Raw genomic sequence first — 380,158 nt, forward strand, 5'->3', positions numbered from 1 at the left:
GCTCGCCCTCGACCTGTTGCCGGAGACCAACGGCCCCAAGGTTGAGGTCCTGAGCGGAAGCGTGATCGTGACACCACATGCCGGGTACGACCACCAGGACGCGGAGCTGGATCTCGCGTTCCACCTCAAGCAGGCGGCCCGCCGCGCCAAGCTGTGGCTTTATCTGGAGACGAACGTCGTCTCGGGCGAGGATCTCTTCATCCCCGATATCGTCATCCTCGACGCGCCGGGCGGCGGCCGGACGACGATGGACATCGGGCACGCCGTGCTGTTGGGCGAGATTGTCTCTCCCGGGAACCGACGCAAGGACATCATCGACCGCCCGCGTGAGTACGCCGCCGCCGGCGTGCCGTTTTTCCTCCGGGTCGACCTGCGCAATCGGGTTCCCACTATCGCGCTGTACGAGTTGATCGAGGGGGAGTACCGGCCGGTGGCCGCTGCGGCTGCCGGAACACGGTTCGTCATGCGAGAGCCGTTCGAGTTCTCCATTGATCCGGGCGACCTGCTGGGCGAGGAGGCCGCACCGACCGGGCCAGGGCCCGAGTCGGCCGACGACGAGGCTTGATCGACACGGTTTCCTGGAAATCGGGCCGTCCGGGTGCCGGGGATGCCGCGACTTCCTTGAACCCGAGTCGATCAAGGCCGGCAGCGGCAGCGCTGGGGAGGGCTGAGGCTCCCAGCCGGCGCACAGCGGGGGTGGGGGAGAATGGCCGGGTGACTTCCCCCCGCGATCTTGTCCTGCTCGGGTCCACCGGCTCGATCGGCACGCAGGCCATCGACATCGTCCGGCGCAACCCGGACCGGTTCCGGGTGGTCGCCGTGGGTGCCGGCGGGGGCAACGTCGAGCTGCTCGCCGCGCAGGCCCTCGAACTGGGCGTCGAGGCGGTCGGGGTGGCCAGGGCGTCCGCCGCGCAGGACCTGCAACTCGCGTTCTACGCCGAGGCAAGCCGGCGCGGCTGGGCCACCGGCGACTTCAAGCTTCCCAAGATCGTGGCCGGGCCGGACGCCATGACCGAGCTGGCCCAGTGGCCGTGCGACGTCGTGCTCAACGGGGTGGTCGGCTCGCTGGGCCTCGCTCCTACGCTGGCCGCGCTGCGCGGTGGTCGTACCCTCGCGTTGGCCAACAAGGAGTCGCTGGTGGCCGGCGGCCCGCTGGTCAAGGCCGCGGTGACGCGGCCGGGGCAGATCGTCCCGGTCGACTCGGAGCACTCGGCGCTGGCCCAGTGTCTGCGCTCCGGCACGCGCGGTGAGGTGCGGCGGTTGATCGTCACGGCCAGCGGCGGCCCGTTCCGGGGTCGGCGGCGCGACGAGTTGACGCAGGTCACACCCGAGCAGGCGCTCGCACACCCGACCTGGAACATGGGGCCGGTCGTGACGATCAACTCGGCGACCATGGTCAACAAGGCGCTGGAGGTGATCGAGGCGCACGAGCTGTTCGACGTGCCCTACGCCGACATCACCGTGATGGTGCACCCGCAATCGGTGATCCACTCGATGGTCGAGTTCGTCGACGGGTCGACGATCGCCCAGGCCAGCCCACCGGACATGCGGCTGCCGATCGCGCTCGGCATCGGCTGGCCGGACCGGGTGCCCGACGCCGCCTCCGCCGTCGACTGGACGGCCGCGCACACCTGGGAGTTCGCGCCGCTCGACGACGAGGCGTTTCCGGCCGTCGCCCTGGCCAAGGCCGCCGGGGAGGCCGGGCGCTGCCGCCCGGCGATCTACAACGCGGCGAACGAGGAGTGCGTGGCGGCGTTCGTGGCTGGCCGACTGCCGTTCCTCGGCATCGTCGACACCCTCGAACGCGTGTTGGAGGACGCTCCGGACTTCGACGAACCAGGTACCGTCGAGGACGTGCTCGCGGCCGAGTCGTGGGCGCGCGCGCACGCACAGGAGATCATCGCGGGTCCGGTGGAAGGAGCTTGATGTCGTACCTGCTCGGGGTGGTCCTCTTCGCCCTGGCCATTCTCATCTCGGTGAGCCTGCACGAGGCCGGTCACCTGCTGACCGCCAAGGCGTTCGGGATGAAGGTCACGAAGTACTTCGTCGGTTTCGGCCCCACCATCTGGTCGTTCCGGCGGGGTGAGACGGAGTACGGCCTCAAGGGCATCCCCCTCGGCGGCTTCTGCAAGATCGTCGGGATGACGCCGCACGACGACGACGTCGAGCCGGGCGACGAGTCACGGGTGATGTGGCGCTACCCGGTCTGGAAGCGGACGATCGTGATGGCCGCCGGGTCGATCACGCATTTCGCGCTCGCCCTGGTCACGATCTGGATCCTCGCCGTCTCCGCCGGCCTGCCCAACCCCGACTTCCCGACCACCGACGCGCAGGCCCGCCAGGAGCCCGCGGTCATCCAGCTCAGCCAGTGCGTCGTGCCGGAGAACGCGGTGCGCGCGTGCACCCCCGCCGACGCGGCCAGTCCGGCCGCCCAGGCGCAACTGCGCAACGGTGACCGGATCACCTCGGTCAACGGCACCCCGATCAACACCTACGGCGACCTGCTCACCACGCTGCGCGGGCTCAAGCCCGGCGACACCGCGCAGATCGCCTACGTCCGCGACGGGCAGTCGGGCACCACCAGCACGGTGCTCGCGCAGACCCAGCGTCCGCCGTTGGACGACCCGAACGGTGCCGCCGCGCCGGTCGCCGCGCTCGGCGTCGGGCTCGTGCCCACCACCCCGACCCGCGTGACGTACGGGCCGGTCGGCGCCTTCGGCGCCACCGCCGACTTCACCGGTCAGCTGGCCGTCGGCACCGCCCAGGCGCTCCAGCGCCTCCCGCAGAAGGTCCCCGCCCTGTGGACCGCCCTCACCGGTGGCGAACGGGACGTCGACACCCCGATCAGCGTGGTCGGGGCCAGCCGACTCGGCGGCGAGGCGGTGGAGAACAACGCCTGGCTGGTGTTCTTCATGCTCTTCGTGTCGCTGAACTTCTTCATCGGCGTGTTCAACCTGTTGCCGCTGCTCCCGGTGGACGGCGGCCACATCGCCATCGCCTGGTTCGAACGGGCTCGTTCCTGGCTCTACGCGCGGATCGGTCGGGCCGATCCCGGCCGGGTGGACTACCTCAAACTGATGCCCTTCACGTACGCGGTGATCCTGGTCGGTGGCGCGTTCACGCTGCTGACCATCGCCGCGGACGTCGTCAACCCGATCACGCTCTTCTCAAGGTGAGTGCCTGAAGTGACAGCTATCAGTCTCGGTATGCCCGCCGTGCCACCCCCGCCACTCGCTCCCCGTCGGGCCAGCCGGCAGATCATGGTCGGCTCGGTCCCGGTCGGTGGCGGTGCGCCGGTGTCGGTGCAGTCGATGACCACGACCCTCACCTCCGACGTCAACGCGACGCTCCAGCAGATCGCCGAGCTGACCGCGTCCGGCTGCCAGATCGTCCGGGTGGCGGTGCCGTCCCAGGACGACGTCGAGGCGCTGCCCGCGATCGCCAAGAAGTCGCAGATCCCGGTGATCGCCGACATCCACTTCCAGCCCAAGTACGTCTTCGCCGCGATCGACGCCGGCTGCGCGGCGGTCCGGGTCAACCCGGGCAACATCCGGCAGTTCGACGACAAGGTCAAGGAGATCGCTCGTGCCGCGGGGGAGGCGGGCGTGCCGATCCGGATCGGCGTCAACGCCGGCTCGCTGGACAAGCGCCTGCTGACCAAGTACGGCAAGGCCACCGCCGAGGCGCTCGTCGAGTCGGCGCTGTGGGAGTGCTCGCTGTTCGAGGAGCACGGCTTCCGCGACATCAAGATCTCGGTCAAGCACAACGACCCGGTCGTGATGATCCGGGCGTACCGGCAGCTCGCCGAGCAGTGTGACTACCCGCTGCACCTGGGTGTGACCGAGGCCGGGCCGGCGTTCCAGGGCACCATCAAGTCGGCGGTCGCGTTCGGTGCGCTGCTGGCCGAGGGGATCGGCGACACGATCCGGGTGTCGTTGTCCGCGCCGCCGGTCGAGGAAATCAAGGTCGGCAACCAGATCCTGGAATCCCTCGGTCTGCGCGAGCGGGGCCTGGAGATCGTCTCGTGCCCGTCCTGCGGTCGGGCCCAGGTCGACGTCTACAAGCTCGCCGAGGAGGTCACCGCCGGCCTGGAAGGGCTGCCGGTGCCGCTCCGGGTCGCCGTGATGGGCTGCGTGGTCAACGGACCCGGCGAGGCCCGGGAGGCCGACCTCGGCGTGGCCTCCGGCAACGGCAAGGGCCAGATCTTCGTCAAGGGGCAGGTCGTCAAGACGGTGCCCGAGGCGCAGATCGTGGAGACGCTGATCGAGGAGGCGCTGCGGATCGCCGACGAGATGGGCGCCGAACTTCCCGAGGAACTGCGCGGGCTGGTCACCGGCCCGACCGTCACCGTGCACTGATTTTCCATTTGGAAAAAGCGGCCGTTCCCCGTGCGGGGAACGGCCGCTTTCGTTGTGGTGCGGGCCTGGCGTTGTGGTGCGGGCCTGGCGTTGTGGTGCGGCCTGGCGTCACTCGGATTCGGCGAGGATCGCGTACAGCTTGCGGCGCGTCTCGTCGAGCACCTGGGCGGCCCGCTCGCGCTGGTCGTCGGTACCGTTCATCATGACCTGCCGCAGCGCGTTCATCGCCTGCGCGCCGGAGTCGCGGATGTCGTGCCAGCTGCTCACCGTGCCCTGCGCGACGTCGGCCCACGGCGGGGTCTGCGCGGCCTCGGTGGCCTCCGCCTGACCGGCCTCGGTGACCGTGAACCGCTTCCGCCCGCCACCGGACTCCTCGGTACTGGCGATGATCACGCCCTCGTCCTCCAGTAGTTGGAGGGTGGGGTAGATCGAGCCTGGACTGGGCCGCCACGCACCGCCGGTGCGGGAGTCGATCTCCTGGATCATTTCGTAGCCGTGCATGGGCCGCTCGGTGAGCAGGGCCAACACGGAGGCTCGGACGTTGGGGCGTCGGCCCCGACCCCGTCCACGGCCTCGGCCGCCCCAGGGGCCGCCGTGTCCGTGCTCGTGGCCATGACCGGGTGGGACCGGCGGGAAGCCGAAGCCCCGCATCCGAGCCTCGTGCATCGGGTGGTGCTGTCGGTGGAACCTCATTGGTTCTTCCTTTCCTCGAACTGTCGCTGATGCATCAACGATATATCGGCAATGCATCGCCAACAAGTGACCATTTACAAACCGTACGTACGTCTTGTTAAGGTGGCGGTCATGCGCCTGCTTCCCTCGCCGGGCCCGGCCCGGATCCTCACCCTGGGCACCCTGGTCAAAACCGTCGGGCGGGGTCTCTGGCTCGTCGCCAGCGCGCTCTTCCTCACCCGATCGGTCGGCCTGTCGGCGACCCAGGTGGGCATCGGGCTGACCATCTCGGCCCTGGTCGGCGTGCTCGCCAGCACGCCGAGCGGTTATCTGGCCGACCGCGTCGGCCCGCGCGGCGTGCAGGTCGGCGCGCTGTTCGTCGCCGGCACCCTGACCATGGGCCTGATCGCCGTCCGGTCGTTCCCCACGTTCATCCTGGTGGGCGCCGCCACCGCGCTCGCCGACGCGGTCGAGCGCGGCGCCCGGGGCGCGTTGATCGCCGGAGCGATCCCGGCCGACCAGCGGGTTCGCACCCGCGCCTACCTGCGCGCCACCACCAACGTCGGCATCTCCGTCGGCGCGGTCCTCGGTGGCTTCGCCATCGCCGCCGACACCCGCAGCGGGTACGTCGCGCTGATCCTGGCCGCGGCGGCGGCGTCACTGGCCGCAGCGGTGATCTTCCTCGGACTGCCCACCGTCGCCCCGGTCGCCGCCCCGGCGCAGGGCCCTCGGCTGGTCGCCCTGCGGGACCGGCCGTTCCTCGCCTTCACCCTGATCGACGGGCTGATGTCGATGCACTTCAGCCTGCTCACCATCGCCCTGCCGCTGTGGATCGCCGGTCACACCCGGGCCCCCGTCTGGATGATCTCCGCGTTGACGCTGGTCAACACCGTGCTGGTGGTGCTCCTCCAGGTACGCGCCGCGAGTACCGCCGCCAGCCTGCCCGGGGCCGCCCGCGCCGCCCGTCGAGCGGGTGTGGCCATCGCCCTGGCCTGCGTACTCTTCGCCGCCAGCGGCGCGCTGCCCACCGCCGGCGCGGTCGGCCTACTCGGCCTCGGGGCAGTCACGCACGTCACCGGGGAGCTGTGGCACTCCGCCGCCGGCTGGGGGATCTCCTTCGGGCTGGCGCCAGCGGACGCCCAGGGGCAGTACCAGGGGGCGTACGGCATGGGCTACGAACTGGGCAAGATGCTCGCACCGGTGGTCGTGACCACCCTCGCGCTCGGCTGGGGCGTACCGGGCTGGCTTGTGCTCGGCGGCCTGTTTCTCCTGCTCGGTGCCCTGGTGCCCCCGGTTGTCCGGTGGGCCGAGCGGAACCGGCCGAGCACCGGACCCGCAGAACCGGTGCCGGCCTCGGCACTCGACCGGCGGAGCGGGGGGTCGATCTGGCAGGCTGATAGTCGTGCTGACGGTGCCGGTACGCCAACTGGGGGAATCGGAGCGCCGCGCGGTCGAGCGACTGCTCGACCATGACCCGTTCGCGGGCGCGCAGGTCGCCGAGCGGATTGCCGCGCGCGGGCTTTCCTGGTGGCGAGCCGAGGGCAGAGTCCTGGGGTACGGCGCTCGCCGCAACCTCGAATCACTCTGCTGGCTCGGCGGCAACCTGACCCCGGTGCTGGCGAGCGACGCCGCGGTGGCCGCCTTCGCTGATCTCCTCGCCGGGGAGGAACGGCTCTGCTCCTCCATCGTCGGACGGGCCGATGCCGTCCTCGGGCTATGGGATCGCCTCTCCGATATCTGGGGGCCAGCGCGAGACGTCCGCCCCAACCAGCCGCTGCTGGTCACCGACACCCTGCCACCCGTACCGGCCGACCCGGAGGTACGCCAGGTTCGCTCCGGCGAAGTTGATCGGCTCTTCCCGGCGGCGGTGGCCATGTACACCGAGGAGGTCGGTGTCTCGCCACTGGCCGAGGACGGCGGCCGCAGCTACCGCCGACGGGTCAACGACCTGGTTCGGGCCGGTCGCGCGTACGCCCGCATCGTCGACGGCAAGGTCGTGTTCAAGGCGGAGCTGGCCGTGGTGACCAAGCGGACGGCGCAGATCCAGGGCGTCTGGGTGGCACCGGAGTGGCGAGGCCGGGGGATCGCCACGGGAGCCATGGCAGCCGTGGTCCGCGACGCGCTGCTGCGGGTCGCCCCCACCGTCAGCCTGTACGTCAACGACTTCAACCTCCCGGCCCGCCGCGTCTACGAGCGCTGCGGCTTCCAACCGATCGGCACCCTGGCCACCGTCCTCTTCTGACCGCTGCGGTTGGAAATCTCGGTGATGTCGTTGGCGACGGCTGGCGCATCTTTCTCCAGATCTTGGACAGTTTCCGTTCGCGCGCTGAGCGGTAACTGTCGGAGAGCTCGCGGGTTTTGAGCGTGGACATGCCGTTGGCCGGCACCCCGGGTTGCGGGTGCCGGCCAACGGTCGGTGTCCTGTCGTGCTCTTTTGTGGTGCTGTGGCTGTGGGGTCAGCTGTTCCAGTGCTGGGTGACGAGGTCGGCGGCCTGCTGCTCCCACTGGGCGTAGGCGTCCGGGTAGGCCGAGACCTGCACGGTCTGCGCGGCCTCGGTCAGCGGCATGTCCTGCCACCCGTCGACCTGCTTGAGGCCCTTCAGGAACGCAGTCGTCGAGTACTGCGGGTCGGTGATCTGTTCCGGGGTGCCCCACCCCGAGCTCGGGCGCTGTTGGAACAGGCCCAGCGAGTCGTGGTCGTTGGCGTCGCCGAGGTGGCCCAGGTTCTCCAGCTTCGACTCCTGCAGGCTCGTCGCGATCGAGATCACCGCGGCCCGCTCGGGCAGGCCGGCCTTCTTCGTCGCGGCGATGATCGCCTTCACGTTCGCGGTCTGCTCGTCGTTGAGGGTGATGTGCGACTGCTCGCCCTGGGTGCCGTGTGGGATCAGCTTGCTGGTGTCGGGCTTGTCAGCCTGCACCGCCACCGTGGCGGGGTTGGCGTCGACGGGGTTGGCGTGCGCGGCGATCGGACCGGCGAACACACCACCGGCGAACGCGAGACCAGCAACCGACAGCACGCTCTTACGAATGATCGTGTTCATGGGGATAGCTCCTTCGGGGGTAGAACACCCGCCCACGCCGATCGGGGGAACGGCAGTGACGGGTGTGAGCACCTCGTCCGGCGCCGCACAAACAAACAAAGGGGGGAAGGTTTGGGGGGTGACGCCCACGTTCACTGGGGCGTCGGGGACGGCGACCTGGCAAGCCCGAGGGGGCTCGGGGCGCCGGGTCGGTGTGTAACGACCGGGGGGCCGGGGTCATTCCCGGCGGCCCACCTACCAGCGCCCTGCTCGAGGCGGGTGGCCGGTTGGCCGTGCGGGACCGCAACGACCCGGGGCCCGGGGTCATTCCCGGCGGCCCACCTACCAGCGCCCTGCTCGAGGCGGGTGGCCGGTTGGCCGTGGGGACCGTAACGACCGGGCGCGGGCCGGCATTCCAACCTGCCCGACCAGCCCTCGGGGGCGGGGCGGCGGCCGGTGGTGCTGCGATCGTCAGGGTATGTAACGACCCCGCCCCGGCCACGATTCCGCCCCGCGGGTGCGACCGGCCACAGGACGAAGAACTCATAAATGGACGAACCGCCCACACAATTCCGGGCCGTGGCGTCGAATCATCCATCACGCGGCGTGATCCACTCGGGTTCAGGGAAATCGGGGTATCGCGGACGTAAGGACACCCCGACCACATGAAACCCGAGTCGATCAAGAGGTTCGATGGCGGCGCGACTCGACAGAGTCCGACATAATCGGACAAAACGCCAGCCGGGCGTCCCGTTGGGCGTTCGGTCGGCGGCACACGCTCGGCGTCCGCCGGGCATTCTGTCGGGCGCGCCGCTTGGCGCTCCGCTGGTCCGTCGATCGGGCGGGGCGTCCGGGTGTCCGCTGGGTGTTGGGTCCGCCGGGCATTCTGTCGGGTGGGCCGCTCGGCGCTCCGCTGGTCCGTCGATCGGGCGGGGGCGTTCGGGTGTCCGCTGGGTGTTGGGTCGGCGGGGCGCTTGGCGTCGGTGTTCGGTCTGGCGGGGCGTTCGGCGGGCGCCGGGCGTTCGGCGGGCGGGGCGTTCGGCGGCCGCTGGGCGTTCGGCGGGCGGGGCGTTCGGCGTGCGGCGGAGCGTCCGGATCGTCTAGGCGACGAGCGGTGCGGCAGGTACGGGCGCGGGTCGGGTTGCGAGATCGGTCGACACCGCGACGGGGCGCTGGGCGAGTCCGTCGCTGCCGCTGGTCGGAGGGGCGGATGCCCTGCTCAGGGCCGGAAAATCGGTTGAGTTGGCGGGTTGGCGCCGGCAGGCTGAGGTCTCCGCCACCCCCGTCCCGGAGGACTTTCCATGCGCCTGCTCCGTGATCTGTGGGGCACCTCGACCCGCCGTATGACGATCGTGGTCGTCCTCATTGTGCTGGGCGCCGCGGGGCAGGCGGGCGCGTCGGCGCTGGCTGGCGCGGTGCTGGTGCATCGCTCGGCTGGCTTCTTCGCCGTGCTGGCGGCGGCGCTGGTCGCCGTGGTCCTCAGCGACCTCGCGGTGAGCCTACTGATGGCCGGCCTGACCGCCGACTGGTCCGCCGACGTGCGCCGCCGCCTGTGTCGCGTCGCTCTCGGGCAGGACCTGCCGACGCTGGAAACCACACCGGTGGGCGAGTTGCTGGACCGGATCGACGGGGACGTCTATCAGGTGGCGTCGGCGATTCGTAACCAGGGCACCCGGCTTGCCCAGGGGCTCTGTGTCGGCCTGCTGTCCATGGTGGTGGCGCTGGCCGTGTGGTGGCCGGCCGGGATCGCGATGCTGCTGCTCACGGTGGTGCTCGCGGTCGGGTTGCGCCGGCCCACGGCGCGGATCGGCCCGGCCCGGATGGCCGAGGAGGAGGCGTGGTCCGACCTGGCCGCCGTAATGGAGGAGGCGGTGCACGGCCAGGACGACGTGCGTACCAGCCTGGCCCGCCCGTACGTGCTGCGGTTGTACGCCCGGCGGGCCGCCGCGGTCCTCTCCCGGGGCCGCGTGGTCTGGGTGCTGTCCGCCCGGGTGGCGACGGTGGCCACCGCGACGATCCGTGCCGGCATCGGCGTGGTGGTACTCGGCGGGGCCTGGGCGTTGGCCACCGGTCGGATCGACGCCGCCCGGCTCACCGCCATCTGGTTGCTCGCCCTGGCCTTCGGGGCGACCGCGGAACACGTCAGCCGGATGGTGCCGGAGATCCAGGAGGCTCTCGGCGCGTGGGCTCGGGTGCAGCTGCTCCAGAAGGCTCGGCAGGAACCCATTGGCGGGGCCAGCCCGAGCGAGGGTGACGTCCGCATTCGGGACCTGACCTTCGGGTACGAGCAGAGTGGCCGGGGCGCCGCGCTGCGCGGGCTCAACCTCACCTTCGCCCGTGGTCGGTCGTACGCGCTGATCGGACGGACCGGTTCGGGCAAGTCGACTCTGGCGAAGGTGCTCACCCGGGCCGTCGACGTGCCGCCGGGCACGGTCTTCCTTGGCGGCACCGACCTGTGCGACCTCGATGTCGAGCAGCTGCGCCGCTGGGTGGCGCTGGTGCCGCAGCGCACCGAGATCCTGGCCGGCACGCTCGCCGAGAACGTCGCGCTCTTCGACCCGGAGTTGCTCGACGTGGCGGCTCGGGCGCTCGACGAGTTGGGGCTGGCCGGTTGGATCGCGGAGCTGCCGGACGGGTTGGCGACCCGACTGGGGGAGGGCGGGCACGTGCTCTCCGCCGGTCAGGAGCAGTTGGTGGCCTTCGCCCGGATCCTGGTCCGGGACCCGCACGTGGTGATCCTCGACGAGGCCACCGCGCGGCTGGACCCGGTCACCGAGGCGCGGGTGCAGCGGGCCACCGAACGACTGCTGCGCGACCGGATCGGCATCGTCATCGCGCACCGGCTCTCCTCCGTGCGTCGTTGCGACGAGGTGGTCGTGCTGGCCGACGGCGCGGTGGTCGAGGCTGGCCCGATGGAGACGTCGACGCGCTTCGCCGAGCTGCTGGCGACCAGCCACGCCGCCGCGTACGCCGCGGTGGCGCCGGCCGGTCGCATCGGCGTCGGCACCGACCTGCTGGTCGGCCCCGATCCGGCGGACGCCTGGCCGGGCGAGCCGTTGCCCGCCCCGGTCGCGCCGGTCGCGTCGACCGAGCAGCCCACCTGGGTTGCGCCGGAGCCGACCGAGCGGGTCGCACGGGCCGAGCCGATCACAACGACCGCGCCGGCCCGCGCAGACCCGCCGCCCCTGCCACCCGTGCCGCCGGCCCGGACGCTGCGGGAGATCTTCCGACTCTGCATCAACGACCCCCGGTACGGGGCGACCGCGATCGCGCTGTTCCTCGGGCTCAGCCTGCTCGGGTTGGACGGCCCGGTGCTGCCCTGGCTCTGGGCGGACCTGGTCGACGGGACCGGCAACCCGTACCTGCCGGCGGTGGGGATCGTCGCCGGGCTGCTGGTCACCCTGCCGCTGCCGTTCTACACCCATGTCTGGTTCCCGCAGTGGTGGGTGCGGCAGATGCTGCGGATCGGCCTGCGCCTGGTGCACGGCCAGACCGGGCCGCGCCGGGTCAGCTCGCACACCCCCGCCGAGGTGGTGGCCCAGGGCGGCGACACCGAGCGGGTGGTCCAGCTCGCCGACAACGTGCTGGATCAGAGCGTCGCGCTGGTGCTCGTGGTCGCCATGACGGCGGTCACCGGCAGCGTCGTACCGGGGCTGTTCTTCCTCGGCACGATGGTCGTCTCCGGGCTGGCCGCCACGTTGTTCGGGCCGAAGCTGGAGCGGGCGGCTCGGGCGACGGTGGCGGCGCGGGCCGCGTTCGCCACGGCGCTGGTCTCCGCGCTCTCCGCGGCGCGGACGGTGAAGCTCGCCGGCGCGACCGCGGCGGTGCTGCGCCACCTGGCGGGCCTGGACGTGCTGCGCAGCGACCGGCAGCGGCGGGAGATTTCGGTGCAGGTGTGGGCGCGCTCGACGCCGTCGATGGCCAGCGGGCTGTTGCCGATCGGGGCTTGGGCGCTCTACCTGAACGGTTCGCTCTCCGCCGGGGCGGTGCTGGTGGCGGTGTCCACCCTGGGCGCGGCCCGCTGGTTCGCCTGGACGACCGCGTCGTTGATCTCGCAGCTGCCCTCGGCGCGGGTCTGGACCCGGCGCACGGTGGCGATGGCCGGGGTGAGCAGCTATTCCGCAGGGGTGCCGGAGGTCGACCTGACCGCCGGCACGGCACCCGCGCCGACCATGCCGCCCCGGCATCCGCTGCGGCGGCTGGAGCTGCGCGGCTTCGGGGTGGTGCACTCCGACGGTACGGTGGCCGTCCGGGATGTGGACCTGACCGTGCAGCGGGGGCAGTTGGTGCTGGTCGTCGGGCCCGTGGGGTCGGGCAAGTCCTCGCTGCTGCGGGCGCTGGCCGGGATCGTGCACCACACCGGCGAGCTGGCCTGGAACGGTGACCCGGTCACCGAGCCGGAGCTGTTCCTACGTCCCAACCAGGTCGGCTACGTCGGCCAGCTGCCTCGGGTGTTGTCTGGCACGGTGGCCGACAACATCGCCCTCGGGCACCAGGTGGACGCGGCCGGCGCGGTCAGCACCGCCCAGCTCGACCATGACCTGGCCGCCGCCGGCGGTGGGTTGGGTCTGCTCATCGGGCACAAGGGCACCCGGCTCTCCGGCGGGCAGTTGCAGCGGTTGGCGCTGGCGCGTGCGCTGGCCCCGCGTACCGAATTGTTGGTCGCCGACGACGTGTCGTCGGCGCTGGACGTCACCACCGAGCTGGCGCTGTGGCAGGCGTTGCGCGGCCACGGGGTGACCGTGGTCGGCTCCACCGCGAAGCGCGCCGCGTTGGTCCGGGCCGACCACGTGGTGGTGCTGCTCGGCGGCGCGGTGGCGGCCCAGGGCACCTGGCAGGACCTGGAGGGCGACTGGTCGCACCTGGCCGGCTGAGGGCCAGGAGTCGCGCTGAGGGCCAGGAGTCGCGCTGAGAGCCAGGAGTCGCGCTGAGAGCCCGAGGTCCCGCTGACGGTCGGGCGGCTGCTCAGGGAGCAGCCGCCCGACGGGCGTGGATCAGGCGGCGCGGGCGTACTGGGCGGGCCCGGAGTACGCGACGCCGAGCTTCGCGGCGGCCCGGCGCGGCCAGTACGGGTCGCGCAGCAACTCCCGGCCGAGCAGCACCAGGTCGGCGTCGCCGTTGGCGACGATCTGCTCGGCGTGCTCGGGCTCGACGATCAGGCCCACCGCGCCGGTCGGCACGCCGGCCTCGCGGCGGATCTGGGCGGCCAGCGGCACCTGGTAGCCGGGGCCGAGCGGGATGAGCTGATCCACGCTCACCCCGCCGGAGGACGCGTCGACCAGGTCGACGCCGACGCCGGCCAGCTCACCAGCGAGCACCACGCTGTCCTCGATCGTCCAGCCGCCCTCGGCCCAGTCGGTGGCGGAGATCCGGGTCAGCACCGGAACGTCCTCGCCGACCGCGGCGCGTACCGCGCGGGCCACCTCCAGGGTGAGCCGCATCCGGGCGGCCCGGTCGCCGCCGTAGCCGTCGGTGCGGTGGTTGGTCAGCGGCGACAGGAACTCGTTGAGCAGGTAGCCGTGCGCGGCGTGGATCTCCACGGCGGCGAAGCCGGCGTCCAAGGCGCGTTCGGCGCCGGCCGCGAACGCCTCGACCACACCGGCGATGCCGGCCTCGTCGAGGCTGGTCGGCGTCCGGTAGCCGGCGGTGAACGGCTCCGACCCGGGGGCGACGGGCGTCCAGCCGCCTTCGGCGTCCGGCACGCCACCGCGCTCCGGCGCCCACGGCCGGTAGGTGGAGGCCTTGAAGCCGGCGTGCGCGAGCTGCACGGCCGGCACCGCGCCGTGGGCGGCGACGAACGCGGTCACCGGCCGCCAGGCGTCGACGTGCGTACCGGACCAGAGCCCGGTGTCCTGCGGGCTGATCCGGCCCTCGGGGAGCACGGCGGTCGCCTCGGTCAGTACCAGACCGGCGCCGCCGACCGCGCGACTGCCGAGGTGGATCAGGTGCCAGTCGGTGGGCAACCCGTCGGGGCCGGCGGAGTACTGGCACATCGGCGCCAGGGCGATCCGGTTGGGGAGCGTGACCGCGCGCAGGGCCAGCGGAGTGAACAGAGAACTCATGGGGGTCATCCTCTCCGACACGGCGGCGGGCCCCCGGGGAGAGGGGCCCGTCGCCGGATAGGTGAACTGGTCAGGCGGGAACAGGGGTCAACTCGGGCCGGGGGTCGGCGACCGGCTCCGGGTCGATCAGGTCACGCCGGCCTGCGGACTCGTACGCCTCGCGGTCGAGAGTGCCCTCGCGGGCGGCGACCACGGTCGGCACCAGGGCCTGCCCCGCCACGTTGGTGGCGGTGCGGATCATGTCCAGGATCGGGTCGATCGCCAGCAGCAGACCGGCGCCGGCCAGCGGCAAACCCAGCGTGCTGAGGGTCAGGGTGAGCATCACGATCGCGCCGGTCAGGCCGGCGGTGGCCGCCGAACCGACCACCGAGACAAAGGCGATCAGCAGGTAGTCGCCGACCCCGAGGTGTACGCCGAACACCTGGGCCACGAAGATCGCGGCGAGCGCCGGGTAGATGGCGGCGCAACCGTCCATCTTCGTGGTGGCGCCGAAGGGCACCGCGAACGAGGCGTACTCGCGGGGCACGCCGAGACGCTCGACCGAGCGCTGGGTCACCGGCATGGTGCCGACCGAGGAGCGGGACACGAAGGCCAGTTCGATCGCCGGCCAGGCGCCAGCGAAGAAGCGCAGCGGGTTGAGCCGGCCGGCGAGGATCAGCACCAGCGGGTAGACCACGAACAACACGATGGCGCAGCCGACGTAGACGGCGGTGGTGAACTTCGCGAGGGGAGCCAGCAGGTCCCAGCCGTACGAGGCGACGGCGTTGCCGATCAGGCCGAGGGTGCCGATCGGGGCGAGCCGGATGACCCACCAGAGCGCCTTCTGGACGATCTCCAGCAGGGAGCGGTTCAGCGCCACGAACGGTTCGGCGGCCTCGCCGACCAGCAGGGCCGCGGCACCGACGACGACGGCGAGGAAGACGATCTGGAGGACGTTGCCCTCGACGAACGCGCCGACCGGGTTGGTGGGCACGATTCCGGTGAGGAAGTCGGTCCACGAGCCGGTGTTCTTCGGCGGCGCGGCGCCACCCAGGTCGAGGGTCACGCCCTTGCCCGGGTTGGTGAGCAGGCCGAGGCCGATGCCGATGCTCACCGCGATCAGCGCGGTGATGCCGAACCACAGCAGGGTCTTGAGGGCGAGCCGGGCGGCGTTGGCGACGCCACGCAGGCTGACCACGCTGACCACGATGGCGGTGAAGACCAGCGGCGGCACGGCCAGCTTGAGCAGCTGGACGAAGAGGCTACCGACGGTGTGCAGGGTGCTGGTGAGCCAGCTCAGGTCGTTGGTGCGGGCCAGAAAGCCCAGCGCGACGCCGAGCACGAGGCCGAGCAGGATCTGCACGGAGAAGGGAATTTTGCGCAGACTGAAGGGCATGAGGAGAGATCCAATTGTCCGGGTCCGATCGGGGCAGGCGTGGTACGCGGCTAGCCCGGACAGATGCCACTGGCCTGCAGTCGGAGATCGACATACAGGCGGACAGTGAGGCCCCAGACGTTGGTCATCGTTGGCCGACGGTACGCCGATTTCCGCTCATCGGAAGGACCTGACGGCGTGAGGCTCCTTACAGAGGGCCAGCGTGGTGGCGGTGCTCAGGCCCCACAACACCGCGAGTGCGAGGATCAGCCGTTCCAGCACACCCACCACCGGGCCTCGGCCGATGACGAGCATCGCCAGCCCCACCGTGGCGCAGAGCGGCAGTGCCAGCGCGGCGGCCCCGCCGGCCAGCCGACGCACCGTCGGGCCGGCCGGCCCCGACACGGCGAGCGTGATCATGGCGAAGACCACCGCCGCGGTCGCCCCGATGCTGGCGCCGCCATGCACCAGATCCGCCGCCGTCGTCCGCTCGAACGGCGGCAGCGGGCAACCGTCGGAACAGGTCACCGCTGCGGACACGGCGGTGAACACGGCCCCGGTGGCGAGCAGCGCCGGGGCCGCCGCCCACACTCCCGGGGGCAGCGCCGCCCCGACCAGCAGCAACGCGCCGGCAAGGGCCAGGATCCCGATCCGGTACGTCGCGGCGTGCTCGCTGCCGGCGATACCCGCCTCGCTGACGTACCCGGTGAGCCCTGGACCGGGACCGGCGACCACGGCGAGCGTCACCGCCACCGCACCGGCGAGGATGCAGCCGGCCGCCGCGGATCCCGCGACCCGGCGGGCGACGTCACCGCGGGCCCTCGACACGGTCGTGACGGCGGGCCCGGCCGGCTCAGCCACGCCCGTGCGGGGTGCCCCAGCCGGACTCGTCCGGCCCGAGCGGCACGATCCCGCTGGGGTTGATCTCCCGGTGCGTGCCGTAGTAGTGCCGCTTGATGTGCTCGAAGTCCACCGTCTCGCCGAAGCCCGGCGTCTGGAACAGGTCCCGGGCGTACGCCCAGAGCACCGGCAGTTCGGTCAGCTTGTTGCGGTTGCACTTGAAGTGCCCGTGGTACGCGGCGTCGAAGCGGACCAGCGTGGTGAACAGCCGCACGTCGGCCTCGGTGATCGCGTCGCCCATCAGGTAACGCTGCCCGGCCAGCCGCTCGGAGAGCGCGTCCAGCCGGGCGAAGAGCGCCCGGAACGCCTCGTCGTACGCCGCCTGGGAGGTGGCGAACCCGCACCGGTAGACGCCGTTGTTCACGTCGGTGTGGATCTCGGCCATCAGCGCGTCCATCTCGGGGCGCAGTGCCTCCGGGTAGAGGTCCGGCGCCCCCGCACGGTGCAGCGACCGCCACTGGGTGGAGAAGTCGAGGGTGAGCTGCGGGTAGTCGTTGGTGACCACCCGGCCGGTCAGGGTGTCGACCAGCGCCGGCACGGTCACCCGGCCGGTGTAGTCCGGGTCGGTGGCCAGGTACGCCTCGGAGAGGAAGCTGACGCCCAGGACCGGGTCGAAGCCGTCCGGGTCGAGGGCGAACGCCCAGCCCCGCTCGTCCCGGATCGGGTCGACGGTGCCCAACGAGATCGCGTCGTCCAGCCCGAGCAGACCGCGCACGATCCGCGCCCGGTGCGCCCAGGGACAGGCGCGGCACCAGATCAGCCGGTAGCGGCCGGCCTCCAGGGGCCAGCGGTCCTGCTCGTCCGGGCCGCCGCCGGGTGGCGAGGTCGAGTCGGCGGTGACCCGACCGGTGAACCGGTTCGGCTGACGGACGAACGCGCCGCCGTCGCTGGTCTCTGCGCTGAACTGGGCCCGGGCCATGCCGTCAACCTATCCGCTGCCGGCGCGGATATCCTGGCGCCGGCAGCCCTCGCGACCCGGTGGGCCTGCCCCACCCCCGCCGTCTGCACCCCCTAAGGACTTGCGATGACCGTGGCATACCTGGTGGCCGGTGTCCGCACCCCGATCGGCCGGTACGCGGGCGCGCTGGCCGGCGTCCGCCCCGACGACCTGGCCGCCCACGTGATTCGTGAGCTGGTCGCCCGCCACCCGTCGGTGGACTGGGCGCGGGTGGACGACGTCGTGCTCGGCTGCGCCAACCAGGCCGGCGAGGACAACCGCAACGTGGCCCGGATGGCGGCGCTACTGGCCGGCCTGCCCGAGGAGGTGCCGGGCAGCACGGTCAACCGGCTCTGCGGCTCGGGCCTGGACGCGCTCGCCACCGCGGCCCGATCCATCGTCGCCGGGGACGCGGAGCTGGTGATCGCCGGCGGGGTGGAGAGCATGAGCCGGGCGCCGTTCGTCATGCCGAAGGCGACGTCGGCGTACTCCCGCTCGGCCGAGGTGTACGACACCACCCTGGGCTGGCGGTTGGTGAACCCGTTGATGCGCGACGGGTGGGGGATCGACTCGATGCCGGAGACGGCGGAGAACGTGGCCGCCGAGTACGGCGTCAGCCGGGCCGAGCAGGACGCCTTCGCGTACCGCTCGCAGCAGCGCGCGGCCAAGGCGCAGGCCGACGGCCGCTTCGCCGAGGAGATCGTGCCGGTGTCCGTGCCGGCCGGTCGCCGGGAGACCCGGCTGGTCGAGGTCGACGAGCACCCCCGGGAGACCACGCTTGCGAAGCTCGCCGCGCTGCCCACCCCGTTCCGCGACGGCGGCACGGTGACCGCCGGCAACTCCTCGGGCGTCAACGACGGCGCGGTCGCGCTGCTCGTGGCCAGCGAGGCGGCGGTTGCTCGGTACGGTCTGACCCCGTTGGCCCGGATCGTGGGCGCGGCGGCGGCCGGTGTGCCGCCCCGGATCATGGGGATCGGCCCGGTGCCGGCCACCCGCAAGCTGCTCGACCGCGTCGGCGTCGAGCTGAGCGCGGTGGACGTGGTGGAGCTGAACGAGGCGTTCGCCGCGCAGTCCGTGGCGGTGCTGCGCGAGCTGGGGCTGCCGGTGGACGCCGAGCACGTCAACCCGAACGGTGGCGCGATCGCGCTGGGGCATCCGCTCGGTGCCAGCGGCGCGCGACTGGCGTTGACCGCCGCGCTGGAGCTGCGCCGCCGCGGCGGCCGGCGGGCGCTGGCGACCATGTGCATCGGTGTTGGTCAAGGCATCTCGCTGTTGCTGGAGTCAGCCGCCTAGAGTGGTCCACACCACACGACCCGCGGGTCGACCGGTGCGCGCGCGTGCCCGCGGCACGTCCCGCCATCGGTGCCGTCCCGCGCCGCGGCGATGAACTGGGGAGCAACTGATGCCGGACGGACTGCCGACCGAGATCGATCTGACCAGGCCGAGCGCGGCCCGGGTGTACGACTACTTTCTGGGTGGGGCGCACAACTTCGAGATCGACCGGCAGTTGGCCGAGCAGATCGCCAGCATGACCCCGAATCTCGCGGCCACCATGCGCTCCGGCCGGGAGTTCCTCCGCCGGGCCGTCCGGGTGCTGCTCGACGCCGGCATCGACCAGTTCCTCGACATCGGCTCCGGAATTCCCACCGTGGGCAACGTGCACGAGGTGGCGCAGGGGCTGAACCCCAAGGCCCGCGTGGTGTACGTCGACATCGATCCGGTGGCCGTCGCGCACAGCCGGGAGCTGCTCGCCGGCAACGAGCTGACCGGGGTCATCCACGCCGACCTGCGTGAGCCGGAGCGGATCCTCGCCGAGACCCGACAGCTTGGGCTGATCGACTTCAGTCGACCGATGGGCATCCTGCTGGCCGGGGTCGTGCACTTCATCCCGGACGCGGACCGGCCCGAGGAGATCCTGGCCACCCTGCGGGACGTCGCCGCTCCGGGCAGCTTCCTGGTCATCTCGCACTCCACGTTCGAGGACCAGCCGCAGGAGATGCTGGACGCCCAACGCCTCTCCGCCCGGACCGACACCGAGATCACCCTGCGCTCCCGCGCACAGGTCACCGGCTTCTTCGGCGACTGGACCGTCCTGGAGCCGGGCGTGGTGCACATGCCGCTCTGGCGCCCCGACGCACCGTCCGACGTGGACGAGCACCCCGAGCGGTTCGGCGCCTTCGGGGGTGTCGCCCGGTACGACCAGCCCGCCGGCTGATCTCGTGGCCGCCGTCCCGGACCCCGCCGGGCTCGATGCCGGCCGGGCGGACGCCCAGGGGTACGCCGCCGAGTGGGCCCGCGCGGTACGCCGCCTCGGTTTCGTGCCGCTCAGCATGGCCGAGACCGAGCGGCTGCTGCTGGTGCACACGATCCGGCTGGCCCAGGCGGTGCGGGCCGAGCCGTTCTCTGCCCGTCCGGCCGAGGAGGTCGGGCGGGCACTGGTGGAGGCGCACCTCACCGAGCCGCAGGCCCTGGACTGGACGCTGCACGCACTCGGTGCGGACTTCCCGCGCCAGGTCCTGGGCGACGGTGACCGTCCGGCAGACCTCGCCGACCGGATCGCGGCGCTGCAGGGCGGGCTGGCCGCCGGGTTCGCCCGCGCGCTGCGCGACCGCACCTTCAGTCAGCAGGAGCGGATCGCCCGGTCGGCCTGGCAGGCGCGCGACGAGGTCGAGCAGGCGCTGCGTGAGAGCGAGGCCCGGTTCCGGGCGGTCTTCACCGGCGCGGCGATCGGGATCGGGATCGCCGGCGTGGACGGCCGGATCATCGACGTCAACCAGGCGTTCGCCGACATGCTCGGCTACTCGATCGAGGAATTGCGCGAGATCAACGTGGCGGGGCTGTTCCACGCCGACGACGCCGCCGGGATGTGGGAGCTCTACCAGGAGCTGATCGAGGGCAAGCATGACGCGGCCCGGGTGGAGAAGCGCTACCACCGCAAGGACGGCAGCGTGGTCTGGACGGATCTGGCCGTCTCGCTGATCCGGCACGAGGGCCGACCGCGATTCACCGTCGCGATGATCGAAGACATCACCGAGCGGTACGAACTCCAGCAGCGGCTGCGCTTCCAGGCACTGCACGACCCGCTGACCGGGCTGCCCAACCGGACGCTGTTCTTCGAGACGCTGGGGCGGGTGCTCGACACCGCGGGCCCCGGCCAGCGGGTCGGGGTGTGTTTCCTCGACCTGGACGGCTTCAAGGCGATCAACGACAGTCTCGGCCACGACCTCGGTGACCGGCTGCTGGTGATGATCGGCCGCAGGTTGGCCGAGTGCGTGGCCGACCACGGCCACCTGGTCGCCCGGATGGGCGGCGACGAATTCGTGATCCTCGTGGACGGCGGGGAGGGCACCGACGACGCGATCGCCGTCGCCGAGGCCGCGCTGGCCGCCGTCGCGGCTCCGGTGCACGTCGGTGACCACCAGTTGGCCGTATCGGCCAGCGTCGGCATCGTGCAGTGCCCCGCCTCGGAGACCAGCGCGTCCGAGCTGATGAAGGCCGCGGACACCACGCTCTACTGGGCCAAGGCGGCGGGCCGCGGCCGGTGGGCGGTCTACGACCCCGAGCGCGGCGCCCGGGACATCGCCCGCTCGGCGCTGGTCGCCGGGCTGCCCGCCGCACTGGACCGGGGCGAGTTCGTGCTGCACTACCAGCCGATCGTGTCGCTGCTGGAGGGCACCATGCTGGCCGTGGAGGCGCTGGTTCGTTGGGAGCACCCGGAGCTGGGCCTGATCGGGCCGGACCGGTTCATCGGCCTGGCCGAGGAGACCGGCCTGATCGTCCGGCTCGGCGAGTGGGTGCTGCGGCAGGCCTGCGCGGATGCCCAGCGGTGGTGGCGAGAGTTTCCCGACGCCAGGCTCGTGGTCAGTGTCAACCTGGCCGCGCGGCAGGCCGACGAAACGGCCATCGTGGACACGGTGGCCGATGCGCTGCACACCAGTGGGCTACCCGCGGAGCTGCTTCAGTTGGAGCTGACCGAGAGCGCGGTGATGGGCAGCGCCGGTGAGCCTCTGCGTAACCTGCACCGACTCGCCGCGCTCGGCGTTCGGCTGGCCGTGGACGACTTCGGCACCGGGTACTCCAACCTGGCGTACCTGCGGCGGTTGCCGATCCACTGCCTGAAGCTCGCCGGCCCGTTCGTCGAGGGCATCCGCGCGGACGGGACCGACGTGGCGGCGGACCACCGCGACGAACGGATCGTCGACGCGTTGGTGCGGTTGGCGCACGCCCTGGAGTTGTGGGTCACGGCCGAGGCGGTGGAGACCGGCGTGCAGGCGGAACGGCTGCGGGCGCTGCGCTGCGACACCGGGCAGGGGCGATACTTCGGTGCGCCGGTCCCGGCCGACGCGATCACCGCCCGACTGCGCGGCGACGGGGTGGCGGCGTGAACCGATGATCGGGTTTCCGGCCGATCGGCCGGCGGGTGGCGGCGTGAGTGGGCGACCGTTGCGGTCCGGGTGGTGGCGACGGAAGGCGACAGTGTGGACCTGACGGACTCGCAGGCGGCGGTGACCGTGGTGGCCGGGCTGGCCATCCTGGCCGGGTTGGCCGGCGTGGTGGTGCCCGGCCTGCCGGCGCTGCCGCTGTGCTGGGGTGGCGTGCTGGTCTGGGCGGTCTTCGGCGGTGCCGGCCTGGGTGGCTGGGCGGTGTTCGCCGCCGCCACCCTGGTCGCCGCGGGCGGCACCGTGATCAAGTACGCGTGGCCCGGCCGGAACCTGAAGCGCACCGGCGTGCCGACGTCCACGCTGCTCGCCGGTGGCGTGCTCGGCATCATCGGGTTCTTCGTGGTGCCGGTCGTGGGGTTGGTGCTCGGCTTCGTCGCCGGGGTGTGGGCGGCGGAACGGCTGCGGCTGGGCAGCAACCAGCTCGCCTGGCCGTCCACCGTGCACGCCCTGAAGGCCGCCGGCCTGTCGATGCTCGTGGAGTTCCTGGCCGGCCTGCTGATAGCAGCCCTCTGGGTAGCCGGCCTCCTCCTAACCTGACCCCCCCTTTTCCCGCGTTGATCAAGAGGTTTGCGTCAGATTTCAAGCCTTATCTGACGCGAACCTCTTGATCACGAAGGAGAAGGTGGGGCGCGGGGCACTGTCGGGTACGGCGGATCGCCGTACGTGAGAGAGAGGCGTGCCCCGCGCCACCGTGGTCGGGCGGTCCGAGCGCCCGGGTGGGCCCTGATCGGGCCTGGTCACCGGTCCAGGATGCGGGCCGGGGCGGCCGGACGGCAACGCAATTAGCCCGACGGCGGGTGAGATTCCCACCGACTGCGTATTGACCGCCTTGATCGACCGGGACGACACTTTGCGCACTCGCACCTGGAACCACCTCAGGGAGGTGTGCAGTGGCCACGACGCCCGTGCCGACCGCCGAGCAACCGATGGACGAGGACGCCCGACGGCTCGCCGAACTCGGCTACAAACAGGAGCTGCGCCGCAAGTGGAGTGGCTTCTCCAACTTCGCCATCTCGTTCTCGATCATCTCGATCCTGGCCGGCTGCTTCACCACCTTCGGTCAGGCGTGGAACAACGGCGGGCCGGTAGCCATCTCCTGGGGCTGGCCGCTGATCTCACTGTTCATCCTGATCATCGGCTTCTGCTTGGCGGAGTTGGTGTCGGCGTACCCGACGGCGGGCGGGATCTACTGGTGGGCGGCCACCATGGGTCGCCCGGTGCACGGCTGGTTCACCGGCTGGTTGAATCTGATCGGTCTGGTGGCGGTCACCGCCTCGGTCGACTACGGCTGCGCGACGTTCCTCAACCTCACCCTGTCGGCGCTCTTCGACGGTTGGGCCGGGACACTGCGGCAGGCGTTCGTCCTCTTCGTGATCATCCTGGTGCTACACGGGCTGATCAACATCTATGGGCATCGGATCATCGACGTACTCCAGAACGTCTCGGTCTGGTGGCACGTGGCCGGCGCGGCCGTCGTGGTGGCCATCCTGGTCTTCGTGCCGGACAACCACCAGAGCTTCCAGTTCGTGTTCACCGAGCGGTTCAACAACTCCGGCTTCGGTGACGGCGACATCGGCGGGCTGACGTTCTGGTTCTACGTGCTGCCGCTGGGCTTCCTGCTGACCCAGTACACGATCACCGGCTTCGACGCCTGCGCACACGTCTCCGAGGAGACCCGGGGCGCCTCCCAGGCCGCGGCCCGCGGGCTCTGGCAGTCGATCTTCTACTCGGCGGTCGGCGGCTGGATCCTGTTGCTGGCGTTCCTCTTCGCGGCCACCGACGTCGAGGCGATCAACGCCGCGGGTGGCTTCTCCGGCGCCATCTTCGAGTCCGCGCTCACCCCGGTCTTCTTCAAGATCGTCATCATCATCTCCACCATCGGCCAGTTCTTCTGCGGAATGAGTTGCGTGACCTCGATGAGCCGCATGGCGTACGCGTTCAGCCGCGACCGGGCGGTGCCCGGCTGGCGCCTGTGGTCGAAGGTCGACCGCAACGGCACGCCGGTCAACGCGATCATCGGCGCAACCCTGGCCGGTCTGGTGCTGACCCTGCCGGCGCTCTACGAAAGCCCGGCTGGCATCCCGATCGCCTTCTACGCGGTGGTCTCCGTCGCGGTGCTCGGGCTCTACCTGTCCTTCCTCATCCCGATCGCGCTGCGCCTGCGGATGGGTGACCGGTTCGTTCCCGGCCCGTGGACGCTCGGCCGCAAGTACAAGGTGCTCGGCTGGATCGCGGTCATCGAGATCGCGATCATCGCCGTCTACTTCGTGCTGCCGATCGTGCCCGCCGGGGTACCCGGCAACGAGGGGTTCACCTGGTCGGCGGTGAACTACGCGCCGCTCGCCGTCGGCGGGGTGCTGCTGGTGGTCGCCGTCTGGTGGTACGCCTCGGCCCGCACGTGGTTCACCGGCCCGGTCCGTACCGTCGACGAACCCGTGGCGGCGGCCGACCCGACGCCGGTCGACGGCCCGGCCTGACCGGCACCCGGCGGGACGGGCGGCGCTGCCGTCCCGCCGGGTGGCCGTCGGGTTTGTCGCACCTGCCGCCGGGGGCATTGACGGTGATCCGGTTTGCCAGTAGACCTTGGTGATGGAGGCCCGCGAATGAGGAAAGCTCCGCTCACGCTGGAACAACTGCGGGTCGCCGTCGCCGAGGGTGAGATCGACACGGTGGTGCTGGCTCTCGTCGACATGCAGGGCCGGTTGCAGGGCAAGCGGTTCCACGCGCCCTACTTCCTCGACCAGGTGGTGGCCAACGGCAGCGAGGGCTGCAACTACCTGCTGGCCGTGGACGTCGACATGAACACCGTCGACGGGTACGCGATGTCGAGTTGGGAACGCGGCTACGGCGACTTCGCGATGGTGCCGGACCTCGCCACGTTGCGGCGGATGCCCTGGCAGCCCGGCTCCGCACTGCTGCTGGCCGACCTGACCTGGCTCGACGGCTCGGGTGACGTGGTCGCCTCGCCCCGGCAGATCCTGCGCCGGCAGTTGGACCGGCTGGCCGAGCACGGGCTGACCGCGTACGCCGGCACCGAGCTGGAGTTCGTGCTGTTCCGCGACTCGTACGAGGAGGCCTGGCAGCGCGGCTACCGCGACCTCACCCCGGCCAACCAGTACAACGTCGACTACTCGCTGCTCGGCACCGCCCGGGTGGAGCCGCTGCTGCGCCGGATCCGCACCGAGATGGCCGGCGCCGGGCTCACGCCGGAGAGCGCCAAGGGTGAGTGCAACCTCGGGCAACACGAGATCGCCTTCCGGTACGACGAGGCGGTGGCCTGCGCGGACCACCACGTGATCTACAAGAACGGCGCCAAGGAGATCGCCGCCCAGGAGGGGATGGCGATCACCTTCATGGCCAAGCCCAACGAGCGGGAGGGCAACTCCTGCCACATCCACTTCTCGCTGCGGGACTCGTCCGGCTCGTCGGCGATGCTCGGCGACGGCCCGGCACACCTGTCGCCGACCGGGCAGCGGGTGCTCGCCGGCCTGCTGGCCACCATGCGTGAGTTCAGCCTGCTCTTCGCCCCAAACATCAACTCCTACAAGCGTTACCAGCCGGGATCGTTCGCCCCGACGGCGCTGCGCTGGGGCGTCGACAACCGCACCTGCGCGCTGCGGGTGGTCGGGCACGGGCGGGGCATGCGGGTGGAGAACCGGGTGCCCGGGGCCGACGTCAACCCGTACCTGGCGATCGCCGGGCTGGTCGCCGGGGCGCTGCACGGCATCGACGGCGAGTTGGAGTTGGGTGCGGAGTGCACCGGCAACGCGTACGACGACCCGGAGGCCGAGCGTGTTCCCGGCACCCTGCGCGACGCCCTGTCCCTCTGGGAGGCGTCGACGGTGGCCCGGGAAGCGTTCGGCGACGAGGTGGTAGCCCACTACGCCAACCAGGCGAGGGTGGAGCTTGCCGCCTTCGACGCCGCGGTAACGGACTGGGAGCTGACCCGTGGCTTCGAACGCCTCTGACCCCTCCGTCCCCACCCCTGCGGCGGTCGATCATGGAGTTGTGGTGGGCGGAAGGTCCGGTGAGGCGGCTTTTGTGGGGGGCTACAACTCCATGATCGACCGGGATCGAGGGGTGGGGCGTGTGACCGTGTTGGTGGATCCGGCTCGTGGGGTCGGGTTTCGGGAGGTTCCGGGGGCCTCGGTGGACGAGGTCGACGCGGCCATCTCGCGGGCGGCTTCGGCATTCGAGACCTGGCGGAAGGTGGGGGCGGGGGATCGGGCGCGGTTGTTGCGGCGGTTCGCCGCCGCCGTCGACGCGCATCTGGACGAGTTGGCCCTGCTGGAGGTCCGCAACTCCGGGCACACCATCGGCAACGCCCGGTGGGAGGCCGGCAACGTCCGCGACGTGCTGGACTACTACGCCGGAGCCCCGGAACGGCTGATCGGGCGGCAGATCCCGGTGCCCGGCGGGCTGGACGTCACCTTCCACGAGCCACTCGGCGTGGTCGGCGTGATCGTGCCCTGGAACTTTCCGATGCCGATCGCCGCCTGGGGGTTCGTCCCGGCCCTCGCCGCCGGCAACACCGTGGTGCTCAAGCCCGCCGAGCTGACCCCGCTCACCGCCCTGCGGTTGGCCGAGTTGGCCGGCGAGGCGGGCCTGCCCGACGACGTCTTCACCGTGATCCCGGGCCAGGGCTCGGTGGTGGGGGAGCGGTTCGTCAGCCACCCGGCGGTCCGCAAGATCTGCTTCACCGGCTCCACCGAGGTCGGCACCCGGATCATGGCCGGCTGCGCCGCCCAGGTGAAGCGACTCACCCTGGAGCTGGGCGGCAAGAGCGCGAACATCGTGTTCGCCGACGCCGACCTGGAGCGCGCCGCCGCGACCGCGCCGGGCGCGGTCTTCGACAACGCCGGCCAGGACTGCTGCGCACGGTCGCGGCTCCTGGTCCAGCGTTCGGTGTACGACCGGTTCCTGGAACTGCTCGAACCGGCGGTACGCGCGGTGCGGGTCGAGGACCCGTCCCTCGACACCGCCGAGATGGGCCCGCTGATCTCCGCCGGCCAGCGGGACCGGGTCGCCGGTTACCTGACCGGGTCGACTGTCGCCTTCACCGGCTCCTGCCCCGACGGCCCCGGGTTCTGGCACGCGCCCACGGTGCTGCTGGCCGACTCGCCGGCTGACCGGCACTGGCGGGAGGAGATCTTCGGCCCGGTGGTGTCGGTGCTGCCGTTCGACGACGAGGCCGACGCGGTCCGGCTCGCCAACGACACCGAGTACGGCCTGTCCGGCTCGATCTGGACCCGGGACGTGGGTCGGGCCCTGCGCCTGGCCCGTGCCGTCGACTCGGGCAACCTCAGCGTCAACTCGCACTCCTCGGTGCGCTACTGGACCCCGTTCGGTGGGATGAAGCGCTCCGGTCTCGGTCGTGAACTGGGCCCGGACGCGCTGCACTCCTTCACCGACGTCAAGAACGTGTTCATCGCGACAGAGGAGTGACGCCAGTGCAGGGTCGGTTGCAGGACCGGGTGGCCGTGGTCACCGGAGCGGGCAGCGGCATCGGGTTGGCCACCGTGCGACGGTTCGCCGCCGAGGGGGCCCGGGTGGTCTGCGTGGACATCGACGCGGCGGCCGGTACGAAGGCCGCCGAGGAGTGCGGCGGCGAGTTCGTGGCCACCGACGTGGCCGACGAGTCGGCGGTACGCGACCTGTTCGACGGGGTGGCCGACCGGCACGGCCGGGTGGACATCGCGTTCAACAACGCCGGCATCTCACCGCCGGACGACGACTCCATCCTGGACACCGGCCTGGACGCGTGGGAGCGGGTGCTGCGGGTCAACACCACGAGCGTCTACCTGTGCTGCAAGTACGCCATTCCGCACATGCGTCGGCAGGGCAAGGGGTCGATCATCAACACCGCCTCGTTCGTGGCGTTGATGGGTGCGGCGACGTCGCAGATCGCGTACACCGCGAGCAAGGGCGGGGTGCTGGCGATGACCCGGGAGCTGGGGGTGCAGTTCGCCCGCGAGGGCATCCGGGTCAACGCGCTCTGCCCGGGCCCGGTGGCCACCCCGTTGCTGCTGGAGCTCTTCGCCGCCGACCCGGAGCGGGCCGCCCGTCGGCTGGTGCACGTGCCGATGGGTCGGTTCGGGCAACCGGAGGAGATCGCCGCCGCGGTGGCGTTCCTGGCCAGTGACGACGCCTCGTTCATGACCGCCGCGCAGTTCGTTGTCGACGGGGGCATCACGGGCGCCTACGTCACCCCGCTATGAGGATCGCGAGGAGTGAGCCGGGTTTGCGAGCCCCGCAGTCGCGAACAGTGCCAGCTCAGCGAAGGCCGCTGATCGGGGTCAGCGCGTACGTCGAGCCCGCCGACTGGGCGGTCTGGCGGGGTGTTCCGGCGGTACTGGTGCCGCAGGCGTACACCCGGGCGGTGACGGTCGCGGGTGGTCGGGCCGTGGTCCTGCCGCCGGACGACGTCGACGCCGACGTGGTGGCCGTCCTCGACGGGCTGCTGCTGGCCGGCGGTGCGGACGTCGGCCCGGGGTGGTACGGCCAGCTGCCCCACCCGCGCACCGAGGATCGGCCGGACCGGGACGCCGGCGAGCTGACCCTGTTGGCCGCCGCGCTCGCCGCCGAACTGCCGGTGCTCGGCGTGTGCCGGGGGATGCAGTTGCTCGCGGTCGCGTACGGCGGCAGCCTGCACCAGCACCTGCCCGACGTGGTGGGTCACGAGGCGCACCGCCCGGCGCCCGGCGTGTACGGGGCCCACCCGGTGCGGTTCGCGCCGGGAAGCCTGGCCGCGACGGTGTTGGCGGGGGTGGACCAGGTCAACTCGTACCACCATCAGGCGGTCGCCGATCCGGGTCGGCTCACGGTGACCGGTTGGGCGGGGGATGGGGTGGTCGAGGCGGTGGAGGATCCGGCCCTGCGGTTCGTGCTCGGGGTGCAGTGGCATCCGGAGAATGAGCGCGATCCCCGCCCGATCACCGCGCTGGTGCGGGCCGCTGACCAGCGGGTGTGACTGAGGTCGCCCCGCCGGTCGATGGCGTCGATGGGAGGATCGGCGCATGGGCAAGGTGTATCCGGAGATCGACGGTCGCCTGCGTGACTTCATCGCGGCCCAGCCGCTCTTCTTCGTGGCGACCGCGCCGTCCGGTGTCCGGTTGCACGGGCGGGGCAGCAGCGTCGCCGTCACCGAGGAAGCCTTCGCCGATCGGCTCGCCGAGTTTCCCGCGCCACCCGACGTGCACGCCGTCCGCGCGGTCATCACGGTCGAGGTGGAGCGGGTCAGTGACTCCTGCGGCTACGCGGTGCCGCTGATGGACTTCCGGGCCGAACGCGATCTGTTACTCACCTCACACTCCCGCCGCAGCGCCGATGACCTGGTGGTCTACCGGGCCACCAAGAACGCCGCGAGCATCGATGGGCTGCCCGTCTTCTGACTCGTCGGGGCGCTCGGCCATCCCCGTTCGACGCCGCTACCCGTCCGCACTGTCCGGTGCCGGACCGGGCAGGTGTACGTAACCAGCGTCCGCGCGTCGTGATGCGTTACGTTGCTGGTCCGCTGGGGTACAGGTCGAAGCACGGTGGGTGAAGATCAACGGTCGAGGGGTACGGCCGGAGCGGAGGAGGCATGAGCTCGGCCCAGGGGGGCGCGGACATCGGGCATTCCACCGTGTCCGTTCGCGAGACTCCCCCGATGCTGGCGGCCGCCTTCGCGGCCGGTGGCGAGATGGGCGAGCGGCTGGCCCGCTTCGACTGGTCCTCCGGCCCGCTGGGTGAGCCGGGTCAGTGGCCCCCGGCGCTCTCCAGTGCGGTCGGCATGATGCTCGCCTCCAGTGCACCGATCGTCATGTTCTGGGGCGACGAGCAGCTCGCCTTCTACAACGACGCCTACCGGCCGACCATCGGTGCCAAACACCCGGACGTGATCGGCCAGCCGGCCCGCTCGTACTGGGCGGAGACCTGGGCGGTGCTCGGCCCGTTGCTCGACGGCGTCCGGAGCACCGGGCGCTCCTACCGCGGCGAGGATCACCCCTTTCTGCTGGACCGGCACGGCTTCGTCGAGCAGACCTACTTCAACGTCTCCTGCGACCCGATCCGGGGTGACGACGGCTCGGTCAGCGGCGTCTACTGCATCGTCAGCGAGACCACCGGGCGGGTGCTCGGCGAGCGCCGGCTGCGCGCGCTCTCCGAACTGGGCGCCGAGCTGAGCGACATCGGCAGCGCCGTGGAACTCGGCCGGACCGCCGCCGACGTGCTCAGCCGGCACCGGGCGGACGTGCCGTTCGCCCTGATCTATCTGGCCGACGACAGCGGCCAGCTCACCCTCGCCGGTGGCACCGGCACCACCCCGCCCCCCGTCGACGTCACGTCGCAGCTGTTGGCCCGGGTGACCGCCGATGGCAAGCCCGCCACGGTCGAGGTGGCCGGTCTGCTAGACACGTTGCCGGTCGACGCCGCCGACCAGGCCCTCGTGCTGCCGCTCACGGCGACCAACCAGACGGTCGGCGCGCTGGTCGTCGGCGTGGCCCGCCAGCTGCCGCTCAGCGACGACTACCGCGACTTCCTCGGCCTGGTCGCCGCCCAGATATCCCGGGCGGTCGTCTCCCAGCGGGCGTACGAGCAGGAGCGGGCTCGCGCCGCCGAGCTGGCCGCGCTGGACCGGGCGAAGACCAACTTCTTCGCCAACGTCAGCCACGAGTTCCGCACGCCGCTGACCCTGGTGCTCGGCCCGCTGGAGGACATGCTGGCCGACCCGGAGCTGCCAGCCGCCGAGACCGACCGGCTCACCATGATGCACCGCAACGCGCTGCGCCTGCTCAAGCTGGTCAACACCGTGCTGGACTTCTCCCGACTGGAGTCCGGTCGGCTCGCCGCCCGCTACCAGCCCACCGACCTCGCCGGTTACACCGCCCGGCTGGCCAGCACCTTCCGCTCGGCCACCGACCGGGCCGGGCTGCGACTAGTGGTGGACTGTCCGCCGCTGCCGACGCCGGTCTTCATCGACCGGGACATGTGGGAGAAGATCGTCCTCAACCTGGTGTCGAACGCGGTCAAGTTCACCTTCGATGGCGAGATCCGGGTGCGGATCCGGGCCGTGGACGGCGCGGCCCGGCTGGAGGTGACGGACACCGGCGTCGGCATCGTGCCGGACGAACTGCCGCACGTCTTCGAACGGTTCCACCGGGTGGCCGGGGTGCGGGCACGCACTCACGAAGGCACCGGCATCGGCCTCGCGCTGGTCCGGGAGCTGGTCGAGATGCACGGCGGCGAGGTCGGGTTGACCAGCCAGGTCGACGCGGGCAGCACGTTCACGGTGACCATCCCGTTCGGCTCGGCGCACCTACCGGCCGATCGGGTGGCGGCGTTCGACCCGCTGCCCGTAGGGGAGCCCGAGCAGGCCCGGCTCTTCGTGGCGGAGACCGCGCTGTGGGCCGGTGTCGCCCCGACGGCCGAATCCGACCGTCAGCCGACGACGCGCACCCCGGCTGGCCGGATCCTGGTCGTCGACGACAACGTGGACCTGCAGGAGCACGTCACCCGGCTGCTCTCCCCGACCTGGGACGTGGTCACCGCGAACGACGGGCTCGACGCCCTGCCGCTGGCCCGCGAGGGCGGGTTCGATCTGGTGCTCACCGACGTGATGATGCCCCGGCTGGACGGGTTCGGGCTGGTGGGCGCGCTGCGCGCCGATCCGCGTACCCGGCATGTCCCGATCGTGCTGCTCTCCGCCCGCGCCGGCTCCGCGGAAGCCGTCGCCGGTCTCTCCGTCGGCGCCGACGACTACCTCACCAAGCCGTTCTCCGGGCAGGAGCTGATCGCCCGGGTGCGGGCCAACGTGGAGCTGGGCCAGCTGCGCGGGCAGGTCATCCGCCGGCTCCGGGCGCTCGCCGACGCGGCGGTGGCCGTGAACACCGCCCGGTCCACCGCCGAGGTGCTCCAGGTCGCCGCCCGGCACGCGTTGAGCCTCGCCGAGGCGGCCCGGGTGGTGGTCACCGCGGCCGAGACGCGCTCCGAGGCGGACGCCGGCGGCACCACCGCCACCGACCCGTCCTTCGTGGCCGCGCTAACCGGCACCACCGGCGAGCAGCTCGGTGAGCTGCGGGTCTGGCGGGCGTCGGGTGACGAGGCGCAGACCGACGACGCCGCGTTGACCCAGCTGGCCCGGCTGGTCGGCGTACGCCTGGAGAACGCCCAGCTCTACGAGGCCGAACACCGCATCGCCACCACCCTGCAGCACAGCCTGCTGCCCCGGTCGTTGCCGCAGCTGCCCGGCGCGATGGTGGCCAGCCGCTACCTGCCCGGCAGGCGCCGACGTCGAGGTCGGCGGTGACTGGTACGACGCGATCGCGCTCAACGGCGACGAAATGGTGCTGGTCATCGGCGACGTGGTCGGTAAGGGTGTCCAGGCCGCCGCGGCGATGGGGCAACTGCGCAACGCGCTGCGGGCGTACGTGCTGGAGGGTTTTGATCCGGGTGAGTCGTTGACCCGGCTCAACCGGCTGGTCGGCTCCACCGAGGGCCGATCCTTCGTGACCGTGGTGTGCCTGCTGTTCAACCCCCGTACCGGTCGGCTGCGGTACGCGAGCGCCGGTCACCCGCCTCCACTGTTGATCACCGGAGGCGACGTGGCGTTCCTGCACGACCGGGCGCTCGGTCCACCGATCGGCGCCCTCCCCGGCGCGACGTACGAGTCGGTCGAGGGTGAGTTGGCGGCCGGCAGTCGACTGCTGCTCTACACCGACGGGCTGATCGAGGACCGTCAGCTCGGCATCGACGCGGCGATGGCGCAGCTGCGCGTCGACGCGGCCACCCCGAGCGAGCACGTGGTGGACCTGATCGACGCGGTGGTCGGCCGGGTCACCGGTGGGCCGCGCCGCGACGACGTCGCGGTCCTCGCCCTGGAGGCGGCGGAGCTGAACCGCTTCGCGTTGCGGCTGCCGGCCGACCCGACCCGGCTCAGTGTGCTGCGCAGGCGGCTGGAGGACTTCCTGGTCGCGCACTCCGTCGGCGAGACCGACCTGTTCGACCTGACCGTCGCCGTCTCCGAGGCCGCCGCCAACGCCATCGAGCACCCGGTGTACCCGGTCGAGGCCATGATCAGTGTGGAGGTGGCCATCGAGGGTCGGACGGTGACGGCCACGGTCCGCGACAGCGGCCAGTGGCGGGAGTCGATCGGCTCCGGCTTCCGGGGGCGCGGCCTGGCCTTGATCAGGGCGCTGGGCGACCTGTCGGTGCGGCGTACCGATGAGGGCACCGAGGTGACGCTGCGCCGGCAGCTGCGGGACTGACCGCGCGCCCGACGGCGGCCGGGCGCCTCAGGCCGGCTCGAGCCAGCTCTGCTCGCCGAGGCCGGAGATCTCCAGCACCCGACGGACCTGCCGGGACGGACGAACGGTGAGCGTGCCCGGACACTGCTGGGCGAGCCGGACCAGGGCGTGGATGGCGGCCGAGTCGAAGAAGGTGACCGCGCTCAGGTCGAGCGTGATCTTCCTTGCCGGCTCGCGCAACGCGGTCTGGAGCATCGTGTCCGCGGTCGCCATGTCGACCTCGCCGGCCACCACGACGTGGAGGTGGTCACCAACGATCTCCGCGCTGGCGGAGAAGACGGGCGGTGCTCCCCCTTGATCCACGCAGACACCATGGCACAGCCGCCCTGGCAGGGCAACAACCTCCACCGGGTGGCCGTGGCGCGGGTCACCAGCGGTCCCGGCGATAGGCTTGCGCCATGACCGTCCGTCCGCCGCTGACACCAGGCACACTCTCCCCGATGCGACCGGTGCCCGCCCAGATCGCCCGACCGGAGTACGTGGGCAAGAAGCGCCCGCAGGAGTGGCGTGGCTCGCACGTGCAGACGCCGGAGACCATCGAGAAGATGCGGCTCGCCAGCCGGCTCGCCGCCCAGGCGACCCAGCTGGCCGGTGACCACTGCAAGCCCGGCGTGACCACCGACGAGATCGACAAGGTGGTGCACGAGTTTCTCTGCGACCACGGCGCGTACCCGTCGACGCTGGGCTACCGGGGCTTCCCGAAGTCCTGCTGCACCAGTCTCAACGAGGTCATCTGCCACGGCATCCCGGACTCCACGGTCCTGCAGGACGGCGACATCATCAACGTCGACGTGACCGCGTACATCGGTGGGGTGCACGGCGACACCGACGCCACCTTCTGCGTCGGCGAGGTCAGCGAAGAAGCCCGACTGCTGGTCGAGCGGACCCACGAGGCGATGATGCGCGGCATCCGGGCGGTCGCCCCGGGTCGGCAGATCAACGTGGTGGGCCGCGTCATCGAGTCGTACGCCAAGCGGTTCGGCTACGGGGTGGTCCGCGACTTCACCGGCCACGGCATCGGCGAGACCTTCCACAGCGGCCTCTACGTGCCGCACTACGACAGCCCGCGCCCCACGGACATCATGGAGCCGGGCATGACGTTCACCATCGAGCCGATGATCACCCTCGGCACCTACCAGTACGACATGTGGGACGACGGGTGGACCGTGGTGACCAAGGACCGGAAGTGGACGGCGCAGTTCGAGCACACCATCGTGGTGACCGACGACGGCCACGAGATCCTGACCCTTCCGTGAGCGCGAGGAACGCAGCGAAGCGAAGTCCCGCAGTCGCGAACGAAGGGCAGGCATCGTGAGCGCGAGGAACGCAGCGAAGCGAAGTCCCGCAGTCGCGAACGAAGGGCAGGCGCCGTGACCGACACCCCAGCGGCGCTGCGCGAGGCGCACCACGCGGACGTCTCCGGCGGCTGGCTACGCCCGGCCGTCTTCGGCGCGATGGACGGCCTGGTCACCAACATCGCCCTGATCGCCGGTGTCGGCGGCGGCGGGGTGTCACCCCGCAACATCGTGCTCACCGGCACCGCCGGCCTGGTGGCCGGCGCGATCTCGATGGGGCTCGGCGAATACACCAGCGTGCGCTCCGCCAACGAGCAGGTCGCCGCCGAGGTGGCCAAGGAGCGACGGGAGCTGGAACGGCACCCCGAGGCGGAGGCCCGGGAACTGGCCGACGCGTGGGTGGCCCGGGGCCTGCCCCGGGACCTCGCCACCCAGGTCGCCGAGGCGGTGCGGCGCGACCCGGAGGAGGCGCTGCGGGTGCACGTCCGCGAGGAGTTGGGCGTCGACCCCGACGACCAGCCCAGCCCGTGGGCCGCGGCGATCTCGTCGTTCCTGTTCTTCTCGGTCGGCGCGTTGGTCCCGCTGTTGCCCTACCTGCTCGGTGGCACCGCGCTGTGGCTGGCGCTCGCCGTCGGCGGGCTCGGGCTGTTCGCCGCCGGTGCCGTGGTGGCCCGCTTCACCAACCGGCCCTGGTGGACCAGCGGCCTGCGCCAACTGCTGCTGGGCGCCGCGGCGGCCGGCGCCACCTACCTGATCGGCTCGCTGATCGGGGTATCCGGCGGGCTGTGACGCGCCTCAGGCGGTGAGCAGCTCGTCGACCGTGCCGTCGACCGCACGACCACGGGCCGCCAGCTCCTCGGCCTGGCGGGCCAGCACCACACCCACCTCGGTCATGTCCGCGCCCGCCAACCCGGTACGCCGCACCGCGTCCCCCGGGTCACGGAAGTAGGTGCGACTCAGCAGACCGGTCACCGTGGCCGCCGCCAGCCGGGCCTCCCCGAGCATCAGCAGAGCCTGATCGGTCTCGTACCACTCGGCCAGCCGGGCCGCCCGGGAGTGGGCCGCGCTGCCCCTGTACCACGCCTGTCGGGCCGCGGTGCTGAACTCCGCCGGCCGGGCCCGAGCCAACCGGCCGAGATGCTCGTCGCGCAACGTCCGCAACCAGCCCGTCGGATCGTGCAACGCCTGCGTGGTGACATAGCGGTCCGCGGTCAGCGGCCACAGCGGGGAGAGCACCCGGGCCTGGGCCAGGTATTCCTCGGCGGCGGCCACGGTCAGATCCACCAGCACCCCGTCCACCCGCCGCGTCGCTGGTGGCGGCCCGGTCCCGGGCCGGTAGGTGACCACCAGCATGCCCGCCTCGTGGTCCCCACCGCCGTCGTCGTCACCGTGCGCCAGCGGCCCGTGCACCGCGACCGCGAGCACGTCCGCCGGAAAACGCCGCCGGGCCGCCTCGGCGACCCGCTCCGCGACCGTCCACCGTCGATCGCCGAAGCCTCGGTCGACATCGGCCTGTTCGCTGCTCGCGCTCACGGGTTTGCCTCTGTTCGCGACTGCGGGGCTCGCAACCCCGGCTCACTCCTCGCGCTCACGGGTCCGCCTTTGTTCGCGACTGCGGGGCTCGCAACCCCGGCTCACTCCTCGCGCTCACGGGTCCGCCTCGCCTGTGCTACCGAGCGTCAGCCTAGCCAGCCGACGGCGGGTCGGCGGGCACGCCGCGCCCGGTCGGCACCAGCCGGAAGATGCGGATCTCCCGGCCGCCGGCCCGCTGCACGTACGTGCGGTACGCGGGCCACGCGGTGACCAGCAACTGCCACAACCGGTCCCGTTCGGCGCCGGACGCCGGCTCGGCGCGCACCGCGACCCGCCGGCCCTTCACGTCCACCTCCGCGGCGGGATCGGCGAGGAGGTTCATCGCCCAGCCGGGGTGGTGGGTCTGCCCCCAGTTGGAGCCGATCACCACGTACGCGTCGCCGTCCGGCACGTAGAGCAGCGGATTGCTGCGCGGCTTGCCGGACCGGCGTCCGGTGGTGGTGATCACCAGGGAGGGGAGCAGGCCGAGCGCGACCACCCGGCCCCGGGTGAGGCGACCGACCATCCGATCGACCGGAACCAGCAGGCGTGCGCCAGCGCCGAACCAGCGGTGATGACCGGCTCGACGGACGAGATTTCTGAGCACTGACACGCGGCTCAGTCTGCCGGCTGCCCCGCCCCGGCGGCACCCCCTGCGCGGTCCCCTGTCGGTGGCCCGGCGGATCAGTCAGTCCAGCCGTCGTTCGATCGGCAGCCGCGCCCGGGTGAACAGGCCCGCCCCGAGCATCGCCACCACCGGCACCAGCACCAGGACGCCGAGCGCGGGCCACGGCACCAGAAACGGGTACGGATCGGGTACCGGCCAGGCGCTGGCGTACTGCCGGTTCACCGAGATCAGCACGATGGCGTCGGTGCCGAGCCCGGCCACGATGCCGAGCACCGAGCCGAGGCCGGCGATGACCCCGGCCTGGCAGATCGCCAGCAGCCGGCGAACCGCGGGCGCAGCGCCGACGGCCGCGAGGGTGGTCAACTCCGCGCGCCCCTCGGCGGCGGCGAGCGCGGTGGCGATCCCCGCCGCCCCCACCGTGATCAGACCGGCGGCGGCCGCGAGCAGCAGGAGCAGCGGCGACATGTCGCGCGGAGCGCCGCCGTGCTCCACGCTCAGCGAGAGCGTCCCGAACGGGCGCAGGGCGGCGGCGAACCGCTGCTGTTGCTCATCGTCGGGCGGGGTCGTGGTGCCGATCACCCATCCGGTCGAGGACCAGGTGAGACCGAGTTGTCGGGCCGCCGCGGCGGACAGCAGCAGGCGGGACCGGCCGGTCGCCCGGGGCAGCGCGTACCCCGGGAGGTCGCGGGCGATGGTCGGACGGTCCGGGCCGGCCTCCACCTCGCTGACCCGGACGGTCACCAGGCCGTCGTGCAGGTAACGCGGGTCGGTCACCACCACGCCGCCAGCGCGCAGCACCGCCGTGGCGGCGGCGGTCGTCGCCGGATCCACACCGGTGAGGAGGGGTAGTGCGGTCCCGTCGTCCACTCCGGCCTCTATGTAGCCGCCGAAGTAGTCCGCTTCGCGGATCCGGCAGCGTGGATCGGCTCGCGCCTGCTGGCGCTGCGACTCGGATAGTTGTTCCCCGGGCTGCCAGGGGCAGACCTCGTTCGGCGGGAGCACCGGCGCGATGTCGCAGTAGCCGGTGCTCGCCGCCGCGCAGGCCGGCGTCTGCACCGGGGCGACCGCGTCGACCCCGAGTTGCTTGCGGGCCGCGTCGATGACCTGGGCCAGTGTGGGCTGCTGGGCTGTGTCGTTCGGGTTGACCAGCACGTGACCGGTCGGCAGCATCGGCCGGTAGCCGCGGGCGTCGCGGGCGTCGTCGCTGGCGAGGTAACCGCCGAGCGCCACGCTGCTCGCGACGGCGGCCATCACGGCGCAGATGGCCGGTGCCGCGGCGGCCCGGTTGCGGCTGGCGTCGCGTAGCGCGATCCGTGGTGCCAGGGGCAGCACCCGGCCGAGGCGGGCGAGCGCCCCGATCAGGGTGGGTGTGCAGCACACCAGGCCCAACTCGCCGAGGATCAGCCCGGCGAGGATCACCGCCGGCGAGGTTCGGGTGGCCCCGAACGCCGCCAGCCCTGCCCCACCGGTCACCAGCGTGAGCCCGAGGGCCAGCCACCGGCCCGGGGACGCCGCCGGGGTGCGTCGGCCGGCGAGCCCGGCGCTGACGTCCTGCCGGGCGGCGGTCCAGGCCGGTGCCAGCGCGGCGAGCACCCCGGCCAGCACCGCGACGCCACCGAGCAGCACCAGCGCCGCCGGCCAGCAGCGGTAGCCGCCGAAGCGGGCGCCGAAGACGTACTGCTCCACCAGCGGGCGACCGGCGAACGCCATGACGACACCGACGAGCAGGCCGGCGGCGGCGCCCAGCACCCCCAGCACCACACCGTCGGCCAGCACGACCCGGCGAAGCTGGGCGGCGTCCCCGCCCGCCACCGCGACCAGCGCCAGATCCCGCCGTCGGCGGCGGAGGCCGACGGCGAAGGCCGGCCCGACCAGCAGGACGACCTCCAGCAGTCCGAGGCCGGCGATCAGCACGACGGTGCTCAGGTCGTTGGCGTCCCTTCCTCCGATCGACCCGAGCCAGGTCCGCTGCGTTCCGGTCCCTGAGCCGATCGGGTGTCGCGCGGTGACCACCACTCCCCGGTCGTTGAGCCGGGACACCAGCGCGGCGTCCACGGTCCCGGGTAGGTCCGCCAGCCAGACGCTGTCCGGCCCCGGGCCGGTCGGTGGCGCGGCCCCCGGATGCAGCGCCACGACCGGCCCGAGATCGTCGGGGAACTCGACCACCCCCACCACGGTGTACGCCCTGCTCCCGTCGGCGGCGGCCACGGCATGGCCGAGGCGCAGGCCCAGGCGGCGCAGCGCCACCGGACTGACCGCGACCTCGCCGGGCTGCTGCGGTGCCCGACCGGCCCGGAACCGCACCAGCCCCCGGGCCAACGGGTCGGTAAGGTCCAGCACCCGCCCGTTCACGTTCTCGTCGCGGTCCGGGCCGCGCAGCGTCAGCGGAACGTTCGGGCGCACTTCGGTGACCCGGCTACCCGGCCCCAGCAGCGCCGTCATCTGGGGTGCGGTGGCCTTCGCGGAGGGCTCGCCGTCGCGGGTGTACCAGCCCTCACCCCACTCGTCCTGTTCCACCGGACTGTTGGAGATCCACTGCAACTCGGCGTCGGCCACGCCGAGCCGGCGGTCGACGCGTTCGGACGGAGTCAGCTCGGCCATGTCGTAGCTCGCGGCCAGGAACGCCAGCACCGCCACCGGCAGGGCGATCATCGCGAGCACCAGGACGGTCCGCCGAGGGGAGCGGCGGGACTCCCGCCGGGCGATCCGTAGCGCCGCCCGCCAGGAGCCGGTCAGCTCGGCGAACCGACGCCGGACGCTCACCGGTCGCTGCCGGACAGCAACTGCTCGACGCTGCCCAGCGGTGCCGTCGTGTCGACGAGTACGCCGTCGCGGAGGAACACCACCCGGTCGGCCCAGCCCGCATGTCGCGCCTCATGGGTGACCAGCACCCCGGCGGCTCCCGCGTCGATCCGGCGGCGCAGCAGGTGCAGGACCGCCTCACCGGTCTGCGAGTCCAGTGCCCCGGTGGGCTCGTCGGCGAGCACCAGCCGGCGTTCGCCCACCAGCGCGCGAGCGATGGCCACCCGCTGCTGCTGCCCGCCGGAGAGCTGGTCGGGGAAGCGGTCACTCAGCGCGGGCAGACCCACCTCGGTGAGCGCGGCCTTGGCCAGCGCGCGGGCCCGTCGTCCGCTGGTTCCGTCCAGCTCCAGCGGGAGTGCCACGTTCTCCAGCGCGCTCAGACTGCCCAGCAGGTTGAGCTGCTGGAAGATGTAGCCGATCCGTCGGCGGCGCAGCTGGGCCAGCCCGCGACGGTCCAACGCCGCCAGCGATTGCCCCTCGACCCGGACCTCCCCGCCGGACGGACGGTCCAACCCGCCGGCGAGAGCCAGCAACGTCGATTTGCCGGAGCCGGACGGACCCATCACGGCGACCAGCTCGCCGGGTCGGACGACCAGGCTGACGCCGCGCAGCGCGTGCACCGCCGCCGGCCCGACGCCGTGGGTGCGGTGGACGGCGCGTAGCTCCAGCACCGCGTCGCCCGACCCGCTCACCGTCGCGCCTCCTCGCCGGCCCATCGTGCCGCGTCCCGCGCGTCGGGTTCAGCGGGTCGGGGAGCGGGAGGTGCCGGGCCATTGGGCTGGTGTCGCACCAGACTGGTCTCGCAGTGGTCCAGCCAGCGCACCTCCGCCTCGGCCTGGAACACCATCGAGTCCAGCACGAGGCGCCAGGGCAGGTCCTCCGGCCGTTCGCTGCCGTACTTCAACCGGGTCAGCTCCTGCAGGGCCCGCATCGTCGCGCTGCGCTGAGCCTGCACCACGGACCGGACGTCGACCCCGGGGGTGGTCAGCGCCAGCGCCAGCTTGATCGCCAGCTCGTCGCGGGGGCGGTCGGTACGGCTGATCGGGGTGGCGAACCACAGCGCCAGGTCCGCCCGGCCGGCGTCGGTGATCTCGTACGGGCGCTGCCCGGCCTCGCTCTCCGGCAGCGGGCGCACCAGACCGTCACGTTCCAACCGGGCCAGGGTGGTGTAGACCTGCCCGATGTTCAGCGGCCAGGTCGAGCCGGTCGACTCCTCGAACGCGGCGCGCAGCTGGTAGCCGTACATCTGGCCGCGTTCGAGCAGGGCGAGCAACCCGTGACGGATGGACATGGCAACGGAGTATGCATACCTGGTATGCGTACCGCAACCGGAGTGGACCGGTTCAGGTTGGTCGACCGGGAAACGGGACAGTCAGCGGGGTCTGCCCGGCCGTCTTTCGCCATCGGGTGGCCCGCACGGCGTACTCCACCAGGGCGGCCAGCGCCTGGTCCCGGTCGGCGCCGGTGGTGGAGGCCAGGGCGGCCCGCCAGTGCGCCGCCGTACGCTCCTCCACCTCGGCGGCGAGCCGCAGGGCGCTCGCCCGGTCGGTGACCGGGAAGGGCAGCGCGTACCCGGCGCGATCCGGCGGCACGACACCGCCGGCGGTGGTGATTTGCACCACCAGCGCGTCGCGCCGGCGTCGATGCGCGGCTTCCGCCTGGTGCGCCGCGTCCCGCGCCGCTCCGCTGAGCCGGACACCGATCCGTCCGTAGGCGTAGATGGCCGCGTACTCGGCGGACAGGGCGGAGGCGAGCGCCTCTCCGACGGACGGCTGCCTCACTTCAGTGCCTCCTGGTGAGTGGCTCGGGCGGCGACGATCGACCCGAGCAGTGCCGCCCGTTCCGCCGGCGCGGCGGCGCAGGCGGCGGTGGCGGACTGCTGAGCGCTCTTCTCCAGGGCGCGCAGGGCGGCGAGAGCGCCGGCCGGGTCGGCCGCCGGGGCGGTGCTCGCGGCGGCGGGGGCCGCCGACGGCAGGGTCACGCCGATCACCCGGGCCAGCTCGGTGGCGTGTGCGGTGTGCGCCTCGGCGATCGGGTTGAGCCGGTCGGCGAGGTCGGGATACGCGGTCGCGCTCGTCCGGTACGCGGCGGCCAGCCCGAGTGACTCGTCCACCATCGGCCGCAGCGGGTCGGGCGGGGGAGCTGGTTGATCGTCGCGGTCGAAAAGATCACAGCCGGTCAACGGCGTCACGGCGCCGCCGAGCACCAGCAGCGCCCCGGCGCTCAGGAGCTTTCGCCGGGAATGTCCGGATGCTTGGTCGCGCTGTGTCGTTCTGCCGATCCCCACCGGCCAAGTCAACACCATCCGCGCCGCTACGGGGGTCACCGGCGTCGGTGCGCCGCCCGGTCCGCCGCCGGGCAGGCGCGTTACGCTCTGCGCAGCCACCGGCGTGTCCACTCCGGTGGCGTGCCGGCATGGCGGGACGACCGGTCCCCGTCGACCAGGGAGAGGGTGCGGAGATGACGCAGCGTGGCCGTGCCACCAGGCCGACGGGTCGACCCCGCGATGGCGCGGGTCCTCGCGGCGGTGACCTCGCCGCGCGGCGTGCCCGACTGCGGGCCGTGATCGAGCCGGTCGTCAACGGCGCCGGCTACGACCTGGAGGACCTGTCGGTTTCCCGGGCCGGGCGCCGGCACGTGGTGCGGGTGATGGTGGACGCCGACGGCGGGATCGACCTGGACGCCGTCGCGGACGTCTCCCGCGCGGTCTCGGCCGCGCTGGACGCCGCGGAGGAGACCGGTGGCGACATCGTCGCCGGCGAGTACCAGCTGGAGGTCAGCTCGCCCGGCGTCGACCGGCCGCTCACCCTGCCCCGCCACTGGCGGCGCAACGTGGGTCGACTGGTCAAGGTCACCGTCCGGGGCGCGGCCACGCTGCCCGGACAGCGTGGCGAGCAGTCCGCCGGTGACCGTCAGCTGACCGGCCGGGTGGTCGCGGCCGACGACGAGGGCGTGCACCTGGAGACCGACGACGGCCGTGCCGCCTGGGCGTACGACCAGCTGGGCCCCGGTCGGGTGCAGGTCGAGTTCACCCGGCTCGCCGAGCTGGGTGAGCCGGACGACGAGTTCGACGACGCGGACGATTCCGACGAGATCGACGATTCAGACGACATCGACGACGAAGATGATGTGGAGGACGAGGAGAGGTGAACATCGACCTCGCGGCGCTGCGCGCACTCGAGCGCGAGCGGGAGATCCCGTTCGACACGATTCTCGCGGCGATCGAGACCGCGTTGCTGACCGCCTACCGGCACACCGACGGTGCCGAACCGCACGCCCGGGTGGAGATCGACCGCAAGTCGGGCGCCGCCCTGGTGTACGCGCAGGAGATGGACTCCGACGGCAGTCTGGTGCGGGAGTGGGACGACACCCCGCACGACTTCGGTCGGATCGCCGCCATGACCGCCAAGCAGGTGATCCTCCAGCGGTTGCGGGAGGCCACCGACGAGGTGCACTTCGGCGAGTACGTGGGCCGCGAGGGTGACCTGGTCACCGGCGTGGTGCAGGCGCACGAGACGCGTACCGAGAAGGGCATCGTCAGCGTCGACCTGGGCAAGCTGGAGGGCGTGCTGCCGCAGTCCGAGCAGGTGCCCGGTGAGCGGTACGCCCACGGCGAGCGGGTCCGTTGCGTCGTGGTGCACGTGGCCAAGGGCATGCGCGGACCGCAGATCACCCTGTCCCGGTCGCACCCGGCTCTGGTCAAGAAGCTGTTCGCGCTGGAGGTGCCGGAGATCGCCGACGGCACGGTGGAGATCGGCGCGATCGCCCGCGAGGCGGGCCATCGCACGAAGATCGCCGTCCGCTCCACCACCCCCGGAGTGAACGCCAAGGGCGCCTGCATCGGCCCGATGGGCCAGCGGGTGCGCGCCGTGATGAGTGAGCTGCACGGTGAGAAGATCGACATCATCGACTGGTCGGACGACCCGGCCACCTTCGTCGGCAACGCGTTGTCGCCGGCCAAGGCGCTGCGGGTCGAGGTGGTCGACCTGGCCGGTCGAGCCGCCCGGGTGACCGTGCCGGACTTCCAGCTCTCGCTCGCGATTGGTCGGGAGGGGCAGAATGCCCGCCTTGCGGCGCGATTGACCGGTTGGCGGATCGACATCCGGTCCGACGCGGAGCAGACCGCACCGGCAGCGCGTGGGGTAACTGATCACGTGCGGGAGCCGGGCGGCGCGATCTCGGGCAGCTAGGGGTAGACTTCCTCCAGTGGTACGACGCGCGCAGCCGGAGCGCACCTGTGTGGGTTGCCGGCAACGTGCGCCGGCCAGCGAATTGCTGCGGATCGTCGCGGTCAGGGACGAGGCTGGTCACAGCCTCCGGCCTGATCCGCTCCGCAGGCTGCCGGGTCGGGGAGCGAACATGCACCCGGATCCGGCCTGCTTCGCGCTGGCGGTGCGGCGCCGCGCCTTTGGGCGTGCGCTGCGCAGCACCGAGGTCCTTGACCACGGTGTGCTGGCGGAGCACGTCGATGCGCCAACCACTACGTCCGGTCAGCCCGACCGGGCGAGGGTCGCTAGCAGGGTAGGACGACCGACATGAGCACACGATGAAGTCCCTGAAATGACCAGGCTTCAAGTGCACGAGTGAGGTCGCTGCGGGTGCTGCCCGCACGACCTCGGAGTGAGGAGTGCAGTGGCAGGCAAGGCCCGCGTACACGAGCTTGCAAAAGAGCTCGGGGTCGAGAGTAAGACCGTTCTCGCCAAGCTGAAGGAAATGGGCGAGTTCGTGAAGTCCGCGTCCAGCACCGTCGAGGCGCCCGTCGCCCGGCGGCTGCGGAACGCATTCGTCGCGTCCGCCGGGGCTCCGGCTCCGGCCGCCCCGTCGGCGCCCGCGTCGACGCCGGCTTCCACCCCGACCCCGACGCCGACCCCGACCCCGGGCGCGCCCCGGGTTTCGGCCAAGCCGATGCCGCCTCGGCGGCCGGCCGCGCCGGCACCCGGTCCGAAGCCCAAGGGTCCGGTGCCCGGTGCGCCGCAGTCCGCGGCCCCGGTCGCCAAGCCGGCGAGTGCCCACGACATCGAGGTGGCGGCCGCGGAGGCGCGTGCCGCCGCGCTGAAGGCTGAGCAGGAGGCCGCGGTCAAGGCCGCGCAGGCCGCCCGCCAGCAGCAGCGGGACAACCCCGTCCGTCGGGAGCCTCCGGCAGACGGCGGTAACCGCCCCGGTCCTCGGCCGGGTCCCGCGGCGATGCCGCCCCGTCCCGGTTCGCCGGCAGCTCGTCCGAGCACGCCGGCTCCCGGTCCCGGTGCGCGCCCGGGCGGTCGTCCGCCGGTGCGCGGTGCCGGTAACAACCCGTTCGGCATCCAGGGTGGCCAGCAGCAGCAGCGGCCGCCGGCCGCCGGTGCGGGTGGTCCCCGGCCCAACAGCCCGGCGGGCATGCCGCCGCGGCCGAGCCCGAACTCCATGCCGCCGCGGCCCAGCCCGGCGTCCATGCCGAGTCAGCGTCCGGCCGCCGGTCGTCCCGGCCCCGGTGGCGCTGGTCGTCCCGGTGGCGGCGCAGGCCGTCCCGGCGGCGGTGGTGGCGGCTTCCGTGGCGGTCCCGGCGGTGGCGCCGGTGGCGGTGGCGGTTACCGCGGCGGCCCTGGTGGCGGCGCGGGTGCCGGCGGCGGCGGTGGCTACCGTGGCGGTCCCGGCGGCGGTGGCGGTGCTCCCGGTGGCGGTTTCCGTCCGGGTGCTCCGGCCGGCGGTGGAGGTCGTCCGGGTGCCGGCGGTCGTGGCCGTGGCGGCGGTGCCGCGGGTGCCTTCGGGCGTCCGGGTGGCCGGCCGACGCGCGGTCGCAAGTCCAAGAAGCAGCGCAGACAGGAGTTCGACAACCTGTCGGCTCCGACCATGAGCTCGGGTGCTCCCCGGGGTCAGGGTCAGGTCGTCCGGCTTTCCCGTGGCGCCTCGCTGTCGGACTTCGCCGACAAGATCAACGCCAACCCGGGTTCGTTGGTCCAGGAGATGTTCAACCTGGGCGAGATGGTCACCGCGACCCAGTCCTGCTCTGACGACACCCTGCAGCTGCTGGGTGAGCACCTGGGCTTCGACATCCAGATCGTCAGCCCGGAGGACGAGGACCGCGAGCTGCTCGCGCAGTTCAACATCGACCTCGACGCGGAGGTGGCCGAGGAGCGTCTGGTCAGCCGTGCGCCGGTGGTGACCGTCATGGGTCACGTCGACCACGGTAAGACCAAGCTGCTCGACGCGATCCGTAAGGCGAACGTCGTGGCCGGTGAGGCGGGTGGCATCACCCAGCACATCGGTGCGTACCAGGTGCACGTTCCACACGATGGTGTGGACCGTGCGGTGACCTTCATCGACACCCCTGGTCACGAGGCGTTCACCGCCATGCGTGCCCGTGGTGCCCAGGTGACGGACATCGTGATCCTGGTCGTCGCGGCCGACGACGGCGTGATGCCGCAGACCATCGAGGCGTTGAACCACGCCAAGGCGGCCGACGTGCCGATCGTGGTCGCGGTCAACAAGGTCGACAAGCCGGAGGCCAACCCGGACAAGGTCCGCCAGCAGCTGACCGAGTACGGCCTGGTCGCCGAGGAGTACGGCGGCGAGACCATGTTCGTCAACGTGGCAGCCAAGCCCGGCATCGGCATCGAGGAGCTGCTCGAGGCCGTCCTGCTGACCGCCGACGCGTCGTTGGAGCTGACCGCTCCGATCGACGGGCCGGCGCAGGGTGTGGCCATCGAGGCGCACCTGGACAAGGGCCGCGGTGCGGTGGCGACGGTGCTGGTGCAGAAGGGCACCCTGCGGGCGGGCGACTCGATCGTCGCCGGTGGGGCGCACGGCCGGGTTCGGGCCATGCTCGACGAGAACGGCAACCAGCTCTCCGAGGCTGGGCCGGCGCGTCCGGTCATGGTTCTGGGTCTGACCGCGCCGCCCGGTGCGGGTGACACGTTCCTCGCCGCGGCGGACGACCGTACGGTGCGGCAGATCGCCGAGCAGCGACAGGCACGGCGGCGGGCGGCGGCATTCGCCAACTCCCGTGGTCGGGCCACCCTCGAGACGCTCATGGAGCAGCTCAAGGAGGGCGAGAAGACCTCGCTCAACCTCATCCTCAAGGGTGATGTCTCCGGTTCGGTGGAGGCTCTGGAGGACGCGCTGTTCAACCTCGACATCCCCGAGGAGGTCCAGCTCAAGGTCCTCGACCGGGGCGTCGGCGCGATCACCGAGAGCAACGTCATGCTCGCGAGCGCGTCGTCCGAGCCGGTCACGATCATCGGCTTCAACGTGCGGGCCTCCAACAAGGTCCGTGAGATGGCCGACCGCGAGGGCGTGGAGATCCGGTACTACACCGTCATCTACCAGGCCATCGAGGAGATCGAGGCAGCGCTCAAGGGCCTGCTCAAGCCGGAGTACGAGGAGGCCGAGCTGGGCACCGCGGAGATCCGCGATGTCTTCCGCTCGTCCAAGATCGGCAACATCTCCGGTTGCATCGTCCGGTCGGGCATCATCCGACGCAACGCGAAGGCTCGCCTGCTTCGGGACGGGACGGTCGTGGCGGACAACCTCACGATCACCTCGCTCAAGCGGTTCAAGGACGACGCCACCGAGGTCCGCGAGGGCTTCGAGTGCGGTTTGACTCTGGGTGGTTACAACAACGTCCAGGTCGGCGACGTCATCGAGACCTTCGAGATGCGGGAGAAGGTTCGCGCCTGATCCGGCAGTGACACGCTGATCAAGGGGTTTACGCCGAACGGCGTAAACCCCTTGATCATGCGGGGCGGGTTGGCGGTATCGTCCGGGGCGATGTTCACCGGAACCGCGGTCTTCGACCTGCTGCTGCCGGGCGACTCCCGGTCGCTCAAAGCCAAGAGATCATATGTACGGCCGATCGTGGCGGCGCTGCGCCGCTTCGAGGTGTCGGCCGCCGAGGTGGGTGCGCTCGACCTGCATGGTCGAGCGCAGCTGGCGGTGGCCGTGGTGGCCGCCGAGACGGCGCACGTCCGCGAGGTGCTCGACTCCTGTGAGCGCCTGGTGGCGAGCCGCCCCGAGGTCGAGTTGCTGTCGGTCCGGCGCCGGCTCTACGGGGTGGACGACGACTGACCACGGTGCCGGCTGTGCCGGGCGACCGGTGCGGCCGCGAAGGTAGTGTTCGAGATGTTGGCCGGTCGGCCGGCGGCCCCTCCGGTCGCCGGGTCGACCGGGAGCAGGACGCCGTGGAGGTGGCGAGATGTCTGATCCGGCCAAGGTACGCCGGCACGCGGAACGGGTGCGTGAGCTGGTCGCGTCGGTGGTGCGGAGCCAGATCAAGGACCCGCGGCTCGGGATGATCACCATCACCGATGCCCGGATTACCGCTGACCTGCGCGACGCGACGGTCTTCTACACCGTGCTCGGTGACTCGGTGGCCCAGGCGGACACCGCCGCGGCGCTGGAGAGCGCGAAGGGGCTGTTGCGCAGCACGGTCGGCAAGGCGCTCGGGTTGCGCCACTCGCCCACCCTCACGTTCGTCCTGGACGACGTGCAGGACCAGGTCAAGCACATCGACGACCTGCTCGCCGCCGCCCGCAACGCCGACGCCGAGGTGCAGCGGCTCGCCGCCCAGGCCAAGTACGCGGGCGAGGCCCAGCCGTACCGGGTGGACGACGAGGTGGACGAGGCCGACGAGGCCAACGAGGCCAGCGACGTCAAGGAGACCCCGCGGGGTGGGGAAACGCGGTGACCAACACCGCCAGCGTCCCGCTCGCCGGGGCAGTCGGCCCCGCCGAGGCGGACTGGGCCGCGGCCGAGGCGTTGGTGCGGGCGCTCCCGCCGACCGCCCGGGTGCTGCTGATCTGCCACGTCAACCCAGACGGTGATGCGCTGGGCAGCATGCTCGGCTTCGGCCTGGGCCTGCGGCAGCTCGGCGTAGGCGACCTGCAGGCGACCTTTCCGGGGCCGCCGGAGGTGCCGGAGCCGTTCCGTGGGCTGCCCGGTCTGGACCTGCTGGTCCCGGCGGACGCTGCGGACCCGGCGCCCGATGTGGTGATCTGCTTTGACGCGGCGAGCGAGTCGCGCCTCGGCGAGTTGTCCGGGCGGTTGACGTCGGCGGGTGCCGCGCTGGTGCTCGACCACCACGCCTCCAATCCCGGTTTCGGCACGGTCAACCTGGTCGACCCGGGTGCGGCGGCCACGTCGGTCGTGGCCGAACAGTTGCTGGCCCGGCTCGGGGTCGTGGTGGATCCGGCCATTGCCGAGTGCCTCTACGTGGCGCTGACCACGGATACCGGCTCGTTCCGGTTCGAGGCGACCACCCCGGCGGTGCACCAGCTGGCCGCCCGGTTGCTGGCAACCGGCATCTCGCCCGGTGACATCTCCCGGCGGGTCTTCGACACCCGCCCCTTCGGGGCGGTCCGTCTCTTCGGTGAGGTGCTCGGCCGGGCCCGGCTGGAGCCGGCCGCCGCCGGCGGTCGGGGGTTGGTCTGGACCTTCGCCACGCTTGACGACCTGGCCCGGCACGACCAGCGGCCGTACGTGCTGGAGGCCCTGATCGACTCGGTCCGCTGCACCGCCGAGGCGGACGTGAGCTGCGTGGTGAAGCAGACCAGGCCCGCCGAGTGGGCGGTGTCGATGCGCAGCAAGGGCGCGGTGGACGTCAGTCGGGTCGCGGTCGCGCTGGGCGGTGGTGGGCACACCTTCGCGGCCGGGTTCACCGGTCGCGGCACCGTCGAGCAGGTGGTCGAGGCGATCCGTGGTCAGCTCGATGCGGCGCTGATCGGCTGACGCTGGGTTTCGCCGCCGTCGATCGGTCGGTACGGAAGATCAGGGTCAGCTCCGGGGAGTGTTGGTCTTCCCGCGCTCCGTGAGACCGGGAAGAATTGCGGGATGGAGCAGCCGCACGACCTCACCGTTGAGGCCTCCCGCGCCTGGGACCGGCCCGCCGTCTCCGTTCCTGTTCTCGTCTGCCTGTCGCTGGTCGGCGGCCGGTTCGCGTCCTTCTCCACCGAGGCGAATCTGTTCACCCTCGGCACGGGTGGGGTGCTGATCTGGCTCGGTCTGAGCAACCGGGTGCCCCGCCGACCGGCACCCCGCCGGCTGGGCGCGGGGGCGGCCTGGTGGGCGGTGCCGGTGGTGGTCTTCGGGGTCTTCGAGGGCGCGACCTTCGTGCTGGCTGCCGGCGATGACTTTCCCACCTTCTCCCGGCTGGCGGACCCGCTCCTGGAGGATCATCTGACCCGCTCGGCGGTCTGGTTCGCCTGGCTGGCCGCCTTCTGGGGCCTGGTGCGGCGATGATGCGGGCGCTGGCGATCGGCGGGTTCGTCACCGCGCTGGCCCTCTTCGCGGTGGTGGAGTGGATGGCCCGGCGGGAGGGGTCCCGGATCCCCACCCTGGGCGAGGTCTGCGCGTACGTGATGCGCTACGAGGTGGGCTCGGTGCCGGTGGGCCGGATCGGTCTGTTCGGGTTCTGGTGGTGGCTGGGCTGGCACTTCCTGGCCCGCTGAGCCGGGTTGCCGACCGTCCAAATGGCGGGAACGGTGAGCAGCATGTGGACCTGAACGATAGCTTGGGAGAGGGCCGGCGCCGCCTAGCGGTGCAGGTCATGGGCGGTGGTGCCACACCCTGCACCGCCTCCCTCCAGGGTCGGACCGACCCGGGCTCACGCTGTCCAGTCGGCTGCTCCGGTAACCCCGGACCGCCGTGGGGCGTTCAGCACGACCGCCCGTGAGGGTCGCCGCGTGCCGGCGGCTCGCGCCCTGGAAGAGGAGCGCCACCATGCCGAGCAAGCCCAAGCCCGAGACCACCACCGACGACGCCCGCGAGCAGGCCCGCCGCGCGCTGCAGACGTCGATGGACACCCGCCAGTGAGCCGACCCGTCCAGCGCTAGGCCCTGCGCGGGGGGCTGCGACGAGCCCGCACGGCACCCGCCAACAGGGGGGTAAGTAGTCGTCGGGATTGCGATCCTTACCGCGCTCGTGCCAGGATCGGCGGCGATGAGTCAGACCGCCGCCAACCCCCACCGATCCGCCTCGCCCCGGCGAATCACCAGCCTCGCCCTGCCGGCCCTCGTGGTGCTCGCCGCCGAGCCGCTCTACGTGCTGGTCGACACGGCCGTGGTCGGTCACCTCGGCCGGGTGCCACTCGCCGCGCTCGCCGTCGGCGGCACGGTCATGACGCTGACCGCCTGGGTCGGCACCGTGGTCGCCTACGGCACCACCGGGCGCGCGGCCCGCCGCTTCGGCGCGGGCGACCGGTCTGCCGCCGTCGCCGAGGGCGTCCAGTCGTCCTGGTTGGCGTTCGGTGTCGGCCTGCTGATCGCGATCGGCATGCAGTTCGGCGGAGGCGCGCTCGCGCGTACCCTCGCCGGCGGTGGTGGCGAGGTCGCCGACGCCGCCGCACAGTGGCTGCGGATCGCGGCCCTCGGCGCACCCGGCCTGCTGCTCGCCGCCGCCGGCAACGGCTGGCTGCGCGGTGTGCAGGACACCCGCCGCCCGTTGTTCTTCGTGCTCGGCCCCAACCTGCTCTCCGCGCTGCTCTGCCCGCTGCTGGTCTACCCCGGCGGGCTGGGTCTGGTCGGCTCGGCGGTGGCCAACGTCGTCGCACAGACGCTCTGCGGGGTGCTCTTCGCCGCCGCCCTGGTGGGTGAGCGGGTGTCGCTGCGGCCCCGACCCGGCGTGATCCGCCAGCAGTTGGTGCTCAGCCGGGACCTGCTGATCCGTGGGCTGGCGTTCCAGGCCAGCTTCCTGTCCGCGACCGCCGTCGCCGCCCGCTTCGGTGCCGCCGCCGTCGGCGCCCACCAGATCGCCCTGCAACTCTGGTTCTTCACCGCGCTGGTGCTCGACGCCCTCGCGATCGCCGCGCAGTCCCTGGTCGGCGCGGCGCTCGGCGGCGGTGACGACGCCGGCGCCCGGGCGCTCGCCCGCCGGATCGGGCTGCTCGGCGGCGTCTGCGGCGTCGGCTTCGCACTGCTCATCGCCGCCGGCGCCGGCGTCGTGCCGTCGTGGTTCAGCTCCGATCCAGGGGTACGCGAGCAGGCGATGGTGGCCTGGCCGTGGTTCGTCGTCATGCTGCCGTTGGCCGGGGTGGTGTTCGCCCTCGACGGTGTGCTGATCGGCGCCGGCGACGTGCGCTACCTGCGCAATCTCACCATCGTGGCGGCGCTCGGCGGCTTCCTGCCGGCCATCTGGCTGGCGTACGTGCTCAAGCTCGGGCTGGGCGGCATCTGGGCCGGGCTCACTCTGTTCGTGGTGATCCGGCTGGTCGCCCTGCTGCTGCGACTGCGCAACGGCAACTGGGCGGTGACCGGGGCTGTCCGCTGACCGGGTCGTCGAGCCCGCCCGGTCAGCAGCGCATGGTGGTCGGCGCGGGCGCGTCGAGGTCGAAGATGGTGCCCGGGTCGCCCGCGGGTATCCGCTTCCCGTGCAGGGCAGCCAACCAGTACTGCTCCCGGACCCAGCCCTCCCGGGGTACGCCCACACGAACTCCGTGGACACCTCCAGCAGCCGCCGGATGGACGCCTCGTTCCGACAAACCGGCTCAGTCCCTCGGCGCGGAGGCTCGGGTCACGCGGGGCGTGCCCACGCACTGCGGGGTGGGTGCCATCTGGCAGGCTTGGCCGACGTGAGCACCGATGGTCTGATCGTGGTCGACAAGCCCGGCGGCATGACGTCGCACGACGTGGTGGCGCGGATCCGCCGACTGGCGAAGACCCGGCGCGTCGGGCACGGCGGCACGCTCGACCCGATGGCGACCGGCGTGCTGGTGATCGGTGTCGGCCGGGCCACCCGACTACTGACCTACGTGATCGGCGCGGGCAAGAGCTACACCGGCACGATCCGGCTCGGCCAGAGCACCGTCACCGACGACGCCGAGGGCGACGTGATCGCCACCGCGCCGGCCGGTCAGGTCACCGACGACGCGATCCGGTCGGCGTTGGCCGGGCTCAGCGGCGAGGTCGACCAGGTGCCGAGCGCGGTCAGCGCCATCAAGATCGACGGGCAGCGGGCGTACAAGCGGGTCCGCGACGGGGAGAGCGTCGAGCTGCCGGCGCGACGGGTCACCATCTCCCGGTTGGCGGTGCTGGCGATCCGCCGCACCGAGCCGGACGTGGTGGACGTGGACGTGGACGTGAGCTGCTCCTCCGGCACGTACATCCGGGCCATCGCCCGGGACGCGGGCCTGGCGCTCGGCGTCGGCGGGCACCTCACGGCGCTGCGGCGCACCGCGGTGGGTGGTTTCACCCTCGCCGAGGCGGCCACCCTCGACGAGTTGGAGCAGCACGCCCCGGACGTGGTGAACCTGCCCCTGGACGCCGCGGCCGACCGGTTCTTCGCCCGCCGGGAGGCCACGCCCGAGGAGGCCCGGGTGCTCGCCCACGGTGGGCCGCTGGACCCGGCCGGCCTCGCCGGGCCGTACGCCGTGTTCGGGCCGGCCGGCGGCCTGATCGCTATCGTCAGCGAGCGGGACGGGCGGGCCCGCGCGGAGATCGTGTTTGCCCCGGCCTGACGGCGGGGCGCAGGTCCGCCGGCCCGCAGCCGGCGGTGTCGACCCGCCGGCCGGCGGGACAGCAGGGAGGAACGGCATGCAGCGGTGGCGGGGCTACGACGCGGCGCCCGGTGGGTGGGGGCGCTCGGTGGTCACCATCGGCGTCTTCGACGGCGTGCACAAGGGGCACCAGGCGACGATCGGGCACGCCGTCGCCCGGGCCCGGGAGTTGGGCGTGCAGTCGGTGGTGGTCACCTTCGACCCGCACCCGGCCGAGGTGGTCCGCCCCGGTTCGCACCCGGCGGTGCTCACCGAGCCGGCCCGCAAGGCGGAGCTGATCGAGGCGCTCGGCGTGGACGTGCTCTGCGTGGTGCCCTTCACCCCGGAGTTCTCCCGGGTGCCGGCCGAGCAGTTCGTGCACGACGTCCTGGTCGAGCACCTGCACGCGGCATTGGTCGTGGTGGGCAGCAACTTCCGCTTCGGGCACCGGGCGGCCGGTGATGTGGCGCTGCTGGAACGGCTGGGGCAGACCTTCGGTTTCGGCGTGGAGGGCGGCCCGCTGGTCGCCGAGGACGGCACCGTCTTCTCGTCCACGTACATCCGGTCCTGCGTCGACGCGGGCGACGTGGGCGCGGCGGCCGCCGCGCTGGGCCGCCCACACCGGCTGGAGGGCGTCGTGGTCCGCGGTGACCAGCGGGGCCGGGAGTTGGGCTTCCCCACCGCCAACCTGCTCTGTCACCGGTACGCCGCGGTGCCCGCCGACGGGGTGTACGCGGCCCGCCTGATCCGACGCGGGCAGCGGGAGCCGCTGCTGGCGGCGGTGTCCGTCGGCACCAACCCGACCTTCTCCGGGCGGGAGCGGCGGGTGGAGGCGTACGCCCTGGACTTCAGCGGCGACCTGTACGGCGAGCGACTGGCCCTGGACTTCGTGGCGCACCTGCGCGGTCAGATCCGGTACGACTCGATCGAGCCATTGATCGCCCAGATGAATCAGGACGTCGAGCGCACCCGGCGCGCGCTGGCCTGATCGTCGGGGGTGACAGGGCGCCACCGAGGCCCTTCGCCGGGTGTTACCGGCGAGTGCTGGTAGTCTTGCCGGGACGTCGGGTGACCGGCGTGGGGCCTCGCGTGCCTGCTCGACGCCGCGGGTGCGAGGTACCGGTCCGTTCCCGGTCCACCGGGACGACGGACACCCACTTGATCAACCCACTGAAACAGGGAGAACATGGCGCTCGATCAGGAAGCCAAGGCCAGCATCCGCGCGGAGTACGCGACCGCCGAGGGCGACACCGGTTCGCCGGAGGTCCAGGTCGCGGTCCTCACCAAGCGGATCGCCGAGCTGACCGAGCACCTGAAGGTGCACAAGCACGACCACCACAGCCGCCGTGGGCTGCTGCTGCTGGTCGGCCGGCGCCGTCGGTTGCTCAACTACGTCCAGAAGAAGGACATTGCCCGCTACCGGTCGCTCATCGAGCGGCTCGGTCTGCGCCGGTGACGTGACGGGGGAGTGGCCGGACGGCCGCTCCCCCGTACCGCGTCCCACCTGAAGAAACACGGGCCGCGCGACCACCCGAGAGGGAGCCGGTCAGCGTACCGGTCTCCGGTAGTGGCCCCCGGGAACCCCGGCATCATGCCGGCCACCCGGGCGCTTCGATCGAAGACCGGCCGGCTGAGCAGCTCCCCGATGTCGTGGGCCCACGACGCGAAGGAGCACGACAGCACATGACCGAGACCAAACTCGGCACCGAATCCCGCACCGCCGTGATCGACAACGGGTCCTTCGGCACCCGCGAGATCACCTTCTCCACCGGCCGGCTGGCCCGCCAGGCCGCCGGTTCCGTCATCGCCCAGCTGGGCGAGACGGTCGTTCTCTCCGCCACGACCGCCGGTAAGCACCCGAAGGAGCAGTTCGACTTCTTCCCGCTGACCGTCGACGTCGAGGAGCGGATGTACGCCGCGGGCCGCATCCCCGGCTCGTTCTTCCGCCGCGAGGGTCGGCCCAGCGAGGACGCGATCCTCACCTGCCGGCTGATCGACCGGCCGCTGCGCCCGTCCTTCGTCAAGGGCCTGCGCAACGAGGTCCAGGTCGTCGAGACCATCCTGGCGCTCGACCCGCAGCACCCGTACGACGTCGTGGCGATCAACGCCGCCTCGATGTCGACCAAGCTGTCCGGCCTGCCGTTCTCCGGCCCGATCGGGGCGACCCGCGTCGCCCACATCGACGGCCAGTGGGTCGCCTTCCCGACCCTGGAGGAGCTGGCTCGGGCCACCTTCGACATGGTCGTGGCCGGCCGCACGCTCGACGACGGCGACGTCGCGATCATGATGGTCGAGGCCGAGGCCACCCCGAACGCCGTCGCCCTCATCTCGGCCGGTGCCACCGCCCCGACCGAGGAGATCGTCGCCAGCGGCCTGGAGGCCGCCAAGCCGGCGATCCGTGAGCTGTGCCGCGCGCAGAGCGAGCTGGCCGAGGTGGCCGCCAAGCCGGTCACCGAGTTCCCGGTCTTCCTGGACTACCAGGACGACGTCTACGACGCGGTCGCCGAGCTGGCCCGCGCCGACGTGGCCGAGGCGATCACCATCGCCGGCAAGGCCGACCGCGAGGAGGCCCTGGACCGGGTCAAGGCCCGCGTCGCCGAGGAGTTGGGCGCTCGGTTCGAGGGTCGGGAGAAGGAGCTCAGCGCCGCCTTCCGGTCGCTGACCAAGTCCGAGGTGCGCAACCGCGTGCTGCGCGAGCAGGTCCGGATGGACGGGCGTGGCCCGCGCGACATCCGGGCGCTGACCGCCGAGGTCGGCGTGCTGCCCCGGGTGCACGGTTCGGCGTTGTTCGAGCGGGGTGAGACCCAGATCCTGGGCGTCACCACGCTGAACATGCTCCGCATGGAGCAGATGGTGGACACGCTGTCCCCGGAGAACCGCAAGCGCTACATGCACAACTACAACTTCCCGCCGTACTCGACCGGTGAGACCGGCCGGGTCGGCTCGCCGAAGCGTCGCGAGATCGGCCACGGTGCTCTCGCCGAGCGGGCGCTGATCCCGGTGCTGCCGTCGCGCGAGGAGTTCCCGTACGCCATCCGGCAGGTGTCCGAGGCGCTCGGCTCCAACGGTTCCACCTCGATGGGTTCGGTCTGCGCCTCGACGCTGGGCCTGCTCTCCGCGGGTGTCCCGCTGAAGGCGCCGGTCGCCGGCATCGCGATGGGGCTCATCTCCGACGAGGTGGACGGCAAGACCCAGTACGTGACGCTGACCGACATCCTCGGTGCCGAGGACGCGTTCGGTGACATGGACTTCAAGGTCGCCGGTACGCCGGAGTTCGTCACCGCGCTCCAGCTCGACACCAAGCTCAACGGCATCCCGTCGGACGTGCTGGCCGCCGCGTTGCAGCAGGCGAACGAGGCCCGGCAGGTCATCCTCGGCGTGATGAAGGCGGCGATCGAGGCTCCGGCCGAGATGTCCGACTACGCGCCGCGGGTCACCACCGTCAAGATCCCGGTCGACAAGATCGGCATGGTGATCGGCCCGAAGGGGCAGACCATCAACGCGATCCAGGACGAGACCGGCGCCGAGATCTCCATCGAGGACGACGGCACCATCTACGTCGGCGCCACCAACGGCCCGTCGGCCCAGGCGGCCGTCGACCGGATCAACGGCATCGCCAACCCGACGCTGCCGAAGCAGGGCGAGCGGTTCCTCGGCACGGTCGTCAAGACCGCCGCGTTCGGCGCGTTCATCTCGCTGCTGCCGGGCCGTGACGGCCTGCTGCACATCTCGAAGGTGGGCGACGGCAAGCGGGTCGAGCGCGTCGAGGACTTCCTCAACGTCGGTGACCGGGTCGAGGTCGAGATCGCGGACATCGACGCCCGCGGCAAGATCTACCTCGACAAGGTCCGCCCGGAGGGCTCCGAGGCTCCGGCCGCCGGTGAGGCCGCTGGCGGCGACCGACCGGCTGGTCGGGACCGGGGCGACCGGGGCCCGCGTGACCGCGGTGACCGTGAGCGTGGCGGCGACCGTGGCGGTCGTGGCCCGGAGCGCGGCGGCGAGGGTGGCAACGGCGGCGGCGAGGGTGGCGAGGGCGGCGAGCGTCCGCGCCGCCGGACCCGGCACAGCTGATCGTCGTACCTCGCATCACCCACCCCTCGTCGAACCGGGAGCACCACGTGAGTCGGGCCTTCAGCGCGCCGTTTCCACCGGATCGACGGGGGGTGGCTGCGTCTCCGGCCGCCGGGGCGGGCCGCTCCGGCGGCACCGCCCGCGCGGTGACCCGGACACTCAGCGACGACCCGCTGGGTGGCACGGTACGACGTACCGTGCTGCCCAGCGGCCTGCGCGTCCTCACCGAGGCGATTCCGGCGATGCGCAGCGTCTCGTTCGGCATCTGGGTGGCGGTCGGCTCGCGCGACGAGACCGGCCCGCAGGCCGGTGCCGCGCACTTCCTCGAGCACCTGCTCTTCAAGGGCACCCACAAGCGCACCGCACTGGAGATCTCCTCGCAGATCGAGGCGGTGGGTGGTGAGACCAACGCCTTCACCACGAAGGAATACACCTGCTACTACGCCCGCGTGCTGGACGAGGACCTGCCGCTGGCGATCGACGTGATGTGCGACCTGGTGGCCGACTCACTGTTGGAGCCGGCCGACGTCGAGACCGAGCGTGGCGTGATCCTGGAAGAGATCGCCATGCACGACGACGAGCCGGGTGACGAGGTGCACGACCTCTTCGTCCAGGCCGTCTACGGCGATCACCCGCTGGGTCGGCTGATCTCCGGCACCGCCGAGACCGTCACCCCGATGACCCGCCGGCAGATCCAGAGCTTCTACCGGGGTCGCTACACCGCGCCGCAGATCGTCATCGCCGCCGCCGGCAACCTCGACCACGCCGCCGTGGTCAAGCTGGTCCGTCAGGCCGTGCGCGGCACCCCGCTGGACAGCGACCCGGCCAGCCCGGCGCCGCACCGCGCGGCGACCCCGGCGGTACGCACCAAGCCGGCGACCACGCTGGTGGAGCCGAAGGAGACCGAGCAGGCGCACGTCATCCTCGGCTGCCCCGGCATCGACCGGCTCGACGAGCGGCGCTTCGCCCTCGGGGTGCTCAACAACGTGCTCGGCGGCGGCATGTCCAGCCGCCTGTTCCAGGAGATCCGCGAGCAGCGCGGCCTCGCCTACTCGGTCTACTCCTACGCCAGCCAGTACGCCGACAGCGGCCTGTTCGCCGTCTACGCCGGCTGCGCGCCCGGCAAGGTGGACGAGGTGCTGGCCCTGACCCGCGCCGAGCTGGCCCGGGTGGCCGCCGACGGGTTGACCGAGGCCGAGGTGGCCCGGGGCAAGGGAATGAGCAAGGGCTCCTTCGTACTCGGCCTGGAGGACACCGGTTCCCGGATGAGCCGACTGGCCAAGGGTGAGCTGCTCTACGGCGACCTGATGCCGGTCGACGAGCTGCTCCGCCGGGTCGACGCGGTCACCGTGGAGGACGTCAACGTCCTCGCCGCCGAGCTGCTCAGCCGGCCGATGTCGCTGGCCGTGGTGGGCCCGTTCGGCGCGGGCGACTTCGCGGTCTGAGGGCTGTCGCTGCCGGTCCCGCCGCAGGGGCGCGTCCCGATTGGGATAGGTTGTGCCCCGTGACTGACGAGCAGGAGAAGACCCGGGTCGGCGTGTTCGGTGCCCGTGGCCGGATGGGCGTCGAGGTCTGCAAGGCCGTCGAGGCCGCCGACGACCTGGCCCTGGCTGCGGCGATCGACCAGGGCGACAGCCGCTCCGCCGTCTCCGCCGCCGAGGTGGTCGTCGACTTCACCACGCCGGACGTCGTCATGGACAACCTCCAGTGGTGCATCGGGCAGGGCATCAGCGCGGTGGTCGGTACGACCGGTTTCACCGAGCAGCGGCTGGAGCAGGTGCGCGGCTGGCTGGCCGACAAGCCCGAGGTGGGCGTGGTCATCGCCCCGAACTTCGGCATCGGCGCGGTGCTGATGATGCAGTTCGCCGCACGAGCCGCCCGACACTTCGAGTCCGTCGAGATCATCGAGCAGCATCACCCGCGCAAGCTGGACGCCCCGAGTGGCACCGCGACCCACACCGCCCGGCAGATCGCCCAGGCCCGCGCCGAGGCCGGTCTCGGCCCGGTGCCGGACGCCACCAAGGACGAGGTCCCGGGTGCGCGCGGTGCCCAGATCGACGGGGTACGCGTGCACGCGGTGCGTGCCACCGGTCTGGTCGCGCACCAGGAGGTGCTGTTCGGCGGCACCGGCGAGACGTTGACCATCCGGCACGACTCGTACGACCGGGTGTCCTTCATGCCGGGCGTGCTGCTGGCGGTCCGGGCGGTCCGCAACCGCCCCGGCCTCACCGTCGGCCTGGACGCCCTGCTCGACTGAGCGGGCCGCTCCACCGCCTCGCGACCCCGGTAGCATCCGCCGGATGATCGATGCGGGACACCTGGACCGGGCCGGGCGGCGAGTCACGCTGCGGCCGGTCGACGACGACAACTGGCGGGCCGTGGCCGACGTCGCCCCGCGCGACGACCAGCGCCGGTTCGTGGCCGCGTTGGGCGCGCGGTACCTGCTGCTCAGCATGCGCTCCGAGGTGTGGAACTCGCTCGCGGTGTACGCCGACGAGACCGTCGTCGGCCACGTCATGTGGGGCGTGGACGACGACGGCTCGCACTGGATCGGCGGGATGCTGATCGACGCAGCCGAGCAGGGCCAGGGCGTCGGCCGGGCCACCGTGCAAACCCTGGCCCCCTGGCTGGCCGCCCGCCCGGGAAACCCTCCGGTCCGCCTCTCGTACCACCCCGACAACACCCCAGCAGCAGCCCTCTACGAGTCCCTAGGCTTCCACCCCACGGGTGCGATGGACGACGACGAACTGGTCGCCGAACGAACCCCCTGAGCCCCCGCGATCTTGCACTTTCTGTCGCGGCATAACGAACATTCCACCCATCCCGACAACCGAAACTGCAAGATCGCCGGGGCGTTGGGGCCGGCCTGCGTCGATCATGGAGTTGTGGTGCCTCACAAAAGGGGCGCATGTGGAGCTGTTGCCCACCACGACTCCATGATCGACGGGCGGGGTGGGGGCGGGGTGGGCGCGGGGGTGGGGTGGGGAGGGTGGGTGGGGGCGGGGGTTGGTGTTAGTGGGGGAGGGTTTGGGTTGTTGGGCGGCGTTGGGTCGGGAGGGTTGGGGTCAGGGTCAGCGGGGTGGGGAGGCCGGTGGCGGTGGCTTCGCCGGTGCGGTTGACCGTGACGTTCACCGGGGTGTTGGCCACGCGAAGGCCGTTGACCGTGATGGCACCCAGTTCGGCTCCCGCCAACGGGGTGAGGTGGACCGTGCCGCCCGGGACGTCCGGGTAGAGCCCGGTGGCGGCCTGGAGCAGCAGCACCGCGCCCGCCGCCGCCCACGCCTGCGGCCGGCACGCGGCCGGGTACGGCACCGGACGATTCACCAGCGACCGGTCGTCGCCTCCGTACAGCTCCGGCATCCGGTAGTCGAACGCCTCGGCCGCGGCGAGCAGCCCCTCGGTCAGGCCGAGCGCGGCCTCGCGATGCCCGGCGCGGGCCAGTCCACCGAGCACGATCGCGGTGTCGTGGGTCCAGATCGAACCGCAGTGGTACGACAGCGGGCTGAAGCCGGCGTCGTCGGTGGCCATGGTGCGCAGCCCGAACCCGCCGGCGAGGGCATCGGTGGTCAGCAGGTACGCGACCTGGGTCTCCTCGTCGCGGTCGAGCAGGCCGGTGCCGAGCAGGTGGCCGATGTTGCTGGTCAGCGAATCGACGGGTCGTTTGTCCCGGTCGAGGGCGAGCGCGGGTTGCGGGCCGTGGCGACCGTCGACCCAGAAGCTGTCCCGGAACCGGCGGACCAACCCGGCGGCGTGCTCGCGCCAGCGGTCGGCGCCCGGTCGGCCGAAGGCGTCCAGCAGGTTGGCGCCGTTCACCGCCGCCTCGTGCGCGTACCCCTGCACCTCGGCCAGCACGATCGGCGCGGTGGCCAGTGAACCGTCGTGGAATCGGACGGCGTCACCGGAGTCCTTCCAGCCCTGATTGGACAGTCCGTGCCCGGTGGTGTCGATGTACTCGACCAGGCCGTCGCCGTCCGGGTCGGCGTGGTCGCCGAGCCAGCGCAGCGCCGCCTCCAGGTGCGGCAGTAGCGGCTCGATCTGCTCGGCGGGCATTCCCCAGCGCCACGCGTCGTGCAGCAGGTTGACCCAGAGCATGGTGGCGTCGACGGTGCCGTAGTACGCCGGTGGCAGCCGGAGCCCGTTGCCGGGCAACGCGAGTTCGTGGCGGCGCAGCTCGTGCAGGATCTTGCCGGGGGCCTCGCCGGTGGTCGGGTCGATCCGGGTGCCCTGCCGGCGGGCGAGCGCGCGCAGGGTGCCGGCGGCCAGGTCGGTGCCGAGAGGCAGCATCATCCGGGCGGCCCAGAGGCTGTCCCGGCCGAACAGGGTGAGGAACCAGGGCACCCCGGCCCCGAGGAACACGTCTGCGGGCGCGTCGGTTTCGGCCAGCCGGAGGCCGCGCAGATCGTTCAGGCTGCGGTCGAGCAGTCGGATCAGGCGGCGGTCGTCGGCGGTCACCTCGGGTCGGGACCACTCCGGCTCGCCGGCCGGGCCGACGACGACGGCGCGCGGGTCTTCGACGGTCACCTGCCAGCGCAGCACGGTCGCGCCGCCCGGGGGCAGGTCGAGCGGCCAGGCCAGCCGGGGTGCGGTGGCCCGCTCGCCGGTGGCGAACACGTCGGCGTCTGGCGCGGTGATGGTGACCGCGATCCCGTCGGCCGCCCAGGTGAGTACGCCCGGCTGGCCGGCCTTGGCTTCCAGCGGCGCGGTGGCGCCACCGGACTTGACGACCTCAATGGGTGCCAGGTCGCAGCCGAGGTCGATGGTGACGGTGGCCCGTACGCCGATGGTGGCGGTGGAGACGATCCGCAGCTCCTCGGTGAGGCCGTTGCGGGTGGCCCGGCGGACCCGGTCGACGCGGACGGTGGGGTCGGGCGTGGGGTCGCCGAGCCAGCGGGCGAGGCCCACGAAGTGTGCGCCGTGCGGGCCGTCGTCGCCGCGGGTCAGCCCTTCGAGCTCCCGCTCGTCGACCCGCAGCTCGGCGCGGGAGAGCACCCGGGCGTCGGCGTGGAAGACGCCCTGGACGCCGGTCGGGCGGATCTGCCCGGTCGCGTCCCCCAGCGCGCTGGTCGGGGCGAAGAGCACCCCGACCAACTCGTGCAGGAGGGGTTGCAGCTGGCGTTCGATCACGGTGTGGCTCCAGATCCTCGGGGTGCGGGGCGGACATCTTGACAACGCGCCCCTGGCGGTGCAAAGTGCGAAACATTCCAGAAACTTGAACGATCTAATCCTGCCTTATCCAAATTGGATCGTTCAAGATGGCGAGAGGGATTAAGTGGCCGAAAAGGTGACCATCGCGACGGTGGCCCGGCACGCCCGAGTGAGCCGGCAGACGGTGTCCAACGTGCTCAACGCCCCGCACATCGTGCGGCAGGAGACTCGCCAGCGGGTCGAGGACGCGATCAACGCGCTCGGCTACCGGGCCAACCAGGCCGCCCGGCAGATGCGCACCGGCCGGTCCCGCCTCATCGCCGCCCGGATCGAACCGACCCGCGACGGCATCAACGGCTCGGTGCTGGACCGTTTCCTGCACGGCCTCACCGAGACCGCCGATGCCGCCGGCTACCGGGTGCTGCTCTACACCGCCACCGACGACGAGCGGGAGATCGCCACCTACGGTGACCTGCTCGGCACGTACGAGCTGGACGCGTTCGTGCTGGTCGGCACCAAGTACGGCGACCCGCGTACCGAATGGCTCGCCGGCCGGGACGTGCCGTTCGTGACCTTCGGCCGCCCGTGGGACGCGCTCGACGCGCACCCCTGGGTGGATGTGGATGGTGCCGCCGGCACCGCCCAGGCCACCCGACACCTGCTGGACGCCGGCCACCGACGGATCGCGTTCATCGGCTGGCCGGTCGGCTCCGGCGTCGGCGACGACCGGCGTGCCGGTTGGCGCGACGCGCTGCACGCGGCCGGCGTCGACCCGACCGGGCTGCACCGGGACACCGAGGACGGCATCGCCGAGGGCGAACGGCTGATGCGCGACCTGCTCGTCGACGTGGCGCCGAGCGCCGTGGTCTGCGCCAGCGACTCACTCGCCCTCGGCGCCCTGCAAGCGATCCGCGACGTCGACCCGCCCGTGTCGGTGATCGGCTTCGATGACACGCCGGTGGCCGCGGCGGTCGGGCTGACCAGCGTCAGCCAACCGCTCGGCGAGGCTGCCGCCCGCTGTGTGGACCTGCTCACCGGGGTCCTCGACGGCAACCACGAGACGCCCACCCCCGTGCTGCTCCAGCCCTCGCTGGCCCTGCGGCACACCGCGTAGTCACACCCCCCACCAGGAGAAACCATGGCACCTCGAACCCTCACCCGCGCAGCGGTGGCCGGCCTCGCCGCCGTCGCTCTCCTCGGCTCCGCGGCCTGCGGCAGCGGCTTCGACGACTCGTCCGGCGACACGGCCCAGTCCAGCGGCCCGGCCAGCCTGCAGATCCTGATCGGCTCGTCCGGCGAGGCCGAGACCAAGGCGGTGCAGGACGCCGCCGCGAAGTGGGCCAGCAGCTCCGGCAACACCGCCACGGTCACCCCGGCGCAGGACCTCACCCAGCAGCTCGGTCAGGGCCTCGCCGGCGGCACCCCGCCGGACGTCTTCTACGTGGACGCGGCCCGGTTCGCCGACTACGCCAGCGTCGGCGCCCTGGAGCCGTACGGCGACAAGATCAGCAACTCGGGTGACTTCTACGAGAGCCTGCGCACCACGTTCACATACGACGGCAAGCTCTACTGCGCGCCCAAGGACTTCTCCACGCTGGCCCTGCAGATCAACACCGACCTGTGGGCCAAGGCCGGGCTGACCGACGCCGACATCCCGGCCACCTGGGACCAGCTCACCGCCGCCGCGCAGAAGATCAAGGCCAAGGGGCAGGTCCCGCTGGCCCTCGGCGACACCCGGGACCGGATCGGCGCCTTCCTGGTGCAGAACGGCGGCTGGCTGCTCAGCAAGGACGGCAAGCAGCCCACCGCGGACACCCCGGAGAACCTGGCCGCCCTCCAGTACGTCAAGACGATGCTCACGACCGGGCTGGCCAAGTACCCGAAGCAGCTCGACGCCGGCTGGTCGGGTGAGGCGTTCGGCAAGGGCAAGGCCGTGATGACCATCGAGGGCAACTGGATCAAGGGCGCCCTGCAGAACGACTTCCCGAACGTGAAGTACAAGGTCGTGGCACTGCCGGCCGGCCCGAAGGGGCCGGGCACGCTCTCCTTCACCCAGTGCTGGGGTATCGCCGCGAAGAGCAAGTACAAGGACCAGGCCATCAAGTTCGTCGAGGCGATGACCAGCGGCGAGCAGCAGATGGCCTTCGCCACGGCGTTCGGTGTCATGCCGTCGCGCCAGTCGGTACGCGACCAGTACAGCGCGGCCTTCCCGGCGGACAAGGTGTTCATCGACGGCGTCGCGTACGCCCAGGGCCCGGTGAACGCCCCGAAGATGGACAGCGTCCTCAAGGACCTCGACACCGGCCTGCAGAGCCTGACCAACGGCGACCCCAAGGCCGTGCTGCAGAACTTCGACAAGAACGCCAAGGCAGCGCTCGGCGGCAGCTGAGGTGATGGCAGGGCTCCGGCGACCGCCGGGGCCCTGCGTCACCTTCGGCCCGAGAGAGGGAGGGAGGGGAGATGGCAACCGAGACACTGACTGCCGTGGCGACCGCGGCCGGGGGAAGACCCCGCCGGGGTGGCATCCGCAGCAACGAGAACCTCGCCGGCTGGCTCTTCGTCGCGCCGGTGATCGTCATCCTGGGGCTGTTCCTGCTACTGCCGATCCTGATGGCGCTCTGGGTCAGCCTGACCGACTGGAACGGCCAGGGCAACCCCTTCACCGGCGACGTCCCGTTCGTCGGCGCACACAACTACACCCAGTTGTTCACCGAGGACGGGCTGGCCCGCCGCGACTTCATGACCAGCATCCGCAACAACATCTACTACGTGGCGATCGTGGTACCGGCGCAGACCCTGCTCGCGCTCGGACTGGCCCTCGTCGTCAACAACCGGATGCTCAAGGGCAAGAGCTTCTTCCGCAGTGCCTTCTACTTCCCCTCGGTCACCAGCTCCGTCGCGATCAGCGTGGTGTTCCTGTTCCTCTTCGCCAACTCCGGCGCGGTGAACGCGCTGCTCGGCTTCGTCGGGATCGACGGCCCGGAGTGGTTCGCCGACTCCCGGGGCGTGCTGCACCTGCTGTTCGGCGTGGTCGGCGTCGACTCGCCGCCGGCGGTACTGACCGACGGCGGCCCGTTCGGGCTGACCTGGTGGGACTGGCTGGCCGGCCCCAGCGTCGCGATGATCTCGATCATCACGCTGGTCATCTGGACCACCTCCGGCACCTTCATGCTGATGTTCCTGGCCGGGCTGCAGAACGTGCCGGTCACGCTGGACGAGGCGAGCACGCTGGACGGCGCGTCCCGGTGGCAGCGTCTCCGCCACGTCACCCTGCCGATGCTCCGGCCCACCACGTTCCTGGTGCTCACCCTCGGCACGATCGGCTCCTGGCAGGTCTTCGACCAGGTGTACGTGATGAGCCAGGGCGACCCGGCCAAGACCACGCTCACCCCGGCCTACCTGTCGTACCGGACCGCCTTCCGGGACTTCGACTACGGCTCCGGCGCGGCGATCTCCTTCGTGCTGTTCCTGATCATCATCGTGCTCACGCTGATCCAGCGCCGGGCGCTGGCCGAGCGGGACACCGACCGGCCGCGCCGCGGCTGGTGGCGTCGACGCGTACCGGAGAGGTCCTGAGATGGCCGTGCTCACCGACCGCCCGGCGGCGGCGCCCGCGCGGCGCGACGAGCGCGCGGTCCGCACCCTGGTCACCCGCTTCCTGGGGTACGCCACGCTGGTCTTCTTCGGGCTGGTGTTCCTCTACCCGTTCGTCATCCAGATCGGCAACGCGCTCAAATCCGAGCCCGACGCGGCGGCGAACCCACTGTCGCCGTTCCCGGACCCGCTCACGCTGGACGGCTTCGAGCGGATCTTCGCCGGCACCAACTTCCCCCTGTGGCTGGGCAACTCGCTGCTGGTGACGGTGCTGGTCACCATCGGGCGGGTGTTCTTCGACTCGCTCGCCGGGTACGCGCTGGCCCGACTGCGGTTCCGGGGGCGCGGCGGGCTGTTCGCCGCCGTCATCGCGGTCATCGCGGTGCCCGGGGTGGTGCTGCTGATCCCGAAGTTCCTGGTGCTCAACCAGCTCGGCATCTACAACAGCTACGCCGGTCTGGTGGTGCCGCTGCTGGCCGACGCGGCGGGCGTGTTCATCATGAAGCAGTTCTTCGAGTCGATCCCGGTCAGTGTCGAGGAGGCCGCCCGGATCGACGGGGCGAGCATCTTCCGCACCTTCTGGTCGGTGGTGCTGCCGATGGCGAAGCCGGCGCTGATCACCCTCACCATCCTGTCGTTCCAGGGCTCCTGGAACGAGTTCCCGCACAGCCTGGTGTCGGTGCAGGACCCGAACCTGTTCACCCTGCCGCGGGGCCTGGCCGACCTGGTCAGCGGTTCACTCGGCAGCGGCACCCAGTACCCGCTCAAGCTCGGCGCCGCGCTGCTGGCCACCATCCCGGTGGCGATCATCTTCGTGGTGTTCCAGCGGTACTTCGTCCGCGACGCCAACGACGGCTCGGACAAGGGCTGACCCGGGTCGGTGTGGGGGCCACGACTCCGGGGCCGCCACACCGGCTCACTCGACCTTCTCGCTCGGGACGGCCACGTGCAGGCGCACCTGCGGCACCAACATGTCGTCGACGTCGAGCGCGCGGGCCGCGCCGTCAGGCTCCCACCCGGTGCTGGTGAGGAACGTGCGGGTCGCCTCGTCACCCTCGAACGCCCAGGCCACCGCCCGGCTCAGGCCGTCCTCCCGCCAGAGGTCGACGGCGGCGGCGAGCAGTCGACTGCCGTGCCCCCGCCGCCCCCAACGCGGCTCGACCAGCAGGTCGGTCACGGCCGCCACGTCCGGGCCGAGAGCGTCGGCCGGCTCGCCCGGGGCCAGGGCCTCGCCGTCGGCCGGGCCGGACGCGGCGAACCCCACCAGATACGATTGCTCGGCCTGTTCGACGGCGACCAGCACCCGGTGCGCGCCGGAGGGCGGCTCCTGCACGGCGGCGCTCCACCGCCGGGCGAGGAAAGCCTCGTCCAGGTTGTCGAGTACATGCCGAGGCAGGATCCGGCGGTACGCGACCCGCCAGGTCGCGAGCTGGATGCGTGCGATCTCGCCGGCGTCCTCGGGACGCGCCGGGCGGACGTACCCGAGAGCCATGGGACGGAAGCCTACGCAGGGCGAGGGAGACGACGGTGGCGCAGGGTGCCAACAGGACGACCGCGCAGGTCGTCGGGGTGGTGGTGCTCGCCGCGGCGGTCACCGGGTTCCTCGCCGTCGCGGCCGTCCGGCACGGGTTCTTCGACCTGAAGGTCTACTACGGCGCGTTGACCTTCTGGGTGCACGACGGCGGGGAGATTTACGACTACCTCAAGCCGGGCACCCAGTACGGCTTCACCTATCCACCGTTCGCCGCGCTGGTCATGCTGCCGATGGCGTACCTGCCGTGGTCGGCCGCGATCGTGGTGAGCGTGCTCGCCAGCGTGGCCACCACGACGGTACTGATCTGGTGGCTGGTCGACCCGATCGCCCGCCGTGCCGGCTGGACCCGGTGGTTCGCCCTCGCCGTGGCGCTCTGCCTGGCGGCCGCGTTCGAGCCGATGCGGGAGACGGTCAACTTCGGCCAGGTCAACACGTTGCTGCTCTTCCTGGTGGCGGTGGATCTGCTGCGGCTGCTGCCGACCGGCAGCCGGTGGACCGGAGTCGGTATCGGCCTCGCCACGGCGATCAAACTGACCCCGGGCGTCTTCATCGTCTACCTGCTGGTGACCGGGCGGTGGCGGGCGGCGCTCACGGCCAGCGGCACGGCGGCGGGCGTGTCGCTGCTGGCCGGCGCGCTCTTCCCGGACGCCTCCCGGGAGTTCTGGACCGAGGCGTTGTGGAACACCGGTCGGGTGGGCGAGCTGGCCTTCGTCTCCAACCAGTCGCTGCGCGGGGTGGTCGCCCGGCTCGACCCGGAACACCCGAACACCCTGCTGTGGCTTGTGCTGGTGCTCGGCACCCTGGCGCTGTGGGCCTGGCGGTCCCGGGCCGCCGTCGCGGTCGGCGACGAGGCGACCGGCCTGGCGCTGACCGGCGCGGTGATGTGCCTGGTCAGCCCGGTCACCTGGGTGCACCACCTGGTCTGGCTGCTGCCCGCGTTGATCCTGCTGGTCGACAACGCGATGGCCGCGCCGGCCGGCCGCCGACGGCGGGTCCTGCTGGTCGCCGCGACCATCGGGTACGCGCTGCTGATCAGCCGGACCGTGTGGTTCTGGGAGAAGGACTTCACCGGCGTCGACGGCTTCCTGGGCAGCAACGCCTACGTGTGGATCAGTCTGGCGCTGCTGGCCTTCCTGCCGATCCGCCGGTGGCTGACCCCGGGAGGGTCAGCCGTGGAGGCGTCCGGTGTACCGCAGCTCGACCAGCCCGACCGGGGGGCGTTCGCCGGCCAGCGGCACCTGGTAGGTCGACCGCTCACCGTCCGGTGACAGGCCCGCGCGCTCGCAGAACCGGCGGGCCCGCCGGTTATCTGCCAGCACCCACGCCCGGTACCCGGTCCAGCCCCGCTCGGTGAGACCGGCGCGGGCGGCGTCCAGCAGGGCGGCGGCGGTCCCGTCACCCCAGCACGTCGGCTCCACGTAGAGCGCCAGCACCTCGCCGACCGTCGGGTCCAGGTCGTCCCGGTCCTGGTTGCGGCGGTACGGTCCGAAGGTGGTGAAGCCGACGACCAACCCGTCCACCTCGCCCAGCAGGGTGGTGAACGGGTGCTCCGGATCGGCGGTGCCGACGTCGCGACGGCGCTGCGCCCAGGCCACCACGTTGAGCCGCCCGAGCACCTCGTCCGGCATGAAGCCGGCATAGCCCGCCTGCCAGCCATGCACGTGCACCCGGGCGACCGCCTCGGCGTCGTCCGGCTCCTCCCGACGGATGGTCAGCATTGCACCGTTCTATGCCTCGTTGGCCGTCACGTCCAGCTTCCCGCACCGGCGTCGTACCGATGAATTAGGGTCGCCGACGATGACCGCACCGGAATCACTCTCGCTCGCCCAGGCCCGGCGGGTGGCGCTCGCCGCCCAGGGCTTCGCCGACCCGGCGCCGGCCGGGGTGCCCACCCGCCGGCACCTGCGTCGGGTCCTCAGCCGGGTCGGGTTGATCCAGATGGACTCGGTCAACGTGCTGCAACGCGCGCACTACCTGCCGCTCTACAGCCGGCTCGGGCCCTACCCGACCACGCTTCTCGACCAGGCCGCCTACCGGCGCCCGCGTGAGCTGTTCGAATACTGGGGCCACGAGGCGTCGCTGGTGCCGGTCGAGCTGCACCCGCTGCTGCGCTGGCGGATGGCCCGCGCGCACAGCGAATCCTGGGGCGGCATGCGGCGGATCGCTCAGGAGCAGCCGGAGCTGGTCGCCTGGGTCCGCGACGAGGTGGCCGCCCGAGGGCCGCTGACCGCCGCCGAGATCGAGCACGATGCGCCCCGGGAAACCGGCAACTGGGGGTGGAACTGGTCGGCGGTCAAGCGGGCGCTGGAGTTCCTCTTCTGGGCCGGGGAGGTGACCGCCGCCGAGCGCAGCAGCTCCTTCGCCCGTCGCTACGACCTGCCCGAGCGGGTGCTGCCCGCAGCGGTGCTGGCCGCGCCCACCCCGACGGACGCCGAGGCGTACCGCGCGCTGGTGTCCCTCGCGGCGCGGTCGCTGGGGGTGGCCGCCGAGCCGGAGCTGCGTGACTACTTCCGGCTGCCGCTGGCCGGTGCCCGGCAGGCCGTCGCCGAGCTGGCCGAGGCCGGTGAGTTGGTGCCGGTCACCGTGGCGGGCTGGCGTCAGCCGGCGTGGCTGCACGCGTCGGCACGACTGCCCCGCTGGGTGCGGGGCAACACCCTGGTGAGCCCATTCGACCCGCTGATCTGGGAACGCGCCCGCACCGAGCGTCTGTTCGACTTCAGCTACCGCATCGAGATCTACGTGCCGGCACCCCAGCGGGTCTACGGCTACTACGTGCTGCCGTTCCTGCAGGGCGACCGGTTCACCGCCCGGGTCGATCTCAAGGCCGATCGCAAGGCCGGGGTGCTGCTGGTCCCGGCCGCCTGGCTCGAGCCGGGCGCCGACCCGGGGGAGACGGCGGTGGCGCTCGCCGCCGAGCTGTACCGGCTCGCCGGCTGGCTCGGCCTGGACTCGGTGGCACCGCCGCCGGCCGGCGACCTGGCCGGTCCGCTCACCGCCGCGTTGGCCGGCGTGTCCGGTGTACCGTGAGGCGCGTGACGAGCACTCCCGGACCGGTCGACCCGCCACAGCCCTCCCCCGGGGCGGTCCACACGGCGGCGACCGACGGGGCGCCCGGCGACGTGAGTCCCGGCGGCTTCGGTCCCGGCGGCTCGGTTTCCGGTGGCTTCGGTCCCGGCGACGTGGGCCGTGGCGGCTTCGGTCCCGGTGCTGGTCCGGAGGGCTGGCCGACGACCCCGCCCGGTGGCTACGCGGCTCCCGAGCCGGACCGGCTCACCCGGTTCGTGCTGCGACTCTATGAACGGTCCCCGCGCTGGGCGGTGCCGCTGGCGGCGGTTGGCTGCGTCGCCGTCGGCATGAGCTACGCGCTGCTCAGCAACCCGACCCACGCCGACCCGGATGCCGCGCCCACCTGTCTGCTCAAGCTGACCACCGGGCTGGACTGCCCAGGCTGCGGCGGCACCCGCGCCCTCTGGTACGTGCTGCACGGCGACCTGCCGGCCGCCGCCCGGCACCATTTCCTGTTCGTCTTCGCGCTGCCGTTCCTCGCGTACCTCTTCGTGGCGTGGGCGGGCAGCCAGGCGTTCGGTTGGCGACTGCCCGAGCTGCGGATCAGCTCGAAGGTCATCGGCGGTTTCCTGGCCGCGTGGCTGGCCTTCTCGGTCCTGCGCAACCTGCCCTGGGCGCCGTTCACCTCGCTCTACGTCTGACTCGCTCTCCGTCTAACCTGTCGTCCGACCGATGCGCCGCTTCGCGGGCCATGATCGACTCGGGCTTCAGGAAATCGGGCCATCCAGGGGACCCGGACACCCCCACCTCCAGGAACCCGAGTCGATCACCCCGCCAGCGGCCGCACACCCGCGCCCTCGGACCCGCCCACGTCCCGGGGCGTCGTCGGCTCCGGCGCTGTCGTCGTCGGCTCCGCCGCTGTCTGAGTGATCGACATTGCAGGGGGCGTGCCTGAGTTGGGCCGGGAGGCGCTGCGCCACTACAGTCCCAGGAATGCCGGACATGGTGCAGCCCCAGGTCAAGTTGATCGCGTGGACCCAATTCGCGGCCCCGGACGACGTGCCGTGGTCGACCGACGCGGAGGGTGGCCAGGCGCTCGCCGAATTCGCCGGCCGGGCCTGCTACCAGTCCTGGAAGAAGCCGAACCCGGCGACCGCCACCAACGCCGGCTACCTGGCGCACATCCTCGAGGTGGGCCACCTGAGCGTGCTGGAGCACGGGTCGGTCACCTTCTACTTCACCGGGGTGTCCCGCTCCTTCACCCACGAGCTGATCCGGCACCGGCACTTCTCGTACTCCCAGCTGTCCCAGCGCTACGTCCCCGAGCGGGACGCGGCCATGGTCGAGCCGGCGGTCATCGCCGACGACCCGGAGCTGCACAAGAAGTTCGTGGAGGCCGCCGAGGCCAGCGTTCGGGCGTACACCGAGCTGCTGGAGGGCCTTGAGCAGCGCTTCTCCGACGAGCCCAACCCGACGCTGCGCCGCAAGCAGGCCCGGCAGGCGGCCCGGGCGGTGCTGCCCAACGCCACCGAGACCCGGATCGTGGTCACCGGCAACTACCGGGCCTGGCGGCACTTCATCGCGATGCGGGCCACCGAGCACGCCGATGTGGAGATCCGTGAGCTGGCCGTGGAGTGCCTACGCCAGCTCCAGGGCGTCGCCCCGAACGTGTTCGCCGACTTCGTGATCTCCACGCTGCCGGACGGCACCGAAGTGGCGGCCAGCCCGCACGAGGCGTCCTGAGCCCTTCCCCGGCGGGCCTCGGCTGGTCGTCCGCTAGGTTGGAGGGTATGACGCACGACCACCTCGACGCCGCGGCCCGACCGGCGTCCCGCCCCTTCGGCCGGCTGCTCACCGCCATGGTGAGCCCGTTCACCCCAGACGGCTCCCTCGATCTCGACGGTGCCGCCCGGCTGGCGAACCACCTGGTCGACGAGCAGGGCAACGACGCGCTGGTGGTCAACGGCACCACCGGCGAGTCGCCGACCACCACCGACGCGGAGAAGGAACAGCTGATCCGGGCCGTGGTGGAGGCCGTCGGTGACCGCGCCAGAGTGATCGCCGGCGTCGGCACCAACGACACCCGACACACCATCGAGCTGGCCGCCGCCGCCGAGAAGGCGGGCGCGCACGGCCTGCTGGTGGTCACCCCGTACTACAACAAGCCGCCGCAGAGCGGGTTGCTGCGACACTTCACCGCGGTGGCCGACGCCACCGGCCTGCCGGTGATGCTGTACGACATTCCGCACCGCTCCGGCGTGCCGATTGACACCGAGACGCTGGTCCGGCTCGCCGAACACGGCCGGATCGTCGCGGTCAAGGACGCCAAGGGCGACCTGACCGCCACCAGCTGGGTCACCAGCCGCACCGACCTCGCCTTCTACAGCGGCGAGGACGCCCTCACCCTGCCGGCGCTGGCCGTCGGATCCGTGGGCGTGGTCGGCACCTCGACGCACTTCACCGGGGCGCTGACCGCACAGATGATCGAGGCGTACGACGCGGGGGACATGCTCACCGCGCTGGCCCTGCACCGGCGGCTGCTGCCGCTGTTCACCGGCATCTTCCGCACCCAGGGCACCATCCTGGTGAAGGCGGGCCTGGCGTCGCTGGGCCTGCCGGCCGGCCCGGTGCGACCCCCGCTCGTGAACGCCACCGACGACGAGATCGCCCAGCTGCGCGCGGACTTCGCGGCAGCGGGCCTGGAGCTGCCCGAATGAACGAACGACACGATGGACGCCGAGTGACGGCGTCGCAGAATGAGGTGGACGCGTGACCGAGGCGCACATCGAGGCGGAACTACCCCCGCCGCTGCCGGAAGGTGGCCTGCGGATCATCCCGCTCGGCGGGCTCGGCGCCATCGGTCGGAACATGACCGTCTTCGAGTACGACGGCAAGTTGCTGATCGTCGACTGCGGGGTGTTGTTCCCCGACGTCGAGCAACCGGGTGTGGACCTGATCCTGCCCGACTTCGGCCCGATCCTGGACCGGCTGGCCGACGTCCAGGCGATCGTGCTGACCCACGGTCACGAGGACCACATCGGCGCGGTGCCCTACCTGCTCGCCCACAAGCCCGACATTCCGCTGGTCGGCTCACAGTTCACCCTCGCCCTGGTCGAGGCGAAGTTGGCCGAGCGGCGCATCCAGCCGTACACGCTGACCGTGCGGGAGGGTGGCCGCGAGCGGCTCGGCCCGTTCGAGTGTGAGTTCTTCGCGGTCAACCACTCGATCCCGGACGCCCTCGCGGTGGCCATCCGCACCCCCGCCGGCCTGGTGCTGCACACCGGCGACTTCAAGATGGACCAGCTGCCGCTGGACGGCCGGATCACCGACCTGGCCGGCTTCGCGCGGCTCGGCGCGGAGGGCGTCGACCTGCTGCTGTCCGACTCCACCAACGCGGAGATCCCCGGCTTCGTCACCCCGGAGCGGGAGATCGGGCCGGTGCTCGACTCGATCTTCGCGAAGGCCAAGGGTCGGATCATCGTGGCCTCGTTCGCGTCACACGTGCACCGCGTGCAGCAGGTCTTCGACTCCGCCGCCGAGCACGGCCGCAAGGTCGCGCTGATCGGCCGGTCCATGGTGCGCAACATGGGCATCGCCCGGGACCTCGGCCTGCTCAACATCCCGGCCGGCCTGGTCATCGGGATCGAGGAGGCGACCACGCTGCCGCCGGAGCAGATCGTGCTGATGTCCACCGGCTCGCAGGGTGAGCCGATGAGCGCGCTGGGCCGGATGGCCAGCGGCGACCACCGGCACATCACCATCGCTCCCGGCGACACCGTCGTGCTGGCCTCCTCGCTGGTGCCGGGCAACGAGACCTCGGTCTACCGGGTGATCAACCGGCTGGCCCGGGCCGGCGCGGTGGTCGTGCACAAGGACGTGGCGAAGGTGCACGTCTCCGGGCACGCCCCCGCCGGGGAGCTGCTCTACCTGCTCAACGTGGTCCGGCCCAGCAACCTGATGCCGGTGCACGGCGAGTGGCGTCACCTGCGCGCCCACGCCCGACTCGGCATCGAGTCCGGGGTCGCCGCCGACCGGGTGGTGATCTGCGAGGACGGCGACGTGGTCGACCTGGTCGAGGGCCGCGCCAGCCTGGTGGGGCACGTGAAGAGCCGGTACGTCTACGTGGACGGTCTCGCCGTCGGTGACGTCAGCGAGTCGCTGCTCACCGAACGGCGGATCCTGGGTGACGGCGGCTTCATCGCCACCACCGTGGTCGTCGACTCGGTCACCGGCAAGGTGGTCGCCGGCCCGACGCTGTCCGCGAAGGGCTTCTCCGAGGACCCGGAGGCGTTCAACCCGGTGGTGCCGCTGGTCACCGAGGCGCTCAACCGGGCCGCGGCGGACGGCATCACCGACCCGCACCAGCTCCAGCAGATCGTCCGGCGGACCGTGGGGCGGTGGGTCAACGACAAGTACCGTCGTCGGCCGATGATCGTGCCCACCGTGGTCGAGGTCTGACCAACTCCCGCTGACGCCGGTCCACCCGTTCGGGGTGGGCCGGCGTCGCCGCGTCCGGGGTCAGGGCAGCGCCGCGACCGCCGCGGCGTACGCGAGGCCGGTGGCGATGGCGGCGTCCACCAGGACTCGCAACTGTGCCGGGGCGACCCCGTGCGCCAGGTCGGTGGCCACGTCGCCGGCCAGCACCAACTCGTCGCCGAGGTCGTGCGCGTACGCCTTGGGCAGCAGCCGGTCGTGGTTCCACGCGTTGCAGAAGGCGTACGCCTCGGCGCGGCGGGCCGTCGGCAGTCGGCGGTTGGCCATGGCGCGGGCGTGCAGCACCTCACCGCGCTCACCGGCCCGCCGGAACTGGATCACCGCGCCGTCCCAGTGGCCGACCACCGTTTCGCCCTCGTCCACCAGGTACCGGTCGCCGCGCCCGTCCAACGCCGCGGTGATCATGCCGAGGGACAACGCGGACACCTCGCGGTCGCCCAGCTCGAGCTCAGCGTCGGAGCGGTCGGTGTCGGGCTCGTCGAGACCGTCAGAGTCGTCGTCGGCGGGCAGCGGGACCGGCGCCGCCAGGGGGCGCTCGGCCAGCCGGGCGGCCATCCGTCCGGAGTGGTGCCCGGTGCCGTTGCGCGCGTCGAAGCTGCCGGCCAACTCGCTGGCCACCCCGAACAGCAGTGCCCCGAGCGCGGTGACGTCCAGCTCGCTGGCCGTCCGCTCGCCGTACGCCGGGCGGGGCATCGTCCGCCCGCCCAGCCCGGCCTCCGTGGCCAGCCCGCAGACCAGCGCGCCGGCGGCGGCGAACTCCATGGCGGCGAGGTCGTCGGTCGGTCGGTCCAACCGGGGCAGCTGCTCGGCCAGAATGGCCAGCCCGCGCTCCAGGTGCCCGCCCAGGGCGCAGAACCGCAGGTGCACGGCGAGGTGCGGGAACGCCGCGCGCTCATGGCGGTGCCGGCGGTACGCCCGCACGTGTGCCGCCGCCGCCCGCTCCGGCTCGCCGGTGCGCAGTGCCGGCAGCAGAGCGGCGACCAGGTCCCGCTCGGGCTGGTCGGTGCAGGACTGCGGGTCGCCGTCGGATTCGGCAAGCTCGGCGAGCGCGGCGGTCCACTCGCCCCAGCCGGTCAGCAGTTCGGCGCGCCGGGCCGAGGCGCAGCCCGGGCAGCCCCCGGCTGGGCCGGGCCGCCTTCCGGACCACCGCTCGTACCAATGCCGGGCGGTGGGCTCGTCGCCCAGATGATCGGCGATCCGGCAGTGCAGCTCGGCGACGGTCGGTGTGTCCGGGCCGTCCGCGCCGACCCGGTGGGCCAGGTCGTGCAGCAGGGACCGGGTCTGGTCCAGCCCGACCCGGGGGGTGCCGAGCAGCGCCTCCACCGCGTACCGCTGGTAGCGCAGCAGCAGCCCGGCCTCGGTGTCGGTGAGCAGGTCGGGCCGGTGGTCGGCGGCGGCTCGGCAGCGCCGGACCGGCTCCACCAGGCGCCACCGCTCCCCGTGCAGCAGGTACGCCTCGATCAGCGCGAACCGCGCGTCCATCCCGGACCGGACGTCGCCGGCGGCGTCGGCGCGCTCGGCGAGCCGTTCCAGCGCCACCTGCCGGGCCGGGCCGTCGGGGAGGTCCCGGGCATCGGCGAGCGCGGCCCCCAGCGCCGGCACCCGCCCCCGCGCGAAGCGGTCCCCACCACCGCCGGTGGGAGACGTGCCGGTGCGGCTGCCGGTGAACTCGTCCCGGCCGGTCACGACGGCACCGCGCCGGGCAGCCGACGGACCGCCACGGCCAACTGGCAGCCGGTGGAGATGCCGCAGTCGAGCAGTTGGTCGAGCTGGTGGGGGGTCACGCCGCGTTCCAGGTCGGTGATCACCTCTCCGTACACCCGGGCCCGACCGTCGTCGTCGACGTGCACGAACGCCTTGGGCCAGAGCCGGTCGTGGTTCCAGGAGTTGCAGAACGCGTACAGGTCGGGCACCCGCTCGATGCCGAAGGTGGGATCCACCATGGTGCGGATCTGGAGCAGCTCCCCGTCCCCGCCGACCCGGAGGAACCAGATCGTGTTGTCGTCGAAGTGGCCCACCAGCTCGCCGTCCGGGGTCTGGCCGACGGACCGGCCGCGGGCAGCGAGCACCGCGGCGACCAGTTCGCCGGTCAGCGGACGCAGTGCGCCAGGGTGCCCGGCCAGCGGATCGTCCGGATCGCCCTCGATTTCCGGCGACGCCATGGGGCATCCCTTCTGAGGCGGATATCACGACCGGCGGTGGGGTTCGTGTTACGACGCGCGGACACGACCCGGAAAAGCGGGGATCTGCCCGGCCCCACCGTTACCGTGACTCTATGGCGGGCCGTACCTCTCAGGCGAGCCGGCGGCGCGGCGCGTCGCCGCGCGGTGGCACCAACAGTCGTGCCCGTCAGCCGGCGAAGAAGACCACCCGGGCACCGGTCCGACGTCGCACCACGCCGCCCCGGCCCGGGCCGGCGGTCTACGTCGGCCGCGCGGTCGGTGCACTGTGGATGGGGCTGGCGCACGGAATGGGCTGGGCCGTGCGCGCCGCCGGCCGGCAGGCCGCCTCGGCCCGCGACCTCGACCCGGAGCACCGTCGGGATGGCGCGGGTCTGCTCATGTTCGGACTTGCCCTGCTCAGCGCCGTGGCGCTCTGGCTGTCCGGAGCGGGCCCGGTGGGCGCGCGACTGGCCGACACGATCCGGCTGTTCCTGGGCGCGATCTCGGTGGTCGTACCGGTGCTGTTGATGATCGGGGCGTGGCGGCTGATGCGTCAGCCGGCCGATCCGGAGCACCGGGGCCGTGGGTTGATCGGCTGGGGCTCGCTGCTCGTGTCGACCGCCGCGCTGCTCCAGATCGGTCAGGACCCGGCCGACCCGCTGCAACGTGACTTCGCGGGCGGCCTGGTGGGCGCCGGCGTCGGTGGGCTGCTGGAGCGCGCGGTGACCGCCTGGGTGGCGGTGCCGCTGCTGATCCTGCTGCTGCTCTTCGGTCTGCTCGTGGTGACCGCGACGCCGATCAACAAGATCCCCGAGCGGCTGGGCCTGCTCGCGGGCGGGCTGGTCAGCACGCCGGAGAGCGCCGAGGAGGACGCGGACGAGCCGGCCGCCAAGCCGGCGCGTAAGCGACCGGCGAAGCGGATGCCCCCGCCGCTGGACCCGGACGACTTCGAGGACCTGGACGGCGCGGACCTCCAGGAGACCATGGTGCTGCCGCGTAAGTCGCCGGCGAAGGTGCCGGCGAGCCGCAAGCCGCCGGTCGAGCCGCCGGAGCACTCACCCGCCCCGACCCGGGCCGAGCAGTTGGCATTGACCGGGCTGGCCGGGGACTACACCCTGCCGCCGGCCAACATGCTCAGCGCCGGGGCCGCCGCGAAGACCCGCAGCAAGGCCAACGACGAGGTGATCGCCGCGCTGACCGGCGTGTTCGACCAGTTCGATGTGGATGCCGCGGTCACCGGCTTCACCCGTGGCCCGACCGTCACCCGCTACGAGGTGGAGCTGGGGCACGGCGTCAAGGTCGAACGGATCACCCAGCTGTCCCGCAACATCGCGTACGCGGTGAAGTCGCCGGACGTGCGGATCCTCAGCCCGATCCCGGGCAAGAGCGCCGTCGGTGTGGAGATCCCGAACACCGACCCGGAGAACGTCGCCCTCGGTGACGTGCTGCGCTCCCGCGCGGCGACCAGCGACCACCACCCGATGGTGGTGGCGCTCGGCAAGGACATCGAGGGCGGCTACGTGGTGGCCAACCTCGCCAAGATGCCGCACATCCTCATCGCCGGCGCCACCGGCGCGGGCAAGTCGAGCTGCCTCAACACCCTGCTGGTGTCCATCCTCACCCGGGCCACCCCGGACGAGGTGCGGCTGCTCCTGATCGACCCGAAGCGGGTCGAGATGACCGGCTACGAGGGCATCCCGCACCTGGTCACTCCGATCGTGACCAATGCCAAGAAGGCGGCCGACTCGCTGGACTGGGTGGTCCGCGAGATGGACATGCGCTACGACGACCTCGCCGCCAACGGGGTCCGGCACATCGACGACTTCAACCGCAAGGTCCGCAACGGCGAGATCAAGGCCCCGCCGGGCAGCGAACGCGAGATGCGCCCGTACCCGTACCTGCTGGTGATCGTGGACGAGCTGGCCGACCTGATGATGGTCGCGCCGCGCGACGTGGAGGACTCCGTCGTCCGGATCACCCAGCTGGCCCGCGCGGCGGGCATCCACCTGGTGTTGGCTACGCAGCGCCCCTCGGTCGACGTGGTGACCGGTCTGATCAAGGCGAACGTGCCGTCGCGGCTGGCGTTCGCCACCTCGTCCCTCGCGGACTCCCGGGTCATCCTCGACCAGCCGGGCGCGGAGAAGCTGCTCGGCCGTGGTGACGGGCTCTTCCTGCCGATGGGCGCCTCCAAGCCGGTCCGCATCCAGGGCGCCTGGGTCACCGAGCGCGAGATCGCCGACGTGGTGAAGTTCTGCAAGGACCAACGGGAGCCGGAGTTCCGCCCGGACGTGCTGGCCCCGGCACAGGAGAGCAAGAAGAAGATCGACGAGGACATCGGCGACGACCTGGACCTGTTGGTGCAGGCGGTCGAGCTGGTGGTCACCTCGCAGTTCGGCTCGACCTCGATGCTTCAGCGCAAGCTGCGGGTCGGTTTCGCGAAGGCGGGCCGACTGATGGATCTAATGGAGACCCGGGGCGTGGTCGGCCCGTCCGAGGGGTCGAAGGCGCGCGACGTGCTGGTCAAGCCGGACGAGCTGGAGGAGGTCCTGGTCGGCCTGCGCGGTGACGTGGACTGACCGGCAGCCGACCGCCGGACACGCGAAGGGCCCGCCGACAGCCGGCGGGCCCGTGTCGTGGGAGCGGTCAGTTGTTGATCAGGGCCCCGATGATCACCAGGCTGATGATCGCGGCGACGACGCTGGCCACGGCGGCGTACCAGCCCAGTGGCTTGTCACCGAGCACCGCGCCGACGACGCCCGCGATGACGCCGAGCACGCCAAAGATGATCGGGTTGAGCAGCAGGGCGAGGACCGCGAAGACGAAGCCCACGATGGTGAGGATGCGGGCGGCGTTGCTGCGGGGACGGGCGGTACTCGGCATGTCGGCCATGTCTTCCTCCGGGTGAGAGCCTGTCGTGACGTATCGATCACTACCCACTGCGGGCGGCTGTCACGCGTGCGTTCTCAGTGGAAGATCTTCAACCCGATCGCTCCCGCGACCACCAGCAACAGGCAGAGGATCCGGGGCAGGCTCGCCGACTCGCCGAGTGCCAGCATTCCGACCAGCGCGGTGCCGACCGCGCCGATGCCGACCCAGACCGCGTAGCCGGTGCCGACCGGGATGTCCCGGAGCGCGTATGACAGCCCGGCCATGCTCAGCAGCAGGGTCACCGCGAACACCACGGACGGGATCGGCCGGCTGAAGCCGGCGCTGCGGTCCAGGGCGATCGCCCAGGCCGTCTCCAGCAGTCCTGAGATCACCAGTACGAGCCAGGCCATCGTTCACCTCACCGGGAGTGCCCGGGGCTGCCGCGCCGGGACGAGTCTGCACGTCACGCGGGGCGTCTTGGCCTGACCGGGTACGCCCACCACTCGTCCGGAGCGGCCACGGGCATCCGGAGCCGCCAGTGCCGACGCTAGCACCGGCTCGGGCGGCGTGGCGGTGACCATCGACACGCTCTGTTGACCTCCACCTGACTTCAACTTGCAGTATCGCCAGCATGACCCTGCTCTACGCCGACCCCGAGGTCGCCGCCGCGCTGGACGCCGCCACCACGGTCGAGGCCATGCGCGCCGCCCTGCTGGCCGCGTACGAGGGACGCCTCATCGCACCGCCCCGGGCCGCCGCACCGCTCGGCGGCGGGCGGATGGTGCTGACCGCCGGGCACCTGGTCGGCGAGTGGTACGGCTTCCGCTCGTACGACACCTTCGGCCACCCGCAGGGCGAGCAGTTGGTGGTGCTGCACGACGCCCGGACCGGGGCGATCCGGGCGGTCGCGGTCGGTGCGGAGCTGGGTTCCCGCCGTACCGGCGGCTTGGGAGGTCTCGCGGTCGACGCGCTGGCTCGGCCCGACGCCGCCACCCTCGCGGTGATCGGCTCCGGCCGGCAGGCGTGGACCCAGGTCTGGGCCACCGCCGCCGTCCGCCCGCTGCGCGAGGTGGTGGTGCACAGCCGCTCCGCGGCCCGCCGGGACGCCTTCGCCGCCCGGGTGCGGAGCGAACTGGGCGTGCCGGCCCGCGCGGTGGCCGACCCGCGCTCGGCCGTCGCCGGGCGGGACCTGGTGGTGCTCGCGACCACCAGCCCGACCCCGGTGCTCTGCGCCGCCGACCTCAGCCCCGGCACGCACGTCAACGCGGTCGGGTTCAAGCAGCGCGACCGCAGCGAGTTCGGCACCGACCTGCTGGACGCCGCCGATCTGCTGGTCACCGACTCGCCGGCTCAGGCAGCGGACTACCAACCGCCGATGCTCGCCGCCACACCCCCGTACGCCGGGCGGTTGCGCGACCTGGGCGCCATCCTGGCCGGCGCGGTCCCCGGCCGGGGCACCGCGGACCAGGTCTCCGTCTTCTGCTCCACCGGCCTGGCCGGCACCGAGGTCTTCCTGCTCGACGCGCTGACCCGGGTGGCAGCCGGGGCGCGCTGACCGGCCGGTGGGACAGGGCTGACCGACATGGTGTCGACCGTCTCCGCAGCCCGCGTGCGTGGGCTTGCCCGGCCGGCCCGGTACCCTCGGATGGTGTCTGCCACCTCTCCTTCTCCCGCTGACCACGCCGAGGGCCGTCGCGTCGCCCTGCTGACCCTGGGCTGTGCCCGCAACGAGGTCGACTCGGAGGAGCTGGCCGCCCGTCTGCACGCCGACGGCTGGCAGGTGACCACCGACGGCGAGGGCGCCGACGTGGTGGTCGTCAACACCTGCGGTTTCGTGGAGAAGGCCAAGCAGGACTCGATCCAGACCCTGCTCGCCGCCGCCGGAACGGGCGCCAAGGTGGTCGCCGCGGGCTGCATGGCGGAGCGGTACGGCCGGGAGCTGGCCGACAGCCTGCCCGAGGCGCAGGCGGTGCTGAGCTTCGACGACTACCCGGACATCGCCGCCCGGCTGAACGCGGTCGTCGCCGGTGAGCAGATCACCGCGCACACCCCACGGGACCGGCGTGAGCTGCTGCCGCTGACTCCGGTGCGGCGCCGCGACAGCGGGGTGTCGCTGCCCGGGCACGGCACCGTGACCCGCACTGTTGTCGATACCGACGAGCACACCCCGGCACACCTGCGCCAGGTGCTGCGCCGACGGCTCGACACCGGCCCGGTGGCCTCGCTGAAGCTGGCCAGCGGCTGCGACCGCCGTTGTGCGTTCTGCGCCATTCCGGCCTTCCGGGGGGCGTTCGTCTCGCGTACGCCGGACGAACTGCTCGCCGAGGCGGAGTGGCTGGCCAAGACCGGCGTACGCGAGCTGGTGCTGGTCAGTGAGAATTCCACCTCGTACGGCAAGGACCTGGGTGACCCGCGTGCCCTGGAGAAGCTGCTGCCGCAGCTCGCCGCGGTGACCGGCATCGTCCGGGTGCGGGCCAGCTACCTCCAGCCGGCCGAGACCCGGCCCGGGCTGGTCGAGGCGATTGCCACGACCCCGGGTGTGGCACCGTACTTCGACCTGTCGTTCCAACACTCCAGTGAGTCGGTGCTGCGCCGGATGCGACGTTTCGGCTCTACCGACCGATTCCTGGAGCTGCTGGCGAGCGCCCGTGCCCTGGCTCCGGAGGCGGGTGCCCGGAGCAACTTCATCGTGGGTTTCCCCGGCGAGACCCGCGCCGACGTCGACGAGCTGGTCCGGTTCCTGACCGAGGCCCGGCTCGACGCGATCGGCATGTTCGACTACAGCGACGAGGACGGCACCGAGGCCGCTGGGCTGCCCGGCAAGGTCTCCGCCGCGACGATCAAGCGACGCTACGACCGGCTCAGCGCCCTCGCCGACGAGCTCTGCTCGCAGCGGGCCGAGGACCGGCTGGGCTCGACCGTCGAGGTGCTGGTCGACTCGATCTCGGACGGCGTGGTGGAGGGTCGGGCGGCGCATCAGGCGCCGGAGGTGGATGGTTCCACCACCCTGGTCGCCCCGGCCGAGGGCGGGGTCGACCTGGCCGCGCTGCGCCCGGGTGACCTGGTGCGCGCAACGGTGACCGGCACCGAAGGGGTGGACCTGCTCGCTGTGCCGGATGAGATGATCTCGGCGGCGCCCGGCGCGGCACGGTGACGGCGGGTCCGAGCGGAGCGGGGGAGCCAGGTGGTGCGGTGCCGGGAACGCCACGGCAGCCCGAGCGGAGTGCGGCGGTGACCGGGGCGACGGAGTCGACGCCGGGCCGGGTGGTGGCCGTGGTGCCCGTGGTCAACGCGGCCAACGCGCTGACCGCCCTGCGGCTGGTGCTGGTGCCGGTCTTCGCCGCCTCGGTGATCATGTCCGGTATGACCCATGCCGGCTGGCGGATCGCGGCCTGTCTGATCTTCGCGGTGGCTTCGGCGACGGACCTGGTGGACGGCTGGATCGCCCGCCGGTTCGGGCTGGTCACCTCGGTCGGCAAGGTGGCCGACCCGATCGCCGACAAGGCGCTCACCGGCGCGGCGCTGGTGCTGCTCTCCTGGTACGACCAGCTGCCCTGGTGGGTGACCGCGCTGATCCTCGTCCGCGAGCTGGGCATCACCGGGCTGCGCTTCTGGGTAATCCGCCACGGCGTGATCGCTGCCAGCCGGGGCGGCAAGGTCAAGACCGCGCTACAGATCCTGGCCATCGCCTGGTATCTCTGGCCGATGCCGGCCGCCCTCGCCGCCGTCGGCCCGTGGATCATGGCGGCCGCCGTCCTGGTCACGGTCGCCACCGGCTTCGACTACATAGCCCAGGCCCTGCGCCTCCGCCGCCCGCGCTAGCCCCACCCGGGTGGCCGACACCTCGTTGATCATGAGGTTGGCGCCCTCAGGGCGGCGTGTCGCGCCGCCAACTTAATGATCGACGCGATTGGGTCGGGAGGGTTGGGGGCAGCAGGGTTGGGGGTTGGTGGGTGGGGAAGGAGTCGTTCATGCAGCGGGCGGCAGGTTCCGGGCGACCGGCGGACGCTGAGGCGGACGGTGCCGAGACGGGCAGTGCGGCGGCGAGCGTCGTGCACCGGCTGGCCCAACGGCACGAGACCCTGGCCACCGTCGAATCGCTCACCGGTGGGTCGCTGGCCTCCTCGATCGTGGACATCGCCGGGGTCAGCGGGATCTATCGGGGCGGCCTGGTGGTCTACGACACCGAGTTGAAGGGCACCCTGGCCGGCGTACCCGCCGACCTGCTGGCCGAGCGGGGACCGGTGGACCCGGACGTGGCGGCGGCGCTCGCCGAGGGGGGCCGCCAGCGCTGCGGCGCGGACTGGGGGCTGGCCACCACCGGCGTCGCCGGCCCCGAGCCGCAGGACGGCAAACCCGTCGGCCTGGTCTACGTCGCGGTGGCCGGCCCGAACGGCGGTGCGATCCGCCAACTCGACCTGGACGGTGGCCGGGACCATGTCCGTGCGGCGGCGGTGGTCGAGGGACTGCGCCTGCTCGCCGAGCGGCTCCACGCCGCCGACGCCGCCGACGACGCCGATGCCGCCGATGCCGACGACGACGCCGACGCCGACGCCGCGGTAGCCAAGGCCGGAGCTGCCCGGGGAGGGTCGGGAGCGGGCGCCGACGCGCCCCGGTGAGCCCGTCGCGGCGAACCGACGGGCGGGGCGGGATGTCGCCCGGGCCCGTAACGGGTACGGTTGCGGGAAGGCTCCGACGTTCGGGGTCGGCGCGGCCCGCCGCGACCGGCCGCCCAGCGCCGGGCGCGAGGTATCCCTCAGGGGGAGGTGCGATGATCCTGCTACGCCGGGTGATCGGTGACGCACTGCGAGCGCGCCGCCAGGGGCAGCAGCGCACGCTGCGTGAGGTCTCCACCGCCGCCAACGTCAGCCTTGGCTATCTCTCCGAGATCGAGCGGGGGCACAAGGAGCCGTCCAGCGAGCTGCTCGCCGCGATCTGTGACGCCCTGGGCGCCCGCCTGTCCGAGCTGCTGCGCGAGGTGAGCGACACCGTGGCGCTCGCCGAGCAGATGCCCGAGGTGCTCGTCTCGATGCAGGACGAGCCGGCCGAGGCCGCTGCCAAGAGCACCAGCCGGGGCGTCCGTCAGGTCACCTCCGACGGCAAGGTCGCTGTCTCGGTCCGCCAGGAGTCGCCGCTCAAGGCCACGCTGCGCAGCACCCGTGTCCGCCCGACCGAGCGCGACCGGGACGTGGTCTGCGCCGCCTGAGCCGCCGATCCGGTTGACCATGGGCGGGCTGGCCCCGGCCGCGTAGGGTTGCTCGCAGGAGCCGCCGGTGCTGTCGACCGCCGGTACGGATGCCTCGGTGGCGTTCGGCTGGGACGATGGAGACCGGCCGGTCATGGTCGGTCGGTTCAGCCGGCCCGGCCGTGGTGGAGCGACGCTACTGAGGGGATACCACGGAGATGGCGAACCCGTTCGTCAAGGGTTGGAACTACCTGATGGCGCTCTTCGGTGCGAAGATCGACGAGCATGCCGATCCCAAGGTGCAGATCCAGCAGGCCATCGAGGACGCCCAGCGGCAGCACCAGGCGCTGGTCCAGCAGGCCGCCGCCGTGATCGGCAACCAGCGTCAGCTGGAGATGAAGCTGTCCCGGCAGATGTCCGAGGTCGAGCGGTTGCAGGGCAACGCCCGGCAGGCCCTGGTGCTGTCCGACCAGGCCCGGGCCAAGGGCGACGAGGCCGAGGCGGCGCGTTTCGAGCAGTCGGCGCAGACCCTGGCCAGCCAACTCGTCTCCGCCGAGCAGGCCACCGAGGACCTGAAGACCCTGCACGACCAGGCGCTGGGCGCCGCAGCCCAGGCCCGCCGCGCAGTCGAGAACAACTCGATGATCCTCCAGCAGAAGCTCGCCGAGCGCACCAAGCTGCTCAGCCAGCTGGAGCAGGCCAAGATGCAGGAGACGGTGGCCCGCTCGCTGGAGTCGATGTCGTCGCTGACCGCGCCGGGCACCACCCCGTCACTGGACGAGGTGCGCGACCGCATCGAGCGCCGGTACGCCAACGCGATGGGTCGTGCCGAACTGGCCGGCAACTCCGTCGAGGGCCGTATGTTGGAGATTCAGAAGGCCACCATCGACTCGGCCGGCTCCGCTCGGCTGGAGCAGATCCGGTCCAGCATGGCGGGGGAGCAGCTCGGCGGCGCGGCACAGCGACCGGCCGTGCCGCAGGCCGAGAGGACCAGCCCGGCCAACGACCCGTCGGCCGCTGCCCGGCTGGACGAGCTGCGCGCCAGCATGGCCCGCGAGCGGGGCACCGGCGACCCGACCGCCGCCGGCTGAACGACTGAGCCGAGGAGGTCAGGGTGGCAGACGAGCGGACGCGGTACTTCCGGAGGCTGGGTCGGCTGCGCCGGTCCGCCCGCCGGTGGAGTGTGCTGGCCGGTGGGCTCGGCGGCGCGGCGGTGGTGCTGACTCCGTACGCCGGCCTTGGTCTGCCCGACGCGGCCTGGGCCGGTGCCGCGGGCAGTGCGGTGGCACTGGCCGCCTGGCGCTGGATCGACGTGCGTGCCCTGGCCGCCCAGCCGGCGCCTGCCGCGCTCGACCCGGCCGAGGCGGCGGCCCGGTCGCGGGCCCGGTTGGTCGCCGCCGTCGAGCGGCTGCCGGTCGGCCCGGGTGTGCTGGCCGAGGTGCGTCGGGTCCGCTCGCGGATCGCGCTGCGCGGCACCAGCGCCGGGGAGAAGTGGGCCCGACTGGACCGCGCGGCGCTCACCCTGGCCGGGATGGCCCCACGGCTCACCGGGCTGGCCGAGCCGGCGGTGCTGGAGGCGGCAGCCGCCGACCGTTCGCTGCGCGACCTGGCCGCGCGGGTGGCCAGCGTCGAACGTGCGCTGCGGCTGGCCCCGGCCGACGCCCGGCCGCCGCTGGCTGAGGCGCACGCCGTGCTGACCGCTCAACTCGAGGGCGGGGTGGCGGCGTACGAGCGGCTGGTGGTCGCCGCCGCCGGCTACCTGGCCGAGGACGCCCGACCGGAGACCGCCCACCCGGCCGCCGACCGGCTCACCGAGGCGACCGACCTGCTGCACGGCGTCGCCGGGGCCCTTGCCGAGCTGCGCGCCACCGGCACCCCGCTGCGCGCACCGACGCGCTGACGGCGCACCGACGCGCTGACGGCGCGCGAACGCGGATGGCGGCGCGCCGGTCCCGGCCGGTCACGGCGGCGTCGTCACCAGGACGGGCCCGCTGTACGGCGAGGTGCCCACGACGTTGAACGACCGGATCCGGTAGTGGTAGGTCACGCCCCGGGCCAGCCCGGTGTTCGTGAAGCTGCGCCCGGTCACGGTGAAAGTCGCCACCTCCCGGTCGAACGCCGGGTCCAGCGCCCGCTGCACGGTGAATCCGGCACCCGGGCCGCCGGGCGTGCTCGCCGCCCAGGCCAGGATCACCGTCGCGGTGTCCGGTCCCGGCGCGCTGGCGGTGGCGCTCACCCCGCTCGGGGTGCCGGGCGCGGGCGGCGAGGTCACCGTGGCGACGGTCGACCACGCCGAGGCGGCGCCCAGGTAGGTGGTCCGGACGCGGTAGTAGTACGTGGTGTCCGGGGCGACGGTCGCGTCCAGGTGGTTGTCGCCCACCCCGATCGCCGTGGTGCCCGGGCCGCTGGTGAACGTCGGGTTGGTGGCTCGCTGCACGTCGATGCCGGTGGCGAACGACCGGTTCGTCCAGCGCAGCGCCACCCGCAGCGGCGCGGCCGGCGGGAGCGTCGCGACCAGACCGCTCGGCGCGGCCAGGTGCACCGAGGCGGGCACCCCGTTCGACCAGGACGAGTAGCTGACCGCGTTCTCCGCTCGGATCCGGTAGTGGTAGGTAACCCCGGGAGTGACGGTCGCGTCCGTGTACCGGGTGGCGGCGGCCGCGACGGTGATCGTGGTGACGTCGCCGCCGAAGGTGGCGTCGGTGGCCCGTTGCAGCAGGTGGCTGGTGGCCGGTGGCCGCCCGCCGTTGCTGGTCCAGGCCAGCGCGATCGCGGGTAGCGCGGTGGCCGAGCCGGGCACCGGTGTGGCGGTCAGCCCGGTCGGCGCCTTCGGCGCCACCCGCAGCACCAGCGGTCGGGTCATCCCGCCATCCCGGTGGCCGGCGAGTTGACTGTGCCAGCGGTACTCCCAGCCGAGGTTGACCAGCTGGTTGACCACCGTGGCGGGTCGCCCGTCCGCCGGGCTGATCGGGGTCGACCCGGTCCGGGCTCCGGCCGGGCGACCGGGGTCGAGCAGCCGGAGGCTGTCACCCAGCTTGAACGGCAGCACCGGGGCGACCGGGCGCAGCGCCACCACCACGTCCTCCCGGGGGTGGACCCGGACGATCCCCTTCCAGCCCAGCTCCGTGCCGTGCGGGAGCCGCAGTGTGCCGTCCCAGCCGACCCGGTTGACCACCTGCACGTCGCAGCCGCCGATGTGCAGCGGCTCGGTCTGCCGGACGTTGCCGCTGATCCGCCAGAGCTGGGTGCCGTCGGTGGCGGCGCCCACCGGCACGGCGGGGTCAGTGGCGAAGAGCACCTCAGTGACCGGGTCGGTCGAGCCGAGCGGCAGGGTCGCCGGGCCGAGCGGCCCGGCGTGCGGGTGGCCGACGCCGAGGCGGCCGGCCAGCCGACCGTGGTCCGGCTCGAAGATCTGCTGCGCGGCCTTGACCGTGATCGGAAGGGTCACCGGGCCGGTGCCGGCCGGCGGCGTGAACGTCACAGTGGTGGCATGCACCGGCACTGTCGTCTGCGCCGGGGTCCGGGTCCCGAACGCCGCGTCGTACGCCGGCTGCGGGACGATCGGCGGGCGCTGACTGGCCGCGTACGCCAGGGGCAGCCGTTCCCGCAGTCGGCTCAGGTCGTACGGCGGCGCGGGTGTCCCGGTCACCCGGAACTGGAGCAGGGTACGGGTGTTCGGGCCGTACCCCGGTTCGGTCGGGGGTGGCCCGCCCTCGGCGCTGCGGTCCGGGGCGTCGGTGTGCTGGTCGTAGCGGGGGTCGAAGCCGGGCAGCGGGGCCGGGGCGTCGTTGTAGAGGATCAGCGTGCTGCCCGGCGGCACGGCGGAGAAGTCGACGAGCACGTCGGCCCGCTCCCCCGGGGCGAGCAGCAGGGTGTGCCCGTCGACGTTCAGCACGGTCGGGTCGAGCCGGTCGTAGCGGTAGCCGATCGGACGGTTCGGCAGCACCACCGGCGCTGGCAGGAGCCCGGCCTCGTTACCGATCTGGACGAATTCCGGCCCGGCGGCGCGCGGGTCCGGCACCCCGCCGTCGCGTCCGTCGGTCGGCCAGTCCGCCGGCCGGTCCGCCGCCCGCGACGCGGGCACCATCGGCACCTCACCGGCGTCACCGTCGGCGAGCACGCCGTCGGCCGTCCACATCGCCGCGTCCGAGCAGGCGCGGTAGAGCTGGAGGTTGAGGCTGCGGTCCAGGCAGGCGTTGAGGATCCGGAACCGGTACGCGCGTGGGCGCACCTCCAGGTACGGGTAGGCGACGCCGTTGACGAGCGGGGTGTCGCCGTACGCCTCGGGGACGGCGGACGGGTGCGGCACGCCGGGGTTCACCGGCGGCTCGTCCGGCGCGCCCACCGGATCGTGGTACGGGTTCGGCACCCAACCGTCGGTGCGGGCGGGGCCACGTGACCAGGGGCCGTAGTCCCACCGCCCGGTGGGGTTGCGGCCACCGGAGCGGTACGGGTTCTGCCGGGGCTGGTAGATGTGCGGGTGCCAGAGGCTGCCCCGGGCGCCCCAGCGTTCCCGGTCCCAGGTGGGGTCCTCGGCGGCGAGTTGGGTGTCGTCCGGGACGAACGTCTTGTCCTCGATCACCAGGGGCACCTGGTCGGCCGGCAGCACCGCGTCGGCGATGAGCTGGTCCTCGGCCGGGTCGGTGAGCAGGTAGAGCGCGAGCTGCCCGGCGTAGACGGTGAGCCGGGCCAGGCCGGGGGTGTTGTCGTGGAACCACAGCAGCCGGCCGCTCTGCTCGTTCGGGAAGTAGAGCGTGGTGGCCCCGCTGCCGGGCGCCGGCATGTCCGGCACGTGGACCAGGCCCGGCCCGCTCGGGTACGGGGTGATCTCCCCGGCCGGAGTGATCCACTGCCCCGGGTTGCCCGCGCTGGTCCAGCCGGTCTGCGCCCCGGCCAGGTGCAGCACGGCCCGGTTCTGCGGGTACGGCGCCGGTCCGTCCAGTGGGCCGAGGCCCGCTCCCTCGATCGTGTCGTCGACCGGCAGGAACAGCTCACCCGCCCGACCGGTGGGGAGCTGGTTGATGAACTTCACCCGGACCGGTCGACCCCGACGGGCGATGATCATCGGTCCGAGGTGCCAGGGTCGCTCCGGGGGAGCCACCGTGTTGTGCCCGGCCGGGTCGGTGCCCAGGTTGAGCTGGCGGTAGCCGCGCAGCCGGGTGGCCGGCAGGTCCCGGTGCAGCCGCTGCGCGTACTCCTGTAGGCCGATCTCGTAGTAGTCGCAGCCCGGATAGCTGATCGTGTCCGGTGCCGCCACCGGCAGGTGGCTGCCGAGGTCACCGCGGCCCTGCTGACCGGGGATGGGCAGCGGGTCGACGAACTTGCGCAGCCCGGTCCCCGGTGTCAGCTGCCCGTCGGGGCCACGTGTCGGGCGAGGGCTGTGGGCGAAGTTCGGCACGGGGCCGAAGTAGCGGGGCACCACGGCCGGGTCCAGGCTCGGCGTCGGAAGGGCCTCCTCGGCGGTACGCGCGGTCGGCACGGACACCGCCCGGCCGTTGGCGCTGGCGTCGGTGTCGCGGGTGGTCCGCTCGAAGAAGGTGGAGCGGAGTCTGCGGAACATCGCCATGACTCTCCCCGGGTTCGGGGCGCGAAGTCCGCCACCCCGGCGTGGGGACCTCGGCACTCTGCTGACGGTCGGTGAGCGCTCAACCGCAGCATGCGACTCCGGCGGCCGGATAGGAATTACCCAATCGTCCGTTTCTGTGATGGGTCTTGCTCAACGCGTGCCCTGGTCAGCCGGATGACGGTGGACCCGGGCGCGCAGGCTGGCAGGCCGGGCACCAGTAGGTGACCCGGTCGCCCAGCTCCTCCTTGCGGATCGCGGTGCCGCAGCGGCGGCAGGGCTGGGCGCGGCGGCCGTACACGTAGCTGGTCTGCCCGCGGTGCAGCGAGCCGGTGCTGCTCTGCGCCCACCGACCGCGGTTGGCGGCGAGCAGCCGCTGCGCGAGGGTCACCAGGCCGGGCAGGTCGGGCACCCCACCGACCGGTGTCCACGGTGACACCCCGCGCAGGAACAGCACCTCGCACTTGTAGAGGTTGCCCACGCCGGCCAGGTTGCGCTGGTCGAGCAGCGCCTCGCCGATGGTCTGCTCCGGGTGCTCGGCGAGCCGACGGACCGCCTCGGCCGGGTCCCAGTCCGCGCCGAGCAGATCGGGGCCGAGGTGGCCGACCAGTTCGTCCTCCTCCGCGGTCGGCACCAGGGCCATGTCGTGCAGGTGGTAGCCGACCGCGACGGCGCCGGGGCTGCGCAGCACCACCCGGATCAGGTGCGCGGGTCGGCCGCTCCAACGTTCCCCCGGGGCGTACGCCCGCCAGGCGCCGTCCATCCGCAGGTGGGAGTGCAGGGTCCAGGGCTCCTTGGTCGGAGTGCTGAGGCGCAGCAGTAGGTGCTTGCCCCGGCTGGCCGACTCGCGGACGGTCCAGCCGGTGAGATCCGTGGTCGCCAGCTGCGGCACCCGGAAATCGCTGCCGGTGATCCGCGCGCCGGCCAGCGCGCGGTGCAGCACGCGCGCGGTGTTCCAGACGGTGTCGCCTTCGGGCACCCTGCCATCCTCCCTCTTTCGAGCAAGATTCGCATGTGTCGCTATTTGTACACCGGTTCCTCATGATCTCCTGACATGCGAGTGTCAGGGGGTTCTGAGGAGAATGCCCATGACGCGACCGCGTTGTCCTATCCCATCCCTCGCCCTCATCGCCACCCTCACCCTCCTGCTCACCGCCGCGCTCCTGCCCACCGGCGCCGTTGTGGCCGCCGCGCCCACCGGTGCGCCGATCGCCCTCGTCGCCGCCGCACCCGGCGGCGAACGATGGAACGCCGACCTCTCGACCGTCGACCGCGACGACGTCAACGTCCGGCGCACCGCCGCCGGCCTACGACTGCGCGAGGCCCGGCCCGGCGGGCGCGGCGCCCGCAGCCCACACAGCGCGGTCGCCGAGGGGATGCTGCTGACCGCTCCCCGCACCCTCGCCCGGCCAGCCACCCGCGTCCAGGCCCAGATCAGCGCCTCGGTCCCCACCGGGGCGACCGTGGAGGCGCAGGTCCGGGCCTGGCGGGCCGCCGGCTGGACGGAGTGGCGGGCCGCCACCGCCGGTGCGGTCTTCGACCGGCCGGTCACCCGGGTGCAGACCCGGGTGGTGCTCACCGCCCCCAACGGCGGCGCCACGGCGACGGTCCGGGGCGTGCAGTTCACCGCCGACGCGACCGCGGCCGTCTCCGCCGCCACGCCCGGCCGCACCTACCGGGTGTACGCCACCCGGATCGGGCTGGTCGGCGAGTTGACCGCCAACGGCCGAACCGTCCAACCCCGCGACCACTTCGTGGCGCTGCCGTCGCGGCGGGGTCTCTCCCCGCTCAACACCGGCGACTACACCGTGCGGGTCTGCACGACCAGCGGCTCCCGCTGCGAGTACGCCCCAGTCTGGGACGTCGGGCCGTGGAACACCCGCGACGACTACTGGAACCCCTCATCGGTGCGGGAGAACTGGAAGGACCTGCCGCAGGGTCGGCCCGAGGCGCAGGCCGCGTACCAGTCCGGCTACAACGGCGGACGGGACCAGTTCGGGCGGACCGTGCTCAACCCGGCCGGCATCGACCTGGCCGACGGCACCTTCTGGGACGGGTTGCGGCTGACCACCAACGCCTGGGTGGACGTCGCCTACCTCTGGACCGGAGGCGGGCCACGCGGCGTGGTCGGTGACGGACCGCTGAACATCCGTACCGGGGCCAGCACGTCGTCCTCGATCCGTGGCCTCGCCGCCCGGCTGGCCCACGTGCCGATCCAGTGCTACGTCGTCGGCCAGTCGGTCGCCGGCCCGTACCGCACCACCACCCGCTGGAACCGGCTGGCCAGTGGCCAGTACGTCAGCCACGCGTACATCTCCACTGTGTACGGCGGCAGCGTGCCGGTCTGCTGAGCCCGCGCTCGCCCCGTCGGGCGTCGCCTCAGGGTCGCTCGTCGGGGCGGGCCGCACGCACCATGTCCTGGTAGCGCGGGTGGCTGGCACCGTAGACGGCGTAGTTGAGGCGGGCGTGCGAAAGGCTCAGATCGCCGTTGGGACCACCCCGCACGGCGTCGGCGTCGGCGTCGGTCTGGCCGTCGTCGGTCCAGAAACAGACCGGGCAGGTCCCCCCGCCGGTCCGTGATGCACAGCAGGGACATCCCACAGGAACCACATGCTCACCCACCGGAGAAGCATTCCACAGTCGAACATCAGCCCGATACCCGCAGGAGGTCCCCCGGGGACGCCGGAAGAACGTCGGCGGCCCGACCACCGTTGACCGCGACCGCGACGAGGCCGGCCGAGTCGACGTACGCCACCAGGGCGCCGGCCGGGGCGTCGCCGAAGGTCCGCCCGTGCACCGCCGCCAGGGCCGGCACCGGTCCCGGCCGGCCCACCCGGAGCGTGGCCGGCAGCGGATCGAGCAGCTCCGCCGGGGCGGCCAGTTGGACGTTGCCGAAGTGGTCCACGGTCACCACCTCGGCGGTGAAGCCCTCGGCGTCCCGGGTCACCGTCGGCGTCGGTAGTCGGATCAGCCCGGCCGGGTCCACCGGCGGACCCGCCTCGTTCAGCGGCGCGCCGAGCGCCAGCCGGGCCGCCACCGGCGCGAAGACGTCCCGGCCGTGGAACGTGCCGGACACCCGGGCGGCCAGCCAGCGCGGCTCGGTCAGCTCGACCGCGTCGGTCACCCCACCGAGTGCGGTGGCCGCGTCCACCAGCAACCCGTTGTCCGGGCCGACCAGCAACCCGCCCGGGGTGGCCAGCGCGACGCCCCGCCGGGCGGTGCCCACCCCCGGATCGACCACCGCCACGTGCACCCCCACCGGCAGGTGCGGCACGGTCTGCGCCAGCACGGCGGCACCCCGCCGGACGTCCGCCGGCGGCACCAGGTGGGTCACGTCGATCACCCGGGCAGTCGGTGCGATCCGGGCGATGACCCCGTGACAGGAGGCCACGAAGCCGTCGGTGAGGCCGTAGTCGGTGGTCAACGAGATCCAGGGCACGGCGGACATGCCCGCAGGCTAATCGAACGGCAGTGCGGTGGCGGATACGGGACAGCGCAGTGGCCGACTGGCCCCTCCCGCCACCGGATGGTGTTGGGCAGACTGCCCTGGTGACAACACGGAACCTCCCCGCGATCGGAATCCTGCTGGTCGCCGTCGCCCTCGGCGCCGGTTGCGGCAGCGACGACGCCGGCCGCCCCGAGGTGGCAGCGTCGGCCTCGTCCGAATCGACCGCGCCGCCGCCTCCGGCTTCGGCCAGCGTCGACGGCACGACCCCGCCGCCGCCCCCGGCTTCGCCCAGCGTCGACGGCACGACCCCGCCGCCCCCCGCCGTACAGGGGACCACGGAGCGGCGACCGGCCAGCCCGCCTCCGGTGGTGCTACCCAAGCGTCCGGCCAGTGCGCCGAGTGCGAAGCAGGTCGTCGACGCCTTCCGGGCCGCCGGCCTGAAGGTGTCCCACCCGACGGACCGCTCGGTCGACTGCGGGCCGGACGGCCTCGGCCTGGGGTGTTCCGAGTTGATCGCCACCGACGGTGTCACCGTCTACGTGTTTCCCGACGAGATCAGCGCCAGCGACATCGCGGAGACCTGGGGCGGCCAGTCGTACCAGCGTGGCGCGGTGGTGCTCAACTACCTGAAGGCGAAGACGCCGGCCGCCGACCGCTCTCGCTACGAAAAGGTCCTCAACGGCCTGCGCTGAGCACCGGTGCGTGGCGGGTCAGCCGCGCAGGCGCAGGCCGCGGGGGGTGGCCCGGAACCCGGCGGCGGTCAGCGCGTCACGCAGCGGCGAGGAGTGCACCGCCTCGCCGTCGGCCCGCTCCACCGACATCGCGCCGAGCGCCCCGGAGTGGACGGCGTCGGCGAGCGCCTTGCCGGCCGCGGCGAGCGTCTCGGCGTCGTCGTTGAAGGAGAGCAGCGTCCGGCCGCCGCGTTCGACGTAGAGGACCAGGTCGCCACCGACCTGCACCACCAGGGCACCCGCCTTGCGGCCGGCCCGGTGCCCGGTCGCCGGGGCGGCACCGTCGCCGGAGTCGACGACCCGTTCCGGCCAGGGCAACGCCGCGCCGTACGGGTTGGCCGGGTCGGTCGCGGCGAGCACCGTGGCCGCCGCGCCACGGCCCCGGACGCCGTCGGCCGGCTCGGCCAGCGCGCGTAGCCGGTCCACCGCACCGGGTACGGCGAACTGCGCCGCGCCGAGCCCTTCGACGAAGTACCCCCGGCGGGCCGCGCCGCGCTCCTCTAGTGCCGACAGCACCGGATAGACCGCCGAGAACCCGCCGACCACCTGCTCGGCCATGACCGCGCCACGGGTGACCACCCCGTGTCGCTCCAGCAGCAGGTCGGCGAGCGCGGCGGCCCGGCGGGTCGGGTCGAGGTCCCGATCCGGGAGGCGTGACCAGCGGCCGGCGACCGTCGGCGGGCCACCTCGGGTGGGCAGCGCCACCCGACCGGGCCGCCGGTACCGGGTGCGGGGCGCGGACGGCCGGGCACGATGCGCGCCGCCGGCGCCGAGCACCGCGCGCAGCGGGGCCAGGGTGTCGTTGGTGAGGTGCCCCGCCCAGACCAGGTCCCAGATCACCCCGGTCAGTGCGGCGTCGTCGGTCGCGCCGACCCGGTCGGCCAGCGGGCGGAAGAACAGCGCCTGCCCGTCGCCGAGCGCGTCGAGCACCGCGTCGTGCAGCGGAGTACGGGTCAACGCCTCGTCGGGCGGCGGGAGCAGCAGCGGCGCGGCGTCCGCGTACGCCAGGGTGACCCAGCCGTCACCCCCGGAGATCGCGCCCGACCCCGCCCAGAGCACCTCCCCGCTCGCGCACAGCTCGTCGAGCTGGGCGGGGGAGTAGTCCGCGACCCGCGCGGGCAGCACCAACCGTTCCAGGGCGGACGCGGGCACCGCCGCGCCCTGCAACTGCTCCACGGTGGCGGCCAGTGCCTCCACACCTCGGGCGGACGAGCCGACCTGCTGCCAGCGCGGCAGGAATGTGGCCAGCGCCCGGGGCGGCACCGGCTCAATCTCCCGGCGCAGCGCCGCGAGGGAGCGGCGGCGCAGCATCCGCAGCACCTCGGCGTCGCACCACTGGGCGCCGGCCGAATCCGGGGTGAACTCCCCGGAGACCACCCGCCCGGTGGCGCCGAGCCGGCGCAGCGCCTGCTCGACGACGAACACGCCGAGCCCGAAGCGGGCCGCGCAGCTGGCTGCGGCGAACGGCCCGTGGGTGCGGGCGTAGCGGGCCACCAGGTCACCGAGCGGGTCGGCCACCGGCGCGAGGTACGCCTCGGCCACCCCCACCGGCAGCGCCACGCCGAGGGCGTCGCGCAGGCGGGCGGCGTCCTCGACGCCCACCCAGCGCTGCTCGCCCGCGATCCGGACCCGCAGCACCCGGCGGGTGGCCTCCAGCTCGGTCAGCCAGGTCTCCGGCACGCCCCGTTCGGTCAACTCGGCGTCGCTCAGGTCACCGAGCACCCGCAGCAGCTCGACGACGTCCTCGGCGTCGCGCGGCCGACGCTGCTCGGTCAGCCACCGCAGCTGTCGATCGGTCTCGGTGAGCACCGCCGGGTCGAGCAACTCGCGCAGGTCGACCCGGCCGAGCAGCTCGCCGAGGAGCGTGGAGTCGAGGGCGAGCGCGGCGGCGCGGCGCTCGGCGAGCGGGGCGTCGCCCTCGTAGAGGAACGCGCCGACGTAGCCGAAGAGCAGTGACCGCGCGAACGGGGACGGCGCGCTGGTCTCCACCTCGACCAGCCGCACCTTGCGGTTGGCCAGATCGCGCATCAGCCCGGCCAGCGCCGGCTGGTCGAAGACGTCCTGGAGGCACTCCCGGGCCGCCTCCAGGGTGACCGGGAAGTCCGCGTACTCGCGGGCGACGTCGAGCAGCTGCGCGGCGCGTTGCCGTTGCTGCCAGAGTGGCTGGCGGCGGCGCGGGTCGCGGCGCGGCAGCAGCAGTGACCGCGCGGCGCACTCCCGGAACCGGGCGGCGAAGAGCGCGGAGGTGCCGACCGACTCCTCCACGAGCTGGGTGATCTCGTCCGGCTCGAAGACCACCACGTCGGCGCCGGGGGGCTCGTCGGCGGTGTCCGGAAGGCGCACCACGATGCCGTCGTCGGAGGGCATCACCTGGGCGTCCACGCCGTATCGTTCGGCCAGCCGGCGGCCCACCGCGAGGGCCCACGGCCCGTTGACCCGGGCACCGAGCACGCTGTGCACGGCCAGCCGCCAGTCGCCCAACTCGTCGCGGAACCGCTCGACCACGACCGTGCGGTCGTCGGGCAGCGAACGGGTGACCTCCCGCTGCTCGCGCAGGTAGGCCATCAGGTTGCCGGCGGCCCAGTCGTCCAGCCCGCCGTCGCGCAGCGCGGCCAGTGCCGCCTCGTCGGTCTGACGCAGCAGGGTGCGCACCCGAGCGCCGATGGCCCGGCCCAGCTCCACCGGCCGGCCCAGCTGGTCGCCCTTCCAGAACGGCATGCGCGCGGCCTGCCCGGGGGCGGGCGAGACCAGCACCCGGTCGGGGGTGATCTCCTCGATCCGCCAGGAGGAGGAGCCGAGCAGGAAGACGTCGCCGACCCGGGACTCGTAGACCATCTCCTCGTCCAGCTCACCGACCCGGGCGGCCCGTTCGGCGCCGGCCAGGAAGACCCCGAACAGGCCCCGGTCGGGAATGGTGCCGCCGCTGGTCACCGCGAGTCGCTGCGCGCCGGGGCGACCGGTGAGCAGGTTGGTGGCCCGGTCCCAGACCAGTCGGGGGCGCAGCTCGGCGAAGGCGGTGGACGGGTAGCGGCCGGAGAGCATGTCCAGCACGGCGTGCAGCGCCGAGTCGGGCAGCTCGGCGAAGGGCGCGGCCCGCCGGACCAGCACGGCCAGGTCGCCGAGCGCCCACGGCTCCAGCGCCACCATCGCGACGATCTGCTGGGCCAGCACGTCCAGTGGGTTGCGCGGGTAGTGCAGCTCCTCGATCGCGCCGTCGGTCATCCGCTCGGCGACCACCGCGCAGGAGAGCAGATCGCCGCGATGCTTGGGGAAGACCACGCCCCGGGAGACGGCGCCCACCTGGTGCCCGGCGCGGCCGACCCGCTGCAGCCCGGCGGCCACGCTCGGCGGCGCCTCGATCTGCACCACCAGGTCGACCGCGCCCATGTCGATGCCCAGCTCCAGGCTGGAGGTGGCCACCACCGCCGGCAGCTGGCCGGACTTGAGCGCCTCCTCGATGTGCTTGCGCTCCTCGCGGGAGACGCTGCCGTGATGGGCGCGCGCGATCACGGGTGCCGCCCCGGCGGCCGCGCCGGACTGGGCCATCACCTCGGCCGGCGGCCGGTTGCGCACCGGACCGGCGGGGCCACTCCACCGCTGCGCGCCGGAAGTCGGGTCGTCGTCGCCGGCCGGGTCGTCGACCGCCGGCAACCCCTCGGGTACGCCGATCGCGTCCTCGCCCGACGCGGCGGCCACGGCCTCGGCGGCCAGCTCGTTGAGCCGGGCGCAGAGCCGCTCGGCGCTGCGCCGGGAGTTGGTGAAGACGATGGTTGAGCGGTGCTGCCCGATGAGGCTGAAGACCCGCTCCTCCACGGCCGGCCAGATCGACGCCCGACGCGGCCCGGGGCCGCCGAGGTCGTCCTCCGGCGGCTGCTCCTGCTCGTCCAGGCGGGTCATGTCCTCCACCGGGACCTGCACGCTGACCTCGATGGTCTTCGGGGTGGCCGGCTGCACCACGTCGACCGGGCGGGCACCGCCGAGGAACTGCGCGCAGGCGTCGATCGGGCGGACGGTGGCCGACAGGCCGATGCGCTGCGCCGGGGCGGGCAGCAGCTCGTCGAGGCGTTCGAGGGAGAGGGCGAGGTGGGCGCCGCGTTTGCTGCCGGCCACCGCGTGCACCTCGTCGACGATCACCGTCTGGATGCCGCGCAGCGAATCGCGAGCCGCGGACGTGAGTAGCAGGAACAGCGACTCGGGCGTGGTGATGAGGATGTCGGGCGGGGTGCGGGCAAAGGCTCGTCGCTCGTCGGCGGGTGTGTCGCCGGTGCGCATGCCGACGGTGATGTCGGGCGGTGCGACGCCCAGCCGGGTGGCCGCCTGCCGGATGCCGGCCAGCGGGGCGCGCAGGTTGCGCTCCACGTCGACGGCGAGGGCCTTGAGCGGGCTGACGTAGAGGACCCGGCACCGCTGGCGGGCCTCGGCCGGGGCGGGCTCGCGGGCCAGTTGGTCCAGTGACCAGAGGAAGGCCGCGAGCGTCTTGCCGGAGCCGGTGGGCGCCACCACGAGCGCGTTGCGACCGGCGGCGACCGATCGCCAGGCGCCGGTCTGGGCGGCGGTGGGCGCGGCGAAGGCGGCGTCGAACCAGGCACGGGTGGCCGGGCCGAACCCGGCGAGCACCGCGCCGGCGTCTGCGTCTGCCCCGGTCACCGGTCCATCGTGCCCCGCCGGTACGACAACGACGAACGACCTAGCGACGGAATGAGTCAACAAAAGGCAAAAAGCGTGGAACGTGCGCTTAATGCGTTAAGTCTCACTTAACTGCTTGCTTCTAAGGAGCAACATAAAGTAACTTCACCCGCAACGCGAACCGGGGTGAGGGGACGTGATGGCCGGCGAGCAGCGCACCGTCGAAGCGGGCACCGACGTGCTGATTCGCAAGGTCGACAGCCACCTCGCCGCGCTCCGCACCGGCCTGCACGGCCCCGAGCTCGAGCTCGCCGAACGCCTCGCCCACTGCCTACGCGAGTTGGTCCGATGCACCGCCCAGGCCAGCGCTGCCGATCGGGGGCAGGTCCGCGTTGCCGTCCACTACTTCGTGTTGCGTCGCGAGAGCCGTGGCCGCCTGCTCTCGGTGCGATCGCTGACCGCCGCGGAACGGGTGGTCGACCGGGTCGCCCGCCAACTCGGCCGCCCCGACCTGCTGGCCGAGCTGTGTCGCGATCGCCCCGCGCCGGACGACGCGCAGCCCCTCGACAGCGCGTTGCTGCGCTGACGCCCTTGCCCAGGCACCGGACGGCGCCCAATGGGCGAATTCCCGCAAAACCGCCCGGCGAGGAACGAACTGGCGTCTGATCGCTGCTAGGCGCCACCGCTGCCACGGCGTCGGCCACGTCGATCGGGAGTGCAGGTGCTGGTACTGCTCATCCTCCATCTCGTGGCGGCCCTCGCCGCGCCCCTGCTCGTTCGTTGGTGGGGTCCGCGCGCGTGCTACCCACTGGCGCTCGCGCCGGCCGCCGCGTTCAGCTGGGCGGTGGCCCGCACCCCGGCCGTCGCCGATGGCGGGGCGGTGGTCGAGACGTACCCGTGGATCCGGCAGTTGGGCCTCGACATCGCGTTACGGCTCAGCACGCTCTCCTGGCTGATGACGCTGCTGATCGGCGGCATCGGCGCGCTGATCCTCGTCTACAGCGCCGGCTACTTCAGCGCCGGCTCCGCCGGGTTGGCGCAGTTCGCCGCGGTCCTGGTCGCCTTCGCCGGCGCGATGCTCGTCCTGGTCTTCGCCGACGACCTGCTGCTGCTCTACGTCGGTTGGGAGCTCACCACGATCTTCTCGTACCTGCTGATCGGACACAGCACCGAACGGCGGTCCAGCCGTTGGGCGGCGGCACAGGCGTTGACCGTCACCACGCTGGGTGGGCTCGCCATGCTGGTCGGCTTCATCATGCTCGGCGCGCACGCCGGCACCTACCGCTGGTCGGAGATCATCCCAGCGTCGCTGCCCGGCGGCGGGTACCTGGTGGGCGCCGTGCTGCTGATCCTGACCGGTGCGCTGTCCAAGTCGGCGGTGCTGCCGTTCAGCTCGTGGCTGCCGGTGGCGATGGCGGCACCCACACCGGTCAGCGCGTACCTGCACGCCGCGGCCATGGTCAAGGCCGGCGTCTACCTGGTCGGGCTGCTCGCGCCGGTGCTCGCCACGGTCGGTCCGTGGCGACCAGTCGTGCAGGTCGCCGGTGTCGCCACCATGCTGGTCGGCGGTTGGGCCGCGCTGCGGCAGACCGACCTCAAGCTGCTGCTGGCGTACGGGACGGTCAGCCAGCTCGGCCTGCTGGTCGCGGTGACCGGCTCGGGCACCCCGGACGCCGCCCTGGCCGGCACCGCGATGCTGCTGGCGCACGCCCTGTTCAAGGCGGCGTTGTTCCTGGTGGTCGGCATCATCGATCACAGTGCCGGCACCCGTGACCTGCGCGAGCTGTCCGGGCTGCGGCACTGGTCCCGACCGCTGTTCGTGGTCGCCGTGGTGGCCGCGGCGTCGATGGCCGGGGTGCCGCCGCTGGTCGGCTTCGTGGCCAAGGAGGCGGTGTTCGGGGCGTTCACCGATCAACCGGTGCTGCTCACCGGCCTGGTGGTCGGGACGGTGCTCACCGTCGCGTACAGCGCCCGCTTCCTCTGGGGCGCGTTCGCCGACCGGCCGGGTGTGGCGCCGGTCCCGCCGGGGCCGATCGCCGCGTCGCTGCTGGTCCCACCCGCGGTGCTGGCCGGGGTCGGTCTGCTCGCCGGCCCGGCCGCGAGCGTGCTGGACGACCTGCTGCGCCCGTACGCCGATCTGCTCGGCGGGGTCGACGCGCACCTGGCGCTCTGGGCCGGACCGACCCCGGCGCTCGGCCTGACCGTGCTGGCGCTCGTCGGCGGCGGCCTGCTCTTCGCCGTGCGCGGACCGCTCGCCCCGGTGCTGGCCCGGCTCCGGTCGCCGGTGGGGGGCAACCAGGGGTACGAGTGGCTGGTGGGCCGGTTCGACCGGCTGGCCATCGAGGTGACCAGCGCGACCCAGCGCGGCTCCCTGCCGCAGTATCTGGGCATCATCCTGGTGACCCTGGTGCTGGTGCCCGGTGCGGCGATGGTCTCCGCCAGCCCCTGGCGGGCGCGGATTCCGCTCTGGGACTCCCTGCTGCAACCGGTGGTCGTGTTGGTGATCACGGTGGCGGCGGTGCTGGCGGTCGGCGCCCGCCGCCGGCTGACCGCGATGCTGCTGGTGGGCATGACCGGCTACGGCACGGCGATGCTGTTCGTCCTGCACGGAGCACCCGACCTGGCGCTCACCCAGTTCCTGGTGGAGACCTCGACGATCGCGGTCTTCGTGCTGGTGCTGCGTCGCCTGCCGGAGCGGTTCTCGGCCCGTCCGCTGCGCCGCACCCGGTGGGTCCGCCGCGCGATCGGGGTGGCGGCGGGTGTGGTGGCCGCCGGGCTGGCCCTCACTGCCGTCGGTGCCCGCCGGGCCCCGGACATCTCCGCCGCCTTCCCGGATCTTGCGGTGGCGCAGGGGTACGGCCGCAACGTGGTCAACGTGACTCTGGTCGACATCCGCGCCTGGGACACGATGGGCGAGCTGGCGGTGCTGGTGGTGGCCGCGACCGGGGTGGCCAGTCTGATCTTCGAGCGGTCCCGCACCGGGCCGCGGCCGCAGCGGGCCGAGACGGACCAGCGGGGGAGTGGACGCGACCGGCCGGTGTGGCTACGCGGTGGTCCCACCCTCTACGAGGAGCGTCGCTCGATCGTGCTGGAGGTGGTCATTCGGCTGATCTTCCACACCGTGGTGCTGTTCTCGCTGTTCCTGCTCTTCTCCGGGCACAACGCGCCCGGCGGCGGTTTCGCCGGCGGTCTGGTGGCGGGTCTCGCCCTGGTGGTCCGCTATCTGGCCGGCGGCCGGTACGAACTGACCGAGGCGGCCCCGATCGGCGCCGGCGCGATTCTCGGCGCCGGCTTGGCCGTGTCGGTGGGCAGCGGTGCGGTGGCGTTGCTGGCGGGTGGGTCGGTGCTGGAGAGCGCCAAGGTCGACCGGGCCCTGCCGCTGATCGGCGACGTCCACCTGGTCACGTCGCTCTTCTTCGACATCGGTGTGTACCTGGTGGTGATCGGCTTGGTGCTGGACATCCTGCGCAGCCTCGGTGCCGAGGTGGACCGGCACATCGAGGCCACCGGATCGGCGACGGGTGGACTGGCCGTCGACAAGGGAGAGCGGGCGTGAGCGCGAGGAGTGAGCCGGGTTTGCGAGCCCCGCAGTCGCGAACAGAGGCGTCCCGGTGACGGCGAGTGGCGCGCGGCCGACGTTGGTGCTGGTGCTGGCCGTCGCGGTGCTGGTCGGGTGCGGGGTGATCCTGCTGTTGGAGCGCAGCCTGACCCGGATCCTGCTCGGTGTGATCCTGCTGGGCAACGGGGTCAACCTGTTGATCCTGTTGGCCGGACGGTCCGGTGGGGCGCCGGTCGTCGGTACCGGGCCGGTGGAGCAGATGAGTGATCCGTTGCCGCAGGCGATGATGTTGACCGCCATCGTGATCACGTTTGGGTTCACCGCGTTCCTGCTCGCGGTGGCGTACCGCAGCTGGTATCTCTCCGGTGACGACGAGGTGCCCGACGACATGGAGGACCGGCAGATCATCCGCCGGGCCGGTCGGAACGAGGCGGGCGCGGTCGACCTCGGTGGGGAGGGCCCGAACGGCGATCCGGAACAGGTCGATCCCGAGCCGGCCCGCCGTCGGCTGCGACGCGGGGATGAGGCGTGCTGAGCACGCTGGTGCCGCTGCCGGTGGTGGTGCCACTGCTGGGTGCGGCGCTGACCCTGTTGCTGGCCGGTAAGCCCCGGCTCCAGCGCGCGATCAGCGTGCTGTGCCTGAGCAGCACGCTCACGGTGGCGGTGCTGCTGCTGGTGCAGGCGTACCGGCACGGGCCGGTGGTGGTGGCGGTCGGGGCGTGGCCGGCGCCGGTCGGCATCGTCCTGGTGGCCGACCAACTGGCCGCGCTGATGCTGGTGGTGTCCTCGGCGGTCACCCTCTGCGTGCTGCTCTACTCGATCGGCCAGGGTCGCAGCGAGACGAGTGAGAGCTCGCCGGTGTCGATCTTCCACCCGACGTACCTGGTGCTCACCGCGGGTGTCACCAACGCGTTCCTGGCTGGTGACCTGTTCAACCTGTTCGTCGGGTTCGAGGTCCTGCTGGCCGCCAGCTTCGTCCTGATCACCCTGGGCGGCACCGAGACCCGGATCCGGACCGGGTCGACCTACGTGGTGGTCAGCATCCTCTCCTCGATGATCTTCCTGACGTCGGTGGGTCTGGTGTACGCGGCCACCGGCACGGTCAACCTCGCCCAACTTGCCCAGCGCCTCGACGACCTGCCCGACGGCGTCCGACTGGCCCTGGAGCTGATGTTGCTGCTGGCCTTCGCGATCAAGGCGGCGGTCTTTCCGCTGTCGGCCTGGCTGCCGGACAGCTATCCCACCGCGCCGGCCCCGGTCACGGCCGTCTTCGCGGGTCTGCTCACCAAGGTGGGCGTCTACGCGATCATCCGCACCGAGACGTTGCTGTTTCCCGGTGGACCTGCCGATGTGCTGCTCATGATCGGCGCCGGGTTGACCATGATGATCGGGATCCTCGGCGCGGTGGCCCAGTCCGACCTGAAGCGGCTGTTCTCTTTCACCCTGGTCAGTCACATCGGCTACATGATCTTCGGGGTGGCGTTGAGCACCGCCGCCGGGCTCTCCGGCGCCATCTTCTACGTGGTGCACCACATCACCATCCAGACCACGCTGTTCCTCGTCGCCGGGCTGGTCGAGGAGCGCGCCGGCAGCACCGACCTGCGCCGCCTCAGCGGGCTGGGCCGGGTGGCGCCGCTGCTCGGCGCACTGTTCTTCGTCTCGGCCATGAATCTCGCCGGGGTGCCACCGTTCTCCGGGTTCCTCGGCAAACTCGGCCTGCTCCAGGCCGGGGTGGCGGTAGGCGGGCCGCTGCCCGGGGTGCTGGTCGCGGTTGGCACGCTGACCAGCCTGCTCACCCTGTACGTGGCGTCCCGGGTGTGGAACATCGCCTTCTGGCGCGCGCCCCGACTGGCCACCAGCGCGCCGGTCGTCCGACTGCCGAGGCTGATGGTCGGGGCCACCGTGGCCCTGGTCGCGTTCGGGCTGGCGCTGACCGTACTGGCCGGTCCGCTCTTCGACGTCACCGCTGACGCGGCTGCGGACCTGCGCCTGCGTACCCCGTACGTCCGTGCCGTGCTGCCCGGCGGTGTGCCGTGACCGGCCCGCCGCCGACGTCCGGGACAGCCGGCCGGCCGGGAACGTCGCGTGGCCGGCTCGGGCGCTGGCGGGACCAGGCGGTGGCGCTCGGGTGGCTGGTGCTGGTCTGGAGCCTGCTCTGGGGCGACATCAACTGGGCCAACCTGGTCGGTGGCCTGGTGGTGGGTGGGGCGGTGCTGGTCTTCTTCCCGCTACCGGCGGTCAGCTTCGGTGGCCGGCTGCGGCCGTGGGCGCTGTTGGTCTTCGCGGGCCGGTTCGCCGTCGGGCTGGTCAGCGCGAGCCTGCACGTCGCCCGGATCGCCGTGCAGCCCGGCTACCGGCCGCGCGGGGCGATCATCGCGGTCCGGTTGAGATTGTCCACCGACCTGAACCTGGCCCTCACCGCCGAGGCGGTCTCGTTGGTGCCGGGCACGTTGATCCTTGGGGTGGACCGCGACTCCGGAACGCTCTACCTGCATGTGCTGGACACCCACGGCCCGGCCGACCTGGACGGGGCCCGGGACCGCACGCTCGCCGTCGAGCGGCGAATCGTCCGGGCGGTGGGCTCCACCACCGAGCTGCGCCACCTCGACGTTCCGTCGTCCGAGAAGGGAAACCGCCGGTGACCACGTTCCTGGCCGTCGTCCTCACCGCCATGCTGTCGGTCACCGCGCTGCTCGCGCTGGTCCGCCTCTACCGGGGCCCGTCGCTGGTGGATCGCGTGATCGCCGCGGACATGTTGCTCGCCACGATGGTCGGCGCGGTGGGCGCCGAGGCGGCGGTCAACCGGCACGCCACCACGCTGCCCGTGCTGGTGGTGCTCTCCCTGCTCGGCTTCGTGGGCTCGGTGTCGCTGGTCCGCTTCGCCGTCCGGGAGCAGCAGTGATCGCGACGATCGCCGATTGGCTCGGCGCCGGTTGCCTGGTGGCCGGCGCGCTGCTCGGCCTGGCCGCCGGGATCGGCGTACTACGTTTCCCGGACGCGCTGTCCCGGATGCACGCGGCCACCAAACCGCAGGTGCTCGGGGTGCTCCTGCTGCTGGTGGGCATCGCGTTGCGGCTGCGGTCCCCGGCGGACCTGGGCATGGTCCTGCTGGTGGGGGTCTTCCAGTTGGCGACCGCGCCGGTCGCGGCACAGATGATCGGGCGGGCCGCGTACCGGTCGGGGCGGCTCGACCGGGGCCTGCTCGACGCCGATGAGCTGGCCGAACGTGGGTCGGGTGGCGGGTCGGCCGGGCCGGCGTGACGATCGGGGCGGCCGGTGAACCGGACGATCCGCTCCTTCGGCCCACCCCCAGCGGAGTCCCAGCCAACGCCGATAAAATGGCGGCATGATCGACTCTTCTGCCCAGGAGGGCAGCAGTAGCCAGCCGGGTCGTGCCCGGCATATCCCCGTACCGACGACCCCGGGAGCCCTGAGCGACCCGTGTTGATCGTCGTTGGTCTTCTTCTGATCATCGTTCTCACCGCCGCCACCGGTTACTTCGTGGCGCAGGAGTTCGGCTATGTCGCCGTGGACCGGGGCAAGCTGCGCCAGCTCGCCGATGACGGCGACCAGGCCGCCGCCCGGGCCCTGACCGTCACCAGCCGGCTCTCCTTCATGCTCTCCGGAGCCCAACTCGGCATCACCGTCACCGCACTGCTGGTCGGTTACGTCGCCGAACCGTACCTGGGCGGGGGCCTCGCCGACCTGCTCGGCGTGGCCGGCGTCAGCGAGGCGGTCAGCCTGCCGCTGTCGGTGGCGCTGGCCCTGATCATCGCCACCGTGGTCCAGATGGTCCTCGGTGAGCTGGCCCCGAAGAATCTGGCCATCGCGCGGGCCGAGCCGCTGACCCGGGCGCTGAGCCGATCCACCCTGATCTACCTGGCCGTCGCCGGGCCGCTGATCCGACTCTTCGACCAGGCATCGGTACGTCTGCTGCGCCGGGTCGGCATCGAGCCGATCGAGGAGCTGCCCAGCGGCGCCACCCCGGCGGACCTGGAACAGATCATTGCCGAGTCCCGTGAGGAGGGCAGCCTCGACGCCGAGATGTCCATCCTGCTCGACCGAGGTCTGGACTTCCGTGAGCTGACCGCCGGGGAGGCCATGGTGCCCCGGGTCGACGTGCACACCGTACGGGCGCACGAACCGGTCAGCCGGGTCGTCGAGCTGCTGGACACCGGCCACTCCCGGTTCCCGGTGCGCGGTGCGGAGGGCGTCGACGACCTACTCGGCGTCGTCGGCATCGCCGACGTGCTCGGCGTACCCCCGGGGGAGCGGGCCACCACCCCGGTGAGCGCGGTGGCCGGGCCGCCGCTGCTCGTACCGGAGACGTTGCCGCTGCCCACGGTGCTCGACCGGCTGCGGGCCGGGCATCGGCAGATGGCGTGCGTGGTCGACGAGTACGGCGGCTTCGCGGGCGTCATCACGCTGGAGGACATCGCCGAGGAGTTGGTCGGCCCGATCCGCGACGAGGACGACCCACCGGAGCGGGCACCGGCCCGGCAGGACGACGGGTCCTGGGTGGTGCCGGCCCGCTGGCGCATCGACGAGGTCGCCGACAGCACCGGCATCGCCCTGCCCGAGGCCCCCGAGTACGACACCCTGTCCGGGTTGGTGATGCGGGAGCTGGGCCGGGTGCCGGAGGTCGGTGACCGGCTGGAGATCAGCCTGCTGCCGGAGGGCACGGACGGCGAGGACAACGAGGCGGAACCCCGGGCGCTGGTCGAGGTGCTGGCCGTGGATCGGCACGTGGCCGACTCGGTGCGGTTGCAGCTGAGCAAACCTGAGGTGACTGCATGAGCGCGAGGAGTGAGCTTGCGGGCACCGCAGTCGCGAATGAAGGAAAGCATCGATGAGCCCGGGGATCGCGCTGTTCAGCTCGGTGATCCTGCTGGCGCTGAACGGGTTCTTCGTGGCCGCCGAGTTCGCACTGGTGGCCAGCAAGCGGTACCGACTGGAGCAGGCGGCGGCCGCGGGCGGTCGGGCCGCCCGCGCCGCGCTCGACGGCGTACGCGAGCTGTCGCTGATGCTGGCCGGTGCGCAGCTCGGCATCACGCTGTGCACCCTGGGTCTCGGCGCGCTGGCCGAGCCGGCGATCGAGCACCTGCTCAGCCCGCTGCTGCACGCGGTGGGCCTGCCGGACACGGCCAGTCACCTGATCGCTCTGGTCTTCGCTCTCGGGGTGGTGACCTTCCTGCACCTGGTGGTGGGGGAGATGGCGCCGAAGTCCTGGGCGATCACGGATGCGGAGCGCTCGGCGACGCTGCTGGCGCTGCCGTTCCGCGCCTTCGCCCGGGTCTCCCGGCCGGTGCTCTCCGCGCTGAACGCGCTGGCCAACGCGATCCTGCGGCTGTTCGGCGTCGACCAGCAGGACCAGCTCGCCCAGGTGCACGGCCCGGACGAGCTGCGGATCCTGCTGGAGCAGTCCCGCGAGCACGGGCTGCTCGGCGCCGAGCAGCACCAGTTGCTGACCAGCATGCTGGAGCTGCAGGGCACGTCCGTGGCGCAGGTGATGGAACCGTTCGCCACCATGGTCACCGTCCGTCGGGACGACCCGGCCGGGCGGATCGAAGAGGTCAGCCGCGACAGCGGCCGATCCCGGCTGGCGGTGCTCGACGAGGCGGGCGACGTGTGCGGCCTGGTGCACGTCCGGGAGGCGGTACGGGTGGTCACCACCGGCCGGGTCGCCACCGCCGGGGAGCTGATGACGCCCGCGTTCACCCTGCCCGCGACGTCGACGGTCACCGAGGCGGTGGCGGCGATGCGGGCCCGACAGTCCCAGCTCGCGCTGGTTCGCAACGGCGGCGGCCCGGCCCGACCGATCGGCTTCGTGGCCCTGGAGGACCTCCTGGAGGAGGTCATCGGGGAGTTCGACGACGAGACCGACACGGTGCCGCGCGGACGTCGGTTGCGATGAACCGGAGGGGTGGTCCCTCTTCGTGGAAGTCGGTGTGACCGCGCGCCGGGTCCGCGACAGTTGAGGTGGCCTCGCGGCGGCGAGGCCACCTAGCCTGGCGTGGAGGGTGCGGTGCGGCTGACGGGAGTGTCCCCAGAGTCCGGTAAGACCGGGCTGTCCGTGCAGACCACGCTCCCCAATCCGAGCGCCCGGCCAGGCCTGCGCCTGCCGGGGCGGGTGACCCTCGCGGCCGGGCCGGACGACGTGCTGGTGCGGCACATCCGGCTCGGTCTCGTCAGCACCGTCGAGCCGGACGACCCGGGCGCTCCCCGGCGGCTCATGCAGTTCTACCAACTGCCGATCGCCGGCCGGTTCGTCGTGCCGGCCGGTCGGCGGCGGGCGGTCGATTTCGCGTTGCCGCTGCCGTGGGAGACCCCGGTGACCACCTTCGGCGGGGTGCCGCTGCTGAGCCTGCGGATGGGCCTGCGTACCGAGGTGTCGCTCGACCCCGACCTCGACCAGGGGGCCATGGTGCCGGTCTTCGTGCACCCAATCCCCACCCAGCAGCACGTGCTGGCGGCGCTGGACACGCTGGGCTTCATGATCCGCCAGTCCGGGTTGCTGGAGGGCGGGTTGCCGGGGGTGGAGCACACGCTGCCGTTGCACCAGCGCTGGGGCTACTGGGTCGGGCCGCTCTACGCCGGCCCGATCACCGAGCTGGAGGTGATCTTCGTGACCAACTCGGCGGGCCTGGAGGCGATCCTCTGGATGGACCGCCGACTGGCGCTGGCCGGGATCACGCACCAGAGCATCAGCCGGTTCCGGATCTGGCACGAGGACGCCGGCCGACGGGACTGGGTCGCCACCGTGGACGGCTGGATCCGCCAGGCGATCAACCGGCACGCCGCCGCGGCCGCGCACGCCGACTGGTCCGCGCAGATCGCGGGGTCGGCCCACGTCAGCCGCCACCCCGACGAGCCGATCCGCCCCGGTTACGGCCTAGGCGGCACCGCCGGCGGCGCCGGCTCCGGCGGCGACGGCACTTGACCCCCAGCCCTCCCCAGCCCCGCCGCCCTGCCCCCCGTCCCCCGCCCCCCGACCCCGCCCAGGCCCGTCCCCTTCCGCGATCTTGCGATTTCTGTGGCGACAAATCAGCACAAAGCGCGCATGCCGACAACAGAAAGCGCAAGATCGCGGGTGGCGGGTGGCGGGTGGCGGGTGGCGGGTGGCGGGTGGCGGGTGGCGGGTGGCGGGCGACGGGTGGCGGGCGACGGGCGACGGGCGGCGGGTGGCGGCGGGGCGGGGTTAGTCCCTGCCGCTCCGCTGCGCGAAGCGGCCCTAATCGGGAGGAAGTAGGTCTACTTCCGAGTTAGCCGGCGGAGGCGGTGGCTAGTTTGAGGCTGAAGGCTAGGAAGAGGGCGGCTACGGCGGTGGTGCCGCCGGCCGCCAGGCGGCGGCGTCTGCGGAACTGGGTGGCCAGGAAGGTGCCCGCGAAGATCAACGCGGTCAGGTAGAGCGCGCTGGTCACCTGGGCGATCAGGCCGAGCAGCAGGAACGACAGCGCCGGCCAGGCGTAGCCGGGGTCGACGAACTGGATGAAGAACGAGATGAAGAACAGGATCGCCTTCGGGTTCAGCAGGCTGATCACCAGCGCCTTGCGGAACGGGCTGCGCATCTCCGCCGGCTCTGCGGCGTCGATGAGCCGCGGCGTGCTCGGGTCGTTGCGGTCGCGCCAGCGCCGCACGGCGCCGAGCAGCATGGTCACCCCGACATAACCGAGGTACGCCGCGCCGGCGTACTTGATCACCATGAACAGCGGCGGGTACGCCTTGAGCAGCGACGCCACCCCGGCGGCGGAGAGGACCATCAGCACCCCGTCGCCGACGAACACGCCACCGGCGGCCCGGTAGCCGACCGCGACGCCCCGCTTGGCGGCGGTGGAGAGCACGAAGAGCGAGTTCGGCCCGGGCAGCAGGATGATCGCCACGGTGCCCAGCACGTACGTCCAGATGTCGGTGATTCCCAGCACGCCCGCCATCATCACGCCACCGGTGCCGTACGGCGAAGTCTTTCTCGCAGCCTGGCCTGTGCACTCGGCCACTCGTCGACGGTCATCGCGTACTGCACGGTGTCCCGCCAGGAGCCGTCCGGGCGCTGCCGGTGCATCCGGAGCACCCCTTCCCGGGTGGCGCCGAGTCGTTCGATGGCCGCCTGGGAGCGCAGGTTGCGGATGTCGGTGTGCCAGGCCACCCGTACCGCGCCCAGGTCGTCGAAGGCCCGGCTGAGCAGCAGCAGCTTCGCCTCGGTGTTGATCGCGGTACGCCACCAGGGCCGACCGAGGAAGGTGTGCCCGATCGCCACCGCCCGCCGCTCCGGGTCGATCTCGTAGAAGGACGTGCTGCCCACCACGGCCCCGGTCGCCGCGCACCGCTGCACCCAGGCCACCCGTTCGCCCCGGTGCTGCGCGGACAGGGCGGTGGCGATCACCTCGGCGGTTTCGGCGGGCGCGGTGGGCGCGGCGACGCTCAGGTGCCGCCACACCTCCGCGTCGGCGGTGGCGGCGTGCAGTTCGTCGGTGTGCGCCAACTCCAACGGCTCCAGCCGGACGTGCTCGCCGTGCAGCGGTACCGGGTCGTGCCAGGGCGTGCGGGCCGTCCGCAGGTACGCCGGCAGCGGCGCGGTGACCCCGGCGTCCGGCTCGGGTGCGCCGGCGGTCAGTCGCAGCGGCAGCACGCCGGCCCAGTGCGGCAGGTGCAGGTCGGCCTCGTCCTCGCGAACCCCGCCGGTGCGGGCGCGGACGGACACCTCGCGTAGCGGCAGGGCCAGTACGGCGGTCTCGGCCAGTTCGCGTCGGCTGGGCGGGCGGGTGGCCGTGCTGCGTCCCGGGCCGACCTTCTCGACCAGCGCGGTGAGCATGGCGAGCTTCTCCCGCTCGTCGGTGACCAGTCGGGCGGTGCCGTGTGCGACGACCGAGCGGTAGTTGGCGCTGTGGTGGAACTGGGAGCGGGCGTAGACCAGCCCGTCGAGCAGGGTCACCGCGACGCAGACCGGGAGCCCGTCGTCGCCGCGGGCGGCGAGCAGCGGCCGGCTGCCGGTGGAGCCGTGCAGGTAGAGCGTGCCGCCGATGCGGACGTGCAGGGTGGGCAGCACCCGTGGCTGGCCGTCGACGGTGAAGCTGAGCGCACAGTCGTACGCCTCGTCGAGCACCGCGTGGGCGGCGGCCTGGTCGTAGCTCATCTTGTCGCGGGAGCGGTGGGGTGTGGTCCGGGCGGTGGGTGGATACATGCGCGCGCCCCTTTGTTCTAGTACAATCTCCTGTTTGTGTCAGAACACTATCAGCTCACCGGATCCACAGCCGTCGAGATTTCGGCCAGCATCGAGTCGGGCATCCGTACCGGCGCCCTGTCACCGGGGGCCACCCTGCCGCCCGTGCGGGCGCTCGCCGCCGAGCTGGGTGTCAGCCCCGCCACCGTGGCCCGCGCCTACCAGGAGCTGCGCCAGCGCGGCCTGCTCGCCACCGCCGGTCGGCACGGCACCCGGGTCCGCCCGCGCCCGCCGGTGGCCGCTCGGCGTTCCGCGCTGCGCCCCCCACCGTTGCCCGGCGCCCGAGACCTGTCCCGGGGTGAACCCGACCCCCGGCTGCTTCCCCCGCTGGGCCCGCACCTGGCGGCGCTCGCCGCCGACGGCGCTCCGTCGGTCGGCTACTCCGACGCCGGAGTGCTGCCCGAGTTGGCGGCGGCGGCCCGCGCCCGGCTGCGCGCCGACGGCGTACCGGCCGGCGAGCTGACCCTCACCGGCGGCGCGCTGGACGGCATCGAGCGGCTGCTCGGTGCCCACCTGCGCCCCGGCGACGCGGTGGCGGTCGAGGATCCGGGCTGGGCCAACCTGCTCGACCTGGTCGCCGCGCTGGGGTTGCGCCCGATCGGCGTACCGCTGGACGACGAGGGGCCACTGGTAGCCGGGGTCGCCGCGGCGCTCGCCGCCGGAGCGCGGGCGCTGATCATCACCAGTCGGGCGCAGAACCCGACCGGCGCCGCCGTCTCCGCCGCCCGCGCCGAGGAGCTGCGGGGGCTGCTCGCCGGCCGGCGGGACCTGCTGTTGATCGAAGACGACCACGCCGCCGAGCTGGCCCGCGTACCCCTGCATCCGCTCGCCGGTGCGACCGCGAGCTGGGCCTTCCTCCGCTCGGTGAGCAAGCCCTTCGGCCCGGACCTGCGGCTGGCGGTGCTGGTCGGCGACGAGACGACGGTGGCCCGGGTGAGTGGCCGGACCCGGGTCGGCGCCGGCTGGGTCTCCACGGTGCTGCAACGCCTGGTGCTCGCCCTCTGGCGGGATCCGGCGGTCACCGAGTTGGTGCAGCGGGCGGCGCAGAGCTACGAGCAGCGGCGCGAAGGGCTGCTCGCCGCGCTGGCCGAGCACGGCCTGACCGGCCACGGTCGCAGCGGCATCAACGTCTGGCTGCCGGTGGCGGACGAGACCAGTACGGTGACCGCGCTCCGCGACGCCGGCTGGGCGGTGGCCCCCGGCGCGCTCTACCGGATCGCGGCCCCGCCCGCCCTGCGCATCACCGTCAGCCCCCTGGACACGGCCGACCTGACCCCCCTGGCCGCCGCCCTGGCCCAAGCCGAAAACCCACCCCCCACCCCAGGCTTCCCCACCTGACCCCCAACCCTGACCCCAAACCCCAAACCCCCACCCCCGCGATCTTGCAGTTTCTGTTGTCGAAATGCCCGATGTGTTGGTGTGGTCGGGACAGAAAGTGCAAGATCGCGGGGGTTTGGGACGGCGCAGACGGGTATGCGGGCGCCCGGAGGTGTGGGGACATGGCATCTGGTGGGGCTCGTAAGGGGATTTGGATCGCGGTGGCGTTGGTGATCATCATCATCGTCATCGTGCTGATCGCGATCGCGTCCGGCGGGGACGGAGGCGGGGGCGGGTACTGACGCGCGACGGGCAGAGCGCCGGGGCGTACCCGGCACCGGGCACCGGGCACCGAACAGGTATATAACAGTCGGCATGGCCGAGCAGACCAGGAGCGCTCCGGGCGCCCAGCGGTTCATCCCGCCCGACGCCGACACCATCGACGACCTGCGCACCGCCGCCGGCGGCTGTCGGGGTTGCGAGCTGTATCGGGACGCCTCGCAGACGGTCTTCGGCCGGGGCGACGAGAGCGCCCGCGTGGTGCTGGTCGGCGAGCAGCCCGGCGACATGGAGGACCAGAAGGGCCTGCCCTTCGTCGGCCCGGCCGGGCGTCTGTTGCGCCGCGCGGTCGACGACGCCGGGTTGGACCCGGGTCACCTCTACCTGACCAACGCGGTCAAGCACTTTCGTTTTGAGCTGCGCGGCAAGCGGCGGATCCACCAGACCCCGGACCAGGTGCACATCACCGCCTGCCGGCCGTGGTTGGTCGCCGAGTTCGCCCGTCTGCGTCCGGAGATCGTGGTGGTGCTCGGCGCAACCGCCGCCAAGGCGCTGTTGGGGCCGTCCTTCCGGGTCACCCGGCAGCGGGGCGAGCTGCTGCCCTGGCCGGAGTCGGCCCAACACCCCGCAGACTTCGAGCAGGTGCCGGTGGACAGCGCCGGCAAGCGGGCCGACGCACCGCAGGCCCAGCTGCTCGCCACCATCCACCCGTCCGCCGTGCTGCGCGCCGACGACCAGGACAAGGCGTACGAGGGTCTGGTCGCCGACCTCACCGTCGCGGCCCGCGCGATCGCCGGACAGCGGCGGATCAACCGTTCGTCGTGACCGTGCTGAACCCGAGCAGCCCGACAGGGACGAGCGTTCAGGAAGCGGTGTCGGAGTAGACCTCGACGTCGTAGAGCAGTTGCACGTGCTGACGACCGTTCGTGACGCCGACGAAGATCGGATCACCGGCCGGGGTGCGGCCCTGACGCCACACCTGTTCCCGGGCCGATTCGCGCGACTCGTGATGGCTCCTGCCCTCTTGGTGTAGTTGCCGGACGCGACGAGCGGTGCTGGGGTCGCTGTCGACCCGGACTCGCAGCAGAGGCATGAACAGGACCTCCTTGCCAGCCGGCAAAGGGGAACTGTCGCATGTGCCCTGTCCTGGCCCACAGCGATTTTCTGCGACCGGCACTGGCCCGCGGCGGCTGATGCGGACCTGAACCGGCGGTGGCCACGCGAGTCCCGGCCATCCCTGTCATCGGTGAGCCCGATACCTACCGGAAACGGCATCGCGCGATCCGCGTAACAGCTTCTCTGCAGACTCATGCGAGTCGATCTTGTAGGGGAGGCCGTTATGAGCGATCAGACGCAGTCGATGGTCAGCCGGCGTGGGTTCCTGCGCGCCGTGGGAATCAGCGGCGGAGCCGGCGCGATGCTCGCCACGATGGGCGCGATGGGGCTGGCTCCCAGCGCGGCCGCTTCGACGACCCCGGCGTTCCGAGCACCGGAGCGATCCGACTTTTCCCTGACCGGGCGGTCGGGCGCCAGCGTGGTCGTGCTCGGCGGCGGCATCGCGGGGCTCACCACGGCGTACGAGCTGGGCAAGGCGGGCTACCACTGCACCATCCTCGAGGCCCGGCACCGCGTCGGTGGGCGGAACCTGACCATCCGGGGCGGCGACGTCGAGACGGACCTCGACGGCCGTACCCAGCGGGCCGGCTTCTCCGACGGGGTCTACTTCAACGCCGGGCCGGGCCGGATCGCACAGTGGATGGTCACCATGGACTACTGCCGGGAGCTGGGCGTACCCATCGAGGTCTTCACCAACCAGAACGCCGACGCCTGGATCTACAACGAGTCCGCCGGGATGACCGCGCCGGTGCGGTACCGCACCGCCAAGGCGGACGTGTACGGCTACGTCTCGGAACTGCTCGCGAAGGCCACCGACCAGGGCGCGCTGGACGCCCGGCTCACCACCGAGGACCGTGACCGGCTGCTGTCGTTCCTGCAGAGCTTCGGCGCGATCGGCGGACGGACCAGCGACTGGGCCTACACCGGGACGAACCGTCGGGGCTTCTCCGCGTACCCCGGTGCGGGCAACGACGTGGGGAGCCCGCTCGGCACACCGCCGGCGCTCTCTGACGTCTTCGCCAGCAACGTCGGCCGGTACTTCTCCTTCGAGTTCGGCTACGACCAGGCGATGCTGATGTTCCAGCCGGTCGGCGGGATGGACCAGATCCCCCGAGCCCTGGCCCGGGCGGTGGGCCCGCACCGGATCCGACTCAACGCCGAGGTGACCGCGGTGACCGACCGGGGCAGCCGGGTCGAGGTGACCTACCGGCAGGGCGGCCGGCAGTCGCAGATCACCGCCGACTACTGCGTGGCGGCGCTACCGCCGCACCTGATGGCCCGGGTGCCGCACAACCTCGGTACGGCGGTGACCGCCGCCCTGGCCGACTTCCCGGTCACCGCGTCCGGAAAGATCGGCCTGGAATATCGCAGCCGCTGGTGGGAGACCGACCAGCGGATCTACGGCGGCATCACCGAGACCGACCTGGACCTGTCGCACATCTGGTACCCGTCCTACGGCTTCCACGGAAAGCGCGGCCTGGTTGTCGGCTACTACAACACCGGGGCGAACGCTCGGGCGTACAGCGCGCTCACGCCGGAGCAGCGCCGTGAGCGCGCCGTCAGCCAGGGTGTGAAGATCCACGGCGACAAGTACCGCAGTGAGCTGGTCACGTCGTACTCCCACGCCTGGGACCGGACCCGCTACATCGAGGGGGCCTGGACCTCACCCCGGTACGGCACACCCGGATACAACCTGCTGCTCCAGCCGGCCGGTCGGGTCTACTTCGCCGGGGACTGGCTCAGCCACGAGGTGGCCTGGCAGCACGGCGCGTTCGTGGCGGCCCGGTCGGCCGTGACGTCGCTGCACCAGCGGGTGCTGGCCGGCTGACCGACCACGCTCCGTGCGCGCCAGCCCGGCGGGGGCGGCGGGGTGCGGTGCGGGTGCGTCAGGATGGGGGTCACCGCCTGTCCTGAGGAGCGCACGATGGCCACCGACCTGACCGCGGCGCAGACCACCGTCCGGTCTGACGTCGCGTCGATCCAGCGGCGCACCATGCGGCTGCTCTTCAGCACCCAGATCATCGGCGGCATCGGCGTGACCATCGGCATCGCCGTCGGCGCGCTGCTCGCCGACCGGATCGCCGGCACCGCGGTGGCCGGCGTCGCGCAGAGCGCCGGGGTGGTCGGCGCGGCGCTGCTGGCCGTCCCGGTCACCCGGATCATGGCGCGGCACGGTCGTCGGCCCGGCCTGGTGCTGGCGTACGCCGTCGGTGCCGTCGGTGGCGTGCTGGTCGTCCTGGCGGCGGCCACCCGGTCGGTGCCGCTGCTCTTTCTCGGCATGCTGCTCTTCGGCGGGGGCACCGCCGCGAACCTCCAGGCCCGCTACACGGCGGTGGACCTCGCCGAGCCCGCCCGCCGTGGGCGTCAGCTCTCGCTGATCGTCTGGGCCACCACCATCGGTGCGGTGGCCGCGCCGAACTTCGCGGCCCTGGCCGACCGGGTCACCACCGGCTGGGGGCTGCCACCGCTGGCCGGCCCGTTCGCGTTCAGCGCGGTCGCGTTCGTGCTGGCTGCCGTCGTACTCCTCGGGTTGCTGCGCCCCGACCCGCTGCTCACCGCGCGGCGGCTCGCGGCGGCCGACGCGCCCGCCGCCGACCGGCCGCCGGCCGCCGACGCGACGGCGAGTGCGGTGGCGGCCGAGACGCCGGCGGCCGCTGGCCCAGCGCCGGCCGCCGCGCCGCTCGGCGTGCGCGCGCCGCGCGGCGCCGGGATGCGGCTGGCCTGGTCGGTGGTACGCGGGCAGCCCGCCGCCCGGCTCGGCATCGCCGCCGTGGCGGTGGGTCACCTGGTGATGGTGGCGGTGATGGCGATGACCCCGGTCCGGCTCGGTGAGTCGCACGCCGACGCCGACGTGCTGCGGCTGGTCGGCATCGTGCTGAGTCTGCACATCGCCGGCATGTACGCGTTCTCCCCGGTGGTGGGTTGGCTCACCGACCGGCTCGGTCGACGGGCGGTGATCCTCGGTGGGGTCGGGCTGTTGCTGGCCGCCTGCGCGGTCGCCGGGACCGCCGGGCACCACACCCCTCGGCTCTCGGTGGGTCTGGTCCTGCTCGGGTTGGGCTGGTCGGGGACGATGGTGGCCGGCTCGACCCTGCTGTCCGAGTCGGTGTCGGCCGGTGTGCGGCCGAGCGTCCAGGGGCTGTCCGATCTGATCATGGGGTTGGCCGGGGCCGGGGCCGCCGTGGCCAGCGGGTTTGTCATGCAGTTCGCCGGATATCCCGTGCTCACCCTGCTCGCGGCGGTCGCGACGGCGCCCCTGGTGGCGCTAGCGTTGCGCCCGGTGCCGACCGGGGCACCGGACGAGGAGGGCTGATCACTGTGCGGCTGACCGACTTCTGGGCGCGGTTGGACGAGGCGTTCGGGCCCGGCTACGCGGCCAGCATCGCCCGCGATCAGGTGCTGTCCCAACTCGGCGGACGGACCATCGAGCAGGCACTGGCATCGGGCGAGCAGACGCAGGTGGTGTGGCGGGCGGTCTGTGCCGCGTACCCCGACCGCGTGCCCGCGCGACTACGCTGAGCAGCCTTTTCGCCGCTCCCGCGTGTCGCTTGTCGAGTCGTACACCTGTTCGGCTATTGTCCACAGCGGGGTGCTCGTCCACAGCTCGCGGCCCGTCGGCTGGTTTTCTGTCGGACCTAGCGCCTAGCGTGTCCGCGTGACGCGAAGCTCAGCAAAGACGCCGGCGAAGGCAGGGGTGGCAACCATGGCAGCAGGGCCTGACCGGGAGAAGGCACTCGACCTTGCTCTCGCTCAGATCGACAAGCAATTCGGCAAGGGCTCGGTGATGCGGCTGGGGGAGCGGCCGGTCATCCAGACCGCGGTGATCCCGACCGGCTCCATCGCGCTCGATGTGGCGCTCGGCGTGGGCGGTCTGCCGCGCGGCCGGGTGGTCGAGGTCTACGGTCCCGAGTCCAGCGGTAAGACCACGGTGGCACTGCACGCGGTGGCCAACGCCCAGCGGGCCGGGGGCATCGCCGCCTTCATCGACGCCGAGCACGCGCTCGACCCGGAGTACGCGAAGGCCCTCGGCGTCGACACCGACGCGATGCTGGTCTCCCAGCCGGACACCGGCGAGCAGGCGCTGGAGATCGCGGACATGCTGATCCGCTCCGGTGCTCTGGACATCATCGTGATCGACTCGGTGGCGGCCCTGGTGCCGCGCGCCGAGATCGAGGGCGAGATGGGCGACAGCCACGTGGGCCTCCAGGCCCGGCTGATGAGCCAGGCACTGCGGAAGATCACCGGTGTGCTCAGCAACACCGGCACCACGGCGATCTTCATCAACCAGCTGCGGGAAAAGATCGGCGTGATGTTCGGCAGCCCGGAGACCACCACCGGTGGTCGGGCGCTGAAGTTCTACGCCTCGGTCCGGCTCGACGTGCGACGCATCGAGAGCCTCAAGGACGGCACCGACGTGGTCGGTAACCGCACCCGGGTCAAGGTCGTGAAGAACAAGGTCGCCGCACCGTTCAAGCAGGCCGAGTTCGACATCATGTACGGCAAGGGCATCTCGCGTGAGGGCTCGCTGATCGACGTCGGCGTGGAGCAGGCGATCATCCGCAAGTCCGGAGCGTGGTACACGTACGACGGTGACCAGCTCGGGCAGGGCAAGGAGAAGGCCCGGGAGTTCCTGAAGGAAAACCCGGACGTGGCCGCCGAGATCGAGAAGAAGATCCTGGAGAAGCTCGGCGTCGGGGTCGGCGCGAGTGACGCCGCCGGTGGCCCGGAGCTGCCGCCGGTCGACTTCTGATCGGTCGCTGACCCATGGCAGGACGACGCGCTCGTACGGGGCGGGGCTGGGATGCCAGTCCCCCTCGTGCGAGCGACGCCGCTGATCCGCCGCGTCCCCGCCGGGGGCGCCGGGCCGATTCGCCGACGGATGAGCTGGCGCCCACGCCGCGCGACGAGTCCGAGGTGGCCCGCGAGATCTGCCTGCGCCAGCTTGCCGTCCGGCCCCGCACCCGGGCCGAGCTGGCCGGGGCGTTGGCCAAGCGGGGCATCTCCGAGGAGGTCTCCGCCGAGGTGCTCGACCGGTACGACGAGGTCGGCATCATCGACGACGCCGCGTTCGCCCGAGCCTGGGTGTCCAGCCGGCACGCCGGGCGCGGCCTCGCACGCCGGGCGCTCGCCAACGAGCTGCGCCGCAAGGGTGTGGACGGCGAGGTGGCCACCGAGGCGCTGGGTGAGCTGGACGAGGAGACCGAGGCGGACACCGCCCGTGGCCTCGTGGAGCGCAAGCTGCGTACCGCCCGAGGTGAGCCGGACGCGGTCTTCCGCCGGCTGGTGGGCATGCTGGCCCGCAAGGGCTACCCGCCCGGCGTGGCCATCCGGGCGGTGAAGGACGCGCTCGCCGCGCAGAGTGCCGAAGCAGCCGAGTTCGCCGAGCAGATCGACGCCGACGCGCTCGCCGACGCCGAGGGCGAGTTGGAGCGCGACGCCCGCTCCGCTGACTGACCGATGCCGTTCGCCCCGCTGGCTGTCCGCCAATTGGACGGTTGGCTCACACCCGCCCACCGGCCGGCGCACCTCGGCCGGATGGCACCGGAAGCCCGGTTAGGCCCGGGTTGAGCAGGCCTGACGTGTTTGGCGGCTCGTACGCCTCGCGGAGTTTGTCCCCTCGTGTCCGGCGCGACATCAGCACGCGGTGACGATTCAACTTCTCTCCGTTCGGGGGGTTTGATCATGAGTCCTTGACCAGAGCACCCCCGGCGACCTAGCCTCGCCATACAGGCTCACATTGCCCGACCAGCGCAGGCTAAGCGCACAACATAGATCGCGTAACAGAACAGCATCACTTTGGCCGACTCCGCGGCCTTTGGCGGCAGTTCCGGACAGGCCGGTCCGGAACGCTGCGACAACTGCACCCGGTCGCCGACGCTGCCCACGGGGCACCGCCGGCGGAGAAAGCTACCCACGGCCAGCCGCTCCGGTCGGGCGTCCACAGCCGCAGGAGTGTGCCCCCGGCACGGTCGCTGCGGTCTCGACGTTAGGGGAGGCGGCCATGGCGGGGCGGCGGCACAGGTTCACCGGTAGACCCGATGGGGTCCCCGCATGAACGCCTTCGACGTCGTGCTCCTCGCGGCCGTCCTCGTCCTCGCGGTGGTGGTGATCGGGGCCGTGCTCGTGGGCATCCGGACACTGCGCCGGATGGGCGCCGCGCCGGCTCCGGAGGATCCCGCCTTCATCGCCGAGAAGGACCGCCAGGAGCAGTCCCTCGCTGCCCTGCGGACCGCGGCCGACGAGGCGAACAGCACGATCGACGTGGCGAAGTCCGCGGCCGCCGCAGCCCGTACCGAGGCGGCGGCGGCGAAGGCCGAGGCGAAGGCGGCCCGTGCCGAGGCGCGGCGGGTCCTCGACGACGCCCGGGCCGAGGCGGACACCGTGCTGGAGCGCGCCCACAAGCAGGCCGAGGCGGACGCCGAACAGTTGCGCAAGGCAGCTCGGCGCAGCGGCGAGCGGGAGGTCGCGGTGCTCGCCGCCACCACCCGGGAGCAGGCCGCCGAGGTGGAACGTCGGGCGGCTCGGATGGACGAGCGGGAGCGGATGCACACCGAGGAGGTGGAGCGGTTCGCCGAGCGGGAGCGCCAGCTCACCGCCGCGAAAGCTGCCCTCGCCGCCCGGGAGTCCGCGCTCGCCCAGCGGGAGATCGAGCTGACCGAGTCGGAGGAGCTGCGCCGCCGGGAGTTGGAGCGGATCGCCGGGCTCACCGCCGAGTCGGCGCGACTGGAGCTCATCGACGCCATCGAGACGCAGGCCAAGCGGGAGGCGGCGCTGCTCGTCCGGGACATCGAGTCCGACGCGCGCAGCACCGCCGAGCAGCGGGCCCGCCACATCGTGGTGGACGCGATCCAGCGGGTCGCCAGCGAGCAGACCGCGGAGAGCGTGGTCAGCGTCCTGCACCTGCCCGGTGACGAGATGAAGGGGCGGATCATCGGCCGGGAGGGGCGCAACATCCGCGCCTTCGAGTCGGTGACCGGCGTCAACCTGATCATCGACGACACCCCTGAGGCGGTGCTGCTCTCCTGCTTCGACCCGGTCCGTCGAGAGGTGGGCCGGCTGACCCTGGAGAAGCTGGTCCTGGACGGGCGGATCCACCCACACCGGATCGAGGAGGTCTACGACCTGGCTCGGCAGGAGGTGGAACAGCTCTGTCTGCGCGCCGCCGAGGACGCCCTCGTCGAGGTCGGCATCACCGAGATCCACCCGGAGTTGGTGACCCTGCTCGGCCGGTTGCGCTACCGCACCTCGTACGGGCAGAACGTGCTCAAGCACCTGGTCGAGACCGCGCACATCGCCGGCATCATGGCCGCCGAGCTGCGGTTGGACGTGCCCATCATCAAACGGTCGGCGTTCCTGCACGACATCGGCAAGGCGCTCACCCACGAGGTCGAGGGCAGCCACGCCATCATCGGCGCCGACCTGGCCCGCAAGTACGGCGAGCACGAGGACGTGGTGCACGCCATCGAGGCGCACCACAACGAGGTCCCGCCGCAGACCATCGAGGCCGTGCTCACCCAGGCCTCCGACGCCTGCTCCGGCGGTCGGCCGGGCGCGCGTCGGGAGAGCCTGGAGGCGTACGTCAAGCGGTTGGAGCGGATCGAGGAGATCGCGGCCGGCAAGCTCGGCGTGGACAAGGTCTTCGCCATGCAGGCCGGCCGGGAGATCCGGGTGATGGTCAAGCCGGACGACGTGGACGACATCGGGGCGGCCGTGCTGGCCCGCGACGTGGCCAAGCAGATCGAGGAGGAGCTGACCTACCCGGGTCAGATCCGGGTCACCGTGGTCCGCGAGTCCCGGGTCACCGAGATCGCCCGCTGACCAGCCTGATCACCACGAGCACAGCAATATCGGGGTATCCCTGACGAAGGGATACCCCGATATCAGAAGACTCGAGTCGATCAGGCGCCGGGCAACTCAGCCGCGCGTCAGGTCAGATCATCCGTCCTGCGTCATCGCCGGCGTCCTGGGCGGGCAGCACCTTGGCCGCCGTCCGCCGGGAACGACCCATCCGCTTCTGCAGCCACCAGGCCAGGATCGACAGCGCACCGCAGATGGCGATGTAGATCGCCGCCACGATCAGGTACGTCGGCACGTACGGCAGCCCGAACGGCAACCGGCCGCCGATCTGCTTACCCACGAAGAGCAGCTCCGGGTACGTGATGATGAAACCCAGCGCGGTGTCCTTGAGCAGCACGACGAGCTGGCTGACGATCGCCGGGAGCATCGACCGGACGGCCTGCGGCAGCAGGATCAGTCGCAGCACCTGGTTCTTGCGCATGCCGATCGCGTACGCGCCCTCGGTCTGCCCGTACGGCACCGCGTTGATGCCGGCCCGGAAGATCTCCGCGAGCACCGAGCCGTTGTACAGCATCAGACCGATGACCAGCGCCCACAGCTTGTCGATCGACCAGCCGTACTGCAGGGGCACGTAGTAGCCGAAGAAGATCAGGATCAGCAGGGGGATCGCCCGGAACAGCTCGACCACGAAGGTCGCCGGGGTGCGCAGGATCCACTTGTCGCTCAGCCGGGCACTGGCGAACACCGCGCCGAAGAGCAGCGCCAGGACCGCGGCGATGCCAGCGGCCTTCAGCGTCGCCCACAAGCCGCCGAGCAGTTCGCGTTGCACCGAGGCGTACTGGAACTGCTCCCACTTACGAGCCTCGAACTGCCCGGTGTCGGCGAACTTGTAGCCGATGAAGGCGATGAGAGCGATGATGCCGACCGTGGAGACGACGCCCAGGATCGCGTTGCGCCGTTTGGCGCGGGGCCCGGGCAGGTCGTAGAGGATCGACGCCTGGCTCAACTCAGCCACCCTTCGTTCGCGGTCGTGCGGCTCGCCAACCCGCTCATCGGGCCACCCTCCACTTGCGCTCCAGGAACCGCTGCAACGCCACCAGCGGCAGGATCAGGATCAGGAAGCCGATGGTGATCCAGAGCAGGACGGCGAACTGCGGCTCGCCCCGCTCCGCCATGTACGCGGGGATCGCGCCGGCCTCCAGCACCGAGAAGCCGGCGGCGATGGTGGTGTTCTTCAGCATCGCGATGAAGACGCTCATCATCGGCGGGACCATGGCCCGCAGCGCCTGCGGCAGCACGATGAGCGTGAGCACCTGACCGAAGGTCATGCCGAGTGCGCGGGCCGCCTCGGCCTGCCCGGCGGCGACCGTGTTCACGCCGGAGCGGATCACCTCGCAGACAAAGGCGGAGGTGTAGACGGTCAGCGCGATGGCCGCGCTGGAGAAGTATTCGATGTTGACGTCCAGCTTCGGCACCGCGAACACGAGGAACGCGAAGACCAACGTCAGCGGGGTGTTGCGCACCAGGTTGACGTACGTGGCGCCGAACGCGCGCAGCGCCGGCACGGGAGAGACCCGCATCGCCCCGAGCAGCGTGCCGAGGACGAGGCTGCCGACCGCGGCGATCAGGAAAAGCTTGACGGTGTTGGTGAACCCGTCAACGAACAGTTGCCCGTTGTCCGTCAGTACGCGGAAGAACTCGCCCATGCCTCGCTCTCACTCCTCGGACGGGCGCCGGACGGGGACGAGCCCCGCCCGGCGCCACAACTCGTTGTCGAGCCGTTCGGTCAGTACCGCTCGAGGGTGGGCGGGGTGCCCGCCGAGCCGGACAGGCCGAGCGTGCCGTCGTAGATCTTCTGCCAGGTGCCGTCGCCGAACGACGCCTCGATCTGGTTGTTGACGTAGTCGCGCAGCGCCTTGTCGTCCTTCGGCAGGCCGATGCCGTACTTCTCGGTGCTGAACGGCTGGCCGACTACCTTCAGCTCGGTGGGGCTCTGCGCCGCGTACCCCTTGAGGATGGCGTCGTCGGTGGTGACGGCGTCGACCTTCTTGTCGAGCAGCTGCGAGACGCACTCCGAGTAGGTCTTGAACTCGACGATGTTGTCCGGCTCGGTCAGGCCCTCGTCGCGGACCTTCTGGATCGGCGTCGAGCCGGTGGCCGAGCAGACCTTCTTGCCCTTGAGGGTGTCCTTGCCGGTGATCGACGTCTCGTCCTTACGGACCAGCAGGTCCTGGCCAGCAACGAAGTACGGGCCGGCGAAGGAGATGTCGTTCTTGCGCTTGTCGGTGATCGAGTAGGTGCCGACGTAGTAGTCGACCTCACCGCCCTTGATCGCGGTCTCCCGGTTGGCGGAGGCGATTTCCTTGTACTCGATCTTCGCCGGGTCGATGCCCAGCGTGCTCGCCACGTACTGGGCGATCTCGATGTCGAAGCCGCACCGATTGCCCTTGGCGTCCTTGTAGCCGAGGTTCGGCTGGTCGAACTTGACCCCGACGGAGACCTTGCCGGCCGCCTTGATCTTCTCGAAGGTCGGGCTGCCGGCGATCGCGGCGTCCGTCTTCGGCGTGAAGGTGGCGCCGGAGCTCTTGCAGGTGTCGCCCTGGGCGGCACCGGAGGCGCTTCCGCCCGCGCTTGGGGTGGGCTCGCCCTCCTTGCCGCAGGCCGCCGCCGAAAGGGCGAGGGAGGCCATCATGGCGACCGCCGCCACGCGCTTCATACGCATACTCTTCTCCTTCTTCAACGGAGCCCACCGAGGTGCGGCACGCTCCACTACGGACGCCTAGTGCGTGAGGATCTTGGAGAGGAAGTCCTTGGCCCGGTCGCTGCGCGGGTTGTCGAAGAACTCGCCCGGGGACGCGTCCTCGACGAGCTTGCCGTCGGCCATGAAGATGACCCGGTTCGCCGCGTGCCGGGCGAAGCCCATCTCGTGGGTGACCACGACCATGGTCATGCCCTCGCTGGCCAGCGAGGTCATCACGTCGAGCACCTCGCCGACCATCTCCGGGTCCAGGGCGCTGGTCGGCTCGTCGAAGAGCATCGCCTTGGGCTGCATGGCCAGGGCGCGGGCGATGGCCGCCCGCTGCTGCTGACCGCCGGAGAGCTGGGCCGGGAACTTGTCCGCCTGGTTGGCGATGCCGACCCGGTCGAGCAGGGCCAGGCCGCGCTCGCGGGCGACGGCCGGCTTCTCCTTGCGGACCTTGATCGGGCCGAGGGTGACGTTCTCCAGGATGGTCTTGTGCGCGAAGAGGTTGAAGGACTGGAAGACCATGCCCACCTCGCTGCGCAGCTTGGCCAGGGGCTTGCCCTCGGCGGGCAGCGGCTGGCCGTCGAAGGTGATGGTGCCGGAGCTGATCGGTTCCAGCCGGTTGATGGCGCGGCACAGCGTCGACTTGCCGGAGCCGGACGGGCCGATCACCACGACCACCTCGCCCCGACCCACCGACAGCGAGACGTCGTCCAGCACGTGCAGCGGCCCGAACCACTTGTTGACCGCGTCCAGCACGATGAGCGGTTCGCCCGTCGTCACGTCGTCCACCGTCCCCTGTCGTCTCCCGGATCGGGGTCGGTTGACCCCCGGTGCGGCCACTGTAGGCGGCCTGATGTGGCGGAATGCAACTCGGCGGGTCACGGAGCGGTAACACCGGTCACGATCGTCGTGCGGCGTCCGATTCCGGTCACCGCACGGGGTCGCGGCGGTGGCGATCGTGGCCTGTTGTCGAGATCATGGGGAGATGACCGAACCGGTACGGCTGACCAAGTACGCCCGCGGCGGTGGCTGCGCCTGCAAGATCCCGCCGGGGGAACTGGAGCTCATGGTGGCCGGTCTCGGCCCGGCGACCGGTACCGCCGAGTTGCTGGTCGGGTTGGATCACGGCGACGACGCGGCGGTGGTACGCCTGGACGAGCGGACCGGTCTGGTCAGCACCGCCGACTTCTTCACCCCGGTGGTCGACGGCGCGTACGACTGGGGTCGAATCGCCGCGGCCAACGCCCTCTCCGACGTGTACGCGATGGGCGGCACCCCGCTGATCGCGCTCAACCTGCTCTGCTGGCCGCGCGACGTGCTGCCGTTGGAGTTGGCCGGCGAGGTCCTGCGCGGCGGCCAGGACGTGGCGCGGGAGGCCGGCTGTCACCTGGCCGGCGGGCACAGCGTGGACGACGACGGCCCGAAGTACGGCCTCGCCGTCACCGGCACGGTCCGACCGGAGGAGCTGATCACCCTCGACGCGGGGCAGGCCGGGGTGCCGTTGTCGCTGACGAAGCCGCTCGGGGTGGGCGTGCTGAACACCCGGCACAAGGCGACCGGCGAGACCTTCCCGGAGGCGGTGGCGTCGATGAGCGCCCTCAATCGGGACGCCGCCCGCGCGGCGGTCGCGGCCGGCATCCGGTGTGGCACCGACGTGACCGGGTTCGGGCTGCTCGGGCATGCCTCGAAGCTGGCCCGGGCCAGTCGGCTCACGGTGGCCATCGACACCGCTCGGGTGCCCTATCTGGCCGGCGCGCGGGAGGCGCTGCGCGACGGTTTCGTCAGCGGCGGCAGTCGGCGCAACCTGGAGTGGGTGACCCCGTGGACCGACTTCGGCGCGGCGGGCGAGGCGGAGCGGCTACTGCTGGCCGACGCGCAGACCTCCGGCGGCCTGCTGGTCGCCGGTGAGGTGCCCGGCGCTCCCGTGGTGGGCGAGCTGTTACCCCGGGGTGAGCACCTGGTCGTCCTGCGGTGACCGACGGCGGCGCGGTGGCCCGAGGACACGCGGTGGCGGTGGTGCGGATGCCGCACCATACCCGATAAACTGTCACCTTCCCGCTACTCCGAGCAATGCCGCTCAGGGAAATTTTGCCCGGAATGGTCACAGACCGGTAACTTGCCCCCGGCTGGGGTCAAATGCCCCCCACCATCGTGTGTAAGGCCCGATCCGGAGGCCGGTGGGGACGAACGCAGCGAGGAGGCGGAATGACCGAGCTGTGGAACTGGAGAATCGACGGGGCTCAGCCCGTGGAGGTCTACCCGGCGCTGGCCGAGGCGCTTGGTCGGGTGGTCATGCCGTTGGCGGTGGCCGACCCGGCGCGGCTGCCGGCGTACGCGGTGGTGTGTGACGTCTGGCAGGCGCCGGGCGAGTTCGCGACGGTCGTGGACTGCTACGGGGTGCCCGAGCAGCTCTCCGAGCATGCGAGCATCGCCGCGCTGGCCCGACTGCTGGGTCGCAACTGCCTGCTGCGCGACGACACCCTCGACGCGGGCCGGCATCTGCTGGTCGCCCCGGACGGCACGGTCCGTCCGGTGCACTTCGAGGTGCGCGACACCGACGACGGTGAGGTGCTCAGCAAGCTGCGGCTCTGCTCGCTGGGTGATCCGGGGTGTCGGGGCTGGTCGCAGTGTCACCGCTCGCGGTGGGCGCCCGACACGGTCGCTCCGGCGCTCGCCGCGGCCTGACCCTGCCCAGGGTCAGGCCCGCGCGGGTGCCGTGCCGCCGGGCCGGCGGTCAGCTGGCGGCGGCCGCTCGGTCCGTGCTGCCCGATCCGGCGCCCCGTACCACCAACTGGTCGAGCAGGGTGCGCGTCGCCTCGGTCACGGCGGCGACCGCGGCGTCGAAAGCGGCGGCGTTGTGCGCGGCGGGCGCCCGGAAGCCAGAGATCTTCCGGACGTACTGCAACGCCGCCGCCTCGACGTCCGCCTCGGTCACCTGCGGCGTGAACGGCTCACGCAACGTCTTGATGCTCCGGCACATATCCGCTCCTCTTCTGTCGACCGCGGTCTGCCACCCGCCGTGCCGGCGATTGTACCGACGGTGACACTGGGTCGATATTTGTCTATCCTGGTCACGGACCAGAGCCGTTCGAGCCACAGCCGCCGCTCGCGCTCCCAGCGCCCCGGGCCCCCGGAGACTCATTGTGGACCACGCCCCCGCCCGCTCATCCCGTCCCGACCTCGACGATCTCACGCGTAGCCTGCACACCCCGCTGGAACGGATCGCCGTCGAGCACGCCGATCTGATCGAGGCGGTGCGCAGGCGCGTCGTCACCAACGACTCCGCGCCGTCCGGCATCGTGGCCGTCGCCGCCTTCAACTCGTCCATCTGAGTGATGGTCTGCCGGTGCGGTCCACCCCCAGTGGGCGGATCCTGCCGGCGGATCAGCCAGTTCGTGCTGAAGGTGCACAGCCGGTGCGACCTCAGCTGCGACCACTGCTACGTCTACCAGCACGCCGACCAGACCTGGCGGGGCCGTCCGGTGCGGATGCCGCCGGCCACCGTCCGGGCCGCCGCGCGGCGCATCGCCGAGCACGCCCGCGAGCACAAGCTGCCGGTCGTGCACGTGGTGCTGCACGGGGGTGAACCGCTCCTGCTGGGCGCCGCCGGGCTGCGGGAGGTGCTGGCCGAGCTGCGCACGGCGATCACGCCGTGGACGCGACTGGACCTGCGCATGCAGACCAACGGCGTGCTGCTCGACGAGGAGCTGTGCCGGCTGTTCGTCGAGTACGACGTCAAGGTCGGTGTGTCGTTCGACGGCGACCGCGTCGCCAACGACCGGCACCGGGTCTTCGCCCACGGCGGCAGCAGCCACGAGCACGTCCGACGGGCCCTCGCCCTGCTCCGGCGGCCGGAGCACCGGGCCAGCTACGCCGGCATCCTCTGCACCATCGACGTCCGCAACGATCCCGACCGGGTGTACGAGGCGCTGCTGGCCGAGGACCCGCCCCGGGTCGACCTGCTGCTGCCCCACGCCACCTGGGACCACCCCCCGCAGCGCCCCGGCCCCGATCCCACCCCGTACGCGGACTGGCTGGGGCGGATCCACCGGCGGTGGGTGGACGACGGTCGCCCCATGTCGATCCGGATGTTCGAGGCGCTGCACCCCGGTGGCGGCGGCACCGAGGCGTTCGGTCTCGCGCCGGCCGACGTGCTGGTGATCGAGGCGGACGGCAGTTGGGAGCAGGTCGACTCGCTCAAGACCGCGTACCACGGCGCGGCCGGCACCGGGTTCGACGTGTTCGAGCATTCGGTGGATGAGGCCGCGCGGCACCCCGCGGTCGCCGTCCGGCAGGACGGCGCGGACGGGCTCTGCGCGACCTGCCGAGCCTGCCCGGTGCTCGACCGGTGTGGCGGTGGCCTGTACGCCCACCGTTGGCGCACCGGCTCCGGCTTCGACAACCCCTCGGTCTACTGCGCCGACCTGCTTCGCCTGATCGAGACCGTGGACGCCTACCCGCCACCCGCCCCGCCGGCCTCGGCCGAGTGGTCCGCCACCTCGCCGGTCGAGGAGGTGCTGGACGACCTGGCGACCGGGCACGGCTCGCCGTCGACGCTGACGCTGCTCGCCGCCACGCAGCTCTCGATCACCCGGGCGCTACTGGCCTCCTGCCGGGACAGGTCCGGCACGACGGCCGCCTGGGAACTGCTCGTCCACCTCGACCGGGCGGCGCCGGAGGCGGTCCGGGCGGTCCTGGAGCACCCCTTCGTCCGGCCGGGGCTGGTGCATCGCCTCGACCCGTGGGCGCTGCCGGGCGTCAGGGCAGCGGTCGACCCGCTGCCGGCCCTCGCCATCGCCGCGGCCCTGCGGGCCGGCATCCCGGCCGTGTTGCGGGTCCCGGTACGCGCCGACGCGATCACGTTGCCCACGCTCGGCAGCCTGGTGCTGCCCGGCTTGGGGGAGAGCGCCGAGGTGACCGTCCGGCCCGGTGGGTTCCAGGTCCGGGCTGGGTCGGTCGAGCGGACGGTGCTCCTCGATCCGTTGGCGCCGCCGCCGGCCGGCTGGCTTCCCACCCGCGACGTGCCGGTGCCCGCTGGCCGGTTGCTTGTCGAGGACGGCGACCCGTACCGGGACTGTTACGGACAACCGGTGACGTCCCGCCTGGACGGTCCGGCGGCCCGGGCGTTGGGTCGTACCCTGGCCGAGGCCTGGCGGGTCGTGCACCGGGACGTGCCGGCGCACGCGGCGGCGCTCGACGGCGGTCTGCGCGCCGTCGTGCCGTTGGCTCCCGACCCGGCGCGACCCCTGCGGAGCGCGACCGCCCGGCACGCGTTCGGCGCGGTCGCCGTCACCCCCCATCCCGACCCGGAGACGGTGGCGGTGCTGCTCGTGCACGAGTGGCAGCACGCAAAGCTGGGGGCGGTGCTCGACCTGTACGACCTGGTCGAGCCGAACCAGGGCACCCGGATCCGGGTGCCCTGGCGTCCCGACCCGCGGCCGCCGGAGGGCGTGCTGCAGGGGGTCTACGCCCACCTCGCCGTCACCCAGGTGTGGCAGTCCCGGGCGGCCACCGATCCGGGGGACGCGTCGGCGCACGCGGCCCGTTACCTGGCGTGGACCCGGGACGGTGCCGACGCGCTGCTGGCCAGCCGGTCGCTCACCGAGGCGGGTGAACGGTTCGTCGGCCAGCTCCGTCACGCCCTGGAGGAGACCCGTGTCGGGTCCAGATGAGCACCGACCGCCCGCACTGGGCCGCCCCCGCCTCGCCGACGACCTGCGGGCGCTGGGCGTACGCCCGGGTGTGTGCCTGCTGGTGCACTGCGGCCTTCGTCGGGTGGGCCCGTTGGAACACGGCCCTGCGACCCTCGCCGGTGCGCTGCGCGACGTCCTCGGCCCGGCCGGCACGCTGCTGGTGCCCACCCAGACCGACGGCAACTCGACCACCTCCCGGGCACACCTGGCGGCCATCGCCGGCATGGACCAGGCGCAGCGCGACCGGTACGAGGCCGCGCTGCCGGGCTGGGACCGCCGGACCACCCCCTCGCAGCGGATGGGTGTGCTCGCCGAGTACGTCCGGTGCACCCCCGGTGCCGTGCGCAGTGACCACCCGCAGACCTCGTTCGCCGCGCTCGGCCCCCGGGCCCGGCAACTCACCGACGGCCACGACCTCACCTGCCACCTCGGGGAGCGCTCACCGGTCGGCGGCCTGTACGCGGCGGATGGGCAGATCCTGCTGCTCGGGCTCGGCTATGAGGCGTGCAGCGCACTGCACCTGGCCGAGTACCGGCTGCCGGTGCCGCCACCCGAGCGGGACTACCACTGCTTCCGGCTCGTCGACGGGCGGCGGGTGCGCCTCGACTTCCGCGCTCTGGACCTGGACGACCGGGACTTCCCGAAGGTGGGTGCCGCGCTCGACGACACACCGATCGTGCGGCACGGTCGGGTGGGGCGGGCCAACGCCCGGCTGCTGCCGGCGCGGGCCGCTGTCGACTTCGCGACTGGTTGGTTCGCCACGAATCGGTTGGCGGCGCGACGTTGACGCGGGGACTACGCTGATGTTCCGGCCGCGTGGGGAGGGCGGAGGGGCAGCGGTGAGCACAGTGGACGCACCCTCCAGAACGCGCGCCCCGCTCTTTTTCATCAGCTATTCCCGGGCCCCGATCGGCCGGGCCACCGGCAAGCCCGCCGAGTACGTTTCCCGTTTCTTCGAGGACCTCTCCGTCCACGTCAGTGAGCTGGTCGGTCCGGTGACCGGTGTGGACGCCGGCTTCCTGGACAGCTCCATCGCGGGCGGGGAACGCTGGAGTCCGGAGCTTCTGCAGGCCGCCGGCACCTGTCAGGTCTTCGTTCCGCTGGTGTCCAGCGCGTTGCTCGGCAGCGACTGGTGTGGCCGCGAGTGGGACGCGTTCTCCCGGCGACGGATCATCCCGCGGCACAGCTCCGCCTCCGTGCACGAGACGGCGATCGTGCCGGTCACCTGGTCGCCGACGAACGGCACGGCACTGCCCCGGGTGCTCCGCGACATCCAGCGATTCACCCCGACCGCGATGCCGGATCCCGACATCGCGGTGCACTACCAGCGGGACGGGGTCTATGGCTTGCTGACCATGCAGTGGGAGAACGCCTACCGTGCGGTGGTCTGGCGGCTCGCGCAGCGGATCGTGGCCATCCACCGGTCGTACCTGGTCGAACCCTGGGTGCCGGCGAGCGTGGACGAGCTGTGCAACCGATTCTCCGAGGAGTCGGCATGAGCCCGCCGGCCGACCGACGCCGATCGGGGGCGCGCGGGACGTACTTCTTCCTGAGCTATGCCCACTCCGCGCCGCCGCCGGGCGCCCGAGCCGACGCCGACGTATGGGTCGGCCAGTTCTTCGCCGACCTGACCGACGAGGTGCGCCGCCAGGCGCGACCGGTCGCCGGCATGCGGATCGGCTTCTTCGACCAGCACATCCCGCTGGGCGCCGACTGGAAGGCCGCTCTCGCCGAGGCGCTCGGCGACGCCGAGGTCTTCGTCCCGCTCTACTCACCCGGCTACTTCAGTCGCCCGTGGGCACTGGGGGAGCAGGAGTCCTTCCGGGCCCGGTTGGCCGCGGCCGGGCCGACCCGGGTCACCGCCGGCCACCTCACCCCCGTGTTGTGGATCCCGTTCCCCCCGTGGGAGGCCCATCCGGAGCTGGACGGCGCCCTGGACCTGGGCCGAGACGTCCCGGAGTATGCCGCCGACGGCCTGCGCGCCTTCTGCATGCTGGCCTCCTACCGCGCGCAGTACGAGCTGCTGCTGAACCGCCTGGCGAGCCGGATCGTGCACATCGCCGAGCGGCGACCGATCGGCCCGTCCCGGGCGCCCGGCCTGGACGAGGTCGTCCGTCCGGCGCCGACCGATCCGGACTTCGTCGTCGCCGTCCTGGCCCCGACCCGGGACCGGCTGCCGACCGATCGCGACCCCGCCGGCTACGCCGCCAGCGGCCGGCTCTGGCGGCCGTACGGGCGCAGCCAGCAACTGCCCGCCGCGGAGTACGCGGCCAGCACCGCCGAGCGGCTCGGGCTGTCGGCCCGTACCGAGGACTTCGCGCAGGCCTCCGCGTTGCTCGACCGGCGGCCGGCGGTGCTGTTGGTCGATCCGTGGATCGCGGCGGCGCCGGACGCGCCCGGAGTCCTCGCCCGGATGTTGCACGGTCTGCGGGAGTGGGTGGTTCCGCTGGTGGTCACCGACGACGACGACGCCCAGGACGCCAGCCGGTGGGCCAGCGAGGTGACGCAACTGCTGCACGACGCCGGTCTGCCCCAGGTGAAGCGCGCCTGCAGCATGCCGGAGTTCGTCGACCTGATGCCGGCCCTGGTCACCGAGGCACGCCGGCAGTTCCTCAAGTACGGCCCGGTCGTTCCCTTCGAACCACCGCCGGAGCCGGTGCCGAGCCTGCGCGACGGCCTGCCCGCCGTCGGCTCGACGCTTTCCCCCGACCCCGCGTCTCCGCCTGATGATCCGGCCCCACCGTCCCACGGAGAAAACCGATGAACAACGATCGCGAAGGCCAGGTCGTCACCTTCTACTCGTTCAAGGGTGGAACGGGTCGGACGATGGCGCTGGCCAACGTGGCCTGGATCCTGGCGGCCAGCGGTCGGCGGGTGCTCGTCGCCGACTGGGACCTCGAGTCACCCGGCCTGCACCGCTTCTTTCACCCGTTCCTCGACGCCGAGGCGATCCAGGGCACCAGCGGCGTGATCGACATGATCCGCGACTACGAGTGGGAGACGACCCGGGTCGACGATCGGCCGGACCGCTGGATGGAGCAGTACGCCCGGGTCGGGCGGCACGCGTTCTCGTTGCGCTGGAACTTCCCGGACGGCGGCGGCCTCGACTTCCTCTCCGCCGGCCGGCAGAACAGCGACTACGCCGTCTCGGTGAGCGGGCTGGACTGGGACAACTTCTACAACCGGTTGGGCGGGGCGCAGTTCTTCGAGGCGCTGCGGGCGGACATGAAGCGCCAGTACGACTTCACCCTGATCGACAGCCGGACGGGCTTGAGCGACGTCGCCGACATCTGCACCCTGCACCTGCCGGACACCCTGGTCGACTGCTTCACGCTGAGCGACCAGGGCATCGACGGCGCGGCCCGGGTGGCGCACTCGGTACGGGACCGGTACCGGCGGCGCGACATCCGGGTCCTGCCGGTGCCGATGCGCGTCGACCAGGCCGAGAAGGAGCGGGCCGAGGCGGGGCGGATGCTGGCCATGCGCCGCTTCGCCGGCCTGCCGGCCGGTATGACCGAGGCGGAACGGCGGCGGTACTGGGCCGCGGTGGAGGTCCCGTACCGGCCGTTCTACGCGTACGAGGAGACCCTCGCCACGTTCGGCGATCCGCCCGGCTCGCCGACGTCGCTGCTGGCCGCGTTCGAGACGTTGACCGGCATCCTCACCGACGGCGCGGTCACCGCGCTGCCGGTGATGGACGAGTCGGTCCGGGAGCGGGGCAAGGCTCGTTTCCGCCGACGCACCGAGGCGATCGACGACCAGATCGTGCTCCGCTACGCACCGGAGGACGCCATCTGGGCCGAGTGGCTGGAGCGCGTGCTCAGCTCGGCCGGGCTGCGGGTCGTGGAGCCCACGGCCGCCGTCGGGTCGGCCGGTACGCCCGCCCCTCGCACACTCACCGTGGTCTCGCCGGCCTACGTGGCGACGCCGTCCGGTGGTCTGCCCGACCGGGACACGAGCACCGGATCCACCGCCCTCGCCGTGTACGTCGCCGACCTGCGCCCGCTGGCGGAGTTCCCGTCCCAGAGTTCCACCAACCTGGTCAACGTGAGCGCCGTGACCGCCGTGGAGCGGGTGTTGCGACTGGTCGGCCGGCCGGTGCCGTCGTCGGCGGACGGCCCGGCGGCCGGGGCCACCCGTTATCCCGGCACCGAGCCGTTGATCTTCAACGCCCCCAACCGGAACGCCCGGTTCACCGGCCGGGAGGACGACCTGGCGCGGCTGCGCGCGCAACTGCAGAGCGGGGGTAGCGCGGTGGTGCTGCCGGTCGCCCTGCAGGGCATGGGCGGCGTCGGTAAGACGCAGGTGGCCCTGGAGTACGTGCACCGGTTCAAGGCCGCGTACGACGTGGTCTGGTGGATCGTGGCGGACCCGCCGCAGTTCGTCGACAGCGCCCTCGCCGACCTCGCCGGACGCCTCGGCATCCTCGTCGGGCCCACCCTGCCCGACACGGTCCGGTCGGTGCTGCAGGTGCTGGGCCGTGGCGAGCCGTACGAGCGGTGGCTCGTGGTGCTCGACAACGCCGAAGAGCTCGACCAGATCGAACCCTTCCTGCCGCAGGGCCCCGGGCACGTTCTGCTGACCTCCCGCAACCGCGCCTGGGGTGATCGGGCGAACCCGATCCAGGTGGACGTCTTCGACCGCACCGAGAGCGTGGCGCACCTCGCCCAGCGGGTGCCCACCATTAGCGCCGAGGAGGCCGACCGGGTGGCCGAGGCTCTCGGCGACCTGCCGATCGCGGTGGCCGCGGCGGGCGCCTGGCTCGCCGACACCGGCACGTCGGTCGCCGACTACCTGCGGCAGATCGAGCGGCACGGTCCCAGCGCCCTGTCCGTGGAGGCGACCTGGGACCTGTCGCTCAACCGGCTGCTCGAGCAGGCGCCCGCCGCGTACCGGCTGTTGCAGCTCTGCTCGGTGCTGGCCCCGGAGATCGCCCTCGAACTCATCTACAGCGACGAGATGGCGGCGGCCCTCGTGCCGTTCGACCCGTCGGTGTCGGAGCGGCTCGTGCGCGGCGCACTGGTCCAGCAGATCAACCGGCTGGCGTTGCTCAAACTCGACGTCCAGGGCGGTCGGGTGCAGGTGCACCGGCTGCTGCAGGCGGTGGTCCGCGACCGGATGACCGACGACGAGATCACCGCCGCTCGCCACCAGGTGCACCTGGTGCTGGCCGCGTCCCGGCCGCGCGGCGACGTGGACGACCCGACCACCTGGGCCCGGCTGCGCATGCTCTGGCCGCACCTGGAGGTCTCCGAGGCGCTGACCTGCCCGGACGAGTCGGTGTGTCAGCTGCTCATCGACCGGGTCCGGTACCTGTGGCAGCGCGGCGGTCTGGATCAGGCCGACGGGTTCAGCCAGGAGGTGGACGACACCTGGAGCGCTCGGCTCGGCGACATGTCTGACGAGGCCCAGGCGTCGGCGCTGGGCCGACAGTTGCTGCACCTGCGGTTCAACCGGGCGAACATCCTGCGCAGCCTGGGCCGGTTCGACGAGGCCCGGGACCTGGACGAGGCGGTGCTGGCCGAGCAACGCCGGCTCTTGGGCCCGCTGCACCCGCACAGTCTGATGACCGCCGGCAGCCTCGGCGGCGACCTGCGGGCGCTCGGCCGCTACGCCGAGGCCCTGGAACGGGACCGGTCCACCTACGCCTCCTGGCTCCAGGTGTTCGGCGAGGACCATCCTCGGACGTTGAGCGCGGCCAACAACCTCGCCGTCTCGTACCGCCTGGTCGGTGACTACCGGTCGGCTCGGCGGTGGGACGACGAGGTGCACCAGCGGCGGCGGCTGGTGCTCGGCCCCACGCATCCCTACACCCTCGTCTCCGCCGTGCGGCTGGGCAGTGACCTGCGAGAAGCCGGCGAGTACGAGAGGTCGGCCACCCTGCTGCGCACGGTGTACGAGACGTACTGCGAGGTGCTCGGGCCGGACGACGGCCAGAGTCTCGCCGCGCAGGTCAACCTGGCGGTGTCCCTGCGCAGCTCCGGCCGGGGCAGCGAGGCCGCCCCGCTCTTCGAGACGGCCTACCGCGAGCTCGACGAGCGCTTCGGGCCGGACAACCCGGACACGGTGGCGTGCCGGTCGAGCCGCGCGGCGAACCTGCTGGCCCTCGGCGACGCGGCCCGGGCGCTGACCGAGATGACCGCCGTACGTCAGGCGTTCGAGGAGCAGCTGCGGCTCGGCCCGGAGCACCCGCACACGCTGGCGACGGTGAGCAACATCTCCGCCGCGGAGCGCGCGCTCGGACGTCGGTCGGACGCGCTCGCGTCGGCGGCTCGGGCGGTCGGCGAGTTGCGCAAGGTGCTCGGCCCGGACCACCCGCACACCCTCGCGGCGGAGGTCAACCAGGCGGTGTGCCTCGCCGAGGAGGGTGACTGGGAGTCGGCGCGGGATCGGCTGCGGGAGACCGCCGGCCGGCTGGCCGCGGTGATCGGTGCGGACCACCCCGACACGCTGCGCTGCCTCGGTGATCTCGCCCTGGTGTCGCGGCGGGCCGGCGACGGCGCGCACACCGAGGACGTCGGCGCGGTGGCGGACCGGCTGGCCGAGGTGATCGGCCTGGAGCATCCGACCGTGCAGACCCTGCGCGAACGCCGGTTCGTGGTCCGGGTGATCGACCCACACACGATCTGACCTCGTCGGTTCGGCGGGTCGGGTGTCTGGCCCGGCCCGTCGTTGCGGCCGTGCCGCGTCGCCCGCTCAGAGCTGCGGGCTGGTCGCGAGGTCCGGTGTGGCCAGCCAGGTCAGGGTCTGCGGGAGGATCTCCACCGCCCCGAAGTGCGCGGCGCCGGGCTGCACCTGGACCTCGGCCCGCGGGATCCGGGAGGCGAGCCAGTGGGAGTGTTCCACCGGGGAGAAGCGGTCCTGCTCGCCGTGCCAGAGCCGGACCTCGGCGCGGATGGCGCCGAGGTCGAACCCCCAGCCGCGCCGGATCGCCAGCACGTCGTCGATCCAACCCTCGGGGCCGTGGCGCAGCGCCTCGGAGTACATGTCGGTCAGCAGTCTGCGGATCGCGACGTCGTCGACGACCCGGATGTCCTCGTCGGGCAACTGGGGGCGGAGGAAGTCCAGCAGCGTCATCGGGTCCCGGCGGGCCTCGTCGGCGCGGACCTTCAGGTTGAGCGTGAGCTCGGCCAGATCCTCGTCGGCCTGCCCGTAGTCCTCCACGTTCGTCGCCGCCATGCCGGCGTACCAGTCCAGGTCGGGTGCGCCGGCCGGGGCGAGCCCCACCAGTACGGCGGCCCGGGTGACCCGGTCCGGCAGCAGCGCGGCGCAGGCCAGGGCGTGTGGCCCACCACCGGACCGGCCCACCACCGCGAACCGGTCGATGCCGAGGTCGTCGGCGATCGCCGCCACGTCGGCCGCGGCGTCGGCCACCCGCCGACCCTCGTGCCGGTCGGAGTCGCCGTACCCGGGTCTGTCGTAGCAGACGAGATGCACGCCGAGGCGGTAGACGACGATGCCTCGGGGCCGGGGGCCGCTGCGGCTGCCCGGGGTGCCGTGCAGCAGGAAGACCGCCGGCCCGTCCGGCGCGCCCGAGGTCTCTACGGCGAGGTGCCGCCCGTCCGGCGTCGTGACGGTGCGCTGTGTCGCATCTTGTCGCGTCACGGTTGGCCTCCCGCGGGTCGTCATGTGCTCCCCCGTGAACGGAGCCGCGCATCGTCGGCGCCGAGTGCAAAGCCCCCGAAATCGCCCAGAACACATTCTTGTTGTGCAGCGTACTGCCCGTCGTGGATGCCCGCCATGGGCCGCCGGGTCAATGCCGGTGGGTTGGGGCCCCCGAACGGGCCGCTACCCTGGTAGCCCGAGGGGAAGGGGCACCAAGAGGGTGGCTAGGACCTATAACGTCGTGACGTACGGCTGCCAGATGAACGTGCACGATTCTGAGCGGATCTCCGGCCTGCTCGAACAGGCCGGCTACGTGCGCGCGGTGCCGACCGACGACACCCCGGACATCGTCGTCTTCAACACCTGCGCGGTGCGGGAGAACGCGGACAACCGGCTGTACGGCAACCTCGGTCGGCTGCGCCCGGTGAAGGACAAGCACCCCGGGATGCAGATCGCGGTCGGCGGTTGTCTGGCCCAGAAGGACCGGGGCGACATCGTCCGCAAGGCGCCCTGGGTGGACGTGGTCTTCGGCACCCACAACATCGGCGCGCTGCCGGTGCTGCTGGAGCGGGCCCGGCACAACGCCGCCGCCGAGGTGGAGATCCTGGAGTCCCTCGACGTCTTCCCCTCCACGCTGCCCACCCGCCGCGAATCCACCTACGCGGGCTGGGTGTCGATCTCGGTGGGGTGCAACAACACGTGCACGTTCTGCATCGTGCCGGCGCTGCGCGGCAAGGAGAAGGACCGGCGCCCCGGCGACATCCTCTCCGAGGTTCGCGCCCTGGTCGACGAGGGTGTGCTGGAGGTGACCCTGCTCGGGCAGAACGTCAACTCGTACGGCGTGGAGTTCGGTGACCGGTACGCGTTCGGCAAGCTGTTGCGGGCCTGCGGCGACATCGACGGGTTGGAGCGGGTCCGGTTCACCAGCCCGCACCCGAAGGACTTCACCGACGACGTGATCGCCGCGATGGCCGAGACGCCGAACGTCTGCCACTCGCTGCACATGCCGTTGCAGTCCGGCTCCGACGACGTGCTCCGGGCGATGCGCCGGTCCTACCGCTCCGAGCGCTACCTGGGCATCATCGAGAAGGTCCGGGCGGCGATGCCGGACGCGGCGATCACCACCGACATCATCGTCGGCTTCCCCGGTGAGACCGAGGCCGACTTCCAGCGCACCCTGGACGTGGTCCGCGAGGCCCGGTTCTCCTCGGCCTTCACCTTCCAGTACTCGAAGCGACCCGGCACCCCCGCGGCGACCATGGACGACCAGTTGCCCAAGCAGGTCGTGCAGGAGCGCTACGAGCGGTTGGTCGCCTGCGTCGAGGAGATCACCTGGGCGGAGAACAAGCGCCTCGTCGGGGAGACCGTCGAGGTGCTGGTCGCGGTCGGCGAGGGTCGCAAGGACGAGCGGACCGGCCGGATGTCCGGTCGGGCCCGCGACGGCCGACTGGTGCACTTCGCGACCGAGACGCCCGGTGGGGAGTCCCTCGCTGGTCAGATCCGGCCGGGGGACATCGTGCACACCACGATCACGTACGCCGCACCGCACCACCTGAACGCCGACGGCGCGCCGGTGGCGCACCGGCGCACCCGGGCCGGTGACGCGGCCGAGGCGGGCCGCTCCCCGCGTACCCCCGGCGTGTTGCTCGGTCTGCCGACGATCGGCGCACCGCCGGTCGCACCGGCCCCCGCCGCTGGCTGCGCCACGCACTGACCTGCGCGAGGGCCCCTTGTCGTCGCGCGGCGACGACAAGGGGCCGCCCGTTCAGACGGTGATCCGGCCGGCGCCGGCGCCCGCGGTCACGATGGACTTGACGTTGCTCGCGGTGTCCAGCTGGTAGGAGTACGGAATGCTGGCCACACTGCCGCCGGCCTGGCCGGTGGGCGAGTTGACGAAGTGGTTGTTGCGGGCGACCAGGCTGCCGGGCGAAGGCCGTCCCGGCAGCTCAGCAGCTGGTGCCGTTGAGTTTCACCGTGCCCGGCGCGCTGGCGGTGCCGTTGGCGGTGAAGCCCACGGTGACCGACCCGCCCGCCGGCAGGGACGGAGCGTGCCCCGGCGCCGCGGCGGTGACCGTCGTGCCGGACTGCGTGACCGTGGCGTTCCAGCCACTGCCCAGCGTCACCCCGGACGGCCAACTCCAGGTGACCGACCACGGGTTCACCGCCCCAGGGCCGGTGTTCTTCACGGTCAACTCGCCCTGGAAGCCACCCTGCCAGGCGTTGACCTGCCGGTAGGTGGCCGTGCAGGCGCCGGTCGGCGGGTCGGTCGGCCCACCGGTCGGCGGCCCCGTGGTGCCGCCGCCGGACGGCGCGATCAGATACGGCTGGAGGATCGCCTGCTTGGCGGTGTTGATGTTCGTCCAGTCGTCCAACGCGATGCCGCCGGTGTCACCCGAGTTGGGGTTCCACGACCAGTAGGTGAAGGACATCCCGGTCACCCCGGTCCCGGTGTACGCCATCAGCTTCTCCAGCCACACCTTGTCCTTCGGGTCGACCAGGGTGCTGCCGAACTCGCCCATCATGATCGGCGCGAGACTCTGCTTGTAGAGGTAACCCCAGTACTTGTCCCAGATGGCCGGCATGTTCGCCGGGTAGTCCGGGGCGTCGAACCAGGTCTGCCGGTACACCGAGGTGGCGTACTCGTGCGGCGAGTAGACCAGCCGGTTCGCCACGTTCAGCCGTACCGGGAACTGCCCCGCCTTCGACAGGTTGCCACCCCACCAGCCGCAGTCCTCGTCGTTGCTCGGGTCGTTGTCCCACACGTTGGAGAGGCCGCCGCTGGGGCAGCTCACCCCCTCCACGAAGATCAACCAGTTGGGCTGCACGCCGAGGATGGCGTTCCCGGCCCGCTCGGCGGCGAGCCGCCAGTCCCGGGTGGTGTCGCCGCAGCCCCAGCACGCGCCGGTGGCCGCCGGGTTGGTGCCCTCGGCATGCGGCTCGTTGTGCAGGTCGGCGCCGATCACCGTCGGGTTCCCCGCGTACCGCTGGGCGAGCATTTTCCAGTCGTTGATCCAGGTCGCCTCGGAGACCGTCGACGTGTACCAGAGCGCCGACTGCCCGGCCGCCGTTGGCCGGTGCCGGTCCAGGATGATCCGCATGCCCTTGCTGCCGGCGTAGTCGATCACCTTGTCGAGGATCTGCAACGGGGACAGCCCGATCAGGTCCGGGTTGACGAAGTCGTTGATCCCGCTGGCGGTCGCGCCCGGCTTCAGCGCGTCGTTCGAGTACGGCACCCGCAACGTGTTGTAACCCAGGCGGGCCATCGTGTCGAGCTGCCCCCGCCACGGGTTGTTCGACCACAGGCCGTGGAAGGTCTTGTTGTCGGTCTCCATGCCGAACCAGTTGATGCCGGTCAACCGGACCGTGGCACCGGTGCTGTCCACGATCTGGTTGCCGCTGGTGTGCAGATAACCCGTACCGGTGCCAGCGGCCACGGCCGGACTGGTGCTGACGGTGGCGGCGATGAACACGCCGGCCGCGACGGTGGCGAGCGCGGTCAGCGCCCCGCCAAGAGCTTTAGGACGGAACAATTCGGGCTCCACTTCGGAGGTCCGGCGCCGTCCAGAAACGACGCCGGTGAGCGGCCGTCCGCACGTCACGGTCCCTCAGGGGTACGCGGACAGTGCGCGACGGCCCAGGTCACGCGGACGTGGTCACTCGCGGCAGCTCACCGGCGACCCTCGACGGCGGTGGTTCCGCCTTCGTCGCCCTCGTGCCGGTGGCCCTACCTGACTCCGTCGCTCATTCTGATCAGCCCAGGTCAATGCGTCAACCTGCCCGCCGCCCTGCCCCCTGCCCACCCGGGCCGTGCGGCCTTCGCAGCAAGGTGTTCGTCTCAAGATCCGCGGGGCGCGGGGCCGGACACGGCGGAGCCCCGGTCCCATGCGGGACCAGGGGCTCCGGACGGTGTCAGCTCAGCCGGCCTGCTCGGCGAGTTGGAGGAACTGCCGCTTGGAGGCGAGGGCCCGCTCAGCCTCCTTGATTCGGCGGGCGTCCCCGGCGCTCTGCGCCCGGGCCAGCCGGTCCTCGGCCTCCGCCACCTGCGCCCGCATCTGGGCGAGCAGCGGGTTGTCCTCCTTGGTGGTGCGGCGCCACGCCGAGTCCATCACGTCGCGGACCTTGTCGTCGATGGCGCGCAGCCGACGCTCCAGCCCGGCGGCCGCCTCGCGGGGCACCCGGCCGGCCTCGTGCCACTGTGCCTGGATCTCCCGCAACTTGGCCTGGGCGCCCTTCGGGTCGGCGTCGATGTCCAACGCCTCGGCCTCGGCGAGCAGGGCCTGCTTGCGCTCCAGGTTGCCGCGCTGCTCGTTGTCCCGAGCGGAGAAGACCTCACTGCGCCGGCTGAAGAAGGCGTCCTGCGCGCCCCGGAACCGTTCCCAGAGCTTCTGCTCGGCCTCCTTGGAGGCGCGCGGGGCGGCCTTCCACTGGGTCATCAGGTCCTTGAGCTGGTTGGCGGTGGCGGCCCAGTCGGTGGAGTCCTGGAGCTTCTCCGCCTCGGCGACCAGCTCCTCCTTGACCGTCTGCGCCTGCTTGCGCTGCGAGTCCAGGGAGGCGAAGTGGGCGCCGCGACGGCGGGTGAAGCCGTCCCGGGCGGCGGCGAACCGCTTCCACAGCTCACCGTCGGCCTTCTTGTCGACCCCGCGGATGGTCTTCCACTCGTCGAGGATCTCCTTGAGCCGGTCTCCGGCGGTCTTCCACCCGGTGGATTCGGCGGCCAGCTTCTCGGCCTCCTCGACCAGCGCGGTCTTGCGGGCCAGGGCCTCGCCGCGAGCGGCGTCCCGGGCGGCGCGCGCTTCGCCGGCCTTCTCCTCGGCGAGGGTCGCCAGCTTGTCCAGGCGTGCGGCCAGCGCGTCGATGTCGCCGACCACGTTGGCCTCGGGCAGCGTGGCGCGGATCCGCCGGATCGTGCTCAACGAGTGCCCGGCGTCCGCCGCACCCGACTTGAGCCGTGCCTCGGTCAGATCCACCTCGGTCACCAGGTCGGCGAAGCGACGTGCGAAGTGTGCCAGGCCCTCCTCCGGTGCCCCCGCCTGCCAGGATCCGACCACCCGCTCGCCCTCGGTGGTCTTGACGTACACGGTGCCGTCCGCGTCCACCCGTCCGAAGGCAGTCCAGTCGCTCATGTGCCCATCCTCGTTCTCCCGGCGTCGAGGGAACGATCCCCCGTCGCCGCCACGGCGCAGCCAAGTTGCTTCCGGCATTGTCACAGGTCCGCCCCGGTCCGCGTCGAGCGCCTATCGCCGACCGTGACCATACGGTGTCCTAGGGACCGAATGACCGGATCGGCTCGGAGACGCACCGGGGATTCCCGCTACGGTGAACGGGTGCCACTGGTCGCCGCCGCCGTCTGCCCGCATCCGCCCCTGCTCGTGCCCGAGGTGGCCGGTTCCGCGGCCCCGGAGCTGGACGAGCTGAGGACGGCCTGCGACACCGCCGTACGCCGGCTGCTGGCCGCCGATTCGGACATTTTGCTGCTGCTGGGCACCGGCCCGGTGACCGGTCCGATCCGCACCCCGGCCACCGGCTCCCTTCAGCCCTGGGGTGTCGACCTGGACGTGCCGCTGGCCCCCGGCCAGCCGGAGCGGGGCGCGGTGCTGCCGTTGAGCCTCACCATCGGCGCGTGGTTGCTCGGCCGGCACGACCCGCAACCGCCGGTGACCGCCGTGCAGGTGGCCGCCGAAGCCGGCCCGGCCGAGCTGTCCGCGCTCGCCGACGAGGTCGACGCCGCGGCGGAGCGGGTGGCGGTGCTGGTGCTCGGGGACGGGTCGGCCTGCCGGGGCGAGAAGGCCCCCGGGTACGACGACGCGCGCGCCCTCCCGTACGACAGGCGGGTTGCCACGGCGCTGGCCGACGCGGACCTGGACGTCCTGCTCGATCTCGACCCGGTGGTGTCGACGGAGCTGAAGGCCGCCGGTCGCGCCCCGTGGCAGGTGCTGGCCGGCGCGGCCCGGGCGGCCGGCGGAGGGTGGCGTGGGGAGTTGCTGCATGACAGCGCCCCCTACGGTGTGGCCTACTTCGTGGCGTCCTGGGAGCGCGCGTGACCAGCGGTACGGTCGTCGCGGTGGTCGGCCCGACCGCGGCGGGTAAGTCGGCGCTGAGCATCGCGTTGGCGCACGCCCTGGACGGCGAGGTGGTCAACGCCGACTCGATGCAGCTCTACCGGGGCATGGACATCGGCACCGCCAAGCTGACCCGTGCCGAGCGGGGCGGGGTGCCGCATCACCTGCTGGACATCTGGGAGGTCACCGAGCCGGCGAGCGTCGCGGAGTACCAGCGGCTGGCCCGCGCGGCGGTGGACGACATCCTCTCCCGGGGGCGGGTGCCGCTGCTGGTCGGCGGGTCCGGGCTGTATGTGCGGGCGGTGTTGGAGCGCTTCGAGTTCCCGGGCACCGACGCGGCGCTGCGGGAGCGGCTGGAACGGGAGCTGGCCGAGGTCGGCCCGGCCCCGCTGTACGCGCGGCTGCGCGCCGCCGACCCGGTCGCCGCCGAGGGGATCCTGCCCGGCAACGGTCGGCGGATCGTGCGGGCCCTGGAGGTCATCGAGCTGACCGGCGCGCCGTTCACCGCCACGCTTCCGCAGCCCACGCCGTACTACCCGTCGGTGCAGCTCGGCGTCGACCTGGACACCGGGCTGCTGGACGAGCGGATCGCGCTGCGGGTCGACCGGATGTGGGCCGACGGCCTGGTGCGGGAGACCCGCGAATTGGTCGCGCGCGGGTTGCCCGACGGGCGGACGGCCAGTCGGGCCCTCGGCTACCAGCAGGTGCTGCGCATGTTCGCGGGTGAGTTGACCGAATCGCAGGCGCACGAGGAGACGGTCCGGGCGACCCGACGCTTCGTCCGCCGACAGCGGTCCTGGTTCCGGCGTGACCCGCGGATCCAGTGGCTGGACTCGTCCGCGCCGGACCTGATCGGGGCCGCCCTGCGCCTGGTGCCGGCCGCTGCGCGATGATGGGGGCGTGGAGTTCACCAAGGGCCACGGCACCGGCAACGACTTCGTTCTCCTTCCCGACCCGGACGGTCAGCTCGACCTGACCCCGGAGTTGGTGGCGGCGCTCTGCGACCGGCGTCGGGGCATCGGCGCGGACGGGGTGTTGCGGGTGGTCCGCGCGGCCAAGCATCCGGACGGCGCCGGGCAGGCCGGTGAGGCCGAGTGGTTCATGGACTACTGGAACGCCGACGGCTCGTTCGCCGAGATGTGCGGCAACGGCGCCCGGGTCTTCGTGCGCTACCTGCTCGACAGCGGGCTGGCGACGCCCGCCGGCGCGGCGCTGCCGGTGGCCACCCGGGCCGGCGTCGTGCGCGCGCTGGTCGAGGGCGACGCCGTCTCCGTCGAGATGCGCCGACCCCAGGTGTACGACAGTTCCGCCGCCACCATCGGTGGGCTGACCCTGACCGGTGCCGTGGTGGACGTCGGCAACCCGCACCTGGTCTGCGTCCTGCCGGCCGGCGTGGAGTTGTCGGCGCTGGACCTGACCGTCGCGCCCGGGTTCGACCCGACGGTCTTTCCGAGCGGGGTGAACGTGGAGTTCATCGTGGCGGGCGACCCGGTCGACGGCACCGACGGGCACACCCTGATGCGGGTGTACGAGCGCGGCAGCGCGGAGACCCTGTCCTGTGGCACCGGCGCCTGCGCGGTGGGTGCCGTGGTGCTGCGCGACGCCGGCCGAGACACCGGCGTGGTAGCCGTCGATGTCCCCGGCGGCCGCCTCACGGTGACCGTCACCGAGAACTCCTGCTGGCTCTCCGGCCCCGCCGTCCTGGTGGCAACCGGCGAGATCAACCCCACCGCCCTGCGCCCCTGACGCCGGCCCTCACCGCCTTTTTGCGTCGTTGATCAAGAGGTTTGCGTCAGATTTCGTGTCGTTCCTGACGCAAACCTCTTGATCAACAGCGCGGTTGGTGGGCGGTGGGGTTCGCTCGTTACGGGGTTGCGCTGGCGTTGGCCGCGATCTCGGGGAGGTCTGCCGGGCCGGGGTCGGCCGCTGGCAGCGGGCTGGGGTTGTGGGCGGCGGCCCGGACCGCCGCGGCGACCGCGGGGGCGACCCGGGAGTCGAAGACGCTCGGCACGATCACCGTCGGGTTGATCTTTTCCTCACCGACCACGTCCGCGATGGCCCGGGCGGCCGCGATGGCCATCTCCTCGGTGAACTCCTCGGCGTGCGCGTCCAACATGCCGCGGAACACCCCGGGGAACGCGAGCACGTTGTTGATCTGGTTCGGCTGGTCCGAGCGGCCGGTGGCGACCACGGCGGCGTGCTTGCGCGCCTCCCGCGGGTCGACCTCCGGGTCCGGGTTGGCCAGCGCGAAGACGATCGCGTCCTTGGCCATCTGGGCGATGTCGTCGCCGGTGAGCAGATTCGGCGCGCTGACCCCGATGAACACGTCGGCGCCCCGGATCGCGCCGGGCAGGTCGCCGGAGTAGTTCTCCTTGTTGGTGTTCTCCGCCAACCACTGCCACGCCGAGTTGAGCCCGGTCAGCCCACGGTGCAGGGCGCCCTGGCGGTCGTACGCGATGATGTCGCCGACGCCCTGGCGCAGCAGCAGCTTCATGATCGCGGTGCCGGCGGCGCCGGCGCCGGAGACGACCACCCGGACGTCCTCCAGCCGCTTGCCCACCACCCGCAGCGCGTTGGTCAGCGCGGCCAGCACGCAGATCGCGGTGCCGTGCTGGTCGTCGTGGAAGACCGGGATGTCCAGCGCCTCGCGCAGTCGGGCCTCGATCTCGAAGCAGCGCGGCGCGGCGATGTCCTCCAGGTTGATGCCGCCGTAGGCCGGTGCGATCGCCTTGACGATCTGCACGATCTCGTCGGTGTCCTGGGTGTCCAGCACCACCGGCCAGGCGTCCACCCCACCGAAGCGCTTGAACAGCGCGGCCTTGCCCTCCATCACCGGCAGCGAAGCGGCCGGGCCGAGGTTGCCGAGGCCCAGCACCGCCGAGCCGTCACTGACCACCGCGACGGTGTTGCGCTTGATGGTCAGCCGCCGGGCGTCCGCCGGGTTCTCGGCGATCGCCATGCAGACCCGGGCCACCCCCGGGGTGTACGCGCGGGACAGCTCGTCACGGTTGCGCAGCGCGACCTTGGAGGTCACCTCGATCTTGCCACCGAGGTGCAGGAGGAACGTCCGGTCGGACACCTTGCGCACGTCCACGCCGTCCAGCGCGGTGAGCGCCTGGACCACCTGGTCGGCGTGACCGGCGTCGGCGGTGTCGCAGGTCAGGTCGACGATCACGTGGGTCGGGTCCGAGTCCACCACGTCCAGCGCCGTGACGATCGCCCCGGCCTCGCCGACGGAGGTGGTGAGCCGGCCGATCGAGGAGGCGTCCGCGGTCACGGCGATCCGGATGGTGATCGAAAATCCGGCGCTCGGCAGTCGGGTGATGGCCACGGGATCCCTCCGTAACGGCTGTGCGGCCGGTCGGCCGCCGCCCGCATTTCTACCGGGTTGTCGCGACCGACCAGCATTCGCCCCCGCTTTTGGCGACCTTCACCATGGGCATATAGCAGGTGCGTTCGGCGTTGCCTCATGTCAGGATTACTTCCTACTTATCAAAACGGACAGGAGAACCGCTTGCGAGACCAGGAGAGCTTTGTCCCCGTCGAGGACGAGCTCGACGACGTCACCACCGGCGAGATGGAGCTGTCGGAGCGACAGTCCCTCCGACGCGTCCCGGGCCTGTCAACCGAGCTCACCGACGTCACCGAGGTGGAATACCGCCAGCTGCGGCTGGAACGGGTCGTCCTGGTGGGCGTCTGGACCGAAGGCACGGTGACCGACGCCGAAAACTCGCTGACCGAGCTTGCCGCGCTGGCCGAGACCGCCGGCTCGCAGGTGCTCGAAGGGCTCATCCAGCGCCGTAGCCGACCCGACCCGGCCACGTACATCGGCCGCGGCAAGGTCGACGACCTCGGCGCGGTGGTGCTCTCCACCGGCGCCGACACGGTCATCTGCGACGGTGAGCTGTCCCCGTCGCAGCTGCGCAACCTGGAGCAGCGCACCAAGGTCAAGGTCGTCGACCGGACGGCGCTGATCCTGGACATCTTCGCCCAGCACGCCAAGAGCAAGGAAGGTAAGGCGCAGGTCGAGCTGGCCCAGCTCGAATACCTGCTGCCCCGACTGCGCGGTTGGGGTGAGACGCTCTCCCGGCAGACCGGTGGTTCCGGCCGGGGTGGCGGCGCCGGCGGCGGTGTGGGTGTTCGTGGTCCCGGTGAGACCAAGCTGGAGACCGACCGGCGGCGCATCCGGCACCGCATCTCGCGGCTGCGTCGCGAGATCAAGAGCATGAAGACGGTACGCGTGACCAAGCGCGCCCGACGCTCCCGCAACGCCGTCCCCGCGGTCGCCATCGCCGGCTACACCAACGCCGGCAAGTCCAGCCTGCTCAACCGCCTGACCGGCGCGGGTGTGCTGGTGGAGAACGCCCTGTTCGCCACCCTGGACCCGACCACCCGAAAGGCCACCGCCGCGGACGGGCGGCTCTACACCCTCTCCGACACGGTCGGCTTCGTCCGGCACCTGCCGCACCAGATCGTCGAGGCGTTCCGCTCGACGTTGGAGGAGGTCGCGGAGGCGGATCTGGTGGTGCACGTCGTCGACGGCACCCACCCGGATCCGGAGGAGCAGGTTCGGGCCGTGCACACGGTGCTCGCCGAGGTGAGCGCGGATCGGCTCCCCGAGCTGTTGGTGGTCAACAAGACCGACGCGGCCGACGAGGACACTCTGTTGCGACTCAAGCGGCTCTGGCCGGACGCGATCTTCGTGTCCGCGCACTCCGGGCGGGGCATCGACGGGCTGCGCGCGGCGATCGAGGAGCGGCTGCCGCGCCCGGCCGTGGAAGTCCGGGCCGTGCTGCCGTACGACCGGGGCGACCTGGTGGCCCGGGTGCACCGCACCGGTGAGGTGCTCAGCACGTCGCACCTGCCGGAGGGCACGCTGCTGCACGTCCGCGTCGGTGCCGAGCTGGCGGCGGAGCTGGCGGCTTTCGACGTGCAGCGGCAGGGGCAGGCGGCCGGCAGCCGGTCCTGAGCGGCCACGGCGTCATCCAAGCGAAACGCGCGGCATGCGACACTGGCCGAATGCGCCGCGTTGTTTCCTCGGTCACGGTTGCCCTCGGCCTGCTCGGGGCAACCGTGGCGCTCGCCGGAGTCGCCGCAGCGGCTCCCGCTCCCGGGTCGTCCGGGCCTCCCGCCGCCAATCCCGGTCAGAAGCGGTGCACGATCACTGACGAGCGGCTACGGGAGCTGTCCGGGCTGGTCGCCACCAAGACCGGCTTCATCGTCATCAACGACGGCACCGAGGTCGCGGCACGCAAGCGGATCTTCTTCCTCGACAGCAAGTGCAAGATCGCGAAGGAGCCGGTCCGCTACTCGGGGCAGGGTCCGTTCGACACCGAGGATCTTGCCCTGTCCAAGGACGGCAACACCCTCTGGATCGCCGACACCGGTGACAACGCCGACGCGAAGGAACGCCGCACCCGCGTCGCGCTCTGGTCGATGTCGGTTACCGGAAGTAGGCAGCCGACGCTGCACCGGCTGTCCTACCCCGAGAGCAAACCGCACGACGCCGAGGCGCTGCTCATCGGCGACGACGGAAAACCGCTGATCATCACCAAGGTGACCAGCGGCAAGGCCGAGATCTACACCCCGTCGGCGGCCCTGAAGAGCGGCGACACCGACCCGGTGCCGATGCGCAAGGCCGGCGAGATCGCACTGCCGAAGACCCAGACGGAGAACGCGCTCAACACCTTCGGCCGGATCGCCATCACCGGCGCGGCCCGGGCACCGGACGGCTCCCGGGTGGTCCTGCGCACCTACGCGGACGCCTTCGAGTTCGACGTGACCGGTGGCGACATCGTGGGAGCGCTCACCACGGGCAAGCCGCGGGTGACCCCGTTGGCCGATCCGTTCGGTGAGGCCATCAGCTACACCGCGGACGGGAAGTCGTTCGTCACCGTCTCCGACGCGGCTCGCTTCGGCGAGGACGAGCCGCTCGACATCCTCAGCTACACGCCGTCCAGTTCGACCGCCGTGCCGCTGGCCCCGGAGGAGGGCGGCAAGCCGGCCGCCTCGAAATCCTGGACCGACGGGCTGAGCCTCGACGACATCACGTACCTGGTCGGCGCGGTCGGGCTGATCGGCCTGCTGCTGGTCGCCGCCGGCATCGTCGGCATCGTTCGGGCCCGCCGTCGGCCGCCGACCGACGACGCGTCCGACACGTCGGACCCGGATGGCGACCCGTTCGGCCCGCGCCCGGGCCGTGCGGTTGATGGTTCCCCGGCCGATGCCGACCGGCGCAGTGGTGTCTACGGGGGCGGTGCGCCGGCCGGCGGCGCGGTCTACGGCGGTGGTGCGGGTCGCGGTGGCCCGGCCCCGGCGGGCGGTGCCGTATACGGCGGTGGCGGCCGACCGGCCGTGGCCGACGGCGGCTACGGCGCTCCTCGGCCGGCCGGCGGCGGTGCCGGTGTGTACGGGGGCGGGCGTCCCCCGGCCAGTGGCGGCGGTCGCCCCCCTGGGGGCGGTGGTCGGCCCCCGGCTGGCGGCGGTCGGCCGTACGGCGGTGGTGGTCGTCCACAGGGCGGCGGCGGTCGCCCCGGCGGCGGCGTGTACGGCGGTGGCGACGGTGGTCAGCCCGGCGCCGGTCGGGCGGAGCCGCCCCGGCGTGGCGGGCAGGAGCCCGACTACCGGGGCCAGCGGCCCGGCCGTCGTCGCGACGACGACGCGCCTGTCGACCCGTATCGGCAGTATCCAGGGGGCGGTCGCGGCCATCGGGGCGACCGCTACTGATCGGCGCTGACGCGCTCACCTGCCCCCGGACGAGCGGTGCGGGTGAGCGCTCCGGGCACCCACCCGCCAACCGGTCAGATCCGGCGTAGCACCGCCACGACCCGGCCCATGATGGTGGCGTCGTCGCCGGGGATCGGGTCGAAGGCGGGGTTCTGTGGCATCAACCAGACGTGCCCGTCGCGCCGTCGGTAGGTCTTGACGGTCGCCTCGCCGTCGAGCATGGCGGCCACAATCTCGCCCGAGTCGGCGGTCGGCTGCTGCCGGACGACCACCCAGTCGCCGTCGCAGATGGCCGCGTCGAGCATCGAGTCGCCCTTGACCTGGAGCATGAAGACCTCGCCCTCGCCCACCAACTCGCGGGGGAGCGGGAAGATGTCCTCCACGGCCTGCTCGGCGAGGATCGGACCACCGGCGGCGATCCGGCCGAGCATCGGCACGTACGCCGGGGTGGGTCGCTGTGCCCTCGACAGCTCGTCGTCGATCGCCTCGCTGGGGGCGCGGACGTCCACCGCGCGCGGCCGGTTCGGGTCGCGGCGCAGGAAGCCCTTCTTCTCCAGCTCCTTGAGCTGGTAGGCGACGCTGGACGGCGATACCAGGCCGACGGCCTCGCCGATCTCCCGGACGCTCGGCGGGTAGCCGTGTCGCTCCACCCAGGTGCGGATGAACTCCAGGATGCGACGCTGGCGGGCGGTCAGGTCGACCGTCGCCGGGTCGGGGAAGGCGCTGACCACCGGGGTGACCGGGCGCACGGCGGGCTGGCCCGTCCGGCTGCGCGCGGCGCTGCGGCGTCGGGTGGCCGGGGGGCCCGCCTCGGTGATCTGCTGCGGGCTCTTCGGCCGGCTGGCCCGGTCCTCGGTCACGTCCGTCCTCCCTGGTCGGCGCTGGGTGCCTCGTCGGCTCGTGGTGCGTGCGGGGTGCCACGTTGTTCATGACCGTATAGGTGAGATCAGTCATTTTCAAACATCTGTACGACCTCTCACCGGCGTGTCGGGGTGAAAAAGCCCTCCGGTCGTACGGATGTTCTGCTAAATGGTACGTCGGGTAGTACTGATGTTCGATCGTCGGCTGTTTTCCGGTCTGCTCCGGCCTGCTGGCCGGTAACTCGGGCGGGGTCGTGGCGTTGGGTCTTCGGGTGCGGCGCTCGGCGTGGATGACCGGATGGTCGGTGACGCGCCGGACACGCCGGCCAACTTGACCCGGCTTCCCCGGCGACATACGGTCGACCCCTAAATGTAGTAGTGACACGGGCGTAAGTTGCCTACAGGTTGGGTCTGACTACTGACCGCACTCCCGTAACGTCGATCACGGCGGGCGTCATCCGCGGATGGCACCGTCGCGGTTGAGCGTGCCCGGGGGGTGGGTCCGGTGTGCCCGCGTTGATCATTTTCAGGAGGTGGGCGATGCGGTGTCCGTACTGCCGGCACGCTGACTCTCGGGTGGTCGACTCGCGGGAGGCCGACGATGGCCAGCTCATCCGACGGCGGCGGTCCTGCCCGGAGTGCGGCAAGCGGTTCACCACCGTCGAAGAGGCGGTCCTCGCGGTCGTCAAGCGCAGTGGGGTGACCGAGCCGTTCAGTCGCACGAAGATCATCGGCGGGGTGCGCAAGGCGTGCCAGGGCCGGCCGGTCGACGACGACTCGCTCGCACTGCTCGCGCAGCGGGTCGAGGAGACGGTCCGGGCCAAGGGGGCCGCCGAGATCCCCAGCCACGAGGTGGGCCTGGCGATCCTGGGTCCGCTGCGCGACCTGGACGAGATCGCCTACCTGCGGTTCGCCAGCGTCTACCGCTCGTTCGACTCGCTCGCCGACTTCGAGCGCGAGATCGAGACGTTGCGGGCCGCGGCGCGCGCCCGGGAGCAGGGCCGGGCCGATGCGGTTGAGGCCGCCGGCCGTACCAGCTGAGACTTCACGGTTTTTGAAGAGATTGGGACGCGCGGTGTGTGACCGCGCAGACGAGGGGGGCAACGGCGTGACAACGAGCCGTTCACGAAGCAAGGCAGGCGCGGGGCTGAAGATCGAGCGGGTGTGGACGACGGAGGGGGTCCACCCATACGACGAGGTGTCCTGGGAGCGCCGTGACGTCGTCATGACGAACTGGCGGGACGGCTCGATCAACTTTGAGCAGCGTGGGGTGGAGTTCCCGGAGTCGTGGAGCGTCAACGCCGCCAACATCGTCACCACGAAGTATTTCCGGGGAGCGGTGGGGACCCCGGAGCGGGAGTGGTCGCTCAAGCAGCTGATCGACCGGGTGGTCAGCACCTACCGCACCGCGGGTGAGGAGTACGGCTACTTCGCGAGCCCGGCCGACGCCGAGGTCTTCGCGCACGAGCTGACCTGGATGCTGCTGCACCAGGTGTTCAGCTTCAACTCGCCGGTCTGGTTCAACGTCGGTACGCCGTCGCCGCAGCAGGTCAGCGCCTGCTTCATCCTGGCCGTCGACGACTCGATGGACTCGATCCTCGACTGGTACAAGGAGGAGGGGCTGATCTTCAAGGGCGGCTCCGGCTCCGGAGTGAACCTGTCGCGGATCCGTTCGTCCCGTGAGCTGCTCTCCTCCGGCGGCAACGCCTCCGGGCCGGTCAGCTTCATGCGCGGCGCGGACGCCTCGGCCGGCACCATCAAGTCCGGCGGCGCGACCCGCCGGGCGGCCAAGATGGTCATCCTCGACGTGGACCACCCGGACATCCAGGAGTTCGTGGTCACGAAGGCGCGCGAGGAGGACAAGATCCGCGCGCTGCGCGACGCCGGGTTCGACATGGACCTCGGCGGCTCCGACATCGTCAGCGTGCAGTACCAGAACGCCAACAACTCGGTCCGGGTCTCCGACGAGTTCATGTCGGCGGTCGAGAACGGTAAGGGCTTCGACCTGCGCGGCCGGCTGGACGGCTCGGTGATCGAGACCGTCGACGCCAAGCAGCTGTTCCGCTCCATCTCCCAGGCCGCCTGGGAGTGTGCCGACCCGGGCCTGCAGTACGACGACACGATCAACGACTGGCACACCTGCCCGGAGACCGGGCGGATCACCGCGTCGAACCCGTGCTCGGAGTACCTGCACCTGGACAACTCCTCGTGCAACCTGGCCTCGCTCAACCTGATGAAGTTCCTCCGCGCCGACGGTGGCTTCGAGGTGGAGAAGTTCGTCAAGTCCGTCGAGTTCGTCATCACCGCGATGGACATCTCGATCTGCTTCGCCGACTTCCCGACCGAGAAGATCGGTGAGACGTCCCGCGCCTACCGGCAGCTCGGCATCGGCTACGCCAACCTCGGCGCCCTGCTGATGGCCACCGGCCTGCCGTACGACTCGGACCAGGGCCGCTCGGTCGCCGCGGCGATCACGTCCCTGATGACCGGCACCGCCTACCGCCGTTCGGCCGAGTTGGCCGGCGTCGTCGGCCCGTACGACGGCTACGCCCGTAACGCCGAGCCGCACAAGCGGGTCATGCGCAAGCACGCCGCGGCCAACGACGAGATCAAGCCGACCAGCCCGGTGGCCACCGCGATCGTCCGTGAGGCGACCAAGCAGTGGACCCAGGGCAACAAGATCGGTGACAAGTTCGGCTGGCGCAACGCGCAGGCGAGCGTCCTCGCCCCGACCGGCACGATCGGCTTCATGATGGACTGCGACACGACCGGCGTGGAGCCGGACCTGGCGCTGGTCAAGTTCAAGAAGCTGGTCGGCGGCGGCTCGATGCAGATCGTCAACCAGACGGTTCCGCGCGCGCTGCGCAGCCTCGGCTACCCGGAGGAGCAGGTCGAGGCGATTGTCGAGCACATCGCCGACCACGGCCACGTGGTGGACGCCCCCGGCCTCAAGCCGGAGCACTACCCGGTCTTCGACTGCGCCATGGGGGAGCGGACGATCGCGCCGATGGGTCACGTGCGGATGATGGCGGCCATCCAGCCGTTCGTCTCCGGCGCCATCTCCAAGACGGTCAACATGCCGGAGGCGGCCACCGTCGAGGACGTCGAGAAGATCTACTTCGAGGGCTGGAAGCTCGGCCTCAAGGCGCTGGCGATCTACCGGGACAACTGCAAGGTCGGCCAGCCGCTCTCGGTGGCCAAGTCCAACAAGGCCACCGAGCCGGCCGCCGTCGAGACCGCACCGGCCGAGCCGGCCGCGGTCGAGAAGGTCATCGAGTACCGGCCGGTGCGCAAGCGCCTGCCGAAGAAGCGCCCGTCCGAGACGGTCAGCTTCTCCGTCGGTGGCGCTGAGGGTTACCTGACCGCGTCGTCGTACCCGGATGACGGCCTCGGTGAGGTCTTCCTGAAGATGTCCAAGCAGGGCTCGACCCTGGCCGGCGTGATGGACGCCTTCTCGGTGGCCATCAGCATCGGCCTGCAGTACGGCGTGCCGCTGGAGACGTTCGTCAGCAAGTTCACCAACATGCGCTTCGAGCCGGCCGGCATGACCGACGACCCGGACGTGCGGATGGCGGCCTCGGTGATGGACTACATCTTCCGTCGCCTGGCGCTGGACTTCCTGCCCTACGAGCGCCGCGCCGAGCTGGGCATCTTCACCGCTTCGGAGCGGGCCGCGCAGCTGCGGGCCGAGGCCGACGCGGAAGCCGCCGCCGTTACCGGTGCCGAGCTAACCGCAATGGCGTCGTCGGCGCCGGTGGAGACCCCGGCCAAGGCGGAGGCCGTCGCCCAGCCGGCCCAGGAGATGGCCGACGTGGCCGCCGCCAAGCCGGCCCCGAGCGTGGGTTCCAGCACCGAGCTGCTGGAGGCCGTGATCGGCAAGGCCGCCGACGCGCCGCTCTGCTTCACCTGCGGCACGAAGATGCGCCCCGCCGGTAGCTGCTACGTCTGCGAGGGCTGCGGCTCCACCAGCGGCTGCAGCTGACGTACCACCGCACCACCACCCCGCGAGCGCGGCAGGAAACCCTGCCGCGCTCGCGGCGTTCCCGCTCGTGCAGGGTCGATGGACCTGCCCGGCCGTCGCATGATCGGCTCGACTTCCGTGAGAACGGCGTATCAATCTCGCCCGGATACCCCCGCTTCATGCAACCCGAGTCGATCATTCAGAAGAATTCCGGGGATGATCTCCGGCTGGAACCGACGGATCTCTGACGCGTCACCGTCGAGGTCCAGGTACTGACGGAACCAGTCCGGCACGTCGTTCCGAAAGGTGTCGCCGGATCAGCGGTCTTCGTCGCCCTCGGATCGGTGGACGGATCTGATCTCGACGGGGGCACCGTCTGCTGCCGCTGGAGGCTCTTGCACCACCCCAAGTGCACGGCCTGCCGGTTGCCCCTGGGTATTGCGACCGGGAGCTAACGGATGCTGCGCACGAACCCCGTCCATGCGCCTCTCGTGAAGCGAAGGGTCGACCCGCTGGGGTCCTTGCTGTCGCGCACCGCGATACTCGTGTCCAGATCGGCAACCTCGACACAAGCGCCGCCGTTGTTGTCGCTGTAGCTCGACTTGCGCCAGACCAGGCTATCCGAAGTCTCCATGATCACTCTCTCAGGTCTGTTGCCGCTCCACGTCGTCCGCCATCCTCAGGATGAGCTTGCGAGACTCTACCGGCCCGAGAGCGGCTGCCCGGAGTCGGTCCCACAGCCGAGTGTAGGCCCGTACGGCGTCCGGCCGGTCCAGGTAGTCGGCGTCGGTGAAGGTCTCGACGTAGATCACGTCCGATGCAGCGTCGTCCCCGAAGCGCAGGATGATGAAGCTGAACGATGCCGTCTCATAGGTCTGTGCGTTGAACGGGAACACTTGAAGGGTGACGTTGGGCTGCTCGCTCACCTCTGCCAGGTGCAGGAGTTGATCGCGCATCGTCGTCGCGTCACCGACGCTTCGGCGCAGCGCCGACTCGCTGAGGATGAAGCTCAGGTCAGGCCCGTCGTCCTGCCGCAGGATCGACTGTCGCTCCATGCGGACGGCAACCTGCCGGTCGACCTCATCAGTGGACGGTCGCGGATGGGCGATCGCGTTCATGGCGCGGATGTACGGCTCGATCTGGAGGACTCCAGGGATGACCTCCGGCTGGTACCAGCGGATTTCTGACGCGTCGCCTTCGAGGTCCAGGTACTGGCGGAACCAGTCAGGCACTGCGTTCCGATAGGTGCTCCAGCGACCACGCTGCCGGCCTGCTCGTGCAAGGTCGCGTAGTGGCTCGGCTTCATCACCCCGGATTCCGTACAGATCGAGCAACAGGTTCAGGTCGGTGAGCCGGATCCCCGACTGTCCAAGCTCGACCCTGCTGATCTTGCTCGCTGCCGCGTCGATGACGGCGGCCGCCTCGTCCTGCGTCTTGCCTGCACCTTCACGGGCGCGTTTGAGGGCAAGGCCGAGGCGCCGTCGCTGGATCGTCGGGTTCACCACCGGCTGATTATGGCCCGGACAAAGCCGGATACCGCGACACGCCGCGAAGAGGTTCCCAAAATGGGAGTCCAACTTTACTGTTGTCGTACTTCTAAAATAGGAGTCCAAGTTTGGAACCTTATGGGGTCGAGGGTGCCGTACGACGACTACCTGTTGGCGGTGGCGCTGACCTTGGCCCGGCGGCACCGGCCGGTCTGGTCGTGGCAGCGGTGGCGGTGGATCTGCCGATGTGGGGCCGACCTGCCGTGCCGAGCCCGGCACCGCATCCCAATCCGCCGAGGCCACTGGCCAGGGGAGGCACAGGAGTGACCGAGGATCAGGTCGGACGAATCTTGTCCGTGCACCTTCCCGGCGTCGACGGGCTCTGCGCCGGCTGTCGCTGGTGGTGGGCGCGGCTGTCCCCGTACCCCTGCTATCAGGCGGAATGGGCGGCCCGCTGGCACGCCCGGTCGGCCATCCGGCGCTTCCTGGAAGGTCTGCCGTGACCACCCACGGTCCGGTCCTTCCGGTCTGGACCTGCGGCGGCTGCGCCGCCCCTTGGCCCTGCCGGACCCGGCGCACGGAGCTTCGTGCCGAGTTCGAGGGCGCGCCCGTGTCGTTGGCCCTCTACATGGGGTCCTACCTGGTCTGGGCGGCCGAGGACCTGACCTGGGTGCCCGCCGGGCTGCTGCACCGCCGCTTCCTGGGCTGGATCCGGTGAGTCTGATCCGGCGGGGCGATGAGCGGTTCCACTACAGCGACAACTCGCACAAGTGGATCCCGCCGGATCCGGACTACGACCAGGAGGTCTGGGACGAGATGGTCCGGCAGCACCAGCTCCAGCACCTGGAGGAGATCTCCAATCGCAGGAAGCCGGCTCGACCACTTGATACTGAGTAGCTGAGGACGACCCGCTCCGACTACTCAGCGATGCCGGCCGGGGTGCACGGCAGCGGGCCGGGCAGGCCGACGGCGAGACGCCCCATGTTGAGCGGATGCATGCCGTCGATGTCCTTGTCCGGGTCGATGGTCTGCAGCGCCGCGTCGTAGTCCAGGTGCCCCGGCACGGGGTACTGCACGAGCAGTCCGTGCACGGCCGGATCGTTGTTGAACCGGGCAATGGCCTGGTGCAGTTCGGCCTGGGTGGCGGTGGCCGGCAGGTGCGCGTGCGGGGAGTCGAACCCGAGCGCTGCGGCCTGACGCTGCTTGATGCGATGTAACCGGCGCTGGCGTCGTCGTCGCCCACGAGGATGGTGGCGAGGCTCGGGGTGATCCCGCGGTCGCGCAGGCGGGCGGCTGCGGCGGCGGTCTCGGCCAGGACGGCTTCGGCGACGGGTGCACCCGGCAGGAGCCGGGCCGTGCCCGACAGCCGAGCCGATGACGACATCTCCGGCATTGGAGCCGATCCGGTGGCTTTCGAGGTCTTCTACCGGCGGCTCGCCATCGTCGACCGACCGGGCCAGCTGCCCTGAGCGGTGGTGGGCACGCCCCAGCCCTGACCGGTCCGGTCACGTCGGACCGGTCAGGGCTGGGCGAACAGCGGGCCGTAGTTCGAGCGGAACATCTGCTCGCCGAGGCGGCGCATCACCAGATCACGCAGTGCGGGCGGGAGCCCGGTGGCCTTGTCCCGGCGGTGCGTCTGGCCGAGCACCCAGTCGGTACGCGGGCGGCGCCGCGCCTCGTAGCCACGCAGCGCGTCGGCGACGGAATCGGCGGTGGCCAACGACGAGGCGAGCACGACGGCATCCTCCAGGGCCATCGCCGCGCCCTGGGCCATGTTCGGCGAGGTGGCGTGGGCGGCGTCGCCGATCAGCAGCACCGGCCCTCGCGACCACGAGTCGAGCACGACCTCCTGGTTCGGCCCGGCGTGCAGGGTGCTGTCGTCGTAGTCGAGGGCCTTGAGCATGGTGGCGGCCGGCTCGGTGAACGTCGCGGCCACCTCGTCGCGCCAGCCGGGCCGGTCGGCCACCGGGCCGTCGTTGTAGTAGCAGTACGTCTGCTCGGCGCTGATCGGGATCGTCAGGAACTGCCTCCCGCGCCCCAACTGCACCGACCAGACCGGCTCGTCGTCGATGCGGGGAGCGACCCACCGGTACGCGTACTGGCCGAGGTCCCGGGCGGCCTGGCCGTCGAAGGCGAGCCGACGGACCGTCGAGTGCACCCCGTCCGCGCCGAGCACCAGGTCGTACCGTGCGGTGGCCCCGTCGTCGAACTCGACGGCGACCCGGTCGCCCTCCTCGACCAGTGCGACCGGCTGGCGGCCCCAGCGGATCGGGGTGTCACCGACACCGGCGAGCAGCGCCCGGTGCAGCTGCGCCCGGTGCAGCGACATGCACGGCCCGACGCCTCGCCACAGTGCGGCCACGTCGATGTCGAAGAGGCGACGCCCGCGCTGATTGGCGCTGCGCTGCCGGGTGATCTCCACGGCCACGTCGGCGACCGGCTCCCGCAGACCGAGGACGTCGAGCATCCGGGTCGCGTTGCCGGTGAGGTAGATCCCGGTGCCGGAGTCGGTCGGCCCGGACGCCCGCTCGACCACGTCGACCGTCGCGCCCCACTCGCGCAGCGCGGCCACCGTCGCCAGGCCGGCGACACCACCGCCGACGACCAGTACCCGGACACCGTCACCCTGCATGACACGTTCCTCCCCGTTGCCCCGGCCCGAACCCCCACTGAACTGCTGCTCAACGGTCCGGCCGCCGCAGCACTCTATGCGGCGGGTGAGCCACCGCACGGGAATGGGGGCTGAATTACCGAGGAATGGGCTGCGACGATGAGGGGCATGACGACCGCTGAGGCGTACGCCGAGTTCGGCAGGCGCGAGGCGCACGGGGTGTCGCCCACGTACGAGCGCCTGTCGCAGGCCGTCGCCCACGACGATGCCCTGCTCACCCTGCTCGACGGGCTCCCGCCGGCCAAGCGGCAGCCGAATCTGCTGTTCGGCGTCGTCCGCTGGCTCGGCGGGCCGGTCGACGAGCCGGCCGCGTTCCGCGACTACGTGCTGACGCACTGGTCGACCATCGAGGCGCAGGTGCGCGCGCGAGCCACCCAGACAAACGAGGCGGGCCGCTGCGCGGTCCTGTTGCCGGTGCTCGCCGCGTTGCCACAACCCCTTGCCCTGCTGGAGGTCGGTGCGTCGGCCGGGCTCTGCCTCTACCCCGACCGGTACGCGTACCGCTACGGCGATCAGGAGGTCGGCTCGGGCGAGCCGGTCCTCGACTGCGCGGCCGCCGGGTTGGCGCCGCCGGCAGACGTACCCCAGGTGGTGTGGCGCGCCGGCCTGGACCTCAACCCGCTCGACGTGACCGACCCCGACGACGTGTCCTGGTTGGACGCACTGATCTGGCCGGAGCACGCGCACCGGCGGGCCCGGCTGCGGGCCGCGGCGGCGGTCGCCGCTGCCGACCCGCCGCTGCTGGTCCGCGGTGACCTGGTGGACGACCTGCCGGCGCTGGCCGCGCGGGCGCCGACCGACGCGACGCTGGTGGTCTTCCACACGTCCGTGCTCTACCAGGTGCCGCCGCCGCGCCGGGACGCGTTCGTCCGGCTGGTCCGCGAACTGCCCGGGCACTGGGTCGCGAACGAGGGGCCCGAGGTGCTCCGATACGACGGGCTGCCCGACCCGCCAAACGACGTGCTGCACAACGTTCTCGCGCTGGACGGAAAGCCGCTGGCCTGGGCCAGGGGCCACGGCCAGGCGATGACCTGGTTCGGCTGACGCCGCCCAGCCACCCAGCCGCCCAGCCGCCCAGCCACCCGGCCGCCCAGCCACCCGGCCGGGCCCGGTCTCCCCGCTCATGCCCCACCCTCGTGTCTCCCCCCGGTGGAGACTCAAGCACCATCCGAGCCAGTGAGGAACGCCGCGACCGTCGCGGTGAACGCCTCGGCGTCGTCGAGCCATGGGTAGTGCCCGGCGCCCGGCTGAACGACCAGCTCGGCGCGGGGGATCAGCTCGGCGAACTGGGTCACCAGACCCGGCGGTGCGGCCAGGTCGACCGCGCCGGCGAGCAGCAGCACCGGGCCTCGATGTGCGGCGAGCGCCGCACGGGTGGCCGGCGGATCGAAGGCGCCTTCGGAGCTGAATATCCCCGCCAGCTCCTCGTTGCGCTGACCGGACTCTGCGGCCTGGTGGACCTGAGCGGCCGTGTCCCACCGGCCGTACAAGAACGGCGCGATCTCCTGCTTGGACTCTGGCCCGGCCCGACCCGCGAGGATGGACTCCAACGCCACCGCTGCCGCCGGAAACCACGGCTCGCCGGCCCGGGCCTCGGTGACCTCCTGGCGCTGCGCGGCGGTCACCTCCAGCCCGACCGCTCGGATGCTCGGGTTGACCAGCGCGAGTCGGCCCACCCGATCGGGGTGCCGGGTCAGGAATTGCAGAGCCAGGTTGGCGCCGGCGGAGTGGCCGAGCAGATCCAGCCGGTCGAGGCCCAGGTGCCCGCGCAGCGCCTCCACATCGTCGACCATGCGGTCGCAGCGGTACGTCGAGACGTCCGCCGGTGCCGCCGAGCGGCCCGTGCCCCGCGCATCGAGGATGACCAGCGTCCGGTGCGCGCCCAGACCGCCGAGGTCACCGAGGTACGCGGAGTCGCGCATCGGCCCGCCCGGCAGGCAGACCAGCGGGTCTCCGAAACCGACCGTCCGGCACGCGAGGACGGTCCCGTCGATCGCGTCGAAGGTGGTGATCATCGGTCAGCGGACCCGCTCGTGGCGGAGCAGGACCACGCCGTTGCCGAAGACCCGGCTCTCCACCAGCCGCAGACCGGCCGGGGTCTCGGCGTCGGGGAAGAGCCGACGGCCCCGACCGAGCAACACCGGGTGGACGTAGATCCGGTACTCGTCGATCAGGTCGTGCCGGGCGAACGTCGCGGCCAGGTCGGCCCCGCCGAGGGCCAGGTCGCCGCCCGGTTCGGCGGTGAGCTGACGGACCTGCTCGACGTCGACCTCGCGTACCACCGTCGCGTTCCAGTCGGCGTGGTCGAGCGTGCGCGAGTAGACGATCTTCGGCATGTCCCGCCAGATCCGGGCGAACTCGCGTTCCGGGCCGCTGGCGGTTGGATCCTGATCGGCGGTCGGCCAGTAGGCGGCCATCAGCTCGTGGCTGACCCGGCCGCTGAGGAACCCGCCCATCGGGGCGATCACGTCGTTGAAGTGCTGGTGCAACTCCTCGTCGACCTGGTGCCAGCCGATGTCGCCGCCCGGGCCCTCGAAGAACCCGTCCAACGACAGGCTCATCTGCACAACGATCTTCCGCATCGTTTCCCCTCCGTATGCGTCGACGGGTGTCGAACCCGATCGTCGTCGGACCGTACGACGAAAACGACCCCCGGTGACCACCCCGGAGCAGGTCGTGATCCAGACAGCGGCAGGCCGACCACGAAACGGTCCCTAGACTGCTGCGGTGAGCGGAGAGCAGCGGCGACCCCTGGCCGACCGGCCGCTCACCGAGCCGCACCCGTCCCGGCTGTCGCCGGAGCACCCCGATCGGACCCGGATCATCGCGGCGCACGCCGCCGCACTCGACGCCGGGGAGGCCGGCTATCTCGACCCGGCGAGCGGGTTGTTCGTGCTCAGCGCCGGCTTTCTGGCCCGGCGCGGTACATGCTGCGGACGCGGCTGCCGACACTGCCCGTACGTGGACGATCCACCGTCGGAATAGGCGTCAGCGGGGGCTTTCGCCCGACACCGACACCCCGTACGGTGTCCGACGGACACTTGGCGGGCGCCTTCCGCCGTCGGTCGGCGAGAGGGTGGAACGTGCGCGGGCGGATCGTGGTCGCCGGGCTGGCGGCACTGCTGATGAGCGGCTGCGCCGACGAGGCGGAGCCGGTGGCGGTGCCACCGCTGGCGCCGATCGCGGTGGAGGTGGCGGCGGCCTCCTCGGGCGGAGCCTGCCGTCTGCTGGACTTCTCGGTCATCGAGCAGGTGACGAAGGCGCGCTTCGACGTGGCGGCGTCCAGCGAACGGGACGACACGCACACCTGCGTGGTCCGGGCCGGCGGCGCGACGCTGCCGGAGCTGACGCTGAGCGTGTCCGAGACCACGATCGACAAGACCACCTTCGGTGCGGACGTGGTGCCCGACAAGGCGGCCAAGGTCACCGGCCTGGGCCAGCAGGCGTACAAGCGGACCACCGCGGCGGCGAGCGGGCGCGGGCCGGTCGCCGAGGTGGGCTGGTTGGCCACCGACGGTCGGCTGGCCACGCTGACCTGGACGGGTGCTCGCGGCAGCGAGCGGGCGGCGGCCGAGAACCTGACCGGTGGCCTGGTCGCGCTGGCCAAGAAGGTGGACACCCGGGCGCTGTGACGCCCGGGTCGACCCGTGCTCAGTTGGCGGCGACGAAGACCCGGGAGGCGACCTCGCGGGGCAGCCGCACCCGGTCACCGGAGCGGTCGATCGAAACGCCGTCGCGCTCCTGGGCCACCGTGACCGTGGCGCCCGGGTCGACACCGGCGGCGTGCAGCTGGCGCAGCACGTCACCGTCGGTCTGCACGCTCTCACAGATCCGCCGGACCACGACCGGGCCGGAGAGACCGGGGAAGGCCAGGTTGCGCTCACCCTCGCCAGCCTGGGTGGCTTCCGCCTCCGGTGAGCCCAGCTCCTCCAGACCCGGGATCGGGTTGCCGTACGGGGAGCGGGTCGGCCGGTTGAGCAGGTCGTAGACCCGCTTCTCGACGGCGTCACTCATCACGTGCTCCCAGCGGCAGGCCTCCTCGTGGGCCTCCTCGTAGGGCATTCCGATGACGTTGACCAGCAGCAGCTCGGCGAGGCGGTGCTTGCGCATCACGGACACGGCGGTGCCGCGACCCAGGGCGGTGAGGGTGAGGTGTCGGTCACCCTCGACGGTGAGCAGGCCGTCGCGCTCCATCCGGGCGACGGTCTGGCTCACGGTGGGGCCGCTCTGTCGTAGCCGCTCGGCGATGCGGGCACGCAGCGGCGGCACCCCCTCCTCTTCGAGCTCGAGGATGGTGCGCAGGTACATTTCGGTCGTGTCGACCAGGTCGTGAGACTTCATAACGTCAGCGGCCCTCCGGTGCACGATGCTACCTCGGGTGTTCGGCCAATGGCCGCCGCCGAGCCGGGTGCCGTGGACCCGAATGGTGTTGGATGGTCGCCATGTCCGGTACCCAGGAGCTGTTGGTCGAGGTCGACCGGCTCGTCGCCGAGCTCGACCAGGCCGATCCGCCCACCCTGCTCGACGTCCGCTGGCGGCTCGTCGGCCCGCCCGGCCGCGACGACTACCGTGCCGGCCACCTGCCCGGGGCGGTCTTCGTCGATCTGGACACCGCGCTCTGTGGGGCGCCGGGTGCCGGCGGTCGGCACCCACTGCCCGATCCGGCCGCGTTGCAGGCCGCGCTGCGGGCGGCCGGCGTCCGCGCCGGTCACCCCGTGGTGGTGTACGACGGCGGCGACGGGCTGGCGGCCGCGCGGGCCTGGTGGACGTTGCGCTGGGCGGGGCACCGTCCGGTGCGCCTGCTGCACGGCGGTTACCCGGCCTGGGTCGCCGCCGACCGGCCCGTCTCCACCGATGCGCCCACTCCGGCCCCCGGCGACGTCGTGGTACGCCCCGGCGACCTCCCGGTGCTCGACGCCGGGCAGGCCGCCGCCCTTGCCGCAGCGGACGACGCGGTCCTGCTGGACGTGCGGGCGGCGCCTCGCTACCGGGGTGAGGTCGAGCCGATCGACCCGGTCGCCGGGCACGTGCCGGGGGCCGCGAACCTGCCCGCCGGCGAGTACGTCGGCCCGGACGGCCGATTCCCGGCCGCCGACGTGTTGCGCGAGCGGTTCGCCGCCGCCGGGGTGACCGAGGACCGGTCCGTCGGGGCGTACTGCGGCTCCGGGGTGACCGCCGCGCAGGCGGTGCTCGCGTTGCATCTGGCCGGCCGCCCGGACGCCGCGCTCTACGTTGGATCGTGGAGCAACTGGGTGGCCGACCCGGCCCGGCCGGTCGCCTCCGGGTCGACATCTGGCCGCTGACCAGCGCGTGCGGTGGGCCGGCGCCGGTCCTCGTGCGACGATGGGCTCATGTCCGACGACACGGTGGTGGTGTGGGACGAGTCGTTGCTCGCCTACGACATGGGTGACCATCCACTCGACCCGGTCCGGGTGGAGCTGACCATCGCGCTCGCGCGCGAGCTGGGCGTCCTGGACCGGCCCGGGGTGCGCGTGGTCAAGCCGGAGCCCGCTGACGATGCTCTGCTCACCCGGGTGCACGAGCCGGCCTACCTCGCCGCGGTGCGCGCCGCGCCGCGCGACCCGCTCTTCGCGGGGTACGGGCTGGGCACCTCCGACAACCCGGTGTTCGAGGGGATGCACGAGTCCAGCGCGTTGATCGCTGGCGCGACGGTGGCCGCCGCCGAGGCGGTGTGGCGCGGCGACGCCCGGCGGGCGGTGAGCGTGGCCGGCGGCCTGCACCACGCGATGTCCGCCCGAGCCTCCGGTTTCTGTGTCTACAACGACCCGGCGGTGGCCATCGCCCGCCTGCTCGACCTGGGCGCGGAGCGGGTCGCGTACGTGGACGTCGACGTGCACCACGGTGACGGGGTGCAGGACATCTTCTGGAACGACCCCCGGGTGCTCACGGTGAGCCTGCACGAGACCCCGCTGGCGCTCTTTCCCGGGACGGGGTTCCCGGACGAGACGGGTGGGCCGGGTGCGCAGGGCACCGCGGTCAACATGCCGTTGCCGCCGGGGGTCGACGACAGCGGCTGGCAGCGGGCGTTTCACGCGATCGTGCCGTCGGTGCTGCGCGCGTTCCGGCCGCAGGTGCTGGTAAGCCAGTGCGGCGCCGACGGGCACCGACTGGATCCGCTCGCCGATCTGAACCTGACGGTGGACGGGCAGCGGGCCACCTACCTGGCGCTGCGGGCACTCGCCGACGAGTTGTGCGACGGCCGCTGGGTCGCCACCGGCGGTGGCGGGTACGCGCTCGTCGAGGTGGTGCCCCGGGCCTGGAGTCACCTGCTGGCCGTGGCCACCGGTGACCCGATCGACCCGGCCACCCTCACCCCGCCCGCCTGGCGGGATCTGGTCGCCTCGCGTCGTCTGGGCCGGGAGGTGCCGCTGCGGATGACCGACGACGCCGACCCGTCGTTCGAGTCGTGGCAGCCGACCGGCGAGCCGAACGCGGTGGACCGGGCGATCGCGGCCACCCGCAAGACGGTCTTCCCGCTGCTCGGGCTCGACCCGTACGATCCGCGGGACTGAGCCGGGCCGCTCCGGTGACGACCGTGGACCAGCCGGTTGACGTGCTGCTGAGCGACGGCAGCACGGTCCAGTTGCGACCGATCGATCCGGCCGACGCGCCGGGCATCGTGGCGATGCACAGCCGGTTTTCCGAGCGCACCCGCTACCTGCGGTACTTCTCGCCGTACCCGCGCATCCCGGAACGGGATCTGATCCGTTTCGTCACGGTGGACCACCACGACCGGGAGGCGTTCGTGGTGCTGGCCGCCGACCAGATCGTCGCGGTCGGCCGGTACGAGCGGCTCGGCCCGCAGGCTCCGGAGGCGGAGGTGGCCTTCGTGGTGGAGGACGCCTACCAGGGGCGGGGCATCGGCTCGGTGCTGATGGAGCACCTGGCCGACGCCGCCCGTCGCAACGACATCATGAGCTTCGTCGCGGAGGTGCTGCCGGCCAACGGAACGATGCTGCGGGTCTTCGCCGATTTCGGCTACCAGGTTCAGCGCGAGTACGCCGACGGCGTGGTGCACCTGAGCTTCCCGATCGCGCCCACCGAGGCCAGTCTGGAGGTGCAACGCGGCCGGGAGCACCGCACCGAGGCCCGCTCGATCGCCCGGCTGCTCGCCCCGCGCGGCATCGTCGTCTACGGTGCCAGCGCCACCGGCCAGGGCGTCGGCGCGGCGGTGCTCGGGCACCTGCGCGACGGCGGGTTCACCGGTGCGGTGGTGCCGGTGCATCCGAACGCGGCGACCGTGGCGGGCCTTCCCGCGTACCCGTCGGCGGTCGACGCCGGGGTGCCGGTGGACCTGGCGGTGGTGGCGGTCCCGCCGGAGGCGGCGACCGCGGTGGTCGCCGACGCGGCCGCCGCGGGGGTGCACGGTCTGGTGGTCATCTCGGCCGGCTTCGCCGAGGCCGGCGCCGACGGCGCGGCCACGCAGCGGGCGCTGGTCCGCGCGGCGCACGCCGCCGGGATGCGGGTCGTCGGCCCGAACTGTCTGGGCGTGGCCAACACCGACCCGACGGTACGCCTCAACGCCACCCTCGCCCCGGCGCTGCCGCCGGCCGGCCGGGTCGGCATCTTCAGTCAGTCCGGCGCGTTCGGGGTGGCGCTGCTCGCCGAGGCAGACCGGCGTGGCCTCGGGCTGTCCAGCTTCGTCTCGGCCGGCAACCGGGCCGACGTCTCCGGCAACGACCTCCTCCAGTACTGGCAGGACGATCCCGGCACCGACGTGATCATGCTTTACCTGGAGACCTTCGGAAATCCGCGCAAGTTCGCCCGGCTGGCCCGGCGGATCGGTCGCGCCAAACCGGTCGTCGCGCTCGCCTCGCCGGCCCGCCCGCCCGGGGTCGGTGACACCGCTGGGCCGGACGACGTGGCGGTGGCCGCGCTCTTCGCCCAGTCCGGGGTGATCCGGGTGGACACCGTGCCGGAGCTGCTCGACGTGGGTGTGCTGTTGGCCAACCAGCCGTTGCCGGTCGGCGGTCGGGTCGGTGTGGTCGGCAACTCCTCGGCCCTGACCGGGCTCGCGGCGACCGCCTGCGTCGGGCACGGCCTCACCGTGGCCGACGGTTATCCCCGGGACGTCGGGCCGAGCGCCGGTGCCGCCGAGTTCGCCGCCGCTCTGGCCGAGACCGCCGGCGACGAACGGGTGGACGCCCTGGTGGTGGTCTTCGCCCCGCCGCTACCCGGCCAGTCGACCGAGGTGGACGCCGACGTGACCGCCGCGCTGCCGGCCGCCCTCGCGCTGGGTAAGCCGACCGTGGCGACGTTCCTGGTGGGGCGGCTGCCGCCGGGGGTGCCGGCGTACGGCGGCGTGGAGGAGGCGGTCCGCGCGCTCGCCCGAGCGCACCGGTACGCCGAGTGGTTACGCCGTCCGCCCGGGGTGGCACCGGAGTTGCCCGGCCTCGATCGAGCCGCCGCGCAGGCCGCGCTCCGGGCCGACGCCACCGACCCGGGCGCGCTGCTGGCCGCGTACGGCATCGACGTGGTGGCCTCGGTGCCCGTCGACTCGGCCGATGCGGCGGCCGACGCCGCGGCGCGGTTGGGCTTCCCGGTGGCGCTCAAGGCGGCAGCCCTCGGGCTGCGACACCGGCTCGACCTCGGCGCGGTGCGGCTCGATCTACCGGACGAGCCGACCCTTCGACGCGCGTACGCCGAACTGGCGGCGACCTTCGGCGCGGACGTGCTGGTCCAGCCGATGGTCCCGCCCGGCGTGGCCTGCGTGGTGGAGGTGGTGGAGGATCCGGCGTTCGGGCCGGTGGTCGGCTTCGGGCTGGGTGGGGTCGCCACCGAGCTGCTCGGCGATCGGGCCTGGCGGGCGGTGCCGCTGACCGACCGGGACGCGGCCGAGCTGGTCGACGAGCCCCGGGCGGCGCCGCTGCTGCGCGGGCACCGGGGTGCCGCGCCGGTCGACCGGGCGGCCCTGGCCGACCTGCTGCTGCGGGTAGGTCAGCTCGCCGACGAACAGCCCCGGGTGCGTTCGCTGAGCCTCAACCCGGTGCTCGCCCGCCCGGACGGCATCTCGGTGCTGCACGCCCAGGTAGGGGTGGGTGGCGCGGCAGCCCGCCCGGACACCGGCCCCCGCCGCCTGTGAGCGTGCCCGGTCAGGCGCGGCTGGAGATCTGCTGGACGCCCCAGGTGTTGCCGTCCGGGTCGGCGAAGAAGACGAAGCCGACGTTGTCCAGCGGATCCGGCACCGGCCGGGGATTCTGACCCACCACCTGGATCTCGCTGACCTCCACACCCCGTTCGACCAGCTCCTCGCGAGCCTGCTTCAGGTCGGGCACCACCAGTTGCAGCCCCTTGAGTGAGCCCGGTGGCATCTCCGGGACGACGCCCTTGCCGATCACGATCGAGCAGCCGGAGCCGGGCGGGGTCAGCTGGACGATGCGCGCCTGGTCGCTGATCACCGTGTCGTGGTCCACCGCGAAGCCGAGCTGGTCGGCGTAGAACTTCTTCGCCCGGTCCACATCGGAGACCGGTACGATCACCACTTCCAGCGTCCAGTTCATGGTTGCTCTCCTCGTGTCGTCGTTGTCAGGTGCAGCAGGTCGGCGAGCCGCAGGTAGCTCTGCCCGACACCCCGGGCCATCGGGTAACGCAGCACGGTGTCCCGCCCCTCGCGGGTGGCGTAGCGCAGTGTCGTGGTGACCGTCGTCCGGCCGGCCAACTCGGTGAACTGGTGGCTGACCAGCGTCTCGCCGGGGTAGGACTGGTCCTCGAAGAGTTCGGTGCACACCAGTTGGTGCGCTGGCTCGATCTGTCGGTAGATCCCAGCCTGGACCATCCGGGCACCGTCGGGCCCCAGCGACACGAACCGCCACCGCCCGCCGATCCGCAGGTCGATGTCGCACTCCGCCAACCGCCAACCGCGTGCGCCGTACCATCGGACCAGCAGCTCGGGTTGCGTGAAGGCGGCGAACACCAGGTGAGCCGGGGCGTCGAACAGCCGACTCAACACGATTTCCCGGTCGCTCGGGGCGTGCACGACGAGCGCGTCCTCGACGCCGGTCACCGGCTCGACCCGTCCGGTCGGGCGCGCCGGGGCTCGGCGGCCCGCTCCCCGGCGGCGTCGGCCTGCTCCTCGGCCTGGACTTCACCGAGCAGGGCGTCGAGGCGCTGGTAGCTCTCCGCCCAGTAGTCGCGGTAGTTGGCGAGCCAGGCAGTCGCCTCGCGTAGCGGTCGGGCCTCCAGCCGGCACGGCCGGCGCTGGGCGTCCCGTCCTCGGCTGACCAGGCCGGCGCGTTCCAGCACCTTGAGGTGCTTGGAGACGGCGGGCTGGCTCATCTCGAAGGGCTCCGCCAACTCCGTCACGGTGGCCTCGCCCTGCGCGAGCCGGGCGAGGATGGCCCGCCGGGTCGGGTCGGCCAGCGCCGCGAACGTCGCGTCCAACAAATCCCCACCCAACGCTCATAACCTCCTGGTTAAATAACCCCCTGGTTCTATCGCAGATCCAGGTCAGCGTCAAGCACCTCGACAGCACGGAAGGCCCCGGCGAACCGCCAGGGCCTTCCGTGGGAACCGGGTGCGTCAGCAGGCGTACGCCTCCAGACGCTGGGCCCGCTCCGGGGCGCGCAGCTTCAGCAGCGTCACCTTCTCGATCTGCCGGATCCGCTCCCGGGACAGGCCGAACTCCCGACCGACCTCGTCCAGGGTGCGCTGCCGACCGTCGTCCAGGCCGAACCGGAGCCGGATGACCGCCTGCTCCCGCTGGGACAGGGTGGCCAGCACGATGCTGACCTCGTTGCGCAGCTCGCCCTGGGCGGCGGCGTCGCCCGGCTCGGTGCGCGGGTCCACCGAGGCGACGAAGTCGCCGAGCGCGCTCTCACCGTCGTCGCCGACGGCTTGGTCCAGGCTGACCGGCTCCCGGTCGTACGAGATCAGCTCGATGACCTGGATCTCGGGGACCTCCAGTGCGCGGGCGACCTCGCTGACCGTCGGTTCGCGGCCCAGCGTCACCGCCAACTCACGGCGGGCCCGGACCATCCGGTTGACCTGCTCGACCATGTGCACCGGGATGCGGATGGTGCGGGCCTGGTCGGCCATCGCGCGGGTGATGGCCTGTCGAATCCACCAGGTGGCGTACGTGGAGAACTTGTAGCCCTTGGCGTAGTCGAACTTCTCCACCGCCCGGATCAGACCGAGGTTGCCCTCCTGGATCAGGTCGAGAAACGCCATGCCACGGCCGGTGTAGCGCTTGGCGATGCTGACCACCAGCCGCAGGTTCGCCTCCAACAGGTGGTCCTTGGCTGCCCGACCCTCCGCGACGATCAGCTCCAGGTCGGCTCGCAGCTCCGCGGAAACCGGGGTGCAGGTGGCCAGCTTCTCGGCGGCGAACAGGCCGGCCTCGATGCGCCGTGCCAAGTCGACCTCCTGCGCGGCGGTCAGCAGCTTCGTCCGGCCGATCCCGTTGAGGTAGGCCCGGACCAGGTCGGTGGAGATGCCACGCTCGTCGGTGGCGTCCAGGTCGACCAGCGCCTCGCTGGCCCCATCGGTGTCGGTCGTGGTGGCCGGGCGCGTCCGGTGTTCCGTCATCTGCAGGACCATCTCTGTCTCTCCCCGTTTCCACGTCTGTGCCGTGTCTCCGGCCCAGTGGTGCCGGTGTGACAACAGCTTGGCGGGCGGGGCGTAAAACGGGAGTGAGGCGATCGGGCACCCGACAGGAATTGGGTCGGTTCGCTGGCGCGGTGTGTCATCCCGTTGGACGGTTGCCCGTCCCGGCTACGTTGCGAACGGCCGGCCATCGCTGGTCGGTCGAGAACGACAGATGGAGGACGGTGTGGTCTTCAAGCGGCTGATGAAGGCGATGGGGGTCGGCGGCCCGTCGGTGGAGACGGTGTTGGCCAACCCGAACTGCCGCCCCGGCGGCCAGCTGGAGGGCCGCATCCAGGTGGTGGGGGGCGATCACCAGGTCGACATCGACCACGTCACCCTCGGCCTGGTCACCAGGGTCGAGGTCGAGAGTGGCGACAACGACCACGACACCACCCAGGAGTTCCACCGCCAGCAGGTCACCGGCGCGTTCCGGCTGGAGCCGGGGCAGCGCTACGACCTCCCGTTCCGCTTCGACGTGCCGTGGGAGACACCGGTCACCGTGCTGTACGGGCAGCACCTGCACGGGATGACGATGGGCCTGCGTACCGAGTTGGAGGTCGCCCGCGCGGTCGACAAGGGTGACCTGGACGCCGTGGCGGTGCATCCGCTGCCGGCGCAGGAGCGACTGCTGGACGGGTTGCTGCGGCTGGGTTTCCGGTTCGCACGCGCCGATGTGGAGCGTGGCCACATCTACGGCGTGCATCAGACGTTGCCGTTCTACCAGGAGATCGAGTTCAGCCCGGCGCCGCAGTACGCCCGCTCGATCAACCAGTTGGAGGTCACCTTCGTCGCCGACGCGCAGCAGATGCAGGTGGTGCTGGAGGTCGACAAGCGTGGCGGCGTCTTCACCGAGGGCCGGGACGCCTTCGGCCGGTTCACGGTCGACCACGCCACCGCCGACCGCACCGACTGGACCGCCGAACTCGACAACTGGCTCCGCCAGTCCCTAACCCGCCGAGGCCTCTTCTCCTAACACCCCACCCCACCCCACCACCCCGCCCCCCGCACCTCCCCGGTGATCAAGAGGTTTGCGTCACGTCGACCCCGAATCTTGACGCAAAGCTCTTGATCACCGGGGGCAAGGGGGGCGGGGCAACGGGAGCAACAGGGGTGGGGTGTTAGAGGTCTAGGAGGAGGGTTTGGGGGCCTATGTTGGTGCTTTCCACCAGCATGTGGGTGCGGAAGCGGCCGGTCTCCACCTTGGCTCCTCGTTCACGCAGGGCGTCGACCACCGCTGTCACCAGTGGTTCGGCGACCTCGGCGGGGGCGGCGGCGGTCCAGCTCGGGCGCCGGCCCTTGCGGACGTCGCCGTAGAGGGTGAACTGGCTGACCACCAGGATCGGTGCACCGGTGTCGGCGGCGGAGCGCTCACCGTCCAGGATGCGCAGCTCGTGCACCTTGCGGGCCATCGTCTGAGCGGTCTGCGCGGTGTCGGTATGGGTCACCCCGAGCAGCACCAGCAGGCCGTCCTCGATCGCGCCGACCACCTCGCCGTCGACCGTCACGCTGGCCCGCCCGACGGTCTGCACCACCGCACGCATCAGGCGGTCACCGGCTCGATGAAACCGCGCTCCACCAGGTGCGCCACGATCGGGCCGGCGGCCTCGGCCATCTCGTCGGGCTCGACGTCGTGCGCCGCGGCGAGCAGGGCCAGCTGATCACGCAGCTCCAGTCGGCCGTCGGCGCCGCCGACCAACGCCAGCACCAGCGGGTCGATCTCCTCGGTCCAACGCAGGCCGTTCGGCATCGCGAGGACCTGCCGGTCCACCCCCCAGCCCTCGTCGCCCATGGTGGCCTCCTGCCGCAGCTGGAGACCCTCGGCGGCCCGGTAGCGCTCGGCGAGCAACGCCTCGGTGTCGCGTACCCGAAGAAAGTCCTGGCGGTCGAACCAGGCGGCGATCTGGTCACCCAGCGGTGGCTGCACCCGCTGGCGCAGGTCCTCCACCCGGATCACCGGGTCGGCGTGCCCACTGCGGCGCAGGGACACGATGCCGAAGCCGATCCCCTCCACCTTGTGCGCGTCGAACCAGTCCAGCCAGGCGGCCATCCGCTGCGGGTCGGCGGTCTCGCCGACGTCGGTGAGCCACAGGTCGACGTACGCCATCGGGTCGGCCACCTCGCGCTGGATCACCCAGGCGTCCAGGCCGGTCCCGGCGAACCAGCCGGACACCCGCTGGTCCCACTCCTCGCCGGCGATGTGCACCCAGTTCGCCAGGTACTGCATGGTGCCGCCCTCGGTGAGCAGGCCCGGTGCGGCGGCGGCCAGTTCGGCGCCGATCGCGTCACCGATCCGGCCGGAGTCGCGGTAGACGTGGGTGGTGGTGCCGGGCCCGACCACGAACGGTGGATTGCTCACCACCAGGTCGAAGCGTCGACCGGCCACCGGCGCGACCAAGTCGCCGCGCAACAGCTCCCAGTCCTGACCGTTGAGCGCGGCGGTGGTCGCGGCGAAGCGCAGCGCCCGCTCGGAGAGGTCGGTGGCGGTCACCGACCTGGCGTGGGTGGCCAGATGCAGGGCCTGGACGCCAGAGCCGGTGCCCAGGTCCAGTGCGGTGTCGACCGGCCGGCGCATGGTCGCGCCGATCAGGGTGTGGGTCGCCCCGCCGATGCCCAGGACGTGTTCGGCGTGCAACGGGCGACCCGGCCGGGCGCTGGTCGGCACGTCGGCGAGCACCCACCAGTCGTCGCCGTACGGCTCCAGGTCGACGCCGGCACGCAGCCCGTCGCCGTGCCGCTCGACCAGCCCGCCGGCCAGCGCGTCCGCCAGGCTCAGCGGGGTCAGCGCGGCGGCCACCGCCGCCTCCGGCTCGGTCTGGTCGCAGATGAAGATCCGGATCAGGGTGCCGAGCGGATCGCCGTCCTCGGTGGCGCGCAGCGCGGCTCGGTAGTCGTTGCGGGCGACCGCGGCGGTCGCCTGGGCGCCCAGCCGCTCGGCGATGCCGTGGCTGGTGAAACCGGTCCGGGTCAGCGCGGTGCGCAGCGCGTCGACGCCGGCGGGGGAGAGCAGCATGTCGTGTTCGTCCACCCCGACATCCTGCCTCCCGTCGCGTCCCGGGTCAGCGTCACCCGGCAGATCCGTGCCGCCAGCGGTGCCAACCGAGAATGATCGACGTGGCAGCTAGCTGCTGCGCATCCATCGTCGCACCTGAACAATCGGGTCGTAGGGCGGATCAGCCGTCCGAGTTGCAGATCGTCAAGGTGCCGAGCCGCTCGGTGTAATGGTCCGCCAACGCGTCGAATCGCACCAGGGCCTCGCCCGCCATGACCGCATCCCACGCCGAACGCAGCCGTGCCACGGTCTGCGCCACCGTGTCGAATGTCCGCTCCGGATCCGCGCCAGCCCGCTCGGCCAGCCGCCGAAAGTGATCACCAGTGACAGCGCTCGGTACCGTCTCCCCATCCAGGCTGAGCGCCAGCGGCGCCCAACGGTAGGGGGAGTAGACCGATAAAGAGTGGAAGTCGTAAACCGGAGCGAGGTGCGGAGTCCGTCCGTCCGCGTACCTGATCGCCCAGTTCTTCAGATGCCCATCCGTATTGCCCACGATCAGCAGGGCGGCGAGACGAGCGATGAAGTCGTGGTAGCCCTCGTCCCCGGTCAGTTGCCGGATCGCGGCGGCGAGACTGTCGTACGAGGCACCCGACTCGCTGTACTTGAACATGGGTTCGACGTCCGCGATCTGGGCGAAGTCCTCCACGTGGATGCGTTCGCCAGGGGCGCGGTCGAACCGTTGGATGACGTAGACGAGATCGGTCGGGCGGACCAGGCCGTCGGGCAGACCCTTGATCTCATCCGCCCGCAGGAGATGCACCGCCGGCACCGGGAATCCGGCTGCAGCCAACCAACTCATTGTCAGGTATTCGTTGGCGGGCAGGTCACGCAGACCCTGGTCGGGCAGCTTCACGATCCACCAACCGCCCTGTCCGCTCACTGGTACGGCGAGCCGGTCCGCTGAGATCGAATATTTGAGCTGCACACCGGCCAACGAGTGGCGCAGCGGATGGTCGAGCTGACCCGTCTCCGGAGGAAAGTCGTCCTCTGGCTCGCTGTCGGCGTGCACGGTGACGGCACCCGGCAGGTTGCTGCCCACTCTGAGTAGCAGGGTGAAGTCCCCCACTCTGCCGCCCCCGAGCTCACGAACGATCTGGCGACGCAGAGCGCCCTCGGGCAACAGGTTGGCGAACCACGGGGGCAGGCCGACCCGGGTGCGTCGGACCGACCGGGGATCGTCCTCGAAGATCTGGCCGAGAACCCGGTGGTCGGGCGAGGAGAGGTCATCGTCGTAGATGAATTCGGACCCGCCCTGGTGAAACTGAAGTTCGCCGACCCGTCGGCCGTGTAGCCGCACCTCGGCTGTCGTTCCGGTCATGTCACGCGGCCGTCCGCACTATGTCCGTGAGTGATCGTCCGTCCCGTGCCCCCCACTCGGCCATCCGATTGACGTGGCCGGTGATGGTCCGGGAGCACTCCTGAGCCCGCAGCTCCAGGAAGCCGGCCCAGTCGTCGCGCAGTGCCAGACGCCGGGCGTCATCGGTGATCAGATGGCTGGCTGCGACGGCTGCGGAGGCGTCCACGAGGGCTGAGCGGGTGACGCGTTCCCCGGGAGGAAGCACGAAACGGTTGGCGATCGTACCCAGGGCGGAGCCGCTGCTGTCGGGCAGCAGCGGCCGTAACGGACTGCCCTGTTCCAGTAGCCGGGAGACGTCGATGATCTCGCCGCTGTTGAGATCGCGTGGCTCGGCCGCGAGCAGTCCCAGAGTGTTGAGTTTGGTCATCGCATGGTTGAAGTGGACCTTGTCCAACTCCGCCGAGAAGTCGGGGAAGGATTGCACCTGCCGCAACACGTTTGACGCGGCCGTCAGCGCGTCGGGTGCGTCAACCGAGTCCACCTGATTACGGACGTCGGCAACGCTAATCCCACGGGCTCGTGTGCCCGCGACAGCACTGCGCCAGACCCAGCGTCGCAGTAAGGTCGCTGGTCGGCCGGCCGGTGTTCCGTGCAACCGAATGAACCGGACCAGGATCGGCAGTACGTGTGAGTAGGGCAAGAGTCTAATGTGCGGGATGCCGCACTCGCCGCGTAGGAATTCGACAGCCTCCCGCAGTCGTGCGGCCACCTCCCGCAGCGTCTCCGCCGGGTCGTCCTGAGGGCCGAACTCCTGCCGGAAATCCTCTCGGAAGATGTCGCCGCCCCGATACGCAAGAACGCAGCGCAAGGCCAGCCGGTCGTCGAGCGTTCCGAACCCGAGCGTGGCCGGAACCTGGCCGAGGCCATGCAAGCTGCTCAGCTCCTCGCTGACGGCACCAGTGTGCAACGCCTGAAAGACTTCGGACTTGGTGAGCCGCTTCCCCGTGGTGTTCATCCGGGTGAAGATTTCGAGCAGGGCCTCTTCATCCGCCGAGTGAACGATGTATGTCGGAATCTGGTACTCACGTATCGCCTTTGCTGCCTGATCAGCGAGGGCGAGTTGATCCTCGGAAAGCCAGTCGGAGTTGTCCCGCATCCATCGGAGCAGGACCGCAGTGTCCAGCAGGGAGCTGACCGGCACCCAGGAACGCGGCGGCCGCTGACGGTTACCGATGGTGTGAAACTCGCCCGCGTCTAGGTCGAGATGGACCCGGAACCGCGGGTCGACCGAGCGGTCCGCCCGGGTCAGAGCACCAACGAGAGAGACGATGCGTTGCTGGCCATCGACGACCCAAAGGGCTGCCGCCGTCTCGGGCGCCACAACTTCCAGCGGACCGACCTGGAGGCGTTGCGCCGGCGCCGGACGCCGCCACAGCAGCAGGTTTCCGATCGGGAAGCCGCGTAGCAGACTGTCGAAAAGGCGGACGATGTCCGCCGCTTCCCACTTGAAGGATCGCTGGAATGGCGGGATCCGCACCAGTCCGGCGGTGACGTCACGCACCAGATCCTCCGGCGTGCGGTACTCGACGCGGGGCCTCTCCAGGCTAGGCACGGCCACCTCCTTCCAAGGACTCACCGACAGTATCGGCAACATGTCTCCAGCCCCAGCTACCCCGGCCGACGAAACCCGCCGACTCAGGGCTGTTGTTCACCCCCATTCGAGCGAACGGGCAGGATGGTCGGCATGACGCTTGTGCTGCCCATCGACCCCGAAGCCAACCGGCTGCTGGAGCGCAGCCCGCTGGCCCTGCTGGTCGGCATGGTCCTTGATCAACAAGTCTCGATGGAGAAGGCGTTCTCCTCGCCGTACGTGCTCACCCAGCGGCTCGGCCACGAACTGGACGCGGCGGAGCTGGCCGGGTACGACCCGGAGGCCCTTGTCGCGCTCTTCGCCCAGCCGCCCGCGTTGCACCGGTTTCCGAAGGCCATGGCGGCCCGGGTGCAGGAGGTCTGTCAGGTGCTGGTGGAGCGGTACGACGGCGACGCGGCGCTGCTCTGGGCCGAGGTCGCCGACGGCCCGGAGCTGCTGCGTCGGGTCTCCGCGCTGCCCGGCTTCGGCAAGCAGAAGGCACAGATCTTCGTGGCCCTGCTCGGCAAGCGGTTCGGGGTGACCCCGCAGGACTGGCGGGAGGCGGCCGGCGGGTACGGCGATCCGGGCGCGTACCGGTCGGTGGCCGACGTCACCGACGCCGATTCGCTGCGCCGGGTGCGCGAGTTCAAGCAGCAGATGAAGGCGGCGGCGAAGGCGAAGAACGCCGCCGGCTGACCCGGGGGCCGTTCAGGCGGCGGTGGGGTGTGCCAGCGAGGCCAGCGCGCGCCGGACGTCGGCCAGCGAGACGGTGGCCGAGTCGTCGAGGTCGGCCAGGCCCGCCTCGATCCACTGGCGCATCAGCGTGGTGACCCCGATGCCCCGGGCGTCGGCGGCGGCGCGGACCCGCTCGTAGGTGTCCAGTGGCAGCCGGACCGAGCGGCTCACCATCGGCACGTCGGTGTCGGGGGTGGGCAGGTCCGCCGCCGGGCTCTCGTCGATCAGCTCGGCGATCCGGTCGCCGCCGCCGTGGAACTGCTTGGTCGCGTCGTTACGGTGCATCGTCACGGCCCCCTTATCGGCGATCTCTCCGCACGGCCTCGTCGTAGCGCTTGGACTCGACGTCGCTCAGCTCGCGGGCGGAGAGGATGTCCCAGTCGTTGTCGGTGCCATCGGCCTCGGCGAGCAGCACCGCCAGCCGGCGGCCCCGACGGGCGGCGGCGTAGACCACCATCACGTCGTCACCCAGATGGCGGATGACCCGGCGGGCGCTGTGCAGCGCCTCCCAGACTTCCCCGGGCGTGACGTCGTAGACCCTCAGGTTGGCCAACGCCTCGTCGGTGAAGCTGAACCTGCTGCCCACGTATCGGAGCGTACCACGGACGTAACACGCACCGGGATGAGTCGAAGTTCGCTGATCACGGACCTGCGGTGACAGGATGAGGCGTAACCCCTCGAGGAGGTCCATGGTGAAGCGTCAGGCGTACCAGCCGATCCTGATCACCGACGCCTCGCGCAGCCAGGACGATCAGCTCAACAGTCGCCAACGCCGCTACGTCCTGATGATGGGCATCCGGGTGCTGTGCATCATCGTCGGCGCGATCCTGGTCGGTGCGAACGCCCCCCTGCTCTGGCTGTGGCTGCCACTGTGCGGCCTCGGCATGGTGCTCATTCCCTGGCTGGCCGTGCTGCTGGCCAACGATCGGCCGCCGAAGGAGGAGCACCGGCTGGCCAACCGGTTCCACCCCCGTCAGCAGGACACCCCGCCGATGAGCCTCACCGCCGAGGAACGCCCGCACAAGGTCATCGACGTCGAACCCTGACCCGCGCGCGGACCAGGGTTCGACGCCTACGGCTGCCGACCGCTACGGCTGTGGCCGTGCGCCGGCCGTCGAAACGGCCAGCGCGCCCAGGTCGGTGGCGCGGCTCAGCGCCCCGGTCGGGGTGGCGCCGGCGAGCCAGGCGGTGAGCAGACCCGCCGCGAAGGCGTCGCCCGCCCCCGTGACGTCCACCACCGCCACCCGGCGGGCCGGAGCCACCCACACCGCCGGTGTCCGGTCGACCCAGACCGCGCCGGCCGCGCCGCGCTTGACCACGACCCGCCGGGCCGTCGCCGACAACGCCCGCCCCTGCGCCGCCGGGTCCAGCCCACCGGCCAGCACCGTGGCCTCGTCCGCGTTGACCAGGAGCAGGTCGATGTCGCGTACCCAACTCAGGAACGCCGCCGCGCCGACCCGCCGCAGCGGCGCCGCGGAAGCCGCGTCGACGCTGGTGGTGAGCCCGCGCTCGCGGGCGGCGGCCAACGCCCGCAGCCCCGCGCCGCGTGAGGCGGCGTCCAGCAGGGTGTACGCGGACAGGTGCAGGTGCCCAGCGTCGGGCACCGCCGCGAGGGCCTGGTCGACGTGCGCGGCGCTCAACCGCAGGTTCGCGCCCCGCTGGCTGACCATGGTGCGTTCGTCGTCGGCGGCCAACACGATGACCGTGCCGGTCGGGACGCCCTCGATCCGGTCGATCGCGCAGTCGACGCCGGCCTGGTCCAGCTCTGCCACCCGGTCCCGCCCGGCGTCGTCGGTGCCGACGGCGCCGACGAGCGTGACGTCCACCCGTTGCGCGGCGACCCAGGCGGCGGTGTTGGCCGCCTGGCCGCCGCCACCGAGACTGATCTCGGCCCCGGTGTCCGAGCCGGCCGCGAGCGGCCCGGACAGCACGGCGACCACATCGGTGATCACGTCCCCGACGACGACCACCCGGGTCGGTCGGGTCATGCCGGGACGGTGGCGCTGCGGGCCGCCGCGGCGACCGCGATCCGCGCGGCCAGGTCGGCGTTGCGCAGGATGATCCGGACGTTCACCGCCAGGCTCGCGCCATCGGTGGCCGAGTGGAAGTGCGCGAGTAGGTACGGGGTGACGGCCTTGCCGGTGATCCCGTCCCGCTCCAGCAGGGCCAGACCGTCGGCGAGGGTCCGGTCGTGCAGCTCCGGGTCGAGCTGCTCGTCGACCGGCAGCGGGTTGGCGATGAGCAGGCCGCCGGTGTGCACGGCCTGCTCGTCCCGGGCGGCGAGCACGGCGGCGACCTGCTCCGGCGAGTCCACCGACCAGTCCAGGTCGAAGCCGGCGTCGGTGCGGTAGAAGCCGGGGAATCGGCGGGTGCGGTAACCGACCACGGCGACCCCGAGCGTCTCCAGGCGCTCCAGCGTCGCACCCACGTCGAGGATCGACTTGACCCCGGCGCAGACCACCGCGATCGGGGTCTGCGCCAGGGTGACCAGATCCGCCGACTCGTCGAAGGTGTGCGCGGCCTCCCGGTGCACCCCACCCAGCCCGCCGGTGGCGAACACCCCGATGCCGGCGGCGGCGGCCACCGCGCTGGTCGCAGCCACCGTGGTCGCGCCGTCCGCGCCGGTCGCGGCCGCCACCGCGAGGTCGCGGACGGAGAGCTTGGTCACGCCGTCGACGGTGGCCAGCCGGGTCAGCTGCGCGTCGTCGAGGCCGACCACCAACTGGCCGGCGATCATGCCGATCGTCGCCGGAACGGCCCCGGCGTCCCGAACCGCCCGCTCGATCTCCCGGGCCACCCGCAGGTTCTCCGGCCGGGGCAGACCGTGCGAGACGATGGTGCTCTCCAGGGCGACGACGGGCCGGCCGTCGCGCTGGGCTTCGGCGACCTCGGTGCCGTAGCTGATGCGAAAGTCAGTCACACGGGCACCGTACGGGGTCGGGCCCCGGCCGGGCTCAAGTGGACCCGGCCGTGATGACCTGCCAAACTTGACGGTTGGAGGTGCAGACGTGAGCACAGAGGTTCTCGAGCGTCCGGAGCTGAAGGACGCCGACACCGGTCCCGAGATGTTCCACTACGTCCGCAAGGAGAAGATCGCCGAGAGCGCCGTCATGGGCACTTTCGTCGTCGCCCTCTGCGGCGAGACATTCCCGGTCACCAAGGCGGCCAAGCCGGGTTCGCCGGTCTGCCCCAAGTGCAAGGAGATCTACGACTCGTACCGCGAGTGAACCTCGGCCGGCGCTCCGGCCGGCGACGTAGCCTGCGGCGGTGACCACCTCCACCGCCCTGCTCCTCGCCGACCTGACCGGGGTCGCGGTGTTCGCCGCCTCCGGTGCTTCGGCGGCGGTGGCCAAGCGGCTGGACCTGTTCGGCGTCGCGTTCGTCGGCTTCGTGGCCGCCCTCGGCGGGGGGATCTTCCGGGACCTGGTCATCGACGAGGTGCCGCCGCTGGCCTTCGCCGACTGGCGGTACGTCGCCACCGCCGCGATCACCGCGCTCGCCGTCTTCTGGCTGCACCCGCAACTGGCCCGACTACGGACGACCGTGCTGGTCCTGGACGCGGCCGGCCTGGCGCTGTTCACCGTCACCGGCACGCTCAAGGCGCTCGACGCCCGGGTGCCGGCGGTCGGCGCCTGCCTCATCGGCATGCTCACCGCGATCGGCGGCGGGCTCGGCCGGGACCTGCTCACCGCCGAGATCCCGGTCGTGCTGCGCCGGGAGATCTACGCCCTGGCCGCGCTGGCCGGCTCGATCCTGGTGGTGCTGCTGTACGTCACCGGGCAGACCGGCCCCGCGCCGCTGACCGCCGCCGCCGTCCTGGTCTTCGGGCTGCGCCTGATCGCGCTGCGTCGACGCTGGTCCGCGCCGGTGGCCACGCTGCGCCCGCCACGCACCGGTTCGGCGGATCCGCGCACCGACCGGGAGTGGTGAGACGTGCGACAGATGTGACCAGCGTGGCGTCGCCTGGGCCCCACGGCCCGCGCTGGTTATGCTGAGTCGGCCTTCGCGGCAGCTTCTGCGCGGAGGCGTTTTCATGGGCGGCGGATACTCGTGGCCCTCGCCCGGGGTCCGCCATCGTGCGGTCGGAGAGGAGCTTCGCGTGGCAGCCCGGACGCCGGTGCTCGAGACGTTCCCGGCACTACGTGCCTGGCAGCGCAAGGCCCTGGTGGAGTACCTGCGCCGACGTACCGAGGACTTCACCGCGGTCGCCACCCCGGGCGCCGGCAAGACCACCTTCGCCCTGCGGATCGCGGCGGAACTGCTCGCCGACGGCACCGTCGAGGCGGTCACCGTGGTCGCGCCGACCGAGCACCTGAAAAACCAGTGGGCCGACGCCGCGGCCCGGGTGGGCATCCAGCTCGACGCCGCGTTCCGCAACGCCGACCTGCACTCGGCGGCCGACTTCCACGGGGCGGTCGTCACCTACGCGCAGGTGGGGATGGCCCCGCAGGTGCACCGGCGGCGCACCATGACCCGACGCACCCTGGTCATCCTCGACGAGATCCACCACGCCGGCGACTCCCGGTCCTGGGGCGATGGGGTGAAGGCGGCCTTCGAGCCCGCCGTACGCCGGCTGATGCTCACCGGCACGCCGTTCCGCTCCGACGACAACCCGATCCCGTTCGTCAGCTACGAGCGGGGCGGGGACGGGCTGCTGCGCTCCCGCGCCGACTCGGTGTACGGCTACTCCGACGCGCTGCGCGACGGGGTCGTGCGGCCGGTGCTCTTTTTGGCGTACTCCGGGGAGACCCGCTGGCGCACCAACGCGGGGGATGAGCTGGCCGCCCGACTGGGCGAGCCGATGACCCAGGACCTGGTGGCGCAGGCGTGGCGTACCGCCTTGGACCCGGCCGGCGACTGGATGCCACAGGTGCTGCGCGCCGCCGACGCCCGACTCACCGTGCTGCGCGACGCGGGCATGGCCGACGCCGGTGGTCTGATCATCGCCACCGACCAGCAGACCGCCCGCTCGTACGCCAAGCTGATCGAGCAGGTGACCGGCGAGAAGGCCGCCGTGGTGCTCTCCGACGACCAGGGCGCGTCCGCCCGGATCGCGACGTTCGCGGCGTCCGACCAGCGCTGGCTGGTCGCGGTGCGAATGGTGTCCGAGGGGGTCGACATCCCGCGCCTGGCGGTCGGGGTCTACGCCACCAGTGCCAGCACGCCGCTCTACTTCGCCCAGGCGATCGGCCGGTTCGTGCGGGCCCGCCGGCCCGGCGAGACGGCGTCGGTCTTCCTGCCCAGCGTCCCGCACCTGCTCGGGCTGGCCAGCGAGATGGAGACCGAGCGCGACCACGTGCTCGGTAAACCCAAGGAATCCGACGGTTTCGACGACGACCTTTTGGAACGGGCGCAGCGCGACGATCAGGCCAGTGGGGAGTTGGAGAAGCGGTTCGCCGCGCTCTCGGCCACCGCGGAACTGGACCAGGTGATCTTCGACGGCGCGTCGTTCGGCACCGCGGCCCAGGCGGGCACCCCCGAGGAAGAGGAATACCTCGGCCTGCCTGGTCTGCTCACCGCCGACCAGGTGTCGCTGCTGTTGACCAAGCGGCAGGCCGCACAGCTCGCCGCCCAACGCCGCCGCACGGCCGACGGGGCCGCTCAGACGGCCGCTGCGCCCACGGCAGCGCCACCGGCACCCATGAGTGCCGCCCAGCGTCGCGTGGCGCTCCGGCGCCAACTGAACGCCCTGGTGGCCGCCCGACACCACCGTACCGGCCAGCCGCACGGCAAGATCCACGCCGAACTGCGCCGACTCTGCGGCGGCCCGCCGAGCGCCCAGGCGACCATCGAGCAGCTTGAGGAACGCATCGCGACCGTGCAGACCCTCTGAGACCCGCCCAGCCCCAGCGCGCCGGCCGGCCGGGCTGCGCCATGGCGGCGTGGCGTGCGCCCGTGTTTGCGCGGTGGGGTCGGTGCCCGTGCTGGGTCTGTGCCTGGTCTTCGTCCATGCTGCGGTCTTCGTCGGTGCTGCGGTCTTGGTCCGTGCTGCGGTCTTGGTCCGTGCTGCGGTCTTGGTCCGTGCTGCGGTCTTGGTCCGTGCTGCGGTCTTGGTCCGCGCTGCGGTCTTCGTCCGTGCTGCGGTCTTCGTCCGTGCTGCGGTCTTCGTCCGCGCGGTGGTCTTCGTCCGCGTCCGCTACTTGATCCACTCGGGTTTCTTGAAAACGCGGTGTTCGAGCGAGGCGGAAAGCGCGACTTCCGTGAAACCGAGTCGATCATGGAACGGGCCCTGCAGGGCGCGAGGGCGCGAGGGCGTTCGGACAGAAAAGCCGGCCGGAGGCACCCTCGGGGTGCCTCCGGCCGGCTATGTCGGTTTGCGGATTTAGTTCGCCATCAGATCGGCGCCACGCCAGCTGAAATCGGGCTCCGTTGCGAACCGCTCGGTGATCTTCACGAGATCCTCCGCGTACTTGTTCGCGTGGTGCCCGCAGAACACCAGCTCGCTCCCACCCGCCAGAGTGATCCGGAGCTTCCCGGCAGCATTGCAGCGGTCGCACCGTTCATCGGCGGCTGGGGGCGCCACCGTCTCGGGCGGCGGCGTGAGGGTCGGGGTCATCGCCTTCCTCCTCTGGTCGTCACCGATGAACAATCTCTTCGGTCGTTGCTCACCTATCGTGCAACACCCTTACTAGGCACTGCCTTCCCTGTGTGCCCGCGGGGGACCGAGGTCACACCTGGAAGGGACAGTGTGCCGTGCACCCAGGGTGCCACGTCAACGATCACATTCGTGCATCCGGACGATCACCATCTGGTGTTGCACACCAGGTGGTCAAAACGACACGTTCGGTTGACGAAACCGGCTCAGTCCAGGTAATCCCTGAGGACCTGTGACCGGGACGGGTGACGCAGCTTGGACATCGTCTTGGACTCGATCTGCCGGATCCGCTCCCGGGTCACCCCGTAGACCTGGCCGATCTCGTCCAGCGTCCGAGGCTGGCCGTCGGTCAGGCCGAAGCGCAGTCGTACCACACCCGCCTCACGCTCGGAGAGCGTCTGCAGCACCTGTTGGAGCTGGTCCTGCAGGAGCGAGAACGAGACCGCGTCGACCGCGACCACGGCCTCGGAATCTTCGATGAAGTCACCGAGCTGGCTGTCGCCCTCGTCGCCGATGGTCTGGTCCAGCGAGATGGGCTCCCGAGCGTACTGCTGGATCTCCAGCACCTTCTCGGGTGTGATGTCCATCTCCTTGGCCAGCTCCTCCGGAGTGGGCTCGCGGCCCAGGTCCTGAAGCAGCTCACGCTGGATGCGGCCGAGCTTGTTGATGACCTCGACCATGTGCACCGGGATGCGGATGGTGCGGGCCTGGTCGGCCATCGCGCGGGTGATGGCCTGTCGGATCCACCAGGTGGCGTACGTGGAGAACTTGTAGCCCTTGGTGTAGTCGAACTTCTCCACCGCCCGGATCAGACCGAGGTTGCCCTCCTGGATCAGGTCGAGGAAGGCCATGCCACGGCCCGTGTAGCGCTTGGCCAGCGACACCACCAGTCGGAGGTTCGCCTCCAGGAGGTGGTTCTTGGCCCGCTCGCCGTCGCGGGAGATCCAGCCCAGGTCACGGACCATCTCCCGGGCGAGCTTCTCCTCGCCCTCGTCGGCCGCGCGCAGCCGCTCGGCGGCGTAGAGCCCGGCCTCGATCCGCTTGGCCAGCTCCACCTCCTGCTCGGCGTTGAGCAGCGGAACCTTGCCGATCTGCTTCAGGTACGCCCGGACGGAGTCGGCGGAGGCGGTCAGCTCGGCGTCGCGCCGGGCCTGCTTGAGCGCCTCGGACTCCTCGTCGTCCCACTCGAAGTCGTTGTCCGTCGCGGAGGCGGCGGCGTCGGTCTCGGCGGCCTGGGCCAGCTCGGCCGGCTCCTCGACCACCACGTCCTCGATCGCGGCGGCCAGCTCCTCCGGGTCGATCTCGCCGTCGGCGCCCTCACCCTTGGCCTTGCCGGCGGCCTTGGTCGGCTTGGCTCCGGCGGCCGCGGCCACCGTCGCCTTGGTGGCTCGGGTCGACCTGGTCGCCTTGGCCGGCGTCGCCGTGGCGGCCTCGGGGGTGCCGGTCGCCTTGCGGGCGGCCACCTTGCGCGGGGCCGGCGTCGACGGGGCGTCATCGGCGGCGGGCGCCTGCTTCGGGGCCGGCGCGGCGGCCTTCTTGGTGGTCTTGGCGGTGGTGGCCCGGGACGCCGGCGTGGTCGAGCGAGCCGCGGCGACGCGTCGGCGGGTGCTCGCCGAGCCGTCCACCACCACGGTCACTCCCGCCTCGGAGAGCGCCCGCAGAATCTTCTTGGCCTGGGCCGGAGTCACCTCGGCGGACTCGACGGTGCGCGCGAGCTGGGCCGACGTGAGCTGACCACCGGCGCTCTGCGCGTGGGCGATCAGGGTGTCGGTGAGCGAGCGAACGTCGGCGCCGGGCTGGCGGGGTTCTGTCACGAATGACCTTCCGGAGGCGAAGAGCGGGCACGGCGGGTTCGTCCAGCGCAGCGAGGGTTACCGTGCCGGGCGATGTGGTTGAGGGACCCTCGTGTCACGGTCCGGCCGGTGGTCGGCGGTCCGTGCCGCGTGGGCAGGGGTGAATTGTAACGCCGTCTGCGGCGATCATCCTGCTCCGCACCGCGTACCGCCGGTGGGGACCGTCAGTGCGGCGGAGATGTGGACTTTGACGTAATGATAGCCGCGCGGCCGGCGAAGGGGCCCCGTCGTCGGCCCGGGCGGCGAGCAGATCGTGGCCAAACTGCCGTTTGAGCAGGAGGTAGCAGGTCGCTGCGGCGGTTGCGGGGGTGCGCACGTGGATCAGCGAGGTCGCTGGCGATCTGGCCGGTGCCGTCCCCGCCAGGTCGCGGTTGGGCAACGATGGTGAGCCGAGCGTGGACAGGGTGGTAGGCACTTAAGCGACATTACCGGACTTAAACGTGCATAGTGGCCAGGCTTGGCCGCTCTCGACCCGCGGATGGGTGACGGGTGCCACCGCGCAGCGGTGGGATGGCGAAGCCCCTGCTCTGGTGCCCTCGCCCGGCGTCGGGAACGATGATCTTCGGAAGCCGGGTCGGTAGGTGCACATCCACATGCACCCGGAGTGCGGAAAGAGGCGAACCATGACCAATTCGGCAACGACGCCACCGGAACTGCTCGCGATCGCGATCGAGGTGGCTCGGGACGCGGCGGACACCGCGTACCGGATGCGCGCCGAGGGGGTCGTCGTCGCCGCGACGAAGAGCACCGTCACCGACGTGGTCACCGCCGCCGACCGGGCGGTCGAGCGGCAGATCCTCGACGCGCTGGCCGCGCTGCGCCCGGAGGACTCGGTGCTCGGCGAGGAGTACGGCGAGGGCGCTTCCGGTGCGGCGCGCAGTGGAGTGCGGTGGATCGTCGACCCGATCGACGGCACGGTGAACTACCTGTACGGGCTGCCACACTCCGCGGTCTCGCTGGCCGCCGAGGTGGACGGCGTGGTGGTCGCCGGCGTGGTGCGCAACGTGAGCACCGGCGAGGAGTGGACCGCCACGGCCGGTGGTGGAGCCTGGCGCGACGGTGTCCGGCTGCGCTGCTCCGGCGAGGTCGACCTGGGGCAGGCGCTGGTCGGCACCGGCTTCGGCTACGACGCGGGCCGGCGGGCCCACCAGGCGCAGGTGGTGGCGGGGTTGATCGCACACGTACGCGACATCCGCCGGCTCGGCGCTGCCGCCCTGGACCTCTGCCTGGTCGCGGAGGGCCGGCTCGACGCGTACTTCGAGAAGGGTCTCGCGGCCTGGGACCTGGCGGCGGGCGGGCTGGTCGCCGCCGAGGCGGGGGTACGGGTCGCCGGCCTGGCCGGCGGACCTGCGGGGCCGGACCTGGTGGTCGCCGCGCCGCCCGCGCTCTTCGCGCCGTTGCACGACCGGTTGGCCGCGCTGGACGCGGCCGGCGGACCGTGATCGGTGGGTGCTCGGCCGGACCAGCGGCGCGACCGACTGGTTACGCCGTCACTTGGCGGGTGGCGACGGGCAGGAGCCCTTGGGCGCCGTCGGCGGGCCCGAGTCGCCGAGGGACTGGTTGACCTCGGTCGTGGTGGCGAGCTGCTGGAAGCCGTTGCCCAGCACCACGTCCACGGTGTCGTCGGTGCGCTTCTCGTCGTAGCCCGGCACGGCGTTGTTGAGGAAGTACGCCTGGAGCAGGTGCGCGGAACCGACGCCCTTCGGGCCGTATCGCAGCACCGCGACACCGGCGACCTGCTTCTTCTCGGTCGCGGTCTTCTTGACCTGGAACTGTCGGTTGCTGAATTCGTCGGCGACGGTACGGGCGAGGCCGGGCTGGTCCGTGGCATTGAGCACGTTGATCTTGACGTCCTTGCGTTCGCGCAGGGTCAGATCGGCCAGCGGCCAGCCCTCCGGGCAACCCGCGGCAGTGCCCGCCTTACCCTGGCTGTCGCGGACCACGGCCACGACGACGAAGACCAGGGCGATGACCGCCAGCAGGCCGACGACGACGAGTGCTCGCACGCGCGCAAAACTCATCAGGGCACTCCCCGGGCCTCAGGTGGGTGGTGGCGGCCACGAGCGATCGCTCAGGCCACCGGCCGTCGAATACGCCGCTGAGGTTAACGGTTGTCCGGCCGTCGCGTGGAAACAGCCCGACATGCCGGCGCGCCGACCGCGAACCAGGTACTACTACCCCTATCTTCGTGTCGCCTGAATCACATTGGGAACAACTTCGCGTGCGGGGGCGTACATCTCAGCCGCAAGGGCGGTATACATGCCTCGCCCAAGGGGGGGTAAGGTTCCGCGCTCGCAGGGGAGTCGCCCCAGCGAGCTCGACCCGTTCGGTCCTCGGGTCGGGTGCCCGACACAAGTGGTGGCCGGCCAGCGGAACCGAAACAGCGTCGTCCGGCGTTACAACCGGAAGCGACAACATCGATATGGGAGAGTGAAACCGATGGCCACCGACTACGACGCCCCGCGTCGCGACGAGGTCGACCTCGGCGAGGACAGCCTGGAAGAGCTCAAGGCACGGCGCGTCGACTCACAGTCCGGCGCGGTGGACGTCGACGAGGCCGAGGTGGCCGAGAGCTTCGAGCTGCCCGGTGCCGATCTGGCCGACGAGGAGCTCACGGTCAAGGTGCTTCCGATGCAGCAGGACGAGTTCCGGTGCGCCCGCTGCTTCCTGGTCCACCACCGTAGCCAGCTGGCGGTCGAGCGTAACGGCGAGCTGATCTGTCGCGAGTGCGTCTGACAACCACGACACCGGCGGCGGTCCCCTGAACGGGGCCGCCGCTGCCGGTGTAGGCATACGCCAGCGGTGGGTACCTGCTTGACTCGAAGCGGGTAGCCACAGCACCGGGAGGTCCGATGAGTGATCGAGGCGGCACCACCGACGGCGGCACGGGCGACCTCGGTGCCACCGACGGCGGCACGGGCGACCTCGGTGCCACCGACGGCGGCACGGACGACCTCGGTGCGACCGTCGCGGCGTTGACCGCTGACGACATCGAGCCGGCCCGACGCCGCCAACTGCTGACCCGGATGGTCGGGCAGGCCCGTGCGCGAGGCATCTCCGACCTGTTCAAGCCCCGGGCCGCCGTGCGCTGGATGGTCGACACCGTCGCCGAGATCGCCCCACACGTGCCCGTGCGGGACCTGGACACCCTGCGCCGACACTTCCCCGGTCTGGACGATGCCGCCCTGGCCGACAGACTCATCCGCAACGCGTCCCGGACCACCGCCGCGATCGGCGCGGCCGGTGGTGGCGTCGCCGCCGTCGAGTGGACGGTCGCCCCGACCCTGCTCTCCGCGCCGGTGCTGCTCGCCGCCGAGACCGTGGCCGTGGTGGCGGTGGAGCTGAAACTGGTCGGTGAGCTGCACGAGATCCACGGTGTGGCGCTACCGGCCGGTGGCAACCAACGAGCCGTCGCGCTGGTGCACTCCTGGGCCACCCAGCGCGGGGTCAACCCGATGGTCCCCGGCGTGGGAGTGGGCGCGGTGCTGGGCACCGCCGCCCGCAAGGAACTGCGGGACATGCTGCTGCGGCGTTTCGGCCGCAACCTCACCACGCTTGGGCCGTTCCTGACCGGGGCGGCGGTGGCCAGCTTCCTCAACCGCCGGGCCACCCGGCAGATGGCCGACCAACTTCAGGTCGACCTGCGTCGGCGAGGCATCGCGCGGCCCGCGCCACCGACGGCCCTACCGGGCCCGCCGACCGGCACCTGAGCAGGCCGTCGGCCTCGGGTCAGCTCGGCTCGCTCGCGACGGGACCGGACACCGCCAGCGCGTCCCGCGCGGCCAGCACCGCCTCGGCCAGCTCCACCGGGTGTCGGGTGCTGACCACCCAGAACGGGGTCGGATCCGCGGGATCATCCAGGATCACCTGCACGGCGCCGCCGATCCACGGTCGCTGCACCACGAAGGCCAGCGGGTCGGCGCCAACCCCGAGCACCTCACGTCGGCCGGCCGCGTCCAGCGGCACCACGTCGGCCACGAAGCGCACCGGCAGGCGGGCGTCGTCCACCAGCAGCTCGGAGTCGGCCACCCCGACCCGGATCCGGCCCAGCCACCACAGCCCGACCGCGGTGAGCGGCACCAGCACGGCGAACGGCAGCCAGGCGCGGACGCCGGGGGCACCCATCCAGACCTCGACGGCCAGCAACGCGCCGGCCACCAGCCCGGCCAGCCACAGCCACCAGGGCAGATCCAACCGCTCGGTGTACGACGAGTGGGCGGCGACCGGCGGCTGATCGGCGGACGGGGAGGGCGACATGCTCACTCCTGCGAGGGTACGGCGCACGGCGGCGCGACGAACCGGCAGGATGGCAGGGTCACCCCGAGAACCGGACGGAAGAGGGGACCCGTGACCGACGTCGTACCCGTGCCCGTACAGCTGCTCGACCCTGAGCTGCCGCTGCCCACGTACGCCCATCCCGGCGACGCAGGGGCCGACCTGGTGGCGGCCGCGGACGTGGAGCTGCCACCGGGCGGCCGTGCCCTGGTGCCCACCGGCGTGGCCATCGCGCTGCCAGAGGGGTATGTGGGCCTGGTCCACCCCCGGTCCGGTCTGGCGGCCAGGCTCGGCGTGACGGTGCTCAACGCGCCCGGTACGGTCGACGCCGGCTACCGGGGTGAGATCTTGGTCAACCTGATCAACCATGATCGGGATGTGCCGGCGAAGATCTCCCGCGGCGACCGGATCGCGCAGCTCGTGGTCCAGCAGGTCGCACGGGCGCGGTTCGAGCCGGTGGTCGAGCTGCCCGCGTCCCGGCGCGGGACCGGTGGGCACGGGTCCACCGGTGGGCACGCCGGGCTGGTGCCGTCGCCGACGGGCCAGGACCGGGTCGAGCAGCGGCCGAATGAGCCGGGCCGCGGGCAGACGGAAGAGGTGGCAGGGTGAGTGTGAACAGCGGAGGGCAGGCGCAGTGATCTTCTCCCGAAAGCGGGCCGACGCCGAGCGGCAGACCCGTGACGAGCGGGCCACCCAGGTCCCGGACCAGGGTGATGCGGCGCCGACGCTGGCGCGCGGCCCGTACGACATCTCCGAGAGCTACGACGACGTGCAGCGACTCGACCTGGGCAGCCTGCACATCCCGGCTATCGCCGACGTCGAGGTGCGGGTGCAGGCCGACCCGCAGGGTGTGGTCCAGCAGGTGGTGCTGGTGCACGGCGACAACGCGCTCCAGCTGGGCGTCTTCGCCGCGCCCCGGTCCGAGGGGATCTGGGACGAGGTGCGCGAGGAGATCCGGCAGTCGCTGCTCCGCGACGGGGCGAGCGCGCAGGAGGTCGCCGGCGAGTACGGCCCGGAGCTGCACGCCCAGGTGCGTACCCCGGACGGCCCGACGAACCTGCGGTTCGTCGGAATCGACGGCCCGCGCTGGATGGTCCGTGGGGTGTTCCAGGGCCCGGTGGCCACCGACCCGGCCATGGCCGGGCCACTGGTCGAGTGCCTGGACGGCCTGGTGGTCGACCGGGGCCAGGAGGCCAAGCCGGTCCGCGAGCCATTGCCGCTGCGGCTGCCCCGGGAGATCGCCGATCAGGCCGCCACCGAGGCGGGCGACGCCGCCGCCGAGCCGCGCCAGGTCTGACTCGCCCGCACCGGCCCGCCGGAACCAGCCCCGTCGGCGTACGCTGGCGGCACGGTTCCGGCGCCGCCGGAGCCGGCCGGGGACGGCGAGCGTGGAAAGGGTGACGCGGAGGTCATGATGACCGACGAGAGCCGGGTGTCGCTGCGGCGCATCCTGCAACGGTTCACCGCCAGCGAGGCCGAGATCGACGCGCAGGAGCTGCGACGGGAGAGCGCCGAGTGCGGCGGGATCCCGGCCCAGCAGTGCTCACGGGGTCAGCTGGTCTCGGTCGCCGGGCGGTTGCGCACGGTGGTCTACACACCGCGTACCAATCTGCCGACCCTCGAGGCCGACCTGTACGACGGCAGCGACGTGGTCACCCTGGTCTGGCTGGGTCGACGGCACATCGCCGGGATCGAGCCGGGCCGGCACCTGACCGCCCGGGGCCGGGTGGCGATGCGCGACGACCGCAAGGTCATCTACAACCCCTACTACGAGCTGGACTCGCCCAAGTGACGGCACTGCGGACGGAAGGCCGGCGATGACCACGGGACAGCACCGGGCGGCACAGCCGGAGACCGGCCCTCAGGACGAGGAGCAGCTGCCGACCATCGCCGAGCAGATGGCCGACCAGCTCGGCGGCTGGCGCGGGCTGGTCGAGTCCAGCATCCCGGTCGTGGTCTTCGTGCTCGCCAACATCATCGGCGAGCTGCGACCCGCGGTGATCGCCTCGGTCACGGTGGCGGTGCTGATCGCCGGGCTGCGGCTGGCCCAGCGCCGCCCGATCCGGCACGCCGTCAACGGGCTGTTCGGCGTGGGCATCGGCGCGGCGATCGCCTGGCGCACCGGCGACGAGCGTGACTTCTACCTCCCCGGCATCCTCTACGGCATCGGGTACGGCGTCGCGCTGCTGATCTCCGCCGCGATCCGGCAGCCGCTGGTGGGCTGGATCTGGTCGGTGCTGGTCGCCAAGGGCCGCTCGGAGTGGCGGGCCGACCCGAAGCTGGTGCGCACGTTCACCCAGCTGACCGTGCTCTGGGGGGTGGTCTGGCTGGCCAAGGTGGGGGTGCAGGCCGGGCTCTACCTGGCCCACCAGGACACCGCGCTGGGCGTGGCCCGGCTGGCGCTGGGTTACCCGCCGTACGCGCTGCTGTTGCTGATCACGGTCTGGACGGTGCGCCGGGTCACCCGGGACTCACCGCCGGCTCCGCTGCCTGGCGCCTGAGCGCGGCCGGACGACCCCGGCGGGCCTTTCGTCGATTCGGCGCGCCGGTCGGCCGCTCAGCGTGAGCCGCGGGTCCGTTCGACGCTGTCCGGCCCGAGGATCACCGCGCGGACCGCGTCCTCGACCTCGGCGGTGCACACGAAGATCAGCTCATCGCCGGCCTCGATCGGGTCGTCCGGGCTGGGCACCAGGACCCGCTTGCCGCGCAGGATCGCCACCAGCGCGGCGTCGCGGGGCAGCGGCACGGCGTGGATCGGCTGACCGACATAGGGGGCGGTCGGCGGCAGGGTGATCTCGACCAGGTTCGCCTCGCCCTGCCGGAACGTCATCAGCCGGACCAGGTCGCCGACGGTGACCGCCTCCTCGACCAGCGCGGCCATCACCCGCGGCTTGCTTACCGCGACGTCCACGCCCCACTGCTCGGTGAACAGCCACTCGTTCTCGGCCCGGTTGACCCGGGCGACGACGCGGGGCACCGCGAACTCGGTCTTGGCCAGCAGCGACAGCACGAGGTTGGTCTTGTCGTCGCCGGTCGCCGCGACCACCACGTCGCACCCGGCGACGTTGGCCTCCTCCAGGCTGGTCAGCTCGCACGCGTCGGCCAGCACCCACTCGGCGGCCGGCACCCGGTCCGGGCGCAGCATCTTGGGTTGGCGTTCGATCAGCATCACCTGGTGGCCGTTGTCGATCAGCTCCTGGGCGATCGAGCGGCCCACGTTGCCCGCGCCCGCGATGGCGACCCGCATGGCTCAGTGCCCTCCTTCCGGCGGCGTCGCCGCCACCGACGTGACCGTCGCCACGATGTCATCGCTGACCAGCATGAACACCTGGTCGCCCTCCTGCACGACGGTGGAGCCGGTGGGCAGCGTGCCGATGCCGAAGCGGATCAGATAGGCCACCCGGGCCCCGGCCGTGTCCTCCAGCAATCGCACCGGCCGGCCGATCCAGTCCTTGTGCACCGGCACCTCGACGATCGACACGGTGCTGGTGGGGTCGCGGAAGATCTCCACGTTGCCCTCCGGCACCAGGTGTCGCAGCATCCGGTCGGCCGTCCACCGCACGGTCGCCACGGTGGGGATGCCCAGCCGCTCGTAGACCTGCGCCCGGCGCTGGTCGTAGATGCGGGCGGCGACCCGGGACACGCCGTAGGTCTCGCGGGCCAGCCGGGCCGAGATGATGTTGGAGTTGTCGCCGCTCGACACCGCCGCGAAGGCGTCCGCGCGCTCGATGCCGGCCTGCCGGAGCACCTCGCCGTCGAAACCGGCGCCGGTCACCGTGATCCCGGCGAAGTCGGGGCCGAGCCGGCGGAAGGCGTCGGCGTCCTGGTCGATCACCGCCACCGAGTGCCCTCGGGACTCCAGGCTGTGGGCGAGGGTCGATCCGACCCGACCACACCCCATGATCACGACGTGCACGCTGTCCCTCCCAAGGTGCGTACCACTCCCGCTGTCGGTGCCCTTCCGAGTGCGAGCCTGCCACGTCCCGGTGGCCAGCGGGGACCGACCGTACCCCGTCGTGCCGAGCGGCGGTGATCGCCCACCCCCATGGTCCCGCCGTGGTGGTCGTACTCTTGGCGTTCGTGGCCAGTCCCACCTCGCTGCTGAAGCGGCTTCTCCTCGGTCGACCGTTCCGGTCCGACCGGCTGCAGCACACCCTCCTGCCGAAGCGCATCGCGCTGCCCGTGTTCGCCTCCGACGCGCTGTCCAGCGTCGCGTACGCGCCCGACGAGATCCTGCTGACCCTCTCCATCGCCGGTGCCTCCGCGTACGTCTTCTCGCCGTGGATCGCGCTGGCCGTGGTCGTGGTCATGCTCACGGTGGTGGCCAGCTACCGGCAGAACGTGCACGCCTACCCGTCCGGTGGCGGCGACTACGAGGTGGCCACGGTCAACCTGGGCCCGAAGTTCGGCGTCGGCGTGGCCAGCGCGTTGCTGGTCGACTACGTGCTCACGGTGGCGGTGTCGGTCTCCTCCGGGGTGGCCAACCTGGGCTCCGTGGTGCCGTTCGTGGCCACCCACAAGGTCCTGATCGCGGTGAGCGCGGTGGTGCTGCTGAGCGCGGTCAACCTGCGCGGCCTGCGCGAGTCGGGCACCGCGTTCGCCATCCCCACCTACGGCTTCGTCATCGTGATGGGCGGGATGCTGCTCACCGGGCTGTTCCGGGTCTTCGTGCTGGGTGACGAGCTCCGCGCGCCGAGCGCCGACCTGGTCATCCAGGCCGAGCACAGCGTGACCGGTTTCGCGCTCATCTTCCTGCTGCTGCGGACGTTCAGCTCGGGCGCCGCCGCGCTCACCGGTGTCGAGGCGATCTCCAACGGCGTGCCGGCGTTCAAGGCGCCGAAGAGCCGCAACGCCGCCACCACCCTGCTGCTGCTCGGCAGCATCTCGGTGAGCATGCTGGTGGGGATCATCTGGCTGGCCCGGCTGACCCACCTGCAGTTCGTCGAGGATCCGAGCCTGCAGATCGTCACCGGCCCCGAGGGGTACGTGCAGAAGACGGTCACCACCCAACTCGGCGAGACGGTCTTCGGGTCCGGGTCGATCCTGCTCTACGTGGTGGCCGGGATGACCGCGCTCATCCTCTTCCTGGCCGCGAACACCGCGTTCAACGGCTTCCCGGTGCTCGGCTCGATCCTCGCCCAGGACCGCTACCTGCCCCGACAGTTCCACACCCGGGGCGACCGGCTGGCGTTCTCCAACGGCATCGTCTTCCTCGCCGTGTTCGCGATCGTGCTGATCGTCGGCTTCCAGGCCGAGGTGACCCGGCTCATCCAGCTCTACATCGTCGGGGTCTTCGTCTCGTTCACCGTCTCCCAGGCCGGCATGATCCGGCACTGGAACCGGCGCCTGCGTACCGAGCGGGACCCGGAGGCACGCCGCCGGATGCACCGCTCCCGGGCGATCAACACGTTCGGCGCGGGCATGACCGGCACGGTTCTGGTGATCGTCCTGATCACCAAGTTCCTGCTCGGCGCCTGGATCGCGATCGCCGCGATGGCGGTGATTTACGGGTTGATGCTGGCCATCCGCCGGCACTACGACCGGATCGCCGTGGAGCTGACCCCGCCGGACGAGGGCCGGGCCGTGCTGCCCGCCCGCAACCACGCGATCGTGCTGGTCAGCAAGCTGCACCAACCGACGCTGCGGGCCATCGCCTACGCCCGCGCCACCCGACCGGACACGCTGACCGCCGTGACCGTCAACGTGGACGAGACGGATACCCGGGACCTGCAGGCCGAGTGGGAGCGCCGGGAGATGGCCATCCCGCTCACCGTGATCGACTCGCCGTACCGGGAGATCACCCGACCGATCCTGGACTTCGTCGCCTCCACCCGCCGCAAGTCGCCCCGGGACGTGGTCACGGTGTTCATCCCGGAGTATGTGGTCGGGCGGTGGTGGGAGAACCTGCTGCACAACCAGAGCGCACTACGCCTCAAGGGCCGGCTGCTCTTCGAACCGGGGGTGATGGTGGTCAGCGTGCCATGGCAGCTCGCGTCGACAGCGAGCAAGAACCTGGACCGGCTGGATGCCACGTTGTCCCGGACGCCGGCTCGGGGGCCCCGGAGCACCCTGCCGGTCGCTGCCCCGCCGGTGGTGTCCGCGCCGTCCGGTGAGGGTGACCGGGGCAGCAGCGGTACGGCCGGGAACGCTCGTGACTGAGCCGGGCGGGCGGCGGACCGTGACATCCCCGTCGGCGTCGTCCGCGGGGCCGGCGTCGGCCGTCGAGCGGGGTCTGTCCGAGGCGGACCGGGTCGAGCTGACCGTCGACGCGGTCGCTCCCGGTGGGCACTGTGTCGCCCGGGTGGACGGGCAGGTGGTCTTCGTCCGGCACGCGCTGCCCGGTGAACGGGTCATCGTCGAGGTCACCGAGGTGCACCGGGGGTTCGTCCGGGCCGACGCGGTGATCGTGCTGGAGCCCTCGCCGGACCGGGTCGAGCCGCCCTGCCCGTACGCGAAGCCCGGCGCCTGCGGGGGCTGCGACCTCCAGCACGTCGCCCCGGCCGCGCAACTGGCCTGGAAGACCGCCGTGGTGCGGGAACAGCTGATCCGTCTCGGCGGGCTGACCGACGTCGAGCTGGACCGGCTCGGCGTCCGGGTCGAGGCGCTACCCGGCGGGCTGCTCGGCTGGCGCTCCCGGGTCCGGTACGCGGTGGACGCCGCGGACCGGGCCGGCCTGCTCAAGCACCGCTCGCACGAGGTGGTACCGATCGACCGCTGCCGGATCGCCCACCCGGCCATTCAGCAGCTGCCGGTGCTCACGCCCACCGGCGCGCGCTGGCCGGCCGCCGAGGCGGTGGAGACCGTCGCCAGCACCGGCGGGGACGTGACCGTCACGGAGGTCCGCGACGGATCGGCCACCCCGGTCAGCGGTCCGACCGAGGTCCGGGAGGTCGCCGCCGGACGGGACTGGACGCTGCCGGCGTCCGCGTTCTGGCAGGTGCACCCGGCCGCGGCGGACACCCTCTCCACCGCGGTGCTGGAGTTGCTGGACCCGCAGCCGGGCGAGATCGCCTGGGACCTCTACGGCGGCGCCGGGCTGTTCGCCGCCGGGCTGGCCGCCCGGGTCGGCGCGACCGGCCGGGTGACCCTGGTCGAAGCGGCGGCGCAGGGCGTCGCCGCCGCCCGGGAGAACCTCGCCGACCTGCCCACCGTCGAGGTGGTGTCGGCCCGGGTGGAGACCGCGCTGGCCCGCCGACGGATCACCGGCCCGGTCGACGTGGTGGTGCTCGACCCGCCGCGTTCCGGTGCCGGCGCGCCGGTGGTCCGCGCGCTGGCCGCCGCCGGCCCACGCGCGGTCGCCTACGTGGCCTGTGACCCGGCCGCCTTCGCCCGGGACGTGCGCACCTTCGCCGACCTCGGCTGGCGGCTGGCGGCGCTGCGGGGCTTCGACCTGTTTCCGATGACACAGCACGTGGAGTGCGTCGCGATCCTTGAACCGGCCGTGAAGGCCGTCTGACCCTGCGACTCCGATTGGCTCGTGTGCTGCTGGCGCCCCTCTGGCAGGTGACAGCGCGAGGTGCGGCCAGGCGACCGCGTAGCCCTCCGCCGCGCGGCACGGTCGGCCTCGTCAGCCGGCGAGAGCCTTCAGGACCGCCTGGGCTGTGGACGTGCTGGACTGCGGGTTCTGCCCGGTCACGAGGTTGCCGTCGGTGACGACCGTGTCGCTCCACGGTGCGCCGGTTCGGACGACGGCTCCCCGCTCACGGAGGCGGCTCTCCACGAAGTACGGGGTGTTGTCGCCGAGGCCGCCCTGACGCTCCTCCTCGTCGGTGAACGAGGTGAGGGTGCGGCCGGCGAACGCGAAGGAGCCGTCCAACTGGGACGCGCTGAGCAACGCCGCCACACCGTGGCACAGGGCGGCCACCAACCTTCCCTGCGCATTGGCGTCGTTGAGGAGGCGCCCCAGGTCGCTGTCACCAGCGAGGTCGACCATCGGGGCGTGTCCACCGGGAATGTAGAGCGCGTCGTACTCGTCCAGTCGCACCTCGGCCAGGGGCAGCGGGGTGCCGAGCTGATCGGCGATGCTGTCGAGGTAGGCACGGAACCGCCGCGCGTCCTCCGCCGAAACGCCTCCACGCTCGTCGAGGCTGAGCGCGTCGACGGTCGGCATCACCCCGCCGGGGGTCGCCACCGCCACGTCGGCTCCTGCTGCGATGAGAGCCTCGTGGGAGGCGGCGACCTCCTCGGCCCAGTAGCCCGTGGGATGCGAGGAACCGTCCGTCAGCGTCATGCTGTCCGCACCCGAGAGGATCATCAGGATCTTCGGCATTGTCTTACTCCAGTGTGAGAGAGAGTCGCAGCCGTGGTTATGCGCTTGGTGGCTGCGGTGCTCGTGGCAACACCAGCCTCCCTGGGAATTAGTTCTGCCGCATCCGGCGGGCCATAAGAATTTTTATGGCCAGTGCCCCGTCAAGGCCGAGAGAGCAACCGCAGTCGCGGTTGCAGAAGCGAGGAGGGTAGGCATTACTGTCTCTGGCCCACGACTCAAGCCGCACCGGTCGTGGGTGAGTCGCCGCAGTCCCCGGTGCGGCCGAACGACCGACGAACCTCGTGCTTTGCTGTGCGGGTGGTTCAGGAAAAACGCGGCGGCGTGCCGAGTCTCGATCTCTTGCTGACCTTCCTGGAGGTCTACCGGGCCGGGTCACTGTCGGCGGCATCGCAACGCCTCGGGTTCACACAGCCGGCGGTGAGCGGTCAGCTCGCACGCCTGGAGGAGCAGCTCGGCGAGCCCTTGTTCGTGCGCACCTCCCGAGGCGTGACACCGACACAGCGGGCAGCAATGCTTGCCACACGCGTCAGTGGACACGTGGACGGACTCCGCAGCGCTTTGGGACCGTCCGACGAACCGCTGCTCGGAGGGGCGGTGCGCGTCGGTGCCGCCGCCGAGTTCATGACGCTCCGCGCCACCCCGGTACTGGCCGACCTGGCCCGCCAGGGGGTACGCGTGCACGCCGTGCTCGGCCTCGCCGACGACCTGCTGTCCGCACTGGCGGCCGACCGGCTGGACCTGGTCGTTTCGGCGGTACGGCCCACCCATGACACCCTCCACGCGGAAGCCTTCCTGGACGAGGAGTTCGTGCTCGTCGCGCCGCCCGCGATGGCCCACACCGTAGACGCCGAGCGGCTGGGCCGGGAACCGGTGGCGGCGCTGGCGCACCTTCCGCTGGTGGCGTACGCCGACGAACTGCCCATCGTGCGGCGTTACTGGCGCAGTGAGTTCGGCCGGCGCCCGCCGAATCCGGTGGCGTTCGTCGTCTCCGACCTGCGGGCGGTCCTGGAGGCGGTGGTCACAGGCGCCGGGATCTCGGTCCTGCCGCGCTACATCGCCGCGCCCGCCCTGCACTCCGGGGCGGTCGTGCAGCTCCACGAACCGGAAGTGGCCCCGCTGAACACCCTCTACCTCACCGTCCGCCGGGGCGCCCCGGGAAACCCGGCCGTCACCGTGCTCCGCGACACCCTGCGGCAGGCGGCCCGCCGGTGGGACGGCTTGTGAGCCGTCCGGACCGACGAGCTGGTCGGGCTGCTGCTTCCGCCTTCGGAGAGTTGACCGGGGGTCCTTCGTTGATGCGGATCGTCGGGTTGATGTCGGGGACGTCGTACGACGGGTGGACGTGGTGGCCGCCGAGTTCAGCACCGAGGGCGACACCCTGTGGCTGCGTCCGCTGGGGCACCGCGGCCTGGACTACGACGAGGGGCTGCGCGCCGAGATCGCCGCGCTCCTGCCTCCGGCGGCCGACGCGGTGGTCTCACCCGGTCAGCGCGTCTTCCACTGGATCGCATCCGGGCCCGACCAGCGGTGCGGCCCGGCCTGACCAGGCGCGCCGCCGGGTCGCCCGGAACCGACCGGGAGGTGCCTGACCAGGTGCTCAGCCGCCGGGTCCGGACCCGGCCTGGATGCGCGGGGCTCGGGCCGGGCTGCGGAGTACCGGTCGGCCGATAGACTCTGCGGTCATGAGTGTTGAAGAGGACACGGCCAACCACGGCCGGCTGCTGGGGACGGTTCGCAGTCCGCAGGACGTCAAGCGGATGTCCGGCGAGGAACTGGCCGTCCTGGCCGCCGAGATCCGGGACTTCTTGATCACTAAGGTCTCCCGTACCGGCGGGCACGTCGGGCCCAACCTCGGTGTGGTCGAGCTGACGCTCGCCATGCATCGCGTCTTCGACTCACCCCGGGACCGGCTCCTGTTCGACACCGGCCACCAGGCGTACGTACACAAGATCATCACCGGGCGTCAGGCCGGCTTCGACAAGCTCCGCCAGCGCGGTGGCCTCTCCGGCTACCCCAGCCAGGCGGAGAGCGAGCACGACCTCATCGAAAACTCGCACGCCTCCACCGCGCTGTCCTACGCCGATGGCCTCGCCAAGGCGTACGCCCTCCGGGGTGAGGCGCGCAGCGTCGTGGCCGTGGTCGGTGACGGCGCGCTCACCGGCGGCATGTGCTGGGAGGCGTTGAACAACATCGCCACCGCCGGCAACCCCCTCGTGATCGTGGTCAACGACAACGGCCGCTCGTACGCCCCGACCATCGGCGGGCTGGCCGACCACCTCTCCTCGCTGCGGCTCAACCCCGGCTACGAGAAGGTCCTCGACACCGTGAAGGACGCCCTCGGCTCCACCCCGCTGGTCGGCCGACCGATGTACGAGGTGCTGCACGCGGTCAAGAAGGGCATCAAGGACGCGGTCGCCCCGCAGGCCATGTTCGAGGACCTCGGCATCAAGTACGTGGGCCCGGTGGACGGGCACGACGTGGCAGCGGTCGAGGCGGCGCTGCGCGCGGCGAAGAACTTCGGCGGCCCGGTCATCGTGCACGCGGTCACCCGCAAGGGCTACGGCTACCGTCCCGCCGAGGAGGACGAGGCGGACTGCCTGCACGGCCCCGGCAGCGCCTTCGACGTGGAGACCGGCGCCCTGCTGGCCGCCCCGTCCGTCAAGTGGACGCACGTCTTCGCCGACGAGCTGCTGGCCGTCGCCGACGAGCGCCCGGACGTGGTGGGCATCACCGCCGCGATGGCCGAGCCGACCGGCATCGCCAAGCTGGCCCGCAAGTACCCCGAGCGGGTGTACGACGTGGGCATCGCCGAACAGCACGCCGCCACCTCGGCGGCCGGGTTGGCGCTCGGCGGCCTGCACCCGGTGGTCGCCGTCTACGCCACCTTCCTCAACCGTGCCTTCGACCAGGTCCTGCTGGACGTGGCGATGCACAAGCTGCCGGTGACCTTCGTGCTGGACCGGGCGGGCATCACCGGCCCGGACGGGCCGAGCCACTACGGCATCTGGGACATGTCGGTCTTCGGGGTGGTGCCCGGGCTGCGGATCGCCGCGCCCCGCGACGCCGCCACGCTGCGGGAGGAGCTGCGCGAGGCGGTGGCCGTCGACAACGGCCCGACCGTGCTGCGGTTCCCGACCGGTGCGGTCGCCGCGGACCTGCCGGCGCTGCGCCGGGTCGGCCCGGTCGACGTGCTGGCCGAGTCCGCCCGGACGGACGTGCTGCTCGTCGCCGTCGGCTCCTTCGGCCAGTTGGGCATGGAGGTGGCCGCCCGGGTCGCCGAGCAGGGCTACGGGGTTACGGTCGTCGACCCCCGCTGGGTCCGCCCGATCCCGGCGGAGCTGGTCGAGCTGGCCGCCCGCCACCGGCTCGTGGTCAGCGTCGAGGACGGCGTACGAGTCGGCGGGGTGGGCGACGCGCTCGCCCAGGCGATGCGCGACGCCGACGTCCGGGTGCCCGTCAAGGACCTGGGTGTACCGGCCGACTGGCACCCACACGGCACCCGCGCGCAGATCCTCGCCGACCTGGGCCTGACCGCCCAGGACGTGGCGCGCAACGTCACCGGCTGGATCTCCGGCCTGGATGCCACCCCGGACCGCCTCACCCCCAGCGACGCGACCGCACAGAACTGACGAAACGAACAACGGCGGGCGTCCCTCGGGACGCCCGCCGTCACGTATCCACCGCAACCCCGCTCCGCCCCGCCGCGCCCTCGCTCCGCCCCGCCCTCGCCCCGCGCCTCGCCGATCTTGCACTTTCGGTTGACGTAATGCGCCTCGTGCACCGGTTTGTCGGCGCAGAAAGTGCAAGATCGGCGGATCGGGGCGGGGCGGGGCGGGGTGGGGGCTGTTAGCGGGGCGAGATGGAGCGGTAGTGGGTCTTGTCGGTGTTGGCGAGGCTGTAGGTCTGGGAGCGGGACGGGCTGGGGATTACCACCAGGCCCGGGCGCTCGACCAGCAGGGGCGTGCCCGGTGGGACGGACAACGAGCTGTCCCGGGTGGCCCGCCAACTCAGCACCACCAGCGGCTGACCGGGCACCGGCAGTTGGTACGCCTGCAATGACGTGGCCCGGTCGGCGGGGGAGACGACGGGCGCGCCCCCGTCGGCCGGTCGATAGACCACCGCAGTCATCGCGCCGGCGTCGGTGTCCCAGCTGAGTTGCTGCAACTCGGCCGCCTCGCCACCGCCCAGCGCGACCTCGCCGAGCGAGCGCACGGTGAGCTTCGCCATCGGCCAGGACGTCGGCACCGAGCGGGGTGCGTCCCGGTCCCCGATCCGGCGCGGGATGCTGCCGAACGGGCCCCGATCGCCGGCCAGTACGCAGGTGTCCAGACCGGCGAGGGCCCGCCGGCCGGTGCCGGACTCGTCGCGGACCAGCGGATAGCGCGGATCGACGGTGCCGGTGCCCAGGTCGAGCAGTCGGTCGGCGGCCCGCCCGCGGGGCAGCGACTCGGTGGTTCGCAGGGTGGCGGTCACGGCGACGGCCGTGCAGGACGGCACGTCGACCGGCGCGCTGAGACCGTCCGCGATGGTCAGCGTCCGACCCTGTGGCCCGAGGAGGGTCTGCACCCGGGCCGAGACCAGGTAGCGCCGGCCGCCGGCCGTCTGCACCGGCAGCACGTCGGAGTAGACCAGGTAACCCGGGTCGGTGTATTCGGTGGCGCGGGTGACCGCGTACCGGTCGCCGTCGCGAGCGAGTTGCAGCAGCCAGGACGCGCTCTCGCCGGGCACGTCGGCGGCCACCAGCGCCACCGGGGCGCCGTCGACCCGACCGGAGAAGAGGATGCCGGACGAGGGCAGGTGCACGCGGTCGTCGGCCGGTGACCGCCAGTTCCGCACCGCCGCGGTGACCGCTGCCGTCGCCGTGGTGTCCGCGGCGAGGTCGCCACGGGGCGGCCACACCGCCAGTGTGCCGTCCAGACTGTCGTACCCGACGCGCAGGTCCTGCGGCTTCCGCTCGGCTACCGGACCACAGGCCGTGCCGGCCAGCAGTGCGCTCAGCAGTACGGCAAGCGCCCTGCCGTACCGACGGCCTGGAGTCACCTGGCCCGCCCCCGATCGCCTCGCCGTCGCTGTCGGAAAGCGCCATAGTACGAGATGTCCGGTGCGGAGCCCCAGTTGGCCGGCACCCGACCCACCACAATGGACACCACCGGGGCTTTAGGGCGTTTTGGTGGCTCCGGTAGACTCCGCCGACTGTGACGCCTGCCGAGTCCCGCGCCCTGCCCGCGCCGCACCCGGAGGCGGCAGCCGACCCCGCCGAGCTGGTGAATTACCGCACACCGATCGGCCTCTTCGCCGGCCCGCCCGCGCTGACCGGATCCACCACGGCACACAACGAGGTCGCAGCGCCGGCTGAGCCCGCAGCGCCGGCTGAGCCCGCAGCGCCGGCTGAGCCCGGAATCCCGGCTGAGCCCGCAGCGCTGGCTGAGGTCGCAGCGCCGGCTGAGCCCGAAGCACCGGCCGAGCCCGGAATCCCGGCTGAGCCCGCAGCGCTGGCTGAGGTCGCAGCGCCGGCTGAGCCCGTAGCACCGGTCTGGCGCGCAGCGCCTGGAGAGTCAGCGGAGAGCGTCGCCGAGGACGTGGCGCGGACGCGGGCGCGGTGGCGTGGGTGGACCCGGCGGCGGCAGCACCTGGCGGTGGGTGGGCTGTTCCTGCTCGCCGCGCTCTGGGTGACCAGCCGGATCTGGCTGGACCCGTCCGGCCGGGTGGCCTCGCTGTACACCGGTGACCCGGCCCAGGTGCAGTTCTTCCTCGCCCACTCGGTACGCGTGGTGCTGCACGGCGAATACCCGTTCTACACCGAACAGTTCAACTACCCCGACGGCGTCAACCTGATGGCCAACACGGCCGTGCTGGCGCTGGGTATCCCGATGGTCCCGGTGACGCTGCTGTTCGGGCCGGCGGTCTCCTTCGTGGTGCTGGTCACGCTCGGCCTCGCCGGCACCGCCATGGCCTGGTACCTGATGCTCTCCCGCCACCTGGTGCGTACCCCGCTCGCGGCGGCGGTCGGCGGCTGGTTCTGCGGGTTCTCGCCCGCGATGCTCTCGCACGCCAGTTGGCACCCGAACATCATCAGCCAGTTCCTGCTGCCGTTCATCGTCTGGCGGGTGCTGGTGCTCACCCGCTCCGGCAAGCCGGTCCGGGACGGGGCGCTGCTCGCCCTGCTGGTCACCGCGCAGGCGTTCATCAACGAGGAGATCCTGCTCTTCACGGCGCTGGCCTGCGGCGTCTTCCTGCTGGCGGTGCTCGCCCAGGAGCCGGCCCGGTGGCGGGCGGCGTGGCGGCCCCTGGGTGCCGGTGTGCTGACCTGCGCGTTGCTGGCCGGGGCGTTGCTGGCGTACCCGCTCTACGTGCAGTTCGCCGGGCCGATGGCCTACCACGGGCTCAGTGACGCGGTGCAGGACTACGGCAACGACATCGCCGCCTTCTTCGCCCCCGGCTCGCCCACCCTCGGCGGCAACCAGCGCGCCAACATCAACCTGGCGCCGAACTACTCGGAGGAGAACGCCTTCTTCGGCTGGAGCCTGTCGCTGCTGGCCATCGGCATCGTGGTCTGGCTGCGTCGGGAGTTGATCGTCCGGGCGCTTGCGGTGACCGGCGTGTTCTTCGCCGTGCTCTCCCTCGGCGAGCGGGTGTCCTGGTGGGACCGGGAGCTGATCACCGGGCCGTGGCAGTGGTTGGTGCACCTGCCGCTGCTGGACGCCGTGGTGCCCACCCGGTTCGGTCTGATCACCAGCGTGGTGATCGGTCTGCTGCTCGCGCTCGCCGTCGAGCGGGCCTGGGCGCTGCGTCCGGCCGACCGACGCACCGTCCGCACGCTCACTGCCGCGGGCCTGGCGTTCGCGTTGCTGCCGATCGCGCCGATGCCGCTGCGGATGGTCTCCCGGCCGCCGGTGCCGGACTTCATCACGGCGGACCGTTGGCGGGCGTACGTCGGGCCGGACCAGACGCTGGTGCCGATCCCGGTGCCCAGCATGGGTAACACGCACGGCATGCGCTGGGCGGCGGCCACCAACCTCGACTTCAAGATCCCGGGCGGTTACTTCCTCGCGCCCCGCAACGGCAACACCGGTGACCCGGGTCGGTTCGGCGGCCGTCCCAGCGGCGTGGGCCAGTTGTTGGAAGAGGTGGCGACCACCGGCCGTACGCCGAAGCTCGACGACCGGCAGCGTCGCCGATTCACCGACGAGCTGCGGCACTGGCGGGCGGCGATCCTGGTGCTTCCGGTGCGACAGCAGAACGCCGAGCCACTGCGGCGTACGGTCGAGGAGCTGGTCGGCCCGGGCCGCCAGGAGTTGGATGTCTGGGTCTGGGACGTCCGGACGCTCACCGACCGTTCGGTCTGATGACCACCGGGACGACGTCCCCGAACACCTCGTTGCCGGCGACGGTCGACACGTCCCGTCCGGCCTGGCCGCGGGACGCGCTGGTGGTGGCCGGCTATCTGGGCCTCGCCGTGCTGGTGACCAGCGGGCAGTGGGGGCACCCGTGGCGGCTGTTCCACCAGGCGGGTGACCAGATCCTCTTCGAGTGGATGTTGGCGCACACGGCCCATGCGGTGGTCGAGGGGGAGAACCCGCTCTACAGCGCCGGGCTGAACGCGCCCGACGGGATCAACCTGATGGCGAACACCTCGGTGCTCGGCCTGGGCGTCCCGCTGACTCCGGTCACCCTGCTCTTCGGCTCGCAGGTGGCGTTCTGCGTGGCGGTGGTCTGCTGCCTCGCCGGCACCGCCGCCGCCTGGTACGTGCTGCTGCGCCGCCGCTTGGTCGCCACCCGGTCGGCGGCGGCGGTGGGTGGCCTGATCTGTGGATTCGCCCCGGGCATGATCGCCCAGGCGGGTGCGCACCTGCACGTCGCCGCGCAGTTCTTGGTGCCCGCGATCCTCGCCCTGGTGTTCCGGCCCGGCTCGGCTGCGGCGCGCCCCGACGGGTCGCGGCCTGACGTGTGGCGGCCAGGCGTGGGTCTCGGGCTGCTGCTGGTCTGGCAGGTCTTCATCGGCGAGGAGGTGCTGGTCTTCCTGGCCCTCGCGGCCGGGGTCTTCGCGTTGGCCTACGCGCTCGCCGACCGGGCGGCCGCCCGGCGGCTCGCGCCGGCGCTCTTCGGCCGGCTCGCGGTGGCGGCCGGGGTGGCGGCGGTGCCGCTGGCGTACCCGTTGTGGTTCCAGTTTCATGGCCCGCAGCACTACTCGGGCATGGCGTTCGCCACGCAGGGCTTCCAGCTGGACGTCGCCTCGTTCACCGCGTCGGCCCGGCAGACCGTGCTCGGTGACGACTGGTTGCCCGGGTTGCTGTCGCCGAACCCGACCGAGGAGAACTCGTTCTTCGGCCCGGGTCTGCTGGTGCTCGCCGTGGTGATCGTGATCTGGCAGTGGCGACGACCCCTGGTCCGGGCACTGGCCGCCTGTGGCGTGGTCTTCGCCCTGCTCTCGCTCGGCGACGAGCTGCGGGTGGATGGCGACGCCACCGGCATTCCGGGCCCGTACCGGCTGGTCAGCGGGTTGCCGTTGCTCGATCTCGCGGTGCCGGCCCGGTTCGCGCTGGTCTGCGTACCGGTGCTGGGTGTGCTGGTGGCGCTCTCCCTGGACCGGGTCCGGGCCGCGGTCGGGCCGACCGCGGCGCCGGGCTTGCCGGTGCGGCTGCTGTGGGCCGGCGCGGTCGCCGCCGCGTTGCTGCCCCTGGTGCCGACGCCGATCCGCGTGGTGCCGGTCGCGCCGGTGCCGGCGTTCATCGCCGCCGGTGGCTGGCGTCCGCTGGTGCCGCCCGGTCGGACGATGGTCGCGGTGCCGCCGGTCACCGGGGCCGGGCGCAGCCCGGTGATGCTCTGGTCCGCCCGCAGCGGTCTGGCGTTTTCCGCGCCGGGCGGTTACTTCATCGGACCCAGCGGACCGGACGACCCGACGGCTCGCTGGGGCGCGCCGGACCGGCCGACGTCGGTACTGCTGCGCCAGGTGGCCGAGACCGGGGCGGTGCCCGTGCTCACCGATGCCGACCGCCGCCAGGCCGTCGAGGACCTGCGGCACTGGCGGGCCGCGGTGGTGGTACTCGGCCGGCTGGAGCACGGTGACCCGGTACGCCGTACCGTCGACGACCTGCTCGGCCCGGCCCGGCCGGTCGACGGCGGGTGGTTGTGGGACGTCCGGGAACGCGTCGACTAACCCACCAGGGCGCGGACGTCCCAGACCCAGACGTCGTCGACCCGCTGCGGTGGCCCGAGCAGCCCGGTGACCAGCTCGCGCAGCACCGCCTCGCTCGGGTGCGCCCCGAGCACCACCACCGACGCCTTCCAGAACCGTAGGTCCTCGACGGCCTGGCGGCGGTTGTCCTCGGTGAGCACCGGGATCGCGCCACGATCCATGGTGGAGTAGATGAGCGTGCTGGTGGGTCGGTTGGGCGCGCCGAAGACGCCCTCGCCCAACTCGTTCGGGCCGATGAAATAACCGCCCGGAACGGGGAACTCCTGCCCGGTCAGCGCACTCCAGCGCAGCGTCGGCAGGCCGTGCACGTTGCTCGGGATCGGCACCGGCACCAGGGTGCGACCTGACGGCACGTACGGCCGCCAGCCGCCCGCGGTGATGAAGTGCGGCGGCGGGTCGATCTGCTGGGCGGGCAGCGGTCGGGGGAAGAGCGGCAGCACGGCGAGGGCGACCGCCGCGTACCCCACCGGGCGCAGCCACCGACGGCGGGCCGCGACCGGCGCGGGCGCGTCGTCGGACGTCGCCGGGGTCGCTTCGGCCACGCGCTGGGCCGGCACCCGCGGCTGGTCGGCCACCGGGCGCCCCTGGCGGTACGCGGCGTCCCAGGTCATCGCGAGCAGTACGCCCACCGCGGCGGCGACCACCAGCGCCAACCGGGTCGGCATCATCATCTCGACCAGGGGCAGGTCGTCCGACACGTACGACCAGGGGCCGCGCACACCGGTCTCCACCCCGTCGAAGCGCACCCACGGCCCGATCGAGGCCACGGTGAACACCACGATGAGCACCGCGACGATCCGGGTGGCCAGTGAGCGGCGTACGAGCAGCACCAGAGCCACCACCGAGAGCAGCACCAGCGGCCAACCGAACCAGGTGTTCTGCTCGGTCATTCCGATCGTCTTCTCCACCGCCGGGTCACCGGCCCAGGTGTCCCGGGCGAAGGTGACGAAGGCAACCAGGTCCTCGCCCCAGTTGTGGAACACGCCGCCCTGCAGGCCCCGGTAGGACTGCGGGCCGTTGAACTGGAACCAGATCGGGTACGCGGTGAGCACCAGGGCCAGCCCGCCGGCGACACCGAGCCCGGCCAGGAACGTGCCGGCGGTGGCCCGGGTGGCCCGCGGCCGCTGCACGGCGTACGCCAGCACGATGACCAGGCAGGCCAGCGCGGTGAGCAGCAGCATCTCCTCGTTGATGAAGATCTGGTACGCCACCAGCGCCCCGAGTACGAGCCCGTTGCGCCGCCACCGGCCGGGTTCGCCCAGGCGCAGCACCCGCACCACGATCAGCGGGAGCAGGAAGTTGGACACGAAGTTGGGTTGGCCGTTGGCGTGGTGGATGATTCCTGGCGCGAAGCCGAGGAACGCGCCTCCGACGAACGCCGCCGCCCGGGAGCGCACCAGGTGACGGGAGAGCATCCAGTACCCGGTGCCCGCGGTGGCGGCCAGCGCCGCACCCAGGTAGAGCGCGTACATCACCTGCGGGCCGAGCAGCATGGTCAGCGGGGCCAGCGGCAGGGTCACCCCGAGCAGCGACGTGTTGGCCATCATGTTCACCCCGTCCGGGGCGTTCTGGCGGGCCGTGAAGAGCGGGTTCTCCAGGTGCCGCACCGAGTACGCGCCGTGCGCGAACAGCCACTCGAACCAGCTGTGATCGGTGGGCAGGTGCGAGGAGACCCGGCCGGTGACGTCACCCCAGTAGTTGAGGCAGACGAAAACGCCCAGCAGCACATAGGCTCCGAGGGCCAACAGGTCGGCTCGGGCCGGGCGGCGTCGACGCCGCCGTGTCGGCTCGACCTCGGCCGGGTCGGCGTCGGTCAGGGAATTCAGCGAAGGGTCTACCACCGGCACAGCCACGACGCGCCATCGTACAGGCGCGGGTCCGTCGCTTTTGCCGGGCCGGTGTGCGCACGGTCGGTTTGCCGGACGTTGCTCCCGTTACGCGGTGACGGAGGGACGTAGTTGTCGATCATCGAGCTGGGTGGGGTCCGGAAGGGACCGGCAGCGGTGCCGCCGGTCCGCCGGCCGCGCGCCGCCGGCCGCCCGCTGCGCAGCGCGGCGGCGCTGGTGCTCGCCCTGCTGGTGCTGGGCGGTGCGACACCGGCTCCGCAGCGGACGGTGTACGTTGTGCCGGCGTCGCGCACCTCCACCGCGTACCTCGCCGCGGACGGCATCTTCGTGGTCGACCCACCGAGAGCCGACCAGGACCGGTACCTGACCGCGTACGCCCAGCCGGCACCGACCGGCGCGGGTGTGCGGCGGCGGTGGCAGGCGTCGCTGGTGCGCAGCGGTGACTATCTCGACGTCCGGGTCGACCGAGGGCTGGTGTTGGTCACGGCGGTCACCGCACCGAACCGGCTGTTTCAGACCACCGCCTTCGACGCCGGGACGGGCCGGCAGCGGTGGCGGCACCCCGGCGGCGCCCTACCGACCGTCGACGGCGGTCTACTGCTGACCAATGTCCGGGAGAACGGGCCGAGCGCGATCAGCCGGGTCGAGCCCGAGTCCGGCCAGCTGCTCTGGGCGGTGTCGATCCCGTCACCCGCGAACCCCTCCTACCATTTCGTCGAGGGCCGGGTCGAGGAGTTCGTGCTGCTCCAGCCCACTGGCGAGGTGCAGGTGCACGACGCCGGCACCGGCCGCCTGCTGCGCAGCGTCGACACGCTGCCCGGCGACCGGTCGGCGTATCAGCGGGTGCAGGTCGTCGCCGACCTGCTGCTGCTCGTCCCGCCCGGCAGTACGCGGCTGGTGAGCTTCGGGTTGGCCGAGTTGGAGCCACGGTGGACCGTCGACGTGCCGCTGGTGTCGCATGTGCTCGACTGCGGCGGGCTGCTCTGCGCGGTCCCGCAGGTCGGCGGCCTCCAGGTGCTCGATCCGAGGACCGGGGCGGTGCGCTGGTCGGAGTCGGGCCAGGACATCCTGGCCGACGTCCGCGACGGCCGCCTGCTGGTGACCGCGCCGGGCCGGGGGTACGCGGTGCGGGACGCGGCGACCGGGCAGGCCCGAACCGAGCTGGGCGAGTGGAACCTGATGCCGGTGCTCGGCGCGGACGACCCACTGGTTGGCGTGCGGCAGGGCGACGACGGGCGGTTGGTCGTCGCCGAACTGGACCTGGTGGCCGGCCGAGCCCGGATCGTCGACGTGCTGCCGGGCATTGCCGGCAGCTGCCAGGCATCCCTGCCGATCCTGCTGTGTCAGCGCCTCGACGGCACCACCGCGCTGTGGCGGTTGACGCGATGACCGGTCCGGTGATCGACCTCGGTGAGCTGCGGCACGGTTCGGATCCCGACCCGCTGCCCCGCCCGCCCCGCGCCAACGGCCGGTCGCTGCGCTGCGCGCTGGCGCTGCTGCTGGTACTGGTCACCGTGGGTGCGGCTGCCGCGCCACCGCCCCGACGGTCCGTGGTGACGCTGCCGGTCCGACCCGGGGCGGACGTGTTGATCGACGGCGATCTGTTGCTGGGCATCGAACCGATCAACGACACCCGGACGCTGCAACGGCGGCTGGCCGCGTACCGGCTGCCCAGCGGCGCGCCGGTCTGGCAGGCGTCGCTGCCCGGCGAGGCCCGGTACTGGGGAATCGCCCCGGTGGCGGGGATGCTGCTGGTCACCGGGTACGAGATCGGCGTGGACAGTCAGAGCAGCCTGACCGTGGCGTTGGACCGGGCGACCGGGGCGTACCGGTGGCAGCAGCCGGGCAGCGCCACCCTGCTGGCCGACGGCAGCCTGTTGCTGCAGGCCGGCGGCGAGGGCCAGCCGGTCAGCCTGCGGGCGGTCGATGCCTGCTGTGGCAACGTGCGGTGGCAGTTGCCCGCCGCCGCCAACGTCGAGGTCCAGCACAGCGGGCGGGGAGCGGCCCGGGTGGTGCTCCACCAGCGGAACGGGCCGACCGAGGTGCGCGACGCGGCCACCGGCTCGGTGCTTGCCCGCGCCGACCTACGCCCACCCGGCGGTGAGCCGCTCGACTTCGTGCAGGTGATCAACGACCTGCTGGTAACCATCGGCGGCGAGCCGACCACGGTCACCGGGTACGGACTCGACCGGCTGGACCGACGCTGGACCAGCACGAGAGGCCGGGTCGAGTTCTCGGCGGACTGCGGGCCCGTCCTGTGTCTGCGCACCGGTGCCAACGAACTACAGGCGATCGACATCGCGACCGGCGAACTGCGCTGGCGCAGTGACCGCTGGCGGTGGGGCTGGCCGTTCGAGGGGCGGCTGATGGTCAGCGCGAGTGACGGCGGTGCGGTGGAGCACTACCTCGTGCTCGATGCGCTGACCGGCCGGCAGCTGGCCGACCTGGGTCAGTGGAGCCTGTTCCAGCTCGGCGTCGGAGGCCGGCTGGTCGGCGTACGCCGGCATCCCGACAGTGGGATGCTCGTCGGTGAGCTGGACATCCGCGCCGGGAAGGTGCGCATCCTGGACGTGCTGCCGGAAGCCGTCGGGAACTGCCAGGCGATCGTGGATCACCTGCTGTGCACCACCCCGAACGGCTCGTACCAGCTCTGGACGTTGCCGGACTGATCACCAGTTCGGCTGGGCGGGCGGCGGGGGCAGCGGCACCGACGCGGGCCGCAGCACGTACGCCACCCCGCCGCTGCCGCGCTGCCAGACCGACTCGAACCCCTGCCGGGGCACGGTCCGACGGACCGCGTCGTCGTCCGGGGCGTACGGGTCGTTGAGCACCGGGTCGCCGTCGTCGGTGAAGCCGACCAGCACCATCAGGTGCCCCGCGGTGTCGTAGCCGAGCCCCGGGACCTCGTCGGCGCGGAACGCGGCGGAGACGATCAGGGGGATGCCGGCGGCGATGAACGCCTCCGCCTCGACCAGCGATCGGAGTCGGGTGACGAACGCCTCCACCCCGTGCAGACCGGCGTACGCGGTGTTGAACGACCAGTTGCCGGCCCCGGCGTACGCGTGGTCGTAGCAGTGTCGAGCGGCGTGCACCACCACCGGACGCGGGCCGGACGGCCGCACCCAGGCGTAACGCTCCGGCGTCGGCTCGGCCCCCCAATAGGCGAGCAGCATCGAGGTGCAGGTGGGGCTGCACCAGGAGTCGCCGCCACCACCCCACTGCGGGTACTGGCCGGCGTGCAGCCGCTGGGAGTAGCGGGGCACGTCCAGCACCATCCCACGAGCGGCGGTGGAGGCGGGTCTCCGCTCGTACCCCTGGCCGGTCGTGGTCGGGTCGGTGGCGACCGCGCCGATGCTGCGCAGCACCGGACCGGTGGAGCTGCCGTCGGGCCGGCACAACGTCGCCCGCGCCTGCCATCCGGTGACCGTCGCTCCGGTGATGATCAGGGTGTCGGTGTCGACCCGGGCGTCGCCGTCGCGCTGCCCCGGCACCGAGGTGCGTCGAACCGCGTGGTCGGCGGCGGCCCAGCGGGCCAGCCGGTACCAGTCGGTGCTGGGCCCGTCGTCGTGCCAGCCGCGCAGGTCGACCTCGATCCAGCAGCCGTCCGGAGTGTCGGCGGTCCAGGACGGCACCACCTCGGCGACGGCGAAGCCGACCCGTACCGGCGGTGACGTCCAACAGCCCCGGTCGACGCCGTCGAGGGCGAGCCCTCGCCGGGTGGCGAGCAGGCCGTCGCCGCTGCCGCTCGTCGCGTCCGCCGGCAGGTGGAAACCCCGGTAGGCGATGTCCCGCCGGGTGGGTGGTGCCGCAGTGGTCATGCCAGGTCCGTCCGTCGCTCGGTGCCGCCGGACAGCTTCGCGTACGCCGAGGTGGCCCGCAACGCCGACCGGCGCGGGCGGAGAGGGACGATGGTTGCCGGCCGGCACTAGGTTGTCGGTGGTCAGCAGCGAGGAGGCCGGGATGCGGGTACTGGTGGTCGAGGACGAGCGCAACCTCGCCGACGCGATCGCGCGCGGGTTGCGCAAGCGGGGGATGGCCGTCGACGTGGCGTACGACGGCGACGCCGGCCACGAGGCGGCGTTCGTCACCCGCTACGACGTGGTGGTGCTCGACCGCGACCTGCCCGGCGTGCACGGCGACCAGATCTGCGCCGACCTGGCGGCCTCCGGAGCGTTGACCCGGGTGCTGATGCTCACCGCCAGCGGCACGGTGGCCGATCGGGTGGAGGGGTTGCAGCTCGGCGCGGACGACTACCTGCCCAAACCGTTCGCCTTCGACGAGTTGGTCGCCCGGGTGCAGGCACTGGGCCGGCGGGCCACCCCGGCCGCGCCGCCGGTGCTCGAACTGGCCGACCTGGTGCTGGACCCGGCCCGCCGGGTGGCCACCCGCGCCGGCGTGCCGGTGGACCTCACCAACAAGGAGTTCGGGGTGCTCAGCGAGCTGCTCAAGGCGCGCGGCGCGGTGGTCTCCAGCGAGGAGTTGCTGGAACGGGTGTGGGACGCGAACACCGACCCGTTCACCACCATCGTCCGGGTCACCGTGATGACGCTGCGCAAGAAGCTCGGCGACCCGCCGCTGATCGAGACGGTGGTCGGCGCGGGCTACCGCACCGCCGAGGTTGGCGCATGACCGGGCGGACGCGGCTGCGGCCCACCCTGCGGTTGCGGCTGACCCTGCTCAACGGCGTACTGCTGATCGGAGCCGGAGCGATCCTGGTGCTGCTGGCCTGGCTGCTGGTCCGCGACGCGTTGCGCCCCACCGACGAGTTGGTGCCCGGCACGACCGTGTTGCTCTCCGACGGCCGGGAGATGGACGCCGCCCAGTGGCAGCGGCAGTTGGTCGATGCCGCCTCCGGGGAGCTGTTGGCCAAGGGACTGGTCGCGCTGTTGGCGATCAGCGTGGTGGGGGTGGCCGGCGCGTACGCGGTGGCCGGTCGTGCGCTGCGCCCACTGCACCAGGTCACGGCGACCGCGCAGCGGCTCGGTGAGGCGACCCTGGACCAGCGGATCGGCTACTCGGGCGCCGACGATGAGGTGGCCGAGCTGGCCAAGACGTTCGACGCCATGCTGGACCGGATCGCGTCCGCGTTCGAGGCGCAGAAGCGCTTCGTGGCGAACGCCTCGCACGAGCTGCGTACCCCGCTCGCCGTGATGCGCACGGAGATCGACGTGACGCTCAGCGACGACGACGCGGACGCCGCCGAATACCGACGGATGGCGACGGTGGTTCGGGACGCCTCCGAGCGGGCCAACGGCCTGGTGGACGCACTGCTGGTGTTGGCCCGCAGCGAGGCGCAGGCCGGACGGCAGCTGGGTCGGCGTACCGAATGTGACCTCGCCACCGGCACCGCCAACGCGCTGTCGGCGATGCGCCGCGAGGTGGAACGGATCGGTCTGCGGGTGCAGACGTCGCTGGAGTCCGCGCCGGTCGTCGGCGACCCGGGGCTGCTGGACCGGCTGGCCGGGAACCTGATTGAGAACGCGGTCCGCTACAACCACCTGCACGGCCGGCTCTGGGTGCGTACCGGCACCGACGGCGACCGGTCCTGGCTGGTGGTGGGCAACACCGGCTTCGAGGTCGACCAGGCCGACGTGCCGGGACTGTTCGAGCCGTTCCGCCGTGGTGGTCGGGAACGCACTGGCGCCCGTGGTTCCGGCCTGGGGCTGTCCATCGTCCGGGCGGTCTGCGACGCGCACGGCGGAACCGTACGGGTGATCGCGCAGCCCGGCGGTGGCCTGGAGGTGACCGTCACCCTGCCGTCGGCGGACGCCCCGGCGGTGCCCGGCACGGTGTCCATCGCCGGCTGAAGCCCCGAGTGACCGGGGTTTGCCGTCGCCGAACACCCACAGGCAGCGCGGGACGGCCCGTCAGCCGAGGATCGGGGCGAGGTAGCCGCGCATGACCTTTTTGAGCTCCCGTACGAACGCGTCGCGCTCGCTTTCCTCGGCGGCCAGCACCAGCGGCACCATGGCCTGGAAGATCTGAATGAGCACCCGGGCGCTGCGCACGCGCTCGTCGGTGGGCAGTTCTGGCGCGCGGGCAGTGAGGATGCGCTCCACTCGACCCAGCAGCGCCGTTTGAATCGGTTGGGCTGCGGCCGCTAGGCCGGCTGGCATGTCGGGGCGCGCGAAGATCGCCTTGAAGCCGGGGTTGGCGAGGTTGAAGGCCAGGATCGGATCGACCACGCGATCGAGCAGCTCGTCGAGGCTGATCTTCGCGAAGTCGGCCGAGTCGAAGGCGGCAGCGTGCGTCGCTCGCATCTGCGCGACGAACCGGTCGGCGAGGGCCTGCGCGATGGCCTCCTTGTTCGGAAAGAACTGGTAGAGCGATCCCGGTGAGATCGCCGCCGCGGCGGCGATCGCGTTGGTCGTCGCTGTTTCGAAGCCGACCTGCGCGAAGACCCCGGCCGCGGCGTCGAGGATCTCGGTGATCCGCCGCTCGCCGCGCGCCTGTCGTCGCCGTGGCCGCTTCTCGTTGGCGCTCTGTTCATCGGCGCGGCCGCTCGTCATACGTCTTCCTTCTGTCCGTGGTTGAAAATACAAGCGATCGCTCGTATTCTGACCAAAGATGCGACTCTTTACTCGTAAAATTTAGCAGGAGGCCCCATGCTCGGAAGACTCGTGACAGGCCGGCCGTGGTGGGTCGTGGCGGTGAGCGTCATCGTGTTCGTCCTGGCCGGTGCCATCGGCGCGGGCACGCTCAACGTGCTGTCGCTCAACCGGTTCGAAGCGCCAGGATCGGAGTCGATGCGGGCCAGGGACGCCCTTGCAGCCGGATTCGGCACCGGCAGCCCCAATGTCGCGTTGCTGGTGACTGCACAGTCGGGGACCGTCGACAGCCCAGCGGTGGCCGCAGCCGGAAAGGCCCTCACTGCAGAGCTGGCGGCGTATCCCGGCGTGGGCGACGCCTGGTCGTACTGGACCAACGACAACTCCACAACACTGCGCAGCGACGATGCCCGCCAGGCGATGGTGCTGGCCTGGGTGCCCGGCGACGCCAACGAGGTACGGCGTTCGATACTGCCCACGCTCAGCCCGCTGTTCAACCGTTCCGACGCCACCACAAGAGTCGAAGTGGGCGGAGGCGACGAGGTGTTCCGGCAGGTCATGGGGCAGGCACGCGAGGACTTCCTACGCGCGGAGCTGGTGATCCTCCCGTTGGTCCTGGTGCTGCTGTGGTGGGTATACCGCAGGTTCTCCACCGCATTGGTCACCCTCGGCATCGGCCTGTTCGCCGTCGTCGGGTCGCTGGCCATCCTGCGCGGCGTCACCGCGTTCACCGACATCTCCACGTTCGCGTCGAACATCGCACTGGTGATGGGCATCGGCCTGGGCGTCGACTACGGGCTGTTCGTCATCTTCCGATTCCGGGAGGAACTGCGCGGCGGGACGGCGGTGCCCGACGCGGTGGCCCGTACGGTGCGCAGCGCCGGACGAACCGTCCTGTACAGCGGCGCTACCGTCGCATCCGCCCTGGCGGTGCTTTTTGCGTTCCCGTTCCCATTCCTCAGCTCGTTCGCCTACGCCGGCATCGCCGTCGTGCTTGCGGCGGTCATCGGCGCGACCATCGTGCTACCCGCGGTGCTGGCCCTGCTCGGCCGCCGGGTCCAGCGTCGGGGTCCAGTCCCGGTCGAGACCAGCAGCTTCTGGTACCGAGCGGCCACCCGCATCATGCGCCGCCCGCTGCTGCTCGGCGGAGCGGCGTTGGTGGTCCTGCTCCTGCTCGGCTCGCCCTTCCTGGGCGTGCGCTTCGGCTTGCCCGACGACCGGGTGTTGCCGAGCTCCGCGCCGGTACGCCAAATGTACGACCAGATCCGGGCAGGCTTCTCACAGGAGGAAGCAGATGCGATCCAGATCGTCTCGCCCACAGGTGACCCCGACAGCACGGGCGGTTACGCGGCAGTGCTGTCGCGCGTCGACGGGGTCGTACGGGTCGATTCGGCTGCCGGGTCCTATGCAGACGGTGGACGGATCGCGGAGCCGCCCGGCACGAGATTCACCGGCGGATCCGGCACCTGGCTATCGGTCGTGCCGTCCTCGGATCGGCTCGACGCCGACGCCACCGGCCTGGTGGGAGAGATCCGAGCGGTGTCCGCGCCCTTCGAGGTGCTCGTCGGGGGATACCCAGCCGAGCTGACCGACTACCGCGACGGCGTGACCGAGCGGCTGCCGCTGATCGCCGGCCTGATCATCGTGGTGACCTTCATCGTGCTGTTCCTGATGACGGGCAGTGTGGTGGCGCCGCTGAAGGCATCGGTGCTCAACGTGCTGAGCCTGTCGGTGATGTTCGGCGCGCTGGTCTTCATCTTCCAGAACGGCAACCTCTCCGGCCTGCTGGGCTTCACCCCAACCGGGTCGATCGAACCAAGCATCCCGATCTTGATGTTCTGCATCGCGTATGGGCTGTCCATGGACTACGAAGTCTTCCTACTGTCGCGAATCAAGGAGGAATACGACCGCACCGGTGACGCCGTAGGCTCGGTGCCACTCGGCATCGCCCGCAGCGCCCCGCTGGTCACCGCCGCCGCGGCAATCATGGCAGTGTCGTTCGCCGCCTACGCCACCGGGAAAGTCGTCTTCCTGCAACAGCTCGGTATCGGGATGGCGCTGGCAGTCATCGTGGACGCGACGCTGATCCGGGGCGTCCTGGTGCCCGCCTTCATGCGCATGGCCGGCCGGGCCAACTGGTGGGCACCGGCGCCGCTACGGCGTCTGCACCGCCGCATCGGACTGTCCGAGCAGTCCTCGTACCCGCAAGACACCATGGCCCGCAAAGAAGCTGGAGCACCCGTCGGTGACGTCGTCGCCGCCCCGGCAACACGAGAAACCTGAGATGCAACCCGTTCTCGGAGTGAGCTTCCTCGCGGTGCCCGAGGGCAAGACGGTGAAGAACCGGCTGCACCTGGACCTGCAGCCCGCCGACCGGACCAGGGCCGAGGAGGTCGAGCGACTGCTCGGCATCGGCGCGACGCTGGTCGCCGATCACGTCAACCCGACCGGCGGTGGTTGGGTGGTGCTCGCCGATCCGGAGGGCAACGAGTTCTGCGTGCTCGGCAACGCGGCCGAGCGGGCGGCGGCAGCGGCGGCGCGAGCCGCGGCGGAGGTCGCCGAACCAGCCTGACCGCCGGCATACGGCACGGGGCCCCGGCCACCCGAGGGTGGCCGGGGCCCCGGTCTGGTACGGCTCAGGACTGCTGCTCGACCTGGCCCCGGATCGTGGTGAACTCCGCCTTCGCCTGGTCGGCGGACTTGAAGTACATCACCACCATGCCCAGGCTGCCCCGGTCGGCCCAGACACAGATGCCCAGCGGCACGCTCTGGGCCTTGCCGGCGCCGCAGCGGGCCTCACCGCCGAGCGGGCCGGCGTCGACGGTAGCCATGTCGCCCACCGTCAGCTCGGTGGCGAGCCCCTTCACATAGTCGTCGAGCGCCTTCGTCGGGTCCGCCAGCAGCCCCGACACGCCGGTGATCATGACGAGGTCCTGCTTGGTCGGGTCGCCGTAGAAGGCAGCGACCGTGCTGGTCGAGCTCTGTGCCTTCGCCTTCATGCCGGCGACCGCCTGGTCGGCGGCCTGCTGCAGCTCGGGGTTGGTGAGCTTCGGCCGGCCGGCGAGGGTGGCGGGCGCGACCACGCGCGTCTTGCTGGCATCGACGACCGCGCCCACGTCGTCCTTCACGGCGAACCAGGTGATCGCCGCGCCGCCGAGGCAGAGCACCAGCACCACGGCCAGCACGATCAGCACGATCTTGCCGACGTTCGACTTCTTGGCCGGCGGCGGGCCGGCGGCGAAGTTCGGGTCACCGTACGGCTGACCCGGCTGCGCGGGCGGGAAGCCGGGCTGCTGGGGCGGGAAGCCGGGTTGCGCGGGCGGGAAGCCCGGCTGCGCGGGCGGGAAGGCACTGGGCTGCTGCGGCTGTCCCTGCTGCTGCGGCGGCGGCCAACCGCCGGGCTGCTGGCCCGGCTGCTGCGGCGGGTTGGGGGAATCGTGCGGCGGGCCGTAGGGATTGGCCGGCGGCTGGGACATCAGTCAGCTCCAAGATGGGGATGCAAAACGCGTGATCCTAACCCGGTGCGGAGTCCGCCGTTGTCCCTGCGGGAACCCGCACCCCACCGTCATCTGATCACAAACGGTCGCGGTGGCCGGCCGTCCACGAGGGACGATCCGACCACCGCGACGGTGGTGCTGCGATCTTCTCAGGCGGGCAGGCTCGCCGCCCCGCGCGGCAGGAACCGCTGGCCGGTGACCCGCTCGGAGGTGCCGGTCCGATCCAGGTACGGCGTGACGCCGCCCAGGTGGAACGGCCAGCCGGCGCCCAGGATCATGCACAGGTCGATGTCCTGCGCCTCGGCGACCACACCCTCGTCCAGCATCAGCCGGATCTCCTGCGCGAGCGCGTCGAGCGCGTTCTGCCGTACCTGCTCGGCGGTCAACGGCTGGTCACCGACGACGAGCAGGTCGGCCACCTCATCGTTGACCTGGTCGTCGACCACGATCGGTCGACCGGAGTCGGCGATCCGCTTGAGGTTCTCGCTGACCCCGTACCGGTCCGGGAACGCGGCGTGCAGGGTGCCGCCCACGTGGTACGCCACGGCCGGCCCGACCAGCTGGAGCAGGGCGAGCGGGCGCATCGGCAGGCCCAGCGGGTCCAGTGCGCTGTTCGCCACGTCCAGCGGGGTGCCGGCGTCGACGGCCGCGAAGACGGTGCCCAGGAAGCGGGTGAGCAGCCGGTTCACCACGAACGCCGGAGCGTCCTTGACCAGCACGCTCGACTTCTTGAGCTGCTTGCCCACGGCGAACGCGGTGGCGAGGGTGGCGTCGTCGGTGCGCTCACCCCGGACGATCTCCAACAGCGGCAGCACCGCCACCGGGTTGAAGAAGTGGAAGCCGACCACCCGCTCCGGGTGCTCCAGCTCGGCGGCCATCTCGGTGATCGACAACGAGCTGGTGTTGGTGGCGAGCACCGCCTCCGGGGAGACAATCTTCTCCAGCTCGGCCCAGACCTGCTTCTTGACGCCCAGGTCCTCGAAAACCGCCTCGATGACGAAATCGGCGTCCGCGAAGGCGGTCTTGTCGACCGTGCCGCTGACCAGGCCGTACAGCTTGGCGGCCGTACCCTTGTCCATCCGGCCCTTGGTGACGGCCTTCTCGATCTGGGAGTGCACGTACCCGACGCCCTTGTCCACCCGGGACTGGTCGAGGTCGGTCAGCACCACCGGCACCTGCAGGCGGCGGGCGAACAGCAACGCCAACTGGCTGGCCATCAGGCCCGCGCCGACGATGCCAACCTTCGTGATCGTGCGGGCCAGGCCCTTGTCCGGCGCGCCGGCCGGGCGCTTGGCCCGCCGCTGCACCAGGTCGAACGCGTACAGGCCGCTGCGCAGCTCCTCGGAGAAGACCAGGTCCGCGAGGGCCTCGTCCTCGGCGGCGGTGCCGGCGGCGAAGTCGCCGTCCTTCGCCGTCTCCAGCAGGTCGAGCGCCTTGTACGCGGCCGGGACCGCGCCGTGCAGCCGCTGGTTCAGCGTCTCCCGGGCGAAGTAGAGCACGCCCGCCCACATGTCCTTGTCGACCTCGGGCCGGGTCACCGTGACCTGACCCCGGACCACCCCGGCGGCCCACTCCAGGGACCGCTCCAGGAAGTCCGCCGGCTCCAACAGGATGTCCGCGATGCCCAGCTCGGCGGCCTGCTTCGGCTTGAGCATCTTGTTCTGCATGAGCGGGTTCTGGATGATCACCTGGGTCGCGGCGGGGATGCCGATCAGGTTCGGCAGCAGCTGGGTGCCGCCCCAGCCGGGCACCAGACCGAGGGACACCTCGGGCAGCGCCAGGGCCGCCGCGCCGCCGGAGAGCGTCCGGTAGTGACAGTGCAGCGCCAGCTCCAGCCCACCGCCCATCGCCGCGCCGTTGACGAACGCGAACGTGGGGACGCTGCTGTCCTTGAGGCGGGCGAAGACCCGGTGACCGAGCCGGCCGATCTCCAGCGCCTGAGCGCGGTCGGCGAGTTGCGGCAGGCCGACGATGTCCGCGCCCACGCAGAAGATGTACGGCTTGCCGGTGACCGCGATGAACGCCGGGTCCGCCGCGAGCGCGGCCGTGATCGCCTCGTCCAGGCTGGCCAGGCCACCCGGACCGAAGGTGTTCGGCTTGGTGTGGTCGAAGCCGTTGTCCAGCGTGATCAGGGCGGCGGGACGGTCCAGCCCCGGCACGTTCACCTGGCGCAGCAGTGCCCGGGTGACGACCTCGTTCGGTGCGGCGAGCGTGCTCACTTGTTGCCCTCCGTCCAGTGCGGGTTCTCCCAGATGACCGTGCCGCCCATGCCGATGCCGATGCACATGGCGGTGAGGCCGTAGCGGACCTCGGGGTGCTCGGCGAACTGGCGGGCCAGCTGGGTCATCAGCCGTACGCCGGAGGAGGCGAGGGGGTGACCGATGGCGATCGCGCCGCCCCACGGGTTGACCCGCGCGTCGTCGTCGGCGATGCCGAAGTGGTCGAGGAAGGCGAGCACCTGCACGGCGAACGCCTCGTTCAGCTCGAACAGGCCGATGTCGTCGATGCCGAGCCCGGCCAGGCGCAGCGCCTTCTCCGTCGAGGGGATCGGGCCGACGCCCATCACCTCGGGCTCGACTCCGACGAAGCCGAACGACACCAGCCGCATGGCGATCGGCAGGCCCAGCTCGCGGGCGGTGGCCTCGTCGGCCAGCAGGCTCGCGGTGGCGCCGTCGTTCAGGCCGGCCGCGTTGCCTGCGGTGACCTTGCCGTGTGGGCGGAACGGGGTCTTCAGGGTGGCCAGCTTCTCCAGCGAGGTGTCCCGCGGCGCCTCGTCGACCGTGGCGAGACCCCAGCCGCCGTCCGCGTCGCGGATGGACATCGGCACCAGGTCGTCCTGGAGCTTGCCGTTGGCGTACGCCTTGGCGGTCTTCTGCTGCGAGGCGAGCGCGAACGCGTCGGTGCGGGCCTTGGTGATGTGCGGCACCAGGTCGTGCAGGTTCTCCGCGGTGGCGCCCATGACGAGCGCGGACGGGTCGACCAGCTTCTCCGCGATGATGCGCGGGTTGGGGTCGACGCCCTCACCCATCGGGTGGCGGCCCATGTGCTCGACGCCACCGGCGATGGCGATGTCGTACGCGCCCATGGCGATGCCGCTGGCCACGGTGGTCACCGCGGTCATCGCCCCCGCGCACATCCGGTCGATGGCGAAGCCCGGAACGGTCTTGGGCAGCCCGGCCAGCAGGGCGGCGGTGCGGCCGATGGTGAGGCCCTGGTCGCCGATCTGGGTGGTGGCCGCGATGGCGACCTCCTCGACCCGCTCCGGAGGCAGCTGCGGGTTACGACGCAGCAGTTCCCGGATGCAGCGGATCACCAGGTCGTCGGCGCGGGTGTTGGCGTACATGCCACCCGCCTTGCCGAACGGGGTACGGACGCCGTCGACGAAGACGACGTCGCGAACTTCACGGGGCACTTGAGCCTCCTATTCGACCGTGCTTCGGCCTTCGCGCCGGGGTGGCACGCCGAACCGAACAGGGGTCGCCGACACGGGCACGTTTCCCTCGGATGCTACTCGCCAGTAACCACCCGCGCCCGTACCCCCCGCTGTGGCCCACCCCACACCGTCGGCGACCGCCAGCCCTCGGTCGATCATGAAGTTGTTGGCGCGACACGCGGGCCGCGATGGCAATAACTTCATGATCAACCGCAGGAGGCGGGGGTGGGGCAGGGGGTGGGGTGGGTGGTTAGGGGGTTGGGGGTTGTGGGGTCAGGGCCTCGGTGAGGTCGGGGGTGAGGAGGCCGATCTGCCACTCGCGGGCGTTGAGGCCGCGCAGGGTCTCCGCGACCGACTCCTCGGTTATTTCCTCCGGCGGGGTCCAGGCCAGTCGACGGACCGAATCCGGCGTGATCAGGTTCTCCGGCGGAAGGTTGTGCTCACCGGCGATGCGGATCACGACCTCCCGGCAACGGGCCAGCCGACCGGCCGCCACCGGATCCCGTTCGGCCCAGCGGTGCGGCGGAGGCGGGCCCTCCACGGCCGGCGAGACCGGCAGGGAATCCTCCGGCAACTCACGGGCGTCGTCCAGCGCGGCGAGCCAGGTGCGGGCCAACCGGCGGACCGACCGACCGCCGAAACCGGGCAGGGTCAGCAGGGTCTTCTCGTCCCTCGGGTCCAGTTCGGCCGCGGCGATGATCGCCGAGTCGGGCAGGACCCGACCGGGAGCGGCGTCCCGCCGGGCGGCGATCTGGTCCCGGGCGTACCACATCGAGCGGACCCGGGCCTGGGCCCGCGCCCCCCGCAGCCGGTGGATGCCCGAGGTGCGCCGCCACGGCTCCGCGCGGACCCGCGGTGGGCGAGCCCCGGTGCGGACCAGCGCGGCGAACTCCTCCGCGGCCCAGGCCGACTTGCCCTGCCGGGTCAACTCGGCGTCGAGCGCGTCGCGCAGGTCGGTGAGCAGCTCCACGTCGAGAGCGGCGTACGTCAGCCACGACTCGGGCAGCGGTCGGCTCGACCAGTCGGCCGCCGAGTGGTGCTTCTCCAGCGTGAACCCGAGGAGCTGCTCGGTGAGCGCGGCCAGCCCGACGCGTTCGAAGCCGGCCAGCCGGGCCGCCAGCTCGGTGTCGAACAGCCGGCGCGGGCGCAACCCCACCTCGGCCAGGCAGGGCAGATCCTGGCTGGCCGCGTGGAGGACCCACTCGGCCTCGCCGATCACCGCGTCCAGCGCACTGAGGTCGGGCAGCGGCAGCGGGTCGATCAGTGCCGTGCCCGCACCGGCCCGGCGCAGTTGCACCAGGTAGGCGCGCTGGCTGTAGCGGTAGCCGGAAGCCCGCTCCGCGTCCAGGGCGACCGGGCCGGTGCCCGCCGCGAAACGGGCCACGACCTCGGCAAGCTCGGCCGGAGCGGCCACCGGCTCGGGGGTGCCGTCACGCGGGGCGATCAGCGGAACGGGCCCACCGTCGGCCGGGTCGGCCCCCTCGCCCGCCGGCTGCGGCTGGGCCGACGGCGGGTGCTGGGGTGCGTGTCCCGGAAGTTCTTCGGTGGGCCGACGGCGCAGGGGTGGTTCGTCGGTCACCTGCCAACCCTAGTGCGCGCGGAGATCCGGCGGGTGCAGCCGGTCCGGCGTGTGTCGATCAGGTGTCCGCAAAGTGTCCTTCCGGATGCCGAACATCAGGCGGCGCCGGCGGGGCGGCGGTCGGAGAGGGCTGTCACGCCGGGTGGGGGGAGGCCGGCGGTGGAGGCGAGCAGTGCGCACCAGCCGAGCAGGTGCGGGGTCAGGTCGTCGTCGATCGGCGTCCAGGAGGCGCGGATCTCGATGTCGCCGATGGTGGGTGGCCCGGCCAGATCGCCGAACCGGGTCGACATGGTCTGTGTCACCGTCCCGCCGATCGCCCGGTAACCGGCGTCCTGGGCGTCCAACGCGTCGGTCAGCCACGTCCAGCCGACCCCGGGCAGCAGCGGGTCGGCGGCCAGGTCGACCTCCAACTCGGCGGTCACGTAGGTCACCAGCCGCAGGGTGCCCTGCCACGCCTCGTGCCCGGCCGGGTTGTGCAGCAGGATCAGCCGGCCGGTCGCCACCTCGTCGTCGTCGCGCAGCACGGTCGCGGAGAGCGCGAACGCGTACGGGGCCAGCCGCTGGGGAGCGCCGACCTCCTCCAGGGTGATCTCCGGCCGGGGGGCGGCCGACCGCAGCCCGGCGACCGCGCGGGCGAACGTCTCCGGGAGCGCGATCGGGGGGGCCATGTTGGCAGCCTATGCCGACGCCCGTCCCCCGCTTCGACGGCGCGCCGACGCTCACCATGGGGCCCCCGCGCCAACGCGGCGGCGCGGAACGGTGCCCTTCCTCTCACCCCCACCCGGGTGGGGGTGGCGGGCGTGGCACGATTGCGGCGATGACCACGGACACCACGGGCACTGTCGCCCGAGACGGAGATTCCCGCCCCGGCGGACCGGCCGACTCGCCCTTCATCCGGGCGTGCCGACGTCGGCCCGTCCCGCACACCCCGGTCTGGTTCATGCGCCAGGCCGGCCGCTCCCTTCCCGAGTACCGGGAGATCCGGGCGAGCGTGCCGATGCTGGAGTCCTGCCGCCGCCCGGAGCTGGTCACCGAGATCACCCTCCAGCCGGTGCGCCGACACGGCGTGGACGCGGCCATCCTGTTCAGCGACATCGTGGTGCCCGTCGCCGCCGCCGGGATCGACCTGGACATCGTGCCGGGCACCGGCCCGGTGGTCGCCGAGCCGATCCGCACCGCCGCCGACGTGCAGCGGATCCGCCCGATCACCCGCGAGGACGTCCCGTACGTCGACGAGGCCGTCCGGCAGCTCGTGGTCGAGCTGGGCGACACCCCGCTGATCGGTTTCGCCGGTGCGCCGTTCACCCTCGCGAGCTACCTGGTCGAGGGCGGGCCGTCGCGCACCCACGCGAAGACCAAGGCCCTGATGTACGGCGATCCCGAACTGTGGCACGCGCTCTGCGCCCGGCTGGCCGACGTGACGCTGGCCTTCCTGCGGGTGCAGATCGAGGCCGGCGTGTCCGCCGTGCAGCTGTTCGACTCGTGGGCCGGGGCGCTCTCCGAGGCCGACTACCGCCGTTTCGTGTTGCCGCACTCGACGGCCGTGCTGAGCGGCCTGGCGCACGCCGAGGTGCCCCGGATCCACTTCGGGGTGGGCACCGCCGAACTGCTCGGCGCGATGGGCGAGGCCGGCGCGGACGTGGTCGGCGTCGACTGGCGTACCCCGCTGGACGTGGCCACCGACCGGATCGGCCCGGACAAGGCGGTGCAGGGCAACCTGGACCCATGCGTGCTGCTCGCGCCGTGGCCGGTCGTCGAGGCCGAGGTGCGGCGCATCCTGGAGCAGGGTCGGACCGCCCCCGGGCACGTGTTCAACCTTGGCCACGGGGTGCTGCCGGAGACCGACCCGGACGTGCTGACCCGGGTGGTCGCGCTGGTGCACGAGCTCTCCAGCCGCCGGGCCGACCAGGGCTGAGAAGGCGATGCGCAAGCCCTGGCGGGTGGCGGTGGTCGGCGGCGGGATCGCCGGGCTGGCCGCCGCGGTCCGCCTGCGCGACCGCGCGCCCGCCGGCACCGAGATCACGGTGTACGAGCAGTCCGGCGCGCTGGGCGGAAAGCTGCGCACCGGGGAGCTGGCGGGTCAGCCGGTGGAGTTCGGCGCGGAGTCGTTCCTGATGCGCGACCCCACCGGAGCCGAGAGCGCGGCGGTGGCGTTGGCCCGCCGGCTCGGATTGGCCGAGAAGATCGTGCACCCCACGGTGGGGCAGGCCGCGCTCGTCATCGACGGCGGGCTGCGCCCCATCCCGGGCGGCACGCTGGTGGGCGTACCCGGGGATCTGGATCGGGTGGCCACGGTCGCCCGCCCGGCCGCGGACGCCGACGCCGACGGTGGTCGGCCGCTGGTCGGGCCGGACGCGGACGTCTCGGTGGGTGCGTTGGTCCGGTCCCGGTTCGGCAACGAGGTGGTCGAGCGACTGGTCGACCCGATGCTGGGCGGCGTGTACGCGGGCCGCGCCGACGATCTCTCCTTGGTCACCACGATGCCGGCACTGGCCCGCGCGGCCCGGGTGGAGCACACCCTGACCGGCGCGGTCCGGGCCGCACAGGCCGCCGCGCCACGCGCGCCCGGCGCCCCGGTCTTCGGCACGCTGGCCGGCGGGCTGAGCACCCTGGTCGAGGCGGCGGTGACGGCCAGCGGCGCGACGGTACGGCGGAACGCCGCCGTGCGTGAGCTGACCCCGACCGACGCCGGTTGGCGACTCACCGTCGGCCCGACCCGCGCCCCTGAGCTGATCGACGTGGACGCCGTGGTGCTGGCGGTGCCGGCCCGGCCGGCGGCGCGGCTGCTCGCCGGCCCCGCGCCGACGGTGGCGGCGGGCGTCGGCGCGTTGGACTACGCGAGCGTCGCGCTGGTCACCATGGCGTTGCCGCAACCGCGACTGCCCGAGCTGTCCGGCTTCCTGGTGCCCAGCACCGAGGGCCTGCTGATCAAGGCGGCGACCTTCTTCACCACCAAGTGGGGGCACCTGCGCCGGCCGGACGGGTTGGCCCTGGTGCGCGCCTCGGTGGGCCGGTACGGCGAGGAGGCGCACCTGCAGCGCCCGGACGCGGACCTGGCGGCTACCGTGCACCGAGAGTTGTCGGCGGTGCTCGGCACCCCGCTGCCCGCCCCGGTCGACGGGCACGTGCAGCGGTGGGGCGGGGCGCTGCCGCAGTACGCGCCGGGGCACGCCGACCGGCTCGCCGCCGCGCGGACGGCGTTGCGGGCAACGCACCCCACCCTGGTCCTCGCCGGCGCCGGCTACGACGGCGTCGGCATTCCGGTCTGCGTCCGCTCCGGCGAGACGGCGGCCGAAGAGATCATCACAGCACTGGGAGGATCGGCGAGATGACCGAGCAGACCAACGCGGCCCGGTTGCGGGAGCTGAACGACAGCATCCGCTACACCATGTGGTCGGTGTTCCGAGCCAGCTCCCCGCTGCCCTCGCTACGCGACAACGTCACCGGCGAGGTGGTGTCCCTCTTCGACGAGCTGGCCGGCAAGGACGTCGTGGTCCGGGGCGTGTACGACGTCTCCGGTCTGCGCGCCGACGCGGACGTGATGATCTGGTGGCACTCCGCGTCCAGCGACGCGCTCCAGGACGCGTACCTGCGGTTCCGCCGCACCACGCTGGGCCGGGCGCTGACCCCGGTCTGGTCGCAGATGGCCCTGCACCGGCCGGCGGAGTTCAACAAGAGCCACATCCCGGCGTTCCTGGCCGGCGAGGAGGCCCGCCCCTACCTGTGCGTCTACCCGTTCGTCCGCTCCTACGAGTGGTACCTGCTGCCCGACGCCGAGCGGCGCGAGCTGCTGGCCGAGCACGGGAAGATGGCTCGCGGCTACCCGGACGTGCGGGCCAACACGGTCGCCTCGTTCGCGCTCGGCGACTACGAGTGGATGCTCGCCTTCGAGGCCGACGAACTGCACCGGATCGTCGACCTGATGCGGGACCTGCGTGCCTCCGGCGCCCGCCGACACGTCCGGGAAGAGGTGCCGTTCTACACCGGCCGCCGTCGCTCAGTAGCCGAAATCGTCAACTGCCTGCTCTAACCCCCACCCACCCCCACCCCCACCCCCGCCCCGCGATCTTGCAGTTTCTGTCGCGACGAAAAGGGCGTAAGCCGCGTAACGACGACAGAAAGTGCAAGATCGCGGAGGTGGGGGGTGTTAGAGGGGGAGGAGCATGTCCTGTTCGGGGGCGGGCGGCAGGTTGCCGGCGATCATTCGGAAGCCGGCGCGGTGGTAGAGGGCCTTCGCCCGCGCGTTGTTCGACATCACGCTGAGCCGTAGCCCATCGGCGCCGCGCTCGCGGGCCCAGCGCGCGACCTCCTCCACCAGTCGGTCGCCGACACCCTTGCCGCGTGCGTCGGGGTGCACCCACATCGAGATCAGGTCCATCACCAGCGGGTCCGCCGTGGGTGCACCGCTCGACATCCCGATCGGACGCCCGTCCAGGAGGGCCACCACGTTGTGTGAGCCGGGGATGCTCAGCCGGTCGCGCCAGCGTTGCTCGCGGTCGCCGTCGCCCTGCCAGTCGGCGAGCCGAGAGCAGAACGCCTCCGGTGCCTCGGTCAGGGCGGCCAGTCGCAGTTGACGCCAGGTCGGCCAGTCGTCGGGGGTGAGCACCCTTATCTCGATCATGCGGGGATGGTGCCCGGACGGATCGCCGGGCACCACCGCATTTCCGCCGGCCGGCGCCGCACCCCCGCCCGGGTGCGGCGCCGGACGGGGATCAACTGGTCGTCGTACAGGAGACCAGCGGAACCGGGTTGCTGCCGTTCCACGAGCCGAGGAAACCGAACGTGGTGCTCGCTCCGGCGGCGAGTGTGCCGTTATGGCTGACGTTGCGCGCGGTGACCAGCGTGCCGTTGGTGCTGACCGTGGTGTTCCACGACGAGGTGACCTGCTGGCCGTTGTTGTAGTTCCAGCTCACCGACCAGCCTCGGGTTGGTGAACCGCCGGCGGTCACCTTCACGTCGGCCTGGAACCCACCGGACCACTGACCGGTGATCTGGTACGTCGCCGTGCAGGCACCGGCCGGCGGCGGGGTGGTCGGCGGAGGCGTGGTGGGCGGGGGAGTGGTGGGCGGCGGGGTCGTCGGAGGGGGAGTGGTGGGCGGGGTGGTCGTCCCACCGCCGAACTCGACGTCGCTGCACAGGTAGTACGACTGGTCCAGGTGGCTCGCCTGCCAGACGGTGTAGACGATGTGCCGCCCGGTGCGACCCGGCGCGCTGACCGGGATCTGGATCGAGACGCCACCGGTGTCCGGGTCCCACTGCGAGGCCGGGGTGTTGCCGATCTGGCCCGCCAACTCCAGGTTGCCCCAGCCCAGCGGCTGGGTGGTCGAGTTGAAGCCCTGCTTCGTCACGTACACCCGGATGTAGTCGGCGCCGTGACTGGCCTGGTCGAAGAAGCGGAGCCGGAAGTTGTTCGACACCGCTGTGGTCTTCCAGGCGCCGACGGTGTCCAGCGCGTTGTAGCGAGGGCTCTGGGTGCGTCCGCCGCTGCACAGCTGGCCGTCGGGGACGGCCGCCTGGTGGTTGCCCCCCACGCCCTCGCGGAACAGGCCGTTCCAGTTCCACATCGCGGCCGGGTCGGCCTGCCAGGCCTGCCAGCACATCGGGTCCTCGGTGGCCATCCGAGGGTTCTGGAAGTCACTGCCCCAGCGTTGCCAGCAGCTGTAGTTGCGCGATGCCGGATCGACGACCGACCCGTGCGCCGAGGCGGGCTGGGTCAGGATGGTGGTGAGCGCGGCCGTCAAGAGAAGCGTGGTGGCCGCGACGATGGCGAACAGCCAGAGCACGTGTCGTGGTCGAGTGAGCGTGGACATGGAGCCCCCGGGGGGATGAGGTCGGACGTCGACACCCGGATTGCCGGGAGTTGCCCACTCCCGTGCCTAATCGCTGGCTCCCGCGATGGCTCTACCCGGCACCATGCCAGCCGGATTGTCAGCCGTCAATTGCCTCTCGGCGCATCGGCGTGTGCGGGATGCCGTCCTCGACGTACTCGGGGCCGCTGACCGCGAAGCCGTGCCGGGCGTAGAACGCCACGAGGTGCGACTGGGCGTCCAGCACGCAGGGCCGGTTGCCCACCACCTCCAGCGCCGCGGTCATCAGCCGGCCGGCGTGGCCACCGCCGCGCGCCGTCGGGGCCACCACCACCCGACCGATCCGGGCCGTGCCGTCCGGGTCGGCCAGGATCCGCAGGTACGCCAGCGGCGCGCCGCCGTCGGTCAGCCAGAGATGCCGGGTGCCGGGCTCCACGTCCCGCCCGTCGAGTTCCGGGTACGGGCAGTGCTGCTCCACCACGAACACGTCGATGCGCAACTTGAGGAGGTCGTGGAAGGTGCGGGCGTTCAGGTCGGCGAAGGAGGCTGTCCGGATCTCGGTGGTCTGCTGGGGCATCCACCGATGGTAGGTCGGTCGGGTTCACCTGCCGTCCGCCCGGTCCGGCGCGAGGTAGGTGGCGGCCACGGCGGTGAGCAGCAGGACGCCGCCCCCGATCACCGGCAGCGGGAGCGGCTCGTGCAGCAGCGCCACCGCCAGCGCGGCGGCGGTGAGCGGTTCGAGCAGGGTCAGCACGGCCGCGACGCTGCCCGGGGTGGTGCGCAGCCCGGCGTAGAACAACGCGTACGCGACCGCGGTGGTGACCACGCCGAGGTGCAGCAGCAGGGCCACGGTGTCCAGGCGCACCGCCACGCTGACCCCGGCGACCAGCGCGAACGGTGCCAGGGTCAGCGCGCCGACCACGGTGGAGATGGTGGTCAGCGTCATCGGAGTGGTGCGCTGCGACACCTGCCGGCTGAGCAGGGTGGTCACCGCGTACCCGAGGCCGGAGCCGGCCGCCGCGAGCAGGCCGAGCAGTGGGGCGGGCGCCGCTGCGCCGGGGTGCTCGGTGGCGGCGGTGATCAGGACGAGGCCGGCCACCGCCGCGACCAGCGTGGCGAGTCGCAGCGGGCCGGGGAGCCGACGGGCGTGTACCGACTCCCAGGCCGCGGCGAGCACCGGGGCCAGCCCCAGACTGACGATGGTGGCCACGCTGACGCCCGCCCAGGCCACGGCGGCGAAGTAGAGCGCTTGGTAGAGGCCGAGTCCGACGCCGGTGAGCAGCAGCGTTACGGGTGCGGCGCGCAGGGCGGCCACGACTGTGCGCAGTCGGCCGGCGGTGCACGCCAGCAGCACGAGCGCGGCGATGGCGAGGCGGTGGAAGCCGATGCTCACCGGGCTGAGCCCGGTGCCCTCGCGCAGGAGTTGCACCGCCACGCCGGTGGTGCCCCACAGCACGCCGGTGACGGTGATCTGGATCAGGCCGCTGCGGGCGGCGAGGCTGGCGGCCGGGGCGGCCGGCAGCGCGGTGCGGGTGGTGGACACGGAAGCGCTCCGAAGGGTGAGCCGTTGACGGGGACGACGTCGACGGAGCGCGTACGGCGAAGTGGCCGAGCCGGGTCAGGTCACCCGGTCGGCGAGAGGCGCGGCGCTCCGGTCAGGAGCGCGGCGGGGGCAGGACGCCCAGGAATGGCCGCATGGCGACGACCGTACCGCAGATCGGCGGTCTGGCCGGGGCGCGGCCGGACCGGCGTGGTCAGGCCGGGCGGGCGCCGACGGCGTCGCGGATCTCGGCGCCCACCGTGCCCTCGACGGCGCGGGCGCAGTGTGCGCAGCAGAAGAACCGTCCGTTGACCTCGACGCCGTGCCCGACGATCTTGACCTGGCAGTGCTCGCAGATGGGTGCCATCCGGTGGATCGCGCACTCGAACGAGTCGAAGGTGTGCACGTCGCCGCTGACGGTGTGCACCTCGAACGCCATCCAGTAGTCGTTGCCGCAGACCTCGCAGGTTGCCACCGAAAACCTCCATTAAGTGGACAAGTACCTACAGAATCCCCCAGGCCGCGACGACGCGCGGCGGAACGTCGCTGCCTGCACGCCTCGGCGGCGTGTCGGCGTCGGCGTGTTGCCCGTTATGCCAGGTGAACCGCCGCAAACCCCGGAGGATCACCGTGATCAAGCGCAACAGGCTCTTCGGCAACCAGACCCGGGTCACCTTCTGCCTGCCCCGCGACGTCCCGCCCGGCCCGGTGAGCGTCGTCGGCTCCTTCAACGGCTGGCAGCCGGGCCGGCACGAGTTGGTGGCGCGCCGCGACGGGACGCGGACGGTGACCGTGAAGCTGCCGCCGGGGGAGTACCGCTTCCGGTACCTCGGCACCGGCGGGGTCTGGTTGGACGATGATTCGGCCGACCAGGTGGACGACCGGGGCAGCCTGCTCCGGCTCTGAGGAAGAAAACTGCCACCATCGATGGATTTATCGATGGGAGTCTTTACTGTTAACAATGTTTAAATTACTTTGAGGGGCACCTCCCGCACCTGGAAAAGGAGCTGCCTCGATGCGTCGAAGAATCACCATCCCGCTGGTGGCGGCGGGCGCTGTCGCCGCCACCCTCACCGTCGCCGCCCCCGCGCAGGCGCACGGCTACGTCTCCGCCCCGCCGAGCCGGCAGGCGCTCTGCGCGCAGGGCCGGGTGCCCGACTGCGGGCAGATCAAGTACGAGCCGCAGAGCGTCGAGGGGCCCAAGGGCCTGCGCAGCTGCAACGCCGGCATCGCCCAGTTCGCCGTCCTCAACGACGACAGTCGAGGCTGGCCGGCCACCTCGGTGGGCAGCTCGCTGACCTTCACGTGGGTGAACACCGCCCGGCACGCCACCAGCAACTGGGAGTACTGGATCGGCAACACCCGGGTCGGCGTGGTCAACGGCAACGGCCAGCAGCCGGGCGCCACCGTGTCGCACAACGTCAATCTCGGCGGCTTCTCCGGCCGGCAGAAGATCCTCGCGGTGTGGAACATCTCCGACACGGCGAACGCCTTCTACTCCTGCATCGACGTGCAGATCGGCGGCGGCGGGTCGAATCCGACCCCCACCCCGACCACCTCACCCACCCCACGGCCCACCCCGACCGCCACCCCGACCACCCCGCCCGCCACCGGCGGCACGTGGACGACGGGCCGGGCGTACCAGGTCGGCGACCAGGTCACCTACGGCGGAGCGACGTACCGCTGCCGGCAGGCGCACACCGCGATCCCGGGCTGGGAGCCCCCGAACGTGCCGGCGCTCTGGCTTCAGGTCTGACCGCACGGGTGTGGCCGGTGGCCGCACCCGTGTGTCGCCGCTCTCGCGTGAACGGAGCAACCGGCATGCCCCGCCGTACCCCGCTGGCGTTCCTCGTCGTCGCGCTGCTGCTCACCGGCGCCTGCGCCGGATCGCCCACGTCGAGCCCGTCGGCCCTGCCGCAGCCAGCCCCCGCGTCCCCGGCCGGCTCGGCGGCGGCCGGGGACGCGGCGTCCCCGGCCGACGGGGACGCGATGAGTGGGATCGACGTGGTGTTCCTGAGCACGATGGTCGGGCACAGCGAACGCACCCTGCAGATCGTCCGGCTCTCCCGGGACCGGGTGCGCGAAGACGCACTGCGCACCCTGGCCGCCGCGATCGAGGCGACCGAGGCCGACGAACTGGCCGCGATGCGCGGCTGGCTGCCCACGACCGGGCCGGGCGCCAGCGCGGCCGCACACCACCACGACGGGCACGGCGACGACGCCGCGCTCGACCGGCTGCGCACCGCGCCGGCCGGGGACGTCGACCGCGTGCTGCGCGAGGTGCTCGCCGAGCACCAGCAAGCCGCGGCCGACCTGGCCCGAGCCCAGGTCGACGTCGGCCGCAACGAGCGGGTCCGCGACCTGGCCCGGCGGATCGAGCAGTCCCGGACCGCCGAGGTCGACCTACTCAGGGGTACGCCCTGAGCGGCTCTCTGGTCAGCGAGGTTCCAGCCGGACCGAGATCGAGTTGACGCAGTGCCGGGTGTCCTTCGGGGTGAAGCCCTCGCCGTGGAAGACGTGCCCGAGGTGACTGTCGCAGCGGGCGCAGCGGATCTCCGTACGCGCCATGCCGAGACTGCGGTCCTCGATCTCCTTGACCCGGCCCGGGATGGCGTCGTCGAAGCTCGGCCAACCGCAGTGCGAGTCGAACTTCGTGTCACTGGAGAAGAGCTCCAGCCCGCAGGCGCGACAGTGGTAGACCCCCTGGGTCTTGGTGTCCACGTACTCGCCGGTCCACGGGCGTTCGGTGCCGGCTTCCCGCAGGACGTGGAACTCCTCGGGGGTCAACCGGACCCGCCACTCGTCCTCGGTCTTCGGCAGCTCATTGTCGTCAAGACTCACCCGTCAACGGTACGTCGAACGTCGGAGGCGTGGCATATGGTCGCGAGATGGCGGGCACCAAGGCAGCTGTCACCGAGGTCGAGGTGGCCGGGCACAGCGTACGGCTGAGCAGTCCGGACCGGGTGATCTTCCCCCAGCGGGGCTTCACCAAGGCGGACGTCTTCCACTACTACCTGGCCGTCGGCGACGGGATCATGCGCGCCCTGCGGGACCGGCCCACCACGCTGCAACGCTTCCCCGAGGGCGTCGAGGGTGAGGCGTTCTTCCAGAAGCGGGTGCCCACCCGAGGGGTGCCGCCCTGGGTGACGACCGCCGAGATCACCTTCCCGAGCGGCCGCAACGCCGCCGAGCTCTGCCCGGCCGACCTGGCCCACGTGGCCTGGGCGGCGCAGATGGGCACCATCGTGTTCCACCCGTGGCCGGTGCGCGCCACCGACGTCGACCAGCCCGACGAGCTGCGCATCGACCTGGACCCGCAGCCCGGCACCGACTTCGCCGACGCGGCGCGGGCCGCCGGTGAGGTCCGCGCGCTCCTCGACGAGTTGGGTGTGCCCGGTTGGCCGAAGACCTCCGGCGGTCGGGGCGTGCACGTCTACCTGCGCATCCAGCCCCGCTGGACGTTCACCGAGGTGCGCCGGGCCACCATCGCGCTGGCCCGGGAGGTGGAGCGCCGCAACCCTGATCTGGTCACCACCGCCTGGTGGAAGGAGGAGCGCGGCAGGCGGGTCTTCGTCGACTTCAACCAGATGGCCCGAGACCGGACGATCGCCTGCGCATACTCCCTGCGGGCCAACGCGCGGGCCACCGTCTCGACCCCGGTCACCTGGGACGAGCTTCCCGACGTCGACCCGGACGACTTCGATTTGCGTACCGTGCCGGCCCGGCTCGCCGAGCGGGGTGATCCGCACGCCGGCATCGACGACGCACCGTGGGACATCACCCCGTTGCTGGAGTGGGCCGAGCGCGACGCCGCCGCCGGGCAGGGCGACCTGCCGTACCCGCCGGACCATCCGAAGATGCCCGGCGAGCCCAAGCGGGTGCAGCCCAGCCGCGCCAAGCGCACCCCAGCGAGCCCGTGACCGACCCGCTGCGTCACGGGCGCGGCTGAGCCGTGCAGGCCAGGAACCTGTCGAACAGCTCCCGTGGGTCGGGGTTGAGCTTGAGCAGGTCGGCTGTCGCGTCGAAGAGTTGACAAGCCATGTAGATCGACTTGGTTGGTGTGGCGGAGATCCGGGCGATGCTCGGGAACGTGTCGCGGCGGTGTGACCCGTGCGTCGTTGCGCGGCGGGCGGAAGTTGTCGTACACCTGTTCTAGAATTTGCTTGTGATCGATGAGTTGGCGCGGGCGGAGAGTGCGGTGGCGACCTGCGCCGATGCCCCGGCCTGGGCCCTCTCCGAGCACGATCTGATCGCGGTGCTCGATGCCACGCACCGGTTGCAGCAGCGGCTGACGGCGGTGCAGTTGGCCGCGGTCCGCGAGTTGGACGGTCGGGGCACCGCGGTCGCGCAGGGCGCGTCCTCGACGGCGGTGTGGTTGCGTCACCGCCTGCGCCTCGACGTCTCCGCCGCTCGTCGGCTGGTCGATCTCGCGGCCTCGGTCGACGTGGCCCCGCCCGCCGTGCGGGCGGCCCTGGCGGCTGGGCTGGTCAGCGCGGAGCAGGCCCGGGTCATCGCCGACACGGCCGCCACGGTGTCGACCTGGGCGGGCGCCGAGGTGGCCGACAAGGCCGTCGGTGTGCTGACGGAGTGGGCCGGGCAGTTCGACCCCACCCTGCTGCGCCGGATGGGCACCCGGATTCTCGACCACGTCGCCCCTGACCTCGCCGACGCCGCCGATGCGGCGGCCCTGGCCGCCGAGGCCGCTCGGGCTGCCCGCGACCGGCACGTCACCATCTCCGAGCAGACCGGCGGGCATTTGCGGCTCAGCGGTGTCCTGGATGCGGAAGCCGCAGCGCTGTTGCGCGCCGTCATCGACCCGCTCAGCGCACCGACCGGCCCCGACGACAGCCGTTGCGCCGGGCAGCGTCGCCACGACGCGCTCGCCGATGTGTGCCGGCTCGCCCTGCGCGCCGGCGAACTGCCCGAGAACGGCGGCGACCCGGCCCAGATTGTCGTCACCGTCGACTACGACGGGCTGACCCGGCAGTTGGGTGCCGGCGCCCTCGACATCGGCCTGCGGCTCACCCCGGACACGGTGCGCCGACTCGCCTGCGACGCCGCCGTCCTGCCGGCCGTGCTCGGCGGCGCGGGCCAGGTCCTCGACGTCGGCCGGCAACGCCGCCTGATCACCGGTCCGCTGCGACGAGCCCTGGTGCTCCGCGACGGCGGGTGCGCCTTCCCCGGCTGCGACCGGCCGCCGCGCTGGTGCGCCGCCCACCACATCCTGCACTGGGCCGACGGGGGCCCGACCAGCCTCGACAACGCGGTGCTGCTCTGCGGCCACCACCACCGACACGTCCACCAGACCGAGTGGATGGTCCGCCTCGGTGACGACGGGCATCCGGAGTTCGTGCCGCCGGCCTGGCTCGACCCCGAGCGGGTCCCGCGCCGCAATCGCTACCACCGACGGACGTAGGCGGACAGCGGCTGAGGGTGTGGGGCGGGCCTTCGGATGGTCTGCCGCCCAGTGACGATCTGTCGTCGACCAATGTGGATCTTGTCGGACTAGTCTGTGCCGCATGGCCTTACCACCGGACGAGGTCTACGACCGCGCGGTCGCCGCCGCCGACGACGATCGCCGCCTTCCCCTGGCGCGGATGACCGGGTGGGAGATCAGTCCGTTCGAGCCGGACGGACTTCGAGTGTCCCAGCTGCGGCCTCCGGTGCTGCCGGAGCCGGCGCGGCGCGGCGAGGACCCGGCGGACTGCGATACCTGCCGCAATCGGGACGAGGGGATCTGGTTCAACGAGCGCTGGCGGTTGACCCGAATTCCGGGGGTGGGCGTCCCGCTGGTGCTCATGCTGTTGCCGCTCGATCACCACGACATGGCGGATCTCCCGGACGAACTGGCCGCCGAACTGGGGTTGTTGAGCACCCGGCTCGTTCGCCACATGCAGGCGCTGCCGCACATCTCGCGAGCGCACGTCTACCGCTTCGGGGATGGCGGCGCTCATTTGCACGTCTGGTTCTTCGCTCGGCCCGAGGGGCAGGCCCAGTTGTTCGGGTCGTGGCTGATCGCCTGGGACGACCTGCTGCCGGAGTACCCGGCGGACGTGGCCGACGCCGACGCCGGGGCCGTCGTGGACGCGCTGATCGCCTCCCACGGCGGGCGCCGACGGCCATGACCCAGCGACCGGCCCCACCGAAGCAGACCGATTGACATTCGATAGGTAACGAGCGAAACTCGATGCATGGTTACTGAGCATCGAGCGGTCGCCGCTCTCAGAGTCTTTCTCGTGGTGCTGTTCGGGGTCCTGGTCGTGTTCCAGACCCTCTCGCTGCCCGGTCAGTTCGCCTACATGGCTGAGCAGTCACCAGAGGACGCCCACCTGCGTTGGCCGGCGACCGCCGTGACGGTGTTCTGGGTGCTGTGCGTCCAAGTGGTCATCGTCGCGACGTGGCAGTTGCTCAGCCTGGTCAAGAACGACCGCATCTTCACCGAGGCGTCCCTCAAGTGGGTGGACGCCATCGTCTGGGCCATCGCCGCCGGGTGGGTGGTGCTCGTGGGGGTCTTCCTCTGGGTCGGCTTCAACGCAGACGACCCGGGAGTGCCCCTCCTGCTGTTCCTCCTGACGGTGGGCGTCAGCGTGCTGGGCCTCCTCATGGTGGTGATGCGGGCGCTGCTGCGGCAGGCCACCACGCTGCGCACCGACATGGAAGCGGTGATCTGATGCCCATCGTCGTCCGCATCGACGTGGAGTTGGCCAAGCGCAAGATGAGCGTCGGTGAGTTCGCCGAGCAGGTCGGGCTCACCCCAGCCAACGTGGCCGTGCTGAAGAACGGCCGCGCCAAGGCCGTCCGCTTCAGCACCCTCGAGGCGATGTGCCGAGTGCTCGACTGCCAGCCCGGAGACCTGCTGGAGTGGGTCGAGGAGGAAACCTCATGAAATACGTCCTGACCGTCGTCGCCGTTCTCGTGGTCGCGCTCGGCGTCGCCGGCATCGTGCACGGGGAGGCCGACGATTCGCCGGGCCTCCAGCTCCTCGGCGTTCTCCTCGTGCTCGGCGCGGTGGTGTTCGGCATCCGCAACCTTCGTGGCGGCAGCTAGCCGCCCGGCGTGAACCGGCCCGAGCTGACCTCTCCGCAATAACGATCATGTAACGGGCGCGAACCTTTCCCGGTGGGTGACCTGTCTTGATGGTCGTCGGCCCGCCAGGGCCAGGGGAGGCGTCGGATGAAGCTGGTGTGGAGGCGGGCCCGCGAAGCGCGAGGGCTGTTGGTCGCGGCGGTGATCGCCGCCCTCGTCGCCGTCGCGTTGGTCACCGGGCTGTCCGACTACAACCGTCGGGCGGTGGACGCCGGGCAGCGGGCTCTCGTTGCCGCCTCACCGGCCGAGGAGCGCGGCCTTCTGGTCAGTGGCTCAGGTGGGCGGGACGCGGCCGAGTTCACCACCCGGGACAAGGCGGTCCGAGCCGGGTTCGCCGGCGGGCTCGCCGGCGTCCCGGTCAGCGTCGTCGCCGCCCGTTACGGCACCGGCCGGGAGTTGACCGGCGACCTCGGGCAGGTCCCGCGTCCGGACGACGAACCGGTCTTCGCGAGCCTGGCCACGCTCGACGACCTCGCCGGCCACGTCGAGCTGACCAGCGGCGCCTGGCCCCGCCCCGGGGCGAACCCCGTCCAGGTGAGCCTGCCCGAGCGAGTCGCCGGCGCCCTGGGCCTGACCGTCGGTGCGCGCGTCCCGGTGCGCGACCGGGCCACCGAACGGCGCGGGGAGTTGGTGCTCGCCGGCACCTGGCGGCCCCGCGACCCGACCGACGCGTACTGGCTGCTGGCACCCGGGGTGGGGACGGGCAGCGTCGGCTCCGGCACCTCGTACGGGCCGTTCACGCTCGACCAGGCCGATTTCGTGGCCACCTTCCCGGGCTCGGTGTCGGCGTCCTGGCTGGCCCAACCGGACCTCGGCGGCGTCGACACCGCCGACCTGCCCGCCGTTCGGAAAGCCCTCACCGAGGCGGCCTCGGCCGTGCCCGAGGCCGCCCAACTGGGCAGCTCCGGGCAGGCGGTGACCAAGATGGAGCAGCTGCTGGATCGGATCGCCCGCGCCGACCTGGTGGGTCGCTCCTCGCTGGCCACCCCGCTGCTGCTCATCCTGGTGCTCGGCGGGTACGCGCTGGTGTTGGTCGCCGCGCTGCTGCACGAGGACCGCCGCCCGCAGACCGCGCTCCTGCGCGCCCGCGGCGCCGCCCGTCGGCAGTTGGCCGGCCTGGCGGCCCGCGAGGCGACCCTGGTGGTCGCCCCGGCCGCCGTCCTCGGGCCGCTGATCGCCGCCGAGGCACTGCGGTACGTCCGACCCGGCGGGTCGAGCGACCTCTCCACCGCCGGTGGCAACACCACACTGGTCTGGGCGGCGGCAGCGGCCACCGCGGCCGGCTGCCTCGTCGCCATGGTCCTTCCGACGCTGCGCGGCGCCGGCACGTACGTCGCCGACATGGCGGCCCGATCCCGGCCGAACCGGGCGGCGAGCGTCCAACGGGCCAGCGTCGACCTGGTGCTGGTGGCCCTCGCCGTGCTCGCCTGGGTGCAGCTACGCCGGTACGCCTCGCCGCTGGCCGGCTCGAACGGCCGGCTCGGGCTCGACCCGCTGCTCGTCGCGGCCCCGACGCTCGGCGTGCTGGCCGGTGCCGTGCTGGCGCTGCGGGTACTCCCGCCGCTCACCCGGTTTGCGGAGCGGTTCGTCGACCGGCGCCCCTGGACCGCCACCATGTTCGGCATGTGGCAGGCCGGTCGCCGTCCGCACGCCGGCCCGGTCCTGCTGCTCGCCCTCGCCGTCGGTGGCAGCACCCTGGCCTGGTCCCTGATCAGCACGGGGGAGCGGTCCCAGGTCGAGCAGGCCGGGCACACGGTCGGCGCCGACCTGCGGGTGACCGAACGGGCTGGTGCCGCGCCGCCAACCCGGGCCGGCCAGCTCGCCGCGCTGCCGGGCGTCAGCCGGGTGCTGCCAGCGTGGCGGGACGAGGTACGAATCGGCCGGGCGGACCTGCCGGTGACCGTGATCGGCGTCGACCCGGCCAGCGCCCCCGGTGTCGTTCGACTCGCCGACCGTCTCGGCGACGGTTCGGCCTCGGAGCAGTACCGGCGCATGATCGATGAGCGCGGCGTTCCCGCCGGTGTCGAACTGCCCGCCGGAGCGCGTGCCATCACCGGCACGGTCAGTACCCCGGTGAGCAGCGCAGCCCGGCAGGTCCGGGTCGCGGTGACGCTGCTGATCACCAGCTCCGACGGGCTCGCCCTGCGGCTGCCGGCGGCCAACGCCGACGGTGACGGCCGGGCCACCCGGTTCACCGTGCAGCTGCCCGACCTGGGCGGGACCCGACTGCGGTTGGCCGGGTTCGAAGCCGACGGCGGGCTGGCGGCCGGCAACGCCTACCGACTCCAGCTGGACGGGTTGACGGTGGTCAACGCCGACGGCACGACCCGGCCCGCCGGACTGAGTGGCGACTGGGTGATGACGGCCCCCGGCGCGAAACCCACACCGGTGCAGACCACCGGGACCGGGTTCGCCGCGGTCCACGCCGTGGAGGTGATCCCCGGCGGCCAGTTCGCGTACCAGCCGCCCACCCGGTTCTCCATCGTGCCGGGTGGGGACAACAAGCCCGTACCGGTGCTGATGACCCCCCAGGTACGGGAGGCACTGAGCCTGGGCGTCGGTGACACCGTCGACCTCACGCTCTCCGGGGCGACAGTGCGGGTCCACCTGGTCGGTGAGCTGAGCGCGGTGCCGACCACCACCGGGGCCGGCGTGCTGCTGGACCTGCCGGCCGCGGTCGACACGCTGATCCGGGCGGACGGGACGGTGCGACCCGTACCGGAATGGTGGGTCGGCACCGCCGACGCGACAGCCGCAGCCCGGGGGGCCAGCGAACTGCCGGGGGTCACCGTGCTCAACCGGGAGGCGGTGATCGAGGCCGCCGCCGACGACCCGTACTGGCGCGGTTCGCGGACCGGAATGCTCGCCGCCGCGCTCGGCGCGGTGCTGCTCGCCCTCGTCGGTCTGATGGTGGACGTGTGGGCCACCGGACGGCGCCGGCTCGGCGAGTTCGCGGTCCTGCACACTCTCGGCGCCACGCCCCGGCTGATGGCTCGGGCGCTGCTGGCCGAACAGACCTTCCTCGCCGGCATCGGCGTGAGCGTTGGGCTGCTACTGGGCGCCGCGGTCGGCGCGACCATGGCCCCGCTGGTCATCCTCACCCCGGCCGCCGGCCGGCCGGTTCCTCCGGCGACGTTCGCGCTGCCCTGGGTGCCGATCGGCCTGACCGCGGTCGGTCTGCTGCTGGCGGCGCTCGCCTTCAGCGCGTTCATCGCCACCGGCATCCGTCAGCGGGTGGCGGCGGTGCAGCTGCGAATCGGGGGAGAACGATGAGCGTCGGGGCGGCCGTCCGGCGGGTCCGGGCATACGGGGGGCAGTTCCTGCTGCTGGCGGTGCTGACCCTGGTGGTCACGCTGCTGATCAGCGGAGTGCCCCGGCTGGTCAACCGACTCGCCGAACAGGGGCTACGGGCGCAACTCAACAGCGAGCCGGCCGCCCGCCGGGACCTCTCGTACACCACCAGCGTGGTGAGCGCGACGTCGAAGAACACGGCGGTGGGCAGCGCCACCGAGCGGTTCAACACTCTGGCCGGGGAGATGCCGCCGCGGGTGCGGTCGGCGGTGACCGAGCGGTGGTACACCGTGGACAACCCGCCGGCCCGGGTGGTCGGGCCGGACCTCGCGGCACGCAACCTGCTGGTCGACCTGGGCCTGCGGGCCATGCCCGACCTCCAGGGCGCGAGCACCCTCGTCGAGGGGGCATGGCCGAGCGAGACGTACGTGCCCGGCCGACCGATCGAGGTGGCGCTCGACGCGGAGGTGGCCGGCAAGCTCAACCTGCGCGCCGGCAGCCAACTGCGCATCGGCAACACCGATGACAAGGGCAGACTCGTCGACGCTGCCCCGCTGGTGGTGGCCGGACTGTTCCGCCCCGTCGACCGCGCGAATGGCATCTGGGACGGGCTGCCACAGCTGCTGCAGGTCATCGAACCACCCGGGGACGGTATGCCGTTCACCGTGTTCGGCGTCGTCGCGCAGTCGGTCTTCAACAAGCGGGCCGCGGCGGGCTGGCCGATCCAGTCCACCTGGCGGTACCGACTGGGCGTCGACCGGATCGACGCACAGAAGCTGGACGAGCTGATCGACGGCTTGCAGGTGATGCAGCGTAACCAGCCGACGGGGCTCACGTTGACCCAGGGCGTCGACGTTCCGCTGCGCGCGTTCGCCGCCCAGATCGGCGCCGCCCGGACCCTGCTCGCGGTGATCTCGGCCGGCGTACTGGCCACCCTGGCGGGGCTCATCGTGCTCGCGGCCAGTCTCGCCACCCGACGGCGACGCTCGGAGTTCGTGCTGTTGCGCGCCCGTGGGGGCGCGGCCACCGCCGGCGCCCGGCGCAGCCTCGCCGAGTCGGTCCTGGTGGTACCGATCGCCGCCGTGGTGGGCTGGTGGCTGGGCACCCTGTTCCCCGGTGCCCCGGACCCGATCACGCCGTACGTCATCGGTGCCACCGTGCTGGTCACGCTGGCGCTGCCGGTGGCGACGCTGGCCGTACCGGCCGGCGCGGCGGCCCGCCGCGACCTGATCCGGGTGCGCCCGTCGGCCCGGCGGCTCACCGCCGAGGTCTCCCTGCTGCTCCTGGCCGGGCTCGCCGCGGTGCTACTGCGCCGACGTGGCCTGACGCTCGGCGAGGTGGACCCGCTGCTCGTGTCGGTGCCGGTGCTCCTCGCGATCGCGGCGGCGGTGCTCGCGCTGCGCGCGTACCCCTGGCCGTTGTTGCTGGTCAGCCGGCTGGCCGCGCGGACCCGGGGCAGTGTCGCCTTCCTCGGCACGGCCCGTGCCGGCCGTGCGGCGGTCGCCGCCCCGCTGGTCGTGGTGGTGCTGGCGATCGGCACCGCGGCGTTCTGCGCGGTCGTGGCCGCCGGTGTCGACGCGAGCCGGGAACGGGCCGCCGCGCAGATCGTGCCCGCCGACGCGGTGATCCGCGGCGAGCGCTTCGCGCCCGACACCATGGACGAGCTGGGCCGGCTCCCGGGGGTGCGGGCCGTCACGCGGGTGCTGTTCGAGGACGATGAGCGGCTGGCGGCCGACGAGTTCGGCACCGACGCCGCCATCGGGCAGACGGACGTGTTGCTGGTCGACGGCTCGGGGTTGGACATGGTGGCCCACGAATCCCAGGTGGACCTGTCGATTCCGACCGCGCTGCGCACCGCCCTGCCCAGCCCGGGGCCGCTACCGGCGATCGTCTCACCGGCGGTCGCAGCCGACCTGGCGAAGGTCGGGCTGGACGACTCCGCCTTCATCTCCGTGCAGGGCCAGCGGTACGAGTTCCGGGTGGCCGGCACCGAGGACGGTTTCCCGCTGCTGGCGGCGAACAACAATCGGTTCGTGATCCTGCCCTGGCAGGCCCTGCCGGAGCGCACCACCACACCCGTGCCGACGAGCCTGCTGGTCGCCGGGGACTCGCTGGACGCGGAGGCGCTCCGCGTTGCCGGCGACCAGGGGCAGGAGCGCTACCAGCGAGAGGGCGCGGTCACCGGTCCGGCACGGCCGCTCGGGGTCACCGTCGACACCCGGGCGGACGTCCGCCGGGATCTCGGCGATGGCGGGGCGAACGGGGTGCTGGCCTTCGGGTTCGTGGCCGGCGCCGTCGGCGGCACCGTGCTCGGACTGTTGGCCATCGCGTTCACCGTGCTGGCCGGCGCGCGCGCCCGGGGCCAGGTGCTGTCCCGGCTGCGCACCCTCGGCCTGTCCCGCCGGCAGTGGCGCGGGCTGCTGCTGGTCGAGTTGACCCCGCTGGTCGCGGTGTCGGTGCTGACCGGCGCGCTGGTCGGTGCGGTGCTGCCCCTGCTGCTCAACCCGGTGCTCGGCCTGTCCGCGTTCACCAGTGGTGTGCCGGTGCGGGTGGCCTTCGAGCCCAGCCTGGTCGCCGCGGTGCTCGCGCTCGGGGCGGTCGCCCTCGGCTTCGCGGTCGCCGTCGAGGCCCTGAACAACCGCCGGTTGCGCCTCGGTGAGGTGCTTCGGCTCGGAGAGGAGAGCTGAGATGACCGCTACCGCCCAGACTCCACTGGTGCCTGACCTGGCTGCCCTGCAACAGCGGGCCGCGCAACGCGCCGCCGAGCGGGCCGGCGGGCAGGACCGCCTGCGCGGGCACATCGTCTGCGACGGCCTGGTGCGCATCTTCAAGACCGAGGGGGTGGAGGTGGTCGCCCTGCAGGGGCTCGACCTGGTTATCGACCGGGGCGAGCTGGTGGCGATCGTCGGCGCCTCCGGCTCGGGCAAGTCGACGCTGCTCAACATCCTCTCCGGCCTGGACACGCCGACCGCCGGCATCGCCCGGGTGGCCGACTACGACCTGCTCTCGCTCTCCGCCAAGCGGCGGCTGAGCTACCGGCGGGAGCTGGTCGGGTTCGTCTGGCAGCAGACCGGCCGTAACCTGCTGCCCTACCTCAACGCGCTGGAGAACGTCGAGCTGCCGATGCAGTTGGCCGGTAAGCGCAGCCGCAAGGCCCGCCGGGCCCGGGCCCGGGAACTGCTCGACCTGGTCGGCGTCGGCTACTGCGCCGACCGGCGGCCGGGGCAACTCAGCGGCGGTGAGCAGCAGCGGGTCGCGGTGGCGGTGGCGGTGGCCAACGACCCGGAGGTGCTCTTCGCCGACGAGCCGACCGGTGAGCTGGACGAGGCGACCGGCGCCGAGGTCTTCGCGGCGCTGCGCACGATCAACGCCGAGCTGGGCGTGACCATCGTGGTCGTCACCCACGACCACGCCGTGGCCACGCAGGTCCGCCGGACCGTCGCGATCCGCGACGGCCGGACCGCCTCCGAGGTACGCCGGACCGCGCGGATCGGCGCGGACGGCAACACCGAGCTGGTCAGCGAGGAGTACGCGGTGCTGGACCGCAACGGTCGGATGCAGCTGCCGGCGGCGTTCGTCGACGCGCTGTCGCTGAAGGAGCGGGTCCGGCTCGACCTGGAACCGGACCATGTGCAGGTACGACCCGGCAACCGGGCGTCGGAGGATCGGGGGGCACGGGCATGAGCCGGCGGGACATGGTGGTGACCGGCGCGGCCGGATTCGGCGGTGCGCCCGTGACGCCTCCCGGCGAGGTGGTCCGGGTCAGTGGCGTCAGCCGGACCTTTGGCCGGGGCGAGCACGCCGTGCAGGCGGTGCGGGACGTCTCGTTCACGGCCAACCGTGGTGAGCTGGTCGCCATCCGAGGGCGGTCCGGGGCCGGCAAGACCACGCTGCTGAACATGATCGGCGGGCTGGACCGGCCGGACAGCGGTCAGGTGGTGGTGGCCGGGCACGAGGTGACCTCGGCCGGCGAGGCGGAGCTGCTGCGGCTGCGCCGGGGAACGGTCGGGTTCGTGTTCCAGACCTTCGGGCTCGTGCCGATCCTCTCCGCCGCCGAGAACGTGGGCGTGCCGTTGCGGCTGGCGCAGGTGCCGGCCGCGGAGCGGGAAGAGCGCGTCGCGGTGCTGCTGGAACTGGTCGGCCTGGGTGGGCACGCGGCCCAACGCCCGTATGAGCTCTCCGGTGGCCAGCAGCAGCGGGTCGCGGTGGCCCGCGCGTTGGCCAACGAGCCGGACCTGCTCATCGCCGACGAGCCGACCGGCCAACTCGACTCGGAGACCGGTCGTTCCATCATGGACCTGCTGCGCGCGGTGGTACACGCCCGCGGCATGACCGCCCTGGTGGCCACCCACGACCCGGCCCTGATCGACCTCGCCGACCGGGTGCTCGTCCTGCGCGACGGTCGCCTGGTCGACGGCTGACCGCTGCTCGTTCGGCCCGTGGTCCGTGCTCTGCGGACCACGGACCACGGGCTGCGGACTCGGTCGGCGCCGACGGTGGGGGGTCAGAGCGCAAGCTTCATGCCTTCGTGACTCGCCACGAAGCCAAGGCCCAGGTAGAAGCGGTGTGCGTCCGCTCGGGTCTTGTCCGTGGTGAGCTGCACCAGGGCACAGCCACGCTCGCGCGCCTGGTCGATGGCCCAGGTCATCAGGTCCCGGCCCAGCCCCTGGCCACGCCGGTCCGAGCGGACCCGGACCGACTCGATCAGGGACCGTTCGCTGCCGTGCCGGCCCAGGCCGGGAATGTAGGTGATCTGTAGGCAGCCGACCAGTTCGCCGTCCTGCTCGGCCACGATCAGTTGGTTGCGCGGGTCGGCCGTGATGTCCGCGAACGCCTTCTCGTACGCGTCGTCGACCTCGGTGAAGTCGCGGGCCTTGCCGAGGACGTCGTCGGCGAGCAGGGCGATGACGGCGGGCAGGTCGGCCCGGACCGCTTCCCGGTAGGTCACGTCGGTCATGCCGGTGATCCTGGCACAGCGAAATCGGCGGATGGGTCTGTGCCGCTTGCGGACGACGGGCAGCATGGGGCGGCATGGACCTAGTGCTGCTGCCGTTCCGGTGGACATACCGGGGGTTGGTGTGGTTCGCGAACTCGCCCCGCACACTGATCACCTCGTACCTGTTGATGATCGTGGTGGCGGGGATCATCTACGGGGAGGTCGAGCAGCGCAGCCCGGCCGACGCCGTCTGGTGGGCGGTGGTCACCGCCTCCACCGTCGGATACGGCGACATCTCGCCGACCACCTGGGCGGGCCGAACACTGGCCGCGCTGCTCATCTCGACCATGGTGCTGCTGGTCATCCCGCTGATCACCGCGCACTTCGCGAGCCGGCTCATCGTCGACGACGACGCCTTCGAGCATGAGGAGCAGGAGCAGCTCAAGGCCGACGTGCGCCGGATGCGGGCGCTGCTGGAGGAATTGGCCACCCGGCAGGGGATCGAACTGCCCCCGCTGCCGCCGACCGAGCCGGTCACCGGGCCGGGCAGCGCTTCCCGTCCGGTGGCACGGTCAGGTCGAGCAGATAGGCGTCGACCGCGTTCGTGATGCAGGACGTCTGCGGGTACGCGGTGTGCCCCTCGCCCTCCCAGGTCAGCACCCGGCCGACGCCCAGCATCGACGCGAGCCTCGGGGTCTGCTCGTACGGAGTCGCCGGGTCGCCGGTGGTGCCGACCACCACGATCGGCGGCGCGCCGTTCGCCTTCCCGGTCGGGTACGGGTCACGCCCGCCCGGCCACTCGACGCAGCTCAGCATGCCGACCGCCAACGCCGGCCCGAACAGCGGGTATTTCCCGCGCCACTCCGACTGCAACTGGCGGATCTGCTCCCGGCTCGGCTTCTCCGTCTCGTCGGCGCAGTTGATGGCGAGGTTGGCGTCGAACAGGTTCGAGTAGTGCCCGTCGTCCTCCCGGCCGGCGTACGCGTCGGCGAGCCGGAACACCTCCTTCGGGTCGCCCTCGGCCAGCTTGTCGATCGCCTGGGCCAGCTCCTGCCAGCCCGACTCGGTGTAGAGCGAGGAGATGACCGCGTAGAACACCCAGCCGGCGGTGGCCTCCCGCCCGCCGGCACCGCGTACCGGAGAGACCTTGGCCTTGTCGATGGCCGAGGTGACCGCGGCGCGCGCGTCCGGAGCGATCGGGCAGCGGCCGGCGTTCGCCGCGCACCAGCGGGTGAAGTTGGTGAACGCCCGTTCGAAGCCGCGGGCCTGGCTCTCCGAGCCCTCGACCAGCCGCTGCTGCGGGTCGACCGCGCCGTCGAGCACCAACGCCCGCACCCGCTGCGGATAGAGCTGGGCGTACGTGGCGCCGAGCAGGGTGCCGTACGAGTAGCCCAGGTAGGTGAGCTTGTCGTCGCCCACGGCGGCGCGCACGGCGTCCATGTCGCGGGCGGCCTGCTCGGTGCCGTACAGCGGCAGCTGGTCGCCGTACCGGTCGCCGCAGCCGCGCCCGATCCGCTGGCTCAGGCCGACGAAACCGTCGAACGCCGACTGGCTCGCCGGGTCCGGGTCGTAGCCGAAGCTGGCGTCCAGGTCGGCGTCGGAGATGCACTTCACCGGGCTGGACCGGGAGACCCCGCGCGGGTCGAAGCCGACGATGTCGAAGCGCTCGGTGATCGACGCGGGCAGCCCGCCGAACTGGGGGCCGAAGGAGAGGTAGACGGCGGTGTCGACGCCGGAGCCGCCCGGACCACCCGGGTTGACCACCAACGAGCCCACCCGGTCGCGCTGCTTGGTGGACCGCGCGCGCAGCAGGGCGATCTCGAAGGTCTGCCCGGCGCCCGGACCGACGCTCGCCCCACCGCCGGTGCCCCAGTCGCGGGGCACCGCGATCCGGGTGCACTCGTAGCGCATGTCCGGTGCACCCCGCCCGACCAGCTCGTCGGGCACCTCCGGGCAGGGCCGCCAGGTCGGAGCGCTGCCGGTCGGGGCGGCCGCGCCCTCCACCTCGGTGCGCGGCGCGAACGCGGGCAGCGTGCAGCCGGCGGTGAGCAGCGCGGCGACGCCGAAGGCGGCCAGAGTGCGACGGACCCGGCGGCGGGCCGCCATCCGAGGCTGGTCGACGGTGCGGGTCACGTGGTCCTCCGGGATCGGGTCGACGGCCAGGCTACGCCGAGCCGGCGGAGGCTCGGTCCACGGTGGCCGTCGGGTCGCCGCGCAGCACCTGGTCCACGTCGAAGCGGATCGGCCGGTCGAGCTGGTCGTAGCGGCAGGATCGGGGGTCGCGGTCCGGGCGCCACCGCACGAACTGGGCGGTGTGCCGGAACCGCTCGCCCTCCATCGCGTCGTAGCCCACCTCGACCACCAGCTCCGGACGCACCGGCTCCCATTCCAGGTTCTTCGTGCCGGTCCACCGGCTCACCCCGCCGGGGATGCGTTGGCCGCGCTCGTGGTCGCCGTGCACCCACGGGTGCTCGCCGCCGGTGTCCCGGTAGGGCGTTAGCTCGTCGAGCAACTCGGCGCGGCGGGCCATGCTGAACGACGCGCTCACGCCCACGTGGTGCAGGACCCCGGCGTCGTCGTAGAGGCCGAGCAGCAGCGAACCCACCACCGGGCCGGACTTGTGCCAGCGGAAGCCGGCCACCACCGCGTCCGCGGTGCGGGCGTGCTTGACCTTGAACATGAGTCGTTTGCCCGGCTCGTACGGCAGGTCAGCCGGCTTGACGATCAAACCGTCCAGGCCGGCGCCCTCGAAGACGTCGAACCAGCGCCGGGCGGTGTCCGGATCGGTGGTGACCTGGGTGACGTGCACCGGCGGGAGCACCCCGGCCAACGCCTCGACCAGCCGCTCCCGGCGACGCGGGTAGGGCTGGTCGAGCAGCGCCTCGTCACCGATCGCCAGCAGGTCGAATGCGACGAAGTCGGCCGGGGTGGTCTCGGCCAGCATCTTCACCCGGGACGCGGCCGGGTGCACCCGCTGGGCCAGCAGCTCGAAATCCAGGCGGGGCTGGCCGCTCGGCCCGTCGCGGCGGATCACGATCAGCTCCCCGTCGACCGCGCACCGCTGCGGCAGTTGCCGGCGGGCCTGCTCGACCACCTCGGGGAAGTAGCGGGTCATCGACTTGCCGCCCCGGCTGGCCAACTCGACCTCGTCGCCGTCGCGGAACACGATGCACCGGAACCCGTCCCACTTGGGCTCGTAGGTCACCCCGGGCGTGGTGGGCAGTTTGGAAACGCTCTTGGCCAGCATCGGCTCGACCGGCGGGTTGATCGGCAGGTCCACGCCGCCCAGTCAATCAGACGGTGCCGACAGTCGTGAGGCAGATCACCGTGGATGGCCGGGCGGCGTGTCCGGCTACGCGCCGCTCGTCCCGACCGGGCGAATCACATAACCCCAGGTCAGAGCTACTTTCGCGAGGTGTCCGAGTGGGTCTGTGACTGCTGCGGGCGGTGGCGGGTGAGCGTCGAGCTGATCCGGGGCCGCTACCGCTACCGGCTGACCCGCCGCTACCCGGAGCGGTTCGGCGGTGGCCGGAACGTGCTCGGCGAGGTCGGTTCGGTGCCTGAGCTGGAGGAGTTGTTGCGTCGGCGTACCCCGCTGACCCTGGCCGACCTGCACGAGGCCGCCTGAGCCGCACGGCGGCGGTAGGCGGCCGGGAACGACGACAGGCCAGGCCGGCCTGCCTCCACTGAGGAGGGGCGGACGGAATTGAGCGCCGGTGTCACACTGCACCCGGCGGCCTCGTCTGCACCCATGGCGGGCTGCTGCGCCGCTACGTGCGGATGGAGGCCGACGGGCTCAGGCGTCGCTGCGAGCGGGGCTGACGGTCGGCTTCTCCAGCACGGCCAACGAGATGCCGTTCGGGTCCGGCCGGTGCGCCACGATCCGGTAGCCGTGCCGCTGGTACAGCCGCAGGTTGCGCGCGCTGTCCGCACCGGTGAACAGGGTGAACCGGGCTGCCCGGCCGGCGCAGGCCCGCTCGACGGCGGTGAGCAGCTGCGCCCCGACGCCCCGCCCCTGCTGGTCCGGGGCGACCGAGAGGCGGCCGACGTGCGCGGTGTCCCCGTCCAGGTGGGCCCGCACCGAGCCGACCAGCCGGTGCCCCAACCGGGCGGCGAGCACGATGCTCGGGCCGGCCAGCACCGCCACGACCTCGTCCAACGTCTCGGTCAGCGGAGGCAGGAACGGGTCGGTGTAGTGCTGCGCCTCGCTCAGGTACGCGGCGCGCTGCACGGTGAGGATCTCGCCGGCGTCCACGACACCGGCCGGGACGATGCTCGCCTCGGCGTTCATCCGGGCAGCACACCACAGCCGCCGTCGCCATCGACGGGCGACCCGACCGCGCCGGCCGTACCCTGACCCGTGTCCGGTCGAGGTCGAGGGGGAACGGTGCCCGAGCTGACGTACCCGGAGGTGGGGTCGACCCGGCACGGGCCGCTGCCCGGCGGCTACCACCACCTGCGCCACCGGTATCCGTTGCCCGGCGGCTGCTTCGAGAGCGCCGCCGAGGCGGTGCTGAGCTGGCGGCTGCACCGCGCCGCCGGCGTCCAGATGCGCACCGACGCCGCGCGGGCCACCGACGGCGTGCTGGTGACCGCCGGCCTCGGCGTCGGCCCGGCCCGCCTCTGGGGGCCGTGCCAGGTGGTCTGGAGCGCGGATTCGCCCACCCTCGCCGGTTTCGGCTACGGCACCCTGCGCGGGCACCCCGAGCGGGGCGAGGAGGCGTTCGAGGTCGCCCGCGACGACACCGGCGCGGTCTGGTTCGAGGTTCGCGCGTTCAGCCTGCCGGACCGCTGGTTCACCCGGCTCGCCGGCCCGGCGGTCCGGGCCGTGCAGCACACCTACGCCTGGTGGCTCGGCCGCACCCTGCGTCGGCTCTGCGCGCGCCGCTGAACGCCGTACCGCCCGGGGGCTCAGAATCGGGCGAACGAGCGGATCGGGGCGCGCGGGCCGTACTTGGGTGCCTGGATGCCGGCCGCCTCCAGCAGCAGACACACCCGGCCCCGGTGACCTCGGAACTGCTCCAGCAGGGTCAGCATCCGGGCGTCGTCACCTCTCGGCTCGCCAGCGAGCGCCCAGGCCACCGTGTTCGGGATGTGGTAGTCGCCGACGCTGACCGCGTCCGGGTCCCCGTACGCGATCCGGACCACCTCGGCGGCCGTCCACGGCCCGATGCCGGGGATCGCGGTCAACCGGCGGGTGGCGTCGGTGGCGTCGGTGCTGCGCTCCAGGCGGTCGGCGAGCGCCGCGGCGCGACGTAGCGTGTCGGCCCGGCGCTGCTCCACCCCGAACGGGTGGAACACCCAGTACGGGGTGGCGGCCACCGCGGCGGCCTCGGGCGGCAGGAGCAGCGGCTGAAGCGGACCGGGCGCCGGTTCCCGGAAGTGCCGCACGGTCGCCGCGTACGCCCGGTAGGCCTCCTTGCCGGTGACCTTCTGTTCGAAGACCGCGCGCAGCAGGCGGGGGAAGACCTGCCCGGTGCTGGGCATCCGGAGCCCCCGGTGCTCGCGGGCCAGCCGGGCGACCAGCGGGTGCGCCGCAGCCAACTCGGTGAAGCCGGTCAGGTCGTCACGCAGCCCCGCGATCGCGTCGGCACGGGCGATGACGTGCTCGGCGCCGGGCCCGTAGCCCTCCGCGAGCAACTCGCCGCCGGCCGGTCGCAGCGCGAGCGTGGCCGGTCCGTCCGGGGTGCGGGTGGCCCACCAGAACGTGCCGGCGGCCACGCGCGCACACGGGTCGTACGGGCTGAAGGTGAGCCCGCGGACCGAGGCGGCCAGCCGGTAGCCGACCGGCGGGTGCAGCACCCTGGTCGCGGCGGGTCCGGTCTCGGTCACCCCGCTACTCTGCCAGGTCACGGCGGGGGGCGGCGACCGCCGTACCGGTCGCGCACCGGGTTGAGGAGCTTCGCGAGGGCACGTTCAGTAGACCGTCCCGGTGGCATTGAGCCACCCGAATGGCCAGGATTATCTTCTCGAACACTCCGATACCGTCCTTATGCCATTTTTGCCTGTGGGTCAGGTGTCGATCATGTGGTTGTTTGATGGCCTGCAGGTAAACGCACTGCCCCGGGCCACCTGCGGCGGCCAGCGTTCCCCCTAACGGGAGAACGCGGTCCGGCCCGGAGATTCGGTGTCCGCCGACAGCCGCCACGAGGCGATGCGCGGCCGATGCCGGATCGCCACGCGGTGCCAACGGGGGATCTGTGGAAAGGCATGCAGTGATGGCCGCACGGGCGTGTGTCGAATCATCGCGAGTGGGACGTCGCCCCGCTCTCCGTTCGCAGGGCTGACCGGTGCCCGCTGAGGAGGCGGCCGTAGCGAGCGGACGGCGCAGCGCGTGATCGCCCTGAAGATCTATCGACTCCTGCCGTCGCCGGCGCGGCGGCGGCTGCTGGGTCTGCTGCCCGCGCACCGGCGGATCGGCCTGGTGCAGACGCTCTCCCGGCCGCGCGGCGGCGACACCGTGCATCCCCTCGGTGCCCGGGTGGCCGTGACCGACGGTGGCGTTCGAACCCGGGCCGAGGTCGTCGCCGCGGCGACACCGTTGGAGCAGTGGCACCGTAACCTCACTGCCGTCACCACCGCGCTGCACGCCGCCGGGATCGAATACCACTGCATTCGTAACGACGACCATCTGCGCAGCACCGTCGCGGTCCTGGACGACCACCGGCCGGCGGTACAACGCCTGATCCGTTCCGCGCCGGCACTGTCGGGCGCACACGTCCGGGTGGTGCAGGTCCAGCCCCGTCGGGACCAACCGGACGCGGCCCCGACCGAGGTGATCCAGGTCTGCTTCCCGGTGACCGACGCCCGCGCCGGCGTGGTCCTCGGGGCCCAGTTCGCGTGCGAGATCGAGTTCTGGAGCCGGCACGGAGACATGGTCCGCGCTCCTCGGCGCAACGGGGTCATCGACGAGGCGCCCGCCCGGGCACAGCCGGTCCGGGTGGCAGCGGCGCTGATGAGTCACTTCGTGCCCGAGGCCGACGACCACACCTACGGCACCCGCCGGGACCTGGCCGTCCGGGCGCCGGACCGGGTCGGCTTTCCGATCGACGCCGTCTACACCTGGGTGGACGGCTCCGACCCGCAGTGGCTGAAGCGGAAGTCGCTGGCGCTCGGCGCCCCCAACGGCCCGCTGCACGCGGTAGCCGCGAACTCCTCGCGTTACCACAACCGCGACGAGCTGCGGTATTCGCTGCGGTCGCTGCACAGCTTCGCGCCCTGGCTACGCCGGATCTTCCTGATCACCGACAGTCAACTGCCGAGCTGGCTCGACCCGAGCCACCCGATGATCACGGTCGTCTCGCACGCCGAACTCTTCGCCGACCTCGGGGGTCGGTCGTCGTACAACTCGCACGCCATCGAGTCCCGGCTGCACCGCATCGATGGCCTCGCCGAACACTTCCTCTACCTCAACGACGACGTGTTCCTCGGTCGTCCGCTCCTGCCCAACCACTTCTTCCACGCCAACGGGATCGCGAAGTTCTTCCCCTCGCCGGCCCAGTTCGGCCTGGGAGAGGCGAAGCCGGAGGACCCGCCGGTGAAAGCCGCCGGGAAGAACAACCGTCTGCACATCCAACGGCAGTTCGGCGTGACGATCACGCAGAAGATGAAGCACACCCCGTTCGCGCTGCGCCGCAGCATCATGCAGCAGATCGAGAGCACGCTCCCGGACGAGGTGATGGCCACCGCCCGGCACCGGTTCCGGCACCACGGCGACCTGTCCATCCCGTCGTCGCTGCACCAGTACTGGGCGTTCCTGACCGCGCAGGCCGTTCCCGGCGACATCGAGTACGAGTACGCCGACCTGGGCCACCCGTCGACCCCCGCCCGACTGGCCGAGCTGCTGGCCCGCCGGCACCGCGACGTGTTCTGCCTCAACGACACCGACTCCGACCCTCGGACGTTCGCCGAGCAGGAGCGGATGTTGGCCGACTTCCTGCCGCGCTACCTGCCCTTCCCCGCCCCGTTCGAGCTGCCGGACGACGTGGTGGCGGAGCGACGGAACGTGGGTGCCGGGGAGCTGTGGCGGCGCTCCTACCGTTCGGTACAGGATGCCCGTCGGGGTGCCCCGGTCGACGCGCCCACCATGCCCAACAACATGCTCAACACGGTCACCGACTTCAAGGCCGTCCTGCTCAGGCGCGACGAGTGAGCCCGTTCCAGCCGATGTTCCCCCCGCGTTTCCCGCACCCTTTCCCGTGGAGTCCAGAGTGGTAGACCCCGCCCCGCAGGTCACGATCATCGTTCCGGTCTACAACGTCGCGGACTACCTGCCCGAGACGCTTGAGTCGATCGCGGCGCAGACCGTCTTCCGGCAGTGCCACGTCATCCTGGTCGACGACGGCAGCACCGATGGCTCCGACCTGCTGGCCAAGCAGTTCGCGGCGGAGCACCCGAACGTGACCGCCCTGCAACAGCGCAACAGCGGACCGGGGGCGGCCCGCAACCTGGCGCTCGACCTGGCCGACACCCCGTACGTGGCGTTCGTCGACTCCGACGACCTGTTGCCGCAGCGAGCCATCGAGGTGCTGCTCAAGGCGATCGTGACGCACAAGGCGAGCATCGCCATCGGCGACATGGACACCTTCCCGAAGCCGACCGCGTTCCTCTGGAAGAAGCCGTTCGGCAAGGGCGATCGACTGCTGGAGACCGTCGTCGACGCACCGGATCTGATCTTCGACGCCGGCCCGTGCCACAAGCTGTACGACCTCGCCCAACTGCGCCGACACGGCCTGCGGTTCCGCGAGGGAGTCCACTTCGAGGACGCTTTCCTGGCCATCCCGATGCTGCTCAAGGCCGAGCGCATCGCCCTGGTCGACACGGTGGTCTACCAGTACCGCAAGCGTGCCGTCAGCAGCTCCATCATGGACAACCTCTTCATCCGGGAGCAGAACTTCTGGGATCACCTGGAGCTGTGCGAGACTCTGGCCGACCTGCGGCCCGACCTGGACGTGTTCCGCCGCGAGGTGCTCGAACGGTGGCTCGTCCGCAGTTACCAGGGCTTCGCCATGCGGGCGCACACCCTCTTCGAGGACGCCGACCTGTGGAAGATCTTCGAGAAGTGCACCCGGATCTACCAGGACATCGACCCCGCCTTCATCGCCCACTGGACGATCGACACCCGGCACCGCGTCCCGTACCTGGCGTTCAAGTTGTACGACTTCGAGTTGTTCGCACGTCCCTGGCAGCGGCTGCGGGGAGTCGTCGCCTGCGGCGGGGACCTGCACCTCGACTACCCGGTGACGCCGGCCCTGCTCCCGCTGACCAAGGTGACCGCGGTCGGGGTGCGGCTGGAGCAGATGCGACTCACGTCCTCGGGGGAGACCCTCAAGGTCTCCGGGCACCTGGTCGTCAACGGTCTGCCGATGCGTGCTCCGCTGAGCACGGCCATGGCTCTACGGGTGCGGGGCAGCAGCCTCACCGTGCCGGTCACCGCCGACCGACGGGCGGACCTCAAGGCCGGCGACGACGACCGGGAATGGTCGGGCTTCTCGGCGGAGCTTCCGATCGGCAAGCTCCGCGGCGGCCAGCACGCGCTGCGACTGGTGTTCATGACCGCGACCGGGCAAGCCTCCCGGCAGTGCCTGATCTCGGCGGCCTACCTGCGCGACGCCACCATGAAGCTGGCCGATAACACCCGGATCCTGCCCACCTTCAGTGGACGGGAGAACGCCGAGCTGCTGGTCCAGCGAAAGGCCGGGAAAGCCGGGCAGCGCCGGTGGCGACGCCTGATGCTCCGCAAGGATCTGCGGCACGCGGCATCCCGGGGCCCGTTCTGGAAGCAGCGACTACTGCGTACGCTCACCGCGCCACTGATGAGCCGGCGCGACGTGTGGCTGATCGGCGAGCGCACCGACACCGCCCAGGACAACTCCTCGCACCTGTTCCGGCACCTGCGGCAGGTGGAGCGTCGGCGCAATGTCTACTACCTGCTGGCGAAGGAGAGCCCGGACCGGCACCGGTTGCAGGGGTTGGGCAACGTCGTCACCCACGGGTCGTTCCGGCACAAGTTCCTGATGTTGCACGCCACCAAGCTGATCAACTCGTACGACATCGACTCCTACATGCTGCCGGCGAGTTGGGAGCGGTCACCCTTTCTCAAGCACCTGAACTGGCGGATCGCCCCCACCCGGGTGTTTCTCGACCACGGGGTCATCGAGAAGGACGTCAGCGCCGGCGTGCACCGTGCCCGGGCCTCCTTCGATCTCTTCGTGACCTCGGCCGACCGAGAGGCCGAGTACGTGGCGAAGGACCTCGACTACGGCGACATGGTGGCGAACACGGGCCTGCCCCGTTTCGACGCGCTGACTCCGGACCGGGGCCGGCGTCGCATCCTGTTCATGCCGACCTGGCGCACTTACCTCGTCACGCCGTCCTACAACAAGGCGGCCCGACCTCGCGTCGCCTTCGAGGGCTCCGCCTACCAGGTGTTCCTCGCCGAGTTGTTCGGTGACGAGCGGTTGCGCCAAGCGCTGCGGCAACACGGATACACCCTCGAACTCCTGCCGCACTACGAGATGCGCTCGCTGCTGGCCGGGCTCGTGCCGACCGACGACTGCTTCGCGATGGCGGACCAGACCAGCCGGACGGTGCAGGACGCGCTGCGCCAGTGCGACCTGTTCATCACCGACTACTCCTCCACGGCCTGCGACGTCGCCTACCTCGGTACCCCGCTGATCTACGCACAGTTCGACGCCGAGGAGTTCTGGACCATCGGCGGCTACAAGTTGGGGTACTTCGAGCACCGGAAGGACGGCTTTGGCCCGGTCTGCGAGACCGCGTCGGAGACGGTGGACGCGATCATCCGGTACCTGGATAACGGGTGCGTCCGTGAGGAGGAGTACACCCGCCGGGCGACGGACTTCTTCGTCACCCAGGACCGCGACAACTGCCAGCGGGTGGCCACGGCCATCGCGGCGCTGCCGGGCCCGCAGCGGTGACCGGGTCGACGCCCACGCCAGGCGAGCCACCCCGGGCGCTGGCCGAACCCACCGGGTTCGTGGAGGTGTACCGCCGGGTACTCAGCCCGCAGACCCGGCGTGCCATCGCGACGAAGGTGAGCCCCCGGGCCCGGCACCAGCTGAAGCAGTGGGTTGCCCGGGCCGCGCGGGACGGTCAACTCTCCGAGCGCCGGGGCGAACGGCTGGCCCGCCGCCAGCCGGAGTTGCTGGCCGGCGCGGACCGGGTGGTCGTCACCGCCGACCGGGGGCCCCGGGTGGCCCGGATCGGGGCGTCGGTGACACCCCTGAGGGCACGGCTGGACAATCTCACCGCGGTGACGGCGGCGCTCGACGAGGCCGGCGTGCCCCACTTCCGGGTCCGCGGCGAAAGCCACCGTTCGTCGGTGGTCGCTGTCGACGCCGAGCACCGTGCCCGGTCGTACGCCGCGCTCGCCGCCGCCTGCGCTCGCGTCCCCGGCTACGTCTGTGTGCCGGATGGCACCGGGCAGCCGGCCGCCGGATTCGAACCGAAGACCTGGGACCGGCTGGCGGACGCCCCGGTGTTGCGGCTGACCTGGTACTGGACGGACCCCCAGCGGCGGCTGGTGCTGGGGCAGGCGTACGGGTGCGACGTCGAGTTCTGGACCCGGGAGGGTGACAAGCTCGTCGCGCCGCGGCCCAACGCCGTTGCCGAACAGGTCACGGTGGCGGCGCCGCTGGTCCTCGTGCCGGAGTCGCGGTTCACCGGGCTGGCGCCCGCCTCCGCGCCCGCGACCGCCCGGACCCGTCCGGAGTTCGCCGCACCGCGCCCCGACGACGTGCCCTTCCCGATCGACGTGGTCTACACCTGGGTCGACGGCACCGACCCGGCCTGGCTACGCCGACGGGCCGAGGTGGCCGGGGTGCCATACCACGCGGAGGCGGCGAGCGCGGCCCGCTTCCTCAGCCGCGACGAGCTGCGCTACTCGCTCCGGTCGCTGCACCTGTTCGCGCCTTGGGTACGCCATGTCTACGTGGTGACCGACGATCAGGTGCCGGCCTGGCTGGACCCGTCCGCCACCGGGCTGCGGGTGGTCAGCCACCGGGAGATCTTCACCGACCCGACGGCGCTACCCACGTACAACTCGCACGCCATCGAGAGTCAACTGCACCACATCGACGGGCTCTCCGAGCACTTCCTGTACTTCAACGACGACGTCTTCCTCGGCACCGAAGTGCTGCCCCAGGACTTCTTCCTGGCCAACGGCATCTCGCGATTCTTCCCCTCACCGGCGCTGGTGCCGCCGGGTCCACCCACAGCCGGGGACATCCCGTCGTCGGCGGCCGGGAAGAACAACCGGGCGTTGATCGCGGAGCGGTTCGGCACCGTGCTGACCCAGAAGATGAAGCACATGCCGCACGCGCTGCGGCGTAGCGTGCTCCAGGAAATCGAGCAGGCGTTCCCGCAGCAGTACCGGCGGACCGCGGCGAGTCAGTTCCGCAGCATGGATGACCTCTCGGTCGCCTCGTCGCTGCACCACTACTACGCGTTCCACACCGGTCGCGCGGCACCCGGGAACCTGCGCTACACCATCGCCGAGCTGTCCCACCCGGACACGCCCGCCCGGTTGGCGCACCTGCTCGCCCGTCGGGATCGGCAGGTGTTCTGCCTGAACGACGCGTTCTCCGTCGAAGCGGACCTCGACGCGCAGTTGGCGCTGCTCATCCCGTTCCTGGAGACGTACTTCCCGGTGCCGAGCCCGTGGGAACGGGCCTGACCCACCCCTGGCACGACGATGGCCGGCCGCGCCCTCCCCGGCGACGACCGACCACCGTGCCCTCGTGGCGAGCGGGCTCAGTACGAGTAGCCCGAGCCTCCCGCGTCGTTCGAGCCGCTGTCCGCTGGCGGTGCGACCGCCTTCGGCGTGCTCGTGGGCAGGCAGCTCAGGTTCTTCTTGCCGTCCGGCTGGACCACGAACCAGGTGCCACCGACAGCCTGGCCCTTCCACTGGCCGGGCTTCTTGTCGCCGATGTAGCGGTAGACCGGCCAGCCGCCGACGGTGAGCTGACGGGTGCCGTCCTGCCGGGTCACGCTGCCGACCTTGTCGTCGGAGACGCCGGTGAGCTGCGGGTTGCCGTCGGTCAGCGCCGGGGGCCACACCTCGGCGCACTTGTCGACGCAGTTCGACGACGGCGGGTCGGCGGTGTCCTTGTCGAAGCGGTACAGGATCCAGCCGTCCTGGTCGGTGACCACCTTGCCCATCCGGGCGACGCTCTTGCCGACCAACTTCTCGGTCAGGTCGACGTCCGCGGGCGGGGCGTCGGCGGCGGGCGCCTCCGCGGACGCCGAAACCTCGGGTTCAACCGTCGCGGTGGGCTCGGCCGCGGCGACGGCGACCGGCTCGGCCGCGCTCGAGTTCGCCCCGTCGTAGCCTGCGGGAGCGCAGGCCGTTAGTGCGACCATCGCGCTCGCGACGATGACGGTCCGCTTCATCTGTGCCACGTGCCCTCCTCATTCTTGACAGTTCACCCATAGGTACGGCGGGCGGGCTGTCAAGGTTGAAGTAGTAACAGTGGTCAATTTCACGTGAATGGATTGAACTGTTTCGGGTCTTGCTGCGTACGCCCCCGCGAGGGAATCCGTCCCGCTACGACAGATCGGCGCCGGTCATTGTGAGAATGACCGGCGCCGATGCGGCAAGGAAGCCTAGATGGGCACCGTGACCAGCGGACTCGCCACGCCGTTGGCGTCCACCGACTGCACCTGGAGCTGTTTGATGTCAGCCGGCAGGGCTGACGTGGAGGCGCTCAGTTCGAGACCCTGCGGCCGGGTGTTCGTGCCGTAGCCACCATCGGGCACCCGCCAGGTCGAAATGACCTCGGTGCTGGCGTTGTTGCGTACCACCACCAGCCGGCAGATGCGGGGGCCGGGCAACTTCCGCAGGCTGAAATTGATCCGGGTGCCGTAGTCCCTGGTCACCAGGAACATGGTGGTCTGCACACCGGTGGTCGGGTCGGTCGCCTCGACCTGATCGCCCTCCTCCTCGGTGCCACCCACGCCCGGGCCGCTCGGCGCGGCCGTCGGCCCGCTCGTCGGCGGATCGTTGGGTGCGCTCGGCGTCGACTCGGCGAGCACCCCCGGCGGCTGCTCGTTGCCGGTCACGCTGACGAACCCGTACCCGGTCAGACCGCCGAAGACCACCACGGCGGCGGCCGTCGCGAGCATCTGACGAAATCGGGTACGCCGCCGGTCGGCCCGAACCGCGCCGAGCGTCCGGTCCAGCAGGCCCGGGTCCGTCGCGGTCTGCTCCAGCGCCATCATCGTCTCGCCGTCGATGTCGGAGAGCAGCCCGACCACCGGCACCATCGTCTCCAACTCGGCCGCGCACGCCCAGCAGGTGGCGAGATGTTCCTCGAACCGCTCGGTGTCCTGCTCGTCGAGCACTCCGAGCGCGTACGCCGCGACGTCCATGTGGTCCGGCCGGCTCATTCTGTCACCCCCCGCTCCTGTAGAGCCGTGCGCAGCGCGCGCAGCGCGTAGTAGACCCTCGACTTGGCGGTGCCGAGGGGCAGACCCAACTCCTCGGCGGCCTCCGGCACCGTCCGCCCCCGGAAGTACGTCGAGATCAGGATCTCCCGGTGCGACTGACTGAGCGTACGCAGCGCGTCCGCGACCGTCATGGTGCGCAGCACCCGGTCGGTGCTGTCCGCCTCGGCGAACGCGGTGAGGTCCCGGTCGTACGTCTCCGGTGGCCGGGCCTCCTGGCTGCGGTGCTCGTCGATGGCGATGCGGCGGGCCACCGTGACCAACCACGGCCGCAACGAGCCCTGCCCCTGCGTGCCCAGGCGGTGCGCGTTACGCCAGGCCCGCAGCAGCGTCTCCTGGACGATGTCCTCCGCACGCTGCCGGTCCCCCCCGGTGAGGCGCATGACGAACATCAGCAACGGGCCGGCGTGCTCGGCGTAGAGCTGACGGATCAACTGGTCGGAGTGGCTGGCCTCGGTTGACGTCGCCTGATGGCGCCCGGGCGCCGGTCGCGGCGTCACCGGACCATTCTGGCGAGACGTCGCGCGCGCGTCGACCCCTCGGGCAGAGGAGGTTGACCGTGACGAGGGTCGCGCCGACAACCAGTCCGCGCGTACCGCGTCGCCATGCCAACCGGCCGCCACCGCGTGCATGCAGACCTCCGGGATGTCCGTGACCAACGCCAGCCCATGAGGTGGGCCGCCCGGTGGTACGCACCACCGGTCCCAGCGGATCAACAAACGGCGGAAAATTTTCCGCGCCGCGGTCGAGTGGACGGTCAGCGGCGGATCGAGAACAGCCCCGGCGGCGGTGGATCGGAGCCGGTCGCGTCGGCGTCCCGAACGATCTGCGCGCCGCCGGCGAAGCGGTCCAGCTCGTCGCCGGCCACCACCCGCCCGGGAAACCAGTCGCCGGCAGCACGCCGGGTCAGCTCCGGCACCGGTGGTGCGGACCGCCCGGCGACCAGCACCAGATTGCCGTACCGGCGCCCGCGCAGCACCGCCGCGTCCGCGACCAGACACGCCTGCGGCAGCACCGAGCGGACCGTGGCGACCTGCCCACGGGCGTGCCGCAACGGCGGGCCGTCGGCCAGGTTCGCCAGGTACCAACCGGCGGGGCGGAGCACCCGGGCCACCTCAGCCGCGTACTCCACCGAGGTGAGGTGGGCCGGGGTGCGCGCACCCGCGAACACGTCGGCCACCACCACGTCGTAGCTGGCCTCCCGGGTGGCGGCCAGCACCGCCCGCGCGTCCTCCACCCGGACCCGCAGCCGGGCGTCGGACGGCCACGGCAACACCCGGCGCACCAGCTCGACCAGAGCACCGTCCACCTCGGACACCCGCTGGGTCGAACCGGGCCGGCTGGCGGACACGTACCGGGGCAGGGTCAGGGCGCCACCGCCCAGATGCAGCACCCGCAGCGGCGCGCCGGCGGGTGCGATCAGGTCCACGGCGGCGGCCAGCCGCCGTACGTACTCGAACTCCAGATGGGTGGGATCGGTCAGGTCGACGTGCGACTGCGGTGCGCCGTCCAGCAGCAGCGTCCACGAGCCGGCCCGGTCGGGATCCGGAATCAGCTCCGCCAGCCCGGTGTCCACCTGCTCGACCACCCGGTCGCCCGCCCGCTTACGCCCCACGGTGACCAGTGTCCGCGTTCACCGGGCGGCGCGGGCCGCGGTGGTCAACGCGCGGTGCAGCAGCCGGGAATCGCCGAGCAGGGCACGCAGTCGGCGCTCCAGACCGGCGATCGGGATCAGGTTCTGTGGGGCCCGCGGATCCTTGTACGGGGTGGACGCGAAGCGCGGCAACGTGACCAGCGACAGATCCGCCAGCTCGATCGCCGCCTCGACGGGCAGGTCGGCCGAGCACTCCACCCGGACGATGCCCGCCCACGGCGCGCCGATCGCCACCGGGAGCCGCAAATACCACGACCAACCACCCCAGGCGGTGCCGAGCCGGAACACCGGGGAACGCTCACCCGACGCCATGCCGGTCACCACCGCGGTCAGCCGGGCGTCGAGGTACTGGCTGTGCTGCGTCTTGATGTAGCCCAGGGTGCGCGGCAACTGCCGGCGGCTGCGCAACGGACCGTCCACCACCAGCAGGTCACCGTCGACCCGGGCGGCGTCGGAGACCGCCACCTCCAACGCGGTCAGCGGACCCTGCACGGCGGCCGGCAGCTTCGCCAGCTCGCCGGTGCCACCCACCCGGTGCACCGGGTAACGGATCGCCCCCGCCACCACGTCCTGCGCCGACGGGCTCGCGGTGAACAGACCCCGACCAACCCGGGTGCCGGCAAGCTGCGCCGCCCCCCGACCCAGATCACACCGGACCACCCCGGCCGCGTACGAGGCGGCCAACCCGGGAAACGACCCACCGTCGGTCTCGGCCGTCCAGATGCTCGCGTCGATGCGACGAACCCCGTCGACCAGCAACACCACGTCGGGTGCCCGCACCCCGGGGCGTACCCCGATCGCCCGCCAGTCCACGGCGGGCACCTCGACGTCCGCGTCGACCTGCGCGCTGCTCGGCGCGGCCGGCCCGGCGGCGGACGCCTCGAACGACGCCCCGTACGCCGGATCCCACGAATCGACGAAGAACGCGGCGTCGCTCACCGGCCGGACCGTCCCATCCGCGCTGCGCTCCTCGCGCTCACCGGCCGGTCCGTTCCACGCGGGCCGAACGGGCATCCTTGCGCACCTCGAAGCGGACCGGGATCCGCTCCGCCAACGCCGGCACGTGGGTGACCACGCCGACCATCCGGTCGCCCCGCGCGGCCAGGTTTTCCAGGGTGGCCGCCACCGTGTCCAGGGTGGCGGCGTCGAGCGTGCCGAAGCCCTCGTCGAGGACGATCGACTCCAGACTCGCCGCCGTCGTGGACATTCCGGCCAACTGCTCGGAGAGCGCCAACGCCAGCGCCAGCGACGCCTGGAACGTCTCACCGCCGGAGAGGGTCCGCACACCCCGCCGCAGCCCCGCGTCGTGGTGGTCCACCACCACGAACTCGCCCTTGTCGTGCACCAGCTCGTACTGCCCGGAGGACAACTCCCGAAGGATCCCCGACGCGCCGTCGACCAGCAGGTCCAACGCCTCCGCCAGCAACCACCGCTCGAAGTTGTTGGCCCGCAGGTGTCCGGCGAGCGCGCGCGCCACCTGCGCCTCCCGCTCGTGCCCCGCCCGCTGCTCGCGCAGCGCCCCGGCCTGCTCGCGGCGCTCCCGCAGCCGCCGCCGGTCGGCGTCGGCCCGTTCCACCGCCACCGTCGCCGCGTGCACCGGGTCGTCCCCGACCGGCACGTCGGCGGCGGCGAAGATGCCCGCGATGGCCCGCTGCACCGCGTCGGCCACCGACTCGGCCTCCGCGACGGCGGCAGCCCGCCCGGCCCGGTCGGCACGGCGGCGGTCCGCCTCGGTCGTCGCCCAGCCGGTCAGCGCCGCCCACGCGGCGGCCACGTCGTCCCGATCGGTCGCCGGCGGCCCGAACCGGGCCAACCCGTCACGCGCGACGTCGAAGGCCCGCCACGCCGCCCGCAACCGCTCCTCGGCCGCGTCCACCCCGGCCCGGGCCTGACGAGCGGCCTCGCGACCGGCCCGGACCGCCGTCGCCGCCTCCTCCAGCGCGTGCCGCAACCGGGCGTGCTCAGCCAACTCCCGGCGCAGCACGGCCGGCTCGGCCGCGCCGGAGAGCTGCCCGTCCAACTCGGCCAGCCGGGCCTCCAGCTGCTCCTGCCGGGCCCGCGCCTGCACCAGCAGCCGCTCCAGCTCACGCGCCGCCGCGTCCCGCTGCTGCACCGTCGCCTGCGCGGCCTTGGTCGCGGCCCGCGCCGCCTTGCCCGCCGCCGTCGCGGCCGCCACCGCCGAATCGGCCGGCACCGCCGGCACCGTGGCCACCGGCTGCTCGCACACCGGACACGCCGCGCCGGCGTGCAGGTGCACCCGCAGGCTCACCGCCAGGTCGGTGGCCTTCGCCTCCTCGTGCGCCCGGAAGGCCGCCTCCAGCTCGGCGTCGGCCCGCTCGGCGTCCGCACGGGCGGCGGCCAGCGCCGCCACCGCCGCGACGTGCTCCTCGTCCGCCGCGCGCACCGCCGCGCGGACCGTGTCGGCCTCGCCGAGCAACCGGTCCCGATCGTCGTACGCCCGCAGCTGCAGTCGCAGCGCGCTCTCGTCACCGGCGGCGGCCAACTCGCCGCGCAGCTTGTCCTCCCGCTCCTCGGCCAGCGACACCCCGGTCGCCGCCGACTCCGCCTCGGCCCGCGCCGCGGTGACCGCCCGCGCCACCTCGGCCACCCCACCCGGGGCGCGCACCCCGGTCAGCACGGTCAGCTCGTCGTCCAGGGCGGTCAGCGCCGCCGCCGCCTCCCGCGCGGTGGCCCGGGCCGCCGCCAGCTCGGGCACCGCGTCGGCCACCGCGGCCGCCAGCTCGGCCATCCGGTCGACCCGGGTGTCGGCCTCGGCCAACGCCTCGTCGTCCACCCCGGTCAGCCCGGCGAGCACCTGGTCGACCGCCTCCAGCCGGGCCTCCGCCTGCGCGGCGCGCGCGGTCGCCTTCTTCTGTACGTCCTCGTAGACGCCAAGGCCCAGCAGGTTGACCAGGATCTGCTGCCGCGTCGCCGGCTTGGCGTGCAGGAAGTCGGCGAACTGCCCCTGTGGCAGCACCACACAGCTGGTGAACTGCTCGTACGGCAGCCCGACGGCCTCCAGCACCGCCTGCTCCATCTCGGCAGGAGTGCCGGCCACCACCTCGCCGAGGTCGTCCGGGCTCAACCCGGTGTCCAGTTTGGTCACGTCGAAGCCGGCCGGCATCAGCTGCAACCCGGCGTTCGCCGTCTTGACGTTGCCCCGGCCGTCCCGGCGGACCACCCGGGTGGCCACGTACCGGGCGCCGCCGGACTCGAACACCAAGCGCACCCGGGCCTCGGTCGCCGACGGCGCGAGCGCGTTCGCCAACCCTCTGGCGCCGCCCCAGCGGGGCACCATGCCGTAGAGGGCGAAGCAGATGGCATCCAACACGGTGGACTTGCCGGACCCGGTCGGGCCGATCAGCGCGAAGAAGTCGGCGTCGGTGAAGTCGACAGTGGTCTCGTCCCGGAAGACCGTGAACCCGGCCATGTCCAACCGCATCGGACGCATCAGTGCTCCACCTCCTCGAAGAGCTCGTCGAAGAGCTCCCGGACGCCCTCGTCATCGTGGCCCCGGCTGTCCAGGTAGTCGGCGAACAACTCCCGCGGCGAACGCCCCGATCGCTGGGCGATGCGTGCGCCACTGCCCGGCGCGGCCAACAGCTCCGGGTCGATCCGGATCTCCAGCGCCCGGGGGAGCAGCTCCTGAACCTCCTCGCGCAGGCCGGCGCGGGGTTGCTCCCGCACGTACACCCGCAGCCACGCGTCCGGTGCCTCGATCTCGGCGAGCTGGGCCAGGGTGCCCCGCACCGTGCGCAGCGCGCTCGCCGCAGTCACCGGCACCTCCCGTACCCGCGCCGCCGTGCTGGCGGTCACCTCGACGATCGTCACCGAGGGAACGTTCTCCTGCTCACCGAAGTCGACCGCGAGCGGGCTGCCGCTGTACCGCACCGGGCAGGGGCCCTCGACGCGCTGCGCCCGGTGCAGGTGGCCCAGCGCGACGTAGTGGGCGGTGGCCGGGAAGACGGTGGCCGGAACGGCGTAGCCCAGCACGGTGTGCGCGTCCCGCTCGCCGCCACCGGTGGCCGCGCCGGTCACCGTCAGGTGCGCGGTGACCAGGTGCACCCGGTCCGGTTCGGTGAAGCCCTCGGTCAGTCGCCCCAGCACCCGACCCAGGTGGTCGGCGTACGTCTGGTTGGTCTCCGCGGCGGTCAGCTCGTACATCTCCAGCGCCCGCACCGCGTACCGCTGGGACAGGAACGGCAGCGCGGCCAGCCGCCACCGTTCGCCACCGGCGGTGGTGCCGTCGATGATGTGCTCGTCCGGGTTTTCCCGCACCCCGCCGCGCAGCGTGATGCCGGCGGCATCGGCCCACGGGCGCAGCGCGTCCAGCGCGGGGCCGTTGTCGTGGTTGCCGCCGATCGCCACCACGTCCGCGCCGGTACGCCGCAGCGCGGTCAACGCCCTGGTGACCAGGCGGGTCGCCTCCGAGCTGGGCGCTGCGGTGTCGTAGAGGTCACCGGCGACGATCACCAGATCCGGCTGCTCGGCACGGGCGATCTCGATCACCCCGGCCAGCACGGCCTTGTGCTCGTCGGCCCGGGACTGTCCCTTGAGCACCTTTCCCACATGCCAGTCGGAGGTGTGCAGGATCTTCATGGCTGTGCCGGCCTTCCGTGCGCGACTGCGGGGCTCACCTAGAACGGGATGTCGTCGTCGGTGCTGCCGCCGCCGGAGCCCACCACGGCGAACGGGTCGGCGGACTGGGTGATCGAGCGCAGCGTCTCCGATGGTGCCCGGCTCGCCTCGGAGACCCGGGTGGCCCAGGCCGGGAACGGGAACTCCAGGCAGAGCGGCACCGGAATGTCCGGCTGGTTGACGAACATGGTGCCCGGCTTGGCCAGCAACGCCCGCTGGCGCTGCGCGGGTGGCAGGAAACCGTACTCCGGGCGGGACGCCTCGGCCGGGTCGAGCCGGCCGACCACCCGGATCGCCGAGTTGGTGACGATCCGCCGCTCCACCTCGCTCGCCGTCTGCTGCGCGCCGATCAAAATCACCCCGAGTGAGCGGCCCCGCTCGGCGATGTCCAGCAGGACCTCCTTGATCGGCGAGGAGCCCTCCCGTGGGGCGTACTTGTTGAGCTCGTCGAGGACGACGAAGAGCAGCGGCTTCGCGGTGCCGGACTTCTCCTTGCGCTCGAACTCGCTCTTGAGCGTCACACCGACCACGAACCGCTGCGCGCGGTCCGGCAGGTTGTGCAGGTCGACCACCGTGACCTGCGCCGACTCGCTCGTGTTGATCGAGTGCGGGCGGCGGGCCGCGAGGTCACCGCGGATCAGTCGGGCGAGGTCCTTCTTACTGCCGATCAACCGCCGGGCGAACGCGTTGACGGTGCCCAGCCCCACCGCGCTGCCCGCCCAGTCGGAGCGGGTCTCGTCGTCGTTGAGCTGATCGACGATGTGGTCGACCAGGTCGCCGTAGGAGCCGAGCCGGACCCCGTCGATGCTCACCCCACCGTCGGCGGGCTTGGCGTAGCGGGCCAGGTGCGCGGCGACCGAGTGGACCACCATCGTGTACTGCTGGCGCTCGTCGTCGGCGTCGGCGAAGACGTACGGCAGCAGACGGTCGGTGCAGAACTCGCTCAGCGTCCAGTAGAAGCTGTCGACGCCGGTGAGCCGGCTGCTCACGTCGGGCGTGCCGGCCGCGTCGCCGACCCGGGGCGGGGCGTAGACCCGGACGTCGGGGAAGGCGCCGGCGCTCAGGCCGAGCTTCGCGTACGCCGCGCGGGTGGGCTCGTCGAGGCGGGTGTTGGGGTGGTCCAGGAAGAGCAGATCCTCGCCCTTGACGTTGAAGATCAGCGCCTTGGCGTTGACCGCGTCGCCGCCCAGCACCCCGGAGCGGAACACCGAGTAGAGCAGGAAGGTGGCGAAGCTGGTCTTGGTGGCCACCCCGGAGATACCGGAGATGGAGACGTGCGCGCCCCGGCTGCCGTCGAGGAAGTCGGCGTTGAGATAGACCGGCACCCCGTCCCGACCCATCCCCATCGGGATGCGCCGCTCCATCCGGTCGAAGTGCAGCGCACGCGCCCGGGCGTCACCCTCGGCCCGGTGCACCACAGCGCCCGGGGTCGGCGGCACGTACAGCTCCGGGTCGACCCGGGTGGTGGTGACCTCGGCCGCCTCCTGCACCTGCGCGGGCAGCGTGCCGTCCGCGATGGCGAACACGTCGGAGTCGAACTGCGCGCCCTCGTGCCGAGCGCGGACCTGGGTGACCACCCCGGCGATCGTCACCGGCTCCCGGTCGGGCAGCTCCCGGCGGGTGACCACCACGTCGTCGAGCTGGAGGTAGCTGCCGGGTGCCACGGCCGTCCAGAACTGCAACGGGGTGGCGTCGGCGGTGCCCAGCACCCGCCCGACCGCCTCGCCCGGGCTGTCGAGGTCGACGTCGGTCATCGGGCGACTCGGGTCGGTCGGGCATCACGGTCGGCGCGCATGCCCTGCATCCTGCCCGAGGAGTACGACAGGTCGCCACGCGACGCGGCGGACGACACCATGCGCCGTCACACTCATGACGCTGGGTGCTCAACCGAGTGCATGAGGTGGGCGGTAGTGCTGTCGACGTGCCCACCCGGGGCGCGCATCGTCCGGACGGCGGCGTCGGTCGAGCCGGCGCCTTGCCGAGTGAGAACCGACTGCCCGGGCCATGAATCGATCTAGGTGGTGGGTCCGGCTCGGCGGCGCGTGAGAGCTCGGCGAGCTGATCGCGGCTGGCTTCGCGGCTCTACAGTTGGGAGGTCGCGTGCGGCGGCTACGCGGGCTGGTACTGGGTCAACGATCGCGACGTCCAGACTCGCTGTTGGGACGGACGCTACTACACGATCGAGCACGCGACCGGCGTCAAGAACGGCCCTTACACCACCTGCGGTACGAAGACGGTGTAAGCGACGATGACCGTTCCAGTTTTCAGTGGGCTCGGGAGGCTGGCGTCACCCGTGCAGATGGCGTACGTCGTCGTGGCAGGAACGATCGCTCTGGCGGTCGCCTCGATTCTGTCACCGTTCGCCGTCGGAACGGTATTGACGTCAGCCTGCGCGGTGGGGGTGGCGGCCGGATACTCGACGTCCGGATCTGTTTGAAGCCACAACTCAGCCGCGCTGCTGACCTCGCCGGTCTGGCGGGGAACGAAGAATGTGAATTACTTCAACTACGGTCTCCTCATGGGTGGCACCGCGTCCGGCCTGCTGTTGTTGTTGCCGGCTGCGGCGCCCTGCAGTTCGGCTTCGAGATGGGTACTGGACTCCGTACCTTGATGGGCACCTGTTTCGGAATCGGCCGGACCCTGATGGTCCGATCGGCCGTCAATTCAGGTGACGCCGCACAGCGGGATGCCCGGTTCGCCCGCCATCGCAGGCGCATCGTCGCGCTGTGTTGGATCGCTGCCCTGGGCGCTCTGACCGTCATCGTCACCGTGCTTCCCGATTCGGCGCTCTTCGGTCCGCTCCCGTTCCAGTAGCGATCATCGTGGGCCAGTTGCCGCTCCGAGCAGCTGGCCCACGATCCGAGAATCTTGCGGGCCATCGCCGACCGCCAGGACTCAACTTCCCAGGCAGCGGTCGCGTTAGGTAGGTATGGAGCACGCATGAATGACGACTTCGGCACTTTCGTCGCGACGAGCGGCCCTCGACTGCTCCGCTTCGCCGTTCTGATCACCGGGCAGCAGGCTGATGCCGAGGACCTGCTGCAGGAGGTGTTGGAGCAGGTATACCCCCGCTGGCGCGCGGTCCGGCAGCGGCAGCCGGAAGCCTATCTGCGGCGTGCCATGACCAACCGGCTGGTCAGCCGGTGGCGCTCACCGTGGAGTCGACGTCGGGTCGCACACCAGCCGGATGCGGTGGCGCAGCAGGACGAGATGGCTCGAGTCGACGACCGGGAGGTGCTTCTGGCGGCGTTGCGAGAGCTTCCGCCGCGAATGCGGGCCGTGGTGGTGTTGCGGTACTGGCTCGGTCTCTCCGAGGCGGAGGCAGCTGCCGAATTGGACTGTTCCACGGGCTCGGTGAAGAGCCAGGCATCCCGTGGTCTGCACCGCCTGCGGGCCCGACTGGAAGCTGCCGGTGTCACCCCACTCGACCTCGACCTTGCGGAGGACAACCATGCGTGATCACGAGGTGGCTGACCTGCTCGACCACGCTGTCGCGACCGTAGAACTGCCGTCCGATCTCGCCCGACGGGTCGTTGCCGGAAGCCGGGCGCGTCGACGCAGGCGCCTGCTGCTGTCGGGTGGTACGGCGGCGGTGGTGGCCGTTGCGGGAGCACTGCTGCTCCCGCAGGTGGATCCGCTCGGTCGCGATGGCGGAGGCGACGTCGGGGGCACCGCGCCCAGTGCGGCTGCCGACGTCCCGGCCGGGATCGTCGGTGCCGACGGTCGAGCGGTGACACCGACGCAGGTTGTCGCCGTCGGTCGGACCGGGACGGAGACGATTGTGCTGGTCAAACGAGAGCCACGCGCCGAGGAGCGGGCCGTCGGGGGGCAGGCGGCCGAGGTGTGGATCGCCCCGGACAGGGGCGATCCACGACGGTTGCATGACTATCTCTCGTACGATCTGGCGTGTGTCGACGGTGACGCGGTCTGTGCGGCCGTTCGATCCACCGGCAGCGGGCTGGGCGTGGCCGTGGCCCGGCGCTCCGGCGGCCGGCTCTACGTGCTGGTTCAGGCGCCGCAGGGGCGTAGCGTCGAGGTCGTGGCCGACGGCGTGGCGCACCCGCTCGGCCCGGCCCCGCGCGGCGCGGTGGCAGAGGTGGTCGCCGTCGAGCCTTACGACGACGTGCAGGTCTGGGCGAGCACTGCGGACGGCCAGCGTTACCGGATCCCGTGGGCCCCTGGGGCGGTACTGAACAACTGAGCCCACCCGCTGCGGGCGGTGCCTGCCGCAACCCTCGCCGCAGCCTGCGCGCTCTCCGCGAGTGGCTGGCGTCGACGTCAGTCGCCGCGGGCGAGTGGGTCTCACGGACGGGCGTGGCGGAGCAGGAGGACGCCGTCCTCGGCGGCGAGCACGTGCCGCAGCGACAGCTGCCGGGGCGGTGCGGCGTCGCCAGCGGTGATCCGGCCCGCGCCCGGCCCGGCGAGCAGCGGTGAGATGGTCAGGCACAGCTCGTCCACCAGGTCGGCGGCGGTGAGCGCGCCGAACAGGTGTGGGCCGCCCTCGCAGAGCAGTTGGGTCAACCCGCGGCGGTGCAGCTCGGCGAGACCGGCGGCCAGGTCGACCCGCCCGGTGCCGCAGCGCAGCACGTCGGCGACGTCGGTCAGCCCAGGCGGCGGCTCGGCGTCGGCGTGGGTGAGCACGATCGGGCGGGTCGGCGCGTCGGCGAAGGCGGCCTGCGCCGGGTCCAGGTCGAGTGATCCGGAGACGACGACCAGCGTCGGGTACTCGGCCAGCCCGTGGGCGCGCCGCCAGGCGCGGCGGCTCTCGTTGAGCCGGACCGCCCGGTACCCCTCGTGTCGGAGCGTGCCGGCGGCCACCACCAGGGCGTCGCAGACCATCCGCAGCAGGCCGAACACCCGCTTGTCCGGCTCGCCGGAGAGCCCGGCGGAGTAGCCGTCCACGGTGACCGCGCCGTCCAGGCTGGCCACGAAGTTGACTCGCAGCCGGGGCTGGTTGGTGCGGCCGTAGAGGACGGTCAGCGCGGCGTCGTCGAGCGGCTGCGTGGACGGCTCGGGCCAGAGCCGTCGGATCGGCATTCCGACGGTCATTCGCCGGCCGGACCGGTGACCGGAGGGGTGGGTTCGGCGGTACGGTGCTGGCAGTCGCACCAGTTCCGGTCCAGGCAGTCGTCGTGTCGCCTCGACCGGCGCGCTCGGCAGATCATCGCTCCAAGATAGATTGTCCGAACATGGCGGAACGCCGGTGCGTGGACATCTGCCCGCACCGGCGCCCGACCAGTTGCCTCGTCAGCCCTCGTCGAAGTACTGGGCCGTGCAGACGACGTTTCGGTACGACAAGACCGGATAGTCGAAGCAGGCACGCATGTAGGTGCCGGCGTTTCCTGCCGCGTACTGCGCGACCCAGTAGGTTTCATTCCCGGCGGTGATGTTGGTCTTGGGGCACTGCTCCCAGGTGGAGCCGTTCTTCCGTTCCACCCAGACCCGGTCGCCGCTTTCCAGATTTCCCGACACGTGGGCGGTGCTCTCGTCGTTGTTGCGTTCGTTCCTCAATAGCACGGTAACGCCGCTTGGACTCCGCGAGCTGACCGTATGGGGCAAGGACTTCACTGTCACCCAGACCCCGGAATCCGGCGAGCTGCACGAGATGGCTTGGGCTGGCGTTGCGGTGATGGCGACGGCCATAGGGGCGGCAATGAGGGCAGCGAATGCGATCCGCAAGCCCTTTGTCGCAAACTTGCGATGGGCCATAGCTTCTCCTCCTAATTCGACAGGATCGATCCCTGGGTACGCTCCCACAGGGCTGGGTCGCAGTCAACCGTGCCTATGGTCGCTGATCGGAGGGGCAGCAGCGCCGGCCTACGTCGTGTATCTTCAGGCGGGCCAGCGTTGTCAGCCAGGCACCTTCCCTGGGTAATTCTGACTGACGACTGGTGGCGTGAGCGGTAGTGAAGTTGTGTTTGATTGGGCGACCAGTGCGGGGGTGTTGGTTACTCGGCTCTTTCTGGTTCCGTGCAGGCCAAGGCGCGTTCGCTTCCTGGCCCTATAGGCGCATGCCGCTTCGTTCGAATCGTGGAATAATCCCCTGCGCCGGAATTGAGTGGCTCTGCCGATTGTGGCAACTGGGGGACCCTGCCTTCACATATGCAGCCCTTGCTGATGGTCTTCTTGGCCTGGGAGGAACATCAATCAACGGCTGTTCTGTGCCCAGTGCGCGTAACCCTCGTCCGGCTGACGTTCTCCAGGGGTTGGCAGATTCCGGTGGGAGTGCCGCGATTGCTTGACCGCTCGGGCCGACACGTTGTTCGACCTGACGGACGCGTCGTCGTGGCGACGGGGAGCGGTGGGCATTACCTGCTGGCGTCGTCGAGCGGCTGCGGCCAGAGCTGCCGGATCGGAAGTCCGACCCTCATTCGCCGGCCGGACCGGTGACCGGAGGGGTGGGTTCGGCGGTACGGTGCTGGCAGTCGCACCAGTTCCGGCCCGGGCAGTCGTCGTGTCGCCGGGCCCGGCACGCTCGGCAGATCATGCTCGCAGCCTAAGCCGCGGGAGGACAGGACAGCATGGCGCGTCAGATCTTCCAGCTGAAGATGTCCCTCGCCGGCGTCCGTCCGTCGGTGTGGCGCCGGGTGCTCGTGCCGGCCGGCTACACGCTGGACCGGCTGCACCGGGTGGCGCAGCACGCGATGGGTTGGCGGGACTGCCACCTGCACTCGTTCGAGATCGACGCGATGCAGTACGGCGAGCCCGACCCGGACGGCGAGTTGGGCCTGCACGACGAGTTGGACGTGCGGCTCGACGCGGTGCTCGGCAAGGGCAGCCGGTTCTCCTACACGTACGACTTCGGCGACTGGTGGGAGCACGACCTGGTCGTCGAGGACGCGCTGACCGCAGACCCGGACGAGCGGTACCCGGTCTGCGTGGACGGGGAACGGGCCTGCCCGCCGGAGGGGATCGGCGGGCCGGCGGGCTACCGCGCGCTCCTGGTCGCCCTGGACGACCGGGCCGCGCCGGCCGATCTAGCCGACCCGCAGCTGGCGTTACTGCGCGACTGGGCGGGCGTCACCTTTGACCCGTCCCGCTTCGACCCCGACCGCGCGACCACCCTGCTGCGCCGCTTCTGCTGACCGGTGCGGCTGGCCCGACTGCCGCTTCCTCGCCGCATGTGTTCGTCCGAAACAGGGCGGTAACGATCTGGGAACGCTCCCAACGGTCTATTGACACCTTCGGGGCACCCCGGCAATCTCATGGGAGCGCTCCCGGGGGAGTGGCGGAGATCTCCTCACAGCTCCCCCCGCGACGCCACGGCCACCGGCTCGGCGACAGCAGGGCGCTGCAGCATCCCCCGCCACATAAGCACCACCATGCCTCACCAATTGAGAGGGGTCAGGATGAGCGTCACCTCACGTCGCCGCTTCGCGGCGGTCACGCTCGCGTCCGTCGCCGTGCTCGCAGCGGCAACCGCCTGCGGCGGAAGCGACTCGTCGTCCGGGTCGGATGGCAAGGTCACCCTGGTCGTCGACGTCTTCGGCGACCAGGGCTTCGGCTACGAGGAGCTCTACAAGCAGTACCAAACGGAGCACCCGAACGTCACGATCCAGGAGCGCGGCAAGGGTCTCGGCCTGGGCGACTACAACACCCGGCTCACGCAGCAGATCACCGCCGGGGCCGGTGCCGGCGACGTCGTCGCCCTCGAAGAGGGCACGATCGTGCAGTTCTTCGCGCAGGCCGACAAGTTCGTGAACCTGGCCGACCACGGCGCCAACGACCTCAAGGGCAACTTCCTGCCCTGGAAGTGGGAGGGTGGCCTGACGCCGGACGGCAAGGTGCTCGGTCTCGGTACCGACGTCGGTGGCATGGCCGTCTGCTACCGCAGCGACCTCTTCAAGGCCGCCGGCCTGCCGACCGACCGCGAGCAGGTCGGTGCCCTCTGGCCGACGTGGGACGCCTTCATCGAGCAGGGCAAGAAGTTCGCCGCCGCCGACAAGAAGCACAAGTTCGTCGACTCGGCCACCAACTTCTACAACATCGTGCTGATGCAGACGGCGGGCGCCGGCACCGGCTACACCTACTTCGACAAGAGCAACAAGCTCGTCGTCGGCGAGAACCCGGACGTGCGGTCCGCGTTCCAGACGACCACCAACATGATCAGCGCGGGTCTGTCGAACAACCTGCGGAGCTTCTCCAACGAGTGGAACGCCGGCTTCAAGAACGGCAGCTTCGCCACCATCGGCTGCCCGGCGTGGATGACCGGTGTCATCAAGGGTCAGGCCGGTGACGCTGCGGCCGGCAAGTGGGATGTGGCCAAGGCGCCCGGCAGCGCCGGCAACTGGGGCGGTTCCTGGCTGGCTGTGCCGAAGTCCAGCAAGCACCAGAAGGAAGCCGCCGAGCTGGCCAAGTATTTGACCACCGCCAAGAGCCAGACCGAGGCCTTCAAGAAGGTCGGTAACCTGCCCTCGTCGCCGCAGGCGCTCAACGACCCGGCCGTGCTCGCCGCCACCAACGAGTACTTCAGCGGCGCGCCGGTCGGCAAGATCTTCGCCGCTGGCGCGACCGACCTGAAGCCGGTCTACCTCGGCCCGAAGAACCAGGCGGTCCGGGACGCGGTCGAGAACGCGCTGCGCAGCATCGAGCAGGGCAAGGCCGCCGACGCCGCTTGGCAGGACGCCGTGAAGAACGGCCAGGCAGCAGGCAAGTAACGGCTGTGACGCGCTCACGGGTGGTGCCGGAACGGCACCACCCGTGAGCCCGCGTCGGAACGCCCTGCCGCGGCGCCCCACCACGCGCCGCCGAGTGTGAAGGACCGCTCATGAGCTCCCTGAAGACCCCCGCGCCACCGGGCGCGTCGGCCCGCGGGCCGCGCCCAGCGCCGCGGCACTCAACGGCGCGCCGCCGGCAGCTGAACCGGCTGGACCTGCGCTTCACCCCGTACGTCTTCGTCCTGCCGTTCTTCGTGCTCTTCGCGATCTTCGGCGTCTACCCGATCGTCTACACGTTCTGGATCGCGATGACCGACCGGTCACCGATGAACGCGACGATCAGCTTCGTCGGTCTGGACAACTTCGTCGAGCTGTTCACGAACGACCCGCAGTTCTGGAACGCGGTGGTGAACACCTTCGGGATGTTCGCGCTCTCCACCATCCCTCAGCTGATCATCGCGCTGCTGCTGGCGAACGCGCTGAACCGGCGCATCCGCGGCCAGATGTTCTTCCGACTGGCCATCGCGATGCCGATTATCACTTCGACCGCCGTGGTGGCGCTCATCTTCTCGATGATCTACGCCCGCGATTTCGGTCTGATGAACTGGCTGCTCGACCTGGTCGGCGTCGGCCCCATCGACTGGCGAGCCAACCGTTTCGCCTCCTGGTTCGCCATCGCCACGATGGTCGACTGGCGGTGGGTGGGCTACAACGCCCTGATCTACCTCGCGGCGATGCAGTCGATCAACAAGGACGTGTACGAGGCGGCCGCCCTCGACGGCGCCTCGCAACGCCGCCAGTTCTGGTCGATCACCATCCCGCAGCTGCGTCCCACCATCATCTTCACGCTGATCATCTCGACCATCGGCGGTCTGCAGCTCTTCACCGAGCCGCTGATGTTCACCAGCGGCTCGGGCGGGCTCTCCGGCGGCACGGAGGGGCAGTTCCAGACGATCACGATGTACCTGCTGGACGTCATGAACCAGCGGTTCCGGTGGGGATACGCCGGCGCCGTCGCGCTGGTGCTGTTCCTGCTGATCGCGTCCGTCTCGTTCCTCAACTACCTGCTGGCCCGCCGCATCAGCTCCGACAAGTGAGGGTGGCCCACCCATGACCAGTACCACTCTGCGACCGCCGACGGTGCGGCCCCCGGCCGAACGCACCGGCATCCGCCACCGGGCGGAGAAGCTCTGGACGGCCAGCCCACTGACCTGGATCGGGCTCGTCCTCGGCGTGATCCTGTCGCTCTTCCCGTTCTACTGGATGATCGTCATCGCCTCGCGGACCAGCGACGCGGCGAACTCGTGGCCGCCGCCGTTCCTGCCGGGCGGCAAGCTGGGCGAGAACATCCAGCGGGTGCTCGACAACGGCGACGCGAACATCGTCAAGGGCCTGATGAACTCGTTCCTGGTGTCGGGCACGATCACACTGGCGACCGTGTTCTTCGGCTCGCTCGCCGGGTTCGCGTTCGCGAAGCTGCGCTTCCGCGGCAAGAACGCGCTGCTGCTCATCATCCTGGCCTCGATGATGATTCCCATTCAGCTCGGCGTGCTTCCGCTGTACATCCTGATGGCGAAGCTGGAATGGCTGAACACGATGCCGTCGGTGACGGTGCCGTTCCTGATCGGCGGCTTCGGCATCTTCATGATGCGCCAGTACGCCGAGCAGGCGGTCCCCAACGAGCTGATCGAGGCGGCGCGCGTCGACGGCTGCTCCACCTGGCGTGTCTACTGGCACGTGGTGGTGCCGGCGTTGCGGCCGGCGGCGGCCGTACTCGGGCTGCTCACCTTCATGGAGCAGTGGAACCAGTTCTTCTGGCCCTTCGTGGTGCTCGCCGACCCGGCCAACCCGACCGTGCAGATCTCGCTGCGCAGTCTGAACACCGCGTATTTCGCGGATAATTCTCAGATTTTCGCGGGTACGCTCATCGCGACCCTTCCGCTGTTCATCGTCTTCGTGCTGTTCGGCCGCCAGATCATCGGCGGGATCATGGAAGGTGCCGTCAAGTCGTGAGCAACCCCGCCAGCCCACCCGCCGTCGACGTCCTCGACGAGCGCCCCGGGCTGACCTTTCCACCCGGATTCCTCTGGGGGGCCGCGACCGCGGCGTACCAGATCGAGGGGGCGGCGGCCGAGGACGGCCGCGCCCCGTCGATCTGGGACACCTTCAGCCACACCGAGGGTCGGGTCGTCGCCGGGCACACCGGGGACGTGGCGTGCGACCACTACCACCGCCTCGGCGACGACGTCGCGCTGATGGCCGAGCTGGGCCTGAAGTCGTACCGTTTCTCGGTCTCCTGGTCCCGGGTGCAGCCCAGCGGCACCGGCGCGGCCAACCCGCGTGGCCTGGACTTCTACCGGCGACTGGTCGACGAGCTGCGGGCCAACGGCATCGAGCCGTGGCTCACCCTCTACCACTGGGATCTGCCGCAGCCGTTGGAAGACGCCGGCGGCTGGCCGGCCCGGGACACCGCGGCCCGCTTCGCCGACTACACGACCCTGGTGGCCGACGCACTCGGTGACCGGGTGCGCTACTGGACCACGCTGAACGAGCCGTGGTGCTCCGCGTTCCTCGGCTACGGCTCCGGCGTGCACGCGCCCGGCCGCACCAACGGAGCGGACGCGGTGCGCGCCGGTCACCACCTGATGCTCGGTCACGGCCTGGCCGTACAGGCCCTGCGAGCCGCCCGGCCGGCCGCCGAGGTTGGCGTGACCGTCAACCTCTACCCGGTCGACCCGGCCAGCGACACCCCCGCCGACTTCGACGCCGCACGGCGGATCGACGGGTTGGCCAACCGGTTCTTCCTGGACCCGCTGCTGCGTGGGTCGTACCCGCAGGACCTGGTGGCCGACCTCAGCACGGTGACCGACTTCGACCACGTGCGCGACGGCGACCTGGCGACCATCTCCACGCCGCTGGACCTGGTCGGGGTCAACTACTACAGCCGGCACGTGGTCGCCGCGCCGGTCGAGGGCGTCGCGGCCGACCCGGCCCCGTCGTGCTGGCCGGGCAGCGAGGACGTCCGGTTCGTCACCCGTGGCGTTCCCGTCACCGACATGGGCTGGGAGATCGACGCCCCGGGCCTGGCCGAGACGCTGCGCCGGGTGCACGACTACACAAAGCTGCCCCTGTACGTCACCGAGAACGGTTCCGCGTTCGTCGACTCGGTGGTCGACGGGCAGGTCGACGATGCCGATCGGCTGGCCTACTTCGACGCCCATCTGCGTGCCGCGCACCAGGCGATCGACGCCGGAGTGCCTCTGCGGGGATACTTCGCCTGGTCGTTGATGGATAATTTCGAGTGGGCCTGGGGTTACACCAAGCGGTTCGGCATGATCCATGTCGACTACGAGACCCAGGTCCGCATCCCCAAGTCCAGCGCCAAGTGGTACGCCTCGGTGATCCGGCGCAACGGTCTGGCCGCACAATAGGCTCGGGCCAGCCATCAGGACGGCCCCGGCGTCCACCTACCGCAGGTGGCGCCGGGTCCGCCCGCCGTCGGAGGAGCAGACGATGACAACGCAGCGCACCCGGTCGCTCGGGCGCCCGACTCTCGACGCGGTCGCGGCGCGTGCCGGCGTCGGCCGGGGCACGGTTTCCCGCGTGGTCAACGGCTCGCCCCAGGTCAGCCCGGAAGCCCGAGCCGCGGTCCAACAGGCCATCGCGGAGCTGGGGTACGTGCCGAACCGGGCCGCCCGTGCGCTCGTCACCCAGCGGACCGACTCCGTCGCGCTGGTGGTGTCCGAATCCGGCGATCGGGTCTTCACCGAGCCGTTCTTCGCCGCGATCGTGCGGGGGATCAGCTCCGGGTTGCTGGAGACGCCGATGCAACTCTGGCTGGCCATGGCGCAGTCGCCGGTGGAGCGGGAACGGGTCGAGCACCACCTCACCAACCAGCACGTCGACGGCGTACTGCTGCTGTCGTTGCATGATTCCGACCCACTGCCGACGCTGCTGGAGGAGCGCGGCCTGCCCGCCGTGCTCGGCGGTCGGCCCGCCCGGATGCTGCAACCCGGCGCCCAACCGGCCTGGTTCGTCGATGTGGACAACGTTGGCGGGGCCCGCCAGGCGGTGGAATATCTGACCCGGCAGGGGCGGCGACGCATCGCCACCATCGCCGGTCCGCAGGACATGGGTGCCGGCCTGGCCCGGTTGGCCGGCTACACCGAGGCGGTCAAGGCCACCGGTGCCAGCGTCAACCCCGACCTGATCGCGTACGGCGACTTCAGCGAGGGCAGCGGCGTGACCGCCATGCGTCGGCTGCTGGACTCCTGCCCGGACCTGGACGCGGTCTTCGTCGCGTCCGACCTCATGGCGTTCGGCGCGCTGCGTACCCTGCGCGAGGCCGGCCGGCGCGTGCCGCAGGACGTCGCGGTGATCGGCTTCGACGACGCGACCATCGCCCGACAGGCGGAGCCGCCGCTGACCACGGTCTTCCAGCCGGTCGAGGACATGGGCCGGCAGATGGCCCGCCTGCTGGTGGCCCGGATCCGTGGCGAGGAGCTACCCGCCTCCCACATCCTCCTGGACACCCAACTGGTCCACCGAGCCTCCGCCTGACCCACCCCACCCCACCGGGGCTTCTCCGTTGATCATGAAGTTGTTGCCCTGACACGACGACGTGGAGGGCAATAACTTCATGATCAACGAGGGTGGGGGTTACCGGGCCCAGCGGCGGAGTTCGCGCTTGGCCAGGGAGTTGCGGTGGACCTCGTCGGGGCCGTCGGCGAGGCGCAGGGTGCGGGTCTGCGCCCAGAGGGCGGCCAGTGGCGTGTCCTGGCTGACGCCGGCACCGCCGTACCCCTGAATGGCCTTGTCGATCACCCACTCCGCCATCGCCGGCGTGCCGATCTTGATGGCTTGGATCTCGGTGTGCGCGCCCTTGTTGCCGACGGTGTCCATCAGCCAGGCCGTCTTGAGCACCAGCAGCCGGGCCTGCTCGATGCGGACCCGGGACTCGGCGATCCACTCGCGGACCACGCCCTGCTCGGCCAGTGGCCGGCCGAACGCGATCCGCTCGTTGGCGCGGCGGCAGAGCAGCTCCAGTGCCCGTTCGGCCATCCCGATCAGCCGCATGCAGTGGTGGATCCGGCCCGGCCCCAGCCGGGCCTGGGCGATCGCGAAACCGGTGCCCTCGGCGCCGATCAGATTTTCCGCGGGCACCCGGACGTCGGTGAAGTCGATCTCGGCGTGCCCGCCGTGCGACCCGTCGGTGTAGCCGAAGACGGTCATGCCGCGGCGCACGGTGACCCCGGGGGTGTCCCGGGGGACCAGCACCATGCTCTGCTGGCGGTGCCGGTCGGCGGTGGGGTCGGTCTTGCCCATCACGATGAAGATCTCGCAGCGGGGGTCCATCGCCCCGGACGACCACCACTTACGCCCGTTGATCACGTACTCGTCGCCGTCGCGGGTGATCCGGGTGGCGATGTTGGTGGCGTCGGAGGACGCCACGTCCGGCTCGGTCATGCAGAACGCGGAGCGGATCTCACCCTCCAGCAGCGGCATCAGCCAACGCTGCCGCTGCGCCTCCGAGCCGAACTCGGCCAGCAACTCCATGTTGCCGGTGTCCGGAGCCGCGCAGTTGACCGCCTCCGGCGCGAGGTGCGGGCTGCGCCCGGTCAGCTCGGCCAGGGGAGCGTACTGGAGGTTGGTCAGGCCGGCGCCGTAGCGCGGGTCGGGCAGGAAGAGGTTCCACAGGCCGCGCTTACGGGCCTCCGCCTTCAACTCGGCCAACACCGGGGTACGCGACCACGGGTCCCCGGCGGCCACCTGCTCGGCGTGCACCGCCTCGGCCGGGTAGACGTGCTCGGTCAGGAACCGGGTCAGCTCGTCGCGCAGCTCCTCGGTCCGGGCGTCGTATGAGAAGTCCATCACCGCTCCCTGGCGGCGGTCAGCCCGTGCGTGACCAGCGGTGCCACCATCTCGCCGATCCGGTCGAAGCCCTCGCCGAGCGTCTGCCCGAGCGTGTGGCGGTAGTGGATGCCCTCGCAGATGACCGCGAGTTTGAAACAGCCCAGCGCCACGTGCCAGTGCAGCGGGCCGACGTCCACGTCGGCGCGTCCGGCGTACCGGTCGATCAGCTCGCTGCCGGTGGGGAAGCCGGCGCGCGGGCCGAGCCCGTCGGCGACCGGGTTGCCGGCGGTGGTCTCGCTGCCACCCAGCACGTCCCAGTACGTCAGCAGCAGCCCCAGGTCGGCGAGGGGATCGCCGAGGGTGGCCATCTCCCAGTCGAGCACCGCGTGCACGGCGACCGGGTCGGCCGAGGCGAGGAGGTTGTCCAGCCGGTAGTCGCCGTGCACGATCCGGCCGGCGTTCGCGCCCTCCGGGGCGGTCGCCGCGAGCAGGTCACGCAGCTCGTCGATGCCGGGTAGCGGGCGGCTGCGGGAGCGGTCGAGCTGCCCGGCCCAGCGGCGGACCTGCCGGGCGAGGTAACCCTCGGGGCGGCCGAAGTCAGCCAACCCGACCGTGGACGGCTCGACGCTGTGCAGCGCGGCGAGCGTGTCCATCATCGCCATGGCGAGGGCCCGGCGGCGCTCGTCGCCCAGCGGGTCGGTCTGCGCCCGGGTGCGGAACACCTCACCGGGCATCCGCTCCATCAGGTAGAACGGCGCCCCGATCACCTCGGGGTCGGTGCAGAGCAGCAGCGCGCCCGGGACGGGCACCTCGGTCGGTGCCAGCGCCGAGATGACCCGGAACTCGCGGCCCATGTCGTGCGCGGTCGCCAGCACATGCCCCAGCGGGGGACGGCGCAGCACGACCTCGCGGTCGCCGAGGCGCAGCAGGTAGGTGAGGTTGGACTTGCCGCCCGCGATCAGCTGGGCCCGCACCGGCCCGACGGCCAGCTCGGGTCGGTGCTGGGTCAGATAGTCGGCGAGTCGGCCCAGGTCGAGCCCCGCAGGGGAGACGGAAACGGCCCCCGGCCGCGACGCATCGACGGCCGGATCGCTCATCCGACTAGTTGATGGCAGCCCGTTCACGTTGTCAAGGTCGGAATTTCCGCTCGGGACATGCCCCTGCAACAGGGACGAAATGGTCAACCACCAGGCTGGGAGCAGCCTGCCGGCCGCTCTAGCGCCGGCCCGCCGAGCGGAGGGACAGACATGTTGCTGCGAGTTCGGGTCACCCTGCCGGACCGTCCGGGCACCCTCGGTCAGGTCGCCCGTACGTTGGGCGTCTCCGGGGCGGACATCGTCCAGGTGGTGGTCCTCGAACGACTCGGCGGGCGCGCGGTGGACGATTTCACGGTCGTCTGGCCGGGTGCGGCGCGGGTGGAGCGGCTGCTGGCTGGCCTGGCGGCGATACCGGGCGTGCGGGTGGACGGCGTGTGGCGGGCGATCGGCGCGCCCACCACCACCGGCCAGGACGCGGAGCTGCTGGCCCAGGTCGCCGCCAACCCGGCAGACGGGTTGGCCACCCTGGTCGACGCGGTGCCCGGGCTGCTGGCCGCCGATTGGGCGGTGGCCGCCGTGGTGCCGGTCGACTGGGCCTCGCGGACCGGGGGTGGCGGGGCGACCGTGGGGCATGCGAGCTGGCGTGCTCCCGTACCCCCGCGGTTGCCGGAGGTGACCCCGCTGCGCGGTCGGTCGATGACCACGCCCGACGGCACCCACCACGCGATCGCGCCGTTCGGCCGGGCCGGCCTGGTGCTGGTGGTGGCCCGCGAGCACAGCGAGACCCTCTCCGCCGCGGCGTTCCACAGCACCGAGGTGGACCGGCTCACCCAGCTCGTCCGTGCCTGCGCGGTGATCCTCGGCGACCGGCTGGATCTCGTCGGCGCGCCGCCGGTGGTCGCCGGCCCCTGAACGGCCCGAGGAGTTCCCGGGCCGACACCGCCGAGCAACCGGGTGGCAACAGGCGGGGGTGAGGCTCTTACCGGGGAAGGGAGCCAACCATGACGTTGTGGCGGATCCGGGCGACGGTGGACGACCGGCCGGGTTACCTGTCGGTGCTCACGGCGAGCCTCGCGCTGCGCGGGGTCAACATCCTCACCGTGCAGGTGCAGCCCACCGAGCACGGCGCGGTGGACGACTTCCTGGTCGACGCACCGGACGCGCTCGACGAGGCCGAGCTGATCGCCGCCGTGGAGCGGGGTCGGGGCCGGGACTGCTGGGTGGCGCGCAGCGAGGCGCGTGGTCTGGCCGACCAGCCCACGCGGGTGCTCGGGCTGGCCAACCGGCTGGTGCGTGACCCGGACGCGACGGGCGAGGCGTTGCGGGCCCTGCTCGCCGCCGACGTCGTCAGCTGGCGGCCGGCGTCGGTCGGCGTCGAACGGGGGATCAGCGGCGCCAGCATGGTGCTGGCCGACCCGGCGGGCGGTTCGTTCGCGCTGCGCCGGGCCGCGCCCGACTTCACCCCGGCGGAGTACGCGCGGGCGCAGGCGCTGGTTCAGTTGGCCGCCACCGTGGCGCGCCGGGCCGCCGAACAGGCCACCCTGGTGCTGCCCGACGGCGCGGAGGTGGCTGTCCGGCCGGCCAGCGCGCACGACCTGTCCGGCGTTGTGGAGCTGCACGAGGCGTGTTCACCGCGCAGCCGACAGCGGCGTTATCTGGGTGGGGCGGCGCTGCCGCAGCCGGCCCGCCTGCGCCAGCTGCTGGAGCCGAGCCGAGGGTTGACGCTGATCGCCACGACCGTTGGCCCGGACGGTACGGCCGACTCGGTCGTCGCGATGGCGAACCTGCTCGGTGAGGGCGACGAGGCCGAGGTGGCGTTGCTGGTGCGGGACGACTGGCAGCGGCGCGGGCTCGGCTCGGCGTTGCTGCGCCGGTTGGTTCAGCACGCCGACCGGTCCGGGTACGCCGCACTGGTGCTGCACCTCCAGGCCAGCAACGATCCGATGCTGCGGACGCTGCGCCGGCTGGGCCGACCCGGCTCGGTGGAGCGCGACGGCGGGTTGCTCACCGTCGCGGTCCCGCTCGCCGTCACCGGCACGGCGGACCGGAACGGCGCGTTCTCCACGCCCCGTACCTAGCGGCGTCCTCCTCTAGTGCCGCCAGTTCACGATCCGGGCGCCGAGGGCCGCGGCCCAGAACGTCCCCGCCCGCTCGGCGTCGGACACGCCTAGGGAGAGCTGCGCGATCAATGCCATTCCCCGACGGTACGCGCGGATGAGGCCCCCTGTGTGCGCCGAGCCGCCTCCACAAGGGGCCTCTCCCGTGAGGCTGTCAGGTGGTGGGGTAGCTGTTGTAGTCGGGGAAGTTGCCGTAGAGCCGGCCGTCGCCGCCGACCGTGACGGCCTGCACCAGCAGGTCGCCGCCGACGAACGCGCCCTTCCAGGAGGCACCCCGGCCGCCGAACGGCTCGTCCCGGTCACCGCGCGAGCGCGGCTTGTTGATACCCACCTTGAACGCCTGCAGGTCCACCGCGAGCTTGCCGGCCTCGTCGGTGTCGTCGCAGGCCAGCGAGGCCACCAGCGCGCCGTTGGAGGCGTTCATCGCGGCCAGCAGCTCATCGGTGGTGTCCACCACGACGATCGTGTCGACCGGCCCGAACGGCTCGGCGTGCATCAGCCGCGATCGGCCGGGCGGGGCGAGCAGCACCGACGGCGCCACGTACGCCGAGATGTCCTGCCCGGGTAGGAACGGCGCTCCGGTGAGCTTGCCCCGGTGCAGGGGGACCGCGCCGCCGCGGACCGCCTCGTCGACCTTGCGGCGTAGCTCATCGGCCTTGGCGGCGCTGATCAGCGGCCCGAAATCCAGCTCGGGTAGCGGGTCACCGGCGGCCCAGTCGTCGTCGACGGCGAGCGGGTGACCGAAGCGGACCGAGCGGACGACCGGCAGGTACATGTCGAGGAACTCATCGACCAGGTCGCGTTGCACCACGAACCGGGGGTAGGCGGTGCAGCGCTGCTTGCCGTACTCGAAGCCCTTCTTGAGGTGGGTGGCGAGCAGGTCCCACTGGGAGAAGTTCCAGATGCCCCAGGCGTTGAGCCCTTCCTGCTCGATGAAGTGCCGCTTGTCGCTGTCGAGCAGCGCTGCGGCCACCTTGCCACCGTTGGACCGGCCGCCGACGAAGGCGACCGCGCCGATCTCGGGTGCCCGGACCAGCACCTCGGACAACTCCTCGCCGCTACCGGAGACGAGCGTGGCGGGCAGACCGGCCCGGCGCATCAGGGCGTGCGCGACGGTCAGGCACACCGCGCCGCCCTGAGAGGGGGTTTTGGCGATGACCGCGTTGCCGGCCAGGAGCTGCACCAGCTCGGCGTGCACCAGCACGCTCATCGGGTAGTTCCACGACGCGATGTTGCTGACCGGGCCGGGTAGTGGCTTGCGGCCGCCGGCGAGCATGCGGTCGATCTCGCCCGCGTACCAGCGGACGCCGTCGAGCGCCCGGTCCACATCGGCGCAGGCCAGCCGCCATGGTTTGCCGATCTCCCAGACGAGCAGCAGGGCGAGCAGGTCGCGGTGGGCGGTGAGCGAGTCCAGGGCGTCGACGACCCGGGCCTTGCGGTCGGCGAGGGGGGTCTGGGCCCAGGCCCGGTGCGCGGCGGCGGCGTGCGCGACCGCGGCGCGGGCGGTGTCGGCGTCGAGCCGGGGCAGGTTGATGACGACGGTGTTGTCCACCGGGGTGCGGACCGCGGCGGGCTGGCCGCCTGCCCGCCACTCGCCCTCGACCAGGTTGTGCAGGGTGATGACGCCGTCGACCTCGGCGCCGAACGCCTCCGGGGTGACGGCCACCGCGCGGGCCAGGATGTCGGCCCAGGCGGTGCCGTCGGCGAGCCGTAGTAGTGCCATCGCTCCTCCTCAGGGTTGACCGGGGAGCGGCGGCGTCGATGGCACCGCTGGTGATCGGTACTGTCTCGCGCTCGGTAGCGGGTCAGCAACAGTACGTTTGTCTGGTTGGACGTTGTTGGCACCGTTATGCCCGACGGCCCGCTCGGGCGCCGAGGGTCTGAGCTGCGGATGCAGTAGTCCACACATCGGCGGTCATCGATGATGTGATGTCGTCAACTGAGGTTACCTGCGAGTACGCCGGCCGCGAGGTGGGAGTGACACCCGCGACCGACGGCAGGAGCGAGGTCCAGGGTCGGTCGCGGGTGTCCGCCGGTCTAGCTGGTGAAGGTGATGCGGTCGCGACGTCGGCGCATCATCAGCAGGGCGCCGCCGGCGATCAGGGCGAGACCGCCGAGCGCGATGCTGGTGGCGGCCGTGCCGGTGATCGGGAGGCTACCCCCGTTGTCGCCGCCGCCACCGCCGCCAGCGCTCCCCGACGGGGAGGGCGATCCGCCCGGCGTCGTCGACTCTGTCGGCGCGACGGAAGGCGTCGGTGAACCGGTGGTCGGCGTCGGTGACCCGGTGGTCGGCGTGGGCGTCGGTGACCCGGTGCTGGCGGTGCCGGCGCAGGTGTGACTGAGGTTGAACTTGTCGCCCTCGCCGCTGACCTCGGCGCTGCCGCCGGTCAGCGTCCATCCGGCCGGGGTGAACAGGTAGGCGTGCTTGACCTGCTTGTCGCCGTTGCCGTTGGCGGACAGGAAGTCGGTGTAGGGATCCGTGGGGTCCGGCACGGTCACCCGCACGGACGCGCCCCCGGTGTCCGTGAAGGTCAGGGTCAGGCTCTGGAAGTCACCGGCCTTGTTGGTGGGCAGCACGAAATGCCAACCGTCCTGGTTGGCGGGTCGGGTGTCGAACTTCGGGTCCCGGCACTCCTGCTGGAACTTCCCCGCCGTCGCCCCGACGTGGGCCGGGTTGAGGGGGACGGTGCTCAGCGCCCAGGCCGGGGAGGTGATGGCGAGTGCGGCCGTGGTGGCGGCCGTGCAGACGGCCGCGCGCGTCAGGCGCCGACGCAGTGGCATGGGGATCCTCCGAAATTGGGTCGAGGGGGCGGCCCATGATCCGTCTTCAGGGGTCGTCAGCGGCATCGGCCAACCGGGCTGAGCAGGGGTGGCGTCCTGGACGGAAGTGGCCGCCGGGTCGACTTTCCGGGTTGCCGTGCGTGTGTCGTCGTAACGCGTACGAGCCTTGCGGCGCTGTCCGCGCTTGCGGGCTTCCCAAGCGACGTCACGGCCGATACATTGTCGACTATCCATGGGAGCGCTTCCACGGCTGCCCCTGGTGACACCGCCACCCCACCGTCGCCGGTGGCCACGCCGCCCCCACGCCGTCCCGCGTTCGGTGCGACCACCGGCGGCGCCTCCGACAGGAGCCCGCCATGCGCCATCTGACCCGGCCGGTTCCCGGCCGATCCGGCCGGCCGCCGGTCGCCGACCAGCCCTGGCCCAGGCGAATGCTGGCCGCCGGCATCGCCCTGCTCACCGGACTGTCCCTCGTGGTCGCCGCCCCCCTGACCGGGACCGCCTCCGCCGCGCCGGCGGCGACCTACAACTACGCCGAGGCGTTGCAGAAGTCGCTGCTCTTCTACGAGGCGCAGCAGTCCGGTCGACTGCCCGACTGGAACCGGGTCTCCTGGCGCGGAGACAGCGCGCTCACCGACGGCGCCAGCGCGGGTCTCGACCTCACCGGCGGCTGGTACGACGCCGGCGACCACGTCAAGTTCGGCTTCCCCATGGCGTTCAGCGCCACCATGCTCGCCTGGGGTGCGGTCGAGTACCGCAGCGGCTACACCGCGTCCGGACAACTGCCGCACCTGCTCAACAACCTGCGCTTCGTCAACGACTACTTCATCAAGGCGCACCCCTCGGCCAACGTCCTCTACGGACAGGTCGGCAAGGGCGACGACGACCACAAGTGGTGGGGTCCGGCCGAGGTGATGCCGATGGCGCGGCCCGCGTACAAGATCGATGCGAGCTGTGGCGGCGCGGACCTGGCAGGGGAGACGGCGGCCGCGATGGCCGCCTCGTCGATGGTGTTCCGGCCCACCGACGCCGCGTACGCGGACAAGCTGCTCGGCCACGCCCGGCAGCTCTACACGTTCGCCGACACGGTGCGGAAGGCCTACCACGAGTGCATCACCGACGCCACGAGCTTCTACCGCTCGTGGAGCGGCTGGCAGGACGAGCTGGTCTGGGCTGCGATCTGGCTGCACCGGGCGACCGGCGAGGCCAGCTACCTGGCCAAGGCCGAGAGTGAGTACGACAAGCTCGGCACCGAGAACCAGACCACCACCCGCTCCTACAAGTGGACCATCGCCTGGGACAACAAGCAGTTCGGCGCGTACGTGCTGTTGGCCAACCTGACCGGCAAGCAGAAGTACGTCGACGACGCCAACCGGTGGCTGGACTACTGGACCGTCGGGGTGAACGGGCAACGGGTGCCCTACTCGCCGGGCGGGATGGCGGTGCTCGACTCCTGGGGCGCGCTGCGCTACGCCGCGAACACCTCCTTCGCCGCACTGGTCTACAGCGACAAGACCACCGACACCACCCGCAAGGCGCGCTACCACGACTTCGCCGTCCGGCAGATCAACTACGCGCTCGGCGACAACCCGCGTAACTCCAGCTACGTCATCGGGTTCGGCGCCAACTCGCCGCGCAACCCGCACCACCGCACCGCGCACGGCTCCTGGTGGGACAGCCAGACCGTGCCCGTCGAGACCCGGCACACCCTCTACGGCGCGCTGGTCGGCGGCCCGTCCTCGGCCAACGACGCGTACAGCGACAGCCGGTCGGACTACGTGATGAACGAGGTGGCCACGGACTACAACGCCGGCTTCACGTCCGCGCTGGTCCGGCTGACCTCCGAGTACGGCGGCACGCCGCTGGCGAACTTCCCGGTCGCCGAGACGCCGGACATCGACGAGCTGACCGTGGAGACCACGGTGACGCAGGCCGAACCGCGGGCCACCGGGCTCAAGGTGATGGTCTACAACAAGTCCGCGTTCCCGGCCCGCGCGCTGACCGACGGCCGGTTCCGGTACTACTTCCGGCCCGACGGCACCGGCGGAGTGCAGGTCACCGCGGGCTACACCCAGGGCTGCCCGTCCCCGACCACGGCCAAGCAGTTCAGTGGGGACATCTGGTACGTCGAGGTGGACTGCACCGGGTACACCATCGCCCCGGCGGGTCAGTCGCAGCACCGGATGGAGGTCCAGTTCAAGATCGGTGTACCGGAGGGCGGCACCTGGGACCCGACCAACGACCCGTCGTACCAGGCCACCGCCGGGCCTAACCGGAAGGTGCCGCTCTACTCCGGCGCCACCCGGGTCTGGGGTGAGGAGCCGGGCCCGGCCGTTCCGGACACCACCGCGCCGACCGTCCCGGGCACCCCGGTGGCATCTGGCCTCACGCCCCGCTCGGTCACGTTGACCTGGGCGCCGTCCACGGACACCGGCGGCAGCGGCCTCGCCGGCTACGACGTGCGTGAGTTCATGGTCGGTAACGACGTGGTGGCGACCCGGCGGGTCACCGAGAACTCGATCACCATCACCACGTTGCTGCCGGAGCGGACGTTCGAGTACACCATCGTGGCCCGCGACGGCGCGGGTAACACGTCCGCCGCCTCGCCGAAGCTCACGGTGACCACGCCACCGGCCGGCACCGCCGACACCACCGCGCCGAGCACGCCCGGCACTCCGGTCGCCTCGGCGGTCACCGCCACCGGGCTCACCCTGGCCTGGACCCCGTCCACCGACAACGTGGGCGTCACCGGCTACCGGGTGTACCGCGAGGCCGGCGCCACCGACGTGCTGGTCGCCTCGCCCACCGGCACCACCCAGGCGGTGTCCGGGTTGACCGCTTCGACGGCGTACCAGTTCTACGTGGTGGCCGTGGACGCGGCCGGCAACACCTCCGCGGCGTCCGCGCCGGTCGCGGTGACCACCGCGGCCCCGCCGGTCGGCGGCACCTGCACGGTGGGGTACGCCACCACCGACTGGGGCACCGGCTTCACCGCCAACGTGTCGATCACCAACACCGGCACCACCGCGATCAACGGCTGGACCCTGCGGTTCAGCTTCCCCGGCGGCCAGCGCGTCAACCAGGGCTGGTCGGCGGCGATCAGTCAGAGCGGCGCGGCGGTCACCGCCACGAACCTGTCCTACAACGGCACGATCGCAGCGGGCGCGTCGGTGAGCTTCGGCTTCAACGGCACGTACAGCGGCGCCAACCTGAAACCGACCGCCGTCACCCTCAACAACACCCTCTGCACCCTCGCCTGAGCCGAGATCTTGGACAGTTGTCGTTACCAGGTAACGGCAACTGCCCAAGATCGGCGTGCTCAGGTGCGCCAGCCGGCGGCGACCAGGGCGCCGCGGACGGTGGCGGCGACCTCGTCGGGGCGGGCGCGGACCAGCCAGGCCGGAAAGCGCAGAATCCGGTCGCCGCTGGTCCACACGTCGTTCTGCCGGCGCATGTCGGCCGCCCACTGCCGGACGTCCATGTGGTGCGCGCCGTCGATCTCGACCTGCAACCGCCACTCCCGCCAGTACGCGTCCAGCCAACGGTTCCGTCCCGCCGCGTCGACCCGGTGTTTCTGTAGATCCGGGGCGGGCAGTCGGTACCGCCGGCAGAGCCGCACGAAGTCGATCTCGGACAGCGCCTGCGCGCCGCCCGCGACGTCGTCGATGGTCTGCCGGATCAGGCGCCGGCGGGGCGCCCGGGGCAGGACGGCGAGGACCGCGTCGAGTTCGTCGGCAAGCACCCGTCGCTGCTGGCAGCCGGCGGCCAGCAGCCCCTGCGCCTCGTCCACCGTGCGCGCCCAGCCGGCCGCGTCCACCAGGGACCGCGCGGTCGTGGTGCGGGGCGGGCGGCCCAGTTGGACGTGCGCCTCCGGCAGCACCGACGTGCGGTGCACCAGGACCGCGGGCATGTCGATCGGCAGCCGCCGCAGGCTGGTCCGCGCGGCACGGCGAACGGCCGGCACCAGCACATGCAGCGGCTCGATTCGCAGTCCGCGTACCCCCGCCTCGGTGGCGGCGGTGGCACCGGCCAGCACCGCGCCCGGGCCTGCGGCGAGTACCGCCACCCAGAGCTGCTGGTCGCGGGTGAGCCGGCCGTTGCCGGTGAGCAGGATCGCGCGGCAGATCGAGCGCCAGCGACCCGAGCGGATCCGGCCCCGCACCACGCCCTCGGTCAGCAACCGGGTGGCCTGGGCAGTGGTGAGGACGCCCGCCTGCTCGAAGGCGAGCCAGTCGAGGGCGTCGGCGTCGTCGGTAGGCAGCATTTCGACGAGTCTGGCCGCCGTGCCACGGCCGCGCCGCCAGATCTTGGACAGTTACCGTCAACGCGGAACGGTAACTGTCCAAGATCCGCCGCGCTGGCGCGTGCAGGCGCGGGCGTGTCCGGGCAAGCGTGTCCGCGCGGGCGTGTCCGGGCAAGCGTGTCCGCGCGGGCGTGGGTGGGTGGACGTGCCCGGCGTGGGTGGGTGGATGCGGCGGGCGTCGGTGGGTGGACGTGGCAGGCGTGGGTGGGCGGATGTGGGCGGGCGTGGGTGCGGTCAGGGGGCGGTGTCGCGGGCGGGGCGGTGGGCCGCCCACCACAGGGACACCCCCCGGCCGCCAGGGCGAGCATCGTGAGCACGCCACGGGGGCCAGTCGATGTGGTTGTCCAGGAACGACACGCCCGCGCCGACCACCAGGACGGCGCCCGGCAGGGCGACCCACCGGTGTCGCCACAGCGCGACCGCGGCGGCGAGCACCACCGCGGCGAGGAACGCCCACACGCCGACCTCGGCGATCGCGTTGCCCGCCTCGAAGAGCGACGCGATGGCCGCCGCGTCACCCCCGCCGCGCAGCTTGACCGTGCCGGCCGACCCCGGCGAGTACGTCCAACGCGGTGTAGCAGACGGCGTACGCGTATCCCAGAACCGCGACTGCCACCAACAGCGCCCGACCGCCGGCCGCCACGCGTACGGTCAGCCACGGGCCGAGCGCCAGCAGCGGGAACACCGGCAGCAGCCATACGTGCAGGTCCCACCAGTGCTCGGCGCTGGCCGGGGTGAGCAGCATCGGGTGGGTCAGCCCCACCACGGCGAGCACCAGCGGTGGCAGGGCGCACCCGGCGAGGTCACGCAGATGGGATCGCTGCGGAGAGATGACCGAAGGATATCGGTGCCGATCGAATCCTGCGGCCCGGCGGAGCGTGAGGGACAGGTCATCGGGTTTCGGGGCAGACCAGCGTCGTGCGGGAGTTGCTGACCGTCGGACACGGCGCGGCCGACCGGGTGCGGCTGGGCGAGCTGCTGACCGGGGCCGGGGTCGCCCTGGTGGTGGATGTGCGCCGCTACTTGGCCAGCCGTACCAACCCGGATGTCCGGCGCGAGGAGCTGGCACGCTGGCTGCCCGAGCGCGGGGTCGACTACCGCTGGGAGCCGCGCCTGGGTGGCCGTCGGCACATCCCGGCCGGGGAGCCACAGCCGGACACCTGGTGGACGGTGGCCGCGTTCCGGGCGTACGCCGCGTACACCCGTGGCGCATCTGCTGCCGGCCGGGCGGCTCAGCCCGCACCGCCCGGCCGAGGGTGCCCGCAAAACTTCCGACGGGCACCTGTGCTGGGACGGCTGAGTCAGTTGGCGAGGTCGTCGGCGAACTTCGTCCCGGGGTAGCCGATCCCGCGGCGGGGTGAGCGGCTGACCGGCACCGGGGACGGGCCCGTCGTGGGCGGGCGACGGTCGGCCGGTCGCTAGGGGGAGCGACGCGCGGGCGTTGCCTCGTCGACGGCTGTGGCCCAGATCCCGGCGCGGGCTGCGGCGAGGGCGGCTTCGGCAGCGCGGTCGGCGTCGGCTTCGGTGAGGGGGGCACCGGTGTTGAGGAGTGCGTAGTAGAGCGGGGCGGAGACGGCGGCGATGACGCGTCGGGCGTCGGTGCCGGCGGGGAGTTCACCGCGCCGGACGCCGTCGGTGACGCACCCGGACCACTCCTCGATGCGGGTCGTGTAGAAGCGGTGCAGTGCCTCGGCGGCCTGTTCGTTGCAGAGCGACGCGGCGATCAGGGCCTTGAACAGGCGCTCCTGCCGGGGGTCGTTGAGGGTTTCGACCACCAGGTGGGCGTTGGCGTGCAGGTCGCCCTCGACGGAGCCGGTGTCGGTGCGAGGCAGGGACTGGGCCGCCATGTCGTCGAGCAGGTCCGCGGCGAGTGTGCCGGGGGTGCCCCAGCGGCGGTAGACGGTGGTCCGGCCCACCCCGGCCCGACGGGCAACCTCGGCTAGGTCCAGAGCGTCGAAGCCCGCCTCAGCCAGGACGTCGGCGGCCGTCTGGAGGACGGTTTCGCGGACGCGCGCGGTGCGGCCACCGGGCCGGATGGTGCCGGGAGCGGGGGGCTCAGCCATGGGGTGGATCTCCTTCGCGCGACGAACGATGACGCAGAGACATGTTATCGGAACGGGAGTTCCGTTACGACCATGCGGGGTGATACGGTTCGCGGAGTAATGGGACTCCAGACCCGTTAAGCGGTCTCGGGTGCCTGCCACTGGCGTCCGCTCAGCAAAGGAACGAAGGTCATGTCCGCAGTCAGCGCCGCTCCGCAGCGCACCGCGTCTCTCGTCGCCAACCCCCCGCATCCACTCCGGCTCACCGGCCGACTCCGGCTGGTCCTCGCCGTCCTGCTGGTCGCCCAGTTCATGCTGGCCGTCGACTTCTCGATCCTCAACGTCGCGCTGCCCGCGATCGGCGACGGTCTCGGCTTCTCCCTGTCTAACCTCCAGTGGATCGCCACCTCCTTCGCACTGAGCGCGGCCGGTTTCACCCTCCTCTTCGGCCGCATCGGCGATCTGGTGGGCCGTAAGCGGATCTTCCTCGGCAGCCTCGGCCTGCTCGGCGCGGCCTCCCTCATGGGCGGCCTCACCACCAGCCCCGAGGGCCTGATCGTCGCCCGCGTCGCCCAGGGCCTGGCCACCGCGGCGGCCACCCCCGCCGGGCTCGCCCTGCTCACCACCTCCTTTCCCGAAGGCCCGCAGCGGCAGAAGGCCCTGGGGCTCAGCGGAGCGTTGATGTCGGCCGGGTTCACCACCGGTGCCATCCTCGGTGGCGTTCTCACGGACCTGCTCTCCTGGCGCTGGGCCTTCTTCTTGAACGTGCCCGTCGTCCTCGCCGTTCTGCTGATCGCTCCCTTGGTCATCCAGGAGTCGAGGCCCACCGACCGTCCCCGGCTCGACCTGCCCGGCGCCTTCTCCGTGACCCTCGGCCTGCTGGGGCTCGTCTACGGCCTGACCCAGGCTGGCGAGCACGGCTGGACCGACCCGCGCGCCCTGACCGGGCTGCTCGCAGGAGTCCTGCTGCTGGTGGTGTTCTACCTGGTCGAGCGGAAGGTGACCCAGCCGCTCGTCCCGCTGCGGGTGCTGCGTCGCCGCAACGTGGCTTGGGGCAATGTGCTGGGACTGCTCGCCTTCGTCACGGAGACCTCGCTGGTCTACCTCCTCACCCTGTACATGCAGAAGACTCTCGGCTTCTCCGCCCTGGTCGCCGGGATCTCCTTCGGCGTCCTGGGCCTCGGCACCCTGGTCGGCGGCCTGCTGGCCCCGAGGGTGATCGCCAAGACCTCCACGTTGACCACGCTGGTCGCGGGCGGCCTCATTCAGGCCGTCTTCACCGCTGCCCTCCTCTTTCTGGGCATGGCGACAGTTCCCTCGATGGCGCTGCTTCTGCCCGCCACCTTCTTCGGCGGCGTCGGCAACATGCTGGTCATCGTCGGTTTCATGGTCACCGCCACCAGCGGACTGCCGGACCGGGAGCAGGGCCTGGCCACCGGCCTGGCCACCATGTCCCAGCAGGTCGGCATCACCATGGGCACACCGGTCATGGCCGCGATCGTCACCGCGGCCACCACGGGTGCTGCCACGGCAGCGGCGATCCTGGACGGCGTCACCATCGCGATCGCCGTCAACGCCGCCCTGGTGGGGCTCGGTGTCCTCGTCGCCGCCGTCTTCCTGCGCGGCAGGGCCGCCTGAGGCAACGGGCGATGCCGGCTCGTCCGGTGGACCCGGGGGCGCAGGGCGCCATCCCACCGCTCGGGTCCACCCGGCGCGCCGGGGACGGACGTGGCGTCGGCGCTGGACGCTCAGCCGGTGAGGTCGTCGGCGAGCAGGTCCATCAGTAGGCCGTCGTGCCAGCGGCCGTCGGAGCCGCGCTCGTAGCGGCGCAGGATGCCCACCGGACGGAAGCCCACCTTGGCGTACGCCCGGATGGCCGCAGTGTTCGCCGCCGCCGGGTCGATGGTGAACCGGTGGTGACCGTGCTGGTCGATCAGGTGCCGGACCAGGGTGCGGATGGCGTCCCCGCCGAGGCCGGCACCGCGTACCGCCGGGTCGAGGAAAACGTCCAGGCTGGCGTGCCGGTAGTCCGGGTCCGGCTCGGCGTACCACTGGATCGCGCCGACCACCCGGCCGTCGTGCTCGATGGCGTAGAGGGCCAGCTCGTCGTCGGCCAGGTCGGCGCGCACGGACGCGGCCAGGTCGTCGCCCCCGCGCCACCAGCGGCGTACCTCCGGGGCGGCCCGGATGGCCGCCAGCGCGGGCACGTCGTCGTCGGTCACCGGCCGCAACGTCACCGCCTGCCCGCGCAGCACCGGATCAGCCCCGGATCTCGCCGTGCTCGACGCAGACCGCCGACCAGCCGACCGGCAGCACCTGCACCTTCATCCGGCGCCGGCACCGCCGGCAGTAGCGCGGAGGCTCCAGCGCCCGGGCCGCCGCGCACGGCTCGTGCCCGCCGTTCGCCGCGTCCGTGCCGCAGCGGTCACACCAGCGCGGCGCCACCACGGGCTCGACAAGCTCGGTCACGTCGTCCTCATCCGTCTTCTACAGGGTCGCCGACAGCGCCTTCACCGGCATCTTCAGCTCGTCGAGCAGGTCGAGGTCGGCGGTGGCCGGTCGACCCAGCGTGGTCAGGTAGTTGCCGACGATCACCGCGTTGATGCCGCCGAGCAGACCGTCACGGGTGCCCAGGTCACCGAGGGTGATCTCGCGGCCACCGGCGTACCGCAGGATGGTGTGCGGCATGGCCAGCCGGAACGCGGCGATGGCCCGCAGCGCGTCCTTGCCCTCCACCACCGGGCGGTCACCCAGTGGGGTGCCGGGCCGCGGGTTGAGGAAGTTGAGCGGCACCTCGTGCGGGGCCAGCTCGGCGAGCTGCGCGGCGAACTCGGCCCGCTGCTCGACGGTCTCGCCGAGCCCGAGGATGCCGCCGCAGCAGACCTCCATGCCGGAGTCGCGAACCATCCGCAGCGTCTCCCAGCGCTCCTCCCACGAGTGCGTGGTGACCACGTTGGGGAAGTACGACCGGCAGGTCTCCAGATTGTGGTTGTAGCGGTGCACGCCCATGTCGACCAGGTCGTCGACCTGCTCCTGGGTGAGCATGCCCAGCGACGCGGCGACCTGGATGTCGACCTCCGCCTTGATGGCGGCGACACCCTCGCGCATCTGCTTCATGAGCCGGGCGTCCGGGCCGCGAACCGCGGCGACGATGCAGAACTCCGTCGCCCCGGTCTTGGCGGTCTGCTTCGCCGCCTCGACCAGCGACGGGATGTCCAGCAGGACCGAGCGCACCGGCGAGGTGAACAGGCCCGACTGCGAGCAGAAGTGGCAGTCCTCCGGGCAGCCGCCGGTCTTGAGCGAGACGATCCCCTCGACTTCGACCTCCGGGCCGCACCAGCGCATGCGCACCTCGTGGGCGAGCTGGAGGGCGGCGGGCAGGTGCTCGTCGGGCAGGTTCAGCACGGCGAGAATGCCGGCCTGATCGAGGCCGACACCGTCACCCAGGACCTGGGTCCGGGCCTGGTCGAGGATCTCTGGCATGGCTCGTACCCTACAAGGCCCCCCGATCAGCCGGAATGCCCTGGCAGTTGGTGGACAGCTCGCACCGAGTGGATTCGTCGGGCCGCTAGTGGCGGGTGGTAATTTCGCCCGGCGGGTGTCGGGCTGACCGGCACGCACAGCGGGGGGAGGGGTGACGGTGGCGGACTGGCTGGCGGCGCTCGACCGCCGCGCGCAGCTGCGGGCGAAGGCCGGGCTCACCCGCCGACTGCACCCGCGTCCCGCCGACGATCAGTTGACCGATCTGGCCGGCAACGACTATCTCGGCCTGGCCACCCACCCGGGGGTCACCGCCGCGGCCACGGCGGCACTGTCGGCGTACGGGCTGGGGGCGACCGGGTCACGCCTGGTGCGGGGCTCCACCGAGGCGCACCGGGCGCTGGAGGACGACCTGGCCCGATGGCTGGGCACCGACGGCGCGCTCGTCTTCTCCTCCGGCTATCTGGCCAACCTCGGTGCGCTGCGGGCACTCGTCCAACCTCGCACGCTGCTCGTCTCCGACGCGCACAACCACGCCTCCCTGATCGACGGCTGCCGCCTCTCCGGCGCCGAGACGGTGGTCACCCCGCACGCCGACGTGGACGCGGTCGCCGCCGCGCTCACCGCCGCTCCGGGTCGCCCGGCGGTGGTGGTGACGGAGTCGGTCTTCTCCGTCGACGGTGACCTCGCTCCGCTGGCTCGGCTGCACGCGGTGGCCCGCCGCCACGGCGCGCTGCTGCTGGTCGACGACGCGCACGCGGTCGGCCTGACCGGCCCGGCCGGGGCGGGCGCGGTCGCGGCTGCCGGGCTGGCCGGCGAACCGGACGTGGTGGTCACCGCTACCCTGTCCAAGGCGCTCGGTGGTGCGGGTGGCGTCGTCGCCGGCCCGGCCGAGTTCGTCCGGCACCTGATCGAGACCGGGCGCACGTTCATCTTCGACACGGCACTGCCGCCGGCGGTCGCCGCCGGCGTGCACGCCGCGCTGCGCCTCGCCCAGGCCGGCGACGACCTGCGCGCCGAACTGTCCGACCGGGTCGAGCTGGCGGTCGGTCGACTGCGGGCGGCTGGGCTGACCGTCTCCGCCCCGGACGCGGCGGTGATCTCGGTGACGGCCCCCGGGCCGGAGGCGGCGAGCGCCTGGGCGGCGGACTGCCGGGACCGGGGCGTCGCGGTGGGCTGTTTCCGGCCACCGTCCACCCCGGACAGCCGCTCCCGCCTGCGCCTCACGGTCAGCGCCGGGGTGCCCCGGGTGGCGTTCGAGCGGGCGCTGGACGTCATCGTGGACTGCGCCCCGTGAGCGCGAGGAGTGAGCCGGGTTTGCGAGCCCCGCAGTCGCGAACCGAGGTGGACCCATGACCGGGTGGGCGGGGCCGGTGTTGGTTACCGGGACCGACACCGAGGTCGGCAAGACGGTGGTGACCGCGGCGATCGCGGCCGCCGCGCAGGCCGCTGGGTTGCGGGTGGCGGTGGTCAAACCGGGTCAGACCGGTACGGCCGGTGGTGATCCTGGTGACGTGGACGTGGTGAACCGGTTGGCCGCGCCGTTGACCGGTCGGACCTTGGCCAGCTATCCGGATCCGCTCGCCCCGTTGGCCGCCGCGCGGGTCGCCGACCTGCCGCCGCTGGAGTTGTACACGGCGGTGGACGCGGTCCGTGCGGAGGCTGACAAGCACGACCTGGTGTTGATCGAGGGCGCGGGCGGGTTGCTGGTGCCGATGGGGCTGCGCCCGTCGGGGGAGGCGTGGACGATGGCCGACCTGGCGGTGTCGCTCGGCGCGCCCGCCGTGGTGGTCGCCCGCGCCGGGTTGGGCACGCTGAACCACACCGCGCTGACCCTGGAGGCGCTGGACCGTAGGGCGGTGCCGGCCGGGGTGGTGATCGGCGCGTGGCCGACCAGGCCGGAGTTGGTGCACTGGACGAATCTCACCGACCTGGTGCCGAATCTGCTCGGCGCGCTGCCTGCCGGCGCGGGCACGATGGACCCGGGGGTGTTCCGGCGCTCCGCGCCGGGTTGGCTCACTCCGGCGCTGCACGGCGTGCTCGACGACTGGCGGGTCTGGGCCGAGGAGAGCGGCTGAACACCTGACTTTCGTCGGTGTCCGGGCAGGTCGGGCGTGGGTAGCCTGACCGCCGTGCGGATCCTCGACTCCGCGCCGCCGGGTTGGCTGCACCGGCGGCGCCGCCTGTTGCTGGACGTGCTGCTCTGGGCGGTGGTGGCCGCGCCGGTCGGCTATGCCGGGGCCAGCCCGCCCTATCCGCGGTACGGGTTGCCGCTGCTGCTCGGCAAGTTGCTGCTGCTCGGTGTGGCGGTGGTGGCGAGTCGACGTCAGCCGTTGGTCGCCCTGGTGGTGGTGGTGCTCGGGTCGTTGGTCGATGGGAACTTCGTGTTCGCCATTCCGGTGTTCAGCTATCTCGCCGGCCGGCGCAGCGCCACCGCGGGACCGGTGATCATGGTCTTTCTGCTGATCGCGGCCGGTGGCACGGCGCTCAACCTGGGGCTGCTCGGCACCGGTGCGGCCACCTGGTTCCTGCTCGCCTCGGTGTTGCTCTTCGCCGCTGTTTTCCCCTGGTTGGTCGGCCGGTACCGCCGCCAGCAGCAGGAGTTGGCCGACGCGGGTCGTCGGCACGTCGACGCGTTGACCCGGGAGCAGCGGGGTGCCGCCGAGCGGATCCGGCTACGGGAGCGGGCCCGGATCGCCGGGGAGATGCACGACTCGCTCGGTCACGACCTCAGTCTCATCGCGGTGCGCGCCGCCGCCCTGGAGGTCGCCGCCGATCTGGACGACCGGCACCGGGCCGCGGCAGGCGAGTTGCGGGACAGCGTCTCCGCCGCCACCGAACGACTACACGAGATCATCGGGGTGCTTCGTGAGGAGGGTGGCGCGCCGCTGCGCCCGAGTGGGGAGACCGTCGCCGACCTGGTCGAGGGGGCCCGGGAGGCCGGCATGGCGGTACGGCTGGACGCCGTCCCGGCGGTCGCGCAGCTGCCGGCGATGACCGGCCACGCGGCCCACCGGATCGTCCGGGAGGCGCTGACCAACGCGGCCCGGTACGCCCCGGGCGCCCCGGTCGTCGTGCGCCTCAGCCGCGACGGTGACCGGGTTGAGGTGACCGTCGTCAACGACGCTCCGCCGGCCGGTCCGTTGCCCGCCCCGCCGTCGCAGGGCAGTGGGCTGCTCGCCCTCGCCGAGCGGGTCCGCCTCGCCGGTGGGACGCTCGACGCCGGCCACCGGGCCGAGGGCGGTTTCGCGGTACGGGCGGTGTTGCCGATCACCGCGCCGCCGTACGAGGCGGTCGGGTCGGCGGCCGAGGTGGTCGAGGGCGGGTCGGCGGTACGGTCGGACGAGTGGGCCGGCCCGGTGGAGCGGCCGGTGGATGCCGAGCGGCGGTTGCACGACGCCCGACGGCGGGTCCGGCGCAGTCTGCTCGTGGCGCTCGTGGCACCGGTCGGCTTCGCCCTGGCGCTCTCGCTCGTCTACTACCCGTTGGCCACCGCCGGGACGGTGCTGGACCGTGCCACCTTCGACCAGATGCGGGTCGGCGCGGCCCGGTCGGAGCTGGTCGGGCTGCCCCGGCGGCAGTTGGAAGCCCCGGCGGCGGGCGACCGGGCCGGCTGCGAGTACTACACCGACGGCAACTTCCCCCTGGCGGAGCCGACCTGGCGGCTCTGTTTCACCGATGGCCGGCTGGTCAGCAAGGAGTGGATCGCCTAGTGGACACCGACCCGACGGGGGCACCGCCGATCCGGGTGGTGCTGGCCGACGACGAGGCGATGATCCGGGCCGGCGTCCGGGCCATTCTCGCCAGCGATCCCGGCATCGAGGTGGTCGCCGAGGCCGGCGACGGGCACGCGGCGGTGGAGCTGGTCCGGGCCCACCGACCCCGGGTCGCGCTGCTGGACATCCGGATGCCGCGACTGGACGGGTTGGCGGCCGCCGCCGAGATCCGCCGGGTCGTGCCGGACACCGCGACGATCATGCTGACCACGTTTGGCGAGGACGACCACGTCGCCCGAGCACTCGGGCACGGCGCCAACGGTTTTCTGCTCAAGGCCGGCGACCCGCGTGAGCTGATCGCCGGTGTGCACGCGGTCGCCGGCGGTGGGGCGTACCTGTCGCCGAGGGTGGCCCGTCGGGTGATCGAGCTGGGGGCCGGGCGGCTGGCCCGCCGACCTGCCGCCCGGGACCGTACGGCCGGGTTGACCGAGCGGGAGCGGGAGGTGTTGGCCCTGGTCGGGGCGGGCCTCTCCAACGCCGAGATCGCCCGGCGGCTGCACCTCGTGGAGGGCACCGTGAAGAGCTACCTGACCAGCATCTTCACCCGGCTCGATGTGCGCAACCGGGTGCAGGCGGCGATCCTCGCGTACGAGGCGGGGCTGGTCGATGGCTGAGCGGGGGCCGGGCAGCCCCCGCTCAGCACGTCACGCGTCGCGGCGGCGCAGGGCGGCGCGGCCCAGCAGCAACGCGGCGCCGGCCCACCCGGCGAGCACGAGCAGCCCGACCAGGCTCGGGTACGGCTCGGTGTCGCCGGCCAGGAAGTGCCCGCCGGCCACGCCGGGGAACACGTCGGCGATCCGGTTCAGCACGTCGATGTCCGGCTCCTGTAGGGACAGCGGCACGATCATCAGGGTGGCGAGGAGCACGGTGAGCGTGAGCACCGCGCTGCGCAGCGCGGCGCCGAGGCCGAGGGCGAGCACGCCGACCAGCGCCAGGTAGGCCGCGACCGCCACGATGTCGCCGATCGTGTCGGCGGTCGGGGCGCTGCCCCACTCGCCGAGCACCGGCCGGGCGACCAGGGCGCCGACGCCGCCGAGCAGCAGCCCGAGCACGAAGGTGACCGCGCCGGCGACCGCGGCCTTGGCCAGCAGTACCCGGCCGCGGGACGGGGTGCACTGCAACGTCGTCCGGATGGTGCCGCCGGTGAACTCTGCGGTGATCGCGAGCAGGCCGAGCGCCAGCACCACGTACTGGGTCAGCTCGACCGAGTCGATCAGTACGCTGCCGACGGTGACGATGCCCCGGTCGTCGGCCGGGTCGTCGTTGGTGTTGCCGTTGGCAACGTAGATGGCCAGTTGGCCGGCGCTCGCTGCCATCACCAGCAGCCCCGCCAGTGCCGTCCACCAGGTGCTGCGCACCGAGGAGAGCTTGGTCCACTCGGCGGCCACGACGCCACCACGAGTGCTGGTGCTCATCGTGCCCCACCTCCGGTCGGGCCACCGGCGTACTCGACGCTGTCGGCGGTTAGTTCCATGAATGCCTGTTCCAACGACGCGGCGTGCGCGCTCAGCTCGTGCAGTCGTACCCCCAGCTCGTGCGCCAGGTCCCCGACCTGGTCCGCGGTGGCGCCGGTGACGGTGAGCTCGTTGCGGTCGGCCGCCTCGACGCTCGCGCCGACGGCGGTGAGGCGCGCGGCGAGGGCGGCCAGGCCGTCCGGGTGCGGGCTGCGGACCCGGACCGCCACCGTGCTGCGGGCAATCACCTCGCCGATCGGCGCGTCGGCGAGCAGTCGTCCCCGCCCGATCACCACGAGCTGGTCGGCGGTGAGCTGCATCTCGCTCATCAGGTGGCTGGAGACGAAGACCGTCCGCCCCTCGTCGGCCAGCGAGCGCATCAGCTGCCGCACCCAACGCACCCCGTCGGGGTCGAGGCCGTTCACCGGCTCGTCGAACATCAGCACCGGCGGGTCGCCGAGCAGCGCGCCGGCGATTCCGAGCCGTTGGCCCATGCCGAGGGAGAGCGTCCGCCCCGGCTTACCGGCGGCCCGTCCGTCCAACCCCACGGTGTCCAGCACCTCGTCGACCCGGCGGATCGGGATTCCGTTGCTGTGCGCCATGGCCCGCAGGTGCGCCCGGCCGGACCGGGCCGGGTGGATGGCCCGAGCGTCGAGCAGCGCGCCCACCGTGTGTAGCGGCCGGCGCAACTCCCGGTACGCGCGCCCGCCAACCAGGGCCTGCCCGGCGGTGGGACGGTCCAGCCCGAGGATCATCCGCATGGTGGTGGACTTGCCGGCGCCGTTGGGGCCGAGGAAGCCGGTGACCCGGCCGGGCGCGATGTCGACGGTCAGCGCGTCGACCGCGACGGTCGACCCGAACCGTTTCGTCAACCCACGTAATGTGATCATGCGCTGACGCTAGGCCGGGGGTGGTTGCCGCACCGCGCCCGAACGGCGGCGGGTGACCCTGACTTTCGTCAGGTCGGCGGCGACGCGGTCACCGGATGTAGTCGGTGAGCAGGGCTGGGGTGAGCCCCGCCCGGTGGATCGCCTTCAGGGCCGCGAGCAGGTCGTCCATCAGTGCCGGCCGGAAATGCATGAGCAGGACGTCGCCGGGGTGCACCACCTTCTCGGGAGTCTGATAGCGAACCTTGCCCTCGTGGACGGTCTCGGTCCAGTGCAGGACCGCCTTCGCGCCGCAGTCGTACGCGGCCTGCAACGTCGTGCTGTCGTATTCGCCGAACGGTGGGCGGAACAGCGTCGCCCGCGTGCCGAACAGCGCCTCCAGTTTGTCCGCCGCGCCACAGATCTCCTGCTTCTGGTAGGCGTACGACCGGCCGGCCAGGGAGGTGTGGTTGATCGTGTGGTTCTCGACCGTCCCGCCCGCGACCTGGATCTGCCGGAAGTAGTCGGTGTGCTCCGCCGCCGCCGGTGAGTTGAGGAACATCGTGACCGGGATGCGGGCCTGCCAGATGAAGTCGATCACCCCGGGCGGGCGGACCAGACCACCGTCGTCGATGGTGATGAAGGCGACCTTCTGCTCGGTCGGCAGGCGGTGCCAGAACGCCGCCGTGCCGGTGGTGGGCAGCGGCACCGGTTGCGGGAGTGGCGCCTCGGGGAAGGCCGGCACCTGGGACACGTACCAGGCCAGGCTCTTGAACGCGGGTTTCGCCGTCGCGGACGGCGACGGCGAGGGGGCCGGCGGCGGGGTGGACGCAATCGGCTGGGCCACGGTGATCCGTCGCGCGTGGGCCGGGTGGGCCGGACCGACTGCGCAGCCAGTCAACACCAGCAGGGCCAGAAGCGTTACGACGGCAGGGATCCGACGGGCGGGGGTGGCTGACACGCCCGGCAACATACCGAGCGGCTGTCTGGATCCGGTCAGCCCGGTGCCCTACGCGCAGCGGCGGACCACGAACGCGTCCGGCATCCGGAAGGTGAGATTGTCCGGGCACCAGGGCGGGCGGACCACGGTCACCGCGTCCAGCAGCGGTGCGGTTTCGGCCACCACCACGGCCGCCTCCATCCGGGCCAGTACGTCGCCGACGCAGCGGTGCGCGCCCGCTCCGAATGCCAGGTGCCGGCGCGATCCACGCTGGCCTGGACGGAACTCGTCGGGCGACTCCACGACCTCGGGGTCCCGGCCGGCGCGACCCAGCCACAGCACGAGGCTGCTGCCCGCCGGCACCTCCGTCTCGCCCAGCGTGCTGTCCCTCGCCGCCACCCGCCGCCAGGTGACGATCGGTGGTTCCAGTCGCAGTCCCTCCTCCACCACGTCGGCCACCGCGGTCTCGCCGGTGCGCAGGCCGGCCCGTACCGCCGGCTCACCGGCCAGGCGGTGCAGCAGCAGGGTGAGGAACTGCGAGGTGGTCTCCTGCCCGGCGACCAGCAGGAAGAAGAGCGCGCCGACCACCACGTCCGGCGAATGCCCGGCCGCCCGCAACTCGGCGGCCAGCCCGCCACCGGTGGCCGCGAAGTCGCGCAGGACGCGGTGGAACCGGCCCACCTCGGCGGCGAGCGCCAGCTGCCGGTCGGCGTCCAGCGGTGCCCAGAACAGCTCCAACGCGGCGCGGGCGAACTCCTTGACCGCGCCGACCGGGGCGTCCGGCAACTCGACCAGCCGGGCCAGCACCAGCAGCGGCAGGTCGGCGGCGAGCTCGGCGTACAGGTCGACCGGCTCGCCGGCGTCGAGCGCGGCACCGATCCGGGCGACCCGCTCCCGGACCAGCGCGGTGAGCCAGGGCCGCTGCGCGGCGACCCGGGCGGGGTGCAATGCGTCCGCGACGATCGCCCGGATCTGCGGGTGGCTGGCGTTCGAGTTGTTCGCCAGGGTCGGCGGCAGCCGGAACCGGTGCTCGGCGAGCACCCGCAGCGCGGTCACCGGCATCGGTGTCACCGCGTCCAGCGCGTTGTCCGGCCGGTAGGTGACCGGGTCGGCGAGGACCTGGCGGACCAGCGCGTGCCGGGTGACGAGCAGGTGGATGCCGCCGACGTGGTCCGGCACCCGGGCCACGTCCGGCCATGCGGGGTCGGCCACCTGCGCCCAGCTGCGGAACAGCACCCGGACACGCTAGCCGGCGGCCCCTGGCAGCCCGGCCCGCAGTCGCCAGACGGTGGTGCGCTTCACCCGCACGCTCTCCAGTGCCTCCGGCACCGGCACGTCGTACGCGGCCATCTCGTCGAAGCGGTCTCGGGGCAGGAACGCCCGGCCGGGGTCACCGACGAACGCCGGTGCGCCGGCCCTGGTGGCGCGCAACAGGAACCGCAGGACCCGACGGGCCATCGCCTCGCTGTAGAAGACGTCTCCGGCGAGTACCACCTCGGCGTCCCCGGCGTCGCCGTCGAGGATGTCACCGAACTCGGCGTCGACGCGTACCCCGTTTGCCTCGGCATTGAGGGCGACCGCCGCTACCGCCAGCTCGTCCACCTCGACGGCCCGCACGGACGCCGCGCCGGCGCGGGCCGCGGCGATGGCCACCAGGCCGGAGCCGGAGGCGAGGTCGAGCACCCGGCGGCCGGCGACCAGCTCCGGGTGGTCGGTCACGTAGCGGGCGAGCGCCTGCCCACCGGCCCAGGCAAACGCCCAGAACGGCGGCGGCCGGTCACTGGAGAACTCGCCCTCGGTCAGCTCCCACAGCCCGATCGGCTCGTCCGCCTGGTGCAACCGCACCTCGGGAACGAAGGGGACCGGGGCCAGCCGGGCGTGCAGCCGGACGAACGTGCTGGAGAGCTCGGACACCGCGTGATTCTCCCAGCGGCCCGACTGCCGGCGTGTCGCGGGGGAGTGGTGACCGGTTCATCACGGTCGGTGAAAACCCACCCTGTGCTTGCCGTCCGGTGCGAACACACCCGTCTGTTCGGCCCGGTGTCCCGCTTCTAGCGTTGCGGGGTGGAGGCGACCGAACGGAGGGCGGCGGTGGTGACGGTGTGGCGGTATGCGCTGAGGGCAGGGGTGGTGCTGGCCTGTCTGAGCGGGGTGGAGCTGGCGGTGGCCGCCCCGGCACAGGCGGCCTTCACCACCGAGATGAGCGGCCTGCCCGGGCGGTTCACCGCTGGCGAGCAGGTGCGGACCATCTCCGCGGTGGTCTCCCAGACGGATCGGCGCGGCGGCTGCGCGAAGGTGCGTTGGTCGATGGTGCTCAGCGTGCAGGGCATCCGACTCGACCAGGTGAAGATGGACCGGGTGGAGGAGAACGGCGACTTTCCGCTGGAGATCCGTACCGAGGGTGACGTGGCCCGGTTGACCGACCGGCAGCTCGACCCGGGCACGCTCTGCCCGGGCCGCACGGTCACGGCCCGCTACCGGGTGGCCTTCGCCGAGGATGTCACCGGGGGGCGGGTCACGCTCGCCGCCGAGGCGTACGACGCCAACCTGCGCCTGCTGGCCCGGCAGACCGCCAGCCGCTCGGTGGTGGGGCTGGGCGGCGTCCCGACCGCTACGCCGGAGCCGACGGCGACGCCGCCGAAACCCACCGAATCCGCGAGTGCGCCGGCCGAGGACGAGAACACGGCCGCGGAGGAGCCGGTCGTGGACACCCCGGCCGATGCCGCGCCCCCGGCGGCCAATCGCCCGGTCTCGCAGTCCGGCAGCTTCGGCCTCGTCCAGGCCGCGTTCCTGCTCGGCGGGCTGCTGCTCTTCCTCGGGGTGGGGCTGCTGCTGCGGTTGCGGCAGCTGACCCGGGCCGCGGCCGGGGACGCGGACGAGGCCGCCGACCCGGCGGTGGACCGGCGCTGGGAACGTCCGGCCGCCGCCGACCCCTGGCGTCGGGCGCACCGCTGATCGATTGCCGTGGGGGCCGGCGGAGAGCCGCCGGCCCCCACGGTGTCACTCCGAGAACGCCTGGAACTCGGCGATCCTGACCTGGCTCCGGGCCGGGCTGGCGCTCAACTTTACAAAACAAGCACTCTTGTAAAAGAAGGTCGACCCCGGCGCACTGGAACAGCGACCGTACGGTCACCAACGTCTTCTCTTCCAGCTCCAGCGGCACAGCGACCATCACGCCAACCCGTTGCGCCGCTACCAGACGCTGCGCAGCTTCGACACCGCACCGCAGCTACCTGCCGGTTACGCCACGATGGTGGCCGTCGCGCTGGTGCCGCCCCGGTGGCATCGGGTGATGGACCATCGGGTGCTCGCCCACTACGGCGGCGACCGGACGCGGGCCAACGTGCACCGCCGAGCCTGACCGTCGCGCCGCGGTCAGTCGCTTGGCACGCTGCGCGTGGTCAGTCGCTTGGCACGCTGCGCGTGGTCAGTCGCTTGGCACGCTGCGCGTGGTCAGTCGCTTGGCACGCTGCGCGTGGTCAGTCGCTCGGCGCCCAGTCGGGGTCGCGGCCGAACGCCGCCAGCAGGTGATCCTGTTCGTCGGCGTCGTCGGACACCCGTACCCGGGTCTGAACCAGGTTGTTGCGCTGGTAGTCGTCGATCTGGTCGGCGAACCACTGGGCGGCGGCGTGCACCGCGTCCGGGTCGAGCCGTGGCTGGGCGCCGATCGCCACCGCCACGTCCCAACCGTGGATGAGGTGTTCGGCGAGGAGTTGTCGGAGGTATTCGGTGGCCGGGATCTCGCCGCTGGAGAGGTGCACGGTGCGGTCGATCGTGCCGGGGTGGGTGGCGGCGATCTCGGCCTGCGCGGCGGCCTCCCGCGCTGTCGCGATCGGGTCGGCGCCGAGCTGGTCACCGTCGAGCCGGTCGCCGACCTCGTCGATGGTCCGGCCGGCCAGCAGCGGAACGCTCCACCGGTCCTCGGTCACCACGTGGTTGACCAGCGTGCGGACGTCCCAGTCCGAGCAGGGGGTCGGGTCGGACCACTGGCCGGGCTCGATCTGGTCCACCCGGTCGACGAATTCGGCCAGGCTCCGGCGGTACGCCTCCAGGAGATCCATGCTGCCGATTGTTGCGGTCGGTGGGGCGGGACGAGTCCGTTTTGCCGGGCTCAGTCCAGGTCGGCCGGGTCCAGACCGAGCTCTCGGGCGGTGACCAGCCGGACCCATTCGCCGAACTGACGGCGAGAGATCACCCGGTCGTGCACGGCGAGTTGGACGGCGAGGCCGTCCATCACGGCGCTGATCCGCCAGGCGGCCCCGTCCGGGTCGGCGCACTGGAAGGTGCCGTCGGCCACGCCGGCGGAGATCACCGCAGCCAGGTCCTGCCGCCAGCGCAGGTCGAGCCGGCGGGAGACCTTCTCCAATTCGGGGGTACGCAGCGATTCGGACCATCCGTCGATCCACATCGACCAGGAGGTCGCCCGTCCGGCCGGGGTGTAGAGCTTGAGGATCCGGCGGAGCTTGGTCAGCGGCGGGGCCGAGGAGCGGGTGACCGCGTCCAGTCGGGCCAGGTCCTGCTCGACCGCGTACGCGAAAGCCTGTGCGAGCAACCGCTCCTTGGTGGCGAAGTGGTAGAAAACCAACGCCTGACTCACGCCCGCGGCGTTCGCCACGTCCGCCGTCCGGGTGTTGGCCAGACCGCGCTCCACGATCACGTCGCAGGCGGTGCGCAGCAGGGCATCCAGGCGGATCTCGGCCGCACGTCTCGTCACGACCGTTACCGTAGCCCATCCGACTGAACACGAACAGTTACCACCACGCGCCGATCCCGGCTGTGACAGTCGGAAGCCGGACACTTCCTCCGGGTGTCGTCGGTCGTTCCACAGGGAGCGTTCGTCGAGGTCCGCCGCCACCTGTGCCGGCGCGCAGGGGTGGGCCGGTGAGCATGCGACGCGATGATGACGATCATTGCCTGGTGATGTCGGAGTGTGACCGTCGGTGGCGGCCGGGACACCAGGCCATCCCCCTAGGAAGCCTGTCGGTCGTGGCCATGGTCCGACCCGTGGTGGGGCGGGACGCGCCGAGACGACCCCGAGTTGGCAGTCAAACACCCACTCGGCTAAAGTTCTCATCCGTCACCCGGGAACGTCCGGGGGCGTGCGGACGTAGCGCAGCTGGTAGCGCATCACCTTGCCAAGGTGAGGGTCGCGGGTTCGAATCCCGTCGTCCGCTCGGAGCTGCCGCCACGCATGACGGGGGCAACCTCGGTGGGGTGGCCGAGAGGCGAGGCAACGGCCTGCAAAGCCGTGTACGCGGGTTCAAATCCCGTCCCCACCTCGGCAACAAGCACGGGCGATTGGCGCAGTGGGAGCGCGCTTCCTTGACACGGAAGAGGTCACTGGTTCAAACCCAGTATCGCCCACCAGAGGACAACGGCTCGTTACCGGATCACCCGGTGACGAGCCGTTTCGCTGTGTCGTGGAGGCCACGCCCGGGGGCGGTCAGTCGACGCTGAGCCGGTAGCCGATCCCGCGCACGGTGTGCACGCGCAGGGTGTCGTCGGCGGCGCGCAGTTTGCGACGTAACCGCTTCACCGCCGAGTGCAGGATCGACGTGTCGCCGAGGTACGCGCAGCCCCAGACCGACTCGAAGAGCCGCTCGTACGTCCAGACGCCGACCGGTGCGGTGGCGAGGTGGGTGAGCAGGTTGCGTTCGAGGCGGGTGAGGGCCAGCGGTTGGCCGCGCCACGTCACCAGATGGTCGAGCGGGTCGATCGTGAGGTCGCCGAGGCTGATCCGGCCGGCCATGCCAGCTGCCGGAGCGGCCACGCCAGCGGCCGAAGTGGTTGTGGTTGTGGCGGTGGTGGTCGTGGCGGTGGTGAGCCGCGCCGGCTCGCTGGTGACCGGTCGGCCGATCATCGCCTGCAACTCGGCGAGGTCGGTGCAGATCACCAGGGTGCCGAGGCCGTCCAGGCGCCGGACCATCCGCTCGCGCACCGACACGTCAGCGCTCACGCAGAACACGAGGGACACATCGTCGACCACCGTTCTCCTTCCCCAGGTGCCACAGGAAAGACAACGCTGTCTGGCGGCCGTAGTCAATGGTTTCCGTCGGTCGGTCACGCCGTGAAGCGCGCGGTTTTGCTGAAGCCGGGTTTTTGCCTCGCGCGAATACCGCGTTTTCACCGAAGCCGCGTCGATCAATCGGCCGGCGGCGCCGCTGGGTCAGAACGTCAGGATGTGGAACTCGCCCACCGGTCGGAAGCCGAGGCGGCGGTAGACCGACTCGCCGATGGCCGACGAGGTGAGAGCGGCGCTACGGGCGCCCCACTGGCCGGCCAGATCGAGAGCGGCCCTGGTCATGGCCGCGCCGATGCCCCGTTGACGCTGCTCGGGCTGCGTACCGACGAAATAGAGCGTGACCAGGCCGTGGCTGATCCACGCCACGGCCGTTGCGACGACCTGGCCGTCGTCGAGGCGGCCGGCCAGCCGGATCACCGTGCCGTCGCCGCTGAACGCCTTCTCCCGTTCGATCGTCGCCGCCACCCCCTCCGCCGGGATTCCGGACACCCGGGCGTAGGCCGGGACGAACGTGTCGAGGTCGGTGGTCTCGGCGATGTGCACACCGGCGGGGGTCGGCACGTCGGCCGTCGCCCCGATCCCCACCGTCATGATCGGCATGCGGGCGACCTGCACCGCGCCGAGGGCGACCAGGCCGTCCGCGGTGCCGGCGTCGCTGTCCGGGCCGACCCACCAGATGCGCGGTACGCCGTGCAGGCGCTGCCGAGCCTCGGCGAGCGCATCCTGCGGTGTGCGCCCGGCCACGCGCAGCACGCCGTTGAGGGGCGCGTGCGGCACGTCGCTGCGGTAGGTCGGGAGGTCCGGACCGCCGGCGGCCCCGATGTTCCATCCGAGCAGGTACGCCCGGTGCGCGGCCAGCACCGTGTCCAGTGATTCCATGATCTGGAGCGTAACGCGGGCCTCGGCACCCTTGTCGGGCAGCGGAAACGGCTCGATGCGTCGGCTGTGATCGGCCATACTTTGTCGATCGTTCCAGAAATCGGGTAGCGTCTCCGGCATGGCCCGCACCCGTGAGTTCGATCTCGACGCCGCGGTCCTCGCTGCCATGAACGTTTTCCGCAGCAAGGGCTACGAGGGCACCTCCATGCGTGACCTCTCCGAAGCGACCGGTTTGGGCAGCGGCTCGATCTACGCCGCGTTCGGCAGCAAGGACGGGCTCTACCTGGCGGTGCTCGACCTGTACCGGCAGCGCTACGCCGCACCCATGGTTGATCTGCTGCGGTCGGGCAACGAGGCGCGAGCGGTCATCCGCGAGGTGTTCATCAGCGCGGTGGACGACATCACCGGCGACGGCCGGCACCTCGCCTGCCTCATCGTCGGGGCCTCCATGGAACGGGCTCACCAGGATGTGCGGGTCGCCGAACGGCTCCGCTCGACCACCCAGTCCCTGGAGTTGGCGCTCTACGACCTGCTCGCCGAGGCGCAGTTGCGGGGCCAGATCAGCACCGACCGCAGCGCCGCCGACCTGGCCGGCTTCCTGGTGACCAGCCTCCAGGGTCTGCGGGTGATGGGCGCCATCAACCCGGACCGGGCGGCGCTGACGCGGTACGCCGAGGTCGCACTCACCTGCCTGGACTGACCGCCGGACGACTGGTCGGTCCGTCGTCCAACGGCCGTGCACTGTTCCGATTTATTCTGTTTTGAGGAGATAGGGCCATGCCCAAAATCGGCGTCGGCATCATTGGCGCGAGCACCAGCGGATGGGCTTCCATCGCACACGTGCCCGCCATCGCCGCGACACCCGAGTTCGTCCTGCGCGCGGTGAGCACCTCCCGGCCGAGCAGCGCCGAGGCCGCAGCGGCCAGGTACGGCGTGCCCGCCTACCACGACCACCGCGACCTGATCCGCCATCCCGGCGTCGACCTCGTCGTCGTGGCGGTGAAGGTGACCGAGCACTTCAAGCTCATCTCCGCGGCCTTGGACGCGGGCAAGATGGTCTACAGCGAGTGGCCGCTCGGCAATGGCCTGACCGAGGCACAACAGCTGGCAGACCGGGCGGCGAAGGCGGGCGTCCGCACCGTGGTCGGGCTCCAGGGACGGTACGCCCCCGAGGTCCGGTATGCCCGGGAGCTGATCCGCGACGGGTACGTCGGCAAGGTGCTCGGCACCACGATGGTCGGTTCGGGGATGGTCTGGGGTGGTGAGGTCGCCGAGCCCAGCCAGGCGTACTGGTTCGACAACGCCAACGGCGCCTCTCCGCTCACCTCGGCCGCCCTGCACGCCCTCGACCCGTTGCACTTCGTCCTCGGTGAGTTCGACTCGGTGGCCGCGAACCTCGTCGTCGGCCGCAAGCAGGCGATGGTCGCGGCGGACGGCAGCACCATCCCGGTCACCGTGCCGGACCAGGTCGCGGTGATCGGCACCCTCGACGGCGGCGCGGCGGCGTCCATCTTCTACCGGGGCGGGGTGTCCCGTGGGGACAACTTCCGGTGGGAGATCAACGGCAGCGAGGGCGATCTGGTGCTGACCGCCGACTGGGGCAACATGCAGGTCGCCGGACTCACGTTGGCCGGAGGCAGGGGCACGGACAACGCCGTCCAGCCACTGGAGGTGCCGGCGTCCTACCTGGACGGTGTGCCTGCCGAGCTGAGTCGTTCCGCGGCCGGGGGTGTGGCGCGGCTCTACCGGCAGCTCGCCCGGGAATTGGCCGACGGCAGCCGGACCGTCCCCGACTTCGCGCACGCCCTCGGTCGGCACCGGCTTATCGACGCCATCGAGCGGGCCTCCGCCACCGGCATGACCCAGCCCCTGGCCCGACCCGAATGACGAGGAGCCGAGAATGAGAGCGGTCGGACTACTGCGCTACGGCGGGCCGGAGGTGCTGCGTGTGGTCGAGCTCCCGACCCCGCACGCCGGCCCTGGTGAGGTCCGCATCCGGGTACGCGCGGCGGTGGTCAACCCTGCGGACACCCTGATCCGAGCCGGTATGACGCCGGTGCGAATCCGCGGCACCGACCCGCTGCTGCCCGGCCTGGACATCGCCGGCACGATCGACGAGGTGGGCTCCGGGGGCAGTGGTGCGCTCACCCCGGGTGACCCGGTGATGGCCATGGTCAATCCGACCCGGGCGGCCGGAGGTGGGTACGCCGAGTGGGTCGTGCTTCCGGAGACCTGGGTGGTGCCCGCGCCGGCGGGCGTGTCACCCGCCGAGGCGGCCACGCTGCCGATGAACGGGTTGACCGCCCTGCATGCCCTGGACCAGTTGCGGCTGTCGCCCTGCAGCACTCTTGCGGTGACCGGCGCGGCCGGCGCCGTCGGCGGGTACGCGGTCCAGCTCGCCAAGGCCGCCGGTCACCGGGTGCTGGCCGACGCGGCGCCCGGTGACGTCGACCTGGTCGCCGCGCTCGGTGCCGACGTGACGGTGACCCGAGGCCCGGGTGTCGCCGACCGTTTCCGGGAGCAGGCCCCGGACGGGGTGGACGCCGCTGTCGACGCCGCGGTGATCGGCGGCGCGCTGCTGCCGGCGGTCCGCGACGGTGGCGCCGTGGCGCTGTTGCGCGGTGGGCCCGATCCGGTGCTTCGGGCGCAGGCCGACCAGCGGAGGATCGACATGGTGTCCGCGTACGTGCACGAGTACGACGGGCGCCGCGACAAGCTCGATCTTCTTCGGCAGCTTGCCGAGGAGGGTGCGTTGAACCTCCGTGTCGCCGGCCGGTTCCCACCGGAGGAGGCGGCCCGCGCGCACCAGCTCCTGGAAGCCGGAGGGGTACGCGGACGGCTGGTCATCGAGTTCTGATTCCGTCGGCTGCACCACCGGTGCATGCTCAACCGCTCGCCTGCGGCGACGGCTACGCGGTAGCGGAGAGCAGCGCCTCGGCGAGGTCGGTGCGGGCGCTGAGCAGCGTCCGGCCCCGCCGATGGGTCACCACCAGACCGGCTGCGCGTAGCGCGGTGAGGTGTTGGGAGACCCCGGCGGGGGACATCTCGCTGCGCCGGGCCAGCTCGGTGGTGCTGATCGGCGAGCTCAGCTCGCTGAGCAGCCGGGCCCGCCCGCGACCGAGCACGGCGGCCAGCGCCTCCGGGACGCCGTTCGGACGCTCCCAGACGGTGCCGAGCCCACGGGCCGGATAGGCGAGTTGTGGCGCGTCCCCGGCGGACACGCTCAGCACCGACGGCCAGACGAAGACCGACGGGACCAACACGAGCCCCGGCCCATCCGTGACATCCGGAGCGAGGCAGTGCCGTTGGGCCACGAGCAGGGTGTCGTCCTCCCACCGGACCTGCCGGTGCAGGTCGTTGAGGAGCACCGCCGCGCCGTCCTCGGCGAGGATGCGGGCGCGGGCGCCGACATCCGCGTCGAGCAGCAGCCGCAGCCGGGGCCAGTGCGGGGCCAGGGCGATCTGCCAGTACGCCTCGATCTCCCCGGTCAGCCGGCGTAGCCCGCTCGGCGGGTCGGCGTACAGGGCGGCGAGCGCTGGCGTGCGCTCGCCCGGGTACAGGTCCAGGTGCGCGCGGACGGTGCTGGCGGGGGTGGCGCGCAGTGCGGCCAGTTCGGCGGCCAGGTCCGGGGTGAGACCGGTGGGTGGCGGGGTGAGGAAATCGACCAGATAGCCGTGCGAGGCCGGCACGAGCTGCCAGAGCAGCCCGCCGTCCGGGCCGACCAACCCGGCGTCGACCAGTGGTGGACGGGCCCGGCGCACCCAGGGCAGGTGCACGGCGTGATCCCCCGGGTCGCGCAGCACCCGGACGCTCGCGACGACCTCCCACAGGCAGGAGACGGCGAACCGGATGCGGGCGACGGCCCCCGCCGACAGGCTGATGGCGACCACGACACCCCCGGTGGATTCAGCTGGGACTGAAACATTACCGCTGGGCTCGGGGCCGCCGGAGACTTGCCGAGTGAGCGAACACCACACCCGAGCTGAACTGTTCCGATCCCTGCACACCCCCGGGTCGCCGCTGATCCTGGTCAACGCCTGGGACGCCGCGAGCGCCCGGATCGTGGCGGCGGCCGGCGTCCGTGCGGTGGCCACCACCAGCGCCGGCGTCGCGTGGAGCCTGGGCGCATCCGACGGCGACGTCCTCGGCCGGGACGCGGCCGTCGACCTGGTCGGCCGGATCACCGCCGCCGTGTCACTGCCGGTCACCGCGGACATCGAGTCCGGGTACGGGGCGACCCCGGCGGAGGTCGGCGTGACCATCCGAGCGGTGCTCGACGCCGGGGTCGTCGGTGTGAACATCGAAGACGCCCGACGGGAGGGCGGCTCGCCGTTGCGGGACGTGTCCGACCAATGCGACCGCATCGGCGCGGTCCGGGGCGCGGCCGACGCGGCGGGCCTGCCGCTCTTCGTCAACGCCCGGATCGACACGTTCCTCACCGGCGCCGGGGACGTCGACGAGACGGTGACGCGGGCCGCTGCCTATCTCGCCGCCGGCGCGGACGGCATCTTCGTGCCCGGGGTGGTCGACCCGGAGACCATCCGAGCGCTGGTGCAGGCGGTGCCGGCGCCGCTGAACGTGCTGGCTGGGCCGGGCGCGCCGGCGGTGCAGGAGTTGGCCCGGCTGGGGGTGGCCCGGGTGAGCCTCGGCTCCTCGGTCGCCGAGGCCGCCTACACCGTTGCCCGCCGCGCGGCGGATGAGGCCCTCGGCGCGGGCACGTACGGCGCGCTGGCGGACGCCCTCGACTACGGCACGCTCAACGCGCTGATGCGCTGACCGGTGCGGACCGCGCCGGCACTCGCGCGCTGTGCCGGGCTGCGCCGACGCTCGGCGGCGGCGCGTCCTGCGGCGCGCGGCGTCACGGGTGCGACGGGCCGGCCGCCTTCAGCGAGGCGGCCGGCCCGGTCCGCCGATTCCGCCAGCGTCGGAGGGTGCTCGTGTCACAGCGGGGGCGCGATGTCCCGCCGCTCCTCGACCTGGCGGTACTCCACCGGCTGCTCGGTGGTGGTGACGACCTGGCGGCGCCGACCCCAGATCAGCGTGGTCATGATCAGGCCGAGCACGCCGGCTCCCATCAGGATCCAGCCGACCACGTCGAGGTTGATGCCGCCGACGCTGGCGTCCAGTGCGAAGGTGAGGATCGCGCCGAGCGCGATCAGGAAGATGCTGGTGCCGATACCCACGACAGCCTCCTTAAGGGGGACGTGGTGCGCTGTCGAGCCCTTCAGTACCCCGGTGGGAACCGGCGCAACCACCACCGGCCAGGGTGCCGTGCCAACCGATCTTGGCATCGGGTAGAGTTCACCTGTCGCTGGCGCTAGTCGGGGACGTGCGGACGTAGCGCAGCTGGTAGCGCATCACCTTGCCAAGGTGAGGGTCGCGGGTTCGAATCCCGTCGTCCGCTCGCGATCCGCCCCATCGGGGCTTGGTTGCCGGGTTCGGCGGCCACCACGGGCGATTGGCGCAGTGGGAGCGCGCTTCCTTGACACGGAAGAGGTCACTGGTTCAAACCCAGTATCGCCCACCATCTCTACAAGCAGATCGGCTGGCCCGTTACCGGATACCCGGTAACGGGCCTCGGTGTTTCTGCCTGCTCCATTGGCAGCAGCCAGTCACTCGCCGGCACGGAGCACCTCGCTCAGCCGGTCGCGTCGCCGCAGCGCCGACTCGACGGGTACGACCGTGGCGGCCGCCACCAGCAGCGCCACACTCACCAGGCCGAGCAGCCACCACGGCAGGACCGCCGCCGGGTCGGCGGCTTGGCCGGTGAGCAGCCGCAGGTCGAGCGGGCCGAGCGTCAGGCGTGCGAGCAGGGCCCCGAGTAGCGGGCCGCACACCGCGGCGACCACGACCGGCGGCAGGACCTCTCCGGCGGCGACCCAGCGGGCGTCGCGGGGCCGCAGGCCGAGGGTCCGCAGTCGGGTCAGGGTCTGCCACCGCTCCGACGCACCCGCGGCGGCGGCGAGTGTGAGACCGAGCAGGCCCAGCGCCAGCAGCACCGCGGCGGCCGCCCACGCCAGCCGTAGTAGCCCGGCGGTCAGCGGCGCCACTCGCTGCGCCCGCAGGACGTCCGCGCGCAGCACGACGTCGGCGGGGACGCCGCTGTTCGACACGGCCCGCGCCGCGCCGGGACCGGTCACCCAGACGGTGTTCGGAGCGGTTGGCGGCCCGGCGTCGGCGAGGGCCGTGGCGTCCACGATGACGACGTCGTTGGTGCCGCCGACGGAGGGAGCGGTACCGACCGCGGCGAGACGGATCGCCGGGGCGTCGTCCCGGGGAAGCTTCAGCCGCATGCCGGTCCGCAGCCCGCCGTCGCTCGATCGGACCAGCGCGGGAACGTCCCCGGGGCCAGGACCGGGTGCCGTGAGGCGGGACAGCGCCGGCGCGTCGGGCAGCGGGGTGGTGGCCAGCAGGCGCTGGAACGCGTCGGTGTCCACGATGACCAAGCGTGGGGTGAGCAGTGTCGATTCGGTGAAGACGGGTGCCGAGGCGGTCACCTGCGCGACGACGACCTGCTCTACCCCGGGTGCGGCGGCGATGCGCTCGGCGAGCGCGGGCGTGGCGGCTGCGGCCTCGGTGCCGACGTCGAGTCGGGCGTCCGCGCCGACGGTGCTCCACGCGCCGTCGGTCAGACCCCGGGTGACGGTGGGGCCGAGGATGAGCGCGAACGACGCGAGCGCCGTGGTGCTCACCAGCACCAGCAGCGGCAGTGCGCGCCCGGCCGTCGTGGCTGCCTGGGCGGCACCGAAAACGGCCAGCGGGCGGCGCGAGCGCAGGGCCTGTCGGAGCGCGAACCGCGCCCCGAGGGGCAGCAGCCGGAGCAGGACGAGCGCGCCGACGAGCGTGCCCAGAGTGAGGGCGCTGATCGGCAGGACCAGGTCTCCGGTCAGCTCACCGGTGTCGCCGTCGGAGTTGACGGGCAGGAGCCCGCGCTGGTGCAGTGTGACGAAGGCGGCGACTGCGGCGATCAGGACGGCGGCCTCCAGGGCGGCGCGGCGTAGCTGGCCGGTGGCCCGGTTCCAGCGCCGGGCGGCTGCGTTGGCGGGTTGGCGCCGGTCGCGGCTGGCGCGGGCGGCGGCGAGGGTGCCGAACGCCGGCCCGGCGACGGCGCCGGCCAGGACCACGGGAACGCCCCAGATCCAGGAGACGCCCGGAGCGGCCGCGCGGGCGAGCGCGAGCCCGACGGCGGCGGCCGACAGGGATACCACTGTGGACTCCAGGACCAGTTCCGCACCGAGGTCGGGTAGTGCCGCCCCACGCCGCCGGGCGGCGCTCAGTGCCGGGGTGCGGCGGCGGACCAGCAGGTCGGCGGCGAGCAGCAGGACCAGGACCGTGGCGGTCAGCACCCCGGTGAGCAGGACGGCGGCCTGTGCGGCGGCGACGCTGTTGCGGGCACTGGCGTCGCGCAGGGTGGTGTCGAGCTGCGATTCCCACTTCAAGGACCTGTCGCGGTCGTTCGATGAGCCCGAGATCGCCTTGAGCTTGACCACCTGGCTGGCGAGCGCCGCGGTGGTGTCCCAGCTGAGCGCGCCGGGTTCGGGGACGAAGTGGACGGTACGCCGCAGTTGGTCCTCGTCGACGGCGAGCCGGGCGTCGGGTAACGACTCACGCGACAGCAGGCCGCCAAACCGGGTGGTCCCCACGCCGTCGGCGCCGGGCACGGGGCGCAGCAGCGCCGGGGCGAGTCGCCAGGCGGGGTCGGCGCTGTCCGCGGGTCGGTAGATCCCGCTGATCCGGACGTCTCTGTCCCGACCCCGGCCGTCCTGGACCGGGATTCGATCGCCGGGGCCGAGGTCGAGTGCGGCGGCATCCGCCTCGGAGAGGCCGACCTGCACCGGCCAGGGCGGTCCGTCGTAGGGGATCTCGACGTACTCGTCCGGGACGGCGGGGCCGGGCGCGCTGCCGGCGATCCAGGTCACGTCCGGGTTGCCCGTGTCACCGTCCAGGTAGGTGAACTGGAAGGTACGCGGCACGCTGCCGTCGGTGATGCTGAGGACCGGGCCGTTGACGACGACGACGGGCGGGAGCAGCGCGGCGTCCAGGTCGGGGCCGAGCGCGGATACCGCCCGGACGCGGAAGCCGTCGACGTCCTCGGCGAGGCGGGATATCCGGGCCCGCCCGACGTTCCCCTCGTCGCGTTCCCAGTGGGCATGTACGAGGACGTTCGAGTCCTGGCCGGAGCGGCGAACCGTGTCCTGGATGGCGTTGTCGGCGGCGGCGCGGAGCAGCGCCGGCGCGGCCCCGGCGAGCAGCGCGACGGCCGCGATGACGGCGGCGGTGAGCAGCAGCGGCCCGGTGTCGGCACGGCCACGGCCGCGGACGCTGGGCCAGTGCGGCGCCGGCCAGCGGCGGGTCAGCCACCGCTTCACGGGGCCACCCGCAGGTGCGCGGCGTCGGCCCGGCGGACCTGGACGGTGACCACGACGGCGACCGCCAGCAGGCATCCGGCCAGCAGGACGGCGAGCAGTGCGGCCTCGGCCGGCCACGGCCAGTGCGGCTGTGCGGCCGGGACGGGCGCGGCACCGGTGTCGGAGCGCACGAGCAGGGGAGCGACGACGCGGGTGGCGAGCGCACCGACGCCCGTACCCGCCGCGAGCAGGGGCAGCAGAACGCCGGCGTGCTGGCCGAGCAGCACGGCCCGGATGTCACGCCGGGACATCCCGAAGCCGCGCAGCCGCGCCACATCGAGGGCGCGGACCTGTAGATCACAGGTCACGTGTAGGACGACGCCGGCGAGCAGCAGCAGGGCGGCGGCCGGGACGGTGAGCCGGAGCGCGGCCGGCAGCCCGGCGCGCAGCGGGCCGCTGGTGAGGCGGGCGGTCTCCGCCTCGCGGGTCGTGACGGTGCCCAGGTGCAGGGCGGTGGCCCGCTCGGCGGCACCGGGACCGGCCGGGTGGCCGACCCACCAGGCGTCGACCGGGAACGTCAGGTCGCCTTTGACGGCGCGTGCGCGGGACAGCGCGTCCAGGTCAGCCAGGACGGCGACGGCGTCGGGGGCGGACGGTACGGTCGGCACGATCTCGGCGACGACGATCGGGATGGGCGTGGTGCCGACCGTGACACTGAGCTGGCTGCCGCTCTCGGCGCCGACCTCGCTGGCGAAGCGGGCGGAGACGGCGACGGGCACCGGGCCGGGGTCCGGGAAGGCGCTGGCGACGAGGGTCCGGGCGGCGTCCTCGGCGCCGCCGAGATCGACGATCGCGGCCATCCGCAGCGAGGTTCCCGCTGGCGTGGCGGACAGCATGACGGTCGGGTCGGTCACCTTGGTCGGGACCGGCGGCGCGGAGGTGGCGGTCCAGTCCGATCCGTCGGTGGGCCTCTCCTCCGATCCAGCGGGCGGGATGGTGAGCGTGACGGCTACGGCGACGGGTCCGCCGGCCGCCTCGGCGGTGACCGGCAGGGCGACCGCGACGACGCGCAGCCCGTCGGCGGTTGCGCAGCCGGGCAGCCGGACCTCCCGGCCGTCCAGCGGTACGGCGGGACCGCTGCAGGACGTGCGGAGGCCGGTGGCGTCCTGCAGGAGCAGCCGGGGCGTCACGGCGAGCGGGGTGTCGCCGGCGGCGGTCCCGCTCAGGACGAGCGGGGCGCCAGACGGGACGGGGAGGCCGGCGACCCGGGTGCGTGGTGCCAGCGTGGCGCCCACGTCCGCCCATTCGCGGTCGCTGTCCAGCCGCCCGCGCAGCAGCGCGTCGGCGCGGGTGGTGTCGACGGCGACCAGACTCGGCGCGCTGCCGGCGCTGCCGAGCCACTGACCGACGGCGACACCACGGTTGATGACCGGACTCACCACGCCCGCGGTGGCCGCGCTGATGACCGCGCCGTCTCCGGGCACCGGCGCGGTGCTGAGGGTGAGTGCCAGGTCGGTGCCGACGGAGAGCGCGGCCTGGTCACGCTGCGACTGCTGCCACGTGTTGTCGAAGGCGAGGCCGAAGGTCGCGGTCGCGCAGGCCAGCCCGACGAGCAGCCCGGCGGCGACCGCCTGGGGCCGGCGGGCAGCCTCCGAGACCGCCAGCGGAAGCGCCAGCCCACGGGCGCGGTACGCCAGCCGGTCGGCGCCGCGCAGGGCGGGCAGTACCACCCGCAATGCCAGGGCGGCACCCGCGGTGAGCAGCAGCGCCGGCGCCAGCACCCGGACCGCGTCGGCACCTGGGCTGGCGGTGGTGGGCTGCGCGTACAGCTGCCACCAGCCGGCGGCGGCGAACACCGCGAGCATCAGGTCGGCGCCGGATCGGGCCAGCAGTTCGCGGCGGGTGCGCTGGTCGCCGGCGCTCGGGACGGGCCGGATCGCCAGGACGGTGAATACCGCGGCGAGCAGCAGCGCGCCGCCGGCGACCGCGAGGATCTGGGCACCGGCGATGGCCGGCCGGGCGGTCAGCCCGGCGCCGTCCAGCGGCGGCAGGTGGGTCAGGCCGGCGTGCAGGGCCGATGAAGCCGGTATCGCGAGCGCGGTGGCGACGGCGGCGACGAGCCCGGCCTCGACTGTCGCGGTGGCGGCGAGTTGGCGACGACTGGTGCCCAGGGCGGACCGCAGGGCGGTCTCGTCGGCACGTATGCCTGCGGTCAGGCGTCCGGCGAGGACGAGTGCCGTCGCGGCGAGCACACCGCCGAGGACGGCGATGGCGAGCACGACGGCGGCGGTGACCTGCCGTTGGTCGTCGGCGGCCCGCAGGGTCAACGGCAGGTCGGAGGAGACGCGTGCGAGCTGGACGCGGTCGCCGAGGGTGCCGGCCAGCCGTCGGTCGGCACTCCGGACGGCCTCGGCCACGGTCTCCAGGTCGTCGCGGTTGGGGTGGGACAGGTCCGGATGGGCGGTGACCTCCATCCGGTCGACGGTGGCACCGGTGGTGACCAGGTCGGCGAGGTCGACGAGGAACGGGCCGTAGGCGTTGACCGGCTGCATGAAGCGGCCGTCCCGGTAGCCGGTGGCCGAACCCTCCGCGGACAGCGGGTCGCGGTCCCAGCCACGCCCCGCGAGTGGGCGTACGACACCGACGACGGTCACGTCGATGGCCGGAACGGGGGCGTGGGCCAACTCGGCGCCGAGGCGCACCCGGTGACCGGGGGTGAGGCCGAGCAGTCGGGCGGTGGACTGCAGCAGCACCGCGTCGCCAGGGTGCTGTGGCCAGCGTCCGGTGACCAGTTCGGCTCGGGACGGCAGGTCGTCCAGCCCCGACAGGTACGCCTGGGGCCCGACGGTGGTGCCCGGGGCGAGCGCGGGCGGCAGCGCCCGCAGCACCGTGGACGCCCGCGCGGTTGTCGTCACCGGGAACGGTGCGAGCGCGGAGGTCACCACGGTGCGGGTGTCGGCGGTGACGGACGGCACGTCCGGGCCCTCGACGGTGCCGGTGTAGACGGTCGTGTCGACGGCGGCGGGGGCGGCGCGGGCCATGGCGACCTCCAGCGCCCGCTCGGCGGTGCGGGTGATCAGCAGGGTGCAGGTGCCCAGCAGGGTCGCGCCGATCGTGACGACCCCGAGGAGGGCTGCCAGCAACGGCCACTGCGCTCGGGCGCGCCGGCTGACCAGCCTCAACATCGTCGCGTCACCCGGCGTCCGGCGCGGACTCGTACGGCTGCCCGGCCTGTTCGTCGAGGTGTCCGTCGTGGATGCGGATCACCCGGTCGGCCAGGGCCATCATCACCGCGTCGTGCGTCGACACCAGTACGGTGACGCCTTCGGACTCCACTATCCCGCGCAGCAGGGCCATCACCGACAGGCCGGTTTCGGCGTCCAGTTGCCCGGTGGGTTCGTCGGCGAGCAGGAGCCGCGGCGAGGCGGCCAGCGCGCGGGCGATCGCCACCCGCTGCTGCTGGCCGCCGGACAGCTCGGCCGGCCGCTGCCGGGCGTGGTCGGCCAGGCCGACCAGTTCCAGCAGCAACTCGACCCGCCGCTCGCGCTCGGCCGGGGCGGCGCGGGCCAGCCGCAGCGGGGCGGCGACGTTCTCCGCGGCCGACAGCACCGGGATCAACCCGAAGCTCTGGAAGACGTACGACACCGTCTCGCGCCGCAGCCGGGACAGGCCATCCTCGTCGAGCGCGGTGACGTCGGTGCCGTTGACGTGCACCGTGCCGGCATCCGGGCGGTCCAGGCCGCCGATGACGTTGAGCAGGGTGGTCTTGCCCGAGCCGGACCGGCCGACGAGCGCCACCATGGCACCGGCGGACACGTCGAACGACACGCCGCGCAGGGCGTGTACGACCGTCGGCCCGCTGCGGAAACGCCGGTGTACGCCGCGCACGCTGAGCAGCGGCTCGCTACTCATTCGCCGCTTCCCGAGTCAGGGCGGATCGTGATGTGGTCAGGTTCCAAGGCCAGCCGGACCCGTCGGGTCAGCGCCAGCGCCTGGCGGAAGTCGCGGGGCACCTGGACCCGCCCGGCCCGGTCCATCACGGCGTACTCCTCGGCGATCAGGTGCGTGTCGCCCGCCGCGTCGGTGGTGGTGCGGCGCAGCACCTCGCTGCTGGTGCGCCCGTCCCGGATCGCGACCGTCCGTTCGACCTGGCCGCTGACCTCCGGGTCGTGGGTCACCACGACAACGGTGACGCCGTAACGCCGGTTGACGTCCCGGAGCACGCCGAAGACCTCCGCGGACGTGGCGGCGTCCAGCTCGCCGGTCGGCTCGTCGGCGAGCAGGATCCGCGGCTGGTTGGCCAGCGCCACCGCGATCGCGACCCGCATCTGCTGCCCTCCGGAGAGTTGCCCCGGGCGCCGATCGGCGCAGTCGGCGACACCGAGGCTGTCCAGCAACTCGGCCGCGCGCTCCCGGCGCTCCTTCTTCGCGGTGCGGGCCGCCCTCATCGGCAGGTCCACCATCTCGCGTGCGGTCAGGTAAGGGATCAGGTTGCTCGCGGTCTGCTGCCGTACGAACCCGACGGTGTGCCGCCGGTAGTCCACCCGGTCCGCGCGGGACATCGCCAGCAGATTCCACCGGTCGACCCGGACCCGCCCGGCGGTGGGGGCGTCGATGCCCGCCAGGATGGAGAGCAGCGTCGACTTGCCCGACCCGGAGGCACCGACGACGGCGACCAGCTCACCGCTCTGCACGGCCAGGTCCAGCCCCTGCAGTGCCTGCACCTCGATCGAACCGGTCTGGTAGATCCGGACCAGGTTTTCGCAGACGATGAGGGCGTCCCGGCCGAACTCGGGCGCCCGCGCGGGTGGCTGCGGCAGGGAGAGCGGTGTGCTGGACATTCCCTCTCCGTCCGGGTTGGGCCGGCCCCCGCTGACGCAGGTTGAAGCAGTTTCGCAATCGGCGGCTCCGTTGACCATGCCCTGGGCGGCTTTCCTGCATTCTGGACGACGGCCCGCTGGGCCACCGAACCCCCGAGCTGGCCGCGACGGCGAGGGCGGGTGAGTGAACGCCCGCAGCCTCCACGTTCTGCTCCGGGCAGATCCGCTACCGGTGAACAGGGGTGTCCTCCGCCGACCTGGGCCGGCAGGGTGGAGCGCATGAGACTGCTGGTGCTGGGCGGTACGGGCTTCGTGGGCGGGGCCACTGTCGGCGAGGCCGTGCGCCGCGGCTGGTCGGTGACGGTGTTCAACCGGGGGCTGCACGGCAGGGTGCCGCCCGGCGTACACCGGTTGCGGGGTGATCGGAGCGCGCCGGACGGCCTGGCGGCGTTGGCCGGCGGCGAGTGGGACGTCGTGGTGGACACCTGGGACGGCGCGCCGCGCGCGGCCGGCGACGCGGCCCGCGCCCTGGTCGACACGGTCGGCCACTACGTGTACGTGTCCAGCGGGTCGGTCTACGCCGACCCGGCCGCGCTCGGGCTCAACGAGGACTCCCCGGTGGTGGACGCCGACCCGGACTCCGTCGACGGCGACTATTCGCAGCTCAAGTCCGGTGCCGAGCGTGCCGTGCGGGACGTCTTCGCGGACCGGGCCCTGATCGCCCGGGCCGGGCTGATCCTCGGCCCGGGGGAGGACATCGGCCGGCTGCCCTGGTGGCTACGGCGGATCGAGCGGGGCGGCGACGTGCTCGCCCCCGGGCCGGCCGACCTGCCGGTGCAGTACGTCGACGTCCGTGATCTGGCGGGGTGGATGCTGGACGCGGGCACCCGACGGTTGGGCGGCACGTTCAACGCGGTCGGTCGCCCCGGACAGACCACGATGGGTGAGCTGCTCGACGCGTGCGTGGCCGCCACCGGCGCCGACGCCCGGCTGCGCTGGACCGATCCGGCGGCGATCCTCGCCGCCGGGGTGCAGCCGTGGAGCGACCTGCCGATCTGGTTGCCGGTCGGCCACCCGTACCGGGGGTTGCTGGAGCGGGACACGAGCCGCGCCCTCGCGGCCGGGTTGACCTGCCGGCCGGTGGCCGAGACCGTCGACGACACCTGGCGGTGGCTCCGCGAGGTCGGTGCGGTTCCGCCGCGTGCCGGGCGGCCGGCGCGCAGCTCGATCGGTCTTGACCCGACCCTGGAGGCCGCGGTGCTCGCCGCCTGACCGTGCCCCCCGGGCCGGTCAGCCCGGCATCACCGGCAGCTCCAGCACCTCGTCGACGTCGCGGCGGGGGGTCGGCCTGCCCGGCTGGCCGTACCCCACCCGCAGCACCATCTGCGGGGTGCCGAACCGGCCCAGTGACAACCGCAGTTGCTCCCGCGCCGAGGGCACCTCGATCGGTTGGGAGAGCATCGACACGCTGAGCCCGGCGTCCGTGGCGGTGAGCAGCAGCCGTTGCAGGGCCTGCCCGGCGATCACCTGGTCCACGGCGGTGTTGCCCACCGAGACCAGCACCCCCACCAGGGGTTCCGGTTCGAAGTCCCGCCCGGGGGCCCGGTCGCGCCCACCGTAGCCGCGGGTCGGCAGGACGTCCTGCGGTTCGCCCTGCGGACCTCCGGCCGAGCTGGGCACGCCGTCCGGGGTGAACTCCCGACGCAGCCACCGTTCCCGTTCAGCCCGGTACGCCGGGTCGCGCTCCAGCACCCGGTGCGCGCTGCGCGCGATCTCCCCGATCGCGGCGACCGCGCTCACCCCGACCAGCAACTCCAACCAGCACTGCTCGGCGCGGGCCGCCTCACCGAGGCGCCACCGTGAGTCGGCCGGCACCGGGTCCGGCCAGTACGGCAGGCGGTTGCTGAACCGGCGGGGGATCGCCGCGTACAGGCTCTGCTCGGCGGGGGTGGGTCGGCGCGGGAGGTCCGGCACCAGCCGGGCCAGCAGGTCCGGCTCGGCCGGGTCGGGGCGCAGCCGCACCCGGGCTGGGGTGCCGGCCACGGCCAGGGCGAGCCGCAGGTTGAACAACGCCGCGCCGCAGGCGATCCGGACACCCCACCCGCTCGGGTCGGTCGCCGGCAGCCGGCGGGTCGGGTCGGCCAGCACCTCGATGCCGCCGTCGCGCAACCGTAGCCGCCACGGTTGGGTGTTGTGCAACGACGGTGCCCGGACCGCGTCCGTGGCGGCGGCCCGCAGTTGGGCTGCGGTGTAGCCGATGTCCATGGCGGTGCTCCTCTCCCGGTGGGCCGGCCGTGGGCGGTGCCGCGCTGGCCGGCGCACCTTCACGGTCCACCGTTCGACGGCTGCCGAGCAGGGCCGGACGTCCCGACCGGTCGGGCCCGAGCGCCCGCCCGCGCCGTGCCGGTCGGGACCTTCGGCCCGTGCGGCGGGCCATGGGCAGCGGGTAGAAACGAGGGATGATCCGTGTGTTCCTCCTCGACGACCATGAGGTCGTCCGCCGTGGCCTGGCCGACCTGTTGCAGAGCAGCGGCGACATCGAGGTGGTCGGCGAGTCCGGCTCCGCGCAGGAGGCGGCCCGCCGCATCCCGGCGCTGCGTCCGGACGTGGCGATCCTCGACGCACGGCTGCCCGACGGCAACGGCATCGACGTGTGCCGGGACGTCCGCGCCGTCGACTCGTCCATCAAGGGTCTGATCCTCACCTCGTACGAGGACGACGAGGCGCTGTTCGCGGCGATCATGGCGGGTGCCGCCGGGTACGTGCTGAAGCAGATCCGTGGCACCGACCTGGTCGACGCGGTGCGCCGGGTCGCGGCCGGGCAGTCGCTGCTCGACCCGGCGATCACCACCCGGGTGCTGGAGCGCATCCGCAACGGCGTCGAGCAACCGCGCGAGCTCAAGTCGCTCACCGAGCAGGAGCGGCGGATCCTGGAGTACGTGGCCGAGGGGCTGACCAACCGGGAGATTGCCGGGCGGATGTTCCTGGCGGAGAAGACGGTGAAGAACTACGTCTCCAGCGTGCTGGCGAAGCTGGGCCTGGAACGCCGCACGCAGGCCGCCGTCCTGGCCACCCGGCTGCTCGGCAAGACACCCTGACCCGGGTCGCGGTGGTCAGTCGCGCAGTGGCACGGCCCAGCGCACCTCGGTGCCGTGCGGGTCGACCGGGAGGATCGTGAACGCACCGGCGAGACGGTTGGCGCGTTCGCGCAGGTTGACCAGGCCACCCCGGGCGGCGGCCGGGTCGCAGCCCACCCCGTCGTCGGTGACCGTCACGATGACCTGACCGGCGTCGACGCGTACGGCGACGTCGACGCGGGTGCACCGCGCGTGGCGGACCACGTTCGACAGCGCCTCGCGCAGCACGGCGGTGAGGTCCGGGCGGATGGCGTCCGGCACGGCGCTGTCCACCGGCCCGGTCAGCTCCAGGTGCGGCGTGAAGCCCAGCGACTCGGCGGCCACCGCGATCGCCGCACGGATCTCGGTGCGCAGCTCCGACGACATCGGCGTACGCAGCTCGAAGATGGTCCGGCGGATGTCGCGGATGGTGGCGTCCAGATCGTCGACGGCCGCGTTGATCCGCTTGGCCGCCTCCGGGCGGGCCATCGGTGCGGCGCTCTGCAGTTGCAGGCCGGTGGCGAAGAGCCGTTGGATCACCACGTCGTGCAGGTCACGGGCGATCCGCTCGCGGTCCTCCAGGACCACCAGCAGTTCCCGTTCCTCCTGGCCGCGCGCCCGTTCCATGGCCAGCGCGGCCTGCCCGGCGAAGCTGCCCAACAGCGCCAGGTCCTCCTCGCTGGCACCACCGCCGCGCTCCGGTCGGTGCGCCACGATCAGCACGCCGTGCAGGGTCTCGGCGGTGGCGAGCGGTGAGATCATCGCCGGGCCGGTGTGCAGCAGCGCCGGCCACGGCGCGGCGTGGGCGAGATCGTCCACCTGGTCGTGCCGACCCTCGGCGACGGCCGGGCCGAAGCTGGTGTCGACGGCGGGCAGGACCACACCGGCGAGCGCGCTGGCCTGCTCGTCGTCGCCGTCGACCACCTCCACGGAGAACTGTTCGGCGTCGCTGTCGTAGAGCAGCACCAGCGCCAGCTCGGCCTCGGCGACCTCGCGGGCTCGACGGGCGACCAACGCCAACGCGTCGGTACGGCGTACCTCACCGAGCAGCACCGTGGTGATCTCGGCGGTGGCGGCGAGCCAGCGTTCCCGCCGGTGCGCCAGGGCGTACAGGCGGGCGTTCTCGATGGCCACGCCAGCGGCGGCCGCGAGCGCGACGACGATCTCCTCGTCGTCCTCGGTGAACTGTGCGCCGCCCTGCTTCTCCGCCAGGTAGAGGTTGCCGAAGACCTGGTCGCGGATGAGGACCGGCACGCCCAGGAAACTGTGCATCGGCGGGTGGTTGGCCGGGAAGCCGTAGGAGCGGGGGTGCTGGGTGATGTCGGGCATCCGCAGCGGCCGGGGGTCGTCGATGAGCAGGCCGAGCACGCCCCGACCGTGCGGCAGGTCACCGATCCGCTCATGCTGCTCGGGCGTGATGCCGTGCACGATGAAGTCGTGCAGCAGCCGGTCCGGGCCGACCACGCCGAGCGCGCCGTAGCGGGCGCCGACCAGCTCGCAGGCCGCCTGCACGATGCGTTGCAGGGTGGTGCGCAGATCCAGGTTGGTGCCGATGCCGACCACCGCGTCGAGCAGGGCCCGCAGGCGCTCCCGGCTGGTGACCACCTCACCGACCCGGACCAGCATCTCCTGTAGCAGCTCGTCGAGACGGACCCGGGACAGCGGGCTCAGCCCGAGCGACGGTGCCGTGGACGGTTCCTGACGGGGTGGCGAGACGCTGCTGGTCACCGGGGGATGGTAGCGCCGGTGCCGCTCGTCGCCGGACCTGTCAGCGGACGGCGGAGGTGTCGACCACCTGCGCGGTGCTCAACCGCGGCGTGTGCGGCGGGCCGGAGTGTGCCGGGTCCGCGATGCCCAACCGCAGCACGAGGTATGGGAAGCCGATCCCGGCGAGCAGTTGCCGCAGGGTCTGCCGGGTGCCCGGCACCTCCACCACCGCGCTCAGCGGCACCACGGACACACCGAGCCGAGTGGCGGTCAGCCAGCCGGCGGAGAGCGCCACGCCGGCGCGCAGCCAGCTGTCGCGTTCGTCCTCGTCGCCGTGCAGCATCGCGTACACCGCCATCCGGTCGTGGCCGGGACCGACCGGCAGGCTGCCGGGACGGCCGAAGTCGCGGCCCGGCACGGTGGTCTGCGCGGGCTGCTCGGGCAGCACCTCCGCCGGCAGGCCGGTGCCCGAGCCGGCCCGGCTGGTCCAGTACGCCAGCTCGGTGCGCAGCTCCGGGTCCTCGGCCTCGACCGTGTCCGCGTGCCCGGCGGTGGCGGCCAGCTCCAGCACCTGGTCGCGGTCGAGGATCTGCAACCGGCAGCCTTCGGCGCGGACCGCTCGGGTGATCTCCTCGATCGCCGTGGGTGGAACCGGCTCGTCGCTGACCGGCCGCCGGTCGGTGTGCCGCACCTGCATGCACTGCACCATGCGCATGGCGTCCGGGTCGGCCGTGGTGTGGCTCAGGTCGGTCAGCCGGGCCAGCAGCTCGCTGTCGTCCGGGTCGGGCAGCCGTTCCACCACGGCCCGCCAGCCCTCGGCGGCCAGCGCCAGTCGGGCGTGGTGCAGGGCGGTGCCGCAGCTGATCGCGAGCAGTCGCCCCTCGGGGTCGGTGGCCGCGAGCTGCCGGTCGGCGACGGAGCGCAGCTCCAACGCGTCGGGCAGCACCCGCCAGCGCCACGGCTGGGTGTTGTGCACCGAGGGGGCGTGGCCGGCGGTGGCGGCGGCCTCCGCCAGCGCGGTGGCCAGCTGGCTTTCCTGACTCACGGTCACGATCTTTCCGCCTCTGCTCGTCGGGCCGCACGGCGCGTCGCCGTGCCGGGCTGCCACCTCATCCTGTGGCCTCTGGTGGGGTGCCCGCAGGGGCCGCAGGTCCCGACCCCGCCGGGTCGTTGTGCCCGCGGTCAGCGTTCGCGGACCACGGCGACCGGACAGTTGGCGTGTTGGATGAGTTGTTGGCTGACCGAACCGAGCAGCATGCCGGCCAGCCCACCCCGACCTCGACTGCCGACGACGACCAGCCGCGCCTGCCGGCTCGCCTCGATCAGCATCGCCGCCGGGCTGGTCGGCACCAGGTCGACGGTCACGGCCAGCTCGGGGAACGTTCGTCGCCACGGCTCCAACGCCTGCTCCACGGCGGCCCGTTCGTCGGGCACTCCGGCCGCCCCGCCGGGGCCCGGTGTCCAGGCGTGCAGGACGCGCAGCGGCACCCGCCGCTGCGCGGCCCGCTCGGCCGCGAAGCCGAGCGCCACGAGCGAGGGTTGCGAGCCGTCCACACCGACCGCCACCGGACCGCTGGACGTGTCGGTCGCCGCGCTGCCGGGCTCGTCCCGGACCACCACGACCGGGCAGTGCGCGTGCGCGGCGACCGACACCGCCGTCGACCCGACCAGCAGGCCGCCGAATCCACCGTGACCTCGGCTGCCGAGGACCAGCATCCCGGCCTCGGCCGAGCGTTCCTGCAACACCAACGCGGGTGGCCCGTCGTACACCTCGCCGGTGATCGCCAGCCCGGGGTTGGCCGCGGCGGCGTCCGCCGCGGCCTTGCGGACCAGGTCGTCGACCTGCCGGCGGGCGGTGTCGTCGGGCCACACCCCGGGCGCCACGCCCGGACCGACCCAGCTGGCCACGGTCAGCCATTCAAAGACGTACGCCAGCCGCACCGGTTGGCCGCTGTGCCGGGCCTCCTCGACGGCCCAGTCCAGGGCCACCGAGGCGTCGGTGGAGCCGTCGTAGCCGACCACGATCTCCGCGTCGCGCACGTCGCCCTCCTTCAGCGGGTGGTCGGGTCGGTTTCGCGGACCCAGCGCCATTCGGCGACCTGGGGGTCGTCCTCGCCGTACTCGCGGGTGTAGTCACGGGCCGCCTGCCGGGCGTCGACCATCCGTTGGCGCAGGTGCGCGGCGCGGGAGGCCAACCCAGGCACCCGATCGATGACGTCGATGACCAGGTGGAAACGGTCCAGGTCGTTGAGCATGACCATGTCGAACGGGGTGGTGGTGGTGCCCTCCTCCTTGTACCCGCGCACGTGCAGGTTCTCGTGGTTGGTGCGGCGGTAGGTGAGTCGGTGGATCAGCCACGGGTAGCCGTGGTAGGCGAAGATGATCGGCCGGTCCTGGGTGAAGATGGTGTCGAACTCGTTGTCGGTCAGGCCGTGCGGATGCTCGGTGTCCGGCTGGAGCCGCATCAGGTCGACCACGTTGACCAGCCGCACCTTCAACTCCGGGAGGTTCTGGCGCAGCAGCTCGACGGCGGCCAGCGTCTCCAGGGTGGGTACGTCTCCGCAGCAGGCGAGCACGACGTCCGGCTCGGCGCCGCCGTCGTTGCTGGCCCACTCCCAGATGCCCAGGCCGCGGCGGGTGTGCTGGATCGCCTCCGGCATCGTCAGCCAGTTCGGCGCCGCCTGCTTACCGGCCACCACCACGTTGATGTAGTGCCGGCTGCGCAGGCAGTGGTCCATCGTGGCGAGCAGCGTGTTGGCGTCCGGTGGCAGGTAGACCCGCACCACCTCGGCCTTCTTGTTGACCACGTGGTCGATGAAGCCCGGGTCCTGGTGGGAGAAGCCGTTGTGGTCCTGCCGCCAGACGTGGCTGGACAGCAGGTAGTTCAGCGAGGCGATCGGCTGCCGCCAGGGGATGGCCCGGGTCACCTTCAGCCACTTGGCGTGTTGGTTGAGCATCGAGTCGACGATATGGATGAACGCCTCGTAGCTGGTGAACACGCCGTGCCGGCCGGTCAGCAGGTAGCCCTCCAGCCAGCCCTGGCAGAGGTGCTCTGAGAGCACCTCCATGACCCGCCCGTCGGGGGAGAGGTGGTCGTCGCCGGGCACGGTGTCGGCCACCCAGGCCCGGTCGGTCACCTCGAAGGCGGCGCCCAGCCGGTTGGACGCGACCTCGTCCGGGCCGAACAGCCGGAACGTCTCCGGGTTCGCGCCGATGACGTCGCGGATCCACGGGCCGAGCGTCCCGGTCGCGCCGGCGATCGGCTCGCCCGGTTCGGGAACCTCCACGGCGTAGTCGCGGAAGTCCGGCAGGGTCAGGTCGCGCAGCACCTGACCGCCGTTGGTGACCGGGTTGGCGCTCATCCGCCGGTCCCCCCGCGGTGGCAGGGTCAGCAGTTCCTCCACCGGGGCGCCGGTCGCGTCGAACAGCTCCTCCGGCCGGTAGCTGCGCAACCAGTGCTCCAGCTCGGCCAGGTGCGCGGGGTTGTCACGGACACCCGACAGCGGCACCTGGTGGGCGTGGTAGGTGCCCTCCACCTGTGTGCCGTCGACCTCCCGCGGCCCGGTCCAGCCCTTCGGCGTACGCAGAACGATCATCGGCCAGCGGGGGCGTTCGACGACACCACCGGAGCGGGCCCGCCGTTGGATCTCGGCGATCTCGTCCAGCACGCGGTCCAGCGTCGCGGCGAGGGTCCGGTGCACCTGGGCGGGCTCGTCGCCGGCCACCACGTACGGCTGGTAACCAGACCCGCGCAGCAGGTCGAGCAGGTCGGTCTCCGGGATCCGGGACAGCACGGTCGGGCTGGCGATCTTGTAGCCGTTGAGGTGCAGGATGGGCAGCACCGCGCCGTCGCGCGCCGGGTTGAGGAACACGTTGGAGAGCCAGCTGCCGGCCAACGGTCCGGTCTCCGCCTCGCCGTCGCCGATCACGCAGGCCACCAGCAGGTCCGGGTGGTCGAACGCGGCACCGTAGGCGTGGCTCAACGCGTACCCCAGCTCGCCGCCCTCGTGGATCGAACCCGGCACCTCCGCCGCCACGTGGCTGGGGATACCGCCCGGGAAGGAGAACTGGCGGAAAAGCCGGGACATCCCGACCTCGTCGCGGGCCACGTCGTGGTAGCGCTCCGACCAGGTGCCCTCCAGCCAGGTGTTGGCCACGATGGCTGGGCCGCCGTGGCCGGGGCCGGTGACCAGCATGGCGTTGAGGTCGCGCGCCACGATCACCCGGTTGAGGTGGGCGTAGATCAGGTTGAGGCCGGGGCTGGTGCCCCAGTGCCCGAGCAGCCGAGGCTTGATGTCGTCGGGGGTCAGTGGTTGCCGCAGCAGCGGATTGTCCAGCAGGTAGATCTGCCCGACGGTGAGGTAGTTCGCGGCGCGCCAGTAGGCGTCCAGCCGGCGCAGCTCGTCGTCGGTGAGGGCGCGGTGCACGTCGAGAGCGGTGTCCATCATGCTGCCTCTCGCGGGTAGGAGTGGGGCGTCCGGCGTCCAGCCTCGCCGCCGTCGACGCCCCGGGTCAGGGCCGTTGGTCCCGCGCCGGGCGGGCACCCGGCCCGGTCAGCGGCGCCTCGGCCAGGCCCCGGACGATGACGACCGGTGCCGGGCAGTGGTAGAGCAGGGACTGGGCGACCGCGCCGAGCATTGCCCGGCCCGGTTCGTCGCCGCGGGCCGCGACCAGCGCCACCTGCGTGTTGCGGGACGTGTCGATCAGCACCTCGGCGGGGTCGCCGCGGATGACGCGACACTCGGTCGGCACCGGGCCGGTCCGGTCGGTGTGTTGGGCCAGTGCCTCGCTGAGCTGCTCGGTGACCGCGTCGGTGTCCTCGTCGTACTCCACCACCCGCAGCGCCAGCAGCCGGGCGCCCCGGCGGGACGCGCACTGCACGGCCCACTGCAGGGCGAGGTGTGAGCTGGGCGAGCCGTCCACCCCCACCAGCACCGGGCCCTGTGGCGGCGGCTCACGCCGGACCACCAACAGGGGGCAGCCGGCCTGTGCGGCCAACTGCACGGCTGTTGTCTCGGCCGGAATGCACTGGCCGCTGCCCGCCATCCCGCTGTCGCCGACGGCCAGCAGGAAGGCGGTCTCCGAGCGGCGGATGAGGGTGGGCAGCAGGGCGCCCTCCACGATCTCGCCGCGTACGGTCAGCGCCGGCTCGGTCTGGTGGGCGAGCTGGGCGGCCTGGGTGATCAGCTGTTCGGCCCGGTCGCGGGGCGCGGCGACGGTGTCCGCGGCGAAGGCCACGCACCAGTCGAAGGTGTGCAGCAGGTGCAGTGCCCGGCCGTGCCCGGCGGCCTCCTGCGCGGCCTGTTCGACGACCGGAAGGTCGAGTTCCGACCCGAGGCCGACCAGCACCGCTGCGTCGGCGGCTGCGGCCATCCGATATCACCTCCCGGGCGTCGCGCCCGGCACGACCACGCTGTCCCTGGCCAGGGTAGTCGGACGAACACGGCGGCGGGTGGGATCGGCTGCGGTCGGCGCTCGTCAACCAGAGTTGACACGGAAGTGTTGTCAACGTATGTTGACGGCATGAGTCAGGCGACAGAACTCGCGGCGGCAGCCGGCAGCACCGACCCCCGGGTCGGGCTGCGCGCCGTCCGCGCGCTGCGCCGGCTGCTCGAGCGGCTCGAGGTGGTCCAGGTGGACAACGCCCGACGACAGGGCTGGTCCTGGCAGGAGATCGCCGACACGCTCGAGGTCAGCCGGCAGGCGGTGCACAAGAAGCACGCCGGGCGACCGGCGGTCAACTCATCCTGGGAGGCGTGATGTTCGAACGGTTCACCGACCGGGCGCGCGACGTGGTGCGGCGGGCACTGGAGGAGGCGCGGGCCGAGGGCCAACGACCGGTCGGCACCGAGCACCTGCTGCTCGCCCTGCTCGCCGACGACGCCGGCCTGGCCAGCCGGGTCCTCGCCGACGCCGGCGTACGCGCCGACGACCTGCGCGAGCGGGTCCGACGGCACACCGTCGGCGGCGGCGCCGGCCTCGGCGACGCGGACGCCGCGGCCCTGCGAGAGATCGGCATCGACCTGGCCGCGATCGTGGCCCGTATCGAGCAGTCCTTCGGCCCGGACGCGCTGCGGGAGGCGGTGCCGGCACCGCGCCGCCGCTGGGGGCGTCGACGGTACGTCGGCGGCCCGTTCTCGCCCCGCTCGAAAAAGGCGCTGGAGCTGTCGCTGCGGGAGGCCCTGCGCCTGCACCACCGCCACATCGGCACCGAGCACATCCTGCTCGGAGTGCTCCGGGAGGGCCAGGGGCTGGGCGCCCTGGTGCTCGCCGAGTCCGGAGTCGACCTCGACGATCTGCGCCGGCGGGTGGAGGTGGCCCTGCGGGCGGCGGCGTGACGGGTGCGGCCGTCTTGAAACCTGTCTGTGGCACTTCCGACGCCGGCCGGTCGCCGGGTCGCTGAAGCCGTCCGAGTGCTGCACACTGGCGCCGTGAATGCTGGACAGGACAGGCGGCCCTCCGGCGGCGACGGCGGGTTGCGCTCCGCCGTGGTGGTCAACCCGGTGAAGGTCGACGATCTCGACGAGTTGCACCGTACCGTCGACGACGCCCTGGCCGCGGCCGGTTGGCCCGCACCGCAGTGGTACGAGACGACCGTCGACGACCCGGGTCGCGGTCAGACCGAGCAGGCCGTCAAGGCCGGCGTCGACCTGGTCTTCGCCTGCGGCGGCGACGGCACCGTGATGTCCTGCGTCAGTGGGTTGGTCGGCACCGACGTGGCCCTCGCCGTGCTGCCGCAGGGCACCGGCAACCTGCTCGCCGCCAACCTGGGACTCTCCACCGACCTGGCCGCCGGGCTACAGGTCGCCGTCGAACGCGGTCGACGACTGCTCGACGTCGGCGCCGTCGAGGATCGGTTCTTCACCGTGATGGCCGGCATGGGCTTCGACGCCCAGATGCTCGAGGCCACCTCCGAGACCACCAAGGCCCGCATCGGCTGGCCGGCGTACGTGGTGGGCGCCGCCCGTCACCTACGGGACCGGCCGATGCGGGTGCAAATCCGCATCGACGACCGGCCGCCGGTGCGCCGCCGGGCCCGTTCGGTCCTGATCGCCAACGTCGGCCGCCTGCAGGGCGGCGTGACCCTGCTGACCGAGGCCGAGCCGGACGACGGCTGGCTCGACGTCGCCGTGCTTACCCCGCGCAACCTGCGGCACTGGCTCGCGCTCGGCTGGGCGGTGATCCGTCGCAACGGCCAGGTGCCGCAGATGGAGGTGTTCCGGGGCCGGCGCGTGGTGGTCACCAGCAACCGGGCGCAGCCTCGGGAGTTGGACGGCGACCTGATCTCTCCGGGCCGGCAGCTGCGGGCGGAGGTCCGGCCGCAGGCGCTCTGGCTCTGCGTCCCCCAACCCGCGGACGCCCCCGACCTGGCCGTCGACGCGCAGGGCGCCGGGGAGCGGGGCGAGCAGCTCATCGAGGAAGCACGCCGTGAGTAGCACCCGGATCGTGCCGGAGACCCGGCTGATGGCCGACGAGGAGCTGTCCGCCGACGACGCCTGGCACACCCTGCGCCGCCAAGGCGGCTGGCACCTGCTGCGGGATGCGTTCATCCGGTTCCGCTACGGCGACGGCTTCAGCCACTCCCGGGCGTTCGCGCTGCAACTCTGCCTCGCCGTGGTGCCGTTCCTGATCGCCCTCACCGGCCTGATCAGCGAGCTGGGCGTCGAGGAGGGCGGCCAGGTGGTCGCCGACACCGTTCTGGCGCTGACCCCCGGCCAGAGCGCGCAGATGGTCGCCGAGCTGCTGGGGGAGGGCGAACGCGTCGAGGACGCGGGCGAGGTGGCGCTCACCCTCGGTCTGCTCACCGGCCTGTTCGCGCTGACCACCACGATGGCCCAGATCGAGCGGGGCGCCAACCGCATCTACGGCGTCGAGCGGGACCGCCCGGCGCTGCGGAAATACCTGCGCGCCGCCGTACTGGCCGGCACCGCCGGCCTGCCCGCGCTGGCCGGCTTCCTGATCCTGGTCGGCGGCGGCGCGATGGGCGACTCGGTCCGCGAACACTACGAGTGGGGTGCGCTCGCCAACGGCATCTGGGACGTGGTCCGCTTCCCGCTGAGCCTCGGGCTGACCGTCGTCGCCGTCGCCGTGCTGTTCCGCCACTCGCCACGCCGTAACCAGCCCGGCCTGTCCTGGCTGTTGTTCGGCGCGGGCATCGCCACGGCGCTGTGGTGGCTGGCCAGCCTGCTGCTCGCCGCGTACGTGCGGTTCAGTGACGGTTTCGGGCAGACCTACGGCGCCCTGACCGGCATGATGGCGCTGCTGCTCTGGGCCAACCTGACCGGGATGGCGCTCTTCGGTGGGCTGGCCTTCGCCGCCCAACTGGAGGCGCTGCGCATCGGTGTGCAGGACCCCGCCCAACCCGACCTGTGGGAGCCCGACCCGGACCGCGCCGAGCTGTACGACACCGGGGACATGTCGGCGCTCTAGCCGCACCGGCGTGTACGACGGACGCGGATCGGGTAAAGCGCCTCGCCAGAGGCGACAAGGGAGGTGCGGGGTGACCGCGGTCAAAGAGGTGGCGCGCCGTCCGATCGGTCATTTCGCCGAACGGAGCATTGCCGGTCTGATGGCCGTCACCGGCGCCGGGGTGGCCTTCGGACTGCTGTTGTTGCTCGTCCGGGTGCGGTGGAGCCCCCTGCAGGATGCCGACCACGCCCTCGCCGAGTGGTTCAACGGGCTCGTCGCCCCGCACCACGCGCTGGTCACCGTGCTGCAGGCGGTGACCGACCTGGGTGGCCGACCGATCCTCATCTGGCTGGTCACCATCGCCGTCGTCGGCCTGCTGATCCGCCGGCAGCCCCGACTCGCCGTCTACCTGATCATCACGGGGGTCGGTGGCCTGATCCTCGACCCGTCGCTGAAGACGCTGGTCGGCCGGCTCCGCCCGGTGGTGGACGTGCCGATTGCCAGCGCGCCCGGCAACAGCTTCCCGAGCGGGCACGCGCTCGGCTCGTTCGTCGCGTACGGAGCGCTGCTGCTGGTGTTCCTGCCGGCGATGGCGCCCCGCTGGCGCAAGCCGGCCATCGCCTGCGTCGCTGTGCTGGTGGCACTGGTCGGGCTGACCCGGATCGCGCTGGGCGTGCACTTCGTCTCCGACGTGCTGGCCGCCTGGCTGCTCGGGGCCGCCTGGCTGGGCGTCACCGCGTACGCCTTCCGGCTGTGGCGGCGGGAGCGGGGCCGGCCGGTGCCGCCGCTGACCGAGGGCCTGGAGCCGGAGGCGGGGCACGACATCGCCCCCGCCCCGGCCGAGGAACACGTGTTGGCCCACCCCCGCTCGGCGGTGGCCGAGCTGCTGGTCGGCTGGGTGCTCGTGTTCGGCGCGCTGTACGGCTTCGGCATGTACGTCAGCTACCACGCCAAGGGCACCTTCTTCGACACCCTCGACACCGAGGTGCCGCGTTGGTTCGCCGAGCGGCACACCGAGGTGCTGACCGAGGTCAGCTGGTGGTGGAGCAAGTTCGGTGACACCCATGCCATCCTGCTGATCTCGCTGGTGTTCTGCCCACTGGTGCTGGCGGTGTGGCGACGCTGGCGACCGGTGCTGTTCGTGGCGCTGGCGATGGTGGGTGAGCTGACCCTGTTCCTCGCGTCGGCCCGCGCGGTCGACCGGCCGCGTCCGCCGGTGGAGAACCTGGACGGGCCGATGCCCACCTCGTCGTTCCCGTCCGGGCACATCGCCGCCACGATCTGCGTCTGGCTGGCGATCACCCTCATCGTGTTCCCACGTACCGACCGGTGGTGGCGGTGGGTCTTCGTGGCGCTGGCCGTGCTCATGCCGGTCGGGGTGGCCACCTCCCGGATGTACCGGGGAATGCACCACCCGACCGACTTCATGGGCGCGATCCTGTTCTCCGCACTCTGGATCGGACTGCTCTACCTGGTGATCCGCCCGAACGAGGACCTGAAGGAAGGCAACCAACCGGCCATCGAGTCGGAGGACGTGGGCACTCTCGACGACGAGCTGGCGCGGGCCGGCCGAGCCGACTAGGCGCCGCCGTCGTGCTGCGGGTGATGACCTGGAACATCCGCACCGGCGGCCGGGATCGCGCCGGCCCCGACCGGCTGGACCAGGTGATCCAGGTCGTCAACGAGCAGGCACCGGACGTGCTGGCCCTGCAGGAGTTGCGCGGCTTCGACCGCGACGGGCTGATGGCCACCGTGGCGGGCCGGGTGGGCATGACGCCCCACCTGGCCCGGTCCTGCTTCGGACAGCCGGTGGCGGTGCTGGTCCGACCGCCGTACCGGGTCGTCGACGCGGGGCCGGTGCGCCGCCCGTTCCACCACGCCGCCGCCCGCGTCGTGGTGGCTACGTCCGCCGGGCCGTTCACCGTGCTCGGCACCCACCTCTACCCGTACTCCGGGGGCCGGCGGCGGATGGAGGTCGACTGGCTGGTCGCCGCGATGCGACGCAGCCAGGGGCCGCTGACGTTGCTCACCGGTGACCTCAACTCGCTCGACCCGACCGTCGACCACACCGCTGCCCTGGCCACCATGCCCGCGCTCTACCGGCGGCGGCACCTGCGTCGCTCCGGCGGCGCGGTGGACACCCGCGCGATCGCCCGGCTGCTCGCCGCCGGCCTCGTCGACCTCTGGCCGTCGCGCAACGCCGACGCACCGGAGGCCGCCGGCCACACCGTGCCCACCCGACTCGGCGGGGCCGAGTTCGCCGGGATGCGGCTGGACTACCTGCTCGGCAGCAGCGCGGTCGCGCAGCGGGTCGGCGACTGCCGGGTGATCCGTGACGGCGCGGCGGCGACGGCCTCCGACCACTATCCGCTGCTCGCCACGCTGGAATTCTCCGCCGGCTGAAGCCGCTCGTCGGTGCGGCGCTGCCGGTGCCCCCACAGCGTCGCGCGGGCCGATTACGGTGCCCCGGTGACCGACCGCCCCACCCTCCGCTCGCCATTGCCCGGTCCGCCGAACCCCGCGACGCCCCCGACGGCCCGTCCGGCGCGCGACCCGCGAACCCCTGACCCGGCGGAGCCGGCCGCCGCCGCGCTTCCGCTCGTCGCGGCCGTCGCGCGCGGCGTGGCGCTGGTCCTGGTTCTGCCGGTACGCCTGCTCTGGGAGCTGATCGCGGCTGCCGGCCGGCTGCTGCGCCGGCACCTGATCGGTCCGGCGGGTCGGTTCCTGCGTCGCTGGCTGCTGGCCCCGCTGGTCTGGGCTCTGGCCTGCTGGACCCGCCGCTCGGTGCTCGACCCGGCCCGACTGGCCTCCCGGGAGGTGCTCAGCGCCCTGGGCCTGCGCCGCTGACGGCAGCGGCTGTGCCTCGGAGCGCTGCGCGGCTGCGCCTCAGAGCACCAGGTTGAGCAGGACGGTCAGCACGACCGAGGCCACGATCGAGAAGAGGATCATCAGGAGGCAGCCGAGGCCACCGCCGAGTGGGCGGATCTCCGTGTTGCCGAAGCGCATGGTCGTCACCTGTCCGTGAGTGCGGGATGAGGGGCGAGCAGGTGCCGGATCGCGTCCGCCACCGCCAGCGGGTTGGTCGTCGCCGCGTTGTGCGCGGCGCCGGGAACGAGCACGAGGTTGGCGTCCGGCACCAGCCGGGTCACCTGGTCCCGCCACCGTGGCGGCGCGATCGGGTCCCGCTCGCCGGTGAGGACCAGGGTCGGCGCGGTGATCCGCACCAGGTCCGCCTCGATAGCGTTGTGCACCGAGTGCGACAGCGTCGCGAGGACCCGCCAGGGTCGGGCGTTCCACACGTCCCGGATCAGGACCGGTGCCTGGAGCGGTGCCTCGTGGGCACTGTCCATGAGCCACCGGCCGAGTTGGGCCCGACGGGACCGGGCGGCCGGATCGCTGGTCGGCCCGGCCAGCACCAGCGCGCGTACCGCGCTCGGCTGGGTCGCGGCGAGCGCGGCGGCCACCTCGGCGCCGAACGAGTGCCCGAGCAGGCAGACCGGCGGCAACCGGTACGCGGCCAGCCAGGCGGCCAGGTGTTCGGCGTGCCGGCGCACGTCGTACGCGCGTTGCGGGCGTTCGGTCAGTCCAAAGCCGGGCAGGTCCGGCACGTACACCGGATGGGTGGTGGAGAGCGCGACGGCCAGCGGGGTGAGATACCGGTGCGAGACCGCCAGGCCGTGCACCAGCACCACCGGCGGTGCGTCGCTTGTCGGGCCCGCGGCGTGTCGGGTGTGGGTGCGCAGCCCGTCGACGAGTCGCCACTCACTGGTCAGCCCGGCGGCCGGCCAGGGCGCGGCCATAGCGTGCCGCAGGTCGGCCAGCCCGAACCGGCCGGTGCGAGCGGGTCCGGCCGGTCGGGTCGCCGTTCGGTTCACAGCTGGCGCAGTCGGGGCAGCAGTTGCTCCTGCGCCCAGTCCAGGAACATCGGCTGGGTGTCCCCACCGACCTGAACGATCGCCACGTGGGTGAAGCCGGCGTCGACGAACTTGCGGAACGCCTCGACGTGCGCGTCCACATCCGGGCCGCAGGAGATGCCCTCCGCGACGTCCTCCTCGCGGACGAACTGGGTGGCGGCGGCGAAGGACTCCGGGCCGGGCAGGTCGGCGTTGACCTTCCAACCCATCCCGAACCAGCGGAACTGGTCGTGCACGATCTTGCGGCACTCGGCCTCGTCGGGGCCGTAGCAGATGGCCACCTGGCCGTAGCGGGGCTGACCAGCGCCTCCCGCGTCGTCGTACATCTCGATGATGTGCCGGTCCGGCTCGGTGGAGATGAGGCCGTTGCCGTACTCGGCGGCCAGCGTCGCGGACTGTCGACCGGACGCGGCGATGGCCATCGGCACCGGCCGCTCGGGGCGGTCCCAGATGTAGGCGTCGGGCACGTCGAAGTGGTTGCCGGAGAAGGTCAGCGTCTCGCCGTTGAGCAACGGGCGGATGATCTGCAACGCCTCCTCGAACATCTCGTGCCGTTGCTGGACGTGCGGCCAGCCGCCGACCACGTGCTCGTTCAGGTTCTCCCCGGCACCCAGACCCAGGGTGAACCGACCGTCCGAGAGCGCTCCGATCGTGCTGGCCTTCTGCGCGACCACGGCCGGGTGGTAGCGGCGGATCGGGCAGGTCACGAAGGACATCAGCTGCGCGCGGGAGGTGGCGTGAGCGACCGCGCCGAGCACCGACCAGGCGTACGGGGAGTGGCCCTGGGAGTCCAGCCAGGGGTAGTAGTGATCGGACATCACCAGTTGGTCGAAACCAGCGGCCTCGGCCCGGACCGCGTGGTCCACCAGTTGCTTGGGTCCGGCCTGCTCGCTCATCAGGGTGTAGCCGACGTTGACCATCCTGGTATCCCCTCTCACCGACGGATCGTTCCCGGGATACCCCGGTGGACGGCGGTCAACCCTCCCGTCCGGTTCGGCGTCGGTGATGCTTGACGGATCGCCGGCCACCTGCCTACCGTCTCTCTTAACCGGTTAAGAGCCGGATGTGGCGCACATCCTGTGGTGGGGATGACCGCCCCGTGACGGCCCGCGTCCGCGTGGGCCGTTGCGGCTGTCCGGCCCCCCAGGCCAGGCAACTGAACCGGTTGCGAGGACCATTCCATCGTCCTACGCTGATGCGTGCGCCGGGAGCTGGGCGCTGCTGCCGGGCCGCAGCCGCCTTCCCTGTCACGTCCCAGCCAGCGAGCCGTGGCAGGTGATCTAGGGCTCGACCACGGTAGGCGGGCCGTCCCCGGGCTCGGCGGCCAGTCGGGCTGCCCGCATGGTCAGGTAGAGCTGTTCGGGGCGGCTGCTCGTGCGGGCGGCGGCGGCCCGGTACTCGACGATCGCCCGGGCCTGGTCACCGGCCATCTCGTGCAGGTGGGCGCGGGCGGCGGCCAGCCGGTGGTGTCCGGCCAACTGCGGGTCGTGGGTCAGCGCGTCCAGCGCGGCCAGGCCAGCGGCCGGTCCGTGCACCATGGCCGTCGCGACGGCCCGGTTGAGCGCCACCACCGGGCTGGCGACCATGCGTTCCAGTACCTCGTAGAGCGCCAGGATCTGCGGCCAGTCGGTCTGCTGCGTGCTCGGCGCCTCGTCGTGCAGGGCGGCGATGGCGGCCTGCACCTGGTACGGGCCGACCGGCCCACGGGGCAGGGCTCGGGTGACCAGTGCGACGCCCTCGGCGATCGCGTCGGCGTCCCAGCGGCTGCGGTCCTGATCGGCCAGTGAGATCAGCTCGCCGGACGGCCCGGTTCGTGCCGGGCCGCGTGCCTCGGTGAGCAGCATCAACGCCAGCAGCCCGGTCGACTCGCTGTCGTCGGGCAGCAGCGTGTGCAGCGCGCGGGCCAGCCGGATCGCCTCCGCCGCGAGGTCGACCCGGCGCAGGTCCGGGCCCGCCGTGCTGGTGTGCCCCTCGGTGAAGACCAGGTAGAGCACCTGCCGGACGGCGGTCAACCGGTCGGCCCGCTCGGCCGGCTCGGGCATCCGGAACGGCAACCCGGATGCCCGGATGCGCTGCTTGGCTCGGCTGATCCGCTGTGCCATCGTCGCCTCGGGAACCAGGAACGCCCGGGCGATCTCGGCGGTGCTCAATCCACCCACGGCGCGCAGGGTCAACGCCACCGCGGACGTCGGGGCGAGCGCCGGGTGGCAGCAGAGGAAGAGCAGGACCAGCGTGTCGTCCCGCTCGGCGGTCAACTCCTCGTCGGCAGCCGGCGCGTACTGCCGGTCGTCGGGGTCCTGGCGGGCGACCAGGTCCTCCCGGCGACGTCGAGCCTGCTCACCGCGGACCTGCTCGATCATCCGGCGGTAGCCCACCTGGATCAGCCAGCCACGCGGGTTGGCCGGCAACCCCTCGACCGGCCACTGGGTGGCGGCGGCCAGCAGCGCCTCCTGCACCGCGTCCTCGGCGGTGGCGAAGTCACCGAAACGGCGGGTGAGCACGCCGAGGACCTGCGGCGCCAACTCGCGCAGCAGGTCCTCGACGCGGGGATCGGTCTTCAGCCCTCACAACTCCTGCGCTGGAGCGGACATCACCGGGTGCACCTCGATCGGCATGTTCAGCGGCCGGCCGCCGGGGCCGGGTGCGGTGGAGATGTGCGCGGCCAACTCCACGGCCCGCTCGGGGCTGTCGCAGTCGACAACCCAGAAGCCGGCGAGGAACTCCTTCGTCTCGGCGAACGGCCCCTCGGTGACCACCGGCGCCCCGCCCTCACCGGCACGGACGATCCGGGCCTGCTGCGGGCCACCGAGGCCCTGCCCGTCGACCCACTCACCGGCGGCCACCAGCTTCTCGTTGACCTCGCCCATGAAGGCGATGTGCGCCCGGACCTCGTCCTGCGTCCAGGTGTCGATGCTCGGGAAGTCGGTCCCGGCGGCGCTGAACTGCATCAGCAGCATGTACTTCATGGTTGGCTCCTCACACCTGCGCACCTCGTCGGTGCTCTCACCCTGAGGTAGAAGCAGGTGCCGCCGTTCTCGACACCCGGGCCAGAGATTTCCCAGAAATTTTGTCAGTCGACGGCGTCGACCTCCAACACCAGACTCTGCTCCGGATGCAGGGCGGGCAGTTGCACGCCCACCCGGGCCAGGGCCGCCCCGCTGAGGGTGACACCGTCCGCCAGCCAGATGGGCGCGGACCGGTCGATGGTGGCCGGGGCCGGTACGCCCGACACCGGTCGCACCCGGTACCGCCGGCCCGTGTCGAGACCGGGCAGCCGCACCGCGCCGGGCACCTGCGCCACGGAGGTGGTCAGCCGTGCCACCGCGTACACCCCTCGGGTGTTGTCGCCCGCGACCACGCCGTGCGCCCAGACGGCCGGGTCCGGGTGATCGACCCGGACCACCCGCCCGGCGTGCAGCAGCGGGCGCAGCCGCTTGTGCAGTGCCACCCAGGCGGTCAACTCGGTCTGTTCGGCGGCGCTGATCGACGCGATGTCCCACTCGATGCCGTGGTGGCCGAAGAGCGCGGTCGCCGCCCGGAAACCCAGGTCGTGGACGCGGTGGGTGGTGTGCGAGCGTTCCGGGCCGATGTGCGTGCCGATCAGCTCCGGTGGCAGCAGCAGCCCGGTCCAGCGCTGGATGCTGAGCCGTTCCAGGGCGTCGTTGCAGTCGCTGGCCCAGACCCGGTCGGTGCGGGCCAGGATGGCCAGGTCCACCCGGGCACCGCCGGATGAGCAGCTCTCGATCTCCACGCCCGGGTGGCGACCGCGCAACTCGTCGAGCAGGCGGTAGACCGCCAGGGTCTGCCGGTGCACCCCGGGGCGGCCGTGCTGCCCGGCCTCGGTGAGGTCCCGGTTCTGGTCCCACTTGAGGTACCGGATCCCGGGGTGGTCGGTGAGCAGCGTGTCGAGCCGTTCCAACACGTGGTCGTACGCCTCGGGGCGGCCCAGATCGAGCACCTGCTGGTTGCGCCACGACGGCGGCAGCCGCCCGGGCACGGCGAGCAGCCAGTCGGGGTGCGCGCGGAACAGGTCCGAGTCGGGGTTGACCATCTCCGGCTCGACCCAGAGCCCGAACTGAAGTCCCTGGCTGGTCACGTGGTCGATCAGCGGTTGCAGGCCGTCGGGCCAGACGTCCTCGTCGACGTACCAGTCGCCGAGCCCGGCGGTGTCGTCGCGGCGGCCGCGGAACCAGCCGTCGTCGAGCACGAACCGCTCCACGCCGATCTGCGCGGCCCGGTCGGCGAGCGCCCGCAGTCGGTCCAGGTCGTGGTCGAAGTAGACCGCCTCCCAGACGTTGAGGGTCACCGGGCGGGGGGAGCGCGGGTGCCCGGGTCGGGCCCGTAAATGCGGGTGCAGCACGTCGCTGAGCCCGTCCAGCCCGGCGTCGGACCAGACCGCGTAGAGCAGCGGAGTCTCGTACGACTCGCCGGGGCCGAGCCGGACCTCCCCGGGGGCCAGCAGCTCGCCGCCGCCGAGGGTCGACTCGCCGGTGGGCCGCCGCTCGGCGAAGGTGACGTGGTCGCCGCTCCACGCGGTGTGCACCGCCCAGACCTCGCCGTGGCCGAAGCCGAACCCGGCGGTGCCGGCCACCAGCAGCAGCGTGGCGTCATGCCCGGTACGCCCGTGCCGGCCCTCGCGGACCCAGGCGCCGTGCTGCCACGGGTGCCGCTGCGGGGACCGCTCCCGACACCATCGGCCGGTCAGGTCGAGCAGCTCGGTGGCGACCGCCGGCACCGGCAGCACCGGCGTCAGCTCCCGCAGCTCGTACGCGCTGTCACCGTCGTTGCGCAGCCGGTGCCGAACGGTCAGCAGGCCATACGGGTCGAGCGTGACCTCGATGGTCAGGGTCAGCCCGGCGGCCGGGTCAGCCGCCCGCACGGTGACCCGGTCCGAGCCGTCACCGGGTTGGTCCACGTCGAGACCGTCCAGCCGGAACGCGGTGGACCAGTCGGCCCCGTCGCGGTGCCCGGCCAGGCCGGGCCGTCCGCTCCAGCCGGCGCTCGCCTCCGGCAGCAGGGACAGGACGGTCGGTTCGTCGAAGCTGCTCGGCACCACGGGCGGTACGGTCGCGTCGGTGAGCTGGCGCAGGCCGTTGTCGTCGAGATCGCCGACGTCGCCGCCCCAGTGCACGACTCGGGGCAGCCCCGGGCCGCGCGCGTCGAGCACCAGGCTGGTCCGCGCGCGGCGCAGGTGCAGGATCGTCATCCTTTGGAGGCTCCCAAGGTCAGGCCCCGAACGAAGTGCCGCTGGAGCATAAAGAAGATCACCAGGGTGGGGATCGCGACGAGCACGCTGCCCGCCGAGACCAGGTTGTTGTCGGTGAAGAACTCACCGCGCAGGTTGTTGAGTGAGCTGGTCACCGGGAACTTGTCGCCGGTCCGCATCAGGACGGTGGCCCAGAAGAATTCGTTGTAGATCCAGGTCACCTCCAGCGTCGCCAGCGCGGCCAGCGCCGGCCGGCACAGCGGCATGGTGACCTGCCAGTACTGCCGCCAGATGCTCGCCCCGTCGACCATCGCCGCCTCGTACAGGTCGCGGGGCAGCGCCTTCATGTAGTTGCTGAGCACGAAGACGCAGAACCCGCACTGGAAGGCCACGTTGATCAGGATCAGGCCCCAGTAGCTGTCGTAGAGCAGCTCCGAGTCGCTCATGAACTCTGGCAGCGGCACCTCGGTGAACAGCCGGAACAGCGGGATGAGCAGCGCCTGCTGGGGCAGCAGGTTGGCCGCGGTGAAGATCCCGAGCAGGACGAGGTTGAGCTTCCAACTGAACCGGGCGATGACGAATGCCACGCAGGAGGCGAGGAAGAGCGTCAGCAGCACCGCCGGCACGGTGATGTACACCGAGTTGAGGAAGTGCTGCCCGAACTCCGCGGTCCGCCAGGCGGTGACGTAGTTGTCGAAGGTCCAGCCGCCGAACGAGACGTAGCCGTTGCGGGCGGTGTAGTCGTACGAGCGCAGCGAGCTGAGCACCGCCCAGGCGATCGGGAAGAGCCAGGCCAGCGAGACGACGATGAGGAAGCCGTGCAGCAGCATCCGCGGCGGGGTCAGCCTGCGGCGGCGGACCGGGGTCTCGACGCTCATTGCCGGTTCTCCCTCATCACGGTCGCCAGGTAGATGGTGATGAAGACCAGCGAGACGACCAACATGATCGTCGCCAGTGCCGAGCCGAAGCCGATCCGGCTCGCCTCACCCACCACGTTCTGGGTGACCAGCGCGGAGATCAGCTCCAACCCGTTGCGGCCCTTGTTGACCACCCAGACCAGGTCGAACGCGCGCAGCGACTCGATCACGGTCACCACCAGCACGATGATGTTGATCGGCCGCAGCACCGGGAACACCACCCGGAAGAACGTCCGGCCCTCCGAGGCGCCGTCGACCGCGGCGGCCTCGCGCAGCGACGGATCGACGCCCTTCAGGCCGGCCAGGTAGAGCAGCATGATGTACCCGACGTGCCGCCACCCCGAGGCGATCATGACCGCCCAGATGTTGACGTTCGAGTCGCCGTACCAGTCGATGTTGCTGGCGAAGACGGCGTTGATCAGGCCCTGGTCCCGGGAGTAGAGCAGCTGCCAGACGAAACCGATGAGCGCCAGCGAGAGCACCACCGGCAGGTAGAGCGCGGTCTGGTAGAAGCGGCTGCCGCGCAGCTCCTTGTCCAACAGCACGGCCAGGAACATGCCGAACGGCGTGGCGATCACGAAGAGCGAGGCCAACCACAGCAGGTTGTGCTGGATCGCCGGCACGAACGGCGGGTAGATGTTCACCACGTCGCTGTAGTTGCGCGCGCCGACGAACTCGATCTCGTTGAGTGGGCCGATGCCGTCCCAGTTGGTGCCGGAGAGCAGCACGGTGGCCGCCGCCGGCAACCAGACGAACCCGGTGACGAGCAGCAGCGGGACGAGCACCATCAGCGTGATGACCACGCGGTCGGTGCGGGACAGGAGCCGTAGCCGCCGACGACGACCACCCGTTGAGGTGGTCGCGGCCGGCGGCGGCACGGCGCGATCCGCTTGGATCAGGGGCAGGTCGGACACGATGTCCTCCCCCTTCCGCCGTCAGTCAGTGAAGATCGACTTTTTCTGGTTCTCGATGGACGAGGTGAGCCCGTCGATGTCCTTGGGGTTCTTGATGAACTGCTGGATCGCCGGGATCATCACGGTGGAGGCGAAGTCCGGCCGGGTGTCGCGGTCGAGGAACTGGGCGATCTCGGTGGCCGACCCGACCAGTTCGGCGGCCTTCTTCTGCAGGGCGGTGTAGCCGCCGACGTCCGCGCCACTGTTGGCGACCAGGACGGCCGGGTCGTTCTTGAGGTTGATGTCCGCGGCGGCCTTGCCGCCGAAGTACTCCAGCAGCTTGCGCGCGTTGTCCTCGTTCTTGGGCTTGCGGGCCATCATGTAGCCGTCGATCGGGGCGTCCAGCGCCTTGGCGCCGATGGCCGGGTCGATCTCGGGGAAGGTGAAGAAGTCGAGGTCGTCCTGCTCGTCGTTGCTGAACTGCTGACCGACGAAGAGGCCGAGCAGGTACATGCCGCTCTTCTTCTGCTGCAACGACTGCGCGGCCTCCTGCCAGGTGCGGCCGAGGCTGTCCGGCTGGTGCAGGGGGAGCAGGCCGGCCCAGGTGTCGAAGACCTTCTTGACCTTGTCGGAGGTCCAGGCCTCCTTGCCGGCCATCAGGTCGACGTGGAACTGGTAGCCGTTGATGCGCAGGTTGAGGATGTCGAAGGTGCCCATCGCCGGCCACCCGTCCTTGTCGGCGAAGGCGATCGGGATCAGGCCGTCCTTCTTCATCTGCGCGCCGAGCGCGGTGAACTGGTCCAGGGTGGTGGGCACCTGGTAGCCGTACTGCTGCCAGACCGACTTGCGGTAGAAGACCGCCCACGGGTAATACGTCGCCGGGACGAAGTACTGCTTGCCGTCGTCGCCGGTGGATGCCTTCTTGAAGGCGTCGGAATAGCCGGAGAGCTTGCTCCACACGTCGCTGATGTCGCTGGCCAGGCCCTTCTGGGCGAAGAAGCGCATCCGGTAGCCGGCGAACCAGGTGAACACGTCGTCCGGCTTGCCCTGCAGGTAATTGTTGATGTTCTCCTGGAACGTGTTGTGGTCGACCGTGTTCACCGCGACCTGCACCCCGGACGAGGTCTTGAATCCGTCGGTGACCTTGACGAGGACGTCCTTCGGCTTCGGGTCCGACTGGTTCGAGCCGAGCGACACCTCCTTGCTGGACCCGCCGGAGCCGGAGTCGTCGCCGCAGCCGGCGAGCAGGCCGGTGCCGAGCAGCGCGCCCGTGCCGGCCGCGCCGGCCAGCAGCGATCGTCGGTTGATGCCGGCGACTGAGGGCGGTACGAGCCGAGCCAGGTACTCGGCTTGGGATTGGGGACGGGACATCTGTGCCTCCTGCGGATGAAGAGGTGCTACGCCCAAGGGCCATCAAGGGTGGTGAAGGCAGGTCCGGCGTCGTGATCACACATTGAGATCCACCGAGAATCCACATTGGCGAACACGAACGGCCATTGGGGCCTCAAGCTACCCCTCAGTCGAGCCCTGTCAAGAGGGCTGTTCGCCTCCGATAACCCAGTCGTGACACGGTCGTTACCTAGTAGACGTTGGAAAGAAGCTCGATGTTGGAACCTGTTGACTTCCGTCGACTAGCGGGTGCACCCTCAGCTGTCATGCGGCGATGGCAGGGTGACAGCATCTATTTCGGCGGCGACTACAACCCCGAGCAGTGGCCCGAGGAGACCTGGTCGGAGGACATCGACCTGATGCGCCGCGCCGGCGTCAACCTGGTCTCCGTCGGCATCTTCTCCTGGGCACTGCTGGAGCCCACCCCGGGGCGGTTCGAGTTCGGCTGGCTGGACCGGGTGCTGGACCTGCTGCACGACGGTGGCATCCAGGTCGACCTGGCCACCGCGACGGCCAGCCCACCACCGTGGCTGGCCCGCGCGCACCCCGAGACGCTGCCCCGCCGGGCCGACGGTGCGATCCTCTGGCCCGGGGGACGGCAGGCGTACTGCCCCAGCTCCCCAGTGTTCCGGGAACGGTCACTGGAGCTGGTACGCGCGGTGGCCGGCCGGTACGCCGAGCATCCCGCCGTGGTCATGTGGCACGTCTCCAACGAGCTGGGCTGCCACAACGTGCACTGCTACTGCGATGTCAGCGCCGAGGCGTTCCGCGGTTGGCTGCGCGAGCGCTACGGCGACCTGGACCGGCTCAACGACGCCTGGGGCACCGCGTTCTGGAGCCAGCGCTACGGCGACTGGGCCGAGATCAACCCGCCGCGCAGCGCGCCGACCTTCGCCAACCCCACGCAGCAGCTGGACTTCCTGCGGTTCTCCTCCGACGAGCAGCGCGCCCAACTGCGCGCCGAGCGCGAGGTGCTGCGCACGGTGGTCCGGCAGCCGGTCACCACCAACTTCATGATTGGCTTGGGCGTCAAGCACATGGACTACCACTCCTGGGCAACCGATGTGGACCTGGTCTCCAACGACCACTACCTCACCGCCGCCGACCCGCAGGCGCACCTCGGGCTGGCGCTCGCCGCCGATCACACCCGGGGCGTCGCCGGCGGCGACCCGTGGTTGCTGATGGAGCACTCCACCAGCGCGGTCAACTGGCAGCCGCGCAACGTGGCCAAGCTGCCCGGGCAGCTGCGCCGCAACAGCCTCGCGCACGTCGCCCGCGGCGCCGACGGGGTGCTCTTCTTCCAGTGGCGTGCCTCCCGGGCCGGCGCGGAGAAGTTCCACTCCGCGCTGGTGCCGCACGCCGGGCCGGACACCAAGGTCTTCCGCGAGGTCTGCCAGCTCGGCGCGGACCTCAAGGCCCTCGCGGAGGTACGCGGCAGTCGAGTCGACGCCGACGTGGCGATCCTGTTCGACTGGGAGGCGTGGTGGGGCGTCGAGTTGGATTCGCACCCCAGTGTCGACGTCACCTACGCCGATCGGCTGAACGCCCTCTACGGCGCGCTGTGGCGGGCCGGCGTCACCGCCGACATCGTCCACCCGTCGGCCGATCTCAGCGGCTACCGGCTGGTCCTGGTACCGACCCTCTACCTGGTCCGGGACGCCGACGTCGAGGCGTTGCACTCCTACGTCGAGGCCGGCGGCACGGCGGCGGTCACCTACTTCAGCGGCATCGTGGACGCCAACGACCACATCCGGCTGGGCGGCTACCCGGGCGCGTTCCGGGAGCTGCTCGGCGTCCGGACCGAGGAGTTCTTCCCGCTGCGCGAGGGCGAGCAGGTCCGACTCGACGACGGCAGCACCGCCGACGTGTGGACCGAGTGGGTGCACGCCGACGGCGCCGAGGTGCTGGCGTCGTACACCGATGGGCCCCTGCCGGGCGTGCCAGCGCTGACCCGGCACCGGGTGGGCGACGGCGCCGCCTGGTACGTCGGCACCCGGCTGGACGAGCCGGGCACCGATCGGCTGGTCGCCCGGCTGCTCGCGGAGGCCGGCGTCCGTCCGGCGGCGGAGGCGCCGACCGGGGTGGAGGTGGTACGACGCCGCGACGGCGAGCGGACCTGGCTGTTCGCGATCAACCACACCGAGACCGAGGTACGCCTCCCGGCGCGCGGCGTCGAGCTGTTGACTGGCGCGCCGTGTGCCGGTGAGCTGACGGTGCCCGCCGGTGAGGTGGCTGTCATCCGTGAGGATTGGGCCTGATCCGCACGACAGGCACGGCGCGAAGGAGGTTCCCCAGATGCTCGCCCAGCAGCGGCAGACCGCCATCCTCGATCTGATCCGCCAACGTGGCGGGGTACGGGTGAGTCACCTGGTCAGTCGGTTCGGCGTGTCCGACATGACGATCCGGCGCGACCTGGAGGTGTTGGCCGAACGCGGCCTGGTGGACAAGGTGCACGGCGGCGCGACGCTCGCCGGGCCGGGCTCGGCCGAGGAGCCCGGCTTCGCGGCGAAGTCGATCCGCCAGCAGGCGGAGAAGCGAGCCATCGCCGAGCGCGCCGCGCGGATGGTGGAGCCGGGGATGGCCATCGCGCTGTCCGCCGGTACGACCACCGCCGCGCTGGCCACGCTGCTCTCCGACGTACGCGGGCTGACCGTGGTGACCAACTCGATCCCGGTGGCCGACGCGCTCTACCAGAATCCGCGCGCCGACCAGACCGTCGTGTTGACCGGCGGCATCCGTACCCCGTCGGACGCGTTGACCGGGCCGGTGGCCGAGGCGGCGATCAGCGCGCTCAACGTCGACCTGCTGTTCCTCGGCGTGCACGGGCTCAGCCCGCGCACCGGGTTCACCACGCCGAACCTGCTGGAGGCCGGGGTCAACCGGTGCCTCATCGGCGCGGCCCGCCGACTGGTGGTGCTCGCCGACCACACCAAGTGGGAGACGATCGGCATCGCCACCATCGCCCCGCTGGAGGCCGCCGACGTGCTGATCACCGACCGTGGGCTGCCGACGGAGGCCCGCACGACGATCGGCGAGCAGGTCGGCGAGTTGATCATCGTCGAGCCTGACTGAGGCCGTCCGCTGTGCGTTGCGTCGATCATGGAGTTTTGGTGGCCGGAAGGGGACGTCCTGCGGACTTTGTCCGGCACGAAGGACGGCGATGTCGCGCCCTGCTGCGTGATCGACTCGGGTTCACGGAAGTCGGGGTGTCCTGGTCTCCTTGGGCGATGCCCCGATTTTCAGGAAACCGAGTCGATCAAGCGCAGCCGGCGAGACGCGCGAGTCGCGCGGCGCTTCACAGCCACCTCACAGGGGTGCTGGATAGGGTGCCGTTCGAGTCAACGTCCGACTCCAGCCTGGAGCGGTCGGCGTCGCACAGGAGTTCCGATGGTCTTCAAGAAGATGTTGAGCGCGTTCGGTGTGGGCGGTCCCAGTGTGGACACCGTGCTGACCAACCCCAACACCCGGCCCGGCCTGACCCTCGACGGGCAGGTCAACCTCGTCGGTGGCGACGCTGAGGCAGCCATCGAGCAGGTGGTGATCGGCCTGGTCACCCGGGTCGAGGTCGAAGGACACGACACCGAGTACGCGGGCACGATGGAGTTCCACCGCATGGCGGTCAGCGGGTCGCTCGTCCTCGCCCCGAAGCAGCAGCTGTCGATCCCGTTCCAGTTGCCGGTGCCGTGGGAGACCCCGATCACCGACGTGTACGGCCAGCGCCTGCACGGCATGACGATGGGCCTGCGCACCGAGCTGGCGATCGCCCGCGCGGTCGACAAGAGCGACCTGGACCAGGTGGCGGTACACCCGCTGCCGGTGCACGAGCGGATCCTGGAGGCGTTCCAGCGGCTCGGCTTCCGGTTCAAGCACGCCGACCTGGAGCGTGGTCACATCCGGGGTGTGCAGCAGACGCTGCCGTTCTACCAGGAGATCGAGTTCTTCGCCTCCCCGCAGTACGCGAGCACCATCCGGGAGGTCGAGCTGACCTTCGTGACCAGCCAGCGCGGTGTGGAGGTCATCCTGGAGTGCGACAAGCGCGGCGGGTTCCTCAGCGCCGGGCACGACGCGTTCGGTCGCTACCAGGTGGCGCACACCGACGCCGACCGGGTCGACTGGGCGCAGGTCGTCGACGGCTGGCTGCGGGAGACCACGTCCCGCTACGGCAGCCTGCGTTCCCAGTACGGCGCGAGCCACGGGCACAGTCGTGGGCACGGCATGGGCGGCATGGTGGCCGGGGCGGCGCTCGGTGTCGCCGGCGGCATGGTCGCCGGCGAGATGGTCGAGGACGCCTTCGAGGGTGACTTCGGCGACTTCGGCGGCGACGAGTAACCGGTCCACAAACGACGACGGTGGCCTCCGGGAGATTCTCCCGGAGGCCACCGTGCACTGTGAACCGGTCAGTGCCGGGCCTTGCGCTCCTCGCCGCTGCGCCAGTTACTTCCGGCCTTGGCCAGACCGCGGCTACCGAGGTAGCCCAGCGTCAGCAGGGTGATCAGGAACCAGGCGTTGTCGGCCCGGAAGATGTCCACTCCGGCCGAGTTCTGCCCGACGACCTGCGACGCGCCCAGTACGGCGGCCACCGCGATCAGGTAGATCCAGAACTCGGTGGTCTTGAACGCCTGCTTGGTCTCCGTACCGGGTGCCTGCATGTCGTTCCGACGCCCGTCGTGCATGACCGGCATCTGCTGGGTCTGCATGTCCCGCATCTGGGCGGGATTCTGCGGGTCGTTCATGGGCCGGTTCATCGGCCGGGTGGAAGCAGCCTGCGTGCTCATCTGGTCCTCCTCAGGATGCGATGAGTCGTACCTGCATTCCCTCGCCCCGCTACCGCGTGTCGGCCACGGCACGGTTCGCTTTCGTGGCGGGGACAACCCCCGACTACCCGAAGCCACGGAGCAGGTAACACCGATCGCCGGCCGGAAAAGCCGGCCGGCGATCGGGTGGACGGTGGGTCAGCGCAGGCCGTTGCGGATCGCCACCCGCACCAGCAGGTCCGGGTCGTCGGTGATGATGCCGTCGACGCCGAGGTCGATGACTCGCTGCATGACCGTCGCGTCATCGACGGTGTACGGGATCACCTTCAGGTCGTACCGCGTTTGCAGAGTCCGAACGTCCGGTCCGTGGAAGTATGCCGGGTTCTCCCGCAGGTACCAGTCGGTCGAGGCGACCGTGCCCTGCTTCGGGTCGTGCACCTGCCAGTTGGCCGACACCGTGCCAGCGCCCGCCGCCCGGGTCAGCTTGCCCAGGTCCTGGTACTTCCACCAGTCCAGCCCACCGGTCCACGGGCTCTTCACCGCCGGGTTGCCGTACACCGCCTGCAGCGAGCACTCGTCGGCGAGGGTCGCGCACTCGGCCGGACCGTACTGCCAGACCAGGCCGACCGTGCCGATCCGCCGGTCGAGCTGGCGGGCGTACGTGATGGTGCGCCAGTCGAACGACTGGATGGTGGCCCGGCTGGTGAAGCCGGCCCGCTGGATCGCGTCGACGAGCTTGCGGGTGAAGCTGCGGTACGGCTCAGTGTCGTTCACCACCGGGCTGATCTTCGTCTCGATGTTCATCCCGATGTCGGTGCGGCCGCTCGCCTTCACCAGGGCGAAGACCTCGTCCAGGGTCGGGATCCGGGCACCGGGCGCGGGCACCTGAGCGGGCAGCTCGGGCAGCGTCTTCGTGCCGCAGTCGACGGTCTTGAGCTGCGCCAGGGTCAGCTCGTGCACCGGCTTGCCCACGTACGGGAACTTCCGGTCACCGGGGCGTACCGGGGCGGTGTCGACGCAGTGCGACCCGTTCACGGTGCGGTCGTGCAGCACCACCAGCTTGCCGTCGGCGGTGACGCCCGTGTCCAGCTCCAGGGTGGAGACGGCCCGGTTGGACAGCGCGTTGGCGAACGCCGGCAGGGTGTTCTCCGGCCGGGTGGCCCGACCACCCCGGTGCGCCTGGATGTCGAACGGCGCGGTGTACGCCTTCGGCAGCCGGTAGCCGCGCTGCGCCAGCAGGCCGCGCAGCCGGTCCGGGTAGTCGGTGATCATGCCGTCCACGCCGTCGTCGATCAGCTTGGCCATGGTCGGCACGTCGTCGACCGTCCACGGGATCACCTTGATCCCGTACCGGTGCGCCTGGGCGACCATCTCCTTGGTGACGTACGGCTTGTAGCCCGGGTCGGTGACCGTGCCGTTCTGCGGCATGCCGTGCACCGGCGAGAAGGCGCTGGCGCCGAAGCTGCGGATCGCCTTGATCGGGTCGCCGCCGAAGTCGTCGATGTCCAGCCCGCCCAGCCACGGCGAGGCACCCGGCTGGCCGGTCTGCAGGAAGTCGTAGTTGGTCAGGGCGACCAGCGGCAGCTTCGGCTCGACCTGACGCATGCGCATCAGCGCGCCCCAGTCGAAGCTCTGGATGGTGACCTGCTTGAGCAGCCCGGCGGCGCGGATCTCGGCCGCGGTGACCCGGACGAACTGCTCGCGGGGAGCCGTCTCGGTCGGCGCGCCCGCCTCGACCTTGGTCTCGACGTTGAGCTTCACGTCCTTCGCCCGGTACCGGTTGACCAGTGCGAAGACCTCACGCAGCAGCGGCATCCGGGCACCCGGGACGGCGACCTGGCCGGGCTTGTCCGCCAGCGTCTTCGAGCCGCAGTCCAGCGTGCGTACCTGGGCCAGGGTGAGCGTGTTGATGTACTTCCCGACGTACGGGAACTCCGGGTCGCCGGGCGTCACCGGGGTGGTGTCGAGGCACTTGGTGCCGGTGACCTTCCGGTCGTGGGTGACGACGGCCTGGCCGTCCTCGGTGATCTGCACGTCCAGTTCGAGGGTGGTCACCCCGAGCTGGAGGGCGTTGCCGAAGGAGGCGAGGGTGTTCTCCACCCGCAGCCCGAGGCCGCCCCGGTGGGCCTGCACGTCGAATGTCCGGTCCGGTCGCGGCTTCGCCTGCGCGGGCACCGCGAGCCCGGTCGTCACCGTCGCGGCCACCAGGGCCGCGACGGCGGTACGGCGTACTGTGCGCACGCTGTCATCCCCTCCTGCCGGCGGGCATCTCCCACCGGTCGCCGGACAGCATGGACATCCCGGGCGGCGGGCAGGCGGCCAGCGGGCGGCACGCCGGTGAACCGCCGGGGACGACCTCCCGGTCACACCGGGTTTGGTCGGCCGGTGGCCGGGCACGCAGTCGGTTCCACAGCTTCTGCGAGGTGATGGACGTGCGTGAGGACGACATGCGGCAGAACGCCGCCCGCGAGGCCGAGGATCGGATCGCCGGCGGCGTGTACGGCAAGGGCGCCCTCGACGAGGTGACGGTGCCCCGCACCGATGTGGAGAGCCAGATCCAGCGCGATGACCCGCTCGATCCGGCGAACGAACGGATCGATCCACAGGTCCTGCGCGACGGTGGCCCCGTCGGCGGGCAGGGCGCGGTGACCACGACCGGTGGCACCGCCGGGCCGGCGAGCGTACGCCGGGTGGCCCGGCAACCGGAGCGGCATCCGGGCAAGGTCGCCCCGACCACGACCGGTGACGCCACCACCGGCGGCCTGAGCACCCCGATGGGTGGTGGCACCAGCGACCAGTCCACCTCCGCGACCGGCCCGGCGAAGTCCATCCGGGACAGGTCCAACGACTGACCCACCCGCCGCCCCCGCCGAGCGACAACTCGGTGGGGGCGGCGAGACTCGTGGTCAGCTCGCGGGACGCAGCACGCCCAGGCGTTGGGTGGCGCGGGTGAGGGCGACGTAGAGGTCGCTGCGGCCGCGCGGCGACTCGGCCACCATCCGGTCCGGGTCGACCACCAGCACCGCGTCGAACTCCAACCCCTTGGCCTGCGCGACGGTCAGCACCACCACCCGGCTCTCCAGCTCCGGGTGCTCGCCGACGGCGGCCTCCGGCAGGGCCGCGGTCACCGCCGCGCCCAACTCACCCACCCGGCCGGCGGGCACGAGCACCCCGAGCCGGCCCTCGGTCAGCCCGGCCGCCTCCCGGGTGGCCTCGGCCACCAACTCCGCCGCCAACTGCCCGTCGGGCACCGTCCGGTCCCACGGGGGTACGCCGCTCTCCCGCACCGAGCGCGGCGGCCGCAACGCCGGGTCGATCTCGGCCAGCACGTCGGCGGCGACCGCCATGATCTCGGCGGGGGTGCGGTAGCTGACCGTCAGCTCGGTGAGTCGCCACCGCTGCGCCACGTACGGAGCGAGGGCGTCCGCCCAGGAGGGCGTGCCGCTGAGCGCGCCGGTCTGCGCGACATCCCCGACGATCGTCATCGACCGGCTCGGGCAGCGGCGCATCAGCAGGCGCCAGGCCATCGGCGAGAGCTCCTGCGCCTCGTCCACGATGACGTGGCCGAACGCCCAGGTGCGGTCGGCGGCGGCCCGCTGCGCGGTGGTCAGCCGGTCGGCCTCCTCCTGCCGTTCCAGCAGCCGGTCCGCGTCGATCAGGTCGGTGACGCCGAGGATCTCGCCGCCTTCGGCCTCGTCCTCGACGTCGATCGAGCGCGAGCCCCGGGCGATTTCGAGCACGCCCTCGGCATACTCCCGTTCCATCATGCGAATGCGGTCCCGCCGGGCGGCGGCGGCCCGTTCGTCCTCGCCGAGCAGTTCGGCGGCCTCGTCCAGCAGCGGCACGTCGGCCGGCGTCCAACCGCCCCGCTCGCGTCGCAGCAGCGCCCGCTCGTCGTCGGTGAGCATCGGCGCGGCGGCGGCGATCCGGTCCGGGTCGGCGTACAGGTCGGCGAGCAGCCGCTGCGGGGTGAGTACCGGCCACAACCGGTCGAGGGCGGCCCGGATCTCCGGTTCCTCGCGCAGCTCCCGCCGGATCTCGGCCCGGTCCGCCTCATCGAGGAGGTTGTCCCCGCCCAGCGGGTCGGCGCCGATCCGTTCGGCCACCTGCTCGGCGAGCGCGTGCACGATCTCCACGTCGAACAGCGCACGGGCCAGGTTGTGTGGCCGCTCGGTGCGGCGGACCCGATCCCGGGCGGCGCGCACGATCTCCGGATCGAGGGTCAGCGTCTCCCGTTCGACCTCGATCTCCAGCTGCTCGTCCGGCACCCACTGCCGGTCCCGTACGGCCAGCGCCAACACCTCGGCCAGCACCGCCCGCCCCTTGAGCGCCGCCGTCTCGGCAGGCTCGGTCCGCTGGGCGCTCACTCCGGGGAAGAGATCACCCTGGGTACGCAGCAGCACGCCGGTCTCGGCCAGCGTCGGCAGCACCTGGGAGATGTAGCGCAGGAACGTCGCGTTCGGGCCCACCAGCAGCACACCCCGGCTGGAGAGCTCCCGGCGGTGTGTGTAGAGCAGGTACGCCGCCCGGTGCAGCGCGACCGCGGTCTTGCCGGTGCCGGGGCCGCCCTGGACCACCATGACGCCCGGGAGTTCCGCGCGGATGATCTCGTCCTGCTCGGCCTGGATGGTCTCGACGATGTCCCGCATCCGGCCGGTACGACCCGCGTTGAGAGCGGCGAGCAGCGACGCCTCACCGGTCAGCTCCTCGTGGCCGCCGGGGGAGGCGGTGTCGATGTCGAGCACCTCGTCGTTGAGCCCGGTCACCTTGCGCTGTCGGGTGCGCAGGTGCCGGCGGCGGCGGACGCCCTGCGGGTTCGCGGCGGTGGCGAGGTAGAACGGGCGGGCGGCGGGGGCCCGCCAGTCCATCAGCAACGGGTCGTAGTCACCACTGGTGTCGAAGATGCCGATCCGGCCGATGTAGCGGCGGGAGTCGTCATCGCCGTCGAGGCGGCCGAAGCAGAGCCCGTTCTCCACGGCGGAGAACTGTTCGACCTGATCGGCGTACATCGCTACCGAGCTGTCCCGCTGCGAGCGATCTTGGAGGGTGCCGCCGGTGTTGCGCAGTTCGGCGGCGAGCCGATCGGCAGCCTGCTCACGCAGCCCGTCCAGCCGGTTGTAGAGCATCGAGACGTACTCCTGCTCGCGACCGATCTCGTCGTCGAGCGGCAATTCGCCGGAACCGCCGGAGTGCCTTGACAAGCCGTCTCCCTAAAGATTAGAATCCTTTGCAGGAACGGCTTTTAGCCGTTCTTTTTTGTGCCCTTCGAACTGTTGAAGATAGCGCCTTCCGCCGGTTCTCACCAAGCCGGCCGGGTCGGCGCGCCGGTGATCGCGAGGTGACGGCGGATGATCCTGCGGACCGGCCAACGGGTGGTCTTCATCGGCGACAGCATCACCGATTGTGGTCGACGCGACGTCGCCGCGCCCTACGGCAACGGGTACGTCAACCTCGTGCGCGCCCTGGTTGGCGCGCGGCACCCGGAGCTGGAGCTGGAGTGGATCAACCGGGGTGTGAGCGGCGACACCGTGCGCGACCTGGCCGTGCGTTGGGACGACGACGCCATCGCCGAGCGCCCCGACTGGCTCGCGGTGCTGATCGGGATCAACGACATCTGGCGGCGCTACAGCGACCGGCCGGATGAGGCGGTCGGCATCGACGAGTACGAGCGCACCCTGCGCGACCTGCTGCGTCGGGCGGTTGCCGCCACCGGCTGCCGACTGATCCTCGGTGACCCGTTCTTCATCGAGGCGGACCGTGGCGACCCGCAACGCGCCGACACCGACCGGTACGCCGCGGTCGTGGCGGGACTGGCCGCCGAGTTCGACGCGGTGCACGTGCCCAACCAGGCCGCGTTCGACCGGGTGCTGGCGGTGAGCCCGGCGAAGCGCTGGGCCGACGACCGTGTCCACCCGCACCTGCCCGGCCACGCGGTCCTCGCCGAGGCGTACCTGAGCGCCCTCGGCGCCCGCTGACCCGAGCCTCGCGCACCGCGAAGCGCCGGGCCGACCAGCACAGGTCGACCCGGCGCCAACATCGTGGAGATCAGCCGCGCGCGGCCTGGTAGAGCCGCTCCGGTGTCACCGCTCCGGCGAGCACCCGACCGTCATCGGTGAGCAGCACACTGAACAGCTTGGCGGTGAGCAGCCGACCGCTGCCCCAGTCGCCACTGACCGCGGGCAGGCCGCCGAGCAGCTTCGACAGGTCCATCTCCGGTGCGGCACCGGCCGGGGGAGCGGCCGGCTTCGGGGTGGCGGGCTTGCCGCCGACCGCCCCGTCCAGGCGGGCGACCAGCACGGTGGTCCAGCCCTCGCCCACCGCGCGGACCTGCGGGTCAGCCTCCGGGCCGACGTCGTGACCGGGCTTGCCCGCCGGTCGTTCGGACTTCTCCTCGGTGACCGTCACGCCGGGCGGCGGGTTGAACGTGAACTGGTCGGGGTCGGGGCGACGGTAGTCGACCTCGGTGAAGGCCACCTCGAACGCCGGCTGGTCGCTGCCCTTCGCGAGCACCTCGAAGCGCAGCGGCACGTGCTGCTTGGCGTCGATGGCGATCCGCAGCTGGTGCACCAGGGAGCCCTGGTCGCGTGGCTGGAGCACCAGCTCGTACGCGTCCTGGCCGGCGACCGTGGCCGAGCGGCCGACACTGACCTCGGTGCTCGGGTCGATGGCGCCCAACGCCAGGTCGGCGGCCTGCTGCGGGGTGGCCGGCAGGCTCGCCGCCGCTTCCGGAGCGGGCTTCCAGGCCCCGGCGTCGCCGCCCAGCCTGCGGTGGGTGGCGGTGTTGGTGCGGCTCTGCCAGGTCCACAGGTCCTGGCCGTTGCGGATCACGTCCTGCTCGCCGAGGGTGTCCAGCAGCGCGGCCCGCTGCCGGTCCGGCCCGGAGTACCAGACCCGCAGGGTGTGTGTGCCGGTCAGCATGGTGGTCAGCTCGTTGCCGGGGAGCAGTCCGACAAGTGGTGGCAGGCCGAGATCGGCGCGTTGCACGACGGTCCCGGACAACCCCTCCAGCCGGGAGGTCTGCAGGTCGACGAGGAGTTGAGCGGCGGTACGGGGCGGCAGGCTCGGCTCGGCCTCGGCGGCGAACGTGCCGATCGCCGCGCCACCGCCGATGACGGCGACGGCCGCAGTGGCCGGGACCAGCCACCGCAGGACGGGACGGCTTCTCAGGACGGACATGGTGGCACCTCCTGCGGCCATCCTGCCCCTTCGGTGCTGTGAACGCGCTGAGGACACCAAACCGCGCCGATTGACCCGGGTGGCACCCTTGAGCTGTGCGAGTGCTGGTGGTGGAGGACGAGGCCCGGTTGGCGGCCGCCCTGCAACGCGGCCTGCAGGCCGAGGGGTTCGCGGTGGACGTGGCGGGAACCGGCCCGGCCGGCCTGGACGCGGCCCGGCACGGCGGGTACGACGCCATGATCCTCGACGTGATGCTGCCCGGCCTCTCCGGCTACGAGTTGGTCCGGCGGCTGCGCGCGGAGCAGCACTGGTTGCCGGTGCTGATGCTGTCCGCCAAGGACGGCGAGTACGACCAGGCCGACGGCCTCGATTGCGGGGCCGACGACTACCTGACCAAACCCTTCTCGTACGTGGTGTTGCTGGCCCGACTGCGGGCGCTGCTACGTCGCGGCGCGCCGGAGCGCCCCACCGTGCTGGCGGTCGGTGACCTGCGGCTGGATCCGGCCCGCCGACGGGTGACCCGGGCGGACGCCGAGGTGGCGCTGACCACCCGGGAGTTCGCGCTGCTGGACTACCTGATGCGCCGGCCGGGCCAGGTGATCTCCAAGATCGAGTTGTTGGACCATGTCTGGGACGCCAGCCTGGACACCGCGCCGAACGTCGTCGAGGTGTACGTCGGCTACCTGCGCCGCAAGCTCGGCCGGGACCGGCTGGAGACGGTCCGGGGTGCCGGCTACCGGCTGGCCACGTGAGCACCGGCGGCCCGGCGCCCGCCAGTCGGGCCTGGCCCGGCCTGCCGGTCCTCGGGCTGCGCGGGCGGCTTCTGGCGATCGGTGTGGTCGGCCTCACCGTCGGGCTGGCCCTGGGCGGGGTGGTGCTGCTCGGCGCGCTCGGCTTCGTGCTTCAGCGCACGGTCGACACCGAGGCGTTCCGCACCGCCGACGCGGTCGCGCTGCTCGCCGCCGAGGATGCGCTGCCCGATCCGCTGCCGGTGGCCGGCGGACAGGTCCGTGTGCAGGTCGTCGACGGGCAGGGGCGGATCAGGGCCGCCTCGATCGACGCCGATCGTCTGGTGCCGATGGTCCGACCGGAGCGGCTGGATCGCACTGGCCGGCAGCGGCTGGAGGTGCCGGCCGAGCGGGTCGGGCTCGCCGGACCGGTCCGGGTGGTAGCGGTACCCGCTGGCACCGCGGCCGACCCGCTCACCGTGCTGGTCGCCCGTTCGATGGCCGACGTGCGGCACAGCACCCACGTGGTTCGGACCATCCTGCTGGTGGCGTTTCCGCTGCTGGTGGCCGTGCTGGCCGCGGTGGCGTGGCGGGTGGTGGGCGCGACGCTGCGGCCGGTCGAGGCGTTGCGTCGAGGCGCCGAGGAGATCACCGGTAGGGCCGGCACCGGCCGACTGCCGGTGCCGGCGTCGGCTGACGAGATCCACCGCCTGGCGGTCACGCTCAACGGCATGTTGGACCGGCTGGAGTCCGCCCGGGTCCGGCAGCGGGCGTTCGTCTCCGACGCCGCGCACGAGCTGCGCAGCCCGTTGACCAACATCCGAACGGAGCTGGAGGTGGCCGAGCGCCTCGCCGACCAGACGGACTGGACGGCGGTGACCGCGAACCTGCTCGCCGACACCGACCGGCTGAGCCGCCTGGTCGACGATCTCCTGCTGCTGGCCCGGCTGGACGAGGCGCCACCGGCCCGGGGGACCGGCCCGGTGGAGCTGGGCGCGTTGCTGACCGAGGTCGCCGCCCGCTATCCGGCACCGCCGGTGCGGGTGGCGTTGCCGGCGGGCCCGCTCTGGACGATCGGCAGTGTCGAGGAGCTGCGTCGCGTGCTCGCCAACCTGGTCGACAACGCGGTACGGCACGCGGACGGCAGCGTCGTGCTCGCGGCCGAGGCGACGTCGACGGCGGGGCCGGCGCTCGGGGCGTACCACCTGGTGACGGTGACCGACGACGGCCCGGGGATCCCGGTGGCGGACCGGGAGCGGGTCTTCGACCGGTTCACCCGGCTGGATGACGGGCGGGCCCGCGACCACGGTGGCGCCGGCCTGGGGCTGGCCATCGTTCGGGAGTTGGTCCGACGTGCGGGCGGCAGCATCACCCTGACCGACGCGCCGCAGCGGCGAGGGCTGCGGGTGTGCCTGCTGCTGCCGGCGTTGCCGGCCTCGGCAGGCAATGCGTCAGCAGCTGACGGTCATTGACGGCGACGTGCCCCAACCAACCCCACAGTCCCCCTTTGCTCTGCACCCGCGGGTGCGACAGCTACGTGATGTGATGCCCGCCCAGCACCGGTCAAAGTGGCTGTCGCGATGTTTCAGCTGATCACCGGCAGTGGTGCATCGAGGGCAGCAGAGCAAAGGGCGGGTGGGGGGCATTGGGGCTCGGCGTCGGGCGTGACGGGGTGCCACGGCGGGTTCCTCAACGGCTAAGCCACGGTGAGTGAGGCTGGCGGGCGCGCTTCGCCACCCGCCGGGCGCGGCGGTGCCGGTGGGGTGTGGCTCGCCGGGTGCGGCCGGCGGATCAGCGGCGGCGGGTGCAGACCTGCTTGGACTGGGCCACGGTGTCGGTGGACCAGGCGACGGCGACGGTGAAGCAGAAGTCGTTGGTGCGGTTGAGCGCGTAGATGACGTAGCTGGTGGTGCCGGCGGGAAGGGTCGCGAAGATGTTGTGGGCCTGGCCGGTGCGGCCGCCCGCGATGACCACGGGACCCTCGCTGCCGGCCGGGTAGGTCCAGTTCAGCGCGATGCTGTCCCGGTTGTCGCGCAGAGTCACCGCACTGGGTGGGGTGCCGGGCGGTGCCGCCGAGCCAGCCGGTGGGGGTGCCGCACCGTTCGGGGCGGGCGCGGTGCTGGTCGGCGCGCCGGCGGTGGGGGAGGCGCTGGCCGGCGGCGTGGTCGGCTCGTCGTCGCCGTCGACGCGGGCCACCCCGGCGATCACCGCCGCCGCGCCGAGCAGCACCACGACCACGCCGGCCACCACCACCGGTACCAGCCGGTTGCGCTGCGCCGGCGGCGCCCGGTGCACCGGCACCGGCAGCAGCCGCGACGGCGTGTACGGCTCGACCGGCGCGTACGGGTCGGGCCGCGCGTACGACTCGGACGGTGCGTACGACTCGGACGGCGGGTACGGGTCCGAGGGTGCGCCGGGGCGGTGCAGCCGGTACACGCCGGGCTGCTCCTGGTTGCCACCGGCCAGCCCGACCACCGACGGCGGTACCGGAGTGTCGGCGGGGTGGGGCGGGGGTTCGTCCGACGAATCGCCGGGCCATCTGCCGCCGGCCGATCCGACCGGTTCGTCGGAGGGCATCCGGGGATTCGGGACCGCCCCGGCGTGCTGGGGCGGGGGTGTCGGCGGGTGGTAGCCGGACTCGACCGGCCCATCGCCGTGCGGTGGGATGCGGGCGGCCGGCACAACCGGGGTGTCCCGGGCCGTGGGCGGGTTGTCGGCGCAGGCGTGGTCGGGGTTGGCCGCCGCCCGGGCCAGGGACGCCACCTGCGCGGCCAGCGGGTCGTCGGCGGGCAGGTGCTGCCGGCACAGCTCACGGGCGAGCGCCAGATTGTCGTGTGCCTCGGCGAACTGCCCGCAGTCGCGCTGCATCGCCCCGAGCCGCGCCACCATCTTGATGCCGCTGGGGTGCCCGTCGCCGTACACCTCGCGGTGCAGCTCCCAGGCGTCCTGGAGGCGGTCGCGGGCGACCGTGCACTGGCCGCGTGCGTACTCGACGGTGGCCAGGTCGGCGTGCGCGGCGAGCACCCGCAGTGACTCCGGACCGTCCTGCGCGGTCAGCTCGATGATGACTTCCTGGTAGAGCCGCGCGGAGCGGGAGTGGCTGCCGACCCGGTGCAGCACCGCGGCCAGGGTTGCCGCGGCGGCCACCGTACGCGGGTCGGCCCGGCCGTGCAGGCGGGTGGTGGCCGCGTACGCGAAGGCGGCCCAGCCCCGGGCCGAGTGTGGCTCACCGAGGGCGATCAGCACCCGCGCCTGGAGGCTGGCCGCCTCGGCCAGCTCGGGGGTGGCGTTGGCCGGGCGGGGGTCGGCGTCGGTGAGCGCGTCGGACAGCAGCTGCTGAGCACCGGCCAGATCGCCGGAGGACACGAGGTGGTGCGCCTGATCAGTCAGTTCACCGAAGCCGGAAGACACGCCCCATCGTGCTCATCCGGCGACGGTAAGTACAAGACCCGCGCCGGTGTCGATTGGTCAGGATCCGGTCAGGTGCTCGGCCAATGTCTCGCTGATCCGGCGCAGCTGGTCGACCTGCGCCGGGCTCAACGCGTCGAACAGGTGTCGGCGTACCCCCTCGACGTGGCCGGGTGCGGCGGCCGCGAGGGTGGCGAAACCCTCGTCGGTGAGCAGTGCGATCTGCCCGCGTCGGTCGGTGGGGCAGTCCTCGCGGCGCACCCAGCCGGCGGCCTCCAGTCGGGCCACGGCGTGCGAGAGCCGGCTGCGCGACGACCCCGAGGCCTGGGCCAGTTGGCTCATGCGCAGTTGGCGACCGGGGGCCTCGGAGAGTTGGACCAGGATCTCGTAGTACGCGTGCGGCATGCCGGCGTCGCGTTGCAGCTCGCGGTCGAGCGTGTTCATCAGCACCCGGGAGGCGGTGAGGTACGCCCGCCACGTGCGTTGTTCGTCGGGGTTCAGCCAGCGGGTCATGACTGCCATCATACCGCAGGTAGTTGAACGCTCAACCAAAACGCGCTACGCTCTGGTCATGGGTATCCACCGGCTCAACCACGCGGTCCTCTACGTCAGTGACCTCGCCCGCAGTGTCGCGTTCTACCGCGACGTGCTGGGCTTCCGCCCGGTGGCGATGACCCCGGACGGTTTCCGGGGCGCCGCCTTCCTCCAAGCCCCCGACTCCACCAACGACCACGACCTCGGCCTGTTCGAGATCGGCGCGGGCGCCGGGCGGTCGACCGCCGGTCGGTCCACCGTCGGCCTCTACCACCTCGCCTGGGAGGTGGACACTCTCGACGAGCTGGCCGCCACCGCCGAGCGCCTGGTCGCCGCCAACGCACTGGTCGGCACCTCCGACCACGGCACCACCAAGAGCCTCTACGGCAAGGACCCGGACGGTCTGGAGTTCGAGGTGGTCTGGCTGATCCCGGCCGACCTGCTCGACGACGCCGCGCTGGCCGCCCGCAAGCAGATCGGTCGGCTCGACCTGGACGCCGAGCGGCGGCGTTACGGCGGGCAGACCCGGGGCGGGGTGGGGATCTCCGTCCCGGCCTGACCGTCCGTACGGTAGAACGGACCGATGCCGACCGACCGGACCACTGATTTCCTCCGCGAGCTGCTGGTCCGCCAGTTGACGACCTGGCTGCCCGCGGCCCTGCACCGCTCCCGGCGAGCCACCATCGCCCTCGCGGGCGTCGACGCCGGCACCGCGGAGGCCGCTCTGCGCCTGGTCGCTGCGCACGGCGACCAGGTGCGCGGCCGGCAGGTGACGGTGCTGGTGCTGGCCGACGCCGCCGCCGACCTGCCGGCCCGACTCGGCCCCATCGAGGCGGAGTTACCCGCCGAGGTCACCGTGCACCTGCTGCCCGGCGATCCGTACCGGCTACCGGTCGCGGTGAAGGCCGCCGGGGCGGCCGGCGCGCCGCTGTTCTCCTTCGTGGACCTGCCCGGCGCGGTGACGCCGAAGCTGCTCACCGCCGCGACCAACGGCCGGACCGGGGAGCTGCTGCTGCGCACCGGCGACAGCGCCCGAGACGCGCTCGTCACCGCCGGCTTTCCGCTGGTCGCCGAGGTGACACCGGTGCTGCCGGACGGCGAGGCGGCCGGTGTGATCGCGTTCGGCAGCCGCTCCGACCGGAGTCTGGAGGCGGTCCGCGACGCGCTCTGGGCCGTCGGCGCGGATCTCGACCTGCGCTACCGCGACCCGCTCGACCCGACCGGCACGACCGTCGACGTGGTCGACGATCCCGACCTCGAACCGCTGGCCCACGAGCTGCTGGCCGAGTTGCGCGCGAGCGGGCCACGGCCCGTCACCGAGCTGCGCCGACACACCCTGACCGCGACCGTCTACCGGGCCGCCGACGCCAACCGCGCGCTCACCGACCTGCTCGACGCCGGTGACCTGCGACGCGACCGCGAGTCCGGCCGACTCGCCGGCGACGAGATCATCACCCCAACCCGCTGACCCCCACCCCACCCCACCCCACCCCACCCCACCCCACCCCGCCCCGCCCCACCCCACCCCGCCCCACCCCACCCCGCCCCCCGCCTGACCCCGCCGCGATCTTGCACTTTCTGCGGCGGCGTAAGGGGTATTTCGCGCAAAACGACGACCGAAAGTGCAAGATCGACGAGCTGGGGCGGGGCGGGGCTGGGGCGGGGCTGGGGCTGGGGCGGGGTCGGGGCTGGGGTGGGGTGTGGACGCCGAGCGGGGTGCCGGTGAATCACCGGCACCCCGCTCGACTCCCGGGATGCTTACGACCGGGACTTGTCCTGCTTCCAGGACAGCGGACCTGGCAGGTCGACCCGGTGCGCGCGGGCCCTGGAGTTCCAGGACCAGCGCCCGATCTTGATGCTCCACGAGGAGAAGCCGTTCTCGGTGAAGTTCAGGATGATCGGACCGTACTTCTTGCGCTTGCGAAACATGAGGCCCATCGGAGGACTCCCCTCGTCACCGTTCCCTGCCGTGTCGAGATCGAACATTCCCGAACCGGCAACTTTTGAAACCGTCTCGCTGTCCGCCCTGGACGGTGCTCATCGCGTGCCGAAACCTCTACTCAACAGATAGGTGTTGCGGCACGGTAAGTGCTGCTCGGAGCGCTTCGTAACATCGTCAACGATAGAAGTCTCATCTTCTGGAAGACCGTTGACCGCTCGTTCCCCTCCCCGGCAGCATGGGGTCATGTCGCAGCGGGATGAGCCGGGCTGGCCGCCGGCCCGATGGCCGGGTTCGACGCCGCCGGGGTGACCGCCGAGCTCTTTCCCGACGGCAGGCACCAGGCGCTGCTGCTGCTCAACGTGGGCCGCCCCGGCGCGGCCGCCTGGTCGGAGCGGCTGCCCCGGCTCAGCACCGAGGAGGTGGTGTGGACGGTGTGAGCCGGCACCGGCTCAGCGGGGCTCCCACGCGTCGGGCAGCGCGGTGAGCTTGCGGACGTGCGCGGGCAGTCGACCGCTGACGATCTCGGCGAGGCTCACCTCGTCGACGACCCGCCGCACGGCGGCGCGGACCGCCACCCACAGGCCGGGCAGGTTCTCCGCCGAGCCCTCGTACCGGGTCTCCTCGGGACGCAGCCCGCGTACCCCGGCCAGTGGGCCCTCGACGGCCCGCAGCACCGCGCCGACCGTCACCTCGCGCGGCGGGCGCGCGAGGGTGTAGCCACCCTCGGCGCCGCGTTGGGCGCGGACGATGCCGGCCCGCCGCAGATCCGCCAGGACCGCCTCCAGGAACTTGCGGGGCATGTCCTGCTCCGCGGCGATGGCCTGGGTGGACAGCAGCGAGGGGTACGCGGTGGCGAGGCTCAACGCCGCCCGTACCGCGTAGTCGCCGCGCGCGGAGATCTGCACCCTGCCATCATGCCCGGCCGGTGCCGCCCGGCGGCCCGGCGGGCGGCCCGGGTCTCGTGGCGTGCCCGCCGTTGGTCGATTCGCCCGGGGTGCCGGCGTGGAATCTGCCGCCGTTGGCGCCCGTCGACTCGGCCGGCGGTCGGGGTCGGACCACCCGGCCGGCCGCCGGCTGGTCCCGGGCGGCCCGGAACGCGCCGGGGCTGACCCCGACCTCGCGGGTGAAGAAGCGGCCGAAGTTCGTGGGTTCGGAGAAGCCGAGCCGCCGGCCGATCTGGGCGATCGGCTGATCCGTCGCGGCGAGTAACCGCCCGGCCTGCAACGCGACCCGCTCGTCGATGACCTGTTTGGCGCTGCGACCGGTGATGGCCAGGCAGGCCCGGGTCAGCGTCCGCACCGAGCAGCCGAGCCCGGCCGCATAATCCTCCACCCGACGGGTGTGCGGGTAGCCATGCTCCACCTCCCGGCGGAACCTGAGGAACGTCTCGTCCTCGGGTCGGGCCGGCGCCCGGTCGGCGTGGGCCAGGGCGAGCCGCAGCAGCAGCACGGCCAGTTGGTGCCGGAGCAGCGCGCGGGCGGCGGGACCGTCGGGGTGCCGCCGACAGTCCACCGCCAACTGGCTCACCTCACTGATCACCGCGTCCTCGTCCTCCCCGGCCAACTGCCGCCAGGTCACGGTCGTGGTCAGGTCGAGGTCGAGGTCGCGCAGCGCGTCGGGGTCCCAGGCGACCACGGTGGCGTCGAACTGGGGGCCGACGCAGCGCAGCACCTGGCCGGGGCGGACCCGCAGCAGTGTGCCGGGCCGGCACGGCAGCAGATGAAAGTCGAGCTCCGCGTCGCCGTGCCCACGGGTGGTGAGAATCAGCAGCTCCCGCTCGACGATCACCGGCCGACGCCAGCCCGGGTCGCCGGCAAGGTCGGCCAACGCGAACGTGGCTATCTCGTCGGTTACGCCAGACGCCGTTCCGATCGATGGCGCGGGGGAGGGATCGGTGGAGACCATCGCCTGCGACGGTAGCCCGAACCGCAGGTCACCGCATCCCGATCGACGTTCGTAGCGGAATCCGCGATGCGCCACGGGCTTGTCGCGATCCCGGCGGCCGGGCTACGTTACCCGGCGGTAGCGCCGTCGGTCCGCGGTCCGCCCGGCATCCGCCGGCCACCCGCCCGGCCGGTGGCCCCCGCCGACTCGCGATGGGATGAGCATGACGCAGCTGTTCTCGGTCGAAGGTAAGACGGTCCTGGTCACCGGCGGCTCGCGGGGGATCGGGCTGATGATCGCCCAGGGCTTCGTCCGGGCCGGCGCACACGTGATCATCTCGTCCCGCAAGGCGGACGTCTGCACGGCGGTCGCCACGACCCTCTCCGCCGAGGGCCGCTGCGAGGCCATCCCCGCCGACGTCAGCGACGACGCCGGGGCCGAGACCCTGGCCGCCGCCGTGCGCGAGCGCTTCGGCCGTCTCGACGTACTGGTCAACAACGCCGGCGCGACCTGGGGCGCACCGCTGGAGGACTACCCCGAAGCCGCGTTCGACAAGCTCTGGGCGGTCAACGTCAAGGCCGTCTTCCGGCTCACCACCGCGCTGCTGCCGGCGCTGCGCGCCGCCGCCAGCGCCGACGACCCGGCCCGCGTGATCAACATCGGGTCGATCGACGGCATCCGGGTGCCGTTCATGGAGGTGTACGCCTACTCGGCCACCAAGGCGGCCGTGCACATGCTCACCCGCAGCCTCGCCCACCAATTGGCCGGCGAGCAGATCACCGTCAACGCGATCGCGCCCGGCCCGTTCGAGAGCAAGATGATGGCGTTCGCACTCGACGACCCCGAGAGCCGGGCCGCCATCGAGCAGCAGGTGCCGCTGGGCCGTATCGGCCGCCCCGAGGACATGGCGGGCACGGCCATCTACCTCTCGTCGCGGGCCGGCGCGTACCTCACCGGCGCGGTCATCCCCGTCGACGGCGGCATCACCACGCACGGGTGAGCACCGGCCGACCCGGGGCGGACTGTCCGCGTACCCCTAGGTGTGCCGGGGCCGCGCGGACTCGGCAGATCCGCGCGGCCCCGGTGTGGCCGGTGTTGCCCGTTCGGGCGGTCAGCGACCGGCCAGCAGCCGGTTCACCGCCGTGTCGACGTCCAGGTGCTCGGCCTCACGGCCGCGCGGGACGACGACGTAGGTCCGTCGAAGGAAACGCACCAGGACGCTGCGCGGCACCTCGAAGAGGGCGTTGCCGTCCGGTGACGAGAGGGCCAGCGCGACGAAGTCGCCGCGCGGTGTGGCCCAGGGCCAGACCCGCACATCCCCGATGCCGGCCGGTTCGTCCAGGCCGGTGACCAGAAGTTCGCGAGCGAACGACCAACTCACCGCCTCGCCCCCGGCCGATTCGGCATGGAACAGGACATGGACCGCATACGGGTCAGCAGGGTCGTAACGCAGACTGGCACGCACCGGCAAGGCGGTGGCGTCAGGTGCGACGAGCCTTAGCGACGTCTCGACCTCTACGGTCGTCGGTCGGATGACACTCATGGACGTTCTCCCCCCGGCACCGCTGCGGAACGCGCGTGTCCCGCTTTTCCCATACTCAGGTGCTACTCCTGGCTACGCTCCGCCATACGCTGACTTCACCCAGTGGTGGGAAGGGGGACGGAAAGGCCGCGTGAATGTGAGGATTCATGTAGGATTTCCGGTTCTGCCCAGTGCGTGATCCCGCCCGGTATCGGGTGGCTCAGTCGTCGACTTACTCCGGTAACGTCCAGTCGGCCGTTGCAGTGACGGGCCCGAGCGACACTGGGGGGTGAAATGGTGACGAAGCAATCCTCAGTGGATCCGGCGGCGCCGCCCGGCCCGCCGAACGTCGCGGTCCGAGCAGCCGAAAAGCGGGGGTACGGAGTGCCGATGGAGCAGCCCAAACGGGCCGGTCGGCCGGCGTCCGACGCCGGTCGTTCCGGTGGCGATGGTGGCGGCGCCGCCGTTGGTCGTGGTGGCGGCACCGGTGTTGGTCGCGGCAGCGACGCCGGCGCTCGTGGTGGCGGCGGAATCGCCGTGCAGGACCCGCCGCGCCGCCCCCGCTGGCGCGAGCGGATCTCGATGACCCTCGACCTCATCCGCGCCAACCCCACCGGCCGGATCGCCCTCAAGATCTTCATCGCGATCGCCGGGGCGCTGGTGGTGACCATCGGCATCGCCCTCATCCCGCTCCCCGGGCCGGGCTGGCTGCTGGTGATCGCCGGGCTGGGCATCTGGGCCGTCGAATACCACTGGGCCCGCCGACTGCTCGGCTTCACCCGCCGGCACGTCCACGGCTGGACGCAGTGGGTGACGAAGCAGTCGCTGGCAGTGCGAATCGTGCTCGGCTCGGTCGGCCTGGTCTTCGTGGCCACCGTCGTCTGGCTATCCCTCAAGTACAGCCTCGGCATCGACGTGGTGGCCAAGGCGATGCAGTACCTCGCGACGCACTGACCCCGGATTTCCGGTCCGGTTCCACGATCGGGTAGAGTCAGCGGCGCTGAGGGCGATTAGCTCAGTGGGAGAGCGCTTCGTTCACACCGAAGAGGTCGCTGGTTCGATACCAGCATCGCCCACTCTCAGTTTTTGCAGGTCAGAAGCCCGTTACCGGAGTCATCGGTAACGGGCTTTGCCGTATGTGCCGCTTACATTGGGAGCAGATTGGGAGCAGCGCGGCTGGTTCTGGGTTCGGACCGCCATGGGCCGCCCGGCTGTGTGACCTGATTTGCGGTCCCGAGCGGGCCTGCTGGCTAGTTGAGGAGTTGGGGCGACCGCTGCCGGTGCCGCGTGGCGAGAGGGTGCTGACGGTTATGGTTCATGGGTTGACTGGCGGCCGTGGGCCCGATGGTCCGCCCATTCGCCGGTCCACATTGCGAGGTCGCGTACCCAGCGCTCGGTGCTCTGCCGGGACCTGGCGGCCCACTTCGTTGCGTTCCGCGACGCGAAGTGGTCCAGGACCTGACGGTCAGTCGCAGTCCATGCGGGAAGCTGCGCTAACCACTCTTCCGCCTGTTCGGCGCTGTGTCCGCTGCCGATCAGCCACTGGACGAGCAACGCGAGTTCGACCCATGCGGCGGCCTTGGTTGCCCACGCCCAGTCCACGATGCGTAGGCCGACTGGCGTCACGATCAGGTTCGCCGGGTTGAGGTCCGAATGGATGAGTGTCCCGCCGTCCATCGCCGGGTGCGCGAATCCGAGCCGGGTTGCCGGAGTGAACCACGTCTCGTCGGGCGCCGGCGTCTCCTGAAGTGCGTTCAGTGCGGCTCGGAGCAAATTGAGATCCGTGCTGCCGGGAGACAGGTCGGGGTGAGGACCGGCAAGATGCTCGGTCCCCGCCACCAGCCAGCCATCGGATTCGAACTGCCACAGGACTGCGGGCGGGTACCGGTCGATGGCCCGGGTTGTCGCCAGTTCGTAGCGCAGCGACCGAACGCTCAACTCGCCGGAGGCCGCCTTGACGAAGACCTGTCCGGCGGGCCCGGTGACGGTCGAGGCGATCTCGGCGTGGTTGCCATTGGAAACCGGGGTGACGTCGAAGGTTCCGCCGACCCGTTCGGCGATCCCTGCCGTGACGGTCTCCGGCAGAGCCGTCCAGTCGCTGCGCATCGGTTCTCTTCTCTGCTACTTGCCGGGCTGAGGCGGATTCGGCGGACAGCAGGACTCGGCCTCGCCACCCCAGAATTCCATGTCGACCCGGTAGCCGGTCTGGTGCAGCGCCGCGAGTGTGTAGGTGATGGCGGTGCCGTCCTGCATGGCCTCGGTCAGGATCGGCCGATGGTGCACGTAGAGTGGCCCGCGATCTCCTTGCAGGCGGCGGTGTAGGGCTCGCTGATCTGCAGGGCGGCGTGCCAGACAGCGTCGACCGGCCGGGTCGGGACGACCCGGTAGGACTCGCCGGTCGGCAGGAGCATCCCGAAGTCGCTCCTGCCCATGCGATCGGCATACGCTTTCAGAAAGACGAGGAAAGCCCGACCGCGCGCTCGGGGTAGGCCTGGCTTACCTCCTGTCTGGCGGCGAAGTAACGGGTGATTTTGTCGAAGACCTCGGCCGAGACGAGAGTGCAGGGATCTGCGGCGATCGTGGCCGGCCTGTCCGCGGTGATACTCAAAACCCCTCCTTCATCCTGCGCGGATCAGCGAAAGGTGCCATCGCGTCACCTTCGGAGCTGAATTGCGTCGGTCTATTCGCTGTCGTGGAACGATCATGATTCGCTGTGGACGCGGCGGGTCGTGCGGAGGTCCCCTCACCCGCGTCCAGTAGCGACAAAGCATGGTCACCGGTCCTCGAGGATTGATCTTCGGAACGGTCCCCAGGCGACGAGGCGCTCGAACATGTCGCGCGGGCTTGGCCCGTCATGCGGGTTCAGCTGAAAGAGGTCGCGCATCGCTTCGTACATCAAGCCGCTGAGGTAGATCGACAGGGCGGGGAGGGCAGCCTCGTACTCGGCCTTCGTCTCGACCATCCAGACAAAGCTCGGCCTCCGCAACCGCACCGAGATCGCCGTATGGGCCTGGGAGAACCGGATCGTCGAAACTGCTTGAACGGCAACCAAAGCAGCGCATAGAGCCTCTATCGAAACATGCGGAAGGGACCTGCGGAAAGCTGAGACGCCTGGTCAGCCGCAAGATCCCGACCGAGGGCGAGCCCGGAATATTCGCTCTCGCCCCGAAAAGGACCTAACTCCCGAACCGTCCTCTGAGGGTGCCGGCCCCGTCGCCTCGCCCATTTCAGCCAACTCGTCACTGTGGCAAGGTCTGCACTGGTACTGGGGCGCTCCCCACCGGCAAGGCGACATCGTCAGCTACTGGTGCGGCAGGTGATCCCGCCCCCACCCGCTAGTCGCGACAGGAGCAGGATCGATGACCCGCTACATGATGGCTGCCTCCGACGCTGGTGGGGAACGGCTCGGCGAACGTGTCGCCTCCACAGCGCCCACCCTCGGAGAAGCCGCCGAATTCGGCGACAGCTATCGGACAAACTACGTGTCGGTCTGCGATGACAGCGCCCACATCACCCTCTACGGGCGGGACGTCAGCGGCTCCTGGTCGGTGATCGCGGCCGGTGTCGACATCGAGACCGCCGAGGAGGTGCGCCTCTGGTTCGACCTCACACAGCATTACCGCGGCCCTTCGTCGGCCAGCACCGGTGGCCGGGCCGACCACCCTCTCGACCACGCCTCGACGACGGAAAGCGAGCGGATGGCCGCGGCACGGGCCGTCTCGCTTGTCGGGGAGCGGATCCGGGCACGCCGCCTCGACTACCCCACGCAGGGGCTTGTCGTGGATCGCTTCGAAGCGGGCTGGAGCGTGTACGCGCCGGTGGACGTCGACGAAAGCGATCCGATGGCCTTTCTGGACATGCCGGTGGGCAGGTCGGTTTTCCTGGTGAGTGATGCGGGACGAGTGAAGGAGATGTCGAGTTCGATCCCTACGCGGCAGGCGGAGGAGATGTTCACCGCCGAGGAGGCGTACGTGCGCCGCCGGCCGGCCAGGGAAGGATTCATGGCCGACCTCAGGGACGAGGTCATTCGGCTTGACTCCGCATCGGAAGGCTCCGCAGGCATCGCCTCGTTCACCATCGACACCCCCACCGAGGTGATCGCGGCCAGGGCGTCTGCGCTGCTCGGCCCGATCGCACAGCAGTTGGCCCTGCTCGGTCCGCCGGGGTGGGACCGCTTCACGGCGGTCTTCTCCTTCACGGTGTCCGGCGAGGTCGCCCAGCTGCGGTTCTGGTCCGAGAGTCGGAGCACCGAGGCTCGGGTACCCGAGCAGATAGCCGTGCTGGTCCGCCGGCAGCGGCATCTAGCCGCACGGATGCCGGCCGGGCCGTGGTGGCGCCTGCTGCTCACCGTCAGCGTCAGCGCTGGAACAGGCGCCCAGATGACCACGGACTACGACTACGGCGATCGGCCCTTCCCGGACGACCATCTGCTGGCCCCCGAGCACTACCGGGAGGACCTGGCCGCCTACCCACGCGCCCACACGCCGGCGTGGCTCTTCGAACACACGGCCAGTGCCGCTGAGTTCGGTCCTGCACCCCGCACGGCACCGCGAGAGACTGGTGCGACGACGCGAAGGCCCGACGTCCGGCAGGACCAGCCCCAGCCGCCACCGACGCGACAAGCGCCGGCTCCACGACCCGACGTGGTAGCCCCCAGCCCCCGGAACGCGTCCTCCACATCAGCACCCCCACAAGACCCGATGCCGTCCGCGGGGCCGCCGCAGCCCGGCGGGGTTCCGGTCCTCGACACCACCCTCGGCTGGACACGTCTTCACGCCGACCCGCAGGTGATCACCTACGGCAGGAAAACGATCGCACTCGACCAGGTGGAGTGGGTCAGCTATTCGTCGATCCAGGTCGCCGAAAGGCGCTTCATGTTCCCCACCTTCTACGACAACAGGTGGGACTTCCAGGTGGGGCGTTACCCGTATTACGGCGGGCCGAAGGTCGTCGTGAGCCTCTCGAAAGGAGGCCGCCGAGCCGAACAGCCGCAGGAGTGGACGTTCCTGGTAAACCTGGCCAGGCAGTACCTGGAGCCCCGGTTGCTCAACGGGCTGGTCAGCCAGGTTCGCCGTGGTGAGACCGTCACGGTCGGCGGTAGCGTGAAGGTGAGCCGGGACGGCATCGCGTGTGCGAAGCCACGCTTCTCTTTGCCCTGGGCATCGATCAGCCCGGCATCCCTGCGCAACGGCATGATCTGGATCCATCAGGCAGGCGTCGAGAAGCCCGTGTTGACCGTGCCTCTGAGCCACCCCAACGCTGCGCTGATCCCGGACCTCTTCGCCGCACTCAGGTCGTGATCGCCGAACGCTACTCGTCCCACGCTCCTGGTGTCAGCATGAGCACGACCTACAAGTACGTGCCCGAGCTGAAGGGCGATCGAGTCCAGGGCCGCTGCTGAGGCCGCCCGGGAAGGGACAGGGCTTGACGTCGCGTCGGCGCACCTGCGCCGCGCTCGACCGCATAACGCGGATGAAGAACGGGCGGATGAAGAACGGGAGGAAGGCGTAGTTGTCCTCGATGGTCAGCCTCGTGCCAGCCGCCCACCCGGACGACGCGGAGTTGGTGCGGCTCGACCTCGCCGATCTCCACCGCGAACGTGGCCCGGTCACCGAAGCGTCGTGTCATCAGCCCACGGGCGCAGTCATAAGGAAGGCCGTGCCTGACGGGGTAGCTTGCCATCCCTCGGCCAATGCCTTGCGAGCAATCGCAGCGACCGCCGACGGGAGAACGGGCACGGCCGACCCGCCAATCCAGTTACTTGGATGGTCCTGAGGCATGCCGGCCAGCACACCCTGCCCTTGCAATCGACCTGTTCTACAGCGACAGCGAGCGGTCGCTCACACAGCCCTTGGACATAGGTTGGTTTGCCGCGCACTCGCCATCTGTAGGTGACCCCGTCAACCGTTATGAGCCGAGAGCCCTTCTTGACCAACGCCATGACGACCCTCCTCGACGTCAGATGACCGTGCCCGTAGCGTGCCCGATGCCAGCGGTCAGTATTGGGCAGTGCGGGACGCCCGATCAATCGCCGCCCTCTGAAAGCCGCAGGCCCTCTCGCGTCGCCGAGACAGCGCGCCCTCATCTGGCTCCCCTCTGTGTCAAGACACCGCTGGGAGGAGAGTTCTATCCTGGGTCTCGGCGGGTCCGGGAAGTGACTTCTCCGAAGAGCCGGCT

The 380,158-nt window shown here is 72.0% G+C and carries 340 protein-coding genes, 6 tRNA genes, 6 pseudogenes and 1 riboswitch (1 of these 353 running past the window's edge); of the genes and pseudogenes, 200 read left to right on the forward strand and 152 right to left on the reverse strand.

What is annotated here, in order from left to right; all coding sequences use genetic code 11:
- The 4 genes from ACIBF8_RS07140 to ispG all read left to right on the forward strand — a co-directional run.
- Positions 1 to 565: the 3' portion of a Uma2 family endonuclease gene (locus ACIBF8_RS07140; protein WP_396781454.1), read on the forward strand. Its footprint begins 95 nt before the window's first position; 565 of the gene's 660 nt are visible here — the last part of the coding sequence; its start codon lies off the left edge, out of view; it ends in the stop codon at positions 563 to 565.
- Between the two features lie 149 nt (positions 566 to 714).
- Positions 715 to 1,926 (forward strand): 1-deoxy-D-xylulose-5-phosphate reductoisomerase, encoded by a 1,212-nt coding sequence (dxr, locus tag ACIBF8_RS07145; RefSeq protein ID WP_396781455.1) that lies wholly within the window; start codon positions 715 to 717, stop codon positions 1,924 to 1,926.
- A complete protein-coding gene (locus ACIBF8_RS07150; RefSeq protein ID WP_396781456.1) occupies positions 1,926 to 3,176 on the forward strand; it encodes a M50 family metallopeptidase in 1,251 nt (416 codons plus the stop codon). Before dxr ends, ACIBF8_RS07150 begins: the two co-directional genes overlap by 1 nt.
- Before the next feature lie 9 nt (positions 3,177 to 3,185).
- Complete coding sequence (gene ispG, locus ACIBF8_RS07155; protein WP_396781457.1) at positions 3,186 to 4,358, forward strand: flavodoxin-dependent (E)-4-hydroxy-3-methylbut-2-enyl-diphosphate synthase; 1,173 nt, start codon at positions 3,186 to 3,188, stop codon at positions 4,356 to 4,358.
- A 108-nt stretch (positions 4,359 to 4,466) separates the two neighbouring features.
- Here the strand turns inward: ispG and ACIBF8_RS07160 are convergent, their stop codons facing one another.
- A complete protein-coding gene (locus tag ACIBF8_RS07160) occupies positions 4,467 to 5,051 on the reverse strand; it encodes a PadR family transcriptional regulator (protein WP_396781458.1) in 585 nt (194 codons plus the stop codon).
- Positions 5,052 to 5,162: 111 nt separating this feature from the next.
- Between ACIBF8_RS07160 and ACIBF8_RS07165 the strand changes: the two genes are divergently transcribed.
- Both ACIBF8_RS07165 and ACIBF8_RS07170 read left to right on the forward strand, forming a co-directional pair.
- Positions 5,163 to 6,503 carry an MFS transporter gene (locus ACIBF8_RS07165; protein ID WP_396781459.1) on the forward strand — a complete coding sequence of 447 codons (1,341 nt, stop codon included), beginning with the start codon at positions 5,163 to 5,165 and terminating at the stop codon, positions 6,501 to 6,503.
- A complete protein-coding gene (locus tag ACIBF8_RS07170; protein ID WP_396781460.1) occupies positions 6,433 to 7,272 on the forward strand; it encodes a GNAT family N-acetyltransferase in 840 nt (279 codons plus the stop codon). The genes ACIBF8_RS07165 and ACIBF8_RS07170 overlap by 71 nt, the downstream gene beginning before the upstream one ends.
- 214 nt (positions 7,273 to 7,486) lie before the next feature.
- Here ACIBF8_RS07170 and ACIBF8_RS07175 read toward each other — a convergent pair whose 3' ends face one another.
- Positions 7,487 to 8,071: a hypothetical protein gene (locus tag ACIBF8_RS07175; RefSeq protein WP_396781461.1), complete on the reverse strand. Its 585-nt coding sequence runs from the start codon at positions 8,069 to 8,071 to the stop codon at positions 7,487 to 7,489.
- Between the two features lie 1,280 nt (positions 8,072 to 9,351).
- On the opposite strand from ACIBF8_RS07175, the gene ACIBF8_RS07180 reads away from it, so the two are divergent.
- Positions 9,352 to 12,924 carry an ATP-binding cassette domain-containing protein gene (locus ACIBF8_RS07180; protein WP_396781462.1) on the forward strand — a complete coding sequence of 1,191 codons (3,573 nt, stop codon included), beginning with the start codon at positions 9,352 to 9,354 and terminating at the stop codon, positions 12,922 to 12,924.
- Between the two features lie 120 nt (positions 12,925 to 13,044).
- Here the strand turns inward: ACIBF8_RS07180 and ACIBF8_RS07185 are convergent, their stop codons facing one another.
- The 4 genes from ACIBF8_RS07185 to ACIBF8_RS07200 form a co-directional block, all read right to left on the reverse strand.
- Positions 13,045 to 14,112, reverse strand: a complete 1,068-nt coding sequence (locus ACIBF8_RS07185) for an NADH:flavin oxidoreductase/NADH oxidase (RefSeq protein ID WP_396781463.1) — start codon at positions 14,110 to 14,112, stop codon at positions 13,045 to 13,047.
- Positions 14,113 to 14,182: 70 nt separating this feature from the next.
- Positions 14,183 to 15,475 carry a dicarboxylate/amino acid:cation symporter gene (locus tag ACIBF8_RS07190; protein ID WP_396781759.1) on the reverse strand — a complete coding sequence of 431 codons (1,293 nt, stop codon included), beginning with the start codon at positions 15,473 to 15,475 and terminating at the stop codon, positions 14,183 to 14,185.
- A gap of 168 nt (positions 15,476 to 15,643) precedes the next feature.
- Complete coding sequence (locus ACIBF8_RS07195; protein ID WP_396781464.1) at positions 15,644 to 16,294, reverse strand: DUF998 domain-containing protein; 651 nt, start codon at positions 16,292 to 16,294, stop codon at positions 15,644 to 15,646.
- Positions 16,295 to 16,319: 25 nt separating this feature from the next.
- Positions 16,320 to 17,285 (reverse strand): glutathione S-transferase family protein, encoded by a 966-nt coding sequence (locus ACIBF8_RS07200; RefSeq protein ID WP_396781465.1) that lies wholly within the window; start codon positions 17,283 to 17,285, stop codon positions 16,320 to 16,322.
- Positions 17,286 to 17,390: 105 nt separating this feature from the next.
- Between ACIBF8_RS07200 and pcaF the strand changes: the two genes are divergently transcribed.
- The 11 genes and pseudogenes from pcaF (at position 17,391) to ACIBF8_RS07255 (ending at position 32,988) form a co-directional block, all read left to right on the forward strand.
- A complete protein-coding gene (gene pcaF, locus ACIBF8_RS07205) occupies positions 17,391 to 18,596 on the forward strand; it encodes a 3-oxoadipyl-CoA thiolase (RefSeq protein ID WP_396781467.1) in 1,206 nt (401 codons plus the stop codon).
- Positions 18,597 to 18,705: 109 nt separating this feature from the next.
- A complete protein-coding gene (locus ACIBF8_RS07210; RefSeq protein ID WP_396781468.1) occupies positions 18,706 to 19,518 on the forward strand; it encodes an SAM-dependent methyltransferase in 813 nt (270 codons plus the stop codon).
- A 4-nt stretch (positions 19,519 to 19,522) separates the two neighbouring features.
- The gene (locus ACIBF8_RS07215; RefSeq protein ID WP_396781469.1) at positions 19,523 to 21,688 is read left to right on the forward strand and encodes a putative bifunctional diguanylate cyclase/phosphodiesterase; all 2,166 of its coding nucleotides are present in this window, start codon (positions 19,523 to 19,525) and stop codon (positions 21,686 to 21,688) included.
- Positions 21,689 to 21,781: 93 nt separating this feature from the next.
- Complete coding sequence (locus ACIBF8_RS07220; RefSeq protein WP_396781470.1) at positions 21,782 to 22,282, forward strand: DUF456 domain-containing protein; 501 nt, start codon at positions 21,782 to 21,784, stop codon at positions 22,280 to 22,282.
- Between the two features lie 353 nt (positions 22,283 to 22,635).
- A complete protein-coding gene (locus ACIBF8_RS07225; protein WP_396781471.1) occupies positions 22,636 to 24,222 on the forward strand; it encodes an amino acid permease in 1,587 nt (528 codons plus the stop codon).
- Positions 24,223 to 24,348: 126 nt separating this feature from the next.
- The gene (locus tag ACIBF8_RS07230) at positions 24,349 to 25,713 is read left to right on the forward strand and encodes a glutamine synthetase family protein (RefSeq protein WP_396781472.1); all 1,365 of its coding nucleotides are present in this window, start codon (positions 24,349 to 24,351) and stop codon (positions 25,711 to 25,713) included.
- Positions 25,714 to 25,834: 121 nt separating this feature from the next.
- A complete protein-coding gene (locus ACIBF8_RS07235; protein WP_396781473.1) occupies positions 25,835 to 27,190 on the forward strand; it encodes an aldehyde dehydrogenase family protein in 1,356 nt (451 codons plus the stop codon).
- Positions 27,191 to 27,195: 5 nt separating this feature from the next.
- Positions 27,196 to 27,963 (forward strand): 3-oxoacyl-ACP reductase, encoded by a 768-nt coding sequence (locus ACIBF8_RS07240; RefSeq protein ID WP_030489498.1) that lies wholly within the window; start codon positions 27,196 to 27,198, stop codon positions 27,961 to 27,963.
- Between the two features lie 47 nt (positions 27,964 to 28,010).
- Positions 28,011 to 28,715: a gamma-glutamyl-gamma-aminobutyrate hydrolase family protein gene (locus tag ACIBF8_RS07245; protein ID WP_396781474.1), complete on the forward strand. Its 705-nt coding sequence runs from the start codon at positions 28,011 to 28,013 to the stop codon at positions 28,713 to 28,715.
- 46 nt (positions 28,716 to 28,761) lie between these two features.
- The gene (locus ACIBF8_RS07250) at positions 28,762 to 29,136 is read left to right on the forward strand and encodes a hypothetical protein (RefSeq protein WP_396781475.1); all 375 of its coding nucleotides are present in this window, start codon (positions 28,762 to 28,764) and stop codon (positions 29,134 to 29,136) included.
- Positions 29,137 to 29,327: 191 nt separating this feature from the next.
- Positions 29,328 to 32,988: pseudogene (locus tag ACIBF8_RS07255) on the forward strand (SpoIIE family protein phosphatase).
- 27 nt (positions 32,989 to 33,015) lie between these two features.
- On the opposite strand, the gene ACIBF8_RS07260 reads toward ACIBF8_RS07255, so the two are convergent.
- Complete coding sequence (locus ACIBF8_RS07260) at positions 33,016 to 33,330, reverse strand: STAS domain-containing protein (RefSeq protein WP_396781476.1); 315 nt, start codon at positions 33,328 to 33,330, stop codon at positions 33,016 to 33,018.
- A gap of 95 nt (positions 33,331 to 33,425) precedes the next feature.
- On the opposite strand from ACIBF8_RS07260, the gene map reads away from it, so the two are divergent.
- Both map and ACIBF8_RS07270 read left to right on the forward strand, forming a co-directional pair.
- On the forward strand, positions 33,426 to 34,283 hold the full coding sequence (gene map / locus ACIBF8_RS07265) for a type I methionyl aminopeptidase (protein ID WP_396781477.1): 858 nt from the start codon (positions 33,426 to 33,428) through the stop codon (positions 34,281 to 34,283).
- A 114-nt stretch (positions 34,284 to 34,397) separates the two neighbouring features.
- Complete coding sequence (locus tag ACIBF8_RS07270; RefSeq protein WP_396781478.1) at positions 34,398 to 35,111, forward strand: VIT1/CCC1 transporter family protein; 714 nt, start codon at positions 34,398 to 34,400, stop codon at positions 35,109 to 35,111.
- Between the two features lie 6 nt (positions 35,112 to 35,117).
- On the opposite strand, the gene ACIBF8_RS07275 is transcribed toward ACIBF8_RS07270, so the two are convergent.
- The 7 genes from ACIBF8_RS07275 to ACIBF8_RS07305 form a co-directional block, all read right to left on the reverse strand.
- On the reverse strand, positions 35,118 to 35,855 hold the full coding sequence (locus ACIBF8_RS07275; RefSeq protein ID WP_396781479.1) for a nucleotidyltransferase domain-containing protein: 738 nt from the start codon (positions 35,853 to 35,855) through the stop codon (positions 35,118 to 35,120).
- 151 nt (positions 35,856 to 36,006) lie between these two features.
- Positions 36,007 to 36,507, reverse strand: a complete 501-nt coding sequence (locus ACIBF8_RS07280) for a nitroreductase/quinone reductase family protein (RefSeq protein ID WP_396781480.1) — start codon at positions 36,505 to 36,507, stop codon at positions 36,007 to 36,009.
- Positions 36,508 to 36,582: 75 nt separating this feature from the next.
- Complete coding sequence (locus ACIBF8_RS07285; protein ID WP_396781481.1) at positions 36,583 to 39,285, reverse strand: FtsX-like permease family protein; 2,703 nt, start codon at positions 39,283 to 39,285, stop codon at positions 36,583 to 36,585.
- On the reverse strand, positions 39,282 to 40,016 hold the full coding sequence (locus ACIBF8_RS07290) for an ABC transporter ATP-binding protein (RefSeq protein WP_396781482.1): 735 nt from the start codon (positions 40,014 to 40,016) through the stop codon (positions 39,282 to 39,284). The genes ACIBF8_RS07285 and ACIBF8_RS07290 overlap by 4 nt, the downstream gene beginning before the upstream one ends.
- Positions 40,013 to 40,615 carry a PadR family transcriptional regulator gene (locus tag ACIBF8_RS07295; RefSeq protein ID WP_396781483.1) on the reverse strand — a complete coding sequence of 201 codons (603 nt, stop codon included), beginning with the start codon at positions 40,613 to 40,615 and terminating at the stop codon, positions 40,013 to 40,015. The genes ACIBF8_RS07290 and ACIBF8_RS07295 overlap by 4 nt, the downstream gene beginning before the upstream one ends.
- A 52-nt stretch (positions 40,616 to 40,667) precedes the next feature.
- On the reverse strand, positions 40,668 to 41,105 hold the full coding sequence (locus ACIBF8_RS07300) for a ferritin-like domain-containing protein (protein ID WP_396781484.1): 438 nt from the start codon (positions 41,103 to 41,105) through the stop codon (positions 40,668 to 40,670).
- The gene (locus ACIBF8_RS07305; RefSeq protein WP_396781760.1) at positions 41,102 to 41,629 is read right to left on the reverse strand and encodes a hypothetical protein; all 528 of its coding nucleotides are present in this window, start codon (positions 41,627 to 41,629) and stop codon (positions 41,102 to 41,104) included. Before ACIBF8_RS07305 ends, ACIBF8_RS07300 begins: the two co-directional genes overlap by 4 nt.
- Before the next feature lie 155 nt (positions 41,630 to 41,784).
- Between ACIBF8_RS07305 and rimP the strand changes: the two genes are divergently transcribed.
- From rimP to ACIBF8_RS07355, 10 genes are all read left to right on the forward strand, one after another.
- The gene (gene rimP, locus ACIBF8_RS07310; protein ID WP_396781485.1) at positions 41,785 to 42,474 is read left to right on the forward strand and encodes a ribosome maturation factor RimP; all 690 of its coding nucleotides are present in this window, start codon (positions 41,785 to 41,787) and stop codon (positions 42,472 to 42,474) included.
- Positions 42,471 to 43,514, forward strand: a complete 1,044-nt coding sequence (gene nusA / locus ACIBF8_RS07315; protein ID WP_396781486.1) for a transcription termination factor NusA — start codon at positions 42,471 to 42,473, stop codon at positions 43,512 to 43,514. The genes rimP and nusA overlap by 4 nt, the downstream gene beginning before the upstream one ends.
- Positions 43,515 to 43,530: 16 nt before the next feature.
- Positions 43,531 to 43,863: a YlxR family protein gene (locus ACIBF8_RS07320; RefSeq protein ID WP_081884157.1), complete on the forward strand. Its 333-nt coding sequence runs from the start codon at positions 43,531 to 43,533 to the stop codon at positions 43,861 to 43,863.
- 93 nt (positions 43,864 to 43,956) lie between these two features.
- Complete coding sequence (gene infB / locus ACIBF8_RS07325) at positions 43,957 to 46,977, forward strand: translation initiation factor IF-2 (protein WP_396781487.1); 3,021 nt, start codon at positions 43,957 to 43,959, stop codon at positions 46,975 to 46,977.
- Positions 46,978 to 47,067: 90 nt separating this feature from the next.
- Positions 47,068 to 47,364: a DUF503 domain-containing protein gene (locus ACIBF8_RS07330; RefSeq protein ID WP_363616557.1), complete on the forward strand. Its 297-nt coding sequence runs from the start codon at positions 47,068 to 47,070 to the stop codon at positions 47,362 to 47,364.
- 127 nt (positions 47,365 to 47,491) lie between these two features.
- Positions 47,492 to 47,983 carry a 30S ribosome-binding factor RbfA gene (rbfA, locus tag ACIBF8_RS07335; protein ID WP_396781488.1) on the forward strand — a complete coding sequence of 164 codons (492 nt, stop codon included), beginning with the start codon at positions 47,492 to 47,494 and terminating at the stop codon, positions 47,981 to 47,983.
- Complete coding sequence (locus tag ACIBF8_RS07340; protein WP_396781489.1) at positions 47,980 to 49,023, forward strand: bifunctional oligoribonuclease/PAP phosphatase NrnA; 1,044 nt, start codon at positions 47,980 to 47,982, stop codon at positions 49,021 to 49,023. The genes rbfA and ACIBF8_RS07340 overlap by 4 nt, the downstream gene beginning before the upstream one ends.
- Before the next feature lie 102 nt (positions 49,024 to 49,125).
- Positions 49,126 to 49,533, forward strand: coding sequence for a hypothetical protein (locus ACIBF8_RS07345; RefSeq protein WP_396781490.1), 408 nt, complete (start codon positions 49,126 to 49,128; stop codon positions 49,531 to 49,533).
- The gene (locus ACIBF8_RS07350) at positions 49,533 to 49,742 is read left to right on the forward strand and encodes a DUF6186 family protein (protein ID WP_363616621.1); all 210 of its coding nucleotides are present in this window, start codon (positions 49,533 to 49,535) and stop codon (positions 49,740 to 49,742) included. The genes ACIBF8_RS07345 and ACIBF8_RS07350 overlap by 1 nt, the downstream gene beginning before the upstream one ends.
- Before the next feature lie 490 nt (positions 49,743 to 50,232).
- Positions 50,233 to 51,558: an MATE family efflux transporter gene (locus ACIBF8_RS07355; RefSeq protein ID WP_396781491.1), complete on the forward strand. Its 1,326-nt coding sequence runs from the start codon at positions 50,233 to 50,235 to the stop codon at positions 51,556 to 51,558.
- A 22-nt stretch (positions 51,559 to 51,580) separates the two neighbouring features.
- On the opposite strand, the gene ACIBF8_RS07360 is transcribed toward ACIBF8_RS07355, so the two are convergent.
- Positions 51,581 to 51,715, reverse strand: coding sequence for a hypothetical protein (locus ACIBF8_RS07360; protein WP_396781492.1), 135 nt, complete (start codon positions 51,713 to 51,715; stop codon positions 51,581 to 51,583).
- Between the two features lie 144 nt (positions 51,716 to 51,859).
- Between ACIBF8_RS07360 and truB the strand changes: the two genes are divergently transcribed.
- From truB to ACIBF8_RS07395, 7 genes are all read left to right on the forward strand, one after another.
- Complete coding sequence (gene truB / locus ACIBF8_RS07365; RefSeq protein ID WP_396781493.1) at positions 51,860 to 52,744, forward strand: tRNA pseudouridine(55) synthase TruB; 885 nt, start codon at positions 51,860 to 51,862, stop codon at positions 52,742 to 52,744.
- Between the two features lie 76 nt (positions 52,745 to 52,820).
- Positions 52,821 to 53,750: a bifunctional riboflavin kinase/FAD synthetase gene (locus tag ACIBF8_RS07370; protein ID WP_396781494.1), complete on the forward strand. Its 930-nt coding sequence runs from the start codon at positions 52,821 to 52,823 to the stop codon at positions 53,748 to 53,750.
- 198 nt (positions 53,751 to 53,948) lie between these two features.
- Positions 53,949 to 54,218 (forward strand): 30S ribosomal protein S15, encoded by a 270-nt coding sequence (gene rpsO, locus ACIBF8_RS07375; protein ID WP_030337594.1) that lies wholly within the window; start codon positions 53,949 to 53,951, stop codon positions 54,216 to 54,218.
- A gap of 227 nt (positions 54,219 to 54,445) precedes the next feature.
- Positions 54,446 to 56,833, forward strand: a complete 2,388-nt coding sequence (locus ACIBF8_RS07380; protein ID WP_396781495.1) for a polyribonucleotide nucleotidyltransferase — start codon at positions 54,446 to 54,448, stop codon at positions 56,831 to 56,833.
- Positions 56,834 to 56,880: 47 nt separating this feature from the next.
- On the forward strand, positions 56,881 to 58,278 hold the full coding sequence (locus tag ACIBF8_RS07385) for a M16 family metallopeptidase (protein ID WP_396781496.1): 1,398 nt from the start codon (positions 56,881 to 56,883) through the stop codon (positions 58,276 to 58,278).
- 59 nt (positions 58,279 to 58,337) lie between these two features.
- Positions 58,338 to 59,090 (forward strand): 4-hydroxy-tetrahydrodipicolinate reductase, encoded by a 753-nt coding sequence (dapB, locus tag ACIBF8_RS07390; protein ID WP_396781497.1) that lies wholly within the window; start codon positions 58,338 to 58,340, stop codon positions 59,088 to 59,090.
- Between the two features lie 43 nt (positions 59,091 to 59,133).
- Positions 59,134 to 59,604, forward strand: a complete 471-nt coding sequence (locus ACIBF8_RS07395) for a GNAT family N-acetyltransferase (RefSeq protein ID WP_396781498.1) — start codon at positions 59,134 to 59,136, stop codon at positions 59,602 to 59,604.
- 241 nt (positions 59,605 to 59,845) lie between these two features.
- Here ACIBF8_RS07395 and ACIBF8_RS07400 read toward each other — a convergent pair whose 3' ends face one another.
- Positions 59,846 to 61,957 (reverse strand): glycogen debranching N-terminal domain-containing protein, encoded by a 2,112-nt coding sequence (locus ACIBF8_RS07400; RefSeq protein ID WP_396781499.1) that lies wholly within the window; start codon positions 61,955 to 61,957, stop codon positions 59,846 to 59,848.
- Positions 61,958 to 62,114: 157 nt separating this feature from the next.
- Here ACIBF8_RS07400 and ACIBF8_RS07405 point away from each other — a divergent pair, with 157 nt between their 5' ends.
- From ACIBF8_RS07405 to ACIBF8_RS07420, 4 genes are all read left to right on the forward strand, one after another.
- Positions 62,115 to 63,092, forward strand: a complete 978-nt coding sequence (locus ACIBF8_RS07405; protein ID WP_396781500.1) for a LacI family DNA-binding transcriptional regulator — start codon at positions 62,115 to 62,117, stop codon at positions 63,090 to 63,092.
- A 24-nt stretch (positions 63,093 to 63,116) separates the two neighbouring features.
- A complete protein-coding gene (locus ACIBF8_RS07410; protein WP_396781501.1) occupies positions 63,117 to 64,367 on the forward strand; it encodes an extracellular solute-binding protein in 1,251 nt (416 codons plus the stop codon).
- Positions 64,368 to 64,438: 71 nt separating this feature from the next.
- Positions 64,439 to 65,554, forward strand: a complete 1,116-nt coding sequence (locus ACIBF8_RS07415) for a carbohydrate ABC transporter permease (protein ID WP_396781502.1) — start codon at positions 64,439 to 64,441, stop codon at positions 65,552 to 65,554.
- 1 nt (position 65,555) lies between these two features.
- The gene (locus ACIBF8_RS07420) at positions 65,556 to 66,443 is read left to right on the forward strand and encodes a carbohydrate ABC transporter permease (protein WP_396781503.1); all 888 of its coding nucleotides are present in this window, start codon (positions 65,556 to 65,558) and stop codon (positions 66,441 to 66,443) included.
- Between the two features lie 45 nt (positions 66,444 to 66,488).
- Here ACIBF8_RS07420 and ACIBF8_RS07425 read toward each other — a convergent pair whose 3' ends face one another.
- Positions 66,489 to 67,064: a GNAT family N-acetyltransferase gene (locus tag ACIBF8_RS07425; RefSeq protein WP_396781504.1), complete on the reverse strand. Its 576-nt coding sequence runs from the start codon at positions 67,062 to 67,064 to the stop codon at positions 66,489 to 66,491.
- Between the two features lie 35 nt (positions 67,065 to 67,099).
- On the opposite strand from ACIBF8_RS07425, the gene ACIBF8_RS07430 reads away from it, so the two are divergent.
- On the forward strand, positions 67,100 to 68,374 hold the full coding sequence (locus tag ACIBF8_RS07430; protein ID WP_396781505.1) for a glycosyltransferase 87 family protein: 1,275 nt from the start codon (positions 67,100 to 67,102) through the stop codon (positions 68,372 to 68,374).
- Here the strand turns inward: ACIBF8_RS07430 and ACIBF8_RS07435 are convergent.
- On the reverse strand, positions 68,273 to 68,824 hold the full coding sequence (locus ACIBF8_RS07435; RefSeq protein WP_396781506.1) for a GNAT family N-acetyltransferase: 552 nt from the start codon (positions 68,822 to 68,824) through the stop codon (positions 68,273 to 68,275). The two genes, ACIBF8_RS07430 and ACIBF8_RS07435, sit on opposite strands and share 102 nt — an antisense overlap.
- A gap of 79 nt (positions 68,825 to 68,903) precedes the next feature.
- Between ACIBF8_RS07435 and ACIBF8_RS07440 the strand changes: the two genes are divergently transcribed.
- The 5 genes from ACIBF8_RS07440 to ACIBF8_RS07460 all read left to right on the forward strand — a co-directional run bounded on the left by ACIBF8_RS07440 (position 68,904) and on the right by ACIBF8_RS07460 (position 74,570).
- Positions 68,904 to 70,133: a winged helix-turn-helix domain-containing protein gene (locus ACIBF8_RS07440; RefSeq protein WP_396781507.1), complete on the forward strand. Its 1,230-nt coding sequence runs from the start codon at positions 68,904 to 68,906 to the stop codon at positions 70,131 to 70,133.
- Between the two features lie 152 nt (positions 70,134 to 70,285).
- Positions 70,286 to 70,813 (forward strand): DUF2752 domain-containing protein, encoded by a 528-nt coding sequence (locus ACIBF8_RS07445; protein ID WP_396781761.1) that lies wholly within the window; start codon positions 70,286 to 70,288, stop codon positions 70,811 to 70,813.
- Positions 70,814 to 71,114: 301 nt separating this feature from the next.
- Complete coding sequence (gene thyX / locus ACIBF8_RS07450; RefSeq protein WP_278153990.1) at positions 71,115 to 71,855, forward strand: FAD-dependent thymidylate synthase; 741 nt, start codon at positions 71,115 to 71,117, stop codon at positions 71,853 to 71,855.
- 47 nt (positions 71,856 to 71,902) lie between these two features.
- Positions 71,903 to 72,829, forward strand: a complete 927-nt coding sequence (dapA, locus tag ACIBF8_RS07455; RefSeq protein WP_396781508.1) for a 4-hydroxy-tetrahydrodipicolinate synthase — start codon at positions 71,903 to 71,905, stop codon at positions 72,827 to 72,829.
- A gap of 52 nt (positions 72,830 to 72,881) precedes the next feature.
- Positions 72,882 to 74,570, forward strand: a complete 1,689-nt coding sequence (locus ACIBF8_RS07460; protein ID WP_124854118.1) for a ribonuclease J — start codon at positions 72,882 to 72,884, stop codon at positions 74,568 to 74,570.
- Positions 74,571 to 74,630: 60 nt separating this feature from the next.
- Here the strand turns inward: ACIBF8_RS07460 and ACIBF8_RS07465 are convergent, their stop codons facing one another.
- Together ACIBF8_RS07465 and ACIBF8_RS07470 are read right to left on the reverse strand one after the other, a co-directional pair.
- On the reverse strand, positions 74,631 to 76,208 hold the full coding sequence (locus ACIBF8_RS07465; protein WP_396781762.1) for a YbjN domain-containing protein: 1,578 nt from the start codon (positions 76,206 to 76,208) through the stop codon (positions 74,631 to 74,633).
- Between the two features lie 80 nt (positions 76,209 to 76,288).
- Positions 76,289 to 76,768 carry a YbjN domain-containing protein gene (locus ACIBF8_RS07470; protein WP_396781509.1) on the reverse strand — a complete coding sequence of 160 codons (480 nt, stop codon included), beginning with the start codon at positions 76,766 to 76,768 and terminating at the stop codon, positions 76,289 to 76,291.
- Positions 76,769 to 76,881: 113 nt separating this feature from the next.
- On the opposite strand from ACIBF8_RS07470, the gene ACIBF8_RS07475 reads away from it, so the two are divergent.
- A complete protein-coding gene (locus ACIBF8_RS07475; RefSeq protein WP_396781511.1) occupies positions 76,882 to 79,344 on the forward strand; it encodes a DNA translocase FtsK in 2,463 nt (820 codons plus the stop codon).
- Positions 79,345 to 79,411: 67 nt separating this feature from the next.
- Here the strand turns inward: ACIBF8_RS07475 and ACIBF8_RS07480 are convergent, their stop codons facing one another.
- Both ACIBF8_RS07480 and ACIBF8_RS07485 read right to left on the reverse strand, forming a co-directional pair.
- On the reverse strand, positions 79,412 to 79,657 hold the full coding sequence (locus tag ACIBF8_RS07480) for a hypothetical protein (RefSeq protein ID WP_112586600.1): 246 nt from the start codon (positions 79,655 to 79,657) through the stop codon (positions 79,412 to 79,414).
- Between the two features lie 74 nt (positions 79,658 to 79,731).
- Positions 79,732 to 80,046, reverse strand: coding sequence for a DMT family transporter (locus ACIBF8_RS07485; RefSeq protein WP_396781512.1), 315 nt, complete (start codon positions 80,044 to 80,046; stop codon positions 79,732 to 79,734).
- A 56-nt stretch (positions 80,047 to 80,102) separates the two neighbouring features.
- A riboswitch (guanidine-III (ykkC-III) riboswitch) is annotated at positions 80,103 to 80,165 on the reverse strand.
- A 102-nt stretch (positions 80,166 to 80,267) separates the two neighbouring features.
- On the opposite strand from ACIBF8_RS07485, the gene ACIBF8_RS07490 reads away from it, so the two are divergent.
- The 7 genes from ACIBF8_RS07490 (at position 80,268) to ACIBF8_RS07520 (ending at position 86,721) form a co-directional block, all read left to right on the forward strand.
- Entirely contained in the window at positions 80,268 to 81,191 is a 924-nt protein-coding gene (locus ACIBF8_RS07490) for an ornithine cyclodeaminase family protein (protein WP_396781513.1), read from the forward strand.
- A gap of 90 nt (positions 81,192 to 81,281) precedes the next feature.
- Entirely contained in the window at positions 81,282 to 82,790 is a 1,509-nt protein-coding gene (gene rimO / locus ACIBF8_RS07495) for a 30S ribosomal protein S12 methylthiotransferase RimO (RefSeq protein ID WP_396781514.1), read from the forward strand.
- A 77-nt stretch (positions 82,791 to 82,867) separates the two neighbouring features.
- Positions 82,868 to 83,458 (forward strand): CDP-diacylglycerol--glycerol-3-phosphate 3-phosphatidyltransferase, encoded by a 591-nt coding sequence (pgsA, locus tag ACIBF8_RS07500; RefSeq protein ID WP_396781515.1) that lies wholly within the window; start codon positions 82,868 to 82,870, stop codon positions 83,456 to 83,458.
- A gap of 149 nt (positions 83,459 to 83,607) precedes the next feature.
- The gene (locus tag ACIBF8_RS07505) at positions 83,608 to 84,255 is read left to right on the forward strand and encodes a CinA family protein (protein WP_396781516.1); all 648 of its coding nucleotides are present in this window, start codon (positions 83,608 to 83,610) and stop codon (positions 84,253 to 84,255) included.
- A 152-nt stretch (positions 84,256 to 84,407) separates the two neighbouring features.
- Complete coding sequence (locus tag ACIBF8_RS07510) at positions 84,408 to 84,842, forward strand: helix-turn-helix domain-containing protein (RefSeq protein WP_396781517.1); 435 nt, start codon at positions 84,408 to 84,410, stop codon at positions 84,840 to 84,842.
- A gap of 197 nt (positions 84,843 to 85,039) precedes the next feature.
- Positions 85,040 to 85,912: a PspA/IM30 family protein gene (locus ACIBF8_RS07515; protein ID WP_396781518.1), complete on the forward strand. Its 873-nt coding sequence runs from the start codon at positions 85,040 to 85,042 to the stop codon at positions 85,910 to 85,912.
- A 23-nt stretch (positions 85,913 to 85,935) separates the two neighbouring features.
- Positions 85,936 to 86,721 (forward strand): hypothetical protein, encoded by a 786-nt coding sequence (locus ACIBF8_RS07520; RefSeq protein WP_396781519.1) that lies wholly within the window; start codon positions 85,936 to 85,938, stop codon positions 86,719 to 86,721.
- Positions 86,722 to 86,781: 60 nt separating this feature from the next.
- Here the strand turns inward: ACIBF8_RS07520 and ACIBF8_RS07525 are convergent, their stop codons facing one another.
- Both ACIBF8_RS07525 and ACIBF8_RS07530 read right to left on the reverse strand, forming a co-directional pair.
- The gene (locus ACIBF8_RS07525) at positions 86,782 to 90,387 is read right to left on the reverse strand and encodes a hypothetical protein (RefSeq protein ID WP_396781520.1); all 3,606 of its coding nucleotides are present in this window, start codon (positions 90,385 to 90,387) and stop codon (positions 86,782 to 86,784) included.
- A gap of 166 nt (positions 90,388 to 90,553) precedes the next feature.
- The gene (locus ACIBF8_RS07530; protein ID WP_396781521.1) at positions 90,554 to 91,363 is read right to left on the reverse strand and encodes a DNA-formamidopyrimidine glycosylase family protein; all 810 of its coding nucleotides are present in this window, start codon (positions 91,361 to 91,363) and stop codon (positions 90,554 to 90,556) included.
- A 109-nt stretch (positions 91,364 to 91,472) separates the two neighbouring features.
- Here ACIBF8_RS07530 and ACIBF8_RS07535 point away from each other — a divergent pair, with 109 nt between their 5' ends.
- Positions 91,473 to 92,735: a hypothetical protein gene (locus ACIBF8_RS07535; protein WP_396781522.1), complete on the forward strand. Its 1,263-nt coding sequence runs from the start codon at positions 91,473 to 91,475 to the stop codon at positions 92,733 to 92,735.
- Positions 92,736 to 92,763: 28 nt separating this feature from the next.
- Here the strand turns inward: ACIBF8_RS07535 and ACIBF8_RS07540 are convergent, their stop codons facing one another.
- Positions 92,764 to 93,093 carry a CPCC family cysteine-rich protein gene (locus ACIBF8_RS07540; protein WP_396781523.1) on the reverse strand — a complete coding sequence of 110 codons (330 nt, stop codon included), beginning with the start codon at positions 93,091 to 93,093 and terminating at the stop codon, positions 92,764 to 92,766.
- The gene (locus ACIBF8_RS07545; protein WP_396781524.1) at positions 93,032 to 93,832 is read right to left on the reverse strand and encodes an S-adenosyl-l-methionine hydroxide adenosyltransferase family protein; all 801 of its coding nucleotides are present in this window, start codon (positions 93,830 to 93,832) and stop codon (positions 93,032 to 93,034) included. The genes ACIBF8_RS07540 and ACIBF8_RS07545 overlap by 62 nt, the downstream gene beginning before the upstream one ends.
- 101 nt (positions 93,833 to 93,933) lie before the next feature.
- Between ACIBF8_RS07545 and ACIBF8_RS07550 the strand changes: the two genes are divergently transcribed.
- On the forward strand, positions 93,934 to 94,524 hold the full coding sequence (locus ACIBF8_RS07550; protein ID WP_396781525.1) for a hypothetical protein: 591 nt from the start codon (positions 93,934 to 93,936) through the stop codon (positions 94,522 to 94,524).
- An 18-nt stretch (positions 94,525 to 94,542) separates the two neighbouring features.
- Here ACIBF8_RS07550 and ACIBF8_RS07555 read toward each other — a convergent pair whose 3' ends face one another.
- Positions 94,543 to 99,210: an ATP-dependent helicase gene (locus ACIBF8_RS07555; protein WP_396781526.1), complete on the reverse strand. Its 4,668-nt coding sequence runs from the start codon at positions 99,208 to 99,210 to the stop codon at positions 94,543 to 94,545.
- A gap of 178 nt (positions 99,211 to 99,388) precedes the next feature.
- On the opposite strand from ACIBF8_RS07555, the gene ACIBF8_RS07560 reads away from it, so the two are divergent.
- The 10 genes from ACIBF8_RS07560 (at position 99,389) to ACIBF8_RS07605 (ending at position 109,688) form a co-directional block, all read left to right on the forward strand.
- Positions 99,389 to 99,775, forward strand: coding sequence for a hypothetical protein (locus ACIBF8_RS07560; RefSeq protein WP_396781527.1), 387 nt, complete (start codon positions 99,389 to 99,391; stop codon positions 99,773 to 99,775).
- 135 nt (positions 99,776 to 99,910) lie between these two features.
- Positions 99,911 to 102,745 (forward strand): Na+/H+ antiporter subunit A, encoded by a 2,835-nt coding sequence (locus ACIBF8_RS07565; RefSeq protein ID WP_396781528.1) that lies wholly within the window; start codon positions 99,911 to 99,913, stop codon positions 102,743 to 102,745.
- A 55-nt stretch (positions 102,746 to 102,800) separates the two neighbouring features.
- Positions 102,801 to 103,283, forward strand: a complete 483-nt coding sequence (locus ACIBF8_RS07570; protein WP_396781529.1) for a Na(+)/H(+) antiporter subunit C — start codon at positions 102,801 to 102,803, stop codon at positions 103,281 to 103,283.
- Positions 103,280 to 104,785 (forward strand): Na+/H+ antiporter subunit D, encoded by a 1,506-nt coding sequence (locus ACIBF8_RS07575; RefSeq protein ID WP_396781763.1) that lies wholly within the window; start codon positions 103,280 to 103,282, stop codon positions 104,783 to 104,785. The genes ACIBF8_RS07570 and ACIBF8_RS07575 overlap by 4 nt, the downstream gene beginning before the upstream one ends.
- Entirely contained in the window at positions 104,782 to 105,390 is a 609-nt protein-coding gene (locus ACIBF8_RS07580) for a Na+/H+ antiporter subunit E (RefSeq protein WP_396781530.1), read from the forward strand. The genes ACIBF8_RS07575 and ACIBF8_RS07580 overlap by 4 nt, the downstream gene beginning before the upstream one ends.
- A complete protein-coding gene (locus ACIBF8_RS07585; RefSeq protein ID WP_396781531.1) occupies positions 105,387 to 105,650 on the forward strand; it encodes a monovalent cation/H+ antiporter complex subunit F in 264 nt (87 codons plus the stop codon). The genes ACIBF8_RS07580 and ACIBF8_RS07585 overlap by 4 nt, the downstream gene beginning before the upstream one ends.
- On the forward strand, positions 105,650 to 106,009 hold the full coding sequence (mnhG, locus tag ACIBF8_RS07590) for a monovalent cation/H(+) antiporter subunit G (protein ID WP_396781764.1): 360 nt from the start codon (positions 105,650 to 105,652) through the stop codon (positions 106,007 to 106,009). The genes ACIBF8_RS07585 and mnhG overlap by 1 nt, the downstream gene beginning before the upstream one ends.
- Positions 106,010 to 106,189: 180 nt before the next feature.
- Positions 106,190 to 107,545 (forward strand): hemolysin family protein, encoded by a 1,356-nt coding sequence (locus ACIBF8_RS07595; protein WP_396781532.1) that lies wholly within the window; start codon positions 106,190 to 106,192, stop codon positions 107,543 to 107,545.
- A 52-nt stretch (positions 107,546 to 107,597) separates the two neighbouring features.
- Positions 107,598 to 108,662, forward strand: coding sequence for a hemolysin family protein (locus tag ACIBF8_RS07600; RefSeq protein WP_396781533.1), 1,065 nt, complete (start codon positions 107,598 to 107,600; stop codon positions 108,660 to 108,662).
- 111 nt (positions 108,663 to 108,773) lie between these two features.
- Positions 108,774 to 109,688, forward strand: a complete 915-nt coding sequence (locus ACIBF8_RS07605) for a sporulation protein (protein ID WP_396781534.1) — start codon at positions 108,774 to 108,776, stop codon at positions 109,686 to 109,688.
- Positions 109,689 to 110,010: 322 nt separating this feature from the next.
- Here ACIBF8_RS07605 and leuE read toward each other — a convergent pair whose 3' ends face one another.
- Positions 110,011 to 110,682: a leucine efflux protein LeuE gene (leuE, locus tag ACIBF8_RS07610; RefSeq protein ID WP_396781535.1), complete on the reverse strand. Its 672-nt coding sequence runs from the start codon at positions 110,680 to 110,682 to the stop codon at positions 110,011 to 110,013.
- Entirely contained in the window at positions 110,682 to 111,926 is a 1,245-nt protein-coding gene (locus tag ACIBF8_RS07615; protein ID WP_396781536.1) for a bifunctional pyridoxamine 5'-phosphate oxidase family protein/GNAT family N-acetyltransferase, read from the reverse strand. The genes leuE and ACIBF8_RS07615 overlap by 1 nt, the downstream gene beginning before the upstream one ends.
- A gap of 36 nt (positions 111,927 to 111,962) precedes the next feature.
- Here ACIBF8_RS07615 and ACIBF8_RS07620 point away from each other — a divergent pair, with 36 nt between their 5' ends.
- Entirely contained in the window at positions 111,963 to 113,303 is a 1,341-nt protein-coding gene (locus ACIBF8_RS07620) for an aminotransferase class I/II-fold pyridoxal phosphate-dependent enzyme (RefSeq protein ID WP_396781537.1), read from the forward strand.
- Positions 113,304 to 113,657: 354 nt separating this feature from the next.
- A complete protein-coding gene (locus tag ACIBF8_RS07625) occupies positions 113,658 to 114,386 on the forward strand; it encodes a UdgX family uracil-DNA binding protein (RefSeq protein ID WP_396781538.1) in 729 nt (242 codons plus the stop codon).
- Positions 114,387 to 114,423: 37 nt separating this feature from the next.
- On the opposite strand, the gene ACIBF8_RS07630 is transcribed toward ACIBF8_RS07625, so the two are convergent.
- Entirely contained in the window at positions 114,424 to 114,654 is a 231-nt protein-coding gene (locus tag ACIBF8_RS07630) for a hypothetical protein (RefSeq protein ID WP_396781539.1), read from the reverse strand.
- A 246-nt stretch (positions 114,655 to 114,900) separates the two neighbouring features.
- On the opposite strand from ACIBF8_RS07630, the gene ACIBF8_RS07635 reads away from it, so the two are divergent.
- The 6 genes from ACIBF8_RS07635 to rny all read left to right on the forward strand — a co-directional run bounded on the left by ACIBF8_RS07635 (position 114,901) and on the right by rny (position 122,495).
- Positions 114,901 to 116,505 (forward strand): FAD-dependent oxidoreductase, encoded by a 1,605-nt coding sequence (locus ACIBF8_RS07635; protein WP_396781540.1) that lies wholly within the window; start codon positions 114,901 to 114,903, stop codon positions 116,503 to 116,505.
- Positions 116,506 to 116,601: 96 nt separating this feature from the next.
- Positions 116,602 to 117,990: an MFS transporter gene (locus ACIBF8_RS07640; RefSeq protein WP_396781541.1), complete on the forward strand. Its 1,389-nt coding sequence runs from the start codon at positions 116,602 to 116,604 to the stop codon at positions 117,988 to 117,990.
- Between the two features lie 5 nt (positions 117,991 to 117,995).
- Positions 117,996 to 118,196, forward strand: coding sequence for a DUF3046 domain-containing protein (locus ACIBF8_RS07645; protein ID WP_130399694.1), 201 nt, complete (start codon positions 117,996 to 117,998; stop codon positions 118,194 to 118,196).
- 184 nt (positions 118,197 to 118,380) lie between these two features.
- Entirely contained in the window at positions 118,381 to 119,427 is a 1,047-nt protein-coding gene (gene recA, locus ACIBF8_RS07650) for a recombinase RecA (protein WP_139583061.1), read from the forward strand.
- A 14-nt stretch (positions 119,428 to 119,441) separates the two neighbouring features.
- Positions 119,442 to 120,131, forward strand: a complete 690-nt coding sequence (locus tag ACIBF8_RS07655; protein ID WP_396781542.1) for a regulatory protein RecX — start codon at positions 119,442 to 119,444, stop codon at positions 120,129 to 120,131.
- Between the two features lie 597 nt (positions 120,132 to 120,728).
- On the forward strand, positions 120,729 to 122,495 hold the full coding sequence (gene rny, locus ACIBF8_RS07660; RefSeq protein WP_396781543.1) for a ribonuclease Y: 1,767 nt from the start codon (positions 120,729 to 120,731) through the stop codon (positions 122,493 to 122,495).
- A gap of 112 nt (positions 122,496 to 122,607) precedes the next feature.
- Here the strand turns inward: rny and ACIBF8_RS07665 are convergent, their stop codons facing one another.
- The 4 genes from ACIBF8_RS07665 to ACIBF8_RS07680 all read right to left on the reverse strand — a co-directional run bounded on the left by ACIBF8_RS07665 (position 122,608) and on the right by ACIBF8_RS07680 (position 126,009).
- On the reverse strand, positions 122,608 to 123,480 hold the full coding sequence (locus ACIBF8_RS07665; RefSeq protein ID WP_396781544.1) for an amino acid ABC transporter permease: 873 nt from the start codon (positions 123,478 to 123,480) through the stop codon (positions 122,608 to 122,610).
- Positions 123,481 to 123,523: 43 nt separating this feature from the next.
- A complete protein-coding gene (locus ACIBF8_RS07670) occupies positions 123,524 to 124,180 on the reverse strand; it encodes an amino acid ABC transporter permease (protein WP_396781545.1) in 657 nt (218 codons plus the stop codon).
- Positions 124,181 to 124,260: 80 nt separating this feature from the next.
- Positions 124,261 to 125,196, reverse strand: coding sequence for a glutamate ABC transporter substrate-binding protein (locus tag ACIBF8_RS07675; protein ID WP_396781546.1), 936 nt, complete (start codon positions 125,194 to 125,196; stop codon positions 124,261 to 124,263).
- A gap of 57 nt (positions 125,197 to 125,253) precedes the next feature.
- Positions 125,254 to 126,009: an amino acid ABC transporter ATP-binding protein gene (locus ACIBF8_RS07680; RefSeq protein ID WP_396781547.1), complete on the reverse strand. Its 756-nt coding sequence runs from the start codon at positions 126,007 to 126,009 to the stop codon at positions 125,254 to 125,256.
- A gap of 196 nt (positions 126,010 to 126,205) precedes the next feature.
- On the opposite strand from ACIBF8_RS07680, the gene selD reads away from it, so the two are divergent.
- The gene (gene selD, locus ACIBF8_RS07685; protein WP_396781548.1) at positions 126,206 to 127,195 is read left to right on the forward strand and encodes a selenide, water dikinase SelD; all 990 of its coding nucleotides are present in this window, start codon (positions 126,206 to 126,208) and stop codon (positions 127,193 to 127,195) included.
- A gap of 230 nt (positions 127,196 to 127,425) precedes the next feature.
- Positions 127,426 to 127,905 carry a hypothetical protein gene (locus ACIBF8_RS07690; protein WP_396781549.1) on the forward strand — a complete coding sequence of 160 codons (480 nt, stop codon included), beginning with the start codon at positions 127,426 to 127,428 and terminating at the stop codon, positions 127,903 to 127,905.
- A gap of 49 nt (positions 127,906 to 127,954) precedes the next feature.
- Here the strand turns inward: ACIBF8_RS07690 and ACIBF8_RS07695 are convergent, their stop codons facing one another.
- On the reverse strand, positions 127,955 to 128,200 hold the full coding sequence (locus ACIBF8_RS07695; RefSeq protein WP_396781550.1) for a DUF2277 family protein: 246 nt from the start codon (positions 128,198 to 128,200) through the stop codon (positions 127,955 to 127,957).
- 163 nt (positions 128,201 to 128,363) lie between these two features.
- On the opposite strand from ACIBF8_RS07695, the gene ACIBF8_RS07700 reads away from it, so the two are divergent.
- The 6 genes from ACIBF8_RS07700 to fxsT all read left to right on the forward strand — a co-directional run bounded on the left by ACIBF8_RS07700 (position 128,364) and on the right by fxsT (position 137,543).
- Complete coding sequence (locus ACIBF8_RS07700) at positions 128,364 to 128,552, forward strand: hypothetical protein (protein ID WP_396781551.1); 189 nt, start codon at positions 128,364 to 128,366, stop codon at positions 128,550 to 128,552.
- A 63-nt stretch (positions 128,553 to 128,615) separates the two neighbouring features.
- Positions 128,616 to 130,892 carry an FxsB family cyclophane-forming radical SAM/SPASM peptide maturase gene (locus ACIBF8_RS07705; RefSeq protein ID WP_396781552.1) on the forward strand — a complete coding sequence of 759 codons (2,277 nt, stop codon included), beginning with the start codon at positions 128,616 to 128,618 and terminating at the stop codon, positions 130,890 to 130,892.
- On the forward strand, positions 130,876 to 131,700 hold the full coding sequence (locus ACIBF8_RS07710; protein WP_396781553.1) for an aminoglycoside N(3)-acetyltransferase: 825 nt from the start codon (positions 130,876 to 130,878) through the stop codon (positions 131,698 to 131,700). The genes ACIBF8_RS07705 and ACIBF8_RS07710 overlap by 17 nt, the downstream gene beginning before the upstream one ends.
- Before the next feature lie 52 nt (positions 131,701 to 131,752).
- The gene (locus ACIBF8_RS07715; RefSeq protein ID WP_396781554.1) at positions 131,753 to 132,412 is read left to right on the forward strand and encodes a TIR-like protein FxsC; all 660 of its coding nucleotides are present in this window, start codon (positions 131,753 to 131,755) and stop codon (positions 132,410 to 132,412) included.
- The gene (locus tag ACIBF8_RS07720; protein ID WP_396781555.1) at positions 132,409 to 133,677 is read left to right on the forward strand and encodes a TIR-like protein FxsC; all 1,269 of its coding nucleotides are present in this window, start codon (positions 132,409 to 132,411) and stop codon (positions 133,675 to 133,677) included. The genes ACIBF8_RS07715 and ACIBF8_RS07720 overlap by 4 nt, the downstream gene beginning before the upstream one ends.
- Positions 133,674 to 137,543 (forward strand): FxSxx-COOH system tetratricopeptide repeat protein, encoded by a 3,870-nt coding sequence (gene fxsT, locus ACIBF8_RS07725; protein WP_396781556.1) that lies wholly within the window; start codon positions 133,674 to 133,676, stop codon positions 137,541 to 137,543. The genes ACIBF8_RS07720 and fxsT overlap by 4 nt, the downstream gene beginning before the upstream one ends.
- A gap of 66 nt (positions 137,544 to 137,609) precedes the next feature.
- On the opposite strand, the gene ACIBF8_RS07730 is transcribed toward fxsT, so the two are convergent.
- Complete coding sequence (locus tag ACIBF8_RS07730) at positions 137,610 to 138,518, reverse strand: alpha/beta fold hydrolase (protein WP_396781558.1); 909 nt, start codon at positions 138,516 to 138,518, stop codon at positions 137,610 to 137,612.
- 220 nt (positions 138,519 to 138,738) lie between these two features.
- On the opposite strand from ACIBF8_RS07730, the gene miaB reads away from it, so the two are divergent.
- Positions 138,739 to 140,232, forward strand: coding sequence for a tRNA (N6-isopentenyl adenosine(37)-C2)-methylthiotransferase MiaB (gene miaB, locus ACIBF8_RS07735; RefSeq protein WP_396781559.1), 1,494 nt, complete (start codon positions 138,739 to 138,741; stop codon positions 140,230 to 140,232).
- Positions 140,233 to 140,464: 232 nt separating this feature from the next.
- On the opposite strand, the gene ACIBF8_RS07740 is transcribed toward miaB, so the two are convergent.
- Together ACIBF8_RS07740 and ACIBF8_RS07745 are read right to left on the reverse strand one after the other, a co-directional pair.
- On the reverse strand, positions 140,465 to 142,048 hold the full coding sequence (locus tag ACIBF8_RS07740; RefSeq protein WP_396781560.1) for a cellulase family glycosylhydrolase: 1,584 nt from the start codon (positions 142,046 to 142,048) through the stop codon (positions 140,465 to 140,467).
- A gap of 384 nt (positions 142,049 to 142,432) precedes the next feature.
- Complete coding sequence (locus ACIBF8_RS07745) at positions 142,433 to 143,641, reverse strand: DUF349 domain-containing protein (protein ID WP_396781562.1); 1,209 nt, start codon at positions 143,639 to 143,641, stop codon at positions 142,433 to 142,435.
- 150 nt (positions 143,642 to 143,791) lie between these two features.
- On the opposite strand from ACIBF8_RS07745, the gene ACIBF8_RS07750 reads away from it, so the two are divergent.
- From ACIBF8_RS07750 to dapF, 3 genes are read left to right on the forward strand one after another with little or no spacing between them, the layout of a single operon-like run.
- Positions 143,792 to 144,559: a hypothetical protein gene (locus ACIBF8_RS07750; protein ID WP_396781563.1), complete on the forward strand. Its 768-nt coding sequence runs from the start codon at positions 143,792 to 143,794 to the stop codon at positions 144,557 to 144,559.
- Positions 144,556 to 145,470 carry a tRNA (adenosine(37)-N6)-dimethylallyltransferase MiaA gene (miaA, locus tag ACIBF8_RS07755; RefSeq protein WP_396781564.1) on the forward strand — a complete coding sequence of 305 codons (915 nt, stop codon included), beginning with the start codon at positions 144,556 to 144,558 and terminating at the stop codon, positions 145,468 to 145,470. Before ACIBF8_RS07750 ends, miaA begins: the two co-directional genes overlap by 4 nt.
- A 7-nt stretch (positions 145,471 to 145,477) precedes the next feature.
- Positions 145,478 to 146,323 carry a diaminopimelate epimerase gene (gene dapF / locus ACIBF8_RS07760; protein ID WP_396781566.1) on the forward strand — a complete coding sequence of 282 codons (846 nt, stop codon included), beginning with the start codon at positions 145,478 to 145,480 and terminating at the stop codon, positions 146,321 to 146,323.
- 118 nt (positions 146,324 to 146,441) lie between these two features.
- Here dapF and ACIBF8_RS07765 read toward each other — a convergent pair whose 3' ends face one another.
- Complete coding sequence (locus ACIBF8_RS07765) at positions 146,442 to 147,908, reverse strand: NAD-dependent malic enzyme (protein WP_396781567.1); 1,467 nt, start codon at positions 147,906 to 147,908, stop codon at positions 146,442 to 146,444.
- Positions 147,909 to 148,091: 183 nt separating this feature from the next.
- Here ACIBF8_RS07765 and hflX point away from each other — a divergent pair, with 183 nt between their 5' ends.
- A complete protein-coding gene (gene hflX / locus ACIBF8_RS07770) occupies positions 148,092 to 149,546 on the forward strand; it encodes a GTPase HflX (RefSeq protein ID WP_396781568.1) in 1,455 nt (484 codons plus the stop codon).
- 50 nt (positions 149,547 to 149,596) lie between these two features.
- Complete coding sequence (locus ACIBF8_RS07775; RefSeq protein WP_396781569.1) at positions 149,597 to 151,303, forward strand: hypothetical protein; 1,707 nt, start codon at positions 149,597 to 149,599, stop codon at positions 151,301 to 151,303.
- A 74-nt stretch (positions 151,304 to 151,377) separates the two neighbouring features.
- Here ACIBF8_RS07775 and lexA read toward each other — a convergent pair whose 3' ends face one another.
- Positions 151,378 to 152,163 (reverse strand): transcriptional repressor LexA, encoded by a 786-nt coding sequence (gene lexA, locus ACIBF8_RS07780; protein ID WP_091400540.1) that lies wholly within the window; start codon positions 152,161 to 152,163, stop codon positions 151,378 to 151,380.
- Between the two features lie 540 nt (positions 152,164 to 152,703).
- On the opposite strand from lexA, the gene nrdR reads away from it, so the two are divergent.
- Both nrdR and ACIBF8_RS07790 read left to right on the forward strand, forming a co-directional pair.
- Positions 152,704 to 153,204, forward strand: a complete 501-nt coding sequence (gene nrdR, locus ACIBF8_RS07785) for a transcriptional regulator NrdR (RefSeq protein ID WP_210858234.1) — start codon at positions 152,704 to 152,706, stop codon at positions 153,202 to 153,204.
- 67 nt (positions 153,205 to 153,271) lie between these two features.
- The gene (locus ACIBF8_RS07790) at positions 153,272 to 156,145 is read left to right on the forward strand and encodes a vitamin B12-dependent ribonucleotide reductase (RefSeq protein WP_396781570.1); all 2,874 of its coding nucleotides are present in this window, start codon (positions 153,272 to 153,274) and stop codon (positions 156,143 to 156,145) included.
- Positions 156,146 to 156,575: 430 nt separating this feature from the next.
- Here the strand turns inward: ACIBF8_RS07790 and ACIBF8_RS07795 are convergent, their stop codons facing one another.
- Positions 156,576 to 156,758 carry a DUF397 domain-containing protein gene (locus ACIBF8_RS07795; protein WP_396781571.1) on the reverse strand — a complete coding sequence of 61 codons (183 nt, stop codon included), beginning with the start codon at positions 156,756 to 156,758 and terminating at the stop codon, positions 156,576 to 156,578.
- Positions 156,759 to 156,768: 10 nt separating this feature from the next.
- Positions 156,769 to 157,629, reverse strand: coding sequence for a DUF5753 domain-containing protein (locus ACIBF8_RS07800; RefSeq protein WP_396781572.1), 861 nt, complete (start codon positions 157,627 to 157,629; stop codon positions 156,769 to 156,771).
- Positions 157,630 to 157,934: 305 nt separating this feature from the next.
- On the opposite strand from ACIBF8_RS07800, the gene ACIBF8_RS07805 reads away from it, so the two are divergent.
- From ACIBF8_RS07805 to ACIBF8_RS07815, 3 genes are read left to right on the forward strand one after another with little or no spacing between them, the layout of a single operon-like run.
- On the forward strand, positions 157,935 to 158,114 hold the full coding sequence (locus tag ACIBF8_RS07805) for a hypothetical protein (RefSeq protein ID WP_396781573.1): 180 nt from the start codon (positions 157,935 to 157,937) through the stop codon (positions 158,112 to 158,114).
- Positions 158,111 to 158,329 (forward strand): hypothetical protein, encoded by a 219-nt coding sequence (locus ACIBF8_RS07810; RefSeq protein WP_396781574.1) that lies wholly within the window; start codon positions 158,111 to 158,113, stop codon positions 158,327 to 158,329. The genes ACIBF8_RS07805 and ACIBF8_RS07810 overlap by 4 nt, the downstream gene beginning before the upstream one ends.
- The gene (locus ACIBF8_RS07815; RefSeq protein ID WP_396781575.1) at positions 158,326 to 158,508 is read left to right on the forward strand and encodes a hypothetical protein; all 183 of its coding nucleotides are present in this window, start codon (positions 158,326 to 158,328) and stop codon (positions 158,506 to 158,508) included. Before ACIBF8_RS07810 ends, ACIBF8_RS07815 begins: the two co-directional genes overlap by 4 nt.
- 29 nt (positions 158,509 to 158,537) lie before the next feature.
- Here ACIBF8_RS07815 and ACIBF8_RS07820 read toward each other — a convergent pair.
- Together ACIBF8_RS07820 and ACIBF8_RS07825 are read right to left on the reverse strand one after the other, a co-directional pair.
- Positions 158,538 to 158,995 (reverse strand): annotated as a pseudogene (locus ACIBF8_RS07820) (tetrahydrofolate dehydrogenase/cyclohydrolase catalytic domain-containing protein); the annotation flags it as partial.
- 135 nt (positions 158,996 to 159,130) lie between these two features.
- On the reverse strand, positions 159,131 to 160,243 hold the full coding sequence (locus ACIBF8_RS07825; protein WP_396781576.1) for an FAD-dependent monooxygenase: 1,113 nt from the start codon (positions 160,241 to 160,243) through the stop codon (positions 159,131 to 159,133).
- Between the two features lie 147 nt (positions 160,244 to 160,390).
- Here ACIBF8_RS07825 and ACIBF8_RS07830 point away from each other — a divergent pair, with 147 nt between their 5' ends.
- Positions 160,391 to 161,326 carry a DUF2332 domain-containing protein gene (locus ACIBF8_RS07830; RefSeq protein ID WP_396781577.1) on the forward strand — a complete coding sequence of 312 codons (936 nt, stop codon included), beginning with the start codon at positions 160,391 to 160,393 and terminating at the stop codon, positions 161,324 to 161,326.
- Between the two features lie 113 nt (positions 161,327 to 161,439).
- Here ACIBF8_RS07830 and ACIBF8_RS07835 read toward each other — a convergent pair whose 3' ends face one another.
- The gene (locus ACIBF8_RS07835; RefSeq protein WP_396781578.1) at positions 161,440 to 162,297 is read right to left on the reverse strand and encodes an alpha/beta fold hydrolase; all 858 of its coding nucleotides are present in this window, start codon (positions 162,295 to 162,297) and stop codon (positions 161,440 to 161,442) included.
- 3 nt (positions 162,298 to 162,300) lie between these two features.
- Positions 162,301 to 162,864: a dihydrofolate reductase family protein gene (locus ACIBF8_RS07840; protein WP_396781579.1), complete on the reverse strand. Its 564-nt coding sequence runs from the start codon at positions 162,862 to 162,864 to the stop codon at positions 162,301 to 162,303.
- A gap of 145 nt (positions 162,865 to 163,009) precedes the next feature.
- Here ACIBF8_RS07840 and ACIBF8_RS07845 point away from each other — a divergent pair, with 145 nt between their 5' ends.
- Positions 163,010 to 163,267 (forward strand): DUF5522 domain-containing protein, encoded by a 258-nt coding sequence (locus ACIBF8_RS07845; RefSeq protein ID WP_396781580.1) that lies wholly within the window; start codon positions 163,010 to 163,012, stop codon positions 163,265 to 163,267.
- Positions 163,268 to 163,365: 98 nt separating this feature from the next.
- Positions 163,366 to 163,914, forward strand: coding sequence for a hypothetical protein (locus ACIBF8_RS07850; protein ID WP_396781581.1), 549 nt, complete (start codon positions 163,366 to 163,368; stop codon positions 163,912 to 163,914).
- Between the two features lie 19 nt (positions 163,915 to 163,933).
- Here the strand turns inward: ACIBF8_RS07850 and ACIBF8_RS07855 are convergent, their stop codons facing one another.
- Entirely contained in the window at positions 163,934 to 164,623 is a 690-nt protein-coding gene (locus tag ACIBF8_RS07855; RefSeq protein ID WP_396781582.1) for a metal-dependent transcriptional regulator, read from the reverse strand.
- 101 nt (positions 164,624 to 164,724) lie between these two features.
- Here ACIBF8_RS07855 and ACIBF8_RS07860 point away from each other — a divergent pair, with 101 nt between their 5' ends.
- From ACIBF8_RS07860 to ACIBF8_RS07870, 3 genes are read left to right on the forward strand one after another with little or no spacing between them, the layout of a single operon-like run.
- Entirely contained in the window at positions 164,725 to 165,585 is an 861-nt protein-coding gene (locus ACIBF8_RS07860; RefSeq protein WP_396781583.1) for a sulfurtransferase, read from the forward strand.
- A gap of 48 nt (positions 165,586 to 165,633) precedes the next feature.
- Entirely contained in the window at positions 165,634 to 166,815 is a 1,182-nt protein-coding gene (locus ACIBF8_RS07865) for an acetoin utilization protein AcuC (RefSeq protein ID WP_396781584.1), read from the forward strand.
- 14 nt (positions 166,816 to 166,829) lie between these two features.
- The gene (locus ACIBF8_RS07870; protein ID WP_396781585.1) at positions 166,830 to 169,385 is read left to right on the forward strand and encodes a GNAT family N-acetyltransferase; all 2,556 of its coding nucleotides are present in this window, start codon (positions 166,830 to 166,832) and stop codon (positions 169,383 to 169,385) included.
- Between the two features lie 10 nt (positions 169,386 to 169,395).
- Here ACIBF8_RS07870 and ACIBF8_RS07875 read toward each other — a convergent pair whose 3' ends face one another.
- The 4 genes from ACIBF8_RS07875 to sigB form a co-directional block, all read right to left on the reverse strand.
- On the reverse strand, positions 169,396 to 169,803 hold the full coding sequence (locus tag ACIBF8_RS07875; protein WP_396781586.1) for a VOC family protein: 408 nt from the start codon (positions 169,801 to 169,803) through the stop codon (positions 169,396 to 169,398).
- Positions 169,800 to 170,306: an SRPBCC family protein gene (locus ACIBF8_RS07880; protein WP_396781587.1), complete on the reverse strand. Its 507-nt coding sequence runs from the start codon at positions 170,304 to 170,306 to the stop codon at positions 169,800 to 169,802. Before ACIBF8_RS07880 ends, ACIBF8_RS07875 begins: the two co-directional genes overlap by 4 nt.
- Entirely contained in the window at positions 170,303 to 170,686 is a 384-nt protein-coding gene (locus ACIBF8_RS07885; RefSeq protein WP_396781765.1) for an ArsR/SmtB family transcription factor, read from the reverse strand. The genes ACIBF8_RS07880 and ACIBF8_RS07885 overlap by 4 nt, the downstream gene beginning before the upstream one ends.
- 135 nt (positions 170,687 to 170,821) lie before the next feature.
- Positions 170,822 to 171,838 (reverse strand): RNA polymerase sigma factor SigB, encoded by a 1,017-nt coding sequence (gene sigB / locus ACIBF8_RS07890; protein ID WP_396781588.1) that lies wholly within the window; start codon positions 171,836 to 171,838, stop codon positions 170,822 to 170,824.
- A gap of 232 nt (positions 171,839 to 172,070) precedes the next feature.
- On the opposite strand from sigB, the gene ACIBF8_RS07895 reads away from it, so the two are divergent.
- Entirely contained in the window at positions 172,071 to 172,859 is a 789-nt protein-coding gene (locus ACIBF8_RS07895) for a sporulation protein (protein WP_396781766.1), read from the forward strand.
- 145 nt (positions 172,860 to 173,004) lie between these two features.
- On the opposite strand, the gene dtd is transcribed toward ACIBF8_RS07895, so the two are convergent.
- From dtd to ACIBF8_RS07915, 4 genes are all read right to left on the reverse strand, one after another.
- Positions 173,005 to 173,427, reverse strand: coding sequence for a D-aminoacyl-tRNA deacylase (gene dtd / locus ACIBF8_RS07900; protein WP_396781589.1), 423 nt, complete (start codon positions 173,425 to 173,427; stop codon positions 173,005 to 173,007).
- Positions 173,427 to 174,911 carry a methyltransferase gene (locus ACIBF8_RS07905; protein WP_396781590.1) on the reverse strand — a complete coding sequence of 495 codons (1,485 nt, stop codon included), beginning with the start codon at positions 174,909 to 174,911 and terminating at the stop codon, positions 173,427 to 173,429. Before ACIBF8_RS07905 ends, dtd begins: the two co-directional genes overlap by 1 nt.
- A gap of 145 nt (positions 174,912 to 175,056) precedes the next feature.
- Positions 175,057 to 176,253 carry a type II toxin-antitoxin system HipA family toxin gene (locus ACIBF8_RS07910; RefSeq protein WP_396781591.1) on the reverse strand — a complete coding sequence of 399 codons (1,197 nt, stop codon included), beginning with the start codon at positions 176,251 to 176,253 and terminating at the stop codon, positions 175,057 to 175,059.
- A gap of 1 nt (position 176,254) precedes the next feature.
- Entirely contained in the window at positions 176,255 to 177,844 is a 1,590-nt protein-coding gene (locus ACIBF8_RS07915) for a DUF262 domain-containing protein (RefSeq protein WP_396781592.1), read from the reverse strand.
- Positions 177,845 to 177,967: 123 nt separating this feature from the next.
- On the opposite strand from ACIBF8_RS07915, the gene ACIBF8_RS07920 reads away from it, so the two are divergent.
- Entirely contained in the window at positions 177,968 to 178,558 is a 591-nt protein-coding gene (locus ACIBF8_RS07920; RefSeq protein ID WP_396781593.1) for an HhH-GPD-type base excision DNA repair protein, read from the forward strand.
- Positions 178,559 to 178,570: 12 nt separating this feature from the next.
- Here ACIBF8_RS07920 and ACIBF8_RS07925 read toward each other — a convergent pair whose 3' ends face one another.
- Positions 178,571 to 178,882 (reverse strand): hypothetical protein, encoded by a 312-nt coding sequence (locus ACIBF8_RS07925; RefSeq protein WP_396781767.1) that lies wholly within the window; start codon positions 178,880 to 178,882, stop codon positions 178,571 to 178,573.
- Between the two features lie 13 nt (positions 178,883 to 178,895).
- On the reverse strand, positions 178,896 to 179,183 hold the full coding sequence (locus ACIBF8_RS07930; RefSeq protein ID WP_124771959.1) for a hypothetical protein: 288 nt from the start codon (positions 179,181 to 179,183) through the stop codon (positions 178,896 to 178,898).
- Positions 179,184 to 179,286: 103 nt separating this feature from the next.
- On the opposite strand from ACIBF8_RS07930, the gene ACIBF8_RS07935 reads away from it, so the two are divergent.
- A complete protein-coding gene (locus ACIBF8_RS07935; RefSeq protein WP_396781594.1) occupies positions 179,287 to 179,643 on the forward strand; it encodes a DUF3099 domain-containing protein in 357 nt (118 codons plus the stop codon).
- A 42-nt stretch (positions 179,644 to 179,685) separates the two neighbouring features.
- On the opposite strand, the gene ACIBF8_RS07940 is transcribed toward ACIBF8_RS07935, so the two are convergent.
- Positions 179,686 to 180,585, reverse strand: coding sequence for a carbohydrate kinase family protein (locus tag ACIBF8_RS07940; protein ID WP_396781595.1), 900 nt, complete (start codon positions 180,583 to 180,585; stop codon positions 179,686 to 179,688).
- The gene (locus tag ACIBF8_RS07945) at positions 180,582 to 181,517 is read right to left on the reverse strand and encodes a pseudouridine-5'-phosphate glycosidase (RefSeq protein ID WP_396781596.1); all 936 of its coding nucleotides are present in this window, start codon (positions 181,515 to 181,517) and stop codon (positions 180,582 to 180,584) included. The genes ACIBF8_RS07940 and ACIBF8_RS07945 overlap by 4 nt, the downstream gene beginning before the upstream one ends.
- A gap of 88 nt (positions 181,518 to 181,605) precedes the next feature.
- Between ACIBF8_RS07945 and ACIBF8_RS07950 the strand changes: the two genes are divergently transcribed.
- The 3 genes from ACIBF8_RS07950 to ACIBF8_RS07960 all read left to right on the forward strand — a co-directional run bounded on the left by ACIBF8_RS07950 (position 181,606) and on the right by ACIBF8_RS07960 (position 184,430).
- Complete coding sequence (locus ACIBF8_RS07950; RefSeq protein ID WP_007456912.1) at positions 181,606 to 181,824, forward strand: DUF3039 domain-containing protein; 219 nt, start codon at positions 181,606 to 181,608, stop codon at positions 181,822 to 181,824.
- A gap of 40 nt (positions 181,825 to 181,864) precedes the next feature.
- Positions 181,865 to 182,527, forward strand: a complete 663-nt coding sequence (locus tag ACIBF8_RS07955; RefSeq protein ID WP_396781597.1) for a trimeric intracellular cation channel family protein — start codon at positions 181,865 to 181,867, stop codon at positions 182,525 to 182,527.
- 169 nt (positions 182,528 to 182,696) lie between these two features.
- The gene (locus ACIBF8_RS07960) at positions 182,697 to 184,430 is read left to right on the forward strand and encodes a DEAD/DEAH box helicase (RefSeq protein WP_396781598.1); all 1,734 of its coding nucleotides are present in this window, start codon (positions 182,697 to 182,699) and stop codon (positions 184,428 to 184,430) included.
- A gap of 489 nt (positions 184,431 to 184,919) precedes the next feature.
- Here the strand turns inward: ACIBF8_RS07960 and ACIBF8_RS07965 are convergent, their stop codons facing one another.
- Positions 184,920 to 185,153, reverse strand: a complete 234-nt coding sequence (locus ACIBF8_RS07965) for a hypothetical protein (protein ID WP_030337431.1) — start codon at positions 185,151 to 185,153, stop codon at positions 184,920 to 184,922.
- Between the two features lie 245 nt (positions 185,154 to 185,398).
- Entirely contained in the window at positions 185,399 to 187,006 is a 1,608-nt protein-coding gene (locus tag ACIBF8_RS07970) for an RNA polymerase sigma factor (protein ID WP_396781599.1), read from the reverse strand.
- A gap of 662 nt (positions 187,007 to 187,668) precedes the next feature.
- On the opposite strand from ACIBF8_RS07970, the gene ACIBF8_RS07975 reads away from it, so the two are divergent.
- Positions 187,669 to 188,487 carry an inositol monophosphatase family protein gene (locus ACIBF8_RS07975; protein ID WP_396781600.1) on the forward strand — a complete coding sequence of 273 codons (819 nt, stop codon included), beginning with the start codon at positions 187,669 to 187,671 and terminating at the stop codon, positions 188,485 to 188,487.
- Positions 188,488 to 188,535: 48 nt separating this feature from the next.
- Here the strand turns inward: ACIBF8_RS07975 and ACIBF8_RS07980 are convergent, their stop codons facing one another.
- Positions 188,536 to 189,051 carry a LytR C-terminal domain-containing protein gene (locus ACIBF8_RS07980; RefSeq protein ID WP_396781768.1) on the reverse strand — a complete coding sequence of 172 codons (516 nt, stop codon included), beginning with the start codon at positions 189,049 to 189,051 and terminating at the stop codon, positions 188,536 to 188,538.
- A 433-nt stretch (positions 189,052 to 189,484) separates the two neighbouring features.
- Here ACIBF8_RS07980 and ACIBF8_RS07985 point away from each other — a divergent pair, with 433 nt between their 5' ends.
- Positions 189,485 to 189,781 carry a DUF4193 domain-containing protein gene (locus ACIBF8_RS07985; RefSeq protein WP_007075406.1) on the forward strand — a complete coding sequence of 99 codons (297 nt, stop codon included), beginning with the start codon at positions 189,485 to 189,487 and terminating at the stop codon, positions 189,779 to 189,781.
- A 116-nt stretch (positions 189,782 to 189,897) separates the two neighbouring features.
- The gene (locus ACIBF8_RS07990) at positions 189,898 to 190,755 is read left to right on the forward strand and encodes a hypothetical protein (protein ID WP_396781601.1); all 858 of its coding nucleotides are present in this window, start codon (positions 189,898 to 189,900) and stop codon (positions 190,753 to 190,755) included.
- 19 nt (positions 190,756 to 190,774) lie between these two features.
- On the opposite strand, the gene ACIBF8_RS07995 is transcribed toward ACIBF8_RS07990, so the two are convergent.
- A complete protein-coding gene (locus ACIBF8_RS07995) occupies positions 190,775 to 191,308 on the reverse strand; it encodes a DUF3093 domain-containing protein (protein ID WP_396781602.1) in 534 nt (177 codons plus the stop codon).
- 84 nt (positions 191,309 to 191,392) lie between these two features.
- On the opposite strand from ACIBF8_RS07995, the gene dut reads away from it, so the two are divergent.
- From dut to ACIBF8_RS08015, 4 genes are all read left to right on the forward strand, one after another.
- Positions 191,393 to 191,929, forward strand: coding sequence for a dUTP diphosphatase (gene dut / locus ACIBF8_RS08000; protein ID WP_396781603.1), 537 nt, complete (start codon positions 191,393 to 191,395; stop codon positions 191,927 to 191,929).
- A gap of 25 nt (positions 191,930 to 191,954) precedes the next feature.
- Complete coding sequence (locus ACIBF8_RS08005) at positions 191,955 to 192,617, forward strand: DUF3710 domain-containing protein (protein ID WP_396781604.1); 663 nt, start codon at positions 191,955 to 191,957, stop codon at positions 192,615 to 192,617.
- 114 nt (positions 192,618 to 192,731) lie between these two features.
- Positions 192,732 to 193,112: an OB-fold nucleic acid binding domain-containing protein gene (locus ACIBF8_RS08010; RefSeq protein WP_363612452.1), complete on the forward strand. Its 381-nt coding sequence runs from the start codon at positions 192,732 to 192,734 to the stop codon at positions 193,110 to 193,112.
- 25 nt (positions 193,113 to 193,137) lie between these two features.
- A complete protein-coding gene (locus ACIBF8_RS08015; RefSeq protein WP_396781605.1) occupies positions 193,138 to 193,821 on the forward strand; it encodes a DUF3159 domain-containing protein in 684 nt (227 codons plus the stop codon).
- A gap of 56 nt (positions 193,822 to 193,877) precedes the next feature.
- Here the strand turns inward: ACIBF8_RS08015 and ACIBF8_RS08020 are convergent, their stop codons facing one another.
- Together ACIBF8_RS08020 and ACIBF8_RS08025 are read right to left on the reverse strand one after the other, a co-directional pair.
- Positions 193,878 to 194,567, reverse strand: a complete 690-nt coding sequence (locus tag ACIBF8_RS08020; RefSeq protein WP_204943936.1) for a TrkA family potassium uptake protein — start codon at positions 194,565 to 194,567, stop codon at positions 193,878 to 193,880.
- A gap of 3 nt (positions 194,568 to 194,570) precedes the next feature.
- A complete protein-coding gene (locus tag ACIBF8_RS08025) occupies positions 194,571 to 195,236 on the reverse strand; it encodes a potassium channel family protein (RefSeq protein ID WP_396781606.1) in 666 nt (221 codons plus the stop codon).
- 164 nt (positions 195,237 to 195,400) lie between these two features.
- Between ACIBF8_RS08025 and ACIBF8_RS08030 the strand changes: the two genes are divergently transcribed.
- Positions 195,401 to 197,479 carry an APC family permease gene (locus tag ACIBF8_RS08030; protein WP_396781769.1) on the forward strand — a complete coding sequence of 693 codons (2,079 nt, stop codon included), beginning with the start codon at positions 195,401 to 195,403 and terminating at the stop codon, positions 197,477 to 197,479.
- Between the two features lie 19 nt (positions 197,480 to 197,498).
- Entirely contained in the window at positions 197,499 to 198,776 is a 1,278-nt protein-coding gene (locus ACIBF8_RS08035) for a class I SAM-dependent RNA methyltransferase (RefSeq protein WP_396781770.1), read from the forward strand.
- Positions 198,777 to 198,887: 111 nt separating this feature from the next.
- Here ACIBF8_RS08035 and ACIBF8_RS08040 read toward each other — a convergent pair whose 3' ends face one another.
- On the reverse strand, positions 198,888 to 199,589 hold the full coding sequence (locus ACIBF8_RS08040; RefSeq protein WP_396781607.1) for a type 1 glutamine amidotransferase domain-containing protein: 702 nt from the start codon (positions 199,587 to 199,589) through the stop codon (positions 198,888 to 198,890).
- Positions 199,590 to 199,910: 321 nt separating this feature from the next.
- On the opposite strand from ACIBF8_RS08040, the pseudogene ACIBF8_RS08045 reads away from it, so the two are divergent.
- The 4 genes and pseudogenes from ACIBF8_RS08045 to dxs all read left to right on the forward strand — a co-directional run.
- Positions 199,911 to 200,084 (forward strand): annotated as a pseudogene (locus tag ACIBF8_RS08045) (LysR family transcriptional regulator); the annotation flags it as partial.
- Between the two features lie 99 nt (positions 200,085 to 200,183).
- Entirely contained in the window at positions 200,184 to 200,813 is a 630-nt protein-coding gene (locus ACIBF8_RS08050; RefSeq protein ID WP_396781771.1) for a substrate-binding domain-containing protein, read from the forward strand.
- A gap of 121 nt (positions 200,814 to 200,934) precedes the next feature.
- Positions 200,935 to 201,132: a hypothetical protein gene (locus ACIBF8_RS08055; RefSeq protein WP_396781608.1), complete on the forward strand. Its 198-nt coding sequence runs from the start codon at positions 200,935 to 200,937 to the stop codon at positions 201,130 to 201,132.
- A gap of 139 nt (positions 201,133 to 201,271) precedes the next feature.
- Positions 201,272 to 203,218, forward strand: coding sequence for a 1-deoxy-D-xylulose-5-phosphate synthase (dxs, locus tag ACIBF8_RS08060; protein WP_396781609.1), 1,947 nt, complete (start codon positions 201,272 to 201,274; stop codon positions 203,216 to 203,218).
- A 217-nt stretch (positions 203,219 to 203,435) separates the two neighbouring features.
- On the opposite strand, the gene ACIBF8_RS08065 is transcribed toward dxs, so the two are convergent.
- Positions 203,436 to 204,629 (reverse strand): hypothetical protein, encoded by a 1,194-nt coding sequence (locus tag ACIBF8_RS08065; RefSeq protein ID WP_396781610.1) that lies wholly within the window; start codon positions 204,627 to 204,629, stop codon positions 203,436 to 203,438.
- 431 nt (positions 204,630 to 205,060) lie between these two features.
- On the opposite strand from ACIBF8_RS08065, the gene ACIBF8_RS08070 reads away from it, so the two are divergent.
- Entirely contained in the window at positions 205,061 to 206,935 is a 1,875-nt protein-coding gene (locus ACIBF8_RS08070; RefSeq protein ID WP_396781772.1) for a hypothetical protein, read from the forward strand.
- On the forward strand, positions 206,935 to 208,746 hold the full coding sequence (locus ACIBF8_RS08075; RefSeq protein WP_396781611.1) for a hypothetical protein: 1,812 nt from the start codon (positions 206,935 to 206,937) through the stop codon (positions 208,744 to 208,746). Before ACIBF8_RS08070 ends, ACIBF8_RS08075 begins: the two co-directional genes overlap by 1 nt.
- Here ACIBF8_RS08075 and ACIBF8_RS08080 read toward each other — a convergent pair.
- The gene (locus tag ACIBF8_RS08080) at positions 208,743 to 210,632 is read right to left on the reverse strand and encodes a hypothetical protein (protein ID WP_396781773.1); all 1,890 of its coding nucleotides are present in this window, start codon (positions 210,630 to 210,632) and stop codon (positions 208,743 to 208,745) included. The two genes, ACIBF8_RS08075 and ACIBF8_RS08080, sit on opposite strands and share 4 nt — an antisense overlap.
- 111 nt (positions 210,633 to 210,743) lie before the next feature.
- Between ACIBF8_RS08080 and ACIBF8_RS08085 the strand changes: the two genes are divergently transcribed.
- The gene (locus ACIBF8_RS08085; RefSeq protein ID WP_396781612.1) at positions 210,744 to 212,021 is read left to right on the forward strand and encodes a PQQ-binding-like beta-propeller repeat protein; all 1,278 of its coding nucleotides are present in this window, start codon (positions 210,744 to 210,746) and stop codon (positions 212,019 to 212,021) included.
- Positions 212,018 to 213,301, forward strand: a complete 1,284-nt coding sequence (locus tag ACIBF8_RS08090; RefSeq protein ID WP_396781613.1) for a PQQ-binding-like beta-propeller repeat protein — start codon at positions 212,018 to 212,020, stop codon at positions 213,299 to 213,301. The genes ACIBF8_RS08085 and ACIBF8_RS08090 overlap by 4 nt, the downstream gene beginning before the upstream one ends.
- Here the strand turns inward: ACIBF8_RS08090 and ACIBF8_RS08095 are convergent, their stop codons facing one another.
- Positions 213,302 to 214,450: a peptidase C39 family protein gene (locus tag ACIBF8_RS08095; RefSeq protein ID WP_396781614.1), complete on the reverse strand. Its 1,149-nt coding sequence runs from the start codon at positions 214,448 to 214,450 to the stop codon at positions 213,302 to 213,304.
- Between the two features lie 142 nt (positions 214,451 to 214,592).
- Between ACIBF8_RS08095 and ACIBF8_RS08100 the strand changes: the two genes are divergently transcribed.
- Entirely contained in the window at positions 214,593 to 215,261 is a 669-nt protein-coding gene (locus tag ACIBF8_RS08100; protein ID WP_088951539.1) for a response regulator transcription factor, read from the forward strand.
- Positions 215,258 to 216,439, forward strand: coding sequence for a sensor histidine kinase (locus ACIBF8_RS08105; RefSeq protein ID WP_396781615.1), 1,182 nt, complete (start codon positions 215,258 to 215,260; stop codon positions 216,437 to 216,439). The genes ACIBF8_RS08100 and ACIBF8_RS08105 overlap by 4 nt, the downstream gene beginning before the upstream one ends.
- Before the next feature lie 60 nt (positions 216,440 to 216,499).
- Here ACIBF8_RS08105 and ACIBF8_RS08110 read toward each other — a convergent pair whose 3' ends face one another.
- Positions 216,500 to 217,141, reverse strand: coding sequence for a TetR family transcriptional regulator (locus tag ACIBF8_RS08110; RefSeq protein ID WP_396781616.1), 642 nt, complete (start codon positions 217,139 to 217,141; stop codon positions 216,500 to 216,502).
- Between the two features lie 96 nt (positions 217,142 to 217,237).
- Between ACIBF8_RS08110 and ACIBF8_RS08115 the strand changes: the two genes are divergently transcribed.
- Together ACIBF8_RS08115 and ACIBF8_RS08120 are read left to right on the forward strand one after the other, a co-directional pair.
- On the forward strand, positions 217,238 to 219,463 hold the full coding sequence (locus ACIBF8_RS08115; protein WP_396781617.1) for an MMPL family transporter: 2,226 nt from the start codon (positions 217,238 to 217,240) through the stop codon (positions 219,461 to 219,463).
- Positions 219,456 to 219,752, forward strand: a pseudogene (locus ACIBF8_RS08120) (VOC family protein); the annotation flags it as partial. The gene ACIBF8_RS08115 and the pseudogene ACIBF8_RS08120, both read left to right, overlap by 8 nt.
- A 64-nt stretch (positions 219,753 to 219,816) precedes the next feature.
- Here the strand turns inward: ACIBF8_RS08120 and ACIBF8_RS08125 are convergent.
- From ACIBF8_RS08125 to ACIBF8_RS08145, 5 genes are all read right to left on the reverse strand, one after another.
- Positions 219,817 to 220,656 (reverse strand): hypothetical protein, encoded by an 840-nt coding sequence (locus tag ACIBF8_RS08125; RefSeq protein ID WP_396781618.1) that lies wholly within the window; start codon positions 220,654 to 220,656, stop codon positions 219,817 to 219,819.
- Between the two features lie 170 nt (positions 220,657 to 220,826).
- Positions 220,827 to 222,896 carry a 3-hydroxyacyl-CoA dehydrogenase NAD-binding domain-containing protein gene (locus ACIBF8_RS08130; protein ID WP_396781619.1) on the reverse strand — a complete coding sequence of 690 codons (2,070 nt, stop codon included), beginning with the start codon at positions 222,894 to 222,896 and terminating at the stop codon, positions 220,827 to 220,829.
- Positions 222,893 to 224,089 carry a thiolase family protein gene (locus ACIBF8_RS08135; RefSeq protein ID WP_396781620.1) on the reverse strand — a complete coding sequence of 399 codons (1,197 nt, stop codon included), beginning with the start codon at positions 224,087 to 224,089 and terminating at the stop codon, positions 222,893 to 222,895. The genes ACIBF8_RS08130 and ACIBF8_RS08135 overlap by 4 nt, the downstream gene beginning before the upstream one ends.
- A 271-nt stretch (positions 224,090 to 224,360) precedes the next feature.
- A complete protein-coding gene (locus tag ACIBF8_RS08140; protein WP_396781621.1) occupies positions 224,361 to 225,689 on the reverse strand; it encodes a ribonuclease D in 1,329 nt (442 codons plus the stop codon).
- Positions 225,690 to 225,784: 95 nt separating this feature from the next.
- On the reverse strand, positions 225,785 to 226,357 hold the full coding sequence (locus ACIBF8_RS08145; protein ID WP_396781622.1) for a DUF3000 domain-containing protein: 573 nt from the start codon (positions 226,355 to 226,357) through the stop codon (positions 225,785 to 225,787).
- Between the two features lie 149 nt (positions 226,358 to 226,506).
- Between ACIBF8_RS08145 and hemE the strand changes: the two genes are divergently transcribed.
- Genes hemE through hemQ form a run of 3 tightly spaced genes read left to right on the forward strand, consistent with a single transcriptional unit; the run spans position 226,507 to position 229,719 of the window.
- Entirely contained in the window at positions 226,507 to 227,604 is a 1,098-nt protein-coding gene (hemE, locus tag ACIBF8_RS08150; protein WP_396781623.1) for a uroporphyrinogen decarboxylase, read from the forward strand.
- Positions 227,605 to 227,611: 7 nt separating this feature from the next.
- Complete coding sequence (hemG, locus tag ACIBF8_RS08155) at positions 227,612 to 229,021, forward strand: protoporphyrinogen oxidase (RefSeq protein WP_396781624.1); 1,410 nt, start codon at positions 227,612 to 227,614, stop codon at positions 229,019 to 229,021.
- A complete protein-coding gene (gene hemQ, locus ACIBF8_RS08160) occupies positions 229,018 to 229,719 on the forward strand; it encodes a hydrogen peroxide-dependent heme synthase (protein ID WP_396781625.1) in 702 nt (233 codons plus the stop codon). Before hemG ends, hemQ begins: the two co-directional genes overlap by 4 nt.
- Before the next feature lie 117 nt (positions 229,720 to 229,836).
- On the opposite strand, the gene ACIBF8_RS08165 is transcribed toward hemQ, so the two are convergent.
- From ACIBF8_RS08165 to ACIBF8_RS08185, 5 genes are all read right to left on the reverse strand, one after another.
- Entirely contained in the window at positions 229,837 to 230,310 is a 474-nt protein-coding gene (locus tag ACIBF8_RS08165; protein ID WP_396781626.1) for a GNAT family N-acetyltransferase, read from the reverse strand.
- Between the two features lie 91 nt (positions 230,311 to 230,401).
- Positions 230,402 to 231,499 (reverse strand): lytic polysaccharide monooxygenase, encoded by a 1,098-nt coding sequence (locus ACIBF8_RS08170; protein WP_396781627.1) that lies wholly within the window; start codon positions 231,497 to 231,499, stop codon positions 230,402 to 230,404.
- Positions 231,500 to 231,617: 118 nt separating this feature from the next.
- Positions 231,618 to 232,073, reverse strand: a complete 456-nt coding sequence (locus ACIBF8_RS08175) for a GNAT family N-acetyltransferase (RefSeq protein ID WP_396781628.1) — start codon at positions 232,071 to 232,073, stop codon at positions 231,618 to 231,620.
- Between the two features lie 24 nt (positions 232,074 to 232,097).
- Positions 232,098 to 233,039 carry a DMT family transporter gene (locus ACIBF8_RS08180; RefSeq protein WP_396781629.1) on the reverse strand — a complete coding sequence of 314 codons (942 nt, stop codon included), beginning with the start codon at positions 233,037 to 233,039 and terminating at the stop codon, positions 232,098 to 232,100.
- 211 nt (positions 233,040 to 233,250) lie between these two features.
- A complete protein-coding gene (locus tag ACIBF8_RS08185) occupies positions 233,251 to 233,511 on the reverse strand; it encodes a hypothetical protein (RefSeq protein ID WP_030488659.1) in 261 nt (86 codons plus the stop codon).
- A gap of 155 nt (positions 233,512 to 233,666) precedes the next feature.
- Between ACIBF8_RS08185 and ACIBF8_RS08190 the strand changes: the two genes are divergently transcribed.
- From ACIBF8_RS08190 to ACIBF8_RS08200, 3 genes are all read left to right on the forward strand, one after another.
- Complete coding sequence (locus tag ACIBF8_RS08190) at positions 233,667 to 233,942, forward strand: glycoside hydrolase (RefSeq protein ID WP_396781630.1); 276 nt, start codon at positions 233,667 to 233,669, stop codon at positions 233,940 to 233,942.
- A 109-nt stretch (positions 233,943 to 234,051) separates the two neighbouring features.
- The gene (locus ACIBF8_RS08195; RefSeq protein WP_396781631.1) at positions 234,052 to 234,792 is read left to right on the forward strand and encodes a lytic polysaccharide monooxygenase; all 741 of its coding nucleotides are present in this window, start codon (positions 234,052 to 234,054) and stop codon (positions 234,790 to 234,792) included.
- Positions 234,793 to 234,857: 65 nt separating this feature from the next.
- On the forward strand, positions 234,858 to 235,460 hold the full coding sequence (locus ACIBF8_RS08200) for a DUF305 domain-containing protein (protein ID WP_396781632.1): 603 nt from the start codon (positions 234,858 to 234,860) through the stop codon (positions 235,458 to 235,460).
- 12 nt (positions 235,461 to 235,472) lie between these two features.
- Here ACIBF8_RS08200 and msrB read toward each other — a convergent pair whose 3' ends face one another.
- Complete coding sequence (gene msrB / locus ACIBF8_RS08205; protein WP_203152073.1) at positions 235,473 to 235,877, reverse strand: peptide-methionine (R)-S-oxide reductase MsrB; 405 nt, start codon at positions 235,875 to 235,877, stop codon at positions 235,473 to 235,475.
- A 47-nt stretch (positions 235,878 to 235,924) separates the two neighbouring features.
- Here msrB and ligD point away from each other — a divergent pair, with 47 nt between their 5' ends.
- The 10 genes from ligD to ACIBF8_RS08255 all read left to right on the forward strand — a co-directional run bounded on the left by ligD (position 235,925) and on the right by ACIBF8_RS08255 (position 247,834).
- Complete coding sequence (ligD, locus tag ACIBF8_RS08210; RefSeq protein ID WP_396781633.1) at positions 235,925 to 236,956, forward strand: non-homologous end-joining DNA ligase; 1,032 nt, start codon at positions 235,925 to 235,927, stop codon at positions 236,954 to 236,956.
- 245 nt (positions 236,957 to 237,201) lie between these two features.
- Positions 237,202 to 238,452 (forward strand): DUF222 domain-containing protein, encoded by a 1,251-nt coding sequence (locus tag ACIBF8_RS08215; RefSeq protein ID WP_396781634.1) that lies wholly within the window; start codon positions 237,202 to 237,204, stop codon positions 238,450 to 238,452.
- 103 nt (positions 238,453 to 238,555) lie between these two features.
- Complete coding sequence (locus ACIBF8_RS08220; protein WP_396781635.1) at positions 238,556 to 239,161, forward strand: hypothetical protein; 606 nt, start codon at positions 238,556 to 238,558, stop codon at positions 239,159 to 239,161.
- A gap of 66 nt (positions 239,162 to 239,227) precedes the next feature.
- On the forward strand, positions 239,228 to 239,707 hold the full coding sequence (locus tag ACIBF8_RS08225; protein WP_396781636.1) for a DUF2975 domain-containing protein: 480 nt from the start codon (positions 239,228 to 239,230) through the stop codon (positions 239,705 to 239,707).
- Positions 239,707 to 239,922: a helix-turn-helix domain-containing protein gene (locus tag ACIBF8_RS08230; protein ID WP_396781637.1), complete on the forward strand. Its 216-nt coding sequence runs from the start codon at positions 239,707 to 239,709 to the stop codon at positions 239,920 to 239,922. Before ACIBF8_RS08225 ends, ACIBF8_RS08230 begins: the two co-directional genes overlap by 1 nt.
- Positions 239,919 to 240,083: a hypothetical protein gene (locus ACIBF8_RS08235; protein WP_396781639.1), complete on the forward strand. Its 165-nt coding sequence runs from the start codon at positions 239,919 to 239,921 to the stop codon at positions 240,081 to 240,083. Before ACIBF8_RS08230 ends, ACIBF8_RS08235 begins: the two co-directional genes overlap by 4 nt.
- Positions 240,084 to 240,209: 126 nt before the next feature.
- Complete coding sequence (locus tag ACIBF8_RS08240; protein ID WP_396781640.1) at positions 240,210 to 243,395, forward strand: FtsX-like permease family protein; 3,186 nt, start codon at positions 240,210 to 240,212, stop codon at positions 243,393 to 243,395.
- Complete coding sequence (locus ACIBF8_RS08245; RefSeq protein ID WP_396781641.1) at positions 243,392 to 246,100, forward strand: FtsX-like permease family protein; 2,709 nt, start codon at positions 243,392 to 243,394, stop codon at positions 246,098 to 246,100. The genes ACIBF8_RS08240 and ACIBF8_RS08245 overlap by 4 nt, the downstream gene beginning before the upstream one ends.
- 1 nt (position 246,101) lies before the next feature.
- Positions 246,102 to 247,097, forward strand: coding sequence for an ABC transporter ATP-binding protein (locus ACIBF8_RS08250; RefSeq protein WP_396781642.1), 996 nt, complete (start codon positions 246,102 to 246,104; stop codon positions 247,095 to 247,097).
- An 11-nt stretch (positions 247,098 to 247,108) separates the two neighbouring features.
- Positions 247,109 to 247,834, forward strand: coding sequence for an ABC transporter ATP-binding protein (locus tag ACIBF8_RS08255; protein ID WP_396781774.1), 726 nt, complete (start codon positions 247,109 to 247,111; stop codon positions 247,832 to 247,834).
- 83 nt (positions 247,835 to 247,917) lie between these two features.
- On the opposite strand, the gene ACIBF8_RS08260 is transcribed toward ACIBF8_RS08255, so the two are convergent.
- A complete protein-coding gene (locus ACIBF8_RS08260; protein ID WP_396781643.1) occupies positions 247,918 to 248,370 on the reverse strand; it encodes a GNAT family N-acetyltransferase in 453 nt (150 codons plus the stop codon).
- Positions 248,371 to 248,444: 74 nt separating this feature from the next.
- On the opposite strand from ACIBF8_RS08260, the gene ACIBF8_RS08265 reads away from it, so the two are divergent.
- On the forward strand, positions 248,445 to 248,957 hold the full coding sequence (locus tag ACIBF8_RS08265; RefSeq protein WP_396781644.1) for a potassium channel family protein: 513 nt from the start codon (positions 248,445 to 248,447) through the stop codon (positions 248,955 to 248,957).
- Here ACIBF8_RS08265 and ACIBF8_RS08270 read toward each other — a convergent pair.
- Together ACIBF8_RS08270 and ACIBF8_RS08275 are read right to left on the reverse strand one after the other, a co-directional pair.
- Entirely contained in the window at positions 248,884 to 250,455 is a 1,572-nt protein-coding gene (locus tag ACIBF8_RS08270) for an alpha/beta hydrolase (RefSeq protein ID WP_396781775.1), read from the reverse strand. The genes ACIBF8_RS08265 and ACIBF8_RS08270 overlap by 74 nt on opposite strands.
- A gap of 58 nt (positions 250,456 to 250,513) precedes the next feature.
- Entirely contained in the window at positions 250,514 to 251,629 is a 1,116-nt protein-coding gene (locus ACIBF8_RS08275) for an ATP-dependent DNA ligase (protein WP_396781645.1), read from the reverse strand.
- A gap of 135 nt (positions 251,630 to 251,764) precedes the next feature.
- Between ACIBF8_RS08275 and ACIBF8_RS08280 the strand changes: the two genes are divergently transcribed.
- Positions 251,765 to 251,977: a hypothetical protein gene (locus tag ACIBF8_RS08280; protein WP_396781646.1), complete on the forward strand. Its 213-nt coding sequence runs from the start codon at positions 251,765 to 251,767 to the stop codon at positions 251,975 to 251,977.
- A 168-nt stretch (positions 251,978 to 252,145) separates the two neighbouring features.
- Here the strand turns inward: ACIBF8_RS08280 and ACIBF8_RS08285 are convergent, their stop codons facing one another.
- Positions 252,146 to 252,640, reverse strand: a complete 495-nt coding sequence (locus ACIBF8_RS08285) for a GNAT family N-acetyltransferase (protein ID WP_396781647.1) — start codon at positions 252,638 to 252,640, stop codon at positions 252,146 to 252,148.
- Between the two features lie 96 nt (positions 252,641 to 252,736).
- Here ACIBF8_RS08285 and ACIBF8_RS08290 point away from each other — a divergent pair, with 96 nt between their 5' ends.
- Complete coding sequence (locus tag ACIBF8_RS08290) at positions 252,737 to 253,240, forward strand: DUF1990 family protein (protein ID WP_396781648.1); 504 nt, start codon at positions 252,737 to 252,739, stop codon at positions 253,238 to 253,240.
- A gap of 20 nt (positions 253,241 to 253,260) precedes the next feature.
- Here the strand turns inward: ACIBF8_RS08290 and ACIBF8_RS08295 are convergent, their stop codons facing one another.
- Positions 253,261 to 254,181 (reverse strand): DNA-3-methyladenine glycosylase family protein, encoded by a 921-nt coding sequence (locus ACIBF8_RS08295; protein WP_396781649.1) that lies wholly within the window; start codon positions 254,179 to 254,181, stop codon positions 253,261 to 253,263.
- A gap of 502 nt (positions 254,182 to 254,683) precedes the next feature.
- Between ACIBF8_RS08295 and ACIBF8_RS08300 the strand changes: the two genes are divergently transcribed.
- Genes ACIBF8_RS08300 through ACIBF8_RS08310 form a run of 3 tightly spaced genes read left to right on the forward strand, consistent with a single transcriptional unit; the run spans position 254,684 to position 261,046 of the window.
- Entirely contained in the window at positions 254,684 to 256,501 is a 1,818-nt protein-coding gene (locus tag ACIBF8_RS08300; protein ID WP_396781650.1) for a stealth family protein, read from the forward strand.
- Positions 256,502 to 256,559: 58 nt separating this feature from the next.
- Complete coding sequence (locus ACIBF8_RS08305; RefSeq protein ID WP_396781651.1) at positions 256,560 to 259,289, forward strand: CDP-glycerol glycerophosphotransferase family protein; 2,730 nt, start codon at positions 256,560 to 256,562, stop codon at positions 259,287 to 259,289.
- On the forward strand, positions 259,286 to 261,046 hold the full coding sequence (locus ACIBF8_RS08310; RefSeq protein WP_396781652.1) for a stealth family protein: 1,761 nt from the start codon (positions 259,286 to 259,288) through the stop codon (positions 261,044 to 261,046). The genes ACIBF8_RS08305 and ACIBF8_RS08310 overlap by 4 nt, the downstream gene beginning before the upstream one ends.
- Before the next feature lie 77 nt (positions 261,047 to 261,123).
- Here ACIBF8_RS08310 and ACIBF8_RS08315 read toward each other — a convergent pair whose 3' ends face one another.
- The 8 genes from ACIBF8_RS08315 to ACIBF8_RS08350 form a co-directional block, all read right to left on the reverse strand.
- Positions 261,124 to 261,771: a hypothetical protein gene (locus ACIBF8_RS08315; RefSeq protein ID WP_396781653.1), complete on the reverse strand. Its 648-nt coding sequence runs from the start codon at positions 261,769 to 261,771 to the stop codon at positions 261,124 to 261,126.
- Between the two features lie 204 nt (positions 261,772 to 261,975).
- Positions 261,976 to 262,758, reverse strand: coding sequence for an anti-sigma factor family protein (locus ACIBF8_RS08320; RefSeq protein ID WP_396781654.1), 783 nt, complete (start codon positions 262,756 to 262,758; stop codon positions 261,976 to 261,978).
- Positions 262,755 to 263,447: a sigma-70 family RNA polymerase sigma factor gene (locus tag ACIBF8_RS08325; RefSeq protein WP_030336181.1), complete on the reverse strand. Its 693-nt coding sequence runs from the start codon at positions 263,445 to 263,447 to the stop codon at positions 262,755 to 262,757. Before ACIBF8_RS08325 ends, ACIBF8_RS08320 begins: the two co-directional genes overlap by 4 nt.
- A gap of 125 nt (positions 263,448 to 263,572) precedes the next feature.
- Complete coding sequence (locus ACIBF8_RS08330) at positions 263,573 to 264,430, reverse strand: spermidine synthase (RefSeq protein ID WP_396781656.1); 858 nt, start codon at positions 264,428 to 264,430, stop codon at positions 263,573 to 263,575.
- A gap of 18 nt (positions 264,431 to 264,448) precedes the next feature.
- Complete coding sequence (locus tag ACIBF8_RS08335) at positions 264,449 to 265,483, reverse strand: hypothetical protein (protein ID WP_396781657.1); 1,035 nt, start codon at positions 265,481 to 265,483, stop codon at positions 264,449 to 264,451.
- The gene (locus ACIBF8_RS08340; protein WP_396781658.1) at positions 265,446 to 267,920 is read right to left on the reverse strand and encodes an AAA family ATPase; all 2,475 of its coding nucleotides are present in this window, start codon (positions 267,918 to 267,920) and stop codon (positions 265,446 to 265,448) included. Before ACIBF8_RS08340 ends, ACIBF8_RS08335 begins: the two co-directional genes overlap by 38 nt.
- Positions 267,920 to 269,068 carry an exonuclease SbcCD subunit D gene (locus ACIBF8_RS08345; RefSeq protein WP_396781659.1) on the reverse strand — a complete coding sequence of 383 codons (1,149 nt, stop codon included), beginning with the start codon at positions 269,066 to 269,068 and terminating at the stop codon, positions 267,920 to 267,922. Before ACIBF8_RS08345 ends, ACIBF8_RS08340 begins: the two co-directional genes overlap by 1 nt.
- 38 nt (positions 269,069 to 269,106) lie before the next feature.
- Positions 269,107 to 270,861 carry an ATP-binding protein gene (locus tag ACIBF8_RS08350; RefSeq protein WP_396781660.1) on the reverse strand — a complete coding sequence of 585 codons (1,755 nt, stop codon included), beginning with the start codon at positions 270,859 to 270,861 and terminating at the stop codon, positions 269,107 to 269,109.
- A 1,186-nt stretch (positions 270,862 to 272,047) separates the two neighbouring features.
- Here ACIBF8_RS08350 and ACIBF8_RS08355 point away from each other — a divergent pair.
- Both ACIBF8_RS08355 and ACIBF8_RS08360 read left to right on the forward strand, forming a co-directional pair.
- Positions 272,048 to 272,566 carry a SigE family RNA polymerase sigma factor gene (locus tag ACIBF8_RS08355; RefSeq protein ID WP_396781661.1) on the forward strand — a complete coding sequence of 173 codons (519 nt, stop codon included), beginning with the start codon at positions 272,048 to 272,050 and terminating at the stop codon, positions 272,564 to 272,566.
- Entirely contained in the window at positions 272,559 to 273,308 is a 750-nt protein-coding gene (locus ACIBF8_RS08360; RefSeq protein WP_396781662.1) for a hypothetical protein, read from the forward strand. The genes ACIBF8_RS08355 and ACIBF8_RS08360 overlap by 8 nt, the downstream gene beginning before the upstream one ends.
- 101 nt (positions 273,309 to 273,409) lie before the next feature.
- On the opposite strand, the gene ACIBF8_RS08365 is transcribed toward ACIBF8_RS08360, so the two are convergent.
- The gene (locus ACIBF8_RS08365) at positions 273,410 to 274,156 is read right to left on the reverse strand and encodes a pyrimidine reductase family protein (RefSeq protein ID WP_396781663.1); all 747 of its coding nucleotides are present in this window, start codon (positions 274,154 to 274,156) and stop codon (positions 273,410 to 273,412) included.
- A gap of 198 nt (positions 274,157 to 274,354) precedes the next feature.
- Positions 274,355 to 274,816, reverse strand: a complete 462-nt coding sequence (locus ACIBF8_RS08370) for a hypothetical protein (protein ID WP_396781664.1) — start codon at positions 274,814 to 274,816, stop codon at positions 274,355 to 274,357.
- Positions 274,817 to 275,628: 812 nt separating this feature from the next.
- Between ACIBF8_RS08370 and ACIBF8_RS08375 the strand changes: the two genes are divergently transcribed.
- The 6 genes from ACIBF8_RS08375 to ACIBF8_RS08400 all read left to right on the forward strand — a co-directional run bounded on the left by ACIBF8_RS08375 (position 275,629) and on the right by ACIBF8_RS08400 (position 282,324).
- Complete coding sequence (locus ACIBF8_RS08375; protein ID WP_396781665.1) at positions 275,629 to 276,192, forward strand: plasmid pRiA4b ORF-3 family protein; 564 nt, start codon at positions 275,629 to 275,631, stop codon at positions 276,190 to 276,192.
- Between the two features lie 264 nt (positions 276,193 to 276,456).
- Positions 276,457 to 277,764: an extracellular solute-binding protein gene (locus ACIBF8_RS08380; RefSeq protein WP_396781666.1), complete on the forward strand. Its 1,308-nt coding sequence runs from the start codon at positions 276,457 to 276,459 to the stop codon at positions 277,762 to 277,764.
- A 110-nt stretch (positions 277,765 to 277,874) separates the two neighbouring features.
- A complete protein-coding gene (locus tag ACIBF8_RS08385) occupies positions 277,875 to 278,861 on the forward strand; it encodes a carbohydrate ABC transporter permease (RefSeq protein WP_396781667.1) in 987 nt (328 codons plus the stop codon).
- A gap of 13 nt (positions 278,862 to 278,874) precedes the next feature.
- Entirely contained in the window at positions 278,875 to 279,777 is a 903-nt protein-coding gene (locus tag ACIBF8_RS08390) for a carbohydrate ABC transporter permease (RefSeq protein ID WP_396781668.1), read from the forward strand.
- A complete protein-coding gene (locus tag ACIBF8_RS08395) occupies positions 279,774 to 281,195 on the forward strand; it encodes a GH1 family beta-glucosidase (RefSeq protein ID WP_396781670.1) in 1,422 nt (473 codons plus the stop codon). The genes ACIBF8_RS08390 and ACIBF8_RS08395 overlap by 4 nt, the downstream gene beginning before the upstream one ends.
- 82 nt (positions 281,196 to 281,277) lie before the next feature.
- Entirely contained in the window at positions 281,278 to 282,324 is a 1,047-nt protein-coding gene (locus ACIBF8_RS08400; protein ID WP_396781671.1) for a LacI family DNA-binding transcriptional regulator, read from the forward strand.
- A gap of 99 nt (positions 282,325 to 282,423) precedes the next feature.
- On the opposite strand, the gene ACIBF8_RS08405 is transcribed toward ACIBF8_RS08400, so the two are convergent.
- Positions 282,424 to 283,635: an acyl-CoA dehydrogenase family protein gene (locus ACIBF8_RS08405; RefSeq protein WP_396781673.1), complete on the reverse strand. Its 1,212-nt coding sequence runs from the start codon at positions 283,633 to 283,635 to the stop codon at positions 282,424 to 282,426.
- Positions 283,635 to 284,714, reverse strand: a complete 1,080-nt coding sequence (locus tag ACIBF8_RS08410) for a phosphotransferase family protein (RefSeq protein WP_396781675.1) — start codon at positions 284,712 to 284,714, stop codon at positions 283,635 to 283,637. Before ACIBF8_RS08410 ends, ACIBF8_RS08405 begins: the two co-directional genes overlap by 1 nt.
- A gap of 150 nt (positions 284,715 to 284,864) precedes the next feature.
- Between ACIBF8_RS08410 and ACIBF8_RS08415 the strand changes: the two genes are divergently transcribed.
- Together ACIBF8_RS08415 and ACIBF8_RS08420 are read left to right on the forward strand one after the other, a co-directional pair.
- The gene (locus tag ACIBF8_RS08415; protein WP_396781676.1) at positions 284,865 to 285,566 is read left to right on the forward strand and encodes an amino acid-binding protein; all 702 of its coding nucleotides are present in this window, start codon (positions 284,865 to 284,867) and stop codon (positions 285,564 to 285,566) included.
- A gap of 89 nt (positions 285,567 to 285,655) precedes the next feature.
- Positions 285,656 to 286,732, forward strand: coding sequence for a GNAT family N-acetyltransferase (locus tag ACIBF8_RS08420; protein ID WP_396781677.1), 1,077 nt, complete (start codon positions 285,656 to 285,658; stop codon positions 286,730 to 286,732).
- A 193-nt stretch (positions 286,733 to 286,925) separates the two neighbouring features.
- On the opposite strand, the gene ACIBF8_RS08425 is transcribed toward ACIBF8_RS08420, so the two are convergent.
- Positions 286,926 to 288,494, reverse strand: a complete 1,569-nt coding sequence (locus tag ACIBF8_RS08425) for an aldehyde dehydrogenase family protein (RefSeq protein ID WP_396781678.1) — start codon at positions 288,492 to 288,494, stop codon at positions 286,926 to 286,928.
- Positions 288,495 to 288,808: 314 nt separating this feature from the next.
- Positions 288,809 to 289,552 carry an LPXTG cell wall anchor domain-containing protein gene (locus tag ACIBF8_RS08430; RefSeq protein ID WP_396781679.1) on the reverse strand — a complete coding sequence of 248 codons (744 nt, stop codon included), beginning with the start codon at positions 289,550 to 289,552 and terminating at the stop codon, positions 288,809 to 288,811.
- Between the two features lie 356 nt (positions 289,553 to 289,908).
- Here ACIBF8_RS08430 and ACIBF8_RS08435 point away from each other — a divergent pair, with 356 nt between their 5' ends.
- Positions 289,909 to 292,812 carry a glycoside hydrolase family 9 protein gene (locus ACIBF8_RS08435; protein WP_396781680.1) on the forward strand — a complete coding sequence of 968 codons (2,904 nt, stop codon included), beginning with the start codon at positions 289,909 to 289,911 and terminating at the stop codon, positions 292,810 to 292,812.
- Positions 292,813 to 292,871: 59 nt separating this feature from the next.
- Here ACIBF8_RS08435 and ACIBF8_RS08440 read toward each other — a convergent pair whose 3' ends face one another.
- The 3 genes from ACIBF8_RS08440 to ACIBF8_RS08450 form a co-directional block, all read right to left on the reverse strand.
- Positions 292,872 to 293,816: an endonuclease domain-containing protein gene (locus tag ACIBF8_RS08440; protein ID WP_396781681.1), complete on the reverse strand. Its 945-nt coding sequence runs from the start codon at positions 293,814 to 293,816 to the stop codon at positions 292,872 to 292,874.
- A gap of 273 nt (positions 293,817 to 294,089) precedes the next feature.
- Positions 294,090 to 294,314 carry a hypothetical protein gene (locus ACIBF8_RS08445; protein WP_396781682.1) on the reverse strand — a complete coding sequence of 75 codons (225 nt, stop codon included), beginning with the start codon at positions 294,312 to 294,314 and terminating at the stop codon, positions 294,090 to 294,092.
- Positions 294,315 to 294,369: 55 nt separating this feature from the next.
- A complete protein-coding gene (locus ACIBF8_RS08450; protein WP_396781683.1) occupies positions 294,370 to 294,621 on the reverse strand; it encodes a hypothetical protein in 252 nt (83 codons plus the stop codon).
- Between the two features lie 152 nt (positions 294,622 to 294,773).
- On the opposite strand from ACIBF8_RS08450, the gene ACIBF8_RS08455 reads away from it, so the two are divergent.
- Positions 294,774 to 295,196: a DUF488 family protein gene (locus tag ACIBF8_RS08455; RefSeq protein ID WP_396781684.1), complete on the forward strand. Its 423-nt coding sequence runs from the start codon at positions 294,774 to 294,776 to the stop codon at positions 295,194 to 295,196.
- Positions 295,197 to 295,273: 77 nt separating this feature from the next.
- Here ACIBF8_RS08455 and ACIBF8_RS08460 read toward each other — a convergent pair whose 3' ends face one another.
- Positions 295,274 to 295,918 carry a TetR/AcrR family transcriptional regulator gene (locus ACIBF8_RS08460; RefSeq protein ID WP_396781685.1) on the reverse strand — a complete coding sequence of 215 codons (645 nt, stop codon included), beginning with the start codon at positions 295,916 to 295,918 and terminating at the stop codon, positions 295,274 to 295,276.
- Between the two features lie 171 nt (positions 295,919 to 296,089).
- Between ACIBF8_RS08460 and ACIBF8_RS08465 the strand changes: the two genes are divergently transcribed.
- Complete coding sequence (locus tag ACIBF8_RS08465) at positions 296,090 to 297,535, forward strand: MFS transporter (RefSeq protein ID WP_396781686.1); 1,446 nt, start codon at positions 296,090 to 296,092, stop codon at positions 297,533 to 297,535.
- A gap of 110 nt (positions 297,536 to 297,645) precedes the next feature.
- On the opposite strand, the gene ACIBF8_RS08470 is transcribed toward ACIBF8_RS08465, so the two are convergent.
- Genes ACIBF8_RS08470 through bioB form a run of 3 tightly spaced genes read right to left on the reverse strand, consistent with a single transcriptional unit; the run spans position 297,646 to position 299,380 of the window.
- Complete coding sequence (locus ACIBF8_RS08470) at positions 297,646 to 298,152, reverse strand: GNAT family N-acetyltransferase (RefSeq protein WP_396781687.1); 507 nt, start codon at positions 298,150 to 298,152, stop codon at positions 297,646 to 297,648.
- Between the two features lie 4 nt (positions 298,153 to 298,156).
- A complete protein-coding gene (locus ACIBF8_RS08475) occupies positions 298,157 to 298,366 on the reverse strand; it encodes a hypothetical protein (RefSeq protein WP_396781688.1) in 210 nt (69 codons plus the stop codon).
- Positions 298,367 to 298,384: 18 nt separating this feature from the next.
- Complete coding sequence (bioB, locus tag ACIBF8_RS08480) at positions 298,385 to 299,380, reverse strand: biotin synthase BioB (RefSeq protein ID WP_396781689.1); 996 nt, start codon at positions 299,378 to 299,380, stop codon at positions 298,385 to 298,387.
- 157 nt (positions 299,381 to 299,537) lie between these two features.
- On the opposite strand from bioB, the gene ACIBF8_RS08485 reads away from it, so the two are divergent.
- Genes ACIBF8_RS08485 through ACIBF8_RS08500 form a run of 4 tightly spaced genes read left to right on the forward strand, consistent with a single transcriptional unit; the run spans position 299,538 to position 303,767 of the window.
- Positions 299,538 to 300,674: an 8-amino-7-oxononanoate synthase gene (locus tag ACIBF8_RS08485; protein ID WP_396781690.1), complete on the forward strand. Its 1,137-nt coding sequence runs from the start codon at positions 299,538 to 299,540 to the stop codon at positions 300,672 to 300,674.
- A 55-nt stretch (positions 300,675 to 300,729) separates the two neighbouring features.
- Entirely contained in the window at positions 300,730 to 301,455 is a 726-nt protein-coding gene (bioD, locus tag ACIBF8_RS08490; RefSeq protein WP_396781691.1) for a dethiobiotin synthase, read from the forward strand.
- 36 nt (positions 301,456 to 301,491) lie between these two features.
- A complete protein-coding gene (locus ACIBF8_RS08495) occupies positions 301,492 to 303,090 on the forward strand; it encodes a sensor histidine kinase (RefSeq protein ID WP_396781692.1) in 1,599 nt (532 codons plus the stop codon).
- Positions 303,090 to 303,767 (forward strand): response regulator, encoded by a 678-nt coding sequence (locus ACIBF8_RS08500; protein ID WP_396781693.1) that lies wholly within the window; start codon positions 303,090 to 303,092, stop codon positions 303,765 to 303,767. The genes ACIBF8_RS08495 and ACIBF8_RS08500 overlap by 1 nt, the downstream gene beginning before the upstream one ends.
- Positions 303,768 to 303,797: 30 nt before the next feature.
- Here ACIBF8_RS08500 and ACIBF8_RS08505 read toward each other — a convergent pair whose 3' ends face one another.
- From ACIBF8_RS08505 to ACIBF8_RS08525, 5 genes are all read right to left on the reverse strand, one after another.
- Positions 303,798 to 304,568: an ABC transporter permease gene (locus tag ACIBF8_RS08505; RefSeq protein WP_396781694.1), complete on the reverse strand. Its 771-nt coding sequence runs from the start codon at positions 304,566 to 304,568 to the stop codon at positions 303,798 to 303,800.
- Positions 304,565 to 305,497 carry an ABC transporter ATP-binding protein gene (locus ACIBF8_RS08510; protein ID WP_396781695.1) on the reverse strand — a complete coding sequence of 311 codons (933 nt, stop codon included), beginning with the start codon at positions 305,495 to 305,497 and terminating at the stop codon, positions 304,565 to 304,567. The genes ACIBF8_RS08505 and ACIBF8_RS08510 overlap by 4 nt, the downstream gene beginning before the upstream one ends.
- A gap of 88 nt (positions 305,498 to 305,585) precedes the next feature.
- A complete protein-coding gene (locus tag ACIBF8_RS08515; protein WP_396781696.1) occupies positions 305,586 to 306,320 on the reverse strand; it encodes a polysaccharide deacetylase family protein in 735 nt (244 codons plus the stop codon).
- A 162-nt stretch (positions 306,321 to 306,482) separates the two neighbouring features.
- On the reverse strand, positions 306,483 to 307,649 hold the full coding sequence (locus tag ACIBF8_RS08520) for a cytochrome P450 (protein ID WP_396781697.1): 1,167 nt from the start codon (positions 307,647 to 307,649) through the stop codon (positions 306,483 to 306,485).
- 9 nt (positions 307,650 to 307,658) lie between these two features.
- Complete coding sequence (locus tag ACIBF8_RS08525; RefSeq protein ID WP_396781698.1) at positions 307,659 to 308,327, reverse strand: class I SAM-dependent methyltransferase; 669 nt, start codon at positions 308,325 to 308,327, stop codon at positions 307,659 to 307,661.
- Positions 308,328 to 308,477: 150 nt separating this feature from the next.
- Between ACIBF8_RS08525 and ACIBF8_RS08530 the strand changes: the two genes are divergently transcribed.
- Positions 308,478 to 309,368, forward strand: coding sequence for a hypothetical protein (locus ACIBF8_RS08530; protein WP_396781699.1), 891 nt, complete (start codon positions 308,478 to 308,480; stop codon positions 309,366 to 309,368).
- Positions 309,369 to 309,514: 146 nt separating this feature from the next.
- Positions 309,515 to 309,774, forward strand: a pseudogene (locus ACIBF8_RS08535) (alkane 1-monooxygenase); the annotation flags it as partial.
- A 118-nt stretch (positions 309,775 to 309,892) separates the two neighbouring features.
- On the opposite strand, the gene ACIBF8_RS08540 reads toward ACIBF8_RS08535, so the two are convergent.
- Positions 309,893 to 310,474 carry a TIGR03086 family metal-binding protein gene (locus ACIBF8_RS08540; RefSeq protein ID WP_396781700.1) on the reverse strand — a complete coding sequence of 194 codons (582 nt, stop codon included), beginning with the start codon at positions 310,472 to 310,474 and terminating at the stop codon, positions 309,893 to 309,895.
- A gap of 50 nt (positions 310,475 to 310,524) precedes the next feature.
- Positions 310,525 to 311,127, reverse strand: a complete 603-nt coding sequence (locus ACIBF8_RS08545) for a TetR/AcrR family transcriptional regulator (protein ID WP_278138192.1) — start codon at positions 311,125 to 311,127, stop codon at positions 310,525 to 310,527.
- A 387-nt stretch (positions 311,128 to 311,514) separates the two neighbouring features.
- On the opposite strand from ACIBF8_RS08545, the gene ACIBF8_RS08550 reads away from it, so the two are divergent.
- From ACIBF8_RS08550 to ACIBF8_RS08560, 3 genes are all read left to right on the forward strand, one after another.
- Positions 311,515 to 311,587 (forward strand) — tRNA-Gly (locus ACIBF8_RS08550).
- Between the two features lie 34 nt (positions 311,588 to 311,621).
- Positions 311,622 to 311,692: transfer RNA gene (locus ACIBF8_RS08555), tRNA-Cys, on the forward strand.
- A gap of 13 nt (positions 311,693 to 311,705) precedes the next feature.
- Positions 311,706 to 311,780 (forward strand) — tRNA-Val (locus ACIBF8_RS08560).
- 76 nt (positions 311,781 to 311,856) lie between these two features.
- On the opposite strand, the gene ACIBF8_RS08565 is transcribed toward ACIBF8_RS08560, so the two are convergent.
- Both ACIBF8_RS08565 and ACIBF8_RS08570 read right to left on the reverse strand, forming a co-directional pair.
- Positions 311,857 to 312,378: a winged helix-turn-helix domain-containing protein gene (locus tag ACIBF8_RS08565; RefSeq protein ID WP_396781776.1), complete on the reverse strand. Its 522-nt coding sequence runs from the start codon at positions 312,376 to 312,378 to the stop codon at positions 311,857 to 311,859.
- 201 nt (positions 312,379 to 312,579) lie between these two features.
- Positions 312,580 to 313,392, reverse strand: coding sequence for a GNAT family N-acetyltransferase (locus tag ACIBF8_RS08570; protein ID WP_396781701.1), 813 nt, complete (start codon positions 313,390 to 313,392; stop codon positions 312,580 to 312,582).
- Between the two features lie 40 nt (positions 313,393 to 313,432).
- Here ACIBF8_RS08570 and ACIBF8_RS08575 point away from each other — a divergent pair, with 40 nt between their 5' ends.
- From ACIBF8_RS08575 to ACIBF8_RS08585, 3 genes are all read left to right on the forward strand, one after another.
- Positions 313,433 to 314,014, forward strand: coding sequence for a TetR/AcrR family transcriptional regulator (locus ACIBF8_RS08575; RefSeq protein WP_396781702.1), 582 nt, complete (start codon positions 313,433 to 313,435; stop codon positions 314,012 to 314,014).
- A gap of 77 nt (positions 314,015 to 314,091) precedes the next feature.
- Positions 314,092 to 315,201, forward strand: a complete 1,110-nt coding sequence (locus tag ACIBF8_RS08580) for a Gfo/Idh/MocA family protein (protein ID WP_396781703.1) — start codon at positions 314,092 to 314,094, stop codon at positions 315,199 to 315,201.
- 13 nt (positions 315,202 to 315,214) lie between these two features.
- Positions 315,215 to 316,171, forward strand: a complete 957-nt coding sequence (locus ACIBF8_RS08585) for an NADP-dependent oxidoreductase (RefSeq protein ID WP_396781704.1) — start codon at positions 315,215 to 315,217, stop codon at positions 316,169 to 316,171.
- A gap of 52 nt (positions 316,172 to 316,223) precedes the next feature.
- Here the strand turns inward: ACIBF8_RS08585 and ACIBF8_RS08590 are convergent, their stop codons facing one another.
- Positions 316,224 to 317,204, reverse strand: coding sequence for a helix-turn-helix domain-containing protein (locus ACIBF8_RS08590; RefSeq protein WP_396781705.1), 981 nt, complete (start codon positions 317,202 to 317,204; stop codon positions 316,224 to 316,226).
- A gap of 70 nt (positions 317,205 to 317,274) precedes the next feature.
- On the opposite strand from ACIBF8_RS08590, the gene ACIBF8_RS08595 reads away from it, so the two are divergent.
- Positions 317,275 to 318,090 (forward strand): isocitrate lyase/phosphoenolpyruvate mutase family protein, encoded by an 816-nt coding sequence (locus tag ACIBF8_RS08595; RefSeq protein WP_396781706.1) that lies wholly within the window; start codon positions 317,275 to 317,277, stop codon positions 318,088 to 318,090.
- Positions 318,091 to 318,254: 164 nt separating this feature from the next.
- Here ACIBF8_RS08595 and ACIBF8_RS08600 read toward each other — a convergent pair whose 3' ends face one another.
- Positions 318,255 to 318,497 (reverse strand): DUF6458 family protein, encoded by a 243-nt coding sequence (locus tag ACIBF8_RS08600; protein ID WP_091400768.1) that lies wholly within the window; start codon positions 318,495 to 318,497, stop codon positions 318,255 to 318,257.
- Positions 318,498 to 318,645: 148 nt separating this feature from the next.
- Here ACIBF8_RS08600 and ACIBF8_RS08605 point away from each other — a divergent pair.
- Both ACIBF8_RS08605 and ACIBF8_RS08610 read left to right on the forward strand, forming a co-directional pair.
- A tRNA-Gly gene (locus ACIBF8_RS08605) sits at positions 318,646 to 318,718 on the forward strand.
- Positions 318,719 to 318,766: 48 nt separating this feature from the next.
- Positions 318,767 to 318,841, forward strand: a tRNA-Val gene (locus ACIBF8_RS08610).
- Positions 318,842 to 318,926: 85 nt separating this feature from the next.
- Here the strand turns inward: ACIBF8_RS08610 and ACIBF8_RS08615 are convergent.
- From ACIBF8_RS08615 to ACIBF8_RS08630, 4 genes are read right to left on the reverse strand one after another with little or no spacing between them, the layout of a single operon-like run.
- Positions 318,927 to 321,683, reverse strand: a complete 2,757-nt coding sequence (locus tag ACIBF8_RS08615; RefSeq protein ID WP_396781707.1) for an FtsX-like permease family protein — start codon at positions 321,681 to 321,683, stop codon at positions 318,927 to 318,929.
- The gene (locus ACIBF8_RS08620) at positions 321,680 to 324,847 is read right to left on the reverse strand and encodes an FtsX-like permease family protein (protein ID WP_396781708.1); all 3,168 of its coding nucleotides are present in this window, start codon (positions 324,845 to 324,847) and stop codon (positions 321,680 to 321,682) included. The genes ACIBF8_RS08615 and ACIBF8_RS08620 overlap by 4 nt, the downstream gene beginning before the upstream one ends.
- Positions 324,848 to 324,854: 7 nt before the next feature.
- Complete coding sequence (locus ACIBF8_RS08625; protein ID WP_396781709.1) at positions 324,855 to 325,574, reverse strand: ABC transporter ATP-binding protein; 720 nt, start codon at positions 325,572 to 325,574, stop codon at positions 324,855 to 324,857.
- Positions 325,571 to 326,503, reverse strand: a complete 933-nt coding sequence (locus ACIBF8_RS08630) for an ABC transporter ATP-binding protein (protein ID WP_396781710.1) — start codon at positions 326,501 to 326,503, stop codon at positions 325,571 to 325,573. Before ACIBF8_RS08630 ends, ACIBF8_RS08625 begins: the two co-directional genes overlap by 4 nt.
- 258 nt (positions 326,504 to 326,761) lie before the next feature.
- On the opposite strand from ACIBF8_RS08630, the gene ACIBF8_RS08635 reads away from it, so the two are divergent.
- Complete coding sequence (locus ACIBF8_RS08635) at positions 326,762 to 327,754, forward strand: NAD-dependent epimerase/dehydratase family protein (protein WP_396781711.1); 993 nt, start codon at positions 326,762 to 326,764, stop codon at positions 327,752 to 327,754.
- Between the two features lie 18 nt (positions 327,755 to 327,772).
- Here the strand turns inward: ACIBF8_RS08635 and ACIBF8_RS08640 are convergent, their stop codons facing one another.
- Positions 327,773 to 328,747: an Acg family FMN-binding oxidoreductase gene (locus ACIBF8_RS08640; protein ID WP_396781712.1), complete on the reverse strand. Its 975-nt coding sequence runs from the start codon at positions 328,745 to 328,747 to the stop codon at positions 327,773 to 327,775.
- A 194-nt stretch (positions 328,748 to 328,941) separates the two neighbouring features.
- Between ACIBF8_RS08640 and ACIBF8_RS08645 the strand changes: the two genes are divergently transcribed.
- Positions 328,942 to 329,580, forward strand: coding sequence for a response regulator transcription factor (locus tag ACIBF8_RS08645; protein WP_030336079.1), 639 nt, complete (start codon positions 328,942 to 328,944; stop codon positions 329,578 to 329,580).
- Between the two features lie 15 nt (positions 329,581 to 329,595).
- Here ACIBF8_RS08645 and ACIBF8_RS08650 read toward each other — a convergent pair whose 3' ends face one another.
- The 5 genes from ACIBF8_RS08650 to ACIBF8_RS08670 all read right to left on the reverse strand — a co-directional run bounded on the left by ACIBF8_RS08650 (position 329,596) and on the right by ACIBF8_RS08670 (position 336,678).
- A complete protein-coding gene (locus ACIBF8_RS08650) occupies positions 329,596 to 331,269 on the reverse strand; it encodes a GAF domain-containing protein (protein ID WP_396781777.1) in 1,674 nt (557 codons plus the stop codon).
- A gap of 97 nt (positions 331,270 to 331,366) precedes the next feature.
- Positions 331,367 to 332,350 carry an Acg family FMN-binding oxidoreductase gene (locus tag ACIBF8_RS08655; RefSeq protein WP_396781713.1) on the reverse strand — a complete coding sequence of 328 codons (984 nt, stop codon included), beginning with the start codon at positions 332,348 to 332,350 and terminating at the stop codon, positions 331,367 to 331,369.
- A gap of 137 nt (positions 332,351 to 332,487) precedes the next feature.
- Positions 332,488 to 333,345: a universal stress protein gene (locus ACIBF8_RS08660; RefSeq protein WP_396781714.1), complete on the reverse strand. Its 858-nt coding sequence runs from the start codon at positions 333,343 to 333,345 to the stop codon at positions 332,488 to 332,490.
- 11 nt (positions 333,346 to 333,356) lie between these two features.
- On the reverse strand, positions 333,357 to 335,750 hold the full coding sequence (locus tag ACIBF8_RS08665) for a phosphoketolase (RefSeq protein WP_396781778.1): 2,394 nt from the start codon (positions 335,748 to 335,750) through the stop codon (positions 333,357 to 333,359).
- A gap of 67 nt (positions 335,751 to 335,817) precedes the next feature.
- The gene (locus ACIBF8_RS08670) at positions 335,818 to 336,678 is read right to left on the reverse strand and encodes a universal stress protein (protein ID WP_396781715.1); all 861 of its coding nucleotides are present in this window, start codon (positions 336,676 to 336,678) and stop codon (positions 335,818 to 335,820) included.
- 150 nt (positions 336,679 to 336,828) lie between these two features.
- Between ACIBF8_RS08670 and ACIBF8_RS08675 the strand changes: the two genes are divergently transcribed.
- From ACIBF8_RS08675 to ACIBF8_RS08705, 7 genes are all read left to right on the forward strand, one after another.
- On the forward strand, positions 336,829 to 337,065 hold the full coding sequence (locus ACIBF8_RS08675) for an HTH domain-containing protein (protein ID WP_030336062.1): 237 nt from the start codon (positions 336,829 to 336,831) through the stop codon (positions 337,063 to 337,065).
- A complete protein-coding gene (locus ACIBF8_RS08680; protein WP_396781779.1) occupies positions 337,065 to 337,643 on the forward strand; it encodes a Clp protease N-terminal domain-containing protein in 579 nt (192 codons plus the stop codon). Before ACIBF8_RS08675 ends, ACIBF8_RS08680 begins: the two co-directional genes overlap by 1 nt.
- A 93-nt stretch (positions 337,644 to 337,736) precedes the next feature.
- The gene (locus ACIBF8_RS08685; RefSeq protein WP_396781716.1) at positions 337,737 to 338,741 is read left to right on the forward strand and encodes a diacylglycerol/lipid kinase family protein; all 1,005 of its coding nucleotides are present in this window, start codon (positions 337,737 to 337,739) and stop codon (positions 338,739 to 338,741) included.
- On the forward strand, positions 338,734 to 339,735 hold the full coding sequence (locus tag ACIBF8_RS08690) for a YihY/virulence factor BrkB family protein (RefSeq protein ID WP_396781717.1): 1,002 nt from the start codon (positions 338,734 to 338,736) through the stop codon (positions 339,733 to 339,735). The genes ACIBF8_RS08685 and ACIBF8_RS08690 overlap by 8 nt, the downstream gene beginning before the upstream one ends.
- A gap of 70 nt (positions 339,736 to 339,805) precedes the next feature.
- Positions 339,806 to 341,296 carry a phosphatase PAP2 family protein gene (locus ACIBF8_RS08695; protein ID WP_396781718.1) on the forward strand — a complete coding sequence of 497 codons (1,491 nt, stop codon included), beginning with the start codon at positions 339,806 to 339,808 and terminating at the stop codon, positions 341,294 to 341,296.
- A gap of 11 nt (positions 341,297 to 341,307) precedes the next feature.
- Entirely contained in the window at positions 341,308 to 342,117 is an 810-nt protein-coding gene (locus ACIBF8_RS08700; RefSeq protein ID WP_396781719.1) for an endonuclease/exonuclease/phosphatase family protein, read from the forward strand.
- Between the two features lie 66 nt (positions 342,118 to 342,183).
- The gene (locus ACIBF8_RS08705) at positions 342,184 to 342,561 is read left to right on the forward strand and encodes a hypothetical protein (protein WP_396781720.1); all 378 of its coding nucleotides are present in this window, start codon (positions 342,184 to 342,186) and stop codon (positions 342,559 to 342,561) included.
- A gap of 164 nt (positions 342,562 to 342,725) precedes the next feature.
- Here the strand turns inward: ACIBF8_RS08705 and ACIBF8_RS08710 are convergent, their stop codons facing one another.
- The 8 genes from ACIBF8_RS08710 to ACIBF8_RS08745 all read right to left on the reverse strand — a co-directional run bounded on the left by ACIBF8_RS08710 (position 342,726) and on the right by ACIBF8_RS08745 (position 352,015).
- Positions 342,726 to 343,589, reverse strand: coding sequence for an alpha/beta fold hydrolase (locus ACIBF8_RS08710; RefSeq protein WP_396781721.1), 864 nt, complete (start codon positions 343,587 to 343,589; stop codon positions 342,726 to 342,728).
- Entirely contained in the window at positions 343,586 to 344,548 is a 963-nt protein-coding gene (locus ACIBF8_RS08715) for a TIGR03557 family F420-dependent LLM class oxidoreductase (protein ID WP_396781780.1), read from the reverse strand. Before ACIBF8_RS08715 ends, ACIBF8_RS08710 begins: the two co-directional genes overlap by 4 nt.
- A gap of 360 nt (positions 344,549 to 344,908) precedes the next feature.
- Complete coding sequence (locus ACIBF8_RS08720) at positions 344,909 to 346,150, reverse strand: RNA polymerase sigma factor (RefSeq protein WP_396781722.1); 1,242 nt, start codon at positions 346,148 to 346,150, stop codon at positions 344,909 to 344,911.
- A gap of 42 nt (positions 346,151 to 346,192) precedes the next feature.
- A complete protein-coding gene (locus tag ACIBF8_RS08725) occupies positions 346,193 to 346,594 on the reverse strand; it encodes a YciI family protein (protein ID WP_396781723.1) in 402 nt (133 codons plus the stop codon).
- A gap of 104 nt (positions 346,595 to 346,698) precedes the next feature.
- A complete protein-coding gene (locus tag ACIBF8_RS08730) occupies positions 346,699 to 348,834 on the reverse strand; it encodes an alpha-galactosidase (protein WP_396781724.1) in 2,136 nt (711 codons plus the stop codon).
- Entirely contained in the window at positions 348,831 to 349,712 is an 882-nt protein-coding gene (locus tag ACIBF8_RS08735; RefSeq protein WP_396781725.1) for a carbohydrate ABC transporter permease, read from the reverse strand. Before ACIBF8_RS08735 ends, ACIBF8_RS08730 begins: the two co-directional genes overlap by 4 nt.
- Positions 349,709 to 350,665: a carbohydrate ABC transporter permease gene (locus ACIBF8_RS08740; protein WP_396781726.1), complete on the reverse strand. Its 957-nt coding sequence runs from the start codon at positions 350,663 to 350,665 to the stop codon at positions 349,709 to 349,711. Before ACIBF8_RS08740 ends, ACIBF8_RS08735 begins: the two co-directional genes overlap by 4 nt.
- Before the next feature lie 21 nt (positions 350,666 to 350,686).
- Entirely contained in the window at positions 350,687 to 352,015 is a 1,329-nt protein-coding gene (locus ACIBF8_RS08745) for an ABC transporter substrate-binding protein (RefSeq protein ID WP_396781727.1), read from the reverse strand.
- 284 nt (positions 352,016 to 352,299) lie between these two features.
- Here ACIBF8_RS08745 and ACIBF8_RS08750 point away from each other — a divergent pair, with 284 nt between their 5' ends.
- The 3 genes from ACIBF8_RS08750 (at position 352,300) to ACIBF8_RS08760 (ending at position 356,362) form a co-directional block, all read left to right on the forward strand.
- Positions 352,300 to 354,291, forward strand: coding sequence for a beta-galactosidase (locus tag ACIBF8_RS08750; RefSeq protein WP_396781728.1), 1,992 nt, complete (start codon positions 352,300 to 352,302; stop codon positions 354,289 to 354,291).
- 37 nt (positions 354,292 to 354,328) lie between these two features.
- Positions 354,329 to 355,105 (forward strand): DeoR/GlpR family DNA-binding transcription regulator, encoded by a 777-nt coding sequence (locus ACIBF8_RS08755; protein ID WP_396781729.1) that lies wholly within the window; start codon positions 354,329 to 354,331, stop codon positions 355,103 to 355,105.
- A 315-nt stretch (positions 355,106 to 355,420) separates the two neighbouring features.
- The gene (locus ACIBF8_RS08760; protein WP_396781730.1) at positions 355,421 to 356,362 is read left to right on the forward strand and encodes a sporulation protein; all 942 of its coding nucleotides are present in this window, start codon (positions 355,421 to 355,423) and stop codon (positions 356,360 to 356,362) included.
- A 68-nt stretch (positions 356,363 to 356,430) separates the two neighbouring features.
- On the opposite strand, the gene ACIBF8_RS08765 is transcribed toward ACIBF8_RS08760, so the two are convergent.
- Positions 356,431 to 356,715, reverse strand: coding sequence for a hypothetical protein (locus ACIBF8_RS08765; RefSeq protein ID WP_373861193.1), 285 nt, complete (start codon positions 356,713 to 356,715; stop codon positions 356,431 to 356,433).
- 270 nt (positions 356,716 to 356,985) lie between these two features.
- Positions 356,986 to 359,028, reverse strand: coding sequence for a glycerophosphodiester phosphodiesterase family protein (locus tag ACIBF8_RS08770; protein ID WP_396781731.1), 2,043 nt, complete (start codon positions 359,026 to 359,028; stop codon positions 356,986 to 356,988).
- Between the two features lie 191 nt (positions 359,029 to 359,219).
- On the opposite strand from ACIBF8_RS08770, the gene ACIBF8_RS08775 reads away from it, so the two are divergent.
- On the forward strand, positions 359,220 to 359,639 hold the full coding sequence (locus ACIBF8_RS08775; RefSeq protein WP_396781732.1) for a hypothetical protein: 420 nt from the start codon (positions 359,220 to 359,222) through the stop codon (positions 359,637 to 359,639).
- A 54-nt stretch (positions 359,640 to 359,693) separates the two neighbouring features.
- Here the strand turns inward: ACIBF8_RS08775 and ACIBF8_RS08780 are convergent, their stop codons facing one another.
- Positions 359,694 to 361,988, reverse strand: coding sequence for a HelD family protein (locus ACIBF8_RS08780; RefSeq protein ID WP_396781733.1), 2,295 nt, complete (start codon positions 361,986 to 361,988; stop codon positions 359,694 to 359,696).
- Between the two features lie 147 nt (positions 361,989 to 362,135).
- Between ACIBF8_RS08780 and ACIBF8_RS08785 the strand changes: the two genes are divergently transcribed.
- Positions 362,136 to 362,762 (forward strand): SGNH/GDSL hydrolase family protein, encoded by a 627-nt coding sequence (locus tag ACIBF8_RS08785; protein WP_396781734.1) that lies wholly within the window; start codon positions 362,136 to 362,138, stop codon positions 362,760 to 362,762.
- A 70-nt stretch (positions 362,763 to 362,832) separates the two neighbouring features.
- Here ACIBF8_RS08785 and ACIBF8_RS08790 read toward each other — a convergent pair whose 3' ends face one another.
- On the reverse strand, positions 362,833 to 363,963 hold the full coding sequence (locus ACIBF8_RS08790) for an outer membrane lipoprotein carrier protein LolA (protein ID WP_396781735.1): 1,131 nt from the start codon (positions 363,961 to 363,963) through the stop codon (positions 362,833 to 362,835).
- Between the two features lie 95 nt (positions 363,964 to 364,058).
- Between ACIBF8_RS08790 and ACIBF8_RS08795 the strand changes: the two genes are divergently transcribed.
- Together ACIBF8_RS08795 and ACIBF8_RS08800 are read left to right on the forward strand one after the other, a co-directional pair.
- Positions 364,059 to 364,715 carry a response regulator transcription factor gene (locus ACIBF8_RS08795; protein ID WP_396781736.1) on the forward strand — a complete coding sequence of 219 codons (657 nt, stop codon included), beginning with the start codon at positions 364,059 to 364,061 and terminating at the stop codon, positions 364,713 to 364,715.
- 71 nt (positions 364,716 to 364,786) lie between these two features.
- A complete protein-coding gene (locus tag ACIBF8_RS08800) occupies positions 364,787 to 366,163 on the forward strand; it encodes a sensor histidine kinase (RefSeq protein WP_396781781.1) in 1,377 nt (458 codons plus the stop codon).
- Positions 366,164 to 366,482: 319 nt separating this feature from the next.
- Here ACIBF8_RS08800 and ACIBF8_RS08805 read toward each other — a convergent pair whose 3' ends face one another.
- Positions 366,483 to 368,102, reverse strand: a complete 1,620-nt coding sequence (locus ACIBF8_RS08805; protein ID WP_396781737.1) for a tetratricopeptide repeat protein — start codon at positions 368,100 to 368,102, stop codon at positions 366,483 to 366,485.
- 57 nt (positions 368,103 to 368,159) lie between these two features.
- Complete coding sequence (locus ACIBF8_RS08810) at positions 368,160 to 368,621, reverse strand: MarR family winged helix-turn-helix transcriptional regulator (protein WP_396781738.1); 462 nt, start codon at positions 368,619 to 368,621, stop codon at positions 368,160 to 368,162.
- 49 nt (positions 368,622 to 368,670) lie between these two features.
- Between ACIBF8_RS08810 and ACIBF8_RS08815 the strand changes: the two genes are divergently transcribed.
- A complete protein-coding gene (locus ACIBF8_RS08815) occupies positions 368,671 to 369,192 on the forward strand; it encodes a VOC family protein (protein WP_396781739.1) in 522 nt (173 codons plus the stop codon).
- A 24-nt stretch (positions 369,193 to 369,216) separates the two neighbouring features.
- Complete coding sequence (locus ACIBF8_RS08820; RefSeq protein WP_396781740.1) at positions 369,217 to 370,101, forward strand: hypothetical protein; 885 nt, start codon at positions 369,217 to 369,219, stop codon at positions 370,099 to 370,101.
- A gap of 290 nt (positions 370,102 to 370,391) precedes the next feature.
- On the opposite strand, the gene ACIBF8_RS08825 is transcribed toward ACIBF8_RS08820, so the two are convergent.
- Positions 370,392 to 370,571 carry a DUF4236 domain-containing protein gene (locus ACIBF8_RS08825; RefSeq protein ID WP_124770697.1) on the reverse strand — a complete coding sequence of 60 codons (180 nt, stop codon included), beginning with the start codon at positions 370,569 to 370,571 and terminating at the stop codon, positions 370,392 to 370,394.
- A gap of 285 nt (positions 370,572 to 370,856) precedes the next feature.
- Between ACIBF8_RS08825 and ACIBF8_RS08830 the strand changes: the two genes are divergently transcribed.
- On the forward strand, positions 370,857 to 371,012 hold the full coding sequence (locus ACIBF8_RS08830; RefSeq protein WP_396781741.1) for a hypothetical protein: 156 nt from the start codon (positions 370,857 to 370,859) through the stop codon (positions 371,010 to 371,012).
- A 12-nt stretch (positions 371,013 to 371,024) separates the two neighbouring features.
- Here ACIBF8_RS08830 and ACIBF8_RS08835 read toward each other — a convergent pair whose 3' ends face one another.
- The gene (locus ACIBF8_RS08835) at positions 371,025 to 371,480 is read right to left on the reverse strand and encodes an Rrf2 family transcriptional regulator (RefSeq protein ID WP_030333674.1); all 456 of its coding nucleotides are present in this window, start codon (positions 371,478 to 371,480) and stop codon (positions 371,025 to 371,027) included.
- A 7-nt stretch (positions 371,481 to 371,487) separates the two neighbouring features.
- Positions 371,488 to 372,480 carry a helix-turn-helix domain-containing protein gene (locus tag ACIBF8_RS08840; RefSeq protein ID WP_396781742.1) on the reverse strand — a complete coding sequence of 331 codons (993 nt, stop codon included), beginning with the start codon at positions 372,478 to 372,480 and terminating at the stop codon, positions 371,488 to 371,490.
- A 202-nt stretch (positions 372,481 to 372,682) separates the two neighbouring features.
- On the opposite strand from ACIBF8_RS08840, the gene ACIBF8_RS08845 reads away from it, so the two are divergent.
- The gene (locus ACIBF8_RS08845) at positions 372,683 to 373,459 is read left to right on the forward strand and encodes a glucose 1-dehydrogenase (protein WP_396781743.1); all 777 of its coding nucleotides are present in this window, start codon (positions 372,683 to 372,685) and stop codon (positions 373,457 to 373,459) included.
- A gap of 111 nt (positions 373,460 to 373,570) precedes the next feature.
- On the opposite strand, the gene ACIBF8_RS08850 is transcribed toward ACIBF8_RS08845, so the two are convergent.
- On the reverse strand, positions 373,571 to 374,002 hold the full coding sequence (locus tag ACIBF8_RS08850; RefSeq protein ID WP_007457244.1) for an SsgA family sporulation/cell division regulator: 432 nt from the start codon (positions 374,000 to 374,002) through the stop codon (positions 373,571 to 373,573).
- Positions 374,003 to 374,296: 294 nt separating this feature from the next.
- On the opposite strand from ACIBF8_RS08850, the gene ACIBF8_RS08855 reads away from it, so the two are divergent.
- Both ACIBF8_RS08855 and ACIBF8_RS08860 read left to right on the forward strand, forming a co-directional pair.
- On the forward strand, positions 374,297 to 374,935 hold the full coding sequence (locus ACIBF8_RS08855; RefSeq protein WP_396781782.1) for a TIGR02611 family protein: 639 nt from the start codon (positions 374,297 to 374,299) through the stop codon (positions 374,933 to 374,935).
- Positions 374,936 to 374,985: 50 nt separating this feature from the next.
- Positions 374,986 to 375,057 (forward strand) — tRNA-Val (locus tag ACIBF8_RS08860).
- A gap of 232 nt (positions 375,058 to 375,289) precedes the next feature.
- On the opposite strand, the gene ACIBF8_RS08865 is transcribed toward ACIBF8_RS08860, so the two are convergent.
- The 5 genes from ACIBF8_RS08865 to ACIBF8_RS08885 all read right to left on the reverse strand — a co-directional run bounded on the left by ACIBF8_RS08865 (position 375,290) and on the right by ACIBF8_RS08885 (position 376,943).
- Positions 375,290 to 376,087 carry an aminoglycoside phosphotransferase gene (locus tag ACIBF8_RS08865; protein WP_396781744.1) on the reverse strand — a complete coding sequence of 266 codons (798 nt, stop codon included), beginning with the start codon at positions 376,085 to 376,087 and terminating at the stop codon, positions 375,290 to 375,292.
- 15 nt (positions 376,088 to 376,102) lie between these two features.
- Positions 376,103 to 376,264: a hypothetical protein gene (locus ACIBF8_RS08870; protein WP_396781745.1), complete on the reverse strand. Its 162-nt coding sequence runs from the start codon at positions 376,262 to 376,264 to the stop codon at positions 376,103 to 376,105.
- On the reverse strand, positions 376,243 to 376,413 hold the full coding sequence (locus ACIBF8_RS08875; RefSeq protein ID WP_396781746.1) for a hypothetical protein: 171 nt from the start codon (positions 376,411 to 376,413) through the stop codon (positions 376,243 to 376,245). The genes ACIBF8_RS08870 and ACIBF8_RS08875 overlap by 22 nt, the downstream gene beginning before the upstream one ends.
- 17 nt (positions 376,414 to 376,430) lie before the next feature.
- Positions 376,431 to 376,589, reverse strand: coding sequence for a hypothetical protein (locus ACIBF8_RS08880; RefSeq protein ID WP_396781747.1), 159 nt, complete (start codon positions 376,587 to 376,589; stop codon positions 376,431 to 376,433).
- Between the two features lie 165 nt (positions 376,590 to 376,754).
- Positions 376,755 to 376,943, reverse strand: coding sequence for a hypothetical protein (locus ACIBF8_RS08885; protein WP_396781748.1), 189 nt, complete (start codon positions 376,941 to 376,943; stop codon positions 376,755 to 376,757).
- Positions 376,944 to 377,340: 397 nt separating this feature from the next.
- Here ACIBF8_RS08885 and ACIBF8_RS08890 point away from each other — a divergent pair, with 397 nt between their 5' ends.
- Positions 377,341 to 379,281, forward strand: a complete 1,941-nt coding sequence (locus ACIBF8_RS08890; RefSeq protein WP_396781749.1) for a hypothetical protein — start codon at positions 377,341 to 377,343, stop codon at positions 379,279 to 379,281.
- Positions 379,282 to 379,386: 105 nt separating this feature from the next.
- On the opposite strand, the pseudogene ACIBF8_RS08895 reads toward ACIBF8_RS08890, so the two are convergent.
- Positions 379,387 to 379,609 (reverse strand): annotated as a pseudogene (locus ACIBF8_RS08895) (hypothetical protein); the annotation flags it as partial.
- Positions 379,610 to 380,158: the final 549 nt, after the last annotated feature.

This window comes from Micromonospora sp. NPDC050276 (assembly GCF_044459545.1).
GTDB lineage: Bacteria > Actinomycetota > Actinomycetes > Mycobacteriales > Micromonosporaceae > Micromonospora.

Excerpts from the sequence above, each read along its gene's own strand:
- ACIBF8_RS08715 (WP_396781780.1), bottom strand. The coding sequence starts at position 344,548 with ATGGTCAACGTCGGCTACACCCTGATGAGCGAGCAGGCCGGACCCAAG.
- ACIBF8_RS08340 (WP_396781658.1), bottom strand. The coding sequence starts at position 267,920 with ATGCGTCCGATGCGGTTGGACATGGCCGGGTTCACGGTCTTCCGGGAC.
- ACIBF8_RS08240 (WP_396781640.1), top strand. The coding sequence starts at position 240,210 with ATGAAGCTGGTGTGGAGGCGGGCCCGCGAAGCGCGAGGGCTGTTGGTC.
- ACIBF8_RS07750 (WP_396781563.1), top strand. The coding sequence starts at position 143,792 with ATGACCGGATCGGCTCGGAGACGCACCGGGGATTCCCGCTACGGTGAA.
- ACIBF8_RS07370 (WP_396781494.1), top strand. The coding sequence starts at position 52,821 with ATGCAGCGGTGGCGGGGCTACGACGCGGCGCCCGGTGGGTGGGGGCGC.
- ACIBF8_RS07670 (WP_396781545.1), bottom strand. The coding sequence starts at position 124,180 with ATGGGCGAGTTCTTCCGCGTACTGACGGACAACGGGCAACTGTTCGTT.
- map (WP_396781477.1), top strand. The coding sequence starts at position 33,426 with ATGACCGTCCGTCCGCCGCTGACACCAGGCACACTCTCCCCGATGCGA.
- ACIBF8_RS07560 (WP_396781527.1), top strand. The coding sequence starts at position 99,389 with ATGGCCGGCGAGCAGCGCACCGTCGAAGCGGGCACCGACGTGCTGATT.
- ACIBF8_RS07630 (WP_396781539.1), bottom strand. The coding sequence starts at position 114,654 with ATGCCTCTGCTGCGAGTCCGGGTCGACAGCGACCCCAGCACCGCTCGT.
- ACIBF8_RS08750 (WP_396781728.1), top strand. The coding sequence starts at position 352,300 with ATGCGGCGATGGCAGGGTGACAGCATCTATTTCGGCGGCGACTACAAC.
- ACIBF8_RS08170 (WP_396781627.1), bottom strand. The coding sequence starts at position 231,499 with ATGTCCACGCTCACTCGACCACGACACGTGCTCTGGCTGTTCGCCATC.
- ACIBF8_RS08430 (WP_396781679.1), bottom strand. The coding sequence starts at position 289,552 with ATGCCACTGCGTCGGCGCCTGACGCGCGCGGCCGTCTGCACGGCCGCC.
- ACIBF8_RS08400 (WP_396781671.1), top strand. The coding sequence starts at position 281,278 with ATGACAACGCAGCGCACCCGGTCGCTCGGGCGCCCGACTCTCGACGCG.
- ACIBF8_RS07925 (WP_396781767.1), bottom strand. The coding sequence starts at position 178,882 with ATGCACCGTAACGACGCGACCAAGCAGTTCCACGGCGGCGGCGACCGG.
- ACIBF8_RS07440 (WP_396781507.1), top strand. The coding sequence starts at position 68,904 with ATGACCGCACCGGAATCACTCTCGCTCGCCCAGGCCCGGCGGGTGGCG.
- ACIBF8_RS08375 (WP_396781665.1), top strand. The coding sequence starts at position 275,629 with ATGGCGCGTCAGATCTTCCAGCTGAAGATGTCCCTCGCCGGCGTCCGT.
- ACIBF8_RS07615 (WP_396781536.1), bottom strand. The coding sequence starts at position 111,926 with ATGTATCCACCCACCGCCCGGACCACACCCCACCGCTCCCGCGACAAG.
- ACIBF8_RS07420 (WP_396781503.1), top strand. The coding sequence starts at position 65,556 with ATGGCCGTGCTCACCGACCGCCCGGCGGCGGCGCCCGCGCGGCGCGAC.
- ACIBF8_RS08755 (WP_396781729.1), top strand. The coding sequence starts at position 354,329 with ATGCTCGCCCAGCAGCGGCAGACCGCCATCCTCGATCTGATCCGCCAA.
- ACIBF8_RS08255 (WP_396781774.1), top strand. The coding sequence starts at position 247,109 with ATGGTGGTGACCGGCGCGGCCGGATTCGGCGGTGCGCCCGTGACGCCT.
- ACIBF8_RS08725 (WP_396781723.1), bottom strand. The coding sequence starts at position 346,594 with ATGAAGTACATGCTGCTGATGCAGTTCAGCGCCGCCGGGACCGACTTC.
- ACIBF8_RS08540 (WP_396781700.1), bottom strand. The coding sequence starts at position 310,474 with ATGGATCTCCTGGAGGCGTACCGCCGGAGCCTGGCCGAATTCGTCGAC.
- ACIBF8_RS08785 (WP_396781734.1), top strand. The coding sequence starts at position 362,136 with ATGATCCTGCGGACCGGCCAACGGGTGGTCTTCATCGGCGACAGCATC.
- ACIBF8_RS08620 (WP_396781708.1), bottom strand. The coding sequence starts at position 324,847 with ATGTTGAGGCTGGTCAGCCGGCGCGCCCGAGCGCAGTGGCCGTTGCTG.
- ACIBF8_RS07395 (WP_396781498.1), top strand. The coding sequence starts at position 59,134 with ATGATCGATGCGGGACACCTGGACCGGGCCGGGCGGCGAGTCACGCTG.
- ACIBF8_RS07640 (WP_396781541.1), top strand. The coding sequence starts at position 116,602 with ATGGCCACCGACCTGACCGCGGCGCAGACCACCGTCCGGTCTGACGTC.
- ACIBF8_RS07940 (WP_396781595.1), bottom strand. The coding sequence starts at position 180,585 with ATGACCCGACCGACCCGGGTGGTCGTCGTCGGGGACGTGATCACCGAT.
- selD (WP_396781548.1), top strand. The coding sequence starts at position 126,206 with ATGACCGAACCGGTACGGCTGACCAAGTACGCCCGCGGCGGTGGCTGC.
- ACIBF8_RS08350 (WP_396781660.1), bottom strand. The coding sequence starts at position 270,861 with ATGACCGACGTCGACCTCGACAGCCCGGGCGAGGCGGTCGGGCGGGTG.
- ACIBF8_RS07470 (WP_396781509.1), bottom strand. The coding sequence starts at position 76,768 with ATGGCGTCGCCGGAAATCGAGGGCGATCCGGACGATCCGCTGGCCGGG.
- ACIBF8_RS08360 (WP_396781662.1), top strand. The coding sequence starts at position 272,559 with ATGCGTGATCACGAGGTGGCTGACCTGCTCGACCACGCTGTCGCGACC.
- ACIBF8_RS08765 (WP_373861193.1), bottom strand. The coding sequence starts at position 356,715 with ATGCCGGTCATGCACGACGGGCGTCGGAACGACATGCAGGCACCCGGT.
- ACIBF8_RS08505 (WP_396781694.1), bottom strand. The coding sequence starts at position 304,568 with ATGAGCACCAGCACTCGTGGTGGCGTCGTGGCCGCCGAGTGGACCAAG.
- thyX (WP_278153990.1), top strand. The coding sequence starts at position 71,115 with ATGGTGCAGCCCCAGGTCAAGTTGATCGCGTGGACCCAATTCGCGGCC.
- ACIBF8_RS07160 (WP_396781458.1), bottom strand. The coding sequence starts at position 5,051 with ATGAGGTTCCACCGACAGCACCACCCGATGCACGAGGCTCGGATGCGG.
- ACIBF8_RS07535 (WP_396781522.1), top strand. The coding sequence starts at position 91,473 with ATGACGCGACCGCGTTGTCCTATCCCATCCCTCGCCCTCATCGCCACC.
- ACIBF8_RS07330 (WP_363616557.1), top strand. The coding sequence starts at position 47,068 with ATGTTCACCGGAACCGCGGTCTTCGACCTGCTGCTGCCGGGCGACTCC.
- ACIBF8_RS07250 (WP_396781475.1), top strand. The coding sequence starts at position 28,762 with ATGGGCAAGGTGTATCCGGAGATCGACGGTCGCCTGCGTGACTTCATC.
- ACIBF8_RS07230 (WP_396781472.1), top strand. The coding sequence starts at position 24,349 with ATGAGGAAAGCTCCGCTCACGCTGGAACAACTGCGGGTCGCCGTCGCC.
- ACIBF8_RS07990 (WP_396781601.1), top strand. The coding sequence starts at position 189,898 with ATGAGTGATCGAGGCGGCACCACCGACGGCGGCACGGGCGACCTCGGT.
- ACIBF8_RS08125 (WP_396781618.1), bottom strand. The coding sequence starts at position 220,656 with ATGTCCCAGCCGCCGGCCAATCCCTACGGCCCGCCGCACGATTCCCCC.
- ACIBF8_RS08175 (WP_396781628.1), bottom strand. The coding sequence starts at position 232,073 with ATGCCCCAGCAGACCACCGAGATCCGGACAGCCTCCTTCGCCGACCTG.
- ACIBF8_RS08235 (WP_396781639.1), top strand. The coding sequence starts at position 239,919 with ATGAAATACGTCCTGACCGTCGTCGCCGTTCTCGTGGTCGCGCTCGGC.
- fxsT (WP_396781556.1), top strand. The coding sequence starts at position 133,674 with ATGAACAACGATCGCGAAGGCCAGGTCGTCACCTTCTACTCGTTCAAG.
- ACIBF8_RS08110 (WP_396781616.1), bottom strand. The coding sequence starts at position 217,141 with ATGACGAGCGGCCGCGCCGATGAACAGAGCGCCAACGAGAAGCGGCCA.
- ACIBF8_RS08820 (WP_396781740.1), top strand. The coding sequence starts at position 369,217 with ATGCCGACCGACCGGACCACTGATTTCCTCCGCGAGCTGCTGGTCCGC.
- rbfA (WP_396781488.1), top strand. The coding sequence starts at position 47,492 with ATGTCTGATCCGGCCAAGGTACGCCGGCACGCGGAACGGGTGCGTGAG.
- rpsO (WP_030337594.1), top strand. The coding sequence starts at position 53,949 with ATGGCGCTCGATCAGGAAGCCAAGGCCAGCATCCGCGCGGAGTACGCG.
- ACIBF8_RS08230 (WP_396781637.1), top strand. The coding sequence starts at position 239,707 with ATGCCCATCGTCGTCCGCATCGACGTGGAGTTGGCCAAGCGCAAGATG.
- ACIBF8_RS07305 (WP_396781760.1), bottom strand. The coding sequence starts at position 41,629 with ATGGTGTTGACTTGGCCGGTGGGGATCGGCAGAACGACACAGCGCGAC.
- ACIBF8_RS07655 (WP_396781542.1), top strand. The coding sequence starts at position 119,442 with ATGGCAGGACGACGCGCTCGTACGGGGCGGGGCTGGGATGCCAGTCCC.
- ACIBF8_RS08665 (WP_396781778.1), bottom strand. The coding sequence starts at position 335,750 with ATGGACACCGCTCTCGACGTGCACCGCGCCCTCACCGACGACGAGCTG.
- ACIBF8_RS08680 (WP_396781779.1), top strand. The coding sequence starts at position 337,065 with ATGTTCGAACGGTTCACCGACCGGGCGCGCGACGTGGTGCGGCGGGCA.
- ACIBF8_RS08790 (WP_396781735.1), bottom strand. The coding sequence starts at position 363,963 with ATGTCCGTCCTGAGAAGCCGTCCCGTCCTGCGGTGGCTGGTCCCGGCC.
- ACIBF8_RS08015 (WP_396781605.1), top strand. The coding sequence starts at position 193,138 with ATGACCACGGGACAGCACCGGGCGGCACAGCCGGAGACCGGCCCTCAG.
- ACIBF8_RS07150 (WP_396781456.1), top strand. The coding sequence starts at position 1,926 with ATGTCGTACCTGCTCGGGGTGGTCCTCTTCGCCCTGGCCATTCTCATC.
- ACIBF8_RS08200 (WP_396781632.1), top strand. The coding sequence starts at position 234,858 with ATGCCCCGCCGTACCCCGCTGGCGTTCCTCGTCGTCGCGCTGCTGCTC.
- ACIBF8_RS07350 (WP_363616621.1), top strand. The coding sequence starts at position 49,533 with ATGCGGGCGCTGGCGATCGGCGGGTTCGTCACCGCGCTGGCCCTCTTC.
- ACIBF8_RS07720 (WP_396781555.1), top strand. The coding sequence starts at position 132,409 with ATGAGCCCGCCGGCCGACCGACGCCGATCGGGGGCGCGCGGGACGTAC.
- ACIBF8_RS07865 (WP_396781584.1), top strand. The coding sequence starts at position 165,634 with ATGTCCGACGACACGGTGGTGGTGTGGGACGAGTCGTTGCTCGCCTAC.
- ACIBF8_RS08075 (WP_396781611.1), top strand. The coding sequence starts at position 206,935 with ATGACCACCGGGACGACGTCCCCGAACACCTCGTTGCCGGCGACGGTC.
- ACIBF8_RS08635 (WP_396781711.1), top strand. The coding sequence starts at position 326,762 with ATGAGACTGCTGGTGCTGGGCGGTACGGGCTTCGTGGGCGGGGCCACT.
- ACIBF8_RS08850 (WP_007457244.1), bottom strand. The coding sequence starts at position 374,002 with ATGAGTGTCATCCGACCGACGACCGTAGAGGTCGAGACGTCGCTAAGG.
- ACIBF8_RS07675 (WP_396781546.1), bottom strand. The coding sequence starts at position 125,196 with ATGCGTATGAAGCGCGTGGCGGCGGTCGCCATGATGGCCTCCCTCGCC.
- ACIBF8_RS08325 (WP_030336181.1), bottom strand. The coding sequence starts at position 263,447 with ATGCACGCGGTGGCGGCCGGTTGGCATGGCGACGCGGTACGCGCGGAC.
- ACIBF8_RS08390 (WP_396781668.1), top strand. The coding sequence starts at position 278,875 with ATGACCAGTACCACTCTGCGACCGCCGACGGTGCGGCCCCCGGCCGAA.
- ACIBF8_RS08335 (WP_396781657.1), bottom strand. The coding sequence starts at position 265,483 with ATGCCCGTTCGGCCCGCGTGGAACGGACCGGCCGGTGAGCGCGAGGAG.
- ACIBF8_RS07425 (WP_396781504.1), bottom strand. The coding sequence starts at position 67,064 with ATGGCTCTCGGGTACGTCCGCCCGGCGCGTCCCGAGGACGCCGGCGAG.
- hemG (WP_396781624.1), top strand. The coding sequence starts at position 227,612 with ATGCGCAAGCCCTGGCGGGTGGCGGTGGTCGGCGGCGGGATCGCCGGG.
- ACIBF8_RS08355 (WP_396781661.1), top strand. The coding sequence starts at position 272,048 with ATGAATGACGACTTCGGCACTTTCGTCGCGACGAGCGGCCCTCGACTG.
- ACIBF8_RS08840 (WP_396781742.1), bottom strand. The coding sequence starts at position 372,480 with ATGGTCTCCACCGATCCCTCCCCCGCGCCATCGATCGGAACGGCGTCT.
- ACIBF8_RS08730 (WP_396781724.1), bottom strand. The coding sequence starts at position 348,834 with ATGACGATCCTGCACCTGCGCCGCGCGCGGACCAGCCTGGTGCTCGAC.
- ACIBF8_RS08585 (WP_396781704.1), top strand. The coding sequence starts at position 315,215 with ATGAGAGCGGTCGGACTACTGCGCTACGGCGGGCCGGAGGTGCTGCGT.
- ACIBF8_RS08195 (WP_396781631.1), top strand. The coding sequence starts at position 234,052 with ATGCGTCGAAGAATCACCATCCCGCTGGTGGCGGCGGGCGCTGTCGCC.
- ACIBF8_RS08320 (WP_396781654.1), bottom strand. The coding sequence starts at position 262,758 with ATGAGCCGGCCGGACCACATGGACGTCGCGGCGTACGCGCTCGGAGTG.
- bioD (WP_396781691.1), top strand. The coding sequence starts at position 300,730 with ATGACCGGGTGGGCGGGGCCGGTGTTGGTTACCGGGACCGACACCGAG.
- ACIBF8_RS08260 (WP_396781643.1), bottom strand. The coding sequence starts at position 248,370 with ATGACCGACGTGACCTACCGGGAAGCGGTCCGGGCCGACCTGCCCGCC.
- ACIBF8_RS08010 (WP_363612452.1), top strand. The coding sequence starts at position 192,732 with ATGATGACCGACGAGAGCCGGGTGTCGCTGCGGCGCATCCTGCAACGG.
- ACIBF8_RS08385 (WP_396781667.1), top strand. The coding sequence starts at position 277,875 with ATGAGCTCCCTGAAGACCCCCGCGCCACCGGGCGCGTCGGCCCGCGGG.
- ACIBF8_RS07490 (WP_396781513.1), top strand. The coding sequence starts at position 80,268 with ATGACCCTGCTCTACGCCGACCCCGAGGTCGCCGCCGCGCTGGACGCC.
- ACIBF8_RS07380 (WP_396781495.1), top strand. The coding sequence starts at position 54,446 with ATGACCGAGACCAAACTCGGCACCGAATCCCGCACCGCCGTGATCGAC.
- ACIBF8_RS07935 (WP_396781594.1), top strand. The coding sequence starts at position 179,287 with ATGGTGAAGCGTCAGGCGTACCAGCCGATCCTGATCACCGACGCCTCG.
- ACIBF8_RS08410 (WP_396781675.1), bottom strand. The coding sequence starts at position 284,714 with ATGAGCGATCCGGCCGTCGATGCGTCGCGGCCGGGGGCCGTTTCCGTC.
- ACIBF8_RS07435 (WP_396781506.1), bottom strand. The coding sequence starts at position 68,824 with ATGCTGACCATCCGTCGGGAGGAGCCGGACGACGCCGAGGCGGTCGCC.
- ACIBF8_RS08885 (WP_396781748.1), bottom strand. The coding sequence starts at position 376,943 with ATGGTCGAGACGAAGGCCGAGTACGAGGCTGCCCTCCCCGCCCTGTCG.
- hemQ (WP_396781625.1), top strand. The coding sequence starts at position 229,018 with ATGACCGAGCAGACCAACGCGGCCCGGTTGCGGGAGCTGAACGACAGC.
- dapA (WP_396781508.1), top strand. The coding sequence starts at position 71,903 with ATGACGCACGACCACCTCGACGCCGCGGCCCGACCGGCGTCCCGCCCC.
- sigB (WP_396781588.1), bottom strand. The coding sequence starts at position 171,838 with ATGGTCCTGCAGATGACGGAACACCGGACGCGCCCGGCCACCACGACC.
- ACIBF8_RS07825 (WP_396781576.1), bottom strand. The coding sequence starts at position 160,243 with ATGCAGGGTGACGGTGTCCGGGTACTGGTCGTCGGCGGTGGTGTCGCC.
- ACIBF8_RS08640 (WP_396781712.1), bottom strand. The coding sequence starts at position 328,747 with ATGGACATCGGCTACACCGCAGCCCAACTGCGGGCCGCCGCCACGGAC.
- nrdR (WP_210858234.1), top strand. The coding sequence starts at position 152,704 with ATGCGGTGTCCGTACTGCCGGCACGCTGACTCTCGGGTGGTCGACTCG.
- ACIBF8_RS07345 (WP_396781490.1), top strand. The coding sequence starts at position 49,126 with ATGGAGCAGCCGCACGACCTCACCGTTGAGGCCTCCCGCGCCTGGGAC.
- ACIBF8_RS08090 (WP_396781613.1), top strand. The coding sequence starts at position 212,018 with ATGACCGGTCCGGTGATCGACCTCGGTGAGCTGCGGCACGGTTCGGAT.
- ACIBF8_RS07210 (WP_396781468.1), top strand. The coding sequence starts at position 18,706 with ATGCCGGACGGACTGCCGACCGAGATCGATCTGACCAGGCCGAGCGCG.
- ACIBF8_RS08020 (WP_204943936.1), bottom strand. The coding sequence starts at position 194,567 with ATGCGGGTCGCCATCGCGGGCGCGGGCAACGTGGGCCGCTCGATCGCC.
- ACIBF8_RS08845 (WP_396781743.1), top strand. The coding sequence starts at position 372,683 with ATGACGCAGCTGTTCTCGGTCGAAGGTAAGACGGTCCTGGTCACCGGC.
- ACIBF8_RS08105 (WP_396781615.1), top strand. The coding sequence starts at position 215,258 with ATGACCGGGCGGACGCGGCTGCGGCCCACCCTGCGGTTGCGGCTGACC.
- ACIBF8_RS07485 (WP_396781512.1), bottom strand. The coding sequence starts at position 80,046 with ATGGCCTGGCTCGTACTGGTGATCTCAGGACTGCTGGAGACGGCCTGG.
- ACIBF8_RS08365 (WP_396781663.1), bottom strand. The coding sequence starts at position 274,156 with ATGACCGTCGGAATGCCGATCCGACGGCTCTGGCCCGAGCCGTCCACG.
- ACIBF8_RS07775 (WP_396781569.1), top strand. The coding sequence starts at position 149,597 with ATGCGCCGCGTTGTTTCCTCGGTCACGGTTGCCCTCGGCCTGCTCGGG.
- ACIBF8_RS07200 (WP_396781465.1), bottom strand. The coding sequence starts at position 17,285 with ATGGCCCGGGCCCAGTTCAGCGCAGAGACCAGCGACGGCGGCGCGTTC.
- rimO (WP_396781514.1), top strand. The coding sequence starts at position 81,282 with ATGGTGTCTGCCACCTCTCCTTCTCCCGCTGACCACGCCGAGGGCCGT.
- ACIBF8_RS07165 (WP_396781459.1), top strand. The coding sequence starts at position 5,163 with ATGCGCCTGCTTCCCTCGCCGGGCCCGGCCCGGATCCTCACCCTGGGC.
- ACIBF8_RS08420 (WP_396781677.1), top strand. The coding sequence starts at position 285,656 with ATGACGTTGTGGCGGATCCGGGCGACGGTGGACGACCGGCCGGGTTAC.
- ACIBF8_RS08865 (WP_396781744.1), bottom strand. The coding sequence starts at position 376,087 with ATGCGCAGCGACTGGACGGCTCTGCCGGAGACCGTCACGGCAGGGATC.
- ACIBF8_RS08165 (WP_396781626.1), bottom strand. The coding sequence starts at position 230,310 with ATGATCGAGATAAGGGTGCTCACCCCCGACGACTGGCCGACCTGGCGT.
- ACIBF8_RS08760 (WP_396781730.1), top strand. The coding sequence starts at position 355,421 with ATGGTCTTCAAGAAGATGTTGAGCGCGTTCGGTGTGGGCGGTCCCAGT.
- ACIBF8_RS07860 (WP_396781583.1), top strand. The coding sequence starts at position 164,725 with ATGTCCGGTACCCAGGAGCTGTTGGTCGAGGTCGACCGGCTCGTCGCC.
- ACIBF8_RS07415 (WP_396781502.1), top strand. The coding sequence starts at position 64,439 with ATGGCAACCGAGACACTGACTGCCGTGGCGACCGCGGCCGGGGGAAGA.
- ACIBF8_RS08825 (WP_124770697.1), bottom strand. The coding sequence starts at position 370,571 with ATGGGCCTCATGTTTCGCAAGCGCAAGAAGTACGGTCCGATCATCCTG.
- ACIBF8_RS08735 (WP_396781725.1), bottom strand. The coding sequence starts at position 349,712 with ATGAGCGTCGAGACCCCGGTCCGCCGCCGCAGGCTGACCCCGCCGCGG.
- ACIBF8_RS08465 (WP_396781686.1), top strand. The coding sequence starts at position 296,090 with ATGTCCGCAGTCAGCGCCGCTCCGCAGCGCACCGCGTCTCTCGTCGCC.
- ACIBF8_RS07985 (WP_007075406.1), top strand. The coding sequence starts at position 189,485 with ATGGCCACCGACTACGACGCCCCGCGTCGCGACGAGGTCGACCTCGGC.
- ACIBF8_RS07835 (WP_396781578.1), bottom strand. The coding sequence starts at position 162,297 with ATGATCACCACCTTCGACGCGATCGACGGGACCGTCCTCGCGTGCCGG.
- ACIBF8_RS08370 (WP_396781664.1), bottom strand. The coding sequence starts at position 274,816 with ATGGCCCATCGCAAGTTTGCGACAAAGGGCTTGCGGATCGCATTCGCT.
- ACIBF8_RS08115 (WP_396781617.1), top strand. The coding sequence starts at position 217,238 with ATGCTCGGAAGACTCGTGACAGGCCGGCCGTGGTGGGTCGTGGCGGTG.
- dxs (WP_396781609.1), top strand. The coding sequence starts at position 201,272 with ATGAGTGTTGAAGAGGACACGGCCAACCACGGCCGGCTGCTGGGGACG.
- pcaF (WP_396781467.1), top strand. The coding sequence starts at position 17,391 with ATGACCGTGGCATACCTGGTGGCCGGTGTCCGCACCCCGATCGGCCGG.
- ACIBF8_RS08645 (WP_030336079.1), top strand. The coding sequence starts at position 328,942 with ATGATCCGTGTGTTCCTCCTCGACGACCATGAGGTCGTCCGCCGTGGC.
- ACIBF8_RS07510 (WP_396781517.1), top strand. The coding sequence starts at position 84,408 with ATGATCCTGCTACGCCGGGTGATCGGTGACGCACTGCGAGCGCGCCGC.
- ACIBF8_RS07515 (WP_396781518.1), top strand. The coding sequence starts at position 85,040 with ATGGCGAACCCGTTCGTCAAGGGTTGGAACTACCTGATGGCGCTCTTC.
- ACIBF8_RS07480 (WP_112586600.1), bottom strand. The coding sequence starts at position 79,657 with ATGGCCGACATGCCGAGTACCGCCCGTCCCCGCAGCAACGCCGCCCGC.
- ACIBF8_RS08580 (WP_396781703.1), top strand. The coding sequence starts at position 314,092 with ATGCCCAAAATCGGCGTCGGCATCATTGGCGCGAGCACCAGCGGATGG.
- ACIBF8_RS08415 (WP_396781676.1), top strand. The coding sequence starts at position 284,865 with ATGTTGCTGCGAGTTCGGGTCACCCTGCCGGACCGTCCGGGCACCCTC.
- ACIBF8_RS08830 (WP_396781741.1), top strand. The coding sequence starts at position 370,857 with ATGGCCGGGTTCGACGCCGCCGGGGTGACCGCCGAGCTCTTTCCCGAC.
- ACIBF8_RS08510 (WP_396781695.1), bottom strand. The coding sequence starts at position 305,497 with ATGATCACATTACGTGGGTTGACGAAACGGTTCGGGTCGACCGTCGCG.
- ACIBF8_RS08570 (WP_396781701.1), bottom strand. The coding sequence starts at position 313,392 with ATGGCCGATCACAGCCGACGCATCGAGCCGTTTCCGCTGCCCGACAAG.
- ACIBF8_RS08670 (WP_396781715.1), bottom strand. The coding sequence starts at position 336,678 with ATGGCCGCAGCCGCCGACGCAGCGGTGCTGGTCGGCCTCGGGTCGGAA.
- rny (WP_396781543.1), top strand. The coding sequence starts at position 120,729 with ATGAACGCCTTCGACGTCGTGCTCCTCGCGGCCGTCCTCGTCCTCGCG.
- ACIBF8_RS07795 (WP_396781571.1), bottom strand. The coding sequence starts at position 156,758 with ATGGAGACTTCGGATAGCCTGGTCTGGCGCAAGTCGAGCTACAGCGAC.
- ACIBF8_RS08815 (WP_396781739.1), top strand. The coding sequence starts at position 368,671 with ATGGGTATCCACCGGCTCAACCACGCGGTCCTCTACGTCAGTGACCTC.
- ACIBF8_RS07505 (WP_396781516.1), top strand. The coding sequence starts at position 83,608 with ATGCAGCGGGCGGCAGGTTCCGGGCGACCGGCGGACGCTGAGGCGGAC.
- ACIBF8_RS07635 (WP_396781540.1), top strand. The coding sequence starts at position 114,901 with ATGAGCGATCAGACGCAGTCGATGGTCAGCCGGCGTGGGTTCCTGCGC.
- recA (WP_139583061.1), top strand. The coding sequence starts at position 118,381 with ATGGCAGCAGGGCCTGACCGGGAGAAGGCACTCGACCTTGCTCTCGCT.
- rimP (WP_396781485.1), top strand. The coding sequence starts at position 41,785 with ATGACGCAGCGTGGCCGTGCCACCAGGCCGACGGGTCGACCCCGCGAT.
- ACIBF8_RS08575 (WP_396781702.1), top strand. The coding sequence starts at position 313,433 with ATGGCCCGCACCCGTGAGTTCGATCTCGACGCCGCGGTCCTCGCTGCC.
- bioB (WP_396781689.1), bottom strand. The coding sequence starts at position 299,380 with ATGCCAGAGATCCTCGACCAGGCCCGGACCCAGGTCCTGGGTGACGGT.
- ACIBF8_RS08380 (WP_396781666.1), top strand. The coding sequence starts at position 276,457 with ATGAGCGTCACCTCACGTCGCCGCTTCGCGGCGGTCACGCTCGCGTCC.
- ACIBF8_RS08875 (WP_396781746.1), bottom strand. The coding sequence starts at position 376,413 with ATGGGCAGGAGCGACTTCGGGATGCTCCTGCCGACCGGCGAGTCCTAC.
- ACIBF8_RS08440 (WP_396781681.1), bottom strand. The coding sequence starts at position 293,816 with ATGCTGCCTACCGACGACGCCGACGCCCTCGACTGGCTCGCCTTCGAG.
- ACIBF8_RS07625 (WP_396781538.1), top strand. The coding sequence starts at position 113,658 with ATGGCCGAGCAGACCAGGAGCGCTCCGGGCGCCCAGCGGTTCATCCCG.
- dtd (WP_396781589.1), bottom strand. The coding sequence starts at position 173,427 with ATGCGTGCGGTGGTGCAGACCGTCGGGCGGGCCAGCGTGACGGTCGAC.
- ACIBF8_RS08250 (WP_396781642.1), top strand. The coding sequence starts at position 246,102 with ATGACCGCTACCGCCCAGACTCCACTGGTGCCTGACCTGGCTGCCCTG.
- ACIBF8_RS08040 (WP_396781607.1), bottom strand. The coding sequence starts at position 199,589 with ATGCCGAAGATCCTGATGATCCTCTCGGGTGCGGACAGCATGACGCTG.
- ACIBF8_RS07295 (WP_396781483.1), bottom strand. The coding sequence starts at position 40,615 with ATGTCCATCCGTCACGGGTTGCTCGCCCTGCTCGAACGCGGCCAGATG.
- ACIBF8_RS08630 (WP_396781710.1), bottom strand. The coding sequence starts at position 326,503 with ATGTCCAGCACACCGCTCTCCCTGCCGCAGCCACCCGCGCGGGCGCCC.
- ACIBF8_RS07690 (WP_396781549.1), top strand. The coding sequence starts at position 127,426 with ATGACCGAGCTGTGGAACTGGAGAATCGACGGGGCTCAGCCCGTGGAG.
- ACIBF8_RS07830 (WP_396781577.1), top strand. The coding sequence starts at position 160,391 with ATGACGACCGCTGAGGCGTACGCCGAGTTCGGCAGGCGCGAGGCGCAC.
- ACIBF8_RS07185 (WP_396781463.1), bottom strand. The coding sequence starts at position 14,112 with ATGAGTTCTCTGTTCACTCCGCTGGCCCTGCGCGCGGTCACGCTCCCC.
- hemE (WP_396781623.1), top strand. The coding sequence starts at position 226,507 with ATGACCACGGACACCACGGGCACTGTCGCCCGAGACGGAGATTCCCGC.
- ACIBF8_RS07745 (WP_396781562.1), bottom strand. The coding sequence starts at position 143,641 with ATGAGCGACTGGACTGCCTTCGGACGGGTGGACGCGGACGGCACCGTG.
- ACIBF8_RS07920 (WP_396781593.1), top strand. The coding sequence starts at position 177,968 with ATGGTCGGCATGACGCTTGTGCTGCCCATCGACCCCGAAGCCAACCGG.
- ACIBF8_RS07975 (WP_396781600.1), top strand. The coding sequence starts at position 187,669 with ATGACCAATTCGGCAACGACGCCACCGGAACTGCTCGCGATCGCGATC.
- ACIBF8_RS08270 (WP_396781775.1), bottom strand. The coding sequence starts at position 250,455 with ATGGCGGCCCGCCGCCGGGTCCGTCGCACTCTGGCCGCCTTCGGCGTC.
- ACIBF8_RS08810 (WP_396781738.1), bottom strand. The coding sequence starts at position 368,621 with ATGGCAGTCATGACCCGCTGGCTGAACCCCGACGAACAACGCACGTGG.
- ACIBF8_RS07545 (WP_396781524.1), bottom strand. The coding sequence starts at position 93,832 with ATGTCCGCCGTGCCCTGGATCTCGTTGACCACCGACTACGGCCTCACC.
- ACIBF8_RS07910 (WP_396781591.1), bottom strand. The coding sequence starts at position 176,253 with ATGACCGGAACGACAGCCGAGGTGCGGCTACACGGCCGACGGGTCGGC.
- ACIBF8_RS07525 (WP_396781520.1), bottom strand. The coding sequence starts at position 90,387 with ATGGCGATGTTCCGCAGACTCCGCTCCACCTTCTTCGAGCGGACCACC.
- ACIBF8_RS07840 (WP_396781579.1), bottom strand. The coding sequence starts at position 162,864 with ATGCGGAAGATCGTTGTGCAGATGAGCCTGTCGTTGGACGGGTTCTTC.
- ACIBF8_RS07965 (WP_030337431.1), bottom strand. The coding sequence starts at position 185,153 with ATGACCCCGACCCTCACGCCGCCGCCCGAGACGGTGGCGCCCCCAGCC.
- ACIBF8_RS08345 (WP_396781659.1), bottom strand. The coding sequence starts at position 269,068 with ATGAAGATCCTGCACACCTCCGACTGGCATGTGGGAAAGGTGCTCAAG.
- leuE (WP_396781535.1), bottom strand. The coding sequence starts at position 110,682 with ATGATGGCGGGCGTGCTGGGAATCACCGACATCTGGACGTACGTGCTG.
- ACIBF8_RS08285 (WP_396781647.1), bottom strand. The coding sequence starts at position 252,640 with ATGAACGCCGAGGCGAGCATCGTCCCGGCCGGTGTCGTGGACGCCGGC.
- ACIBF8_RS07875 (WP_396781586.1), bottom strand. The coding sequence starts at position 169,803 with ATGAACTGGACGCTGGAAGTGGTGATCGTACCGGTCTCCGATGTGGAC.
- ACIBF8_RS07410 (WP_396781501.1), top strand. The coding sequence starts at position 63,117 with ATGGCACCTCGAACCCTCACCCGCGCAGCGGTGGCCGGCCTCGCCGCC.
- ACIBF8_RS08145 (WP_396781622.1), bottom strand. The coding sequence starts at position 226,357 with ATGGCCCCCCCGATCGCGCTCCCGGAGACGTTCGCCCGCGCGGTCGCC.
- ACIBF8_RS07180 (WP_396781462.1), top strand. The coding sequence starts at position 9,352 with ATGCGCCTGCTCCGTGATCTGTGGGGCACCTCGACCCGCCGTATGACG.
- ACIBF8_RS08425 (WP_396781678.1), bottom strand. The coding sequence starts at position 288,494 with ATGGCACTACTACGGCTCGCCGACGGCACCGCCTGGGCCGACATCCTG.
- ACIBF8_RS07600 (WP_396781533.1), top strand. The coding sequence starts at position 107,598 with ATGAGCCCGGGGATCGCGCTGTTCAGCTCGGTGATCCTGCTGGCGCTG.
- ACIBF8_RS08675 (WP_030336062.1), top strand. The coding sequence starts at position 336,829 with ATGAGTCAGGCGACAGAACTCGCGGCGGCAGCCGGCAGCACCGACCCC.
- ACIBF8_RS08405 (WP_396781673.1), bottom strand. The coding sequence starts at position 283,635 with ATGGACTTCTCATACGACGCCCGGACCGAGGAGCTGCGCGACGAGCTG.
- ACIBF8_RS08460 (WP_396781685.1), bottom strand. The coding sequence starts at position 295,918 with ATGGCTGAGCCCCCCGCTCCCGGCACCATCCGGCCCGGTGGCCGCACC.
- ACIBF8_RS07695 (WP_396781550.1), bottom strand. The coding sequence starts at position 128,200 with ATGTGCCGGAGCATCAAGACGTTGCGTGAGCCGTTCACGCCGCAGGTG.
- ACIBF8_RS08095 (WP_396781614.1), bottom strand. The coding sequence starts at position 214,450 with ATGACCACTGCGGCACCACCCACCCGGCGGGACATCGCCTACCGGGGT.
- ACIBF8_RS08435 (WP_396781680.1), top strand. The coding sequence starts at position 289,909 with ATGCGCCATCTGACCCGGCCGGTTCCCGGCCGATCCGGCCGGCCGCCG.
- ACIBF8_RS07475 (WP_396781511.1), top strand. The coding sequence starts at position 76,882 with ATGGCGGGCCGTACCTCTCAGGCGAGCCGGCGGCGCGGCGCGTCGCCG.
- ACIBF8_RS08890 (WP_396781749.1), top strand. The coding sequence starts at position 377,341 with ATGACCCGCTACATGATGGCTGCCTCCGACGCTGGTGGGGAACGGCTC.
- ACIBF8_RS08265 (WP_396781644.1), top strand. The coding sequence starts at position 248,445 with ATGGACCTAGTGCTGCTGCCGTTCCGGTGGACATACCGGGGGTTGGTG.
- ACIBF8_RS08225 (WP_396781636.1), top strand. The coding sequence starts at position 239,228 with ATGGTTACTGAGCATCGAGCGGTCGCCGCTCTCAGAGTCTTTCTCGTG.
- ACIBF8_RS08745 (WP_396781727.1), bottom strand. The coding sequence starts at position 352,015 with ATGTCCCGTCCCCAATCCCAAGCCGAGTACCTGGCTCGGCTCGTACCG.
- ACIBF8_RS08245 (WP_396781641.1), top strand. The coding sequence starts at position 243,392 with ATGAGCGTCGGGGCGGCCGTCCGGCGGGTCCGGGCATACGGGGGGCAG.
- ACIBF8_RS07175 (WP_396781461.1), bottom strand. The coding sequence starts at position 8,071 with ATGAACACGATCATTCGTAAGAGCGTGCTGTCGGTTGCTGGTCTCGCG.
- ACIBF8_RS07855 (WP_396781582.1), bottom strand. The coding sequence starts at position 164,623 with ATGAAGTCTCACGACCTGGTCGACACGACCGAAATGTACCTGCGCACC.
- ligD (WP_396781633.1), top strand. The coding sequence starts at position 235,925 with ATGGCGGGCACCAAGGCAGCTGTCACCGAGGTCGAGGTGGCCGGGCAC.
- ACIBF8_RS07355 (WP_396781491.1), top strand. The coding sequence starts at position 50,233 with ATGAGTCAGACCGCCGCCAACCCCCACCGATCCGCCTCGCCCCGGCGA.
- ACIBF8_RS08220 (WP_396781635.1), top strand. The coding sequence starts at position 238,556 with ATGGCCTTACCACCGGACGAGGTCTACGACCGCGCGGTCGCCGCCGCC.
- ACIBF8_RS08100 (WP_088951539.1), top strand. The coding sequence starts at position 214,593 with ATGCGGGTACTGGTGGTCGAGGACGAGCGCAACCTCGCCGACGCGATC.
- ACIBF8_RS08625 (WP_396781709.1), bottom strand. The coding sequence starts at position 325,574 with ATGAGTAGCGAGCCGCTGCTCAGCGTGCGCGGCGTACACCGGCGTTTC.